415 protein-coding genes, 7 tRNA genes, 7 pseudogenes and 1 riboswitch (2 of these 430 running past the window's edge) are annotated in these 450,386 nt (G+C 67.5%); of the genes and pseudogenes, 202 read left to right on the forward strand and 227 right to left on the reverse strand.

Annotated features, from left to right (window positions below; genetic code table 11):
* From GXK59_RS15520 to GXK59_RS15535, 4 genes are all read right to left on the reverse strand, one after another.
* A protein-coding gene (locus GXK59_RS15520; RefSeq protein ID WP_160668121.1) for a hypothetical protein crosses the window boundary here: on the reverse strand, positions 1-40 show its 5' portion. 731 nt of this gene lie to the left of the window's left edge; 40 of the gene's 771 nt are visible here — the first part of the coding sequence; it begins with the start codon at positions 38-40; its stop codon lies off the left edge, out of view.
* Positions 37-585 carry an RNA polymerase sigma factor gene (locus tag GXK59_RS15525; RefSeq protein ID WP_160668123.1) on the reverse strand — a complete coding sequence of 183 codons (549 nt, stop codon included), beginning with the start codon at positions 583-585 and terminating at the stop codon, positions 37-39. Before GXK59_RS15525 ends, GXK59_RS15520 begins: the two co-directional genes overlap by 4 nt.
* Before the next feature lie 87 nt (positions 586-672).
* Positions 673-1,143: a hypothetical protein gene (locus GXK59_RS15530; protein ID WP_160668125.1), complete on the reverse strand. Its 471-nt coding sequence runs from the start codon at positions 1,141-1,143 to the stop codon at positions 673-675.
* A gap of 347 nt (positions 1,144-1,490) precedes the next feature.
* Positions 1,491-2,780, reverse strand: coding sequence for an adenylosuccinate synthase (locus GXK59_RS15535; protein WP_160668127.1), 1,290 nt, complete (start codon positions 2,778-2,780; stop codon positions 1,491-1,493).
* A gap of 284 nt (positions 2,781-3,064) precedes the next feature.
* A riboswitch (SAM riboswitch) is annotated at positions 3,065-3,185 on the forward strand.
* 12 nt (positions 3,186-3,197) lie between these two features.
* On the opposite strand from GXK59_RS15535, the gene GXK59_RS15540 reads away from it, so the two are divergent.
* Both GXK59_RS15540 and GXK59_RS15545 read left to right on the forward strand, forming a co-directional pair.
* Positions 3,198-4,418, forward strand: a complete 1,221-nt coding sequence (locus GXK59_RS15540; protein ID WP_160668129.1) for a cobalamin-independent methionine synthase II family protein — start codon at positions 3,198-3,200, stop codon at positions 4,416-4,418.
* A gap of 155 nt (positions 4,419-4,573) precedes the next feature.
* Entirely contained in the window at positions 4,574-5,206 is a 633-nt protein-coding gene (locus tag GXK59_RS15545) for a uracil-DNA glycosylase (protein WP_160668131.1), read from the forward strand.
* 94 nt (positions 5,207-5,300) lie between these two features.
* Here GXK59_RS15545 and GXK59_RS15550 read toward each other — a convergent pair whose 3' ends face one another.
* The 3 genes from GXK59_RS15550 to GXK59_RS15560 form a co-directional block, all read right to left on the reverse strand.
* Complete coding sequence (locus GXK59_RS15550) at positions 5,301-5,729, reverse strand: DUF3151 domain-containing protein (protein ID WP_160668133.1); 429 nt, start codon at positions 5,727-5,729, stop codon at positions 5,301-5,303.
* A 2-nt stretch (positions 5,730-5,731) separates the two neighbouring features.
* Positions 5,732-6,751: a class II fructose-bisphosphate aldolase gene (gene fbaA, locus GXK59_RS15555; protein WP_160668135.1), complete on the reverse strand. Its 1,020-nt coding sequence runs from the start codon at positions 6,749-6,751 to the stop codon at positions 5,732-5,734.
* Between the two features lie 126 nt (positions 6,752-6,877).
* The gene (locus GXK59_RS15560; protein ID WP_160669213.1) at positions 6,878-7,549 is read right to left on the reverse strand and encodes a TrmH family RNA methyltransferase; all 672 of its coding nucleotides are present in this window, start codon (positions 7,547-7,549) and stop codon (positions 6,878-6,880) included.
* Positions 7,550-7,628: 79 nt separating this feature from the next.
* Between GXK59_RS15560 and GXK59_RS15565 the strand changes: the two genes are divergently transcribed.
* Entirely contained in the window at positions 7,629-8,483 is an 855-nt protein-coding gene (locus tag GXK59_RS15565) for an HAD-IIA family hydrolase (protein ID WP_024367380.1), read from the forward strand.
* Between the two features lie 8 nt (positions 8,484-8,491).
* Here GXK59_RS15565 and GXK59_RS15570 read toward each other — a convergent pair whose 3' ends face one another.
* From GXK59_RS15570 to pyrE, 4 genes are all read right to left on the reverse strand, one after another.
* Positions 8,492-9,529 (reverse strand): thioesterase domain-containing protein, encoded by a 1,038-nt coding sequence (locus GXK59_RS15570; protein ID WP_160668137.1) that lies wholly within the window; start codon positions 9,527-9,529, stop codon positions 8,492-8,494.
* A gap of 82 nt (positions 9,530-9,611) precedes the next feature.
* A complete protein-coding gene (locus tag GXK59_RS15575; protein WP_160668139.1) occupies positions 9,612-10,190 on the reverse strand; it encodes a hypothetical protein in 579 nt (192 codons plus the stop codon).
* Between the two features lie 95 nt (positions 10,191-10,285).
* Positions 10,286-11,059 carry a GAF and ANTAR domain-containing protein gene (locus GXK59_RS15580; RefSeq protein ID WP_160668141.1) on the reverse strand — a complete coding sequence of 258 codons (774 nt, stop codon included), beginning with the start codon at positions 11,057-11,059 and terminating at the stop codon, positions 10,286-10,288.
* A gap of 95 nt (positions 11,060-11,154) precedes the next feature.
* Positions 11,155-11,739: an orotate phosphoribosyltransferase gene (gene pyrE, locus GXK59_RS15585; RefSeq protein ID WP_160668143.1), complete on the reverse strand. Its 585-nt coding sequence runs from the start codon at positions 11,737-11,739 to the stop codon at positions 11,155-11,157.
* Between the two features lie 138 nt (positions 11,740-11,877).
* Between pyrE and acsA the strand changes: the two genes are divergently transcribed.
* The 5 genes from acsA to GXK59_RS15610 are packed head-to-tail and all read left to right on the forward strand — an operon-like array spanning position 11,878 to position 17,424.
* Positions 11,878-13,740: an acetate--CoA ligase gene (acsA, locus tag GXK59_RS15590; protein ID WP_160668145.1), complete on the forward strand. Its 1,863-nt coding sequence runs from the start codon at positions 11,878-11,880 to the stop codon at positions 13,738-13,740.
* Complete coding sequence (gene pdhA, locus GXK59_RS15595; RefSeq protein ID WP_160668147.1) at positions 13,737-14,771, forward strand: pyruvate dehydrogenase (acetyl-transferring) E1 component subunit alpha; 1,035 nt, start codon at positions 13,737-13,739, stop codon at positions 14,769-14,771. The genes acsA and pdhA overlap by 4 nt, the downstream gene beginning before the upstream one ends.
* A complete protein-coding gene (locus GXK59_RS15600; RefSeq protein WP_160668148.1) occupies positions 14,768-15,748 on the forward strand; it encodes an alpha-ketoacid dehydrogenase subunit beta in 981 nt (326 codons plus the stop codon). The genes pdhA and GXK59_RS15600 overlap by 4 nt, the downstream gene beginning before the upstream one ends.
* Positions 15,741-17,150, forward strand: a complete 1,410-nt coding sequence (locus GXK59_RS15605) for a dihydrolipoamide acetyltransferase family protein (protein ID WP_160668150.1) — start codon at positions 15,741-15,743, stop codon at positions 17,148-17,150. Before GXK59_RS15600 ends, GXK59_RS15605 begins: the two co-directional genes overlap by 8 nt.
* A gap of 31 nt (positions 17,151-17,181) precedes the next feature.
* Entirely contained in the window at positions 17,182-17,424 is a 243-nt protein-coding gene (locus GXK59_RS15610; RefSeq protein WP_160668152.1) for an acyl carrier protein, read from the forward strand.
* Between the two features lie 128 nt (positions 17,425-17,552).
* On the opposite strand, the gene GXK59_RS15615 is transcribed toward GXK59_RS15610, so the two are convergent.
* Positions 17,553-18,806, reverse strand: a complete 1,254-nt coding sequence (locus GXK59_RS15615; protein ID WP_160668154.1) for an FAD-dependent oxidoreductase — start codon at positions 18,804-18,806, stop codon at positions 17,553-17,555.
* Between the two features lie 196 nt (positions 18,807-19,002).
* Here GXK59_RS15615 and nadE point away from each other — a divergent pair, with 196 nt between their 5' ends.
* A complete protein-coding gene (gene nadE, locus GXK59_RS15620) occupies positions 19,003-19,824 on the forward strand; it encodes an ammonia-dependent NAD(+) synthetase (RefSeq protein WP_160668156.1) in 822 nt (273 codons plus the stop codon).
* A 15-nt stretch (positions 19,825-19,839) separates the two neighbouring features.
* On the opposite strand, the gene GXK59_RS15625 is transcribed toward nadE, so the two are convergent.
* The gene (locus GXK59_RS15625; RefSeq protein ID WP_160668158.1) at positions 19,840-20,616 is read right to left on the reverse strand and encodes an IclR family transcriptional regulator; all 777 of its coding nucleotides are present in this window, start codon (positions 20,614-20,616) and stop codon (positions 19,840-19,842) included.
* Between the two features lie 199 nt (positions 20,617-20,815).
* Here GXK59_RS15625 and GXK59_RS15630 point away from each other — a divergent pair, with 199 nt between their 5' ends.
* From GXK59_RS15630 to GXK59_RS15645, 4 genes are all read left to right on the forward strand, one after another.
* Entirely contained in the window at positions 20,816-21,568 is a 753-nt protein-coding gene (locus GXK59_RS15630) for a CoA transferase subunit A (protein ID WP_160668160.1), read from the forward strand.
* Between the two features lie 34 nt (positions 21,569-21,602).
* Positions 21,603-22,301: a CoA transferase subunit B gene (locus GXK59_RS15635; protein ID WP_160668161.1), complete on the forward strand. Its 699-nt coding sequence runs from the start codon at positions 21,603-21,605 to the stop codon at positions 22,299-22,301.
* Positions 22,298-23,494 carry an acetyl-CoA acetyltransferase gene (locus tag GXK59_RS15640; RefSeq protein ID WP_160668163.1) on the forward strand — a complete coding sequence of 399 codons (1,197 nt, stop codon included), beginning with the start codon at positions 22,298-22,300 and terminating at the stop codon, positions 23,492-23,494. The genes GXK59_RS15635 and GXK59_RS15640 overlap by 4 nt, the downstream gene beginning before the upstream one ends.
* Positions 23,495-23,704: 210 nt before the next feature.
* A complete protein-coding gene (locus tag GXK59_RS15645) occupies positions 23,705-26,515 on the forward strand; it encodes a LuxR C-terminal-related transcriptional regulator (RefSeq protein ID WP_160668165.1) in 2,811 nt (936 codons plus the stop codon).
* Positions 26,516-26,526: 11 nt separating this feature from the next.
* Here the strand turns inward: GXK59_RS15645 and GXK59_RS15650 are convergent, their stop codons facing one another.
* The 6 genes from GXK59_RS15650 to GXK59_RS15675 all read right to left on the reverse strand — a co-directional run bounded on the left by GXK59_RS15650 (position 26,527) and on the right by GXK59_RS15675 (position 35,569).
* The gene (locus GXK59_RS15650; protein WP_160668183.1) at positions 26,527-27,348 is read right to left on the reverse strand and encodes a hypothetical protein; all 822 of its coding nucleotides are present in this window, start codon (positions 27,346-27,348) and stop codon (positions 26,527-26,529) included.
* A gap of 123 nt (positions 27,349-27,471) precedes the next feature.
* A complete protein-coding gene (locus GXK59_RS15655; protein ID WP_160668185.1) occupies positions 27,472-29,805 on the reverse strand; it encodes a hydantoinase B/oxoprolinase family protein in 2,334 nt (777 codons plus the stop codon).
* A 64-nt stretch (positions 29,806-29,869) separates the two neighbouring features.
* Positions 29,870-31,996, reverse strand: coding sequence for a hydantoinase/oxoprolinase family protein (locus GXK59_RS15660; RefSeq protein WP_160668187.1), 2,127 nt, complete (start codon positions 31,994-31,996; stop codon positions 29,870-29,872).
* A gap of 27 nt (positions 31,997-32,023) precedes the next feature.
* Complete coding sequence (locus tag GXK59_RS15665) at positions 32,024-32,464, reverse strand: acetone carboxylase subunit gamma (protein WP_237393916.1); 441 nt, start codon at positions 32,462-32,464, stop codon at positions 32,024-32,026.
* A 49-nt stretch (positions 32,465-32,513) separates the two neighbouring features.
* Positions 32,514-34,442 (reverse strand): hydantoinase/oxoprolinase family protein, encoded by a 1,929-nt coding sequence (locus GXK59_RS15670; RefSeq protein ID WP_160668191.1) that lies wholly within the window; start codon positions 34,440-34,442, stop codon positions 32,514-32,516.
* A 269-nt stretch (positions 34,443-34,711) separates the two neighbouring features.
* Complete coding sequence (locus GXK59_RS15675) at positions 34,712-35,569, reverse strand: 3-hydroxyacyl-CoA dehydrogenase family protein (RefSeq protein WP_160668193.1); 858 nt, start codon at positions 35,567-35,569, stop codon at positions 34,712-34,714.
* Between the two features lie 183 nt (positions 35,570-35,752).
* Here GXK59_RS15675 and GXK59_RS15680 point away from each other — a divergent pair, with 183 nt between their 5' ends.
* The 5 genes from GXK59_RS15680 to GXK59_RS15700 all read left to right on the forward strand — a co-directional run bounded on the left by GXK59_RS15680 (position 35,753) and on the right by GXK59_RS15700 (position 42,179).
* Positions 35,753-36,808, forward strand: coding sequence for a zinc-dependent alcohol dehydrogenase family protein (locus GXK59_RS15680; RefSeq protein ID WP_160668194.1), 1,056 nt, complete (start codon positions 35,753-35,755; stop codon positions 36,806-36,808).
* Between the two features lie 93 nt (positions 36,809-36,901).
* On the forward strand, positions 36,902-37,258 hold the full coding sequence (locus tag GXK59_RS15685) for a hypothetical protein (RefSeq protein WP_237393917.1): 357 nt from the start codon (positions 36,902-36,904) through the stop codon (positions 37,256-37,258).
* A 9-nt stretch (positions 37,259-37,267) separates the two neighbouring features.
* Entirely contained in the window at positions 37,268-39,997 is a 2,730-nt protein-coding gene (locus tag GXK59_RS15690; protein ID WP_160668196.1) for a PEP/pyruvate-binding domain-containing protein, read from the forward strand.
* A 65-nt stretch (positions 39,998-40,062) separates the two neighbouring features.
* Entirely contained in the window at positions 40,063-41,181 is a 1,119-nt protein-coding gene (locus GXK59_RS15695) for an alpha/beta hydrolase (RefSeq protein WP_237393918.1), read from the forward strand.
* 59 nt (positions 41,182-41,240) lie between these two features.
* Positions 41,241-42,179: an alpha/beta fold hydrolase gene (locus GXK59_RS15700; protein WP_160668198.1), complete on the forward strand. Its 939-nt coding sequence runs from the start codon at positions 41,241-41,243 to the stop codon at positions 42,177-42,179.
* On the opposite strand, the gene GXK59_RS15705 is transcribed toward GXK59_RS15700, so the two are convergent.
* Positions 42,176-42,919: a glycosyltransferase family 2 protein gene (locus tag GXK59_RS15705; protein ID WP_237393919.1), complete on the reverse strand. Its 744-nt coding sequence runs from the start codon at positions 42,917-42,919 to the stop codon at positions 42,176-42,178. The two genes, GXK59_RS15700 and GXK59_RS15705, sit on opposite strands and share 4 nt — an antisense overlap.
* Positions 42,920-43,077: 158 nt before the next feature.
* Between GXK59_RS15705 and GXK59_RS15710 the strand changes: the two genes are divergently transcribed.
* The gene (locus tag GXK59_RS15710) at positions 43,078-43,281 is read left to right on the forward strand and encodes a cold-shock protein (protein ID WP_013599688.1); all 204 of its coding nucleotides are present in this window, start codon (positions 43,078-43,080) and stop codon (positions 43,279-43,281) included.
* Between the two features lie 111 nt (positions 43,282-43,392).
* On the opposite strand, the gene GXK59_RS15715 is transcribed toward GXK59_RS15710, so the two are convergent.
* Positions 43,393-45,369: an amino acid transporter gene (locus GXK59_RS15715; protein WP_160668200.1), complete on the reverse strand. Its 1,977-nt coding sequence runs from the start codon at positions 45,367-45,369 to the stop codon at positions 43,393-43,395.
* 166 nt (positions 45,370-45,535) lie between these two features.
* Between GXK59_RS15715 and GXK59_RS15720 the strand changes: the two genes are divergently transcribed.
* Together GXK59_RS15720 and GXK59_RS15725 are read left to right on the forward strand one after the other, a co-directional pair.
* Complete coding sequence (locus GXK59_RS15720; protein ID WP_160668202.1) at positions 45,536-48,247, forward strand: ATP-binding protein; 2,712 nt, start codon at positions 45,536-45,538, stop codon at positions 48,245-48,247.
* Positions 48,244-48,918, forward strand: a complete 675-nt coding sequence (locus tag GXK59_RS15725; protein WP_160668203.1) for a response regulator — start codon at positions 48,244-48,246, stop codon at positions 48,916-48,918. The genes GXK59_RS15720 and GXK59_RS15725 overlap by 4 nt, the downstream gene beginning before the upstream one ends.
* A 25-nt stretch (positions 48,919-48,943) precedes the next feature.
* Here the strand turns inward: GXK59_RS15725 and GXK59_RS15730 are convergent, their stop codons facing one another.
* A complete protein-coding gene (locus tag GXK59_RS15730; RefSeq protein ID WP_237394018.1) occupies positions 48,944-50,077 on the reverse strand; it encodes an acyl-CoA dehydrogenase family protein in 1,134 nt (377 codons plus the stop codon).
* A gap of 264 nt (positions 50,078-50,341) precedes the next feature.
* Between GXK59_RS15730 and GXK59_RS15735 the strand changes: the two genes are divergently transcribed.
* From GXK59_RS15735 to GXK59_RS15745, 3 genes are all read left to right on the forward strand, one after another.
* Positions 50,342-52,087: an AMP-binding protein gene (locus tag GXK59_RS15735; RefSeq protein ID WP_160668205.1), complete on the forward strand. Its 1,746-nt coding sequence runs from the start codon at positions 50,342-50,344 to the stop codon at positions 52,085-52,087.
* Between the two features lie 36 nt (positions 52,088-52,123).
* Positions 52,124-52,630: a MarR family winged helix-turn-helix transcriptional regulator gene (locus GXK59_RS15740; protein ID WP_160668207.1), complete on the forward strand. Its 507-nt coding sequence runs from the start codon at positions 52,124-52,126 to the stop codon at positions 52,628-52,630.
* Positions 52,631-52,709: 79 nt separating this feature from the next.
* Positions 52,710-53,333 carry a GAF domain-containing protein gene (locus GXK59_RS15745; RefSeq protein WP_160668209.1) on the forward strand — a complete coding sequence of 208 codons (624 nt, stop codon included), beginning with the start codon at positions 52,710-52,712 and terminating at the stop codon, positions 53,331-53,333.
* 14 nt (positions 53,334-53,347) lie between these two features.
* Here GXK59_RS15745 and GXK59_RS20515 read toward each other — a convergent pair whose 3' ends face one another.
* Both GXK59_RS20515 and GXK59_RS20520 read right to left on the reverse strand, forming a co-directional pair.
* On the reverse strand, positions 53,348-53,893 hold the full coding sequence (locus GXK59_RS20515) for an MFS transporter (protein ID WP_202129144.1): 546 nt from the start codon (positions 53,891-53,893) through the stop codon (positions 53,348-53,350).
* 18 nt (positions 53,894-53,911) lie between these two features.
* A complete protein-coding gene (locus GXK59_RS20520) occupies positions 53,912-54,745 on the reverse strand; it encodes an MFS transporter (protein WP_202129145.1) in 834 nt (277 codons plus the stop codon).
* Positions 54,746-54,918: 173 nt separating this feature from the next.
* Here GXK59_RS20520 and GXK59_RS15755 point away from each other — a divergent pair, with 173 nt between their 5' ends.
* Positions 54,919-55,347: a DUF1761 domain-containing protein gene (locus tag GXK59_RS15755; RefSeq protein ID WP_160668211.1), complete on the forward strand. Its 429-nt coding sequence runs from the start codon at positions 54,919-54,921 to the stop codon at positions 55,345-55,347.
* A 110-nt stretch (positions 55,348-55,457) separates the two neighbouring features.
* On the opposite strand, the gene GXK59_RS15760 is transcribed toward GXK59_RS15755, so the two are convergent.
* From GXK59_RS15760 to GXK59_RS15775, 4 genes are read right to left on the reverse strand one after another with little or no spacing between them, the layout of a single operon-like run.
* Complete coding sequence (locus GXK59_RS15760; protein ID WP_160668213.1) at positions 55,458-56,237, reverse strand: enoyl-CoA hydratase; 780 nt, start codon at positions 56,235-56,237, stop codon at positions 55,458-55,460.
* Positions 56,234-57,220, reverse strand: coding sequence for a 3-hydroxyisobutyrate dehydrogenase (gene mmsB, locus GXK59_RS15765; protein WP_160668215.1), 987 nt, complete (start codon positions 57,218-57,220; stop codon positions 56,234-56,236). Before mmsB ends, GXK59_RS15760 begins: the two co-directional genes overlap by 4 nt.
* Positions 57,213-58,286, reverse strand: a complete 1,074-nt coding sequence (locus tag GXK59_RS15770) for an enoyl-CoA hydratase/isomerase family protein (RefSeq protein WP_160668217.1) — start codon at positions 58,284-58,286, stop codon at positions 57,213-57,215. The genes mmsB and GXK59_RS15770 overlap by 8 nt, the downstream gene beginning before the upstream one ends.
* Entirely contained in the window at positions 58,286-59,785 is a 1,500-nt protein-coding gene (locus tag GXK59_RS15775; RefSeq protein WP_160668219.1) for a CoA-acylating methylmalonate-semialdehyde dehydrogenase, read from the reverse strand. The genes GXK59_RS15770 and GXK59_RS15775 overlap by 1 nt, the downstream gene beginning before the upstream one ends.
* Before the next feature lie 165 nt (positions 59,786-59,950).
* Between GXK59_RS15775 and GXK59_RS15780 the strand changes: the two genes are divergently transcribed.
* Together GXK59_RS15780 and GXK59_RS15785 are read left to right on the forward strand one after the other, a co-directional pair.
* A complete protein-coding gene (locus GXK59_RS15780) occupies positions 59,951-60,757 on the forward strand; it encodes an exodeoxyribonuclease III (protein WP_160668221.1) in 807 nt (268 codons plus the stop codon).
* Between the two features lie 31 nt (positions 60,758-60,788).
* Entirely contained in the window at positions 60,789-61,694 is a 906-nt protein-coding gene (locus GXK59_RS15785; protein ID WP_160668222.1) for a hypothetical protein, read from the forward strand.
* An 8-nt stretch (positions 61,695-61,702) separates the two neighbouring features.
* Here the strand turns inward: GXK59_RS15785 and GXK59_RS15790 are convergent, their stop codons facing one another.
* The 15 genes from GXK59_RS15790 to GXK59_RS15860 form a co-directional block, all read right to left on the reverse strand.
* Positions 61,703-62,788 (reverse strand): LacI family DNA-binding transcriptional regulator, encoded by a 1,086-nt coding sequence (locus GXK59_RS15790; protein WP_160668224.1) that lies wholly within the window; start codon positions 62,786-62,788, stop codon positions 61,703-61,705.
* A 26-nt stretch (positions 62,789-62,814) separates the two neighbouring features.
* The gene (locus GXK59_RS15795) at positions 62,815-63,795 is read right to left on the reverse strand and encodes a carbohydrate ABC transporter permease (protein WP_160668226.1); all 981 of its coding nucleotides are present in this window, start codon (positions 63,793-63,795) and stop codon (positions 62,815-62,817) included.
* Entirely contained in the window at positions 63,792-64,757 is a 966-nt protein-coding gene (locus GXK59_RS15800) for a carbohydrate ABC transporter permease (protein WP_160668228.1), read from the reverse strand. The genes GXK59_RS15795 and GXK59_RS15800 overlap by 4 nt, the downstream gene beginning before the upstream one ends.
* Positions 64,758-64,854: 97 nt before the next feature.
* Positions 64,855-66,204: an ABC transporter substrate-binding protein gene (locus GXK59_RS15805; RefSeq protein ID WP_160668229.1), complete on the reverse strand. Its 1,350-nt coding sequence runs from the start codon at positions 66,202-66,204 to the stop codon at positions 64,855-64,857.
* A gap of 239 nt (positions 66,205-66,443) precedes the next feature.
* Complete coding sequence (locus GXK59_RS15810) at positions 66,444-67,055, reverse strand: hypothetical protein (protein ID WP_160668232.1); 612 nt, start codon at positions 67,053-67,055, stop codon at positions 66,444-66,446.
* Complete coding sequence (locus tag GXK59_RS15815) at positions 67,052-67,615, reverse strand: DUF6286 domain-containing protein (RefSeq protein WP_160669218.1); 564 nt, start codon at positions 67,613-67,615, stop codon at positions 67,052-67,054. Before GXK59_RS15815 ends, GXK59_RS15810 begins: the two co-directional genes overlap by 4 nt.
* A 107-nt stretch (positions 67,616-67,722) precedes the next feature.
* Complete coding sequence (locus GXK59_RS15820; RefSeq protein WP_160668234.1) at positions 67,723-68,103, reverse strand: hypothetical protein; 381 nt, start codon at positions 68,101-68,103, stop codon at positions 67,723-67,725.
* Positions 68,100-68,291 carry a hypothetical protein gene (locus GXK59_RS15825; RefSeq protein WP_024367397.1) on the reverse strand — a complete coding sequence of 64 codons (192 nt, stop codon included), beginning with the start codon at positions 68,289-68,291 and terminating at the stop codon, positions 68,100-68,102. Before GXK59_RS15825 ends, GXK59_RS15820 begins: the two co-directional genes overlap by 4 nt.
* On the reverse strand, positions 68,288-68,752 hold the full coding sequence (locus tag GXK59_RS15830; protein WP_160668236.1) for an Asp23/Gls24 family envelope stress response protein: 465 nt from the start codon (positions 68,750-68,752) through the stop codon (positions 68,288-68,290). Before GXK59_RS15830 ends, GXK59_RS15825 begins: the two co-directional genes overlap by 4 nt.
* Before the next feature lie 127 nt (positions 68,753-68,879).
* Positions 68,880-69,335 carry a hypothetical protein gene (locus GXK59_RS15835; RefSeq protein WP_237393920.1) on the reverse strand — a complete coding sequence of 152 codons (456 nt, stop codon included), beginning with the start codon at positions 69,333-69,335 and terminating at the stop codon, positions 68,880-68,882.
* Between the two features lie 245 nt (positions 69,336-69,580).
* Positions 69,581-69,656: transfer RNA gene (locus GXK59_RS15840), tRNA-Phe, on the reverse strand.
* 48 nt (positions 69,657-69,704) lie between these two features.
* Positions 69,705-69,778, reverse strand: a tRNA-Asp gene (locus tag GXK59_RS15845).
* Between the two features lie 91 nt (positions 69,779-69,869).
* Positions 69,870-69,942 (reverse strand) — tRNA-Glu (locus GXK59_RS15850).
* Positions 69,943-70,100: 158 nt separating this feature from the next.
* Positions 70,101-70,739 carry an FMN-binding negative transcriptional regulator gene (locus GXK59_RS15855; RefSeq protein ID WP_160668237.1) on the reverse strand — a complete coding sequence of 213 codons (639 nt, stop codon included), beginning with the start codon at positions 70,737-70,739 and terminating at the stop codon, positions 70,101-70,103.
* A gap of 43 nt (positions 70,740-70,782) precedes the next feature.
* Complete coding sequence (locus GXK59_RS15860) at positions 70,783-71,385, reverse strand: LysE/ArgO family amino acid transporter (protein ID WP_160668239.1); 603 nt, start codon at positions 71,383-71,385, stop codon at positions 70,783-70,785.
* Positions 71,386-71,454: 69 nt separating this feature from the next.
* On the opposite strand from GXK59_RS15860, the gene GXK59_RS15865 reads away from it, so the two are divergent.
* From GXK59_RS15865 to GXK59_RS15885, 5 genes are all read left to right on the forward strand, one after another.
* Positions 71,455-72,336 (forward strand): ArgP/LysG family DNA-binding transcriptional regulator, encoded by an 882-nt coding sequence (locus GXK59_RS15865; protein WP_160668241.1) that lies wholly within the window; start codon positions 71,455-71,457, stop codon positions 72,334-72,336.
* 97 nt (positions 72,337-72,433) lie between these two features.
* Entirely contained in the window at positions 72,434-73,435 is a 1,002-nt protein-coding gene (locus tag GXK59_RS15870) for a DMT family transporter (protein WP_237393921.1), read from the forward strand.
* Between the two features lie 21 nt (positions 73,436-73,456).
* Positions 73,457-73,900, forward strand: a complete 444-nt coding sequence (locus GXK59_RS15875) for a metallopeptidase family protein (protein WP_160668243.1) — start codon at positions 73,457-73,459, stop codon at positions 73,898-73,900.
* Between the two features lie 10 nt (positions 73,901-73,910).
* Positions 73,911-74,837: a cation diffusion facilitator family transporter gene (locus tag GXK59_RS15880; protein WP_160668245.1), complete on the forward strand. Its 927-nt coding sequence runs from the start codon at positions 73,911-73,913 to the stop codon at positions 74,835-74,837.
* 226 nt (positions 74,838-75,063) lie between these two features.
* Positions 75,064-76,461 carry a C40 family peptidase gene (locus tag GXK59_RS15885; protein ID WP_160668246.1) on the forward strand — a complete coding sequence of 466 codons (1,398 nt, stop codon included), beginning with the start codon at positions 75,064-75,066 and terminating at the stop codon, positions 76,459-76,461.
* A gap of 51 nt (positions 76,462-76,512) precedes the next feature.
* Here the strand turns inward: GXK59_RS15885 and GXK59_RS15890 are convergent, their stop codons facing one another.
* The 6 genes from GXK59_RS15890 to GXK59_RS15915 form a co-directional block, all read right to left on the reverse strand.
* Positions 76,513-77,382, reverse strand: a complete 870-nt coding sequence (locus GXK59_RS15890; protein WP_443094292.1) for an ABC transporter permease — start codon at positions 77,380-77,382, stop codon at positions 76,513-76,515.
* A complete protein-coding gene (locus tag GXK59_RS15895; RefSeq protein WP_160668250.1) occupies positions 77,366-78,409 on the reverse strand; it encodes an ABC transporter ATP-binding protein in 1,044 nt (347 codons plus the stop codon). Before GXK59_RS15895 ends, GXK59_RS15890 begins: the two co-directional genes overlap by 17 nt.
* Positions 78,410-78,436: 27 nt before the next feature.
* Entirely contained in the window at positions 78,437-79,567 is a 1,131-nt protein-coding gene (locus GXK59_RS15900) for a LolA family protein (RefSeq protein ID WP_337248072.1), read from the reverse strand.
* Between the two features lie 147 nt (positions 79,568-79,714).
* Positions 79,715-80,452 (reverse strand): hypothetical protein, encoded by a 738-nt coding sequence (locus tag GXK59_RS15905; protein WP_237393922.1) that lies wholly within the window; start codon positions 80,450-80,452, stop codon positions 79,715-79,717.
* 13 nt (positions 80,453-80,465) lie between these two features.
* Positions 80,466-83,243 (reverse strand): PEP/pyruvate-binding domain-containing protein, encoded by a 2,778-nt coding sequence (locus GXK59_RS15910; RefSeq protein ID WP_160668254.1) that lies wholly within the window; start codon positions 83,241-83,243, stop codon positions 80,466-80,468.
* 61 nt (positions 83,244-83,304) lie between these two features.
* Positions 83,305-84,342 carry a universal stress protein gene (locus GXK59_RS15915; RefSeq protein ID WP_160668256.1) on the reverse strand — a complete coding sequence of 346 codons (1,038 nt, stop codon included), beginning with the start codon at positions 84,340-84,342 and terminating at the stop codon, positions 83,305-83,307.
* 467 nt (positions 84,343-84,809) lie between these two features.
* Between GXK59_RS15915 and GXK59_RS15920 the strand changes: the two genes are divergently transcribed.
* Complete coding sequence (locus GXK59_RS15920; protein WP_237394020.1) at positions 84,810-85,436, forward strand: FAD-binding protein; 627 nt, start codon at positions 84,810-84,812, stop codon at positions 85,434-85,436.
* A gap of 36 nt (positions 85,437-85,472) precedes the next feature.
* Here GXK59_RS15920 and GXK59_RS15925 read toward each other — a convergent pair whose 3' ends face one another.
* On the reverse strand, positions 85,473-86,063 hold the full coding sequence (locus GXK59_RS15925) for a copper resistance CopC family protein (RefSeq protein ID WP_160668258.1): 591 nt from the start codon (positions 86,061-86,063) through the stop codon (positions 85,473-85,475).
* A gap of 111 nt (positions 86,064-86,174) precedes the next feature.
* Here GXK59_RS15925 and GXK59_RS15930 point away from each other — a divergent pair, with 111 nt between their 5' ends.
* On the forward strand, positions 86,175-87,617 hold the full coding sequence (locus tag GXK59_RS15930) for an NCS2 family permease (RefSeq protein ID WP_160668259.1): 1,443 nt from the start codon (positions 86,175-86,177) through the stop codon (positions 87,615-87,617).
* A gap of 135 nt (positions 87,618-87,752) precedes the next feature.
* The gene (gene hutG / locus GXK59_RS15935) at positions 87,753-88,712 is read left to right on the forward strand and encodes a formimidoylglutamase (RefSeq protein ID WP_160668260.1); all 960 of its coding nucleotides are present in this window, start codon (positions 87,753-87,755) and stop codon (positions 88,710-88,712) included.
* A gap of 6 nt (positions 88,713-88,718) precedes the next feature.
* On the opposite strand, the gene GXK59_RS15940 is transcribed toward hutG, so the two are convergent.
* Complete coding sequence (locus GXK59_RS15940; protein WP_160668261.1) at positions 88,719-89,336, reverse strand: TetR/AcrR family transcriptional regulator; 618 nt, start codon at positions 89,334-89,336, stop codon at positions 88,719-88,721.
* 66 nt (positions 89,337-89,402) lie between these two features.
* On the opposite strand from GXK59_RS15940, the gene GXK59_RS15945 reads away from it, so the two are divergent.
* Positions 89,403-89,903 carry a cupin domain-containing protein gene (locus tag GXK59_RS15945; RefSeq protein WP_160668262.1) on the forward strand — a complete coding sequence of 167 codons (501 nt, stop codon included), beginning with the start codon at positions 89,403-89,405 and terminating at the stop codon, positions 89,901-89,903.
* Between the two features lie 120 nt (positions 89,904-90,023).
* Here the strand turns inward: GXK59_RS15945 and GXK59_RS15950 are convergent, their stop codons facing one another.
* The 4 genes from GXK59_RS15950 to GXK59_RS15965 all read right to left on the reverse strand — a co-directional run bounded on the left by GXK59_RS15950 (position 90,024) and on the right by GXK59_RS15965 (position 94,923).
* Entirely contained in the window at positions 90,024-90,269 is a 246-nt protein-coding gene (locus GXK59_RS15950; RefSeq protein ID WP_160668263.1) for a hypothetical protein, read from the reverse strand.
* A gap of 149 nt (positions 90,270-90,418) precedes the next feature.
* Positions 90,419-92,065 (reverse strand): histidine ammonia-lyase, encoded by a 1,647-nt coding sequence (hutH, locus tag GXK59_RS15955; RefSeq protein WP_443094293.1) that lies wholly within the window; start codon positions 92,063-92,065, stop codon positions 90,419-90,421.
* A gap of 94 nt (positions 92,066-92,159) precedes the next feature.
* Positions 92,160-93,857 carry a urocanate hydratase gene (locus GXK59_RS15960; RefSeq protein WP_160668265.1) on the reverse strand — a complete coding sequence of 566 codons (1,698 nt, stop codon included), beginning with the start codon at positions 93,855-93,857 and terminating at the stop codon, positions 92,160-92,162.
* Between the two features lie 226 nt (positions 93,858-94,083).
* Entirely contained in the window at positions 94,084-94,923 is an 840-nt protein-coding gene (locus tag GXK59_RS15965; protein WP_160668266.1) for an IclR family transcriptional regulator, read from the reverse strand.
* Positions 94,924-95,158: 235 nt separating this feature from the next.
* Between GXK59_RS15965 and GXK59_RS15970 the strand changes: the two genes are divergently transcribed.
* A complete protein-coding gene (locus GXK59_RS15970) occupies positions 95,159-95,497 on the forward strand; it encodes a hypothetical protein (protein ID WP_160668267.1) in 339 nt (112 codons plus the stop codon).
* A 43-nt stretch (positions 95,498-95,540) separates the two neighbouring features.
* Here the strand turns inward: GXK59_RS15970 and GXK59_RS15975 are convergent, their stop codons facing one another.
* A complete protein-coding gene (locus GXK59_RS15975; protein WP_160668268.1) occupies positions 95,541-96,509 on the reverse strand; it encodes an NAD(P)-dependent alcohol dehydrogenase in 969 nt (322 codons plus the stop codon).
* 208 nt (positions 96,510-96,717) lie between these two features.
* On the opposite strand from GXK59_RS15975, the gene GXK59_RS15980 reads away from it, so the two are divergent.
* From GXK59_RS15980 to GXK59_RS15995, 4 genes are all read left to right on the forward strand, one after another.
* On the forward strand, positions 96,718-98,235 hold the full coding sequence (locus GXK59_RS15980) for an amino acid permease (RefSeq protein ID WP_237393923.1): 1,518 nt from the start codon (positions 96,718-96,720) through the stop codon (positions 98,233-98,235).
* Between the two features lie 70 nt (positions 98,236-98,305).
* Positions 98,306-98,959, forward strand: a complete 654-nt coding sequence (locus tag GXK59_RS15985) for a LysE family translocator (protein ID WP_160668269.1) — start codon at positions 98,306-98,308, stop codon at positions 98,957-98,959.
* A 295-nt stretch (positions 98,960-99,254) separates the two neighbouring features.
* A complete protein-coding gene (locus GXK59_RS15990; protein ID WP_160668270.1) occupies positions 99,255-99,407 on the forward strand; it encodes a hypothetical protein in 153 nt (50 codons plus the stop codon).
* A 17-nt stretch (positions 99,408-99,424) separates the two neighbouring features.
* Positions 99,425-99,649 carry a helix-turn-helix domain-containing protein gene (locus tag GXK59_RS15995; protein WP_160668271.1) on the forward strand — a complete coding sequence of 75 codons (225 nt, stop codon included), beginning with the start codon at positions 99,425-99,427 and terminating at the stop codon, positions 99,647-99,649.
* Between the two features lie 24 nt (positions 99,650-99,673).
* Here the strand turns inward: GXK59_RS15995 and GXK59_RS16000 are convergent, their stop codons facing one another.
* Positions 99,674-100,426, reverse strand: a complete 753-nt coding sequence (locus GXK59_RS16000) for a 3-hydroxybutyrate dehydrogenase (protein WP_160668272.1) — start codon at positions 100,424-100,426, stop codon at positions 99,674-99,676.
* Between the two features lie 140 nt (positions 100,427-100,566).
* Between GXK59_RS16000 and GXK59_RS16005 the strand changes: the two genes are divergently transcribed.
* Positions 100,567-101,484: a LysR family transcriptional regulator gene (locus GXK59_RS16005; RefSeq protein ID WP_160668273.1), complete on the forward strand. Its 918-nt coding sequence runs from the start codon at positions 100,567-100,569 to the stop codon at positions 101,482-101,484.
* A gap of 28 nt (positions 101,485-101,512) precedes the next feature.
* On the opposite strand, the gene GXK59_RS16010 is transcribed toward GXK59_RS16005, so the two are convergent.
* Complete coding sequence (locus GXK59_RS16010; protein ID WP_160668274.1) at positions 101,513-102,430, reverse strand: spermidine synthase; 918 nt, start codon at positions 102,428-102,430, stop codon at positions 101,513-101,515.
* A gap of 210 nt (positions 102,431-102,640) precedes the next feature.
* On the opposite strand from GXK59_RS16010, the gene GXK59_RS16015 reads away from it, so the two are divergent.
* The 6 genes from GXK59_RS16015 to GXK59_RS16040 all read left to right on the forward strand — a co-directional run bounded on the left by GXK59_RS16015 (position 102,641) and on the right by GXK59_RS16040 (position 107,868).
* Complete coding sequence (locus tag GXK59_RS16015; protein ID WP_160668275.1) at positions 102,641-103,507, forward strand: hypothetical protein; 867 nt, start codon at positions 102,641-102,643, stop codon at positions 103,505-103,507.
* On the forward strand, positions 103,504-103,917 hold the full coding sequence (locus GXK59_RS16020; protein ID WP_202129146.1) for a phage holin family protein: 414 nt from the start codon (positions 103,504-103,506) through the stop codon (positions 103,915-103,917). The genes GXK59_RS16015 and GXK59_RS16020 overlap by 4 nt, the downstream gene beginning before the upstream one ends.
* Positions 103,918-103,935: 18 nt before the next feature.
* A complete protein-coding gene (locus GXK59_RS16025; protein ID WP_160668276.1) occupies positions 103,936-104,556 on the forward strand; it encodes a DUF3618 domain-containing protein in 621 nt (206 codons plus the stop codon).
* Between the two features lie 84 nt (positions 104,557-104,640).
* Positions 104,641-105,804 carry a YihY/virulence factor BrkB family protein gene (locus GXK59_RS16030; RefSeq protein ID WP_237393924.1) on the forward strand — a complete coding sequence of 388 codons (1,164 nt, stop codon included), beginning with the start codon at positions 104,641-104,643 and terminating at the stop codon, positions 105,802-105,804.
* 72 nt (positions 105,805-105,876) lie between these two features.
* Positions 105,877-106,797 carry a universal stress protein gene (locus GXK59_RS16035; protein ID WP_160668277.1) on the forward strand — a complete coding sequence of 307 codons (921 nt, stop codon included), beginning with the start codon at positions 105,877-105,879 and terminating at the stop codon, positions 106,795-106,797.
* Between the two features lie 63 nt (positions 106,798-106,860).
* Entirely contained in the window at positions 106,861-107,868 is a 1,008-nt protein-coding gene (locus GXK59_RS16040) for a zinc-dependent alcohol dehydrogenase family protein (RefSeq protein WP_160668278.1), read from the forward strand.
* A gap of 22 nt (positions 107,869-107,890) precedes the next feature.
* Here the strand turns inward: GXK59_RS16040 and GXK59_RS16045 are convergent, their stop codons facing one another.
* From GXK59_RS16045 to GXK59_RS16055, 3 genes are all read right to left on the reverse strand, one after another.
* The gene (locus GXK59_RS16045) at positions 107,891-111,064 is read right to left on the reverse strand and encodes an HAD-IA family hydrolase (RefSeq protein ID WP_160668279.1); all 3,174 of its coding nucleotides are present in this window, start codon (positions 111,062-111,064) and stop codon (positions 107,891-107,893) included.
* Between the two features lie 97 nt (positions 111,065-111,161).
* Positions 111,162-112,115: a polysaccharide deacetylase family protein gene (locus tag GXK59_RS16050; RefSeq protein WP_160668280.1), complete on the reverse strand. Its 954-nt coding sequence runs from the start codon at positions 112,113-112,115 to the stop codon at positions 111,162-111,164.
* Positions 112,116-112,147: 32 nt separating this feature from the next.
* Complete coding sequence (locus GXK59_RS16055; RefSeq protein WP_160668281.1) at positions 112,148-113,263, reverse strand: SDR family oxidoreductase; 1,116 nt, start codon at positions 113,261-113,263, stop codon at positions 112,148-112,150.
* Between the two features lie 168 nt (positions 113,264-113,431).
* Between GXK59_RS16055 and GXK59_RS16060 the strand changes: the two genes are divergently transcribed.
* Entirely contained in the window at positions 113,432-115,462 is a 2,031-nt protein-coding gene (locus GXK59_RS16060; protein WP_160668282.1) for a heavy metal translocating P-type ATPase, read from the forward strand.
* Here GXK59_RS16060 and ppsA read toward each other — a convergent pair.
* The 9 genes from ppsA to GXK59_RS16105 all read right to left on the reverse strand — a co-directional run bounded on the left by ppsA (position 115,410) and on the right by GXK59_RS16105 (position 126,249).
* Positions 115,410-117,812 carry a phosphoenolpyruvate synthase gene (gene ppsA, locus GXK59_RS16065; RefSeq protein WP_160668283.1) on the reverse strand — a complete coding sequence of 801 codons (2,403 nt, stop codon included), beginning with the start codon at positions 117,810-117,812 and terminating at the stop codon, positions 115,410-115,412. The two genes, GXK59_RS16060 and ppsA, sit on opposite strands and share 53 nt — an antisense overlap.
* A 32-nt stretch (positions 117,813-117,844) precedes the next feature.
* The gene (locus GXK59_RS16070) at positions 117,845-120,493 is read right to left on the reverse strand and encodes a cation-translocating P-type ATPase (protein ID WP_237393926.1); all 2,649 of its coding nucleotides are present in this window, start codon (positions 120,491-120,493) and stop codon (positions 117,845-117,847) included.
* A gap of 131 nt (positions 120,494-120,624) precedes the next feature.
* On the reverse strand, positions 120,625-120,921 hold the full coding sequence (locus GXK59_RS16075) for a hypothetical protein (protein ID WP_160668285.1): 297 nt from the start codon (positions 120,919-120,921) through the stop codon (positions 120,625-120,627).
* 43 nt (positions 120,922-120,964) lie between these two features.
* On the reverse strand, positions 120,965-121,612 hold the full coding sequence (locus GXK59_RS16080) for a hypothetical protein (RefSeq protein ID WP_202129147.1): 648 nt from the start codon (positions 121,610-121,612) through the stop codon (positions 120,965-120,967).
* A 35-nt stretch (positions 121,613-121,647) separates the two neighbouring features.
* Positions 121,648-122,454: a glycosyltransferase gene (locus tag GXK59_RS16085; protein ID WP_160668286.1), complete on the reverse strand. Its 807-nt coding sequence runs from the start codon at positions 122,452-122,454 to the stop codon at positions 121,648-121,650.
* Positions 122,455-122,459: 5 nt separating this feature from the next.
* On the reverse strand, positions 122,460-123,887 hold the full coding sequence (locus GXK59_RS16090) for a bifunctional PIG-L family deacetylase/class I SAM-dependent methyltransferase (RefSeq protein ID WP_160668287.1): 1,428 nt from the start codon (positions 123,885-123,887) through the stop codon (positions 122,460-122,462).
* Complete coding sequence (locus GXK59_RS16095) at positions 123,881-124,987, reverse strand: hypothetical protein (protein ID WP_160668288.1); 1,107 nt, start codon at positions 124,985-124,987, stop codon at positions 123,881-123,883. Before GXK59_RS16095 ends, GXK59_RS16090 begins: the two co-directional genes overlap by 7 nt.
* 159 nt (positions 124,988-125,146) lie before the next feature.
* Positions 125,147-125,824, reverse strand: a complete 678-nt coding sequence (locus GXK59_RS16100) for an O-methyltransferase (protein WP_160668289.1) — start codon at positions 125,822-125,824, stop codon at positions 125,147-125,149.
* Positions 125,825-125,880: 56 nt separating this feature from the next.
* Complete coding sequence (locus tag GXK59_RS16105) at positions 125,881-126,249, reverse strand: thiamine-binding protein (protein ID WP_160668290.1); 369 nt, start codon at positions 126,247-126,249, stop codon at positions 125,881-125,883.
* Positions 126,250-126,416: 167 nt separating this feature from the next.
* Here GXK59_RS16105 and GXK59_RS16110 point away from each other — a divergent pair, with 167 nt between their 5' ends.
* Positions 126,417-127,049, forward strand: coding sequence for a TetR/AcrR family transcriptional regulator (locus tag GXK59_RS16110; protein ID WP_160668291.1), 633 nt, complete (start codon positions 126,417-126,419; stop codon positions 127,047-127,049).
* A 5-nt stretch (positions 127,050-127,054) separates the two neighbouring features.
* Complete coding sequence (locus GXK59_RS16115; protein ID WP_160668292.1) at positions 127,055-127,471, forward strand: YkvA family protein; 417 nt, start codon at positions 127,055-127,057, stop codon at positions 127,469-127,471.
* A gap of 4 nt (positions 127,472-127,475) precedes the next feature.
* Here the strand turns inward: GXK59_RS16115 and GXK59_RS16120 are convergent, their stop codons facing one another.
* The 4 genes from GXK59_RS16120 to GXK59_RS16135 all read right to left on the reverse strand — a co-directional run bounded on the left by GXK59_RS16120 (position 127,476) and on the right by GXK59_RS16135 (position 129,512).
* Complete coding sequence (locus tag GXK59_RS16120; RefSeq protein WP_160668294.1) at positions 127,476-128,192, reverse strand: GAF and ANTAR domain-containing protein; 717 nt, start codon at positions 128,190-128,192, stop codon at positions 127,476-127,478.
* Positions 128,189-128,380 (reverse strand): hypothetical protein, encoded by a 192-nt coding sequence (locus tag GXK59_RS16125; RefSeq protein WP_024367309.1) that lies wholly within the window; start codon positions 128,378-128,380, stop codon positions 128,189-128,191. The genes GXK59_RS16120 and GXK59_RS16125 overlap by 4 nt, the downstream gene beginning before the upstream one ends.
* Before the next feature lie 83 nt (positions 128,381-128,463).
* Positions 128,464-128,775, reverse strand: coding sequence for an AzlD domain-containing protein (locus tag GXK59_RS16130; protein WP_160668295.1), 312 nt, complete (start codon positions 128,773-128,775; stop codon positions 128,464-128,466).
* Positions 128,772-129,512, reverse strand: a complete 741-nt coding sequence (locus GXK59_RS16135; protein WP_160668297.1) for an AzlC family ABC transporter permease — start codon at positions 129,510-129,512, stop codon at positions 128,772-128,774. The genes GXK59_RS16130 and GXK59_RS16135 overlap by 4 nt, the downstream gene beginning before the upstream one ends.
* Before the next feature lie 221 nt (positions 129,513-129,733).
* On the opposite strand from GXK59_RS16135, the gene GXK59_RS16140 reads away from it, so the two are divergent.
* The 3 genes from GXK59_RS16140 to GXK59_RS16150 all read left to right on the forward strand — a co-directional run bounded on the left by GXK59_RS16140 (position 129,734) and on the right by GXK59_RS16150 (position 133,999).
* The gene (locus tag GXK59_RS16140) at positions 129,734-130,705 is read left to right on the forward strand and encodes an ABC transporter ATP-binding protein (RefSeq protein ID WP_160668299.1); all 972 of its coding nucleotides are present in this window, start codon (positions 129,734-129,736) and stop codon (positions 130,703-130,705) included.
* Positions 130,698-132,290: an ABC transporter permease gene (locus GXK59_RS16145; protein WP_160668301.1), complete on the forward strand. Its 1,593-nt coding sequence runs from the start codon at positions 130,698-130,700 to the stop codon at positions 132,288-132,290. Before GXK59_RS16140 ends, GXK59_RS16145 begins: the two co-directional genes overlap by 8 nt.
* A 128-nt stretch (positions 132,291-132,418) precedes the next feature.
* On the forward strand, positions 132,419-133,999 hold the full coding sequence (locus GXK59_RS16150; RefSeq protein ID WP_237393927.1) for an HNH endonuclease signature motif containing protein: 1,581 nt from the start codon (positions 132,419-132,421) through the stop codon (positions 133,997-133,999).
* A 38-nt stretch (positions 134,000-134,037) separates the two neighbouring features.
* On the opposite strand, the gene GXK59_RS16155 is transcribed toward GXK59_RS16150, so the two are convergent.
* Complete coding sequence (locus GXK59_RS16155) at positions 134,038-134,937, reverse strand: glycerophosphodiester phosphodiesterase (protein WP_160668303.1); 900 nt, start codon at positions 134,935-134,937, stop codon at positions 134,038-134,040.
* Positions 134,938-134,987: 50 nt separating this feature from the next.
* On the opposite strand from GXK59_RS16155, the gene GXK59_RS16160 reads away from it, so the two are divergent.
* Positions 134,988-136,337 carry a DUF445 domain-containing protein gene (locus tag GXK59_RS16160; RefSeq protein WP_160668305.1) on the forward strand — a complete coding sequence of 450 codons (1,350 nt, stop codon included), beginning with the start codon at positions 134,988-134,990 and terminating at the stop codon, positions 136,335-136,337.
* A gap of 24 nt (positions 136,338-136,361) precedes the next feature.
* Here the strand turns inward: GXK59_RS16160 and GXK59_RS16165 are convergent, their stop codons facing one another.
* From GXK59_RS16165 to GXK59_RS16200, 8 genes and pseudogenes are all read right to left on the reverse strand, one after another.
* Entirely contained in the window at positions 136,362-137,585 is a 1,224-nt protein-coding gene (locus GXK59_RS16165; protein WP_160668306.1) for an MFS transporter, read from the reverse strand.
* Entirely contained in the window at positions 137,585-138,418 is an 834-nt protein-coding gene (gene narI, locus GXK59_RS16170) for a respiratory nitrate reductase subunit gamma (protein WP_160668308.1), read from the reverse strand. Before narI ends, GXK59_RS16165 begins: the two co-directional genes overlap by 1 nt.
* Before the next feature lie 2 nt (positions 138,419-138,420).
* Positions 138,421-139,041: a nitrate reductase molybdenum cofactor assembly chaperone gene (gene narJ, locus GXK59_RS16175; RefSeq protein ID WP_160668310.1), complete on the reverse strand. Its 621-nt coding sequence runs from the start codon at positions 139,039-139,041 to the stop codon at positions 138,421-138,423.
* Positions 139,038-140,717 carry a nitrate reductase subunit beta gene (gene narH / locus GXK59_RS16180; protein ID WP_160668312.1) on the reverse strand — a complete coding sequence of 560 codons (1,680 nt, stop codon included), beginning with the start codon at positions 140,715-140,717 and terminating at the stop codon, positions 139,038-139,040. Before narH ends, narJ begins: the two co-directional genes overlap by 4 nt.
* Positions 140,717-144,420: pseudogene (locus GXK59_RS16185) on the reverse strand (nitrate reductase subunit alpha). Before GXK59_RS16185 ends, narH begins: the two are co-directional and overlap by 1 nt.
* Positions 144,421-144,529: 109 nt before the next feature.
* Positions 144,530-145,279, reverse strand: a complete 750-nt coding sequence (locus GXK59_RS16190; RefSeq protein ID WP_160668314.1) for a LamB/YcsF family protein — start codon at positions 145,277-145,279, stop codon at positions 144,530-144,532.
* Positions 145,270-146,151 (reverse strand): hypothetical protein, encoded by an 882-nt coding sequence (locus GXK59_RS16195; protein ID WP_160669225.1) that lies wholly within the window; start codon positions 146,149-146,151, stop codon positions 145,270-145,272. The genes GXK59_RS16190 and GXK59_RS16195 overlap by 10 nt, the downstream gene beginning before the upstream one ends.
* 131 nt (positions 146,152-146,282) lie before the next feature.
* Positions 146,283-147,656: an NAD-dependent succinate-semialdehyde dehydrogenase gene (locus GXK59_RS16200; RefSeq protein ID WP_160668316.1), complete on the reverse strand. Its 1,374-nt coding sequence runs from the start codon at positions 147,654-147,656 to the stop codon at positions 146,283-146,285.
* A gap of 229 nt (positions 147,657-147,885) precedes the next feature.
* On the opposite strand from GXK59_RS16200, the gene GXK59_RS16205 reads away from it, so the two are divergent.
* Complete coding sequence (locus tag GXK59_RS16205) at positions 147,886-149,247, forward strand: MFS transporter (protein ID WP_160668318.1); 1,362 nt, start codon at positions 147,886-147,888, stop codon at positions 149,245-149,247.
* On the opposite strand, the gene GXK59_RS16210 is transcribed toward GXK59_RS16205, so the two are convergent.
* From GXK59_RS16210 to GXK59_RS16225, 4 genes are all read right to left on the reverse strand, one after another.
* Positions 149,244-151,574, reverse strand: coding sequence for a glycoside hydrolase family 65 protein (locus GXK59_RS16210; RefSeq protein ID WP_160668320.1), 2,331 nt, complete (start codon positions 151,572-151,574; stop codon positions 149,244-149,246). The two genes, GXK59_RS16205 and GXK59_RS16210, sit on opposite strands and share 4 nt — an antisense overlap.
* Positions 151,575-151,639: 65 nt before the next feature.
* The gene (locus GXK59_RS16215) at positions 151,640-152,377 is read right to left on the reverse strand and encodes an HAD family hydrolase (RefSeq protein ID WP_160668321.1); all 738 of its coding nucleotides are present in this window, start codon (positions 152,375-152,377) and stop codon (positions 151,640-151,642) included.
* Between the two features lie 414 nt (positions 152,378-152,791).
* Positions 152,792-153,418 carry an alpha/beta hydrolase gene (locus tag GXK59_RS16220; RefSeq protein WP_160668323.1) on the reverse strand — a complete coding sequence of 209 codons (627 nt, stop codon included), beginning with the start codon at positions 153,416-153,418 and terminating at the stop codon, positions 152,792-152,794.
* A gap of 9 nt (positions 153,419-153,427) precedes the next feature.
* Positions 153,428-154,648 carry a beta-ketoacyl-[acyl-carrier-protein] synthase family protein gene (locus GXK59_RS16225; RefSeq protein WP_160668325.1) on the reverse strand — a complete coding sequence of 407 codons (1,221 nt, stop codon included), beginning with the start codon at positions 154,646-154,648 and terminating at the stop codon, positions 153,428-153,430.
* A 352-nt stretch (positions 154,649-155,000) separates the two neighbouring features.
* Between GXK59_RS16225 and GXK59_RS16230 the strand changes: the two genes are divergently transcribed.
* The 5 genes from GXK59_RS16230 to GXK59_RS16250 all read left to right on the forward strand — a co-directional run bounded on the left by GXK59_RS16230 (position 155,001) and on the right by GXK59_RS16250 (position 159,993).
* Positions 155,001-155,264 carry a DUF6458 family protein gene (locus GXK59_RS16230; RefSeq protein WP_160668327.1) on the forward strand — a complete coding sequence of 88 codons (264 nt, stop codon included), beginning with the start codon at positions 155,001-155,003 and terminating at the stop codon, positions 155,262-155,264.
* A 535-nt stretch (positions 155,265-155,799) separates the two neighbouring features.
* Positions 155,800-156,603 (forward strand): DeoR/GlpR family DNA-binding transcription regulator, encoded by an 804-nt coding sequence (locus tag GXK59_RS16235; protein ID WP_160668328.1) that lies wholly within the window; start codon positions 155,800-155,802, stop codon positions 156,601-156,603.
* Positions 156,600-157,586, forward strand: coding sequence for a 1-phosphofructokinase family hexose kinase (locus GXK59_RS16240; protein WP_160668330.1), 987 nt, complete (start codon positions 156,600-156,602; stop codon positions 157,584-157,586). The genes GXK59_RS16235 and GXK59_RS16240 overlap by 4 nt, the downstream gene beginning before the upstream one ends.
* A 2-nt stretch (positions 157,587-157,588) precedes the next feature.
* Positions 157,589-159,658: a PTS fructose transporter subunit IIABC gene (locus GXK59_RS16245; protein ID WP_160668332.1), complete on the forward strand. Its 2,070-nt coding sequence runs from the start codon at positions 157,589-157,591 to the stop codon at positions 159,656-159,658.
* Between the two features lie 56 nt (positions 159,659-159,714).
* Entirely contained in the window at positions 159,715-159,993 is a 279-nt protein-coding gene (locus tag GXK59_RS16250; RefSeq protein WP_160668334.1) for an HPr family phosphocarrier protein, read from the forward strand.
* Positions 159,994-160,341: 348 nt separating this feature from the next.
* On the opposite strand, the gene ku is transcribed toward GXK59_RS16250, so the two are convergent.
* A complete protein-coding gene (ku, locus tag GXK59_RS16255) occupies positions 160,342-161,307 on the reverse strand; it encodes a non-homologous end joining protein Ku (RefSeq protein WP_160668335.1) in 966 nt (321 codons plus the stop codon).
* 40 nt (positions 161,308-161,347) lie between these two features.
* Here ku and GXK59_RS16260 point away from each other — a divergent pair, with 40 nt between their 5' ends.
* A complete protein-coding gene (locus GXK59_RS16260) occupies positions 161,348-163,834 on the forward strand; it encodes an ATP-dependent DNA ligase (protein WP_160668337.1) in 2,487 nt (828 codons plus the stop codon).
* A gap of 35 nt (positions 163,835-163,869) precedes the next feature.
* Here the strand turns inward: GXK59_RS16260 and GXK59_RS16265 are convergent, their stop codons facing one another.
* Together GXK59_RS16265 and GXK59_RS16270 are read right to left on the reverse strand one after the other, a co-directional pair.
* Positions 163,870-164,130, reverse strand: coding sequence for a hypothetical protein (locus tag GXK59_RS16265; protein ID WP_160668339.1), 261 nt, complete (start codon positions 164,128-164,130; stop codon positions 163,870-163,872).
* An 85-nt stretch (positions 164,131-164,215) separates the two neighbouring features.
* Entirely contained in the window at positions 164,216-164,449 is a 234-nt protein-coding gene (locus tag GXK59_RS16270; RefSeq protein WP_160668341.1) for a hypothetical protein, read from the reverse strand.
* A 410-nt stretch (positions 164,450-164,859) separates the two neighbouring features.
* On the opposite strand from GXK59_RS16270, the gene GXK59_RS16275 reads away from it, so the two are divergent.
* Positions 164,860-166,473, forward strand: a complete 1,614-nt coding sequence (locus GXK59_RS16275) for an MFS transporter (protein WP_237393928.1) — start codon at positions 164,860-164,862, stop codon at positions 166,471-166,473.
* Between the two features lie 181 nt (positions 166,474-166,654).
* Positions 166,655-167,716, forward strand: coding sequence for an FUSC family protein (locus tag GXK59_RS16280; RefSeq protein WP_160668343.1), 1,062 nt, complete (start codon positions 166,655-166,657; stop codon positions 167,714-167,716).
* Between the two features lie 4 nt (positions 167,717-167,720).
* On the opposite strand, the gene GXK59_RS16285 is transcribed toward GXK59_RS16280, so the two are convergent.
* The 9 genes from GXK59_RS16285 to GXK59_RS16325 form a co-directional block, all read right to left on the reverse strand.
* Complete coding sequence (locus GXK59_RS16285; protein WP_160668345.1) at positions 167,721-168,503, reverse strand: SDR family NAD(P)-dependent oxidoreductase; 783 nt, start codon at positions 168,501-168,503, stop codon at positions 167,721-167,723.
* 30 nt (positions 168,504-168,533) lie between these two features.
* The gene (locus GXK59_RS16290; RefSeq protein WP_160668347.1) at positions 168,534-169,199 is read right to left on the reverse strand and encodes a hypothetical protein; all 666 of its coding nucleotides are present in this window, start codon (positions 169,197-169,199) and stop codon (positions 168,534-168,536) included.
* Between the two features lie 116 nt (positions 169,200-169,315).
* Entirely contained in the window at positions 169,316-169,660 is a 345-nt protein-coding gene (locus tag GXK59_RS16295) for a GNAT family N-acetyltransferase (protein WP_160668350.1), read from the reverse strand.
* On the reverse strand, positions 169,657-170,958 hold the full coding sequence (locus GXK59_RS16300) for an acyltransferase family protein (RefSeq protein ID WP_160669226.1): 1,302 nt from the start codon (positions 170,956-170,958) through the stop codon (positions 169,657-169,659). The genes GXK59_RS16295 and GXK59_RS16300 overlap by 4 nt, the downstream gene beginning before the upstream one ends.
* Positions 170,959-171,115: 157 nt before the next feature.
* Complete coding sequence (locus GXK59_RS16305) at positions 171,116-171,508, reverse strand: DUF1304 domain-containing protein (RefSeq protein ID WP_160668352.1); 393 nt, start codon at positions 171,506-171,508, stop codon at positions 171,116-171,118.
* 43 nt (positions 171,509-171,551) lie between these two features.
* Positions 171,552-172,364 carry a class II fructose-bisphosphate aldolase gene (locus GXK59_RS16310; protein WP_160668353.1) on the reverse strand — a complete coding sequence of 271 codons (813 nt, stop codon included), beginning with the start codon at positions 172,362-172,364 and terminating at the stop codon, positions 171,552-171,554.
* Positions 172,364-173,779, reverse strand: coding sequence for a GntP family transporter (locus tag GXK59_RS16315; protein ID WP_160668355.1), 1,416 nt, complete (start codon positions 173,777-173,779; stop codon positions 172,364-172,366). Before GXK59_RS16315 ends, GXK59_RS16310 begins: the two co-directional genes overlap by 1 nt.
* A 113-nt stretch (positions 173,780-173,892) precedes the next feature.
* Positions 173,893-174,798 (reverse strand): NAD(P)-dependent oxidoreductase, encoded by a 906-nt coding sequence (locus tag GXK59_RS16320; RefSeq protein WP_202129148.1) that lies wholly within the window; start codon positions 174,796-174,798, stop codon positions 173,893-173,895.
* A 29-nt stretch (positions 174,799-174,827) separates the two neighbouring features.
* The gene (locus tag GXK59_RS16325; RefSeq protein WP_160668359.1) at positions 174,828-176,381 is read right to left on the reverse strand and encodes a four-carbon acid sugar kinase family protein; all 1,554 of its coding nucleotides are present in this window, start codon (positions 176,379-176,381) and stop codon (positions 174,828-174,830) included.
* Positions 176,382-176,526: 145 nt separating this feature from the next.
* On the opposite strand from GXK59_RS16325, the gene GXK59_RS16330 reads away from it, so the two are divergent.
* Entirely contained in the window at positions 176,527-177,237 is a 711-nt protein-coding gene (locus tag GXK59_RS16330; protein WP_160668361.1) for a FadR/GntR family transcriptional regulator, read from the forward strand.
* Between the two features lie 36 nt (positions 177,238-177,273).
* Here the strand turns inward: GXK59_RS16330 and GXK59_RS16335 are convergent, their stop codons facing one another.
* Complete coding sequence (locus GXK59_RS16335; RefSeq protein WP_018774886.1) at positions 177,274-177,531, reverse strand: metal-sensitive transcriptional regulator; 258 nt, start codon at positions 177,529-177,531, stop codon at positions 177,274-177,276.
* Positions 177,532-177,857: 326 nt separating this feature from the next.
* On the opposite strand from GXK59_RS16335, the gene GXK59_RS16340 reads away from it, so the two are divergent.
* From GXK59_RS16340 to GXK59_RS16360, 5 genes and pseudogenes are all read left to right on the forward strand, one after another.
* A complete protein-coding gene (locus tag GXK59_RS16340; protein ID WP_160668363.1) occupies positions 177,858-178,601 on the forward strand; it encodes a GDSL-type esterase/lipase family protein in 744 nt (247 codons plus the stop codon).
* A gap of 96 nt (positions 178,602-178,697) precedes the next feature.
* Positions 178,698-178,907, forward strand: a complete 210-nt coding sequence (locus GXK59_RS16345) for a dodecin (protein WP_024366047.1) — start codon at positions 178,698-178,700, stop codon at positions 178,905-178,907.
* A gap of 48 nt (positions 178,908-178,955) precedes the next feature.
* Positions 178,956-179,615, forward strand: a pseudogene (locus GXK59_RS16350) (aldo/keto reductase).
* Positions 179,616-179,792: 177 nt separating this feature from the next.
* On the forward strand, positions 179,793-180,056 hold the full coding sequence (locus tag GXK59_RS16355; protein WP_160668365.1) for a GlsB/YeaQ/YmgE family stress response membrane protein: 264 nt from the start codon (positions 179,793-179,795) through the stop codon (positions 180,054-180,056).
* 118 nt (positions 180,057-180,174) lie between these two features.
* Positions 180,175-180,648, forward strand: a complete 474-nt coding sequence (locus GXK59_RS16360; protein ID WP_160668367.1) for a hypothetical protein — start codon at positions 180,175-180,177, stop codon at positions 180,646-180,648.
* A gap of 18 nt (positions 180,649-180,666) precedes the next feature.
* On the opposite strand, the gene GXK59_RS16365 is transcribed toward GXK59_RS16360, so the two are convergent.
* Positions 180,667-181,482 carry a putative protein N(5)-glutamine methyltransferase gene (locus tag GXK59_RS16365; protein ID WP_160668369.1) on the reverse strand — a complete coding sequence of 272 codons (816 nt, stop codon included), beginning with the start codon at positions 181,480-181,482 and terminating at the stop codon, positions 180,667-180,669.
* A gap of 65 nt (positions 181,483-181,547) precedes the next feature.
* Here GXK59_RS16365 and GXK59_RS16370 point away from each other — a divergent pair, with 65 nt between their 5' ends.
* Entirely contained in the window at positions 181,548-182,621 is a 1,074-nt protein-coding gene (locus GXK59_RS16370) for a lactonase family protein (RefSeq protein WP_202129149.1), read from the forward strand.
* A gap of 251 nt (positions 182,622-182,872) precedes the next feature.
* Here GXK59_RS16370 and GXK59_RS16375 read toward each other — a convergent pair whose 3' ends face one another.
* Complete coding sequence (locus GXK59_RS16375) at positions 182,873-183,895, reverse strand: PHP domain-containing protein (protein WP_160668371.1); 1,023 nt, start codon at positions 183,893-183,895, stop codon at positions 182,873-182,875.
* 180 nt (positions 183,896-184,075) lie between these two features.
* Between GXK59_RS16375 and GXK59_RS16380 the strand changes: the two genes are divergently transcribed.
* Positions 184,076-185,248, forward strand: a complete 1,173-nt coding sequence (locus tag GXK59_RS16380) for a GGDEF domain-containing protein (RefSeq protein WP_160668373.1) — start codon at positions 184,076-184,078, stop codon at positions 185,246-185,248.
* Positions 185,249-185,268: 20 nt separating this feature from the next.
* Here the strand turns inward: GXK59_RS16380 and GXK59_RS16385 are convergent, their stop codons facing one another.
* From GXK59_RS16385 to GXK59_RS16395, 3 genes are read right to left on the reverse strand one after another with little or no spacing between them, the layout of a single operon-like run.
* Positions 185,269-186,168 carry a serine/threonine-protein kinase gene (locus GXK59_RS16385; protein WP_237393929.1) on the reverse strand — a complete coding sequence of 300 codons (900 nt, stop codon included), beginning with the start codon at positions 186,166-186,168 and terminating at the stop codon, positions 185,269-185,271.
* Positions 186,165-186,425: a hypothetical protein gene (locus GXK59_RS16390; protein ID WP_160668375.1), complete on the reverse strand. Its 261-nt coding sequence runs from the start codon at positions 186,423-186,425 to the stop codon at positions 186,165-186,167. The genes GXK59_RS16385 and GXK59_RS16390 overlap by 4 nt, the downstream gene beginning before the upstream one ends.
* A gap of 50 nt (positions 186,426-186,475) precedes the next feature.
* Positions 186,476-186,985: a MarR family winged helix-turn-helix transcriptional regulator gene (locus GXK59_RS16395; protein WP_160668377.1), complete on the reverse strand. Its 510-nt coding sequence runs from the start codon at positions 186,983-186,985 to the stop codon at positions 186,476-186,478.
* A gap of 184 nt (positions 186,986-187,169) precedes the next feature.
* On the opposite strand from GXK59_RS16395, the gene GXK59_RS16400 reads away from it, so the two are divergent.
* The gene (locus GXK59_RS16400) at positions 187,170-188,324 is read left to right on the forward strand and encodes an IS1249 family transposase (protein WP_160664191.1); all 1,155 of its coding nucleotides are present in this window, start codon (positions 187,170-187,172) and stop codon (positions 188,322-188,324) included.
* 132 nt (positions 188,325-188,456) lie between these two features.
* Here GXK59_RS16400 and GXK59_RS16405 read toward each other — a convergent pair.
* Positions 188,457-188,529: transfer RNA gene (locus tag GXK59_RS16405), tRNA-Lys, on the reverse strand.
* A 213-nt stretch (positions 188,530-188,742) separates the two neighbouring features.
* On the opposite strand from GXK59_RS16405, the gene GXK59_RS16410 reads away from it, so the two are divergent.
* The 3 genes from GXK59_RS16410 (at position 188,743) to GXK59_RS16420 (ending at position 191,418) form a co-directional block, all read left to right on the forward strand.
* Positions 188,743-189,399: a hypothetical protein gene (locus tag GXK59_RS16410; protein ID WP_024366056.1), complete on the forward strand. Its 657-nt coding sequence runs from the start codon at positions 188,743-188,745 to the stop codon at positions 189,397-189,399.
* 383 nt (positions 189,400-189,782) lie between these two features.
* Positions 189,783-190,400 carry a DUF47 domain-containing protein gene (locus GXK59_RS16415; protein ID WP_160668379.1) on the forward strand — a complete coding sequence of 206 codons (618 nt, stop codon included), beginning with the start codon at positions 189,783-189,785 and terminating at the stop codon, positions 190,398-190,400.
* Position 190,401: 1 nt separating this feature from the next.
* Entirely contained in the window at positions 190,402-191,418 is a 1,017-nt protein-coding gene (locus GXK59_RS16420; protein WP_160668381.1) for an inorganic phosphate transporter, read from the forward strand.
* A gap of 78 nt (positions 191,419-191,496) precedes the next feature.
* Here GXK59_RS16420 and pstB read toward each other — a convergent pair whose 3' ends face one another.
* The 4 genes from pstB to pstS all read right to left on the reverse strand — a co-directional run bounded on the left by pstB (position 191,497) and on the right by pstS (position 195,638).
* Positions 191,497-192,276 (reverse strand): phosphate ABC transporter ATP-binding protein PstB, encoded by a 780-nt coding sequence (pstB, locus tag GXK59_RS16425; RefSeq protein WP_024366059.1) that lies wholly within the window; start codon positions 192,274-192,276, stop codon positions 191,497-191,499.
* A gap of 55 nt (positions 192,277-192,331) precedes the next feature.
* A complete protein-coding gene (pstA, locus tag GXK59_RS16430; protein ID WP_160668383.1) occupies positions 192,332-193,441 on the reverse strand; it encodes a phosphate ABC transporter permease PstA in 1,110 nt (369 codons plus the stop codon).
* The gene (gene pstC, locus GXK59_RS16435; RefSeq protein ID WP_160668384.1) at positions 193,442-194,374 is read right to left on the reverse strand and encodes a phosphate ABC transporter permease subunit PstC; all 933 of its coding nucleotides are present in this window, start codon (positions 194,372-194,374) and stop codon (positions 193,442-193,444) included. It abuts the gene before it with no gap.
* 142 nt (positions 194,375-194,516) lie between these two features.
* A complete protein-coding gene (pstS, locus tag GXK59_RS16440; protein ID WP_160668386.1) occupies positions 194,517-195,638 on the reverse strand; it encodes a phosphate ABC transporter substrate-binding protein PstS in 1,122 nt (373 codons plus the stop codon).
* 253 nt (positions 195,639-195,891) lie between these two features.
* Between pstS and GXK59_RS16445 the strand changes: the two genes are divergently transcribed.
* The 6 genes from GXK59_RS16445 (at position 195,892) to GXK59_RS16470 (ending at position 203,243) form a co-directional block, all read left to right on the forward strand.
* Complete coding sequence (locus GXK59_RS16445) at positions 195,892-197,019, forward strand: FUSC family protein (protein ID WP_160668387.1); 1,128 nt, start codon at positions 195,892-195,894, stop codon at positions 197,017-197,019.
* Between the two features lie 76 nt (positions 197,020-197,095).
* Entirely contained in the window at positions 197,096-198,469 is a 1,374-nt protein-coding gene (gene radA, locus GXK59_RS16450; protein WP_160668389.1) for a DNA repair protein RadA, read from the forward strand.
* A gap of 111 nt (positions 198,470-198,580) precedes the next feature.
* A complete protein-coding gene (locus GXK59_RS16455; protein ID WP_160668391.1) occupies positions 198,581-198,889 on the forward strand; it encodes an SHOCT domain-containing protein in 309 nt (102 codons plus the stop codon).
* Positions 198,889-200,370, forward strand: a complete 1,482-nt coding sequence (locus GXK59_RS16460) for a multicopper oxidase family protein (protein ID WP_160668393.1) — start codon at positions 198,889-198,891, stop codon at positions 200,368-200,370. The genes GXK59_RS16455 and GXK59_RS16460 overlap by 1 nt, the downstream gene beginning before the upstream one ends.
* A gap of 85 nt (positions 200,371-200,455) precedes the next feature.
* Entirely contained in the window at positions 200,456-202,591 is a 2,136-nt protein-coding gene (locus tag GXK59_RS16465; protein WP_160668395.1) for a copper-translocating P-type ATPase, read from the forward strand.
* Between the two features lie 16 nt (positions 202,592-202,607).
* Positions 202,608-203,243, forward strand: coding sequence for a class I SAM-dependent methyltransferase (locus tag GXK59_RS16470; protein WP_160668396.1), 636 nt, complete (start codon positions 202,608-202,610; stop codon positions 203,241-203,243).
* 74 nt (positions 203,244-203,317) lie between these two features.
* Here the strand turns inward: GXK59_RS16470 and GXK59_RS16475 are convergent, their stop codons facing one another.
* Both GXK59_RS16475 and GXK59_RS16480 read right to left on the reverse strand, forming a co-directional pair.
* Entirely contained in the window at positions 203,318-204,520 is a 1,203-nt protein-coding gene (locus tag GXK59_RS16475; RefSeq protein ID WP_160668398.1) for a fatty acid desaturase family protein, read from the reverse strand.
* Positions 204,521-204,533: 13 nt separating this feature from the next.
* On the reverse strand, positions 204,534-205,607 hold the full coding sequence (locus GXK59_RS16480; protein WP_160668400.1) for a ferredoxin reductase: 1,074 nt from the start codon (positions 205,605-205,607) through the stop codon (positions 204,534-204,536).
* A gap of 100 nt (positions 205,608-205,707) precedes the next feature.
* On the opposite strand from GXK59_RS16480, the gene GXK59_RS16485 reads away from it, so the two are divergent.
* A complete protein-coding gene (locus GXK59_RS16485) occupies positions 205,708-206,910 on the forward strand; it encodes a PucR family transcriptional regulator (protein ID WP_160668402.1) in 1,203 nt (400 codons plus the stop codon).
* A gap of 151 nt (positions 206,911-207,061) precedes the next feature.
* On the opposite strand, the gene GXK59_RS16490 is transcribed toward GXK59_RS16485, so the two are convergent.
* Together GXK59_RS16490 and GXK59_RS16495 are read right to left on the reverse strand one after the other, a co-directional pair.
* Entirely contained in the window at positions 207,062-208,420 is a 1,359-nt protein-coding gene (locus tag GXK59_RS16490; protein ID WP_160668404.1) for a protein kinase domain-containing protein, read from the reverse strand.
* A gap of 206 nt (positions 208,421-208,626) precedes the next feature.
* Positions 208,627-210,240 (reverse strand): peptide chain release factor 3, encoded by a 1,614-nt coding sequence (locus GXK59_RS16495; protein WP_160668406.1) that lies wholly within the window; start codon positions 210,238-210,240, stop codon positions 208,627-208,629.
* A 463-nt stretch (positions 210,241-210,703) separates the two neighbouring features.
* Between GXK59_RS16495 and disA the strand changes: the two genes are divergently transcribed.
* Complete coding sequence (gene disA, locus GXK59_RS16500; RefSeq protein ID WP_160668408.1) at positions 210,704-211,780, forward strand: DNA integrity scanning diadenylate cyclase DisA; 1,077 nt, start codon at positions 210,704-210,706, stop codon at positions 211,778-211,780.
* A gap of 69 nt (positions 211,781-211,849) precedes the next feature.
* Here the strand turns inward: disA and GXK59_RS16505 are convergent, their stop codons facing one another.
* Positions 211,850-212,581 (reverse strand): DUF4175 domain-containing protein, encoded by a 732-nt coding sequence (locus GXK59_RS16505; RefSeq protein ID WP_160668409.1) that lies wholly within the window; start codon positions 212,579-212,581, stop codon positions 211,850-211,852.
* Positions 212,582-212,638: 57 nt separating this feature from the next.
* Here GXK59_RS16505 and GXK59_RS16510 point away from each other — a divergent pair, with 57 nt between their 5' ends.
* From GXK59_RS16510 to GXK59_RS16520, 3 genes are all read left to right on the forward strand, one after another.
* Complete coding sequence (locus tag GXK59_RS16510; RefSeq protein ID WP_443094295.1) at positions 212,639-213,664, forward strand: A/G-specific adenine glycosylase; 1,026 nt, start codon at positions 212,639-212,641, stop codon at positions 213,662-213,664.
* A 66-nt stretch (positions 213,665-213,730) separates the two neighbouring features.
* Positions 213,731-214,228, forward strand: coding sequence for a hypothetical protein (locus GXK59_RS16515; protein ID WP_160668411.1), 498 nt, complete (start codon positions 213,731-213,733; stop codon positions 214,226-214,228).
* Positions 214,229-214,252: 24 nt separating this feature from the next.
* Positions 214,253-214,945 (forward strand): hypothetical protein, encoded by a 693-nt coding sequence (locus tag GXK59_RS16520; protein ID WP_160668413.1) that lies wholly within the window; start codon positions 214,253-214,255, stop codon positions 214,943-214,945.
* 9 nt (positions 214,946-214,954) lie between these two features.
* Here GXK59_RS16520 and dhaM read toward each other — a convergent pair whose 3' ends face one another.
* The 9 genes from dhaM to lysS form a co-directional block, all read right to left on the reverse strand.
* Entirely contained in the window at positions 214,955-215,629 is a 675-nt protein-coding gene (gene dhaM, locus GXK59_RS16525) for a dihydroxyacetone kinase phosphoryl donor subunit DhaM (RefSeq protein WP_160668415.1), read from the reverse strand.
* The gene (gene dhaL / locus GXK59_RS16530) at positions 215,626-216,252 is read right to left on the reverse strand and encodes a dihydroxyacetone kinase subunit DhaL (RefSeq protein WP_160668417.1); all 627 of its coding nucleotides are present in this window, start codon (positions 216,250-216,252) and stop codon (positions 215,626-215,628) included. Before dhaL ends, dhaM begins: the two co-directional genes overlap by 4 nt.
* Before the next feature lies 1 nt (position 216,253).
* Complete coding sequence (dhaK, locus tag GXK59_RS16535; RefSeq protein WP_160668418.1) at positions 216,254-217,255, reverse strand: dihydroxyacetone kinase subunit DhaK; 1,002 nt, start codon at positions 217,253-217,255, stop codon at positions 216,254-216,256.
* A 516-nt stretch (positions 217,256-217,771) separates the two neighbouring features.
* Entirely contained in the window at positions 217,772-218,281 is a 510-nt protein-coding gene (locus tag GXK59_RS16540) for an amino-acid N-acetyltransferase (protein WP_160668420.1), read from the reverse strand.
* Positions 218,282-218,447: 166 nt separating this feature from the next.
* The gene (locus GXK59_RS16545; RefSeq protein WP_202129150.1) at positions 218,448-220,580 is read right to left on the reverse strand and encodes a prolyl oligopeptidase family serine peptidase; all 2,133 of its coding nucleotides are present in this window, start codon (positions 220,578-220,580) and stop codon (positions 218,448-218,450) included.
* A gap of 175 nt (positions 220,581-220,755) precedes the next feature.
* The gene (locus GXK59_RS16550) at positions 220,756-223,248 is read right to left on the reverse strand and encodes an ATP-dependent Clp protease ATP-binding subunit (protein WP_024365543.1); all 2,493 of its coding nucleotides are present in this window, start codon (positions 223,246-223,248) and stop codon (positions 220,756-220,758) included.
* Positions 223,249-223,660: 412 nt separating this feature from the next.
* Positions 223,661-223,987 carry a histone-like nucleoid-structuring protein Lsr2 gene (locus tag GXK59_RS16555; RefSeq protein ID WP_160668423.1) on the reverse strand — a complete coding sequence of 109 codons (327 nt, stop codon included), beginning with the start codon at positions 223,985-223,987 and terminating at the stop codon, positions 223,661-223,663.
* 137 nt (positions 223,988-224,124) lie between these two features.
* Positions 224,125-224,313, reverse strand: a complete 189-nt coding sequence (locus GXK59_RS16560; protein ID WP_160668425.1) for a hypothetical protein — start codon at positions 224,311-224,313, stop codon at positions 224,125-224,127.
* A gap of 2 nt (positions 224,314-224,315) precedes the next feature.
* Entirely contained in the window at positions 224,316-225,848 is a 1,533-nt protein-coding gene (lysS, locus tag GXK59_RS16565) for a lysine--tRNA ligase (RefSeq protein WP_160668427.1), read from the reverse strand.
* A 76-nt stretch (positions 225,849-225,924) separates the two neighbouring features.
* Here lysS and GXK59_RS16570 point away from each other — a divergent pair, with 76 nt between their 5' ends.
* From GXK59_RS16570 to GXK59_RS16580, 3 genes are all read left to right on the forward strand, one after another.
* On the forward strand, positions 225,925-226,878 hold the full coding sequence (locus GXK59_RS16570) for an alpha/beta fold hydrolase (RefSeq protein ID WP_160668428.1): 954 nt from the start codon (positions 225,925-225,927) through the stop codon (positions 226,876-226,878).
* Between the two features lie 47 nt (positions 226,879-226,925).
* Positions 226,926-227,552, forward strand: a complete 627-nt coding sequence (locus GXK59_RS16575; protein ID WP_160668430.1) for a thymidine kinase — start codon at positions 226,926-226,928, stop codon at positions 227,550-227,552.
* A 63-nt stretch (positions 227,553-227,615) separates the two neighbouring features.
* A complete protein-coding gene (locus GXK59_RS16580; protein ID WP_160668432.1) occupies positions 227,616-228,449 on the forward strand; it encodes an alpha/beta fold hydrolase in 834 nt (277 codons plus the stop codon).
* Here GXK59_RS16580 and GXK59_RS16585 read toward each other — a convergent pair.
* Entirely contained in the window at positions 228,446-229,912 is a 1,467-nt protein-coding gene (locus tag GXK59_RS16585; RefSeq protein ID WP_160668434.1) for a DHA2 family efflux MFS transporter permease subunit, read from the reverse strand. The genes GXK59_RS16580 and GXK59_RS16585 overlap by 4 nt on opposite strands.
* Before the next feature lie 360 nt (positions 229,913-230,272).
* Between GXK59_RS16585 and GXK59_RS16590 the strand changes: the two genes are divergently transcribed.
* Positions 230,273-230,635, forward strand: a complete 363-nt coding sequence (locus GXK59_RS16590; RefSeq protein WP_160668435.1) for an SRPBCC family protein — start codon at positions 230,273-230,275, stop codon at positions 230,633-230,635.
* A gap of 28 nt (positions 230,636-230,663) precedes the next feature.
* Here the strand turns inward: GXK59_RS16590 and panC are convergent, their stop codons facing one another.
* The 14 genes from panC to dacB all read right to left on the reverse strand — a co-directional run bounded on the left by panC (position 230,664) and on the right by dacB (position 244,430).
* On the reverse strand, positions 230,664-231,563 hold the full coding sequence (panC, locus tag GXK59_RS16595; RefSeq protein WP_160668437.1) for a pantoate--beta-alanine ligase: 900 nt from the start codon (positions 231,561-231,563) through the stop codon (positions 230,664-230,666).
* A gap of 1 nt (position 231,564) precedes the next feature.
* Positions 231,565-232,485 (reverse strand): Rossmann-like and DUF2520 domain-containing protein, encoded by a 921-nt coding sequence (locus GXK59_RS16600; protein WP_160668438.1) that lies wholly within the window; start codon positions 232,483-232,485, stop codon positions 231,565-231,567.
* The gene (locus GXK59_RS16605) at positions 232,478-234,064 is read right to left on the reverse strand and encodes a PH domain-containing protein (RefSeq protein ID WP_160669230.1); all 1,587 of its coding nucleotides are present in this window, start codon (positions 234,062-234,064) and stop codon (positions 232,478-232,480) included. The genes GXK59_RS16600 and GXK59_RS16605 overlap by 8 nt, the downstream gene beginning before the upstream one ends.
* Before the next feature lie 51 nt (positions 234,065-234,115).
* Positions 234,116-234,628: a PH domain-containing protein gene (locus GXK59_RS16610; protein ID WP_160668440.1), complete on the reverse strand. Its 513-nt coding sequence runs from the start codon at positions 234,626-234,628 to the stop codon at positions 234,116-234,118.
* Positions 234,609-235,130, reverse strand: coding sequence for a DUF3180 domain-containing protein (locus tag GXK59_RS16615; protein ID WP_160669231.1), 522 nt, complete (start codon positions 235,128-235,130; stop codon positions 234,609-234,611). Before GXK59_RS16615 ends, GXK59_RS16610 begins: the two co-directional genes overlap by 20 nt.
* Positions 235,130-235,657, reverse strand: a complete 528-nt coding sequence (gene folK, locus GXK59_RS16620; protein WP_160668442.1) for a 2-amino-4-hydroxy-6-hydroxymethyldihydropteridine diphosphokinase — start codon at positions 235,655-235,657, stop codon at positions 235,130-235,132. Before folK ends, GXK59_RS16615 begins: the two co-directional genes overlap by 1 nt.
* Positions 235,654-236,022 carry a dihydroneopterin aldolase gene (gene folB, locus GXK59_RS16625; protein ID WP_160668444.1) on the reverse strand — a complete coding sequence of 123 codons (369 nt, stop codon included), beginning with the start codon at positions 236,020-236,022 and terminating at the stop codon, positions 235,654-235,656. Before folB ends, folK begins: the two co-directional genes overlap by 4 nt.
* A 14-nt stretch (positions 236,023-236,036) precedes the next feature.
* Positions 236,037-236,978, reverse strand: coding sequence for a dihydropteroate synthase (gene folP, locus GXK59_RS16630; RefSeq protein ID WP_160668446.1), 942 nt, complete (start codon positions 236,976-236,978; stop codon positions 236,037-236,039).
* A gap of 11 nt (positions 236,979-236,989) precedes the next feature.
* Positions 236,990-237,634, reverse strand: a complete 645-nt coding sequence (folE, locus tag GXK59_RS16635; RefSeq protein WP_160668448.1) for a GTP cyclohydrolase I FolE — start codon at positions 237,632-237,634, stop codon at positions 236,990-236,992.
* 9 nt (positions 237,635-237,643) lie between these two features.
* Positions 237,644-239,710 carry an ATP-dependent zinc metalloprotease FtsH gene (gene ftsH / locus GXK59_RS16640; protein ID WP_160668450.1) on the reverse strand — a complete coding sequence of 689 codons (2,067 nt, stop codon included), beginning with the start codon at positions 239,708-239,710 and terminating at the stop codon, positions 237,644-237,646.
* Between the two features lie 226 nt (positions 239,711-239,936).
* Positions 239,937-240,488, reverse strand: coding sequence for a hypoxanthine phosphoribosyltransferase (gene hpt / locus GXK59_RS16645; protein WP_160668452.1), 552 nt, complete (start codon positions 240,486-240,488; stop codon positions 239,937-239,939).
* 29 nt (positions 240,489-240,517) lie between these two features.
* The gene (gene tilS, locus GXK59_RS16650) at positions 240,518-241,555 is read right to left on the reverse strand and encodes a tRNA lysidine(34) synthetase TilS (RefSeq protein WP_202129230.1); all 1,038 of its coding nucleotides are present in this window, start codon (positions 241,553-241,555) and stop codon (positions 240,518-240,520) included.
* Positions 241,556-241,665: 110 nt separating this feature from the next.
* Positions 241,666-242,784: a zinc-dependent metalloprotease gene (locus GXK59_RS16655; RefSeq protein WP_160668453.1), complete on the reverse strand. Its 1,119-nt coding sequence runs from the start codon at positions 242,782-242,784 to the stop codon at positions 241,666-241,668.
* Between the two features lie 143 nt (positions 242,785-242,927).
* Entirely contained in the window at positions 242,928-244,430 is a 1,503-nt protein-coding gene (dacB, locus tag GXK59_RS16660; RefSeq protein WP_160668455.1) for a D-alanyl-D-alanine carboxypeptidase/D-alanyl-D-alanine endopeptidase, read from the reverse strand.
* A 153-nt stretch (positions 244,431-244,583) separates the two neighbouring features.
* Here dacB and GXK59_RS16665 point away from each other — a divergent pair, with 153 nt between their 5' ends.
* The 4 genes from GXK59_RS16665 (at position 244,584) to GXK59_RS16680 (ending at position 248,111) form a co-directional block, all read left to right on the forward strand.
* Positions 244,584-245,072: an inorganic diphosphatase gene (locus GXK59_RS16665; RefSeq protein ID WP_024366620.1), complete on the forward strand. Its 489-nt coding sequence runs from the start codon at positions 244,584-244,586 to the stop codon at positions 245,070-245,072.
* Between the two features lie 135 nt (positions 245,073-245,207).
* Positions 245,208-246,533 carry a carboxylesterase family protein gene (locus GXK59_RS16670; protein ID WP_202129151.1) on the forward strand — a complete coding sequence of 442 codons (1,326 nt, stop codon included), beginning with the start codon at positions 245,208-245,210 and terminating at the stop codon, positions 246,531-246,533.
* A gap of 17 nt (positions 246,534-246,550) precedes the next feature.
* Complete coding sequence (locus GXK59_RS16675) at positions 246,551-247,354, forward strand: DUF429 domain-containing protein (protein WP_443094296.1); 804 nt, start codon at positions 246,551-246,553, stop codon at positions 247,352-247,354.
* Positions 247,355-247,511: 157 nt separating this feature from the next.
* Positions 247,512-248,111, forward strand: a complete 600-nt coding sequence (locus GXK59_RS16680; RefSeq protein WP_160668456.1) for a MarR family transcriptional regulator — start codon at positions 247,512-247,514, stop codon at positions 248,109-248,111.
* 18 nt (positions 248,112-248,129) lie between these two features.
* On the opposite strand, the gene GXK59_RS16685 is transcribed toward GXK59_RS16680, so the two are convergent.
* Together GXK59_RS16685 and serS are read right to left on the reverse strand one after the other, a co-directional pair.
* On the reverse strand, positions 248,130-249,011 hold the full coding sequence (locus GXK59_RS16685; RefSeq protein WP_160668458.1) for an HAD family hydrolase: 882 nt from the start codon (positions 249,009-249,011) through the stop codon (positions 248,130-248,132).
* A gap of 100 nt (positions 249,012-249,111) precedes the next feature.
* Positions 249,112-250,392 (reverse strand): serine--tRNA ligase, encoded by a 1,281-nt coding sequence (serS, locus tag GXK59_RS16690; RefSeq protein ID WP_160668460.1) that lies wholly within the window; start codon positions 250,390-250,392, stop codon positions 249,112-249,114.
* 89 nt (positions 250,393-250,481) lie between these two features.
* Between serS and GXK59_RS16695 the strand changes: the two genes are divergently transcribed.
* Positions 250,482-251,546 (forward strand): diacylglycerol/lipid kinase family protein, encoded by a 1,065-nt coding sequence (locus GXK59_RS16695; protein WP_160668462.1) that lies wholly within the window; start codon positions 250,482-250,484, stop codon positions 251,544-251,546.
* Here the strand turns inward: GXK59_RS16695 and GXK59_RS16700 are convergent.
* The 3 genes from GXK59_RS16700 to GXK59_RS16710 all read right to left on the reverse strand — a co-directional run bounded on the left by GXK59_RS16700 (position 251,543) and on the right by GXK59_RS16710 (position 253,183).
* Positions 251,543-251,764 carry a hypothetical protein gene (locus GXK59_RS16700; protein WP_160668464.1) on the reverse strand — a complete coding sequence of 74 codons (222 nt, stop codon included), beginning with the start codon at positions 251,762-251,764 and terminating at the stop codon, positions 251,543-251,545. The genes GXK59_RS16695 and GXK59_RS16700 overlap by 4 nt on opposite strands.
* A gap of 93 nt (positions 251,765-251,857) precedes the next feature.
* Positions 251,858-252,838 (reverse strand): prephenate dehydratase, encoded by a 981-nt coding sequence (pheA, locus tag GXK59_RS16705; protein WP_160668466.1) that lies wholly within the window; start codon positions 252,836-252,838, stop codon positions 251,858-251,860.
* Positions 252,839-252,856: 18 nt separating this feature from the next.
* On the reverse strand, positions 252,857-253,183 hold the full coding sequence (locus tag GXK59_RS16710; RefSeq protein WP_160668468.1) for a rhodanese-like domain-containing protein: 327 nt from the start codon (positions 253,181-253,183) through the stop codon (positions 252,857-252,859).
* Between the two features lie 303 nt (positions 253,184-253,486).
* Here GXK59_RS16710 and GXK59_RS16715 point away from each other — a divergent pair, with 303 nt between their 5' ends.
* From GXK59_RS16715 to GXK59_RS16730, 4 genes are all read left to right on the forward strand, one after another.
* Positions 253,487-254,932 carry an amidase gene (locus GXK59_RS16715; RefSeq protein WP_160668470.1) on the forward strand — a complete coding sequence of 482 codons (1,446 nt, stop codon included), beginning with the start codon at positions 253,487-253,489 and terminating at the stop codon, positions 254,930-254,932.
* Positions 254,933-255,037: 105 nt separating this feature from the next.
* Complete coding sequence (locus tag GXK59_RS16720) at positions 255,038-256,195, forward strand: alcohol dehydrogenase catalytic domain-containing protein (RefSeq protein ID WP_160669235.1); 1,158 nt, start codon at positions 255,038-255,040, stop codon at positions 256,193-256,195.
* Between the two features lie 58 nt (positions 256,196-256,253).
* Entirely contained in the window at positions 256,254-257,723 is a 1,470-nt protein-coding gene (locus GXK59_RS16725; protein WP_160668472.1) for a peptide MFS transporter, read from the forward strand.
* Between the two features lie 4 nt (positions 257,724-257,727).
* On the forward strand, positions 257,728-258,573 hold the full coding sequence (locus tag GXK59_RS16730; RefSeq protein ID WP_160668474.1) for a phosphotransferase: 846 nt from the start codon (positions 257,728-257,730) through the stop codon (positions 258,571-258,573).
* A 1-nt stretch (position 258,574) separates the two neighbouring features.
* On the opposite strand, the gene GXK59_RS16735 is transcribed toward GXK59_RS16730, so the two are convergent.
* A complete protein-coding gene (locus tag GXK59_RS16735; protein ID WP_160668476.1) occupies positions 258,575-259,120 on the reverse strand; it encodes a DUF4190 domain-containing protein in 546 nt (181 codons plus the stop codon).
* A gap of 126 nt (positions 259,121-259,246) precedes the next feature.
* Between GXK59_RS16735 and pgm the strand changes: the two genes are divergently transcribed.
* The gene (gene pgm, locus GXK59_RS16740; RefSeq protein WP_160668478.1) at positions 259,247-260,920 is read left to right on the forward strand and encodes a phosphoglucomutase (alpha-D-glucose-1,6-bisphosphate-dependent); all 1,674 of its coding nucleotides are present in this window, start codon (positions 259,247-259,249) and stop codon (positions 260,918-260,920) included.
* Between the two features lie 9 nt (positions 260,921-260,929).
* Here the strand turns inward: pgm and GXK59_RS16745 are convergent, their stop codons facing one another.
* Together GXK59_RS16745 and GXK59_RS16750 are read right to left on the reverse strand one after the other, a co-directional pair.
* Positions 260,930-262,090, reverse strand: a complete 1,161-nt coding sequence (locus GXK59_RS16745) for a GGDEF domain-containing protein (RefSeq protein ID WP_160668480.1) — start codon at positions 262,088-262,090, stop codon at positions 260,930-260,932.
* A 323-nt stretch (positions 262,091-262,413) separates the two neighbouring features.
* Positions 262,414-263,019 (reverse strand): malonic semialdehyde reductase, encoded by a 606-nt coding sequence (locus tag GXK59_RS16750; RefSeq protein ID WP_160668482.1) that lies wholly within the window; start codon positions 263,017-263,019, stop codon positions 262,414-262,416.
* 214 nt (positions 263,020-263,233) lie between these two features.
* Here GXK59_RS16750 and GXK59_RS16755 point away from each other — a divergent pair, with 214 nt between their 5' ends.
* Entirely contained in the window at positions 263,234-264,571 is a 1,338-nt protein-coding gene (locus GXK59_RS16755; protein WP_160668483.1) for a uracil-xanthine permease family protein, read from the forward strand.
* Positions 264,572-264,707: 136 nt separating this feature from the next.
* Positions 264,708-266,291: an HNH endonuclease signature motif containing protein gene (locus GXK59_RS16760; RefSeq protein ID WP_160668485.1), complete on the forward strand. Its 1,584-nt coding sequence runs from the start codon at positions 264,708-264,710 to the stop codon at positions 266,289-266,291.
* Between the two features lie 77 nt (positions 266,292-266,368).
* On the opposite strand, the gene GXK59_RS16765 is transcribed toward GXK59_RS16760, so the two are convergent.
* The gene (locus tag GXK59_RS16765) at positions 266,369-266,623 is read right to left on the reverse strand and encodes a hypothetical protein (protein ID WP_202129152.1); all 255 of its coding nucleotides are present in this window, start codon (positions 266,621-266,623) and stop codon (positions 266,369-266,371) included.
* Positions 266,624-266,940: 317 nt separating this feature from the next.
* Between GXK59_RS16765 and GXK59_RS16770 the strand changes: the two genes are divergently transcribed.
* Positions 266,941-267,393 carry a DUF6328 family protein gene (locus tag GXK59_RS16770; RefSeq protein WP_160669236.1) on the forward strand — a complete coding sequence of 151 codons (453 nt, stop codon included), beginning with the start codon at positions 266,941-266,943 and terminating at the stop codon, positions 267,391-267,393.
* 44 nt (positions 267,394-267,437) lie between these two features.
* Positions 267,438-268,100, forward strand: a complete 663-nt coding sequence (locus GXK59_RS16775) for a DUF6766 family protein (protein WP_160668487.1) — start codon at positions 267,438-267,440, stop codon at positions 268,098-268,100.
* A gap of 4 nt (positions 268,101-268,104) precedes the next feature.
* Here the strand turns inward: GXK59_RS16775 and GXK59_RS16780 are convergent, their stop codons facing one another.
* Entirely contained in the window at positions 268,105-269,229 is a 1,125-nt protein-coding gene (locus tag GXK59_RS16780) for a glycerate kinase (protein WP_160668489.1), read from the reverse strand.
* 117 nt (positions 269,230-269,346) lie between these two features.
* On the opposite strand from GXK59_RS16780, the gene GXK59_RS16785 reads away from it, so the two are divergent.
* A complete protein-coding gene (locus tag GXK59_RS16785; protein ID WP_160668490.1) occupies positions 269,347-270,126 on the forward strand; it encodes a histidine phosphatase family protein in 780 nt (259 codons plus the stop codon).
* Positions 270,110-271,081, forward strand: a complete 972-nt coding sequence (locus GXK59_RS16790; RefSeq protein WP_160668492.1) for an ADP-dependent NAD(P)H-hydrate dehydratase — start codon at positions 270,110-270,112, stop codon at positions 271,079-271,081. The genes GXK59_RS16785 and GXK59_RS16790 overlap by 17 nt, the downstream gene beginning before the upstream one ends.
* A gap of 15 nt (positions 271,082-271,096) precedes the next feature.
* On the opposite strand, the gene GXK59_RS16795 is transcribed toward GXK59_RS16790, so the two are convergent.
* From GXK59_RS16795 to GXK59_RS16835, 9 genes are all read right to left on the reverse strand, one after another.
* Entirely contained in the window at positions 271,097-271,840 is a 744-nt protein-coding gene (locus GXK59_RS16795; RefSeq protein ID WP_160669237.1) for a glycerophosphodiester phosphodiesterase, read from the reverse strand.
* A gap of 155 nt (positions 271,841-271,995) precedes the next feature.
* Complete coding sequence (locus GXK59_RS16800) at positions 271,996-272,244, reverse strand: hypothetical protein (protein ID WP_160668494.1); 249 nt, start codon at positions 272,242-272,244, stop codon at positions 271,996-271,998.
* Between the two features lie 118 nt (positions 272,245-272,362).
* Positions 272,363-273,181: an HAD family hydrolase gene (locus tag GXK59_RS16805; protein ID WP_160668496.1), complete on the reverse strand. Its 819-nt coding sequence runs from the start codon at positions 273,179-273,181 to the stop codon at positions 272,363-272,365.
* Between the two features lie 135 nt (positions 273,182-273,316).
* Positions 273,317-273,829: a YbhB/YbcL family Raf kinase inhibitor-like protein gene (locus GXK59_RS16810; RefSeq protein WP_160668497.1), complete on the reverse strand. Its 513-nt coding sequence runs from the start codon at positions 273,827-273,829 to the stop codon at positions 273,317-273,319.
* Between the two features lie 9 nt (positions 273,830-273,838).
* Complete coding sequence (locus GXK59_RS16815) at positions 273,839-274,843, reverse strand: carbohydrate kinase family protein (protein ID WP_160668499.1); 1,005 nt, start codon at positions 274,841-274,843, stop codon at positions 273,839-273,841.
* 82 nt (positions 274,844-274,925) lie between these two features.
* Entirely contained in the window at positions 274,926-276,275 is a 1,350-nt protein-coding gene (nhaA, locus tag GXK59_RS16820) for a Na+/H+ antiporter NhaA (RefSeq protein ID WP_160668501.1), read from the reverse strand.
* Between the two features lie 77 nt (positions 276,276-276,352).
* Positions 276,353-277,048, reverse strand: coding sequence for a potassium channel family protein (locus GXK59_RS16825; RefSeq protein ID WP_160668503.1), 696 nt, complete (start codon positions 277,046-277,048; stop codon positions 276,353-276,355).
* Positions 277,041-278,432: a TrkH family potassium uptake protein gene (locus GXK59_RS16830; RefSeq protein WP_160668505.1), complete on the reverse strand. Its 1,392-nt coding sequence runs from the start codon at positions 278,430-278,432 to the stop codon at positions 277,041-277,043. The genes GXK59_RS16825 and GXK59_RS16830 overlap by 8 nt, the downstream gene beginning before the upstream one ends.
* 43 nt (positions 278,433-278,475) lie before the next feature.
* Entirely contained in the window at positions 278,476-279,270 is a 795-nt protein-coding gene (locus tag GXK59_RS16835) for an alpha/beta hydrolase (protein ID WP_160668506.1), read from the reverse strand.
* Positions 279,271-279,507: 237 nt separating this feature from the next.
* Between GXK59_RS16835 and GXK59_RS16840 the strand changes: the two genes are divergently transcribed.
* A complete protein-coding gene (locus tag GXK59_RS16840; protein WP_160668508.1) occupies positions 279,508-280,614 on the forward strand; it encodes a GTP pyrophosphokinase in 1,107 nt (368 codons plus the stop codon).
* Between the two features lie 472 nt (positions 280,615-281,086).
* On the opposite strand, the gene GXK59_RS16845 is transcribed toward GXK59_RS16840, so the two are convergent.
* Both GXK59_RS16845 and GXK59_RS16850 read right to left on the reverse strand, forming a co-directional pair.
* A complete protein-coding gene (locus tag GXK59_RS16845; RefSeq protein WP_160668510.1) occupies positions 281,087-281,839 on the reverse strand; it encodes a peptidase E in 753 nt (250 codons plus the stop codon).
* Between the two features lie 212 nt (positions 281,840-282,051).
* On the reverse strand, positions 282,052-282,492 hold the full coding sequence (locus GXK59_RS16850) for a protein-tyrosine phosphatase family protein (protein WP_160668512.1): 441 nt from the start codon (positions 282,490-282,492) through the stop codon (positions 282,052-282,054).
* A 236-nt stretch (positions 282,493-282,728) separates the two neighbouring features.
* On the opposite strand from GXK59_RS16850, the gene GXK59_RS16855 reads away from it, so the two are divergent.
* Positions 282,729-283,022 carry a DUF4287 domain-containing protein gene (locus tag GXK59_RS16855; protein ID WP_160668514.1) on the forward strand — a complete coding sequence of 98 codons (294 nt, stop codon included), beginning with the start codon at positions 282,729-282,731 and terminating at the stop codon, positions 283,020-283,022.
* A gap of 26 nt (positions 283,023-283,048) precedes the next feature.
* Here the strand turns inward: GXK59_RS16855 and GXK59_RS16860 are convergent, their stop codons facing one another.
* Positions 283,049-284,563, reverse strand: coding sequence for a SulP family inorganic anion transporter (locus GXK59_RS16860; RefSeq protein ID WP_202129153.1), 1,515 nt, complete (start codon positions 284,561-284,563; stop codon positions 283,049-283,051).
* A 279-nt stretch (positions 284,564-284,842) separates the two neighbouring features.
* Here GXK59_RS16860 and GXK59_RS16865 point away from each other — a divergent pair, with 279 nt between their 5' ends.
* The gene (locus GXK59_RS16865) at positions 284,843-285,850 is read left to right on the forward strand and encodes a bile acid:sodium symporter family protein (RefSeq protein WP_160668516.1); all 1,008 of its coding nucleotides are present in this window, start codon (positions 284,843-284,845) and stop codon (positions 285,848-285,850) included.
* Between the two features lie 23 nt (positions 285,851-285,873).
* Here the strand turns inward: GXK59_RS16865 and GXK59_RS16870 are convergent, their stop codons facing one another.
* On the reverse strand, positions 285,874-286,440 hold the full coding sequence (locus GXK59_RS16870) for a LacI family DNA-binding transcriptional regulator (protein WP_160668518.1): 567 nt from the start codon (positions 286,438-286,440) through the stop codon (positions 285,874-285,876).
* A gap of 274 nt (positions 286,441-286,714) precedes the next feature.
* On the opposite strand from GXK59_RS16870, the gene GXK59_RS16875 reads away from it, so the two are divergent.
* From GXK59_RS16875 to GXK59_RS16885, 3 genes are all read left to right on the forward strand, one after another.
* A complete protein-coding gene (locus tag GXK59_RS16875; protein WP_160668520.1) occupies positions 286,715-287,320 on the forward strand; it encodes a DUF6919 domain-containing protein in 606 nt (201 codons plus the stop codon).
* Positions 287,321-287,611: 291 nt separating this feature from the next.
* Entirely contained in the window at positions 287,612-288,928 is a 1,317-nt protein-coding gene (locus GXK59_RS16880; protein WP_160668522.1) for an MFS transporter, read from the forward strand.
* A complete protein-coding gene (locus tag GXK59_RS16885; RefSeq protein ID WP_160668524.1) occupies positions 288,925-289,470 on the forward strand; it encodes a hypothetical protein in 546 nt (181 codons plus the stop codon). The genes GXK59_RS16880 and GXK59_RS16885 overlap by 4 nt, the downstream gene beginning before the upstream one ends.
* Positions 289,471-289,494: 24 nt before the next feature.
* On the opposite strand, the gene GXK59_RS16890 is transcribed toward GXK59_RS16885, so the two are convergent.
* A complete protein-coding gene (locus tag GXK59_RS16890) occupies positions 289,495-289,920 on the reverse strand; it encodes a DsrE family protein (RefSeq protein WP_160668526.1) in 426 nt (141 codons plus the stop codon).
* A gap of 251 nt (positions 289,921-290,171) precedes the next feature.
* Between GXK59_RS16890 and GXK59_RS16895 the strand changes: the two genes are divergently transcribed.
* From GXK59_RS16895 to GXK59_RS16905, 3 genes are all read left to right on the forward strand, one after another.
* A complete protein-coding gene (locus GXK59_RS16895; RefSeq protein WP_160668527.1) occupies positions 290,172-290,927 on the forward strand; it encodes a DsbA family protein in 756 nt (251 codons plus the stop codon).
* A gap of 328 nt (positions 290,928-291,255) precedes the next feature.
* Complete coding sequence (locus GXK59_RS20760) at positions 291,256-291,864, forward strand: cytochrome c biogenesis CcdA family protein (RefSeq protein WP_237393930.1); 609 nt, start codon at positions 291,256-291,258, stop codon at positions 291,862-291,864.
* Positions 291,851-292,360 carry a hypothetical protein gene (locus GXK59_RS16905; RefSeq protein WP_160668529.1) on the forward strand — a complete coding sequence of 170 codons (510 nt, stop codon included), beginning with the start codon at positions 291,851-291,853 and terminating at the stop codon, positions 292,358-292,360. Before GXK59_RS20760 ends, GXK59_RS16905 begins: the two co-directional genes overlap by 14 nt.
* On the opposite strand, the gene GXK59_RS20765 is transcribed toward GXK59_RS16905, so the two are convergent.
* Together GXK59_RS20765 and GXK59_RS20770 are read right to left on the reverse strand one after the other, a co-directional pair.
* Positions 292,357-292,812: a GntR family transcriptional regulator gene (locus tag GXK59_RS20765; RefSeq protein ID WP_237394021.1), complete on the reverse strand. Its 456-nt coding sequence runs from the start codon at positions 292,810-292,812 to the stop codon at positions 292,357-292,359. The genes GXK59_RS16905 and GXK59_RS20765 overlap by 4 nt on opposite strands.
* 90 nt (positions 292,813-292,902) lie before the next feature.
* Positions 292,903-293,175, reverse strand: a pseudogene (locus GXK59_RS20770) (GntR family transcriptional regulator); the annotation flags it as partial.
* A 106-nt stretch (positions 293,176-293,281) separates the two neighbouring features.
* Between GXK59_RS20770 and GXK59_RS16915 the strand changes: the two are divergent.
* From GXK59_RS16915 to GXK59_RS16930, 4 genes are all read left to right on the forward strand, one after another.
* The gene (locus GXK59_RS16915) at positions 293,282-293,893 is read left to right on the forward strand and encodes a hypothetical protein (protein WP_160668533.1); all 612 of its coding nucleotides are present in this window, start codon (positions 293,282-293,284) and stop codon (positions 293,891-293,893) included.
* A gap of 106 nt (positions 293,894-293,999) precedes the next feature.
* Positions 294,000-294,560, forward strand: coding sequence for a copper resistance CopC family protein (locus GXK59_RS16920; protein ID WP_160668535.1), 561 nt, complete (start codon positions 294,000-294,002; stop codon positions 294,558-294,560).
* Positions 294,561-294,613: 53 nt separating this feature from the next.
* Positions 294,614-295,219 (forward strand): copper chaperone PCu(A)C, encoded by a 606-nt coding sequence (locus GXK59_RS16925; protein ID WP_160668537.1) that lies wholly within the window; start codon positions 294,614-294,616, stop codon positions 295,217-295,219.
* Positions 295,216-296,496 carry a Dyp-type peroxidase gene (locus GXK59_RS16930; protein ID WP_160668539.1) on the forward strand — a complete coding sequence of 427 codons (1,281 nt, stop codon included), beginning with the start codon at positions 295,216-295,218 and terminating at the stop codon, positions 296,494-296,496. The genes GXK59_RS16925 and GXK59_RS16930 overlap by 4 nt, the downstream gene beginning before the upstream one ends.
* 97 nt (positions 296,497-296,593) lie before the next feature.
* Here the strand turns inward: GXK59_RS16930 and GXK59_RS16935 are convergent, their stop codons facing one another.
* Both GXK59_RS16935 and GXK59_RS16940 read right to left on the reverse strand, forming a co-directional pair.
* Positions 296,594-297,949, reverse strand: a complete 1,356-nt coding sequence (locus GXK59_RS16935) for a sensor histidine kinase (protein ID WP_160668541.1) — start codon at positions 297,947-297,949, stop codon at positions 296,594-296,596.
* On the reverse strand, positions 297,946-298,635 hold the full coding sequence (locus tag GXK59_RS16940; RefSeq protein ID WP_160668543.1) for a response regulator transcription factor: 690 nt from the start codon (positions 298,633-298,635) through the stop codon (positions 297,946-297,948). The genes GXK59_RS16935 and GXK59_RS16940 overlap by 4 nt, the downstream gene beginning before the upstream one ends.
* A gap of 149 nt (positions 298,636-298,784) precedes the next feature.
* Here GXK59_RS16940 and GXK59_RS16945 point away from each other — a divergent pair, with 149 nt between their 5' ends.
* Complete coding sequence (locus GXK59_RS16945) at positions 298,785-299,516, forward strand: ferritin-like domain-containing protein (protein ID WP_160668545.1); 732 nt, start codon at positions 298,785-298,787, stop codon at positions 299,514-299,516.
* A 41-nt stretch (positions 299,517-299,557) separates the two neighbouring features.
* Here the strand turns inward: GXK59_RS16945 and GXK59_RS16950 are convergent, their stop codons facing one another.
* Positions 299,558-299,866: an antibiotic biosynthesis monooxygenase family protein gene (locus tag GXK59_RS16950; protein ID WP_024367734.1), complete on the reverse strand. Its 309-nt coding sequence runs from the start codon at positions 299,864-299,866 to the stop codon at positions 299,558-299,560.
* Positions 299,867-299,944: 78 nt separating this feature from the next.
* Entirely contained in the window at positions 299,945-300,667 is a 723-nt protein-coding gene (locus GXK59_RS16955) for a TetR/AcrR family transcriptional regulator C-terminal domain-containing protein (protein WP_160668547.1), read from the reverse strand.
* Positions 300,668-300,894: 227 nt separating this feature from the next.
* On the opposite strand from GXK59_RS16955, the gene GXK59_RS16960 reads away from it, so the two are divergent.
* A complete protein-coding gene (locus GXK59_RS16960) occupies positions 300,895-301,149 on the forward strand; it encodes a hypothetical protein (protein WP_337248074.1) in 255 nt (84 codons plus the stop codon).
* Positions 301,150-301,158: 9 nt separating this feature from the next.
* Here the strand turns inward: GXK59_RS16960 and GXK59_RS16965 are convergent, their stop codons facing one another.
* The 11 genes from GXK59_RS16965 to GXK59_RS17015 form a co-directional block, all read right to left on the reverse strand.
* A complete protein-coding gene (locus GXK59_RS16965) occupies positions 301,159-302,679 on the reverse strand; it encodes an aldehyde dehydrogenase family protein (RefSeq protein ID WP_160668549.1) in 1,521 nt (506 codons plus the stop codon).
* Positions 302,676-303,464 (reverse strand): HD domain-containing protein, encoded by a 789-nt coding sequence (locus tag GXK59_RS16970; protein WP_160668551.1) that lies wholly within the window; start codon positions 303,462-303,464, stop codon positions 302,676-302,678. Before GXK59_RS16970 ends, GXK59_RS16965 begins: the two co-directional genes overlap by 4 nt.
* A gap of 41 nt (positions 303,465-303,505) precedes the next feature.
* Complete coding sequence (locus GXK59_RS16975; RefSeq protein ID WP_237393931.1) at positions 303,506-304,849, reverse strand: NAD(P)/FAD-dependent oxidoreductase; 1,344 nt, start codon at positions 304,847-304,849, stop codon at positions 303,506-303,508.
* A gap of 2 nt (positions 304,850-304,851) precedes the next feature.
* Positions 304,852-305,172, reverse strand: a complete 321-nt coding sequence (locus GXK59_RS16980) for a 2Fe-2S iron-sulfur cluster-binding protein (protein ID WP_160668552.1) — start codon at positions 305,170-305,172, stop codon at positions 304,852-304,854.
* A 47-nt stretch (positions 305,173-305,219) separates the two neighbouring features.
* Entirely contained in the window at positions 305,220-305,993 is a 774-nt protein-coding gene (locus GXK59_RS16985; protein WP_160668554.1) for an SDR family NAD(P)-dependent oxidoreductase, read from the reverse strand.
* The gene (locus GXK59_RS16990; protein WP_160668556.1) at positions 305,986-307,854 is read right to left on the reverse strand and encodes a PEP-utilizing enzyme; all 1,869 of its coding nucleotides are present in this window, start codon (positions 307,852-307,854) and stop codon (positions 305,986-305,988) included. Before GXK59_RS16990 ends, GXK59_RS16985 begins: the two co-directional genes overlap by 8 nt.
* A 68-nt stretch (positions 307,855-307,922) precedes the next feature.
* Positions 307,923-308,999, reverse strand: coding sequence for a PEP/pyruvate-binding domain-containing protein (locus GXK59_RS16995; protein WP_160668558.1), 1,077 nt, complete (start codon positions 308,997-308,999; stop codon positions 307,923-307,925).
* Between the two features lie 5 nt (positions 309,000-309,004).
* On the reverse strand, positions 309,005-310,282 hold the full coding sequence (locus GXK59_RS17000) for a cytochrome P450 (protein ID WP_160668560.1): 1,278 nt from the start codon (positions 310,280-310,282) through the stop codon (positions 309,005-309,007).
* 367 nt (positions 310,283-310,649) lie between these two features.
* Positions 310,650-311,444: an IclR family transcriptional regulator gene (locus GXK59_RS17005; RefSeq protein ID WP_160668561.1), complete on the reverse strand. Its 795-nt coding sequence runs from the start codon at positions 311,442-311,444 to the stop codon at positions 310,650-310,652.
* Between the two features lie 208 nt (positions 311,445-311,652).
* Complete coding sequence (locus tag GXK59_RS17010; RefSeq protein ID WP_160668563.1) at positions 311,653-312,909, reverse strand: FAD-dependent oxidoreductase; 1,257 nt, start codon at positions 312,907-312,909, stop codon at positions 311,653-311,655.
* Positions 312,902-314,257 carry an MFS transporter gene (locus GXK59_RS17015; RefSeq protein ID WP_160668565.1) on the reverse strand — a complete coding sequence of 452 codons (1,356 nt, stop codon included), beginning with the start codon at positions 314,255-314,257 and terminating at the stop codon, positions 312,902-312,904. The genes GXK59_RS17010 and GXK59_RS17015 overlap by 8 nt, the downstream gene beginning before the upstream one ends.
* A 48-nt stretch (positions 314,258-314,305) precedes the next feature.
* On the opposite strand from GXK59_RS17015, the gene GXK59_RS17020 reads away from it, so the two are divergent.
* From GXK59_RS17020 to GXK59_RS17035, 4 genes are all read left to right on the forward strand, one after another.
* Positions 314,306-315,127 carry an IclR family transcriptional regulator gene (locus GXK59_RS17020; protein WP_160668567.1) on the forward strand — a complete coding sequence of 274 codons (822 nt, stop codon included), beginning with the start codon at positions 314,306-314,308 and terminating at the stop codon, positions 315,125-315,127.
* Between the two features lie 129 nt (positions 315,128-315,256).
* The gene (locus GXK59_RS17025; protein ID WP_160668568.1) at positions 315,257-316,402 is read left to right on the forward strand and encodes a cupin domain-containing protein; all 1,146 of its coding nucleotides are present in this window, start codon (positions 315,257-315,259) and stop codon (positions 316,400-316,402) included.
* On the forward strand, positions 316,399-317,232 hold the full coding sequence (locus GXK59_RS17030) for a fumarylacetoacetate hydrolase family protein (protein WP_160668570.1): 834 nt from the start codon (positions 316,399-316,401) through the stop codon (positions 317,230-317,232). The genes GXK59_RS17025 and GXK59_RS17030 overlap by 4 nt, the downstream gene beginning before the upstream one ends.
* Complete coding sequence (locus GXK59_RS17035) at positions 317,232-317,990, forward strand: maleylpyruvate isomerase family mycothiol-dependent enzyme (protein ID WP_160668572.1); 759 nt, start codon at positions 317,232-317,234, stop codon at positions 317,988-317,990. Before GXK59_RS17030 ends, GXK59_RS17035 begins: the two co-directional genes overlap by 1 nt.
* Positions 317,991-318,039: 49 nt before the next feature.
* On the opposite strand, the gene GXK59_RS17040 is transcribed toward GXK59_RS17035, so the two are convergent.
* Complete coding sequence (locus GXK59_RS17040) at positions 318,040-318,465, reverse strand: hypothetical protein (RefSeq protein WP_237393932.1); 426 nt, start codon at positions 318,463-318,465, stop codon at positions 318,040-318,042.
* A 50-nt stretch (positions 318,466-318,515) separates the two neighbouring features.
* Between GXK59_RS17040 and GXK59_RS17045 the strand changes: the two are divergent.
* Both GXK59_RS17045 and purU read left to right on the forward strand, forming a co-directional pair.
* A pseudogene (locus GXK59_RS17045) lies at positions 318,516-319,421 on the forward strand (L-serine ammonia-lyase); the annotation flags it as partial.
* Positions 319,422-319,424: 3 nt separating this feature from the next.
* Complete coding sequence (purU, locus tag GXK59_RS17050) at positions 319,425-320,309, forward strand: formyltetrahydrofolate deformylase (RefSeq protein WP_160668574.1); 885 nt, start codon at positions 319,425-319,427, stop codon at positions 320,307-320,309.
* A 421-nt stretch (positions 320,310-320,730) separates the two neighbouring features.
* On the opposite strand, the gene GXK59_RS17055 is transcribed toward purU, so the two are convergent.
* The gene (locus tag GXK59_RS17055; RefSeq protein WP_160668576.1) at positions 320,731-321,765 is read right to left on the reverse strand and encodes an Lrp/AsnC family transcriptional regulator; all 1,035 of its coding nucleotides are present in this window, start codon (positions 321,763-321,765) and stop codon (positions 320,731-320,733) included.
* A gap of 135 nt (positions 321,766-321,900) precedes the next feature.
* Between GXK59_RS17055 and GXK59_RS17060 the strand changes: the two genes are divergently transcribed.
* The 10 genes from GXK59_RS17060 to GXK59_RS17100 all read left to right on the forward strand — a co-directional run bounded on the left by GXK59_RS17060 (position 321,901) and on the right by GXK59_RS17100 (position 329,375).
* Positions 321,901-323,139 carry a M20 metallopeptidase family protein gene (locus tag GXK59_RS17060; protein ID WP_160668577.1) on the forward strand — a complete coding sequence of 413 codons (1,239 nt, stop codon included), beginning with the start codon at positions 321,901-321,903 and terminating at the stop codon, positions 323,137-323,139.
* 21 nt (positions 323,140-323,160) lie between these two features.
* The gene (locus GXK59_RS17065; protein WP_160668579.1) at positions 323,161-324,447 is read left to right on the forward strand and encodes an MFS transporter; all 1,287 of its coding nucleotides are present in this window, start codon (positions 323,161-323,163) and stop codon (positions 324,445-324,447) included.
* 58 nt (positions 324,448-324,505) lie between these two features.
* Positions 324,506-324,787 (forward strand): hypothetical protein, encoded by a 282-nt coding sequence (locus GXK59_RS17070; RefSeq protein ID WP_160668580.1) that lies wholly within the window; start codon positions 324,506-324,508, stop codon positions 324,785-324,787.
* A 113-nt stretch (positions 324,788-324,900) separates the two neighbouring features.
* Complete coding sequence (arfB, locus tag GXK59_RS17075) at positions 324,901-325,323, forward strand: alternative ribosome rescue aminoacyl-tRNA hydrolase ArfB (RefSeq protein ID WP_160668582.1); 423 nt, start codon at positions 324,901-324,903, stop codon at positions 325,321-325,323.
* A gap of 129 nt (positions 325,324-325,452) precedes the next feature.
* Entirely contained in the window at positions 325,453-325,938 is a 486-nt protein-coding gene (locus GXK59_RS17080; protein ID WP_160668583.1) for a tetratricopeptide repeat protein, read from the forward strand.
* 357 nt (positions 325,939-326,295) lie between these two features.
* Complete coding sequence (locus tag GXK59_RS17085) at positions 326,296-327,213, forward strand: hypothetical protein (protein WP_202129154.1); 918 nt, start codon at positions 326,296-326,298, stop codon at positions 327,211-327,213.
* A gap of 18 nt (positions 327,214-327,231) precedes the next feature.
* On the forward strand, positions 327,232-327,363 hold the full coding sequence (locus tag GXK59_RS20915; protein ID WP_272927724.1) for a hypothetical protein: 132 nt from the start codon (positions 327,232-327,234) through the stop codon (positions 327,361-327,363).
* Positions 327,364-327,372: 9 nt separating this feature from the next.
* Entirely contained in the window at positions 327,373-327,858 is a 486-nt protein-coding gene (locus GXK59_RS17090) for a hypothetical protein (RefSeq protein WP_160668584.1), read from the forward strand.
* Between the two features lie 31 nt (positions 327,859-327,889).
* Positions 327,890-328,504: a hypothetical protein gene (locus tag GXK59_RS17095; RefSeq protein WP_160668585.1), complete on the forward strand. Its 615-nt coding sequence runs from the start codon at positions 327,890-327,892 to the stop codon at positions 328,502-328,504.
* Positions 328,505-328,544: 40 nt separating this feature from the next.
* Positions 328,545-329,375: an alpha/beta hydrolase gene (locus GXK59_RS17100; protein ID WP_160668586.1), complete on the forward strand. Its 831-nt coding sequence runs from the start codon at positions 328,545-328,547 to the stop codon at positions 329,373-329,375.
* A gap of 43 nt (positions 329,376-329,418) precedes the next feature.
* Here the strand turns inward: GXK59_RS17100 and GXK59_RS17105 are convergent, their stop codons facing one another.
* On the reverse strand, positions 329,419-330,246 hold the full coding sequence (locus GXK59_RS17105) for an SDR family oxidoreductase (RefSeq protein WP_160668587.1): 828 nt from the start codon (positions 330,244-330,246) through the stop codon (positions 329,419-329,421).
* 188 nt (positions 330,247-330,434) lie between these two features.
* Between GXK59_RS17105 and GXK59_RS17110 the strand changes: the two genes are divergently transcribed.
* The 6 genes and pseudogenes from GXK59_RS17110 (at position 330,435) to GXK59_RS20920 (ending at position 336,627) form a co-directional block, all read left to right on the forward strand.
* The gene (locus GXK59_RS17110; protein ID WP_160668588.1) at positions 330,435-331,271 is read left to right on the forward strand and encodes an oxidoreductase; all 837 of its coding nucleotides are present in this window, start codon (positions 330,435-330,437) and stop codon (positions 331,269-331,271) included.
* 102 nt (positions 331,272-331,373) lie between these two features.
* Positions 331,374-334,040, forward strand: coding sequence for a PEP/pyruvate-binding domain-containing protein (locus tag GXK59_RS17115; protein ID WP_160668589.1), 2,667 nt, complete (start codon positions 331,374-331,376; stop codon positions 334,038-334,040).
* 12 nt (positions 334,041-334,052) lie between these two features.
* Positions 334,053-334,880 (forward strand): annotated as a pseudogene (locus GXK59_RS21055) (alpha/beta fold hydrolase); the annotation flags it as partial.
* A 715-nt stretch (positions 334,881-335,595) separates the two neighbouring features.
* Positions 335,596-335,871, forward strand: a complete 276-nt coding sequence (locus GXK59_RS21060) for an alpha/beta fold hydrolase (RefSeq protein ID WP_443094320.1) — start codon at positions 335,596-335,598, stop codon at positions 335,869-335,871.
* Positions 335,872-335,913: 42 nt separating this feature from the next.
* A complete protein-coding gene (arr, locus tag GXK59_RS17125; RefSeq protein ID WP_160668591.1) occupies positions 335,914-336,339 on the forward strand; it encodes an NAD(+)--rifampin ADP-ribosyltransferase in 426 nt (141 codons plus the stop codon).
* 156 nt (positions 336,340-336,495) lie between these two features.
* Positions 336,496-336,627 carry a hypothetical protein gene (locus GXK59_RS20920; RefSeq protein WP_272927725.1) on the forward strand — a complete coding sequence of 44 codons (132 nt, stop codon included), beginning with the start codon at positions 336,496-336,498 and terminating at the stop codon, positions 336,625-336,627.
* 34 nt (positions 336,628-336,661) lie between these two features.
* On the opposite strand, the gene GXK59_RS17130 is transcribed toward GXK59_RS20920, so the two are convergent.
* Positions 336,662-337,348, reverse strand: coding sequence for an HD domain-containing protein (locus GXK59_RS17130; protein ID WP_160668592.1), 687 nt, complete (start codon positions 337,346-337,348; stop codon positions 336,662-336,664).
* 109 nt (positions 337,349-337,457) lie between these two features.
* The gene (locus GXK59_RS17135; RefSeq protein WP_160668593.1) at positions 337,458-338,501 is read right to left on the reverse strand and encodes an NAD(P)-dependent alcohol dehydrogenase; all 1,044 of its coding nucleotides are present in this window, start codon (positions 338,499-338,501) and stop codon (positions 337,458-337,460) included.
* Between the two features lie 189 nt (positions 338,502-338,690).
* Here GXK59_RS17135 and GXK59_RS17140 point away from each other — a divergent pair, with 189 nt between their 5' ends.
* Positions 338,691-339,569 (forward strand): helix-turn-helix transcriptional regulator, encoded by an 879-nt coding sequence (locus GXK59_RS17140; protein ID WP_160668594.1) that lies wholly within the window; start codon positions 338,691-338,693, stop codon positions 339,567-339,569.
* A gap of 10 nt (positions 339,570-339,579) precedes the next feature.
* Here the strand turns inward: GXK59_RS17140 and GXK59_RS17145 are convergent, their stop codons facing one another.
* Complete coding sequence (locus tag GXK59_RS17145; RefSeq protein ID WP_160668595.1) at positions 339,580-340,716, reverse strand: acyl-CoA dehydrogenase family protein; 1,137 nt, start codon at positions 340,714-340,716, stop codon at positions 339,580-339,582.
* Between the two features lie 255 nt (positions 340,717-340,971).
* On the opposite strand from GXK59_RS17145, the gene GXK59_RS17150 reads away from it, so the two are divergent.
* Positions 340,972-341,811 carry an SDR family NAD(P)-dependent oxidoreductase gene (locus GXK59_RS17150; protein ID WP_160668596.1) on the forward strand — a complete coding sequence of 280 codons (840 nt, stop codon included), beginning with the start codon at positions 340,972-340,974 and terminating at the stop codon, positions 341,809-341,811.
* On the opposite strand, the gene GXK59_RS17155 is transcribed toward GXK59_RS17150, so the two are convergent.
* The 3 genes from GXK59_RS17155 to GXK59_RS17165 all read right to left on the reverse strand — a co-directional run bounded on the left by GXK59_RS17155 (position 341,709) and on the right by GXK59_RS17165 (position 346,165).
* Positions 341,709-342,947, reverse strand: a complete 1,239-nt coding sequence (locus GXK59_RS17155) for an IS110 family transposase (protein WP_160668597.1) — start codon at positions 342,945-342,947, stop codon at positions 341,709-341,711. The genes GXK59_RS17150 and GXK59_RS17155 overlap by 103 nt on opposite strands.
* Before the next feature lie 1,189 nt (positions 342,948-344,136).
* A complete protein-coding gene (locus GXK59_RS17160; RefSeq protein WP_237393933.1) occupies positions 344,137-344,409 on the reverse strand; it encodes an IclR family transcriptional regulator domain-containing protein in 273 nt (90 codons plus the stop codon).
* Positions 344,410-344,881: 472 nt separating this feature from the next.
* On the reverse strand, positions 344,882-346,165 hold the full coding sequence (locus tag GXK59_RS17165; RefSeq protein ID WP_160668598.1) for a helix-turn-helix transcriptional regulator: 1,284 nt from the start codon (positions 346,163-346,165) through the stop codon (positions 344,882-344,884).
* A gap of 245 nt (positions 346,166-346,410) precedes the next feature.
* Between GXK59_RS17165 and hxlB the strand changes: the two genes are divergently transcribed.
* The 6 genes from hxlB (at position 346,411) to gndA (ending at position 353,657) form a co-directional block, all read left to right on the forward strand.
* Complete coding sequence (gene hxlB, locus GXK59_RS17170; protein WP_160669240.1) at positions 346,411-346,941, forward strand: 6-phospho-3-hexuloisomerase; 531 nt, start codon at positions 346,411-346,413, stop codon at positions 346,939-346,941.
* A gap of 52 nt (positions 346,942-346,993) precedes the next feature.
* The gene (hxlA, locus tag GXK59_RS17175; RefSeq protein WP_160668599.1) at positions 346,994-347,617 is read left to right on the forward strand and encodes a 3-hexulose-6-phosphate synthase; all 624 of its coding nucleotides are present in this window, start codon (positions 346,994-346,996) and stop codon (positions 347,615-347,617) included.
* Between the two features lie 430 nt (positions 347,618-348,047).
* Positions 348,048-349,682 (forward strand): glucose-6-phosphate isomerase, encoded by a 1,635-nt coding sequence (locus GXK59_RS17180; protein WP_160665977.1) that lies wholly within the window; start codon positions 348,048-348,050, stop codon positions 349,680-349,682.
* Positions 349,683-349,697: 15 nt separating this feature from the next.
* Positions 349,698-351,260: a glucose-6-phosphate dehydrogenase gene (gene zwf / locus GXK59_RS17185; RefSeq protein ID WP_160665979.1), complete on the forward strand. Its 1,563-nt coding sequence runs from the start codon at positions 349,698-349,700 to the stop codon at positions 351,258-351,260.
* Complete coding sequence (locus GXK59_RS17190; RefSeq protein ID WP_160668600.1) at positions 351,257-352,156, forward strand: glucose-6-phosphate dehydrogenase assembly protein OpcA; 900 nt, start codon at positions 351,257-351,259, stop codon at positions 352,154-352,156. The genes zwf and GXK59_RS17190 overlap by 4 nt, the downstream gene beginning before the upstream one ends.
* Positions 352,157-352,220: 64 nt before the next feature.
* The gene (gene gndA, locus GXK59_RS17195) at positions 352,221-353,657 is read left to right on the forward strand and encodes an NADP-dependent phosphogluconate dehydrogenase (RefSeq protein ID WP_160665237.1); all 1,437 of its coding nucleotides are present in this window, start codon (positions 352,221-352,223) and stop codon (positions 353,655-353,657) included.
* Between the two features lie 353 nt (positions 353,658-354,010).
* On the opposite strand, the gene GXK59_RS17200 is transcribed toward gndA, so the two are convergent.
* Positions 354,011-354,460 carry a GntR family transcriptional regulator gene (locus GXK59_RS17200; protein ID WP_237393934.1) on the reverse strand — a complete coding sequence of 150 codons (450 nt, stop codon included), beginning with the start codon at positions 354,458-354,460 and terminating at the stop codon, positions 354,011-354,013.
* On the opposite strand from GXK59_RS17200, the gene GXK59_RS17205 reads away from it, so the two are divergent.
* From GXK59_RS17205 to GXK59_RS17230, 7 genes and pseudogenes are all read left to right on the forward strand, one after another.
* Complete coding sequence (locus tag GXK59_RS17205; protein ID WP_237394022.1) at positions 354,445-354,756, forward strand: hypothetical protein; 312 nt, start codon at positions 354,445-354,447, stop codon at positions 354,754-354,756. The two genes, GXK59_RS17200 and GXK59_RS17205, sit on opposite strands and share 16 nt — an antisense overlap.
* Before the next feature lie 8 nt (positions 354,757-354,764).
* Positions 354,765-355,217 carry a hypothetical protein gene (locus GXK59_RS17210; RefSeq protein WP_160668601.1) on the forward strand — a complete coding sequence of 151 codons (453 nt, stop codon included), beginning with the start codon at positions 354,765-354,767 and terminating at the stop codon, positions 355,215-355,217.
* Positions 355,214-356,269, forward strand: coding sequence for a succinylglutamate desuccinylase/aspartoacylase family protein (locus tag GXK59_RS17215; protein WP_237393935.1), 1,056 nt, complete (start codon positions 355,214-355,216; stop codon positions 356,267-356,269). The genes GXK59_RS17210 and GXK59_RS17215 overlap by 4 nt, the downstream gene beginning before the upstream one ends.
* 46 nt (positions 356,270-356,315) lie before the next feature.
* Complete coding sequence (locus tag GXK59_RS17220) at positions 356,316-357,233, forward strand: ABC transporter substrate-binding protein (protein WP_237393936.1); 918 nt, start codon at positions 356,316-356,318, stop codon at positions 357,231-357,233.
* Positions 357,234-357,259: 26 nt separating this feature from the next.
* Positions 357,260-357,913, forward strand: a complete 654-nt coding sequence (locus tag GXK59_RS20775; protein WP_237393937.1) for an amino acid ABC transporter permease — start codon at positions 357,260-357,262, stop codon at positions 357,911-357,913.
* 10 nt (positions 357,914-357,923) lie between these two features.
* Entirely contained in the window at positions 357,924-358,235 is a 312-nt protein-coding gene (locus tag GXK59_RS20780) for a hypothetical protein (RefSeq protein ID WP_237393938.1), read from the forward strand.
* Between the two features lie 35 nt (positions 358,236-358,270).
* Positions 358,271-358,987 (forward strand): annotated as a pseudogene (locus tag GXK59_RS17230) (amino acid ABC transporter ATP-binding protein); the annotation flags it as partial.
* Positions 358,988-359,169: 182 nt separating this feature from the next.
* On the opposite strand, the gene GXK59_RS17235 reads toward GXK59_RS17230, so the two are convergent.
* The 6 genes and pseudogenes from GXK59_RS17235 to GXK59_RS17260 all read right to left on the reverse strand — a co-directional run bounded on the left by GXK59_RS17235 (position 359,170) and on the right by GXK59_RS17260 (position 366,987).
* Positions 359,170-360,633 (reverse strand): type IV secretory system conjugative DNA transfer family protein, encoded by a 1,464-nt coding sequence (locus GXK59_RS17235; RefSeq protein ID WP_237393939.1) that lies wholly within the window; start codon positions 360,631-360,633, stop codon positions 359,170-359,172.
* A 97-nt stretch (positions 360,634-360,730) separates the two neighbouring features.
* Positions 360,731-361,277: pseudogene (locus GXK59_RS17240) on the reverse strand (ATP/GTP-binding protein); the annotation flags it as partial.
* A gap of 51 nt (positions 361,278-361,328) precedes the next feature.
* The gene (locus GXK59_RS17245) at positions 361,329-363,089 is read right to left on the reverse strand and encodes an acetyl/propionyl/methylcrotonyl-CoA carboxylase subunit alpha (RefSeq protein ID WP_160668603.1); all 1,761 of its coding nucleotides are present in this window, start codon (positions 363,087-363,089) and stop codon (positions 361,329-361,331) included.
* A complete protein-coding gene (locus GXK59_RS17250; protein WP_160668604.1) occupies positions 363,089-364,744 on the reverse strand; it encodes a 5-oxoprolinase/urea amidolyase family protein in 1,656 nt (551 codons plus the stop codon). Before GXK59_RS17250 ends, GXK59_RS17245 begins: the two co-directional genes overlap by 1 nt.
* A 46-nt stretch (positions 364,745-364,790) precedes the next feature.
* Positions 364,791-366,128, reverse strand: a complete 1,338-nt coding sequence (locus GXK59_RS17255) for an MFS transporter (protein ID WP_160668605.1) — start codon at positions 366,126-366,128, stop codon at positions 364,791-364,793.
* Between the two features lie 100 nt (positions 366,129-366,228).
* Positions 366,229-366,987, reverse strand: a complete 759-nt coding sequence (locus GXK59_RS17260; protein ID WP_160668606.1) for a LamB/YcsF family protein — start codon at positions 366,985-366,987, stop codon at positions 366,229-366,231.
* A 108-nt stretch (positions 366,988-367,095) separates the two neighbouring features.
* On the opposite strand from GXK59_RS17260, the gene GXK59_RS17265 reads away from it, so the two are divergent.
* On the forward strand, positions 367,096-367,806 hold the full coding sequence (locus GXK59_RS17265) for a GntR family transcriptional regulator (protein WP_160668607.1): 711 nt from the start codon (positions 367,096-367,098) through the stop codon (positions 367,804-367,806).
* Between the two features lie 168 nt (positions 367,807-367,974).
* Here GXK59_RS17265 and GXK59_RS17270 read toward each other — a convergent pair whose 3' ends face one another.
* Positions 367,975-368,607 carry a flavin reductase family protein gene (locus tag GXK59_RS17270; protein WP_160668608.1) on the reverse strand — a complete coding sequence of 211 codons (633 nt, stop codon included), beginning with the start codon at positions 368,605-368,607 and terminating at the stop codon, positions 367,975-367,977.
* A 239-nt stretch (positions 368,608-368,846) separates the two neighbouring features.
* On the opposite strand from GXK59_RS17270, the gene GXK59_RS17275 reads away from it, so the two are divergent.
* Positions 368,847-369,182 (forward strand): hypothetical protein, encoded by a 336-nt coding sequence (locus GXK59_RS17275; RefSeq protein ID WP_160668609.1) that lies wholly within the window; start codon positions 368,847-368,849, stop codon positions 369,180-369,182.
* Between the two features lie 31 nt (positions 369,183-369,213).
* On the opposite strand, the gene GXK59_RS17280 is transcribed toward GXK59_RS17275, so the two are convergent.
* Positions 369,214-369,966: a LysR family transcriptional regulator substrate-binding protein gene (locus tag GXK59_RS17280; RefSeq protein WP_237393940.1), complete on the reverse strand. Its 753-nt coding sequence runs from the start codon at positions 369,964-369,966 to the stop codon at positions 369,214-369,216.
* A 90-nt stretch (positions 369,967-370,056) separates the two neighbouring features.
* On the opposite strand from GXK59_RS17280, the gene GXK59_RS17285 reads away from it, so the two are divergent.
* Positions 370,057-370,461, forward strand: coding sequence for a DUF5997 family protein (locus GXK59_RS17285; RefSeq protein WP_160668611.1), 405 nt, complete (start codon positions 370,057-370,059; stop codon positions 370,459-370,461).
* A 20-nt stretch (positions 370,462-370,481) separates the two neighbouring features.
* Here GXK59_RS17285 and GXK59_RS17290 read toward each other — a convergent pair whose 3' ends face one another.
* The gene (locus tag GXK59_RS17290) at positions 370,482-370,865 is read right to left on the reverse strand and encodes a VOC family protein (protein WP_160668612.1); all 384 of its coding nucleotides are present in this window, start codon (positions 370,863-370,865) and stop codon (positions 370,482-370,484) included.
* A gap of 158 nt (positions 370,866-371,023) precedes the next feature.
* Between GXK59_RS17290 and GXK59_RS17295 the strand changes: the two genes are divergently transcribed.
* Positions 371,024-371,656: a hypothetical protein gene (locus GXK59_RS17295; protein ID WP_160668613.1), complete on the forward strand. Its 633-nt coding sequence runs from the start codon at positions 371,024-371,026 to the stop codon at positions 371,654-371,656.
* Between the two features lie 70 nt (positions 371,657-371,726).
* On the forward strand, positions 371,727-372,365 hold the full coding sequence (locus tag GXK59_RS17300; protein ID WP_160668614.1) for an NADPH-dependent F420 reductase: 639 nt from the start codon (positions 371,727-371,729) through the stop codon (positions 372,363-372,365).
* A gap of 6 nt (positions 372,366-372,371) precedes the next feature.
* Here the strand turns inward: GXK59_RS17300 and GXK59_RS17305 are convergent, their stop codons facing one another.
* The 4 genes from GXK59_RS17305 to GXK59_RS17320 form a co-directional block, all read right to left on the reverse strand.
* Positions 372,372-372,854 carry a pyridoxamine 5'-phosphate oxidase family protein gene (locus GXK59_RS17305; RefSeq protein WP_160668615.1) on the reverse strand — a complete coding sequence of 161 codons (483 nt, stop codon included), beginning with the start codon at positions 372,852-372,854 and terminating at the stop codon, positions 372,372-372,374.
* Positions 372,855-372,976: 122 nt separating this feature from the next.
* Positions 372,977-374,500, reverse strand: coding sequence for an APC family permease (locus GXK59_RS17310; protein WP_160668616.1), 1,524 nt, complete (start codon positions 374,498-374,500; stop codon positions 372,977-372,979).
* Complete coding sequence (locus GXK59_RS17315) at positions 374,497-375,411, reverse strand: universal stress protein (protein WP_160668617.1); 915 nt, start codon at positions 375,409-375,411, stop codon at positions 374,497-374,499. The genes GXK59_RS17310 and GXK59_RS17315 overlap by 4 nt, the downstream gene beginning before the upstream one ends.
* A gap of 45 nt (positions 375,412-375,456) precedes the next feature.
* Complete coding sequence (locus GXK59_RS17320; RefSeq protein ID WP_160668618.1) at positions 375,457-376,875, reverse strand: flavin monoamine oxidase family protein; 1,419 nt, start codon at positions 376,873-376,875, stop codon at positions 375,457-375,459.
* A gap of 169 nt (positions 376,876-377,044) precedes the next feature.
* Between GXK59_RS17320 and GXK59_RS17325 the strand changes: the two genes are divergently transcribed.
* Positions 377,045-377,734, forward strand: a complete 690-nt coding sequence (locus GXK59_RS17325; protein WP_160668619.1) for a TetR/AcrR family transcriptional regulator — start codon at positions 377,045-377,047, stop codon at positions 377,732-377,734.
* 153 nt (positions 377,735-377,887) lie between these two features.
* Positions 377,888-379,018, forward strand: coding sequence for an IS1249 family transposase (locus GXK59_RS17330; RefSeq protein WP_160668620.1), 1,131 nt, complete (start codon positions 377,888-377,890; stop codon positions 379,016-379,018).
* A gap of 116 nt (positions 379,019-379,134) precedes the next feature.
* Here GXK59_RS17330 and GXK59_RS17335 read toward each other — a convergent pair.
* A tRNA-Leu gene (locus GXK59_RS17335) sits at positions 379,135-379,217 on the reverse strand.
* Positions 379,218-379,649: 432 nt separating this feature from the next.
* Between GXK59_RS17335 and GXK59_RS17340 the strand changes: the two genes are divergently transcribed.
* The 7 genes from GXK59_RS17340 to pknB are packed head-to-tail and all read left to right on the forward strand — an operon-like array spanning position 379,650 to position 389,289.
* Positions 379,650-380,390, forward strand: a complete 741-nt coding sequence (locus GXK59_RS17340) for an FhaA domain-containing protein (protein WP_160668621.1) — start codon at positions 379,650-379,652, stop codon at positions 380,388-380,390.
* Positions 380,387-380,866, forward strand: a complete 480-nt coding sequence (locus GXK59_RS17345) for an FHA domain-containing protein FhaB/FipA (protein ID WP_024368146.1) — start codon at positions 380,387-380,389, stop codon at positions 380,864-380,866. The genes GXK59_RS17340 and GXK59_RS17345 overlap by 4 nt, the downstream gene beginning before the upstream one ends.
* A gap of 2 nt (positions 380,867-380,868) precedes the next feature.
* Positions 380,869-382,635 carry a PP2C family protein-serine/threonine phosphatase gene (locus tag GXK59_RS17350; RefSeq protein WP_160668622.1) on the forward strand — a complete coding sequence of 589 codons (1,767 nt, stop codon included), beginning with the start codon at positions 380,869-380,871 and terminating at the stop codon, positions 382,633-382,635.
* Positions 382,632-384,083, forward strand: a complete 1,452-nt coding sequence (locus tag GXK59_RS17355; RefSeq protein ID WP_160668623.1) for an FtsW/RodA/SpoVE family cell cycle protein — start codon at positions 382,632-382,634, stop codon at positions 384,081-384,083. Before GXK59_RS17350 ends, GXK59_RS17355 begins: the two co-directional genes overlap by 4 nt.
* Positions 384,080-385,537 (forward strand): peptidoglycan D,D-transpeptidase FtsI family protein, encoded by a 1,458-nt coding sequence (locus GXK59_RS17360; RefSeq protein ID WP_160668624.1) that lies wholly within the window; start codon positions 384,080-384,082, stop codon positions 385,535-385,537. Before GXK59_RS17355 ends, GXK59_RS17360 begins: the two co-directional genes overlap by 4 nt.
* On the forward strand, positions 385,534-387,339 hold the full coding sequence (locus tag GXK59_RS17365) for a protein kinase domain-containing protein (protein WP_160668625.1): 1,806 nt from the start codon (positions 385,534-385,536) through the stop codon (positions 387,337-387,339). The genes GXK59_RS17360 and GXK59_RS17365 overlap by 4 nt, the downstream gene beginning before the upstream one ends.
* 6 nt (positions 387,340-387,345) lie before the next feature.
* The gene (gene pknB, locus GXK59_RS17370; RefSeq protein ID WP_160668626.1) at positions 387,346-389,289 is read left to right on the forward strand and encodes a Stk1 family PASTA domain-containing Ser/Thr kinase; all 1,944 of its coding nucleotides are present in this window, start codon (positions 387,346-387,348) and stop codon (positions 389,287-389,289) included.
* A gap of 29 nt (positions 389,290-389,318) precedes the next feature.
* On the opposite strand, the gene GXK59_RS17375 is transcribed toward pknB, so the two are convergent.
* Positions 389,319-389,960, reverse strand: a complete 642-nt coding sequence (locus GXK59_RS17375) for an aminodeoxychorismate/anthranilate synthase component II (protein WP_160668627.1) — start codon at positions 389,958-389,960, stop codon at positions 389,319-389,321.
* Positions 389,961-390,227: 267 nt separating this feature from the next.
* On the opposite strand from GXK59_RS17375, the gene GXK59_RS17380 reads away from it, so the two are divergent.
* Together GXK59_RS17380 and GXK59_RS17385 are read left to right on the forward strand one after the other, a co-directional pair.
* The gene (locus tag GXK59_RS17380; RefSeq protein WP_024366922.1) at positions 390,228-390,482 is read left to right on the forward strand and encodes a cell division protein CrgA; all 255 of its coding nucleotides are present in this window, start codon (positions 390,228-390,230) and stop codon (positions 390,480-390,482) included.
* 121 nt (positions 390,483-390,603) lie between these two features.
* Positions 390,604-391,209 carry a DNA-3-methyladenine glycosylase I gene (locus tag GXK59_RS17385; RefSeq protein WP_160668628.1) on the forward strand — a complete coding sequence of 202 codons (606 nt, stop codon included), beginning with the start codon at positions 390,604-390,606 and terminating at the stop codon, positions 391,207-391,209.
* Positions 391,210-392,205: 996 nt separating this feature from the next.
* Here GXK59_RS17385 and GXK59_RS17390 read toward each other — a convergent pair.
* Together GXK59_RS17390 and GXK59_RS17395 are read right to left on the reverse strand one after the other, a co-directional pair.
* On the reverse strand, positions 392,206-393,075 hold the full coding sequence (locus GXK59_RS17390; RefSeq protein ID WP_160668629.1) for a rhomboid family intramembrane serine protease: 870 nt from the start codon (positions 393,073-393,075) through the stop codon (positions 392,206-392,208).
* Positions 393,076-393,083: 8 nt separating this feature from the next.
* Positions 393,084-393,629, reverse strand: a complete 546-nt coding sequence (locus GXK59_RS17395) for a peptidylprolyl isomerase (protein WP_160668630.1) — start codon at positions 393,627-393,629, stop codon at positions 393,084-393,086.
* A gap of 155 nt (positions 393,630-393,784) precedes the next feature.
* Between GXK59_RS17395 and GXK59_RS17400 the strand changes: the two genes are divergently transcribed.
* Both GXK59_RS17400 and GXK59_RS17405 read left to right on the forward strand, forming a co-directional pair.
* Positions 393,785-394,765, forward strand: coding sequence for a hypothetical protein (locus GXK59_RS17400; protein WP_160668631.1), 981 nt, complete (start codon positions 393,785-393,787; stop codon positions 394,763-394,765).
* A 165-nt stretch (positions 394,766-394,930) separates the two neighbouring features.
* Positions 394,931-395,806, forward strand: a complete 876-nt coding sequence (locus GXK59_RS17405; RefSeq protein WP_160668632.1) for a glycosyltransferase — start codon at positions 394,931-394,933, stop codon at positions 395,804-395,806.
* Positions 395,807-395,838: 32 nt separating this feature from the next.
* On the opposite strand, the gene GXK59_RS17410 is transcribed toward GXK59_RS17405, so the two are convergent.
* The gene (locus GXK59_RS17410; RefSeq protein ID WP_160668633.1) at positions 395,839-396,753 is read right to left on the reverse strand and encodes a DMT family transporter; all 915 of its coding nucleotides are present in this window, start codon (positions 396,751-396,753) and stop codon (positions 395,839-395,841) included.
* Between the two features lie 117 nt (positions 396,754-396,870).
* On the opposite strand from GXK59_RS17410, the gene GXK59_RS17415 reads away from it, so the two are divergent.
* Entirely contained in the window at positions 396,871-397,239 is a 369-nt protein-coding gene (locus tag GXK59_RS17415; protein ID WP_160668634.1) for a cupin domain-containing protein, read from the forward strand.
* A 94-nt stretch (positions 397,240-397,333) separates the two neighbouring features.
* Here GXK59_RS17415 and GXK59_RS17420 read toward each other — a convergent pair.
* The 11 genes from GXK59_RS17420 to dnaA form a co-directional block, all read right to left on the reverse strand.
* Positions 397,334-397,409 (reverse strand) — tRNA-Ala (locus tag GXK59_RS17420).
* Between the two features lie 72 nt (positions 397,410-397,481).
* Positions 397,482-397,598, reverse strand: coding sequence for a DLW-39 family protein (locus tag GXK59_RS20785; RefSeq protein WP_224048067.1), 117 nt, complete (start codon positions 397,596-397,598; stop codon positions 397,482-397,484).
* A gap of 70 nt (positions 397,599-397,668) precedes the next feature.
* Positions 397,669-397,742: transfer RNA gene (locus tag GXK59_RS17425), tRNA-Ile, on the reverse strand.
* A 98-nt stretch (positions 397,743-397,840) separates the two neighbouring features.
* The gene (locus GXK59_RS17430) at positions 397,841-398,491 is read right to left on the reverse strand and encodes a DUF3566 domain-containing protein (RefSeq protein ID WP_160668635.1); all 651 of its coding nucleotides are present in this window, start codon (positions 398,489-398,491) and stop codon (positions 397,841-397,843) included.
* Entirely contained in the window at positions 398,488-401,202 is a 2,715-nt protein-coding gene (gyrA, locus tag GXK59_RS17435; protein WP_160668636.1) for a DNA gyrase subunit A, read from the reverse strand. Before gyrA ends, GXK59_RS17430 begins: the two co-directional genes overlap by 4 nt.
* A 59-nt stretch (positions 401,203-401,261) precedes the next feature.
* Entirely contained in the window at positions 401,262-403,346 is a 2,085-nt protein-coding gene (gene gyrB / locus GXK59_RS17440) for a DNA topoisomerase (ATP-hydrolyzing) subunit B (protein WP_160668637.1), read from the reverse strand.
* Positions 403,347-403,758: 412 nt separating this feature from the next.
* Positions 403,759-404,322, reverse strand: a complete 564-nt coding sequence (locus tag GXK59_RS17445; RefSeq protein ID WP_160668638.1) for a DUF721 domain-containing protein — start codon at positions 404,320-404,322, stop codon at positions 403,759-403,761.
* On the reverse strand, positions 404,319-405,542 hold the full coding sequence (gene recF / locus GXK59_RS17450; RefSeq protein ID WP_160668639.1) for a DNA replication/repair protein RecF: 1,224 nt from the start codon (positions 405,540-405,542) through the stop codon (positions 404,319-404,321). Before recF ends, GXK59_RS17445 begins: the two co-directional genes overlap by 4 nt.
* Positions 405,543-405,568: 26 nt before the next feature.
* On the reverse strand, positions 405,569-406,453 hold the full coding sequence (gene gnd / locus GXK59_RS17455) for a phosphogluconate dehydrogenase (NAD(+)-dependent, decarboxylating) (protein WP_160668640.1): 885 nt from the start codon (positions 406,451-406,453) through the stop codon (positions 405,569-405,571).
* Between the two features lie 104 nt (positions 406,454-406,557).
* Positions 406,558-407,682 (reverse strand): DNA polymerase III subunit beta, encoded by a 1,125-nt coding sequence (gene dnaN, locus GXK59_RS17460; protein WP_160668641.1) that lies wholly within the window; start codon positions 407,680-407,682, stop codon positions 406,558-406,560.
* A 522-nt stretch (positions 407,683-408,204) separates the two neighbouring features.
* Complete coding sequence (gene dnaA, locus GXK59_RS17465) at positions 408,205-409,626, reverse strand: chromosomal replication initiator protein DnaA (protein ID WP_160668642.1); 1,422 nt, start codon at positions 409,624-409,626, stop codon at positions 408,205-408,207.
* A 463-nt stretch (positions 409,627-410,089) separates the two neighbouring features.
* On the opposite strand from dnaA, the gene rpmH reads away from it, so the two are divergent.
* The 8 genes from rpmH to GXK59_RS17505 all read left to right on the forward strand — a co-directional run bounded on the left by rpmH (position 410,090) and on the right by GXK59_RS17505 (position 415,774).
* On the forward strand, positions 410,090-410,227 hold the full coding sequence (gene rpmH / locus GXK59_RS17470) for a 50S ribosomal protein L34 (protein ID WP_003800212.1): 138 nt from the start codon (positions 410,090-410,092) through the stop codon (positions 410,225-410,227).
* A gap of 41 nt (positions 410,228-410,268) precedes the next feature.
* The gene (rnpA, locus tag GXK59_RS17475; RefSeq protein WP_160668643.1) at positions 410,269-410,679 is read left to right on the forward strand and encodes a ribonuclease P protein component; all 411 of its coding nucleotides are present in this window, start codon (positions 410,269-410,271) and stop codon (positions 410,677-410,679) included.
* On the forward strand, positions 410,672-411,067 hold the full coding sequence (gene yidD / locus GXK59_RS17480; RefSeq protein WP_202129155.1) for a membrane protein insertion efficiency factor YidD: 396 nt from the start codon (positions 410,672-410,674) through the stop codon (positions 411,065-411,067). The genes rnpA and yidD overlap by 8 nt, the downstream gene beginning before the upstream one ends.
* A 16-nt stretch (positions 411,068-411,083) precedes the next feature.
* The gene (yidC, locus tag GXK59_RS17485; protein WP_160668644.1) at positions 411,084-412,064 is read left to right on the forward strand and encodes a membrane protein insertase YidC; all 981 of its coding nucleotides are present in this window, start codon (positions 411,084-411,086) and stop codon (positions 412,062-412,064) included.
* Positions 412,064-412,666 carry a Jag family protein gene (locus GXK59_RS17490; RefSeq protein ID WP_160668645.1) on the forward strand — a complete coding sequence of 201 codons (603 nt, stop codon included), beginning with the start codon at positions 412,064-412,066 and terminating at the stop codon, positions 412,664-412,666. Before yidC ends, GXK59_RS17490 begins: the two co-directional genes overlap by 1 nt.
* A gap of 17 nt (positions 412,667-412,683) precedes the next feature.
* Entirely contained in the window at positions 412,684-413,334 is a 651-nt protein-coding gene (rsmG, locus tag GXK59_RS17495; protein WP_024366980.1) for a 16S rRNA (guanine(527)-N(7))-methyltransferase RsmG, read from the forward strand.
* An 86-nt stretch (positions 413,335-413,420) separates the two neighbouring features.
* Positions 413,421-414,488, forward strand: a complete 1,068-nt coding sequence (locus GXK59_RS17500) for a ParA family protein (RefSeq protein WP_272927726.1) — start codon at positions 413,421-413,423, stop codon at positions 414,486-414,488.
* Positions 414,489-414,556: 68 nt separating this feature from the next.
* Positions 414,557-415,774, forward strand: a complete 1,218-nt coding sequence (locus tag GXK59_RS17505) for a ParB/RepB/Spo0J family partition protein (protein ID WP_160668646.1) — start codon at positions 414,557-414,559, stop codon at positions 415,772-415,774.
* A gap of 4,931 nt (positions 415,775-420,705) precedes the next feature.
* Here the strand turns inward: GXK59_RS17505 and trxA are convergent.
* The 5 genes from trxA to GXK59_RS17530 all read right to left on the reverse strand — a co-directional run bounded on the left by trxA (position 420,706) and on the right by GXK59_RS17530 (position 426,579).
* Complete coding sequence (gene trxA, locus GXK59_RS17510; RefSeq protein ID WP_024366983.1) at positions 420,706-421,032, reverse strand: thioredoxin; 327 nt, start codon at positions 421,030-421,032, stop codon at positions 420,706-420,708.
* Between the two features lie 40 nt (positions 421,033-421,072).
* Positions 421,073-422,029, reverse strand: coding sequence for a thioredoxin-disulfide reductase (gene trxB / locus GXK59_RS17515; protein WP_160668647.1), 957 nt, complete (start codon positions 422,027-422,029; stop codon positions 421,073-421,075).
* A 176-nt stretch (positions 422,030-422,205) separates the two neighbouring features.
* On the reverse strand, positions 422,206-423,792 hold the full coding sequence (locus GXK59_RS17520; protein ID WP_160668648.1) for an ABC transporter substrate-binding protein: 1,587 nt from the start codon (positions 423,790-423,792) through the stop codon (positions 422,206-422,208).
* Positions 423,793-423,963: 171 nt separating this feature from the next.
* Positions 423,964-426,009 (reverse strand): murein biosynthesis integral membrane protein MurJ, encoded by a 2,046-nt coding sequence (gene murJ, locus GXK59_RS17525; RefSeq protein WP_443094297.1) that lies wholly within the window; start codon positions 426,007-426,009, stop codon positions 423,964-423,966.
* 69 nt (positions 426,010-426,078) lie between these two features.
* Positions 426,079-426,579, reverse strand: a complete 501-nt coding sequence (locus tag GXK59_RS17530; RefSeq protein WP_024366405.1) for an NUDIX hydrolase — start codon at positions 426,577-426,579, stop codon at positions 426,079-426,081.
* 218 nt (positions 426,580-426,797) lie between these two features.
* Between GXK59_RS17530 and GXK59_RS17535 the strand changes: the two genes are divergently transcribed.
* The 9 genes from GXK59_RS17535 (at position 426,798) to GXK59_RS17570 (ending at position 438,654) form a co-directional block, all read left to right on the forward strand.
* Positions 426,798-428,264 (forward strand): CCA tRNA nucleotidyltransferase, encoded by a 1,467-nt coding sequence (locus GXK59_RS17535; protein ID WP_160668650.1) that lies wholly within the window; start codon positions 426,798-426,800, stop codon positions 428,262-428,264.
* On the forward strand, positions 428,265-428,849 hold the full coding sequence (locus GXK59_RS17540; RefSeq protein ID WP_202129156.1) for a histidine phosphatase family protein: 585 nt from the start codon (positions 428,265-428,267) through the stop codon (positions 428,847-428,849). It abuts the gene before it with no gap.
* A 654-nt stretch (positions 428,850-429,503) separates the two neighbouring features.
* Entirely contained in the window at positions 429,504-429,644 is a 141-nt protein-coding gene (locus GXK59_RS20525) for a hypothetical protein (RefSeq protein WP_192815752.1), read from the forward strand.
* Between the two features lie 195 nt (positions 429,645-429,839).
* Entirely contained in the window at positions 429,840-431,309 is a 1,470-nt protein-coding gene (locus tag GXK59_RS17545; RefSeq protein ID WP_160668651.1) for a glycosyltransferase family 87 protein, read from the forward strand.
* A complete protein-coding gene (locus GXK59_RS17550; RefSeq protein WP_160668652.1) occupies positions 431,302-432,741 on the forward strand; it encodes a phytoene desaturase family protein in 1,440 nt (479 codons plus the stop codon). Before GXK59_RS17545 ends, GXK59_RS17550 begins: the two co-directional genes overlap by 8 nt.
* 103 nt (positions 432,742-432,844) lie before the next feature.
* Positions 432,845-434,215: a sensor histidine kinase gene (locus tag GXK59_RS17555; RefSeq protein WP_160668653.1), complete on the forward strand. Its 1,371-nt coding sequence runs from the start codon at positions 432,845-432,847 to the stop codon at positions 434,213-434,215.
* Positions 434,212-434,868 carry a response regulator gene (locus GXK59_RS17560; protein WP_160668654.1) on the forward strand — a complete coding sequence of 219 codons (657 nt, stop codon included), beginning with the start codon at positions 434,212-434,214 and terminating at the stop codon, positions 434,866-434,868. Before GXK59_RS17555 ends, GXK59_RS17560 begins: the two co-directional genes overlap by 4 nt.
* Positions 434,869-434,932: 64 nt before the next feature.
* Complete coding sequence (locus GXK59_RS17565) at positions 434,933-436,924, forward strand: penicillin-binding transpeptidase domain-containing protein (RefSeq protein ID WP_160668655.1); 1,992 nt, start codon at positions 434,933-434,935, stop codon at positions 436,922-436,924.
* Positions 436,925-436,971: 47 nt separating this feature from the next.
* Positions 436,972-438,654: an ABC-F family ATP-binding cassette domain-containing protein gene (locus GXK59_RS17570; protein ID WP_160668656.1), complete on the forward strand. Its 1,683-nt coding sequence runs from the start codon at positions 436,972-436,974 to the stop codon at positions 438,652-438,654.
* A gap of 13 nt (positions 438,655-438,667) precedes the next feature.
* Here the strand turns inward: GXK59_RS17570 and GXK59_RS17575 are convergent, their stop codons facing one another.
* Positions 438,668-439,360, reverse strand: a complete 693-nt coding sequence (locus GXK59_RS17575; protein WP_160668657.1) for a GntR family transcriptional regulator — start codon at positions 439,358-439,360, stop codon at positions 438,668-438,670.
* 145 nt (positions 439,361-439,505) lie between these two features.
* Here GXK59_RS17575 and GXK59_RS17580 point away from each other — a divergent pair, with 145 nt between their 5' ends.
* A complete protein-coding gene (locus GXK59_RS17580) occupies positions 439,506-441,227 on the forward strand; it encodes an L-lactate permease (RefSeq protein ID WP_160668658.1) in 1,722 nt (573 codons plus the stop codon).
* Positions 441,227-444,052, forward strand: a complete 2,826-nt coding sequence (locus GXK59_RS17585) for an FAD-binding and (Fe-S)-binding domain-containing protein (RefSeq protein ID WP_160668659.1) — start codon at positions 441,227-441,229, stop codon at positions 444,050-444,052. Before GXK59_RS17580 ends, GXK59_RS17585 begins: the two co-directional genes overlap by 1 nt.
* Positions 444,053-444,152: 100 nt before the next feature.
* Here the strand turns inward: GXK59_RS17585 and GXK59_RS17590 are convergent, their stop codons facing one another.
* Positions 444,153-444,497 (reverse strand): toxin-antitoxin system YwqK family antitoxin, encoded by a 345-nt coding sequence (locus tag GXK59_RS17590; RefSeq protein WP_160668660.1) that lies wholly within the window; start codon positions 444,495-444,497, stop codon positions 444,153-444,155.
* 61 nt (positions 444,498-444,558) lie between these two features.
* On the opposite strand from GXK59_RS17590, the gene GXK59_RS17595 reads away from it, so the two are divergent.
* Together GXK59_RS17595 and GXK59_RS17600 are read left to right on the forward strand one after the other, a co-directional pair.
* Positions 444,559-445,332, forward strand: a complete 774-nt coding sequence (locus GXK59_RS17595; protein ID WP_160668661.1) for a DeoR/GlpR family DNA-binding transcription regulator — start codon at positions 444,559-444,561, stop codon at positions 445,330-445,332.
* Positions 445,329-446,516, forward strand: coding sequence for an MFS transporter (locus GXK59_RS17600; RefSeq protein ID WP_160668662.1), 1,188 nt, complete (start codon positions 445,329-445,331; stop codon positions 446,514-446,516). The genes GXK59_RS17595 and GXK59_RS17600 overlap by 4 nt, the downstream gene beginning before the upstream one ends.
* Here GXK59_RS17600 and GXK59_RS17605 read toward each other — a convergent pair.
* Positions 446,452-447,123, reverse strand: coding sequence for a phosphatase PAP2 family protein (locus GXK59_RS17605; RefSeq protein WP_237393942.1), 672 nt, complete (start codon positions 447,121-447,123; stop codon positions 446,452-446,454). The two genes, GXK59_RS17600 and GXK59_RS17605, sit on opposite strands and share 65 nt — an antisense overlap.
* Before the next feature lie 113 nt (positions 447,124-447,236).
* Here GXK59_RS17605 and GXK59_RS17610 point away from each other — a divergent pair, with 113 nt between their 5' ends.
* From GXK59_RS17610 to GXK59_RS17620, 3 genes are all read left to right on the forward strand, one after another.
* Positions 447,237-448,733 carry a bifunctional phosphatase PAP2/diacylglycerol kinase family protein gene (locus GXK59_RS17610; RefSeq protein ID WP_160668664.1) on the forward strand — a complete coding sequence of 499 codons (1,497 nt, stop codon included), beginning with the start codon at positions 447,237-447,239 and terminating at the stop codon, positions 448,731-448,733.
* A gap of 132 nt (positions 448,734-448,865) precedes the next feature.
* Positions 448,866-449,810: an ABC transporter ATP-binding protein gene (locus GXK59_RS17615; RefSeq protein ID WP_160668665.1), complete on the forward strand. Its 945-nt coding sequence runs from the start codon at positions 448,866-448,868 to the stop codon at positions 449,808-449,810.
* A 3-nt stretch (positions 449,811-449,813) separates the two neighbouring features.
* Positions 449,814-450,386, forward strand: the 5' portion of a protein-coding gene (locus GXK59_RS17620; protein WP_160668666.1) for an ABC transporter permease. 318 nt of this gene lie beyond the right edge of the window; 573 of the gene's 891 nt are visible here — the first part of the coding sequence; it begins with the start codon at positions 449,814-449,816; the stop codon falls past the right edge of the window.

Consider the following 450,386-nt stretch of genomic DNA (forward strand, 5'->3'; position numbering starts at 1 on the left):
GGATGCGGCCATCCTGCTGGGGTTCGCGTATGCCGGTCATGATGCTGCGTGGTCCTTTTCGGTGACGAGTTCGCGCAGGGCGCTGAGCCCGCGTCGTTGAAGCTGTTTAATGGCACCCGGCGTCTTGTCCATAATGCCGGCCACCTGTTCGATGGAGAGGTCCGCGACGATCCGCAGGACCAGGACTTCCCGTTGCTCTTCGTTGAGCCGGGAAAGGGAATCTGCAATGCCGCCCAGGGAGCCGAGGGCCTCGTCCTCGGCGGAAGGGGCGTACCGCGTGTCAGCCCGGGGATCGTATTCGGCCAGGTACGGCGTGCGGTCTGCCCGCCGGTGGTGGTCGACCAGCCGGGCGTGCGCGACGGAGAAAATGAAGGTCCGCAGGCCGGTGGGGCCGCCGGTGACCTTGGCGAGTTTCGGCAGGATGTCCACGAAGACGTCCTGGGTGAGCGCCTCGGCGTCTTCCACGCCGCGGGCCCGGAAGTAGCCGAGCACCGCGGGTGAAATGACCGTGTAGACAGCGCTAAACCCTGATGGCTCGCCAGCCAAGGCTGCTGACAATTCATCATCGCTTAGCTGTTCTGCCAAGAGGCTGTCCTTCCGGTTACTGCTGGGGTGCGGCCCCGGCAAGTCTAGCGGCCGCACCCCGGGTGCCTCCAAAGAGGCGTTCAATGCCTACTTGTCGAGCTCAGGCTGCACGTCCGACGGCAGGGTCGGAACGGCCGGAACGGCAGGAACCGCCGGAACACCCTTGGCGCCCGGGACAGCGACGGTCACGCCGGCGTGGGCCTTGGCCTCGGCAGCGCCCTTGGCGTTGGCGGCGCCGTCGACGGCAACGCCGTCGTTGTCGGCCTCGACGGAACCTTCAGCGGAGCCGTCGGTACCCTCGACGTCGCCTTCGGCGGAGCCGTCAACGGACGGGGAAGCCGGCACAGCCGGGACAGCCGGAACAGCCGGGGCGGCGGGAAGCTCAGGAGTCGCCGGAACCGCGGGGGTTGCCGGCACGGCGGGCGTAGCGGTGGTCACTTCAGCCTGCTGGGTGGTCGAAACCTGGGCCGCATTGGCCAGGCCGATGCCGGAGAATCCTCCAACAACGAGAATCGCGGCGCCGACAGCAATCTTGGTGGTCTTGCTAACACTCTTCATAAGAAACGTACATCCTTTGTTTTTTGTGTGAAGGCTGGCTGGAGCCTGATGGGGGCAGTCAACAGCCCGCTCGTTCAGTGGAAGGCTGGCCAGCGCCCGATGGGGGCGGGCGCCGGCCTGCACTTGCAGTGGAAGGCCGGCCGGATTTCCGGTGGGGGGTCCATGTTCCGGCGGCGCTTACAAAGGAGTAATCGCTGGAGGGCCCCGAAAGGTTACGCACTGATCGGAAGTTTCTTTTTTCTTTTTCGGACAGCCGCTGCGAGGGACCCGGACGGCGGCCTAACGACGGCGGCGGCGGGCCACCTTTCCAGGTGACCCGCCGCCGTCGGGCGTCAGCAGTTACTGCATTAGTCGTTGATCAGGTCGTTGATGACGATGGTCTGGTCGCGGTCCGGCCCGACGCCGATCGCCGAGAAGCGGGTGCCGGAAAGCTTCTCGAGGGCCAGCACATAGTTCTTGGCGTTCTCCGGGAGGTCGTCCAGGGTGCGGGCGCCGGTGATGTCCTCGGTCCAGCCCTCGAAGTACTCGAAGATCGGTTTGGCGTGGTGGAACTCGGTCTGCGTCATCGGCATTTCGTCGTGCCGGACGCCGTCGACGTCGTAGGCCACGCAGACCGGGATCTGCTCGATGCCGGTGAGCACGTCCAGCTTGGTGACGAAGTAGTCGGTGAAGCCGTTGACGCGGGAAGCGTGGCGCGCCAGCACGGCGTCGTACCAGCCACAACGGCGCGGGCGGCCGGTGTTGACGCCGAATTCGCCGCCGGTCTTCTGCAGGTACATGCCCATCTCATCGAACAGTTCCGTGGGGAACGGCCCGGCGCCCACACGGGTGGTGTAGGCCTTGATGATGCCGATGGAGCGCGAGATGCGGGTGGGGCCGATGCCCGAGCCCACGGAGGCGCCGCCGGCCGTCGGGTTCGAGGAGGTCACGAACGGGTAGGTGCCGTGGTCGACGTCCAGGAACGTGGCCTGGCCGCCCTCCATAAGGACCACCTTGCCCTCGTCCAGCGCCTTGTTCAGCACGAAGGTGCTGTCGATGACCAGCGGGCGCAGGCGTTCGGCGAAGGACAGGAAGTAGTCCACGATCTCGTCCACCTCGATGTCGCGGCGGTTGTAGACCTTGACCAGGAGTTCGTTCTTCTGCCGCAGCGAGCCTTCGACCTTCTGGCGCAGGATCGAGGCGTCAAAGACGTCCTGGACACGGATGCCCAGGCGGGCCACCTTGTCCATGTACGCCGGGCCGATGCCGCGGCCGGTGGTACCGATCGCGCGGCTGCCAAGGAAACGCTCGGTGACCTTGTCCAGGACCTGGTGGTAGGGCGCCACGAGGTGGGCGTTGGCGGAGATCCGCAGCTTGGAGGTGTCCGCGCCGCGGGCTTCCAGGCCGTCGATCTCCTGGAACAGGGCCTCCAGGTTCACCACGCAGCCGTTGCCGATGATCGGGACCGCGTTCGGGCTCAGGATGCCGGCCGGAAGGAGTTTGAGCTCATACTTCTCACCGCCCACGACGACGGTGTGGCCGGCGTTGTTGCCGCCGTTCGGCTTCACGACGTAGTCGACGCGGTGGCCGAGCAGGTCAGTGGCCTTACCTTTGCCTTCGTCGCCCCATTGGGCTCCGACGATCACGATTGCTGGCATGGGATCCTCCCCCATTCGTTCGGGCCGAAGTCCGTGTGATTCACCAGGGTGGTCACCGGAGCTCAGCGCCGTTCATGAGAATGCCCCGAATCTACCGCTGTGCTCTTACCATCAACGCCAGAGTCCGGGGCTCTTACCACCCAAGTTTAGCCGATCCCGGTGGCGGCAGTTCATTTGACCATCCAATGGACTTCCCGCCGGTTGCGCGCGTCACCCGGTGTCCAGCCAGCGGGAATGCGCCGGAAAGACTTGCGCAGGCCTGCCGGGTGGAATTAGGTAAGAGTTGACCATCCCGAGCGGCCGAGGGACCTGGACCGTTGACGCCGCAGCAACCCTGCCCGGACACAGCCCGCTGATCTGCGGCCGCCGTGACGGCAAGGGTGCTACCGCCAGGACCGATGGAAAGGAAGCACCCCCATGCAGCAGAACGCGCAGCAGAACACCGACCATATCCGCGCCACCCACGCCGGCTCGTTGCCCCGCACCCCGGAGCTCATCGCCGCGAACGAGGCCAAGGAGGCAGACGGCATCACCCCCGAGTTCCTGGACCTGCTGGAAACCTCCGTGGTGGACATCGTGCAGCGCCAGAAGGACCTCGGCATCGATATCCCCAACGACGGCGAATACGGGCACACCATGTCCAGCTCGGTGGACTACGGCGCGTGGTGGAACTATTCCTTCAGCCGGCTTGGCGGCCTTGAACCGACCGATGTGGACCGCTGGGCTGACGCCGCGGTGCACCGCTCCAGCCCGGGCCACATCGTGCTGACCTCCTTCCCGGACCGGCGCGACCGGCAGAAGTTCAACGACGCCTACAACGATCCGTCCTCCGGGATCCTGGCGCACCGCAAGAGCGTCACGCAGCCGAAGATCGCCGGCCCGCTGCGCTACACCGGGCAGGCCCTGGTGAACTCGGACATCGCCAACCTCAAGACCGGCATGGCCGCCGCCGGGCTGTCCGAGGGCTTCGTCGCTTCCCTGTCCCCGGGCTCCTGCGCCCGCGTCGCGAACGAGTACTACAAGACCGATGAGGAGCTCCTCTACGCCTGCGCCGACGCGATGCGGGAGGAGTACAAGGCCATCATCGACGCCGGCCTCACGGTCCAGCTCGATGACCCGTCGCTGGCCGAAAGCTGGGACCAGATCAATCCGGAACCGAGCCTGGCCGACTACCTCAAGTTCATCCAGCTCAGGGTAGAGGCCACCAACTGGGCCCTGCGCGATCTCCCCCAGGAACAGATCCGGTTGCACGTCTGCTGGGGTTCCTGGCACGGCCCGCACACCACGGACATCCCCTTCGCGGACATCATCGGCTCCGTCCTGCAGGTCAACGCCGGGGGCTACTCTTTCGAGGCCGCCAACGTCCGCCACGAGCATGAATGGCGTGTCTGGAAGGACACCAGGCTTCCCGACGGAAAAGTCATCATCCCCGGTGTTGTCTCCCACGCCACCAACGTCGTCGAGCACCCGGACCTGGTGGCTGACCGGATCGTGCGCTTCGCCCAATTGGTGGGCCGGGAAAATGTGATTGCCTCCACAGACTGCGGTCTCGGCGGCCGCGTGCACCCGCAAATCGCCTTTGCCAAGCTGGAATCCCTGGGCGAAGGCGCCCGCCGCGCCACTGCCCGGCTCTGGTAGAGGACCTTCGGCCGGCCCGTCATTTCGCAGGGCTTGATAGACTAATAAGGATCGACCAGGAATCGGTCCACACCACATTTTCAAACCGCACCGTATTCGGCGTGCCCCCGGACGGTCTGGCAGCTTCACCAATCCCGCAGGAGACTCAGCAACATATGACAGCCTTGGCCACTGAAAATTCCCGCGAACAGCTTTTGAGCCGCCGCTACGAACCTAGCGTCGCGGCTGTCAACGAACTGTGCGACACGCTGCAGGCAACCAAAGCTGGCACGAATGTTCCCTATGTGGACCCGATGCACGACATCGATGAGTGCCGCATCATCAGCCTCTTCTCCAACATCGGAACAGAGGATGAGTCGGGCTTCATCACCGCCGGCGACGAGGAAGCCGCCACCCGCCTGCTCGGCGTCCAGTGGAAGCTGGGCCTGCGCCCCGAGTACGTGATGCCGTGGAACGTCCACCCCTGGTACGTCCCGGACGAGCCCAACGGCAAGTTCACCCCGGACCAGATTTCCGCAGGCCTGAAGCCGCTGCTGAAGTTCCTCGCCGTCGTGCCCCGTGCCTCGGTGATCGTCGCGCACGGCACCGAAGCCAACCGCCTCGCGAACCTTCTCCTCAAGACCGAGGTGCCCATGATCTGGCGCCGCGGCCTCAAGACCTATAAGGTCCGCTCGCTCAGCGGCCGCGCCTTCGCCGGCACACCGGCCCGGCAGGAGCAGTACCTCGAGGAAATGGGCACCGTCTACGCCGACGCCATGGCCCGCACCGGCCTGGCAAAGACCAGCTGATCCCACTTCCGCCACGACGACGGCGGGCGCCCACCTTCTGGTGGACGCCCGCCGTCGTCGTTTAACCCCGCGTTGCTTGTTGGTGCCGGGGCGGTTAGCGCTTTTCGGCCTCGATGGCTGCCTTGGCAGTGGGGTCGGAGTCCTTGAGGAACTTCTCGATCCGCTCCGGCTCCTCGGCTTCGCCGATGGCCGCGGAGGCGCGGCCCAGCGAATACAGGGCGCGCAGGAAGCCACGGTTCGGTTCGTGTTCCCAGGGGATGGGCCCGACGCCGCGCCAGCCGTTGCGGCGCAGCGAATCCAGGCCGCGGTGGTAGCCGACACGGGAGTAGGCATACGAGTCGATGGTCCGGCCCTCGGTCCAGGCTTCCTCGGCCAGCACGGCCCAGAGCAGCGAGGACGTCGGGTGCTTTTCCACCAGGTCCAGGGCTTCATGGCCGGCATCCAGCGCCGCGTAGACCTCGGTCTCGGCGGGCAGGAGCGTCGGCTCAGGACCCATCAGGTTCTTGCGGAATTCGTCCGACATGCCTAGAACGTCTTGCCGGTGGAGCCGAGCTGCTGGGCAGCCTCGGCGACGCGGGCCGCAAGGCCGGCCTCGGCGGAGGCGCCCCAGACGCGGGGATCGTACAGCTTCTTGTTGCCGACCTCGCCGTCGACCTTCAGCACGCCGTCGTAGTTGCGGAACATGTGGTCCGCCACGGGCCGGGTGTAGGCGTACTGGGTGTCGGTGTCGATGTTCATCTTGATCACACCGTAGGAGACCGCGTCGGCGATTTCCTTCTCGGAGGAGCCGGACCCGCCGTGGAAGACGAGGTCGAACGGGTTGGCCTTGCCGATCTTGGCGCCGACCTGCTGCTGGATGTCCTTGAGGATTTCGGGGCGGAGCTTGACGCCACCGGGCTTGTAGACGCCGTGCACGTTGCCGAAGGTCAGCGCCGTGATGTAGCGGCCGTTCTCGCCGGAGCCGAGGGCGTCGATCGTGGCCAGGGCGTCCTCGACCGTGGTGTAGAGCTTGTCGTTGATGGCGTTCTCGACGCCGTCTTCCTCGCCGCCGACGGTGCCGATTTCGACCTCGAGGATCATCTTGGCGGCGGCGGTGCGCTCGAGCAGTTCGCGGGCGATCCGCAGGTTCTCCTGCAGGGTTTCGGCGGAGCCGTCCCACATGTGCGAGTTGAAGAGCGGGTTGCGGCCGGCCTTGACCTCGGCCTCGGAGGCTGCCAGCAGCGGCAGGACGAAGCCGTCCAGTTTGTCCTTCGGGCAGTGGTCCGTGTGCAGGGCGATGTTGACGCCGTAGTTCTTGGCCACCTCGCGGGCAAACGCGGCGAAGCCCAGGGAACCGGCCACCATGTCCTTGGTGGAGGCGCCGGACCAGTAGGCGGCACCGCCGGTGGAGACCTGGACGATGCCGTCGGACTCGGCCTCGGCGAAGCCGCGGAGGGCGGCGTTCAGGGTCTGGGAGGACGTGACGTTGACGGCCGGGAACGCGAAGCCGCCCGTCTTAGCGCGGTCGATCATCTCGGAGTAGATCTCTGGGGTTGCAATGGGCATGCTGACTCCTAAAGTGAATTTCGTCTGCGGGCTGGTTGACCCTGGAGTGAACCTCGTCGGCTAGGAACCATCCTAGCCATTCCTTCGCTGGGGGCAGTGGTTCCGGTCACTCGGGCCTGTAATAACTCACTGGACCCCCGGGAACTGGTTGAACACGTGCCGTCGGATCCAGGCGTGCATCGCGATGGCCGCGGCCGAGGCGGCGTTAATGGAGCGGGTGGAGCCGAACTGCTCGATCGACAAGGTGTCCACCGCCGCCTGGTGGACCTCGGGTGACAGCCCCGGACCCTCCTGCCCAAACACCAGCACGCAGTCTTTGGGCAGTTCGTAGGTTTCCAGCGGGACGGAGTCCGGGAAGATGTCGATGCCGATGATGGCCAGCCCCTCCCCCTGCGCCCACGCCACGAAGTCGTCCACGGTCGGGTGGTGGCGGATGTGCTGGTAGCGGTCGGTGACCATGGCCCCGCGGCGGTTCCACCGGCGTCGTCCGATGATGTGCACTTCCTTGGCCAGGAAGGCGTTGGCGCTGCGCACGACGGTGCCGATGTTCATGTCGTGTTGCCAGTTTTCGATCGCGATGTGGAAGTTATGCCGCTTGGAGTCCAGGTCCGCCACGATCGACTCGTGCTTCCAGTAGCGGTATTTGTCCACCACATTGCGCCGGTCGCCGTCCGCGAGGAGGTCCGGGTCCCAGTGGTCGCCCGCCGGCAGTTCGCCTTCCCAGGGGCCGACGCCGACCTCCGCCTTGGGCTCCGCCTCGGCTGCCGCCTCCCCCTCCTGCGCGGTCACGGGAGGGATTTCGCTGGGTATCTCGGGTTCAGTCACGACTCAACATTAGACTGGGACTGGCATCGGCACATTATCGGCGGAGGACAGCATGGCGGAGCAGCAGGCAGACCACAGGGAAGACTCGGACCACGTGCTTTCATCAAAATCCGTGTACCGCAGCGGCCAGGAGATCGAGTGTTGGCTGACCGACATGGACGGCGTCCTGGTCCACGAAAACCAGCCCATCCCGGGTGCCGCTGAACTCATCCAGCGCTGGGTGGACACGTCCAAGCGCTTCCTCGTCCTGACCAACAACTCCATCTTCACGCCCCGTGACCTCGCCGCCCGGCTGAAGAGCTCCGGTCTGGAGATCCCCGAGGAGAACATCTGGACCTCCGCCCTGGCGACGGCCCAGTTCCTTAAGGACCAGGTGCGGGGCTCGGATTCCGGCAACCGCGCCTACACGATCGGGGAAGCGGGCCTCACGACGGCGCTGCACGAGGCCGGCTTTATCCTCACCGACCAGGACCCGGACTTCGTGGTGCTCGGCGAAACCCGGACCTACTCCTTTGAAGCCATCACCATGGCCATCCGGCTGATCCTGGGCGGGGCGCGGTTCATCGCCACCAACCCGGACGCCACCGGGCCTTCGAAGGACGGCCCGATGCCTGCCACCGGCGCCATCGCGGCGCTCATCACCAAGGCGACCGGCCGGGAACCGTACATTGTAGGCAAGCCGAACCCGATGATGTTCCGTTCGGCGATGAACCAGATCGACGCGCATTCGGAAACCACCGCCATGATCGGTGACCGGATGGACACTGACATCATCGCGGGCATGGAAGCGGGGCTGCACACCGTGCTTGTGCTCAGCGGCATCACCCATAAGGACGACATCGCCGCGTACCCGTTCCGGCCCAACCAGATCCTGAACTCCGTGGCAGACCTGAAGAACCAGATCTAGGACCTGCGTTAGAAGGCGGTCTTCCTGCCGCCGCCGGACGGCAGCGGGAAGAGCTCGTCCTCCAGCTCCTCGATGATCGGCCGGTAGACGAACGGGTTCCAGCCCGGGCTGGCGTGCGCCGGCCGGGCGCCGTCGGTCCGCAAGGAATCAGAGGCCATGTTGTCCTTGAAGATCAGGGACCAGGAGTCCCTGGCTGCCGCGTAGTCCACGGTCCGGTCGCGGGGGTTGCCGATGAAGGCCATCCGCGTCCCTCCAAGCTTTCCCGCGAAGCGGGTTGCGTCGAAGTGGTAGATGTAAGCGGATTCGGACTGGATCAGTACGGTGGACGGCGCAATCGGCGAGAGCTGTTCCAGGGTCTGGTCCAGGACCTGTCCCCAGCTGCGCTCGTCCTTGTGCAGCACCCGCTCGCCGAGTTCGTAGCCGCCGCGCAGCACCGTGGGGAAGCGGAAGCCGCTCTCGTAGAGCAGCACCACACCCTCAAACCAGCTCTGGTCCAGCACGTCGTACTTGGTGCACGGACTGGAATCGAGCAGGATGAGCGCCACCTCAAGGCCGTGAAGCTCCCGAAGCCGGGCGGCGACCTGGGTTGCCACCATGCCGCCGAAGCTGTGGCCGTAGAAGTACAACGTTGTCAGCTGATGGGCCCGCGCGTGCTCGACCACGGCGATCACGATCTCGTCGATGTCGAGGCCCACATTGGAATAACCGACGGCGGCGAGCTGGCCGCGCTTGTTCAGCGCCCCGCGCAGCGCGTTCAGGATCCACAGGGCCTCCTCCCAGCTCGTTTTGTAGCCGGGAAAGAGGAACCAGCTGGCGTGGGGGAAGTACTTCCCGGCAGTCTCATCCGGCACCGTGAGGATCTTGTGGACGCGGCGCTCGGCCTGCACGCGCCGGGTGAAGATCATGTCGGCCGCCAGCACCGAGGCGGAGCCCGCGCCGGCCAGGAAACCACGCCGGGAGAACCGTTTCAGTTCGGCGGCGTGCCGAAGCACACGGGCGGCGTCGCCGTCCCCGCCTACATCCTGAACTTCCGGCTCACGCGGCACATCTCTACCGTAGTCACCGGCGAACGCGGATCAGAAACGGCGCCGGATAGCAGCTCAGCCACAGTCGGGCGGATGGCCCTGCCTAGGCCGGTTCGGGTTCGCGGTCGGAGCCGGGGCGGGCGGCGTCGAGGCCGACTTTGCGGCGGCTGATTTCGAGACCGATTTCGTCATAGGTCGCCAGGAGCTGCGAGCGGGCCATGTCCGCCGGGTCATCCAGCAGCCCGAACACGGAGTCGCTCGCGGCCAGCAATTCGTCATCGGAGAAGACGTTCAACGGCCGGGTCCCTGAGGAGTCAAGGGACGCGGTGAAGTCAGCCGAGAGATCCAGGGACGGCAGCGCGGTGACGGCATTTTCCAGAAACGGGTTCAGCTCGAGGGAAACCCCGGCCGAGCTGGGCAGGGCGCCGGCGGTGTCGACCAGCCCCGCGGCGCCGTCGATCGCATTGAGGTCGTGGCGGAGACCCGCAAGTGCCGCGGATTCCACGAAGGCGGCGCGGCCGAGGTTGACCCGGATGTGTGAGGTGATGCCCATGCGGCGGGCGCGCTGGATCAACTGCATCAGGGCGGGGCGGGAGTCCTGCGTCAGGCTCCCCCGGACATCGATCCGGAGGACATCTGAAGCGAGGTCCAGTTTGGCGTGGGCGTTCAACGAGGTGTCCATAGGTACTCCAAGAAAGGGTGTCTATGGCCGACGGCTCAACCGCATTCAGCGTATAGGCCCCCGGAGGTGCGCACAAGTCATATGGCGCTACCGGTTCAGCCGACCGCCCGCCGGCCCGGTTCCTCAAAGTGGGTACGGGATGCGGTGCCGCCCACGGACTGGACCAGCGAGGTGGCGATGTCCCGGAGCTTGACGTTGCCGTTGCTGGAGGCGTCGGTGAGGATCTTGACGGCCGCCTCCTGGTTGCAGCGGTTCTGTGCCATGACAATCCCGATGGCCATGTCGATCACGGTGCGGGATTCCAGCGTGGCCCGCAGATTGCTGGCACTGTCCGTATGCAGGGAGAAGCGGACGGCCAGCCGCAGCGCCTGGGAGATTTCACGGGTGTAGCCGCGCGCCCGGGCGGCAACGTCGCCGTCGAACTTGCGCGGCACATCCGAGTAGAGGTTCAGCGCCGCCTGGGCATCGCCCTGAAGATGGAAGGGCACAGAGAGCACCGAGCGCAGCCCGTGGGAAGCGACCGCACTGGCATAGTCCGGGCCCCAGCGGTCCTCATCGAACAGGTCCGGAACGTAGACCTCGCGTTCCTCCTGTGCCGCCGTCAGGCACGGGCCCTGCGAGAGCCGGTACTGGATTTCGTCGACTTCGCGGGCGGAGTCGCTGCTCCAGCCGATGGTCGCCGCCTTGCGGTCGCGCAGCAGCGTGATGCCGCACAGGGCGTCGTCGCCCGCACCGGCCACCTGGTGCGCGGAGAAACGCGCGAGCTCGTTGAGGAATTCCTCAAAATCGGCGCTGTCCAGGATGAGGTTCTGGATCTGGTCGACGGTGCTGAGGGGTTCTGTTCCGAGGATTTCTTCGGGAAGGAGCATGGCGCGTGGTCTCCGGAGGGGTGTGGTGGATATCTGAAGATGATAATTCACCGCCCAATCCACCGTCCACACGCGTCCGCTGCAGGAGGAACGTCCTAGCTGAGGCCGAGTTCGTCCTTGCCGAACGCGAAGAGGTAGGGAACACCGGCTTCTGCTTCGATCTTTTCCTTGGCGCCGGTGTCGCGGTCCACGATCACGGCGACGGCGACGACGTTGCCGCCGGCTTTGCGGACACCCTCGACGGCGGTCAGCGCGGAGCCACCGGTCGTGGAGGTGTCCTCCAGCACCAGCACCTTGCGGCCCTCGACGGAGGGGCCCTCCACCTGCCGGCCCATGCCGTAGGATTTCTGCGCCTTGCGGACCACGAAGGCGTCCACGGGCCGGCCGGCGTCGACGGCGGAATGCATCACGGCGGTGCCCACCGGGTCGGCACCCATGGTGAGCCCGCCCGCGCACTCAAAGTCGATGCCGGCGTCGTCCAGCAGCGAGAGCATGACTTGTCCCACCAGCTTGGATGCCTCATGGTGCAGCGTGATCCTGCGCAGGTCGATGTAGTAGTCGGCCTCGGCGCCGCTCGAGAGGATGACTTTGCCGCGGACGACGGCCAGCTCCTTGATCAGTTCAAGAAGGCGGGCACGGGCGGCAGCGGTGTCAGCTGCGGGGGCACTGTTGGCAGTCATGGGACCCAGTTTAGTGGCTGGCCGGCGCCGGATTCCCAGCCGCCCCGTTTGATGTCGGGCCGCCTCCCGGTTGCTCCGGCACGCGCGCCGGGTCTTTATCCTCTAGGAACCCTTGCCGGGCAGGAGTGCGATGGAACCATGACGGCAGGCACGGAACCCTCGACCCGCTGGCCCACCATTGCCAAAGATGTCGGCGGCCTCCGGGTCCGGCCGAACCTGGTGGACTATGAGGCGGCGTGTGCCGCGTTCTCCTGGGACGAAGCCCGCCATCAACTGTCCGGACTGCCCGGGGGCCGCGGCGTCAACATCGCCTATGAAGCAGTGGACCGGCACGCCGCCGGGGGGCTCGCCGGGCACGAGGCGCTGCGGTTCGTCCGGGCCGACGGCAGCAGCCACTCGCTCACGTTCGCCGAACTTGCAGAGCAGACCACCCGCTTTGCGGGGGTGCTGCGCGCCCTCGGCATCGGGCGCGGTGAGCGCGTCTTCTCGCTCACCGGCCGCGGCCCGGCGCTGTACATCGCGGTGCTGGGCACCCTGAAGAACGCCAGCGTCTTCTGCCCGCTGTTCTCCGCGTTCGGCCCGGAACCGGTCCGCCAGCGGCTGCAGCTGGGCTCCGGCCGGGCCCTGGTCACCACCCGGGCCCTCTACCGCAAGAAGATTGCCCAGCTCCGCGACTCGCTGCCGGAACTCCGGCACGTCCTGCTGACCGACGCCGACGGCAGCCCGGAGCCGGGAACGCTGGACCTCGCCGCGCTGATGCGCGCAGCGCCGGCCGACGGCGGGATCGCCGCGACGCAGGCCGAGGACATGGCCCTGCTGCACTTCACGTCCGGCACCACCGGAACCCCGAAGGGCGCCATCCACGTGCACGACGCCGTCACCGCCCACCATGCGACCGGCACCTCCGCGCTGGACCTGCACCCGGAGGATGTCTACTGGTGCACGGCCGACCCCGGCTGGGTCACCGGCACCTCATATGGGGTGATCGCGCCGTTGACCCACGGGGTGACAACGATCGTGGACGAAGAGGAAATGGACGCGGACCGCTGGTACCGGATCCTCGCCGAACAGCGCGTCTCCGTCTGGTACACCGCCCCCACGGCGCTGCGGATGCTGATGAAGGCCGGCGCGGACCGCGCCCAGGGCCATGACCTGTCCTCGCTGCGCTTCGTCGCCAGCGTCGGGGAACCGCTCAATCCGGAGGTCGTCGTCTGGGGCCAGGAGGCGTTCGGCCAGCCCGTTCATGACAACTGGTGGCAGACCGAAACGGGCGGCATCATGATCTCCAACTACGCGGCCACCGAGATCCGCCCCGGCTCGATGGGCCGGCCGCTGCCCGGCGTCGAGGCGGGCATCGTGGCCCGGGACGCCCAGGACAAGCCCATTGTCCGCGACGGCAAGGCGGTCCTCGTGACGGCGCCGGACGCCGTCGGCGAACTGGCCCTGAGACCGGGCTGGCCCTCGATGTTCCGCGGCTACCTGCATGAGGAGGAACGCTACCGCCGGTGCTTCGTGGGCGGCTGGTACCTCACCGGCGACCTCGCCCGGCGCGACGCCGACGGGTACTACTGGTTCGTCGGACGCGGCGACGACGTCATCAAGTCCTCGGGGCACCTGATCGGCCCGTTCGAAGTGGAGAGCCTGCTGATGGAACACGAGGCCGTGGCCGAGGCCGGGGTGATCGGGGTCCCCGATCCGGTGGCCGGCGAGGTGGTCAAGGCTTTTGTGGAACTGCGGCCCGGCTGGGAACCCTCCGAGGAACTGCAGCTGGAGATCATCGGCTTCGCCCGCAAGAGACTCGGCCCGGCGGTGGCGCCCCGGCTGCTGGACTTCACCACGGCCCTGCCGCGGACCCGCAGCGGCAAGATCCTCCGGCGGCTGCTCAAAGCCCGTGAACTCGGCCTGCCGGAGGGCGACACCTCCACCATCGAGACCCCGGCCGGGGCGCCGGAGCCGGACGCCGCCGCACCCGGGCCCCAAGCACCGGAGGCCCGGACATGACCGGGGCCGCGGACGTGCCCGGCAGCCGCCTGGATGCGGCCCACGGCCGGCACCTGCTGCTGCAGATGCTCCGGGTCCGCCGTCTTGAGGAGAAATGCGTCGAGCTGTACAGCGCCGCCAAGATCCGCGGCTTCCTGCACGTCTACATCGGCGAGGAAGCCGTCGCGGCCGGTGTGCTGGAAACCCTGGCCCCGGAGGACGCCGTCGTCGCCACCTACCGGGAGCATGGCCACGCCCTTCTGCGCGGTGTCCCCGCCGGTGCGATCCTGGCGGAGATGTACGGCTTCGTGGAGGGCTGCTGCCGCGGCCGGGGCGGGTCCATGCACTTGTTCGACGCCGCCACACGCTTCTTCGGCGGCAACGCGATCGTCGCCGGGGGCCTGCCGCTCGCCGTCGGACTGGCCCTCGCGGACAAGATGGCCGGGCGCTCCCGCGTGACCGTGTGCTTCTTCGGCGAGGGCGCCGTCGCGGAGGGCGAATTCCACGAAAGCCTCAATCTCGCCGCGCTGTGGCAACTGCCGGTGCTGTTCTGCTGCGAGAACAACCTCTATGCCATGGGGACGGCGCTGGGGCGTTCGGAATCGCAGACGGACATCGCCCTCAAGGCTGCCGCCTATGAGATCGCCGCGTGGGCCGTGGACGGCATGGACGTCCTGGCCGTCGAGGAAACGGCCCGGCGCGCCGTGGACGCCGTCCGCTCCGGCGGCGGACCGCACTTCCTGGAGCTGCGCACCTACCGGTTCCGGGCGCACTCGATGTTCGACCCGGAACGGTACCGCGACAAAGCCGAAGTCGCCCGCTGGCTCGAACGTGACCCCATCGTCCTGCTGCGCGCCGCGCTGGAGGCCGCGGGCCAGCTCTCCGCGCAGGACTGGGAGCAGCTGGAGGCGGACGCCGACGCGGAGGTGGCCGCCGCCGTCGAGTTCGCCGAAGCCGGAACCCCCGAACCGCTCGAGGACCTCACCCGGTTCGTGTACAGCGAGCGCGGCTCCGGCCCGGAATCCGGTGCCGGCGGGCGGAGCGGGCCATGAAATCAAGCTACCGCGAGGCGCTCCGGGCCGGTATCCGCGATGCGATGCTCCGGGACGAGCGGGTGTTTCTGATGGGCGAGGACGTGGGGGCCTACGGCGGCTCCTTCGCGGTCAGCCTGGGGCTGCTGGAGGAATTCGGGCCCGACCGGATCCGTGACACCCCGCTGTCGGAGTCCGGCTTTGTCGGGGCAGGGATCGGCGCGGCGCTCGGCGGGATGCGGCCGATCGTGGAGATCATGACCGTAAACTTCAGCCTCCTCGCCCTGGACCAGATCGTGAACAACGCCGCCTCCCTGCTGCACATGTCCGGCGGCCAGTTCAATGTCCCGGTCGTGATCCGGATGACCACCGGCGCCGGCCGCCAGCTCGGGGCGCAGCATTCGCACAGCCTCGAGGGCTGGTACGCGCACATCCCCGGGCTGCGCATCCTCGCCCCGGCCACGCTCGCCGACGCCCGCGGCATGCTGTGGACCGCGCTGGAGGATCCCGATCCGGTCCTGATCTTTGAGCATGGCTCGCTGTACAACGTCACCGGGGAGCTCGACGACGACGCCGGCCCGGTGGATATCGACACCGCCGCGGTCCGGCGCCCCGGGAACGATGTTTCCCTCATCACCTACGGCGGAACCCTCCCGGCGGTGCTGGACGCCGCCGGGCAGCTCGCCGATGAAGGCATCGACGCCGAAGTGCTGGACCTGCGCACCCTGCGGCCGCTCGACGACGCCGCCATCCTCACCTCGGTGCGGCGGACCCACCGGGCCGTGGTGGTGGATGAGGGCTGGCGCAGCGGAAGCATCTCCGCGGAGATCAGCGCCCGGATCACCGAGCAGGCGTTTTATGACCTGGATGCCCCGGTGGGCCGGGTTTGCAGTGCCGAAGTGCCGATTCCCTATTCCAAGCAGCTGGAACTGGCGGCCCTGCCGTCCGTCGGGCGGATTGTCGCCGCAGCCCGGGAGGCGGTCGGCGCGCGTGGCTGACTTCCTGATGCCCTCCCTCGGTGCTGACATGGAGCACGGCAAGATCGTCGAATGGCTGGTCAAACCCGGCGACTACGTGCGCCGCGGGGACCTCGTCGCGGTGGTGGATACCGACAAGACCGTCATGGATGTGGAGTCCTTCCAGGAGGGGGTGGTCGCCGAGCTGCTCGTGGACCTCGGCGAAACCGTGCCGGTGGGCACCCCGCTGGCCAGGATCACGCAGACCCCGGCCGAGGTCGGGGCCCCCCGCCAGGAGGCACCGCCGCCCCGGGCCGGGGCCGCCGCCGTTGCTGTCGCCGCCGTTGCTGTCACTGCCAAGGAAGCTCCCCCGGTCGCCCCTCCCGTGCGGCACCTGGCACACCGGCTGGGGGTCGACACGGCCAGGATCCACGGCACCGGCAAGGGCGGCGCCATCACGAGGGCGGATGTGGAGCACGCCGTGGCGGCAAGGCCGTCCGCCGCCGGACGCGTGCGCTCCTCGCCCCGGGCCCGGAGGCTGGCCGCCGAACTCGGCGTCGAGCTTTCCGCCGTGAGCGGCACCGGACCGGAGGGTACCGTGAGCGTGGCGGACGTGCAGCGCGCCGCGGCCCTCCGCCCGGCGTCAGGTCTCCCGGAGCCGGGCGCCCCGGAGGCGGGTCTCCCGGGGGCAGCGCCGGAAGCTCCGGCCGAAGGGCCGGCCACGGGGCCACCCGCCGGGCCAGCCGTTTCCCCTGAGAAACCCGCGGAAGCCCGCGAGCGCGTGGCCAGCCTGCGCCGCGCCATCGGGGCGCTGATGTCGCGCTCAAAGAAGACCATCCCGCACTACTACCTCAGCACCACCCTGGACCTGCGTGCCGCCGTCGGCTGGATGCAGTCCGTCAACGCACAGCGGCCGGTCGCGTCCCGGCTGGTCCCCTCCGCGCTGCTGCTCAAGGCAGCGGCGCTCGCGGCCAAGGAGGTCCCGGAGGTGAACGGCTTCTTCGACGACGGCGGGTTCCGGCCCAGCGCGTCGGTGCACCTGGGTGTCGCCGTGGCCCTGCGCCAGGGCGGCCTGGTGGCCCCCGCCATCCACGACGCGGACACCCTGCCGGTTGACGTGCTGATGGAACAGCTCCGGGACCTCGTCAGCCGCGCCCGCGCCGGGCGGCTGCAGCGCGCCGAAATGGCCGATCCCACGATCACCGTGACGAACCTAGGGGACCTCGGAGTGGAGAGCGTCTTCGGCGTCATCTATCCCCCGCAGGTTGCGATGGTCGGCTTCGGCCGGGTGCTGGAGCAGCCGTGGGCGCAGAACGGGCTGCTCGGTGTCCGGCCCGCCGTCGTCGCCACTCTCTCCGCTGACCACCGGGTCAGCGACGGGCTGCGCGGCGGCCGCTACCTGGCGCGGATCGACGAGCTGCTGCAGAAGCCGGAAGACCTGTGAACCAGATCGCTAATGTGAAACGGGAGGAACCATGAACGAACAGGACGCCCGGGCGGCGGTACAGTCGGCGATCGGCAAGGTGGCACCGGATGTGGACCTCTCCGAGATGGACGAGGGCGCCCGGCTGCGGCAGGACCTCGAACTCGATTCGCTGGACTTCCTCCGGCTGGTCGAAACGATCGACACGGCCACCGGCGTCGACATCCCGGAGCGGGACTACCCGGAGGTGGCCACGGTCAAGGGGCTGATCGGCTACCTCGCGGCCCACGGCTGATCCTGCATCGACTGCTCCGTAGCCGCCCTTTTGGAGGCGCAAAAGGGCGGCTACGGAGCAGTCGATGGGAAGAAACGCGGCGGAATGGTCCGGTCCGGCCGCCCGGCCCCGCCTAGGGGTGGGTGCGGCTAGGGGTGCGGCTGGGGCCGGGCTTCGGCGCGCCGGGCGAACGCCGGCGCGTGCTCCGGCCGCGGCCCGAAGGCGACGAACCGCGGGAGCACCCTGCCGGCGGCCGGGATGTGCCGGGCCAGGAACAGCAGCGCGGCAGGCGCCCCGGCCCGCGTTCCGGTCATGATCGGCCCGAAGACCACGCGGTGCATCACCCGCTGCACGGCCTGGACCACGACCGTGGGCAACTGCCGCCGTCGTTGAACCCGGGCCAGCTCGGCGCGTGGCACCCGTCCGCGGAGCAGCGCGGGAGCAAGGCAGTCCGCGGCGGCCACGGCGTCCTGGATGGCAAGGTTGATCCCGACCCCGCCGGCCGGGGACATCGCGTGCGCGGCGTCGCCGATGCAGAGCAGTCCGTTGATGTGCCATTGGCGGAGCCGGTCCAGTCGCACGTCCAGCCAGTGCAGATCCTCCAGCGACGCGATGGCGTCCACCCGGTCGGCGAGGTCGGGGCGGAGCGCCGCGATCCGGCGTCGGAAGCACTCAACGCCCTCGGCCCGGATCCGGGTGTCCGTGCCTTTCGGCGCGAGGTACCCCATCTGGTAATAGTCGGTGCGGTTGAGCGCCACCAGGGCCTGACCCCGCCCGAACGCGGGGACGATGCCCGCCACGGCGCCCTGCTCGGAGGCATGGCGCGGCAGGCGGAACCACCAGGCGTCAAACGGCACGGGATACTCCTTCGGAGGCAGCCCGGCCGCACGCCGCAGGGTCGAATGGCGCCCGTCCGTGGCAACCACCAGGTCCGCCAGGAGTTCGCCGCCGTTCCCGTCGGTGGTCCGGTAGCGGATCCCCGTGACCCGGCCCCCGTTGCGGACCAGGGCGGTGGCTGTGTGGCCCATTCGCAGGCTGAAGGACGGTTCCTGGGCTGCGGCGCCGGCCAGGAAGTTGAGGAAGTCCCATTGCGGCATCATGGCGATGTAGTTGTAGGGCGGGGGCAGCGAATCGAAGTTGCCGATCGTCACGGGAGGGCCGTCCGGCACCGGGAAAACGACGCTGCTCAGCCGGCTTTGCGGCAGCCGGCGGAACTCCTCGCCCAGGCCCAGTTCGTCGATCAGCCGGATGGTGGAGGCGTGGACGGTGTCACCGCGGAAGTCCCGGAAGAAATCGGCATGCTTCTCCAGAACCGTGACCTGCACGCCGGCCCGCGCCAGCAGCAGTCCCAGCATCATGCCCGCCGGCCCGCCGCCGACCACCACGCATCCCGTCGTCTCCATGGCCATACGCTACGCCTGCGCACGGTGCCGCGGGAGGGGCCTTCGCGGCGGCTTAGCTCCGGCGCGGCGCTTTCGGCCCGGCGCGGCGGGGATCCGGGTAGCGCCTGGCACTATGCGCCGCGGGGGCCGGTTTCCGCAGCGCCAGTCCGGCGGACACAGTTGAGCCCGGTTGACACTGCTGGCTAGGCTTTGAATCATGCGTGAACTCCAGGCGAAAATCATCGAAGAAATGGGCGTGCAGCCCCGGATCGACCCCGCCGGGGAGGTGCGCAAACGCGTCACATTCCTCAAGGAATACCTGACGGCGACCCACACCAAGGGGTTCGTCCTGGGCATCTCCGGCGGGCTGGATTCCTCGCTCGCGGGGCGGCTGGCGCAGTTGGCCGTCGAAGAACTGGCAGCCGAAGGGGTGGACGCAAACTTCGTCGCCGTCCGCCTGCCGTACGGCGTGCAGCACGACGAGGCAGACGCCCAGGCCGCCCTGGACTTCATCCAGGCCAAGACCGAGTGGACGTTCAACATCTCCGCGGCGGTCGACGGCTTCGAGGACGAATTCGAGAAGACCGTGGGCAACGGGATCTCCGACTTCCACAAGGGCAACACCAAAGCCCGCACGCGCATGATCGCGCAGTACGCCCTCGCCGGCGAGCACAACTACCTGGTGATAGGAACCGACCACGGTGCGGAATCAGTCACCGGCTTCTTCACGAAGTACGGCGACGGCGGCGCGGACATCCTGCCGCTGTTCGGGCTCAACAAGCGCCAGAACAGGGCGCTCCTCGCCGAACTCGGCGCCCCGGCCCGGATCTGGGAGAAGGTCCCCACCGCCGATCTCCTCGACGGCCAGCCCGGCCGCACCGACGAGGACGAACTGGGCCTCAGCTACGACACGATCGATGACTACCTTGAGGGCCGCGACATCCCCGTGGCCGCCGCCGAGCTGATCGAACAGAAATACCTCCGGACCCGGCACAAGCGCACGGTCCCGGTCACCATCTTCGACACCTGGTGGAAGTAGCCGGCGGGCGCTGACTTATTTAGCGCCCTGCAGCAGGGTGGAGATCCGGTGCGCCTCGTCCATGAGGAGGCGGCCCAGCATCTCCTGCCGCTCGGTGCGGAAGCGCGGCTCGATTCCGGTCAGCGACAGGGCCCAGGCGGGACGCCCCCGCTGGTCGAAGACTGCGGCCCCCATCCCCCAGCTGCCCTCCAGCACGAGCCCGGGATTGACCGAGTAGCCGGTCTGTCGCGTCTTCGCCAGGTTCTCCCGGACCAGCGCCTCGGTATGTGCGGCCGCAAAAGTGCCGGCGTGCGCTGTCCAGCCCGCCAGCAGCTCCTCCTGCTCCGCCTCCGGCAGGAATGCCATGATGGCGGTCCCGGCGGAGGCGACCCCGATCGGGAAGCGGACGCCCTCGTGCAGTACGAACGACCGCACCGGGAAACTCCCCTCCTCCCGGAGCAGGCAGACCGTCTCGGCGCCGCGCCGGATAGAGAAGAACGCGCTTTCGCCGGTCTCCTCGGCGAGCCGGCGGAGGCTGGGCCGGGCGATGTCCTCGAGCGGGAAGCGCGCCGAGGCCACAGAGCCCATCAGCAGGATCTCCGGACCCAGCACCCAGTTGCCGCTGACCGGGTCCTGGTCCAGCAGGCCCTCGGAGGCCAGCGAGGAAAGCAGCCGGTGCACGGTGGGGCGGGTGAGCCCGGATTCCCTGACGAGTTCAACGAGCGGGGAGCCTTCCGGTTTCCGCCCGACAATACGCAGCAGGGAGGCGACGCGGCTGACGACTTGTGCGCCCTGGACCGGTAATGAAGTCATTTCTTTCCTCGCAAATACGTAGGAACTGCCCAAACCATCCATATTGTGGACACTCCACAGCGTACCGTCCACACTGTAAAAATGGCACTATTCAGGGCGAAGTTGTCCATTGACAGCCCCCTTTTCGGCACCGTAGGCTCCAACAGCAGAGGAACAGTCCACAAAGTGGATTGCGTCAAGAGCTCAATGAGGAGATGCAATGTCAAAGCTGAAATCCGGAGCGGCCGCCGCGTTGCAGGACGTGCTGCGGGACGGCATGACGCTCGCCGTCGGAGGCTTTGGCCTCAGCGGCATCCCGGCCGACCTGATCGAGGCGGTGCGCGGTTCCGGCGTCAAGGACCTCACCGTGGTGTCCAACAACATGGGGGTGGACGGCAAAGGCCTCGGCGTGCTGATTGAAGCCGGCCAGGTCCGCAAGGTCATTGCCTCCTACGTGGGAGAGAACAAGCTCTTCGCCGAGCAGTACCTCGCCGGCAAGCTCGAGGTGGAGTTCACCCCGCAGGGCACCCTGGCCGAGCGCCTCCGCGCCGGCGGCGCCGGCATCCCGGCGTTCTACACGAAGACCGGCGTCGGCACCCTCGTCGCCGAAGGCAAGCCGCTCGCGGAGTTCGACGGCGAAACGTATGTCCAGGAGCGCGCCATCAAGGCCGACGTCGCACTGGTCCACGCGCACACCGCCGACACCGACGGCAACCTGATCTACCGCTACACCGCGCAGAACTTCAACCCGGTGGTCGCCACCGCCGGCATCGTGACCGTGGCGGAGGCCGAGGTCATCGTCGAGCCGGGCCAACTGGACCCCCACCGCATCATCACCCCCGGCGTTTTCGTCCAGCGCCTCGTCCAGGCCAGCGGCCGGGTCAAGGACATCGAACAGCGCACGGTCCGCCCCCGCCCCCGCGCCGAAGCAGTCGAAGCGGCCGCCGCCGCCGCCGCATCCATTCCGGCCTAAGCGCCGCCCCCCTACTTTCTTCAGGAGAACCACCATGGCTTGGACCCGGAATGAAATGGCTGCCATCGCGGCCGAAGAACTCAACGACGGCGATTACGTCAACCTTGGCATCGGCATCCCCACGCTGGTCGCCAACAACCTGCGCGACGGCGTCCGCGTCGTCCTCCAGAGCGAAAACGGCCTGCTCGGCATGGGCCCGTTCCCCTACGAGGGCGAGGAGGACGCCGACCTCATCAACGCCGGCAAGCAGACCGTCACGGTCCTGCCCGGCGGCAGCATCTTCGACTCCGCCGCTTCCTTCGGCATGATCCGCGGCGGGCACGTCAAGGTCGCCATCCTCGGCGCCATGCAGGTGTCCGGTGACGGCGACCTCGCCAACTGGACCATCCCCGGCAAGATGGTCAAGGGAATGGGCGGCGCCATGGACCTCGTCGCCGGCACGCCCCGCGTCGTGGTACTCACCGAACACAACGCCAAGGACGGCACCGCCAAGATCGTCAAAGAGTGCACGCTGCCCCTCACCGGCCTGAGCTGCGTTGACCGCATCATCAGCGACCTCGCGGTGTTTGACCTCGTGAAGAATGAACAAGGAACAGGCGGCGTCCGGCGGCTCACGCTGACCCGCCTCGCCCCCGGCGTCACTGTCGAGGACATCCGCGAAAAGACGGAAGCCGAGTTCGACATCGCGCCCTCCCTCGACACAACCCCCACCCTTGAAGGAGCCACAGCATGAGCCTGCGCGAACAGTTCGGCAAAGATGTCCTGCTCACCGGCTGGGGCCACAGCCGCTTCGGCAAGCTCACGGACGAGACCCTCGAATCCCTGATCGTCCAGGTCGCCACGGAGGCGATCGCCAACGCCGGGATCGAACCGGGCCAGATCGACGAGATCTACCTGGGCCAGTTCAACTCCGGCATGATGCCGCTGGCCTTCCCGTCCTCGCTCGCACTGCAGGTCTCGGAGCAGCTGGCCAACGTCCCGTCCACCCGGGTCGAGAACGCCTGCGCCTCCGGGTCGGCCGCATTCCAGCAGGGCACCAAATCGCTGCTGGCCGGCACCGCGAAAACCGTCCTGGTGGTCGGCGCCGAAAAGATGACCCAGGCCGGGGCCGACGTCGTCGGGGCCGCCCTGCTCGGAGCCGACTACGACATGGCCGGCAAGGCCTCCAGCACCGGCTTCACCGGGCTCTTCGCCGAGGTCGCAAAACACTACGAAAAGCGCTATGGCGCTGGCGCAGGGAATCTCTCGGATGTGCTGGGCACCATCGCCGCGAAGAACCACCGCAACGGCGTGGACAACCCCTACGCCCAGCTCCGCAAGGACCTCGGCGAGGAATTCTGCCGGACCGTTTCGGACAAGAACCCGATGGTCGCCGACCCGCTGCGCCGCACCGACTGCTCACCCGTGTCCGACGGCGCCGCCGCCGTCGTGATCAGTGTTGCCCCCACCGGCGGGGCCACCGCCCCGGTCCGGCTCGCCGGGTTCGGCCACGCGAACGACTTCTTCCCGGCCGACCGCCGCGACCCCACCGCCTTCGCCGCCACTCGGGTGTCCTGGCAGCGCGCCCTGGGCATGGCCGGCGTCGGGCTGGAGGATCTGGACTTCGCCGAGGTGCACGACTGCTTCACCATCGCCGAGTTGCTGATGTACGAGGCCATGGGCCTGACCGAACCGGGCCAGGGCGCCCGCGCCATCGAGGAAGGCTGGGTCTTCAAGGACGGCAAGCTGCCCGTCAACGTCTCCGGCGGGCTCAAGGCCAAGGGCCACCCGGTCGGTGCCACCGGCGTCTCCCAGCACGTCATTGCCGCCATGCAGCTCACCGGCACCGCCGGCGGCATGCAGCTGGCCAATCCGCGCCGGGCCGCGGTGCAGAACATGGGCGGCGTCGGCATCGCCAACTACGTCAGCGTCCTCGAAGCGGTCTAAAACCAACGCGGGGTCAGATACAGCCCGAAGCCGGGCGTCGGAATGGGCCGTATCCGACCCAGCGGTGGCAGAGCTGCCGGCCCTCGGGAGCCTGGAACCCGCACTCAGGAGCTGCCAAGGGTCACACCTGTCTTTGGCACCGCGGTTCCCATAGGATTTCAGAGGGCCAAATGCATTCCCGGCGACCGCCGGACCACAAGGAGGTGGCGGATGCCCACAGGACCACCCAGTGCATCAAGCAAGTTCCGGGCGCCCGAGCCGGTTGGCCAGTGGGTCCACCGGACGAGACTGACGGAGATGCTCCACTCGGACCGGAAACGGCGGCTCGCGTTGATCCACGCCCCGGCCGGATTTGGCAAGTCGACCCTTGCCGCCCAATGGATGGAAATCCTCGCGGCCCAGGGCCTCGTCACCGTCTGGCTGTCCCTGGACCGGGACGACAACAACACCATCTGGTTCCTGTCCCATCTGCTTCAGGCAATCCGCAAAGCCCGTCCCGGACTTGACGAGGAACTGCAGCAGTTGCTGGAGGAGCGGCCCGACGACGCTGAGCACTATGTGGTTCCCGCACTCATCAACGCCATCGATGAGGGCGGCCAGGACATCGTCATAACCCTGGATGACTGGCACCTGGTCACGGAGCCCAGGACCAGGGCGGTCGTGGAACGGCTGCTGGAAGCCGGCGGCTCACATCTGTCCTTCATCATCACCAGCCGCAACCGGTCGGGCCTGCCACTGGGCCGGCTGATGGTGCGGGACCAGCTGATCGAAGTGGACGCCGTCGCCCTGAGGTTTGATGAAAACGAGTCCCAGGACTTCCTGGTCGGCATCAACCGGCTCGATCTGGATGCGGGAGACGTGGCCAGCCTCCACAAGACGACTGAGGGCTGGATCGCAGCACTGCAACTGGTCTCCCTGTCCCTCAGGGACCACCGCGAGGCCTCAGACCTAATTGAAAGGCTCTCCGGCAGGCACGCGTCCATTGGTGAGTATCTCGCCGAAAACGTCCTCGACACCCTGGACCCCGAAACACTGGACTTCCTCCTGATGACCTCGGTTCCGGAACGCCTCTGCGCGGGGCTGGCGTCCGCGCTCTCAGGGGTGGAACTGGGCCAGGCCATGCTGGAGAAGATCCAGGCACAGGATCTTTTCCTGCAACCGCTTGACGAGGACGGGACGTGGTACCGCTATCACCACCTGTTTGAGGACTACCTGCGCCGCCGCCTGGAGCGCGACTACCCCGGGCGGACCAAGGAACTGAACCTGATCGCCGCCCGCTGGTATTCGGAAAACGGATTCCCCAGCGACGCGGTGGACCATGCCCTCGCCGCAGGGGACGTTGAACTCGCGGTGGAGATCGTCGAACTCCGCGCAATGTGGCTGGTGGAACACTCCAGCATGTCGACCCTGCTGGCACTCGTCGGCAAGATCCCGGCCGACCACGTGGCCGGGCAGGCCCGGCTCCAGACGGCAATAGCCTGGGCCCACACCCTGCTTCACCAATCCGGCGCGGCGCAGAGTGCCCTGGACCTCGCCGAAGCCGTGATGCCCACGGATGCGACACTGACCGAACACGACCGTTTTGAGCTGGGCGTCGAAGGGCTGGTGGTTCAAAACTGCATCGACATGTACGGCGACAGAGTAGATCATGTGGATGAACTGGACGGGAAGTGCTTCGCCCAGGCCGACCTTCTCCGGCCCTGGATCGTCTCGGTGGCAGCGAATGTGTCAACGTTCAAGAAGATCCACGACGGCGACTACAGCCTCGCCTTGGAACAACAGCGCTGGGCCGCAAGGTTCCACGGCCAGACCTCGGGCCCCTTCAGTGGCGTGTATGGACACTGTTTTGCCGGTCTTGCCGCCTACGCCTTGCTCGATCTGGACCGGGTGGACGAGCACTTCACTGCCGCTGTGGAACTCGGCCGGGGCAAGGCCGGGCGATACTCGCATGCGGCCCGGCTGGCGGGAGCGATGATGGGCCAGCTCCTCTATGAACGCGGCGAACTCGATAAGGCCGAGAAGCTGCTGGAGGAAACCCGCGAGCTGGGTTCCGAAGGCGGGGTGGTGGACTTCATGGTGTCCACGTTCGCCACGCTGGCAAGAATAAAGGCACTCCGGGGGGACACGCCACGGGCCCGGGAAATACTCGATGAAGGCGATCTGGTGGCCGACAGCCTCGGCCTGGACCGGCTCAAACTGGTCATGAACCTGGAACGCGTGCAGTTGGGAATCGGCCCCCGGACCACTAACGAAGAACCGAGCGGTGACTTCCTGGGCGCGGCAGCGGCCCAGGAAGCGGCGCCCACAACCGGACCGCGGCTGGAAGGGCTGGCCGAAGCCAAGCACCAGATCCAACTGACCATGCAGCTGCGGTCCGCCATGGCTGACGCCGGGCACGAGGGACCGGCATCTCCCCGGCAACTGGCCACCGTGGAAGGTGCCCGCCGCTTGCTGTCGCGGGCAGCGGCCTATTTGGGGCCGAGGGCAGAGCTGAATGCCCGGATCCTGCTGGCGGTCGCGCTTGAACGGGCGGGCAACCGCGAGGAAGCCGAAACGGCGCTCTGGCCGGCCCTGGACACGTGTTCCCGGCTGGGCCTGGTCCGACCCGTGCTCGATGGCGGCGCAGGCTGCCTGGATCTGGTGCGCGCCATCTCAGCCAGGCTGCGGCGGGAACCCGCCCCGGAGGTGGGGAGCCACGAGTTACCTCGATTCCTCAGTGTCCTCATCCGGCTGGATTCCCAGGCCAGGACGAACCGGGATGCCCGGTGGTCTGCAGACACGGTCTCCACCACGACGGGCGAGGGCAGCACCGTTCCGGAACCGGGCTTGTCGCAGCGCGAACAGATGATCCTGCGCCTTGTCGAGAAGGAACGGTCCAACCGCGAAATCGCCCAGGAGCTGCATCTGGGCATCGACACCGTCAAGTGGTATCTCAAGAGCCTGTTCAACACTCTGGGCGTCAGTGACCGAAGGGCCTGTGTCGTAGAGGCACGGCGCCGGCACCTGCTCCCGCCCAAGTAACCAGAGCTCAGTCACCCCAGGGTTTCCAGTCTGGCCAGCACGCCCTCGGGCGAAGCGGCGCTGGGGATGTCGGCCAGGTAGAAGTCCCCGGCCGGGAGTTCCACGTCCGACTCCAGCCAGAACCCTGCAGGAATATAGGCGCCAACCGCTGCGTGCCCGTGCAGACGCGCCTGATCGTCGTCGAGCTGCCCCAGCGTCCAACGGTAGTTGCCGGCCAGATTGGCAATCGGAGTGTAGGCCTCCAGCGGAACGTGCACGCCGCGGGGCGCGCCTGCAGGCGTTCGGTTGTCCAGCAGGAGTCCCGCGACGGGCAGCGCCGCGAACGCCCGGAGCCAGTCACTGACATACATGGAGGCATTCTCGGCGTTGTCGGCGTCGAGGCCGCTGGTGTCATCCGCGCCCGAGAAGTGGTGCGTTCCCGTGAGCCACATCATCGGCGACGGGATGCGCAGCACCACTGGCTGGCGGGCTGTCTTGGCGAACACGGTAACGAAGTCCAGCACCGCCCGGTTGAGGTCGTCGTCGCCCAGCAACGTCCTCAGCGCGAAACCTGTCCGGGATCTGGCCGTCATGCCGGTCTCAAGCCTGGTGTTGCCGGCGGTCAAGTGACCGTACAGCCGGCCCAGGTCCAGGAGCGCGACGTCCGGCCGGAGGAGCCCCTGTGCCTGGGCGAAGAATGCCGCGTAGGCGGTGGCGTTGCCCCAGGGGACGGGCCGGCCACGAAGAATCACGGAAGCTGCGTACTCGTGGTGGTCGAATACCACGGCTTTGGGCCGCCCCGACGGAGGGGAAGCAACAACGTTGGCGAGGGTGGTGGCAGTGGAAGTGGTCATGACGTCTTTCTCCATACTGTGGCTAATAAAAGCCTTCAGCGCCGCACCGTCCTGGCTGGGGAGGATGCGGCGCTGAAGGGTTCGTGAGTTGCTGCGTCCCGGGTCGGGACGTGCCGTTACGGGCTAGGACTTGCGGTGGACAACTTCCCCGTGCTTGAGTTCGAGCTCGCGGATTCGGTCCTCCAGTGCGCTGATCTTGACTTCCCGGCGGTCCGGAAGCATGATCAGCGGCAGCTTGTCGATGGTCGCCTTGACCCGTTCCGGTCCGTTGTTGGTGAAGTGGGTGGCGGTGAGCTCCTCCGTGTCGTCGCCCCAGGACCCGTAGTAGAGCAGGTCCTTCGGGGGCTCGGATTTCACGTAGCCTTCCAGGAATTCCTTGTACGGCTTGCCGCGGGCGATCCGGGCCTGCCGTGAGTCGTGGCGCAACTGGGTGGTGGCCTCCTGGTCCACCACGAAGGTTTCAGGATCCCAGACGACGCCGTAAATGCTGGTGGCGACCTTCGGTGAGATGCGGCCGAGTTCCAGATCCTTGGCCACCGCTTCCGGATCACGTTCCAGAACGTCGCCGTAGCCCCCGCCGGAGCCCTGGGCGATCATGTACATCTCGCCATCCTTGGCGACGTCGAACTGCAGGCCCATATGGGAAGTGGTGTACTTACCGCCTTCGTAGGGCTGTTCGTTCATGATCCGTTCCATGGACAGATCGAATTTGCTGGAGTCTTTGCGGATCACGTCGTAGATGTTGATGCCCTTGACCATGGCCAGCGGCGTCGTGCTGCAGCCGTAGCCGCCGAACATGCCCGTGACGGACGAGAACTTGGATCCCGAGGTAACAGTCATGAAGCCCCACATCGGGGTGCCCTCGGCGGCAACGATCATCTCGTAGCCCATGCCGCCGCTGTTCTTGCCGAAGCCCTGGTTGTCGCGGACGATCCGCTTGCTGACCAGCTGCATGAAAGGAACTTCCTCCTCCATGACTTCCTGTTCAGCGGTGTCAGCCATGGCACAGAACAACGGTGAGACGGCGTCTTCACCGTCACGGAATGCCTTAGCGCCGCCGCCCATGCCGTTGAGGTCGGCACACAGGTTTCCTACCTGGTCGCCGTGCTGGGTCAGGCCTCCCCACAGGAACGTGTTGATCTGGTTGAACCACGGAGCGAGGACGTTGGAGAACTTCTCCGGGTTGGAGAACTGCATCTTGGCGAAGGCTGTCTGCAGGGCAGAGAATCCCCGGAACGATGCCTGCAGCGACTGCCCCATCGGAGCGTCGTAACCAGCGTCGGCCCACGTGTGTTCATCGGAGATGATGTCGATGGGCGACATCGCCGAGGTACAGCGGGGCAGGTCGGGCCACCAGAACGCCAGGATCGCCTGCATCATCATCGACTTGACCGAGCACAGCGGGGAGTTAATGGCCCGGTTGAGGATTTCGGGACCCGTGCCCCTCAGGTCCACCGTCATTTTGTCACCCTTGACCGTCACCTTGCAGGCGAACTTGATCAGTATGTTCTCCTTGAGCGTGGAGTCCATGAACTGGTTGAAGGACACGGTGCCGTCCGGCAGTTCACTGATGCGGCGCTTGACTTCCTGCTCGACGTCTTCAACGGTGACGCGCAGGGCAGCGACGAAGGTCTCGACCCCCACTTCGTCGATGATGCTGTCGACGCGTTCCTGGATGCGCTGGACGGCACCGATCTTGACCTTGAGGTCAGCCAGCTGCAGCTTGGGGTCGCGAACTGAGTGCTGCAGGAACGTCAGCAGGTCCCGGCGCAGATCGCCCTTCTCAACGATCTTGAACGGGGACATCCGGAGTCCGTCGTCAAACGGAGTCTCGGAGCCCGAGGGCATTCCGCCGGGCTCGCAGGCCCCGTTTTCGCCTTCGTGAATGGTCGCGGCGACCCAGGCGATGATCTTTCCCTCGCGGAAAATCGGCATGATCATGGACTGGTCCGTGTTGTGGACGTTTCCGTACCGGGCATCATTGTGGATGAACCCATCGCCGGGGTTGATCCCTACCGTCGGCTCGTCCTTCCAGTACTTCATGATGTAGCGGATCGGGTGATGCAGGATCGCCGAGAACGCGATCACGCCGTGGCAGGACAGGTAAGTGACGTCCCCTTCGGCGGTGTAGATCGCCGTCGTCAGGTCCCCCCATTTAGCACCGGGAGCGGCACCCATGGCCTCGCACATTTCGTAGCCCTCATCCAGGGCGCCGGCGAGGCGCTTGCGGATGCGGTCCACCTTGATCGGGTCCACGCCCTTGGAGATGCACTCGTCCTCGTAGGCGGAGCGGGACGTGATCTGGTGGCTGCGCATGATGGCCGGGTCCGGGCCGAGGAACAGGGTTGTTTCGTCCATGAACTGGTCCACCCACTGCTGCTCCTGGGCAGTCAGCGGCTGGGACGCGTCGTCGGCGGTGTCGCCGGCGGTGCTGTTTTCATTTGCTGTAAGCGTCATTGCTGTCGAGCTCCTTCAATGGGATGAGCTGGAAGGTCTGGTTGTGGATCCGCGCGGCACGGGATCAGTCTTTGAGAAACCACACGGCTCCCTGGGAGGTCGGTTCCAGGCGCCATCCGGGTTCAACCAGATAGGTGGTGTTTTCCGTGGTGACGATGGCCGGGCCGTGGATGACGTGCTGGTGGTGGAGGGCCTCGGCGTCGTACACCGGGGTGTCGACGGCTCCGTCGATCTTCACGAAGTGGACCTGCCGGGTGCCGACCGGACTGGGCATGGTCCTGTCATGTCCGGTGTCGATCGAATCAAACTTGACCACGTCCCCGTCCACATAGGACGACACCCGCACGGTCTGGGCCCGGATGCCGGCCTCGGGGGCCTGGCTGCCGGCGCCGTAGCGCTTGCCATAGATGTCCGAGAACGTCCGGATCAGGTGCAGCACGTCGGCGACGCCGTTCACACGGTTGATGTCGAAAACGACGGCCGTAGTCACCAGCTGGTTGCCGTAGCGCATGTCCATTTCGAGGCTGTAGCGGATGTCGGCGGCGTCGTACCCCTGGCGGATCAGGTCTTCCTTGCCCTTGGCTTCCAGCTCCTGGATGACGTTGTTCAGCTCGTCGTAGCTTTGGTAAAGGCTGCGGTCTGTGGGGTTGTAAAGCACCACGTGGGAGCCACGCTCATGGATGTGGAGGGGTTTCATGTTGCCGGCGCCGCAGGCCGAGAAGACCGAGGAAAACGGCGGGGCGAGGATCCTGCGGATGCCGGCGTGATCGGCAATGCCGCAGGCGTGCAGGGGTCCGTTGCCGCCGTAGGCCAGCATGGTGAAGTCTTCCGGAAGGTATCCCCGGACCCGCAGCTCCTTTGCCATTCCGATCGCCATCTGCTCGTCGACCGCATTCTTGATGATCTTGGCGACCTGGATGGTGTCCATGTTCAAGTCGTCAGCGAGAACCTCGTCGATGGCGTAGGCGGAGCGCTTCTTGTTCAGCTTGATGTAGCCATTGGCGTAGTTGTCCGGATCCAGGTACCCCAGGACCAGGTCGGCGTCCGTGACCGTGGGGCGGAGGCCCCCGCGGTCGTAACAGGCGGGGCCCGGATCCGAGCCTGCTGATTCCGGCCCGATCTGAACGGCGTGGTGGATGCGGTCATAGCTGGCAATCGAACCGCCTCCCGCACCCAGCGTCAGCAGGTGGATCATGGGAACCGATACCAGCCAGCGGCCGATGGTTGGCTGGAAGTCGTAGTGCTTGACGCCGCCTTCCGGGACCAGGCCGATGTCGAAGGACGTACCGCCCATATCCGTCGAGATCACATTTCCCAAGCCGGTGCTGTCAGCCAGGTGCTGGGCAGCGCCGACGCCGGCGATGGGGCCGGAGTGGATGGTCTGCAGGGCATCCGTCGAGTTGGACTGCGCCATACCGCCCGAGTTGTGGATCACCAGCATGGGCTTGTCGTAACCGGACGTACGCAGGTTGTTGGACAGCTGCCCCAGCGCGTGGAACATGATCTCGTGCAGGAATGCGTCCACGATGGTCGACGTCGCACGGACGTACTCGCCTTTTCGGCCCGACACCTGGCTTCCCAGCAGGACGGGGATGGCACCGAGCTCGTGGGCCGGGTACTCGTCCAGGATGATCTCCAGGATCTGCTGCTCATGGACCGGGTTCTCGGTCGAGTTGACCAGGGAGACCACGATCGCTTCCGCTCCGGCGTCCACGAGTTCGCGCACCTGGGTGCGGACATCGTCTTCCATCAGCGAAACGACCACCTTGCCGGCCGAGTTGATCCGCTCCTTCACCGACCGGATCAGGGCGCGGGGCACAAGCGGGTCCGGGCGGGTGGCATCGGGCATGTTCTGCTGCTTGGAAGGGTCCAGTCCTTCGCCGTAGCCACGGCCGCGGGAGAGCGGGATGGTGTCCTCGAAGCCGTGGGTGACCAGCGCCCCCACACGAGGGCCTTTGCCTTCGATCAGGGCGTTGGTGCCAAGGGTGGTGGCATAGCGGACGGAGTCGACTTCCTTCAGGACGAGGTCCCGGTCCAGGCCGGCGCGTGAGCAGGCGAGGTCGAGTGCTTCATTGAAGCCCTGGGCCAGGTTGTGGTGCGTTGTGAGCGCCTTTGCTTCAACGTACTGGTCTTCCCAGGCAAAAAAACAGTCGGTAAATGTGCCGCCGATGTCGACGGAGATTCGTTTCATGACCAGTGGTCTCCTTTATTCCAAGTACTAGCTGAACGAATGGGGGGAATGGTTGTGGGTGTTGTATGAGCCGAGGGCCGGGGTGAAATCTGCGACCGCTTCTTCGCCGGGTCCGTAGTTGATGACGGCCTCAGGCTTGGTGCCCCGCTTGATCCATGTTTCGCGGAGCGAGTCGATGTCCCACAGCATGTCCACCGTGGGCGGGTGTCCCGGCGGAACATACTCTGTTTCCAGCTGCGTTCCGCAACCCGGGCAGTAGAACTCGAGAATCCTGCAGAATGTGGGGTCCGGAGCGAAGGTGAATTCGTACTTCTCCGGGTCCAGGATCGACTGGTGGATTTCAGTGGGGTCCCGGTCGTAGACCAGTGTCCCCTCCTTGTAGTTGCCTCTGGCCTCGCCGAGGTCCTGGTTACAGACCTTGCAGTTCCACCGCTCGGTGTCGAGATCGATGATCAGATATTCCGTCATTGGAATTCGCATAGCGTGTCTCACCTGTTTTCTTGCTGGTAGTTTGGGGTCACTTCTGGAGGGTGTCTGTGAGCATGAGGTCACCGGAGACCGTCACGTCGAAGACCCAGCCATGCGGCACACGGGCCGTGAAGTAGGGGCCTTCGACGATTGCGGGGCCCGGCGCCGAAGCCCCGGCCGTCTGGCCGTCCAGCTCGAAGACCTGAACTTCGTCCACCTTGTCCACGGCGGAGCGGACCTTTCGGGTGGAGGCGGCGACGGCGGGCGTCTTCGCCACTGCTTCGGCCCGCCTGATGGATGCGTGCGGCAGTTCGTACCGGGCGGTCAGGGTCAGCATGGTGTTGTGTCCGCTGGCGCCGGGCTGCGGATCGGAAGCCAAATACGGCACCTCGGACACCAGCTGGCCTTCGGCGTCTTCGAGCACCACGTTCCATTCGAGCCGGCATTCGTCAATTTCGTGGCCCTCCTGGAACATGTCCCGGGTCGCCCGGGCCAGCAGCATCGCCTGGGTTTCGCCGAAGTTTTCCGCGTCCATTCCCGCGACATTCGCCTCGTAGGTCTGCGCAATGTCGGAAAAGCCGATTCCGAAGGCGGAGAAGACCGCGGCCATCTTGGGCACCAGGACACGGCGGACGCCGGCGATCCGGGCGGCGCCACAGGCACTCATCGGTCCGGCGCCTCCGAACGCAGCAACTGTTGTGGCGTCCGCAGCCTCGACGTCGGGGGCAAAGGACTGCGACATACGTTCGAAGTAGGCGGCCTCCATCCGGATCAGGGCGTCATTCAGGGTGATCCCCAAAGGTTCTGCGATGACTTCGGTGATGACTGCGCGGGAGCGTTCCGCGTCAAGGCTGAAACCTCCATCGAGGTAGGTGTCCGGATCGAGGACGCCGAGCAGCAGATTTACGTCCGTGATTGTGGCCTGCTTGCCCCCAAAACCAAAACAAGCTGGACCCGGTGCAGCTCCGACGCTCTCGGGGCCGACGGTAATGACGCCGTGGCGAAGGGCAATGATGGAACTGCCCCCCACGCCGCTGGAATGGACGTTGCTCATCTCGAATGACACCGGGACTCCCTGGATGGCGCCCCTGCGGTCCGTCGAGATGGTCGAGTGCTTGACCGAGCCGACGTCGGTGGTGGTGCCGCCGACGTCGATCATCAGAACGTGCGCGAGGCCATACGCCTCCGAGAGGGCCTTGGTTCCTTCCAGCCCGCCGCGCGGACCGGAAGAGTAGGTCTTCAACGCGACGGACTTGGCCACCCGTGACGAGGCCCCGTCGTTGCGGTAGATGAGGAGCGGGTTCTTGACCTTATGGTCCCGCAGCCGGTGCTCGGTGCTGTAGAGGAACCGCTCCATGGTGGGATGCAGGAAGGAGTTGATGATTCCGGACCACACCCGGCGGGCCTGGACGGTGTCGGGCGTGAACTCCCAGGAGAACAACATGGGTACCGAGCCCAGCAGGTGCCGGGGGAACTTCCGGAGCAAAACGCCTTTGACGGCCTTCTCCTTGTTGCGGTCGGCCATGGCGATGACCAGCCGCGCGGCGCCGTCGGTGGTCAGCCGGTTGACGTGCTTCACAATTTCCTGGGCGAGCTCTTCCACGTCCTGTTCGGCGTGGATGACTGCCACCCGCGTCCCGACGAGGTCTTCAAACAGCTCAGCGGCCGCCCCGCCCTTGCGGAGCTCTCCGGCCAGCGTGGGGCTGTCAGTGAGGATGCCAATCCGGGGACCCTTGCGCTCCACGAGGGCATTCGTTCCCTGGGTGGTGGAGTACCGGATGTGACGGGTTGAGTGCAGAAGCCCGGGGAGATCCTCTTCGCCGAAGATTTCCTTGGAAGCTTTGGCCATGCCGTCGAAGAGACACTGGGAGAGGTCAAAGGGCGTCGTGAGAGTCTTCGTGAACGAAAAATTCTCACCGTCCCAGACGCAGATATCGGTCAGCGTCCCACCGTTGTCGATGTTAATGAGCCGTTCCATTGATACTCCTTTGTATGTTGAGGCGCGGTGACACCAGCGGCGAATTCCTCAACTTGCGACTGTGATCCAAGCCACATTGAGGACTGGTCTCAGTGTGGCTCAGCAGCCGGAGTGGCCCGCAACCACCTGACCGGGTGGACTATTCGGGGCCGGGGCGACTACCCGGGTGGGTGGCGGACCTGGGGCATAAAGCAACGCGGGGTCAGATACAGCCGGTGCCGGGCGTCGGAATGGGCCGTATCTGACCCCGCGTTGGGGTGGTGTTGGGGTCAGGCGTAGTTGTAGAAGCCGCGGCCGGTCTTGACTCCCAGCCAGCCCTTGGCGATGTATTCCTCCAGCATGGGGGCCGATCTGTTCTCAATCCCGGCCAGCTCGCAGTAGTGGTTCTCGATGTCCAGGACCACATCCAGGCCCACCTCGTCCATGAACCGGAATGGAGTGGTTTCGGATTTGAAGAGGTCGGCGAACAGGGCGTCCACGTCCTGCGGCTCCGCGACGCCCTCGGCCACGACCAGGAGCGATTCGCGCTTGATGGCTGCCCAGATCCTGTTGAGGATGAAGCCGGTACTCTGCTTGCGCACCCGGTGCGGGACCAGCGCGTACTTGGGCAGTTCGGCCATGAGCAGCTCGATGATCCGCGGATCGGTGTGGCCGCTGGACATCAGCTCGACCGATCGCACGTCCGGCGGCATGTAGAAGTGCATGTTCAGGACCCGCTCCGGGCTGCTGACTCCGCCGATGAACTCGGAGGAAGAAAATGACGAGGAATTGCTGGCGAGGACGGCGTCCGGGGCGGCCAACTGGTCAAGGTCCGCAAAGATCGCCTGCTTCAGGCCAAGCTTCTCAGGGACCGCCTCGACCACCAGCCACGAATCCCGGAGGGCCTCGGCGAGATTGTCCCTCGCCGCGAGCCGGACCGCCGGGCTGCCGCCAAGCTCCTCCACGGCGCGGTGGCGCTGCGTGGCGATGTATTCGATCGCGGCGGTGGCCACGGCAAGGTCTGTGTCGTAGACACGCACCTCGGCACCTTGGAGCGAAAGCATCAAGGCGATGCGCCGGCCCAGGGTTCCGCCGCCGATGACGGTCATGGGCCGGTCCGTGATGTTGGCGGGGAGCGTGTAGGCCATGTCAGTTCCTTTCGGGAGGCTGCCGACGATGCAGCGGCCAGGCTGATGCGTATGTGCTGGCGCCCTTTGCGATCAGTACTTTGCGATCTATCCAAGGGCAGGGACGGCGGCAAGCACAAGGGCCGGCCGGCCGGGAGGACTAAACTCGGTCCAAGCCTGCCCACCCCCATGCGAGGAGCCTTCATGCGCGCCACCATCATCCACGCCCCCGGTGACATCCGGGTCGAAGACCGTGCCTACCCCACCGTCCAGCTGCCCACCGACGCCGTCGTGAAAGTCACCGCGTCCTGTGTCTGCGGCTCCGACCTGTGGCCCTACCGGGGCGTGCGGCCAACCCGCCGGCCCACCGCGATCGGACACGAGTTCATCGGCACCGTGGAGAGCGTCGGCTCCGGGATTACCAGCCTCGCCGTCGGCGACCTCGTGATCGCACCGTTTGTGGTCAGCTGCGGGGCCTGCCCCCAGTGCCTCAACGGTGTCACCGGGGCCTGTGACCATCTCGCCGGCTGGGGCGGCAAGGACGACACCGGTCACGCGATCGACGGCGGCCAGGGCCAGGCGGTCCGCGTCCCGCTGGCCGACTCCACGCTGGTCAAGGTTCCCGGAATCACCGAGCCCGACGATGCCCTCCGGAAGAGCCTGCTCACACTGTCCGATGTGATGGCCACCGGCCACCACGCGGCCCTCGCCGCAAAGGCCGGCCCGGGCCGGACCGTCGTGGTGGTGGGCGACGGCGCCGTCGGACTCTGCGGGGTGCTGGCCGCCAAGCGGCTCGGGGCGGAACGGATCATCGCAATGTCCCGCCACGCCGACCGGCAGGCGATCGCCCGGGAGTTCGGCGCCACCGACATCGTGGAAGAGCGCGGGGACGACGGCGTCGCCAAAGTCCGCGAGCTCCTCGGCGGGGTACTGGCCGATTCCGTGCTGGAGTGCGTCGGGACCAAGGAATCCATGGACCAGGCGCTGCACAGCACACGCCCGGGCGGCGCGCTGGGCTTTGTCGGCGTCCCCACCGGCGGCAGCGAGGTCCCGCTGCGCTACCTCTTCGACACGAACATCTCCATCGGCGGCGGCATGGCCCCGGCCCGGACCTACATCCCGGAGCTGCTGGCGGACGTCCTCGACGGCACCATCAATCCGGGCCGGGTTTTCGACGTTGTGATGCCGCTGGAGGAAGCCGCGGAGGCCTACCGCGCCATGGACGAACGGCGTGCCATCAAGGTCCTGCTGACCCCCTGACGGCACGCCCGACGGCGGCGGGCACGGAAATTGCCGGGTCTCATGTACTGGCTCTTGTTCTGGCTCTTGTCCTGCTAAGGCGCTGGGTCTAGCGTGAAGCGCATCAGCATCCGCCGCCGTCGAGGAGCCGTCATGGCCAGGTTCGTGCAGATCATTGAATTCCAGACCTCCCGCATCGAGGAAATTGAGGCCCTGGGCCGGCCGTCCCGGACCGAGGGAAGCACAGCGCCCACCTTCCGCCGGATCCTGGCCACTGCGGACCGCGACCGCCCCGGTACCTATCTCACCATTGTCGAGTTCGAGTCCTACGACTCGGCGATGGAGAACTCCGCCCGGCCCGAGACCTCCGACTTCGCCGCACGGATGGCGGCCCTCTGCGACGGGCCGCCGGTGTTCCGCAACCTGGACGTGATGTGGGAGGACACCGGCGCTCCAGCGGACCTTCCGTAGGAGCCGGCCATGGACTCTGCACCTGATGAACCGTCCGCGCAGACCGTGGACCCGCTCGTGCTGGACCTCGGCGGGACAGGCACGGTTCCCCTGCGGCTCGTGGGGGGCAAGGCCCTCAATCTCGGCAAGCTCGTCGCGGCCGGGTTGCCGGTGCCGCGCGGGTTCTGCCTGACCACCGTCGCCTACGAACTGGCGGCTCCGCCCGGACTTGGCGCCCTCGCTGCCGAACTCGACGCGATCAGCTCCGCGACAGGGCTGCCAGCGGCCGGCGCGGACTCCGCAGAAGCCGGCGTGGACCCCGCGGCCCTGGGCACGGTTGCCGGGCGGACCAGGGCGTTGATCGGGGAGACACCGATCCCGCCCGCGGTCGACGCCGCCGTCCGCTCCGCCTACGCGGGAATGGGCGGAACCCTGCCGGTGGCGGTCAGGTCCTCGGCCACGGCCGAGGACCTGCCATTCGCCAGTTTCGCCGGCCAGCAGGACTCCTACCTCGACGTCGTCGGCGCCGACGCCGTGGTGGAGGCGGTCCGGCGCTGCTGGGCGTCCCTCTGGAGCGACCGGGCGGTGGCGTACCGGTCCGCCAACGGGATCAGCAACCGCGACGTCCGGCTCGCCGTCGTCATCCAGGCCATGGTCGACGCCGCCACGGCAGGGGTGCTGTTCACCGCAAACCCCGTCACCGGCACCCGGACGGAGACGGTCATCAACGCGAGCCCGGGCTCGGGGCAGGCCGTGGTCTCGGGAGCCGTCAACCCGGACCAGTTCGTGCTGGAGACAGCATCCGCCAAGGTGAGGGCGCGGACGCCGGGCGGGACGCACCCCGGACGGAGCGCGGGCCTGAGCAACCCCCAGCTGCAGGAGCTCACGGCGCTGGGCGACGGTGTCCAGCGTCTTTTCGGGGCGCCGCAAGACATCGAATGGGCGATCGACGCCGGCGGCAAGGTCTGGCTCACCCAGTCGCGCCCGATCACCACGCTGTATCCGTTGCCCGAACCCTCGCCCGAGGACGCCGCGGCCGGCGCCGCGGCCCCGACCCGGGTGTACCTCTGCGGCACCCTGTTCCAGGGGCTGACCCGGCCGATCACCCCGATGGGGCTGGCCGTCCTCGAGGTGATGCGGAACAGCAAGGGACCCTGGCGGTATGTCAACCCCGGGCTGCGGATGTTCGTGGACCTCACAGCAGTGGTCCGCAACAAGGCCGGCCGCGCCTACCTGCTGCGGGTGCTCCCCCTGGCGGACGGCAGATCCGGTGCCGTGATGCCGGCATTGCTCGAGGACCCCAGGTTCGCCCTCATCGAGCACTCATTCCGGGACTCCCTCCGCAAAGCCGCTGCCAGGCGCAGGCTCCCGCAACCGCCCCGGCGCACCGGCGACACGGAACAAGCGGACATCTTCGTCCTCCTGCTGCGGCTCATTCCCGCCATGCTCCGGCCCGCTTTCCGTCCCGCCGCTGAGCTGCGCCGGGCGAAGAAGTACGGGAAAGAGCTCGAATCCCAGCTCTCGCTCGCCGAACCCGCCAGCGCCGTCCAGCGGCTTGACTACACCCGGCAGATTCTCGACCGGACCATTAACGGGCTGATCCAGGCCACCCTGCCGGGGCCGTCCGCCGGCTACATCATGCTGGCCGTGGCCCGCCGGCTGCTGCGCGGCATCGCCCCGCCCCGCGAGCTGGAAGCTGTCCTGCGCGGGCTCCCGCACAACATCACAACCGAGATGGACCTGGAACTCTGGCAGCTCGCCGTTTCCATCGGAGACGACCCCGTCTCGCGCGGGGAGTTCCTGGCGAAACGTCCCGAGGAGTTGTCCGCCCAATACCTCGCCGGGAAGCTGCCGCCCCAAGCCCAGGCCGGGGTGCGCGGCTTCCTGGCCCGCTACGGACACCGCGCCGTGGCCGAGATTGACCTCGGCATGCCCCGCTGGGCCGAGAAGCCCGTCCACATCCTTGGCATGATCTCCAACTACCTCCACGTCGAGGACCCGGAACAGGCCCCCGACCGGCAGTTCGCCCGGGCTGCCGAACATGCGGAGGACCGGATCCGCAGCCTGGTGGACCGGACACGGGTCCGGAGCCCCTGGCGCGCCCGGGCGCTGGAGCTTAGTTTGCGCCGTGTGCGGCAACTGGCGGGACTGCGCGAACTGCCCAAGTTCTACATCGTGCTGATACTGGGCGAGATGCACCGGCAGCTTGCGCGGATCGGCGCGGACATGGTCTCGGCAGGCACCATCGCGGCCGCCGATGACGTGTTCTTCCTCGACTTCGACGAGATCCGGGTGGGCCTGCGCGGCGCCGACCTGCACGGTATCGTCGCGGACCGCCGCCGGCTGTACGACGTTGAACTGCGACGACGGCGTATCCCCCGGCTGCTGCTGTCCGACGGCACCGACGTCGAGGCCGCCATGATGGCGAAGTCGCCGGTGTCCGGTGCCGTGACCGGGACACCGGCGTCGGCGGGCACCGCCACCGGTCGGGTCAGGGTGATCCTGGACCCGGTCGGCGCCCACCTGGAACCCGGCGACATCCTCGTGGCCCCGTCGACGGACCCCGGCTGGACCCCGCTGTTCCTGACTGCCGGCGCACTCGTCATGGAAATGGGCGGGGTCATCTCCCACGGGGCCGTGGTGGCGCGTGAGTATGGCATCCCGGCCGTCGTGGGCGTTCCGGACGCCACCACGCGGCTGCGGACCGGCCAGACGGTGACCGTCGACGGCGCCGCCGGCACCATCAAGGTGGAGCCGTGAGAGCGGCGACGCAGGGCAGGCTGGCCTCACAGGTGTAGCACAGTTGTGCCAGATAGAATTGGACCATGACCACACCGGCCTACCAGCCAACGCACCATGAGTCGTCCGTGCAACGGCCGCAACAGTCCGGCGGCACCTTCGCCCTGGCCCGCAAGGCACGGAACGTCCTGCGGAGGGTTCCGGTGTGGACCTGGCGGGTGCTGATGCACTCGGTGAAGGCCAGCGAGAACTCCCGCTTCAACGTCGACCCGATTACCGGCGTCGAATATTTCCACGACATCGATTTCGTCGGCGACGGCATCCGGGCGCACCGCCTCGACGTCATCACCCCCCCTATGACCGCGGGCACCACAGCAGCGGACACAACTGCAGCAGGCACCGCTGCAGCGGGTTCCGCGGCAACCGGTTCCGGTCCGGGACCGCTGCCCGTCTACGTGTACTTCCACGGCGGCGGCTGGACGTCCGGGGACAAGGCCTCACTGACCAAGTACTGCGCGAGCCAGGCCCAGGGCGGCATGGTGGTGGTCAACGTGAACTACCGGAAGGCCCCGCGTTTCCATATGGCCCACGTCCTGGCGGATGCCAACGCCGCACTCACCTGGGTCCGGCCGAACATCGCCGGCTATGGCGGCGACGGATCGCGGATCGTACTCGGCGGCGACTCCGCCGGCGGCCAGATCGCAGCCCTCCTGACCGCAGCCAGCTTCCGGCCGGAACTGGCACGGCACCACGGCCTGACCCCGGCCGTGCCTGCGTCCGATTTCAAGGGCCTGGTCCAGCACTGCAGTGTGGTGGACTTCTCCGTCTTCTTCGACAAGGGCTTCGTGCTGAGCCTGAACTTCATCCGCATGCTGCTGCCCAGCTTCCGCTCCGGAGGAAGGCACGCCGGCTCCGGGCCCAGCCGGCTGGAGGCCCTCCGCAAGGGCGCAGGTTTCCTCTCCCCCATCGAATGGCTGGATTCCCGTTTCCCGCCGGTCTTTGTCACCACCTCGGAACGGGACTTCTTCTACGCCGCCAACATGAACTTCATTGCCCGGCTGCGCGAACATTCCGTCCCCGTGGACAGCCTCATCTACGGCTGGGACAGCGCCAATACCGAACACACCTGGCAGCAAAACTACCGCTACCCGGAATCCCAGGAAGTGTACCGCCGGCTCCATGCCTTCGTGCGCAAGGTAGCCTGAGCGCCGCAACTCCGGCCGGACCGGCCCCGGCCGCACGCGCGCGGGGCTATGTTTAGTCCATGGTGTCTGCCGACAGCAACGCACAGAACGATCCGGAACCCGAGGGGTTCGGGTCGGCGCTGATTGACGAAGCCGCCCGCCGGGATGCCGCCCTGGGCGACGTGGACTGGGTCGCTGTGCCCGACGGCGCTGTGCGGGGTACGTTCGACGGCCCCAGCGGCCCCCTCGCCACCCTCTCCATGGGCACACCCGGAAACCCGCGGGTGCTCCTGGTCCCCGGTGCCACGGGTTCCAAGGAAGACTTTGTCCTGATGCTGCCCGAACTGGCCTCGGCAGGGTTTTTTGTCCTGAGCTATGACATTGCCGGCCAATATGACTCCGCCGCGGCGGGTCCCGAAAACCTCTCGCCTCCCCGCACCCACTACGACTACGACCTCTTCACCAATGACCTGATCGCCATGCTCGACGCCGAAGAAGGTGCCGCGCACGTCGTCGGGTATTCCTTCGCCGCGATCGTCGCCCAGCTTGCCTTCACGCGGCGTCCGGACAAGTTCCGGAGCCTCACCCTGCTCAGCTGCCCGCCGGAGCCGGGGCAGTGCTTCCGCGGGGTCCAGCGCATCGGCCGCTTCAGCGGCCGGGCCAGTCCGCGGGTCGGCGCCGCGCTGATGATCTGGGGTATCCGCATCAACGTCGTGCACGTCCCGCCCAACCGGATACGGTTCGTGAAACACAGGTTCCGCTTCACCCGCCGGAGCTCCGTGCGAGACATCTTCGGGCTGATGCAGCACGCGCCCGATCTCAGGGCCGCACTGGCCGCGGCGTCCCTCCCGAAGTTTGTCGCCGTCGGCGAACATGACCTCTGGCCGCTGGCGCTGCACCACCGCTTCGCACAGTCGATCGGCGCGCGCATCGCGGTCTACCGCGGCGGGCACAGCCCGAGTGAGACCTCGCCGTACCAAATGAGCCGCGATCTGATCGCGCTCTACGGGTCCGCCTAACGCGGATGGTCCCGTTCCCATTGCCGCCGCCGCCGGCGCCGCTGGAACGGCGGCTCCTGCCGGAACTCGACACCAAAGGTGGTCCACGCCATCGACAGCCGGCGCCCGACGGCGTGCCAGCTTGCCAGCGGCCGTGCGGAGACCTGCACCTGCAGCGAGAGGTCGCCGATCACCGTGACTTCGGGCGGGATCTGGTAGGAAATGTCCAAATCATCGTGGACGAGCGGGAAGCCGCGGTGGACGGAGCCGCGGATGCGGTCCCAGACGTCCGACCACATGGCGAAGTTCGAGCCAAACAACGGCGGATGCCCCAGCAGCCAGCCGATGGCCCAGAAATATCCGGCGATGTAGACGCTCCGGCCCACCCAGCGGGCGAAGGGGCTCTCCCCATAGAAATCCCCCGGACCGGAAACGGCGGATAGCGGGCCGGCCTGCTGCAGGATCGCTTCAACCCGCTCGAGCCAGTCATCGGGCGGGATCGAGTCCGTGTCCAGCCGGGCAATCAGTTCGAAGCGGGCTTCGTCGAAGCCGTGCGCCGTGGAGGCGGCGATCCCCGGGAGTTCGACGGCGATCCGCCGGGCGCCCGCGGCGGCACAAATCTCTGCGGTGTTATCCGTGCTGGCGTTGTCCACGACGACGATTTCGTCGGCCGGACGGGTCTGCCGGGCGAGTGCGGCCAGGCACACGGCCAGCATCTCAGCGTCGTTACGGGTGGGGATCACCACCGAGATTGTTGTCATATTGCCCCGACTATAGTCCCGGCATGCGGGGAAATGCCCCCGTTGGCCTCTTGCACCATGGCCTCCGGACCCGTAGGTTGGGCAACAGCGGACGAATGTCTCCGCAGCCGTTGGCCTCCGGGCCGCCGGAGATCAGCAGCATTTCAGAAGGATATGGCATGGCTACAGGCACAGTTAAATGGTTCAACGCCGAAAAGGGTTTTGGCTTCATTGCCCCGGATGACGGGTCAGCCGACGTTTTCGCCCACTACTCGGCAATCGCCAGCAGCGGCTACCGCTCACTGGACGAGAACCAGAAGGTCGAGTTCGACGTCACCCAGGGCCCGAAGGGCCCGCAGGCTGAGAACATCCGCCCGCTCTAAATACTCCGGATAGCAGCACCGGCCAGCCGGCCGCCATGCTTTCCCCAAGACCACAAACGCCCCCCTCGAGGATTCCTCGGGAGGGGCGTTTGTCGTTGCGGCGTGGTGACGTCAGCCGACGTGGACCCAGGGCCGCCTGGTCACATCGGTTTCCGCTTCCCGCAGCACTTCGCGGGTCACGGGAGCGATCTCGCCCTCACCGAACGCGAGGAACCGCAGCAGATTGGTGACCGGGTTGCCTTCGGTCCAGCGGAAGTAAATGTGCGGCATCAGGCCGGTCACGTCGCGGATGTGGAGCAGGACCGAGGCGATCGTATTCGGAACCACGGGTCCGTGGACTTCCAGGATCCGGTAGCCGTGCCGGGTGATGCCGCGGACCGCCAGCTCCGTCTCGAAGTCGGAGGAATCGTCCACGACCACTTCGAGGAAGAGAGCGCGGTAGTCCAGCGGCAGGTGGCTGACCTCGATTGCGGAGTCGAGTTTCTGCCGGTAAGCCTCCGGGCTCAGCCGGAGCGGCTCATGGGCGATGATCCGGATGGGACCGTCCAGTTCGTCGGACATGAATTCCAGCGCCGCACGGTCCAGATGCACGCGCGTGGCGTGCAACTCAAAGGACCGCCCGACCCGCGACAACAGCGAGATCACAATGATCCCCAGGATGAAGACCGACGCGATCCGGATGCCTTCCGGCCGTTCAATGATGTTGGCAACGGTGGTGTAGATGAACAACACGGCAATAACGCCGAACCCGACTGTGCGTTTGCGTTGCCGCTTACGCCGGGCCGAGAGCGTCACGGCCACCGCGGCCGACGTCATCAGCACCAGCACGCCGGTGGCGTAGGCGCCGCCCTGGGCGTCGACGTCGGCGTCGAACAGCCAGGTGATCAGGAACCCAACCAGCATGAACACCAGCACCAGCGGCCGGACCGCCCGGGCCCAGCCGGGAGCCATGCCGTAACGGGGCAGGTAGCGGGGCACCAGGTTCAGCAGCCCCGCCATGGCGGAGGCTCCCGCGAACCAGAGGATCGCGATGGTGCTGATGTCATAGACGGTGCCGAAGCCCACGCCCAGGTACTCGTGGGCAAGGAACGCCAGGGCGCGTCCGTTGGCTTGGCCGCCGGGCTGGAATTCCTGCGCCGGGATGAGCACCACCGTGGTGAAGCTGCTGACGATCAGGAAGCTGCTCATGATGACAGCCGCCGTCGTCAGCAGCTTCCGGGCGCCATGGATGCGTCCGGCGGGGTTGTCCTCGGTGTCGCTCACGTCTCCCCGGATCTGCGGCATGACGGCCACTCCCGTCTCGAACCCGGACAGGCCGAGGGCGAGCTTGGGGAAAACGAGCAAGGCAAAGCCGACCGCCAGCAGCGGGTTCCCGTGCGATGTGGAGATCGCCTGCCACCAGTTGTCCACGGCAACAGGGTGGGTGAACACCTCAAAGACCGAAACGGCCAAAACCACCAGGTTCAGGCCCAGGTACACGGCGACCAGGACGACGGCGACGCCGATGGCCTCCTTGAAGCCGCGGAGGAAGACAGCACCCAGCATGGCCAGGAGGAAGAGGGTGACCGGCACGTTCTGGCCCTGCAGCCAACCGGGGGCCATCGGGTTCTGGATCAGGTGCGCCGTGGCGTCCGCCGCCGACAGTGTCATGGTGATCATGAAGTCCGTGGCGGCGAAACCCAGCAGGACCAGGACGAACAGTTTTCCGCCCCAGCGCGGCATCAGCCGCTCGAGCATCGCAATGGAGCCCTCGCCGCGGTGGCTTTCGCCCGCCACGCGCCGGTAGACGGGCAACGCGCCCAGCAAGGTGATGAGGACAAGCACCAGGGTCGCGAGCGGCGAGATCACGCCCGCGGCGAGCGCGGCGATCGCCGGCTGGTATCCCAGGGTGGAGAAGTAGTCGACGCCGGTCAAACACATGACCTGCCACCAGGAGTGTTTTTTCTCGTGGGCCGTGGGCACGCCGCCCGGGCCCTGGTGGCTTCCCTTGCTGTCCTGCAGTCCGAAAAGGAGCCAGTTCCGCACTGTCGTTTTGGGTCGTGGCCTCGGCGCCGACGGGTCTGCCGGCGGCCTGCTCAGCGTGGTCATGTCTTCCTTCCCTCACGGCGCGGTTTTATCATCCGGGGCACGCGCCGCCCCCAGTTGTGAAACTAGCAGTGGCCGGCGGCAGCACCCCAGCTGGGACAGGGATCTTGACGAATCCTTGACACAGCCCTGCCCTGCTGGATTGGACCTGAACTGCAAGAATGACTCCATGGCACGTGGAACGCTGCGCATTTTCCTGGGGTCAGCACCTGGTGTCGGTAAGACCTACGCGATGCTCCGCGAGGGGCACCGGCTGCGGGAGGCCGGCGAGGACGTCGTCGTCGGGTTTGCCCGTGAACGCGGCCGCCGCGATACGCGGGCCCTGTTGGCCGGGCTCGAGCTCATCCCGGCCAGGCGGGTCCCGTATCTGGGGCTTCAGCTCGAAGAGCTGGACATGGACGCGGTCATGCACCGCAGGCCGGCCACGGCCATCGTGGATGAGTTTGCCCACACCAATCCCCAGGACAGCCGGAACACCTGCCGGTGGCAGGACATCGACGAACTGCTGGACGCCGGCATCAACGTCCTGTCCACCCTGGATATCCAGAATCTCGCATCGCTCAGCGACGTCGTCAGCGCCATCACCGAGGACCGGCCGGGGGAGACGGTTCCTGATGAGATCGTCCGGCGGGCCGCTGAGATCCAGCTGGTGGATATCTCACCGGAACTCCTGCGCCAGCGCCTCGCGGATGGCAGAATCGTCGCTTCCGACAGGGTCGATGCGGCTCTGTCGAACTTCTACCGTCCGGGCAACCTGGCTGCGCTGCGTGAGCTGGCCCTGCTGTGGTTGGCCGACCGGGTGGACGAGGGCCTGGCACGGTATCGGACGGCGAAGGGAATCGACGCCAGCTGGCCGGCCCGCGAGAGGATCGTGGTCGGGCTGCCCGGCGGCCCCGAGGGTGGGATCCTGATCCGCCGGGGCGCCCGCATCCTCAACCGGGTCAGCGGCGGCGATCTGCTGGCGGTGCACGTCCGCGCAGCGGAAACTGTCGCCGCGGAATCGCCGCAGGAACTGGAGGCGCAGCGCCGCCTGGTCCAGGACCTTGGCGGGAGTTACCACGTTGTCACCGGGGAGGATCCGGCCGCCGCCCTGCTGGACTTTGCCCGCAGCGTCAACGCCACCCAGATCGTCCTGGGTATCTCACGCCGCGGCAGCCTGGCCCGGCTGCTGGCTGGCCTCCGTGGCGGACGCACCGGCGCCAGGGTCATCCGGGACGCCGGAGCCATCGACGTCCACATCGTGTCCCGGCCGCCCGCGGGCGAAGCCACGGGAGTGCCCCGGCGCCGGAACCTGGGCCGCGCCCGCGTCACGACAGGATTCGTGATGGCAATCCTCCTTCCCGTCCTGCTTCAGATCCTGCTGGCGGTGAACCCGGACAAGAACCTGGCCGCAACCGTCCTGGTCCAGCTCACCGGCTCCGTCGCCGTGGCACTGGTCGGTGGCCTGTGGCCGGCAATCCTCGCTGCGCTTTGGAGCAGCCTGCTGGTCAACTACTTCTCCACCCCGCCGGTCGGCAACCTGACCATCAGCGATTCGCAAAACGTGCTCGCCCTGCTGGTGTTCGTCGGGGTGTCCGCCGCAGTGGCCACCGTTGTGGACGTGTCTGCGCGGCGTTCCAAGGAAGCGGCCCTCGCCAAGGCGGAAGCAGCCACTCTCGCGGACCTCACGCGCGGGGCTGCCGGTTCGCAGGACACGGTTGCGGGTTTGCTGGAGCAGGCCCTCGACGTGTTCCAGGTCCGGGGCGCCGCCCTCCTGAGCTGCGCTGAGGACGACGGACTGCGCGCCGGCAGCGGGGTGGCTGCCCGATCCGGCGAGGGCTCCCGCCCGAACTGGCGGCTGATCGCCAGCGCGGGCGACGTTCCGGCCTTCAGCTCCGCCGATGGTGACAGCCCCGGCACGGCAGGCACCGAGGGTGACAACGTGGAACGGATCGATGCCACCACCTGCCTGGTCCTGTCGGGCCGGGTAATGCCGGCCACCGACCGGCGGCTGCTCGGCGCCTTCGGCGTCCATGTGGTGGCGCAGCTGGAACGCCAGCAACTGCTGGCCAGCCGCTCGGAAGTCCTGAAACTCGCTGAAGGCAACACGATGCGGACCTCGATCCTCCGTGCCGTCTCACATGACCTCCGGACTCCGCTGGCCGGAATCAAGCTCGCGGTGGGGGGACTCCGGCAGGACGCCGTCCGGTACACCCTCGAGGAGGAGCAGGAATTGCTGGCGACCATCGAGGACTGTTCGGACCGGCTGGAGGTGCTGGTGGGGAACCTGCTGGACATGTCCCGGATCACGTCGGACTCGATCAGGCCGCTGTTGCGGCCCGTGCGCTGGTACGACGTCATTCCCGGCGGACTGCACGGGATCTCCCCGGACCGCGTGCGCGTCGAACTCCCCGCCAACATGCCCGAGGTCGAGGCGGACGAGGGCATGCTCGAGCGGGTCATTGCGAACATCGTGGAGAATGCCGTCAAGTACGCACCGGCATCCGATATTGTCCTGACCGGTTCCTCCGGCGGCTTGAGCCCGGCGGGTTTGGGCGGCCGCCCTGCCGGTGAACTGCGCATCATCGACCACGGAACGGGCATACCGGCGGAGCGGGTCGTGGACATGTTCCGTCCCTTCCAGCGCCTCGACGATGCGACGCAGGCAACCGGTGTGGGACTAGGCCTCGCCGTGGCCAAGGGCTTCACGGAGGCGATGGGCGGCAGGCTGACCGCCGAAACGACGCCCGGCGGCGGCCTGACCATGGTGATCAGCCTCCCGCTGTCCGCCGGCATCCCGTTCCAGGCAGAACCCGATCAGGCCCCACTGGAGCCGCAATCAGCAGTCATCGGCCGCCACCACGCACCGCCGATCCTCTCGTCGGGGACGGACCCGGTATGACCTCCGTACTGGTAGTCGATGACGACACCTACCTGCTCCGGGCCCTGCGGATCACGCTGCAGGCCCACGGCTACGACGTCGCCACCGCTGCGGACGGGCGCTCGGCGCTCCTGGCTGCCCAGCAGCACCCGCCGGCCCTGGTGATCCTGGACCTGGGGCTGCCTGACATGGACGGCTCGGCCGTGCTCCGGCAGCTCCGCGGCTGGAGCACGGTGCCGGTGCTGGTGCTGTCCGCCCGCCATGGTTCCGAGGACAAGGTGGAGTCGCTCGACGCCGGTGCCGACGACTACATCACCAAGCCGTTCGGGCTCGAGGAGCTCCTGGCCCGCCTGCGTGCCCTGCTGCGCCGCAGCGCGGACACGGAGCAGCCGGTGGTCGTCACTACTGAGGCGTTCACCGTGGATCTGGGCAAACGCCGTGTTCTCCGCGAGGGCCAGGATGTCCGGCTCACCCCGACCGAATGGAAAATGCTGGAGGTGCTGGTCCGCAGTCCGGAAAGACTCGTCACCCAGCAGCAGCTCCTGTCCGAGGTGTGGGGGCCGGCCTATGCCAAGGAAACCAACTACCTCCGCGTGTATATGGCCCAGCTCCGGCGCAAGCTGGAACCGGACGCAGCCAGCCCGCGGCACCTGATCACCGAGGCGGGCATCGGCTACCGGTTCGTGCCCTGACCGGTCCCCACCCGGCCCGGCCCGCCTAGACGAACGCGGACTTCCCGGTCACAGCCCTGGCCACAATCAGCGAGTTGATTTCGTAGCTGCCCTCGTACGTGTACAGGATTTCGGCGTCGCCAAAGAGCTTGCCCATCTCGTAATCGCTGCTGATCCCGTTGCCGCCCAGCAGCGAGCGGCCCATCGCCACCGACGCACGTGCCAGCCGGGTGGTGGTGGACTTGGCCATCGCGGCCTGGACCATCTCAAGCTTGCCGTCTTCCTGGATCCTGGCCAGCTGCGCCATCAGTGACAGCGACGCCGAAGCGTTTCCCAGGATCTCGGCCAGCTGCTGCTGGACCAGCTGGAAGCGTGCCAACTCCTTGCCGAACTGCCTGCGCTCCAGCGAGTAGGAACGCGCGACGTCGAACGCCGCCAGCTGGATGCCGGCGGCCTGCCAGCCCACCCAGGCGCGTGAATCGCGCAGCAGTTCGTTGGCTTTGGAAAAGTCCGTGGCCCCGGGGAGCAGGTTGGACTCCGGAATGCGGACCTCGTCGAGCACGATGTCCGCGTTCTGCATGATCCGCAGCCCGATCTTGTTCGCGATCTTCGTGGCCTTATAGCCGGGGCGGTCCGTCTCCACGATGAAGCCCTTGATCTGCTGGTCCGCGACGTCCCGCGCCCAGACCACGGCAAAGTCGGCAATGGTGCCGGCGCCGATCCAGCGTTTGGCGCCGTTGATGACCCACTCGCCGCCCTCCAGCCGCGCGGTGGTGGCCAGCCCGCCGGCAATGTCCGAGCCGTGGTCCGGCTCGGTCAGGGCGAAGGCGCCGATCTGCGTGAAGGCGGTGAGCCCCGGCAGCCACCGTGCCTTCTGCGCCTCGGAACCGAGCTGGTCGATAATGCCGACGATCAGCTCGTTGTGGATCCCCACGAGGGCCGAGAGGGACACGTCGGCGCGGGCCACCTCGACATACATCAGGCCCTTGAAAAGCTTGGATGTCCCGTCCGTCTGCAGGCCGCCGAGGCCGTATTTTCCAAGCTCGGCGAGCAAGCCGAAGGGGAACTCCTCACGGTTCCAGTAGTCGATGGAGGCCGCACGGATCCGGGACTGGAGGAAGTCACGGATTTCCTGGTAGCGGGACTGTTCTTCCGGGGACAGCAGATCCACGATGTACATCAGATCGGCGTCCGGGAAGGGCGGCGCTGCCACGTCTTCCCGCACTGTTTCATCCTCAGTGGTCCGCTGTCCGCTGGCACGTCCTTGTGGCTGCACGGGCATGTTTCCCTTCGTACTGATCCGTTCATGAACCGAGCCGGTTCTTCCAAACCCTTGGATGTCCTAGTATATTGCCTAGTGATGGTGATCACTAGGGAACTGGTGGTCACCGGGCAACGGCGCCGGGCTTAAACGGCTGCGCCACCGGACTTCGAAAGGTGCACCATGACCGTCACAGAGGAATTCCGCGCAGCCCGCGACCGTATGCTCGATCTCCGCTTGGACTACGAGGCGGCGCGCAGCGAATTCCAGTGGCCGCGCTTTGAGCACTTCAACTTCGCCCTGGACTGGTTCGACCAGATTGCGGCGGATCCGGCTAAGGCCAACAACCCGGCGCTGGTGATTGTCGAGCAGGACGGCTCTGCTACGCGGCGCAGCTTCGCAGACCTGTCCCGGCGCTCGGCCCAGGTGGCCAACTGGCTGCGCAGCCAGGGTGTACGCCGCGGTGACCGCATGATCGTCATGCTCGGCAACCAGGTGGAACTCTGGGAACTGATGCTCGCCGGGATCAAACTGGGCATCGTCATGATCCCTACGACCACCCTGATGGGGCCGGCCGACCTCAAGGACCGTGTGGAGCGCGGCGGCGCGAACTGGGCCGCCGTCGGGAGTGCCAATATCCGGAAGTTTGACGAGGTTCCGGGCGACTACACGCTGATCGAAATCGGCGGCGACGCCGGCACCGCCGACCTGGACAAAGCCGCCCTGCAGTACAGCGGCTCGGCCGGGTCGGGGGAGGACTTCATCCCGGACGCGCCGACCCTGGCTGACGAGACGCTCTTGCTCTACTTCACCTCGGGCACCACCTCCAAGGCCAAGCTCGTGGAGCACACGCATACGTCCTACCCGGTGGGCCACCTGTCCACGATGTTCTGGATCGGGATGGAGCCCGGCGATGTGCACCTGAATGTGGCGTCGCCCGGCTGGGCCAAGCACGCCTGGTCCAACGTGTTCACCCCGTGGATCGCCGAGGCCTGCGTGTTCATCTACAACTACGAGCGCTTCGATGCCAAGGCGCTCATGGAGCAGATGGACCGCGAATCGGTGACGAGCTTCTGCGCCCCTCCGACGGTCTGGCGGATGCTCATCCAGGCCGACCTGACCCTGCTGAAGAACCCGCCCACCAAGGTGGTGTCCGCCGGCGAGCCGCTCAACGCCGAGGTGATCGACCAGGTCCAGCGCGCCTGGGGACAGACCATCCGCGACGGCTTCGGCCAGACCGAATCCACCGTGCAGATCGCCAACACGCCCGGCCAGCCGATCAAGATCGGCGCCATGGGCAAACCGCTGCCCGGTTACGACGTCGTCCTGGTGGACCCGGCAACAGGTGCGGAGGGCGACGACGGCGAGCTCTGCCTGCGCCTCGACCCCCGCCCCGTTGGACTGACGAAGGCCTACGGCGACCCCGAAAAGACCGCCGAGGCGTTCCGCGACGGTTACTACCACACCGGCGACATGGCCAGCCGGGACGAGCGGGGCATCATCACGTACGTGGGCCGCGGGGACGACGTCTTCAAGTCCTCGGATTACCGGCTGTCCCCCTTCGAGCTGGAAAGTGTCCTGATCGAGCACCCAGCGGTGGCGGAAGCCGCCGTCGTCCCCTCCCCCGACCCGCTCAAGCTCTCGGTGCCCAAGGCGTTTGTGGTCCTGGCCGCCGGCCACGAGCCCGGCCCGGAACTGGCTGAGGACATCCTGCGGTACTGCCGCGACCACCTGGCGCCGTTCAAGCGGATCCGCCGGCTGGAATTCGCCGAGCTGCCCAAAACCATCTCGGGCAAGATCCGGCGCGTGGAGCTGCGGCACAGCGAGGAACTGCGGCACGGCGGAGGGACGGTCCCGGCCGGCCTCGGCACGGAGTACTCCGAAGCCGACTTCCCCGGGCTGAAGAGCCCGGCCGAAAAGCTAGGCTGAACCCTATGAGATTCAGGTCAAGTTGCTGGGAGTGCCGTGGCCACGCCGCTGCCGCGTGATCCGATTGCCGACGCCCGGCTGAACTGGGAGCGGCACGGCTGGTCCGACGTCGCCGCGCCGATGGCTGCCATCACGGCCATCATGCGGACCCAGCAGATCCTGCTGGCCCGGATCGAAGGGGTCCTCAAGCCCTTCGGACTGACGTTTGCCCGGTACGAGCTGCTCGCCCTGCTGAGCTTCGCCCGCAGCGGCGCGCTGCCCATGAACAAAGCGAGCGCGCTGCTGCAGGTCCATCCCACCTCGGTGACGAACGCCGTCGACCGGCTGCAGGGCGCGGGGCTGGTTTTCCGTTCGCCGCATCCCACGGACGGGCGCACCACCCTGATTGAACTCACCCCGGAGGGGCGTACGCTGGCAAAGCGGGCGACGGCGGCACTGAACTCTGACGTGTTCGCCCAGTCCGGCTTCGAGGAGCAGGATGTCGACGAACTGATCCGGATCCTGGGTGCCTTCCGCCGCAACGCCGGCGACTTCAGCGAGTAACCCCGGCCGAAGGGCCCTAACGTAACTGACTTCCCGTCACAACGCGGTGACGGGCTTCCGCGGTACCAGGAGACGACTCATGCAGCCGAACGCCTATTCCCGCCCCGACGACCGGGAGCTGCTCCGCGCGTCCCTGCGGCAGCTCTCCGGCCGGTTCCGGCCGGCCGTGCTCTTCGCCGGGCTGGCCAGCGGCGAACTGCTCCAGCTGACGGACTTCCTCGGCACCGCGACCTCCAGCCTGCACCAGGTGGTCGTGGTTCCGGGCGCGGGCCTCGGCGGCCGCGTCTTCACGCAGCGGCGGCCATTCCTGGTGGAGGACTACATCGCTTCCGAGGGAATCACGCATGAATACGACCTCGCCGTCAGGCGCGAGCGGCTGACCTCCATGGCGGCCGTCCCCGTGGTGGTCCAGGGTGTGTCGCGGGCGGTCCTGTACATCGCCAGCAGGGACAGCGCGCCGCTCGGGGAAAGCGCCGTGTGCGAGGCCATGGAGGCGGCTCTCGAGATTGCGGCGGAGCTCCGGGTCCGGGACGAGATGGACCGCCGGGTCTCGATTATCGACATTGCCCGGGCCGAGCCTGCCCTGGCCCTGGACCGGAGCTGGCTGGAACACGTCCGGGAAGCCCACGCCGGGTTTCGCCGGCAGCCCCGCTCCCCCCAACCAGGGGATCCCCCAAAGCCCGGAACCCGCAGTCTCGATTGACTCGACTCAGATCCCTAGGGACCGGCGACGGGCTCGATAAATGCTGCCTCGTCCACATGCTTCGACGAGGTGTGTGGACCGCCGTCTTCCAGCCCCTGCTTTTCGCGGTTGGGCAGAGCCAGGGTGCAGAGCACACTGAACACGCCGATCCCGGCGAGCAGGTACCCGACGGACCACGCCCCGGACGTGCCGGCCAGCTGGGCCGCCACGAGCGGGACAATGCCTCCACCCACGACGCCGGCGAGGTTGTAGCCCATGCCGGCACCGGTGTAGCGGCACCGGGTCTCGAACAGTTCCGGAAGCAGGGCACCGGCGGGTCCGTAGGCGATGGCGAAGATCACCAGGGTGACGGTCAGGCCGATTCCGAAGGCGAACACGGTGTTCGCACTAAGGATCGGGAAGAGCGCCAGGGACCACGTCACGGCGAGGATGCACGAGGTGGCGATGACCTTCGTCCGGCCGAAGCGATCCGAGAGGATGCCTGAGGCCAGGGTGGCTGCGGCGACGAACAGTGAGGCGACCATGCCCGTGCCCAGCACCTCCACCCGGCTCAGCTGCATGCCGGTGGGGCTCGTGGCTTAGCTGGTGAGGTAGGCGGTGCCGACGTAGAAGAAGGCGAAAAGGAGCGTCAGGGAGCCGCCGGCGAGCAGGATTTCGCGCGGCTGGCGCCTGATCGATTCGAGGATGGGCAGCTTGGTGCTGGTATTGGTGACCTTGGCGGCGTTCTTGAACACCGGGGTTTCCTCGATGCTCAGCCGGACCCACAGGCCCACGAGCACCAGCACGGCGCTGAGAATGAACGGCACCCGCCAGCCAATGGTGATGAAGGCCTCGGACTTGTCTCCCAGCGTGAGGTTGGTGATGAGGAACGTGCCGCTGGCCAGGGCGAAGGCAACTGACGGGCCCAGCTGCGGGAAGGATCCGAAAAGCCCGCGTTTTCCCTTGGGGGCGTATTCGGCCACGAGGAGGGTGGCGCCGGCCCATTCGCCGCCGACGGCGAGGCCCTGCACGAAGCGGAGCACCACCAGCAGGATGGGGGCGGCCACGCCGATGGTGCTGGCGTCGGGGATCAGGCCGATCATCACGGTGGCGATGCCCATCATGAGCAGCGTGGTGATCAGGGTTTTCTTCCGGCCGATCCGGTCGCCGAAGTGGCCGAAGATGATCGCGCCGACAGGACGGGCGAAGAAGGCCACAGCGAACGTGCCGAAGGAAGCGATGGTGCCGGCCGCGGCGCCGAGGGCCGGGAAGAAGACGACCGGAAAGACCAGGGCGGCCGCGGTGCCATAGATGAAGAAGTCGTAGAACTCGATGGTGGTTCCGGCGGCGCTGGCGAAGGCAACCTTACGCAGTGTCTTTCGGCTGGGCGGCGCTTGCAGCCCGGCCGGCGAAGTCGGTGAAACTGAGGTCATGGCAATCTCCTTTGATGACAGCCCCAATGCCAGGCTGCGTGACTCAGATCACCGTAACGAAAAGCGTGGACATCCAACTACCTCCCAAAAGAGGTAGTCACCAAAAGCGCGGGACCGCCCGGGCGGTCCCCTAGACTTCGTGAAGAAACAACACAGGACTTGAGGAGAGCGCGATGATTCCGGAGATCAACATCTGGGCGGTACTGCTGGCCACGCTGTCCAGCATGATGGTCGGGTCCGTCTGGTACACGCCGAAGGTGTTCGGCAACTACTGGATGCGCGTCGCCAAGGTCACGCCGAGCGGGGATGCCAAGGACGCCGTCAAGCCGATCCTGATCACCCTGGTGGTCAGCTTCATCAGCGCCTGGGTGCTGGCCGGGTCCGCTGCCATCTCACAGCACTTCTATGGCGGGAATTTCCTGGCCAACACCCTGGTCACCGCCCTGATCCTCTGGGCCGGGTTCACAGCCGCACGGTTCATCACCCACGATGCCTTCGAGGGCCGCCCGGCCGGGCTCACGGTACTGAACTGCGCCCACGAACTCCTCACCCTCATGGTCATGGCCCTGATCATTGGCCTGTTCGGCATCAGCGCCGCCTGAGCCTTCCGCGGCGGATCCTGCCTGGCGACGCGCAAAAGCCCTGACGCTACCGGAATTGCGGTAGCGACAGGGCTTTTGCGCGTCGCAGGAACGTTGGCGCGTCGTGCGGCCTAGCGGTGCGTGAAGTCCGGCTGGCGCTTCTCGGTGAAGGCCGCCATGCCTTCCTTCTGGTCCTCGGTGGCGAACAGCGAGTGGAACACTCGGCGTTCAAAGAGCACACCCTGGGCCAGCCCGGTTTCGAACGCGGCGTTGACTGCTTCCTTGGCGACCATCGCCACCGGCTTGGACTTGGAGGCAATCACATCGGCGGCCTTGAGGGCCTCCTCCACCACGTCCGAGGCCGGCACCACGCGTGACACCAGCCCGGCGCGTTCGGCTTCCTCGGCGTCCATGAAGCGCCCGGTCAGGATCATGTCCATGGCCTTGGACTTGCCCACGGCGCGGGTGAGGCGCTGTGAGCCGCCCATGCCGGGGAGCACGCCCAGGTTGATTTCCGGCTGGCCGAACTTGGCGTTGTCCCCCGCGATGATGAAATCGCACATCATGGCCAGCTCGCAGCCGCCGCCCAGGGCGAATCCGGACACGGCCGCCACCACGGGGATGCGCAGCCGGGTGAAGTCTTCCCAGCCCCGGAACCAGTCGGCCGCGTACATGTCCATGTACCCCTTGGACTGCATTTCTTTGATGTCCGCACCGGCCGCAAAAGCCTTGGCGGACCCGGTCAGCACAACCGCGCCCACGTCCGGATCGGCATCCATCGCGGACACGGCGGCCACGAGTTCGTCCATGGTGGCTTTGTTCAGGGCGTTCAGCGCCTGGGGCCGGTTGAGCGTCACGAGCCCCACCCGGCCGCGCCGCTCCACGAGAATGTTTGAGTACTGCTCCGTCATGCCTGTCCCCTCAGCTGCTGTGCGGATTTGTCCCGGATGTCGGTGATGATGCCGGAGAAGTCCCGGCCCGCCCCGCCCTCCGCGGCAAAGGTATCGTAAATTTCGGACGCGAGCGGCCCCAGCCTGGCGGCGACACCGGTACTTTCCAGCGCGTTGAGCGCCAGCTTGAGGTCCTTCGCCATGAGGGCTCCGGCGAAACCGGGCTGGTAGTCCCGGTTGGCCGGGCTCGTCGGCACCGGTCCCGGCACGGGGCAGTTGGTGGTCAGCGCCCAGCACTGGCCCGAGGCCGCGGAGGCGACGTCGAACAGCGCCTGATGGGTCAGGCCCAGCTTCTCGCCCAGCACGAAGGCCTCGCTGACCGCGATCATCGAGACGCCGAGGATCATGTTGTTGCAGATCTTCGCCGCCTGCCCGGCGCCGTGCTCCCCGCAGTGGACCACACGCTTTCCCATGACCTCGAGCATCGGCTTGGCCGCCTCGAAATCCTCCGGAAGAGCACCCACCATGAAGGTCAGGGTGCCCGCCTCGGCCCCGACGACGCCGCCGGACACCGGAGCATCAACGGCCCGGTGGCCGGCCGCGACGGCCAGTTCCGCGGCCTCGCGCGCCTCGTCCACGTTGATCGTGGAGCAGTCCAGGAAGAGCGTGCCGGGCGACGCCACGTCCAGCAGGCCCGGCTGGCCGGGCTGTCCCGGCTGGGCGGGGATGCCGCGGTACGCGTCCAGCAGATGCTTGCCGCTGGGGAGCATGGTCAGCACGACGGCGGCGCCCGCCGCGGCCTCAGCGGCGGTCTCCGCGGTGGCAATGCCGTGCGCCCGGGCCGTTTCCAGTGCGGCCGGGACCACGTCGAATCCGGTCACGGTATAGCCGGCTTTGACCAGGTTGATGGCCATCGGCCCGCCCATGTGGCCAAGGCCCAGGAAAGCGATGGTGCCGGCCTGTACCCCGGGCTGTGCCGGTTCAGACGGGGATGCTTCAGACATTGTCGCGCTCCTTCGAAAGCTTCAGTTCACGGTCGCCGAGCGGCGCAAAATAGGATTCGACGTCCTCGCGGCTGACCTCCGCCAGGCTGGCCGGCTGCCAGTGCGGAGTGCGGTCCTTGTCCATCACCTGGGCGCGGATGCCTTCCCGGAAATCGGGCCCGGCCAGGAACCGCAGCCCCACCCGGTATTCCTGCTCCAGGGCTTCCTCGAGGGTCAGTCCCCCGACGCGGCGCAGGGACGCCAAAGCCACTTTCACGGCGGTCGGTGACTTGGCCGCGATGGTGTCGGCGGCGTCGGAGGCTTCCCCGCCCACTGCCCGGAGCCGGCGCAGGATCTCCTCGGCGTCGTCGCTCGAATAGCATGCGTCAATCCATTCCTGCTGCGCCGCGAGGACGGAGGCCGGCGCCTCCTCGGCGAAGCGGGCGACGGCGGTGTCCGCCGCCTCGCGTTCCAGGGCCTCGGCCAGGTCCCCGAGCTTCGCGGAGGGGACATAGTGGTCCGCGAGCCCCAGGAACAGGGCGTCGGCGCCGCTCAGGTGCGCGCCGGTGAGGGCGGCATGGGTGCCGGTCTCCCCGGGCGAGCGGGAGAGCAGCAGGGTTCCGCCGACGTCGGGCACAAAGCCGATCGTGGTCTCCGGCATGCCCATCCGGGTGCGTTCGGTGACGATCCTGACCGAGCCGTGCGCGGAGATCCCCACCCCTCCGCCCAGGACCAGGCCGTCCATAAACGCCACATACGGCTTGGGGTAGCCCGCAATGAGGGAGTTCAGCTGGTATTCCTCGGCCCAGAAGCCGGCCGTCGCGTCGCCGCCGTCGAGCATGTCGCGGTAGATGGCCACGATGTCGCCCCCGGCGCACAGCCCCCGGTCACCGGCACCGTGGACCAGCACCGAAGCCACGGCGTCGTCGTCGGCCCAGAGCATGAGCTGCTCCAGCATGGCCGAGGCCATGCCCGCGGTGAGCGCGTTGACGGCCTGGGGCCGGTTCAGGGTGACAACGCCCAGCCGGCCGCGCCGTTCGAACAGCACCTCCGCTGACGGGCTGTCCCCGGAGTGTTTCCCCGCCATCAGCTGCCTTCCGGCATCACGAAGCTGGCGCCGGTGCGGATGCCGGAGGGCCAGCGTGTGGTGACCGTCTTGGTCTTGGTGTAGAAACGGAAGGCGTCGGCGCCGTGCTGGTTGAGGTCGCCGAAGCCGGAGGCCTTCCAGCCGCCGAAGGTGTAGTAGGCGATCGGCACCGGGATGGGGACGTTGATGCCGACCATGCCCACCTGGACCCGGCTGGCGAAGTCGCGGGCGGAGTCGCCGTCGCGGGTGAAGATGGCCACGCCGTTGCCGAACTCGTGCTCGCTGCACAGGCGCAGGGCCTCGTCGTAGTCCTCCGCGCGGAGGACACTGAGCACCGGGCCGAAGATCTCCTCCTTGTAGATCGTCATGTCCTTTGTCACGTTGTCGAAGAGCGTGGGGCCGACCCAGAAGCCGCCCTCGTAGCCCTCGACCTTGAGGCCGCGGCCGTCGGCCAGCAGGGTGGCACCTTCGTCGACGCCGGCCTGGATGTAACCCTCGATCCGCTCCTTGGCGGAGGCGGCCACGACGGGGCCGAAGTCCGAGTCCTTGGCGAGGCTATGGCCGACCTTGAGGTCCGCGATCCGCTCCTCCAGCTTCGCGACGAGCGCGTCGCCGGTGGCCTTGCCGACCGGCACGGCCACGGAGATCGCCATGCAGCGTTCGCCGGCGGAGCCAAAACCCGCGCCCATCAGCGCATCGGCCGCCATGTCGAGGTCGGCGTCCGGCATGATCACCATGTGGTTCTTGGCGCCGCCGAAGCACTGGGCGCGCTTGCCGTTCGCGGCGGCGGTGGCGTAGATGTACTGCGCAATCGGGGTGGACCCGACGAAGCCGATGGCCTGGACCCGGGGGTCCTCCAGCAGCGCATCCACCGCCTCCTTGTCGCCGTTGACAACGTTGAAGACGCCCGCCGGCAGGCCGGCCTCGGTGAAGAGCTCGGCGAGCCGCAGCGGCACGGAGGGGTCCCGTTCGGAGGGTTTGAGGATGAAGGAGTTGCCCGCGGCGAGGGCCGGTCCGGACTTCCAGAGCGGGATCATGGCCGGGAAGTTGAACGGGGTGATGCCGGCGACGACGCCGAGCGGCTGGCGCAGCGAGTGGACGTCGATCCCGGTTCCGGCGTTGTCCGAGAATTCGCCCTTGAGCAGGTGCGGGGCACCTGCGGCGAACTCCATGACCTCAATGCCGCGCTGGATGTCGCCCTTGGCGTCGAGGAAGGTCTTGCCGTGTTCGGAGGACAGCAGCGTGGCGAGTTCGTCCAGGTTCTGGTTGACCAGGTCAACGAACTTGAGCAGGATCCGGCCGCGGCGCTGCGGGTTCATGGCCGCCCATTCGAGCTGGCCCTTTTCCGCGTTGGAGACAACGTTGCGGACTTCCTCGGTACTGGCCAGGGGCACCCTGGCCTGGACCTCGCCGGTGCAGGGATCGTAGACATCGCTGAAGCGCCCCGAGGTGCCTTCAACATGCTGTCCGTCAATGTAATGGGATAGTTCGCGAACCATGATGGAATGCTCCTTTGCACCGTGTGATTGCGTGGTGACGGCCGGGCCACGTGTGACCCACGCCATCTTCTGCCTCCGAATATACTCGGACTTCCTACTAAATTCCAGAGGGGCGCCGCTTGGGGGCAGCTTCGTCCGGCAGCCAAGTTCGGTAAGTTAGGGATTGTGAAGATTGCTACCTGGAATGTGAATTCGCTCCGTGCCCGTGCCGACCGTGTTGAAGCCTGGCTTCAGCGCACCGACTGTGATGTCCTGGCTATCCAGGAAACCAAGTGCAAGGACGACAACTTCCCCTGGGAGCTGTTCGAAAACATGGGCTACGAGGTTGCGCATTTTGGCCTGAGCCAGTGGAACGGTGTGGCGATCGCCTCCCGGGTGGGGCTCGACGACGTCGAACGCACCTTCCTGGACCAGCCCGTCTTCGGCAAGAACGGCAAGGACGCCGTGCAGGAAGCACGCGCCATCGGCGCCACCTGCGGCGGCATCAGGGTCTGGAGCCTCTACGTCCCCAACGGCCGGGCCCTCGACGATGAACACATGCCGTACAAGCTCAGCTGGCTGGATGCCCTGAAGACCCACGCCGAGGGCATGCTCCAGAAGGATCCGGACGCCCAGATCGCCCTGATGGGCGACTGGAACATCGCCCCGCAGGACGACGACGTCTGGGACATCGACTTCTTCCGCGCCGAGCGCCTCACCCACGTCAGCGAACCGGAACGGGCAGCCTTCCACGCCTTTGAGAACGCCGGCTTCCAGGACGTTGTCCGCCCGCACACCCCCGGCCCCGGCGTCTACACCTACTGGGACTACACGCAGCTGCGCTTCCCCAAGAAGGAGGGCATGCGGATCGACTTCGTGCTGGCCTCCCCCGCACTGGCCGCCCGGGTCACCGGCGCGGCGATCGACCGCGAGGAACGCAAGGGCAAGGGCGCGTCGGACCACGCCCCCGTGATCGTGGAGCTGAGCGACTGATGGGCGCAGCCCCGGGAAGCGATGTGATCCAGTGACGGGAAACCTCTACCGCGGGCAGGCCGGGCTGCCGTTCTCCTCCGCGCTGCGGATCTACGAACCCCTGGAGGCGTTCCCGGAAGACCAGCAGGGGGCCCTGCGCGCGGCGGGTGCCCGGAGCGTTTCCCGGGCGGCCGTCGAAAACGCCGAACTGCTCGCCTCCCTGGGCCGCATCACCCGCCCGGGCGGGGACCCGTTCCCCACCGGGGCGACGGACCTGGTCCGTGTCCTGGCCGTGCCTCTGGCAGGCGGCACCCCGGCAGCACCTCCGGCCGGCGCCCCGGCACCGGAGACCGCCCGGCCCGAGCGGCTGCTGTACTGCCCCAGCCAGCTGGTGCTGCGGGCCGGGCTGGCTGCCAACGCCCTGATGGAGGGCATCCACGGGCCGCTGGCCCAGCTGCTGATCCCGGAGGAGCAGCGCGACAGGCACCAGGAACGTATTGATGAGGTGCGGGCGCATTCCGGGCTGGGCCGCGTGCACACCCGGGCGTCCACCTGGGGTATCCCGTTCAGTTGGTTCTGCCTGTTCACGGAATCGGACCCCACCGACGTGGTGGAATCCGAGGGGCGGATTGTCACCGTGCGCATCCGCGCGAGCATCGCCGAGGCCCTGGAACGGGTCCGCTATGCGGTGGCCCATCTGGCCCTGGCCGCACCGGACCTGGACATGCTGGAGGACCTCACGCAGCTCACCGAATGGCTGGAGTTCTTCCACCCGGGGTCGGTGGTGGAACTGGATTACGGGGCCGTGGCGGACAAGGTCTACCCGGATGACTCGCCCATGGACGTACGGCTTGGGATTGAGTGCCTGGCCGAAGGGGACATGACCGGAGCGGCCGCCGCCTACCGCCGGCTGGCATCCCGCTGGATCCCGATCCGTCAGCTGGCCCGCGCTTCCTGACGGGGCCCTCAGGCACCCGCCGCGGCCGCTGCTGACGCGTCAGCGCCGCGGGGCGGCGCCGTCGTGCCGCGGACAATCAGCTGATGCGGGGCCACCGTGGAGCGCACTGATCCGGTGATCCCGTCGAGCTCGTCCAGCAGCATTTTGGTGCCCAGTTCGGCCTGCTCGTCCGGGCGCTGCCTGACAGTAGTGAGACCCATGGCCTCGGAAAAGTCGTGGTCGTCGATCCCGATCACGGAGAGGTCCTCCGGGATCCGCACTCCGGCCCGGGTGGCCTCGAAAATGATTCCCATGGCCATCTCATCCGAGGCGCAAAAGATTGCCGTGGGCTTCGGCCCGGGCCTGTCCCAGAGCCGGCGGAAGGCGTCCTGGCCGCTGCGGACCGTAAAGTCCCCCCATTCGTCCCATTCGTCCCGGACGTTCAGGCCGGCTTGGGCCATAACATCCTGGAAGGCCTTGATCCGGACCCGGGGAACGTCGAAGTTGAGGTCGGTTTCGTCATCCCCGTGCAACAGGGCGATCTCCGTGTGTCCAAGGCCAATCAGGTGCCGGACTGCCGTTGCGGCAGCGGCGTAGTCGTCGATCCCGATGTAGGGGCATTCCTCGACGTGGCCGCCGACGACGACCAACGGGATGTCGATTTTCTGGAGGTGTGCAATTTCCTCGTGGGTCAGTGCCATGCACAGGACCAGCAGCGCGTCGATCTGTTTGTAGACCATAGTCTTGCTGAAGAGCCGCTCACGGTTGCTGCCGTGGCCGCCCAGGTTAAAGAGCGAGAGGTTGTACTGGCGGGCGTGCAGTTCACGGTCGGCGCCCTCGATGGCTTTGGAGAAGAACCAGCGGCTCACGAAAGGCGCCAGGACGCCGATGGTCCTGGTGCGCCCGGTGGCCAGCCCGGACGCTGACGAGGAAGCCACGTAGCCCAGTTCTTCGGCGATGCCCAGGATCTTCTCCCGGGTTGCCGGCGAAACCCTGGGCAGTCCTCGGACGGCGCGGGACACGGTGGCGGTGGACACCCCGGCGGCCGTGGCAACATCTTCGATGCTGACGCCGGAGTGGCCTCCGCGCTGTGCCCTGTCTGTTGTCTTTGCCACCGTGTCCCCTTATCGGCTCGCCGCGGCTATCCCTTTAGCCCACCCGCAAGCAGGCCCCGGACAAAGTAGCGCTGCAGCCCGAAGAAGACTGCCAGCGGGACAATGATCGACACGAATGCCGCAGCGGGGTTGAGGTAATCCCTGCTTCCGCGGGTGCCAGAGATCTCCGCCAGCCGCTGGGTAATGGGAGCCACATCCGCGGTGCCGCCGGAGAATACGAGGGCCACCAGCAGGTCGTTCCAAACCCAGAGGAACTGGAAGATGGCCAACGACGCCAGCGCCGGCACCGACAGCGGCAGGATGATCCGCCAGAAAATGGTGGTGTGCCCGGCGCCGTCGACCCTGGCCGCCTCGATCATTTCGCCCGGGATCTCCGAGATGAAGTTGTGCAGCAGGAAGATCCCCAACGGCAGCCCGAACATCGTGTGGGCAATCCACAGCTGTGCGTAGGAGCCGGAGGGCATCTGGAGGACTTGGGTGAAGAGCTGGAGCAGCGGTATCAGGGACATCTGCAGCGGGATGATCTGCAGGGCGAAGACGAAAATGAACAGTCCGTCCCGGCCCCTGAACTTGCCCCAGGCGAAGATGTAGGCCGCCATGGACGCCAGGACCAGAATGAACAGGGTGACGGGTATGACAATGGCAAGGGAGTTCACGAAGTACTGGGACAAATTCGGCGACTGGGAACCGGCCGAGGCGGTCACGTCTATATAGTGCTGGAATGTGAATTGCCAGTCCTCAAAGAAGTTCCACCACCCGTCCGAGCGCGGTCCGACCTGTTTCGCAGCCGGGCGGAACGAGGAAACAAACAACCCGAAGGTCGGCACCGTCCAGACGACGGCGATCAGCAAAGCCGCCGCCGTGGCCCAGCGCGACGTCAGTTTCTGCTTGACCCTGCGCATGATCGGAGCGGCATCCTCCGGTGATCCGGTGACGCTGGGCTGCTCGGCGCGGGGGCCGATCCGGGTCTCCTGCGAGGCCTCGTCCGGAACTGGGGTGGCGGTCATCGGATCTCCCTTTGCTGACGAAGTACGCGGGCGTTGTACACCACGATGGGCAGGACCAGCAGGAACAGCACCAGGGCGAGGGCCGCACCGCGGCCTGGTTCACCGGCCCGGAAGGCCTGGGTGTACATCTCATTGGCGACGACGGAGGTATCGTAATTGCCGGCTGTCATGGTCCGGACAATGTCAAAGACCTTCAGCGTCGCGATCGTAATGGTGGTCAGCACTACGACCAGCGCCCCGCGGATCCCGGGAATGGTGACATTGCGGAATTGCTGCCACGGATTCGCACCGTCCAAACGGGCGGCCTCAACCAGCTCCGTGGGCACTCCCTTGATCGCGGCCGACAAAACAACCATGGCGAACCCGGTCTGAATCCAAACCATCACGATAATCAGGAAGATGGTGTTTTCCGGCGCATCCAGCAGGAATTGCTTCGGCTGCATCCCCATGGCAACACGGAGGAAATTCAGGACGCCGGTCTGCTCAATACCCGGACCCCGATAATCGTAGACAAGTTTCCAGATGATGCCCGCTCCTACGAAGGAGATGGCCATCGGCATGAACACCAGGGCCTTCAATACCTTTTCGCCCCGGGCCTTGTCGATGAACACGGCGTAAGCGAGGCCGAATCCCGTTGACAACAGGGGCACCAGGACCGTCCAGACGATCGTGTTCCTGAGCGTCACCAAGGCTTCCGGCTGGGTGAACATCCAGACGAAGTTGTCGACGCCGTTCGGCTGGCCCTTGGCATCAGTAAAAGCGAAGAACGAGGTCTGAATAGCCGGATACACGAGACCCACCAGCATAAGGATTGCTGCCGGCGCCAGAAAACCGATGACCGTCAGTTTGTCTCTCGACGATTTTGGCGCCTTGTCCACCACCAGCATGATGAGGCCAATGATGGCGGCAAAGACCGCCAGTGCAATCACTACTTGAAGAAGTTTCCCTCCGATAAATTCCATAGCCCATCCTTCGAGGTGTCCGTGGATCAGTGAGTTCGAGAGAAAACGCTGCCTTCCTGCCCAAGACATACTGTGCAGGAAGGCAGCGCACCAGGTATCAGCTCTTCGGCCAGCTGGCTTCGATGGTGTCAGCGACCTGCTGGGAGGGGGTGCCGTTGATCCAGGTGACAATTCCCTTCCAGAAGGAGTTCGAGCCGACGGCTCCGGGCATCAGGTCAGAGCCGTCAAAGCGGAATACCGTCTTCGGGTCCTGGAGGAGCTTGACGGACTGCTTGTCCAGTTCGGACTGCGCGTTGTTCGGGTCAAGTCCCTTGTTGGCACTGATGACGCCGCCCAGCTTCACGCGGTTGTTGGCGAAGTCAGCACTGGCCATGTAGGCCAAGTACGCCTGGACCTCGGGGGTGTCCTTGTATGCGCCCACCATTTCGCCGCCACCCGTGATGGACTCGCCCCGGCTGGCGTCGATCGGCGGGGTCATGAACGCCCAGACGTCACCCTCCGGCGCGACAACGGTCCCCTGCGGCCAGTTGGCGGCCTGGAAGTTGGCCTGGTGGTGCATGGCGCACTGCCCATCAAGCACCGGCTGACCGGCCTGCGCAAAACCGGTTGTCAGGATGGACCGTACGTCGCCGAAGCCGCCGTTGACGAAGCCCTGGTTGAGCAGGATCTCACCGGTCTTGTCAAAGGCTTTGACGATCTTGGCATCGTTGAAGGGAATCTGATGGCTGACCCACTGATCGTAGACTTCAGGGCCCTCTGCCCGGAGGACAACATCCTCAATCCAGTCCGTGCCGGGCCAGCCGGTGGCTTCGCCGGATTCGAATCCCGCACACCAGGGCTTCATCGCCTTGTCGTCCGCGATCTTCTTGCTGAGAGTCAGCATCTCGTCCCAGGTCTTGGGGACTTCCCAGCCCTTGGCCTTGAATGTCTTGGGTGCGTACCAGACATATCCCTTGACGTTGGCCAGCATCGGTGCCGTGTAGAACTTGCCGTCGACGGTTCCGTATTTCTTCCAGTCGGCCGACCAGTTCTTGTCGACAAGGTCCGAAACGGCTTTAGGGGCTTCCTTCAGGTTGCCCGCCCTTGCCTGGTCAGCCATGAGTCCGGGCTGCGGGAAAATGGCGACGTCCGGCGCGTTTCCGGCCTTGGCCCGCACACCAATCTGGGTCTCGAATTCCTTGCTGCCCTCATATTTCACAGTGATGCCGGTGCACTTCTCAAAGGGCGCCCAGGCCGCTTCAAGATTGGTCGCTTCAATATCGACAATGGTCGAGTACACAGAAACAGTCTTGCCGTCGTGCTTGCCGTAGCTGGAATACGCGGCGCAGTCCGTGTTGGCTGCTGACCCGGAGCTGGCGGTGCCGCCGGTGGATCCACTGCAGGCCGTCAGGGATAGGGCCAAAACCCCGATCGAGGCGACGGGCAGCAAATAGTTGCGGTTCTTCATGCGGAAAACTCCTCATTGACTAGGTAGCGATCGGCGTTGGAGCGGCGGTGCGTGCGTGTGGTGCCCATCACAATAATCACCATCCGGTGAGGAATGCAAGCGTTTACACACAACCTTTGCGGAAAGGAGACCCTCGCCGGGCACACAGCTATGCACGCCAATGCGCGCCGCTGCTGGGAAGTCGGCCCGCCGGCCCTGCGCGGGACCCGCGAACATGTTGCGGCAACCTCACCGCCGGGTCAGCGGACCCGCTCAGCCCGCCCGAACCTTGACCGGGCACCCGAGACGATATGGATGAGCACCAGGGTACGTTTGCCGATCGCGAGGTCAAGCGCCTCCACGAGGGCGGACACCTCGGCTGCAAGCCGGTGGGGGGCCACGCCCTGGCGGGGCTGGATCCTGATTCTCAGGGCCGGTTCGCCGCGGAATTCGTAGGTTGCAACGGTGGCGCCAGCCAGGTCCGGACGGTCCGCCAACGCAGCCCGGAGCGCCTGCTCGGCAACGCCGCTGCCGATTCTGACGCTTCCGGGCACCTCGCCCGGATCCTCTTCGGACACGAGCAGGTTTGCCCTGCCCTTGCCCTGCTGGGCGACCCAGGCAACCATGGCACCAATCACCAGGAGCAGTGCCAGGACCACCGCAATCCACAGCCAGCTCTCGGCACGCCCCGGGAAGCGCGTGCGTTCGAAGAGGTCCCGCCAGATGCTCCAGACACCGGCGGCCCATCCCTGCCACCACACAGCCACCGCCGGCACGCTCGCCAGCAGGATGAGCAGCACCCCGAGGCCGGACAGGGCCATTCCCAGGATGCCGATGAGGACCCGGTTGAGGATTCTGGGGGTGCCGTTCATGCGCCGATCACCCCGGCCGGGGCCACATTGATCCGGACTTCAGGCGTGGGGGCCAGCCTCATGTCCCGGAGCTCATCCCGGACGGCCGTGAGCACGGCATCCGGGCTCAGCGGGACGCCGGAGGTCGGGCGGACGTTGACCTGGACCTGCTTCCGGGACACGGTCACCATCACCTGCTCCTGGCTCACATTGGCGGCCACCCGTGCCCGGCGTGCCAGTGCGGAGGCAATCACTTCGTCGTCCACGACGACGGCGGTCCGGCGGTCCTGCAGAAGGTGGCGGGCACGCCGGCCAGGCAGGACTGCGTTCAGGAAGAAGAACAGGCCCGCCATCAGCAGTACCGCACCGACCACCCCAAGCAGGAGAGGCGGAACCCCGTTCGGGAGCGCCACCACCTGCTCCGCCGCGGTCTCGGGATCCACGAGCCACGGCAGCTGCCCGACGGCCCGGACCGCTGTTTCCAGGAGGGCGTAGACGCACAGCGCAATGACCAGGACAGCGGCGAGGATTGAGGCCACGGCCCGCGAGGAGTGGGTTTCGCGTTTGAGGATCCGCTCCATGCCCTCGACGGCTGCCCCGGCAGGTCCGGTGCTGCCGGCTGTGGGTGCGTCGGGCGGAGCAGGCGGGACGTAGCGCCCGCCGCCCGGCTCGTGCTCGGTGTCGCGGCTCAATGGACGCGCCCTCCTTCCCTCACGCTGGCGCCGCTGATCCGGATGTCCACCCGGCTCAGCCGGGCACCGCTAAGCTCGGTCACCCGGCGCAGGATGTCGGCCTTGGCGGCAACGGCCCGCTCCCAGATGGAGCCGCCGAAGACCGCGATCCGGCCGGGATCCCGGAGGAGGGCAGTCAGCGGCGGGACGGTGATGGGGGCGACAAGGGACAGGGCCAACAGCCCGTCGTCGTCGGTCCACTCAGCGCGGACCTCCTGCGGCGTAACACCAAGGGCTTCGGCGGCGGCGGCCTGCGCCACGCTGGTAAGCGCCTGGGTGCTGATCCTGGTGTGCCCAGCCCGCGCGGCGGTGTGGACAGCACCAGCTGCTCCGCTCATGAGGAGGAACGCCGGCCCGTGAGGGCGTCAAGCACGCTGCGCAGGTCCAGTTTCCCTTCCGCGGCGCGGCCCAGCAGGGCTCCGATTCCCATGAACAGCAGGGCGCCGAGGAAACCCCATACGCCGAACTGGAAGGACATGAACGCGACGAAGGCGCCCATCGCGATCCCCACAACGGTCAGATTCACTGGACTGCCTCCCTTGAGGGTCGGGTCTCGGCCGGGGTACCGGGCTTGGCCGGGGCGGGCACGTAGACATCGTTGATCTCGATGTTGACTTCTATGACCTGGAGCCCGACGAGCTCCTGCACTGCCGCGTACACCGCGGCGCGGATCTGGTCCGCCAGGGCGTGAAGGGGTGTGCCGTAGAGCGCCACCAGGTCAATGTCGACGGCCACCTGGGTTTCGCCGACCTCGGCACGGACACCGGCGGCGTGGTCCGCGCTGCCGACGGCGTCGCGGAAAGCGCCCAGCGCACGGGACGGCCCCGATCCGAGGGAGTAGACACCGGGGACGGCACGGGCGGCGATGCCCGCGACCTTCGCTACGGCGGTCTCGGAAATGACGGTACGGCCGCCGCCCAGAATGGGCACGTTGGCCGCCGGTCCTGGCACCGGGGCCGCTGCGGACTGGGAATTCTGGTATTCCATGAGGCACTCCCCCTTCTCTTTGTGACCACCCTAGTACCTGCCCCCGACATGGTGGCCGCTTGGCGCAAGGAAGGCCAAAGAGTCAGGGGCAGCCCGGGCCGCTCACGGTCAGGTTCGGGAGGCCTGGCTACTTGCAGTTGGCGGCGAGCCAGCCCTGCACCGGAGCCATGGCGTTCTGGAGTTTGCCGCTGGAGAACACCGTCTGGTCCTTGATGCCGGCGATGGCCACCTGGCTGAGGGTGGTGAAGTCTGCCTTGATGCTGTCGGGGACTCGTTCCGCGGTGCGGCTCAGTTCGGCTTTGGTCTTCTCCAGTTCGGCAGCCGTGCCCTGTGAAGCCGCCAGGGGCAGCAGGGTGGAGCCGGTGGCCTGCTCCGAAATCTTGGTGCAGGCCTCCGCCGCCGTGGCAAAGTCCCCCCAGGGGCCGGAGGACTTGCTGGGGCTCGCCGTCGCGGTCGACGGTGCGGGGCTGGCGGCCGCGGACGACGGCGCACTGCCGGCTTCCGGCGCCGAGCAGGCGGTGAGTGCAAGGGCCGCGAGGAGGGTGAAACCGGTCAGAGGGCGTGCAGCATTCTTCAAAATCACGTGTAGGAATCACTTTTCGGTTGAGATTGCACCGCCGGCCCTATCAGGCTGCCGGCGGTCGTGGCGTTCTTTCCCCAGCGTGCGAGTCTAGCCCGGTCGGTGGGCCGGCCCGCAAACGGGCCGCCGCCGTCGACCCCCATCGATTGCTCCGTAACGGCCCTTTTGGGCTACATAGCGGCACTACCGGAGCAACCGATGGGGTTAAAGAAGAAAAGCACCAGTTCCGAAGAACTGATGCTTCCCAGTGGTGGCTCCGACCGGCGTCGATCCGGTGACCTTTCGATTTTCAGTCGAACGCTCTACCAACTGAGCTACAGAGCCTAGGTGACATGTCACCATGACAGCAGGAATTTCTTCCTGCAATCAGAGCGACCCTGACGGGACTTGAACCCGCGACCTCCGCCGTGACAGGGCGGCGCGCTAACCAACTGCGCTACAGGGCCTTGCTATTTTCTTGCTGCAGTATCGCTACCGCAATTTTTCAAGGCCTTTAGCCTACCAGACTTTCACATCCGGTTTGACCAGTTCCTTGCGTACCCCCAACGGGATTCGAACCCGTGCCGCCGCCGTGAAAGGGCGGTGTCCTAGGCCGCTAGACGATGGGGGCCAGAACGCCATCCGGTTGAAACCACTGAAACAAGGGCAAAAATTAAGGGCCGAAGCCGTTCATTTTTGTCCTTTCGGGTTCCTCCGAACTGGACTATAAAACTATAAGGGCACACCCCCGGATTATCCAAAATCGGCGACCGCCGGGCTTTGGGGCGGTCAGGTGCGCCGGATCTGGTCCTGTTGCGCCCGCTCGACCTCGCCGGCCGATTCCAGGTCGCCCCGCGTCCGCAACCCGGTGATGACGCCGTCAATGTCGGCAACCGGCCGGTTTTGGCTGAGCTTCCGTTTCGCTTCAACCCTCGTGATGAGAAGTTCGACGCCGACAATCGCCCGGAGCTGGCCGGCGATGAAGCGGGCGGGGGCGTCGTCCACCGTCCAGGGGTCCGCCGAAGATGCCTCGTGCAGCGTGGTCAGCCGCCGGACCAGGTTTTCCACCCATGCGGGGTCGTCATGGATGACAAGCCGGCCGTAGACGTGCGCGGTGGTGTAGTTCCAGGTTGGCACCACTCGGCCGTGTTCGGCCTTGGACGGGTACCAGGACGGGGAGATGTAGGCGTCGGACCGCTGGATGATGACGGGGGATTCGCCTGCTGCCGGCAGCAGCCACTGGTCGTTGTTGCGGGCAACATGGCCCAGCAGGGCCCCGTGGTCGCCGGCGTCCGGGTCATAGACGAACGGCAGCAGCGTCGCGAGCAGGCCGTGCTCCGTCGATGTCACCAGGTTGGCTGCCCCGGGGTTTGAGAGCAGTTCCGTGATGGCGCCCTGGTCGGCGGCGAAATGCGCGGGGACGTACATGGGAGCTTCCTTTGTGGGGTGTTGTGCAGGACGGCTGACAAGCTCAGGTTACGAGCATGACAGCCAGGGTGACCATGACCAAGGCGATGCCGCCGTCGAGCGCGCGCCAGCTGCCCGGCCGGGCGAACACCGGCGCGAGGAACCGGGCACCGGCGCCGAGGGCGGCGAACCACACGATGCTGCCCAGCCCGGCGCCGGCAGCAAACCACCACCGCCCGTCCGGGCCGTGGGTGCCGGCCAGGGATCCCAGCAGCAGGACGGTGTCCAGGTAGACGTGGGGGTTGAGCCAGGTCAGCGCGAGGCAGGTCCCCAGCGCGGCCGCCCAGGTACCCTTCTGCCCGGCACCAGGCAGGGAGGCCTGGGTTCCGCGGACGGCCCGCAGTGCTGCCATCGCCCCGTATGCCAGGAGGAAGGCGGCACCCGCCCAGCGCACGACCTCGAGAACTGCGGGCGCCCGCTCGATGAGGACGCCCACCCCGGCCACACCCAGGACGATCAGCACGAGGTCGGACAAGGCGCAGACGGCAACAACCAGCACGACGTGCGAGCGCTGGACGCCCTGGCGGAGCACAAAGGCGTTCTGGGCACCGATGGCGACGATCAGGGACAGCCCGCTTGCCAGGCCCGACACGAGAGAGAGGATCACCCGTCCCACGCTAGGGGGCGCAGGGACATGAAACCAGTTAATAATTCTTGGCCAACATAAGATGATCTAATGATCGACATCCATCCGGACCAGGCCCGGACCCTGGCTGCGATCGTGGCGCACGGAAGCTTCGAGGCCGCCGCCAGCCACCTCTCGGTCACGGCGTCGGCAGTGAGCCAGCGCGTCCGCGCCCTCGAGGTAGCCGTCGGCCGCCCGGTGCTGAAACGGACGCGCCCCATCGAACTCACCCCGCACGGCCACGCGGTGGTGCGCTTCGCCCGGCAACTGGAGATGCTCTCCGCCGACCTGGCCGAAGAGCTGCAGCCCGGCGCCCAGCCCTCCCTCGCCCGGCTGACCCTGGTCATCAACAGCGATTCACTGCATACCTGGGCCCTGCCGGGCCTGGCCGCCGTGGCGGACAAGGTCCAACTGGAGATTCTGCGCGAGGACCAGGACTACTCGCTGGAGCTTCTCCGCAGCGGCGCCGCGGCCGCCGCCATCACCACCACGGCCAAGGCGGCGCCGGGCTGTTCCTCACGGCGCCTGGGTGTTATGCGCTACCTGCCGGTCTGCACCCCGGACTTCGCCGCCCGATGGTTCCCCGGCGGGGCCTTGGCGGCTACGCTCGCCGACGCCCCGGTCATCATCTTCGACCGCAAGGACGACCTGCAGGACCGGTACCTGCAGGGCGTGAGCCGCAAGACACTCCAGCCGCCACGGCACTACGTCCCGGCCGCCCACGAGTTCGGCGAAGCCATCCGTTGGGGCATGGGATGGGGGTTGCTCCCCGAAATAGAGGTCTCGGAGGAACTGAAGCGCCGCACACTGGTCGCCCTGGACCCCGCAGCGCACGTCGACGTGCCGCTCCACTGGCAGCAGTGGCGGCACGGATCGGCCTCCCTCGACGAGGTCGCCGCGGCCATCCAGGCCGCCGCCCGGCCCCTCCGGTAAGCCGACGGGGACGGAGCGGCCGCGGATGGCAGGAACTCGACTAGACGTGGCCGATTTCCGCCAGTCCCCGAGGCCCGGCACGGACTAGATTGGCAGCATGGCAACAACCGCCCGCACGGGCTCACCCCAACCGGACAGCACGCATCCGGACGGCACCCACGAAGTGCCGCCGGACGGTCCCGCCGCCCAGCCCGCCCACCCCGCAAAGCAAACCCTCCAGCCGGGACAGATCAGCAGGCTCGGCATCGCCGCCGTGATCGTCACCGTGGTCCTGTGGGCCTCAGCCTTCGTAGGCATCCGCGCCGTCGGGCCCAGCTTCTCCCCCGGCCCCCTGACCCTCGGCCGGTTGGCGGTTGCCGCCGTCGTTCTGGGAGCTGTGGTGCTGCCCCAGCTCCTGAAGAACAAGAACCTCCCCCGGGGCCGCGAATGGTGGCCCATCCTGGCCTACGGCGTGATGTGGTTCGGGGGCTACAACGTCGCGCTGAACGCCGCCGAGCACCTCCTTGACGCCGGCACGGCCGCCCTGCTGATCAATGTCAACCCCATCCTGGTCGCCATCATGGCCGGCCTGATCCTCAAAGAGGGCTTCCCGCGCTGGCTGATCATCGGCAGCCTCGTCGCGTTCTGCGGGGTCGCCGTGATCGCGCTCGGCTCCGGCCAGCGGTCGACGGCGGACGTCGCCGGGGTGCTGCTCTCCCTGCTGGCGGCGGCCCTCGCCGCGGTCAGCGTCATCGTGCAGAAGCCAGTGTTGCGGAAGTTCCCCGCGGCCCAGGCCACCTGGTTCGGGATCATGGTCGGCGCAATCTGCTGCCTCCCCTTCAGCGGCCAGCTGATCGCCGAACTGCAGGTCGCCCCGCTGCCGGCCACGCTGGGACTCGTCTACCTTGGCGTCTTCCCCACCGCGATTGCCTTCACCACCTGGGCCTACGCACTGTCCCTCATCGACGCCGGCCGGCTCGCCGCCACCACCTACCTGGTGCCCGGGACCACGATCCTCATCTCCTGGCTGGTACTCGGCGAAATCCCCACCATCTGGGGCCTGGTGGGCGGCGCCATCTGCCTCGTGGGGGTGGGGCTGACCCGGCGCAGGTCCCGCTGATTCGGCGCTAGAGTTTCAGCTATGCCCGCTACCCTGCCGCCCGGCCTGCCCATCATTCCGGACAGCCCGGACGACGGCGGACACCACCCGCACGCGCCGTTCCCGATGTCCGAGACAGAGTTCGAGGCCGCGGTGAACGACGCCCTGGACCGGATCCCGCCGGAACTCGCCAAGACCATGAACAATGTGGCCATCTTCATCGAGGACGACTACACGCCCCAGCCCGGCGAGGACCCGGACACCGTGCTGCTGGGCCTCTACGAGGGCGTGCCGCTGACCGAACGGGACTCGTGGTGGGACGCCGGCTCGCTGCCGGACCGCATCACCATCTACCGCGAACCGATCCTGGACATCTGCGAATCCCGCGAGGACGTGATCGAGGAAGTGACGGTCACCGTGGTCCACGAGATCGCGCACCACTTCGGCATCAGTGACGAGCGCCTGCACGAGCTCGGCTGGGGCTAGCCTTGTAGGCATGGGACACGACCACAGCCACTCACACGGCATTTCTGCCACCGGCACTGCCAAGCACCGCAAGCGCCTGGTCGCGGTCCTTACCATCACCCTCGCGGTCGTCCTGATCCAAATCGCCGGGGCGCTCGTTTCCGGGTCCCTCGCCCTGCTGGCGGACGCCGGCCACATGCTTTCCGACGCCGCCGGAGTCTTCATCGCCCTGCTGGCCGCATGGATCGCAGCCCGGCCGGCCAGCGACCAGCGGACCTACGGCTACCAGCGCGCCGAGGTGCTGGCCGCCCTGGCCAACGCCCTGGTGCTGATTGTCATCTCGGTGGTCATTTTCACGGAGGCCATCCGCCGGATTGGCTCCGCCCCCGAGGTCCAGACCGACGTCATGCTGTACGCCGCCGTCCTGGGCGCCGTCGCCAACTTTGTGTCCCTGCTGATCCTGCGCGGCGCCCAGAAGGAAAGCCTCAACGTCCGCGGCGCCTACCTCGAGGTCCTGGGCGACCTGCTGGGTTCCTTCGCCGTGATCGCCGCCGCAGTGGTCATCATGGCCACCGGCTACCAGGCGGCGGACACTATCGCCTCGATCGTCATTGCGCTGATGATCCTGCCGCGGGCCTGGCACCTGCTCCGCGATGTGGTGGACGTGCTGCTCGAGGCGACCCCCAAGGGTGTGGAGGTACAGCTGATCCGCGAGCACATCCTGGCCGTGGAGGGTGTGGTGTCGGTGCACGACATCCACATCTGGACCATCACCTCCGGCGTGCCCGTATTTTCAGCCCACGTGGTGGTGGAGGACGCGGCTCTGGGTGCCCGCGGCGCCGACCAGGTCCTGGACAAACTCGTCAGCTGCCTCGGCTCGCACTTCGACACGGAGCACTGCACCTTCCAGCTGGAACCGGCCTCCCACGCGGAGCACGAATCACACCAGCACGCCTAACCCCGGCATCTCCGGCGGGGTGTCCGCCGCGGACTCTGCTGCCGACACGCCCCGCCGCAATGTGACCAAATGACATAGTTGTTGTTTATGTTAGTGATGTGACCAGTGTTGCCAAAGTGGCGATTGGCACGTAGCGTCGACCGTGCTGGGGGTTCAGCCGCGGGTTTTCCACGCGCCGGAAGCCACGCCCACCCGCTCCAGCCCGACACTGCAGCGAGGTTTGCCTATGACTTGGACCGGTTCCGGCCGAAAGACGACCGCGCTGTGCGCCGCCGTCGTGCTCCTGGGAACTCTGGCCCTTCCCGCGAACGCGGCCCCGCTCCCGCCGGCGTTCCAGGTCCCGACAGAACGAGTCCCGGCTGCGCCGGACGTTCCTTCTCCGGACGAGATCGCCGCCGCAAAATCCAGTGAAAGCGCGACGGCGGCACAGGTCGCCACGATCGACAGGCTCCTGGCGGACGCCTCCGCGGCCCAGGACGCCAGCCTCGCCGCGTCGATGCAGGCCAACAACGCCTACGGCGAAGCGCTCGTGGAGCTCCAACTCCGGCGCGACGCCGCCGCAGTGGCCGCCGCCAGGGCCGCGGCAGCCGGGGCGGAGCAGCAGAAAACGCGCAAGCAGATCGGCCAGCTTGCCGGCGATCTTTACCGCAACGGCGGGCTGAATCCCGCCCTGAGCAGCTTTGTCAGCGGCAGCAGCAACGCCCTGCAACAGGCCGCCACCCTGGAGGCCGTCACAGCCGGCCGCACCCGGGCCTTCCAGTCGGCGGAAACCGCCGCAGTGGCCGCCGAGTCGCTGACGGCTGCCGCAGCCGACGCCAACCGGGCCGCCGACGAGGCCGCGCGGACGGCGGAGACGCGCAAGCTCGATGCCGAGCGTGCCAGCGATGCCCAGCGGACGGCTGTGTCCGAGGCCAGGGCGCAGCGGACCGTGCTGGTGGACCAGCTCGCGAACCTCAAGAACTCGACCGTCGCTCTGGAATCGGCCCGGGTGGACGCCCTGGACCGGCAGCGCCAGCAGGACCGGCTGGCCGCAGTGACGGCGGCGCCCGCCCAGGGCTCCGGTCAGGGTCCTGCCCCGGAGCCCACCGCCGGCAGCCCCGCTTCGGTAAACCAGAGCCCGCAGGCACCGGCCGCACCGGCTCCTGTGCCGCCAGCGGTACCCGCTGCCCCCGCCCCCAGCCCTCCCGCCCCTGCTCCGGCCCTGCCGGAGCCCGTTCCCGCGCCTGTTCTGCCGCCCGCGCCCTCCCCGGGCGGCTCCAACCAGACGGCAATCTCCGTGGCTCTCGGCAAGGTCGGCTCGCCCTACTTCTACCAGTACGGCGGTACGGGGGCCTATGGCTTCGACTGCTCCGGCCTGGTGCAAAACGCCTTCGCCGCGGCCGGAAAATTCCTGCCCCGCACCGCATCCCAACAGTTCGCCCAGGCCCCCGTGCATGTTCCGCTCGCCCAGGCCCAGCCCGGGGACCTGCTGGTCTGGGGCTCGGCACCGGGTTTCTACCACGTGGCGATCTACCTCGGCGGCAGCCGCGTGGTCCAGGCGCTGAACGAGGACGCCGGGGTCACCGTGACGGACCTTGCCTCCATGTCCGGCATGCAGCTTCACCCCGTCGCCGCGCGGTACTGAGCCTGGGCAGCCCCCACCGTCGCCGGATGTCGGGATGGCCGCATACCGTGACTAGGAAAGCACGTCTTTGGTGATGAACCTGCCGTAGGCGAGCGCGCCGAAAACGGCGACGTAGCCGCCCTGCAACAGCAAGTTTGTGAGGAAGGAATCCCAGGCGACAGGCTGGCGCAGCAGGTCCGCGAAGTCGAGCCAGTAGTGGCTGAACAGCCACGGGTGCAGCCATTCCAGCTGCGGCAGCGCGTCCAGGACCTGCGAGACCACTGAGAGCACCACCGTGGACGCCATTGCACCCACGGGCACGTCCGTGAGCGTTGACATAAAGAGTCCGATCGCCGACAGGCCCATCAGCGAGACGGCAAGATAGGCGGCAATCAGCAGCAGCCGCAGCAGTGCCTCGGCCGGTTCGATCGAGTCCCCGGAAAGCAGCGAAACAGGCCCCACCGGGAAGAGCGACGCACCGATCGCGGCGCCGACCAGTGCCACCACCAGCGGCGCCGCGACGGCGAAGGCCACCGCCCCGGCGTACTTCACGAGCAGCAGCCGGACCCGGCCTGCGGGCGCTACCAGCAGGTACCGCAGGGTTCCGAGCCCGGCCTCACCCGCCACGGTATCCCCCGCCACCACCCCGACGGTCAGCGGCAGGAACAGCGGCACCGATACGAGCATGGCGGTCACCCCGACGAACAGGCCGTTTTGGGAAATCCGGTCCAGGAACGCCGGCCCCCGGCCCGCCGGCACCGCGGCGGACACCCGGACCGCCACGGCAATCAGGATGGGAATGGCCGCCAGCGCACACAGCATGGCCCAGGTACGGCGGCGGCGGAAGAGCACCCCGAGTTCGGACGCGAGCAGGCCGCGGCCCCATGTGCCTCGCCGGGTCGTCGTCGCGGCGGCGCCGGATTCCTTACTGGACAACGTCAAAACCCTCCCCCGTCAGCGCCACGAAGCGTTCCTCCAGGCTGACCTGTTCGGTGGCGAAGCCCCGGACCCGGACCCCGGCCGCCACCAGGGCGGCCACCACCGCCTCCGGCGCCACAGCCCCGTTGCCCGCCCCGGCGGGAAGCGGCGCGTAGAGCACGTCGCCTGCTCCGCCGAAGGGTGCGCCGCTGGAACCTGTGCTGCCGGAGCCGGCACGGGCGGGCGCCCCGGCGTCGGTCGGGACGTCCACGGCCGGGCTCAGGCCCAGCCGGGCGAGCACCTCGGCCGCGGCCCCGGCGTCGGGCGTCAGGACCCGGATTCTCGTCTGCCCGTCCTGGCGCAGTTCCGCGAGGGTCCCCTGCGCCACCAGCCGGCCCGCACTCATGATGGCCGCGTGGGTGCAGATCTGTTCCACTTCGGCTAGCAGGTGGCTGGAGACAAACACGGTGGCGCCGTCGGCAGCGAGCGAGCGCACCAGGCTGCGGACCTCACGGGTGCCCTGTGGATCCAGCCCGTTGGTGGGTTCGTCCAGGATCAGGAGTTCGCGGGGTGCCAGCAGGGCATTGGCGATGCCGAGCCGCTGCTTCATGCCCAAGGAATATGCCCGGACCTTTTTGTCCGCGGCGTGCGTCAGCCCCACCCGCTCGAGCGCCAGCTGGACGCGGGCTTTCCTGGTGGCGGCGGGGACATGCGGATCGGCGGCGTCGAAGCGGTGCAGGTTGGCCGCGCCGGAGAGGAACGGGTAGAACGCGGGCCCTTCCACCAGGGCGCCCACGCGGGGCAGCACGCCGTGCAGCTGCGCCGGCATCTCCTGGCCGAGCAGCCGGACGGAGCCGGACGTGGCCGCGGCGAGCCCAAGCATCAGCCGGATCGTGGTGGTCTTGCCCGAGCCATTGGGACCCAGGAAGCCGAAGACCGAGCCCCTGGGCACGGCAAGGTCGACGCCGTCGACGGCCAGTTGGTGGCCGAAGCGCTTGCTGAGGCCGGTGGTCTCGATGCTCAGTTCTGTCGCCGGCGCGGCGGCGGTCACGCGTTGGTCACCGGGGGGTTCACCGGACTATTTACCGAGCGCGGCGGCGGCCTGCAGCCGCTCCAGCGGGACGGAACCGGCAAAGATCCGTCCGTCGTCGAGGATCAGCACATTCACGAGCGACGTCGACACGAGGCGTCCGCCCGGGACGGCGACGGCAGCCTGCTCCAGCAGCGCGCCGGCGCCGGACCGGGATCCGTCGGGGAGCGGGGCCCCTGGCTGCAGCGGGTTGGCCGTCGCGGGGTCAGGTGTTCCGGTCCGGGCCGGCATTGCCAGTGCTCCCGCCGGGAATTCAAGCACCGATTCCCAGCCTGTACCCGTGACGGTGGGCTTCTTTTCAGCCTTCGCCTTGGCGGTATCCGACGGCGGCTTGGCGGCGTCGGCCTTGTGGTCCGGCGGCGGAATTTCCTTGACGGTGGCCCCGGCCGGCGGGGTGAAGTTGAAGATGGCGGAATCCGGGGCCTCAAGCGTGAGGTTCGTGAACGCGACGCTGAAGGCCGGCTCGGACTGTCCCCGCGCTTTCAGGTCGACGCCGAGCGGGAGTCCGGTTTCGCCGTCGACCGCGATGGCGATGGAGTTCACCAGGGTGACGTCGGATTTGGGGGTCAGGATGAGGTTGTAGGCTGCCCGTCCGGCGACCTGGACATCAGGGCCGACGGTCACGTCCGTGCCCGCATCGACTTTGGCGAGCAGCTTGCCGGCCAGGTCCTCGGGGGTCGCCACGCCTCCGGGGCGCGCCGCGTGGCGGCTGGCGGCATCGGCGGGAAGCTGGGCATGGGCGGCCGTGTTGTCCTTGGAGTTGTAGAACCACAGCTCGTTGCCGTGCCGGACCGCGTCCCGCTCCGCCATCCGGTCCATGACCTGGACCCGGGCATTTGCGGGCCCGTCAAGGTAGACGCGGGCGGTGTGGGGTCCTGTCAGCAGTTCCAGCCAGGCCGTTTCCGGTGATCCCGCGCCGGGCCCAGACGTCGGAAGTTCCGGCAGGCCGATCGCGGAGCTCTGTTCCAGGGTCCCGGACAGGGATTTTTCGCCGTGCTGGGCGATGAGGAGCAGCACCTCCTGCGGGGTCTTCTCCGGCAGCGGGTCTCCGGCATTTGCGGGCAGGGATCCGGACAGGACGCCGGCCGCGATCACGGCAGGCACAGCAACAGCGGGCATCCAACGCAGCCATTTGCGCGTCATTGCGACCGCGCTCCAACCTTGCAGCTCATGATTTAACAGTACGCCCGGGAATGGCCCGTTTCACCCTTTCCCCGGCAGATTGATCCCGGGGCCGACGCCGTTGGTCCAGGCCCGGCGCCGCGGTCAGGTGAGCACATTCAGCGTCAGCTCGACCGCCCCGAGGAGGAGTGCCAGGACCGAGGTCCCGAGCCCGGCGACGAGCAACAGCCCCGGGTGCGCCAGGCCGACGACGACCCGCCTGAGCCGCGGCCGCCCCCGCAGGAATTTCTTGGGCAGCAGGGGCGACGCGGGGTCCTGTCTCCAGCCGCGGAGGCGCCGCAGGAACCACGCGCAGCGGATGATGAAAGCCAGCCAGAGCACGGACACCACAAGGGGCACCGCGGCCAGCAGGAGGTGGAACCCCATGGCTGTGACCTCCCGCTCGGAAGCGCCGACGAGGGACTGGATGGTGGTGGAAATCGACGCGCTCATGACCACGGAGACACCCCACACGAGGAACGCCGCCGTGAGGGCGAGGAAGCGGACGAAGAAGTGCCCCAGCACGGAGTCCTTCCGCCGCTTCAGATGCCGTCTGGGAGTGGCCTGCAGCAATGCCACGGTGGCCAGGAGGGTCGGCAGTGCGGCCATCCCGACCATCACGTACCAGGCCCAGCCCGCGAAGTCGAAGGCGTCGTCCGCGACGATCAGGGCCGCCCAGAATCCGGTCCAGGCCCAGCCGGCGGTGAGCGGGCGGCGGACCAGCCAGCCGGGAAGCCAGGGATCGTCGACGCCGGGCTTCGGCACCTGTTGCCCTGCCGGCTGGTCGGGCCCGGTCCCGGCGTCGTCCGCCACCGGCCGCGGGGCACCCTGCACGTCGCTCATGATGCCACTTTAGCTAGGCGTCCTCGGGGGCGGCGCCCGGCGCGACGGTGCCTGCGGCGCCGTCGACCGTGATGCGGTCCCCGGTGACGATCAGCGAGGTGGCGTCCGGGACCCCGACCACTGCGGGAATCCCGTACTCCCGTGCGACCACCGCGCCGTGCGAGTTGGGGCCGCCCATTTCCATCACCAGTCCGCCGGCGGTCAGGAACAGCGGCGTCCAGCCCGGGTCCGTGGAGGGAGCCACGAGGATCTCTCCGGGCTCCAGGTGCGCCCCCTGTGGCTCCAGGATGACGCGGGCGGCGGCGGTGACGGTGCCGGCCGATGCCGGGGTTCCCGTCAGGACTCCCGGGGTTCCGGCATCCGTCCCGGCAGCACCGGCCTGCACCGCTTCCGGTTCCGTCCCGTCCGAGAGTAGCACCCGCGGGATGTGCCGGCGGCCCAGTTCCTGGGCGTAGGCTTCGCGGCGCTGCGCCACGACGGTGTGCAGCGCTGTCCCCGAGAGGCCGTCGCGGACCTCGACCAGGTCCAGGAAGAAGACGTCGTCCGCTTCCGTGATGCGGCCGGCCGCGGCCAGGTCCGTCCCGATGGCCTGGAGTTGCCCGCGCACCGCGGCGAGGGCCTCGACGATGTGGTATTTCGGCAGTTCCCGCAGCCCGGCGAACATCCTGGTGCGTTTCAGTGCCGCCCGCACCAGCGCACCACGCAGCCTGCTCCGCTCCGCCGCGGCGGCGGACAGCCGCTCCACCTGTGACTCGGCGTCCCGCGCCGCCTTGCTGAACTGCCGGTCCGGAGCCTGGCCGGGATCGTCCAGGCGCAGGTAGTTGGCCAGGACCCCGAAGATATGGGCCGGGTCGTCGGACCAGCGGGGCATTCCCACGTCTATTTCAGCCACTGCCCGGTGCCCGTAATGGCCCAGGAAACCGGCGAGGCCGGACTGCACGACGGCGGGCAGCCCGCGGGCCCGGTAGCGGCGGACGAGTTCGGGCACCCCTGCGTCATCGAACACAGCGCTGTCGAACGCCGCGCCGTCGAATACAGCGCCATCGAATACCGCTGCGGACTCGGCGTCGGCCCGGATGGCTGCAGCGAGCTGCCAGAGTGCCAGGTCCATTTCGGTGGTGACGTTGTTGGGAAGTCCCCGCAGGACCGGCTGCAGCGAACCCGGGCCGGCAACGGGTCCCAGCAGCCTGCCGGCGGCTGCCAGCAGGGCAAAGCCCAGGGCCGGCAGCGGCAGGATGTTGGGCACCACCGGGAAGAGCTCCTGGCCCAGGATGCGCTCCACGTGGTCCAGACGCTGCACCGCGGTGGACCCAGCCGGGAGCACCAGGGCGGCCCGGAAGCGTTCGCCGAAGCGGTCCGCCCGGCGCAGCGCGGCCTCCGGCCGGAGCAGGGCGCGGAGCAGCGACTCCGGGACCCTGGCCCGGGCCGCCACAGGGCCAACGTGCCGCAGCACCCGCCACGGGGACCGGCTGGTGACGGAAAACCGGGGGTCATCGAACAGGCCGCGCAGCACGGCCGCGGAGCGGGCTTCCATCACGTCGAACACGCGCGGCACGATGGCCAGTCCAATGGCGCTGCGCAGCACCGGGGTCAGGTCGAAGAAGAGGCGCTGGCCGGCCTGGACATACGGCGGCGGCCCGTCGTGGGGTGCCGGGACCTCGAAATGCGCCGCGCGGGCCACGGACGAGGCAATCAGCCGGAAGGCCGCCAGCCCCATCGGCGTCAGCGGGCGCGTCAGGCCCTGGGCCAGGCTGAAACACAGGTAGACGCGGGTCCCGGCCAGGACCCGCTGCCGCTCCGGCAACGGGTAGAGGGTGCTGATGGGCCGCGACTGCGTCAGCCAGGCGGCTCCGCCGCCGTCGATGGCCCATTCGAGGTCCTGCGGCGCGCCGAAGTGCACTGCGGCGCGGCGGCCAAGGAGTTCCAGCGCCAGGAGCTGGGCATCGTCCAGACAGGGCTGCGACCCGGCGCCGGGCTGGTCGATCCGTTCGGTTCCCCCGCCCGGCAGCGGCCTGATCGCCAGCCTTTTGCTCCCGATCCGGCGCTCGAGGATTCTTCGGGTGGCGCTGTCGACGACGAAGTGGTCCGGGTTGACGGCCCCGGAGACCACGGCTTCGCCGAGCCCGGGGCTGGCATCGATGACCGCCTCCCGCCGTCGTCCGGTGACCGGATTGGCGGTGAACAGGACTCCGGCCACGGCTGCGTCGACCATTCGCTGGACCACCACGGCGAGCGACACCGTTGAGGGGCCGATCCCGTGGGTGGCGCGGTAGCTCACGGCACGGTCCGTCCAGAGCGAGGCCCAGCACTGCCGGACCGCCGCCAGGACTGACTCCACGCCCACGACGTTCAGGAAGGTATCCTGCTGGCCGGCGAAACTGGCGAACGGCAAATCCTCGGCAGTCGCGGATGAGCGGACCGCCACTGGGACGTCAGTTCCCAGCGCCGTATAGGAGTCACGGACAGCCGTGGCGATGTCAGCGGGCACGTCCGCGGCCAGGACCGCGCGGCGGGCGGCGGCGGCCAGCCCGGCCAGCCGCGGCAGGTCATCCGGGGCGGTCGCGGCCAAGTCAGCGTGGACAAGGTCGAGGCCGACACCCGACGTGGCGCGCCGGTAGGCACGGGTGGTCAGGCAGAAACCGGCCGGAACCGGCAGCCCTGCGCGGATCAGTTCACCGAGGTTGGCCGCTTTGCCGCCGACGTCGGGAAGCAGTTCTGTGCCGGCCAGCTCCAGTGCGAGCACCAGCCCCGGTTCCCTCCGCGGCCTGCCTGTGCCTGGTCGGCGCCCCATCTGTCGACCCTCCCCTCAGGTTTGCAGTCCCGGGACCGGCCCCGGGCCCGCCCGGGACCCGCTACGAGTCCCCGAGAATGGGTCCGAAGTTCACCCGGTCAGCCAGCCGGGGATCATCCCGGTCCGGGACCACCATGACGGGGCCCTTGGCGTGATGCAGGATCCCGTCGGAGGTGGACCCGAGCAGCATCCCGGCGAAGCCGCCGCGGCCACGGGTGCCAACGACCACCAGTTCCACATGCCGACTGGCCTCGACGAGGATGTCCACAGGCGAGCCATCCACGAGCTGGGTCTCCACGGTGAGGTGCGGAAAGTGGCTCCTGATCCAGGCGGTGCCGGCGTCGAGCTGGGTCCTGATGTCGGCGAAGAGCGCTTCGCGGTCCATCGGCGCGGGCACCCAGGCCAGTGAGCCGTTGTACTGCGGGACGGCGCAAACCACACGCAGCGGCGCGGAGAGCCTTTCGGCCTGCGCCGCCGCTTCCAGTACCGCCACGCGGGCCTGTTCGGAGCCGTCGACGCCCACCACCACTACGTTTTCGACCGGGACGCGGCCGGACTTCGCCCGCTCCGCGAGGACATGCTTGTCGTCGGTGGTTTCGCCCAGGCGGTCGGCGCAGATCAGGGGCACGGTGACGGTGGGGCACTTGGCGTGCGCGGGGAGGGCGCTGCTGACGGAGCCGAGCAGCCGGCCGACGAAGCCGCCCCGGCCCCGGGTGCCGAAGACGAGCAGCTCGGCGGTTTCGGACATTTCCAGCAGGACGCCGGAGGCATCGCCGTTTTCGACGGAGGCGTCGACGTCGATCACGTACCCGGCGACCTTGTTCACGGCCTGCTTCAGGATGGCCTCCGCGCCCTCGCGGATCACCGAATCGTCGACAGTGGCGTAACCGCCGTCGAGTCCTGACGCGGCGAAGATCGGAACGGAGTAGGCGGTGACTATGTGCAAGGGTCGGTTGCGGCGCTCGGCTTCGCGGGCGGCCCACACCAGGGCGCACTTGCTGTGGTCGGAGCCGTCGACGCCGACCACGATGCCTCGGGGAGCCGCGGACCCGCCGGCGGATTCCCCTGCCGGATCCGGATGCACCTGTTCTCGGCCCATGGGGTCCGCCTCCTCGCGATTCTTGCCTGATGTTGCTGCTATTCTGCCAGACGTGTCCGAGTGCAGCGTCCAACGGCGACGCGCCCGAAGAATCTGCGGCCAGAACCCTTGGTTTTCCCAACTATTCTCGGTTTGCCGGGAACAAGCAAGCGGGCGGAGGAACGGCCGGACCTGTGATCGTCACGCAGGTTTTACCCAGTGTTAACGCGGCGTCCGATGACCCCGAATGACGGCAGATGAACCCCCGTTGCCGCCCGAAAAGTCCGGGAATCCCGGGATCCGCCATTGTTTCGGCTGCTCTATCCAAGGCGGCAAATGTTAGGTAGTCTTCGAGGCGTTGCTGAACCGAGACTCGTGTTTCAGAACGTGGCGCCAGCGGCACTGCGTTCGGAGCGGGCTACGGAACGCGTCCGGGGCACCAACCCCGCAACAGGCATCAATCGAGGAAGGACCCTGCAGTGTCGAGCATGCCAATGTCCGTGGAGATCGAACGGACCGCAGCCATTGTGATCGGCACCGGCCTGTCCGGGCTGGCGGTGGCCAGCGAGCTGCAGCGGCGCGGGGTTGACTCCATCATTGTGGACGGGCTCGATCTGTTGGGTGCCGGGCATCCGGCCAATACGTCCTCCCTGCAGCGCTGCGACGCGGCCGACGCCGCCAGCCTGCGGGAACGCAACGAAATCCTCCGGCATCTGCGGAACTACGCCGCCAGCCACAAGTTGGACGTCCGGAACAATATCCGGGCCCTGCAGCTGGACCATGTTGATGCCGGCATCACCCGGCCCGGCCAGCAGTGGGCCGTCCGCACGCCCGGCGGCATCCTGCTGGCCGATCACCTCGTCCTGACGCGCTGTGCCCACAGCCAGCTGCGCCGGATGCTCTCCGAGCTTGGTGTGGCCGCGGGGCAGAACCTTATGGCGGCGATGCACGCCCTCGGGATGTACCTCGTGGGTGTGGGCGAACTCATTACGCCGACGCCGAAGGAAGTGCTGCGCCAGGCGAAGGTTGTGGGCCAGGCGATCTCCGCCAAGGTCTACCCCGACGGGTTTCCGGCCGTTCTGCCCGGGGGCTACGCCCTCGCCGCGCCGGCCTGACCGGAACACTCTGCCCCTACCCAAGGCAACGCGGGTTCAGCTTCCGGTGTCGTTGCCGGCGCCCGGCTTGAGCCGGCTCTTGGCCATCAGGCCCAGGACGACCAGGATGCCGATGGCCGTTCCAACGAAGATCACAATGCTCCAGGGGAACGGCTCCGAGGAGCTGGTCCGCGGCTCCGGCGCCGGCGTTATACCCGGCTGGGCGGTTCCCATCGTGGGAACCGCGGCAACCGCCGTCGAGCCTGTCGCTCCGGCTGTTGCGGTAAACGTGAAGGTGCCCTCGATGGGGTGGCCGTCCGAGCTGGCCACACGCCAGGCGACCGCGTACAGCCCTGCGGGGGCGCCGGGCTTGAGCTTCTGCGAGGCGACGTTGTCCACGATCTCGACGGCGCCGTCGGCCCAATTGGCGCCGTCGTGGTTCACCGCGACCTGCGAACCCAGCGCCAGGGGGTTCTTATTGAACGTGATCGACACCTTCTCCGGCGGCGTCGCTACCGTGGCGCCGGCGGCCGGGCTGGTGGACTCGGCGACGTCGTGGGCCGAGGCCGGAGAAACCGCGCCCAGCAGGGCGGCGGCGAAGATCGCGGCGCCCAGCAGGGCACTCAAGAGCTGTCGGATGGGGCGCATGGGAAAAGCTGCTCCTAGTGTTGGCTTCCTTACAGACTAGGCGAAATCGGCCGGTCGCCGCGTGTGCGCCTAATAGGATTCAAGTAACCATCCACATCCCCCGGAGGACTAATGCTCAAGCAGGGCTCTGCACTCGACCGGTACTTCAAGATATCCGAGCGGGGGTCGAACTTCTCGCGCGAGATCCGTGGCGGCTTTGCCACGTTCTTCGCGATGAGCTACATCGTGGTGCTGAACCCGCTGATCCTCTCGGGCCCCGATTCCTCCGGCGCCACACTGGGTTTCCCGGCCGTCGCCGCCGTCACCGCCTTGGTCGCAGGCATCCTGACCATCCTGATGGGGGCGTGGGCCAAGCACCCCTTCGCGCTGGCGACGGGCCTCGGCGTCAATGCCTTCGTCGCCGTCACGGTGGCCACCAACCCCGGACTGACCTGGCCGGACATGATGGGCCTGGTGGTGCTCTCGGGTGTCACCATGCTGATCCTGGTCCTCACCGGTTTCCGGACCGCCGTCTTCAAGGCGGTCCCGGAAGGGCTGAAGACCGCGATCGTGGTGGGCATCGGCCTGTTCATCGCCCTGATCGGCCTGGTCAACGCGGGCTTTGTGCGCCGCATCCCGGATGTTGCCGGAACCACCGTGCCGGTGGGCCTGGGCTTCGACGGCAAGCTTGTGGGCTGGCCTACCCTGGTCTTTGTCTTCGGCCTGATCCTGACCATCGCCCTCGTGGTCCGCAAGGTCAAGGGCGCGATCCTGATCGGCATCGTCGCCTCGACGATCCTGTCCGTGATCCTGGAATTCACCCTGCACATCGGCCCCAGCTTCGACGGCAAGACCTACAACCCGGCAGGCTGGTCCCTCGTGGCCCCGGCATTCTCCGAATGGGCCGCCCCGGACCTGTCCCTGATCGGCAAGGCCAACCCCTTCGGCGCCTTTGAGCACCTCGGTTTCGTCGCCGCGACCCTGCTGGCGTTCGTGATCCTGCTGAGCATCTTCTTCGATGCCATGGGAACCATGGTGGGCCTGGCCACCGAGGCCGGCACCATCGACAAGGACGGCAACATCCCCAACGTCGACCGGGTCCTGCAGGTGGACGCGCTCGGCGCGATCATCGGCGGCGGAGCCTCCGTCTCCTCGAACCAGATCTACGTCGAGTCCGGTGCCGGCATCGGCGAAGGCGCCCGGACCGGCCTCGCCTCGATTGTCACCGGCCTGCTGTTCATCGTGGCCATGTTCTTCACCCCGCTGATCAACCTCGTTCCGTTCGAGGCGGTGGCGCCGGCGCTCGTCGTCGTCGGTTTTATGATGGTCTCCCAGGTCGGCAAGATCGACTGGCAGGACCTGGGCATCGCCATCCCGGCCTTCCTGACGTTCACCCTGATGCCGTTCACCTACTCGATCGCCAACGGCCTCGGCGCCGGCTTCATCATGTTCGTCCTGATCCGCACTTTCCAGGGCCGCGCCCGCGAGGTGCACCCGCTGATGTGGGCTGTGGCCGCGGCCTTCCTGCTGTTCTTCGCGATCGGCCCGATTGAGGCGGCGCTGGGACTGCACTAAGGATCCCCGCATTCCCCTCCCCTCCGCCTCCGCCGAGGTGAGACTTCGGCCTTGAAAGGGGCAGGTTCCGGGATTTCGGACAGCACGACGGCGGCTCGGCTGGTTTTCCGGCCCGGGCTGCGGTGAGCTAGGGGCATGGTTTCTCCCTCGCCCGCCGTTGATGTCCCGCCGCAGCCCTGGACCGGACGGTTCGACGGCGACGGCGCCGAGCACCGGCGCTGGTGGCAGGCCGTCACGCCCTTCGCCCCGCGCCGAGCCAAGCCCGCGCGCCCCCTCGTGCGCCCCGCGGTGATTCTCGGTTTCCGCAGCGACGCCGGGGTGCGCCGCAACAAGGGCCGAACGGGTGCCGCCGCGGCCCCCGCCGCGATCCGCGCCGCCCTCGCCCCGCTCGCCTTCCACCTGGGCCGGGACGTGCACGACGCCGGCGACGTCACCGTGGCCGGGGATGCCCTGGAGGCAGGGCAGGCACGTGCCGGGCTCGCCATCACCAGCCTGCTCGACGCCGGGCAGCTTCCCGTGGTGCTGGGCGGCGGGCACGAAACCGCGTTCGCGAGCTACCTGGGCGTGGCCGGCTCGGCGGCGGTCCGCGAGGGCCTGCGCGTGGGCGTGCTGAACCTGGATGCCCACTTCGACCTCCGCGACGAGGCCGTGCCCAGTTCCGGCACCCCGTTCCTGCAGATGGCCCGGGCTGAAGCCGCCGCGGGACGCGAACTGAGGTACGCCGTCGTCGGGATCTCCGAACCCAACAACACCCGCGCCCTCTTCCGGACGGCGGAGGAGCTTGGCGTCGACTACCTGCTGGACGAGGACTGTTCGGCCGGGGCCGCGCACGCCTTTGTGGCAGCGTTCCTGGCGCAGGTGGACGCCCTGTACCTGACGATCGACCTGGACGTGTTGCCGGCGTCGGTGGCCCCCGGAGTGAGCGCGCCGGCCGCGTACGGGGTGCCGCTGCCGGTGATCAGCGCCGTGTGCCGCCAGGTGGCCGCGAGCGGAAAGCTGCTGCACCTGGATGTCGCGGAGCTGAACCCCGAGTTCGACCTGGACCACCGGACGGCCAAGGTGGCCGCGAGACTGATCAACACGCTGCTGGGGTAGCCGGCATCAGTGCTGGGCTGCCGGCGGGGGTCCGGAGACGAGGGCCTGGTGGAGCAGCGCCCGCGCGGACCAGCGCATCGACGCCCTGGCCTGGTCCCGCGAGAGGCCGCCGATATCAGTGAGCCAGACGAGCGCCTCGATCCCGATCGCGCTGCGCACAGCCAGCGCAAGGGCGCGGATCTCCGGTGCGGAAAACGTGCCCTGGAGAGGTTTGAGGGCTTCCTCGATCCAGGCGATCGCCCTGCCCTGGCGCAGCGGTAGTGCCGATTCCGCAGGGTCCCGCTCCAAGGAGAGCCGGAGCATCGTGCGCTGCTGGGCTTCCGTGTCGGCGATCAGCCGGGTGAACTCCGCCACGACGACGTCCAGCCGCGCCCCCGGGTCCTCCGGCGCGTCCGCCGGCAGCAACGACTTCCGGGCGGTTTCCGGGTGGGCTGCGGCGAGGAGCTCACGCTGGCTCGGGAAGTAGCGGTAGGCAGTACTCCGGGCGACGCCGGCTGCTGACGCCGTGCTGTCGACGGTCGGGGACTCCCCCGCCGCCACCGCTTCCCGGGCGACAGCAACGAGCGCCTCGAACGTCCGGCGCTTCTGGCCTGTGCGGCCGGCATCCTGATAGGGGGTTGACATGGACTTTATGGTACCCCAGTCTTGTTATGGGACATAAGTCCCATAAGCACGTGAAGAGGCGATCCCATGGAAACGGTCAGCAGCCCGGCAGCCATCATCCGCGCAGAAGGCCAGGGCGAGCGCCGCTGGTTCTTCGGCGGCGGAGTCCACATCTGGAAAGCCAGGGCGGCGGAGACTGCCGGCGCCTTCCTGCTGTTTGAAGACCAGATGGCCGGCGGCAAGATGACACCGCTGCACACTCATCCCGATTCGGACGAGACCATGTACATCCTGGAAGGCGAGATCCTCATGCACATGGACGGTGCCGAACACCGGATCGGCGCCGGTGGCCTGGCCGTGGCGCCACGGGGCGTTCCGCACGCGTTTATGGTGGTTTCCGGGCCTGCGCGGATGCTCTGCCTGCACACGCCCGGCTGCTGCGAGTCCTTCTACTGGGACGCGAGCACACCGCTCGCCGACGGGGACACCGACGGGACCGGCCCGGTGGATTTCGGCAGGGTCCAGGAGTCCGCACGCAAAAACGGCGGCATCGTACTGCTGGGGCCGCCGCCGTTTGGGCCGCGGTAGCCGCGCCCGGGGCCGGGGCCGGCGAACCGTCCACGCGGGGCCGGCAACCTTCCGTCAAAACGGGCCCGGAACACAGAAAGTCCCCGCCGGAGCAGGGACTTTCTGTCGGACCGGTTGCGGCTAGCTGCGCCGCACTTCCACGCCGTCGGATTTCAGGAACAGCCCGGCCTCGGACGGAAGTGACGGGTCCGCCGGGACCAGCCAGAGGACATTGCCGCTCAGTGAAACCTCTTCGACCTCACCGGCAGCCAAGACCTGTGCGTGCTTGAGGATTTCGACCCGGTCGCCGGCCTTGAGGCCCCGCCAGTCGGAAACCGCCGTGGCCGATGCCAGGCGCCTGGACATAACCGTCCCGCGTGCTTTCATGAACTTCTACCCCTTTGTATATGTTCTTTGTCACAACTTCATTGGTGTGACTTTCCCTTTGTACTACAGTTTCCGGCCCCCCGCGGCCGTAATGCCGACTATTTCGGGGGGACCGGAAATTGTTCACCCAAACTGCATTTTGTTTTCCTTTAGGCAAGATTTCCGACGGCCGATTCGGCAGCCGCCCGCACCTTGCCCGAGGCAACCAGAAGGTCCGCCGCCTCCAGTTCCGGCGAAAGGAACCTGTCCGTGCCCGGACCGTCGACGACGTCCCGCAGGGCGGCGATCACGGCGGCCCCTGCCGGGCCCGGGGTCAGTTCGCCGCCGGAGAGCTGGGTACGGATGTCCAGGGCCCGCGCCGACGTCACCAGCTCGATCGCCAGGACACGGCGCAGGTTCTCCACCGAGCGGCGCAGCTTGCGGGCTGCATGCCAGCCCATCGAGACATGGTCCTCCTGCATCGCGGAGCTCGGGATCGAGTCCACCGACGCCGGGACGGCCAGCCGCTTGTTGTCCGAGACGAGCCCGGCCTGGGTGTACTGGGCGATCATGAGCCCGGAGTCGACGCCCGGGTCGGCGGCCAGGAACGCCGGCAGCCCGTGCGAGCGGGCCGGATCCAGCATCCGGTCGGTCCGGCGCTCGGCGATGGAGCTCAGGTCCGCGACGGCGATGGCCAGGAAGTCCAGCACGTAGGCCACCGGGGCGCCGTGGAAGTTGCCGTTGGAGCTGACGCGGCCGTCGGGCAGGACCACCGGGTTGTCGATCGCGGCGGCGAGTTCGCGGGAGGCGACCATGGCGGCGTGGTCCACGGTGTCGCGGACGGCGCCGGCCACCTGGGGTGCGCAGCGCAGCGAGTAGGCGTCCTGGACTTTGGTGTCGTTGATCCGGTGCGAGGCCACAATCGGCGAGTCCGACAGGACCCGCAGCATGTTGTCCGCGGAGGCGGCCTGGCCCGGGTGCGGCCGGAGCGCAGCGTGCAGCTCCGGCAGGAACACCTGGTCCGTGCCAAGCAACGCCTCGACGCTGAGCGCGGCGGTGATGTCCGCCGTCGTGAGCAGCTGGCGGATATCCGCGATGGCCATCAGCAGCATGCCCAGCATGCCTTCGGTGCCGTTGACGAGCGCCAGGCCTTCCTTCTCGGCCAGCGTGACCGGTTCGATGCCGTGCGCGGCGAGGAGCTCCGCGACCGGGCGGGCGCCCTTGGTGCCGTACAGCGTGCCGTCCGGGCCGGCAGCTTCGCCCTCGCCCATCAGGACCAGGGCGCAGTGGGACAGCGGCGCGAGGTCGCCCGAGCAGCCGAGCGAGCCGAATTCACGGACCACCGGGGTGATACCGGCGTTCAGGACGTCCACCATGGTCTGCAGCACCACGGGGCGGACACCGGTCCGGCCGGAGGCGAGGGTCTTGGCGCGAAGGAACATGATGCCGCGGACCACCTCGCGTTCCACGGCCGGGCCCATGCCGGCGGCGTGGCTGCGGATCAGCGACTTCTGCAACTGGGTGCGCAGTTCGTTGGGGATGTGCCGGTTGGCCAGGGCCCCGAACCCGGTGGAGATGCCGTACGCCGGGGTTTCGCTGTGCGCGAGGTTGTCGATGTGGGCGCGGACTTGGGCGACGGCGTCGAGGGCGTCCTGGGAGATGGTCACCCGGGCATCGTGCCGGGCGACGGCGACGACGTCCTCGGGGGTGACCCCGCTGGAGCCGAGGATGACGGTGAGCGGTGAGTGGGTTGGGGCCACGCGGACAGGGTTCCCTGGCCGAGCTTGCGAGGTTGGGGAGTTCGTGGGGAGAGTCATGATTCCTACTTTGTGGGGATCGATTGCTCCGCAGGTGCCCTTTTGGGGGCTCAAAACGGCAGTTACGGAGCAGTCGATGTGGGGTCGGGAGCGGTTAGCGGGTTTCTGACATCGGGATGCGGACGCCGCGTTCCTTGGCGACCTCGACGGCGCGGTCGTAGCCGGCGTCGGCGTGGCGGATGACGCCCATGCCGGGGTCGTTGGTGAGCAGGCGTTCGAGCTTCTGCGCGGCGAGGTCGGTGCCGTCGGCGACCGAAACCTGGCCGGCGTGGATGGAGCGGCCGATGCCGACGCCGCCCCCGTGGTGGATGGAGACCCAGGTGGCGCCGGAGGCGGTGTTGAGCAGGGCGTTGAGCAGCGGCCAGTCGGCAATGGCGTCGGAGCCGTCGGCCATAGCCTCGGTCTCGCGGTACGGGGAGGCGACGGAGCCGGAATCGAGGTGGTCGCGGCCGATCACGATGGGGGCCTTGACCTTGCCCTCCTTGACGAGCTGGTTGAACAGCAGCCCGGCCTTGGCCCGCTCGCCGTAGCCGAGCCAGCAGATCCGGGCCGGGAGGCCTTCGAACTCCACGCGTTCCTGTGCTGCGTCGATCCAGCGGTGCAGGTGCTTGTTCTCCGGGAAGAGCTCCTTGATTGCCGCATCCGTGACCGCGATGTCCTCCGGGTCGCCGGAGAGCGCCACCCAGCGGAACGGGCCGAGGCCCTCGCAGAACAGCGGCCGGATGTAAGCCGGGACGAAGCCGGGGAACTCGAAAGCCCGGTTGTAGCCGCCCTTGCGGGCCTCGTCGCGGATGGAGTTGCCGTAGTCGAACACCTCGGCGCCGGCGTCCTGGAACTCGACCATGGCCTGGACGTGCTTGGCCATGGAGGCCTGGGCCTTTTTGGTGAAGCCTTCGGGATCGGCGACGGCCTCGCGGTGCCATTCCCCGACCGTGATGCCCTCGGGGAGGTAGCTCAGCGGATCATGGGCGGAGGTCTGGTCCGTGACGATGTCCACGGTGAGCTCGCCGGCGTTGTGGCGGCGCAGGATCTCCGGGAAGACAGTGGCGGCGTTGCCGACGTAGCCGACGGACCAGCCGCGGCGCTCTTCCTTGGCCTTGAGCACCTTGGCGATGGCGGCGTCGAGGTCGGTTTCCACCTCGTCGAGGTAGCGCTTTCCGGCCCGGCGGCGCAGGTGGCTTTCGTCGACGTCGACAATCAGGCAGGCGCCGTCGTTCAGGGTGACGGCGAGCGGCTGGGCGCCGCCCATGCCGCCGCAGCCGCCTGTGAGGGTCAGGGTGCCGGCGAGCGTGCCGTTCTCGTCCCCGGTGAGCTTGCGGGCGATTGCCGCGAAGGTTTCGAAGGTGCCCTGCAGGATGCCCTGGGTGCCGATGTAGATCCAGGACCCGGCGGTCATCTGGCCGTACATCATCAGGCCCTCGGCCTCGAGCCGGCGGAATTCGGGCCAGTTGGCCCAGTCGCCGACGAGGTTGGAGTTGGCCAGGAGCACGCGCGGTGCCCATTCGTTGGTGCGGAAGACGCCGACCGGCTTGCCGGACTGGACCAGCAGGGTCTCGTCCTTTTCCATGGTTTCCAGGGTGCGGGTGATCGCGTCGAACGCGGCCCAGGACCGGACGGCGCGGCCGGTGCCGCCGTAGACCACGAGGTCGTCCGGGCGTTCGGCGACCTCGGGGTCGAGGTTGTTCATGAGCATGCGCAGCGGGGCTTCCGTCTGCCAGCTCTTGGCGGTGAGCTCGGTGCCGCGGGCTGCTTTGACCGGGCGGGCACCGGTGGTGAAATCGGCGGGTGCCATGGGGGCTCCTTCGTTTCTTGGTGGTTCGTGGAATGAGGTCCTGTATCAACTAAAGCCTGTCCCCCGCCGCGGAAACAGAGGGTTCGCAGGGGTGCTGTCCGGTATTCCAGACGATCCATCCCTCCCAACTGACTCGCAGCAGGGGCCGTTTTGGGCGCTCAAAACGGCCCCTGCTGCTAGTCAGTTGGGAACGGTTACTCAGGCCGGGAGGGGGTCTCCGTCGGGGTCAGGCGGAGGGGCGGCCGTGGATCCGGATGGAGAGATCGTCGGCGACCTTCTGCACGCGTGCGGCCAGGGCGGGCCATTGATCGGGCGGCAGTTTGTCCTCGAGGAACGTCACGGCGACGGCGGCGGTCGGCCAGCCCACGTGGTCCGTGACGGCGGCGGCGATCGACCCGAAGCCTGGTGTGACCTCCCCGTGTTCGGTGGCGTAGCCGCGCTGACGGACCTGGTCCAGATGCGAGGACAGCGCCGAGTACTTCATGATGGGCGATTCAGTCTCGTGCCGGGCGCTGAAGGCAGCCGCGTTGGGGTACAGCGCACGGACCTGCGACTTGGGCAGCGCCGCGAGGATCGCGCGCCCGCTCGCGGTGAGGTGGCTCGGCAGCCGCACCCCGACGTCGGTCACCAGCGACGGACGGTTCTTCGCCCGCTCCTCGACAATGTAGAGCACGTCGCGGCCGTGCAGCACGGCGAGGTGGGCGCTTTCGCCGATAACGTCCACCAGCGAGGCAAGCAGCGGCCGGCCCAGGCGCGAGAGCGGCTCCTGGCGGGAATACGCCGAACTGAGTTCGAAGGCGCTGATCCCCAGACCGTAGCGCTGCTCCTCATGCAGATGCAGGACAAAGCCGTTGGCCTCCATCACGCCAAGCAGGTGGTAGACGCTGGAGCGCGGCAGCCCCAGCGCCGTGGCAATGTTCGACGCCGCCACCGGCCCCCGCTTGGAGGCGAGCAGTTTGAGGATGCGCAGGGTGTTTTCCGCGGCCGGAACCTTGGAGGCGGCCTTCGCCGGGGTTGCTTTGGGCGCCCCCTCGGCGGCACTCGGGGTGATGGTGGTGGCTGGCATGGATCCTCTTCAAATAGCACGGTGTCCGGTATCCCGTACTTAAGCATGCGCCCCGACCGGGGTCCGGGACAGTCCGGCCCCGTTCGTCGTGTCTGGAATACCGGACACTTGCGCCGTCGCCCCGACGCCCCGGACAAACCGGAAGGTGCCGGGCGGCCGGGACTTCCGCCCCTTGCCGCCCCGCGGCCGCGGTGCTTCGATGGACGCGTCGGCTGGGATGCAAGGAAGGGCCGCCATGCGCTGGATTGCGGGGTTGTTCGTGATTGCGCACGGCCTGGTTCACTTGGCCATCTGGCTGCCAAAGCCGGACGAGAAGGCACCGTTCGACGTCGGACACTCGCCGTTTGCGGGCAACGTCCGCCGGCTGGCTTCGGGACTGGCCATTGCGGCCGCGGTGATCCTGGCGCTCGGCGGGCTTGGCCTGATCGGGGACGCGTCCTGGTGGATTCCGGTCACGGTCACGGGCGCCGCGGTTTCTGCCGCGCTGCTGATTCTGACCTTCAACCGCTGGTGGCTGATTGGCCTCGGGATCAACGCCGCGATCATTGTGCTCGCGCTGCAGCAGGCCGGCTGAGCGCTGGGCTTCCGGCCGGGCCTTCCGTGCCCACGGCCACAGCTCAGACGGTGACAACCACCTTGCCGCGGGCGTGGCCGTCGTGCATGTAGCGGATGGCCGCCGGGGTGTCAGCCAGCGGATAGCTTTTGTCGATGACGGGCGTGACGGAGCCGGCGTCGATGAGCTGGGCGAGGAAGCGAAGGTCCTCCTGGCGCTCCGTTGCCATCAGGCCCTTGAGCGCCTGGCCGACAAAGGGGGAAAGCATCGAAGCCCGGAGGGAGCGTTCAAATCCGCCGGTCCACCGCCCGCCGCCTTCGCCTCCGACAATCACGAGGGTTCCCTTGGGTTTAAGTGCCCGGCGCAGGACTGACAGCGGACGGTTGCCGGCAGTGTCGAGAATGACGTCGAACTGCCGCGCGCCGTCCGCGAAGTCGTCGTGCTTGTAGTCAATGACATGATCGGCGCCGATCGACCGGACCAGGTCCAGCTTTTCGGTGCTGCAGACACCAGTGACCTGTGCTCCGAGCACCTTGGCGAGCTGAACGGCAAAGGAACCCACACCGCCGCCGGCGCCGATGATCAGGACATCCTGCCCGGGCTGGAGCCGGCCGCTGTCGCGGAGGCCCTGCAGCGCCGTGGTGCCGGAGATGGGCACGACTGCTGCCTGCTCGAAACTGGCGTTGACCGGTTTCAGGGCGATCCGGCCCTCCTTGGCACAGACGAATTCGGCGAAGGTACCCTCTGCGGTCCCGAATACCTCATCCCCCGGACGGAACCCGACGACATTCTTCCCCACCGCCTCCACCCGGCCGGCGAGTTCCCTCCCGCGGATCGGGTTTTTGGGGGCCCTGAACCCAAAGAAGGCCCGGGTCAGAAACGGCAGTCCGGTCATGAGGTGCCAGACCCCCTGCTCGACGCCGGCGGCGCGGACCCGGATCAGCACGTCTCCGTCGCCCGCTACCGGCGGGTCGACGTCGCGCAGTTCCAATACATCTGCCGGGCCGTACACGTCCTGGATGATGGCTTTCATGGTGCATCTCCTTCACTGTCCGATGGAGCTCCTGGCCTGGGTCGGTTCTACCACGGCCGGACCCCCATCCGTTAGGACATGACCGCCCTCCCGCCCTGCGCCGTTGTCTGAAATCGAAGACACCAGCTGCCCGTGAGGCTCATCACAGCTCCGCGCAACATGGTCTGCTGGATAGCGATCCCCCTCCCAATGACGAGAAGGTATTCGCATGCAACAAGCCACCACCGACACCAAGCCAACGCCCGCCGCAGGACCCGGCGGTACCTCCGGCAGCCGCGGCAGCTCCGCCAGCGCCGCCGTCGGAACCGTCCTGAACCGCGGGCTCAACATCCGCCATATCCGCTTCATGGCGCTCGGCTCGGCGATCGGGACCGGGCTGTTCTACGGTTCCGCCTCGGCCATCCAGAAGGCCGGTCCCGCCGTGCTGTTGGCCTACATGATCGGAGGCGCCGCAGTATTCATGGTGATGCGCGCGCTGGGTGAGATGGCCGTGCGGCACCCGGTATCGGGTTCCTTCGGCCAGTACGCCAGCCGCTACCTCGGCCCGCTGGCTGGCTTCGTGACCGGCTGGACCTACGTGTTTGAGATGGCGATCGTGGCCATCGCGGACGTCACCGCTTTCAGCATCTATATGGGCTTCTGGTTCCCCGAGGTCGAACGCTGGATCTGGGTCCTGGCGATCATCTTCTTCCTGGCGGCGCTGAACCTGCTCAGCGTCAAGGTCTTCGGCGAGCTCGAGTTCTGGTTCTCGCTCATCAAGGTGGTGGCGATCATCGCCATGATCGTGGGCGGCGCCGCCATCATCGCTTTCGGATTCCAGGCCGGGGGTGCCACCGTGGCGCCTGGCCTCGGCAACCTCGTCGAACACGGCGGCCTGTTCCCCAACGGTTTCGAAGGGCTCCTGGCCTCGTTCGCCGTCGTAATGTTCGCCTTTGGCGGCATTGAAACCCTGGGCATCACCGCCGGCGAGGCCGCGGACCCGAAGACGGTGATTCCGAAAGCCGTCAACACGGTCCCGGTGCGCGTGCTGCTGTTCTACGTGCTGACCCTGGGTGTCCTGATGAGCCTGTTCCCGTGGAACGAGATCGGCACCAACGGCAGCCCGTTCGTGCAGATCTTCAGCGGACTGGGCATACCGGCAGCACCCCACATCCTCAACGCCGTGGTCATCACCGCCGCGCTGTCCGCGATCAACAGCGACATCTTCGGCGCCGGCCGGATCCTCTTCGGCCTGTCCCGGCAGGGGCATGCCCCCGCGAGCTTCGGCAAAGTATCACGCCATGGCGTGCCGTGGATGACCGTGGTGATGATGACGGGCATCCTGCTGGTGGGCGTGGTCCTGAACGCCGTCATCCCGGAGGACGTCTTCCTCCTGATCGCCTCAATCGCGACCTTCGCCACCGTCTGGGTCTGGGTGATGATCCTGGCCTCCCATGTGGCGATGAAGCGCGAGATCGCGCGCAAGCCACTGCCGGCGTCGGAATTCCCGTCACCGTGGTGGCCGGCGGCATCGGTGGCGACGATCGTGTTCATGGCACTCGTCATCGTGATCCTGGGGGCGTTCGAGGACACGCGCGTGGCACTCTATGTGGGCGCCGTGTGGCTCGGGCTGCTGGTGGTCGGGTACCGGCTGTGGGTCCGCGGCCACGGCCTGGTCCGGGCCGAGCTCGCCGACGAAACCGCGTCGCTCCCCCGGATTCCGGCGGGGACGCCGGCGGCACGGTAGGGACGCCGGCGGCACGGTAGGGACGCCGGCGGCACCTGCGCCCGGCTCCATGGCGGGGCTAAAATCAGTTATGGTCCCTGCCCCGAACCTGCTGGCGTTTGCCCTCGCGGCCCTCCTCCTGATTGCCGTGCCGGGTCCCAGCGTGCTGTTCGTCATCGGTCGGACGCTGGCGCTGGGCCGCAGGGGCGGGCTCCTGAGCGTGCTGGGCAACGCCGCCGGGGAACTGCTGCAGATCGCCGCGGTCGCCCTGGGGGTGGGCGTGGTGCTGGCCCAGTCCGTGCTGCTCTTCAGCGTGGTCAAGTTCGCGGGCGCGGCCTATTTGGTTTACCTGGGGGTCCAGGCCATCCGGCACCGCGGTGGCGGCACGACGGCGGCCGGTCCCTCGGTTCCGACGTCGACGTTCCGGATCCTCCGGGAGGGATTCATCGTGGGCGCCACCAACCCCAAGTCGATTGTCTTCTTCGTCGCCGTGCTCCCGCAGTTTGTGGACTACCCGGCCGGGGCCATCCCGTGGCAGCTGGCAACGCTGGGGGCTCTTTTCCTCGCGATCGCACTGGTCTCGGACAGCGGTTGGGCGCTCATCGCGGGCAAGGCCCGCCGCTGGTTTGCCAGCTCGCCCCGGCGGATCGCCGCCCTGGGCAGCACCGGCGGGGTGATGATGATCGGCCTGGGCGGAACCCTTGCCCTGGCCGGAAACGCGATGGAGTTCCAGGCCGGCAAGTAGTCGGCGCTGCGGCCCAAGTGGTGCCCGGTCCGGCAGGGGTAGAAGTTACTCGTGTGACGAAAGGGGCTGACGGATACAGTTGCTTCACGGCGGTACCGGACCGGCCGGAACGCTGGCTGGGGAGCCCTCCCGTAACTGGCCCGGACTTGCCGAAAATCCGAGTGGCACGCCTTATGAAGGAGTGGTTCCGATGGAGTTCCCAGCATCTCCACAGGCACAACGCGAACGAAGCCGCGTGGCCAGTTTCCTGTCGGGAACGGTTGGCCGCGCAAGAACACCGCGGATTCCGTTCCGGGTGGGACAGGTACTGATTGGCGATGATCCGTTCAACGGCCGGCACCTGGGCACGGCCGTGATCGAGGCCCCCTATGTAGGGCTCCGGATGGCCGGCAGCCCGGCGGGCGACGTCATCTTCTACGACTACCGGCAACTCCGGTACCCCGACTAGTGGACGGGCCAGAAGAAATGAGCTCAGCGAATGTCTCCTCGCACTTCCTGACCATCGCGGAAGTCGCTGCGGCCATGCGGGTATCCAAGATGACCGTCTACCGGCTGGTGAAGTCGCATGCCATCGCGGCCGTGCGGGTGGGCCGATCGTTCCGTGTTCCCGAGGATGCCGTCAACGATTACATCCGCCGATCCACCGAACCGGCCACCCCGGATCAGGGAAACGACAAGACAGCCGACTGAGCGGGCTCACTGGCGGCCGGCTGGCTACCTGGCGGACCAGCCGCCGTCCATTGTGTAGCTTGCGCCGGTGACCATGCCGGCGTCGTCGGAGGCCAGCCAGGCCACGAGCGAGGCCACCTCGTCCGGCTCGACAAGGCGCTTGACCGCGGCCTCGGTCAGCATGATCTTGGCGAGGACCTCGGACTCCGGAATCCCGTGCACCTTGGCCTGGTCCGCGATCTGGGACTCGACGAGCGGCGTCCGGACGTAGCCCGGGTTGATGCAGTTTGACGTGACACCGTGCGCGCCGCCTTCCAGCGCCGTGACCTTGCTCAGGCCCTCAAGGCCGTGCTTGGCCGACACGTAGGCGCTTTTGAACGGCGAGGCGCGGAGCCCGTGCACTGAGGACAGGTTGATGATCCGGCCGAAGTTGTTGGCGTACATGTGCGGCAGCGCGGCGCGGATGAGCAGGAACGGCGCTTCCAGCATCAGGGTGATGATGCGGCGGAAATCCGCGGGGTCGAAGTCCTCGATCGGGCTGATCCGCTGGATGCCGGCGTTGTTGACGAGGATGTCGCAGTCCAGGCTCACGGTCTCGAGAGCCTCGACGTCGAGCAGGTTCACCGCCCAGGAGGTGCCGCCGACCTCGTCCGCGAGGGCTGCGGCCGCGGCCTCGTCCACATCCGCGATCACCACCTTGGCACCCCGTGCCGCGAGGGCGCGGACACTGGCAGCGCCGATTCCGCCGGCACCGCCGGTCACCAGGGCCTTGCGCCCGTTCAAGCTGCTGCTCTCCATGTCTGCACTCCTCAGTTCGCGGTCTTCCACAGCCCAGAGGAGGTGCGATGCACGGCACTGAGCAGCTTTACTGAGTATTGCCGCACAAAGTGTGCGATTCAATGGTCAAACAAGCACGCCTTATGTGCAGAATTGCAGATATGAACGCGAACCCTGATGACCTGCTCGTGCTCCTGGCAGTTTCCCGCTCCGCGAAGTTCACGACGGCGGCGCAGGCCCTGGGGCTGAACCACACCACGGTGTCGCGCCGGATTGCGGCGCTGGAGAAGGCGCTGGGCGGCCGGGTGCTCTCGCGCGCCTCGGGCGGCTGGGAGCTGACGGAACTGGGCGCGGAAGCTGTGCAGGTGGCTGAGCGGGTGGAGGCTGCGATCCGGACCCTCGAACAGCCCGGCCGTGTACCGGACCCGATCACCGGCGTCGTCCGGATGACCGCGACGGACGGCTTCAGCGCCTACATCGCGGCCCCCGCCGTGGCGAGGCTCCGCCGGGACCATCCGGGCCTCAGCGTGGAGATCATCACCGTGACCCGGCGGGCGCTCCAGCAGCGGTCCGGGCTGGACATCGAAGTGGTGGTGGGCGAACCGCAGGTGCATCGGGCCGCGGCGGCCCGGCTCGGCGAGTACATGCTCGGTATGTACGCCTCCCGCGGCTACCTCGCCGAGTACGGCACCCCGACGACGATCGAGGAGCTGACGACGCATTCGCTCGTGTACTTCGTGGATTCCATGCTTCAGGTGGACGATCTGGATGCCCCGCGCCGCTTTGTGCCGACCATGCGCGACGGCCTGAGCTCCACCAACGTCTTCGTCCATGTGGAGGCGACCCGCGCCGGTGCCGGGATCGGGTTCCTGCCGTGTTTCGCGGCGGACCTGCATCCGGACCTCGTCCGGCTGCTGCCGGAGGATTTCGCCGAACTCCTGCCGTACTGGATGGTGCTGCGGCCGGACTCCATGCGCCGGCCCGCCGTCGCTGCGGTGGTGCAGGCGCTGCGCGAACAGACGAAGGCGCACCGCGAGGCGCTCATGGGGCGGGGCGGACCTGCATCGACTGCTCCGTAAGTGCCGTTTTGGGGCCGCTAAAGGGCCGTTACGGAGCAGTCGACGGCGGATCGACGGCTTCCGGGTCGTGGCGGACCGGCGCGCCGGCGGCAAAGGCCCGGACCTTGGCGTCGTTCCAGATGTGTGCCGGCACCGCGCCGCCCAGCAGCCGCCGTGCCAGTCCGGGGTCGTTGTCGAACGGGACGTCGCTGCCGGCCATGATCATGTTCCCGTAGCGCCTGCCCTTGAGCATGGCAGGGTCGGCGATGATCACGGTGTGCTTGAAGGTGTCCGCAATGGTCGCGGCGTCCTCGCGGGCATTCCTGAGGTCCGGGGCGTCGCCGGAGTTCACCACGTAAATCCCGCCGGGGGCCAGGACGCGCTGGGCGTGCTCGTTGAACTCGCGTGTGGTGAGCGGACGCGGCGTCAGCGAGCCGGCAAAAACATCGCGGATGACCAGGTCCCGGGTCTGCGGCGTCAGGCTTTCGGTGACTTCGCGGGCCTCCCCGACGCGCAGGCGCATCAGTGGCGCCTTGGGCAGGTCGAACCAGCCACGGACGTATTCGGCCAGCTTGCCGTCGAGTTCCACCACCACCTGGCGGGCGTCCGGGTAGGCGGCGTGGAAGTAGCGCGCCAGTGAGCATGCCCCGCCGCCCAGGTGCAGGGCGCGCAGCTTCGGCCGGGACTCCCGCGGCCAGCGCGATTCCACCAGGGCCGCGATCCACCGCATGTACTCGAAATCGAGGAACAACGGATCCGCCAGGTCGATGTGCGAACTCATCACGCCATTGATCCGCAGCAGCCAGCCATTGGAGTTGTCCTGGTCGGCGATCAGCTCGCAGTCACCGGTGTCGATGTAATAGACACCCTCCAGCGGCCCCTCGGGGCGGCTGCCCTTCGGCAGCTCCACGACTCCCGCCGTCTTTTCGGTGTTGCTCCGGCCGGCAGCCCTGCCCCGCTTCGCCATCAGCCACCCACCGTTTTGCTCATGTTTCAAGCCTAGTTCACCGGCCGGCACGGGCTTCACCGCGGATGGGCCGGGGATGGGTGGGCCGGCGCGCTGCCCGCCGAAAAATAAAACAAAGGGTACTTACTATATTTAGTAATCTTGCTTACTATTAAGCCTCCAGTTATTGCTGGTTCGTGATCAGCAGCCGATCTTGAAAAGAGAGCGAAGATGACAGAGAACCAATGGCCCCAGGACGGTAGCTACCGCACCCCTACCGCCACCCAGCAGCCTCCCCTCCGGCCGGAAACCACTTTCCCGCCGGCGGCAAGCGGCACGACGTCGTCGACCGTCACCCCCGGCGACGGCGGAGCGTCAAAGACCGATGCTGCCAAGGGCGAGGCAGCCGATGTGAAGCGCCAGGCCGCGGATTCAGCCCAGACCGTGGCTGAGACGGCTAAGACAGAAGCCGCCAACGTCGCGGCCGAAGTGAAGACGAACGCCCGGGACCTCGTGAACCAGGCTAAGTCGGACCTGACGGACCAGGCCGGCACGCAGCAGCAGAAGGTCGCCGAAGGCCTGCGCTCCATCTCCACCGAGTTGCACACCATGGCCGCCGCCTCCGATCAGCCCGGGGTCGCCACCGACCTCGTGCGCCAGGCTGCCGAGCGGTCGTCCGCCGTCGCCGGATGGCTCGATGGCCGCGATCCGGGTTCCCTGCTGACCGAGGTGAAGACCTTTGCCCGCCAGCGTCCGGGCACCTTCCTTCTCCTCGCAGCCGGAGCCGGCGTGCTGGCAGGCCGGCTGAGCCGCAGCCTCAGCGCCGGGGCACCGGAGCCGGCTGCCACCGCCGCTGCCTCAACGCCGGGCACGAGGGTCGCTGACACCGGCATGGCCGTTCCGCCGCCGCCCGTGCAGATGCCGGCGCCGGAAACCACGACGGCGGGCTTCGCGGACACCTACCCGCCCAATCCCCTCGGGACTGATCCGCTGGGTGACGGCAACCGCCAGGACCCCTGGGCCTCCGAGCCGGTCATGACTGACCCGCTCCGGCAGGATCCGCTCCGCGATGATCCCTTTGACGGTGGCCGTCGATGACCAGCGAAATGCCCCAGACCGCCGCGCACGCCAAGGCTGAAACGTCGTCCCTGGGCGAGCTCCTGGGCGAGGTAACGCGGGACATGTCCACCCTGATGCGGCAGGAAGTCGAGCTGGCCAAGGTCGAACTGAAGCAGTCCGCGACCCGCGCAGGCAAGGGCAGCGGAATGCTGGCCGGGGCCGGCGTCGCCGGCCACTTCGTCCTGCTGTTCCTGTCCCTGGCGCTCTGGTGGGCGCTCGGAAACGTCATGGGCCTGGGCTGGTCCGGCATCGTCGTCGCCATCATCTGGGGAATCGTCGCCGCCATCCTGGCAGCCAAGGGCCGCAAGGAACTGAACGCGATCAGGGGCCTGCCCCAGACCGCCGCGACGCTGCAGGAAATCCCGCCCACGCTCAAACCCACCACCTAGATCCAGCGAGGAAACACGATGAGCGAAAACCCGGATGTCATCCGAGCAGATATTGAAGCAACCCGCGCGCGGCTGGGCACCAACGTCGACGCCGTAGCGGACAAGGTCACCCCGTCGCACGTCGTCCAGCGGCAGGCTGACAAAGTCAAAGAAACAGTCAAAGAAAACGTCAAAGACGCCGTTTTTGGAGTGAAGGAGAAAGTCATGGGAACTGCCGACCACGCCGCCGGCAATGTTCACTCCGCCGCCGGCACGGCTGGGGCGCACTTCAGCGACGCCGGGGCAGCCATCGGCGACGCCCCCACGCAGGTCAAGACGAAGACCCGGGGCAACCCCCTGGCGGCCGGTCTGATTGCCTTCGGGGCTGGCCTGTTGGTTTCCTCCCTGATCCCGGCGAGCCAGAAGGAACGCGAAACCGCGGATGCGCTGAAGACCGCGGCCGAACCGCTCACCTCGGAGCTCACCGAGGCCGCCAAGCACGTGGCCGAGGGTCTCAAGGAGCCCGCCCAGGCCGCGATGGAAAACGTCAAGGCCACTGCCACGGACGCCACCGAGCACATCAAGGCCGAGGGCCAGGGCGCAGTGTCGGATGTCAAGGACCGGACCGTCGAGGCCAGGGACAACGTCCAGCAGGCCTGACCCCGTTCGAAACCGGCCGGCCGTCCGGCGCCCACGCGCCGGACGGCCGGCTGACGCACTTAGAACCCCCAAAGGAAGATTCCCATGGCCAAGACCCCCGCCACGGCAGATACCGCGGCCGACGCCGAAACCCGGGAGAGCAGCACCGCCAAGGCCCGCACGGCGCCCGCTCCGGACGACTCGCGCAAACCGGACAGCCCCACCGATGTCACCAGGCCTTCGTGGAAGTACATAGCGAAGAAGACGCTGCGGGAATTCACCAAGGACCAGTGCCCCGACCTCGCCGCGGCCCTGACCTACTACTCGGTTCTCTCCATCTTCCCGGCGCTGCTGGCCCTCGTGTCCCTTCTGGGGATCTTCGGGCAGCCCGGCAAGACCACGTCGGCGCTCCTGGACATCGTCCAGGGTTTCGCACCCGCCGAAACCGTGGAAGCCATCCGCCAGCCGGTCGAGCAGCTCAGCAACTCCAGCACTGCCGGATTTACCCTGGTGCTGGGCATCCTCACCGCGCTCTGGTCCGCCTCCGGCTATGTGGGGGCGTTCGGTCGGGCCATGAACCGGATTTACGAAATCGACGAAGGCCGTCCGTTCATCAAGCTTCGGGGCACCATGCTCGGCGTCACCATCGCCACCGTGCTGATCGTGGTGCTGCTGGCTGCCATGCTGGTCCTGAGCGGCCCGGTGGCGGAGTCCGTCGGGAACGCGATTGGCTTGGGCGGGGCCTTCCTCGCCGTCTGGAACATTGCCAAGTGGCCCGTCATCCTGCTGCTCGTGGTTCTTGCGATCGCCATCCTTTACTACGCCACTCCCAATGTGAAACAGCCCAAGTTCCGCTGGATGAGCCTGGGGTCGCTCATTGCCCTGGTGGTCTTCCTGCTGGCCTCCCTTGCCTTTGGGTTCTACGTCGCCAACTTCAGCAGTTACAACGAGACTTATGGCGCGATCGGAGGCGTCATCATTTCGCTGCTCTGGCTCTGGATCCTCAACATGTCGCTGCTGTTCGGGGCCGAATTCGACGCCGAGACCGAACGCGGCCGCCAGCTCCAGGCCGGCATCGAAGCCGAGGAAACCATCCAGCTGCCGCCCAGGGATACCAAGCAGAGCGACAAGCTGCAGGCACGGGAAGAGGAAGACATCAAGCGCGGCCGCGAGCTGCGGGAACAGCACAGCGTGCCGGACGCAGAGGCCGCCCCGGAGTACAGGGCGGGCGCAGCGGATCAGCAGAACCCGCGGGACCAAAGCCCCTAGCCCTTCTCCGCCCGTTGAGTTCTACTGGGCAAAGTACCGCCCGGAGGCGGACTCGGCTGACCGGGAGGACGCATGACAGCACCCGCCGCAGGACACGTACGCACCACCGTGGCGGTGGGCTACGACGGGTCCGAGGCAGCGCAGGAGGCCGTCCGGTGGGCCGCGGAGTACGCGGCCGCCGGACACTACCGGCTCCGCGTGGTCCACGCGTGGGTGTGGCCCATGTTCACCAAGAAGCTCGGGCCGGTCAAGGGCGTTGAGGGCAGCGGCCTGCGGCACTCCGCCGAGGCCATCCTTGCGGAGGGCGTCGACCTCGCCCGTACTGCCCTCGCCGCCGCCGGAACCCCCGCCGCCGAACTTGCCGAACCCGCGCCGGCACCCGGTCCCGGTCCCGGTCCCGCCGTCGAGGGTGTTATGGAAACAGGGCTCCCGGCCGCGGTGCTGCGCGATGCGGCCCGTGATGCGCGCCTCCTCGTGGTCAGCAGCCGGGGAATCGGCGGCGTGCTGGGGCAGCTTGCCGGATCGGTCTGCCTCGACCTGGCCGGCTCCTCCCCCTGCCCCTTGATGGTGGTCCGCCAGCTGCGCAGCCCGGGCCAGGCCGCGGCGCCAGTGGTGGTCGGCGTCGACGGGACGTCCCGGAGCTCCGCGGCGCTGGCCGGCGCCGCACGGCTGGCGGCCGTGCTTGGCACAAACCTGCAGATTGTCCACATCGACCAGACCCGCGGCGGGACCCGGGAAGGGCACGGCCGGCACGGCCCGCTGCACGGCCAGGAACTGCTGGACCATGCCCTGGCGGAGGCCCGGACCCTTGCCCCGGATCTGTCAGTCTCCGGCGTCCTGCGGGAAGGCCACTCGGCGTCCAAGGAACTGCTGGCGGCCGCCGCCGATGCCGAGGTACTGGTGATTGGAACCCACAACCGCGAGGGCGGCCCAGGCAACACCGTCACGGCCGTCCTGAACAAAGCGCGCTGCAATGTCCTGATTACGCGCTGACCCCGCTCCACCGGACCACCGCCTTCAGAGGGGAGCTGGAGGTTCTAGCAGAGGAGGACGCCCGTGCGAGCCTGGCGGGTAGGACAGCCCGGGCCGATGAGAAGCGGCCCCCTGGTGGCGGACGAGTGCCCCGATCCCCGGCCGGGCCCGGGGGAGGTGCTGTTGCGGGTCCGCGTGTGCGGAGTCTGCCGCACGGACCTGCATCTGGCCGAGGGTGACCTTGCCCCGCGGCGCCCCGGTGTAATCCCGGGCCACGAGGTCGTCGGCGAAGTCATCACGTGCGGGGACCGCGCCACGCGGTTCTCCCCGGGCGACCGGGTCGGCGTCGCCTGGCTCGGGCGGACCTGCGGCTCCTGCCGCTTCTGCCTGCGTGGCGACGAGAACCTCTGTCTCTCCCCCGTATTCACCGGCTGGGACCGCGACGGCGGCTACGCCGAACTCATCACGGTGGCCGAAAACTTCGCCTACCGGCTCCCGTCGGGCTTCTCGGACGAGGAGGCGGCACCCCTGCTGTGCGCGGGGATCATCGGTTACCGGGCGCTCTGCCGTGCCGACCTGCCCATCGGCGGGCGGCTGGGAATCTACGGCTTCGGCGGCTCCGCGCATCTGGCGGCGCAGATTGCCCTCTTCCAGGGTGCACGCGTGTATGTGATGACACGGTCCGAGGAAGCCCGCGCCCTCGCCCTTGAGCTGGGGGCGACCTTTGCCGGCGGCGCCGAAGATCAGCCGCCGGATCCGCTGGATTCGGCCATCCTCTTCGCTCCGGCCGGCAGCCTGGTCCCAGTGGCCCTGCGTGCCCTGGACCGCGGCGGCACCCTTGCCGTCGCGGGCATCCATCTGAGTGACATTCCGCCGCTGCACTACGCGACGGAGCTGTTCCAGGAACGCCAGCTGCGCAGTGTCACCGCCAATACCCGGGCCGACGGCGAGGAGTTCTTCCGCATCGCCGCGGAAATCCCGCTGCGCCCCACCACGGTGTCCTATCCCTTCTCGGCCGCGGACCAGGCTTTGCTGGACCTGTCGGAGGACCGGGTTACGGGCGCGGCCGTGCTGCGGTTGGACTCCCCGTAGCGGGCAGTGACGGGCAGCCGGGTCAGTCGTCTTTCCGCAGGAATTCGTGTTCCTGACCGGCCTGGAGCAGGACCCGCTGCGTACCCACCCGCACCAGCACCGGGGCGGCATCGCCCGGCGCCGCCGATACCCGGAGCCGGTCGCGTTCCAGGTGCACGGCGAGCATCTGATCCCGGTAGCGGACCCGGAAGTCCACGCGGCTGAGCTCGGCCGGCAGCCGGGGCGCGAAGTCCAGGGCATCGCGCGTAATCCGCAGCCCGGCGAAGCTGCGCTGGACCACGTCGATCGTCCCGGCCATGGCGCCCAGATGGATGCCGGAGCGGGTGGTTCCGCCCTGGGTGTCGTCCAGGTCCGCGTCCAGTGCCTCCCGGAAAGTCGCCCACGCCCGCTCGGGGTCGCGCTGGGCCAGCACCGAGGCGTGGGCCACGCGGCTAAGCGTTGATCCGTGCGCAGTCCTGGCCAGGTAGAAGTCCACTGTGGCGGCCATCTGGGCAGAGGTGACGGCGTAGCCCATCCGGGCCAGGAACTGGATCAGCTGGTCCTCGCCCAGTACGTACAGCAGCATCAGGACGTCGGCCTGTTTGGCCAGCCGGTAGTGGTTGGTACTGTCACCTTCCGCCTCCAGGATCAGGTCCAGCCGCTCGATGAGCCCGTAGGTCCGGCGGTAGTGCTTCCAGTCGAGTTCCCGGAGCGCGCTGTAGCCATCAAACTGGCTGATGACTCCGTCGTCGTGGAACGGCACGAACATGCGGCGGCTGAGGTGTTCCCAGGCCTCGATCTCGGCAGCGCTGATCAGCAGCCGGGCCCGCAGTTCCTCCATGTCGAACCCCTGCACGGAATGCATGATCCAGACCGCCTGGTCGAACGCCCACGCCGCCATGATGTTGGTGTAGGCGTTGTCGTTCAGTCCGCCGCCCGGGTCGCCCGGATTTCCGGTGTGGTATTCGTCCGGGCCCATAACGCCCCGGAGGTGGAAGCGGTCTTCGGCCGGGTCGAACTCCGCCATGGACGCGAACAGCCGGGCGACGTCGACGATGATTTCCGCACCGTGCTCGGTCAGCCACCCGCGGTCCTGGGTCGCCTCGAAGTACTGCCAGGCGTTGTAGGCGACGGCGAGGCCAACGTGCCGCTGGAGCCGGGAGTAGTCCTTCATCCAGTGCCCGGAGCGCCGGTTGAACAGCAGCTTGGGCGTCTGTTCCGTACCATCGCTGCCGCTTTGCCACGGAAACAGGGCCCCCTCCAGCCCGACATCCCGCGCCGCGTCCCGGGCCGCGCCGAGCCGCCGCCAGCGGTAATCGAGCAACTCCCGGGCGAGGGACGGCAGCCGGGAGTTCAGCAGCGGCAGGACGAAGAGTTCATCCCAGAAGACGTGTCCCCGGTAGCCCTCGCCATGCAGCCCGCGGGCCGGCACGCCCGCGTCGAGTTCGGCGGTGTGGGTGGTGAGCGTCTGCAGCAAGTGGAAGACGTGCAGGTTGAGGATGAGCTGCGCCTGCGAGCTGGCGTCAAACTCGATAACGAAGGGTTCGAGCAGGACCGCCCACGCGGCCTCGTGCTCGGCCTGCAGCGCCGCGAAACCGCCCGGGGCGCGGGCCAGGGCAGCCCGGGCTGCCGTCAGCGGTGAGGCGATGGCGTGGTCGCGGGAGGACGACACGGCGACGGTCTTGAGGATGGTCAGCGGCTCCCCCGCGGCTACGGAAAACTCGAAGCGGTGGGCGTGCACCCCGCCGAGTTGCTCGGCGATTCCGGCCACGGGCGGCCCGTCGGCCCCGGAGACTTCCGTCCGGAGTGCGAGGGCGATCCCGATCCCGCTGGTGACGGTCCGGACCTCCACCGTGAGGCCTGCGACGCCCGGGCCGGCCCCGGCGGCGGCAACCCGGACGGATCCCAGGTGCCGGTTGGAGAGCGCAGCGTCCTCGGGGACGTTGGAGTTCGTGACGCCCGTGTCGCAGCCGCTGCGGATGCTGAGGCCGCCGTCCCAGCCGACGGCCGTGAGGACGGTTTCCAGCGCGGCGAGGTGCGGTGTCGCCATGGACACGAGGCGGCGCTGCACCAGCCGGAGCTGCCGGCCGGCGTCGTCCTCCAGCAGCGCCTCCCGCGTCAGCACTGCCCGCTTCAGGTCCAGGGTGCGGCGCTCGCTGCGGAGCGAAAGTCCGCCCTCGGACCACCACGCCCCGTCGCCGATCCGGAGGTCCAGCGGCAGCCAGTCGGGGATGTTGACCATGTGCTCGTCGACCGTTTCCTGGTCCATAACAACACTGCGCAGGCTGTTGTAGACGCCGGCGAGATAGCTGCCGGGATAGTGCACGGCCCCGGCGCGGTGCTCGGGGGCGGCGCCCCGCGTGGCCAGGTAACCGTTGCCCAGGGTGGTGAGGGCTTCGCGGTGCCCCTCGTGCGCCGGGTCAAAGCCCTCATAGACCAGCAGCCACGGATGGGTGATGACCAGCCCGATGTCCAGTTGGCTGACATCCTCGACGACGACGTCGGCGCCCGCCGCTTCCAGCGGGTCCCGGCGCCCGGACCGGTCGATGCCGACTACCAGCCCGAAACCGCCGCGCCGCCCGGCCTCCACTCCGGTGATTGAATCCTCGATGACCATCGCCCGGGCGGGCGGGATTTCGAGCCGGCGCACCGCTTCCAGCGGCAACGCGGGGGCCGGCTTGCCCGCAACGTCGCGGTCCAGGGCCGTCTGCCCGTCGACGATGTGGTCGAAGACGTCCCCGAGCCCCGCGGCGGCCAGCAGCGCGCCCGCGTTCCGGGCCGAGGTGGCAAGCACCACCGGGATCCTGCCGGCCTTCAGCCGGCCGAGGAGGTCCGCGGTGCCGGGAAAGGCACGGACCGGGTTGTTGCTGAGCAGCTTTTCGAACAATTCGTTCTGGCGTGCCGCGAGTCCGAAGGCGGTCCACTCCCCGGACCCGTCCGACGGCGAACCCCCCGGGACGCTCCCGCCGCGGGAGGCCAGGAAGGTGGTTACCGCGTCCTCCCAGGTCCGGCCCGCCACCAGGTCCAGGTACTCGTCGGTACTGAACGGGTCGCGGCGGGTCCCGGCGGGAAGCCTCGGGTCCTGGAGGACGGCGTCGAAGAGTTGCTTCCAGGCGGCCGCACGAAGCTCGGCCGTGTCGGTGACCACCCCGTCGAGGTCAAAGATCACGGCGTCGACGGGCGCCAGCGCGGCGGCAAGAGTGGGCGACTCCGTCATGCCTCAGTCGTATCAGGCCCGCGCCCGCCGCGACAGTGGCGTTCTACCGCAATGTAATGTGCGGCCGGTCCGGGGCTTCCCTGACGGCTGACAGCCGTCAGCCCAGCAGCGCGCCGAGGGTGGTGAAGCCGTAGCCGGCCTGGCGCATCCGCTCGATCATCCCGGGCAGGGCGTCGGCGTCGAGGGTGGTCCCGTCGTCGGGGTTGGAGCCGATGTGCATCAGCACGATCTCCCCGGGCTGAAGCCGGGCGAGCGCACGGTCCGCCACGATCTGCGCCGTGATCCCGCCGCTGCTGCCCTTCCAGCCCAGGGTGTCCACGGCCCAGCGGACGGGCAGGTAGCCGTAGGCGTTGACCGTGGCGATGGTCCGGGCGTCGCGATCGCCGAAGGGGAAGCGGAACAAGGGCCGCGGATCCCCGCCACCGGCCTGGATGGCCTGCTGCGCCCGGACCAGCTGGTCACCGATCGCGGCGTCCGCGAGCCCGGTGAAGCCGGGGTGGGTCATCGAATGGTTGCCCACCCGGTGGCCGCCCGCCACGATCGCCGCGACCCCCTGCGGGTTGGCGCCGGCCCAGTTGCCGGTGAGGAAAAACGTGCCGCGCACGCCGGTGGCGGCCAGGGTCTGCAGGATGCTGGGCAACCCTGCCGAGTTGGCTCCGGCGTCGAACGTCAGCGCCACCACAGGGCCGGCGCCCGGGATCACCTCGAGGTCGCGGCCGGCGAGCGCGGCGGGGAACGGGGCCGGAGGTTCAGGAAGTGGCGGTTCCGGCGCCGGTTCGGTCGCCGGGATCGTGGGCAGCGGCGCGGGCCCGGCCGGAACTGTTCCGCTGGGAGTGGGGGCCGGAGCGCCCGACGGCAACGGACCCGCCGTCGGGCTCTCCGTCGGGCCGGCCGTGGTGGGGAGTGAAGATGACGGCGGTGGCGGCGGTGTCGGAACAGCCGACGGCGGGACCGCCGTCAGGACCACAGCCAGCACCACCGCGGCGGCCAGCAAAAGCACCGCAGCCGCAGCCGCCAGCAATCGGCTCCGGCCGGAAAGGATCGACCACATGCTTCACTGTGGCACCACCGGCCACAGCCGGGCTAGGGCTGAAAGGCCCGCGCCGCCTGGGGCGCTGCCGGAATCAGGCGGTCGGCGCGGTACCGGTCGAACAAGCGGAGGAAGGAGTCTTCCGTCCGGCGGTACCCGGTGAAGCCGGCAAGGCGGCTCTTGCTCATATCGGTGACCACTTCGAGGTTCCGGCCCAGGTCACCGTCGGTGTGCCACCAGGACGCGACCCGTGCGAGATCGGGTTCGGCCAGCCCATGGCGTGCGGCGATGCCTGCCCAGACGCCCTCCTTGCCGAGCATTTGCTGTTCCAGCGGGCGGGGCTGGCCGGCGTACCCCACCGGCTCGACCCCAAAGTAGGCGGCCAGCGCCGGCCACATCCGCCGCCAGCGGAAAATGTCGCCGTTCACAATGTTGTAGGCCTCTTCGCGCACGCCGTCGGCAGTGGCGGCCCAGATCATATGTTCCGCCAGCAGCCCGCTGTCCGTCATGTCCGTGAGGCTGTTCCACTGCGTCTCGGAGCCGGGGAAGATGAACGGTTGCCCCAGTTCCCGGCAGATGGACGCCTGGACGGCGAGGGTGAGGCCCATGTTCATGGCATTGCCGACTGCATGCCCGATCACCGTGTGCGCCCGGTGCACCGACCAGCCAAAGCCCTGCTTCCCGGCGGCAGCCCACAACTCGTCTTCCTGGGCGTAGTAGAAGTTGGGCGTCGGCAGCCTCGGCTCGCTTTCGCGGAAGGGAGTGTCCGGCATCTCCCCCGCCGCATACGCTTCAAACGGACCCAGATAGTGCTTCAGCCCAGTCATCAGGGCCACATGCTGCACCGGATGGCCGCTGAGGCTGGCCAGCAGGTTCCGCAGCATGGCCGCGTTGGTCTCGATGTTTTCCTGTTCCGTGCTCATCCGTGACCATGCGGTGTAGAACACGTGGCTAAGCTGTTCAACGGCCAGGGCCTCACGCAGGCTCTCCACCGAAGTCAGGTCCGCACTCAAATGCCGGACATCGCCGCGCCGGATCGGACCACGGGACAGTGCCACAACGTCCCAGCTCGCATCCGCGAGCCGGTCCACCAGGGCTGATCCGGCTATTCCGCTGGCCCCAACCACCAGGGCAGTCCTGGTCTCAACGGTCTCTGAACTGCTTCGCACGCGATTCCTCCTGCTGCTGTCCCGCTCCAGCGTCTCATGCCTGTGCGGTGGCGCCCCGCCGGCGGTCTGTAACCTGGGCCCGTACGGGCCTGCCAGGGAGGGGTCCGCAGTAGGATGCAAATAGTGGAAGACGCGTGTAGATGACGCGAAAACTAAGGCAGGATATCCGTGAAACTTTTGCTCCGGTATCCGCTTGTTGCGGGCACGATCGCTGCCCTGCTCGCGGTGCTCATACTGCTCCTGTCCGGGCAGCCGCTGATTGCGCAGGTCTCAGCCAGCATCTATGCCCTGGCGGTGGCGGCCTATCTTGCCGTCGGCATGGCCCGCCGGCTGATGGGCGGCCAATGGGGCATCGACATCCTGGCGGTCACGGCAATCGTCAGCACTGTCCTGGTGGGCGAGTTCATCGCCTCCATGATCATTGTCCTCATGATGGCCGGCGGCACGGCCCTCGAGGACTACGCCGCCGGCCGGGCCAAGAAGGAACTGACCTCCCTGCTCGAGCGCGTCCCGCAGACCGCCCACCGGGAACGCAACGCCGGCTCCGCCGCCGGAACCAATGCGGGCGGAAACAATGCCGCCGCAAACAATGCGGGCGGCCAGCACGAGGATGTTGCGGCCACTGACGTCCAGATCGGCGACATCCTCCTGGTCAGACCGGGTGAGGTGGTCCCGCTGGACGGCATCCTGCTCTCTGAATCCGGCAGCTTCGACGAGTCCTCGCTCACCGGGGAGAGCCTTCCGGTGGAGCGGGCGGCCGGCGACGGCCTGATGAGCGGCTCCCTCAACGGCGAAGCCGCGGTCCGGATGCAGGTCACCGCCCTGATGGAGGACTCGCAGTACAGCCGCATCGTGGCCCTCGTCAAGGAAGCCGCGGACAGCAAGGCGCCCATGGTGCGGCTCGCGGACCGGTATGCCGTGCCGTTCACGGCCCTTGCCTACGTCCTTGGCGCGATCGGCTGGATCGTCAGCGGCAGCCCGGCCCGTTTCGCGGAAGTGCTGGTGGTGGCCACGCCGTGTCCGCTGCTGATCGCCGCACCCGTGGCTTTCCTGGGCGGCATGAGCCGCGCCGCGCGCGGCGGCATCATCGTCAAATACGCCGGCGTCCTGGAGCAACTGAGCCGGATCAAAACCGTCGCCTTCGACAAGACCGGCACCCTGACCTACGGCCGCCCGTCCCTGGTCGGGGTCCGGACGTCGGGGTCCTTCACAGAGGACGGGGTCCTCGGGCTGGCGGCCTCCGCCGAACAATATTCCTCGCATGTACTCGCCGCCTCGGTGATGGACGCTGCGCGGACCCGCGGGCTGGTCTTCGAAACCGCAACGGAGGCCAACGAATTCGCCACGCACGGCGTGCGGGCACGCTTCGATGGCCGCGACGTCGTGGTCGGCAAGCCGAATTTCGTGGCGGAATCGGTCGGCGGCGTCGAGGAAACGGCGCTGGCCAGCGGCGAACTCGCCATCTACGTGGGCGTGGCCGGGGAGTACGCCGGGGCCCTCGTGATGAGCGACCCCATCCGCAGGGAAACCCGCCGCACGCTGGCCGAACTCCAGGAACTCGGCGTCAGCCGGACTGTCATGCTCACCGGCGACGCCCTCGCCACGGCCGAGCACATCGCGGCCGAGGCCGGGCTCACCGATGTCCGCGCCGAGTGCCTGCCGACGGATAAGGTCGAAGCCGTCCGGTCCCTGCCGCTGCGCCCGGTCATGATGGTGGGCGACGGCGTCAACGACGCCCCCGTCCTGGCCGTCGCCGACGTCGGCATCGCCATGGGGGCGCGCGGCTCGACGGCGGCCGGCGAGTCTGCCGACGTCGTGATCATCCTCGATGACCTGTCCAAGGTGGCCTCGGCCGTGCGGATTGGCCAGCGGACCGTCAAGGTGGCCCTGCAGAGCATCTGGATCGGCATCGCGCTGAGCGTGGCGCTGATGCTGGCCGCGGCGGCCGGGTTCGTCCCGGCAATCGCCGGCGCCCTGTCCCAGGAACTCGTGGACCTGGCGACGATCCTCAACGCGCTGCGCGCGCTCAGTGCCGGCAAGACAGCGGCCGGTAAGACAGGGGCCGGCAAGACAGCGGCCGGCACCAAGGGGACCGGCCCCAAGGGTGCGGGTACAAGGAGAAAGGGGCAGAAGGACGCCGGCGGCGCTACTGGGAAGCCGCCAGTTTCTCGGCTTCCGCGATCCGCGGAACGGTCCTGAGATAGCTGTCCGGGTTCAGCGAGATCGAATCGATGCCCTCGCCGACCAGGAACGCCGCAAACTCCGGGTGGTTGCTGGGGCCCTGGCCGCAGATGCCGATCTTGATCCCGGCGGCGTGGGCCTTGCGGATGGCCTCGCTGATCATCGCCATCACGGCCTCGTCCCGCTCGTCGAAAAGTGAGGCCAGCTGCGCCGAATCCCGGTCCACGCCCAGGACCAGCTGGGTGAGATCGTTGGAGCCGATGGAGAAGCCGTCGAAGCGGGTGGCGAACTTTTCGGCGAGGACGACGTTGGACGGGATCTCGCACATCATGTAGACCTGCAGGCCGTTCCGGCCCCGGACCAGGCCGTTTTCCGCCATCACGGCCAGTACCTTGTCCGCTTCCTGGGGGGTCCGGCAGAAGGGGATCATCACGATGATGTTGCCGAAGCCGAGCTTCTCCCGGACCCGTTTGAGGGCCGCGCATTCGAGGGCGAATCCCTCGCGGTAGCGTTCGTCGTAGTAGCGGGACGCGCCGCGGAAACCGAGCATGGGGTTTTCCTCCGGCTCCTCGAAGGCGGACCCGCCGATCAGGTGCGCGTACTCGTTCGTCTTGAAGTCGCTGAGCCGGACGATCACCGGCCGGGGATGGTAGGGGGCGGCGATCTTGGCGATGCCGAGGGCCAGGGCGTCCACGAAGTAGTCCTTCGGGTCCCCGTAGCCGCTGGTCAGGGCGCGGATCTGCGCCGCCTCCTGGGGGTCGGTGACCCGCTCGGGATGGACCAGCGCCATCGGGTGGACCCGGATCAGGGCGCTGATGATGAACTCCATCCGGGCCAGCCCGACGCCGTCGGCCGGCAGCCGCCACCACTGGAACGCGGCCGCGGGGCTGGCGATGTTGACCATGACTTTGGTGTGCGTCTCCGGCAGCTCCCCGAGGTCCACGTCCTCGGTCTCAAACGCGAGGCTGCCCTGGTACACCCGGCCTTCGTCCCCCTCGGCGCAGGAAATGGTCACGGCCCGGTCTTCGGCCAGGACGGTGGTCGCGTTGCCGGTGCCGACGACGGCGGGGACGCCGAGTTCGCGGCTCACGATCGCCGCGTGGCTCGTGGGGCCGCCGCGGTCGGTCACGATGCCGGCCGCCCGTTTCATGATCGGGACCCAGTCCGGGTCGGTCATCTCGGTGACCAGGATGGCGCCGTCGCGGAAGTTTTCGATGTCCGCGGCGCTCCGGATCACGCAAGCCGTGCCCTGCGCGATGGAGTCGCCGATCGCGGCGCCGCGCGCCAGCACGGTGCCGGTCTCCAGCAGGTGGTGGAGGGTGAACCGGGAGCCGGTCTTTTGCGACTGGACGGTCTCCGGCCGGGCCTGGACCATAAACAGTTCGCCCGTCACGCCGTCCCGGGCCCACTCCATGTCCATCGGCCGGGCGTAATGCTCCTCCACGCTCACGGCCCAGCGCGCCAGCGCGAGGATCTCGGCGTCGGCCAGGACAAACGCTCGGCGTTCCGCGTCCGAGGTGTCCACCATTTTGGTGCGTGCGTGGCCGCCCAGGCTGTAGACCATTTTCCGGTCCTTGGAACCGAGCGTCTTTTCGATGATGGGACTGATTTCGTCCGCGGCCGCGGCGTCCGCCAGGAGCGGCTTGAACACGACGTATTTGTCCGGGTTGATGGTGCCCTGGACCACGGTTTCGCCCAGCCCCCAGGCGGCGCTGATGACGGCCACCCGCGGGAAGCCGGAATCAGTGTCGATGGAGAACATCACCCCGGAGGCGCCGACGTCGGAGCGCACCATGCGCTGCACCCCGATCGAGAGCGCGACGTCGAGGTGGTCAAAGCCCTTGACCTCGCGGTAGCTGATGGCCCGGTCGGTGAACAGCGAGGCATAGCAGCGGCGGCAGGCGTCCAGGAGTTCCCGTTCCCCGGCGATGTTCAGGAACGTCTCCTGCTGCCCGGCGAAGCTTGCGTCGGGCAGGTCCTCGGCGGTGGCGCTGCTGCGGACCGCGACGGAGAGCCGGTCCAGTCCGGCACGCTCCCCCAGTTCCCGGTAGTGCGCGCGGATGGACCCGGCGATGTCCGCGGGGAACTCACTGTCCAGGAACAGCTCCCGGATGGCTTCCCCGGTGGCGCGCAGGGACGTATCGCCGGCACGGTAGGACTGGATCCGGGAGCGCATCGCGGGCTCGATCCCGTTGGCGTCGATGAAGCGGCGGTAGGCGTCCGCGGTGGTGGCGAAGCCGTCCGGCACCCGCACGCCCTTGGCTTTGAGGGACTGGATGAGTTCGCCGAGGGAGGCGTTCTTGCCGCCCACCTGCGGGACATCGCCCATGCCGATCTCGTCAAACCACAGCACCGGGGAGTCAGTCATGGACCCATCCTGTGGCGGCGGACCGTCCGATGTCAGAGGCTTTGGACCTTGGTGGCCGGTGTGGTCTTCCCTACCCGGCGGTGGCGGACGATCTTGTAGAGCCAGTCCGCGAGCAGCACGCCCGGGATGGCGGCGAGCGCCACGGCCAGGCCGCCGGGCGACGGCGGGGCGTGGCCCAGCAGGGCTGCCAGGGGCCCGAGGAACAGGAACACCGCCAGCAGCCCGAGTTCGGCCAGCACGGCCCAGACCAGCAGCCGGTTGCTGAACCAGCCAAGCCGCCACGGCGGCACGGTGGCACTGCGGCAGGCGAAGGCGTTGGCGAGCTGCGCCAGGACCACGGTGGTGAACGCGGCGCCGGAAGCGGCCATCAGCACGTCCGCCGCCGGCAGCTCCGCTCCGGGGGTCCAGCCGGCACCGAGCAGCACAGCCGTGTACGCCGTCATTTCGAACAGTGCTTCGACCGGGCCGAGCAGCCCGAATACGCGGAAGATCAGCGCCCGGTCCATCAGGTGCCTCCGCTCCGGCGGCCGCTTCAACGTCCCCTTGCTCGGGGCCTCGCTGCCCAGCGCCAGCGCGGGCAGCAGGTCGGTGCCGATGTCGAGGGCCAGGATCTGAAGCACGCTCAGCGCCAGCGGGAAGCGCCCGCCGGAGAGGGCCCAGATCACGAACGGGGTGAGCTCGGCGACGTTGTCCGTCAGGTGGTAGGTCAGGAAGCGCCTGATGTTCGCGTACGTGGCGCGGCCCTGCTCCACCGCCGCGATGATGGTGGCGAAGTCGTCATCGAGCAGCACAAGGTCCGCGGCCTCGCGGGCCACGTCCGTGCCGCTCAGGCCCATCGCCACCCCGATGTCCGCCTGCTGGAGGGAGGGGCCGTCATTGACGCCGTCGCCCGTCATTGCCACGACGTGGCCGCGGCGCTGCAGCAGCCGGGCCACCCGGAGTTTCTGTTCCGGGGTGACCCTGCTGACCACCACCCCGTCGCGGTCCAGCAGCGCCGTCAGGACGGCGTCGTCCTCGGGCAGGTTGTGTCCCTCCAGTACGAGCTCCGGCGTTCCGATCAGCCCGGTTTCCCGTGCGATGGCGGCCGCCGTGAAGGCATGGTCTCCGGTGACCATGGCCACCTTGATGCCGGCCTCGCGGGCCGCCTCGAGCGCCACGCGGACCTCGGCGCGGGGTGGGTCGTGGAGGCCGATCAGCCCCAGCAGCGTCAGTCCGCGCTCCACCTCCTCAAGCTTGAAGTCGGCGCCGGGCAGGCCAGGCAGGCCCCGCTGGGCGACGGCCAGCACGCGGAGCCCGTGCGAGGCCATCTGGTCGACCATCTTTAGGGCCTTCTGGGCGGCGACACTGTCGCCGTCCCCGCCACACAGCGGAATCACGGACTCTGGCGCACCCTTGACGTACAGGGTGGTCCCGACGATCGCGGACTCCCGCAGCCGGCGGGGATCGAAGGCGAAGCGGTGCGACACGTCGGGATCATCGTGTGGTTGTCCCGGATCTGCCAGCCGGGCGGCCAGCGCATCGATGGCGGCCTCCATCGGGTCACCCTCGGCGATCCACTTGCCCTCGTGGAGCACCGCGCGGCCCACGGAGGCGGCCAGTGCGGCGGTGCTGAGGTGCCGAGCCTCCCCGGCTCCCATCCCGGTGACCTCGGCCTCCGGCCCGTACCCCGCCCCGATAATGCTGACCAGCCCTGCGGGGGTCCAGACCTCGACGGCGTTCATCCTGTTCTGGGTGAGGGTGCCGGTCTTGTCCGTGCAGATGAAGGTGGTGGACCCGAGGGTTTCCACGGCTTCCAGGTTGCGGACGAGGGCGTTGCGCTGCGCCATCCGTTGCGCCCCGACGGCCAGGGACAGTGTGACCGTGGGCAGCAGGCCCTCGGGCACCAGCGCCACCATTACGCCGATGGCAAAAAGAAAGGCGTCCCGCCAGGAGATTCCGACCAGCAGGGACAGTACGAAGAACAGCGTGCCGATGCCGAGGGCCATCGCCGCCGTAATGCGGACGATCCGCTGCAGTTCCCGCGCCAGCGGGCTGGGCGGCGCCTCGACCTTTCCCGTCAGGGCCGCGATTTCGGCGAGCCGGGTCTTACCGCCGGTGCTCGCGACGACCCCTTCGGCCTGGCCGTTGACCAGGAAGGTCCCGCCAAAAACGGTGTCGCCGGGGACCTTGGCGAGCGCCTCGCTTTCACCGGTGAGCATCGATTCGTCCACGGAACAGCCTGCCGCCACCGCCAGGCGGAGATCCGCCGGGACCCGGTCGCCGGCAACCAGCACGACGGCGTCGTCCGGGACGAGCTCGGTGGTGTGGACCTTGACGATGCGGTTGTCCCGGCGGACCGAGACCATCGCCGGGAGCAGCTCGCGGAGCTTCGCGGCGGCATGCTGGGCGCGCTCCTGCTGGATATACGCGAACACTCCGTTCACCAGGATCACGACGACGATCGCGATGGCCAGCTGCGGCATGCCGGCCAGGTAGGCCAGCACGGCGGCACACCAGAGCAGGATGGCGAAGAAGTGGGTCAGTTCGGCAAGCAGCCTCCGCCAGCCGGGGACCGTGCCGGCCTCCGGCAGCTTGTTCGCCCCGAATTCAGCGAGTCGGCGGGCCGCCTCGGCGGAACTCAGGCCGGCAACGCCAGGCAACGCCCCGGTGTCCCGCCCCCCGGCCGGAGCCTGCGGTGTCACGGCCAGCCGGGGCGGCTTAGGCGCAACACCGTAGACCGGCCCGGGTCAGGTAGCTCATGGATTGAGGGTGCGCCCGGGGCGTGCCGGCCGTTAGGGCCAAAGGTCACGGCGGCGCGTCGGCGCCCGCATGGCTAGGGCATGATCTTGTACAGATCGATGACGGTCTCCTCGGGCGGCGATGCGAATCCGCCCTCGATGCCCTGTTGCATCCGGGGAAGGAGGATGCCATCGCGGAATTTCTCCCAGCTCTCCTTCGACTCATGGACAGCCATGATCGTCCAGCCGCCGGCAGAAGAGCCGCCTGCATGGAAGATCTGTCCGTCGGGCAGGCGCCCCTCACCAGGGTGAACAGCGGCAATTGAGGCTTCGTACTGGTCCTTCGTGCCTCCCGCAAAGAAGTGCACGATTCCATAGGGCGCTGCTTCCATGTCTACTCCTAGGCCGGTCTGGATGTGTTCGACATGCCAACCACTAGACCTCGTAACGCCGGATGTCAACCAGTTGGCGAAGGCCATCGTGAAGCTTCGACCTCGTGCCCCAACGGGCTGGCAAGGTTGGCGGCGCCGCGTTCTCTCCGACCGTGATCCTGATCCCGGCGACCGCCCCGGTCCAGGCACCCGCAGGGTCGCGGCGCCCTACCAGCTGGGCACCGATGTACCCCTTCTGGAGCTGGAACACCTGTGTCTGGGTTCCCGAGCAATCGACTTCGAAGACCTTATCTTCGCCGCCGCCTACCGTGTACTGGGAGAGGCTAATCTGGGCTTGGGGGATGCCTACACACGCTGCGGTGACAGTGTGCGGGCCAGCGGTTGTCACTGTCGCGCCTTTGCTGAAGCCGACGCCTGGTCCGTCGGCCGGGCCGGTGTCGGCCAGGAGAACCGACCCGGGTACCCTGGCCAGGCGCTGATCCAGTTCAGCGTAGTTGCGCGCTTCCACAGCCAGGATGTCCGGGTCCTTCGCGGGGAGGGTGGGCCCGGGCCGGAGGCTTGCGCCTGCCGCCGTTGGCTGGGGATCGTCCCCGTCCTCGTAAGCGCAGGCGGCCAGGCCCCCGGCCAGGGGCATAGCGATAATGAGCGCCAGAAGGCAGCGGACTGTTTTCGTTCCCCCAGGACCAGACATGGGCCGAGTCTGCGGCCGGTCCACCGGATGGCAAGTCACCTGCCCGGAACTTGGCTCTCGGGTGGCCGGTTCCGTCCCAGCGTCCGGAGGTAGGCGCCGAAGCCATGCGGCGCCCTGGCCTGGATCCGGCCCGAGGTCAGCACGCGCATGCTGTCCGTTGCCGTCACGGTGAAGGCGCGGTTGCGGAGGCTTTGCACCAGGGTCCGGTCCTCGTGCGAGGCGAGCTTCGGGAAACCCCCGGCGGCCAGGTAGGCGGAGGCCCTGACCCCGAAGTTGGCGCCGTAAATGTGTGGGTGGTCTTCCTCGAAGGGGTGGCGTTGCAGCCAGCGCCGGAGCAGCTCCGGGTCCATCCCGGCGGGGTCCGGTTCCACCGAGCCCAGGACTGCGTCGGCTCCGGCCTCGGCGAATTCCAGTTGGCGGACGAGCCAGTTTTCCGGAACCTGTGAGTCAGCGTCCGTGTTGGCGAGCCACGTCCGTCCGGCCCACGGCGGCGGAGTCCAGCGTTTGCCGGGCGGCCGCCGCCGGGCTGTGCCGACGCCGGCCGCCCGGATGCCGGCTGCCCGGCTGGCACCGGCGTTGCGGAAGTCCACTTCGAGGGCTCTGAAGCGCGGGTCGGCCGCTGTGTAGCCGGCCGTGATGCCGGCGGAGCCGTCGGTGCAGCTGTCCAGGACCACTGTCACCTGGACCTCCACGTCGGGACGCAGCCGCCCCAGGGCGTCGGCGGCGCGCTGCACGGCCAGCAGCGCGCGGCTGAGGTGCTCGTCCTCATTGTGGGCCGGCATCACGACGGCGATCCGGTCGATGCTGTGTCCGCGCGGGAGCGGCAGGGCAAGGGCGGCCATTTCTCCTACCCTTCCGGGCCCGGCACGACGGTGGTTGCCGGCTGGGGGTCCCCGGCGGACCCGGGCGCGACCAGGACCTCCAGGATGAAGTCGCGTTCCCGGTACAGTCCGGCGTCGGCCCAGCCCAGTTGGCGTCGTGCGGCGGCGTGCACGGCGTCGCCGTCGAGCTCCCAGCCGGAGATCGGATGGCGCCAGTGGCACAGGGCCAGGGTGCCGCCGGGCAGGAGCGCGGCTTCGACCCGCTCGAACAGCCCGGCCAGCTCGCCGGGCGAAAGGTAGTAGCCCACCTCGGAGACCACGATCAGGTCGAACCGGCCGTCCGGCCAGTCCGTCGGGACGGTGAGGTGGCTGGTCCGGGCGGCGGGGAGGTGTTCGAGGCGCCGGGCGGCGTGCGCCAGCGCGGCGCTGCTCGCGTCCACGGCCAGGAAGCTGGCGCAGCGTTGCGCGAGTTCGACGCTGAGGGTCCCGATCGAGCAGCCGATCTCCAGTCCTGCCGTGTAGTTCAGGCCGGGCAGGGCCGCGAGGGTGAGGGTGCGTTTGCGGTGTTCGTACCAGCTGGTCGTGTACTGCCAGGGGTCGTCCGTTCCGGTGTGGACGGCGTCGAAAACCCCTTCCGCATCGGCGGCGGCGTAGGAACCGGCACCGGCGGCGGCCGGGCCCTGCCACGCAAACGTCTCGAAGGGCCGGTCGAAGTGTGCCAGGAACGCCGGCGGGAGCAGCACCTCATCCCCGGGCTGGCCGGACAGCGGCCGGACTTGAGAGGTGTGGGAGGACATCGCTGCCGCCTTGGCCCGCCGTTCGGCGGGGTTCAGCGGCAGGCGCAGCCAGGACTGCCAGGCCGGGTCCGCGGTGTCCGCCCAGAGCCAGTACCAGATGGGGTACTCGAGCAGTCCGTGGCCGCCAGCGCCTGCGGCCTCGGCGGCGGCGGCGCCCAGTGCCTCGTGGTCGGTGTGGCCGTCGTGCCGGTAGGGGGCCACAATCGTGATGTGCCCCGCCGGCAGTCCCGTTGCGGCTGTTGTGTCGGTAATGGCGCGCTGCAGCGCGGCGTGCACCTCCGGCCGGTGCCCGGCGAGCTTGCCATCGGGCAAGGCGAGGTACCGCCAGTCCGGATCCGGCAGCAGATGCGTCAGCGCGCCGCCGAATTCCTTGAGCCGCACGGCGGCGAGCTGTTCCGGCGTCGTCGTGGGAGAGTCCGGGTGGGAGGCCTCCCCCGCCGTGCACAACAGCACCGTGACCCGGGCGCCCAGCCCCCGCAGCCGGGCCATCAGGCCGCCGGCGCCGAGGGATTCGTCGTCGGGGTGCGCGGCCAGGACGATGAAAGCCTGGCCGGCGAGCTCGCCGGCGTCGAGCGGCAACTTCGGGAGCGCAGCCAGCCCGCTGGCTGCCCACGCGTCCTCGCTGGTGCCGGTGTCCTGGTGGGTGAAGCTCACCACGGGTGATCCCCCTTGAGCGTGAGGGCTCCGAGCTGTGCGTCGTCGCGCATGGCGTGGTGCTGCCGGATGTACAGAGACAGGTCAGCCATCCGCTTGCCGTAGACCGGGTCGAAGGCGAGCGGGGCGGGTCCAAGGTTCTGGCTGGCCAGGGTCTGGATGCGTTCGACGGCGGTGGCCACGTTGCCGCGGACGCGGAGGGCCTCGCTCCAGGCGCCGCGGTCCGAGAGTTCCCCGGCATCGACCCGCGCGGCGGTCCGGGCCAGGTATCCGGTCAGGGCGGTGAGGGTGCGGTCGATCTCGCCGAGGTGGGCGAGGGCGAGCTGGTCCGGTTCGCGGCCGCCGTCGGCAGCTGCGAGCAGGGATACCTTGAACCCGCGGGCCACCGCGACGGCGCCGCCCAGCCAGCACGCCGCCACGCCCATGCCGCCCCAGGCGAAGCCGGGCCGGCGGTAATACCAGCCGGCGTCGCCCAGCGGCACGGCCGGAACGGCACCGAAGTGCACGGTGCCGCTGGGGATTTCCGTGAGTCCCCGGCTGGTCCACTGCGGGTCCTCGAAGCTGACGCCGTGGGCGTGGAGGTCGACGGCGAAGGCCGCCCGGCCGCCGTCGTCCAGGTGGGCGGTCACGACAGCGTGGTCCAGCTGGGCGGCCAGGGAGCACCACGGTTTGGCGCCGTGCAGCAGGAAACAGCCGTCCGCCGGTTTGGCCTGGAGCCGCAGGCCGGCGGCTTCGGCGGCAAACACGCCCCAGGCGCCGTCGAAGTGGACGCCGTCGAAGTCCGGGCAGTCCCAGCCGTTCAGGGCCGCCTGGCCGGTGGCCTGGGCGAGGATCGCCGCCGCGTCCAGATGGGGTTCAATGGCCCGGCCGGCGGCGACGTCGACGGCCGTGACCGACGCCAGGATTTCCCACAGGAAGGCCGTCCGGCCCTCGCCGGGGTTCGGGGCGGTCGCCGCCGCGGCCTTGGCCAGCTCCAGCAACGCCGGGACGTCGCCGACGGCGGACCGGGCCGCCGCCAGCAGGGGGCCGAGGCCGGCCAGGTCCTCCGGCGCAGAACTGATCCTGACGGCGACGGGCCGCTGGGAATCGGGAGTCCGGTTCATTCGGGCCTGTTCTCCTTCGAAGGGTCTCTGGTGCTGTTGGCGTCCATGCCTGCCGGTCGGGCTACTGCCCGGTAATTTCGGCCGTCAGTAAATCTAAGCACACTTAGCACTTTGGGAATTCCGGTGTCAGGTCCGGTGCCGGCGCGGCGCCCGCCGCTGCTACACCACCCGCGCCAGGGCGAAGCCGTCCCAGCCTTTGGAACCCACGGTCTGGATCACGGTGCCGTCCAGCCTCGGGTCCTCGCCCAGCATGTGCAGGGCGCTGATGATGCCCGGGGCGTTGACGGCATCCATGGCGGGATCCAGCACGGCGCCTTCCCAGACCACGTTGTCCATCACGACGGCGGTGCCCGGCCGGCCGAGGCGGATGGCCCAGTCGAGGTAGTGCGGATTGTTTTCCTTGTCGGCGTCGATGAAGACGAAATCGAAGGGCTCGACGCCTTCGTCGGCGAGCGCGTGCAGCGTCTCCAGTGCCGCCCCGACCCGGATCTCGACAAGATGGCCCAGCCCGGCGGCGTCGACGTTGGCGCGGGCCACGGCGGCGTGTTTGGGCAGGTACTCGCAGGTGAGGAGCTGGCCGCCGTCGGGCAGCCCCTGGGCCATCCAGATGGTGCTGAAGCCGGCCAGGGTCCCGATCTCCAGCACCCGCCGGGCACCGGAGAGCTGCACGAGCAGCTTGAGCAGCTTCCCGGCGTTAGGGGCGACCTCGATGGGAGGCATGCCCGCCTCGAGGGCGCTGGTTACGGCGCGTCTAAGGGAGTTGTCCGGGCGGACCACAACCTCGGACAGGAAGCCCTCGACGGCGGTCCAGCGGGCGGTGGGCTGATGCTCGAACATGCCCCCAGTCTTCCAGCCGGCCTGTCCCGGCGGTAGGGCCCGTTCGGCCCTGGGTCCTAGCCTGCGGCCGGACCCGGAGCGTCCCCGAGGGCCTGTTCCAGCCGGTCCAGTTTTCCGGTGAGTTCGCCCGTGTAGCCCGGGCGGATGTCTGCCTTGATGACGAGGGAGACCCTGCTGCCGTAGCGGCCCACGGCCTCGGTGGCGCGCTTCACGACGTCGAAGACTTCGTCCCACTCGCCCTCGATCGTGGTGAACATCGAGTCGGTATGGTTCGGCAGGCCGGACTCCCGGACGATCCGCACCGCTTCGGCAACGGCGTCGTGGACCGAAGCCTCGTCCGCCGGGACCGCCGCGGAACCGGCGGGTGAGTCGCCGGCCGTTTGAGCGGGACGGCCTGAGGGTGCGACAGAAAATGCAAGCAACATGGCACCAGTCTTTCACGTGCTCCAGCGCCCTGCCGGTGGGGATGGCGCCCGGTGATCAACCGGTCCGCGGCCCGAACGGGGACAGGGGCCGGTCGACGAACCCGTCACATTAGTCACTACTCGGGAGTAATCTCCCCGGCCCGGCCTTGCGTTGCTAACCTAGGCAAATGAACCGGGTAGCAGACCGCAGGCCGCTCCGCGCCGATGCCGCGCGGAACGTTGACAAGATCATCACCGCCGCCCGGCAGTGCTTCCGCGAGCACGGCCCCGAGGTCCCGCTGCAGACCATCGCCGTGACCGCCGGAGTTGGTCCTGCCACCCTTTTCAGGAACTTCGCCGACAAGGAGGAACTCGTCCTCGCGGCGCTGCACCGCCAACTCGGACTGCTGGTCGATCCCGTCATCGAGGAGGCCCTCGCCGGGCCCGACGCCGCCGACGGCCTCTTCCGCGTCATTGACGCGCTGATGGGCGTGGCCAGCGAAGAAGCCAACCTCCTGGGAGCCGTGGCCGGCCGCCGCGGACTGCTCACGGGGATCACGGGCGATCTGATCGAGTCCGTGGCCATCCTCTTGGGCCGCGGGCAGGGCCAGGGCACGCTGCGCAGCGATATTTCGATGACGGACCTGATCCGGCTGCTGGCCATGCTGATTGGCGTGGTGGACACCATGGAGGCAGGTTCGGATGCGTGGCGCCGTCCGGTCGCCCTCGTCGAGGACGCCATCCGCACGGAGCGCCCCCACCGGCCGCTGCCGCCGCAGGCACCGCTGCCGGGCACCGCCTTCGATTCTGTCCTCGGCTAGGACCGGTGTCATGGGAAACCGTGCTCGGCGCTGCCGGCGGTCTGCTGCTGGTCTACGCCGTCCTGTTGCTCCTCCTGTGGGGTTATGCCCGCAGGCACCCGGAAACGGTCACCATGAAGGACGCCCTGCGGTTGCTGCCAGACCTGTTGAGACTCCTGCGGCGGCTGGTCGCTGACAACACCCTGGGCGCAGGCGTGCGGATTAGGCTCGCCCTGCTGCTGGCTTATCTGCTCTCGCCGCTCGACCTTGTGCCGGATTTCGTGCCGGTGATTGGCTACGCGGACGACGTGATCATCGTGGCCCTCGTGTTGCGTTCCGTGATCGCGCGGGCGGGTGAGGACGCGCTGCGCCGGCACTGGCCGGGAACGCCCGACGGGCTGCAGCTCATCCTCAAGCTCGCCGGCCTCGGAGCGCCGCGGTAGGACCTCAGGTGCTGAAGGCCGTCCCGGCCGGCACGCCGTCGAACCTCCGGAGGATCTCCTCGGCGACGATCCGGAGCTTGACGTTCCTGGTGTTGGAGACCTTGGACAGCAGGTCGACCGCTTCGGACTGCGAGCACCGGCTCTGGGCCATGAGGATGCCGGTGGCCAGGTTGATCACGGTCCGCGACCGCATTGCCTGCATCAGGTCCCGGTTCAGGCCCTTGGCAGAATCGAGCCGGACAGCCATCCGCAGCACTTTGGCGGCGCGGAAGGCGAGAGCCGCGCAGGCCACCGCGTCGTCGTCGAAAGCCTCGGGAGACGTCGACGAGAAGGTCAGGACCGCGGACCGGTCCTCCAGCATGGCTACGGCGAGGATACTGCGGCTCCCGCGCTGGGCAGCTGCCCGCTGGTAGCGCCGCCACCTGGGATCCATCGTCGTGTCAGGCACCAGCACGGCCAGCCCGGTCTGCCGGGCCTCCAGCCCCGGACCCTCCGCAACGTCGTCCTGCATCCGTTCCAGTATCAGGGCCTCGCGGCTGCCCGGCAGGGCTGCCGGTTGACGGTGCCGGGCCACCAGCACCGAACACCGCACCGGGCGGCCGGTTTCGGCTGCGGCGGACTCGGCGGCCAGGCCGGCCAACTGCCGGAGGAAATCCTCCAGCACGTCGTTGTCGAGCAGTAAATCCTGCAGGCGCTCCGAAAGCCGGGTTTTCAGAATCAATCCTCCGCCGGCTTCTCTTTGGCTTCCTGCAGGTGGTGCTGCAGCTTCTCCTCGGCCTCCCGCCGGCGTCGTGCCATCTCGCGCAGCTCCCGGGTGGACTCGGCCCCTGGCGGAACGAACGGCTCATGCGGCTTGTGGTGCGGGCCTTTGCCGGGCGCAGGGGCATCCGGCTGGTCGTTGTCGCTCATAACCGAATGCTCCCATGGGGCGCGGGAGGCAAGTAGGGACTAAAGACCGTTACGGAGCAGTACGGCGGCAGTCGGTGCGGCTGCTAGTTCCAGCCCAGCAGCCTGAGTCCGGCTGCCGCCCCGGCTCCGGCGAGGACGACCACGAGGAAGGGGGCCCGGAACACGAGGGCGATGCCGGCCGCGGCCAGTGCCCCCAGGCGCGCGTCCAGCGCCAGCGTCTGGCCCGAGGCCACGGTGTTCACAATTGTCAGGGACGCCAGCAGGCCAATGGTCATGGTGCCGGCGATCCGGGACATCCGGGGATCACGGAGCACGCTGGCCGGGACCAGATAGCCCAGCAGTTTCCAGGCGTACGCCAACAGGCACGAGAGCAGCAGCCACATCCACAGGGTCATTTGGCGTCCCCGGAGGGATGCGGATGCGGGTGTTCGGCGTAGGGGTCCACGTCCGGTTCCAGTCCTTCGTCGCTGCGGCCATGGCTGAACCAGCCGATTGCCGCAGCCACCACCGCGGCCACCAGGATCGGCACCCCGGCGGGCACAAAGGGTACGGCCAGCACGGTGGCCAGGGCGCAGACGACGGCGATCGCGACAGGTTCGCGGCCTTTGAGCCGCGGCCACAGCAGGCCCAGGAACGCCGCCACGGCGGCACCGTCCAGGCCCCACTGCTTGGGATCCCCCAGCGCACCTCCTGCCAGCGCGCCCACGGCGGTGAACAGGTTCCAGAGGACGAAGATGCCCAGGCCGGCGGTCCAGAAGCCGCGCTTCTGCTCGAGCGGGTCCGTCTGGCCGGTGCTTGTGGCGGTGGACTCGTCGATCGTGACGTGGGCGGCGGCGAACCGCAGCCAGCCCCGCGGCTGCAGCAGGGCGTTGACCTGCATGCCGTAAATCCCGTTGCGCATGCCCAGCAGGGTGGCCGCTCCCATCGCGGCGACGCCGGAGCCACCCCCGGCCACCACCCCGATGAAGGCGAACTGCGAGCCGCCGCTGAACAGCAGCAGGCTCAGGGCCATGGTCTGCCAGAAGTCGAGTCCGGAGGTGACGGACAGCGCGCCGAAGGACACGCCGTAAAGTCCGGTGGCGATGCTGATGGAGAGCCCGACCCGCACTGCCGGGGACTGCAGAAGCCTCACCGACGGGCCGGTTTCCGCAGGACCGGCTTAGTGGCGCTGGCCAGCAGCAGGGCGCTCATCGCCACGGCGGAAAGCGTCTGGGTGTCCCGGCCGGACCAGCGAGATGGCATGGAGCAACTCAATCACACCCGCGGGAGCGCCCGCCAACCGTGGCGGCCTGCGGCAAAAACAGGTCTTTCCGCCCGGGTCCGCGCCCGCCAATCCGGCGTACCTTGTTGCCTATGAGCAGTGTGGTGGAAATGACCGGCGTCGTGAAGCGGTTCGGGGCCGTAACGGCCCTGGACGGACTGGATTTCGACGTGGCCTCCGGCGAGGTGCACGGTTTCCTCGGCCCCAACGGATCGGGCAAGTCCACCACCTTGCGGATCCTGCTAGGCCTCCTGCGCTCCGATGCGGGTTCCATCCGGGTGCTCGGGCTGGACCCCTGGCGCGACGTTGCGACGTTGCACCGCCGGCTGGCCTACGTCCCGGGGGACGTGGCCCTGTGGCCGAACCTGACGGGCGGCGAGGTGATTGACCTGCTGGGCCGGCTGCAGGGCGGCCAGGACCGCGACCGCCGGGAGCGGCTCCTGGACCTGTTCGAGCTGGACCCCAGTAAAAAGGCGCGCACCTACTCCAAGGGAAACCGTCAGAAAGTGGCCCTCGTTGCTGCCCTGGCCACCGACGCCGAGCTGTTCCTGCTGGACGAGCCGACAAGCGGGCTGGACCCGCTGATGGAGGACGCCTTCCGCGGCTGCGTCCGCGAACTGCGTGAGCAGGGGCGCACCGTGGTGCTGAGCAGCCACATCCTCAGCGAGGCCGAGGCCCTCTCGGACCGGGTGAGCATCATCCGCGCCGGGAAGGTGGTGGAGACCGGCCCGCTGGAGCAACTGCGGCACCTGACCCGCACCTCCGTGACCGCCGACGTCGCAACAGTGCCGCCGGGACTGGATCTGCTGCCCGGCGTCCACGACGTCGTCGTGACGAATCACCGGGTCAACGCCCAGGTCGAACCCATCGGACTGAACCACCTGATGCGGGCGCTGACGACGGCGGGACTGAAGTCACTCACGAGCCAGCCGCCGACGCTCGAGGACGTGTTCCTGCGCCACTACGGTGACATCACCGCCGGGGTTCCGGCGGCGGCTGTTGGCGCTTCGCCCGGCCGGCCCGCCTCGCGGGAGCCCGGCCGACGGCGGGCCGGCGATGCCTGAAACCCTCGCGGGAACTGGCGTCCTGATCCGCCTCGGGCTGCGGCGGGACCGCTGGATGCTGCCGGTCTGGATCGTCGGCTTTGCCCTGATCGCCTACTCGACCGCGCTGGCCGGGGCCGAGCTCTATCCGGATGTGGCAAGCCGTGTCGAGGCCGCCACCGCCCTGAACGCGACCGCGTCCATGGTGGCGATGTTCGGACGGATCTACGATCCCACCTCGATCGGTGCGCTCTCGTTGATCAAATACACCGCCTTCATGACCGCCATCCTGGCTGTCCTCATGGTCATCCTCGCCATCCGGCACACCCGCAGCGACGAGGAGAGCGGACGCCTCGAGCTTCTCGGCGGAGGACGGCTGGGCCGCGACGCGCCGCTGGCAGCCGCCCTCACGATCAGCCTCGGCGCCAGCGTGCTGCTCGGGTTGCTCTCGGCAGCCGCGCTGGCCGCCGGCGGGCTGCCGGCCGCCGGCTCCCTCGCTTTCGGCCTGGGCTGGGCTTCCACGGGGATGGCCTTCAGTGCCATGGCCGGGCTGGCAGCCCAACTCACTGTCAGCGCCCGGGCCGCGACCGGGATCAGCATCGGCGTCGTGGCCGTCACCTATGCGCTCCGCGCCGTCGGCGACCTCGCCGAACCGGGGCCGTCTGTGCTCTCCTGGCTCTCGCCCATCGGGTGGAACCAGCAGATCCGGGCTTTCGCGGGCGACCGCTGGTGGGTGCTGGCGCTGCCGGTCTGCCTGTGCATCGTGCTTGTCCCGGCAGCGTTCGCACTCCGTGCCCGGCGCGATCTTGGTTCCGGTCTCCGCGCCGAACGCCCGGGGCCGGCTGTCGGCTCGCTCTCCGGCGTGTGGGACCTGGCGGTGCGGCTGCAGTACCGCGTGCTGGTGGCCTGGGCCGTGGCGTTCCTGGTTTTCGGCGTCGTGATCGGTTCCCTGGTCAGCAACGTGGCAGAGCTGCTGAGTTCACCGAACGCCCAGGACCTGATCAAGATGCTGGGCGGCAGGCAGGCCCTGACGGACGCTTTCCTGGCCGCGGAAATCAGCATCATGGGGTTGCTGGCCGCAGCCTACGGAGTGTCCTCGGCTAACCATCTGCGCAGCGAGGAGGCCGCGGGCCACACCGAGGCCCTGCTGGGCACGGCCACTACCCGGATCCGCTGGGCGAGCAGCCACTTCACGTTTGCCTTGGCCAGCGTGGCTTTGCTGCTCCTGCTGGCGGGGGTATCGATCGGCGTCGGCGCCGCCTTTGCCGTCAATGACTTCGCTCTGGTGGGCCGGAGCACGGTGGCCGCGTTGGCCCAGGTGCCCGCCGCATGGGTGGTAACCAGTGCGGGCCTGGCGGTGTTTGGCTGGGCACCCCGGCTGGCCGGGGCGGTCTGGGGCCTCCTGCTGGCCTTCGTCGCCCTGGGAGAATTCGGGGTGCTGTGGAATGCCCCGGAATGGCTGATGGACCTCTCCCCGTTCAGGCATTCTCCGCTGCTCCCCGTGGTCGCCGGGGACGGGGCGGCGCTGACGGCGCTCACCGCGGCCGCCGCTGCACTGGCCGCGCTCGGCTATGCCGGCTGGCGGCGCCGCGACCTCGCAGCGTAGGCCTCGAGTCACCATTCGTTGAGGCGATGGCCTGAGGGTAAATCTTCGCCGGACTTCAATTTCTGCCGCCGTACTGCTGCGCCCACCGGTCGATCAAAATTGTCGTTGCCTCGTGATCTGATGTGAGTGTGGACAACACGGCAGCATGGAGCGCGGATGGCAGGGAGGCCCTGGCGGGCGTCGGGGTGTTGACTGCGGTGCTGGATTCCGTCACTGGGGCCGGCGCTGACGGCGGTGGTCCGTCCGGTGCCAGCGACGGCCGGGATGCTGGTCCGTTGGGGGATGATCCGTTGCGGGATCTGGCGGATGATTGCCTGGACGGGCTGGCCGAGGTCGCCCGGTGGGAGGCGCGGGCCGCGGCGTTGAAGGTGCGGCTGGGCGCGACCTATCTGCGGGCCACCGATGCCATGGCGGCACCGGCGGTGGCACCGCACGACGCCAAGTGCCAGGAGATGGCCAAGGTCGCGGAGGTCGCGTGTGTCCTGACGATGAGCGAGCGGACCGCAGGTGCCTTCCTGTCCGACTGCCAGGCTCTGACGGCGGCGCTGCCGCTGACCCTGGCCGCCCTGCAGGACGGGACGATCTCCTGGCAGCACGCCCGGATCATCGTCGACGAAACCTCCGGCCTGGACCCGGCCGGCGCGGCCGGGCTGGAAGCGCACTTCCTGGACCCGGCCGCACCGGACCCGGCCCGGGGCTGCCCGGCCGGGGAACTTGTCCCGTCCCGGTTCCGGGCCAAGGCCCGTACCTGGCGGGAACGCCATCACCGGGAGAGCATCGAGTCACGCCACACCAAGAGCGTTGCGGACCGGCGGGTCGAGTTCCGCCCGGACTCCGACGGGATGGCCTGGTTCTCCGCGTACCTGCCGGCCGATACCGCGGCGGGGATCTGGGACCGGACCACTTCCGCCGCCCGCGCCCTCCAGGGCCCGGACGAGGTGCGGACCCTCACCCAGCTCCGCGCCGACATCGCCGCGACCTGGCTGCTGAGCAGTGGACTCGCCGACGGCGAAGTGGCAGGCGGGGGTGTGCCGTCGCCGCGGGCGCAGGTCCTGGTCACCGTTCCGGTCCTGTCGCTGCTCGGCGCGGGTGAGGAACCGGCGGTCCTGGACGGGTACGGGCCGATCCCGCCCTCGATGGCCCGCCGCCTCGTCGCCGAAGGCGCCGGCTCCTTCTACCGGGTCCTGGTGGACCCGCGGGACGGGGCGCCGCTGGAAATCGGCCGGTCCAGCTACCGGGTGCCGAAGGCAGTGCGGCAGTGGCTGCGGCTCCGCGACGGGAAGTGCCCCTTCCCGGGCTGCAACAACCAGTCCCTGGACAACGACGCCGACCACCTCCTGGCCTGGGCCGACGGAGGCACCACCGGGATCTCCAACCTCGGCCAGCCGTGCCGCAAACACCACGGCCTGAAACACAACTCAGCCTGGACACCGGCCGGAGCCAGCAAAGACGCACCGCCCGGCTGGACCTCACCATCCGGAAGGCACTACCCCAGCGAGCAACAGGACTGGGAACCACCCCACTGGCCACCCGGCATCCTGGAAACGAACGGGCTCCTGGGCTGGGAACAGCCCTCGGATGAAGACATGAAACCAGGCGTGGACCCGCCACCGGACAATGATCTGGGCCTGCCGCCGGATCCCGGCCCGGATCCCAACCAGGAACTGCCCGTGGACCCGCTGCCGGCGTGGTACCAGTTCGCGGCCTGAAACGGCGTCTCCGCAGGCCGTGGGTGCCGAGGCCCGCTCTAGCCGAGGCTCCGCGACCCGGCCCACAGCTGGGCGAGGACCTGCGCCGGCCAGTTCGTGGTGATCTCGTGGATCCCGAGCTCCTGGCACAGCGCAACGTCGTTTTCCGAGTCCACGGTCCACACCCGGAAACGGCGGCCGGAAGTGAGCCAGCGCCTGATGGTCCGGGAATGCCCGCGGACATAGTTGATGCCCGGGCCGGCCAGCCCGGCCTCGCAGTCGTCCAGGATCCGCACAGCTTCGGTCTGCGCGGCCTTCATCACGTTGGCCAGCGCCCCGCCGGTGAGCGCCCCGAGGCCGAGTTCCTCGCGGATCTCCTCAACGTCGACGTCGTCCACGAGCTGGCACACGGCCGAGGACGGGACTGCTTTCAGCAGGTGCTTCACCGAGTCCGGGCTGAAGCTCATGAAGGACACCGCGATGTTGCCGAGCCGGGACGTCGCCGGATCCCAGCCTTCGGCTGTGAGGACTTCCAGGACCCTGTCCTCCAGCTTGAGCTGGAAAGGGCTGGGGTGTTTGAGCTCAATTGCCAGCCCGATCTCCCGGCCCGCTGCCTGCAGCAGGTCCAGCAGCTCCGGGAGGGTCAGCAGCTGGGTGGACCTGCCGCCGTATTCGTCCGGGATCCTGGCACCCTTCCAGGAGGAGAAGTCCAGCTGCCGGAGGTCCTCGAGGGTCCGGTCCGCCACCGGGCCGGTGCCGTCCGACGTGCGGTCCAGGGTGGCGTCGTGCAGTAGCACCGCCTGCTGGTCCCGGGTGAGGTGGATATCGCACTCCACGCCGTCTGCACCGTCGGCGATTGCCTGCAGGTAGGCCGCCCGGGTGTGCTCGGCGAACGCTGCGCTGGAACCGCGGTGCGCGTAGACCATCGGACGGGCTGCAACGGACTCGTCAGTCGTCATGCTGACACGTTAGCCGATGGCCGCTGCCAAAGCGGGGCTAGGCTGGGCACATGCAGGTGAACACTGAGCCAAGTACCCGTTCGGAGGGCCCCGACGGCGCCGGAACTCCCGCCGGAGCCTCCGCCAAAGGCGGTCCCACCCGCCGCCAGACCGTGGCCGCGAGCGACGCCGAAAAAGCCTCCGCGCTGCGGCGGATGAAGCTGCTGGCACTCTCGCTGCTGATCCTGATGGCCATCATTTTTGTGGTCGCCTTCGCCTTGCAGAAGCAGTACCCCTGGCTCGAATACGTCCGGGCTGCGGCCGAGGGCGGCATGGTCGGCGCCCTCGCCGACTGGTTCGCGGTAACGGCCCTGTTTAAGTACCCGATGGGACTCAAGATCCCGCACACCGCCATCATTCCGCAGCGCAAGGACCAGATCGGCGCCTCGCTGGGCGAATTCGTGGAAACCAACTTCCTTTCCGAAAAGGTGGTCCAGGACAAACTGGCCTCTGTTGACATTGCCCGCAAGGCCGGCGCGTGGCTCTCCGGACCCGGCGGCGCGGAGCGGGTCGCCAAGGAGGGTGCCGCCGTCATCCGCGGCGCCTTCACGGTGCTCAACGATGACGACGTCCAGGCCGTGATCGAGGGCATGGTCCGCCGGCATCTGCTCGCCCCGCCGTGGGGTCCCCCGGTGGGCCGGGTCGCCCAGCGGATCTTCGACGACGGCCACCACCACGCCCTGGTGGACGTGCTCGTGGACCGGACTGTTGACTGGGTGCGGGACAACCAGGAGACGGTCAACAGGTTGGTCACGGACCGCTCCCCCACCTGGGTGCCGTCGTTCGTGGACGGTCTCGTCGGCGACAAGGTCTACGTGGAGATCCTGAAGTTCACCCGCGCCGTGCAGTCCGACCCGCAGCACCAGGTCCGGCTGTCGATCGACAAGTACCTCAAAGACCTCGCGCAGGACCTGCAGCATGATCCGGTGATGATCGCCCGGGCCGAGGGCATCAAGGCCCAGGTCCTCGGCGATCCCGAGGTCCGGGAGCTCGCGTCCCGCACCTGGGGGACAATCAAGGCCGCGCTGCTGTCCGCCGTCGACGATCCGCACAGCGAGTTGACCGTCAGGTTCAAAGCCGCCGTCCATGACTTCGGCACCCGGCTGGTGGTTGACCCCGAACTGGCCGGCAAGGTCAACACGTGGATCGGGGACGCCGCCGGGTACCTCGTGAAGACGTACCGCTCGGACATCGCGGGCGTGATCACCGATACTGTGGCCCGCTGGGATGCCGAGGAAACCTCGGAGAAGATCGAACTCCAGATCGGCAAGGACCTGCAGTTCATCCGGATCAACGGCACCGTGGTGGGCGCCCTCGCCGGGCTTGCGATCTTTACGGTGGCGCATCTGGCCTTCGGGTAGCCGTCCGACGGTCCGCAGCTCAGGCTAGGCGGCCGCGACCTTGGCCTTCGTCCTGCCCGGCATGGCAAAGATGGTAAAAGCCAGCGCTGCGAGCGTCGTGACCACCAGCAGCGTCAGCCCGATCGAGTAGCTGTGGGTGGCGGCGTCGTACGTCGCTCCCATGACCAGCGGCGGGAAGTAGCCGCCCAGTCCCCCGGCCGCGCTGACAACTCCGCTGATGCTGCCCACTTTCCCGGCAGGGGCGAGCACCCCCACCCATGCGAACACTCCGCCCGTCCCGAGTCCCAGCGCCGCCGCCATGGCGACGAACGTCAGGCCGGCGGGGACTTCGCCGTCGGGTTGCAGGTTGACCGCCCAGGCGAGGACCGCGACGCCCGTCAGTGAGGTGATCACCACGGGTTTGGGTCCGAACCTGTCCGCGAGCACGCCGCCCACCGGCCGCGCCAGCACGGCAGCCAGCGCAAAACCGGCGGTGCGCGCCCCGGCGCCGCTCGGATCGAAGCTGTAGACGTCGCGGAGGTAGGTGGGCAGGTAGGTGGCAAAGGAGACGAAGCCACCGAAGACCACGGCGTAGAGGAAGCACATCTTCCAGGTCACCGGGGTCTTCGCGGCGTCGAGCAGCTTGGGCAGGACGGGGAGGTTGTTGCGCGTCCAGCCGGGGGCTTCCTTCATCAGGAACCAGACCAGGGCCGCCATGCCCGCGAGGATCGCGGCGATCAGCAAATGAGTGGGGAAGTAGCCGATCGCCGCGACCAGCCTCGGGTTCAGGAAGGCGGCCAGCGCCGTGCCGCCCATTCCGGCGCCGAAGACGCCGGTGGCGAAGCCGCGCCGGGACGGCTCATACCAGGCGCTGACAAAGGGGATCCCGACGGCGAAGACGGTTCCGGCGACGCCCAGCAGCAGGCCGGCCGACAGCACCAGGGCGAAGGAGCGCAAGGTGCCGCCGACAGCCACGAGCAGGATCGGCAGGATGGAGGCCAGCAGCACAAAGGTGAACATCGCCCGGCCGCCGCACTTGTCCGTCAGGGTGCCGACAACGATCCTGCCCAGCGAGCCGACGAACACCGGCATGGCCACGAGCACCCCGGTGGTGGCCGGATTCAGCTGAAGGTTCACCGTGTAGAAGGCGCCAAGGGTGGCCACGGAGTTCCAGGCCCAGAACCCGACCACCGACGCCGAGGTGGCGAGCACGAGGTTGAGTGTCCGCCCGGCGGGGGCGGCCGAAGGAAGGGGCGCGGATCCGGCCATCAACGGTTCCTCGTGTCCCGGTCGCGGGTGCCGACGGCGGACCAGCCCCGGCGGGCGGCGGTGCCGGAGGACCGCGCAGCCGCTGCACCTGCCCTGCTGCCGTCCCTGTCCTTGTCACGCGAGCGGTAAACGATGTAGGGGCGGAAGAGGTAGTGGAACGGCGCGGTGAAAGCGTGGACCAGCCGGGTGAAGGGCCAGATCACGAAAAGCGCCATGCCCACCAGGGTGTGCAGGTGGAAGGAAAAAGGCGCAGCCGCCATGGCCGCCAGATCCGGCTGGAAGATGAACAGGGACCGGAACCACGGTGCGACGGTCTCGCGGTAGTTGTGCCCGTGCCCGCCCTCGAAAACGCTGGCCAGGGTGGTCCACAGGCCAAACACAATGGCTGCGGTGAGCACCACGTACATGGTCTTGTCGTTCTTGGTGGTGGCCATAAAGACCGGCCCGGTGGTGCGGCGGCGGTAGATCAGCAGGAGGATCCCGCCCAGGGTCCCCACCCCCGCGATCCCGCCCACAAACAGGGCGTTGAAGTGGTAGAACTCCTGGCTCATCCCCACCGCCTGGGTCCACGCCATCGGGATGACCAGGCCGAAAAAGTGGCCGGCGATCACGGCAAGCAGGCCGAAGTGGAACAGCGGCGAGGCGATCCGCAGCAGCCGGGATTCGTAGAGCTGGGAGGACCGTGTGGTCCAGCCGAACTGGTCGTACTTGTAGCGCCAGACCAGCCCGCCCACCAGCACAACGACCATGACGTAGGGCAGGACGCCCCAGAGCACGATGTCCAGGGCGGAAAGTTCGACGGCGGCGCCGGGCACTGCTTCGGTTGCCAGCATGGTCAGGCCCCCTTCACGGGCAGGAGTCGCGGATCATACGGGTCCAGACCCACCGCTTCGGTGGGCGGGCCGTAGCCCGCCATCCGCATCACGGCCTGCTCGTCCGCCGGCGATTTCCCGGGCAGCGTGGCGCAGACGGCCTGCAGGATCAGGGCATGTGGAAGCTCGTCCCGGAGCAGCCCGAAACGCAGCATCTCGAGGCTGGCGCGGAAACGGGTCAGCAGGTCACGGCCCGCCCCGAGGTCCACCCGGGCGGCGTATTCCAGCACCATCGGCAGGTAGTCGGGCAGTTCCCCGTGGGTGTCGACCAGGATGTCGCTCTGCCGGTAGGCCTTCTTGAAGTTGCCCAGCACTTCGCCGCGGCGCCGGGTGTCCCCGTCCGTCCAATAGGACAGGTGCAGGGCATGGCGCTTGCCGAGGTCGAACTCGCGCACGTAATGGGCCTGGCTGTCCATCTGCGGCGTGGATTCAAGCGAATCCAGCACCTCCTGGAAGTCCGCGACGGCGCCGGGGAACTCGCCCAGCGCGGCGCGCATCAGCGGCACCCTGCTGATCAGTTCCTCGTCCGGGTAGGACAGGCACCAGGCCGCCGCGAGGTAGACAACCTGCTCGCGCCGGCTCACGGTTGCTCCTCCTGCGGCGGGTTGGGTTTATCCGGAAAGAGCCCGGAAGGCGCCCCCGTGCCGTCCCAGTTCAGGAGGTTCACCCGGCCCCGGAGGGTGGTTTCGCCGGGCGCGGAGCCGGAGGTCTGCCGGTCCCGCAGGGCGTTGAAGGTCTCCACCGCCACGGGAACGGGCCTGCCGCTGGCCTCGCCGAACGGGGAGGAATCCTGCATGCCGGGCCCGCCCTCGAAGTCCAGCGAGCATCCCATCTCCTCGAGGTCGTGGGCCTGTTCCACATGGGCCTTGGGGATCACGTAGCGCTCCTCGTACTTCGCGATCGCCATCAGCCGGTACATCCCGTACATGGTCTGTCCGTCCATGCCCACGGCCTCGGGGATGGAGTCGTCCGGGTCGTTGCCCATGCTGATGCCGCGCATGTAGGAGCGCATGGCGGCGAGTTTCTTCAGCACGGCCGTGACCCGGTCCGCGTCGCCGGCTGTGAAGAGTTCCGCGAGGTATTCCACCGGGATGCGGAGCGCGTCGATGGCGCCGAAGAGGTTGCCGGCGTCCTCGCCGTCGTGCCCCTGGTCCCGCAGCAGGTCCACCACGGGTGAGAGTGGCGGAACGTACCAGACCATCGGCATGGTCCGGTATTCGGGGTGCAGCGGCAGTGCCACCTTGTAGACCTTGGCGAGGGCGTAGACGGGCGAGCGCCGGGCGGCGTCGATCCAGTCCTCCGGGATGCCCTGGGCCCGGGCGTCGGCCTGGACGGCGGGGTCGTTCGGGTCCAGCAGGACCTCCATCTGGGCGTCGTAGAGTTCCTGCGGGTCGGTGACGGCGGCAGCCGCGGTGACGGCGTCGGCGTCGTACAGGAACAGCCCCAGGTACCGCAGCCGGCCCACGCAGGTCTCCGAGCAGACCGTCGGCAGTCCCACCTCCACCCGCGGGTAGCAGAAGGTGCACTTCTCGGCCTTGCCGGTCTTGTGGTTGAAGTAGATTTTTTTGTACGGGCAGCCGGTGACGCACTGCCGCCAGCCGCGGCATTTGTCCTGGTCCACCAGGACGATCCCGTCCTCCACCCGCTTGTAGATCGCGCCGGAGGGGCAGGAGGCCATGCAGGAGGGGTTGAGGCAGTGCTCGCAGATCCGCGGCAGGTAGAACATAAACGTCTGCTCGTAGGCGAACTTGATCTTGTCCTCTGATTCGCGCCGGACCTTCTCCACGATCGGGTCCAGATGGCCGTACTCGGTGGAGCCGCCCAGGTCATCGTCCCAGTTCGCGGACCAGGTGATCTTGGTGTCCTCGCCGGTGATGAGGGACTTGGGCCGGGCCACCGGGAAATCGTCGCCCAGCGGTGCGTCCACGAGCGTCTTGTAGTCGTAGGTCCACGGCTCGTAGTAGTCCTTGAGCTTGGGCTGGACCGGGCTGGCGAAGATCCCGAAGAGCTTCTTGACCCGGCCTCCGGCCTTGAGGACCAGTTTGCCGCGCTTGTTCAGCACCCAGCCGCCCTGCCACTTGTCCTGGTCCTCGTAGCGGCGCGGATACCCCTGCCCGGGGCGGGTTTCGACGTTGTTGAACCAGACGTATTCGGTGCCCGCACGGTTGGTCCAGGCCTGCTTGCAGGTCACGGAACAGGTGTGGCAGCCGATGCATTTGTCCAGGTTCATGACCATGCCCATTTGAGCCATTACACGCATCAGTACTGCACCTCCTGGGAACGACGGCGGACGGTGGCCACCATGTCGCGCTGGTTTCCGGTGGGGCCAAGGTAGTTGAACGCGTAGGCCAGCTGGGCGTAGGCGCCGATCAGGTGCGACGGTTTGACCAGCAGCCGGGTCACGGAGTTATGGATCCCGCCCCGCCGCCCGGTGGCCTCGGACTTCGGCACGTCGATGGTGCGCTCCTGCGCGTGGTGGACGTAGACCACGCCGGCCGGCATCCGGTGGCTGACGATGGCCCGGGCCACCAGCACGCCGTTGATGTTCAGGCATTCCACCCAGTCGTTGTCCTTGACCTGGATGGACTCCGCGTCGGCGGGGCTCATCCAGACCGTCGGCCCGCCGCGGGACAGCGAGAGCATCAGCAGGTTGTCCTGGTATTCGGAGTGGATGGACCATTTGGAGTGCGGCGTCAGGTACCGGACCACCACCTCCAGCTGGCCGTCCTGGCCGAGTTTGGGTTCGCCGAACAGGCGGTGCATGTCCAGCGGCGGCCGGTAGATCGGCAGCGCCTCGCCGATGTCGATCATCCAGTCGTGGTCGAGGAAGAAGTGCATCCGCCCGGTCAGGGTGTGCCACGGTTTGAGCCGCTCCACGTTAATGGTGAAGGGGGCGTAGCGCCGGCCGCCCGTCTCGGAGCCGGACCATTCCGGCGAGGTGATCACCGGGACCGGGCCGGCCTGGGTCTGGGCGAAGGTGATGAACTTCTCCTCGGAACCCTCGGAGAGGTCCGCCAGTTTCCGTCCCGTGCGGACTTCCAGGTCCTTGAACCCCTGCACGGACAGCGCACCGTTGGTGGTGCCGGAGAACGCCAGGATGGCCTCCGCCATCTTCGCGTCGGTGTCGATCGCCGGGCGGCCGTCCGCGGCGCCGCCGAGCATCACGCCGTTGGAGCGGCTGAGCCGGTCCAGCGGGCCGGCGAGTTTGTAGGTGACGTTCTTGACCGTGAAGCCCAGCTTGTCGGCCAGCGGCCCGACGGCGGCCAGCTTGTCCGCGATGGCCGTGTAGTCCCGCTCCACCACCGAAAAAATGGGCATGTTCTGCCCGGGCACCGCGGGGATGGCCGTGTCCCGCCAGTCCCGCACGATCCCGCCGGGCTGGGCGAGCTGGCCGGGGGTGTCGTGCTGCAGCGGCACGCTGACGAGGTCCCGGCGGACGCCCAGGTGGGTCCTGGCCTGCCGGGAGAACTCCTGGGCCAGCAGGTGGAACATGTCGAAGTCGGTTTTGGTCTCCCACGGCGGGTCGATCGCCGGGGTGAAAGCGTGCACAAAGGGGTGCATGTCAGTGGAGGACAGGTCGTGCTTCTCGTACCAGGTGGCGGCCGGGAACACGACGTCGGACAGCAGAGTGGTGGAGGTCATCCGGAAGTCGGCGGAGACCAGCAGGTCCAGTTTTCCTTCCGGCGCCTGCTCGTGCCATTTCACGTCCCGGGGTTTGAGCCCTTCGGCGTGGTCCTTGCCCAGGACATTGTTGTGGGTGCCCAGCAGGTTCCTCAGGAAGTACTCGTTGCCCTTGGCGGAGGAGCCGAACAGGTTGGAGCGCCACAGCACGAGGGTCCGCGGCCAGTTTTCCGGGGCGTCCACGTCCTCGATCGCCGGGTTCAGGGTGCGGTTCTTGAGCGCGTCCGCGATGTAGCTGGGGGTGTCCGTGGCGGTTCCGGCGGCGACGGCGGCTTCGGCCTCGTCCGCGAGGTCCAGCGGGTTGCGGTCGAACTGCGGGTAGAACGGCATCCAGCCGAGCCGGGCGGACTGGGCCAGCGCGTCCGCGGTGTGCATGCCGTCCAGGGCCCCGGTGGACAGCGGGGATTTCAGCGCATCCGCGGAGTAGCCGTCCTGCCGCCACTGGTCCGTGTGCATGTACCAGTAGCCGGTGCCGATCATGGTCCGCGGCGGCCGTGCCCAGTCCAGCGCGTTCGCCAGCGACACCCAGCCGGTGGCGGGGCGGGTCTTTTCCTGGCCGACATAGTGCGCCCAGCCGCCGCCGTTGCGGCCCATGCAGCCGGTCAGCATCACGAGGGCCAGGACCGCCCGGTAGGTGGTGTCGCCGTGGAACCACTGGCAGATCCCGGCGCCCATGATGATCATGGAGCGTCCCTTGGACTCCTCGGCGTTCCGGGCGAATTCCCGCGCCACCCGGATGCAGGCCTGCGCGGGAACGGACGTAATCTCCTCCTGCCAGGCCGGGGTGTACGGCGTCGTGGCGTCGTCATATCCGGCGGCCCACCCCCCGGAAGCCCTTCGCGGCCTACGCCGTACTGGGCCAGCATGAGGTCGAAGACGGTGGTGACCAACTGGCCCTCCACCTCGATGACCGGCACCCCGCGCCGGAGCACGCTGCCGGTGCCGTCCGCCTCCTCGAAGCAGGGCAGCTGGATCTCGGCGCTCGCCCCGGAGACTTCCATGAGGGACAGCGCCGGTTCGATCCCCTCGAGGTCCAGGTTCCATTTGCCCTCGCCGCTGCCGGAGTAGCGGAATCCCATGGAGCCGTTGGGGACGGCCGGGCGTCTGGTCTTCTTGTCGAACAGGACGGTGCGGAAGGCCGCGTCCTCGGCCAGGGACTCGGCCGGGAGGTCCTTGGCGGTGAGGAACTTCGACGGGGTGAGCGAGCCGTCGTCGCGCCGTTCGAGCCGGACCAGGAACGGCAGGTCGGTGTACTGGCGGACGTAATCGGAGAAAAACGGGACCTCGCGCTCGACGAAGAACTCCTTCAGCATGACGTGGCCCATGGCCAGTGCGGCGTCGGTTCCGGCCTGCGCTGGCAGCCATTCGTCGGCGAACTTCGTGTTGTCCGCGTAGTCCGGGCTGACCGTGACCACCTTGGTGCCGCGGTACCGCACCTCGGCCATCCAGTGCGCATCCGGGGTCCGGGTGACGGGAACGTTGGAGCCCCACATCATGAGGTAGCCGGCGTCCCACCAGTCGCCGGATTCCGGGACGTCGGTCTGGTCCCCGAACACCTGCGGGCTGGCCACGGGCAGGTCCGCGTACCAGTCGTAGAAGGACGTCATCACCCCGCCGATCAGCTGGATGAACCGGGTCCCGACCGCGTGCGAGACCATGGACATCGCCGGGATCGGCGAGAAACCGGCGCAGCGGTCCGGGCCGTAGGTCTTGATCGTGTTGACGTGCGCGGCGGCCGCGATCTCGATCGCTTCCTGCCAGGACACCCGCACCAGGCCGCCTTTGCCGCGTGCCTGCTGGTAGCGGCGGCGCCGTTCCGGGTCCCCGACGACGTCGGCAAAGGCCAGCGCCGGGTCGCCCAGCCGGGCTTTGGCCTCGCGGTACATCTCGACGAGGACGCCCCGTGCGTAGGGGAAGCGGACACGGGTGGGCGAGTAGGTGTACCAGGAAAAGGCCGCCCCGCGGGGGCAGCCTCTCGGTTCGTATTCCGGGCTGTCCGGGCCCACCGAGGGGTAGTCCGTCTGCTGGGATTCCCACGTGATGATGCCGTCTTTGACGTACACCTTCCAGGAGCAGGAACCGGTGCAGTTCACCCCGTGGGTGGAGCGGACCACCTTGTCGTGGCTCCACCGGTCCCGGTAGAAGATGTCACCCTTGCGGCCCCCCTCCCGGAACACCGCCCTGCCGTCGTCGGTCTGGTCCCATTTCGTGAAAAATCGGCCCAGCTTCAACATTGCGTCCGAGGCGGGTCCATCTAACCCCGCAGGGTCTCCGGCAGTCATGCCCCCAAGCTAGGGGCCGCACCCGGGCCCCGATAGGGCCATGCGGCACTGGGCAGTTCCCTTCAGGAAGAACCAGCGGGAGCCGGCCGCGGGGCAGGCTCGACCGGGCTCAGGCGAAGCTCTCCAGTTCCACGCCCGCGCTTTCGAGGGCCGCCCGGACCGCGGCCGCCGTGGCGACGGACCCTGGGGTGTCGCCGTGGATGCACAGGGAGTGCGGTTCGAGCCGGAGCACGGTGCCGTCCACGGCCTCGACTTCGCCCTTCGTGGCCAGGCGCACGGCCCGTTCGGCGATCCGGCCGACGTCGTCCAGCATTGCACCGTCCTGCGAGCGCGGCATGAGGGTCCCGTCCGGCAGGTAGGCGCGGTCGGCGAAGGCCTCGGCGAAGACCGGGTGGCCGGCCTCCTGGGCGATGCCGAGGAGGGCGGAGCCCGGGAAACCCAGGACGGGAAGTCCCGGATCGTAGGCCTGGATGGCGGCGACCACCGCGGAGGCCTGCTCGGCGTCGCGCACTGTCCGGTCGTAGAGCGCCCCGTGCAGCTTGACGTAGTCCACCGAGGCGCCGACGGCGTGTGCCACCCCGTCCAGGGCGCCGAGCTGGTACAGCACGGCGCCGAAGAGGTCATCGAACGTGATGTCCATGGCCCGGAGACCGAAGCCGGCGAGGTCCGGGTAGCCCAGGTGCGCGCCCACCCGGACGTCGAGCTCGTAGGCGGCCCGGCAGGTGTCCAGCATGGTCACGGGGTCCCCTGCGTGCAGCCCGCAGGCCACGCTGGCGCTTGTGACCAGCGGAAACATCGCCGCGTCGTCGCCCATGGTCCAGGTCCCGAAGGACTCGCCCAAGTCAGCGTTCAGATCCAAAACGTGCCGCCATTCTTCGCTGATTCGTCCTTGCCGGCCGTGTTGGCCGTATCGGCCGTGCTGGCCGGGTGCCGCACCGCTGCGCTCTGCACGGCTACCGGGGCGTCGGGTTCCGCGGTGCCCCCGAGTTCGCCGGGAATGACGAGCGGCATCGGGCCGAACGCTTCTTTGGCGTTCGCGACGACGGCGCGGCCCATCATCCGGTTGCCCACGCCGCCCACGACGGCGCCGATGCCGAACGGCAGCGCCCGGCCCAGCAGGGCCGTCCCCTGCTGTTTCAGCAGGGTCCGCAGGAACATCGTCTGGATCCGTTCCCGCACCGAGCCGAAGCCGGCCAGCGGAACCCGGCGGGCGAAGAGGGAGCCCCAGGCCTGGGTGGGGCCCCTGCCCTGCCCGGCCGTCTGCCCGCTCAGCGAGCTCAACAGGGCGGTGCCTTCCTCGCCCAGCATGATCGCCATGACCAGGGTGCTGGCCTTCTCCGGGTCCACCAGCCGCACACCGTGGAGTTCGGCGAGGGAGGTGGAGAAGAGTGCGGTGGCCTCGAGGAAACCAACGGTCGCGGCGGCCGAGAGGCCCAGGGCGGCGGCGGTCCCGACGCCGGGAATCACGGCGGCACCACCGACGAGCGCGCCGCCGCCGGTGACAGCCATGAGGTAGTCCCGTTCCAGCCTGGCGGCGAGCTGCTCCGCGGTGGCGTGCGGATGCTTTCGCTGGAGCCGGCGGAGGTTCGCCAGGACCAGCGGGCGCTGGACTTCAACGGCCCGCAGGAGCACGTTGTGGACGCCCGGCTTGGGCTTGCCCTGGGCGTCGAACATCGCATTGTGAGCTGACTGCTGGGCAATCTTGATTGCCGGGTTGCTTCGCTTGGCCATCATCGCCTCTCCCTGAACCATAAGTGTGCTGAGCTTCGTCTTGTGTTAACACTAGGCTACGGGGAGCGGGCAGTTCGAGGCGGACCGGCGGCACCCATCCGCCTCGAACTGCCCGCAGGCTGCTGCCGGGTTTAGCGCGGGGTCCGGATGAGCTTCTTGTTGACGAACTCATTCATGCCGAACCGTGCCAGTTCGCGCCCGACGCCGGAGCGCTTCACCCCGCCGAACGGCAGGTCCGCCTGGGTTTCGGCCACGGAATTGATGAAGACCATGCCGGTGTCCAGCCGGTCCGCGACCTCCTTGGCTTTCCCGGTATCGGCGCTGAAGACCGCACCGCCCAGCCCGTAGGGGGAACCGTTGGCCAGTTCGATGGCCTCTTCCACGGTGGCGACCTTGTAGATGACCGCTGCCGGGCCGAAGAGCTCTTCGGAGAATGCGCGCATCCCGGGGGTGACATCGGTCAGCACGGTGGGCTCCACGTAGGCGCCGGGGCCGTCGACGTGGTGTCCGCCGGTCCGCAGGGTGGCGCCCTTGTCCACGGCGTCCTGGATCTGTTCGATGAGGCCGTCCGCGGCGCTCTGCGAGGAGAGCGGCCCGAAGCGGGTGTCGGCGAGCAGGGGGTCGCCCGGCTTGATCGCGGACATCCGGGCAGTGAATTTCTCCACAAATGCCTCGTAGAGGTCCTCGAGGATGATGAAACGCTTCGAGGCCGTGCACGCCTGGCCGGCGTTCCCCATCCGGCCGCTGACCGCTGCCTTGACGGTGGCGTCGAGGTCATCGGAGTCGAGGACGATGAAGGGATCACTCCCGCCCAGTTCCAGCACGTACTTCTTCAGGTTCCTTCCGGCCACCTCGGCAACCGCCGAGCCTGCCCGCTCGCTGCCGGTCAGCGAGACACCCTGGACGCGGCCGTCCGCGATGACCTCGGCAACCTGTTCGTTACTCAGGAACAGGTTGATGTAGGCGCCTTCGGGGAGTCCGGCGTCCTGGAAGATCTGCTCGATGGCGAGGGCAGACTGCGGGCAGCTGCCGGCGTGCTTGAGCAGGATGGTGTTGCCGAGGATCAGGTTGGGGGCGGCGAACCGGGCCACCTGATAGTAGGGGTAGTTCCACGGCATGATGCCCAGGAGCGGTCCGACCGGCGCGGAGCGGACAATGGCCTCCCCGCCGCCCTTGACGTCCAGCAGCTCGTCCTTGAGGAAGGAGGGCCCCTCTTCGGCGTAGTACGCGTAGATGTCGGCCACGAGGCCCACCTCGCCCCGGGACTGGGCCAGGGGCTTGCCCATTTCCGTGGCAATCAGCCGGGCCAGTTCGTCCTGGCGTTCCCGGTACAGTTCGGCCACGCGGGCAATCACCTTGGCGCGGGCCTCCACGGGCGCCGCTTGCCAGTCCCCGAAGGCAGCCTTCGACGCAGCGAGCGCGCCCTCCACCTCGCCCGCGGTGGCGAGCGGGAATTCCTTCAACGTTTCTCCGGTCGCGGGGTTCACTGTCTTGTAGGCCGTCATAAATCCACCATCTCCGATTCTGAGTAATCCAGCTCCATCGGGCCCACGGCCGCCGCCGCGTTGAAGCAGCATTGCGGCCATAAGGGCCCAGTACGTCGGAACGGGCTGTCCTGGTGAGGTCGCCCGTCCCATTAGGCGGCAACCCGGACGCCCCGCCGCCTATTCCATCGGATCGTTCGCGGCCCGGATCCGCCGCCCCCTTGCAGTGCCGGGCACCTAGACTGGAGCCATGCGCTCACTGCGGGCCCTCCGACCATTCGCGCACCGGGAATACCGGGTGCTGATTGCGGCCCTGGCCATCTCCATTTTCGGCTCCGGGATGTGGGCCGTGGCGATGGTCTATGAGGTGATCCATCTGGGCGGGGGCCCGCTGGAGCTCTCCCTCGTGGCGGCGGCGGGCAGCGTGGGCCTCGTCGCGTTTGTGCTTGCGGGCGGCATCGCGGCGGACCGGTTCCCGCAGCGGCTCCTCATCATCGCGGTGGAGGGGGCCAACCTGGGTGTCATCGCCGGCATCAGCGGGCTGGCCATGCTGGGCTGGCTGCAGCTCTGGCATCTCGCGCTCGGTGCGTTTGTGCTGGGCGTCGGGGCGGCGTTCTTCTTCCCCGCGTACTCCGCCATCCTCCCGAGGATCCTGCCGCCGGAGGACCTGCTCGCGGCCAATGGCATGGAGGGGACCATGCGGCCCATCCTGCAGCAGGCCACCGGTCCCGCCGTCGCCGGCATCCTGGTCGCCGCGCTGTCCCCCGCGCACGCTGTGACCGGTGTGGCGGTGTGCCACCTGCTGGCTTTTTCCATCCTCAACCTGCTCCATCGCCAGCCCCGCCCAGGGTCGGAGGTCAGTGACGGGAGCGCTGGTTCCGGAACCGGCGAGCGCGCCAGGACGTCCCTTTTGCACGACCTCCGCGAGGGTGTCAGCTACACGGTCCGCACGCCCTGGCTGCTGTGGACCTTGCTGTGGGCCTGCATCTCCGTGCTGTTCCTGATCGGCCCCATTGAGGTGCTCCTGCCGTTCGTGGTCCGCGACCAGCTCGGCGGCGACTCGCGCATGTTCGGCTTCCTGCTCGCGATCATGGGCGTCGGCGGCGCCGCAGCCTCGCTGGCCACGGCCTCATTCCCGCTTCCGCGCCGCTACCTCAGCGTCATGATGGTGAGCTGGGGTGCCGGCAGCCTGCCGCTCGCCGCCGTCGGCGTCATCGACAGTTTCTGGGCGCTGGCGGCCGCGCTCTTCATCTTCGGCGCGACCGGCGGCATGGGCATGGTCATCTGGGGAACCCTGCTGCAGCGCCGGGTGCCGCCGCACCTGCTGGGCCGCGTCTCAAGCTTGGATTTCTTCGTTTCACTCGCCCTGATGCCGGTCTCCATGGCCCTGGCCGGACCCGCCGCCGAGGTGCTTCCGGTCGGCCTGATCTTCCTGGTCGCCGGGACGGTGTGCCCGGTCATGGCCGTGATTGCCATGGCTATCGCGCGGATGCCGGTCGACGAACTCGCCCATCCGCTGGACGACGGCCGGGAGGCCTTCGGCGCGGATGGCACAGCCCCGGCCGAAGCCCCCGGAGCAGGGCAACCCGGTCCGACGCAACGCCGGTCCTAGACCGCCGCGCGCACGATCGGGATGGACGCCGTCGGGAGTCCGCTCGGGAAGATCGTGGGCGCCGGTGCCGCGACCGGGGCCAGCGGAACCCGCACCGTATCGCCGTCGACCGTGAGCAGCTCGCCGCGCACGTCGACCTCCAGCGGTGCGCCCTCGCGCACGGTCAGGCTGATGGCACCCTGTTCCAGTTCGAGCTGCAGCAGCCGGCCCTGGATCTTCAGGTGGAAGGACAGCCCGTCCCATCCGGCGGGCAGCCGCGGGTCGAAGTACGGCACCGCGCCCTGGTCGCGCAGGCCCGCGAAGCCGCTGACCAGCGAACTCCAGACCCCGCCGGTGGAGGCGATGTGGACGCCGTCGATCGTGTTGCCGTGGGTGTCGTCCAGGTCGATGAACAGCGCGTGGGTGAAGTGGTCCAGCGCGGCTTCGCCGTAGCCGACCTCGGCCGCCATGATGCCCTGCACGCAGGCGGACAGGGTGGAGTCGCCGGTGGTGATTGGATCGTAGAAGTCGAAGGCGCGGCGCTTTTCCTCGGCGGTGAAGTCCTGCCACTGCAGGAACATGGCCAGCACGCTGTCCGCCTGCTTGAGGACCTGGTGGCGGTAGATCACCAGCGGGTGGAAGTGCAGCAGCAGCGGGTACTTGGACCGGGGCGTGCTCCAGTCCCACGGCTCCAGGGTCATGAAGTCGTTGTCCTGCGAGTGGACCTGGAGGTCCTCGTCGTAGGGCAGCTGCATGCGGTTGGCGGCCTGCTCCCAGAGCTGGCGTTCGGCGTCGTCGATCTCCGGGTGGTCCAGTGCCGCCGCGGCGCGCAGGTTAAACCGGGCCATGACGTTGGTGTACAGGTTGTCATTGACGACGGCGGTGTACTCGTCCGGGCCGGTGACGCCGTGGATGTGGAAGAGCCCGTCCTTGCCGAAGAAGCCCAGTGAGACCCACATCCGGGCGGTCTCGATCAGCAGCTCGGAGCCGAGGGATTCCTCGAATGCCTGGTCGCCGCTGGCCCAGATGTAGCGGTTGGTCGCGAAGGCGATCGCCGCGGCGATGTGGAACTGGGCGGTGCCGGCGGCGTAGTAGGCGCTGGCCTCGAGACCGTTGATGGTGCGCCACGGGAACAGTGCGCCGTCCACGCTGAGCTCCTTGGCGCGGATCTTGGCCTCGGGCAGCATCGCATGGCGGAACTCGAGGACCTGGCGGGCGTTGCCGGGGCTGGTGTACGTCAGGTAGGGCATCAGGTACACCTCCTGGTCCCAGAAGTAGTGCCCGTCGTAGCCCGAGCCGCTGACGCCCTTGGCCGGGATGCCGGCGACGTCGGCGCAGGCAGTCGCCTGCGCCAGCTGGAAGAGGTTCCAGCGGACGGCCTGCTGGAGTTCCGTTTGGCCGGCGAGGACGATGTCCCCCGTGGTCCAGTAGTTTCGGTAGTGCGCCGCACTTTCGGCGAAGATCTCCGCGAGCGGCCGGAGGCCCGCCTCCGCGTCATCGGCCAGGTCTTCGGAGGCCTGCCCGACGGCGTAGCTGACGCTCTTCTCCAGCACGAACGGCTCGTCGGCGCCAACGGCCAGGACGTAGCGGACACTGCTGTCGTCCTCGTGCACCAGGGTGTCGAAGGGCTGCACCCCGGCGTTCGTCCAGTGATCGACGGCCAGGCCGATGCGCTGCTTGGATTCGGCGGTTTCCCAGGACAGGCGCAGGGAGCCGTCGCCGCCGTCGAGCCGCATCGGCAGCAGGACACGGCCGGCGTGCCGGCCGGCACGGCGCGGGTCATGGGCCGAGTGGTCGTCGACGGGCTGGTCCTGGCGGTTGATGACCGAGGAGGTCACGTCGGCGGAGATGTCCCGGTCCGCGGCGAGTTCCAGCGAGATGCCAAGCGCACCGCGGGACTGGTAGCCGACGGCCCGGCGTTCGGTGGTGGTCACGGTGGCGCCCGAGCGGCACTGCCAGGTGATCCGGCATTCGTAGACGCCGGTGGCGAAGTCGACGCTGCGCCGGTAGTCGAGCACGGTGGATTCGTCCAGGCTCAACGTTTCCCCGTCGATGACCACGGCGAAGTTGTTGGCGTCCGGGATGTAGAGGATCCGCTGGCCGGTGCGGGCGAAGCCGTAGGCGTTTTCCGCGTGCTTGATGTCCCAGGTCTCGTGGAAGCCGTTGATGAAGCTGCCCGGCAGTTCGGCGTCGGCGGTGGCCCAGTGGGCGCCCCGGATGCCGAGGTGGCCGTTGCCCAGGCTGAAGAGGGTTTCCAGGGTGCCGGCGTTGCCCGGCAGGTGGACGGTCTCGACCAGCTGCCAGGGGTCGTTGGGGAACCGTGCGCGGTCCGAGGTGATGAGAGCCATGGTTTTCCTTCAGGCGGGTACAGAGTCAGGTGGGTCGTTCGGGGCCTTGCGGCGGGGATGCGGGGCTAGAGGAGTTCTTCGAGGTCGTTGACCACAAGCGTGGCTCCGGCGGCGAGAAGCACCTGCCGGCCGGCGCCGCGGTCCACACCGATCACCGAGTGGAAGTTCCCCGCGCTGCCGGCCTGGACGCCGGACACGGCATCCTCGACGACGACGCACTCCTCGCTGGGCAGTCCCAGCAGCCGTGCGGCGTACTCATAGGTCGCAGGGCTGGGCTTGCCGGGCAGGCCCTCGGCCACGGCGACAACCCCGTCGACCACCACCGGGAAGTAGTCGGACAGACCGGCGGCCTTGAGCACCGCCGGGGCGTTCCGGGACGAGGAGACGACGGCGACCTTGAGCCCGCGGGCCAGCGCGGCGTCGATGAACCGCACGGAGCCCTCGTAGGGCTTGACGCCGCCGGCCTCGACGATGTCGTTGAAGACCTTGTTCTTGCGGTTGCCCAGGCCGTGGACGGTGTTGTGCGCCGGGTCGTCATCCAGCGGGCCCTCGGGCAGGACGATGCCGCGGGAGGCCAGGAAGTCCCGGACGCCGTCGAAGCGCGGCTTGCCGTCGATGTGGTCGAAGTAGTCGCTTTCGCGGTAGCCGGGAGCCTCGGGCACGGTCTTGAGGAACCCGTCGAAGAGTTCCTGCCAGGCGCGCTCGTGCACGATCGCGGTGGGGGTCAGGACGCCGTCGAGGTCAAAGAGGATGGCGGAAGCCCCGGTCCAGCTCGAAGGGGTGCTGGTGGCAAGATCAGTCATGAATCGGTTGTCCTTTCAGACGGCGATAGCTGGGCGCGGGCGGCACGACGGCGGGCCATGAGTTGTGCGCATGCGGGCCGGGACGCTCCGGAGCCTCCCGCAGGCGGACCGCGGGCGTTGGCACCGGGCGGGCGCGCCTGTCCAGCGCGCCCGTTCAGCGCGGCGGAAGGCCGGCGGTCACCGGTCTGCTGTGGAGATGGTGCGGATGGAGGGTGCGGCGGCGTCCTGGATGGCGACGGGTGGCCTCTTGGCCTGCGGCACGGGGCTCAGCCTTTCTTCCCCCTGAAGTAGCGGCCGTGAAGATGGCCAACGTTAAGTATAAAGGCTTGCAAAATTAGCGCGCAAGTGGATAGACAGGGTAGGGAGCTTGGACCCTGTCGCGCCGGCGCGTCCTGGTCTCGCCCGGGAGCCGGGTCAGCTGTCCGGGGGCAAGACGTAGTGCCGGAGGAACGCGCCGACGTCCGCCAGTTCCGCCGCCGCGATGGAGTGGCCCATTCCGGGGTAGGTCCGCGCTGTGAGCTGGGTGTGCTCGTGGAGCCATTCCTCGGTGTGCTCCGTGGCGGCGTCGTTGATCACCATGTCGTCCCGGTCCCGGCCCCAGAAAAAGGGCGGCCGCGACTGAAACGATTCGCTCATCGCCAGGAGTTCGTTTTCCAGGACAAACCCGGACAGTCCGACGACGGCCCGGAACTGTGCCGGCCGCAGCCGCAGCAGGGTGGTGGCCATGGCCATGCCCTGCGAATAGCCGAGCAGGCTCACGCTGCTGTGCTTGGCCTTGACGGATTCGATCCAGCTGAAGACGGCATTGGTCGAGGCGATGACGTCGGCGAAGTCATGGGTCAGGAAGTAGTCCAGCAGGAACCAGCCGTGCCCGTCCCCGATTTCCTTGGGGCCGCGCAGTGCGGCGCAGCTGAAGCCGGACGGCATGCTGTCAAAGTGCTTCGCCATCTGCGATTCGTCCCGGCCATAGCCATGCAACATGACCAGCAGCGGCGTTCCGGCGCGTTCGTGTTCCGGCTTGGACCAGACGACTGTCTCCATCGGAACAGCCTAGCTTTCAGTGATCACCAGCGCCGTGCTGTGCCCGCCGAATCCGAACGCGTTGGCGATGCCCGCCCTGGCCGCCTGGCCCGCCACGGATGTCCGGAGGAGGTTGAGGTCGATCCCGGCATCCGGCTCGTCGAGGTTGCCGGAGCCCGGGAAGGATCCGGTTTTCAGTGCCTGGATCATCACGATGGCTCCGAGCGCGCCGGCACCGCCCAGGAGGTGCCCGGTGAGTGATTTGGTGGAAGTGACGGGAACCTGGTTTCCGAGCACAGCTTTGATCGCTTCGGCTTCCAGGCGGTCGCCGACCGGCGTGGAGGTCGCGTGGGCGTGGACCAGGCCGATGTCGGCGGCTCCAAGGCCGGCGGCTGCGATTGCCTTTTCCATGACGCGTCGCTGCATGGCCGGGTCAGCGGCGACGATGTCGACGGCGTCGGACGTCACCGCGGTTCCGGCCACGACGCCCAGGATTTCCGCTCCGCGGGCGCGGGCGTGGTCTTCGCGCTCCAGGACCAGGATCGCGGCGCCCTCGGCCAGCACGAACCCGTCCCGGTCCCGGTCGAAGGGCCGCGAGGCGGACTGCGGGTCCTCATTGCGGGTGGACAGGGCGCGGATTTGCGCAAAGCCGCTGATGATGAGGCCGTTGATGCAGGAATCCACACCGCCGGCGATCACCACGTCCGCCGCCCCCGCCCGGATCATGTCGGCTGCCTGGGCGATGGCTTCGGCCCCGGAGGCGCAGGCGCTCACCGGAGTGCGGGCGCCGCCCTTGGCGCCGACGTCGATGGACACCCAGGCCGCGGGGGCGTTGGTCATGATCCGGGTGAGGGTGTGCGGGGACACCCTGCGCGGGCCGCTGGCATCCAGCGTCCGGGTCTGCTCCAAGGTGGTGTCCAGGCCGCCGTAGCCGGAGCCGATCACCACCGCCAGGCGTTCCGGGTCGGCGTCGGGCCGGCCGGCCTGGGCCCACGCTTCCCGGGCGGCAACCAGTGCCAGGTGCCCGCACCGGTCCATCCTCTTGTATTCGGGGGTGGTAAGCAGCGAGGCGACGTCAACGTCCACCCGGCCGGCCATCCGGACAGGCAGCCCCTGTGCCCAGTCCTCGTCGAGAGCCGCGATTCCGGAGCGTCCGGCCAGCAGCGCGGCCCGGGTATCGGCCGCGGTCCCGCCGACAGGGGTCACGGCGCCCAGTCCGGTGACGACGACTCTGGGGGAATTTTCAGGCATGGGTACCGGATTTCTGTGAGGCGCGTTGGGGGACCCGCGGGGAGTGCGGTGCGGGGGCGGGTGCGGCGGGACGGGAGTGGCGGCCGCTGTGCACCCTTAAAGAGTACGTGCGATCCCCGCGCGGGGCGGCCCCGCAATTTCCCCTGCGGAGATCCGCGGCGGAAAATGACAGCCGCACGCCGGATCCGCGCGGCGGCCGTCCGAAGCCGCCGCGGAAAACACTTTGACGTGCGAAAACTGACCGGAGTGGCGCCGCTCAGATCGTTGAAACTACCCGCATCGGGCTGTAGCGTGACGCTGGACAGCATGCTTAGCAATACCTATCCGTCCCACCGGACACAAGGAGCAAGTCATGAGAATCGGTTCCTCCATCTTCCTCATCGCTCTCGGCGCCATCTTGGCCTGGGCCATCACCCCCGGACTGATCCCCAACGTGGACCAGACCATGATCGGCTACATCCTGATGGTGGTAGGCGTCATCGGACTGGTCGCCTCCCTGATCCTGGCATCCCCCGGCCGCAGCCGTACCCGCCGGGTCAGCGAAACCCGCTCCGTCGTGGACCCCAACACCGGCGAGACCATCACCCGGAACGAAAGCCGCGACGCCGGCATCTAGTCCCAGTGCGCCGCAGTGCACCGAACGAACCACCCGGGCGCCGGGCCGGACCTTCACGAGGTCTGGCCCGGCGTGTGCCTTTTAACGTCCCCGCCCGTCCGGACATGCCCCACCCCCGAGGCCACGGATGGACATAGTGCCTATATGCCCACTCCCGGGCGCGAAGACTGGGCATGTCCCGCGGGGAGTCCGCGAATCCTCCAGTACCCCATGCCAAGCACCGGGATCCGGGGATGGACCTGGGGCAAACATGCCCACTCCGTGCCGCAAAGACTGGACATGTCCCCCGGCTCACCAACCCTCAGCCCGGGCATGCCCCACGGCCAAGACCGCGGATGCACATAGTGCCCATATGCCCACTCCTGAGCGCGAAAACTGGGCATGTCCCCCGGGACCCCCGTGAGCTTTCTGCGTTCTTGTTGTTTTTCATTGACAAAGCCACAGATTCAAAGATAAAGTCAATCAACTCCACTCCCTGTGTTGGCTATCACTGAAGTGGCAGGAAGGCCCGCAGTACTGACGCAAGGGAGAGCCAGTGTTCGCCGAGGAACGCCAACAGCTGATCGTGGGGCTCATTACCGTCAGCGGCCGCGCCAGCGTCACGGACCTTGCCGAGCGTTTCAGCATCACCACCGAGACCGTCCGCCGCGACCTTGCCGCCCTCGAAGCCGCCGGCAGTGTGCGCCGGGTCCACGGCGGCGCGGTGTCCCCGGACCGTTTCAGCACCAACGAGGAAAGCATCCTGGTCCGGACCGACCAGCGGCAGCCGGAAAAGACGCGGATCGCCGAGGCCGCCCTGGCGCTCATCCCGCAGGACCGCACCGGCAGCATCCTGATCGACGCCGGCTCCACCACCGAGGCCCTCGCGGATCTCCTGGCCGCCCGGACGGCAGCAACCGCCGCCCTTTCCGGGCCCGGCGCGGAACTCGTGGTCATCACCCACTCGCTGCCCATCGCGGCAAAGCTGTCCGGTGAACCCGGCATCGCCCTGCACTTGCTGGGCGGAAAGGTCCGCGGAATCACGCAGGCCGCCGTCGGCCAGTCCACCGTGGAAGCTGCCCGCAGGATCCGCCCGGACATCGCCTTCATCGGCACCAACGGCATCCACGCAGCCTTCGGGCTGAGCACTCCCGATCCTGAAGAAGCCGCTGTCAAGGCTGCCTTCGTCCAATCAGCACGCCGCATAGTGGTGCTGGCTGATGCCTCCAAGCTGGACGCCGAGACCCTGGTCCAGTTCGCCTCGTTGAAAGATCTGGACACCTTGATCACTGACACGAAACCCAGCCAGGACCTGGCCGACGCGCTCGCGGACGCCGGCGTGGAGGTGGTGGTCGCATGATTGTCACCCTGACCGCCAACCCGAGCCTGGACCGCACCGTGGCGCTGCCGGGGCCCCTGCTCCGCGGCGAAGTCCAGCGGGCCGTCTCCGTCCGGCAGGAATCCGGCGGCAAGGGAGTCAACGTCTCCCGCGCCCTCGTCGCTTCCGGCCTGAAGACGGTCGCAGTGCTCCCCGGAGCCGAGGCGGACCCCGTGCTCGCCGGCCTCCGGGAGGTCGACGTCCCGTTCGCCGCCCTCCCGATCGGCGAGCCGCTGCGCAGCAACGTGGCGCTCACCGAACCCGGCGGCGTCACCACCAAAATCAACGAGCCCGGCCCGGTGCTGAGCGCGGACCAGCAGGAAGCCCTGATCGGGCTCCTCCTGGACCGCGCCCGCGGAGCCAGCTGGGTGGTCCTGGCCGGATCGCTCCCACCCGGGGTCCCGGCCGACTTCTACGCCACCGTCACCCGGCGGCTGCGCTCCATGGATCACGGCAACGAGGCCCCCCTCATCGCCGTCGATTCCTCCGGCGAACCGCTCGCCGCCGCCATCTCCGGCGACGCGCTGGGGAAACCGGACCTCATTAAACCCAACGCCGAGGAACTGGTGGAACTGGCTGCCGCAGCCGGGTTCGCCACGCACAAGTCCGCCGAGGAACTCGAAGCGGATCCGGAGGCTGCCGCGGTGGCAGCATCCGCCGTCGTGCGATCCGGGGTGGGTGCCGTGCTGGCAACGCTCGGTTCCAAGGGTGCGGTGCTTGTGACGGCCGACGGCGCGTGGCTGGCCACGCATCCGCCGGTCACTGCGGTGAGCACGGTAGGGGCCGGCGATTCCTCGCTGGCCGGCTACCTGCTCGCTTCCAGCCAGGGCGCCGCCCCGGCCGATTGCCTCCGTCAGGCTGTGGCCCATGGTGCCGCCGCCGCTTCGCTGCCGGGCTCCACAGTCCCGGCAGTCCACCAAACCACCCCCGATGCCGTAACCATCACGGCCCTCCGGAAGGATTGACAGTGACTCAGCTCATTACCACCGATCTGGTCGAACTCGACCAGAACCTGGGCAGCTCGCCCGAGGACGTGATCCGGCACCTGGCAGGCAAAGTTGCCGCCAACGGACGCGCCACCGAGGTTGAAGGCCTCTTCGCCGACGCCTTCGCCCGGGAACAGAAGACCGCGACCGGCGTCCCCGGCGGCATCGCCATCCCGCACTGCCGCTCGACGGCGGTCACCGAACCGACGCTCGTGATGGCACGGCTTTCCCAGCCGGTCGATTTTGGCGCCAAGGACGGCCCCGCGGACCTGATCTTCTTCATCGCGGCCCCCGAGGGCGCGGACCAGGAGCATCTCAAGCTGCTCTCCAGGCTGGCCCGCTCCCTGATCAAAAAGGACTTCACCGCGGCACTGCGCGCGGCCGGTTCAGCGGCTGAGGTCGTCGAGCTCGTCGAAGGCGCACTCGCGGACAAGCCCGCAGCCCACTCAGCCGCGGCCGAAGCCCCGGCAGCAGCGGCAGCAGCTTCAACCGACGCCGGCGCAACCACGGAGCCTGCATCCGCCGAGCCGCGCCAACGTCGCCTCGTCGCTGTGACTGCCTGCCCCACTGGCATTGCCCACACCTACATGGCCGCCGATTCGCTCGTGGCCGCGGCCAAGGAAGTCGGCGTCGACCTGCAGGTGGAGACGCAGGGGTCCTCCGGCGCCAAGGCGCTGGACCCCGCCGTGATCGCGGCCGCCGATGCCGTGATCTTTGCCGTGGACGTTGACGTGCGCGGCAAAGAGCGCTTCGCCGGTATGCCCGTCATCAACGCCCCGGTCAAACGCGGCATCGACGAGCCGGACAAGATGGTCCAGGAAGCCCTCGCCGCGGCGGACAACCCGAACGCCCGCCGCGTTCCGCACTTCGGAGCCGAGGAACAGGCCCAGCACGAGGCCGAAGAAAAGGGCGAGCACATCGGCCAGAAGCTGAAGAAGGCACTGCTCACGGGCGTCAGCTACATGATCCCCTTCGTGGCGGGCGGCGGTTTGCTGATCGCCCTCGGCTTCCTGCTGGGCGGCTACGACATCACCGGCTTCGCGGACAAGATCCTCGCGAACAACACCATCGGCAACCTGCCCACCGAGTACCCGGAACTGGCATGGGGCCCGCTGGGCGCCTACCTCGGCGCCGTGCTCTTCAAGATCGGCGCCCTCTCTCTCGGCTTCCTGGTCCCTGCACTGGCCGGTTACATCGCCTTCGCCCTTGCTGACCGGCCGGGCATCGCCCCGGGCTTCGTCGCCGGCGCCGTTGCCGGGTTCATGGGCGCAGGCTTCCTCGGCGGCATCGTGGGCGGCCTGCTGGCAGGATATGTGGCCCATTCGATCGGCAAGATCAGCGTCCCCCGCTGGCTGCGCGGCCTGATGCCGGTAGTGATTATCCCCCTCGTGGCCTCCCTCGTTGCTTCGGGCCTGATGTTCGTCGTCCTGGGCGGACCGATCGCCGCCATCACCGTTGGCCTCAACAACTGGCTGTCCGGCCTCACCGGAGCCAGCGCGATCGCCCTCGGCGTCATCCTGGGCCTGATGATGTGCTTCGACCTCGGCGGACCGGTCAACAAGGTCGCCTACGCCTTCGCCGTCGCCGGCCTCGGGGCAGCCTCCATCAGCAACCAGGCGCCGTGGCAGATCATGGCCGCTGTGATGGCCGCCGGGATGGTCCCGCCGCTGGCAATGGCGCTCGCCTCGACGGTGCTGAACAAGAAGCTCTTCAGCCTGGCAGAACAGGAGAATGGCAAGGCTGCCTGGCTGCTGGGAGCCTCGTTCATCTCCGAAGGCGCCATCCCGTTCGCGGCTGCCGACCCGCTGCGCGTGATCCCCGCCAGCATGCTCGGCGGCGCCGTGACCGGAGCCATCTCGATGGCAGCTGGAGTCGGCTCGAAGGCCCCGCACGGCGGCATCTTTGTCTTCTTCGCCATCGACAACTTCCTGATGTTCGTTGTCGCCATCGCGGCCGGAACTGTCGTCAGCGCCTTCGCCGTGATCGGGCTCAAGCGCTGGGCAGTCAAGAAGCAGGTTGATACGGTGGAAGCGGTTCCCGTAGCCGCCTAAGCCGTCCAGAAGACCTTCCCTAGCTGATTTCCCCAAGCTAAACCCAAGGAGCAGAAATGACCGAACGTAACGCCACCATTGCCAGCCGCGTAGGGCTGCATGCCCGCCCGGCCGCGATCTTTGCCGAGGCTGCAGGCGAGTTCGATCTCGAAATCACCATCGCCCGACTGGGCGAACCCGTTGACGAGGCCATGGATGCCGCCAGCATCCTGTCCCTCATGAGCCTGGGCGCCTCCCACGGTGAGGTTGTGGTCCTGCGCGCCGAGGGCGAGGGCGCCGACGCAGCTTTGGAGCGCCTGGTCCAGATCCTCGAAACCGACCACGACGCCGCATAGCGTCACCACCCGCCGGCCGTAACGCGAGAGCCCGGCCGCGCCCGCTGAGGGTGCGGCCGGGCTCTCGCGTTAACTGCCGGCGGGCGCGGATAGAGGTACGGACAGGGCCTCCCGCCCGGCGCCTCGGGGCCATTGCGTCCGGGCCGATCATCGGCTTCGCGGCCGTGACTGCCGCGGCGGGTGATCCGGCCGGAAACGAAGCGTCCGAACCGCCGCTAAGCACCCTTAGTAAGTGCTTGTCAGGACCCTGCCACCCCGCTAGTTTGGAATCCGCGGCACCACCACGTGTGGACAACCGCAGAATGGGTTCCCGGCCAGAGGAGACAAGACGTGGCAAGCGCAGAGCGCTCAGGCCTCCTTGCGCGCGGTCTGCGCAGCGGCCTTCGTGCCGGCGGCTTTCGCTGCGGTTTTAGCCGCGGCCTTGGGCGCGGTCCGGGATGCCGTCTTGGTCGCGGGCCTGGCGGCCGTCGGCTTCGAAGCGGGCTTCGCGGCAGGCTTGGCGGATTCGTCCGCGGACGCTGCCCCTCCCCCGCGCTTCTTCTCCAGGCTCCGTTTGAGGGCCTCCATCAGGTCGATCACCTCGCCAGTGCCGGACTCCGCCGCCGGGACGCCAAAAGTCTCCTCGGTGTCCAGCGACTCCCCCTTCTCCAGCTTCGCCTCGATGAGCTGGCGCAGCTGCAGCTGGTAGTCGTCGGTGAACTGGTCCGGTTCGAAGTCCGCTGCCATCGAATCGACCAGCGCGGCGGACATTTCACGTTCCTGGGCGGAGATGCGGATGGTGGTTTCGAGCGAAGGGAAGCTCGCTTCACGCACCTCGTCGGCCCAGAGCAAGGCCTGCAGAACCAGGACGTCACCCCGGATCCGCAAGGCCCCCAGACGGGTTTTGTCCCGCAGGGCGAACTGGACGATGGCCACCCGGTCGGTGTCCTCGAGCGCCCGGCGCAACAGGACATAGGCCTTGGGCGACTTGGAGTCCGGCTCAAGGTAGTAGCTCTTTTCGAACATCATCGGGTCGAGCTGCTCAGCCGGCACGAACTGCACGACGTCGATCTCGTGGCTGTTTTCTGCCGGGATGGACTTGAGCTCCTCGCGGCTGAGGACCACGGTGCGGCCGTCGTCCTCATAGGCCTTGTCGATGTCCTCGTAGTCCACGATTTTGCTGCAGACCTCGCAGCGGCGCTGGTAGCGGATCCGGCCGCCGTCGGCATTGTGGACCTGGTGCAGGCTGATGTCGTGGTCTTCGGTTGCGCTGTAGACCTTGACGGGCACGTTGACCAGCCCGAACGCTATCGCGCCTTTCCAGATGGCTCTCATGGATCAAGTGAACCGCACACTTGCGTGGAGGTGAAGCCCCTTGGGTGAAAGGGCACCGGCCAACAGCAACGAGCGGGTCCGGGTTGGCGGCCGCGAACTGGTGGTCACCAACCTGGACAAGGTCATGTATCCGGAGACCGGCACCACCAAGGCCGATGTCCTGGCCTACTACGCCGCCGTGGCGCCCGTGCTGATCCCCGCGGCCGCAAACCGCCCGGCCACCCGGAAGCGCTGGGTGCACGGCGTCGGGACGGCCGATGCCCCGGGCGAGATGTTCTTCCAGAAGAACCTCGACCATTCGACGCCGGGGTGGGTGCCGCGGGCCTCCATCACCCACAAGGAACGGACCATCCAGTACCCGCTGGTCAACGACCCGGCCACGCTGGCCTGGCTCGCGCAGATCGCGGCCCTGGAGATCCATGTGCCGCAGTGGCGCGTCGACTCGCACGGCAACGCCCTGCCGCCGGACCGGCTGGTGCTGGACCTGGATCCCGGGGAGGGGGCCGGGCTGGCCGAGTGCGTTGAGGTCGCGAAGCTCGCCCGGACCATCCTGCAGGACGTCGGACTGGACCCCGTACCGGTAACCAGCGGCAGCAAAGGCATCCACCTCTACGCGGCCCTCGAAGGCACGCTGAGCTCCGAGCAGATTTCCGAGTTCGCCCATGAACTGGCCCGCTCCCTGGAAGCCGACCACCCGGAGCTGGCCGTCAGTGACATGAAGAAGACGCTGCGCACCGGCAAGGTCCTGGTGGACTGGAGCCAGAACAGCGCCGCCAAGACCACCATCGTGCCCTACTCACTGCGCGGGCGGCTCCGGCCCACGGTGGCGGCGCCCCGGACCTGGCGCGAACTCAGCTCGCCTTCCCTGCACCAGCTGGACTACCAGGAGGTCATGAAGCGGGTGAAGTCCGGCAAGGACCCCTTCGCGGCCATCTCCGGCAAGAGGCGCCCCGGGGGCCAGCCTGACGGCCGCCCGGACGGCGACAGCGAAACAACAGGCGACGGCGGCGCCACCGACCCGCGGCTGGACAAGTACCGTGCCAAACGGGACGCGGCCTCCACCCCGGAGCCCTTCACGGCGGAGCAGCACCGCGCCGGGACAGGCCGGACTGATACCGAAGACGGCACCCTCCGCGAGAAGTTCGTCATCCAGGAACACCACGCCAGCCGGCTGCACTATGACTTCCGGCTGGAGCGCGACGGCGTACTGGTGTCCTGGGCGCTGCCCAAGGGGGTGCCCACCAACAAGACGACGAACCACCTGGCGGTCCAGACCGAGGACCACCCGATGGACTACGCGGACTTCGAAGGCACCATTCCCAAGGGCCAGTACGGTGCCGGAACCATCAGCATCTGGGACCACGGCTACTACGAATGCGAGAAGTGGATCGCGGGCAAGGAAGTCATTGCCACCCTCACCGGTCAGGACGACGGCGGACTGGGCGGCACCCGCAGGTTCGCGCTGATCCACACCGGCAGGGGCGGCGACCAGTGGCTCATCCACCTGATGGACCCGCCGGGCGCGAAGAAAGAGCATGTGCCCCCGGCGGCGGAGGCCGCGCAACCCGCCCCGGACACGGCCGACTTTGCGCCGATGCTGGCCAGCTCCGGCACCGCAGCCGACTTGCCGGGCAAAGAGTGGCAGTTTGAACTCAAGTGGGACGGGGTGCGGGCCCTGGTTGTCGGGGACGCGAAGAAGATCCGCCTGATCAGCCGCAACGGGATGGACATGTCCGCGGCGTACCCGGAACTGACGGACCGCTCCAGCTGGCCGGGGCAGGATTTCATCGCCGACGGCGAGATCATCGCCGTCGGCCCCTCGGGGCGGCCCGACTTCGGGCTGCTGCAGGGGCGGATGAAGCTCACCAGAGCCTCCGACGTCGCGAAGGCGCAGGCGTCGACGCCGGTGCGGCTGATGCTCTTCGACCTCCTATCCGAGGACGGCACGGACCTGCGCCGTCTTCCGCTCCGCCAGCGGCGGGCCCGGCTGGAGGCGTTCTTCACATCTGCCGATGGCCCCGTGGACCTCTCCCGGCTGATCGACGGCGATGTCCGGCACATCCTGGAAAGCGCCGAGGAGCTGGGGCTGGAGGGCGTGATGGCCAAGCGCACGGACGGCCGCTACGTCGGGCAGCGCAGCAGGTCCTGGCTCAAGCTCAAGTTCGAACGCACCCAGGAGGTGGTGGTCGGCGGCTGGCGGCCGGGCAAGGGCGAGCGCGGGCAGTCCGTCGGCTCACTGTTGCTGGGGATCCCCGACGGTTCCAAGCTGCGCTACGTCGGCCGCGTCGGCAGCGGATTCAGCTCCCGGGAACTCAAGGAACTGCGCCAGAGGCTCGATGCCCTCCCCCGTAAGACCTCGCCGTTCGAGGACGTCCCGGCCGCCGACGCCTCGGACGCACACTGGGTGAGCGCCAAGCTCGTCGGGGAGGTCACCTATGGGGAATGGACCGGCGGCGGCAAGCTCCGGCACCCGGTCTGGCGCGGCTGGCGGCCGGATAAGCGCCCGGAGGACGTGGTGATTGAATAAAGCGGCCCCGGCCTCAACGCTCAGCCGGGCCGCCGTCACTTGTCGCGGTGCGGGATGTCCGGGCGGCTGGTCCGGTGCTCAGCGGCTTCTACAACCTGCTGGTTCTGCAGGCCGCGAACTTCATCGCGGTCCTTCGGGTGGCGGTGCTTGCCGCTCCCATCCGGCCACGAATGCCCCTCGGAGGCGGGTTGCGGAAGGTGGTGCACCGGCTCGGGACCAGGGGCCTCGTCCATGGACTCAGCCAAGTGGCTGGCCACCTCAGGCTCGATCTCGTCTCCGGAGTGATGATCTGCCATTGCTCTTCCTTTCCGCTGTGCACTTAGTGCCGTGAATTGAAGTGTCCCCCCATCGTAGGTCGGCCGGCTTGCGATGTCTGTAGCGCTACCAGCGGACTTTCTTCTCCGCGGGGCCCTGCTTGCCACTGACGTGAGTGGGTTTGTGGCTGTGGCCGACACTCTGTGAGGCCGCGCCACCGCGCGACTTGCTCGCGAGCATCTCCTTTTGGGCGTCGGTCAGGCGGGACTTGATGCCTGTCCCCTGCTCCGGCTTGGCCTGGGACTTGTCGTCCGCCTCGGCCCCGCTGTTGCTGCTCTTTTTGGTCTCTTTGCCAGTCATGGACTGTTCTCCTTGTGTGGCTCGTGGTCAGCACTGCGCTGAGGTCAACCCTAGGCGCTTTCCGGATCCCTTGGGTACCCCCTCTGCCCGGCTTTTGCGCGGCGCAACCGGGGCCCGGGGAGGGTGGGCCGGTCCCCGCCCAAAGGCATGATTCAGGCCGGAAAACCGGCTCCCGGCCGCCCTTCGGGGAAAAAGTTTACGCAGTCGGAGGTGAGGACCGGCGATTCCCAGCAATGGCGCGGCGAAACAGCGGAAAAGAAAACTGCCAGCCGGCCCCCGATCAGGGGTGAAACACCGGATGATACGGCACCAAACTCGGAAACACCATAGAAATCGCGTAAAATTGAAAGCCTGCCCAGAGCGGGGCAGCTACAAGTCGCAAGCAAATGACCTCCATAGGAGCGGCCCAAATGCCCACAGACCGAAGCACGACCGACTCTTCAGCAGGCGTCATGAACGCCAGCGGAACCAACCAAGTTGCACCCAAGGGTGCGAAGAAACCAAAGCTGCGGACGCGGCGTCGACTCAGGGAGTCCGACGTCAACGTCGTCAATAAGCCGATGCTCAAAAAAGCACTCGGCGGCACCATCGTGGGTAACACCATGGAGTGGTACGACGTCGGCGTGTTCGGCTACCTGATCACCACCATGGGGCCGGTATTCCTGCCCGAGGCGGACAAGTCCGTTCAGACCCTGTTCCTGCTGGGAACATTCGCCGCCACCTTCATTGCCCGCCCCCTCGGCGGGGTCATCTTCGGCTGGCTCGGCGACAAGATCGGCCGCCAGAAGGTCCTTGCCACCACCCTGATGCTGATGGCCGCGAGCACCTTCGCCATCGGGCTCCTGCCCGGCTATGCGCAGATCGGAATGTGGGCTGCTGCCCTGCTGGTGCTGCTCAAGGTGGTCCAGGGCTTCTCCACCGGCGGCGAATACGCCGGTGCCACCACCTTCGTGAGCGAATACTCCCCGGACAAGCGCCGCGGCTTCTTCGCCAGCTTCCTGGACATGGGCAGCTACCTCGGCTTCGCCCTCGGTGCCGCCCTCGTCTCCGTGCTGCAGCTGACCCTTGGTCAGGCCGCCATGGAGGAGTGGGGCTGGCGGATCCCGTTCCTGCTTGCCGGTCCGCTGGGTCTGATCGCGGTCTACTTCCGGAGCAAGATCGAGGAATCCCCGCAGTTCCAGGCCACCCTGGACGCCCAGGAGAACTTCTCCAAGGACGCCACGTCCTCGAATCCCGCAGCCTCGAAGAGCCCGGTGGGCATCGTGAAGGCATACTGGCGTTCACTCATCGTTGCCATGATCCTGGTGGCAGCCGCGAATACCGCCGGTTACGCCCTGACGTCCTACATGCCGACGTACCTCACGGAGTCCAAGGGCTACGACCCGGTCCACGGCACCCTGCTGACCATCCCCGTGCTGGTCATCATGAGCCTCTGCATTCCGCTGACCGGCAAGCTGTCTGACCGGATCGGGCGCCGCCCCGTGCTGTGGATCGGCGCGCTCAGCACCGTGGTCCTGGCTGCCCCGGCGTTTATGCTGATCGGTGTCGGAGAAATCTGGTCCACCCTTCTGGGCCTCGGCATGATCGCCTTCCCGGTCACCTTCTACGTGGCGAACCTGGCTTCGGCCCTGCCGGCGCAGTTCCCGACGGCGAGCCGTTACGGCGCCATGGGCATCGCGTACAACTTCTCCGTCGCCATCTTTGGCGGCACCACGCCGTTCATCGTCGCCGCCCTGATCGGCGCCACCGGCGATGACATGATGCCGGCCTACTACCTGATGGCCACCTCGGCGATCGGTGCGGTTGCGATCTACTTCCTCAAGGAATCGGCCCAGCGCCCCCTGCCGGGTTCCATGCCCAGCGTGGACACCCAGGCCGAGGCCAAGGAGCTCGTTGCGAACCAGGACGAGAACCCGCTGATCGACCTGGTGGAAATGGACATGCCGTTTGCCGCAGCCCCGGCGGATCCGGTTGCTGATCCGACGGCACCCCGGAACACCGAAAAGGTTCCGGCCGGCGCCTAAGTTTGCCCTCTGGCAGCCCGGTCGGGTTCATCCTGAGCGCGGCCGGCTAACCCGGATTCTGTAGCAAAGTCCCGCCCAGTGAGGCCTGCTTTGTGTGTTTGCCCCTTGGGGCGGACGCGCAAGGAAGGCCTTAGGCGCGTCCGGCCGCAGGCCCGTCCCCACCCTGGAATTGGAGGCATCCGTGCAGCCCCTCAACGCGCATCTGCGCACCCTCCACAGCCTGGCGCCGGCCAACAAGGACCACGTCTCGGCCGTTCGCGTGGCCGTCAGCGTGGCCGCGCCATCCCTCCTGCTCCTGGCTGCGGGCCGCCCGGACCTGATGATCTACGCCGTGTTCGGCGCCCTGACCGGCATGTACGGCCGGAACGAGCCGCACCAGCTGCGCCTTAAGCACCAGGGCCAGGCCGCCGTCCTCCTGGTGGGCGGGCTGGCTGTCGGCGTCTTCCTGTCGGCGAACCAGCTCCATTCCTGGGTGCTCGTCGTCACCGAAACGCTACTGGCGGCAGCGGGCTCCCTCTTCGCGGACAAGGTCGCCCTGAAGCCCAACGGCCCGTTCTTCGGAATCCTGGCCCTGGGCGCCTGCGCCTCCGTCCCCACAACGGTGCACTGGCACACGGCGGTCCTGATCGGCGCCCTGTCCGCCGTCTTTTCCATGGCGGTGGGGTTCGGCGGCTGGGTCCGGGGCCGGGCCTGGCAACGCGGAGCAGAGCGCGCTGTCCCGGCGATGCTCGGGGCGAGGCGCCGGGCAGCCTGGATCCACGCCGCCCGTTACCTTGCCGCGGTCGGGGCGGCCGGCTCCGTCGGGGTGCTCAGCGGAAGCGGGCACCCGCACTGGGCCATGGCCGCGGCCGCGGTCCCGCTGGCGGGAGCGGACATGCCAAGCAGCGTGCACCGCGGCCTGCACCGGATTGTTGGCACCCTGCTGGGCCTCGTGGTGGTCGCCGCGGTGCTGTTCCCCTGGGTCTTCTCACCCCTCCGGGCGTTCCCGGGCCACGAGGCAGCCGTCCTGGCATTGCTGGTGATTGTCCTGCAGTTCACCACCGAGCTGTTCATGACCAGGCACTACGGCCTGGCCATGGTGTCCTTTACTCCCGTGATCCTGCTGATGACACAGCTCGCCGCCCCTGCCGACCCCCTGGTGCTGGTGACCGAGCGCGCCGTCGAGACCCTGGTGGGAGCCGTGCTGGGCATCCTTGTTGTGGTCCTGATCCGCCGGCGCCGGCCTCCGGCCGGCGGGCGCTGAGCGGCTATTTGGCGCGGCGCGGGGGCCCGGATACGAGCCTGTCCGGGAGCACGCGGGCGGCTGCGGTCAGCACCTTGTAGCGCTTGGTCGGGATGGACACGGCTTTGCCCCGTGCGTTGTCGGCGAGGCCTTCGCGCACCACCCGCTCGGCCTGCAGCCACATCCAGCGCGGGGTTACCGTCTTGTCCATGCCCATCCGGTCGTGGAACTCCGTGTGGGTAAACCCGGGGCAGACCGCCGTCACGTTCACACCCTCCTTGGAGTAGGCGAGGTTTGCCCAGCGGCAGAAGCTGACCAGCCAGGCTTTGGCCGCCGAGTAGCTTCCGCGGGGCAGGAACGCCGCCACGCTGGCAACGTTGATGATCCTGCCCGAGTGCCGGCCGAGCATGCCCTGCAGCGCGGCGTGGGTCAGCTGCATGGCGGTCTCCACATGCAGCTTCAGATGCCTGGTCTCCTCCGCGATGTCGTTCTCCGCGAAGGAACGCAGCAGGCCGATCCCGGCGTTGTTGACGAGGATTTCCACCGGCCGCGCCGGATCGGTGAGACGCGCGACGACGGCTGCCACCCCGGCGTCGTCCGCGAGGTCGGCGGAGAGAACCTCCGCGCGGACGCCGTACCGGTTCTCCAGCTCCGCCGCCCCGGCCTGGAGCCGGGCGGCATCGCGGGCCACGAGGACCACGTTGTGGCCCTGTTCTGCGAGCTGGCGGGCGAATTCGGCCCCGATCCCGGCGGTGGCTCCGGTGATCAGGGCGGTGGTGTCAGCCGGGGTCGCGGCATGTGGAGTCATGGCGACAGCCTAACCGGTGTGGGCCCGGCCTCAGGCGAGGGCCTGCCCCGCGGCCAGTTCGCCTTCCGCGGGACCGCCCGCAGCGCCCCTGTGGCGGTTCTGCAGCTCTTCGGTGGCCAGCTCGTACCAGGTGTGGGCGCCGAAGGACGGGCTGGCCGTGTCGAGGTGCCGGTACAGGGCGTCGGCCAGCTGGCCCAGGGCCACCTCGGACAGCGCCCGGACGGTCGCGGCGGGGTCGAGGGTTCCCTCGAAGTACTCGGAGAGCTCCAGGCCGTTGATGGTGTTGAGCTCGGCCGGGACCGGGCTGCAGGCATCAAGCGCCGGGACTGCCGCGAGTTCGCCCTCGAGGCCGGCGAGCACTTCGCCGTCGGAGCCCACGTGCAGCAGGCAGATCGGCAGGTCCGCGGGCTCCGCCAGGGTGACGCGGAACGGCTCGGCGCCGGCCCCGGGGCCCGGCGCGCCGGCAGCCACACTGGCATCGGCGGTGGACCTGAGCTGCAGGAGGATCTCCGGGTCCAGATGGGAGGCGCCGTGCAGGTCGATGATCACATCCGTGCCTGCGCCGAGGCGGCCTGCCCGCCGCATGATGTGCAGGAGGGAGGGAAAGTCCGGTTGGGTAAGGCAGCCGGTGACTTCGAGGGTCACGTGTCCGGGATCGACATCCACACGGACAAGCACACGCAGTTTATGGTTCACGGGGTTCTCCAAAGGGACACGTCCAAGAGCCAACTGCATAACTCTGCTAAAACCTTACGAGGTTGTTGCCCCTGTCACAAGCCTGCGCGGCCGCCCCGCCCGCAGCCGGCCGGGTTTCAGGCTCCGGCCGGTGGCTGCTCCGGCCAGTCGATGTACTGGGTGTAGGAGTCGTGCTTGCGCAGGTACCGGTACATAAAGGGGCAGTTTGGGATGATCCGTTTGCCGGAGGCCACGACGTCGTCCAGGGCGAAGTGGGCCAGCACCTTGCCGAGCCCCTGGCCCTGGAATTGCTCCGCCGTATCAGTGTGGATGAAGTCCACATGGCCGGGCTCATCAATGAAGCGGATCTGGACTGCCAGCTTTCCGCCAACGTGGAGCTCGTAGCGGTGCAGCTCATCATTCCGGGTGGTGGATACGTCCGGGCTGAACGTGTCTTCAGTGGCTGCCGAGTTCTCCGTCATGGTTCGACATTGGCACGTATAGGCGGGCGTGGCAATGGCGGTCCCGATCCGCCGGGGGCCGAATCGGTCACGAACCGGACCGGGATCCGTCCCAGCAGCAGGACGGCGAGCGCGAAACACGCTGCTCCCCCGCCAAGCAGTCCGAGGGTGAGCCCGTTAAGCGCTGCGTCGACCACCGGAACATAGACGACGACGGCGGCCGTCACCACGGCGGCCGCCGGACGGGACAGGGCAGTCGCGGGCGCCGTCGGGCGTTCTTCGAGCCGGCCGAAAAGCATGAGTACGGGCAGCAGCAGCCCGATCAAAGCCAGCAGCACGAGCGGCCGCCCCCACCACCAGGCGGCCGTTCCCCCCGCCGGCTGCGGAAAGGCGGTCAGCAGCAAAAGTCCGGACATGGCTGCGAGCAGGGGCAAATGCCAGAGATAGACAGTCATGGCCCACCGCCCGCCCACTCCGATGACCCGCCGCGCCCACGCCAGGGACGCCAGCCAGGCCAGCACGGGACGGAAAAGCTGCAGGGCCGCGGCCTGCGAGAACCCGAGGAGCAGCAGGGTCAGGTTGGGCGGGTTGAGGTTCACCAGCATGTTCCCGGAGTACAGCCCCAGCCACACCAGCAGCCCCAGGACCAGGTTGCTGCCCAGGATGATGCCCGCCAGCGCGGGGCGCCCGGGGGCCACTGGCCCGCCGTCGGCGAGGAAGAAGCCAAGTTGCTGCACCGCGCACCACAGGAAGACCATGTTCAGGTACGCCAGGGCCGGCATCATCCCCCGCAGGCAGTCCACCGCCACCACCAGCGATGTGAGGCCTGCCAGGGTCAGCCAGGGGGCCCGGGCATGCAGCCTTGCCAGGAGTGGAAGATTCAGCTGCGCTGCCAGGTAGGCGGCCAGGAACCACAGCGGCATACCGGCGCCGGAGGCCAGCAGCTGGATGACCTGCGGGTCAACCCCGGCCAGCCGTGCGGCCCAGAGCCCGGTGAACATGACCGCGAGGAGGACGGCGGCGGGGCGGATGAGCCGCAGCATGCGGGCCTGCATGAAGTCGAAGGCGCTGCCGCCCCGGGCCCGCAGGCGCCGCCAGGACTGCACGCCGGTGATGCCCCCGGCGACGAAGAAGAGCGGCATGACCTGCAGGACCCAGACCACCGGTTCGAACCAGTGCTGGTTGCCGAGGGTGTTCTCTGAGGTCACGGTGCCGTCCGGGTGCAGCACCGGGCTGACCATCATGGTGTGCCCCACCACGACGAGCACAAGGCAGAAGAACCTGGCGAGATCGATCACCAGGTCGCGGTCCGGCCGCAGGGCATACCGGTACCCTGGCTGCTGCCGTGAAGCCCTGGAGCCCCCTACGGACCCTTCCAACGCGCCCCCTTGAGCTTGTTGAGTGCTGGTGAGCGGCAACGCTACTGTGTTGCCTCCATTGTCGGCCTTGTCCCGGCCGGCGGCCAGTGCCGTCGGTTCAGGCGCTCAGTAGCCCCAGCGCTGCGAGCACGACGGCGAGAAGGGGCGTCGCGCCCTGGGTGGCGGCCGCGCGGAGGTATTTGCGGCCGCCGAGGGCGAGCACGATCGAGGCCAGGAGCATCGAGCCGCAGCTGCTGAAGACCAGGGTCCAGCCGACCGCAGGGTGGCCCAGGGCGATGGCACCGGTGCCGGCGAGGGCCCCGGCGGCCAGGAAAAGGTTGTAGAAGCCCTGGTTATAGGCCAGCGGCCGGGTGGTGTCGGCGTCGGCCTGCGAGGTGATGCTGAACCGCTTCCACGTGGCCGGCCGAGTCCAGGTGATGGACTCCATGGTGAAGATGTAGACGTGCAGCAGGGCCGCAAGCAGCGCGAAAACGAGGGAGGCCAGGATCATGGTCTGATCCTAGCCTCCCCCTGTTTTCTGATCCGTCCGTTGATCAGCGTGAGAGTGTGGACAGCGCCGTGGCCGCGAACGTCCCGGCCGTGGCGTGCCATTCGGCCAGCAGTCCCTGAAGGTTCTCGCCGTCCCTGCGGTGCGCGGCCGTGCGCGCCTCGAGGGTCCCCAGAACGCCGGTCCGCAGCTCCGTGTTGAAGTTGACCTTGCCGACGTTCATGGCGGCGGCCTTGACGAGTTCCGCGGCGGGGATTCCCGAGGCGCCGTGCAGCACCAGCGGAATGCGGGTCCGCACGGCAATGTCCTGCAGCACGTCCCACCGCAGCTCCGGCTCGCCCTGGTATTTGCCGTGGACGTTGCCTACGGCCACGGCCAGCAGCTGGGCGTCGGGCCCAAAGGCCCTGTCCTCGTCGCCGGCGAGGTCGCCGAGTTCGGCCTCGATCACAACCTCGCCGGCAAAGCCGGTGCCGTCCAGCGCCAGCGCGTCCAAGGCGGCGCGCGCCGCCCGGACCAGGGCGATGTTGTCCTCGTATTCCAGCGACGATCCGTCCACCAGCACGGAGTCGGCCCCGGCGGCAACGGCGTCGGTAATCACGCGGAGATCGGAGGCGTGGTCCAGCTGCACGGCTACCGGGACGCTGGCGGCGTCGGCGAGGCCGCGCAGCGCCGCGATCAGCCGGCGGCCGTTCGGCGTGGCCGCAGTGCTGGGTGAGACCAGCAGGATGGCGCCGCGGCCGGCGTCCTCCGCCGCCGCCACCACGGCGAGGGCCGTGGTGAAGTCGTAGCAGGTGAAGGCCGGAACGGCCGAGCCCTGCTGGAGGGCGGAAGCCACCAGCTGGTCGAGACGGGCACGCATCAGGCGCTCAGGCCCCCCACCAGGGTCCAGACGAGGAACGTCAGCGCGAAGCCTGCCACGCCGAGGATGGTCGTGAGGACCGTCCACGTACGCAGCCCGTCCGCCACCGACAGTCCCAGGTACCGGGTGACGATCCAGAATCCGGAGTCATTGATATGGCTGAGGCCGAAAGCGCCGAAGCCGATTGCCACCAGAATCAGCGCCGTCTGTACAGGCGAGTACCCGCCGTCGGCAACCGAGGTCGCCAGAAGTCCCGCAGTGGTGATGATGGCCACGGTGGCCGACCCCTGGGAGGCGCGGAGAACCGCGGCCAGGATGAACGCCATCAGGATCAACGGCAGTCCTACGCTCTGCAGGCCCTCGGCGAGTGCCTTGCCGATGCCCGAGACGGTGAGGACTTTTCCGAAGACGCCGCCGGCGCCGGTCACCAGGATGACAATGGCGGTCGGGGCGAGGGCGGAGTCCATGACCTCGCCGGTGTGCTGGGAGGACCATCCGCGGCGGATGCCGAGGAAGTAGTAGGCCATTCCCAGGGCTGTCAGCAGTGCGATCAGGGGTGCGCCGACGAAGGCTGCGATGTCGGCAGCAGGGCTGCCCTTGGGCAACATCACCGCGCCGACGGTTCCCACCATGATCATCAGGATGGGCAACACAATCAAGGTGATGATCATGGCCGGGCTGGGAGCGGTTTTGGCAACGGTCTTGACCGCGACGCCGCCGCTTGGGGCGGTGTCCTGCTCGACCTCGGATTTGCCGGAGCCGAAGAGGCGGAACTGCTCGGCAGTCCCGGGGAGCATCACGTAGTCGCGACGGTTGAGCCGTTTGGCAACGAAGTAGCCGAGCACCCCGACGGGGATGCAGATCAGGAGCCCGATGATGGTCGTCCAGCCGATATCGGCCTTGAGGATACCGGCGCCGCCAACAACGCCCGGGTGCGGCGGAACAACCACGTGGATGGCGAGCATGATCGCGCCGACGGGCAGCCCGATCTTGACCGGGTTGACCCCGGCCGCTTTGGAGAAGCCGTAGATGATCGGGATCAGGATGATGAATCCGACGTCGAAGAAGACGGGGATGGCCAGCAGGAAGGCCGCGGAGGTCAGGGCCGCGATGACCCGGCGGGGTCCGAGGAGTTGGGTGAACTTTCCGGCCAGCGCCTGGGCACCGCCGGAAACCTCAATCATCTTGCCGAGCATGGCGCCGAGGCCGACGAGGATGGCGACCGACCCCAGGGTGCCGCCCATGCCTTCAGTGACGGTCTTGACGATGTCCGGCAGCGGGATTCCCGCAACCAGGGCGACAATGACGCTGACAACCAGCAGCGCCAGGAAGGCCGGGATCTTGCACTTGATGACGGCCACCAGCAGCAGGGCTACGCCTGCTGCGGCTATGGCCAGGAGAGCGAGAGCGCTCATCGGGTGTCTCCTTTGACGGACCGGTCCGGGGAAGGACCGGAGGGTTGGTTCGACGACGGCGGAGGTGGGCCCGCCGTCGTCGGGGTTGGGGAAATCCGGGTGGCCGGGAGGGCCTAGGCGGTGCGCCTGGTGGGCGCGACGACCTTGATCACCGCGGAGTCGTCGGCGGCGGCGAGCCCCTGGGCCTGGCCGAGGAGGTAGAGCTGCTCGGCGGCGGCGGCCACCGGGGCGGCAAGGCCGGCGGCGCGGGTGGCCTTGCCGACGATGCCCATGTCCTTGACGAAGATGTCCAGGCGGCTGAGGACCTCCGCGCCGTTTTCCGTGTAGGCCTCGAGGATGCGGGGCCCGCGGTTGGACAGCATAAAGGACCCGGCGGCGCCGGCTTCCAGGGCTGCGAGGGTCTTGGCCTGGTCCAGGCCGAGGGCGTCTGCGAGGGCCATTGCCTCGGCTGCCGCGGCGATGTGGATCCCGCAGAGCAGCTGGTTGACGGTCTTGAGGGCCTGCCCGTCGCCGGGTTTGTCCCCCACGACGGTCAGGGTGGAGGCGAGCAGTTCCAGGACCGGCCGGGCCGCGTCCAGCGCCTGCGGTTCGGCGCCGACGACGATCAGGAGGTCGCCTTCGCCGGCGCGCTTCGGTCCGCCGGAAAGGGGCGCGTCAACGAGGGAAACGCCGAATTCCGCCAGCCGCGCGACGGTGGCGGGGATGGCCTCGGTGCCGACGGTGCTGCCCAGGATCACGACGGCGCCCGGCTTCAGCACGGAGGCGACCCCGTTCTCGCCGAAGAGGACGTCGTCGAGCTGCTCGCCGTTGCGCACGGCCAGCAGCAGCGCGTCGGCGCCCTCGGCCGCTTCACGGGCGGAGGCGAAGGTGCGGACCCCGGCGTCTTCGGCGAGCTGCAGGCGGGGCTCGGCGATGTCGAAGCCGTGGACGGTCAGCCGGGTTGCCAGCCGGGTGGCCATGGGCAGTCCCATGGCGCCCAGGCCGAGGACGGTCACTTGGTAGTTCATGGTTTTCTCCATTGAAATGAGTGGGTTGGGGCAGGTGGGGATCAGAAAGTGTTGCTGAGCTTGCGGGTGACCTGGGCCAGGGACTCGTCGTCACCCACGTTGCCGGCGAAGACAACGTAGGGAATACCCTTCGCGGGCCCGTCCACCGGCTCCCAGAGGCTGACAATGCCAGGCAGCATAGGGCCGCGGACGATCGCGTGCCGGATTTCCAGGCCGTGGGCGGCCACATCCGAGGACGTGATGCCGCCCTTGGCGATGACAAAGCGCGGCGGGAACGTCTTCAGGGCCCGGTTCACCACAGCGACGACGGCGGCGGACACGGTGCGGGCGATCCGGAGGCTCTCGGCGGCGTCGTCAGTCTTGATGAGCAGCCTGCTGGTGTGGAGGATGACGTCGGCGCTGTGCAGGGACTCCACGACGTCCTGGACGATGTCGTCCAGGTAGACCTCGGAATCGCCGCCCAGCAGCTTTTCGACGTCGATTTCCACGATGCGCGCGGCGCCGTGCTGTTCGACGAGGGCCTTAAGCTGGCGGGTGGTGACGCCCACGTGGGAGCCGACCACGATCAGGCCGCCGGCGTCGGAGGGCGTGTGGCCCGCATAGGCCTCCTCGCCGCTGAGCTCGGTGCGGATTTCCTGGCCGATGCGGCCCCGCACGAACGGCGGACCCACCCGGTAAAGCAGCTTCTTGCCGCGGCGTTCCGCTTCCTCCAGGCCCAGTGCGAGGGCGCGGAAATCGTTTTCGGTCACGATGTCGGCCACGATCGGGGTGGAGTCGGTGGCCGCGTCGATAGCGTCCGCGATGGCCTTCGCCGAAATCCGGGGGTCGCCGTCCGGGCCCGCGGCGCGGATGACGTCCAGGGTCAGCACGATCACCGAATCCGCCGGGAAGCGGCCCTGGGACTTCTCTTCGACGTACTTGGCCAGTTCGGAGTTCGCGAAGCCGAAGCTCGCATCCCTGGCGAATTCGGTGTCCGCCACCGGGGTGAGCTTGCCGGCATCCTCACCGGTGCCGCGCATGAAGTGCACCCCGCCGATCGTCACGCGTCCGGCGTCGGGGAATGCCGGGACGATCACGACGCCGTCGGTCACCTCGCCGCTGACAGCGGCGATGGTTGCCGCGATCGTGTCCGGTTCCAGCGGGTAGTGGCCGCGGAGGGTGGAGTCACTGCGGCTGACGAACGCGAGGCGGAGCCTGGAACTGACACCGCTGGAACCGGCACTGCTGGAGCCGGCACCGTCGGTTTCGAGGGCGGCTGCCGCGAGGGCATTCCGGACCACCTCTTCGTTGCGGGCGGCGGCCTCGGCGGGGTCCAGGCTCCGCGTGTTGGTCAGGACGTAGACCGCGTCCTGGCGGCGGCCGTTGATGCGGTGGGTGAAGGCCCAGGTGAAGTCCTCGACATCCCAGCGGGTGAGGACCGGCAGGTCCGCGACGGACTGCGTGCCCGTCGGGTCGTCGTCGAGCACCACCAGGATCCGCGGGAACGGCTGGGACGATGCCGCAAGGGCGTCGGCGACGGTCCGGGCGGGAATCGGGACCTCTGCGGGGAAGGCGGCCAGCACGTCTGCTTCAAGAAGCTCTGGTTCAAAGGGCACTTGCACTCCATTGTGGGAACTCTGCTGCGATGGGGATTTGTAAGATGTCTGACATCTAACATTTGAATGCTAGTGTGGCATACGGCATAGAGACGCGCAAGTAGACTTGTCCATCAGGCAACTCGATGACGGCGAATGGGGAAAATTGGCTAGGAAATCGCTGGTCGGCGTCGTGGCAGATGAGCTGCTGGACCGCATCATTGCCGGCGAATTTCCGCCCGGTTCATCCGTACCCGGCGAGCTGGAGCTGAGCGCCCGCCATGAGGTGAGCCGCATGACGGTCCGCGAGGCCATGAAGACCCTCGAAGCCCAGCAGATCCTCAGTGTGGAGCGCGGCCGGGGAACCTTTGTCAACCCGCTGAACCGCTGGGCCTCCCTCGAGGCCGTCCTCCGGGCAGCGTCAGAGGGGAAGAACGACGCCGCGGCAGCCGTCCAGCTGATCGAGCTGCGCCGGATGCTGGAGACGGGTGCCTGCGAGCTGGCAGCCGGCCGGATCGGCGACGCCGACCTCAAGACCCTCGGCGGGGAGCTGGAATCGATGCGCGAGGCGCACGAAAAGCACGACGTCGCCGCGTTCGTGGCGGCGGACCTCGCCTTCCACGACCTCATCCTGCGCGCGTCGGAGAATGTCTTTGTGGCCGTGCTGTTCGCGCCGCTGCACCGGGTGCTGGAAAAGCGGCGGACCCAGACGTCCGAGGTGCGCGACATCCAGGCGCACGCAATCGGCCATCACCAGAAAATTGTGGAGGCACTGTCGACCCGGGATCCGCACCGGGCCCGGGATGCCATGGACGCGCACATGCAGCAGACCCTGGATGACCTCAAGACCTACGTCCTGGCGGACCGCCAGGCCTAAGCGGCGGGCGGAACGCCCGGCGGCCCGGGGCGGCGCTCAGGCGAGCGAGAGGAAAAGCTTCTCGAGTTCGGCGCGGTCCAGGCTGGGGTCCTCCTGCTGCATGCACTGCTGCAGGCCGGTGGCGATGATCGAGAATCCGGCCTTGTCCAGCGCACTGGAAACGGCTGCCAGTTGGGTGACGACGCTCTTGCAGTCGCGGCCCTCTTCGATCATCCGCGTGACGGCGGCAAGCTGCCCCTGGGCTCGGCGAAGTCGATTGATGACGGGCTTCATGTCGGTGGGATCGAGTTCCATTTTGTTCCTCCGGGATCAACAGGGTTACTTTCCATGATATACCCCCCTATGTATCACCGATACCCCGCAGGGTATGATCTGCCCCCTCCGCTGCGCCGCTTCGGGCCGCGGGGGACTCCCCCGGGTCCGCCGCGGCTAGGGACCTAAGTACCTAGTGAACCCTGAATATTCGGCGTATTGCTGGGTGTGTGAACGCCGCCGGATTCTTGGATTCTGGCGCCGGCGGGGCCGGCGCAGGGGGCGCCGCGCCGGGACGGAGCCCGGGACGGGACCGGGGACCGCATGCGGGACAGTGGAATTCGGGGCCGTGGAGCCGTTATGTCGCGATGGGCGATTCGTTTACCTCGGGCCTCGGGGACCCGGAACCGCTGAGTCCCGGCGGCATGAGGGGCTGGGCGGACCGCATCGCCGAGGAACTCAGCGGGGGGAAGCCGGATTTCCGTTACGCCAACCTTGCCGTCAGCGGGCTCCTCCTGCGCGAGATCCTGGACCGGCAGCTCGGGCCTGCGATCGCACTGAAGCCGGACCTGGTCACGCTTTCGGCCGGCGGAAACGATATTGTCTTCCACCGGAGCGATCCTGACAGGATGGCCGCCGCTCTCGACGCAGCAGTGGGCATGCTCAGCACCACGGGCGCCACTATCGTGCTCTTCACGGGTCCGGACTGGCGCGACACACCGCTGCTGGGCCACAACCGGGGCCGGGTGGCCGTCTTCAACGAGAACATCCGGACCATCGCCGCGCGCCATCACGGCGTGATCGCCGATCTGTGGTCCCTGCGGCAGCTCTCCGACCCGCGAATGTGGGACCCGGACCGCCTGCACTTCTCCCCGATGGGGCACCACACCATCGCGGCCATGGTGCTGGAATCCCTGAGCGTCCCCCACACCCTGAGCCCGCTGGAGCCCAAACCCATGCCGGCCGGAACCTGGCGGGAAAGCAAAGCCGGAGACCTCGCCTGGTTCACCAACTACCTGCTCCCCTGGATGGTCAGCCGGGTCCGGAAACGGCCCGACGTCCCGCCGCTGATGCCCAAGCGTCCCGAACCGGGGCCCGTCACCGGATCCTGAGGCACGGCCGGCCGGCCCTAGTCCCGCCGCAATCTGTCGGCTAATCTGCAGGAACGGCCCACCGCCGGGTATCGATGGCGATCACGAGGAGCGAAGTTGTCTAATCACACTTACAGCATTTCTGAAATTGTCGGAACGTCGAACGAAGGCATTGACGCCGCCGTCCGCAACGGCATCGCCGAGGCGGCCAAGACCCTGCGGAACCTCGACTGGTTCGAGGTCAAGGAAGTCCGCGGACACCTCGAAAACGGAGAGGTCGCCGACTGGCAGGTCACCATCAAGCTCGGGTTCCGCCTGGAGCGTTAGCCTCCGACGCCGGCCCGCACGTTCCGCCATCCTCCTAAGGAGCGCCGCGTGCAGTACACCCAGCTGCGCCGCTCCGGCCTGAAGGTCTCCCGGCTCTGCCTGGGACCCATGAACTTCGGACCGCACACCGGGGAAGCCGATGCCCGCTCCATCATGGACCTGGCGCTGGAGCCGGGCATCAATTTCTTTGACACCGCGAACGTCTACGGCGGCGCCGGCCACCGGGGACGCGCCGAGGAAATCCTGGGCCGCTGGTTCGCCACCGGCGGCGAACGGCGGGAACGGACCGTGCTGGCGACGAAGCTCTACGGGACCATGGCGGACCGGCCCAAAGAGTCGAGGCTCTCCGCACTGAACATCCGGCGCGCCCTGGACGCGAGGCTGAAGCGGCTGCAAACGGACTACATCGACCTTTACCAGCAACTTTGCCGGCTGGCACATCGTCCAGGCGCAGGAAGCTGCCGCACGGCGCCACAGCAACGGCCTCGTCAGCGAACAATCCATCTACAACCTGCTGACCGCAACGTGGAACTGGAGGTCATCCCGGCCGCCCAGCAGTACGGACTGGGCCTGATCCCCTGGTCTCCCCGGGAGCAACTCGATGCCGCCCTCCGCGCCGTGGACCCGGAGCTTGACGCCGGGGTCCTCCAGCGGCTCGACGAGATTTTCCCGGCGTACCGGACAGCGCCGGAGGATTATGCGTGGTGACCGGCGGCCGGGAGAAGTCCGGCAAACCTGGCCAAAAGACCCAAATACTGCCCCTGCGGAAGTTTCACGGCCCTCAAGTGGCCCTTTTATACTAAGCATGATTAGTATTGAGGAAGAAGGATGTAGCGCACCCGGCAATCCGGGTGCCTCCTCTATGAAGAAGAAGGAACGATAAAAATGGGCTTTTTCGCATTTCTGATTCTGGGCCTTATCGCCGGTGCAATCGCTAAGGCAATCCTCCCGGGCCGTCAGGGCGGTGGCATCATCATCACGCTGATCCTGGGCGTCGTTGGCGCCCTCCTGGGTGGCTTCATTGGTGGCGCGCTGTTCGGCGTGGGCATCAACGAGTTCTTCTCGCTGTCGACCTGGCTCCTGGCCATCGGCGGTGCGATCATCGTCCTGCTCGTTTACGGCATGATCTCCAAGCGTTCAGCCCGCTAAAGCTGACGCGACCGAAAACCGGTCCCGGGATTCTTCCCGGGGCCGGTTTTTTGGCACACGGCCTCACCAGGATTTACCAACACCAATTTTGAGCACCACCGATCAGCAGGAGGACCGCATGAAAGGCAAACTTCTTTTCGGAGCCGGAATCGCCGCAGGCTACGTTCTCGGGTCACGGTCCGGACGGGCAGCGTACGAGAAGCTCAAGGCACGCGCGGCAGCCCTGTGGGAAAGCAAGCCGGTCCAGGACAAGGTGACCGCGGCGGCCGATGCAGCAAAGGAAAAGGCACCCGAGGTGACTGAGCAGCTGGGCGAGGCGGCCCGCCGCGCGGGTACGGTGATCGGTGCCGTCCGCCGCGACAGCTCCCCCAGCGTGACGGCAGGCGAAGGCGCGTCGAACGACGCCGCCGGCATCCCCGCGCACAGCGCCCACCCGGAGACCCTCAACCTCGGGACCTCCACGGCGCCGGCCGCGGCCGACGTCGGGTCCGACCCGGCCCTCAACGACCAGCAGGGCCAGGATTGGTCCGACGAAGGCGGTGCCACCCCGGCCGGTGCAGCGACGAACGTCGATCCTGACAAGGTTTCCTAGCCGCGCCGGGTTTCCTGGTTAGAGGGGCGGACGACTCACCGCTGTTCCGATCACAACCGTGGCGTCCAGCTCCGCGGAGCTGGCAACCCGGGCCGTGAGTCCATTGCGGAGGAACAGCTCGACGGTCCGCGGCGCCTGCCGCCGGCTCGTCTCGATCAGCAGGGAGCCGCCCGGCGCCAGCCATTGCGGCGCCGCGGCGGCCACCCGCCGTTGCACCTGAAGCCCGTCTTTGCCGCCGTCGAGGGAAACCCGCGGTTCGTGGAGGCGGGCTTCCTGCGGCATCGTGCCGATTTCTGCCGAGGGAACATACGGGCCGTTGACGGCAAGGACGTCGACTCGACCGCGCAGCCTCGCCGGGAGTGGTTCGTACAGGTCCCCTTCGTGGACCGCACCGCCGAGCGGCACGATGTTCCGGGCCGCGCACCGCACCGCGGCGGGGTCGATGTCGGCAGCATGCAGCTCCAGGGGGCCGGCCAGCGCCGCGAGCGCCGTGCCGACCGCCCCTGATCCGCAGCACAGGTCCACGACGACGGGCGCGTGCCCCAAGCCGCCTTTTTGTGGGAGAAGCCGGACGGCCTGCCGGACGAGGAACTCGGTGCGGCGGCGGGGCACGAATACGCCCGTGTCCACGGCGACCCGCAGTCCGCAAAACTCCGCCCAGCCCAGGATGTGCTCAAGCGGCAGACCGGCTACCCGCCGCTCCACGAGGGCATCAAGGTGGTCGGGCGTGGCAGCGGCTGCCGTCAGCAGCCGGGCTTCTTCCTCGGCGAAGACGCAGCCGGCCGCCCGGAGCCGTGTGATGACCGAGGTCCGGAGCGCAGGTGGGTCCGTCATGCCAGGGCCCCCTTTCCGCTGCTGGTGCCGGAACTCCCATGCTAGCGAAGTGGCAGGATGGCACCATGCCTACCCAACAACCGGCTTCCGAATCTTCGCTGCCGGTGCCGGCGGGCGCCGTTCCGTCAAACGAGCTGATCTGGACCGGGTGCTACACCGCGGACGGCGGCGGCCGCGGTGCCGGAATCGGGGCGCTGCGTGCCGGCGCCAACGGGACGCTGCGCTGGCTGGGGGTCGCCGCCGCGGCAGACTCGCCGTCGTTCCTCGCCGTGCATCCCTCCCTTGATGTGGTCTACGCCGTGGGCGAGGCGGCGCGGACCGTCCGGGCGTACCGCCGGTCCGGCGACTTCGGCCTGGAACCCGCCGGCCCGGGCTGGCCGGCCGGCGACGCCGCCTGCCACGTCGCCGTCGACCCGCAGGGCCGTTTCCTCGTGGTGGCCTGTTGGGGCGACGGCCAGGTCGCGCTCTATGAACTGGATGACGGCGGCGGCATCTCGGCACGGTTCCCGGCCGCCGCATCGATAGTCCCCGGGCGTCCCAGCCGCGCCCACGCCAGCCTGATGCTCGATGATGGCAGGGTGATGACCACCGACCTCGGGCACGACCTCCTGCGGGTTTGGGACTACGTGCCCTCGCAGGGCCTTCGGCTGGACCACGAAGTGGCCCTCCCGCGGGACTGCGGCCCCCGGCATCTCGTCCAGCATCCGGGCGGCAGTGTGTTGGTGGTGACCGAATACTCGATAGATGTTGCCGTCGTGCAGCGGTCCCGGGAGCCGGGGACGTTCACCCTGACCGGAATTTTCCCGGCCACCAGCGGCGGCGCACGACCCGGCGACTCCGCGGCAGAGATTGCCCTCGCCGCGGACGGGAGGCACGCCTACATCGGCGTGCGCGGCTCCAACCGGATCGGCGTGCTGGGGGTGGACCCGGGCGGCGCCCTCCAGCCCCTGGCCGACGTCCCCAGCGGGGGCAACTGGCCCCGGCATCACCTGGTCAGGCACGGCTGGCTGCATGTGGCGCACGAACGCTCCGGCGATGTCGTCACATACGCGCTGGATCCGGCGAGCGGACTCCCCGGCGCAGCCGCGGGCAGGGTGGAACTGGCCTCCCCCACTGCGCTGATCCCGGCGCGTCCCTGACCGCGGGACATGCCCAGTCCCTGCGCCCAGGACTGGGCATAACAGCACTATGTCCACCCCACAAAGAGGCAGGAGGGCATGTCCCGCGCAAGCTCCGGCAAACGGACGTGCGCAGCCACCCCTGACCGCGGGACATGCCCAGTCCCTGCGCCCAGGACTGGGCATAACAGCACTATGTCCACGCCACGAAGCCGCAGGAGGGCATGTCCCGCGCGACAAGCCCGTCCGCGGCACCGACTGGCCGCCGTCCGTCAGCTTCCCGCGCCCGCCCACTCCAGAAGGCGGGCCAGGGGCCAGCTGGTGATGATCCGTTCCGCCGGCACGCCGTTGCGTTCGGCCCGCTCGGCGCCGTACTGCAGGAAATCGAGCTGGCCCGGGGCGTGGGCGTCGCTGTCGATGCTGAACACGCAGCCTGCGTCGAGGGCCAGTTCGATGAGGGCGCCGGGCGGGTCCTGGCGTTCGGGCCGGGCATTGATTTCGACGGCGACGTTGTGCTCCGCGCAGGCGGCGAAGACCTCTTTGGCGTTGAACTCCGACGCCGGCCGTATGCCCCGGTCCCCTTGAATGAGACGGCCCGTGCAATGGCCGAGCACGTTCGTGTGCGGGTCCGTGATCGCGCCAAGCATCCGCCGGGTCATGGTGCGCCTGTCCGCACGCAGCTTTGAGTGCACGCTGGCGACCACGATATCCAGCCGGTCCAACAACTCGGGGGTCTGGTCCAGGCTGCCGTCCTCGAGGATGTCGGCCTCGATGCCCCGCAGAAGGCGGAAGCCGCCGTCGCCGTCGCCGTTGATCCCCGCGACGATGTCGAGTTGCTCGGCCAGCCGCTCGGCACGGAGCCCGTTGGCGATCCTGAGGCTGGGCGAATGATCGGTCAGCGCGAGGTACTCGCGGCCCAGCAGTTTCGCGGCGCCCACCATGGCCTCGATCGGGGATCCGCCGTCGGACCAGTCGCTGTGGCTGTGCAGGTCGCCGCGGAGGGCGGCCAGCAGCGTATGCCCTCCCGGCACCAGGGGCTGGGCGCCCCGGCTTCGCAGTCCGTCGAGGTACTCCGGCACGCCGCCGTCGAGCGCTTCGCTGATGACCTGGAACGTCCGGTCGCCGATCCCTTTGGTCCTCCGGAGCCGGCCGTCCCCGGCCCGGGCTGCCAGTTCCTCCGCGCCGAGACCGGCGATGATTCCTGCGGCTTTCCGGAACGCCTGGATCTTGAAGGTCGGGGCAAGCTCGCGTTCGAGCCAGAAAGCGATCTCGTTCAGGGCATCGGCGGCATCCATGGCACCATCTTGCACCCCGGACCATCGCACGGGGACCCCCGGCGTCGCCCGGATGTCTCACCGCTTTGGGCAGCGGGCCAACGTTCTGAGAGACTTGTCCCGGCCGGGGCCTGATCCGGCGGGGAACTATGCTGGCGGTCCTTGGGGAGGGCCTCTCCGGCAGCTGGGAAACTTCACGTTATGGTGCTGCTCGACAGGTCAACGCTCATGGTGGTCTTCGCCCTGATGACGCTCACGATGCTGGTCCTGTTCTACTTCGACACCTACCGCAAGAACCGGGCCCCCTTTGCCGGCTGGTGGTGCTGGGCTGTCGCCTCGTTCTTCCTGGCGGCCGTCTTCTACTTCATGGGCGAGGCCGAGGCGGTGGCCTGGGCCCCCAGCGTGGGAAATGGCGTGATGGTGCTTGGCTCCGGCTGCGTCTGGGCGGGAACCCGCTCGCTGGCCGGCCGGCGGATCCTGCCCTGGCTGTTGGGGATCCCTGCGATGGCGGCCTTCGCCGTCGACGCCTCCGTCCACTACTCCGATAACGCCCGGATCGGCAGCATTGTGCTGTTGGCGCTGATGGGGACGGCGACCGGTCTCGCCTCCATGGAGCTGTGGCGCGAACGCGAAGACTCCTGGCATCGTGTCCGGTCCCTCGCCGTCGCTACTGCCGTCTGTGCCGTCTATTACCTAAGCCGGACGGTGGGGCTGGCTGTCCTGGGCCCGGCGGATCCGCTGTTCCAGGTGCTTTTCGGCACCGGCGTGTCCATGCTGATGGCCATGGTCCTGCTGGTGGTCGTTTCGTCCAGCATCACCTCGCTGAATTACGCCCGCCGGACCGAGAACCTGCAGGAGCTGGCCTACCATGATGGGCTGACCGGACTGCTGAACCGCGAGGAGTTCATGCGCCAGGCCCAGCGCAGGCTCCGGGCCAACCTCGCCGCCGGCGTCGACACCGTGATTGTTATGGCGGACCTGGACCGCTTCAAAGCCATCAACGACCGCTTCGGCCATGACGCGGGCGACGGCGTCATCCGCGCTTTCGCCCAGGCCTGCCGCCTGGCCGTGCGGGACGCTGATCTGGTGGGCCGCTACGGCGGTGAGGAATTTGCACTGCTGCTCGACGGCGTCGACGCCGCCGGGGGCGTCCGCATCGCCGACCGGATCAATGCCGCCCTGGCCGAGCACAGTTCCCTGCCCGCTGGCGCAGACTCGCCGACGGCGAGTTTCGGCGTCGTCGACGCCCACGACGGGAACGCGGGGCTCCAGCGGCTTCTCCGGGAAGCCGACCGGGCCCTGTATGACGCGAAAGCGGCCGGGCGCAACCAAGCGGTGATCGGGTTGACTGCCGCGGGCACCCAGCCAGGCTGAGCTGCCCGCGGCAGCACCGCTCAGGACGCGCGGGGAAGCTTCGCCGCGAGGTTCCCGGCAGCGGCGGCCGAGGGCCGCGCCGCGGGATCCATGGCGGTCAGGGCCGTCAGCAGCGACACCCACGCAGTGCCGAGCCCGGCGGGAATCAGGGGCTTGCGGAGGGTCCGCGCCACCAGGGACTCCACCGGGGTGCCCGGAAACGCCTTGGCCCCCGTGAGGCACTCAAGCAGCACCAGCCCCAGGGAATAGATGTCGCCGGGAGCGCCGGGATGCCGGCCAGCGGCCTGTTCCGGGCTCATGTAGTGCACGGTGCCGGAGGAGTCGCCCGGCTCCAGTGTGGTTCCAGCCGGGGTGGCGATGCCGAAATCGGCGATCCGGACCGCGGACCGCCGCAGTGCGCTGAGCAGAATATTGGCGGGTTTGATGTCCCGGTGGACCAGTCCGCGGGCATGGACGTGGGCAAGACCGGACAGCGCCGCGACCGCCCAGCGGGCAACTTCGCCGGCGTCGGCTGGGCCGCTGCGGATCCGCTCGGCGAGGCTGCCCCCATAAGCAAACTCCTCAACGAGGAAAGGGCGCCCGGCCCACGGGTCACCGGCCGGAACGACGCCTTCGGCAATGAAGGTGACGATCGCGGGATGGTCCAGCGAGGCCAGAACCCGCGCCTCGGCGTGGATCCGCTCCGCCTGCTGCGGCTCGGGGCCCTCGGCGACCTTAATGGCCACGGGCCGGCCGTCTGCCACATCCGTTCCGCGGAACACGGTGGCCGTGGCGCCACGGCCCAGCAGCTCGTGGACGAGGAAGCGGCCCCCGGGAGCGTCCGGGAGCGCCAACACTCTGGCATCGAGCCCGACGGCGGCAGGGACCGGCAGGGCGGCGGGCCGCTCCGCCAGGGCCACCGCGGAGTGCGGGGCGCTCAACGGCTGAGCTCGGACACGATGCTGGACGTGTGCACGATTCCGTCCAGCTGGAAGCCGCACCCGCAGCGCCAGAGCGGCGGCAATTCCGCGGAGGCATCGGCCGGTGCAAAGGAGTAAACGGACCTGAGGGCGGGGGCCGGCGCCTTCCACTCCATCGGCATCCCGCAGTGGACCGGGGCGGCAAGGGCCTGCACGGGCGGAACGGCGGCCGGAGCCACGTCAGCCACGGCGCCGCCGGAGAAACGAATATCAGACATGGTTAGTAAGCATACATATAACTAGTCAGCCTAGCTAGTTGCTTCGGCGGCTATTCCACCGCGTGGTTGCGCGACTCCGCGATGGCCTCACTCATCCGGCGGAGGAAGCTCACAACGATCCTCGCCTCGTCGGCACTGAGGCCTTCCGCGACGGCCATCATCCTGCGGTGCATGTCACCGAGAGTGGCCCGGACCTCCGCATCCGTCGCCACGGTGGGAACAATCACTAGCGACCGCCGGTCCGTGGGGTGGGGCTCGCGGCGGACATGGCCGCTGCCCACGAGCCGGTCGATCAGCGACGTGGTGGAGGCCGTGGTGATCCCCAAGACGCGGCTCAGGTCCTTGGGCCCCACCTGCTCGCCGTCGGCCTGGGTGCGCAGGAGGTACCGCAGGGCCAGCAGGTCCGTCTCGCCCATCCCCATCGAATCCCTCGTGGCCCGCCGCCGGGCGACTTCCACGTTGCGGTACTCGCGCAGCGCCTGCAGGACGGCGCCGGGCGGGTCGAGCCTGTCGTCGGGTCCGTACCAATACCCGGATCCGGTGGGGCTGTGCGCATTCATCCGGCAATCCTAGCCGACCTGATTACTAGGCCATCGTAGGTTTTTTGGCCGCGGCGGGCGGGCCGGACAACGCTGGGCCGCCATCCTGGACGGGTTAGCGGCCAAAATGTGTGTATGAGATTGGCTTGGTTGCCAGTGTTCGCGCGGGTTGTAGGGGTGTCCACATGCTTTGAAAGCATGTGGAGTGACGGTTCGATCAAATCAGCCCCGGTGTGGTGTATGTGCTCAGAAGCTTGTGAAGAACGGTTCGACCAGTGCCGGGCGGACGAGATGGCGGTGTAGGTCGTGTGGTGCTTCGAGTACTCAATCCCGGGTTGATGTCACGAAGAGGGCAGAGTTCACGGCCTTCATTTCCTGGATCACGGGGAAGCAGCGGCAAGGCGCCCACGCCGGCTCGGAGAGGACCTTCAGGCGCCGGAGTGCCTGGTGCTGGAATGTCGCCCCGGCGGCCGCGCGGACCGGGGAAATACACCCGGTGATCATGCTCGATGGCACCTACTTCAACGGCTGGTGCGTCCTGGTCGCTTACACCGGCGAGCACGTCATCGCGTGGCAGTGGTGTGACCGGGAAAAGCACGCCTCGTGGGCTGCGCTTCTGCGGCAGATCCCGGCCCCGGCGGTGGCCGTCGTGGACGGCCACAAGGGCCTGGAGAGCGCCTTGAGGGAACACTGGCCGGAAACGAACGTTCAACGGTGCCTGTTCCATATCCGGCAGAACATCCGCACGCATCTGACGATGCGTCCGAAGCTCGATGCCGGTAAGGAACTACTAGCCCTGGCCAAGGCACTCACCCACGTCACGGACCTTGACCAGGCCGCCGCCTGGTCCGGTGCGTTCGCTTCCTGGGAGGCCCGCTGGGAGAGCTTCCTCAAGCACCGGACCTACGCGAAGAAAACCGGCGCCAGGCCCTCACACATCGGACCGGCACAGACCTGGTGGTACACACATCTGGGCCTGCGCCGGGCACGGGGAAGCCTGGCCGCTGCCATCAAGGCAGGGCACCTCTTCACCTGGCTTACCAGCGCTACCGAAGGCCAGCAGATCGCCCGGACGACCAGCCCGCTGGAGGGAGGAATCAACGCAGGCCTCAAAGACCTTCTGCGGAACCACCGCGGCCTCAGCGAAGACCACGCCACACGCGCCGTCGACTGGTACCTCTACCAGCACACTGAATCACCCCAGGACCCTTGGGACCTCGTGAAACCACACCACTGGCAACCCCAAAAGAAGGAGTCAAAGGAGGTGGAGGAGCCCATCCAACCGGCCCTCTACGACACAGCCTTCAGCTTCGAAGACGGCAACGGAATCCAGCAAGGATGGGGCGGAAGAAACCGGTGACACGCCCAAGCCATACACACATTTTGGCCGCTAACCCTCCTGGACCGGTGAACGGGGTGGAAGCTGCCGGCATGGGAGGCGGTTAAAACAGAAGCAGGCCAGAGGCTTCATGCCTCCGGCCTGCTCCCCGGGTGGGCCCTGTGGGGATCGAACCCACGACCCACGGATTAAAAGTCCGATGCTCTACCAACTGAGCTAAAGGCCCCAGCTGAAGACCTCAAACGGCGGATAAATCCGCAGTTCAAGGGCTGATCAGCCCAGTCCATTTCTGAACGTTAATACTGTACCCCAGACCCGGGCGCATTTTGCGCACGGGGCAGGGACGCCGCCGTCGTGCGCCCTGGACGGCTGCGGTGCGGACCGGGGGCCAACGGTCCCCACGCTCGATTCCCCGACAGCACTGGAGTAGCGTGGTGGCATGAGCGAGCAAGCAGGATCCAGCGCCCCCGGACCGCACCGGCACCACAAGCCGAAGCCCTTCGCCCCCATTGACTTTGAGCCCTTCGCGGGCGGGGCCGATCCTGCCCGCGTCTCCGAGGCCGCCCACCTCGCCGCCCAGGCTCTCGTGCGCCGCGGACGCGACAGCGACGACCCCGTCGTGACCAAGCGGCTCGTGAAGCTCGCCGATGAACAGGGCCTGGAAGCCATCGCCGAAATGTGGGCCGAAAGCCCGGCACGGTCGCTTCCGGGGGCCCTCTGGCGCCTGTACGCACTCCGCGCCGCCACGATCCAGGACCCCGAGCGGATCTCTGTCTACTTCAGGGCCGGCAAGGACACCGCCCAGGTCTCGCACGTCGTGGCCGGCGCCGCCGAGCCGCCCGGAGCGGAGGAGATGAAATCGATGGCGGACGCCATCCTGTCCGGCGCGTTCGACGGCGAGTTCGACGTCGCGCTGGAACGTTCTGCCGCGTTCTGCCGCGTGGTTGCACTGGGCCAAGCCACCCTCGCCGACGGCGCCGAGCACAGCAACGAGAACCACGCGAGCAAGCTCACGCGCAATTCGCACCTCCTGGTCAAGACCGCGGAGGACCTCGAACATGCTGCCAACGCCTGGCGCCTGGGCGAACTGGACTGAGAAGGCGTGATGCCGCCGGACACGGTAGGCACGCCGCACACGGTAGGCACGCCGCACACGGACTGTCAATGTTGACTTGTCCCCGACCTCGTAGAAAACTAAAAGCGGTGCCGAACCGCGAAACCCCCGGGCTTCAACATCTAGCCGCCTAGAGCGGCCTACCGCCGAGAGGCGTATCCGGTTCGGCACCATTTTCATGCCCCGTGAGTGGCCCGCTGCCGGTTCTGCCCGGCGGGCGCCGTCATATTCCCGGGCCGCCCGGGCGCCCTTTCCGGCCCTTTCAGGCCGGACGGTAAAGTAATCCTCATGCGCGGGTCATCATCACTTCACACACCCGGCAGACAACAGCCGTGCACCTCCCTCCCGAAGACCGGTAATCACACGTGAAGCTGCGCCTTTTCCCCCAGGAGCCCGCCGGGCTGAACCTCCTCGCCCAGCTTGCAGGCCAGATTGCGCTCGCCACGGGCACCCTGTCGGAAATCCTGGGCGCACCGGCCAGTGAAAACGACCGGCTGGTCGAGGACATGCACAACCATGAGGCCAAGTCCGCGGAGCTGCACTTCGCGTTGCTGACGCACATGCGGACCTCGTTCGTGAACCCGCTCCCCCGCGAGGACATGTATGCCCTCTCCCGGTTCCTCAATGAGGCGATGGAAAAGCTCGATGCCGCCGCCGACCTGGTGTCCCTCTACAAGCTGGACCGCCTGCCCAAACGCGCCGCAGACCAGCTGGAAATCATCAGCAGGCAGGCCGAGCTCACCGTGGACGCCATGCGGAGGCTGGACAACCTGGACGACCTCGAGGACTACTGGATCGAGGTCCTCCGCCTGTCCAAGCGCGCCGAACGGTCCCACCGGGTCTGGGTAGCGGACATGCTCAACGAAATGAAGCCGGCCCGGTACGCGCGGAACCGGGACATCGCCGACCAGCTCGTGGGAGTCACCCGGGACATGCGCCGGGTCGCGGTCCAGGTGGGCAGCATCATCGTCAAGGAATCCTGACGTGACCATCCTCCTGTTTGCCCTGGTGGTGGTCTTCGCCGGGGCATTCGCCTTCCTGAACGGTTTCCGGGATGCCTCGGCTGCGGTGGCGCTGGCCGTCCGGACCCGCGCCCTCACCCCGACCATCGCCGTGCTGCTGGCCGCGTTGTTCAACTTCGTCGGTGCCGGGCTGAGCGCCGCACTGGCCCTGGCCGTCAGCCAGACCTGGGTGCAGCTGCCCAAGGGGGAAAACGGGCTGACCATCCTGATGGCGGGCCTGCTCAGTGCCGTGCTGTGGGGCATCTACACCTGGTGGCAGGGCATTCCGTCGTCCTCGACGCATGCCCTCGTAGGCGGGCTGGCCGGCGCCGGGATTGCGAGCGTGGCCGTCGGCGGGCACGCCGTCGGGGGCGTTGACACGTCCCTGCTTTCCCAGGTGGTGCTTCCGCTGCTGCTCTCACCGCTGATTGCCTTCGTGGGCGCCTACCTGCTGGTCTGGCCCGCGACGTGGGCCGCTCGGTATACGCCCCCGAACGTCGTGAATGGCCGCGCGCGGCGCGCGGAGAGCATTGCGGTGGGCGCCGTGGCGTTCGCCCACGGACTGCAGGACGGACAGCGCACCAGCGCCGTCCTGGTCCTTGCCCTGCTGGCGTCAGGGCTGTCGGATGGCCGGGAGATGCCGGTCTGGGTGGCACTGTTCACCGCGGCCCTGCTGACCGCGGGAACCCTGGCCGGCGGGTGGCGCATTTCCTACACCATTGGCTACCGGCTGATCCGGATGGATCCCCTGCGCGGCTCCGTCGCGCAACTGTTCAGCTCGGCCATCCTGCTGATTGGCGCGATCGGGCTGCACTGGCCCATCTCCACTACGCACACTGTCACGTCGGCCGTCCTGGGTTCCGGCAGCAATCAGGGGTTCCCGGCCACCAACCGGAAAATGGTGATCCGGATCCTGATGTTCTGGGTGCTCACCCCGGTGGCCACCGCGGCGGCGGCCTTCGTGCTGGCCCTGTCCCTGTCACCGCTCGCGGGGCTGTAGGGACCCATCGATTGCTCCGCAGGTGCCCTTTTGAGCGCTCAAAACGGCACCTGCGGAGCAGTCGATGAACCGGGCGGGCTATCCGAAGCGGCCGGAAACGTAGTCCTCGGTGGCCTTCTCGGTCGGGTTGCTGAACATGGTGTGGGTGTCGCCGTATTCGATCAGCCGGCCCGGCTTGCCGGTGCCCGCGATGTTGAAGAACGCGGTCTTGTCCGAGACGCGGGCGGCCTGCTGCATGTTGTGGGTCACGATCACCACGGTGTACTGGTCCTTGAGCTCGTTGATGAGGTCCTCAATGGCCAGTGTGGAGATCGGGTCCAGCGCGGAGCAGGGCTCGTCCATCAGGATGACCTGCGGCTCCACGGCGATTGCGCGGGCGATGCAGAGCCGCTGCTGCTGGCCGCCGGAGAGACCCGAGCCGGGCTTGCCCAGCCGGTCCTTGACCTCGTTCCAGAGGTTGGCGCCCTGCAGGGAGCGTTCCACCAGGGCGTCGGCCTCGCCCTTGGAGATCCTCTGGTTGTTCAGCTTCACGCCGGCCAGCACGTTATCGCGGATGGACATCGTGGGGAACGGGTTGGGACGCTGGAAGACCATCCCGATCTGCGAGCGGACGGTGACCGGGTCCACGCCGGGGCCGTACAGGTTGTCGCCGTCGAGCAGTACCTCACCTTCGACGCGGGCGCCGGGGATCACCTCATGCATCCGGTTCAGGGTGCGCAGGAAGGTGGATTTGCCGCAGCCGGAGGGCCCGATGAACGCCGTGACGGACTTGGCTTCGATGTTGATGTTGACGTCTGCGACGGCCAGGAATTTGCTGTAGTAGACGTTCAGGTCTTTGACGTCGATGCGCTTAGACATGATTTTCCTTCACTTGCTGGAGGTACGGGCTGAAGAATGGTGTCGCCATGCCGGGCTAGCGGCCGGTCTTGGGGGCGAACATGCGGGCGACCAGGCGGGCGCCGAGGTTGAGCAGCATCACCAGGATGATGAGGACCAGGGCGGCGCCCCAGGCGCGCTGAGAGGAGGGATCCGGGTTGGACGGCGAGGTCGGGTTAAGGATCTGCGTGTAGATGAAGGTTGGCAGCGAGGCCATCCAGCCGCCGAACACGTTGTAATTGATCGAGGTGGCGAAGCCCGCGGTGACCAGGATGGGGGCGGTTTCGCCGATCACCCGGGCGATCGCGAGGGTGACGCCCGAGGCGATGCCGGAGATCGCCGTCGGGATGACCACTTTGAGGATGGTTCGCCACTTGCGCACGCCCAGGGCGTAGGCGGCCTCGCGGAGTTCGTTGGGGACGATCTTGAGCATCTCCTCGCTGGAGCGGACCACCACGGGGATCATCAGCACGGAGAGGGCGACGGCGGCGACGGCACCGGTTTTGGTGCCCGGTCCGACGATTGCGAAGAAGAAGGCGGCCGCGAACAGGCCGGCCACGATCGAGGGAATGCCGGTCATGACGTCCACGAAGAAAGTGATGGCGCGGGCAAGCGGGCGGTCATTGCCGTACTCCACCAGGTAGACGGAGGTCAGCAGGCCCACTGGTACCGAGATGACGGTCGCCATCACCGTGATCAGCAGTGTGCCGATCAGGGCGTGGAAGATGCCGCCGACCACGGGGGCGCCTTCCTCGACACTCTTGTTGTCGTAGGCCCCAGTGACGCCGTTCATCGAGGTGGAAAGGAAGCCGGGGTCCGTGAGGCCGGGCAGGCCGTTGACCAGGACCGTCCAGATCACCGAGAACAGGGGCAGCAGCGCGATCAGGAACGCGCCCACCACGAGGCAGCTGGCCAGTTTGTCCTTCGCGCGGCGCGAGCCTTCGACGGCGGCGCTCCAGCCGACGAGGCCGATGGCGAAGAAGACTGCGGAGACAATGCCCCAGCCGAGGGCGTTGAAGCCGATCAGGGCCAGGACGGCCGCGCCGAGAACCACGGCGATGCCGAGAACCAGGTAGGGGGCCCACTTCGGCAGCTGGCCCTTCGTGAGGGCCGAGCGCTTCTTGACGGGGGTCAGGGTGGAGGTCATTTAGTTGGCTCCCGAGAATTCTTTGTGCCGGCTGATGATCCAGCGCGCGATCATGTTCACGCCGAGGGTGATGACGAACAGGACCAGGCCGGCGGCAATGAGCGTGTTGACCTTCAGGCCGCTGGCCTCGGGGAAGTTCAGGGCGATTTCGGCGGCGATGGTCTGGTTGCCGGACTGGATAAGGCTCGCGGTCAGCACGCCGGAGGACAGCACCAGCGCGACAGCCATGGTTTCGCCGAGGGCGCGGCCCAGGCCCAGCATGACGGCGCTGATGATGCCCGGGCGGCCGAACGGCAACACAGCCATCCGGATCATTTCCCAGCGGGTGGCACCAAGCGCGAGCGCGGCCTCTTCGTGCAGCTTGGGGGTCTGCAGGAAGATTTCGCGGCTCAGCGACGTGATGATGGGCAGGACCATGACGGACAGCACGATTCCCGCGGTGAGGATGGTCTTGCCTGTGGCCGAGGCCGGTCCCTGGAAGATCGGCAGCCAGCCCAGGTTGTTGGCCAGCCAGTTGTAGGCCGGCGAGATTTCCTTGGCGAGGAACGCGGCACCCCAGGCGCCGTAGACCACGGAGGGGATGGCGGCCAGCAGGTCGATCACGTAGCCCAGGCCGGAGGCGAGCTTGCGCGGGGCGAAATGGGAGATGAACAGCGCCACGCCGATCGCGACCGGCGTTGCGATCACGAGGGCGATCACGGCTGCGATCAGGGTGCCGATGACGATCGGCCAGATGTAGGCGAAAAAGCCCTCGCCGCCCTGGATCTTGTCCGGGGAGGCCACAAGGGCAGGGAATGCCTGGATGACGAGGAAGATCGCCACTCCGAAGAGCACGGCCAGGATCAGGCACCCAGCGGCCAATGTGGCTGCGGAAAAGACCTTATCGCCGGCGCGGCCTGTGCCCCGGGACGTGGTCAGGGAGGTGGTGGTCACTTCACGATCCTTCAGATCTTTGTGTACTTCGGACAAACGCATTGGTTCCCTGTCCCGTTACGGCCGTCGGTGACAGCCGTAACGGGACAGGGAACCAGGATCAGGCTGGTGTTTCCACTATGCCTGTCAGCGCTAGGGAACCCTAGGACTTTACCTTGATGCTCTGAATGGACTTGAGGGCCTTGTCCTGCAGGGTCTTGGACAGCGGGGCGGACTTGGCGGCCTCAGCGGCTGCCTTCTGCCCGGCGTCGGAGACGACGTAGCTCTCGAATGCCTTCACCAGGTCCGCGGTCTTCTGGTCAGCGTAGGTGCTGCAGACGACGTGGAAGGAAACCAGGACCACCGGGTAAGCGCCCTCGATCGTGGTGGTGCGGTCCAGCTTGATCGACAGGTCGTTGGCGTTGCGGCCCTCAACCGGCTTGCCGGCGTCGACTGCCTTCGCAGCGGCGTCGGCGGAGATCTTCGTGAAGGACCCGCCCACCTTGATCTGCGCGACGCCCAGCTTGCCGCTCACGGCGGAGTCATCGGCGTACGTTACGGCGCCCGGGGTGTCGGTCACGGTCTTGACGACGCCGGAGGTGCCCTTGGCGTTCTCGCCCTTCAGTGCTGCGGGCCAGATGCCTGCAGCCTTGTCGGTCCAGACCTCGGGAGCGGCGGCGGCCAGGTAATCGGTGAAGTTCTGGGTGGTGCCGGAGTCGTCGGAGCGGTTCACCGGGGTGACCTTGAGGTCCGGAAGCTTCGCATCCGGGTTCATGGCGGCGATGGCCGGGTCGTTCCAGTTGGTGATCCCGCCGCGGAAGATCTTGGCGACGGTGGCGGCATCGAGCTTCAGTTCCTTGATGTCGGGCAAGTTGAAGGCCACGGCGATCGGGGAAATGTAGACCGGGATGTTGAGGGCGCTCTCGGGGCCGCAGGTGGTCTTGGAGCTCGCGTACTCGTCATCCTTGAGGTAGGCATCGGAGCCGGCGAACTGGGCGGAGCCGTCCAGGATGGCCTTGCGGCCTGCGCCGGAGCCGTCCGGGGAGTACTGGACATTGGCGCCCTGGTTTGCCGAGGCGAAATTGGTCTTCCACACGTCCATGGCAGCGCCCTGCGCGGAGGAACCGATGCCGGTCAGGGTGCCCGTAACTGCGGGGCCCGAGGCGGACGGCGCGGCGGACTGGGCCGTGTTGGTTGCGTTGTCCGAACCGCAGGCGGTCAGCGCGAGAGCGCCAGCTGCGATGACAGCGATAGCCGAGGTGCGGCCGAAGCGGAGTGCCTTCACTGAGATGTGCCCCTTCCAGGGATTTTCTGTGCGTGCCGGGCCGGAGAAGGCCGGGCAAAGATGCGTACGGTTTGTACCTCTATTGAAACTAGGTGCCCCAGATGAAGAGAATTGCCGTCCGAGATGAACGGATGGTTAACGACGCCGGGACATTGGCTTACATCCGCCGGGCCCCCATTGCGTCAGCCGCGTCACAGCCGTAGGGATCCGCGTCGACGAACTGCAGGATCCACGGCCCAATAGACTGGAGCGCATGGCCTCCGCTATTGGACTTTCCGCAAGCGCCCGATTCCTGCGCGGCCGGGTCCGCACCGGCCTGGTCCGGAGCCGGAACTCCCTCATGCCGGCCATCCAGATGACCGCCTGCGCAGTTGGCGCGTACGCGTTCGCCGAGTACGTGCTGGGCCACAGCGGCCCGCTCTTCGCCGCCACGTCCTCGCTCATCTCGCTGGGCTTTTCCCGCGACCCCCGGCTGCGCCGCGTGATCGAGGTCGGCCTGGGCTGCACCATCGGCATCGTGGTCGGGGACCTGCTGCTGCACTGGCTGGGCGCCGGGATGTGGCAGGCCGCCGTCGTGCTGCTGTTCTCGATCCTGCTCGCGAGGTTCCTGGACAGCGGGACGATCTTCACCACCCAGCTGGGCCTGCAGTCCCTGCTGGTGGTGCTTCTGCCGGCGCCGGCGGGAGGTCCTTTCACCCGCAGCATCGACGCCGTCGTGGGCGGGGTGTTCGCCCTGCTGGTGACGATCCTGATCCCGAAGGACCCGCGCCGGGAACCCCGCACCGACGTCAAGAAGCTCCTGCACGAACTCGCCGAGGTGCTGCGCGAATGTGCCTCCGCCCTGAGCTACAGCGACTCCACCCAGGCCTGGCATGCGCTGATCCGGGGGCGGAACTGCCAGCCGCTCGTCGACGCCATGCGGCAGTCGCTGCGGTCCTCCGGCGAGGTGGCGACCCTGGCGCCGGCCTACCGCAGGCACCGGGACGAGCTGGACCAGATGGAACAGTCGCTCGACTACATCGACCTTGCGCTGCGCAACAGCCGGGTCTTTGCCCGCCGCCTGACCAGCGCCATCAATCATGCGGCCTTGTCCGACGAGGCCACGCAGAACATCGCCGAGGTCCTGCGGGACACCGCCGACGCCGTCGACGAACTCTCCCTGGGCCTGGCGGAAGTGCACGACGGCGTCCGCCGCGCCCACCTGCGGACGGCCCGGACGGAGCTTCGGGAAATCGCCGGCCGCCTGCACCCGAGGCTGCTTGACGTGCAGCGGCTGGAGGGCGAAACGGTGGTCATGCTGTTCCGTCCGCTGATGGTGGACCTGCTCGAGGCGGCCGGGGTCGACTCCCGGGAAGCCCGGGATATCCTTCCCCCGCTGTAGTTGCCACTGCAGTTGCCGGGGCGCGTGCCGGGGGTGCGGGAGCGTGCATGTCGCAGGGCGCCGATAGGGTGGAGCAATGGCTACCAAGACTTCCCGGGCCACCAAGGCGCCGGGCTACAAATGCGCTGAATGCGGCTGGACCACGGCCAAGTGGGTGGGCCGCTGCGGCGAGTGCCAGGCCTGGGGCAGCGTGGAGGAAACCGGCGGCGCCGTAGCGCGGACGACGGCGGCCACCACCGTGCTGGAGCCGGCCCGGCGGATCTCCGAGGTGGACGCCACCACCGCAGCCTTCCTGCCCACCGGTGTGGACGAACTGGACCGCGTGCTCGGCGGCGGGCTGGTCCCGGGCGCCGTGATCCTGCTGGCGGGCGAACCGGGCGTCGGCAAGTCAACCCTGCTGCTGGACGTCGCGGCCAAGTTTGCCCGCACCGCGCAGGACGTCCTTTACATCACGGGCGAGGAATCGGCCGCACAGGTCAAGCTCCGCGCGGACCGGATCGACGCCGTCGCCGAATCCCTGTACCTCTCCGCCGAAACGGACCTCGGCCAGGCCCTGGGGCAGGTGGAGAAGCTGGAGCCGCGCCTGCTGATCGTGGACTCCGTCCAGACGATGAGCAGCGCCGACGTCGAAGGCAGCGCCGGCGGCGTCTCGCAGGTCCGGGAGGTTGCCGCCTCCCTGATCGCCGCCGCCAAGCGCCGCAACATGACCACCCTGCTGGTCGGCCATGTGACCAAAGACGGCTCCATCGCCGGGCCCCGGCTGCTCGAGCACCTCGTGGATGTCGTGTGCCAGTTCGAAGGCGAGCGCCACTCCCGGCTGCGGCTGCTCCGGGCGGTCAAGAACCGGTACGGCCCCACCGACGACGTCGGCTGCTTCGACCTGAACGAGGACGGGATTGTGGGCCTGGCCGATCCGAGCGGGCTGTTCGTTTCGCGGACTAAGGAGCCGGTCTCCGGCACCTGCATCACGGTGACCCTGGAAGGGCGGCGCCCGCTTCTGGCCGAGGTGCAGTCCCTGCTGGCCGAAAGCTCCAGCGCCCAGCCGCGCCGGGCCACGAGCGGGCTGGACAGTTCCCGGGTGGCCATGCTGCTGGCGGTGCTCCAGCAGCGCGCCGGCTGCCTGCTCAGCAAAGACGATTCCTACGTGGCAACCGTGGGCGGCGTAAAGCTCAGCGAGCCCGCCACGGACCTCGCCGTCGCGCTGGCCGTGGCCTCCGCGAAGGCCAGGAAACCCCTGCCGGAGCGGCTCATCGCCTTCGGCGAAGTGGGTCTGGCCGGCGAGGTGCGCCCCGTGCCCGGCATCAACCAGCGGATCCAGGAAGCCCACCGGCTGGGCTTCACCCACGCCGTGGTCCCGGCAAGCCCAAACGGCGCGGGACCGATTCCTGCGGGTTTCTCGGTGCGCGAAGTGGGACACCTGACCGAAGCCCTGAGCCTGCTGATCAGCTGAGGCTTTCCTGCAGCCGGATCCCGGACGCGACTAAGGACCCTATACTCCGCCCGGTATCGGGCGGAGTATAGGTACAGGGACAGGCACGGCTGCGGGCGAAGGGAACTGGCCATGATGGGGTACTACGGCAACGGTATCGGCTGGATGTGGCTCTGGGGTGTGCTCTTGCTGGTCGGGATCGCCGCCCTGGTGCTGCTCGCCGTCCGGCTCTTCACCGGCGGACCCGGCCACGGCGGTGCCAACCAGCCCGGCCGCTACGGCACCCCGCCCTATGGCCCGCCGGGGACTCCCCCGGGCGGCCCTGGCTTCCCCGCCGGGAAGAGCCAGGCCCGGCTGATCCTGGACGAACGCTTCGCGAGGGGCGAGCTCACCGCGGAACAGTACCGCGAGAACTTGAAAGTGCTCGGCGAGGAACGCTAGTGCGGCCCGTCAGCCGCCGCGACGCCCTGCTCCTGGGCGGCCTGGGCACCGCGGCCACCGTGGCAGGCGGAGCCGGACTGTGGTGGTCCCTGGTTTCCACCCAGCAGCCGGGCAGCGGGGCCGGGGGCGCGCAAGGGACCGGGCTGCGCAGTCCCCCCGAGCTTCGCAGCGCCGGCGGCAGGCTGCAGCTCACCCTGGAGGCCGCCCGCGGACAGGTGGAGCTCGGCGGCCGGCCGGCCCGGCCCCTTTGCTACAACGGCGCTGTCCCGGGTCCCACCCTCCGCCTGCGCCCCGGCGACGAGCTCAGCATCAGGCTTGTGAACAGCATCGACCAACCAACGAACCTGCACGTCCATGGCCTGCACGTGTCCCCGCAGGCCAACGGTGACAATGTGTTTGTCACGGTCCAGCCCGGAGCGGGTTTCGACTACAGCTACCGGCTGCCGCCGGATCACCCGCCGGGCGTCTACTGGTACCACCCCCATCACCACGGCATGGTTGCGGGGCAGATTTTTGCAGGGCTTTTCGGGGCGATCATCGTCGAGGATCCCGAACCCATCCCGGTGAGCGCGGACCGTGTGCTGCTTGTCTCGGACACCACCCTGGACAGTGCCGGCAACATAGCCGCGGTGTCGCAGATGGAGCGCATGGCGGGCCGGGAAGGTGAACTGCTCCTGCTCAACGGGCAGAGCAGGCCACTGCTCACGGCCCGCCCGGGCGAACGGGAGCGGTGGCGGATCATCAACGCCTGCGCCGCCCGCTTCCTTCGACTCCGGCTGGACGGCCAGCGGCTGGAGCTGATCGGCATGGATTCGGGCCGGTCCCCCGCTCCCGAAGCCGTGGACGAACTCCTGCTGGCGCCGGGCAACCGGGCGGACCTGCTGGTGACGGCAGTCGACGGCGAATCCACTTTGCAGGCCCTCCCCTATGACCGCGGCGGCATGCCGGGAATGATGGGGCAGGCGCCGTCCCCCGTCCGCGGGGCAGCCGCACTGGCGACCTTTCGGGTCGGCGGCGAATCCGCGGCCGTGCCCGGTGCCGTCGCGGTGCGGCCGGCCCCGGCGGACCTCCGGACCGCCGCCGTGGCGGCACGCCGGCAACTGGTTCTGGCGATGGGGGCGGGATCGGGAGGCATGGGCGGAGGTATGGGCGGCATGATGCAGTTCAGCATCAATGGCCGTGAATTCAGCGGGTCCCGCACGGACACGGTCGTGGCAGCCGGAACCGTGGAGGAATGGACGCTGGTCAACACGAGCCCGATGGACCACCCCTTCCACCTGCATGTGTGGCCGATGCAGCTCATCGAGGACAACGGCCTGGCGGTCGATTCCGTCATCATGCGGGACGTGGTGAACGTGCGGGCGAATGGACAGGCCACAGTCAGGGTCGCGTTCCGCGACTTCGGCGGCCGCGCGGTCTACCACTGCCACATCCTGGACCACGAGGACCTGGGAATGATGGGCGTGATCGAGGTCCGCTGACCGGGGAAACTCTTGTGGATTATACCCCCTAGGGGTATGGTGAAGCTCAACCCGCACATCGATGGATCTCCCAGGAGCGCACATCATGGAACACCGGCACGGCAACCACGCAGTCGGCGGCCAGCAGCTGAACCACCAGCACGGCGACCCGGCCGGCCAGCAACCCGGCACGATCGGGATGCATGGCACCGGCCCTGCGCCGCAGCAGGACGACGAGCACCTGGTGCACAGCCACGGCCAGCACGCCGGTCACAGCGTGGCGATGTTCAAGAACAGGTTCTGGCTGACTCTTGTCCTGGCGGTCCCGGTGGTCTTCTTCAGCCCCATGTTCGGGCAACTCCTCGGCTACGAACCTCCTGCGTTCCCCGGCTCCGGCTGGATTCCTCCCGTCCTGGGAACCGTCATTTTCTTCTATGGCGGCCAGCCGTTCCTCAAAGGCGGCCTGAACGAGCTGAAAACCGGCAAGCCGGGGATGATGCTGCTGATCGCCATGGCCATCACCGTCGCGTTCATCGCCTCATGGGTGACCACTCTGGGGATCGGCGGGTTCGACCTCGACTTCTGGTGGGAACTGGCCCTCCTGGTTGACATCATGCTGCTGGGGCACTGGATTGAAATGCGCGCCCTCGGCTCCGCCCGGGGCGCGCTGGATGCCCTCGCGGCGCTGCTCCCGGACGAGGCCGAACGCATTACCGGGTCCGGAACCGAGATTGTCGGTGTCTCCGAGCTCAGGAGCGGCGACACCATTCTGGTCCGTTCCGGCGCGCGGATGCCGGCGGACGGAACTGTGACCGAGGGGCAGGCAGAATTCGACGAATCCATGATCACGGGTGAGTCCAAGACGGTCCTCCGCTCCCCGGGCGACCCGGTGGTCGCCGGCACGATCGCCACGGACAACAGCCTCCGCGTTCAGGTCACTGCCATCGGCGAGGACACCGCCCTCGCCGGGATCCAGCGGCTCGTGGCCGAGGCGCAGGCATCCTCCTCACGGGCCCAGGCACTCGCGGACCGTGCCGCCGCGTTCCTGTTCTATTTCGCGGCCGGGGCCGGCGTCGTCACCTTCATCGCCTGGACACTGCTGGGCAGCGTGCCCGACGCCGTGGAACGCACCGTGACGGTGCTGGTCATCGCCTGCCCGCATGCGCTGGGCCTTGCCATCCCGCTGGTCATCGCGATCTCCACGGAGCGGGCCGCCCGGGCCGGCGTGCTGATCAAGAACCGGATGGCGCTCGAACGGATGAGGACGGTCGACGTCGTGCTGTTCGACAAGACAGGGACCCTGACCAAGGGCGAGCCGGAACTGAAGGACGTGGCCGCCGTCGAAGGGACGGACCCTGATGGGCTGCTCGCCCTGGCCGCCGCAGCGGAATCGGACAGCGAGCACCCCCTGGCCCGCGCGATCGTCGCCGCGGCCCGCGGGCGCGGACTAGCTGTCCCGCTGGCGGGCGGTTTCACTTCACTGACCGGCCGGGGCGTCCGCGCCACGATCGGCGGCAGGACGGTCCGGGTGGGCGGCCCCGCGATGCTCAGGGAACTGCAGGCAGAGGAACCCCCGGAACTGGCGGCCGCGACAGCTGCCTGGCGGGACCGGGGTGCGGCAGTGCTTCATGTGGTGGACGGCGACGCCGTGCTGGGCGCCGTGAGCCTTGAGGACGCCGTGCGGCCGGAATCCCGCCAGGCCGTCGCGGCGCTGCAGCACCGCGGGATCAAGGTTGCCATGATCACCGGCGACGCCCGGCAGGTGGCCCGGGCCGTGGCCACCGAGCTGAACATTGACGAGGTCTTCGCCGAGGTTCTGCCGGCGGACAAGGACAAGAAGGTGGCCGAGCTCCAGTCCCGCGGCCTCAAGGTGGCCATGGTGGGGGACGGCGTCAACGACTCCCCCGCCCTGGCCCGGGCCGAGGTGGGCATCGCGATCGGCGGGGGCACCGACGTCGCGGTGGAGTCCGCTGGCGTGGTCCTGGCCGGGAACGACCCCCGGGCGGTGCTGTCCATGGTGGACCTGTCCCGTGCGAGCTACCGGAAGATGTGGCAGAACCTCGTGTGGGCCACGGGTTACAACATCATTGCGGTGCCACTGGCCGCCGGCGTCCTGGCGTTCGCAGGGATCGTCCTTTCCCCCGCCGCCGGGGCCGTGCTGATGTCCGCCTCCACGATCGTGGTGGCCCTCAACGCGCAGCTGCTGCGGGGCCTGAAGCTCAACCCCGCGGACGTCGGCTGACCTGAAAGTGACCCCCATGCCGGAGACCCCACCACGCAACCCCTCATTCGGGAGATCCTTCGCCCGGGTCGGTCCGCGGATGGACGCCCGCGGGGCCGCGGACCACCGCCGGCGCCTCCTGGCAGCGGCGCACGGCGCCGTCGTCGAAATCGGGGCAGGCTACGGGGCCACTTTCCCGTTCTACCCTTCCGCGGTGACCGGGGTACTGGCCCTCGAACCGGACGCCACGCTCCGGGAGCTGGCGCTGGCCGCTGCCAGGACTGCACCGGTGCCGGTCACCGTACAGGACGGCGTGGCGGAATCGCTGCCGGCGGCGGACGCGTCGATCGACGTCGTCGTCTCCAGCCTGGTGCTGTGCAGCGTGTCGGACCAGTCCGCTGCCGTCGCGGAGACGGTGAGGGTACTGCGGCCGGGCGGCCTGCTGCTGTTCTATGAACACGTCCGCTCGGCGCACCGCATGCTTGCGGCCGCCGAAGACCTGGTCACACCGCTGTGGAGCCGGATGGCAGGCGGATGCCACCCCAACCGGGACACCGTCGGCGTGATCGCCGGGGCGGGCCTCACGGTGCAGGGCCTCGAGCGCTTCGGCTTTTCGGTCCTCCCCGGCAACCCGCGGCTGGCCCACGTCCTGGGGGTGGCCAGCAAACCCTGACGGCCGCCCGGCGCGCAGAAGGGCGCCTGCCGCACTGGCAGGCGCCCCTTCGTTGCTCGCGGAAGCGGGTGGTTCTAGGCCTTTTTGGGCGGCAGTGCCAGCTTGAAGACCTTGGCCCAGGTGGAGCCGACCTGCTTCCAGATCGGGCCGGTGGTGTACGGCAGGCCGTAACGCTGGCAGATTTCCTGCACCTTCGGGGCCACCTCGGCGTAGCGGTTGGACGGAATGTCCGGGAAGAGGTGGTGCTCGATCTGGTGGGAGAGGTTGCCGGTCATCAGGTGCATGAACTTGGACCCGGAGATGTTGGCGGAGCCAATCATCTGCCGGACGTACCAGTCACCGCGGGTCTCGCCTTCCACCATTTCCTCGGTGAAGGTGTCCGCACCCTCGGGGAAGTGGCCGCAGAAGATCACCGCGTGCGCCCAGACATTGCGGACCGCGTTGGCGGTCAGGGTGCCGTACAGCGCCTGCTTGCCGGATCCGGTCAGCATGGCAACGGCCGGCGTGGCGGCGTAGTCCTTGGTGAACTGCGTGAGGGCCTTGCGGCCGAGGGCCTTGAGGTCCTTGGTGAGGGCCTCCTTGGACTTCTTGCCCTGCTTGTAGTCCTCCAGCTCGAGGTCGTAGATCGCGATGCCCCATTCGAAGACCGGGGCCAGCAGCGCGTTGTAGAGCGGGTTGCCCAGGTTGAAAGGCTTCCATTCCTGGTCCGCGTCCATCCGCAGCAGGTTGTACCCGACGTCGTTGTCCTTGCCGATAACGTTGGTCCAGCGGTGGTGCAGGTCATTGTGGGTGTGCTGCCAGGCGCGCGCCGGGGTCACGAAGTCCCACTCCCAGGTGGTGGAGTGGATGTCGGGGTCGCGCATCCAGTCCCACTGGCCGTGCAGGATGTTGTGCCCGAGCTCCATGTTTTCCAGGATCTTGGCGAAGCTGAGCATGGTGGTCCCGGCAACCCAGGCCGCCTTGTGCTTGCTGACCAGCAGCGTTGCACGGCCGGAAATCTCCAGTCCGCGCTGGATCTTGATCATCCGGCGGATGTAGGCGGCGTCGGACGCGCCGCGCTTGGCGAGGATGTCGTCCTTGATGGCGTCGAGTTCACGTCCCAGCTCGGCGACCTGCTCGTCGGAGAGGTGCGCGGCAGCCGGCGGCCGAACGGTCGGGCTGCCGGACTCGGCGAGGGCGCCGGGCCGCGTCTTCACGGCGCGGGGCGCTTTGGCAGAGTCGTCAGCGCCCTGGGGGGCTTCCTCGGAAAGGCTTTGCTTGTCGGAAACAATCGTCATGCGGTGGTACTCCTCAGATCTCGAGGTTAACGGGTCCGGCGGCTGCCGAGACACACGTCTGGATTAGTTGGCCGGGCTCGCCATGGACTTCGTCCGTGCGCAGGTCACGGACCTGTCCGGCCCGGAGCGGGATGAGGCAGCTGTGGCAGATGCCCATCCGGCAACCGCTCGGCATCAGGACGCCGGCGTCCTCGCCGACGTCGAGCAGCGGGGTGTCGCCGTCGGCGTCGACTTCACGGTCCGAGGCCTCGAAGGTGACCAGGCCGCCGTCGTGCCCTTCCCCGCCGGCGAGCTTGGTGCTGAAGCGTTCGATGGTCAGGGTGGCTTCCGGAGGGGCTTCCGCGATTGCGGCCTCGGCTGCCCAGAGCGCCTCGGCGTCGTCCAGGAAGCTTTCGGGGCCGCAGGCGTAAGCGGCGCGCTCGCGCCAGTCCGGGCAAAGCTGTTCCAGACCGGCGGCGGAGCTGAAGTCCAGCCGTCCGCGTTCGCCCGTGAACCAGTGGACGACGCGCAGGTTGGGGAACTGGTCCGCGAGTTCGGCCAGTTCCTCGCGGAAGATGGCGTCACCCGGGGTCCGGGCGGTGTGGATGAGGACGACGTCGGAGTCCGGACGGTGCGGGACGAGCGTGCGGATCATCGACATGACCGGGGTGATGCCGCTGCCGGCGGTGAGCATCAGCAGGGGGCGCGGGTGCTCCGGAAGGACGAAATCGCCCTGCGGGGGCGCCAGGAAGAGCACGTCGCCGGGTTTGGTGTTGCGCACGAGGGTCCCGGAGACGGCACCCATGTCACTGACGGTGATAGCCGGGTCCTTGCCGGCGGGGGCGCTGAGCGAGTATGACCGCCAGTGACGGACACCGTCAAGCTCGACGCCAATACGGGCCCACTGGCCGGCAAGGTGCGCTTGCCAGCCGCGGCCGGGACGGAAGAAAATGGTGGCGGAATCGGCCGTTTCTGGAACCACCCGAGTGACAACGCCGCGCAATTGGCGGGCGGAAAACACGGGATTGAACAGCGACAGAATGTCTTCTGGAGCTAGGGGGGTGGTCAGTAGAGATGCGGCGCGCGCCAGCTTACGGAGCCGGATCATCTTCCAATCTTATGTCAGACCGGGTCATACTTCTTCACCCAAGGCATACGATCGACGTGGATAAACTATCTCCCCGCAACAACTAATTGGAACCAGCCTCATGAACGCATCCCCGACGGGCACGCCCGCCCCCGCCTCCTACGACCCGCCGTGGCTTGCCCTGCCGCGCGAGGTCAGCGACGTCCTCCGGCCGATGATGCCGGGCATTGTCGAGGCCATCATCGACGCCGTGCCGCAACTCGTGCCGGCCTATGCCAGGCCGATCGAGGGACGCTTCGGGCGGGGGCTGCGGCGGGGCGTGGCTGCCGCACTGGACCGCTTCCTGCAGCTGCCTGGAACCCGGCTGCCCGCGCTTTCAGAGGAGAGCAGGCAACTCGTGGCAGGGCTGGGGAGGGGTGAATTCCGCCAGGGCCGGAGCATGGATGCGCTGCTGAGCGCCTACCGGATGGGTGCCCGCGTAACCTTCCGCGAGATGTCCAGGGTGTCGGTGGAGCACCACCTTGGCCAGAGTGTGGTGGTGGACCTGGGTGAATCGATCCTGGCCTACATCGACGAGCTGTCCGCGGTCAGCGCCGAGGCGTATGCCTTTGAACAGTCGGAACGGGCCGGCGCGGTGGACCGCCGTCGCACCGAACTGCTCGACCTGCTCCTGCTGGGGCAGGCGGATGAGGCGGCCCTGCGCCAGACGGCCGCGATGGCGGACTGGTCCCTGCCGCAGCGGATGGTGGTGGTGACCCTGCCGGTGGACCGGTCCGCGGGGCTGCGTCTCCGGCTGGGGGCGGGAACGCTGGTCATTGAACGCGAGACCGACGCCGTCGCCCTGGTTCCGGCGCGGCAGTCGAAGTCCGCACGGGCGGACCTGGACAAGGTACTGCGTGGCCGCGGGGCTGCCGTGGGGCCGGCCGGCGGCTGGGAGAAAGTCCCCGATTCGCTGCGCCTGGCAGTGCTCGCAGCCTCCGTGCTGCCGCCCCGGGACGGCCCGGAGGATCCGCCGATCTGGGCAGATGAGCATTTGGCCGAGGTGATTCTCGGCGCGGAGCCCTCCGCCATCGCGGAACTGGCGAACCGCCGGCTGGCGCCGCTGGAAGGGCTGCGCCCGGCGCAGCGCGAGCGGCTCGCGGAGACGCTGCTGTCCTGGCTGCGGCACTGGGGCCAGCGCGCCCCCGTCGCGGCAGAGCTCGGCATCCACCCGCAGACAGTGGGTTACCGGGCTGCACAGCTGCGCGAGCTGTTCGGCGACACGCTCGAGGACCCCAAGGCACGGTTCGAACTGGAACTGGCGCTCCACGCCGGCCGGCGTTAAGCAGCGCCGGCGTTGAACAGAGCCGGCGTTAAGCAGCGCCGGCGTTGAACAGAGCCGGCGTTAAGCAGCGCCGGCGTTGAACAGAGCCGGCGTTAAGCAGCGCCGGCGTTGAACAGAGCAGGCGTTAAGCAGCGCCGGCGTTCAGCGGAACCTAGCTGGCGATCGCTTCCCTGCTCTGCAGCCGCATCTCCAGGTCGTTCATCACGATCGCGGCGAGGTCTTCCAGCGTCGTGGTGTCGGCGGCGCTGAACTCCCGGGGTTCCCGGTCCAGGATGCAGAAGGTGCCCAGGTTGTAGCCGTCCGGAGTCCGCAGCGGGACGCCGGCGTAGAACTGCAGTCCGAACTCGCCAGCCACCAGCGGGTTGGCGAGGGTGCGGGGATCCCTGGTGGCGTCCTCCACGATCCAGGCGCCGTCCTGCAGGATCGCGGAGGCGCACAGCCCCGGGTCGCGGCCGATCTGTGTGACGTCGGTGCCGTGGTGGGCCTTGAACCAGATGCGGTCGTGGTCCACCACGCTGACGATTGCCACGGGCACCGAGAACACCCGGGCCGCAAGCGCCGCGATCCGGTCGAAGGCGCCGTCTGCCGGGGTGTCGAGGATCCGGTAGCGTTCCACCGCGCGCATCCTGGCTTCCTCATCGGTCCCGCCCGGGTCTTTCTCCAGGCGGTGGCGTCCTGCGCCTTTAATGACTTCCTGGCGCAGGGCGAGGGAGACTTCCCGGGCCGGAGGCCGCTCCGCCGGGTCGCGGGCAAGCATGGAGGACAGCAGCGACGTCCAGATGGGGGCAAGCTCTTCGGGGATGTCGGGATCGTGGAGCAGGCGCGCGACGGCGGACTGGATCGGTGCGCCCGGGTAGGCCATCTTTCCGGTCAGCCCTTCGAGCAGCACCAGGCCGAGGGAATAGACGTCGCTGAGCGGCCCGGCGGGTTCACCGGCGGCCTGCTCCGGGCTCAGGTAGGCGGGGGTGCCGGAGGTTCCGCCGTCGTCCGCCACCGGGCCGTTGCCCGCCATGATGGCAACGCCGAAGTCGCTGAGCTTGGCCCGGGGGCGCCGGTCATCGTTGCTGTAGTCCACCAGCAGGATATTGGCCGGCTTCACGTCGCGGTGCACGATGCCGTGATGGTGGATGTAGGAGAGTCCGTCCGCCAGGTCGTGGCCGATCAGGGCCATGTGCGCTGCCGACAGCGGCCCCTGGGCGGCGCGGTGGCGCAGGTCCGGACCGCGGACCAGTTCCATCACGAGGTAGGTGAGGCGGGCCTCCGGGTCGCTCAGGTCCGCGCCGGCATCGAACAGCGTCACGAGGGCGTGGTGGCTCAGCCCGGCGAGGATACGGATCTCCTGCCCCTGCCGGCGGGTGTGTTCGAGATCATCCGCGTTGTCCCGGAAGAGTTTGACGGCCACCTCGCGCTGCAGGAGTTCGTCATAGGCGCGGTACACGGTGGACTGGCTCCCCCTGCCGATGAGGGAGTGGATCCGGTAGCGGCCGCTCAGCAGGAATCCTGGTTCCATGCCGAGTTTTCTGTTGTAGTCAGTCAAAGAGTGTTCGTTGTCCCTTAGGTGCGGGGCCCGCCGACGGAATCGCGCGGATCAGTCCAAAAAGCCGAAAATGTGGGGCGCCCGCGAAGTAGCAAGGTTACTTATGATACCGCGGAAATGGGATTCAGGAAGACCTGCGACGGACCAATATCCCCGCTCCGCAGACGGGGCATCGGCCGCTACTTGGCGGGGTTGTGGGTGCCGATCGGCAGCAGGGTCAGGTCCGGGTGGTTCTTTTCGATCCGGCGCAGGGCCCAGACGTCGTTGAACAGGGCCAGGTATTCGCCGTCGGAGCGCAGCAGCACCTCGGCGCCGGGCACGTTGGCCAGCGCCGGCATGGCCTCCGCCGTCGAGATCCTGGCGATGGAATACGGCAGGCGCTCCAGCCGCATCGGGGCGCTGAAATCGTGCGCCATCCGGTCCTCCACGACTTCGAACTGCATGGGGCCGACGGCGGCCAGCACCGGGGCCTGGTCGCCGCGGACGTCCGAGCGGAGCACCTGGATGACGCCCTCGTGCTCGAGCTGCTCGATGCCGCGTCGGAACTGCTTGAAACGGCTGGGGTCCTTGGAGCGCGCCACCTGGAAGTGCTCCGGGGCGAACAGCGGGATGGCCGGGAACTCCACTGGCTGCTCGAGGAAGAGGCTGTCGCCCACCCGCAGCGAGGAGGCGTTGACGAGGCCGACGACGTCGCCGGGGAAGGCCTCGTCAATGACCTCGCGTTCCCGGCCGAAAACCTGCTGGGCGTACTTGGTGGCGAAGGACTTGCCGGTCCGGCCCTGCGTCACCACCATGCCGCGCTCGAAGATGCCGGAACAGACCCGGATGAAGGCGACGTGGTCCCGGTGCGCCTTGTTCATGCCGGCCTGGACCTTGAAGACGAACCCGGCGAAGGGTGCGTCGACGGGCCGTGCGGCGCCGTCGACGTCGGGCCGCGGGGCAGCGGGCGGGGCGAAGTCCACGAGGGCGTCGAGGATCTCCTTGACGCCGAAGTTCAGCGCGGCGGAGCTGAACAGGATCGGCGTCGCCTTTCCCGAATGGAAGGCATCCATGTCGAACTCAAGGTTGGATTCGATGACCAGCCCGGCCTCGTCGACGGCGTTGGACCAGTCGTCGCCCTGGCTGGCCGCGGCCTGCTCCGGCGTGAAGTACTCGGTGAGGGCGATGTTGGCGCCGGCGTTGTTGCGCTTGAACTGGGCGAAACGGTCGTTGCGCAGGTCCCAGACGCCGCGGAAGTCACCGGAGATGCCCACGGCCCAGGTCAGCGGCATCGGCTGGAGGCCGGTGCGCTCGGTGATCTCGTCCATGAGGGCCAGCGCGTCCAGGCCCGGCCGGTCCCACTTGTTGATCACGGTGATGATGGGCAGGTTCCGCTGCTTGCAGACCTCGAACAGCTTCATGGTCTGGGTTTCCAGGCCCTTGGCGGCGTCCACCAGCATCACGGCGCAGTCAACGGCGGCCAGCACACGGTAGGTGTCCTCGGAGAAGTCAGCGTGGCCGGGGGTGTCCAGCAGGTTGATGACGGTGTCACGGTAGGCGAACTGCAGCGCCGCGGAGCTGATCGAGATGCCGCGGTCCTTTTCCATCTGCATCCAGTCCGAGACGGTCTCCTTGCGGTTGGCCTTGCCGCTGGAGGCACCGGCGGTGCCGATAACCTTCGCATGCAGCGCCAGCGCCTCGGTCAGGGTGGACTTGCCGGCGTCGGGGTGTGAAATGACCGCGAAAGTCCGACGCCGGGCCGCCTGCTTGTGAATCTCCTGGACTCGGGCGGGGCTAAGGACTTCTTGGGACACGGTGCTACTTTCGCTGCGGCGTTGAATGGTTGCGCTCCCGGGTTTGCGGGGGGATCCGGCTGGCCCGGTGGGAACGCGGGTTGTTCTGCCGGGGGTTCTGCGTGAGGCCTCTGTGGGATTGGCGGGGGGATTGGGCGGGCGCGGCGGCGGTCAGCCGACGGAACACCCAAGGGTCCAAGTTTATCGCAGCCTGGGCTGCCGCCGCGAAGTGGGCGGAACGCCGCATGAATGCAGGACAACTGCGGATCAGAAGTGCGTGGCTGGAACAGGGGCCCGGGAGGCGTTTCGGGGACGTTCCCGCGGGCGTCTCAATGGACCACTTTGGGGCTTGTCCGTGCGGAAGTTGGCCCGCTTTACCTCTACTATGGTGAGAACGGGGAACCGAGTACTTTTGATCCTGCCGGCAAACACTGGATACCGGCGCACTTGCGGGCTGAGGCCTGCACCTTTGAAGGGAAGATCTATGGCTCGGAGCCCTGAAGATTCACTCAAGGCGACGCTGGGCCGAGTGGCACCGGGCACCGCCCTCCGCGACGGCCTGGAACGCATCCTCCGCGGCAGGACCGGCGCCCTGATCGTGCTGGGCATCGACCGGACCATCGAATCCATCTGCTCCGGCGGCTTCGACATCGGAATCGATTTCTCCCCCACCCGCTTGCGGGAACTGGCCAAAATGGACGGCGCCATCATCTGCGACAAGGACGCCAGCAACATCCTGCGCGCGGCCGTCCAGCTGGTCCCGGATTCCAGCATCGAGACCCAGGAGTCCGGCACCCGGCACCGGACCGCTGAGCGTGTCGCCATCCAGACCGGCGTTCCGGTGATCTCGGTCAGCCAGTCCATGCAGATCATCGCGCTCTACGTGAACGGGCTGCGGCACGTCCTGGAGGGATCGGAGAAGGTCCTGGCCCGCGCCAACCAGGCCCTGGCAACCCTGGAACGCTACCGCTCGCGCCTGGACCAGGTCACCAGCTCACTGTCCGCCCTGGAAATCGAGGCCATGGTGACGGTCCGCGACGTTGCCGTGACCCTGCAGCGCCAGGAGATGGTCCGCCGGATTTCCGAGGAGATTTCGCAGTACGTCCTGGAGCTCGGCGAGGACGGGCGGCTCCTCTCGCTCCAGCTGGACGAACTGACCGTGGGCCGCGGCCCCGGCAGCGACGTGATCATCCGTGACTACTCGGGCCCGGACACCTCGGCCGAGGACATCGACCAGGCCGTGAAGTCGCTCGTGAACCTGGGCCCCACCGAGCTGATCGACCTGGGCAAGATCGCCGGGCTTGTGGGCTTCGCCGGCGGCGAGGCCAACCTCGACGCCGTCGTCCAGCCGCGCGGGTACCGGCTGCTTTCCGGGCTCAAGGCCGTGCCGAAGGCCGTCGCCGACCGTCTGGTGGACCACTTCGGCGGCCTGCAGTTCCTGATGGCCGCCACAATCGATGACCTGATGACGGTGGACGGCATCGGCGACCAGCGCGCCCGGACGGTCCGTGAGGGCCTGAGCCGGATGGCCGAGGCAAGCCTGCTGGACCGCTTCCTCTAATCCCCATCGGTTGCTCCACAGGTGCCCTTCTGAGCCCTCAAAACGGCACCTGTGGAGCAATCGATGGGACTAGTTGAGCTGGAACACGGCTTTGGGGCTGGTCTTGGTCGCCAGCCGTGCGGTGAAGACGTAATACGCGCCGCCGGCTCCCGGTTTGGCCTCGATGAGCTTGCAGCCTTCGACCGAGCGGTTGCGCTCCCACAGGAAGTTGGCCGTCTCACTTTGCCCCGGTGCGATGGTCTTCACGAGCTCGGTGGCGTCCTTCTGGCAGTCAGTGGACGAGAAGATCCGGTCCGAGCCGCTGGTGACCAGGAATTCCATTTGTGAGGTGCCGATATTGACCTCGCACGGCACCTTGTTGCCGTTCGTCACTTTGAGCGAGAGCAGCGGGTTCTCCCCGGCCGCGTAGGCAGGTTTGTCCGTGGAGGCCGTGACCGTTACCAGGTTCTGCTCGCAGCCGTTGCCCGTCGGAGATGCTGACGGGGAAGCCGTGGTTTCCGGGGCGCCCGCCGGGCCCGTTTCCTGGCCGGACGGAGCCGATCCCCCGCCGGACGGGGACTGCCCGGCGTTGAGGACACTTGCGACGGCGGCGAACCCCCCAAGGGCGATCGCGATCACGAGCAGGAGGGCGGCGCCCACGAACAGCCGGCGGCGGCGGTAGACGGGGCTGACCGGTTTCCGGGCAGGCTTGCCTACGGGTTTGCGCGCGGGTTTACGTACGGCGGGCCGGCCCGGGCGTGCTCCGTTGCCGGATGCGCCCGGGCGGGAACCGTGAGTTCCTGGATTGTCTTGCCTGCCCATCCTTCTAGGCTAGAGAACCGCACCGGGTATCGGGCCCTCCCACGCCGCGGGCGGAGTGTGGCCCTCATCTATTACGCTGAATCCATCAAAGCTCTAGCCGATTCCCCCGCCGTCCCCGTCTCAGCGCGCCCGCAGGACATCCCCGCCGACGTTCCGCTGTCCGTCCTGCACAAGGCCCTGGACACCTGGTTCGGGGCGAACGCCCGGGACCTGCCATGGCGGGCGGCTGAATGCACGCCATGGGGTGTCCTGGTCAGCGAGATCATGCTGCAGCAGACGCCGGTGGTGCGCGTGCTGCCCGTCTGGGAGGAATGGCTGCGGCGCTGGCCGGAGCCCGCCGATCTGGCCAGGGAGCCTGCCGGCGAAGCGGTCCGGGCCTGGGGGCGGCTGGGCTATCCGCGGCGGGCCCTGCGGCTGCACGCGGCCGCCGGCGCCATCGGCGCCAACCACGGCGGAAAGGTGCCCGGAACGTACCCGGACCTGCTGGAGCTGCCCGGGGTGGGCAGCTACACGGCGGCGGCCGTCGCCGCGTTCGCCTTCGGCCGCCGCGAAACCGTGGTGGACACCAACATCCGCCGCGTGCACGCCCGCCTGTTTTCCGGCGCGGCCCTGCCATCGCAGTCGCTGAACGCCGCGGAGATGCGGCTTGCCGCGCAGGCGCTTCCGGACGACGCCGTCTCTTCCGTGCGATGGAATGCCTCCGTCATGGAGCTGGGCGCATTGGTATGCACTGCCCGGTCGCCGAAATGCGGGGATTGTCCGGTCAGTAGCTCCTGCGCCTGGCTTGCAGCCGGTGAGCCGCCGCCGACGTACACCCCGAAAGGGCCGTCGTGGCACGGAACGGACCGCCAGGTTCGCGGAGCCGTGATGGCGGTGCTCCGCATGGCCGAGTCCCCGGTCGCCCCCGCGCTGTTCCAGCAGGCCGCCGCGGACCTTGGCTTCGAACCGGCGGGGATCGGCATCCCGCTGGCCGCCCTGCACCGGCTCAACTCCGCTCCGGAGCAGCTGGAGCGCGCGCTGTCCGGGCTGCTGAGCGATGGACTCGCCGAGCTGCATCCGGCGGGTTTCCGGCTGCCCGCCTGACCCCCCTCCCGCCCCGCCGATGGCCGGCCCCCTAGCTGGACTGCGCTCCGGGAACTACGCTGAAGGATGCGCACAGTCGCGGCCGTCCTGGGCCTGGGTTTCATCGCGCTGCCGGCCGCCGGGTGCCAGCCCCAGACCGCGTGCCCGGCGATCGCGCAGGCACCGGTGGTGGCGCTGACCGTGGCCCGAGAGTACGCCGGTGCGGTGAAAACGCTCCGGCTCAAGGCATGCCAGGACGGGAACTGCGCCGAGGCTGATCTTGTGCTGTTCCCAGGGAGCACCACGGTGGATCAGGGCTGTGAACCAGGGACATACGGCAGGGACCGTCCCTGCTCGGCGACCGTCTCGCCCGACGGCACCCTGACGGGGACGCTTATGCTGGATCACCTCTCGGACTCCCCCATCGACGCCAGCTTGAACGGCACCGATGCCGGCGGCCTCGCCCTGCCGGTCCGCACCCTGACCTTCACGCCGCGGATTGCCTACCCGTTCGGCGAGCAGTGCGGCAGGTTCATCTCAGCCGGAGTCCTCCTGGATGCGGACGGCCTCCGGCAGGCCGGCTGATCCTCGTGGAGAAAGGGAAATGCCGTGAACTCGCAGAACATCAGCCACTGGATCCGTGCAGGGTTGTGGGCCCTGGCCGCCTCGTGGCTCGTCACCGCCTGGGCCACGCTGGAGCCGCAGCCGGACCAGGAGAAGGACCCGGAGGCCTGGGCCCGGTTCGTCAGCTCCGACTCTTATCAGTTGAGCCACCTGCTTGGCAGCACCGGAGGCACCATCCTTGCCATCTTCGGCGCCTTCGCCCTGGGCTGTTGCCTTGCCAACAGCCGGGTGGGACGCCTGGCGCTGGCTGCGATGGTGACCGCCGTCGCCGGTACTGCCTGGTTGCTGGTGCCGGCTGTGATTTCGACGTTTGCGACTCCCGCGATAGGAAAGGCCTATCTCGGTGGAAACCAGGACGTGATGCACCTGGAGTTTCCGGGGTCATTGACGGGGGCGTTCCTGGCTGGCCTGCTGCTCGCGTTCCTCGGCAATGTATTGCTGGGGGTTGCGGTGTGGCATTCCCACGTGCTGCCGCGCTGGGCCGGGGCAGTCTGGGTGACCGGCGCCGTCGTGTTCTATGTCCTGGGCGTCGTTCTGGGGCAGGCGACGACGGGAAGCAGCCTGCCGACCCAGCCCGCCGGGGCCGTGCTCATGGCAGTTGCCGCCGGGTGGATCGCGTGGACGGGCCCCCTGCAGAGCACAGCGGCGCCCGACCTCACCGCCGCCGGCACAGCCTGAGACCGGGCCCTAAGGTTCGCCGAAGCCTGCCGTGATAAGCCCGCGCAGGTAGTCCACGGCCTTGGTGGCATCCGGGCCGCTGGCTTCGACGTGCAGGACCGCGCCCTTTGCCGCCCCGAGCATCATAAGCTCAGTCATCGACGCACCGTCGGCGCCATTGACCGTCACCTCGGCGTCCATGCCGGACAGTCCGCCGGCGATCTTCGCCGCCGGACGTGCGTGCATTCCGGCCAGGTTGATGAGTTCAAAATCCCCTGTTGCCTCCGGCGGCCGGTGCACGTGGGCGTGCCGAACAGCGGCCGGCGGCCGGTAGACGGCTTCCGCGGCTTGCTTCACGCCCTGGGGATCAGCTCCGGCCTGGGCTGCCACAGCGGCCGCGACGAGGCCCTCGATGAGCGGCGCATCGGCCAGCAGCACTGAGGAGGGATCCGCCAGGAACTCCACCGCTGACTCGGCTGTCATCACGGCCGAGCCGAGATCCGTCAGGACGACTATGCCGTCGCTGTTGGCGTCCCCGGCCTGTTCCAGCGCGGCCGTGACCCGCTCGAGGCTCGTGCCGATCCGGCCGTCGTCGGTGCCGCCGGCGGGGATGATCAGGACGTCTGGTGCCATCTGGGCGGCGAGCTCGACGGCGCCGTCGGCAATCTTTTCGCTGTGGGAGACGACGACGAGATTGACCGTCATTCGGCAGCCCCGACGGCGGCGCGCAGGATCAGGGCGGTCGAGACGGCGCCCGGATCCCGGTGGCCGATGCTGCGCTCCCCCAGATAGCTGGCACGCCCCTTGCGCGCGAGCATCGGATCCGTGGAGACGGCGCCGGCTTCGGCTGCCTCCGCGGCCGCCACCAGGACCTTGTGCACGTCGCTGTCCCCGGCGGCGGAAGCAGCCGCGTCAACCGCCGGGGTCCAGGCGTCGACCATCGTCTTGTCGCCCGATTCCGCCTTGCCGCGGGCCACGATCCCGTCCCGTGCGGCCTGGATCGCCGAGGCGAGAGTGGCTGCGTCGATGTCGGCCGCCTCGCCCATCGCCGTCGCCGCCCGGAGGAAGGCTGTGCCGTAAAGCGGGCCGGCAGCTCCGCCGACCTTGGACATCAGGGTCATGGCGGTCAGCTTCAGTGCCGCTCCAGCCGTTTCCGGCGGAGCCTCGGCGATTTTGACCATCACCGCCTTGAAGCCGCGGTCCATGTTCTCGCCATGGTCCGAATCGCCGATCGGCCGGTCCAGCTCGATGAGCTCTTCCCGGTGCTCCGCCATGGCCTCGGCTGAGAGGGTCAGCCACCGCAACGCCCAGTTGACGTCCAGCCCCACGTCAGACGCCCCAGCGGAGCGCGGGGGTGTGGACGGGAGCATCCCAAAGCGAGGTCATCTCGTCGTCGAGGCGCAGGACGGTAATGGAGCACCCCTGCATTTCGAGGGACGTGATGTAGTTGCCGACCAGTGAGCGCGCCACGGTGATGCCCTGCGCGGCCAGCTGCTGCACGGCCCGGCGGTACACAATGTAGAGCTCGCTCTGCGGGGTGCCGCCCATGCCATTGACGAACAGGAGCACCTTGTCCCCGGAGGCCAGCCCGAGGTCGCTGACCACCGGTTCCAGCAGGCGGTCCGTGATGCCGTCGGCGTTCTCCATCGGAATCCGGTGCCGGCCGGGCTCACCGTGGATGCCGATGCCGATCTCGATTTCGTTTTCCTCCAGGACGAAGCTTGGCGACCCTGCGTGCGGGACGGTGCAGGCGGTCAACGCGACACCCATGCTGCGTACGTTCTGGTTGACCCGGTCGCCGATGGCCGCGACGGCGTCGAGGCTGTCGCCGCGTTCCGCAGCGGCACCGGCGATCTTTTCCACCAGCACGGTTCCGCCCACGCCGCGCCGTCCGGCGGTGTACAGCGAGTCCTGCACCGCGACGTCGTCGTTCACCAGCACGGTCCGGATCTCAACTCCTTCCGCCTGGGCCAGCTCCGCGGCGGTCTCGAAGTTGAGGACGTCGCCGGTGTAGTTCTTCACGATGTGCACGACGCCGGCGCCTGAGTTGACGGCAAGGGTGGCCGGCAGGATCTGGTCCGGTGTGGGCGAGGTGAACACGGCGCCCGGCACCGCGGCGTCGAGCATTCCGAGGCCGACGTAGCCGCCGTGCAGGGGCTCGTGCCCGCTGCCGCCGCCGGAGACCAGCCCGACTTTTCCTGCCACCGGCGCGTCCTTGCGCACGATGTACTTGGGGTCCGCAAAGACGGTCACGAGGTCGGCATGGGCAAGCCCGAAGCCCTCCACTGACTCGTCAACCACGGCGCGGGGATCATTGATGAGCTTCTTCATGGCTGTGCTCCCTGGATGGTGTCCTGGCTGCTTGCTTAGACCCTACTACCGGGGCCCCTACCAGCGGTAGGCTCCGGATTCACAACCTGGGACGCGGAATCGGGTGGCTGTCGGGCGGCAGCCCGCCGCGCGTTCCGCAGGCGGATCAGCTTGGTTTATCGGCCCGCAACGGGAAGTTCGGCCAGGCGTCGCTGCCAAGCCAGGAGAACGGCGGCGCATTGAGACGCCCCCTGTTGGGCCCGGACGCTGAGCCGGGGCCGGCTCCGGAGACAGGACCCGGACGGCGACCCGGTGCCGGGTCCGTGGCTTGGCGTGCTGGGACCCCGCTGGTAATGGTCATTTGGAATGCTGAGAAATCCGGAAAAACCACGCGTTCGTGCAATTCCTTGGCTCCGAAATTAAAGTGGTCCACCCCCTGGACCGGGATCAGTTTATCCATCAAATTTATGGATGGGAAGACCCGGTCCCGCCCCCAGGTCCGGCGGCGTCTTCCGGACCGTTTTTCGGGGCTCGCCCCTACAGGGTTTTGATCATCCGGGTGTTGCCGAGCGTATTGGGCTTCACCCGGGCGAGGTCCAGGAACTCGGCAACGCCCTCATCATGCGAGCGCAGCAGCTCGGAATACACCACGGGGTCGACGGCGGTCTGGTCGGCCATGACTTCGAAGCCGTGCTTTTTGAAGAAGTCCACCTCGAAAGTCAGGCAGAAGACCCGGGAAACGCCCAGCGCCCGGGCGTCCGCCAGCAGCCGCTCAACCAGCAGGTGGCCCACACCCTTCCCACGCCAGGCGTCCGAGGCCGCGAGCGTGCGCACTTCGGCGAGGTCCTCCCACATCACGTGCAGGGCCCCACATCCGATTACTTCACCGTCCGGCGACTCGGCGATCCGGAACTCCTGCAGGCTCTCGTAGTAGGCCACGGTTTCCTTGGCCATGAGGATCCGCTGATCGGCCAGCGGAGCCACGAGCGTCTTGATCGCCCCGACATCGCTGGTGCGGGCAAGGCGGATGCGGATTTGTTCAGTCACAGCCCAATCTTACGGGGGCTGGTTGTTGTGGCTTCATAAGGTAACCGATGCACGAGCCGGAGGAGGCTGGGACATTTACGTAGCGTGCGTCTAAGCGAGGAACGAGCGAGCACGCGGTAAATGTCCCAGCCTCCGAGCCGGAGGTGAGCCCGAGGTGAGCCGGAGCCTAGAGACCCAGCTCCTCAGGCACCGGCAGATCCTTGTCCAGCAGGTTCTTGGCGAGGAAGTGCTCAACTACGCCATACCAGACCTTGGCGTGCCTCGGCTGCAGGATCCAGTGGTTCTCATCCGGGAAGTAGAGGAACCGGTGGTCGGTCTCGCCGTTTTCGTCGGCCGCGAGCCGGGACTTGGAGAGGAGCTCGTACCAGAGCCGCAGGCCCTCGCCGATCGGGACGCGGTAGTCCTTGTCCCCATGGATGACGAGCATCGGGGTGCTGATGTTCTCCACGTGCAGGTGCGGGGAGTTCTCCAACGCCATCTCGGCCGTCATTTCCTTGAGCCAGTACTGCGCGGCGTCCGTGGTGGGGCCGAACTGGTCCAGCGCCCAGAGACTGGCGTGGGTGACGATCGCCTTGAACCGGTCCGTGTGGCCGGCCACCCAGTTCGCCATGTAGCCGCCGAAGGAACCGCCCATGGCCGCAGTGCGGGTCTCATCAATGTCCGGCCGCTGCACAACGGCGTCGGTGATGGCCATCAGGTCGGTGAACGGGGCTTTGCCCCATTCACCCCAGCCGCGCTGGATGTGGTGCTGGCCGTAACCGGTGGAGAGCGCCGGGTCCGGCAGCAACACGGCATAGCCCCGCGCCACGAGCAGCCAGGGGTTCCAGCGCCACGTCCAGGCATTCCACGACCCGAGCGGCCCGCCGTGGATCCAGAGCAGCAGGGGTGCCGGGTTTCCGGCCGTGGCCCCTTCCGGGAGTGCCAGGTACGCCGGCACACGGGTGCCATCCGCCGCCGTCGTCGCCACGCGTTCCAGCGAACCCTTGTAATGCGGGCGTTCCGCGGGGGCAGGGAGCCGGACGACGTCGCCGCCGCCGGCGAGATCGATCCGCACCGCTTCCGCGGGGAATTCGTAGGAGCTGCGCAGCGCATAGGCGGTGCGGCCGTCCGGGGCAACGACGACGTCGGTGTACGCGGCCGTATCGGCAGTCAGGCGTGTGACCTGCCCGGCTCCCCCGTCTCCGGTCACGCTGATCCGGAAGACCGGCGAGGCGCCGTCCTCATCGGCTGTGACCAGAAGGGCTGATCCGTCCGGCAGCCAGGCGGCGGGGTGCGGCCAGCGGTCCCAGCCGTGGGCGAGCGGCGTCAGGGCGGCGCCGCCTGCCGCCCGGGTCGCAGCTCCGGACACGTCGAATAGGTGCAGCTTGACCTGCGGGGCCGCCGCCGGTGTGGTGTCGCTCTCGCTGAGCACCACGAGCGTCCGGTTGTCGGGACTCACCGGCCCCGGGAAGTAGCTCATTCCCTCGGTATCGAGCAGGACCTGGCGGGTGCCGGTGGCGACGTCGATCGCGACGAGGATTGACCGTGAATTTGCGCGGGCCAGCGGCTTGTTGAAGCTGCTGTAGATGGTCTTGCCGTCCGGGCTGACCACTGGCTCTGCGTCGCGGAGGCCGGCGCCGGCGTCGGGCGTGAGGTTGCGGAGTTTGAGCGGCGACGCAGCGTCAACGGTTGCGGGTTTGCCCGGTTCCTGCTCCTCACCCGGTTCGACGGCGAAGAGCCTCGGCTGGGCAGGCCCGAGGTCGGCGTCCCAATAGCGGACGGGGTAGCCGCTGTGCAGGATGGCCGCGACCTTGTTGTCCTTGCGCACCTTGCGGCGCTCCTCATCACTGTCCTCATCCGTGGCCCCGGCCAGGACGGAAGCGTTAACGAAGAGCGCGCCGCTCTCCTTGGCCGCCAGCAGTGCACTGACTCCGCCGGCCCGGGAAAGCACGACGCGGGCCTCGCCGCCGTCCGAGGGCAGCATCCACAGGGCGTTCACGGGATCCGCCTCCGGGGTCTCCGGGTCGGGCCGTGCGGAGCTGAAGTACAGATCACCGCTGGCGGCGAACACGGCCCCGGCCTCACCCTTGGCGCTGCGCGTGATCCGGCGGGCCTGCTTCTGGCCCTCGGGATCCAGTTCCCACAGGGCGGTGCCGTATTCGGTGCCCTTTGGATTAAGAGTGGCCACGGTGGTGACCAGCCGCCTGCCGTCGGGGCTCAAGGCCAGGCCGCTCACCTTCGGGATGGCGAGGTAATGGTCCAGGTCATGGAAGGGTGTTTCGGGTTTTTCGCTCAGGGTCTCTGAATCGTTGGAAGCCATGCACCGATTCAACACCCCCTGTGCAGTGGATCACACCAATTTCACCCAGAGTGAAACACTGCTTTCACAATCTTCAGGGGCATGGCACCGACCGCGCCCAAGGAATGACCCCCGGCAGCGCAGACGCAAAGGCCCCGCCTCCCTTTTCAGGAAGACGGGGTCTTTGAGCCGATGCCTAGACGCTCGGAGCGATCTCCGGGATGCGCGGCTTGGTGTTTCCCGCGAAGGTGAACTTGGCGTCGTCGCCTTCGCCGTCCACATCCACGACGACGATGTCGCCGGCGTGGATTTCGCCGAAGAGGATCTTCTCGGAGAGCTGGTCCTCGATCTCGCGCTGGATGGTCCGGCGCAGCGGCCGGGCACCCATGGCGGGGTCGTAGCCGCGGGTTGCCAGCAGGATCTTGGCCGCGGGCGTGAGCTCGATGCCCATGTCCTTGTCCTTGAGGCGCTTCTCCAGCCGGCCAACGAACATGTCCACGATCTCGATGATCTCGTCCTGGGTCAGCTGCGGGAAGACCACAACGTCGTCAACACGGTTCAGGAACTCGGGGCGGAAATGCTGCTTGAGCTCCTCCGTCACGCGGGCCCGCATCCGGTTGTAGCCGGTCTGCGTGTCCGTGCCCGACTGGAAGCCGGTGGCAACGCTCTTGGAGATGTCCCGGGTGCCGAGGTTGGTGGTCATGATGATCACGGTGTTCTTGAAGTCCACCACGCGGCCCTGGGAGTCGGTCAGGCGGCCGTCTTCCAGGATCTGCAGCAGCGAGTTGAAGAGGTCCGCGTGCGCCTTCTCCACTTCGTCGAACAGCACCACGGAGAACGGACGACGCCGGACCTTCTCGGTCAGCTGTCCGCCTTCCTCGTAGCCCACGTAGCCCGGAGGGGCACCGAAGAGGCGCGACACGGTGTGCTTCTCCGAGTACTCGGACATGTCCAGCGTAATCAGGGCGTCTTCCTCACCGAAGAGGAATTCGGCCAGGGCCTTGGCGAGCTCGGTCTTGCCGACGCCGGTGGGGCCGGCGAAGATGAACGAACCGCCCGGACGCTTCGGGTCCTTCAGGCCTGCACGGGTGCGGCGGATCGCCTGGGACAGGGACTTGATGGCCTCGTCCTGGCCGACAACGCGCTTGTGCAGTTCGTCTTCCATCTTCAGCAGTCGCGAGGACTCTTCCTCGGTCAGCTTGAAGACCGGGATGCCGGTGGAGTTCGCCAGCACTTCGGCGATGAGATCCTCATCCACCTCGGAGATGTCGTCCATGCCGCCGGTCTTCCACTGGCGTTCCTTCTCGGCACGCTCGGCAATGAGCTTCTGCTCCTTGTCGCGCAGCGAGGCGGCGCCCTCGAAGTCCTGCGCGTCAATCGCGGATTCCTTCTCCAGCTTCATGGCCGCGATTTTCTCGTCCATCACCTTGAGCTCGGGCGGGGCGGTCATCCGCCGGATGCGCAGCCGGGCGCCGGCCTCGTCGATCAGGTCGATCGCCTTGTCCGGCAGGAAGCGGTCCGAGATGTAACGCTCGGAGAGGCTGGCCGCCGAGGCGAGGGCGCCGTCGGTGATGGTGACGCGGTGGTGCGCCTCGTACCGGTCGCGGAGGCCCTTGAGGATCTCGATCGCGTGAGCGACGGAGGGTTCCTTGACCTGGATCGGCTGGAAACGGCGCTCCAGCGCGGCATCCTTTTCGATGTGCTTGCGGTACTCGTCCAGCGTGGTGGCACCGATGGTCTGGAGCTCGCCGCGGGCCAGCATGGGCTTCAGGATCGAGGCCGCGTCGATGGCGCCTTCGGCTGCACCGGCACCCACGAGGGTGTGGATCTCATCGATGAACAGGATGATGTCGCCGCGGGTGCGGATTTCCTTGAGGACCTTCTTGAGGCGCTCTTCGAAGTCACCGCGGTAGCGGGATCCTGCCACGAGGGACCCGAGGTCCAGCGTGTACAGCTGCTTGTCCTTGATGGTCTCCGGGACGTCGCCGCGAACAATCGCCTGGGCAAGGCCTTCGACGACGGCGGTCTTGCCGACACCGGGCTCACCGATCAGCACGGGGTTGTTCTTGGTGCGGCGGGAAAGGACCTGCATGACGCGTTCCATTTCGGATTCGCGCCCGATGACGGGGTCCAGCTTGTTCTCGCGGGCAGCCTGGGTCAGGTTGCGGCCGAACTGGTCCAGGACGACGGAACCGGCAGGAGTGCCTTCGGCCTGGCCTGGGCCAACACCGGCGCCGGTGGTTTCCTTGCCCTGGTAACCCGAGAGCAGCTGGATGACCTGCTGGCGGACGCGGTTGAGGTCAGCACCGAGCTTGACCAGCACTTGGGCGGCTACACCTTCACCCTCGCGGATGAGGCCGAGCAGGATGTGCTCCGTGCCGATGTAGTTGTGTCCCAGCTGCAGCGCCTCGCGGAGCGAGAGCTCCAGGACCTTCTTGGCGCGGGGGGTGAAGGGGATGTGTCCGGACGGGGCCTGCTGGCCCTGGCCGATGATCTCCTGTACCTGCTCGCGGACGCCGTCGAGCGAAATGCTCAAGGACTCAAGGGCCTTGGCCGCAACACCTTCACCTTCATGGATCAGACCCAAGAGGATGTGTTCTGTACCGATGTAATTGTGGTTCAGCATGCGTGCCTCTTCTTGGGCAAGCACAACGACGCGACGGGCACGGTCCGTAAATCGCTCAAACATTTCGCCACACTCCTAGCTACGAATACTTCGATGCTACGTGTCCGGGTTCAAGATTTGGGGCTTGTTCGCCACAGGGGAAACCGGGACGCCGCAGCCGCGTCACATGCGGGAGCAAACTCGGGCCGGCCGGCCCTTGCGCCGGAGGCCAGCCGGGCGGGTTCGGGCCGGGGGCGCGCTTGATCCGTGCCGGGCGCGGTGGCGCTCCTGCCCAGTTGTTGCCCCCGGAACGGACCATCAGCGGCGCGTCCCGGGCCCCGGGCCGCTTCTTCGGCCGACAACTGGGCTGGAACGCGCCGGCACCGGCAGCGCCCGACGGCAGACATGACAAAGCCCCCGTCAAAAAGCGGGGGCTAAGTCATTGGCATTGCACCGTGGAACTGCCCCCGGCGACTCAGGGCTGGCGGCCTCGCGGCTAGGAATTTGCCTTTTGGTAGGCTTCCTGAATTTCAGCCTGGATGCGGCCGCGGCTGTTTACCGCATAGCCGTTATCGCGGGCCCACTGCCGGATCTGGGCGGAGTCCTGGTTCCGTCCCGATGAAATCTTGGTGCGCGTTGCGCGGCCACTCGAAGTCTTGCGTGCGTGGCTTACAAACCGCTCAACCGCGGAGCGCAGTCCGGCAGCATTTTCCGATGACAGGTCGATTTCGTAGCTGACGCCGTCAAGGCCAAACCGGACGGTTTCGTCCGCGGATCCCCCATCCAGATCATCGACAAGGATGATTTTTACTTTCTGTGCCATTAAAGACTCGCTTTCAAAAAGGATGAGCATTAAGGAAAAGCAGGATGTAACTCCTTAAAAGTATCCTCTGCTTTATGGCAACGAGTCAAAGCGAAAAAGAGTTTCCAAAGGAAAACCCAAGGCGGAATAGCCCGCTATTAGTTCGGGCCGTTGGAATGGCCGTCGCGGCGCAGCGTATCGGTTCCCCCGGCATTTTCTTCGGCTTCCGCGTGGGCACGCGCCTCGGCCTGGCGCTCGGATTTATCGGCATTGAAAATCGATTTCATGGCGAACCAGAAAATCAGGCCGACCACCACGGAGGGAAGCAATACGGCGATGTACTCCATGGTCAGTGTCCTTCGGGCTTCAGCAACGGGAACAGAATGGTCTCGCGGATGCCGGCACCGGTGAAGAGCATGACCAGCCGGTCGATGCCCAGGCCGATGCCGCCCATCGGCGGGGCGCCGTACTCCAGCGCGCGGAGGAAGTCCTCGTCCAGCTGCATGGCCTCGACGTCGCCGGCGGCGGAGCGGCGGGACTGCTCGGTGAGCCGTTCGCGCTGGATCACCGGGTCAATGAGCTCGGAAAACGCCGTGCCGCGCTCCATACCGCCGATAATGAGGTCCCACGCTTCAATCAGCCGGTCGTCCTCGCGGTGCTGGCGTGCCAGCGGCTGGGCGGAGGGCGGGTAGTCGTAGACAAAGGTGGGGTTCAGCAGGGTCGGCTCGACGAGTTCACCGAAGAGCTCCACCACGAGCTTCTCGGCATCCCAGTTGGCGTCGACCTTGACCTCGTGCTTCGCGGCGAGCGCCAGCAGTTCCGACGCCGGGGTCTCCGGGGTGATTTCCTGGCCCACGGTTTCGGAGAGTCCCGGGTAGACAGCCATCCAGGCCCAGTCGCCGTCGAGGTTGATCTCGCCGGCCTCGGTCTGCAGGACGCGGCCCACACCGGCGGCGTCGGCGGCGTCGAGGATGATTTCCTTGATCCGGTCCGCCATGACGAACTGGTCGGCCCAGGCCTCGTAGGACTCCAACGTGGTGAATTCCGGGCTGTGGGTGGAGTCCACACCTTCATTGCGGAAGACGCGGCCCATGTCGTAGACACGGTCGATCCCGCCGACGACGGTGCGCTTGAGGTAGAGCTCAGTGGCGATCCGCAGGGTCATCTTCTGGTCGAAGGCGTTCATGTGGGTCTCGAACGGGCGCGCGGTGGCGCCGCCGTGGACGAGTTGGAGCATCGGGGTTTCCACCTCGACATAGCCCTGGCGGTGCAGGGTCTCGCGGATGGAACGGGTGATGGCGGCCCGGGTGTAGACCATTTCACGGGCTTCGTCGCGGACAATGAGGTCCACGTAGCGCTGCCGGACGCGGGTCTCCTCGTTCAGCTCCGCATGCAGCACGGGCAGCGGACGCAGCGCCTTGGACGCCATGGACCAGGACTCGGCCATGACGGAGAGTTCGCCGCGCCGCGAGGAGATGACCTCGCCCCTGATAAAGACGTGGTCGCCAAGGTCCACGAGGGCTTTCCAGTCGGCGAGCGCGTCCTCGCCGATGTTGGCCAGGCTCAGCATGACCTGCAGCCGGACGGCCTTGCCATCGCCGCCGCCCTCCTGGAGCGTGGCGAAGCAGAGCTTGCCGGTGTTGCGGATGAAGACGATGCGGCCGGTCACGCCGACGGCGTCGCCAGTGGTTTCGTCGGCCTGCAGGTGGGCGTACTTTTCGCGGATTGCGGCCAGCGAGTGCGTGCGCTCAACACCCACCGGATACGCCTCGATGCCCCGCTCAATCAGCCTGGCGCGCTTCTCCATGCGGATGCGCGTCTGTTCGCTGGCGTCGTGGTGCTCGGCGGCGGTAATCGGGGCGGGGGGGTTTTGGGAAGTCACAATCCCCAAGTTTACCGGGGATTCGACGGGGGCGGGTCCCGCCCGGCGAAGGCCACCGAGGAATAGACTCAGGGCTGTGGAGACGCGGACCATCAGCACCGACGACGGCGAGGGGCACCTCGAGCTGCACTCCTTCCGCCCGGCTACAGGCCCGGCCCCGGGTTCGGCGGCAGCACCCGCCGCCACGTCGCCCGGAACCGAGCCGGGTTCGCCGTCCGGCACGGGTATCGTCGTCGTCCACGGCACCATGCTGACCGACGCACTGTACCGCCCGTTCGCGCGGAAGATCAGCCGCCTGTTGGGTCGCCCGGTGCATTGCTACAACCGGCGCGGGCGCGCCGGGTCCTCCCCGCAACCGGCCGGTTACTCGGTGGCCACGGAGGTCGATGATCTGGCTGCGGTGATGCGGGAAACGGGATCGAGCGACGTGGTGGCGCACAGCTACGGCGGCTTCGTGGCCCTGCAGGCGGCACGGACGATGCCGATCCGCAGGATGGTGACCTATGACGCGGCCGTGTCCCTCTCCGGGAACCTCACCCACCGCTGGCGGCCCGAGCTGGAGCGTTCGGTGGCCGCCGGGGAACTCGACGATGCCTGGGCGCACCTGGTCCAGGGGATTGAGGTGGGCGGGCCCGTATCCAAGCTCCCGCTGGGCGCGCTGCGGATGCTCAGCATCATCTCCGCACGGACCACCATGGGCGCCGAGATGCGCAAACTCCTGCCCACCGCCGCCGCGGAGATGCGGGCGGTGCTGGACGCGGACCTCGAGCTGGCTGACTTCGCGGCCGTGACCACCCCGGCGCTGATGCTCGCCGGCAGCTGGAGCCCGGCGTACTTCGCCGAAACGGGACGGCAACTCGCTGCCGCCGTCCCTTCCATCGAATTTGCTGTCTTGCCAGGTCAACTCCACGAAAGCCCGCTCCGTCCCGGAATCCGGCTGCCCCTGACGGTTGCGCGGTTCCTCCTTGCCGGCGAAGGGAGCCTGCGGCCTCTCCCGGCGCGCAGGCGCCGGCTCAAGCTGGGCCACTAGGGGCCGCACCCTTACAATCGGTGGGCGACCCTTTCGAAAGGACCCCCTTGGCCAAGCTCTACTTCCGCTACGGCGCCATGAACTCCGGCAAGTCGACGGGTCTGCTGCAGGCGGCGTTCAACTACGAGGAGCGCGGCCAGCGGGTCCTGCTGGCGAAGCCGGATGTGGACACCAAGGGCGACTCCGACGTCGTTTCCCGCCTGGGCATGACCCGCTCGGTGGACTTCCTGATCCCTGCCGGGGCTTCCGCCCGCACCTTGTTCACCGCCCAGGCCCACGGGGACGACCCCGATGCCCTGCTGAAGCATGTGGACACCCAGCCGGTGGCCTGCCTGCTGGTGGACGAGGCCCAGTTCCTCGAACCGGCCCAGGTGGACGACCTCTTCCGCGTCGCCGTCCTGGACGACGTCCCTGTGCTGGCCTACGGCATCCGCACGGACTTCCGCACGCGGGCGTTTCCCGGTTCGCTCCGGCTGCTGGAGATCGCGCACACCCTTGAGGAACTCAAGACGATCTGCCGCTGCGGCCGCAAGGCTGTCTTCAACACCCGCCGGGTCGGCAACCAGGTGGTGTTCGACGGCGACCAGGTTGCCATCGACGGCCAGGACGTCTGGTACGAATCGCTCTGCGGTTCCTGCTACCTCGAGGTCTCCGGCGGCCGGCTGGGAAACTAGCCCTCACTGGCTGCCGGGGAACCCCTACTACGCCGTAGCTGCAGCCTCGGCTAGGCTCGGAACATGACCCGCGAGAACATCAGGACCCCCGACGGTGGAACGATCGAGCTTTTCAGCACGGGTGCCGAGCTTGCCTCGGCGGGCTCCGGCGTCGTCGTCGTTCCGGCCTCAATGGTGACCGCCGCCGACTACACCCGTTTCGCCCAGAAGCTCAGCGCGTCCCTGGGCCGCCCGGTGCACACGTTCAACCGGCGCGGACGCGGTTCCTCCTCGCCGCAGCCGGAGGACTACACCCTCGACGTCGACATCCACGACCTCGATGCGGTGATGAAGCACACGTCCAGCACGGACGTTTTTGGGCACAGCTTCGGCGGGGCGGTGGCACTGCACGCGGCGCGCACCCTGCCGGTGGAACGGCTCGCCGTGTACGACCCGGCCGTCTCCGTGAACCACAGCGTCACCGCGGACTGGACCACCGAATACGAGAAGGCGACGGCGGCAGGCGACGACGACCGCGCCCTCGCCGTCCTGCTCAAAGGCCTCGAGACCGGCAGCGCCTTGTCGAGGATGCCGCTGTCCATGCTGACCCTGGCGAATAAGCTGGCCGCCGGCACCCCGATCGGCAAACAGATGCGCGAACTGATGAAGACCGGCGTCCGGGAAATCAAGGCCATCATAGCCGCCGACATGCCGGCCGAGCCGTTCCTGGAACTGCCGCTGGAAACGCTGATCGTTGTTGGCGAGAAGAGCCCGGCGTACTTCGGTGTGGCCTGCGCCCAGATCCACGAGGTGCTCTCCGGGTCCAGCTACACGATCCTGCCCGGCATGGGGCACGACGGCGTCAACAAGGCGCCTGACAAGCTCATCTCCGAACTCAGTGAGTTCTTCGCCAGCTAACCGGCGGGGTGTTCGGCCGCGGCGGTCTTGCGCATCATGGCGGCCAGCACGACGGCGGCGACGGCGATGACCGACGCCGTCAGGAACGCCGCATGCATTCCCGCGACGATTCCCGCGCCGGCGGACACAACAGCGTAGATCGAGACGAGCAACGCCGTTCCGGCGGCCCCCGCCACTTGCTGCAGGGTGCTCATGATGGCCGACCCGTGCGAATACAGGTGCGGCGGCAGCGGGTTCAGCCCGGTGGTGAACGCGGGCGTGAAGATCAGGGCGAGCCCCAGGCTGAGGCCCACGTGCAGCGCGATGATCCAGCCGACCGGAGTGCCCTCGTCCAGCAGGGAGAACTGGAACAGGGCCACCACCAGCAGGGTTGAGCCGGTGACAGTCAACGGCAGCGGCCCAACCTTGTCGAAGAGCCGCCCAATGAACGGGCCCAGCAGGCCCATTGCGAGGCCCCCGGGCAGCAGGGACAGCCCCGTTTCCAGCGACGTCAGCCCGCGGATTTCCTGCAGGTACAACGGCAGCAGAATCACGGCACCGAACAGCGCGATCATGGCAACCACCAGCAGCAGCACTGACACCGTGAACATCCGGAAGCTAAATGCCCGCAGGTCCAGCAGGGGCGCCTCGGACTTCTGCAGCCGCACCTGCCGGAGAACAAACGCCGCCATGGCAATGATGCCCACGACCAGCGCATTGACGGCGGGCGAGCCCGGGCCGCCCTGGCCGCCGCCAACCTGGCTCAGGCCGTAAACCAGGCCGCCGAAGGCGGGAACGGTCAGCAGCACGGACGGGACGTCAAGCCTGGTCTTCTCTTGCTCGCCAATGTTGGTCAGGAACCTGGCGCCGATGGCGAAAGCGGCCAGCGCGATCGGCAGGACGAAGACGAACATAAAGCGCCAGGAGAAGTGCTCGAGGATCAGTCCGGACACCGTGGGGCCCATGGCCGGCGCCACCGAGATGGCGATGCTCACGTTGCCCATCACGAAACCGCGGCGCGACACGGGAACCAGGGTGAGGATGGTGGTCATCAGCAGCGGAAGCATGATGGCCGTACCGCCGGCCTGGACGATCCGGGCGAGCAGGAGGACTCCGAATCCCGGTGCCAGCGCCGCGAGCAGCGTGCCCCCGGAGAACAGTCCCATGGCCAGCATAAAGACGGCGCGTGTGGACAGGCGCTGCAGAATGAAGCCTGTTGTGGGGATCACCACAGCCATGGTGAGCATAAAGCCGGTGGACAGCCACTGCACGGTGGGGGCGGTGACCCCGAGGTCCACCATCAGCCGCTGCAGCGCGACGTTCATGATGGTCTCGTTCAGGATCACCACAAAGGTGGCCACCAGCAGGGTCGCGATGATGGTGACCGATTCCCGGGACATCTTCGCCGGCGGGGCAGCGGCCCCGCCGGCAACCTGGGTCTGCGCGGGATCGCCGGGGGGCTTTGAAGAGACGTCTGTACGCATAGGGGTTCCCTCGGGGAGTTTTGAAGTGGGGTCTTGCGGCCTCGGCCGCTACTGAAGGTGCCAACCGGGAATGCGCCACGGTAATTCCCGGCTCTGGAGAAGCATTCCTGCGGCGTCCGCCAGCGTCCCCACGTGCCAAGACCGCCAGATGACATGCGGGCCCTTTTGCCCTACTCCCGGACCCCGCAACGGGGTTGCCTTAGAGGGCAGGGAGCACCGCCGTCGCAGGCTGAATGCTGCCTCCCACCCAGGATCAGAGGAGTTTTCGATGGGCCACATCAAACAAAGCATCCAGATCGACGCGCCCGTGGACCGCGTCACGGAGATCGCCACGGACCCCAACCATTGGCCTCCTGGTGGGTGAACCTCAGTGAGGCAAAGAACGTGGACGGCGACGGCAGTGCCGGGACCGTCGTCAAGCACAGCTACCTGATGGCCGGCGTGCCGTTCCCGGTCACCACGCGGGTGGTCGAGAACACTCCGACCGGCTCAGGGGGCAAGCACGTGCGCATCGAATTTGAAGGCCCGCTGAAGGGCTGGCAGACCTGGGACTATGAACCCGAAAGCCACGGCACCAAGGTATCCGTGGAGATCGAATACAACGTTCCCGGGGCCGCGATCGGGAAATTCGCCGACCGCGTGCTCGTGGAGCGGCTCCAGGAGAGGGCCCGGGAGCACACCCTTGAGAATCTGAAGCTCATGGCCGAGAGCGGAGCCGACTAGGATCCCAGGGGTTCAGGGCGCCAGCGGGTCAGGAGTCCAGCGGGGCGTTGTCGATCAGCCGGACCGGGCCGACTTTGGCCGCGATGATTGCCAGGCCCTCGCCGCGGAACGGGATGTCCCGGCAGTTTTCAGCCAGCGGTTCGAGGGTGCGGGCATCCACCACGTCGAAATAGTCCAGTTCCACGAGCGGCTGGGACTCCACGAGCGCCTGCGCGGACTCCAGGTCCAGCGGCTGGTGGGCGTTGGCCCGTTCCTCGATCAGGCGCAGCGCCCGCGAGAGCACCAGGGCCGCCTCGCGTTCCTCGGCGGAGAGGAAGCGGTTGCGGCTGGACAGCGCCAGCCCGTCCGCGGAGCGCACGATCGGCACCGGGACGATCTCCACCGGGAAGTTCAGATCCGCCACCATGCGCTGGACCAGGGTCAGCTGCTGGGCATCCTTCTGGCCGAAATACGCCCGGTACATCGGTAGCTCCGCGCCACCGGCTGCCCCGGGCATTCCGTAGTGCAGCAGCTTGGCCACCACGGTCAGCGCACCGTCGAAGTGCCCGGGGCGGGAGGCGCCCTCCCACTTCCCGGCCATCGGTCCCGCGCTGATCCGCACCGTCGGTTCCCCGCCGGGATACACCTCCTCGACCTCCGGAGCGAAGACCAGGTCCACCCCCACGGCGTCGAGGAGCGCGAGATCCGCGTCCAGGGTCCGGGGGTACCGTTCCAGGTCCACGGCCTCGCCGAATTGGAGCGGGTTGACGAAGATACTCACCACCACCACGTCGTTTTGTGCGACGGCGGTGCGCGCCAGCTCGGCGTGGCCCTCGTGCAGGGCGCCCATGGTGGGCACCAGGCCCTGCGAGGACCCGCCCTTTTCCTTGAGCAGGCGGGCGCTTTCTGCCCGGAGCCGGGCAGCCGTGGTCACGAGTTGGATCGCCAAGTTATGGGCCTTCCGTAGGGTTCGGGCCGTCGCCGTCCGGGCCCTCGAGCGCCTGGGTGACACCGTCGAGTTGCTCCGGCTTCAGCAGTCCCCGGCGTCCTGCCCGGCGGGCGGTCGCCCGGGCCATGGCCAGGTACGCCTCCAGAATATCGCCGCCAGAGCCGCCGTCGTGCTCCCGCAGCGACTCGGCGTGCGCTGCCACGGTGCCCACATCGCCGCGGGCCACCGGCCCGGTCAGGGCAGATTCGCCCGAGGCGAGCGCGTTCTCCAGGGTGGCGCGCAGCAGCGGTCCCAGCATACGTTCGGGGGCCTCGACGCCGATCTCCCGGAGCAGCTGCGAGGCCTGCGCCACGAGGGTGACGAGGTGGTTTGAGCCGTGGGCGAGGGCCGCGTGGTAGAGCGTGCGGTCGGCCTCGGCGATGGCAACGGGCTCCGCCCCCATCTCCACCACCAGGGCCTGCGCAATGGGCAGCATGGCGGCGTCGGCCGTGACCCCGAAAGTGCAGTCCAGCAGCCGGGTCAGGTCCAGGCTCATCCCGGTGAAGGTCATGGCCGGGTGCAGTGCCAGCGGAATGGCGCCAACGGCGCGGACAGGATGCAGGATCCCGACGCCGAAACGGCCGGAGGTGTGTGCCACGAGCTGGCCGGGCTGCCAGGCGCCGAGCCTCGCCAGGCCTTCCACGAGCGGGCCGAGCGCGTCATCCGGGACGGCCAGGAGCACCAGTTCGGCGCGCTCGACGATGTCCTGCACGTCCAGCACCGGGACACCGGGAAGCAGGGCTTCCGCACGTTCGCGGCTGGCGTCCGAGACCGCGGAGACCCCGATGATCGCATGCTCCGCGCCGCGCAGTGCCGCCCCCAGGACGGCGCCGACCTTGCCGGCGCCGATGATTCCGATGCCGAGTCGTCCTGGTTTAGCCATGCTGCCGGTCTTCCTGCCTGTTGGGATCTTCGGTGTGGGACGGTTCTTCGGTGTGGGCGGGCCCAACCACGAGCGGCCGGACCTGGTCCAGCCAGTGCTCGCTGGTCTGGCGTTTGCGCGCGGCCCGGGCGCGGGCCGCCTGGGCGTCCAGGAGTCCACGCCCCTCGTCCAGGCCGGCCTGGGTCAGCCGGGGTGACACCGGTCCGGCCGTGGTGTGCAGCACCAGGTCAACTACCCGGAAGCGACGGGCCAGGGGGCCCTGCTCCAGCGCCATCGACTGGGTGCGCTGATGCGGGACCACCACGAGGTGCCGCCACCAGCGGCCCGAGCGGACCAGCAGGGCCGTGTCAGTTGCGGTGAACCCGTTCCGCCGCCAGCCCAGGGGTGCCAGCAGCCGGGCCCGCCGCGGGGTGGTGACGAAGCCGCCGTCGTCCCGCACAGGAACCGCCGGACCTGCCGGGCCCACAGCCGGACCCCCGGGGCCGGCCAGGCCGTTGACGCCGGCGGTGAAGACCCGCACGGGGTCCGGGGTCCCCGGGTCAGGCAGGACCAGGGAGAGCATGGTCAACACCTCGGCGAAGGTCCCTACCGGCAGCAGCGTCGTCCGGGCTGAGCCCTCGCCGTTGTTTCCCGCGGCGCCGTAGCCTGCCACGTTGACCTGGATCCGGTACCAGCCAAAGAGCCGCCAGAGCGGCGGCTGGCTGACCCGCAGCGCCTGGATCCGGCCGGGCGGCAGGGTCTGCGCCTGGGTGTCCAGCAGTCCGTAGCGCAGCCGGATGCCGTCCGGGGAAATGGCGGCGGTGAAGTTGTAGCCCCTGTTGATGGAGTTCCAGTACGCGGCCACCATGCCCAGCGCGGCCGGGATCAGGAAGAGGTAGAAGCTGCGGTTCTCGGTGATGGCGGACAGTACGACAGACGCCACACCGCCGGCGACGACAACCACGCTTTGTTCGCTCAGGATCAGGGATCCGATCAGGCGCCCCGACGGGACGGTGAGCACGGCGTGTTCGGGCGCCTCCTCGGCAGCGGCCCCGGGGTCCGCGGGGTCCGGGACAGCGCCGGAGGCCCGGGCCAGGATGGTGGCCCGCAGCTGCCGCGCTTCGTCCATGCGGAGATAGGAGAGCCGCACCGCGGACTCGCCGGCGTCGGCCACCTCGAACTTGAGCTCGGCCAGCCCGAAGATCCGGGCGAGCAGCGGCTGCACGATGTCGATCGCCTGGACCCTGTCCAGCCGGGCCTGGCGCTGCTGCTTGAAGAGGAATCCGGTGTTGAGCCGGACATAGCCTTCCGCCACCTGGTACCGCGTGAAGTACCAGCTGAGGATGTAGCCGAGCACGGTGAGCAGCAGCACCACGCCGCCGCCCAGCAACAGCCACGGGGCCCGGCCGGCGAGCTGCTCGTCGACGAGGGGACCGCCGCGGAGCATCCGTTCGAAGGTGTCCCGGAAGAAGAAGAATCCGATGGCGGCCAGCGCCACCCAGCCCCGCACGAACGGCGAGGCAGGGTGCACGCGCAGCCACGCGCCGTCGGACATTCCCGGATCGGCGCCGGCGGACGCCTCCGGGGCGAGGCCGGGCATCACGGCCCGGCCCACGGCACGGCCCGCACACCGGCCCTCACAGCGGCCCCCTCACAGTCCGGCCAGCCGGGCTTCACCGCGCGCGGAGAGCTGCTCGCGGAGCCGGGCGCCCTCCCCGGCGGGCAGGCCCGGGATCTCCGCGTTGGTGCCGGCGGAGGCGGTGTGCAGTTTCAGCGTGCAGAGCCCCAGGGTGCGTTCCACCGGCCCGGCGCCGATGTCCACGTATTGCATGCGGCCGTAGGGGACAACGAGGGTGCGCTGGAAGAAGATGCCGCGGCGGATGAGCAGGTCATCTTCACGCTCGGCGTAACCGATGGCCCGCACCTGGCGGGGAATGAGCAGGAGCCGCCACAGGGCCAGGACCAGCATCACGGCGGGGAGGGCGACGGCCAGCCAGAGCGGGAAGGACTGCCACCAGCCGGTGACGACGAGGAGCAGGGGAAGGCACAGGAGCGCGACGACGAGGAGGTTTGCCAGCGCCCAGCTGGCGAGCCGCACCGTGACGTATTTCGGTGAGACGCGCAGCCAGGTGATGCCCGGGGGGTCAATCGCCTCGGTATGCATATTCGCCTTCCGATTTCGGCTTGCGCTTCTCCTGGCGGCCGGGGGCCGATTCGCCCTCTGAATCATCGGGGGGTATCCGGCAAAAGCGTTCCACGACCAGGCCAACCACGATCATGACCAGGCCGCCGCCGGCCATGGCCACGGCCTGCCAGGCGAGGGTCTGGTCGCTGCGCAGGTTCCAGAGCCGCAGCTGGTCGATGAAGATCCCGGCGTGCCAGCCGAGCAGGACGCTGCCGGTGTAGGCGCAGGCCTGGGCGAGGACGAGGGTCCAGGCGGCCAGGATGGGGTTGAGCATCTTCTTTTTGTTGCCATTCCGCCAGCGCAGCACCCGCACGCCCAGCACGAGGGTGAGCACAACGATCACGCCCATCGTGATGAGCCCGTTGAGCGGCAGGACGGGGGTGTTCAGGCTGTAGCGGGTGGTCAGCAGGGCGGCGAGCCAGCCAAGGACCCCTACGGCCAGGCCGATGATAAAGAGCACCAGGGGGCTGGTCAGCTTCATCATTCCACTGCTCCGGCCACGCCATGGAGGTTCTCGAAGCCGTCGAACGGCACGAGGTCGGCAAAGTCGGCGGCTTTCGCGGCCAGCTCGCCGACGCGTTCGCCGTCCAGCTCCGCCGCGGGGTCAATCAGCGACCACGGGTAGAGGACAAATGCCCGCTGGGCGGCGCGCGGGTGGGGAAGGGTGAGTTCCGGATCGGAACTGACCAGGTCCCCGTAGGTGATGATGTCGACGTCGAGGGTGCGCGGGCCCCAGTGGACGTCGCGGACCCGGAGGTGCTTTTGTTCCACAGCGTGGCAGTGCTGCAACAGTTCATGGGGTGTCAGTGTCGTGTCCACTGCGATCACCATGTTGAGGAAGTCCGGCTGGCCGGCCGGTCCGCCGACCGCCTTGGTCTGGACGATCGGGGAGATGGCCAGGAGACGGACGTCGGGCGGGTCGACGATGTCCGCGACGGCCGACGAGAGGGTGTCGCTGCGCGCCCCCAGGTTGCTGCCGAGCGCAAGCACGGCGCGGGTGTAGTTCATGGCTGTTCCTGCCGGGTCCGCCGGACGCTCACGGAGACGTCGCCGAACTCGACTTCGATCGGGGCCTTGGGTTTGTGCACGGTGATGTCCACCGCGGAGACGGGGAACTTCCGGAGCACGTCGTCGGCGATCCGCACGGCCAGTGCCTCGATCAGGTTCAGCGGCTCCCCCGTGATCCAGCTCCGGATGCATTCGGCCACTTCACCGTAATGCGCGGTGTCCAGCACGTCGTCGGCGGCGGCGGCGCGGCTGAAGTCCAGGTGCAGTACGGCGTCAACCACGAACGGCTGGCCGTTGCGCCGCTCGAAATCAAACACTCCGTGATGGCCGACGGCGGTGACGCCGCTCAGCGTGATCTGGTCCATGGTGCCCCGCCGGTTCAGTTGTCGCCGGCGGCGGGTACAGCTGGTGCCTGGGCCGCAGTCATGCGGGCGGCGACCTTGACGGCGTCGAGGCTGGGCCCGACGTCGTGCACCCGGACGGCCCAGGCGCCACGGTGGGCACTGATGGCGGTCACAGCGGCGGTGGCGGCGTCGCGCTCGGCCGGCGGGGCGGCCTTGCCGGCGACCGTCAGGAGGCTGCCGAGGAAACGTTTGCGGGACGCGGCGACGAGGACCTTGTGCCCCATTGCCTGCAGCACGTCCAGGTGCTTCAGCAGCTCCCAGTTCTGCACGTCGGTCTTGGAAAAGCCCAGGCCCGGGTCCACGATGATCTGCTCCGGGGTGACACCGGCGGCGTAGAGCTTGTCGCGGACGCCTGCGAGTTCAGCGGCGACGTCCGCGGCCACGTTCCCGTAGTCGGTCAGCGTGTCCATGGTGCTGGCGTTGCCGCGGCGGTGGGTGAGGACGTAGGGGGCCTTGCTGCGGGCCACGAGCTCGGCCATCTCCGGCTCCATGCTGAGGCCGGAGACGTCGTTGATGATCACGGCACCGGCGTCCAGCGCTGCCGCTGCGGTGGCGGCGTGGGTGGTGTCGATGCTGACCAGGGCGCCGGCCTTGACCAGGGCAGCGATCACGGGCAGCACCCGCCGCTGTTCCTCGTCAGGCTCCACTTCGGTCGCTCCCGGGCGGGTGGATTCGCCGCCGACGTCGATGATGTCGGCGCCGCCGTAGAACATCCGCAGGCCGGCGGCGATGGCGGTGTCCGCGGTGGCGTGCTGGCCGCCGTCGCTGAAGGAGTCCGGGGTGACGTTCAGGATCCCCATCACAAGCGTCCGGTCCGTGGGGAGATCCTCGAATTTCGCTGCCGGGCGGGCCTTGCGGAGCACGGGCAGGGGCGAAGTCGCGGGTCCGGTTCCGGGGGCTGCGGCTAGGGAGTCCATAGTCTGTGTTCTTACCTTCCGATGATGAGGCTCATGGCTTCGGCGCGGGTGGCCGGGTCATGGAGTTGCCCGCGTACCGCGCTGGTGACGGTCCTGGCGCCGGGCTTGCGGATGCCGCGCATGGACATGCAGAGGTGTTCGCATTCGACGACGACGATTGCGCCGCGCGGCTTGAGGTGGGTGACGAGGGCTTCGACGATCTGGGTGGTCAGGCGTTCCTGGACCTGGGGGCGGCGGGCAAACATGTCCACCAGCCGGGCCAGTTTGCTCAGCCCTGTGACTTTTCCGTCGTGGGAGGGAATGTAGCCCACGTGGGCGACGCCGTGGAACGGAACGAGGTGGTGCTCGCAGGTGGAGTAGAACGGGATGTCCTTGACCAGGACGAGTTCCTCGTGGTCCAGGTCGAAGGTGGTGGCCAGGATTTCCGCCGGGTCGTGGTGGAGTCCGGCGAACATCTCGGTGTAGGCCCTGGCGACCCGTTTCGGGGTGTCCAGGAGGCCGCTGCGGTCCGGGTCCTCGCCGATGGCGATCAGGATCTCCCGGACCGCCGCCCGGATCCGGGCCTGGTCCACGGGAGCGGGGCCGGGGACGGGCCCTCCCGCCGCCGAAGCATCGGTGGCGGGAGCGTCGTCGTCGTCGTTGAAGAAAGAAGTCACGGAAGAAGCCTAGCCGGGATGGCCGTCAGGCCCGAGATCCGTTACACCGCCTTGGAACGGCTCCTGTCCGGAGACACCCTGGGCGTGCGGCGGGAAGGTGTCCAGCGGTTCCTCGAGGCGGGCTTCCTTGGCCTCTTCCTGCGCTTCGCGTTCGGCCTTTTCGCGGCGGGACTCGACGGGGCCGACGTCCTGGATCGGGCGGGTCTCCTTGGACAGCCAGATCTCGCGGAAATCGCGTTTCCGGATGTTGGTGAAGACCTGGGCGATTTCGGCCTGGTTCAACGTTTCGCGTTCCAGCAGTTCGAGGGCAAGCTCATCCAGGACGTCGCGGTTCTCGGTCAGGATGGCGTAAGCCTCGTCGTGGGCGCCCTCGATGAGGCGGCGTACTTCCTCGTCGACGATGTAGGCGATCTGGTCGGAGTAGTTGCGTTCGTGGCCGGCGTCGCGGCCCAGGAAGGGCTCGCCGCCGCCCTGGCCGAGCCGCACGGCGCCAACCCGTTCGCTCATGCCGAACTCGGTGACCATCTTGCGGGCGATCCCGGTGGCTTTTTCAATGTCGTTGGACGCGCCGGTGGACGGGTCGTGGAACACGAGTTCTTCCGCGACGCGGCCGCCCATGGCGTAGGCCATCTGGTCGAGCAGTTCGTTGCGGGTGACGGAGTACTTGTCGTTCTCCGGAACCACCATGGTGTAGCCCAGGGCGCGGCCGCGGGGCAGGATGGTGATCTTGGTGACCGGAGCCGAATTCCGCAGCGCCGCCGCAACCAAGGCGTGTCCGCCTTCGTGGTAGGCGGTGACTTTGCGCTCGTGCTCCTTCATGACGCGGCTGCGCTTCTGCGGGCCGGCCATCACCCGGTCAATGGCCTCGTCGAGGGCGCGGTCATCGATCAGGTTGGCGTTCGACCGGGCTGTCAGCAGGGCGGCCTCGTTGAGGACGTTGGCCAGGTCCGCACCGGTGTAGCCGGGGGTCTTCTTGGCCACGGCCCGCAGGTCGACGCCGGGAGCCATCGGCTTGCCCTTGGCATGGACCTTCAGGATCTGGTCCCGGCCGATCAAGTCGGGCGCCTCGACGGAGATCTGGCGGTCGAAGCGGCCCGGCCGCAACAGGGCGGGGTCGAGGACGTCGGGCCGGTTCGTGGCGGCGATCAGGATGACGTTGGTCTTGACGTCGAAGCCGTCCATTTCGACCAGCAGCTGGTTGAGGGTCTGCTCGCGTTCGTCATTGCCGCCGCCGATGCCGGCACCGCGGTGTCGTCCGACGGCGTCGATCTCGTCCACGAAGATGATGGCCGGCGCGTTGGCCTTGGCCTGCTCGAACAGGTCGCGGACGCGGGATGCGCCGACGCCGACGAACATTTCAACGAAGTCGGAACCGGAGATCGAGAAGAACGGAACACCTGCCTCGCCGGCGACGGCGCGGGCCAGCAGGGTCTTACCGGTACCGGGAGGGCCGTAGAGCAGCACACCTTTGGGGATTTTGGCGCCCACGGCCTGGAACTTCGCCGGTTCCTGGAGGAATTCCTTGATTTCTTCGAGTTCCTCGACGGCCTCGTCGGCGCCGGCGACGTCGCCGAAGGTGACCTGGGGCATGTCCTTATTGACCAGTTTGGCCTTGGACTTGCCGAACTGCATGACCTTGGAGCCGCCGCCCTGCATGCGGGAGAGCAGGAACCAGAAGAGGACCCCGAGAAGGATGACCGGGATCAGGAGGGAGAACAGGCCGGCGAACCAGTTGTTCTCGACCGGCTGGTCGGTGTAGCCGCTCGGCGGGCGGGAGTCCGTGACGGCTTTGACCACGTCAGCGGCGCGGGCATTGACGTAGTAGAACTGGATGTTCTTGCCCTTGTCCTGGCCGTCCACCTGCAGGTTATCCTTAAGGACCAGGTCCACGCGGTTTTCCGCGTCGAAGATCTTGGCCTGTTCAACTTTGCCGCCGTCGGTCAGCAGCGCGAGACCCTTGTCAGTGTCGATCCGGGACGAACCGCCCGGAGACAGGGTCGCAAAGGCCAGCAGGAGCATGCCAATAACAACGACAATCCAGATGCCCGGGCCCTTGAAGAAACTCTTAGCTTTCATCTGTTCGGGGCAGGCCCCGTCCCTCCTGGTAGTGCTGCACGGCGACCGATCTGCGCGCGTGTTGTGCTGCTCAGTGTCTAGCTATACACCGTCGCAGTAGCTCACGCACGGTGAAGTCCAAAAGTTCCCTGAGGGCGTAGCGGGGCCGGGAAGGACCGGCCCCGTGCATGCCTGTGCCGTGCCGTGCCTGTGCCGGGTTTGTCCTGCCGGACGCGGCGGCCGTCTGCTACTCGTAGACGTGCGGTGCCAGGGTGCCGACGAAGTCCAGGTTGCGGTACTTCTCTGCGTAGTCCAGGCCATAGCCCACGACAAACTCGTTGGGGATGTCATAGCCGACGTACTTGACGTCGATCTGGACCTTCGCGGCGGTGGGCTTGCGGAATGCGGTGCAGATTTCCACCGAAGCCGTGCCGCGGGATTCCAGGTTGGTCTTGAGCCAGGACAGGGTCAGGCCGGAATCAATGATGTCCTCGACGATCAGGACGTCCCTGCCCATGAGGTCCGTGTCCAGGTCCTTGAGGATACGGACCACGCCGGAGGACTGCGTGCCGGAACCGTAGGACGAGACAGCCATCCAGTCCATTGAAACGTGGCTGTGAAGGGCGCGGGCGAGGTCGGCCATGACCATCACAGCGCCCTTGAGCACGCCGACGATCAGCAGATCGCGGCCTTCGTAGTCCTTGTCGATCTGGGCAGCGAGTTCGGTGATCCGTGACTGGATCTGCTCCTTGGAGTACAGAACGTGCTTGAGATCTGACTGGACGTCGTTTGAATCCACCAATAACTCCTGTGTAGATGCGGGGTCGACTATATCTTGGGCGGTTTTTGAGGCCGGAATACAAGCTTCCCACAGCGGGCCGCCTCGCGGGGAACACCGCCGGGGCCGGACTGCCCCTCGGCGAGGAGCTGCGCGAGTGAGAGCCGGTAGACACTGACCCCGCCGGGAAGCTCCACGGGACCCGCTGATCCCTGCCGGCGGAGCAGTGCCTCCGCGGCGAGCAGTCGCTGGTAACTGGGCTGCTGGCCTCCGACGGCGGCCGCGGCCTTTGCGATGACCCGGAACCTGACAGCCGGCGCGAGCCCGCGCAGGGCCGCCTCCGGGAGGCTGATCGTGGCACCGGATTGTTCCCGCAGTTCAAGGAAGGTGTCATTCGCCACGTCCTCGAGGTAGTCGGCGTCCAGCTGCAGGATCGCGGCAGTCCGGGCGAGCGATTCCGCCACCCCCGGACCAAGCTTCTCCTCAAGCAGCGGCAGCACCTCGACGCGGGTCCGGGACCTTGCAAACGCCGGATCCGCGTTGCTCGGATCGTGCCACGGGTCCAGGCCCTCGGCCTCGCAGATCGCGAGGGTGTCGGCGCGGCGCAGCCCCAGGAACGGCCGCAGCAGGCGGCCGCGGGCGGGCCGCATCCCCGCCAGGGACCGCGTTCCCGAGCCGCGGGCAAGCCCCAGCAGCACCTGTTCGGCCTGGTCATCAAGGGTGTGGCCCAGCAGGATGGCCGTGGCACCGGCGTCGTCGGCGGCGGCTTCCAGGGCGGTATGCCGGGCGTCCCGGGCAGCCGCCTCCGGACCCATCCCGGTGGAGGCGACCTCGACAGTCCTGACCTGCACGGGCGACAGGCCCAGTTCCCGCAAGGTCACCGCAGCAGCGCCGGCGACGTCGGCGGAACCCGGCTGCAACTGGTGGTCGACCACAACGGCGCCCACGGAGACGGAGTGGCCGTCCACGTGCCCGCGGCGGGCGAAGTAGGCGGCGACGGCGGCGAGGGCCAGCGAGTCGGGGCCGCCGCTGCAGGCGACCAGGATACGTTCCGGGTAGCCCGCTGCGGCGAGCGCGTCCTGCAGCATTTTCCGTGCCGTGCCGACGACGGGCGCCAGCCGGCCGGGCTGGCGCCGGCCACTGGAAACCCGGCCACTGGAAACCTGGCCGCTGGAAGCGGGACTGGATGTCACGGGAACTAGTGCCCCATCCGTTCGAGCCAGAGCCTGGAGTTGTGGATTTCCGTCTCGCTGGGCAGGTGGTCGGCGGACTCCCAGACCTTGTTGAAACCCTCCATGCCGGCCACGTCCACCACTTCGCGGACGAACTTTGAGCCGTCGCTGTACTGGCGCATCTTGGCGTCCAGCCCGAGCAGGTTCCGGATGAATTTTTCAATCACGCCGCGGTCCGTGGCCCGGGTGTTGAAGCGCTGCCGGATGGTCTTCACGGACGGCACGATGCTCGCGTCCACCGCGTCCATCACCACGTTGGCGTGCCCTTCAAGCAGGCTCATCAGGGCGGTCAGGCGTGAGATCGCGGCTTTTTCCTCGGGGTTCTGCAGCAGGTCGAGGATGGCGCCCCGGCTGGGGGCGGCGCCGGCCGCGGTGCGGTCCTTGAGCGATTTCGCTGCGGCGGAGGCCCGTTCCATCAGGGAGTCGACGTTGCCGAGCAGCTGGCCGCTGAGGCTTTCGATCTCGTCCAGCATGTGGTGCCGGAGCCAGGGCGCGGCAGCGAACTGCACCCGGTGGGTCTGTTCGTGCAGGCAGACCCAGAGCCGGAAATCCTCGGGCTCGACGTTGATTTCGCGCTCGACGGAGATGATGTTCGGAGCCACGAGGAGCAGGCGCCCGGCTGCGGGGGCGGTGGAGTTCTCGGCAAGGGCGGAGAAGGGGTCGTACTGGCCCAGGACCTTGCTGGAGAGGAACGCGAGAATGGCGCCGAGCTGGCTGCCCGTGATGGCGCCGCTGACGCTGGCCGCGCCGGGGTTCAGGGTGCCGCGGCGGCCCTCGAGCATCTTCTCCATCGCCGGTTTGAGCATCACGGCGAAGCTCTGGGTGTTGGCCTTGGACCAGGAAGCCCGGTCCACCACCAGGACCGAGGAGTCGCGGAGGTCGCGGGCGGCTTCCAGGCCGGTGATGTCATGGACGTGGGGCACGGAAATGTCGGCCATCAGCCGCAGGTTGTCCACGGCGGCGCCGATTTCCGCCGATCCCAGGGTGGGCCCGGCCGGTGTCAGCCGGGCGGCGGTGGACGCGGCAAGCTCCCAGTTGATCAGGGCTTGGGCTTGGGCTGATGTCTCGCTGGCAGAGGACTCCATAGGCTCCATCAGATCACAGGGGACTGACAATCCGCCTTAAATCATCGCCGTCGTCCGGGCCATCCGTTGCTCCGTAACTGCCGTTTTGGGGGTCCAAAAGGGCGTTTACGGAGCAGTCGACGGTTCGACGGCGGCCGCAGGCGTCAGCGGCAGCCGCACCCGGCAAGGGCGGAGGCGGTGCGGTCCAGCGCGGCCTTGTTCGCCGCCCCCGGGGTCAGGCCGTTGCCGATGAAGGAAAACACCAGGAGCCGGCCGTCCGCGTCGACGACGTACCCGCTCAGGGCGATCACAGTGTTCAGTGTGCCGGTCTTGGCCCGGACCAGCCCTGCACCGCGCGCCGTCGCCGCGTCCACGTACCGGTCCCCCAGGGTTCCGGTGAGACCGGCGACGGGGAACCCGGCCAGGGCGGCGCGCAGCCGGGTGTCCGTGCCGGAGGTGATGGCCCGGACCACTCCGGCAAGCTGGCGGGCGGAAACCTGGTTGGCCAGCGCCAGTCCCGAGACGTCCGCGGCGCGCAGGTTGGCGGCGGTGATGTCCAGGCCTTCCAGCTGCTGCAGCACTGCTGCCACGGCGCCCTCATTGCTGCCGGGCTTTCCGGCCGCGAGCGCCGTCATGCGGCCGATCGTCTCGGCCAGGTAGTTGTCCGAGGTGCGCAGCAGCAGGTCCACCTGCTGGCCTACCGTGGCGGACTGGACCTCGGCCAGGACCCTGGTTCCGGCGCCGCCGCCGTCCGCCCCGGCCGGGACCCGGACAACGCCGGGTGCCACCGTCATTCCGGCGGCGGCGGCCGCGGTCGAGAGCTGGGCGGAAAACGCCTCGGCGGCGCTCATCGCGGCGTCCTGGGGGCGGGGGCCCGTGGTCTTGGCGGGGTCGAAACGGGCCGAGTTCAGTGCCAGCGGGAACAGCGGCGCAACCTCGCCGGCAGCAACATCCTCCGGGCTCCAGGCCGGGTTCAGCGCGGGCCCGGTGAACAGTGAGTCGTCGAGGAGCACCGTCAAGGGGGCGGAGACGCCGTCGTCCTGCAAGGCCCGGACCGTTGACTGGGCCAGGGTGGCGAGCCCGGCGTGGCCCAGCACGGCACCGGGGACCGATTCGCCGGACCCCAGGAGCACGTCCCCGCCGCCGGTGAGCACGACGGAGCCGGGGGCGGCGCCCGCCACGGCCTTGGTGCTGAAGCGGCGCTCCGGGCCGAGGGTGCGCAGGGCCGCGGCGGCCGTGAACAGCTTCATGTTGGAGGCAGGCACACGGGCCGTGTCGCCGGACCGGTCGAAGAGCACCGCCCCGGTGAGGGCGTCCTGCACCACCCCGGTGAAGCTCCCGGCGCCGTCGGTCTTCAGGGTTTCGTTGAGTTGGGCCGAGAGGGTATCCGCCGCCGGGACGGGAGCTGCGTCCGTGAGCGGTTCGATGCCGTCCGGGGTGCCGCCGGCGCCGACGCGGGGGGCCAGTGCGCCCGGGACCTGGTGCCAGGGCGGGGCGGTCTGGGCGGCCGTTCCGCACGGGGCCGGGCCGAGGAAAGCCGGGGCGATGGCGATGCCGGCGGGGAGGGCGAGCGCCACGACCAGCAGGGTCTGCAGCAGCAGCGGGAGGCTCCGCCGCAGCGGGCCGGGAGCCGGGTCCGCGCCCGGGCGGCTCGTTCTGCGTTTCATGCTGCTACTGGTCCTTTAGTCCTGAAATGTCCCCACTAGTTCCTGAAACCTGGGCCTCTCGCTATATCCTCAATAGTAGTCGGCGGCACCGGCACTGTTTTTTGTGGTTGTCACGGGTGCCGCGAACCCCCTGAATTCGTCGAGGAGCATTCCATGAAGCATGACGTGACCATCGAGATCCCCAAGGGATCACGCGTCAAGTACGAAGTCGACCACGAAACGGGCCGCGTCCGCCTGGACCGCGTCCTGTTCACCTCGATGCAGTACCCCACGCACTACGGCTTCTTCGAGAACACCCTGGGTGAAGACGGCGATCCGCTGGACGCCCTCGTGCTGCTGCAGGATTTCGACCTGCACCCCGGCGTCATCGTCGAGTCCCGCCCCATCGGCGTGTTCAACATGACCGACGACGGCGGCGGAGACGCCAAGGTGCTCTGCGTGCCGGCCGACGCCCGCTTCGATCACATCAACGAGATCAGCGACGTCAGCGAATACCTGATCAAGGAAATCGAGCACTTCTTCACCCGTTACAAGGACCTGGAGCCGGGCAAGTGGGTCAAGGCCGAGGGCTGGGGCGACCGTGCCGCCGCCGAGGCCGAGCTTGAAGCATCCATCAAGCGTTTCGTCCCGCACACGCACTAACCTCCCAGTTCCAACGCGGGGTCTCTTACCGCCCATCCGGCCTCCGGACAGGGGCCGGAAGTGACCCCGCGTTGCTGTTTAAAGCGCGACGGCGGTTGTCAGTGCCGGGTCAGGAATGTGTGAAATCGTTGTCTCATGAATGACGTGCCTGCTTTTAGTCCTCCCTGCGGTCCGGTCACCGGATGGCATGACGGTGAAGTGGTGCGCGCCACCGGAATCCCCTATGCCACGGCGGCACGTTTCCAGCCCCCGGCCAGTCCGCCCGACTGGACCGAAGTCCTCGCCGCCACGTCCCTTTCGCCGGCGTGCCCGCAGGCCCCGGTGCCGTTCCTGGACGACATCCTCGGCACCCGCTATGGGGAGCTCCCCGGCAGTGAGGACTGCCAGCGGCTCTCCATCACCATTCCGGCCGGCCTCGCAGGCAACGAACGCCTCCCCGTGATGGTCTGGCTCCATGGCGGGTCCTACACCTCCGGCTCCGGGGACCTGGCGATCTTCGACCCCAAGGCCCTGGTGGCCGAAAACCGGGTCATCGTGGTGTCGGTGACCTACCGTCTGGGCCTGTTCGGCTACCTCGCAACCGGCACGGGCAGGCCCGCGAACCTCGGCCTCCTGGACCAGCTGGAGGCCTTCCGCTGGGTGCAGCGCAACATCAGCGCCTTCGGCGGCGACCCGGGAAACGTCACGGCCTTCGGGCAGTCCGCCGGAGGCGACGCCGTCGCCCACCTCATGGCGACGCCGGAAGCCCCAGCCCTCTTCCAGCGCGCCATCATTCAAAGCGCACCCCTGGGCATCACCCGGGGAAGGGAGAAGATGAGCATCGCCATGGGCATCGCCGCGGAAACCGTCACCGAAGACACCCCGGCGATGGACGTTGTGGAAATCGAAGGGCACGTATCGCAGGTGGCCCGGAAGTTCGGGCTGATAGCGGCCATGCCGTTCGGCACCCAGTACGGGCACGCCCCCCTGCCGCCGGAATCCGGCATTGAGGACGCCTGGAACGCCACGGCCCCCGGGATCGACGTCCTGATCGGACACACGTCCGAGGAAGCCCGGATGTTCCTGCCGCGCAACCGCGCCGTCAGCCGGCTGGCCACGGTCCCGGTAATCGGCACCGCCGTCGTCCGCGCCATCAACTGGGGCGTGACCGAGGCGGTGTACGGCAGGGCCGCCAGGAAATTCGCCCGGCGGCACGCCCGGGCCGGTGGCACGGCGTACAGCTACGTGCTGTCCTGGGCCGCGCCGGGAAACTTCTACGGCGCCGCGCACACCGTGGACCTGCCGCTGCTGTTCGGCAACGAAAGCACGTGGGCAGGAGCCGGGCTGCTCGCGGGCGCCAGCTGGGAGGAAATCAACGCCCCGGGCCGTGAACTCCGCGCCATTTGGGCCCGCTTTGCCTCCGGGAAGGGTCTGGACAGCCGCGGCGGGATTCCCGGCGCCCTCCGGTACCGCTCGGTCTGAGTCGAAGGAACGCTCACATGAACACGTCCCCGGCCAGGCCCGGCAGGCCGCGGGTGTTGACCCTCGGCGTCGACCTCGCCGCGGGCACCAGGAAAACTGCGGCCGCCGTCCTCGAATGGAGCGGCGGCACCGCCCGTCTGGTGCACCTGGCCCTCGATGTCGGCGACGAGGAGATTGTGCGGCTCTTCGGCGCGAGCGACATGACCGGGATCGACTGCCCCGTGGGCTGGCCCGACGCCTTCCTGCCCTTCATTGCAGGGCACCTGGCCTTCGACGCGCACCCGGTCCTGGACCATGACGGGATCGAAGGCCGCCGGTTGCTGGCCTACCGGGACACCGACCGCTTCGTCACCGCCCGGACCGGGCTGATCCCGCTCAGTGTGTCCGCCGACCGGCTGGCACACCCGGCGATGCGCTGCGCGGTCATCCAGGCCAAAATTGCCCGGGACCACGGGCCGCAGCCCCGGGACGGCAGCGGCCGGCTCGCGGAGGTCTATCCGGCGGCGTCCCTGAAGTCCTGGGGGCTGCTGGCCCGCGGCTACAAGGGCCGCGGCGGCGCGGAGACGCAGCGGCTGGCCGGGATCCTTGGAGCTCTCAAACGGGCAGCACCCTGGCTGGACCTGGCCGGATACGATGGCCAGCTGGCCGCCTCCGATGACATGCTCGACGCTCTCATCGCCTCCCTGACCGCGCGTGCCGTGGCCCTCGGCGCGACCATCCACCCCGACGCCGGCCATGCCAGGGCTGCCCGGAGCGAGGGCTGGATCCATCTGCCCGCCGGCGGGCTGGACGGGCTCCGGGGGACGAGCCAGTCCGGCTGAGGCCAGCCGGCATGGCGCCCGAATTCCGGCCTTCCGCGGGTCGCTCCGGCACCAGATTCAGCACCCCTGACCGCCGGTCAGCTGCGGCTGGGACTGTGCCGGGGCCCTGCGCCGGGGCGCTTGCCTGGCTGCCTCCACCGGGTAGTGTGGATTCAGAATGTTCACGCTGACCATCAACCAAACCGACAGCCGGCGCGACGGCGACTGCGTGCCGCAGCTCCTCAAGGACCTGCGGCACATCCCGGCGCGCCTCGATTTCGACCGTTCCGTAGAGGACGAGGTCCAGGGCATTGTGGACAGCCCCCGGCAGGCCGTGGACGCGGCGATGATCGCCCTGCGGACCGGCAGTTGGTACGTCGGCATCGGCGTCGGGCCGGTCAATGAGCCCCTGCCGAACCAGATCAAGGACGCCTCCGGCCACGGGCTGATCTATGCCCGCCGGGCCGTCGACCGGCTGCGCAACGGCAAGGACCGGATTCCGGTGGCCGTAGAGGGCCCGCTGGCTGACCTCGCCACGGAAGCCGAGGCCGTGCTGCGGCTCCTGGGGCACATCGTGCACGACCGCAGCCCTGCCGAATGGCGCGTGCTGGACCTGCTGACCCCCGGGGTGCGCGGACAGCAGAAGGCGGTGGCCGAGGAACTCGGCATCACCACCCAGGCTGTCAGCAAGGCTGTGGCGCGGGCCCAGTGGAATGAGGAGCACGCGGCGAGGCCCGCCGCGGCGCGGCTTCTGGGCCTCATTCTCGAGGTCCGCTGAGACCACGCCCGGCGTTGGCTAGAGCAGCAGGCTGCGCAGGACGTGGGCGGCGCCGTCGTCGTAAACGGAGTGGGTGACCTCGTTCGCTGCGGCGATGACCTCCTCGGGCGCCTGGCCCATGGCGACGCCGCGGGCGGCCCAGGTGAGCATCTCGATGTCATTGCGGCCGTCGCCGACGGCGACGGTGTGGTGCGCCTCGACGCTTAGCCGGCCGCGCAGGTGCTCGAGCGCACTCGCCTTGGTCACGCCGGCGGCGGCGATGTCCAGCCACGCCGTCCAGCCCACCGAGTAGGTCACGCCGGCCAGGCCGATGTGGCGGATGGCCGTGTTGAACTCCTCTGGGGTGTTCTCGGAACTGAAGACCACGACGCGCACTGCGGTGGCTTCCAGCATGGTCTGGAAGTCGACGCCGATGGCCTCCACGCCGAAGCTGGCGTCCTGGAAGCGCTCGGTGGAGAGGAAGTTGCCGTCCTCGTCCTCCAACGCGTACTTGGCCGACGGCAGCCGCTTCCGCAGGGCGCGGAGCGCGGGGCCGGGGTCGAACGTTGCCTTGTGCACGATCTCGTAGCCATCGGACAGGCTGGAATCCAGCCGCAGGGTGACGCCGCCGTTGGAGCACACGGCATAGCCGTTTTCGATGCCGATGTGCTCAATGATGGGCAGCGTCGCGTTAAGCGAGCGGCCGGTCGCGATAGTGACGTGGTGGCCCGCAGCCACAACGTCCTGGGCGGCTTCGCGGACGGGGACGGACATGTGGCCGTCATGGTCCACGAGGGTGCCGTCGACGTCGAGCGCGACCATCAGCTTGCGGGCTGTGGCGTTCCGGTTGTTGTGGTTGTTCGGATTGTTCTCTCGCCGGTCATCGTTGCCGGCGACTGAGGTTTCAGTCAATGTTGTCATCCAATAAGTAGAGCAGACACCCCCGACAGCCGCTAGGACGCAGGGCACAGCGCGCGGTGAATCCGGGGTGAACAGCTGTTGACGCCCTTGCGGCTGCGGCTCAGATGACCGGGAAGACCGTCATGCCGCCGAGGTACTTCTGCAGTGCCTGCGGGACGTTGACGGAGCCGTCCGGGTTCTGGTGGTGCTCCAGGATGGCCACGATCCAGCGGGTAGTGGCCAAGGTGCCGTTGAGCGTGGCGACCGCACGGGTGCCCTTGGGTGCACCGTCCTCGTTCAGTACACGTTCGCGGATGTTGAGCCGGCGCGCCTGGAACGTGGTGCAGTTGGACGTCGAGGTCAGCTCGCGGTAGGCGCCCTGCGTCGGAACCCAGGCCTCGCAGTCGAACTTGCGGGCTGCGGAGTTGCCGAGGTCTCCGGCAGCGGTGTCAATCACCCGGTACGGCAGTTCGCACTTGGCCAGCATCTCTTCTTCCCATGCCAGCAGCCGGGCGTGCTCAGCCGCGGCCTCCTCAACCGTGGTGTAGATGAACATCTCCACTTTGTTGAACTGGTGGACCCGGATGATGCCGCGTGTGTCCTTGCCGTGCGAGCCGGCCTCGCGGCGGTAGCAGGAGCTCTGCCCGGCGTAGCGGATCGGGCCGGCGGAGAGGTCCAGGATCTCATCCGCGTGGTAGCCGGCCAAGGCCACCTCCGAGGTGCCCACGAGGTACAGGTCGTCCTCGGCAAGCCGGTAGATCTCGGCGTCGTGCTTGACGTCGAAACCGGTGCCCTGCATGGTTTCCGGGCGCACCAGGGTCGGGGTGATCATCGGCACGAAGCCGGCGTCGATCGCCTGCTCCATGGCCATCTGCAGGAGCGCCATTTCCAGCCGGGCTCCGGCGCCGCGCAGGAAGTAGAAGCGTGAACCGGACACCTTGGCGCCGCGCTCCATGTCGATGGCGCCGATCAGTTCACCGATTTCCAGGTGGTCCTTGGGCTCGAAATCGGGGAATTCGCGGGGCGTGCCGACGGTCTTGACCACGATGTAGTCATCTTCGCCGCCCTCGGGGACACCGTCCTCGATGAGATTGGGAATGCCGCGCAGCAGTTCCTCGTGTGCGGCCTGCGCGACGTCGGCTTCGGCGGAGGCGGCCTTGACCTCTCCGGCGAGGACCTTGACCTCTGCCAGCAGCGCCTGCTTCTCCTCGCCCTTGGCCTGCGCCACCTTCTTGCCGAACGCATTCTGCTCGGCCCTCAGGTTTTCAAAGCGGATCAGGGCGGCACGCCGGGCCGAGTCCGCGGAGATGATCGCGTCCACCACGGATTCATCGGCGCCGCGGGCGCGCTGGCTGGCCCGGAACTTGTCCGGATTTTCGCTGAGGTCTTTTACGTCGATCACCTGACAAGAGTATCCAATCCGGCCAGCATTACCGGGCACTCGTCGGGCAATCCGGTCTCCGGCCAGCGGCGGGATAGTGTTGGAGCACAATGCGCGACTGGCTGCTGTACCTCGTCATCGCTGGAGTCCTGGCGTTTGCCGTCTCCAGCTGGTGGGGAGTGCGCAAGCTCAAGGCCAGGCACACCCGCAGCGCCGTGTGGGAGGAAACGCACAGCCCGGGCCTTGGCCAGCAGAAAGTGGCCGTGGTGATGAACCCGATCAAGTCCCGGTCGGACGAGGCCCGCACCCTGATCGAGAAGGCGTGCGCCGCGGCCGGTTGGGTACCGCCGCGGTTTTTCGACACCACCGCCGAGGACCCCGGGTTCTCGCAGGCGCGTGCCGCCGTCGAGTACGGGGCCGACGTCGTACTCGTGGGCGGCGGTGACGGCACCGTACGGGTGGTGGCGGACATCCTCGCCGGCACCGACACCGCCATGGGCCTGATCCCGCTGGGCACCGGCAACCTGCTGGCCCGCAACATCCACCTTGACGTGGGCGACCTGCACGGAAGCATCGAAACCGCACTGTTCGGGCACCAGCGCTTCATCGATACGGCGCGGATGAGGGTGGAGAACTCCCGCACCAACGCGTCAGCGGAGCACACATTCCTGGTCATTGCCGGTATTGGCATGGACGCCGAGGTGGTGGGCGACACCAACGACGGGCTCAAGAAGGCAGTGGGCTGGCTCGCCTACACCGAAGCGGGGGTGCGGCACCTCCCCGGCCGCCGGAAAAAGGTCTCCATCTCGCTGGACGACCAGCCGGAGCAAAGCCGGAAAATCCGCAGCGTCCTGTTCGCGAACTGCGGCCTGATCCCCGGCGGGATCGACTTCATCCCGCAGGCCATGATTGATGACGGAATGCTCGACGTTGTGGTCATGAGCCCGCGCAGCGCGATCGGCTGGCTGGCGATGTACTGGAAGATCGTGCTGAAGCACAAGAGAAACCTGCCGGTGATGACGTATTACCGCTCCGGAAAAATCACCATCCGCTGTGCGGAGCCGATGCCCACACAGGTCGACGGCGATCCGACCGGCCCGGCCACAAAGGTCACCGTCCAGGTTGCCCCCGGCTCGCTGCTCGTCCGGGTCAAGGACGGCACCGAGGGAGACTAGGCGCTGGCTTCCTTGTCCGCGGCGGCGGTTTTCTTCGCTTCCGCGGCCGCCTTGGCGGCGCGCGCTTCAGACTGCTCGCGGATCATTGCCTGCTCCTCTTCGAAGCGCAACCGGTCTGCACGGTCGGCGTCGTCACCGTCCCAGTCCTGGTTGTCAGCGGTCGGCTTGGGATTCACGATCATTCCCTGGCCGTCATTTTCAAGGCTGGTACCTGCCATGACCTGCTCCCTCGGTAGAGGACTTCCCCAATATGGATCAGGCAAGCATACGCACAGTTTCAGAGGGGCGGAAGTGCCTCATGTGGCATTTGTCTACGCTGTGGGCGAAGCCTTGGTCGTATATTCCGGCACCACAGATGCTCCGGACAGTATGTCTTTGACCCAGGCGTGCGCCGCGCGGAACGCCTGGTCCGAGGTGTGCGGCTCCACGCTGGTCCGGTGTCCGTCGGCGCGTCCGTAAGAACCCAGGAAGCGGGTGGCCGGGCTGATCCGATGCAGGCCGGCCAGCGCGTCCGCCACCCGCGCGTCCGCCACATGGCCGTCGGCGTCGATGCTGAAGAAGTAGTGGCCCAGGTACTGGCCCGTGGGCCGTGACTCGATCCGGCTGAGGTTCACGCCGCGGGTGGCGAACTGGTCGAGGATCTCCATGAGGGCGCCGGGGCGGTCTTCCGGCAGCGGAACCACCACGGTGGTCTTGTCCGCGCCGGTGGGCTCCGGCAGTTGGCCGGGCCGGCCGACCAGCACAAAGCGCGTGACCGCCCCCGGGTTGTCGCCGATGTTCTCCGCCAGCACGCTGAGCCCGGGCTGCTCGGCGGCCACGATCGGGGCGCAGATTGCCGCGTCGTAGTGGATGTCGCCCTCCAGCAGCCCCATGGCGGCCGCGGCTGTGGAGGACCCCGGGATATATTCCGCGCTCGGAATGTTTTTCTCGGCCCAGAGACGGCACTGTGCCCAGGCGTGGCCGTGGGTGGAGATCCGGCGGATGTCTTCGATCCGGGTCCCGGGCCGGGCCACCAGCACGAAGCTGATCGGCACGAGGGCTTCGCGCAGGATGCGCAGTTCCTGTCCGGTGGCGATCGCATCCAGGGTTGCGGTGACGCCGCCCTCCACGGAGTTCTCGATCGGCACCATGGCCGCGTCGGCCGAGCCGTCGCGGACCTTGTCCAGCGCCGTGTTGACGTTCGACGACGGAACGCGGATGGCCTCCGCCGCATCGGGAACCTGCATCAGGGCTGCCTCGGTGAAGGTGCCCGCGGGTCCGAGGAAGGTATACGTGACAGGTGCTGCGGGCATGGGCGTTTCTCTCTTCAACTACAGGATGACGGGCTTGAGTCCGTTGTCGGACACCAGCGGCATGCCGGTTTCCAGCCACTGGTCCATGCCGCCGGCCACGTTCAGGGCGGAATACCCCTGTCCGGAAAGCCACTGGGCGGCGCGGAAGGAGCGGCCGCCGGTACGGCAGATGACATAGAGGTCCTCGTCGGGATCGAGGTCATCGAGCCGGGCCGGGAGGTGGTCCAACGGGATGTGGAGCGCACCGGCGGCGTGGCCTGCGACCCACTCGTAGTCTTCGCGGACGTCGAGGATCCTGGCCCCTTCGGGGATGTCGGACACGGTCACGGTGTCAAAGTCGCTCATGGTCGTCCTTCCGCAAAATGCTTGGTCTGCCTCCAGCGTATCGCCAGCCGCCGGTGCCGCACCCTTACCCGGCAGCAGGTTACGCTTCTGGGATGGCGCACAGGAGACCCCCGGCAGCTGACCGTCGCGCGATTCCGGCGGCCCGCGCCCTCCCCGCCCACCGGACATGCCCTCCCCCGGCCGCCACCACTGGGCACAATCCCACCATGTCCACCCGCCCGCACCAGCACTGGACATGTCCCCCGGAGGGCACGCGCCACCACTGGACATGTCCCACAGGGGAACCGCGGGGGCGGCGCCGGCGTGGCTGAAATCCATGAGCTCTCCGCAGTGGAGCTCCGCGACGCCCTGCGCTCCGGCGAGCTGTCGTCGCGGCAGGCCACAGGGCATTTCCTGGACCGCATTGCCGCTGAGAACCGGCACCTTGGCGCCTTCATCACCATCACCGCGGAGCAGGCCCTGCTGGACGCGGCCGGAGCGGACGAGGCCCACGCCCGGGCCGCCCGGGACAAAACCGAAACGGCGCTGCTGCACGGCATGCCGGTGGCCTTCAAGGACCTGACGGACGTCGCCGGAGTCGTGACCACCCACGGCAGCGCCGCCCTGGACCACAAACCCGCACTGGTCGACGGAGCCCTCGTCGCCACGCTTAAACGGGCCGGCGTGGTCTCTCTGGGCAAGACCCAGGTTCCGGAGTTCGGACTGACGGCGTACAGCGAGAACCGGATCGCGCCGCCCTCCCGGAACCCGTATGCCCTCAGCCGCAGCTCGGGAGGATCCTCCGGCGGCAGCGCCGCGGCGGTGGCCGCCGGCTTGATTCCCTTCGCGCCCGGGTCCGACGGCGGCGGTTCGGTCCGCATCCCGGCCGCGGCCTGCGGGCTCGTGGGCCTGAAGCCGGGCCGCGGCCTGGTCCCCGCAGGCGAAAGCACCGGCGATCCCGCGGGCCTGGTCGTGTCCGGGCCGCTCGCCAGGTCCGCGGCGGACGCTGCCTTGCTGCTCGATGCGCTGGTGCCGGGCCCACCCGGCACCGGTGGGCCCGCAGCCCCCTCCCCCAGCTACCTTGAACTGGCCGCCAAGGATCCGCCCAAGCTGCGGATTGGGGTGAGCCTGGAGAGCCCGTGGCAGACGATCTTCCCCTTCACCCCGGCCCCCGAAGCCCTCGACGCCCTCGCCGAAGGCATCCGGCTGCTGGAGGCGGCCGGCCACGAAACCGCGGATGCCTCCATCCGCTACGACAACCGCTACCCGGACGCCTTCACGACGGCCTGGACCGCCGCCGTCGGGGACGCCCGGGTCGCTCCCCAGCGCGAGGCGCTCCTGACGCCGCTGACCCGCACGTTCAGGCGCCGCGCGCAGCAGCGCGGGCCCGCGAAACGTGCCGAATCCCTCAGCTTCCTGCGCCAGTTCCAGCGTGACACCATCGCCCAGTACGCCGCCTGGGACGTGATGCTCATGCCCGCACTGGCCCAGACGCCCCGTCCGGTGGGCTGGTTCACCGGGGCGGCCCATGGCGACGGCTACTGGCCGGCGGCGGAATGGACCGGGGATGCCGACGGCGACTACCGCAAGCAGTGCGAGTACGCGCCCTGGTCGTCCATGGTGAACGTGTGCGGGCTGCCCGCGATCAGCGTTCCGGTGTTCTGGACCGGCGGGGCGAAGGGTGCGGGGCTGCCGATGGGCATCCAGCTGGTCGGGCCGATGAGTTCCGAGGCGCTGCTGCTGCAACTGGCCGCGCAGTTGGGGTTCTAACCCGACGGCCCGCGGGCCGTCGGTGAATTCGCGGGACGGTGCCGATACGGTTTAGCTGAGCAAGGTCGGGACATGACCCGTCTGGAAACCACACGAGAGGGATCGATGAAGATCACCGGTGCAGTACTTGAGGAAATCGGCCGCCCCCGTCCGTTCGCGGACTCCAGGCCCATCACCATCTCCGAGCTGGAACTGGAGGGACCCGGCCCCACCGAGATTCTGGTGAAGATCGAGGCCGCCGGCATCTGCCACTCGGACCTGAGCGTGGTGGACGGCAATCGGGTCCGCCCAGTGCCGATGCTGCTGGGGCATGAGGCTGCGGGCCGCGTCGTCGAGGTCGGCTCGGACGTCTTGGACCTGGCGTCGGGCCAGCGCGTGGTGATGTCTTTCCTGCCGCGCTGCGAACGGTGCGCGAACTGCGCCGAAGACGGCCGGCTACCCTGCACCGCGGGTTCCAAGAGCAACGGCGAAGGAACCCTCCTGCACGGATCGATGCGCCTGGGCCGCGGCGGCGAAAAGATCTACCACCACCTGGGCGTCTCCGGCTTCGCCACCCATGCTGTGGTGGACCGTGCCTCGGCCGTACCGGTGGGCGATGACATCCCGGCGGACGTCGCCGCCGTCCTCGGCTGCGCCGTGCTGACCGGAGGCGGTGCCGTGCTGAACGCGGCCCGGCCCAGGCCGCAGGACAGCGTCATGGTCGTGGGACTCGGCGGCGTCGGCATGGCCGCGCTGATCACGGCGGTCTCCCAGGGGGTCTCGCGGATCGTTGCCGTGGACACGCTCGACGAAAAACTCGCCCATGCCCGCCGCCTGGGCGCCCACGAAACCTACACCCCGCAGCAGGTCCTGGCGGAGGGCGTCAAGGCCAGGTACGTGATCGAATGCGCCGGGAACCCGCGCGCCTTCGAAACCGCCTTCGCCGCCACGGCGGTGGGCGGCACCACGATCACCGCGGGCCTGCCGCACCCGGACGCGCGGGCCCAGATCTCGCCGCTGACCATCACGGCCGAGGCCCGCACGATCGTCGGCAGCTATCTCGGCTCCGCAGTGCCGGCCCGGGACATCCCGAAGTACGCGCAGCTGTGGCGGGAGGGGAAACTGCCGGTCGAGGAGCTGATCTCGTCCCGCATCGCCCTGGCGGACATCAACCAGGCCATGGACCAGCTCGCCGACGGGAAAGCGGTCCGCCAGGTCATTATGTTCGACGCCGGCTGGGCCGGCGCGGGGGCGGAAACCGAGGGCAAAACACCCGCCGAATGACTTGCCCCGCGGCGCCGCGAATGTGACAATCGCGCGTCACACTGTCAGCATTAAGTAAATGAGCACTACTCATTTATCCGATCCCCCCGTTACAACGCCGGGCGATACGTCCTTTTTTGGCCACCCAAAGATGCTGGCCAGCCTCTTCTCCGTAGAGATGTGGGAGCGCTTCTCCTTCTACGGCATGCAGGGCATCCTGCTCTACTACATGTACTTCACGGCCGCCGAGGGCGGCCTGGGGATTGAGCAGGGCCTGGCCGCCGGCCTCGTCGGCGCCTACGGCGGCGGCGTCTACCTCTCCACCATCCTGGGCGCCTGGCTCGCGGACCGGCTCTTCGGCTCCGAAAAGGTGCTGTTTGGCTCCGCCGTCCTGATCATGGCCGGCCACATCGCCCTCGCCCTGATGCCGGGCATTCCCGGGCTGATCGCCGGCCTGGTGCTGGTCGGCGTCGGCTCCGGCGGGCTGAAGGCCAACGCCACCGCCCTCGTGGGAAGCCTCTACCGGGAGAAGGACGAACGCCGCGATGCCGGATTCTCCATCTTCTACATGGGCATCAACGCGGGCGCACTGATCGGCCCGCTGGTCACCGGCTGGCTGCAGGAAAGCCAGGGGTTCCACTGGGGCTTCGGCGCGGCCGCCGTCGGCATGGCCGTGGGCCTGGTCATCTACGCGCTGGGCCGCAAGAACCTGCCGGAGGAGACGCACCGGGTGCATAACCCGCTGCCCGCCGCCGAGCGCACCAAGTACGGCCTGCGCTTCGCCGGCATCGCCGCCGTGATCGCCGTGCTGCTGGCCACCGGCATCGTGAATGCCGAAAACCTGGCCCTGTCCATGGCCTATGCGGCAATCGGCGCCTCCGTGCTCTACTTCGCCCTGATCTTCAGCAGCAAGAAGGTCAACGGCACTGAACGCCGCCGGGTGGCAGCATTCATCCCGCTGTACATCGCCTCGGCCGCCTTCTGGGCGCTCTTCCAGCAGCAGTTCACCTTCATCGCCGTGTACTCGGAGGAGAAGCTGGACCGGAACCTGTTCGGCTGGGAAATGCCGGCCGCCTGGGTCCAGTCCATCAACCCGGTGTTCATCATCATCTTCGCCGGCGTCCTGGCTGCGCTCTGGACCCGCCTGGGCCGCAAGCAGCCCGGTTCGGCGCTGAAGTTCTCGATCGGCCTCTTTGTGATGGGCCTGGCGTTCCTGGCCTTCATCCCGCTGGCCGGGGACGGCAAGACCCCGCTGCTGGCACTGGTCGGGATCCTGTTCCTGTTCACCCTCGCGGAACTGTTCCTGTCCCCCATCGGCCTGTCCGTGACCACCAAGCTGGCTCCGGAGGCCTTCCGCACCCAGATGGTGGCGCTGTTCTTCCTGTCCGTCTCGCTGGGCACCACTCTGGCCGGCATCCTGTCCGGCCTGTACAACCCGGAGGACGAGCTGCCGTACTTCATCGGCATCGGCGGCACCGCGATGCTCCTGGCCGTTGGCCTGGCCGCGGCCTCCCCGGCGATCAAGAAGCTCATGGGCGGCGTACGCTGACCCGATGAGCTCCAGGCACCGCGCGCCGCTTGAGTCCCGCGTCTACGTCCCCGCCGCCGGCGAGGCGTCCGACGTCGGACTCATGCCGGCGGGCGATGTCACCGACGGTGTGGTGCGGGTCGGCGGGACCATCCGCCGCCCGCACCAGCCGCAGTCACTGGCCGTCGCCGCGTATCTCGACTGGCTGGAAGACGCCGGTTTCGACGGATCCCCTCTGTTCCTGGGCCGGGACGCTGAAGGCCGGGACGTGCTCACTTTCCTGCCCGGGCAGTGCGCCGGTCCGGTCCCGGAGGCGTGGGTCGAGTCCGAGGAGCTCCTGGCCTCCGTGGCGCAGCTGCTGCGCCGGCTGCACGGGGCCTCAGCCGGGTTCGTGCCGGACGGGCACCCCTTCCCGCCGCGCCCGGTCCGCCAGGATCCGGCGGAGCTCGTCTGCCACCTGGACGTCACCCCGCAGAACGTCGTGGTCCGGGACGGCCTCGCCGCCGGTCTGGTGGACTTCGACCTCGCCGGCCCGACGACGGCCTTCAAGGATTCCTTCAACACCGCCATGCACTGGGTTCCGCTCCGGGACCCGGCCGATGGGTGGCCGGGATGGGAGGCGACGGACCCGTTCCGGCGGCTCCGGATCTTCGCCGACGCCTACGGCTGGAATGACGAGGAACGACGCCGGCTGCCGGCTTTCGGGATCGAGGCCACGGCGCTGAGCTACGAGCGGATGGAACACAACGCGCGCGCACTCGGCGGCGGCTGGGCCCGGATGTGGGAGGACGGCGTCGGCGGCCAGATCCGGCGCCGCGGCGACTGGCTCCAGGCCAACGCCGGACGGCTGGTCGCGGCTCTTACGGGATAATTTAGGCCCCGTAGCGCATGCGGGTGGAGGTGCCGATGGCCAGACCCAGCGCGATGATCACGATAACCAGGATGGTCAGCGCAATCCCCACATAACCCAATACCAGGCCGGCTATGGCCATGCCTCTGCCCGACGGCTCGCGCCTGAGGGCAAGGTGGCCGAGGATGACCGCCGCGAGCTGCGGCAAGAGGAAGATACCCAGCCCCACGAAGGCGGCGATGCCGCAGCACATGCTGGCGATGCTCAGGCCCTTAGGTTCCGGCGGCACACCATAGTAGGCCGGCTGGCCATAGGCATTGAACGGGCCGCCCGGCTGGCCATATTGTGGCGTCGCACCATACGGCTGCTGCCCGTACTGCTGCTGGCCTCCGGCGCCGGGGGCCAGCTGCGGTGCTGTGCCATATGGCGTGGCGTACGGCTCCGTGGGCGGGCTGTAATCGGGGGCCGGCGGGCGGTACTGCTCGCCGGACTCCTGCCCAGGAATGAACGACGGCGGCTGGTAGCCCTCCGGCGTCTCGCCTTTCTCCGGTTTCGGCTGGTCAGTCATGGTTTTCCCCCTCTGGAAGTCTCTCGGTTCAGCCTACCGCCGTCCCGTTGCGATGAGCAGGATATTTCTTCCGTCACAGGGGCCGTAATCATGTTGCCTTCCCCGCCGGTCTGGCATGCTGGTGCCATGGCTAGCCGCGCGGGCACAGTTGCCCAACCCCAAGACCTTGTTGATCTCACTGCGCTCCTGGATGCGTACTACGACGTTTCCCCGGATCTTGGCGACCCCGGCCAGCGGGTGGCCTTCGGCACTTCCGGGCACCGGGGCTCGAGCCTGAAAGCCTCCTTCAACGAACCCCACATCCTGGCCATCACCCAGGCGATCGTGGAGTACCGGGCGGGCCAGGGCATCACCGGGCCGCTGTACCTCGCCAAAGACACCCACGCCCTGAGCGAGCCGGCCCAGAATTCCGCCCTGGAGGTCCTCGCGGCCAACGGCGTCAATGTCCTGATCGACGCCCGCCACGGTTACACCCCCACTCCCTCGCTGAGCCACGCCATCCTGACGCACAACAACAACTCCCCCGCCGGAGCGCCGCAGGCAGACGGCATTGTGGTGACCCCCAGCCACAACCCGCCCGGCGACGGCGGCTTCAAGTACAACCCCCCGCACGGCGGCCCCGCTGACACGGACGCCACCGGCTGGATCGCCAACCGCGCCAACGAACTGCTGGAAAACGGCCTGCGCGGTGTCAAGCGGATTCCCATCGCCGAGGCGCTCAGCGCCGGCACCACGGGCAAGTTCGACTTCCTCAGCAGCTACGTGGACGACCTCCCCTCCGTCCTGGACCTCAACGCCATCCGCGAGGCAGGCGTCCGGATCGGCGCCGACCCGATGGGCGGCGCTTCGGTGGACTACTGGGGCGAGATCAGTGAACGCCACCACCTGAACCTCACGGTGGTCAACCCCACCGTCGATCCGCAGTGGGCCTTCATGACGCTCGACTGGGACGAGAAAATCCGGATGGACTGCTCCTCGCCGTCGGCGATGGCCTCGCTGATCAACCGGATGGCTGCTGGTGCGGACGGGTCCGCACCCTTCGACATTGCCACCGGCAACGACGCCGACGCCGACCGGCACGGCATCGTCACACCTTTTGTTGACGGACAAGGTGGGCTGATGAACCCGAACCACTACCTCGCCGTCGCCATTGACTACCTGTACCGGCACCGGACGGGCTGGAACCCGAAGTCGGTGATCGGCAAGACCCTGGTTTCCTCGTCCATCATCGACCGCGTGGCCGAAAGCCTGGGCCGCAAGCTGGTTGAGGTGCCGGTCGGATTCAAATGGTTCGTTCCGGGGCTGCTGTCCGGTGAAGGGGCTTTCGGCGGCGAGGAATCTGCCGGCGCTTCGTTCAACAAGATGGACGGCAGCGTATGGACCACCGACAAGGACGGCATCCTGCTGGCGCTGCTGGCGTCTGAGATCACGGCGGTCACGGGCAAGTCGCCGTCGCAGCTGTACAAGGGCCTCACCGACCAGTTCGGCGACCCGGTTTACGCGCGGATCGACGCAGCGGCGACCCGGGAGCAGAAGGCCGCCCTGGGCAAGTTGTCGCCGTCGGACGTCACTGCCACGGAACTGGCCGGGGAAACCATCACCGCCAAACTGACCGAAGCGCCGGGCAACGGTGCCGCGATCGGCGGGCTCAAGGTCGTCACCGAGAACGCCTGGTTCGCGGCCCGCCCCTCAGGCACCGAGGACGTCTACAAAATTTACGCCGAGTCCTTCAAAGGGGCCGAACACCTCAAGCAGGTCCAGGCCGAGGCCAAGGCGCTGGTGGACGGCGTCATTTCCTAGCGGCCACGCTCAGGCCGGGTCTTCCTCGACCCCTGCGAGCACGGAACGGTCCCGGCCCTGGGTCTTGGCGCGGTAGAGGGCAGCGTCCGCGGAGGCGATCATGGCGTCAAGGTCCACGCGGCCGGGCGCCGTCGAGGCGATGCCATAGCTGGAGGTAGGCAGGCGCGGGATCACCGACGACGCCGAGGCCTGCAGCTTCGCGCTGATGTCGGCGGCGATTTCCCCGGCCCGTTCGGGTGTCACGCCCGGCAGGAGGATGATGAATTCCTCGCCGCCGTAGCGGCCGACGAGGTCACTGGAGCGGACCGTGGACGTGCAGGCGTCCGCGAACGCCTGTAACGCGGCGTCGCCGGCCGAGTGGCCGTACTCGTCGTTGATGGCCTTAAAGTGGTCCAGATCCGCCAGGATCAGCGACGCCGCGGTCCTGGCCCGGCTGAGGCGGCGCAGTTCGTCCTCGGCGAGGTCCAGGAAGGCCGTACGGTTCAGCAGCCCCGTCAGCCCGTCCACCGTGGCCCGGGCGCGGAGGTCCTGGGTCTGTTGCTCGTAGCTCAGCTCCGCCATCGTGAAGGACGCCACCACCATGATCACGGCGGAGAAGACCGTCATCGTGACGGATCCAAAGACGGTCAGGAACACGGGCCCGTCGCGCCCTTCGAGAACAAAGGCGGCAAATCGGCCCAGATAGAAGGCGGCCAGGATGCCGGAGCCAACAGCCAACGTCAGGTGCACGCGCGAGAAGTGCCGGTCCAGCAGGAACAGTTCCCGGCAGCCGAGCCCGATCAGGAGGCCCATGAACCCAAGATAGGCCGGGCCGCCGGACCACACATTGGTGGCCGGCTGGTCCAGCACCGATGCCACGGCGGTGATGCCGGGCCCGGCGGCGAGGTACCAGATCTTGGGAACCGTGGTCCGCAGCGAACGGGCTCCCGCCCAGATGCTCGCCGCGCCCGCCACGAGAAACACGTTTCCGAGCGGGTTGGACCAGATCTGGTGTGGCGTGCCGTCCAGCAGGTAGGCCGCATTGCCGGACAGGAACAGCAGCAGTGCCAGGCACCACCAGCCGCTGTAGGCCGACCGCGTCCGGCGGAAAGTGATGAAATAGAAAAGCAGCAGCAGGGTCAGGTCGACCACCGCCAAAGCGACCCGCAGGGTTGCGGTGTCAAGCATCATGTAGTGGCCCCCCGGTCCGCTCGCAATAGCCCGAATTGCGTCGACTACGCGCCGCAAGTGACCTTAGTATCGCACCCCGGGGCAGAAAGTGTGACCACGGTCTCGAATACGTCGGTGCCGGGCCGGGACAGGCCCGGTCGAAGCCCGCGGGCCCCTGTGTTTACGGCCTCAAAGCGGACTAAACTGGGAAGCGGTCCCGGATGCGGCCGTGCGCTCAACCGCAGAATTGCGTCCCGAGTGCCTCCGGCCTGTCCCCCATGGTGCCGGAGGCACCGCCGCGTGAAAATGGTGCCGGAGGCACCTCCGCGTCAGAAACAGTGCCGTTAGACCGTGCGGACGACGTCCTCGTAGGCGAACTTCGGCTTCGCCGCACCCCAGGCGTCGGCAGCGGGCCGGCCGATGTTGACCACGAGGAAGCTCTTCTGGCTGCCGTCGGGGAAGAATGCCTGATCAATCGCGGTGAAGTCCGCACCCGTCATGGGTCCGGCGGAAAAGCCGAGGGAGCGGACGGCGAGGATGAAGTAGCCGGCCTGCAGGTGGGCGTTGTTGTTGCCGGTGGCCGCGGCGAGGTCCGGGGCGGCGTCGTACATGGCTTTGGGCGCGTTGTAGCCGGGCAGGAAGTTATCCCACTGTTCCTGCCAGGATGTGTCGTAGCTGAGGACGGCGACGAGCGGTGCGGAGGCGGTTTTTGCGCGGTTGCCGTTGGCGAGGGTCTCGACCAGGGTGGCGCGGGCTTCCGCGGACCGGACGTAGGTCACGCGCAGCGGCTGCGAGTTGAACGCGGTGGGGCCGAACTTGGTGAGTTCGTAGATGGCCCGGGCCTGCTCGTCGGTGACCTCGCCCGTGAAGGTGTTGGCGGTGCGGGCCTCGGCAAAGATGGCGTCCACTGCGGCGGCATCGATTACTGCTTCGTCATGGGCGATGGTCATGAGCATCCCTTTCGCTGGGCGTACCCGCCGGGGCGGCGGCCACTCGTTACTGTCTATGGTTGCAACTTCAACTTGTGTCCTCTGCTTCCCGAAACGCCCCGTGACGTCCGGCACAGGGGCGCCGCCCGCGAAGCATGCCGGAAACACCGGCGCGGTAAAGTTGCTCCGGAAGATTCCTTCCCGCCCGCCACACATTCTCTGAAAGGCCCCGGCAATGAGCATGCTCGGAACCAAATGGAAGCTCCACGGCAACGGCAAATCGATCCGCCCGGGCGAGGTCGTGAAGCCGGATGAGCGTCTTGCGTGGCCGCTGACCATTGGTATCGGAATGCAGCACGTTGTCGCCATGTTCGGCGCGACCTTCCTGGTCCCCATCATCACGGGCATGCCGCCGGCCACCACCCTCTTCTTCTCCGGCATCGGAACCCTCCTGTTCCTGGTCATCACCAAGGGCCAGGTGCCGAGCTACCTCGGATCCAGCTTCGCGTTCATCGCGCCGATCATGGCCTCGCAGCAGCAGTACGGCGTCGCCGGCGCGCTCGGCGGAGTGGTGCTGGCCGGCGTCGGGCTGGCGATCATCGGTGCGGTGGTGCAGAAGTTCGGTGCCGGCTGGATCAACCGTCTGATGCCGCCCATCGTCACGGGCGCCATCGTGGGGCTGATCGGCCTCAACCTCGCCCCCGCAGCGAAGAACAACTTCGACGCGGCCCCGATCACCGCCCTCATCACTCTGGCCACGATCATCGTGGTCAGCGTCTTCTTCCGCGGCATCCTGGGCCGGCTGAGCATCCTGGTCGGCGTCGTGCTTGGCTACTTCGTGGCGATGATCCGCGGCGAGGTGGACTTCTCCAAGATGGACTCCGCCGCCTGGGTGGGGCTGCCGTTCTTCCAGACCCCCGAATTCCACCTCGGCGTCGTTGGTCTCTTCGTGCCGGTGGTTCTGGTGCTCGTGGCGGAGAATATCGGCCACGTGAAGTCCGTGTCAGCCATGACCGGCCAGAACCTCGACGGCGTCTCCGGGCGCGCGCTGATGGCCGACGGTGCGGCCACGGTGCTTGCCGGCCTGGGCGGCGGCTCCGGCACCACCACCTACGCGGAAAACATCGGCGTCATGGCTGCCACCAAGGTCTATTCGACGGCGGCCTACTGGGTGGCCGGTGTCTTCGCCGTGGTGCTGAGCTTCTCGCCGAAGTTCGGCGAACTCATCGCCACCGTCCCGGCCGGCGTGCTGGGCGGCGCGGCGACGATGCTCTACGGCATGATCGGCGTCCTGGGCGTCAAGATCTGGGTGCAGAACAAGGTGAACTTCTCCAACCCGATCAACCTGACAACGGCCGCCGTCGCGCTTATTGTCGGCATCGCCGACTACACCTGGACCATCGGCGACCTGAAGTTCACCGGCATCGCCCTCGGCTCCGCCGCGGCCCTGGTGATCTACCACGGCATGAAGGCGATCGCGAAGGTTAGGGGCACCGTTGCCGAGCCGGAAACGGAAGGCGTCGCAGCCGCGGCCACGTCCGCCGTGAAGCGCGCCACGAAAAAACGCCGCTAAGGCTAAATCCGTCCGCTGGACCTACTGGGGATGCTTTTGCCGGCGCTGAGACAGGCCTCCGCAAACTGCGGTCGAGTTATCCACATAGCCTGTTTCCGGTCGATTAGTTGTCGCGGACCCTCGATATTCTGGGTTCATGGAAGGTTCGGACTGGATTGCGGAGGGCTGGGAGGCTCTGGCGGCTGTCACGGCGCTTGCCGCAGCGATGGACTCCGTTACCGCTGTCGGCGCTGATCACGAGGATCCCTCGGGCGCTGACGGCGGTGGTCCGTCCGGGGCCAGTGTCCGCCGGGATGCTGGTCCGTTGGCGGACGATCCGTTGCGGGATCTTGCCGATGATTGCCTGGACGGCCTTGCCGAGGTCGCCCGGTGGGAGGCGCGGGCCGCGGCGTTGAAGGTGCGGCTGGGCGCGGCCTATTTGCGGGCCACCGATGCCATGGCGGCACCGGCGATGGCACCGCACGACGCCAAGTGCCAGGAGATGGCGGTGACGGCTGAGGTCGCGTGTGTCCTGACCGTGGGCGAACGGGCCGCAGGGGCCTTCCTGTCCGACTGCCAGGCCCTCACGACGGCGTTGCCGCTGACCCTGGCCGCGCTGGCGGCCGGGAGGATTTCCTGGGCGCACGCCCGGATCATCGTCGACGAAACCAGCAGCCTGGACCCGGCCGGGGCGGCCGGGCTGGAAGCGCACTTCCTGGACCCGGCCGCACCGGACCCGGCCCGTGGCTGCCCGGCCGGGGAGCTCGTGGCGTCCCGGTTCCGGGCCAAGGCCCGCACCTGGCGCGAACGCCACCACCGGGACAGCATCGAGACACGCCACACCAAGAGCGCTGCGGACCGGCGGGTCGAGTACCGCCCGGACCGGGACGGGATGGCCTGGTTCTCCGCGTACCTGCCGGCCGATACCGCGGCGGGGATCTGGGACCGGACCACCGCCGCCGCCCGCGCCCTCCAAGGCCCGGACGAGGCCAGGACCCTCACCCAGCTCCGCGCCGACATCGCCGCGACCTGGCTGCTCACCAACGGACTCGCCGACGGCGAAGTGGCAGGCGGGGGTGTGCCGTCGCCGCGGGCGCAGGTCCTCGTCACCGTCCCCGTCCTGTCCCTGCTCGGCGCGGGTGAGGAACCGGCGGTCCTGGACGGGTACGGGCCGATCCCGCCCTCGATGGCCCGCCGCCTCATCGCCGAGGGCGCCGGCTCCTTCTACCGGGTCCTGGTGGATCCGCGGGACGGGGCGCCGCTGGAAATCGGCCGGTCCAGCTACCGGGTGCCGACGGCAGTGCGGCAGTGGCTGCGGCTCCGCGACGGGAAGTGCCCCTTCCCGGGCTGCAACAACCAGTCCCTGGACAACGACGCCGACCATCTCCTGGCCTGGGCCGACGGAGGCACTACCGGGATCAGCAACCTCGGCCAGCCCTGCCGCAAACACCACGGCCTGAAACACAGCTCAGCCTGGACACCGGCCGGAGCCAGCAAAGACGCACCGCCCGGCTGGACGTCACCTTCCGGAAGGCACTACCCCAGCGAGCAACAGGACTGGGAACCACCCCACTGGCCACCGGGAGTCCTGGCCACTGAATTGGTCCCGGATACGCAAGCAGACCTGAATGACGACATGGATGCCGCGTTGGGCAAGGGCCCCGATTCGAAAGTTGCAGGCACAAAGCTTGGGCTCAGCCGCCCGGTCTTAGCCGGACGCTGCTTAGCCGGACGCTCGTAGCAGCAGGAAGGCCAGGACCGGCACCAGACGGTGCGCGCATCCTGGGCTTCCGCTACGGGGCCTTGCTCAGGCCCAGCCTAGCCAGCGTCGAAGGCTTCCTCATCGTCGTCGTCGCGGTCCTTGGGGGTCTTGTTCTCGGGCAAGTCCGTTCCCGATCCGTCGGGCAGGCCGGCCGCGTCCTGGCCGGGCTCCGAGGAGAACGGCCGACCGGCGTCGGGCTTGTCGGTGTTGGTCTCGTCCATTTCCGCTTCCGCGGACGGCAGGGCGGCCCCGGAATTCCCGGCGGTGTCGGCGTCGTAGCCGGGGGTTGTGCTGGCGTTTTCTGAACTCATTTGTTCCTCCGTTCCTCCGAAGCGTCCTGCTCCGGGCTCTCCTGCACTGTCCTTGTCTTCGGCCCCGGGCGCTAACCCGGGCCTGCGAAGCGGTCCCCGCGAAGTAGACAATTCCACCCTACCCGCAAATTCATCAGCACCCTTAGTGCCGGCTTGAATTTCGCATGGTTCAAGCCTAGGTTGAGTGTTAGCTGCCACCGCAGCCTGTTCCGCATTCACCCGGAGGCGCGCCCGTGTCCGACCCAGAGCCAGTATCCGATCCTCATGCAGCGTCCGCATCTAGGAAGCACGCGACGGACCTCCGGAACGAGTCCGGCATCGAAAAACTGGACCGCAACTGGATGGAACTGCTGCAGGAACTGCGGGTGCTGCAGACCGGGGTGCAGATCCTCGCGGGGTTCCTGCTAACCCTGCCGTTCCAGTCGAGGTTCGCGACACTGGACGACTTCCAGACCACCCTCTACCTCGCCAACGTTGCGCTGGCCGCCCTCACGACGTCCCTGATCCTGCTGCCCGTAAGCGTGCACCGCCGCCTGTTCCGGCTGCACCTCAGGGCCGCCCTGGTGTCCAGCGCGGACAGGATCGCGAAGGTTGCCCTGGCCGGCATCGGGCTCCTCAGCGTCGGCACCTCCGCACTGGTCTTCGACGTCACGGCGGGCCGGACGGCGGGGCTGACAGCCGGGGCGATGCTGTTGGCGGTGCTGCTGCTCCTGCTGGTCTACGTGCCGAGCAGGCTCCGCCGCCAGGCAGGGGAAGGACAAATGACATGACGGACACCGCGAGTCAGGAACGCAGCAGACTACCAGGAGGAACTGTGAGCAAGTGGGTCAAGGAACATGGGCTGCTGCTGGCCAATATCGGCCTTTTCCTGGTGTTCTTCGGCGGCATGGTCTTCAGCGGGGCCGCCGACTATAGCGAGGACCAACTGGCCCACGGCGAGCCGGCCGTGACGGTGCTGGGGTACCTCGGCACCGGGGCGTTCCTCGAGGCGACCTTTGAAAACTGGGAGTCCGAGTTCCTGCAGATGGGCATGTACGTCATCCTGACAGTGTTCCTCTTCCAGAAAGGATCCTCGGAGTCGAAACCGATGGGCAAGGTGGCCCCGCAGGATGAGGACCCCCGCGACGCCACCCTGAAGCAAGCCACACCGTGGCCGGTGCGGCGGGGCGGCTGGGTCCTCAAACTCTACGAACACTCCCTGTCGATCATGTTCCTGCTGCTGTTCGCGGCCTCCTTTGCGCTTCACGCGGTCGGCGGCAGCGAGGAATACAGCTCTGAGCAGCAGAGCCACGGACAGCCGCCCGTGACCGTCCTCGGCTACCTCGCGACGAGCCGCTTCTGGTTTGAGTCCTTCCAGAACTGGCAAAGCGAATTCCTCGCCGTCGGCGTCCTCGTCGGCGCTTCTGTCTACCTCCGCGAAAGAGGCTCGCCGGAATCCAAGCCGGTCGCGGAGCCGCACTACGAGACCGGCGCCTGAGCGCCTACGCCCCCTCAAGCACCTGGCTGGTGGCCCAGGTGAGGTATTTTGCAGCGTTCGCGACGGCGTCGTCCGGACTGCCGGCCACGTCCAGCAGTTGAGCCGCGGCGACCACACCATGGTTGGCGAGGTCCTCCGGGGTGACCAGGATCCGTCCCGCGACCACAATCACCGGGATCCCGAGGCGGTGTGCGGCGTCGGCGAGAGCAATCGGAGCCTTGCCCGTCAGCGACTGAGAATCCAGCGACCCCTCACCGGTGATCACGAGGTCCGCCTCAGCGAGCTTGCCGGCCAGTCCAGTGAGACCGGCCACCAGCTCGAAACCGCCTTCCAGGGCGGCGTTGCTGAAGGCCAGGAACGACGCCGGGAAGCCACCGGCCGCGCCGGCCCCGGGAACGTTGACGTCCCGGCCGGTGGATTGGCGCAGCACCGAGGCCCAGTTGCGCAGTCCGGCGTCGAGCAGTTCTACGGCGTCCCCGTCGGCGCCCTTTTGCGGCCCGAACACGTGGGCGGCGCCGTCGCTGCCGAAGAGCGGATTCTGCACGTCGACGGCGATCCGGAAGGTCACCGCGCCCAGCCGCGGATCGAGGCCGCTGACATCAAGCTGTGCCACGTCGGCCAGTGAGCCGCCGCCGAGCGGCACCACATTGCCCGCGGCATCGAGCGGCTTGAGGCCCAGTGCGCGCAGGGCGCCGCTGCCGCCGTCGCTCATCGCCGAGCCACCCAGGCCCAGCACGATCTCCGTCGCGCCGGCGTCGAGGGCGGCGGCGATCAGCTGGCCGCAGCCGTAGCTGTGCGCCCGCAGGGCGTTGGCCGGGGTGGGGTCCATGTGCGCAAGGCCGGAGGCCTGCGCGGTCTCGATTACTGCGGTGGCCCCGCCGAAAGCGTCCTTCCGGATCGCCCAGGCCGCGCCGACGGGTGCCAGGATCGGGCCGACGACGGCGTTCAGCCGCTCCTCGTACCCGGCGGTGACGGCCGCCTCAAGGGTTCCCTCGCCGCCGTCGGCCACCGGAAACTGGATGGTCTCGGCGTCGGGATAGACGCGCAAGGCACCCTCGGCGATGGCGGCAGCGGCTTCGGCGGCGGTCAGGGAGCCTTTGAACTTGTCGGGGGCGATCAGGATACGCATGGTCCTATCCTGCCAGCAGCCCCGGACAACCGCCGTCACCCCCGGCAGCGGCGACAGGCCACCGCGCCGGGAGTAACGTGGCAGCCACACAGAACCGGCCTGGACCAGGGGGTAGCAGTGAACGACATCGGACAGACCCGCCAGCGCATCACCGGCCCTCCCGGTATAAGCGAACTGCTGCTCGTCCGGCACGGCGAGAGCCAGGGGAACGTCGCCGCCACTCTGGCACACCAGTCCGGGGCGCACGTCATCAATGTTCCGGCGCGTGATGCCGACGTTGAGCTGTCCGGAACCGGTCGTGAGCAGGCGCTGGCGCTGGGTGGCCTGCTTGCCGGGTTTCCGGAGGACGGGCGTGCCGCCGTCTGGTCCTCCCCGTATCTCCGGGCGCGGCAGACGGCGGAACAGGCCGTGCGCACCGGGGGCTGGACGACGCAGGTCCTGCTGGATGAACGGTTGCGAGACCGTGAGCTCGGCATCCTGGACATGCTCACCTCGGCCGGAGTGGAGGCCAGGCTCCCCCGGGAGGCCGAACGGCGGCGCTGGCTGGGCAAGTTCTACTACCGCCCGCCCGGCGGTGAATCGTGGGCCGACGTCGTCCTCCGCTTGCGCTCCCTGCTGGCTGACCTGGACCGCCTGTACCCCGGCCAGCGGGTGCTGCTGGTCTGCCACGACGCCGTCATACTGCTGATCCGCTACATCGTGGAAGGGCAGACGGAGGGCGAACTGCTGGACATCGCCGGCACAACGGCCATCCTCAACGCCTCCGTGAGCCGTTTTGTCCGTCCGGGCGGCACCGGCCGCTGGCAGCTGGAGAGCTTCAACGTGACAGACCACCTGATGAGCGAAGGAATCCCCGTGACCGAACATGCCGGTGATGCCAATGTCCACCCACGGTAAGCCTCACCCCGGGGCCGGCCGGGAGCCGGTCCGCCCTGAGCCCGTCACGCCGACCCTGTTGCGGGACTGGCCGCTGCCCGGCGGGGGCTCCGGCAAGGACGACCGCGGATCGGTGCTGGTGATCGGCGGGGCCCGGATGACGCCGGGGGCCGCGCTGCTCGCCGGGGTGGCCGCGCTGCGCTCCGGCGCGGGACGGCTCACCCTGGCCGTGGCAGAATCAGTGGCCGTGCAGCTCGCGGTCGCGCTGCCCGAGGCGGGCGTGCTCAGGCTGCCGGAGACCGCCTCGGGCACGGTCAAGGGCTCTTCGGCAGCCGCCGTCCTCGCAGCGCCGGTCGAAGCCGCAGACGCGGTCCTGATCGGCCCGGGCCTCGACGACAAGGACGAGGCCACCGCGTTGCTCCGCGGGCTCCTCAAGGTGCCTGCGGGGAAGCATCCGCCGGCCATCATCCTCGATGCCTTCGCCCTCGGCAGCCTGCCCGAGCTGGCCGGGGAGCTGGGCCCCTGGGAGGGCCGGCTGATCCTGACCCCGAATGTCGCCGAGGCGGGCATCCTGCTGGGGCACGACGCCGCGGAGCTGGTCCGGGACGTACCGGAGCTCGCGGAGAAGTACGGCGCGGTGGTGAGCTGCCAGGGTGTAATCGCCCGGCCCGGCGGGGCTGGCGGGCGCGCGGTCTCCGAAACTGGAGGCGGTGGGGCCGGCGGTGCCCGGGCCTCGCTGTGGGAAATCACTACCGGACACAGCGGTCTGGGCACCTCCGGCTCCGGCGACGTGCTGTCCGGGACGATCGCCGGGCTGCGGGCGCGGGGAACGACGGACGCGCAGGCCGCCTGCTGGGGCACCCATCTGCATGCGGCGGCCGGCGACAGGCTCGCGAGCCGGCTGGGCGGTCTCGGCTACCTCGCCCGTGAACTCACGGAGGAACTGCCGCCGCTGATGATGGAGCTCGGTTCCTGACGCCCTGACCGGGGCTCAGCCGCTCCAGCCGCCACGTTCCTGCAGGACTTCCTTGAGCAGGTCCGCGCGGTCGGTGACGATCCCGTCGACCCCAAGGTCCAGCAGCCGGTGCATTTCCGCGGGATCGTTGACGGTCCACACGTGCACCTGCAGCCCGTCCCGGTGGGCGCGCCGGACGAAGCCGGGGGTCACGACGGTCACGGCACCGTAGCTGACCGGAACCTGCAGGGCGTGCACGCCGCGGAGCGCGCGCCCTGCAGTGAGGCGCAGCAGGGGCACCGGGAGGACCGGGCCCAGCAGGATATAGAGGGCGTTGGACACCATTCCGGCGGAGCTCGCGGCGGGGCGGCTCAGCTGTTTGAGCACGGCCCGGCGGCGGCGGTCCGAGAAGCTGGCAATCAGGACGCGGTCGTGCAGCCCGAACCGTTCGATCGCCGCCGCCAGGGCGTCCACCGAGTTCCAGTCCTTGACGTCCAGGTTAAGCCGGACATCCGGGAAGGCGGTGGCAAGTTCCTCAAACAGCGGGATGGGCTCCGCGCCGCCGATTCGCGCCTGCGCGACGGTCTCCGCCGGGAGTTCCGAGATCCGGCCGCGCCCGTCCGTGACCCGGTCCAGGGTTTCGTCGTGGAACAGCAGCAGGACGCCGTCGGCAGTGGTGTGCACGTCCGTCTCCAGGTGTTGGAACCCCAGTTCGACGGCGGCGCGGAACGCCGCCATGGAGTTCTCCAGCCCGTCCCGGGAGAAGCCGCGGTGGGCCATGGCCACGGGAGGCCGCGGACCGTCTCCGACGGCAGGGCCGGTAGCAAAAAACGGGTGCGGGGTGCTCACACCTGAAGCCTATCGGAGCCCTCGGCTGCACCGCTCGGCGGCCCAGGCGAAGTCCAGCAGGGAGGGTCTGGATCCGGAGGCCGGGATCAGTTGGTGTGCGGGAGAATCTCCACGCCGTCACTGCAGTGCAGGAGCGTGCGGCCGCGGCCGCCGTCGAGGTGCACCCACACGGCGGTGTGGTCCGCCGTAACGGCGTCCACCCGGCCGCCGGTTTCGTACCCGTGCGCCAGCCTGACGCTGACGCGGTCGCCCTGCTGCAGGCTCTTCCAGTGCGCGTCCGGCACCACCGGGCGCAGGGGCGTGTCGTCAAAATTCTCCGTGCGGTACCTGGCCATGACTTCCCACCATCAGTCAAAAATCCGTCGTGAAATTCCAGCGTAGGACGCGAAGATGAACGCGAGTTGTCCGGGAACTGGGAGTCCGGCGTCCGCCCGGGCGGCCTGGTCAGCCTGGTCAGGGAAGCGGGATGCCCAGGGCTCCGAGCTTGGCCTCGAGGATCTGGGCGACGCCGTCGTCGTCGAAGTGCGGCGCCTGCTGCCCGGCCGCGAGGATGGCTTCGGGGTGGCCGCTGGCCATCGCGTAGCCGTCGCCGGCCCAGCGGAGCATCTCGATGTCGTTGGGCATGTCTCCGAACGCCACGACATCGGCGGACTGGACGCCCAAGGCGGCCGCGTACTCGGCAAGCGTGACGGCCTTGTTGACACCGGGCAGGGAGAGTTCCAGAAGCGCAACGTTCGGCGCCGAGTGCGTTGCCGCAGCAAGGTGGGCGACGGCGGGCGTGACCTCGGCCAGGAATTCGTCGGCAGTGCCCTCCCGGACAATGGCAAGGAACTTGACCACGGAGTCCGCCGCCGTGAGCGTGGTGTGCAGCGGAGCCGGTGTGAATTCAGCGAGCAGCCCGCTGGAGCCGGTCCCAATAAACCCAGGTTCCAAATGGAATCCGGTCAGGGTTTCCGCAGCGAACAGCGCGGAGGGGCGCAGCCGCTGGATGATGCGGCGGGCCTCGAAGACGGCGTCGAGCTGCAGGGCCCGGGGTGAGACCATGCGGTCGGCTTCGAGGTCCCAGACGACGGCGCCGTTGGAGCAGATGACGGTGCCGGTGTGGCCCAGCTGCTCCTGCAGGGGGTGCAGCCAGCGCGGCGGGCGGCCCGTCACGAAGACCAGTTCGATGCCCGCTTCCCGGCAGGCGTGGAACGCACGGACGGTCCGGTCACTGATTTTGCCGTCGTGGCCGAGGATCGTTCCGTCAATGTCACTTGCTACCAGCCGCATACTGCCAGTCTACGCGGGCGCCCTGACGTCGAATTCGCGGGAAACCGTCCCGGTCGCCGGAACGTTAGGGCGACCCGGGCAGGCTACCGGCGAATTCGGCGGCGGCTCGCGGCTGGGCCGACGGCGGCGGGCCCGCTAGTGCCGTTCGTAGATGCCGGTCAGGCTCGCCCGGGCCAGGGTGTGCGGGGCGAGCTTCGACTCCAGCTTCGCCGGGTGGGCTGCGGGGTCGAGCCCGGAGTGCGCGACGCCGAGGGCGTGGACCGTGACGACGTACCGGTGCGGGCCGTGGCCCCGCGGAGGGGCTGCCCCCAGATAGCCGGTGGCGCCGCCGTCGTTCTTCAGCTGGAACGCGCCAGGCGGCAGGTGCCGGCCCTGGCGCGACCCGGCCCCGGCCGGGAGGTTGTTGACGCCGGCCGGGACGTCGAGCACGGCCCAGTGCCAGAAACCGCCGCGGCCCGGGGCGTCGGGATCGAACACGGTGACGGCGTAGCTCTGGGTTCCGGCCGGGGCACCGCTCCAGCTCAGCTGGGGCGATTCGTCCTTGGCACCGGCGCCGGTCGAGGCACCGCGCTGGGCGGTCGGCAGGATCTGGCCGTCGAGGAATGACTCACTGCTGACGCGGAAAGACGGGGCATCGTGGTGTGTCATGGCTGCCTTTCAGTTGCTGGGGAGATCTGCACTTTCGGGGCCGCTGCCCGCGGTTTCCGTCGGATGCGGGGCCTGGGCGCCGAGCTCCATCCGGTTCAGTTCGGCACGGGTGGGCGGGTTGGCGCCGGCCCGGGATACGGTGACCGCGGCGGCCCAGGCGGCGCGGGCCAGGAGGTCGCGGAGGCTTTCGGCGGAGAGCTCACGCAGGTCCTTGCGGTTCTGCGCCCCGGCCAGGCCCAGGTCCACCACGCCGGAGAGCAGCGCCGCCATAAAGGAGTCGCCGGCGCCAACGGTGTCCGCCACTTTCACGGACGGCGCCGGGAAGTGCGCTTCGCCGGCGGCATTCACCCCCCAGGGCCCCTGCGAGCCGCGGGTCACCACCACCATGGCAGGGCCTTCCGAGCCGCCCAGCGCAAGCCAGCGGCGGGCCGAATCCAGCGGATCCTCGCCGGGATACAGCCAGGCGAGATCCTCATCCGAGGCCTTCACCACGTCCGCCAGGGTGACGAACTTCTCCGCCTGCCGGCGCGCATAGTCGACGTCGGTGATGATGCTGGGCCGGCAGTTGGGGTCGAAACTGATCGTGGCCAGGGGATGGGCATGTTCGACGGCGGCGAGCACCTCGGCGGCCCCGGGAGCCAGCATGGTGGCAATCGAGCCGGTGTGCAGCAGCGTCGTTGCCTGCAGCATAAACGGCAGCCGGCCCGCGAGCCCGGGCAGCTCCCAGGCGAGCTCGAAGGTGTAGCTGGCGCCGCCGTCGTCGTCGATCAGGGCGACGGCCACGGACGTGGGGAGCTCATCGGGGCCCAGCGGCAGCAGCACCGAGCTGGACTTCAGGTGGGCCGCCACCGCTTCGCCGTAGGCGTCGCGCCCGTAGCGGCCGATGAACTGCACCGGATGATCCAGCCGGGCCAGCCCCACGGCGACGTTGAGCGGGCTTCCGCCGACATGGGCCTGGATACCGGAGGAACGCTGGACCACATCAACCAGGCCCTCGCCAATAACTGTGAGCATGCTCATACTCTGCCAGAGAACGCGGGCCGGCGCCCGGGTGTTCCGCAATGCGGGTGGCTGGTTCAGGCCCTCGCCGAGCGGGCTACCGGGCGCTGTCGTCCTGCTGGTAGACGTCCGGGATCCCGTCCTGGTCCGAGTCGACCTTTTCCGCTTCTTCTGCCTGCCGGTACTGCCTGTTACGGGCCCTCAGCACCACCGTGGCGAGCAGGGCCGCCAGGACGGAAGCGGCGAGGATGCCCACCTTGGCGTGGTCGTCGTGGAGGCTGCCATGGCCGAAGCTCAGCTCGGCCACCAGGAGTGAGACGGTGAAGCCGATGCCGGCCAGCAGGGACACCCCGAAGACGTCGATCCACTTGAAGCTGTTGTCCAGCCGCGCCTTCGTGACCTTGGTGAGGAGCCAGGTGGTGCCCATGATGCCGATCGGCTTGCCGAGGACCAGCGCCATGATGATGCCGATAGCCACCGGGTCGGTCAGCGCCGAGACCAGCCCGTCCCAGCCGCCCACGGCGACGCCCGCGGAAAAGAAAGCGAAGATCGGGACGGCGACGCCGGCCGAGATCGGGCGGAACCGGTGCTCAAAGACCTCCGCAAGGCCCGGACCGGCCTCCGGTCCCCCGCTGGCCTGCGAGCGCAGGACCGGGATGGCGATGCCGAGCAGCACGCCTGCCACGGTCGCGTGGATGCCCGAGGCGTGGACGAGGGCCCACGTCGCCGCGCCCAGCGGCAGGAGGATGACCCAGGCCGCGGCCGCCCTGGTCCCGAAGAAGCGCCGGTATTTATGCGCGAGGTAGGTGTAAAGGGCCAGGGGTAGCAGCGCCAGCAGCAGCGGCAGCGGCTGGAGGTCGCTGGTGTAGAAGACGGCGATGATGGTGATGGCGATCAGGTCGTCCACCACGGCGAGTGTCAGCAGGAAGATCCGCAGGGCGCTGGGCAGGTGGGATCCGATGATGGCCAGCACGGCGACGGCGAAGGCAATGTCGGTGGCGGTGGGGATCGCCCACCCGCGCAGGGTTTCCGGGCTCACGAGGTTCACGACGGCGTAGATTACGGCCGGGATGGCCACGCCGCCCACGGCCGCAGCGACCGGAACGATCGATTTGTCCAGCTGCCGCAGGTCCCCGGCGATGAACTCACGCTTGAGTTCGAGTCCGACCAGGAAGAAGAAGATCGCCAGCAGCCCATCGGCCGCCCAGGCCCCCAGGCTTAGTTCCAGGTGCCACGGTTCATAGCCGAACTTGAAGTCGCGCAGCGCGAAATAGCTCGCGGAAACCGGCGAGTTGGCCCAGATCAGGGCGATCACGGCGGCGGCAACCAGGAGGGCGCCGCCGACTGTCTCCTTGCGAAGGATTTCGCCGATCCGGAGGGATTCGGCGTAGCTGCCGCGCCCAAAGATGGTCAAACGGGGCCGGGAGGGAGGAGGTGTGGGGCTCATGCGGGAGTCCTAAAATTTGGGTCGACTGAACTATGCCGACCAGACTTCCCGGCGCACCTGCCCCCCAGTCTAGTGGGTCAGGACATGGTGGCGAACCGTTCGGCTTTGGCTTTGCTGCCCTGGACGATGATCTGGTCGTCGTCGTAGAGCACCGTTTGCGCCGTCGTGTGGCCCCATTTGCCGCCGGGCCGCTTGACCGCCACGATGGTGACACCGTACTTGTCCCGGAGGCCGAGCACGCCGAGGGGACGGTCGCGGATGCCGGACGGCGGGCTGGTCCGGATCATTACGAAGTCGTCCTCGAATTCCACATAGTCAAGAATCGAACCGAGGACCAGGTGCGCGACGCGTTTGCCCATGTCGTGTTCCGGCCGGATGACGTGCTCGACGCCGAGCTGGCCAAGGATCTCTGCGTGCGGTTCGCTGATGGCCTTCGCCCAGATCTGGGGGCGCCGGAATTTGAGGATCCGGGAGGTCGTCAGGATGCTGGCTTCGATGTCCGAGCCGATCCCGACCACCGCCCGGTCGAACTCATGGACCGAGAGCTGGCGAAGCACTTCTTCCTTCGTGGAGTCGGCCCGGACCACATGGGTGAGGCGTCCGTTGAAGGACTGGACGATTTCCTCGCTGGCGTCGATGCCGAGCACCTCGGTGCCCTGCGCCTCCAGCTCCAGGGCAAGCGAGCCGCCAAAGCGGCCCAGCCCGATGACCACCACCGAGGACGCCTTGTCACCGGCTGCAGAGGAGTGGGACGAAAAAATGTTCCTAGCCAATGAGGGGCCTTTCCTTGGGATATTCGTAGAGCATGGGTCGTTCGCGCAGGGCCAGGGCCGCGCCAAGCGTCACCGGGCCCAGCCTCCCGACGAACATCAGCAGGATCAGCACCAGTTGGCCCGCAGGAGGGATGGCGGCAGTGATGCCGGTGGACAGCCCGACCGTGGCGAAGGCCGAAATTACCTCGAACAGGATCCGCTCCTGCCCGAAATCGGTGATCAGCATCAGGAACATCGTCGCGCCGGTGACCAGGGCGATCGCCAGCAGCACCACCGTAATGGCCTGGCGGTGCACCGCGCGGGACAGTCGCTTGCCGAAGATGTTCACAGCCGTTCCACCCTGCAGTTCGGTGCTGAGGATGAAGAACAGGACGGCGAAAGTGGTAATTTTCAGGCCGCCTGCAGTTCCGGCCGGGCCTCCGCCGATGAACATGAGGATGTCCATGCCCAGCCAGGACACCGGATTCATCTGGGCGATGTCGATGCTGTTGAAGCCGGCCGTACGGGTGATGGCGGACTGGAAGAAGCCGGCCAGCACACGTTCGGCAGGAGGGAGGCTGCCCAGGGTTGTCGGGTTGGCCCATTCGACGGCGGTAAGGAACACTGCGCCGCCCGCCAGGAGGATGGCCGAGCCGACGAGGACGAGTTTCGTGTTCATGCTCCAGTGGATCGGACGCCGGTACTGCCGGCCCAGTTCGAAGAGTACCGGGAATCCGAGGCCGCCGATGATCACAGCGGCAGCTATCGGAAGGCAGATCCAGGGGTCGCCGACGAATCCCATCAGGTTGTCTGAATACAGGGCAAAGCCGGCGTTGTTAAAGGACGAGATGGAGTGGAACACCCCGTGCCAGACGGCGTCGCCGAGTGGATAGCCGTACCCGGCCATGAAGCGGATCGTAAGGACCAGCGCAAGGGCCGCTTCCACGATGAGGCTGATGAGCAGAACTCCGATCAGCACCTGGCGGACGTCGCCGAAGCCGCTGCTCTTGGTCTCGGCGGCGGCGGAAATTCGGGACCTCAGGCCCAGCCGTCGGGCGGTCAGGACCCCGAGCAGCGTGCCGAATGACATGACGCCGAACCCGCCGACCTGGATCAGGACCAGGATGACCCCCTGGCCGAATCCGCTCCAGAAAACCGGTGTGTCCACGGTGATCAGGCCCGTTACGCAGACGGCTGAGGTGGCGGTGAACAGGGCCTCCAGCAGGCCCGCACCACCCCCACCTGCCTTGGCCACCGGGAGCAACAGCAGCCCGGTGCCGGCGGCGACGGCACCGGCGAAGCCAACGACGATCACCTGGGCCGGGTGGCGCGGCGCGAACGCCCGGATGAACTTGGTGAAGCCCGCTGCCAGGGCGCGCAGGACCGCGGGAACTTCAACTTGCATAGGGGTCACGCTATCACCGGGCGCCGCGCGCCTCTGATGCGGTTCAGCCCAGCAGGAGCTGCACCAGTTCCCGGCACTTCCGGTAGGCGGCGGCCTTCGGGTCGATCAGGGCGAAATGATCCCCCGGGACCTTCAGGAGCTGGACGGGCGCGCCGGCAGACTTGGCCGCCGCAGCGTAGGAGTCGGACTGGCTCACGGGAACAGTGTCATCGTCCGTGCCGTGGACGGCATAGACGGGGACCGCCAGCGGGACGGCGCTCATCGGGTCCGCATATTTATGCCGTTTCGGGTATTTCTCGGAGGAACCGCCCAGCAGGTTGCTGACTGCGCCGTTGCTGAGGTTCAGCCGTTCGGCTTCAGCGAGGTTCAGCACCCCGGACTGGCTGACGACGCCGGTCAGGTGCACCGCGCCGTCGTCGTCCTTGCGCAACAGCTGGCGGTCCGCGTCCGGGGCGCCGAGCTGGGCCAGGCGGGTCCGTCCCGCCGCCCACACGGCAAGGTGGCCGCCAGCCGAGTGCCCCAGCGCCACGACCCTGTCCAGGCCGAGGCCATGGTCTCCGGCGATGTCGCCGAGCTTGTCGATTCCGGCGAGCACGTCGGCGAAGGTATGGGGCCAGCCGCCGCCATTGCCGGCGCGGCGGTACTCGAGGTTCCAGGCGGCCATGCCGTGCGCCGCCAGGTCCTTGGCCAGGGGTTCGCCGAGTTCCGCACCGTACTGCGAGCGCCAGTAGCCGCCATGGATGACCACCACCACACCCTTGGTAACCGCAGCATCCGGCAGGAAGAGCTCACCCCACTGGCTGGGGTCATCGCCGTAGCTGTACCTATGCCGTTTCACAGTGTCCTCCTTGGGGCCCGGTGAACAGGCGGCGGAGACTGCCCCCAGAGTCACCGTCGCTGCGGCCGCGATCACAGCCCGACGCCGCACATCAGCCATGTGCCGAGCCTACCTTGAGCGCCGCGCGGCACGGCGTAAGGCAGCTGCGGCCGCAGCTTTCCGGCGGTTCCGGCTCACGTCAGGACCGCGCGGGGGTGTCAGCCCTCCGCCGTCGTACCCCGGCCGTAAGCTGGAGGCATGGCGAGCAACTGGGATCGACTGGACGTGAACCTGCGCGACTCCGTGCAGGTAAACGTGGAACTCTACGAGCGGGTGCGCCCTGCCCTGAAGCTGGTCACCCGCGAGGTCCTGCTGACGCTGCGGGCCATGCTCAAGGGCACCGAGGTGACGCCGCTGTTCGTTACCGGCCGGACCAAAACGGTCGAATCATTCCGCGAGAAGATCTCCCGGACGGAGGAGCCGCTGGAGCCGGGCGGTCCGCCCGTGCTGAAGTTCCCGGACCCGTTCCGGACCCTCAATGACATGGTGGGCATCCGGGTGATCACCAAGCTGCCGGCGGAGAACGCGGTGGTGGCCAACCTGATCAAACGCCAGCGCCAGCTCTTTGACTGCCGCGGGGACCGCGAGAAGGACATCGGCTCGATCGAGTCGGGGACCTACGGCTATTCCAGCCGGCACCTGATCCTGCGGACCATCCAGAACGAGGCCGTCAAGGAGTACCAGCAGGCCTTCAACCCGGAGGTCCAGCCGAACGGCAGCTACTTCTTCGAATGCCAGATCCGCACCGTGTTCGCGCACGCCTGGAGCGAGATCGAGCACGACATCCGCTTCAAGGCCGAGGATCCGCGCGCCTGGACGCCGCACTTCGACCGCCAGTTCACCGCCACGGCCGCCATGCTGGAAACCGTGGAGGGGGCGTTCGCTGACCTGCACGAACGCTATGAGGAGGTCCGCAGCTACTGGGACATGGACGGCGAAGGCGCCGCGCAGCTCACCCCGAACCGGATCCGCGACGTCTGGCGCACGCTCCTGCCCCACGTGGACCGGAAGGTCGACGACGACTGGGGCTGGGCCGCCGAGCTGATGGCAGCCCACGGCCTTAACCAGACCATGCAGCTGGCCGGGCTGCTCAGCGCCAACCGCATCACCGAGGTCCGCAAGGCCCTGGACCACCGCTACTCCCCCGGCCCGGACCGGCTCCTCGATGACCTGCTGCTCTGGCAGTACGGCACCACACACATCGATCTCACCGCGGAACCGGCCGACGCCGTCCCGCACCCGCGGCGCGACAGCCTCCAGCGGCGGCTCAAACAGATCGAGCGGTACCGGCTGACGCAGGGGTAGGGCTCACGGCGCGTGTGCCCACGCCGGGTCCGCTGGTGCTAGGTTCTGGGACTATGACCCCGAGTACCAGGATGACGATCATGGCCACGCTCGTGACGGCGGCAGGGCTGTTCTCGTTGCTGACCGGCGTTCTGGAGGCCGCCGCGGGTCTATGCCATTGACTCCGTCGATCCCGGACTGGCACGGCTGGGTCTTGCAGCCATGATCATCGGTGGCCTGACAACTGCGGCCATGGCTCTTGGCGTTTTGTCTGGACGCGGGGGGCTATCCCTGCCCGGAACCGTTGTTGTCGTTGCCGGATGGCTGATCATCTGGTTCCCCTTGACCATTTCCTTGGGAATTGTTACGGACAGGCATTTGGGGTCCCAGCTTGCGGCGACTGCCCTCTGTGCCCTCGGCATTTTCCTCGCTGTTGCGGCCTTCGCCCGGTCGAAGCGCGGAGTCATCGGAGCAACGAAGGCCACGGAGTGAGTCATTGGTGCTCCCAAAGCCCGGTCGGCTCGAGCCGTTCCTCGACTAATTCGGCGGCTGAGCCGCCGGATGCGATCAGCCGAACGCGGTAGGCGGCCTTGCCCGGCGTTTCCGTGACGGCCCCGACCAGTTCGGTCCCGCGGTACAGCAGGCCCACGCCGTCGTCGGTGCAGTGGGTCTCGCCCAACGTTCCGTCCGCCACCAGGCGGTGCACGAGGGGGCGGCGTGCGGCTTCGGAGTCGTAGTGGACCCCGTTGTCGTAAGGGAGCAGCCCCAGCCCGTTGCTCACGGCGCGGAGCTCAGGACCGAAAGAATCGGTCGTTCCGCCGTTGAACCAGCAGATCGAACCGGCCGAAACGCCGGCCAGCACCACTCCGGCTTCCCAGACGCGCCGGAAGATCGCGTCCAGTTCATGGGCGCGCCAGACGGCGAGGAGGTTGACCACGGAACCGCCATTGACCCACACGACGTCCTGGCCGAGCAGGTACTCCTCGATGTTGCCGACGTTGGGCATGGTGAACAGGTTCAGGTGGCTGAGCTGGAAGCCGGCGACGTTTCCCGCTTCGCTGATCTCATTGTTGAACCACCGCTGGTCCCCGCTGGCGGTGCCGACGTGCGCGACCTTGGGCGCCCGTCCGGCGACACCGGACAAGTCCACCGCGTAATGGACCAGTTTGTTGAATTCCAGGCGGGTGCGTGTCCCCGGCTTGTAGCCGCCGGAGGTCGCAAGAATTGTCGGACTTTCGGCAGGCATAAAGAGTGTCTCCTGGGTCGGGGCAAATATTGCACTTGAGCCTACCGAGGTCGGCCGGAACTGCTAAAAAACACGCCGCGGGCGAGCCGGCGCGGCTGCTTCGCGCCTGCGACGCGCGGAATTCCGGGCGCTACCCGGATACGGGCGCGCCAGGAATTTGGCGCGTCGAAATGGGGTTGGCGCGTCGAGAAAGGCGGGGTGCAGTGGGCGGCCTATCCCCAGGGGCCCCGGAACCGGGCGACGTACTTCCGCTGCCACGGAGTCTCAACGGCTCCCCGCCGGTAGTTCGCGCGGACGAAGGCGACGGCCTCCGCGGCGGGGACACCGTCCAGGACGGCGATGCAGGCCAGTGCGGTGCCGGTCCGGCCCCGGCCGCCCCAGCAGGCGACTTCCACCCGCTCGCTCTCGGCGCGGCGCCAGGCCTCGATAAGCGCGTCCAGGGTGTCGGCGTCGTCGGCCGGAACGTGTAAGTCCCGCCAGCGGACCCAGCGGGAATCCCACGGCACCGGACCCGGGCGCTTCCCCAGCAGGTACAGGCCAAAGTCGGGATGCTGCCCGGCGGGAAACGGCCTGAGCAGGCCACGACCGCGGATGAGCCGGCCGGACGGAAATTCAAGGACTCCGTTCTGGCCCGGATCCCAGGTCTGCGTCATATTCCCGAGCGTAGCCCTCCCGCCGGCATCACGCACCGGCTGCGTTCCCGCCCAGTTCCTTCCCGGCCGCACCCCGGTAGCGCTGTCGATCCGCCCGACACGCCGGGCTTTTCCGTGTCCGCGCAGAAGCAACTGGGCAGGAGCGCGCAGGTCCGGATTGAAGAAGCGCTGGCGGGACGTGCCGGCTGTCCCTAGAGTGACGGAGGAACCCGCCGTCCGCTGAAAGGAAGCCCGCCATGTCTTTCCAGGCCTATCTCGACACCATCGAAGACAAGACCGGCCTCACCCCGCGCCAACTCGTGGAGCTGGCCGGGCAGAAGGGGTTCGCCGCTCCCTCCGTGAAGGCCGGTACCATCCTCGACTGGCTGAAGGAGGACTACGGGCTTGGACGCGGCCACGGTATGGCGCTGGTCCACGTCATCAAGAACGGGCCGCAGATCGATTCCAAGCACGTCGGGTCCTCCGGCGTGCACCGCGACGACTCCGACACGCTCTGGCTGGACGGTAAAGCGACCAAGCCAGCGCCCTGACAGCGGAGGGGACGCGCGCTCCCGCCCTAGTGGTCCGCGCCGAGCCTGCCGCCAAGGCGTTCGCGCATCAGGATGCTGGCATCGTTGAGGCCGACGATCTTCACGTCCTTGCCGTGGTGCCGGTACTTCTCGGTGACGGCATCCAGTGCGGCGATCGTCGAGGCGTCCCAGAGGTGGCTGGCATGCATGTCGATGACCACACGATCGGGGTCCAGTGCGTATTCGAACTGGGTGTAGAGGTCGTTGGAGGAGGCGAAGAAGAGTTCGCCGTCCACGACGTACGTGGCCACCGGGACGCCGTCGGCCTCTGCCACGGTCCGTTCCACCGTCACGAAGTGCGCCACACGCCGGGCGAACATCACCATCGCCACCAGCACGCCGACGCCGACGCCGATCGCCAGGTTGTGGGTGGCCACGGTGACGATGACGGTGGCGACCATGACCAGCGTTTCGCTCTTGGGCAGCGCCTTCAGCGTGGACGGCCGGATGCTGTGCCAGTCGAAGGTCGCCACTGAAACGAAGATCATCACGGCCACGAGGGCGCCCATCGGGATCAGCGAGACGATGTCGCCGAGGACCACCACGAGGATCAGCAGGAATACACCGGCCAGGAAGGTGGAGATCCGGGTCCTGGCGCCGGAGGCCTTCACGTTGATCATGGTCTGGCCGATCATCGCGCAGCCGCCCATGCCGCCGAAGACGCCGGTGACGATGTTCGCCACGCCCTGACCCCAGGCCTCTCGGGTTTTGTGGGACCGGGTATCGGTGATGTCGTCGACGAGCTTCGCGGTCATGAGGGATTCGAGCAGCCCCACGAAGGCCATGGCCAGGGCGTACGGGAAGATAACCTGCAGGGTTTCGAGGCTGAACGGCACGTTCGGGATGAACAGGGCCGGCAGGGAATCGGGCAGCGCACCCTTGTCCCCCACCGTGGGAACGGCAACGACGGCCAGCACCGTGATGAGCGTCAGGACCACGATCGCCACAAGCGGCGCGGGGATGGCCCGGGTCAGCCGGGGCAGTCCGAAGACAATCAGCAGGCCCAGTGCAGTGAGCGGGTAGACCAGCCAGGGGACGCCGATCAGCTCGGGGACCTGGGACATGAAGATCAGGATGGCCAGCGCGTTGACGAAGCCGACCATGACCGACCGGGGAATGAACCGCATGAGCTTCGCCACCCCGGACAGTCCCAGGATGATCTGGAAGACGCCAGCCAGGATCACTGCTGCGACAAGGTAGTCCAGGCCGTGGGACTTCACCAGCGGGGCGATCACGAGAGCGACGGCGCCGGTAGCCGCCGAGATCATTGCCGGGCGGCCGCCGACGAAAGCGATGGTGACTGCCATCGTGAAGGAGGCGAAGAGACCGACCCGCGGATCGACGCCGGCGATGATCGAGAAGGCGATAGCCTCCGGGATGAGGGCCAGTGCGACGACCAGCCCGCCGAGGACCTCGGTCTTCAGCCGGCGCGGGGAGCGCAGGGTGCCACGGACGGACTGGAGCTGCTCCGGGGTCAGGGCCGGGGCGGATTTGGTGGCCATTGCTGGCTCCGTTCAGTCTCGGGAAGGCGCGACGCGGCGGCTTCGGTATTCAGCAACGGCTGGGCGACGTCGGCAAAGTGGGCGCCGCAACGCGCCGGAAGGGAAGTCAGGAGGCGAGGGCGTCGGCCTGAGGCGGCCGGCTCGTCCTGCAAGGGCAACTTTACCGTGGGCGCCGGGAGCCGCCTCCCGCGGGCCGGCCGCCCCAAAGAAATCTGACATATTCGCCTGCGGAACGGTCACGAACTGGTTCCGGGGCGCCGGCAGTGGCACCATGCTTGGATGCTTGAGGCAACCAAAACCCCGCAGTCCGCCCCCGAGACCAGCGCTGGCGCGGTCCCGGTCAATCCCGCCCTCGCAGCCGAGGCCAAGATCGCCCGCATCGCGGTGACCGTTTTCCCGCTGCTGGTCGTCATCGCCGGTGTCGCCGGGTACCTGCTGCCGGGCGCCTTCAAGCCCCTCGGCCCCAGCGTGCCGTATCTCCTGGGCATCATCATGTTCTGCATGGGCCTCACCCTGACCCCTCCCGACTTCGCCTCCGTGGCCAAGCGTCCCTGGGCCGTGGTCCTGGGCATTGTGGCGCACTACGTCATCATGCCCGGCGCCGGCTGGCTGATCGCCGTCGCCCTGAACCTGTCGCCGGAACTGGCCGTGGGCCTGATCCTCGTGGGCTGCGCGCCCTCGGGCACCGCGTCCAACGTGATGGCGTTCCTGGCCAAGGGCGACGTTGCCCTCTCGGTCGCCGTCGCCTCCGTGTCCACCCTGATCGCCCCGATCGTGACGCCGCTGCTGGTGCTGTTCCTGGCCGGCTCCTACCTGCAGATCGACGCCGGCGGCATGGTGCTGGACATCGTCAAGACCGTCCTGCTGCCGGTGATCGCCGGCCTGCTGGCCCGCCTCTTCCTCAAGAAGCTCGTGGCCCGGCTGCTGCCGGTCCTGCCCTGGGCCTCCGCCGTCGTGATTTCCCTGATTGTGGCGATTGTGGTGGCCGGCAGCGCCAGCAAGATCGTCGCCGCCGGCGGGATCGTGTTCCTGGCCGTGGTGCTGCACAACGGCTTCGGCCTGGGCCTGGGGTACCTGGCCGGCAAACTGGGGCGCCTGGATGACAAGGCCCGCCGTGCGCTGGCCTTCGAGGTCGGCATGCAGAATTCGGGCCTGGCCGCGACCCTGGCCACGGCGCACTTCAGCCCGCTGACAGCGCTGCCGTCGGCCGTGTTCTCGCTGTGGCACAACATCTCCGGCGCCATCGTCGCGGCCTGGCTGGCGCGGCGCCCGCTGCTGGACTCGTAAAGGCCGACGCCCGGCCAGGGCGTTTAGCCGCGCAGCCGTTCGAGCATCATCGCGACGGCGCGCTCGGCGAGCGCATCCGCCGTGCCCGCGGCCCCCGGCGCCAGGACGTCGACACCGTCCGGCTGCAGAGTGTCCGAGAATGCCAGCTGGGCGACTCCGCGGGCAGCGAGTTCCGTCATCGTCTCGAGGTCGGCGGCGGTGCGCTCCGCCGGCTTCGAGCCGAGGATGACGGCGTCGGCGCCTCCGGAGAGCATGAACTGCCGCCAGCTCTCGCCCACAAGGATGACCGGCTGGTAGCCGTGCCGGGGCAGGGTCCCGGCGGCTGCCACGGCGAGCGCGCGGTCCCAGGAATTCTCAAGGTCGGTGATGGCGACGGCCACGACGTCGGTGCGTCCGCGCCGCATCCCGCGGGCGGCCCGGTTCGGCACATAGCCCAGTTCGCGGGCCGCGGCATGAACGCGGTCCTGGGTGGGCTGGCTGATCCGGGTGTTGCCGCCGGGACGGCCCGAAAGCACGTAGGAGACGGTGGTCAGGGACACCCCTGCGGCCTCCGCGACGTCGCGGATGGTGGGCTTGGATCCGTGCCGCACTGATAACTCCCGGGTACTTCTCCGCCGTTGAGTCGCGGCGTTGCTTAGAACTTCGTCCGGGGGTGGACCCCCACTGTGAACCTTAGCCCGAAGCACGGATCCCTCGCCTCGAGCCGGGGGAGCCCCGGAGATCCATGGAGGCCGTTTCACCGGGTGTGGACGGACCCTATCGGCCACCGGGAATGCGGCCCGCCCTGATCTTTGGGGGATGCTGCCTGGCGTGTGGTCAGCGGGCCCCAGTGCTACCACCGCCGGAGAGGCGTAGCGTTCAAATATGGCAGACGACAGATACACCACCGAGCGGGACTCCTTCGGGCGGCTCCTGGCAGACCGCGAAGTCTGGCGGCAGGCGGGCACCATCCTCGCAGCCGGCGAGCTCACCGCGCGCTGGCTGGAAGGCCGGAGCGAGTACCAGCCCGGAACCTTCACCCCCAGCATCGACGACGAAACCAAATCCATCGCCGGCGTGCTCGCGGAGCTGAACCGCAACGGGCTCTTCACCAAGGAGTCCCAACCCGGCGTGCTCGCCGAAGGCCACGCGCAGCGCAGCTACGTGACGGGGTTCTGCAGTGCGGAGTCTGCGTCGGCGCTCTTGGACCTGTCCACCCGGACCGGCCTGGTTACCGTGGCACATGCTCCCGGCGAAGCAAGTCAGGCCTCCATCCCCGTGACCCTGCGGGATGGCGAAGTGGTGACGGTCCTCGGCAGCAGCGAAGGGCCGGTCGGCGGGGATCAGCTCCGCGACTGGTCCGAGGAGGCCAATGAAACCCTTGCCCTCCTGCTGGCCGAGTCCTGGTACGTGGAGGTCTTCGACCCGGCCTGGGGCAGAAACGGACGCCTCCTGACCGCAGTCCTTGAGGCGCTGGAAACCGGCGGCTAGGCATACTCTAGGCCGAGCCCCGCTCATGAAACCCGGGGGCTGACCGTTCCCCTAGTCACCGCAGGTGCAGCGCTGGTCCTGGGGCACATCGGCCATGACCGAGTCGACATGCTCGCCGCAGCCGGCCCAGGTGATTTTTCCGCAACGATTACAACGAACTGCAGCGCACATAGGATCTCCAAAATCGGGGTGCCGCGGATGCAGCACCTAATACCAACAATAATACCCCATAGGGTATATTGAAGGTGTCCCGGCCGCAGGGGCCATGCCCGGGAGCGCAAAAGGATCACCATGAGCACACATGAACGGCCGGAAGCCTTGAAGCCAGGCCGGTCCACCAGCACGGAAACAGTCACACCCCCGGCCCAGCCCGGACCGGAAAGTCCCCGCCTGCAACGCCGCGTTGTCTCCGTGCTCGTCGGCGGCCAGATTCTCGGCGGCATCGGCATGGGAGCGACGCTTTCCCTGGGCTCCCTGCTTGCAGCGCAGCTCTCCGGGTCCAACGCGTGGTCCGGCATGGCCGCCACGATGAGCACCCTCGGCGCCGCCTTCGCGGCCGTCCCCCTGGCCCGACTGGCCCAGGCCCGCGGCCGGCGGGTCTCGCTGTCCACCGGCGCCTTGATTGCCGGGGCGGGTGCCGTCACGGCAATCACCGCCGCCTCGCTGGGCGTCTTCCCGTTGCTGCTGTTGGGCCTGATGCTCCTCGGCGCGGGCTCCGCCGTGAATCTGCAGGCCCGTTTTGCCGCAACCGACCTGTCCCGCCCCGGGTCCCGGGGCCGGGACCTCTCGATCGTGGTGTGGTCCACAACGATCGGCGCCGTCCTGGGTCCCAACCTGTTCGGGCCCGGCGAGATCGTCGGGGCCGCCCTTGGCCTGCCCCCGCTGACGGGCGCTTTCGCCTTTTCCGTGGCCGCCCAACTGGCGGCCGCCGTCGTCTATGCAACGGGCCTGCGGCCCGACCCCCTCCTTACCGTGATGGCCTCCCGGGTTACCGATCTCGAAGCACCCAAGCCCAAGAGCGGCCTGAGGATTCTGCGAAGCAACCCCCGGGCAAGGTATGCGGTGGCCGCCGTCGCCCTCAGCCACGCCACGATGGTGGCGCTCATGTCCATGACGCCTGTGCACCTGCGCGACCATGGGGCCAGCCTCACGGTGGTGGGCCTGACGATCAGCCTGCACATCGCCGGCATGTACGCACTGTCTCCCGTTTTCGGCTGGATGGCGGACAAGGTCGGGCGGCTGCCCACCATCCTGCTGGGCCAGGCAATGCTGCTGGTGTCACTCGTCCTGGCCGGACTCGCGCCGGACTCCGGCACCGCCGTCACCACGAGCCTGATCCTGCTGGGGCTGGGCTGGTCCGCCTCCGTGGTTGCCGGGTCCGCCCTCGTGGCCGAGTCGGCGCATGTGCAGGACCGGCCGGCGATCCAGGGCGTGTCGGACCTGAGCATGAACGCGGCCGGGGCGACCGGAGGCGCGCTGGCCGGACCGGTGCTGGCCGCCGTCGGGTATTCCGGGCTCGGTTTCCTCTCCATCGCCCTGGTGGCAACTGTCATCATCTGGACAGCCCTGCAGCCACGGCGCCCCGCCCAAGACCAGGAGCAGCCATGACAGTCAACAGCACGCCCGAAGAGAACACCCGCCCGGTCACGGCCGGGGCGCCCGCAAGCCGCAGCAGGCTGCGGCAGCTCCCGCAGGTGCTCCGCAACTGGTCCAGGGCACGGGTGGCCACGTCCTTCGCTGCGACCGTCCTTGCCGCCGTCTTCCTGGTGGCTGCCAACGGCATGATTGCCGGCGCCGGCACCGGCTGGACGGGCTACGCCCTGGTGGGTGCGGGCTCGATCCTGGCCGGCCTCCTGGCTGGGAGCTACGTGAACGCACCGGTCGGCGCGGCGGCCACGCTGTGCGATCTGCGCTGGCCCGTCCTGGGCCTCTTCGGCACGGTGTGGGCGAGTTCGGCGAGGGAAGCGCTTCCGTCAGTCCAGATCGCCGTCGGACTGCTGTCCCTGGCCGTGATGGCATGGGCCTTGCACGGTCGACTGGAGCTGGAGCGCAAGGTCACGCTGGGCCGCAGCGGATCAGGAGATTCGGACGTCGACGTCTGCACCGACTGCCGCCCGCTGTTCCCCACCAAGCCGCGGCCGCAGGGCTGAGCCGACAGGGAGAGCGGGTACTGGCTACAGGCGGATGTAGGCCCAGCCGTCCCATTGACGTTCGGCAAGGTGGGCGATGGCCGCCGGAACTATCCCGACGCCGGGCAGCAGGTGCTCCGCAGCCACCCCCGCCGACCGCAGGCTGTTCCCGCACGCCAGCACCCGGACGCCGCTGGCGACGGCGGCGGAGATGGCTTCACCGAGAACCGAACCCTCCGCCAAGTGCGCCACCCCGGGCCCCTGGATGACAGCCTCGATGGGAACCCCTGGTCCGAGCGCCGCAACAGCGTTCTGGCTGCTGCGTAGCACCCCGGCAAGTGCGTCATCCGGCAAAGGACCGGCCGAATGGGCCACGAGTCCGCGCCGGCCCCGCCCTGCGCGCTCCCCCGGATGGGTCCCGCCGTTTTCGGCGGTGTCCTCGGCATGGCAGTCGGACGCAAATTCAGACATGCGATCTCCTTCGGCGCGGATGGGCCGCCCGCATCGGAGCCGGGCCGGCCGTTTCCTGCATGCTAGCGCCTGCTCCCTGGAAATGTACAAACATTCCCTCGAAGACGGGCCGGCGCATAGCGGCCCAGCCTCCCGCCCGGGTCCCGAAGTGGGATTTTGGGTGTTTTACAACGGCACTTATGTCACGTAGCCTCGCAGACTGTCAAATGTCTAAACATTTCGTTCCTCGACGGAACGCTTGAGGAGTCCGGATGCCCACTTTGACCAAGCCCGGGCCTGCAGCCGCCAAGCCACGCCCCCGCACTGCATCGATTGTCTTGCCTGCACTGGGCATCGCCGTGCTGCTGCTGTTCGTGGGACTACTCTCCTACCAAGGTGCAGCGGCCCAAAAAGACGCCACCGAACAACAGCAGCAGTCCCAGGACCCCAAGAGCCCTGCCGGCGAAAAACTGGACATGTCCCGCCGGAAAGCAGGCGATCCGACCGCGATCGGAAGCCAGGATGCTCCGGTCATCCTGGTGGAGTATGCCGACTACCGCTGCCCTTTCTGCGGGCTGTTTTCCCGAGACACCCTTCCCCCGCTGGTGGCGAAATACGTCGACCGCGGCGACCTGAGAGTGGAGTGGCGCGACCTGCCGGTCTTCGGGGCGGAGTCGTCCGCCGCTGCCGTCGCCGGACGTGCGGCCGGCGAGCAGGGCCGGTTCTGGGAATTCAACAAGGCGGTCTACACCATCGCGCCGGAACGCGGCCACGCAGAGTTGCCCCGGGAGCGGCTCGTCCAGCTTGCCGGCGACGCGGGAGTCCCTGATTTGAAAAAGTTCGAAGCGGATCTGGACTCCGCCGACCTCAAGGCGGCGGTGTCGAAGGATGCCCAGGAGGCCGCGTCCCTGGGCGCCACCGGCACCCCCACCTTCCTGGTGAACGACACCCCGCTCGTTGGGGCACAGCCGATGGCCAGCTTTGAGAAAGCCATCGACGCCGCACTGAAGTCGGCCAGGGTCAACTGATGGACATCGGCTACGCTGGCGCATTCCTGGGCGGGGTCCTGACCCTGTTGAGCCCTTGCTCCGCCCTCTTGTTGCCGGCCTTCTTTGCGTACGCCTTCTCCACCACGACCCGGCTGGTGGCACGGACGGGGCTGTTCTATCTGGGCTTGCTGAGCACCCTGGTGCCGCTGGGCATATTTGCCGGGGTTCTCGGCTCCCTTGTCACGCTGCACCGGCCAGTCCTGGTCGGCGTTTCGGCGGCCCTGGTGATGGTCCTGGGGCCGCCCAGATCGCCGCCATCCGGCTCCCCTCCGGGCTCACGCCAACGGCGGGCACCGGGTCATCCCGGTTGTCCGTCTTCGCCCTGGGAACCGTCTACGGCGTCGCCGGGGTCTGCACCGGACCCATTCTGGGCTCCATCCTGACCGTCGCGGCAGTCGGCGGCAACGCCGCCTACGGTGGCGCGCTGCTGGCAGTCTTCGCGCTCGGAATGGCGTTGCCGCTCTTTGTCCTGGCCCTCTTGTGGGACCGGCTGGGCATCTCCGGCCGCCGCTGGTTGCGTCCGCGGCCGCTCACCATCGGGGCGTGGTCGAACTCCTGGCTGATGATCATTTCCGGCCTCATTTCAGTCGGCATCGGCGTGCTCCTGCTGATCAGCGACGGGACGGCGGGGCTGGGCGGCGTGCTGACCGTCCAGGATCAGTTCCGGGCAGAATCGGTTGCCACCGAGGCGGCCGCCGGCATCCCCGATGCCGCTGTCGCCGGGGTCGCCGCCCTCGTTCTCGCGATCGGCATGGCACTGTATTTCAAGAGCCGGCGAAACGAGCCACCCATGACCCACCGAAACGCCCCCGAAGCTTCCGGCCAACACAATGCGCCGGAGACCACGGCCAACCGGACCGCCAGTGCCGCAGGCCCGGGCCAGCCAAAGACAGGGATGACCGATGATCCGCAGTAAATTTGAAACCTTGCTTGCTGCCCTGGCGCAGTGGCCGGCGCGGCGCTGGCTTGCCGCGGCCGGCGTCGCCGCCCTCACGTACATCGTGGTTGCGGTGCCCACGGACCTGATCGATACGCCGCTTTTCAGCCGCGAGGTCCCGCCGACCTGGTGGTCCTTCCCGGTTCTCGGCGTCACAGCCGTCCTCACCGGGTTGCTGCTGGCCACCTATGTTTCCCGTGAACCCGCGGCCGACGACGAGGACGGCACGGAAGAGTCCGACAGCAAAGGCCGCTTCGGGGCTGCCGGCACCATCGTCTCCTTCTTTGCCGTGGGCTGCCCGGTCTGCAACAAGCTCGTTCTACTGGCCCTCGGCACGTCCGGCGCCATGCAGTACTTCGAACCGATCCAGCCCCTGCTGGCGGCCCTCTCCATCGCCCTGCTGCTGTGGGCATTCGCAAGGAGGGCCACCTCTGAGGACCGCTGCCCGGTGCCTCGCGTGCCGGCGGCCCCTTAGTCTCGGCGGGGCGGAATGGCCTTGCAGCCAAAGGCGGTCGAGATTGCCACCCGGTCGCCCAGGACATAGCTGCGCCGGAATTCGAGGTTGCGCGCCCGGTGGCAGCCGGTCCGTTCGATCAGCAACAGCGCGGAGCCCTCCGGGCACCCGAGCAGGGCCGCATGTGCGGGGGTGGCGAGCACCGCCGCGAGCTGCTCCGTGCCGCCGTCAAGCACGACGCCGCAGCGCCGGTCGAGCTCCCCGTACAGGGACGCGTCGCGGAAGTCCGCCCCAAGCAGCTTCCCGGCGGTCGCTGCGGGGAGCCAGACCTGGTCGAGGCCGATCGGCTCGCCGTCGGCGAGGCGGACCCTCGAGAGGTGGAAGAGCTCGGCATCCGGATCCAGGGAAAGCTTTGCCGCCACCTCCGGGTTGACCACCAGGTGCTGTTCCAGGACCACACTCGCGTGTCTCATCCCCGACTCCCGGATGGACGCCAGGACGCTATGGATCGGTCCGTACGCCGTGCTTCTTCCGGCGACCACCGTAGGCTTCTTCCCGGGGTGCGCGGTGATGTGCCCGGCATCGCGCAAGGGTGCCAGGGCGGCCCGGATCGTGCCCCGGCTTACTCCAAAGCGTTGGGCCAGTTCCAGTTCACCGGGGAAACCTGACGCATACGCCCCGGCGAGGACTTCTTGCAGAAGCTCGGCGCTGACGGTTTTCCAGAGGGGGCTTCCCTTGGTCCGTTCTACAGCCCGCCCCGCGCGGGAAGCGGACGCTGGCCCCTGGTGATCCTTCACGTCTCTCCCGACCGATTTACTCCACAAAACTGCTGGCATTATGACGTTACTGCATCACGCACGCCTGGGATCCGAGTCGGAGCCCCAAGAGGCACCAACGACGTCTTCGACAGCCGGTAGAATTACTCGTGAGCAAGGAGGAAAAATGACGGCACATGGTCTGCGCCTTGTCCGCGGCTGGATTGGCGCCGTCGTTGCGACCTCCATCGCCTCCGGTTCGCATTTCCTGGCCGGCGGGAACGCTCCCGAACTTCCGCTGCTCCTCCTGACGCTGGCCCTGTCCGGGCTGGCCTGCACCGCACTCACGGGCCGCGGGCTGTCCCTGTGGCGGCTCTCCGCCGGCGTGGCTTTGAGCCAGGGACTCTTCCACTGGGTCTTCAGCTGGGCAGCGGCTCCGCATGTTTCCGGCGCTCCGGCCGGCGGCCACCTGACCCACTCGTCCCTGCTGGAACCTGCCGCCGGAACGGTCTTTTCCCCCACGGCGGACCACGCCTCGCCGCTGATGTGGCTGGGACACGCCGTTGCCGCCGTCCTGACCGTGGCCATCCTGCGCCACGGCGAGGTCGCCGCCGTCCGGCTGGTGCAGGCGATGCGGCTGCACGTGACGGCTTTCCTCCCGCTTTTCCAGCCCCTGCCGGTGTGTCCGCCCGCAGCCGCCCTGCCCGCCAACCGGCCCGTCAGGCCGCTGCGGAACCTCGGCGCGCCCCTGCTGGTGATGCGCCACCGCGGACCGCCCGTGCTTCCGCTCGTGTCCTAGGCGCCCTGCGCCTTCACCCGATACGCCCCGCAACGCTGCCAAGACAGCGCCGGGGCGGGAAGCAGCCATGACAAGAAATAGCTTAAAAACATGGCGGAATCCTGGCTTGGGAGCAACACTGCTCGCCGCCCTCCTGCTCTGCGTAGGCGCCAGCCTCCCAGCAGCACCGGCGGCCTTCGCCCACGACCAGCTGATTTCGTCCAGTCCAGCGCCCGATGAGCGCCTGAACAAGAGTCCAGCCAGCATCATCCTGTCCTTCAGTTCGCCCCTGCTGGCGCTCGGCCATGAGGTCCGGGTCGTCGATGACAACGACAAGAACTGGGTAGCCGGCGCACCGGTCCTCACCCGGGAAACGCTGACCCAGGCGCTCCCGGAACTCCCCGACGGCGGCTATCAGGTCAGCTGGCGGGTGGTCTCTGCAGACGGTCACCCGATCAGTGGCGGCTACCGGATTCATGTCGGCAATCCTGCCGCCGCGCCGCCGGCGGCCTCCGCCAGCGCTGGTGCCAGCAGTGAACCCAGCGGGGCCGCCGCAAACGGCACCGGTGACGGCGTACCGGGTTGGATGCCTGCCGCCGGAACCGCTGCGGCCGCCGGTCTCGGCATCTATCTGGCATTTATCGGCCTTCGGCGCATCAAGCGCAACGCGCAATCCCCCAGCGAATAACACTTACCGGGCCGGCCCGCTGCGGCCGGCTGCGACGATTCAGGAGTATCACCATGTCCAAGAAGCTCGCTTACCCTACCCTTTCCCTTCTCGCGGCGGCGGCCCTGGCACTCGCCGGTTGCGCCCCCTCAGCCTCGACGCCGGCACCATCCCCGTCTGCCACCGCCACCACCCCGGCCAATGCGGCCGCCGCGCTGGCGGTCAGCCAGCCGTGGGTCAAGGCCGCCGTTTCCGGTATGACCGGCGGTTTCGGCGTCCTCAAGAACACCTCCGACGCCGACATCACCGTCACCGGCGCCTCGACCCCGTCGGCCCGGATGGTCGAGCTGCACGAAACAGCCATGGGACCCAACGGCGCCATGCAGATGCAGGCCAAGCAGGGCGGCTTTGTGATCCCTGCCGGCGGCGAACTGAAACTTGAGCCAGGCGCCAACCACATCATGCTGATGGGGCTTACCGCGCCGATCAACCCCGGTGCTGACGTCACGTTCACGCTTGAGCTGGCCGGCGGCGGCAGCTTCGAATTCACCGCCGTGGCGAAGGACTTCAGCGGCGCCAACGAGAACTATGTCGAAGAAGAAGGCACCGGCATGTCCCACGGCCAGCCCTCCAGCACCGGCAGCGCACCCGGTTCGGCGCCGTCGTCGACCTCAAAATGAGCACCGGGGACCAGCGGCCCGCAGGCGCAACCGCGGGCAGTGAGGAGCCCGATGCCCCACGGAAACTGCCGCGGCGCGGACTGCTCTTCGGCGGTGCCGCCGCCGGGCTGGGGGCGCTGGCCGCGGCCGGCGCCCACCTCGCCGGGGCAGGCGTCCAGCAGGCGGGGAACCCCGCCCCGGATGATCCCGCGGAGAGCGTCCACGGCAGCGGCATTGTTCCGTTTCACGGCGACCGCCAGGCGGGCATTACGACGGCGGCGCAGGCCCACGGCGTTTTTGTCGCCCTGGATTTGCGGCCCGGAACGACGCGCGCCGCGGTCAAAGCGCTCTTGCGGCTGCTCAGCGACGACGCCGCGAACCTCTGCGCGGGAAAGCCGGCCCTGGCCGACACCGAGGGCGAACTGGCCCAGGTGCCGGCCCGGCTGACGGTCACGTTCGGTTTCGGACCCGGCCTGGTTGCCGCGGTGGACCCCACCCGGGCGCCGGGCTGGCTGAAGCCGCTGCCGGCCTTCAGCATCGACCGGCTGCAGCCCGGATTCTCCGACGGTGATCTGTTGCTGCAGATCTGCGCGGATGATCCGTTGACCGTGGCGCATGCCCAACGGATGCTCCTGAAAGACAGCCGGAGCTTCGCGACCGTCCGCTGGGTGCAGACCGGGTTCCGGCGTTCCTACGGCAGTGAAAAGTCCGGGACCACCATGCGGAACCTCTTCGGCCAGGTGGACGGGACGTCGAACCCGGCGCCCGGCAGCCCGGACAACGAGCGCGTAGTCTGGGGCGGCGGAGAAATACCCGCATGGACGGCCAACGGCACGTCCGTGGTTGTCCGCCGGATCGCGATGAACCTGGACAAGTGGGACGAGGCGGACCGCGTGGGCCGGGAGGAATCCGTGGGCCGCCGGCTGTCCAACGGCGCACCCCTGACCGGGACGCAGGAACACGACGAGCCGGACCTGACCGCAGTGTCCAAGCTCGGGTTCCCGGTCATCTCGGACGTCTCACACCTGCGCCGGGCCCGGCCGGAGGACAGTTCCCAGCGGATCTTTCGCCGGGCCTACAACTACGACGCCGCTCCCGGCGCCGGAGGGGTCTCGGACTCGGGGCTGATCTTCGTGTCCTACCAGGCCGACGTCGACAGGCAGTTCACGCCCATCCAGCGCCGGCTCGATCAAATGGACATGCTCAATCAGTGGACGACGCCGGTCGGCTCCGCTGTGTTCGCCATCCCGCCGGGGTGCCGTGAGGACGGATTCGTCGGCGACGGCCTGTTCGCCTGATCCAAAGCAACGCGGGGTCACTACGCGCCCATCCCACCGGCTGGGACGGGCGCTATGTGACCCCGCATCAGGGCGCCGGAAGGTGCGGCCGTTCGGCTCAGCGGAGGCGGGGCAGATGCAGGGCGATCGTGGTCCCTTCCCCCGGGGTGGACGCCGCCTGGACGGTTCCGCCGTGGCTGGTCACGATTTCGCGGACCAGGGCGAGCCCGATGCCGGAGCCGGCGATCTGTTCTGCGGCCCTCCCCCGCCAGAGCCGGTCAAAGATGTGAGGCAGTTCCTCGGCGGGGATACCCGGGCCGGTGTCGGCGACGGTGAGCACGGCCTCGCCGCCGTCGGCCAACGCCTTGAGGGTTACCCTGTCGCCCTTTCGACAGTAGCGCGCGGTGTTGGCCAGCAGGTTGCCGACTGCCTGGTGCAGGCGATCGCCGTCGGCCCTGACCCACACGGGACCTGCGCTTTCCAGTTCCGTCGCCAGGCCGGCCGCCCGCAACTGCGGCTCTGAGCGGGAGAGGGCATCGGCAGCGAGCGCGGCAAGGTCCACGGGTGCCAGGTCCAGGGACAGCGCCGCCGTTTCGACGTCGGAGAGCTCGGCGAGGTCGGCCACAACCCGGCCGAGCCTGAGCGACTGGTCATGCAATCCGGCCAGACCGGCTGGCGTCGGTTCAATGAGTCCGTCGCGCAGTTCCTCGAGCCCTGCCTGCAGGGCCGCGAGCGGCGTGCGCAGCTCGTGGGCCACATCTGCGGTGAGGTTGCGCCGTTCCGTATCGGACCGGACAACCGCGTCCGCCATGTCATTGAAGGCGTGGGCGAGGTCGCCGAGTTCGCCGGGCGCAGCCCCGGCCGTGCGGACGTTCCGGTTTCCCGCGCCAAAGGAACGCGCCGCCTCCGTCATGCTGCGGATTGGCCGGACAAGCCTCCGTGTGACGAACCAGCTGGCGGCGACAGCCATTGTCAGTGCCACCACCGCAGCGACGGCGATCCACGTCCAGGCAACGTCGAGGATCCTCGTTCCACCGTTCCCTCCGATCCCTCCGAGACTGACCCGCACTGCACCGACTCGGGTGCCATCGACGACGACATCAGCGGTCACCGCTCCTTGACCGCTGGAATCTGCCTGGCCGGCGTTTCCCCGGGCCGGGTTGCCGGAGCCGGCCAGCACGTTACCGTCGGCGTCGACGATATTCAGGCGGGCCGATGCGGCGTCACCGATGGCCAGGGAACGACTCAGATCGGCGCCGTCCCACCCGCCAGCCTGTTGATAGGCGCCCGCGGCGGCAGCGGCTGCAGCCGCGGCCAGCTGTTCGCGGTCCGCCTGCTGTGCTGCATGAACACCACGGTCCACCCCGATCAGTGCAGCTGCGACCAGCACAAGAACCGACGAAACAGCCACCAGCACAAACGCCAGCAACAGACGCTTCCCGAGTTGTCCGAGGCCCTTCCCTGCGTGCCTCATTTCCGCTCGTCGCGGTGCAGGCCCAGCCGGTAACCCACGCCGGTCACCGTTTCCACGACGTCTGCGGCTCGGGGTCCGAGCTTCCGCCGGAGGTTCTTGACGTGGGAGTCGATGGTGCGCTCGTAACCGGCATATTCGTAACCCCGGACACGGTTCACCAGCTCGTACCGCGAGTAAACCCGTCCCGGCGATGCCGCCATAGCGTCCAGCAGGTCCCATTCTGTTGGGGTCAGGTCCAGCAGGTTCCCATCCAGCCACGCCTTGTGCAGGCCGGGGTCGATTCGCAGCCTGCCGTCACCATAGCTCGCCGCGGCGTCCGCAGCAGGGACGCCTCCGAAGCGATGCAGCACGGCCTGCACCCGCAGGACAAGTTCATGCGGGCTGAAGGGCTTGGTCACATAGTCGTCGGCTCCCAGTTCGAGACCACGGATCCGGTCCTCAGTGCTGCTGCGCGCCGTCAGCACTATCACCGGAAGGCTTCCGAGCCTGTGGATCTCGCGGAGGACGTCGGTGCCGTCGACGTCGGGCAGCCCGAGATCCAGCACCACCAGGTCAGCGGACGGCAGAAGCCGCAGTGCTTCGGCGCCCGAGGGAGTGGTCAGGACGGAAAAGCCCGCCCGTTCCAGGTAACGGCGCAGCACTTCACGGATGTCTTTTTCGTCCTCGACGACCAGCACGGTGGGCATAGGGCTAACACTAATGCCAGCTTTTGCGCCGGAAGGCAGGAGGAACGAATCTCCACACAATCTGCACACGGTCGCCGGCAGCACTGCACACGCGGGCGGCATTCTGTGTCTACAAGCTGGTTTTCCGGCAATCGAACAAGGAGCACACCATGCGAAAGAAGACCATGATTGCAGCAGCAATCGCCGGCGGCGCCGTCATTACCACTCTCGTGGCAGGGCCCGGCGTGGCCGCCGTCGTACAGGGCGGCCAGAACGGCCAGCACCAGCAAAGCGGGCAGGCGCAGTCCCCGAACGGCCACAGCGGCGGCGCCGGCGATCAGGCCGGCAGCCACACCGGCGGCAAGTTGATGGGCCACGGCAAGGCCGGCGGCAAGTTGATGGGCCACGGCAAGGCCGGCGGCCAGGGCGCGGGACAGGGCTCGGGTCTGGACTCAGGGAGCAGCACCACCGGCACCATGACGGATGCGCAGAGGGCAGAACTTGCGTACATGGCCGAAGAGGAACTGGTGGCCCATGACCTGTACACGGCTTTTGCCGGCCTCTACGACGCCCCGGTGTTCAACCGGGTCGCCAACTCAGAGTCCAAGCATCTCGAGGCCGTCCGGAACCTGATGGCAGGTTACGGCGTCACCGATCCGACCGTTGACCACGTCGCGGGCGTGTTCTCGGACGACAGCCTGCAGAAGCTCTACGATGAGCTGCTCGCGCAGGGCCAGGCCAGCCAGGAGGGCGCCCTTGCGGCCGGGCGAACCGTCGAGAAGACCGACATCGAGGGCCTGACCGCCGCAGCCGAGGGCGCCACCACGGCACCGGACGCCAAGGCCGTCTTCACCCGCCTCCTGGAGGCGTCACAGCACCACCTCACCGCGTTCGGCGGCTAGGAAGACCCGTCAGAGGGGATGCCCGCCACCGCGGGTGTCCCCTACGGCGTATCCCCGCCAATACCGGCGGCCTCGTCCAGGGTGCGCGATTCGAAATGCTCCAGCATCTCGCGCATGCCCTCCATGGTCTGCTTGAACATCTCCGACGCCCGCCACTGCTCGGCCTGCTCCAGCGACTCCCACGGGCCGGTGCTGATAAACCGGTTCCGGACGTCGCGGTCATGCATCAGCACGGCCTTCGCGTGGGGAAAGTCCTCCTGGGTCTTCCGGGCCAGATCCCGCCAGGCCTGCACAAAATCATTCTCCCGGCCCGGGTGCACCAGCCAGATTCCCAGCGTATAAACCGACACGTCGATCGCCTCCAAATTTCTGCACGGGGTTGATAGCCCCGATTATGTTCCCGTGCCACGGGAGGCGGTAGGGCCGATTTACCCGAGGGCCTCCCCCGCGGGCTTCCCCGGGCCGGAGAGGCGGGCCGCCAGGCCGGAGAGGAGGATGTCGATCCCCTGGTCCAGCTCGGCGGCGCCGTCGTAGTCCGCGAGCACGGGGGCCAGGGCACGGAGGCGGGGGAAATCCTTCACGGGGAGCCGGTGCAGGCCCAGCCGGAGAAGGGCCTCGTTCTCGTCCGGGTCCACGACGAATTCCTGAAGTTCGTTGAGAATATGGCCGTACAGAAACCCGTAGTAGGCCCGGTAGACGTGCAGCGCGTCCTCGGCGGCGAACCCGGCGTCGATCAGCAGGGCGAGGATCTGCTCGAGCGGGCGGAGCGTGCCCAGCGGGCGAAGGCCCAGCGGCGTAGACAGCGGCCTTGTGACCAGAAGAGGGACAACATTCGGGTGCCGGAGGGCCAGCAGGCGCAGGTCGTGCGCGATCCGGCGGAGCTGGGCCTGCCAGTCAGGATCCTCCGGGAAAATCGCGAGTTCATTGAGGACAAGCTCGGACACGCCATCCAGCAGTGCGGCGCGGTTGGCCGCGTAGCGGTACAGGCTCATCGGGTCCCGCCCCAGCTGCTGCCCCAGCCGGCGCATGGTCAGGGCGTCGAGTCCCTCGCGGTCCACGAGCTCCAGCGCGGTCGACAACACCAGTTCCCGGCTCAGCCTTGCTTTCTCGCCGCGGGCCGGGCTGTTGAGCGGTTCTTTCGGGGCGGTCATGGGCCTCCATCGTGGTCGGGGCGGACAGTCCCACCCCTTCTGTGGAAGACAGGCAAGCTTGCTTATTAGGTAGTCTACGCCTAACGTCTACAGTGTAGACAACCCCGGACCGGCCGATATTCGACGCCGGTCCAACCGCTTCGGCGTCCCGTGCGAGACGTTGAAGTTCCAGCTGCTGTAGCCACACGGCGGCACCCATCGCACCTGGCGGAAAAGAACCAAACCTGGTGACTTCGCAATTTGATCAATTCCTTCAAGAAGCAACCACCCGCGGGGCCGGTCCCGACGACACCCTCGACGGCGACCCTCTTTACGGCCTCTACATGAGCTGGTGCCACGTCACACAGGCAGCGCCGCGGACCGAAAGGTCCTTCTGGCAGGCCATGAAGAAAAAACAGATCGTCCCGGGCCGCAACGGTCTCCGGATGCAGGGCCACGCGGCGGCCGACTACATCCTGACCAGCCACCTGGGCCTGGTCTGACGGCGGCGCCTACACCTTCCGGTGGATCGACTTGTAGCTCAGGTAGGCGTTGAGGCCCTCGACGCCGTATTCGGTGCCCAGCCCGGAATCGTGCCGGCCGCCAAAGGGTGCCGCGTGGTTGGAGGCGAAGAAGTTGATGCCCACCGACCCCGTATCCATCCGGTCGGCCACGGCCAGCGCGGCCTCCGGGTCCCGCCCGAACACCAGCCCGCCCAGGCCGAACTCGGTGTTGTTGGCCAGGGCAACGGCCTCCTCGGCACTGCCGTCGGCGTCGTTGTACTTCAGGATGCAGATGACCGGGCCGAAAATCTCCTCACGGGAAATCCGCATGTCCGCAGTGACATCCGCGAACACGGTGGGCTCAACGAAGTACCCGCTTTCCAGCCCGCCGCCCAGTGACGCTGCCCGTCCGCCGGTGGTGGCGCGGGCGCCTTCGGCCAGCCCCGACTCCACGTATTCCAGCACTGTCCGGTACTGGGATTCCGTGGCGCAGGGCCCGAAGACCGTGTCGGGGTCCAGCGGGTCGCCCTGCTTGCCGCCCGCGATGGTGGTGGTGACCATATCCACCACTTCCTCGTACCGGCTGGCGGGGGCCAGGATCCGGGTCGAGATGTAGCAGGTCTGGCCGGTGTTGCGCATGGAGGAGCGGATCAGCACCTTGGACATCGCGTCCAGGTCCGCGTCAGGCAACACGATTGCGCTGGATTTTCCGCCAAGCTCCAGGGTGACGGGGCGCAGCAGCTCGCCGCAGGCCGCGGCAATTTTCCGGCCCACGGGCGTCGAGCCCGTGAAGGCCACCTTGTCCACGCCCGGGTGCTTCACCAGCGCATCTCCCAGCCGGCCGGACCCGGTGACCAGGTTGACGACGCCGGCCGGGACCCCGGCCGCGGCCACCGCGTCGATGATCACCCGGAGCGACAGCGGGGTGGGCGACGCCGGCTTGATCACCACTGTGCAGCCGGCCAGGAGCGCCGGGGCGAGCTTGATGACCACGAGGTTGATCGGGAAGTTCCAGGGCGCGATCAGGGCACACACGCCGATCGGTTCGCGCCGGACCACGGATTCCCCGCCACCGTTGGGGAAGGCCCGCACGTCCTCACGCTCAAGGTAGTCGGCCAAGGTGGCGAAGTAGCGGAAGATGCCCGCGGCATTGGCGGCGGCCCCGGCGGATTCGGACACCGGAGAGCCGTTCTCGCGGGTGTTCGTCAGCGACAGCTCCCCGGCACGCTTCTCCACTTCGTCAGCGATGCGCAGCAGGTACGCCGCGCGGACCGACGGTGCGAGGCGCGGCCACTCGCCGGCGTCGAACGCCCGGCGGGCGGAGCAGACGGCGGCGTCGACGTCTTCGGGGGTTCCGTCCGGCACGGAGCCCCAGACTTCGCCGGTGGCGGGGTCTGTGACCGGGTTGCGGCCGGTGCCGCGCGCCGGCGTCCAGGCGGCGTCGATGAAGATGTCGTCGACGTGCGTGTACGGCAGCTTGAGCGCGGCGCGGGCGGCCACGGCGGGGGCGTCGTGCGTGGCCGCCGTCATCGGATGACCGCCGTCTTGAGCAGGGCGGTGGAGCGGTTCAGGTCGGCCGTGGCCATGTCGTGGGCGGCCTGCGTGATGAGCTCGGGCACGATTTCCGAGGCCAGCCGGTCCGTGTAGGTGGCCGGGTCCATCTTGAACCAGGTGGAGGCCAGGGCAATCCCGGCCTGGTCGAAGCGCCACAGCCGGTCGGCGTCGCGCATCAACGCGTCCTCCAGCGACTGGGCCACCGGGCGGGTGTCGTGGCCGTCGATGATGTCGCAGACGCGTTCGATGAACTCCGGTGAGTAGCCCAGCGGCGGCAGCACCCGGCGGGCGACGTCGCAGCCCTGCTTCTCGTGTTCGTAGCGGATGGCGGCCTTGCGCCAGTCCCCCGCGAAGCCCTCGGAGATGATGCGGGTTTCGTCCACATGGGCCCAGCCGGTGTCGTGCAGCAGGGTGGCCACCCGGACCAGTTCGGCGTCGGCGTCGGGGTAGGCCCGGCACAGCCGCTCGGCGAAGGCGAGCGAGATCGGCAGGTGGATGTCGTTGCCGCGGGTGCGGGTCTCGTGCACCACGGCCCGCCAAAGCCCGTCGAGGTCCTCGAGCGCAGCCGGGGTGGTGGCGATCGGGGCTGTGTCCACCGGTCCCGCCGCCGGGACCGGGCGGGCCGGGTACGCAGCGGCGAACTCCGCAACCGCGGAATCAACAACCGCGGAATCAACAGCCGCGGGATTGGCGGCCGCCGGGTTGTCGCCAGCGGGGTTCGCGGTGCCGGCGTCGGCGACCGGGGTCTTGGGTGTGGTCATGGTGCTCCTTCGGGTGGGACCGACTTACTGTCTGAGTGCAGTTAGCTGTCCGTGGTAATCGTCTTGAGGGGTGTGGCCGGGTCCGCGGCGGCGCCGGCGGGGATGTTCTGGCCTTTGGCAAGCGCGTTCTTGACCGCCATGAAGTCCAGCGGGGCGTTGACGCAGTCCGCGGCGATGACCTGGCCCTTGCGGTAGTAGATGACGCTGAATTTTCCGCGGTCCTCGTCCCGCCGCAGCACGGTCTGGTCGTAGCCGTTGCAGAGTCCGGCGATCTGGAGTTTGAGGTCGGCCTGGTTGGACCAGAACCACGGGATGCCGGCGTATTCCTCGCGCCGGCCGGTGAGCGAGTAGGCGGCCACCTTGGCGTGTTCGATCGCGTTGTTGACGCTCTCCAGCCGGATCCGCTCGCCCGGTTCGGAGCCGGGCACGGGATTGGGCATGTTGGCGCAGTCGCCGATCGCCACCGTGGTGCCGTCCGAGGCCAGCGCGAAGCGGTCCACGACGATCCCGTTGTCCACCGTGAGGCCAAGTTGTTCGGCCAATTGGGTGTTCGGGATGACCCCGATGCCGACCAGCACGATCTGCGCGGGCAGCACCGTGCCGTCCTGGAGCTCGACGCCGGCGACCGCCGTCTGTTTTTCACCTGCAGCGGTCTTCGCGGTGAAGCGTTTGGCGCTCGTGTTGAGCCGGATGTCCAGGCCGCGGGCGCGGTGGGCCTGCAGGAAGTACTCGGCTGTCTCCTCGCCGACGGCGCGGCCCACCAGCCGCGGACCGAATTCCAGCACGGTGACGTTTTTGCCCATTTTTTGCAGGCTGGACGCGGCTTCAAGGCCGATGAATCCGCCGCCGATCACCACAACGTCCTGCGCGTCCCCCACCCGGGCCTTGAGGGCCAGGGCGTCGTCAGCGTTACGCAGGTAGAGCACGCCGTCGAGGTCCCCGCCGTCGACCTCCAGTTTCCGGGCGCGGGCGCCCACGGTGAGGGCTAGCCGCTTGAAGGGAAACTGCCTGCCCGAAGACGAATGCGCGACGCCGGAGCCGTCCGGGTCCTTGTCGATCCTGACGATATATTCGCCCTTGACCAGCCCCACGTTGTGGTCGGCCCAGTACTCGTTGGAACGGAAAATCAAGGATTCACTCTCCACCGTGCCCTGCAGGAACTCCTTGGACAGGGCCGGGCGCTGGTAGGGCCGGTGGTCCTCGTCGCCGAGCAGGGTGATGTGCTCATCGAAGCCGAGCGCCCGGAGGGACACCGCGAGCTGGACGCCTGACTGGCTGGCGCCGATGATCAGCAGGCCGGTGCGGGTAGGGCTGTCAGTTTCGGTACCGGCTGCGCCGGCCGTTCCGGCGGACGTCTGCTCCGCCGCGGCAACGTGGGTGCCCATCACTACACCTGGGTTTCCGGGGTGGTGACGAACAGTTCGATCTCGTCGATGAGGCGGAGCTGGCAGGACAGGCGCGAGTTGTCCTCGCGGTCCACGGCGGTGCCGTAGAGCATCTCGTCCTCCATGTCCTCCATGGGCGGGAGCTTCGAAAGGCAGTCCTCGCGGACAAAGACGTGGCAGGTGGCGCAGGAGAGCGACCCGCCGCATTCGGCGACGATGCCGGGGACGCCGTTGCGCACCGCGGTTTCCATGACGGAGTCGCCGGGATTGCCCTGCACGTCGCGGACGGCGCCTTCGGCGTCGGTGAAATGAACCGTTGGCATTGGTCCTCCTTGGGGTTGAAAACGGAAAGTTGGCAGATCGGGCAGAGTCAGATGAACTGGCGGCCGCCGTCGACCACCATGGTCTGCCCCGTGTAATAGGAACTGTCCGGCCCGGCCAGGAAGAGCGCCGCACCCACAATGTCCTCCGGCTGGCTGGCCCGCTTGATGGCGCCGCGGTCCACGCCATAGTTCTCGGCGTTTTCCATCAGCCCGTAGCTGGCCTCGGTGAGGGTGAACCCGGGGGCGATCGCGTTGACCGTGATCCCCCGCCGGCCCAGTTCCTTGGCCATCACCCGGGTCAGGGCCACCACCCCGCCCTTGGAGGCGACGTAGTGCAGCCACTGCTCCGAGCCGCTGAAGATCGTGGCGCTGGAGAGGTTGATGACGCGGCCGCCCTCGGGCAGGAACGGGCTCGCCGCCCGGGTGACGAGCCACGGGCCTTTGAGGTTTACGTTCATCACCAGGTCCCATTCGGCCGGGTCGATGTCCTCGAACGGGCTGCGGGTCACCCCCGCGTACACCGCCGCGTTGTTAAGCACGACGTCGATGCTTCCGCCGCCGAAATCCGCGCAGCTTTTTGCGAGGGCCTCGGTGGAGTCGACACTCGTGACGTCGGCATGGAAGGCCGCCGCGTCGGCCCCGGTATCCAGGACCAGCTTGGCCGTTTCCTCCGCACCCGCGAGGTTCACGTCCGCCACCGCCACGCGGTAGCCGCGGCGGGCAAAGCCGAGCGCGAACGCCCGGCCCAGCCCGCCGGCGGCACCGGTGATCAGGACGGTGCGGGCAGGCTGGCCCGCACCGTCCAACTGCGGATCAGACATGGCTGTGGCTGTGCGCGCCCGGTCCGGCGACGGCCAGTTCGTCTTCTGCGTCGAGGATCTGGACCGTGCCCTTGGTGCCGTCCACGCGCAGCCGCTGCCCGGTCTTGATCGTGGTGGACGCCGAGCCGGTGCCCGTCACAGCCGGGAGGCCGTATTCGCGGCAGACGATCGCCGCGTGGCTCATCATGCCGCCGATGTCCGTGACCGTGGCCTTGATCTTGCCGAAGATCGGGCCCCAGGACGGTGCTGTGACGGTGGCGACCAGGATCTCGCCCTGCTGCACTTCGGAAAGCTGGTCCGCGTCGGTGATGACGCGTGCCACGCCCTCGACGACGCCGGGTGAGGCTGCCATGCCGCGCAGGCCGCCGCCTTCCACCGCTTCGCCGGCGCCGAGCCACTGCTGGACCTGCTCGGTGGTGATGCCCCAGAGCATCCGGGTGAAGGGTTCGGTGATGATTTCCGGCGGCGTGTTCAGCGCCGGGGCCGGCCGGGCGGTCTTGAGCGCATCCACGATCCCGCGGCGGCGCTCGATCTCCTCCGGCCAGTAGTCCGGGCCGATCGGCTTGGCGCCGACGCCCCAGCCGGTGACGAGGTCGAAGAGCGCGTCGCGGACCTCGTTGCGGCCCAGGTACAGCAGGTCGTCCGGTTCGGTCCAGAAGCCCTCCGCCTGCATCATGCGGCTGAGCTCGCGGATCTTGCGCCAGAAGACGCCCATGGTCCAGTGCTCGATGTAGAAGTTGTGGTTCTCCACATACGGGTAGGCGGTGGCGGCGAGCCCTCGCTTGGCGTCGAAGAGCGCCTGGTTTTCGCCTTCCAGCAGGTCCCGGTATTCCTCGATGATGCGGTCGCGTTCGATGATCAGGGCCTCGACCGGCCGCATGATTTCCTGTCCCTCGTCCACGCGGCGGATGTAGTCAGCGATGTAGCCGAGCGGGATTTCCTGGTGTTCGTTCCAGTACTTGTCGTGGCCGTAGAAGCCGTTGCCCACGGTGAAGTTGAACCACGGGTCCTTGGCGGCCTCGTACTGGGCCGTCCAGCGGTCCCCGCCGGGCGCCGCGGCGATGGCCGCCAGGGTGGACTCGACGTCGTCGGTGTTGCCGAAGAGCGACTGCAGCCCGAGTTCGACGGCCAGTTTGGCCAGCCCCTTCAACTCGTCATCCGGGCGGAAGAGTTCCATGTCCACGCCCTGCACCATTGTGGCGATGGACTGGTCGGGGATGTTGGGGAAGACCTGCTTGCAGAAGTTGAAGAAGTCCAGGTAGGCGATGTAGCCGAGGTTGAGGAACTCGAAGTGGTACTGCCAGTTCTGGTAGGCCAGCTGGATGAGCCGGTCGTAGCTCTCGAGCAGCTTCTCGGAGCCGTCCTTGCCCTTGCCGGAGAGGATGTCCTCCATCGGGACCACGTCCGGGAGCTTGGGGAAGGAGATGGTTTCCATCTCCTCGATGGTGCCCTTGACCTTGACGTGCCACTGCTTGAGGAGCTGGTCCCAGTTCTGGAAGTAGTGGCCCACGCGCTGTTCGAACAGGGGCACCCGCGCGGCGATCTGGTCCTCGGGCACCGGGATGGGCGACATGTAGAGGTAGCCCAGGTGGACGCGGAATTCGATGCCGTTGGCGTTGGGGATCATCAGGTGCCGGGCGTTGTACTGGCCCAGGCACTTGACCGCGAATTCTCCGCCGATGGTCTCGAAGGGCTTGAACACGGTGGGCCAGTGCTGGCTGTCGCAGAACCAGAACTTGGCGTCCTCCTGCTCCTTGAGCTTGTCCTGGAACACCAGGTAGTACGGGTAGATCTTTTCCCAGCCCTCGGCGCCTGCGGGGACCGCAAGCTCGGAGGGTTTGGGGAAGGACTTCAGGGACATGGCGGTCCTTTCAATTCGGGCTCGGCGTTGAGCCTGGGTGACGGAGCGGACTAGCGGGTCAAAACTTGTTAGATGAGCTGGCGGGGGCTGAGTCCGCTGAAGTAGCCGCCGGCGGTTGCCGAGGACGGGACTGTTTGCGTGACCACCGTCGGCTTGGAGGAGTGCACGGTTTCCGGCCGGGACTGCAGCAGGAGCAGGTTTTCGCCGTCGGGCAGGTCGGTGTCGAGGGCCCACTCGATGTCCTGCGGGCACTTGTAGTGTTTCTCCGCACGCTTGGCCATCTGCGCGACGGCGGTGAGTTCCGCATCGCTGAGGCTGCGGCGGCCGCGGCGTTCGGCGTCGACCTCCCGCTCCACCAGGCGGCCGGCCCCGGCGTCGGGGACGAGTTCGGCGTGCTTGTCGCCGAGGTGTTCGGAGATGACGGCCAGGGTGACCTTGTCCAGCATGATGTTGTCCGGGGTGACCTGGCCGGAGACCACCATCTCGCCGACCCCATAGGAGGAGTCGATGGTGATCTTGGAGCGGTCGCCGTTGGTGGGGTCCATGGTGATCGCGACGCCGGAGACGCGTGCGTTGACCATTTTCTGCACCACAACCGCCATCGAGAGACCTTCGTTGGGGATGTTGTTCTTGAGCCGGTAAATGATGGCGCGGGAGGTGAACAGCGAGGCCCAGCACTGGCGGATGTGCTCGGTGACGGCCTTGACGCCGTCGAGCCAGAGGTAGGTGTCCTGCTGGCCGGCGAAGGAGGCGTCCGGGAGGTCCTCGGCGGTGGCGCTGGAGCGCACGGCCACCGGGACGGGTGCCTCGAAGCGGGACATCAGGGCCTCGTAGGCGCCGACGGTGAGCTCGCGCATCGCTTGCGGCACCGGGCGGGAGCAGATGTCCTCGCGGATGGCGGCGGAGACCTTGTCCACCTGGCCCATGTCCTCGGGGTCAAGATCGGCCAGGAGTTGGTGAATATGCCGGGTGATGCCTGCTTCCTCCATAAAGGCGTCGAACTGGGCCGTGGTGACCACGAAGCCGGGCGGAACGGGCATGCCGGCGGAGGTCATGGTGACGAGGGAGGCGCCCTTGCCGCCGAGGTTTTCGAGCTTCGGTTCGATGCCGCCGTCGAAGAACTGGATGTATTCGTTGCTTTGCATATTTCTCAGGCCTTCCAGCTGACGGGGACGGTCTCGGGGACGCGGAAGGACAGGTTTTCGCGGAAGCCGATGGCTTCCGGGTTCTCCAGCTGCAGTTCCGGGGCGAGCCGGGCCACTTCCTCGAGGGCGATTTTGGCCTGGAGCTTGGCGAGCATGTTGCCCAGGCAGTAGTGGATGCCGAACCCGAAGGAAAGGTGCTCGCGGGCGTTGGGGCGGGTGATGTTGAAGTCCTCGCCGGCGTTGAACTTGTTCTCGTCACGGTTGGCAGAGCCCATCAGGAGCAGCAGCTGCGAGCCTTCCTCGATCGCGACGCCGCCGACTTCTGTGTCCTTGAGGGCCTTGCGCCGCCAGCCGACGATCGAGCCGGCGTAGCGGAGGACCTCGTCGATGGCTGCCGGGATCTTCTTGGGGTCCTCGACGAGCTGCTTCCACTGCTCGGGGCGGGCCAGGAGTTCGCGGAGGGCGTTGGAGATCAGCGTGGTGGTGGTCTCGTGGCCGGCGAAGAGCAGGCTGTAGAGGACGGAGGCGATCTCGTGGTCGGAGATCTCGGCACCTTCCTGCTGCGACTTCACGAGGTCCGCAGTGAGGTTGTCGCCGCCTTCCTCATGGGCCACCTTGACCAGGCGGAGGCATTCCTGCCAGTACTCCACGAGGTTGTGGGCGTGCGGGATCTGCTCCTCGTCGCTGAGGTCGCCCCAAGTCATCGCCGCGCGGGAATCGCTCCAGCGCTTGAACGTGTCCACCTGGGAGACGTCCGCGCCGATCAGGGTGAGGATGGTGATGGTGGGGACGTCGTAGGCGAGGTCCTTGACCATGTCGCCGCGGTGTTCCGGACGGGCCAGCATCTTTTCGAGCAGCTCGACGACGTTCTGCCGGATGAAGGGCTCCAGCGCCTTGTAGCGGCGGGGCGTGAAAGCCTTCTGGACCACGGCGCGGATGCGGGTGTGCTCCGGCGGGCGGCGGGCGGACAGGCCTGAGTAGGCGGTGAAGCCGCCGTCCTCCATGATCTTTTTCGCGGCGGCGCCGCGTTCGCGGACGGGGGCCTGGGCATTTTCGCTGGAGAAGGTCTCCCAGTCCTCGAAGACAGCCTTGATGTCGTCGTAGCGGGAGACGACGTAGAGGCCGACCCGCTCGTCGAACATCACCGGCTGCTCGGCCCGGAGTTCGGCGTAGGCCGGGAAGGGGTCCTTCATCTGGAACGGCTCGTAGCCGTGGTGCCCTTCGGGTGCTTCGGCGCCGTGTCCAAAGGGACAGCGGCCGGCCGTTTCCGTCGAGGGTGACATCTAAGCTCCTTGGTTTTCGGTCCCGCCGGCAGCGCCAGTGCATGCCGGGGTTCTTATTCACCAGTGTGGCCCCCATCACTACCGGTCGACAGGGTTGGCTTCCACTCAGTGGAAACCAGTTGTTTCCGCGCCCGGCCAACCCGCTCCCCCTGGACAGCGTCCGGCCCGGCCCCGGGGTGGTGCCTGCGGTCCGGGGGCACTTCGACACGGACACGCCGCCAACACAGTCGCCGACGCCGAAAATCGCCGCCAAAGTGCCCCCGGACGGACACTCCCGCTCAAGATGCTGCCGGGCCACGGGGCGGCCGGACGACGTGCGGCTAGGTGCTGGGCTAGACCGCGGACCGCGCCTGGCCAGGTGCTGGGCTCAGTCCGTACCGGCGACGTGGCTGCCCAGCAGCGTCTCCAGCGGGATCCTCGCCGTGGCGCGCTCAATCTGCGCGGCGATGCCCCGCAGGACCGGCAGGTGCCGGGTCATCGTGGCGGCCTGGCTGGTGGGCAGCACCAGCCCGATCGAGGCACCGATCCTGCCGGTATGGAAGACGGGGACAGCAATCGAGCAGGAGCCCAGCCGGATCTCCTCCAGCGTGGTGGCGTAGCCCTGCTCGCGGATTCGCGCGAGTTCCGCGGCCAGCTTCTTCGGGTCCACGTGGGTGTGCGCAGTGTGCCGCTCCAGCTGCCGGTTCAGGTAGGCGTCCCGCACCCAGTCCTCCTCGAAGGCCAGGATGACCTTGCCGACGGCGGTCGCGTGCATGGGAAGCCGGCCGCCGACCCGGCTGGCGCGGGGTACCCGCTTGGAACCGTAGACGCGGTCGATGTACAGCACCTCGTGGCCGGCCCGGACCGCCAGGTGCGCGGTCTCGCCGGTGAGCGAGAAGAGGTCCTGGACGTAGGGCCTGGCCGCGTCGCGGAGCTGCCTCCCGGTGTTCTGGGCGAGCTCCCAGAGCCGGATGCCGAGCTGGTAGCGGCCGTTCGGCTCGCGGGAGAGCAGTCCCCAGTCGGTGAGTTCGTTGACCAGCCGATGGGCGGTGCTCAGCGGCAATCCGGATTTTTCGGCGATGTCGGTCAGGCTGAGGGCGCCCCGGGACTTTTCGAAGGCTTCCAGGATGGCGAGGACCTTCGAGGTCACGGTCCTGCCGGGTTCGCTGCTGCCGCCGGCCATCGTGACCTCCTTGTCGCGGGCATATCTGACCTGGCGTCCGCCGCCAGGCGTCCGCGCGCTGCCCGGAATCGAGTCTAGTCCGGAGTGGCCGGAACGGTCCCGAGCCCCTGCGAACAGGCAACGCGGGGTCACTTCACGCCCATCCGAGACAGACGGCCTCGGAAAGGCGATCAGTGACCCCGCGTTGGAGGGTGGGCGACAGGTCAGGTCAGGCGGAGACCCGCTCCGCCAGGCCGGACTGGGCCGCGCGGACGGCCGGCACGCCGTCGCCGTCCCGGCCGTACAGCCAGTCGTTGTACTGGAAATCGTTGTCCTTCCGGCTCTTGAAGAGCAGGTTGCGCAGCGTCCGGGCCAGCCCCGAGACGTGCCAGGACTCGCCCCAGACGCGCGCGGTGCGCTGGACCCGGGCGGTGCGGCCGGCGCGGGTCGTGTTGAACTCCTTGATCGCACCGTCCCAGGCGTCCGGGTTGACGCCGTCGGCGGTGAAGACGGTGGCGACGGTGGCGTCCTGCAGCGCAGCGGCGTCCTCAAGGGCCTGGCAGGCGCCCTGGGCCAGGTACTGCAGCATGGGGTGCGCGGCGTCGCCCATCAGGACCATCCGGCCGGCGACCCAGTTTTCGATCGGGTCGCGGTCATACATGGGCCAGCGGATCCCGGTGGCCAGGTTCTTCAGCGCTTCCTGAACGGCAGGGACGCAATCCTTGTAGGCGGCCTCAAGCTCGTCCACGCCGCCGTACTGCTCTTCGCCGCGCTCGAAGGAGGCGGACTTGAAGACGGCCACGGTGTTCAGCAGCTCGCCCTTGCGCAGCGGGTACTGCACGAGGTGGCAGTCCGGGCCGAGGTAGACGATGACGTCCTCGAGGTCGGCCTTGGGGGTGTCTTCGGTGATCGGAACGGTACCGCGGTAGGCGACGTAGGCCGAGGGGACGGGCTCGTCGTTGGTCACCAGCGGGCGCAGGGTGGACCTGAGTCCGTCGGCGCCGATGACGACGTCGGCCTCGTAGTCCACCCCGGCGGCGGTGTGGGCCACGCCGCGGCCGTTGACGGTTTCAACGCTTTCGACCATAACGTCATTGACGAGCTTGACGCCGGCCGCCTCGCAGCCTTCGAGCAGGACCCGGTGCAGGTCGCTGCGGTGGATCACGACGTACGGGGCACCGTAGCGTTCCGCGAATTCCCCGCCGAGCGTCTGGCGGGTGAGCTCCTCGCCGGTGACGGCGTCGCGGAAGACCAGGTGCTTGGGCTGGACGCCGATCTCGAGCGCCTTGTCCAGCAGGCCCCAGCGCTGCAGGACGCGGGAGGCGTTGGGGGCCATCTGCAGCCCTGCGCCGACCTCGCCGAATTCGGGGGCCCGCTCCACGAGGGTGACGTTGGCACCGTTTTCACGCAGCGCGAGGGCTCCGGCCAGCCCGGCCATTCCCCCTCCGATGACGAGGACATCGGTGGACGTGGCGTGCTCAGACATTGCTTGCTCCTGTAGGTGAGGTGGGGATTGAGAGTTTGGATTTGAGTTTGAGGCCGACGGCGGCCAGCAGGACCGCGGCGATGGCGGCTGCACCGGCGAAGGCGAGGAAATTGGAATTGACGCCCAGTCCGGCGGCCAGCAGGAGGCCGCCGACCTGGGGTGCGGCGACGGCGCCGATGCGGCCCGTCCCCAGCGCCCAGCCCAGCGCGGTTCCCCGCAGGTGTCCGGGATAGTGGCTCGCGACGGCGGCAATGATGAGGCACTGCGTGCCGTGGGTGCCGACGCCGGCGAGGACCAGCATGAGGTAGACGACGCTGACTGGCGGTCCCGTGACCAGGACCACGAGCGCACCGGCGGCGACGGCGGCCGCGGCGATCGCCGTCGGAATCGGCCCGAAGCGGGTCCCGGCCCAGGCCGTGATGACCGAGCCGGCCACCGCCCCCAGGTTGAGGGCCAGGGCGAAGGTCAGGGCGGACCCCAGGTTGTAGCCGGCGAGCTGCATGAGGTTGGGCAGCCAGGTTCCCAGCCCGTACCAGGCGAACAGGGTGGCGATCGTCGCCAGGGCGAACAGCAGGCTGACCCCCAGGTACGGGGCGCGGAGCAGGGTGGAGAAGCCGGCCGGTTCCTTGATCGTGCGGCCTGAGCCGGCCTTGCGGGCCGCCTCTCCTGTTTCCCTGCCTAAGGCACCGATTGGTGCCAGCGTCTCCGGAAGGTACTTCAGTCCCAGCGGCACCACGACCAGCAGGGCCAGCACGGCCACGAGGAACATGGACTGCCAGCCGAAGGCGGGGATCAGCTGGATGCCGACCAGGGCGGCGATGGATCCGCCGATCGGGACACCGGACATCATCAGGGTGGCGATGGTGGACCGCCATTTGGTGGGGACCAGCTCGGCAACGAGGGCGTTGGCCGAGGGCACCAGGCCGCCGAGCCCGGTGCCGGCGAGGAGCCGCAGGCCGCCGAAGACGGCGGCGTTGGGCGCGAAGGCGCAGAGGATGGTGAAGATCGAGAAGACAATGGCGCAGCCGAGAATGGTGCGGCGGCGGCCCCACGAGTCGGCCATCCGGCCGGCGAAGATCGCCCCGATCATCATGCCGACGAAGGCCATGGATCCGATGGTTCCGGCGGTGGCCTTGGTCAGCCCCCAGCCGGTCTCGGAAATCAGGGAGGACTGGACGGTGCCGTAGACGATGAGGTCGTAGCCATCGAAGACCACCAGGAGCCAGCAGACGAGGACGGCCGCGGCCGACGCTTTGGAAAACCGCGCCGTCGGCCCGTCAGCGGGGGCGGGGGCGGACTCGCCGGGCGTGGACCGTTGCGACATTGCAGCGGGAGGTGTGTGATTCATGCCACTACTGTCCTAGCCGCCGCAGGTGAACCACAATACAATTCTGATGTGCAGAACAAGCCAACGGCCACATCCGCCCGGAAACCCGTGCAGAAGCGGCCCACGTATTCCATCGAGGCGGTCGACAACGCCCTGCAGCTCCTGCAGCTGCTCCGGGACGGCGGCGCGCTGCGGCTCAAGGACGCCGCCGAGGAACTCGGGGTGGCCCCGTCCACTGCCCACCGCCTCCTGGCGATGCTGGTCTACCGGGGTTTCGCCGTGCAGGATGAAACCCGCCGCTATGTGCCCGGTCCGGCAATGGGCGTCGGGCCGGCCGGGCTGGGCTGGACCAGGCTGCTGCGCTCACTCGCCCAGCCGCATATGGAATTGCTCTCCGCGCATCTCAACGAGACGGTGAACCTCATGGTGCGGGTGGGCACTAAAGTGCGTTTCCTGGCCACGGTGGAGGGGAACAATGTATTGCGGGTTGGCGACCGGCAGGGGACGGTGATGCCGGCCAACAAGACCTCGGGCGGCAAGGCCATGCTCGCCGAACTCGAACCCCATATGATCGAGCAGCTCTTCCGGAGCAACAATGCCGAGATTGGCGGGGACACCATTGCGACTGCGGACTACCCGGCATTCCTGCGCGAGCTGGAGTCGATCCGCAGCAACGGCTTCGCGGCCAATTTCGAAGGGACGGAGGATGGTGTGAGCGCCCTCGGGATGGCCCTGCACAACCGGCGCGGGCAGGTGGTCGGCGCGCTCAGCGTCGCCACGCCCGCCACCCGCTTCCGGAAGGTGTTCGACGCCGGGCTCGTCCCCGCCCTGCGCGAAACCTGCCGGCAGCTGGAGATCGATATCGCGGCAAATCCTGCCGAGCCGGACTGACCCCCGGGCCGAGTCCCCGGCCGGCCCGGCCGGCCAATTCTGACCAGCAGAATATGTTGGGGGTCACACTGCTGCATCCGTACAGTCGAACTACGCCAAGAACTGTTCTGACCTACCGAGGAGGCCCACGTGTCCATCAGCGCCGAGAACACGACTCATGAATCAGTGGCCGCGGGGCACACTGCTCCGGAGCCGACGCCCGAAGAAGCCGCCCAGCTCAAAGAGCTGTACCGGGATTTTGACCGCGAGAACCTGATCCCGCTCTGGACCGAGATCGCGGACCTCATGCCGATGGTCCCGACCCCGAAGGCGGTGCCCCACGTGTGGCGGTGGAGCGATCTGTACCCGCTGGCCGCGCGCGCCGGCGATCTGGTCCCGGTGGGCCGGGGCGGGGAACGCCGCGCCATTGCCCTGGCCAACCCGGGGCTGGCCGGGACGCCGTATGCCACGCCCACGCTGTGGGCGGCGATCCAGTACCTTGGTGCCCGGGAGACCGCCCCGGAGCACCGCCACTCCCAGAACGCGTTCCGGTTCGTCGTCGAGGGCGAAGGCGTCTGGACGGTGGTGAACGGGGACCCGGTCCGGATGTCGCGCGGGGATTTCCTGCTGACACCGGGCTGGAACTTCCACGGCCACCACAACGACACCGATGAGCCGATGGCCTGGATCGATGGCCTGGACATCCCGTTCGTGCACTACGCCGACGCCGGCTTCTTCGAGTTCGGCACCGAGCGCGTCACCGACGAGGCCACCCCGGACATCTCCCGCTCCGAGCGGCTCTGGGCACACCCGGGCCTTCGTCCGCTCTCGGGCCTCGATGACACCACAAGCTCCCCCATCGCCGCCTACCGCTGGGAATACACCGACCGCGCCCTGCGCGAACAGCTGCTGCTCGAGGACGAGGGCCACCCGGCCACTGTGTCCCAGGGCCACGCCGCCGTCCGCTACACCAACCCCACCACCGGCGGCGATGTGATGCCGACCATCCGGGCCGAATTCCACCGGCTCCGCGCCGGCGCCTCCACCGAGACCGTCCGCGAGGTCGGCTCCAGCGTGTGGCAGGTCTTCGAGGGCCGCGGTTCCGTGGTCCTGGGCGGCGAAACCAGGACCCTGGCGAAGGGTGACCTGTTCGTCGTCCCGTCCTGGGCAGCCTGGTCGCTGCAGGCGGAGGCTGGCTCTCAAACGGAGTTTGACCTGTTCCGCTTCAGCGACGCCCCCATTTTCGAACGGCTGAACTTCAACCGCACCTACATCGAAGGACGCAACAACAAATGAGACTCCTCACCCTCCGCCTCCCCGTTGAGGGAAAAACAGTCACCAAGGCTGTCCGCCAGGACGGGACCACCCTGACCGAGATCGACGGCTTCGCCGACGTCGGAGAGCTGCTGCGCTCCGCGGACTGGGAAGCCTCCGCGAAGGCCGCCAGCGGCGCCAAGCACCCGCTTGAGGGCGCGGACCTCGACGCCGTCGTCCCCTCCCCGGGCAAGATCATCTGCGTGGGCCACAACTACCGCAACCACATCAAGGAAATGGGCCGGGAAGTCCCCGAGTTCCCGACCCTGTTCGCCAAGTACCAGGAATCCCTGATCGGCCCGAACGATGACCTGGCCCTGCCGCAGGAATCGTCCACTGTCGACTGGGAATCCGAACTCGCCGTCGTGATCGGCAAGAAGGGCCGCCGGATTTCCGAAGCCGACGCCGCGGACCACATCGCCGGCTACGCCGTCCTGAACGACGTGTCCATGCGCGACTACCAGTTCCGCACCATCCAGTGGCTGCAGGGCAAGACCTGGGAGAAATCCACCCCGTTCGGCCCCGCCCTGGTCACCAAGGACGAGTTCAGCGGCGGCCTCATGACCACCGCGGTCGACGGCGAGATCCAGCAGCAGACCCCCACCAACGACGTCGTGTTCACCCCGGAGTTCCTCGTCTCCTACATCTCCACCATCATCACGCTGAACCCCGGCGACGTCATCGCCACCGGCACCCCCGGCGGCGTCGGACACGCGCAGGACCCGAAGCGCTACCTGCAGGAGGGCCAGCTCCTGGTCACCACCATCGAGGGCCTCGGAGAACTGAAGAACCGCGTGGTCAAGGAAGCCTGATGGTTGCCCGCCACGACCAGACGACGGACCCGGAGCTGCTCGCGGCGCTGCTGCAGGCGCGCCGGGGCACGGCATTCTTCGCGCGCAAGCTCAACGAGCTCTCCGACGCGGAGCTCGACGGGCCCTCGCTGCTTCCCGGCTGGACCCGCCGCCACATCACGGCGCACATCGGCTACAACGCCCGGGCCATCGCCCGGCTCATCGAGTGGGCGGCCACCGGCGTAGAAACCCCCATGTACGCCTCCACCGACGTCCGGGACCACGAGATCCACTTCGGCGCCACCCTGAGCCCGATCGCGCTGCGGCACCTGTTCGACCACTCCGCCGTACACCTGAACGCCGAATGGCGGGACCTGCCCGAGGACGCCTGGCACCACAAAGTCCGGACCATCCAGGGCCGCGAAGTACCCGCCAGCGAAACCGTCTGGATGCGCACCCGTGAAGTCTGGATGCACGCCGTCGACCTCGACAACGGCGCCGCCTTCCGGGACATCCCGGTCCCCGTCCTGGAGCGGCTCCTGAAGGACATCACCGGAGCCTGGAAGACCCGCGGCACCGACACCGGCCTCGTGGTCAAGGTGACGGACCGGAATCTCACGTTCGGGGACACGACGTCGGCGTCCCCCACGGTGGTCTCCGGACCGCTGGCGGCCGTCGTCGAATGGGCCGCAGGACGCGGCCACGGCGGCGTCACCGCCACCGGGCCAGGCACTGAAGCCAGTAACGGTCCGGTGCCGGCCGCACCGAAGTGGATCTGAGCTTCTCACCGGCTTAGTCCAACAGCAGACCGGCGGTTTCCAGGGGTCTTCAGCCCAGATGGACCACGGGGGCGTCGCCGCCGGTTCCGGTGAACGTCTTGCGGTCGATGTTGATGAGCAGCAGGGCGATCGGGGCGATCAGGATCGCAACGCCCGCGGCCCAGAGGAAGACCATGGAGTAGCCGGCGGAGAGCGCGGCCAGCGAGGTACCGCCTGCTGTGGCGGCGGCGATGGTGCTGAAGAGCGCGATGCCCAGGGAGCCGCCGATCTGCTGGGAGGCGTTGACCAAAGCGCTGGCGACACCGGAATCATCCCTGTCCACGCCGAACAGGGCGAGGTTCTGCATGGGAACGAAGACCGTGCCCAGCCCGACGCCCATCAGAAGCAGCGCAGGCAGCATGTTGACGAGGTAGCTTCCCTCGGCACTGACCTGGGTGAGCCAGAGCATGGCAGCCGCCATAAAGACCGGGCCCACGGCTGTCGGAATCTTGGCGCCCAGTTTGCGCAGGTTCTTCGCGACGACGGCTGCCCTACCCCTTCACCACCGCCGACGAGCTGCTGGAAATCTGCGACCGCGAGAGCATGTCCATCTCCGACGTGATGCTCGCCAACGAACTCGTCTGGCGCACCGAGGCTGAACTCCGGGACAAGCTCCTGGCGCTTTGGGCGGTCATGCGCCAGTGCGTGGACAACGGCTGCGCCGCGGAGGGCATCCTGCCCGGCGGACTGAACGTCAAACGGCGCGCCCCGTCGCTCTTCCGGACGCTGGCGGCATCAGCGGCCAGCGCCGAGACCGAAGCCCGGAACCCTTCTCCGGTCCAGGTGCCCGCCGACCCGCTGCTCGCCATGGAGTGGGTGAACCTGTTCGCCCTGGCCGTCAATGAGGAAAACGCGGCAGGGGGCCGGATCGTCACCGCCCCCACCAACGGCGCGGCAGGCATTGTGCCGGCCGTCCTGCACTACTACGTTAAGTTCGTGCCCGGAGCCAACGAGGACGGCGTCATCCGCTTCCTGCTGACGGCGGCCGCCGTCGGAATCCTGTTTAAGATCAACGCCTCCATCTCCGGGGCCGAGGTCGGGTGCCAGGGTGAGGTCGGATCGGCCTGCTCCATGGCGGCGGCCGGGCTGTGCGAAGTCCTGGGCGGCACCCCTGCCCAGGTGGAAAACGCGGCCGAAGTCGGAATCGAACACAACCTCGGCTTGACCTGTGATCCCGTCGGTGGACTGGTGCAGATCCCCTGCATCGAACGCAACCCCATCGCCAGCGTCAAAGCCATCAACGCCGCCCGCCTGTGCCTGCACGGCGACGGCAGCCACAAAGTGTCGCTGGATAAAGCCATCAAGACCATGCGTGAAACAGGAGCGGACATGAAAACCAAGTACAAGGAAACCTCCCGCGGTGGCCTCGCCGTGAACGTCATCGAGTGCTGACCCGTGGATACCTTGGAGAGCAGCGCCACTGAATACGTTCTGACCCTCGATTGCCCGGAAACACGGGGACTCGTCCACGCCGTCTCCGGATTCCTGCTGGAGCAGGGCTGCGACATCCTGGAGAGCAAGCAATTCGACTCACAGGACGACGGCCATTTCTTCATGCGGCTCCACTTTGCGTCGTCCGGGGACTCCTCCGGTGGACCGGCCACTCTCGATTCGCTCCGGGAGGCGTTCGTGCCCGTCGCCGAAAAATTTGGCATGCAATGGCAACTGCGTGAACACGGGGCGAAACGCCGGGTCCTGATCATGGTCTCCAAATTCGAGCACTGCCTCAACGACCTGCTGTTCCGCGCCCGCGTCGGCGAGCTGCCCATCGATATTGTCGGCGTCGTCTCGAACCACCCGGATCACCGGGGGATCGTGGAGTGGCACGGCATCCCCTTCTTCCATGTGCCGGTTACGGCAGACACCAAGCCGGCGGCCGAGGAGCGCCTGATGGAGCTCGTCGACCGGCTGGATGTCGAACTGGTGGTGCTGGCCCGTTACATGCAGGTCCTCAGCGATGACCTCACCCGCCGCCTGGACGGCCGGGCGATCAATATCCACCACTCCTTCCTGCCCAGCTTCAAGGGCGCCAAGCCCTACCACCAGGCGCACGCCCGTGGGGTGAAGACCGTCGGCGCCACCGCGCACTACGTCAATGCTGAGCTCGATGAGGGGCCCATCATCTCCCAGCAGGTCGTGGAAGTGGACCACACCTTCGGTCCGGAGGACCTCGTGGCAGCCGGACGGGACACGGAACGCAAGGCACTCTCCAACGCCGTCCGCTGGCACTGCGAGGGACGCGTCTTCCTGCAAGGCAACCGGACCGTCGTGCTGCGCTAGCCACGGTTTGCAGCCAGTGGCGGGGGTCCTCACGCGCTCCAGCCCAGTTGCCGGCCGCCGCAACGCCGAAACCGGGCGTTTTCCGCAGGACCCGCCGGTGTCGGGGGGTATCCCGCGGAACCAACTGGGCAGGAAGGCGGAGCAGCGGAACCTGTTCGACGCATTCCCTTCCGGCGACGGGCACCGCCGTGGCACACTGGGACCACTATCGAGTGACTGGGGGGATTCCAGGTCAGGAGATTGTGATGGGCATTCTGATGCACCCCCTCGATTCGCGCTGCCGGCTGGCGGTGAGCACCTCGTGATGATCGGCTGGGCCTACTTCATGGCCGCCGTCATGACCGTCGACTCGCTCCTGCTGGGACTGTTGCTGTTGAACGTGAAGTGGCCGAAGCGCTGGAAGAAGAACAGCTAGTAGCCCTTAGGCCGTCGGCGCCAGCTCGGCAGCCGGCACGACGACGACGCCAGTCGCCGTCGAGTCCGGGTTCAGCATCCAGCCGACCCGTTTGGCGGTATTGAGCACCACAACACTTTCGACGAGCTCGATTCCGGGAATCCGCAGCTGGAGCGCCTGTTCTGCATTCATGACGTCCGCCAGGGAATGCAGCCACATCAGGATCACGAAGTTGGTGCGGCCCGTGGTGGACGCGCTGAGCCGGATGTTCCGGAAGCTGCGCAGCTCGGCAGCGGCGGTCTCATGCTGGCCGGGAGGCACGTTGGCGAACCACTGGCAGGTCACCGGATATCCCGAGTATTTTTGCGCAATTTCGCACCGGAAAGAGAGCACCTGGCTCGCCAGCACACGGTTCAGCTGCCGTTGGACCGTGGCCGGGCTGCGTCCCAGGGCGCGGGCAATGTCCGCGGCTGCCGCCCGCCCATCCCTTGCCAGGAACGGGATCAGGTCCAGGTGGCTCCGGGGCAGCGGCGCACCCTGGTTTCCGGCGGGCGCCGGACCAGCGGCCTCGGGACCCGCCAGCGCCTGAAGCGCGGTCTTCTGCGACTTGTCCAGGACGTTCAGCCGCCACGCGTAGCCGCCGGCGTGCAGTCGGGTGCACAGCGACGTTTGGTATTTAGTGAGGCCAGGGATCTCCCGGAACTGTGGCATCACCTTGTCGCTGAAGTGGGACAGGGTGGGCGTGATGACCGTCAGCATGAGGTCACGGTTGCTGGCAGCCTCCTCCACCGTGACCACTTCAGGGATGGCCGCAAGCGCGGCCGTGACGTCGCCGCGCAGCTTCATCTCGCAGTCCACCTCCACGAGCGCCAGGCACATCTGCTTCGGATCTCCCATCAGATGAGCCGTACTCCAGGCGGCTCCGGAGGCCTTGAGCCGGTCCCAGCGGGCAGCCAGGGTGGTGGCGTGGGCACCCAGGATACGGGCGGCATCCGACCAGCTGATCCGCGGCGCGATCTGCAACGCGTTGATGAGCTGGAGGTCTTCCTCACTGAGTTCCACTGGACCTGCCCCCTGGATGCATCATTTCTGTTCCACCGATCATACTTCTGCATTTTTCCAGCCATTTCCCGATGTGTGACTCCAGTCACTCCACAATGGGTGGGTACTTACCAATCGTTCGGGAAGAGGGAACATATGACGGTCACCGCCGATGCCAGGGAACTGCACAGCCACATCACCCGGCTGCGCCACGAGCTGCACCAGGAACCGGAGATCGGCCTTCACCTCCCCCGCACCCAGGAGAAAGTCCTCAAAGCCCTCGACGGACTGCCGTACGAAATCACCCTCGGCGAGAGCACGACGTCGGTCACCGCGGTGCTGCGGGGCGGTGCGCCGCACACTTCGGCCGACAAGCCCGTTGTCCTGCTGCGCGCGGACATGGACGGCCTCCCGGTCCAGGAGCGCACCGGCGTCGACTACTCCTCCAGGGTCGACGGCGCCATGCACGCCTGCGGCCACGATCTCCACACCTCGATGCTGGCCGGGGCCGCCACCCTGCTGGCCGAACGCCGTGAGCACCTGGCCGGCGACGTCGTCCTGATGTTCCAGCCTGGCGAGGAGGGTTACGACGGCGCCGGGCACATGATCCGCGAGGGGGTTCTGGATGCCGCGGGCCGGCGTGCGGACGCCGCCTACGGCATGCACGTCTTCTCCTCCCTGGAACCGCACGGCCAGTTCGCGACCAAGGCGGGCGTGATGCTGAGCGCCTCGGACGGGCTGTTCGTCACGATCCTCGGCGCGGGCGGCCACGGCTCAGCCCCGCACGCGGCCAAGGACCCCGTCACCGCCGCCGCCGAGATGGTGACCGCGCTGCAGGTCATGATCACGCGGCAGTTCAACATGTTCGATCCCGTAGTCCTGACCGTCGGCGTCCTGCACGCCGGAACCACACGCAGCGTCATCCCCGAATCAGCGCGCATCGAAGCGACCGTCCGCACGTTCTCCCACGCCTCCCGCGAACGGATGATGTCCGCCGTCCCCACCCTCCTGAAGGGCATCGCCCACGCCCACGGCCTGGAGGTCGACGTCGAATACCGCGGGGAATATCCGCTGAGCATCACGGACGAAAACGAAACCCTCACCGCGGAGAAAACCATCCAGGACCTGTTCGGAGATTCCAGGCTGACCCGTTGGGCCACCCCCCTGAGCGGATCCGAGGACTTCTCCAGGGTGATGGAAGAAGTGCCCGGGACATTCATCGGGCTCAGCGCCGTCGCCCCGGAGGCGGACCACACCGCCACCGCGTTCAACCACTCCCCCTACGCCGCGTTCGACGACGGCGTCCTCGCCGACGGTGCCGCGCTCTACGCGGAGCTCGCCATTGCCCGCATCGCAGCGCTGGCCGCCGGCAACCCCATTTCGCTCGCTTCCTAGCCCTACTACTCCGGAGACATCATGACCACCATCGCTAACCCGCAGCCCGCCACCCGGGCGGCCACGCGGAAGACCCTCCTCGGTACGGGCATCGGGAACGCCGTCGAATGGTACGACTGGGCCATTTACGCCACGTTCACGCCCTTCATCGCCAGCCAGCTGTTCAGCAAAGCGGATCCCGCCTCGGCGGTGCTGGCAACGCTGGCGATCTTCGCCGTAGGTTTCGTGGCCCGGCCGGTAGGTGGATTCCTGTTCGGCTGGATCGGCGACCGCATGGGCCGCAAGACCTCCATGACGCTCGCCGTCGGCCTCGCCTCGCTGGGCAGCCTCATGATCGGCGTCGCGCCGTCCTTCGCCAGCGTCGGAGTCTGGGCGTCCCTGACGCTCCTGGTGGCCCGTCTCATCCAGGGCCTGGCCCACGGCGGCGAGCTGCCGTCGTCGCAGACGTATCTCTCCGAAGTGGCCCCGAAAGAGAAGCGCGGCCTGTGGGCCACCTTGATCTACACCTCGGGCACGGTGGGAATCCTGGCCGGTACGCTGCTGGGCGCCATCCTCAACATGACCCTGAGCGCCGGCGCCATGAACACCTGGGGCTGGCGCGTTCCCTTCCTGGTCGGCGCCGTCCTGGGCCTGTACGCCTTGATCATGCGCTCCAAGCTGCACGAGACCGCAGCCTTCGAGGGCGAGACGGCCTCCGAGAAGCGCGCCCCGATCTGGCCGCAGATCCTGAAGCACCGCAAGCAGGCCCTCCAGGTCATCGGGCTGACGGTTGGCCTCACGGTGATCTACTACATCTGGGGCGTCGTGGCACCGAGCTACGCTGCCACCGTTCTGAAGATCGACCGCGGTGAAACCCTCTGGGCCAGCGTGGTCGCTAACATCGTGTTCATTGTTGCCCTGCCCTTTTGGGGCAAACTCTCCGACCGGATCGGTCGCAAGAAGGTGCTCTGGGCCGGAGCCACCGGGAGCGCCGTCATGCACTTCCCGATGACGTGGCTGCTGAAGGATTCGGCCTGGCAGCTCGCCGTGGGCATGTCCGTCATGCTGATCTTCATCGCCGCCAGCGCCGCGATCGTTCCGGCCGTCTACGCGGAGCTGTTTCCCACCAGCATCCGGACAATCGGCGTCGGTGTCCCGTATTCCATCTGCGTGGCAGTGTTCGGCGGGACCGCCCCGTACCTGCAGACCTGGCTCGGCACCATCGGACTAGCCAACGTGTTCAACGTGTATGCCGTCACGCTCCTGCTCGTCAGCGCGCTGTTCGTCTTCACCATTCCGGAGACCAAGGGCAAGGACCTGACGCACTAGAAGAATCCGGCGCATAATGAAGCCCCCGGCACCGCCAACCCAGGGAAGGATCCCCCAAATGTCAGATTCTGAACTCTCAGCCTTGCGGGAACAAGCCGCCCGCGGTGACCTCGATGCCGTCGCGGAACTGATTGAACGTGCCGGGGAGCGGGGAGATTTTGAAGAACTGCGTCGTCTCGCCGACGCCGGCAGCCGCGACGCAGCGGACCAGCTCGTGGAGCTCGCCTCAGAGAAGGGCGACCTGGACGAGCTCCGTCGTCTCGCCGACGCCGGCAGCCGGGACGCAGCTGAGGTTCTGGACGAACTCAGCGAGGAAAGCCCGCCGGGAGAGGACAACTAGCAGGCCCGGATAGCGCGGCCGCTTCAGGCCCGGGGGGACCAAATGCCGGGTCCCTGCGCCGGTGCGCGGATTGGGGGTTCTTGATCGCGTCCATATCGTGCAACGCTGGTTGCATGGATCTGGAGGTGTCGCCCGCGCTCACGATTCCCGCGTCGGAACTCCGCTGGCGGTTCTCGCGTTCCTCCGGGCCAGGCGGTCAGCACGTCAACACCTCGGACAGCCGCGCCGAACTCTCGTGGAACGTCGCCGACTCCGCGGCGCTTTCGGATGACCAGCGGCTGATGCTGCTCACGCGTCTCGGACGGCGCCTGGTCGCCGGGGTGATCACCGTGACCGCCTCGGAGCGGCGCTCCCAGCTGCGCAACCGCGAGACCGCCCTGGCCAAGCTCGCCGACCTCGTGGCGGAAGGTCTTGCCCCCGAGGCTGCTCCCCGCCGGGCGACCAAACCCACCCGGGGCTCGAACCGCCGGCGCCTCGCCGCAAAGGAACAGCGTTCGGCGACGAAACGGCAACGACAGCGGCCGTCCGCCGAGTAGTACCATCCAGCCGGCCCGCAGGACCGCTCGGGTGGCGTTCACTTCCGCCGCGGCTGAGGATCGACCGCAGGCACTCAGGCACTCAGGCACTCAGGCACTTAGGCGCTTAGGCGCACGTAGGATCGGCAAATGACAACTGACGAGTGGGAACGCCGAATCGCCGCTTTCTGGACGGCGTTCGAGGCATCACCGAGCGATAACGACGGGATCGTCGACGAACTGGACGAACTCGCAGCCGTCTCGCCGGCAGGCGACGGCCGGGGAGATTTCGAACGCGCTTGTATCCGCGACTCAACCGGGCGGACTGCTGACGCCGTTCCCTTCTACAAGGCGGGGCTCGCTGCCGGGCTCGACCCCGTCAGGCAGACACGCACCTGCGTGCAGATGGCCAGCTCGCAGCGGGCGCTCGGACACGCTGACGAGGCCTTGGCGATTCTCGCGCACGCCGATCCGCATGCCTTGGGCGGGGCACCCAGCGCCGTGCGGGCCCTGGCACTCCGGGACGCCGGCCGGCACGACGAGGCGCTCCGCGTCGCGCTAGAAGCTCTCATTCCGCATCTGCCCCGGTACCAGCGCTCCATGGCGAACTACGCGAGACTTTTGACGGACAGCTAGTCCCCCGTCGACGGCGGTAGTCCCGGATGCCCGCCGGCAACCTTAGTTAATCCACTCGGTGTAGCATCGGATCTTCAGTCTGTTCCACTGGCACGGCGCTTTGCCGCGCAGGTCCTTGCCGTGCGCCGAACCCGGGTACCGGGCAGCGCCGTTGCCCCACGCGCCCGCCACACCCGGCAACCGCGTTAGTTCGTTGCTTCTGAAGGAGTTCCCGTGAGTCACCCCAACGGCCAGGCGGGTCCCCAAACCGCCGGGGACGCAAATCCCATGGCCCGCAACAGCGAAAGTCGACCCATCCCGGCAGTGGAAACTGCGTCGCGGCGGTCGGACGCGCCCAGGCCCGGGGTCGGAAAAGTCGTGGCTGTTTCGCTTCTGATCGGGCTGTTGGCCGGAACCCTGGGCCTGGCCCCATGGCTGCTCACCGGGGCACGACTGCCACTCCAGAACTTGTGGGGCACACAGGTTCTGCCCGCACAGATGCCGCTGGCACTCCTGCCGCTGAGCCAGTACGAAGCCACCACACTGGTGGCCCTCATGACCACGGGTGGAGCGGCTGCCGGTCTGGCGGTGCGGCTCTGGTCCCCCGCACGGCGGCGCCTGGCGATGTCGTGCGCAGCCGTCGGTGTGATCCTGGTGCAGGTCACGGCCGCGATTCAGGCGTTCACCGTGGTCGGCGAGGGCCTGGCGCCCGGACCGATGTCGAGTCTCTACCAGGCCGGTCTGCAGGGCGGGGTGGTTGCCGCCGTCGTCGCCGGGCTGGTGGCGCTGTTGCTCCTCGCGGCAAAATCCCGGGCACTGGCCGCCCTGGGTGTGGGTCTGGTGGCGGTGCCGTTTGTCTCTTGGGTGGCGGCCGGAGTGGCTTACGCGGCCGGCGTCGGCAACGTCCCCGTGCTGCTGACGATGCTGTGGCCCTGGTTACCGGCCGTGCTTGTGGGCGGGGCGCTGGCGTGGTGCGGGCTGCGCCCCACGGTCCGGGCACTGGTGTGGGTCGTGGACCTGGGACTGCTCTGGGTGGTCCCCGCGATGTTCACGGCCGTGCAGAGTGTCCTGGGCACGCGGGTGCTGGGAGGAGACCTGCAGGAGATGGCTGCGATGGGCAAACGGGTCTTCGCGGCTGCCCTTGGTTCCGCCGGAGGGGCCGGGCCGAAAATACTGCTGGCGCTGGCCATCGCGCTTGTCGGGGCATTCGTCCGGTTCCCGCCCCGGAAGCCAAGCGAGGCAGGGCAGAGCCGATCACGTGGCCTGAGGCAACAATTGCGACCCCAGAGCACCTGACCGACCTCAGATCCGCCTATGACCCTCGCCGAGACCTATTCGACGATGCTCCCCGATACTGGCTTTGAGGCACCTCTGGACATGGCGATGATCGACGAGTTCGCCCGCCCACCCATAGAAGTCCGCGCGGCCAGCCGGGAACGTGTCTAGACTGGCGCCATGAGGTCGAAGTGGGGGATCTTCCGCTCTGCGGTCGTGCTGATGGTTGCCGGCCTGCAGTTGGCCGCTTGCGCCAGGGCCGACGTCGTTTGCCCTGCGGTCGGGTGGGTCAGCACCGTCACCGTGCGGCTCGAAGGCGACATCACCGCCGTCGACCACGTTGAACTGTGCACCACGACCGGCTGCTCCGTCCCTGAGATGGCCTCGCCCCAGCCCGCGTCCCCGAAATCAGCGGTTCCCAGCTCACCGGACGGCCCTGCACCGTCGGTGGCGCCTTTCGTCGCCGCCCAGACGGCAGCCAATTCCTGGGTTTTCACCGTCCAGGGCCAACTGCCCGGCGAAGTGACAACCCGCGTGCTCGCCCAAGACGGCACCCTGCTCGCCCGGCAGCAATCCCGGCTGGAGTGGACCAGGGTGGGCGGCTCGGAACAATGCGGCGGTCCCATGACAGCACCGCCCATCACCCTCCAGCTCCCGGGCCAGTAACCGCGGGAACCCACCGATGAAAGGACCAGCCATGACCTTCTTCCAGGACTTCCCGGTGCCGCCCCCTCCCCCGCGCGGGCGGGCAGTGAGGTACGTCCCGCCAGTCTGGGCCGGCGCCCCGCCGTACGAGCTTCCGGCCGTCGTCCATATCGGTCAGTTCCTGCACCGGAGCCCGACAATGGTGATGGCCGTCAAGAGCGCCGATGTCTTTTCAACGGGTTGTTCGTTCGATGTGTCCTGGACCATCCGCCGGGGCGACCAGACCGATGAGGAGTGGGCGGATCTCAACGACGTGTTTTTCCGGCCCGGACCCGGCCCCCGCAGGGGCTCCGGCGCAGCGTCGATGCTCCTGTTCGGCGTGGCTTTCCCGGACGGTTCAAAGTCCAGCACCGGCGCGCACCCGCACGGACACTTCGAGGGCACCGACGAGCCTGCCCCGCCGGTCCTCCTGATGAGAAACGGAGGCGGGAGCGGAGGCGACGACGAGCTCTCCGGCTCCGGCGCACTCTGGCTCTGGCCGCTGCCACCGGCGGGCAAACTCCAGCTCGTCGCAGGGTGGAAAGACTTCGGCCTGGAAGAGTGCTCCATTTTCCTGGATGGTTCCCTGCTACGCGACGCCGCCTCCGGAGTGCAGAAATTCTGGTGACCTGCAGATTGCCCGCGGCCCCGGGCCTATGATCGGGGCTATGGGATCGCCCGGAATTTCCCGACGAAGCCTGCTGGGGCTCGGCGCCGTGGCAGCGGCGTCGATCGCGGGATGCGCCGGCGGGACCACATCCAGCCCCACCCCACCCGTAGCCATGCGCACCGGCAGCTTCACGTCACGGTTCCGCCCGCAGGAACCCACCGGCTGGTCCCTCGCCGTACCGGGCACGCCCGACGGCAGCACTTCCGGCTCCCTGCCCGTGGCCCTCTTCCTGCACGGAACAAACTCGGACCACCGCATGGTGTTCGACGACCTCGGCGGTGACCGGCTCCTGGCACGGCACGTGGCCGGCGGCGGAACGCCCTTCGCGATCGCGGCTGTGGACGGAGGCGAAACCTGGTGGCACCGCCGCGCGTCAGGCACAGACACGCAGTCCATGGTGGTGGAGGAATTCCTCCCCTTGCTGGCCGGCCAGGGGCTCGACGCCGGCAGGGTGGCAGTCTTCGGCCTGTCGATGGGCGGTTTCGGCGCCCTGCTCCTCGCCGCCCAGCACCGCCTGCCCGGTCTCCGCGCCGTGGCCGCCATGAGCCCCGCCGTCTGGAGCCTGTACGACGCCGGCCGGTCCGACAACTTTGACAGCGCCGCGGACTTTGCCGCCAACGACATCTTTGCCCTGCGGGCGGAGCTGGAGACACTGCCGAAGAGAATTGACTGTGGAACCTCCGACAACCTGCTCTTCAGCGTGCAGGACTACGTGAAGGACCTGCCTGGGGAACATTCGGGAGGATTCCAGGACGGCGGCCACGACAGCAATTACTGGCGCTCCATCCTCCCGGATGTCCTCTCGTTCCTGGGCCGGAACCTGGCCTAGACCTGGACGGCCGGGTCTAAACCTGACGCCGACCCTGGCATGTTCACTGCGGGGCGAGTGCGCCGTAGAAGTAGGACGCCGTGACGCCTCCGTCCATAAGAAAATCGCTGCCGGTGATGAACCCGCCGTCCGGGCCCATAAGGAGCGCGCCCACGGTGCCGACCTCGTCGGGAGTGCCACCCCGACCCGCCGGGGACAACTCGATCATGCGGCGGTACCCTTCCCCGCGGGGGCCGGAGAGCTCATCTCTGGCGAGCGGGGTGAAGATGATGCCGGGGCTGATTGTGTTGATCCGCGCGCCCCGCTTTCCCCAGCGAACGGCCTCGGCCATCACGCGGAGCGAATTGCCGCGCTTGGCCAGCTGGTAGGCGTGGAGGGAGTCCGTGACCTGGTCGGGCTGCAGCATCGGAAGCGCAAGGAGCTCGTCGGCCGACGTCGTTGCAAGGGCCTTATTTTCCTCGGGGCTCAGGGCAGCCAGGCGGTGCCCTGACTGCGACGCGATGACGACGCCGGCACCGCCAGGGGCGATGACGTCACCAAATTCCTCCAGCAGCACGGCGGTCCCGTATAGGTCCACGGCCAGGATGGTCGCCGGCGAGGCTTGGCTGGGCGAGACACCCGCGGCGTGGATGACACCCGTGACGTCGCCGAATGCCGCGGCTGCGTCGACCAGTGCGTGGATGGACTGCCGCGAAGACACGTCAACGGTCATCGTGCTGACCTCAAAACCGGCGTTGCTCAGCACCTCCGCCGCAGCGTCGGCGTTGCCCTGGTTCAGATCCGCCAACACCACCTGCTTGCCCGCGCTGACGCGCCGGGCGATGGCCTGGCCGATCGACCCGGCTCCCACGAGAACAATGACGTCGCTCATGATGATCTCCTGTCCTGGGGCGGCTGTGCCATACGTCACACCCTAGAAGCCTTCAACGGTGGGCGGGAGGCACTGGGAGTACCTGTATCAACAGGCCCTCCCGCGCGGGGTTCGTCTGCTGTTGTATGGATACTGACCCTGACCAGGATCAGCGGTACAGGGACCAGCCGCCCACGAAAGGAACCCCCATGGCTACATGGCTCATCACCGGATGCTCGACCGGACTCGGCCGGGCCCTCGCCCAGGCGGTGCTCGCCCACGGCCACAACGCCGTCGTCACGGCCCGGAACGTCACCACGCTGCAGGACATCGCGGCCGCTTTCCCGGACACTGCACTCGCCCTTCCCCTGGACGTTACCGACCGGGCACAGATTACCGGGGCGGTGGAGCAGGCCCGGGCGCGCTTCGGCGGCATCGACGTGCTGGTCAACAATGCCGGCTACGGCTACCGCGCCGCGGTGGAGGAAGCGGACGACGCCGACATCCGGCAGTTGTTCGACACCAACGTGTTTGGCGCCGTCGACATGATCAAAGCAGTCCTCCCGGGCATGCGCGCGAACAGGGCAGGTTCCATCCTGAATATCTCTTCCATCGGGGCACGCATCACCCCGGCCGGATCCGGATACTACTCGGCCCCCAAGGCGGCCTTGGAGGGCCTGTCCGGGTCCCTACGCAAGGAGCTGCAGCCGCTCGGCATCAACGTCACCGTCATCGAGCCCGGCGCGTTCCGGACCGACTTCGCCGGCCGCTCCCTCACCCAGTCCGCGACCGCGACCGCGATCGAGGACTACGCGGAGACGGCCGGGAAACGGCGTAAGGAGCACGACACCGTCCACGGCACCCAGCCGGGCGACCCGGCAAAGGCCGCGGAAGCGATCCTGAAAATCGTCGACGGCCCGAACCCGCCGTCGCTGCTGGTGCTGGGCCAGGACGCTTTTGACGCCTTTGCCGCTGTCGCCCAGGCGGAGCGCGCGGAACTGGACCAGTGGCGGGACCTCAGCGTCAGCACGGGCATCGAGGGCTGAGGGCCGGGCGCAGCTATGGCCTCATGCCGGCGCCAGTGCCACTATGTTGGGCATCAGACTCAATGAAATCGCTGGAGTTCCGGGCAGGAAGGTCGCACGGTCATGACCTACATCAACAACTTCGACGATGTGGGACCAGGCGACGCCGCCATGGCCGGGGGCAAGGGCGTCGGGCTGGGCGGCCTCGTCCAGGCCGGGCTCCCGGTCCCGCCGGGGTTTGTGCTGAACACCGCCGCCTATGCGGATTTTGTGGACGGCAACCACCTTCAGGCCGGCATTAATGAGCTGGCCGCGCTGCCGCCGCAGGCGGCGCCCCGGGACTACGAGGATGCCTCCCGGAGGATCCGTGCCCTGTTCACCGCCGGCACCATGCCGGGCGGGATCAGAGCAGAACTCGGCGCTGCCTACGGGCTTCTCGGCACCGGCGACACGGCCGTGGCGGTGCGCTCCTCCGCCACGGCCGAGGACCTTCCATCGGCCAGTTTCGCCGGGCAGCAGGAAACCTACCTGAACGTCGTCGGGGTGGAAGCCCTCGGCGGGGCCGTCAGGGATTGCTGGGCGTCCCTCTGGACGGCGCGGGCCATGGCCTACCGGGCCCGTGAAGGCATCGGACCGGACACGGTGCGCCTCGCGGTGGTGGTCCAGCGGATGATCGAGGCCGAGTCGGCCGGGGTGATGTTCACCGCCAATCCGGCCAACGGGCGCCGCGACCAGCTCGTGATCAGTGCCGCGTGGGGCCTGGGCGAGTCGGTGGTTAGCGGAACTGTCACCACCGATGACGTCGTCGTCGAAGCGGGGACGGGCCGTGTGCTCTCGCGCCGGACCGCGGACAAGGACATCATGACCGTCTATGCGGACCACGGCACGCGGGAGCAGCCGGTGCCCAAGGACCGCCGTCGTCAGCCCGTCCTGGATGACCAGGCGGTGGCCAGGCTGGCCCGCTATGGAACACGGATCGCGGCTCACTTCGGGGTGCCGCAGGACATCGAGTGGGCCCGGGCCGGTGGGGAGTTCTTCATCCTGCAATCACGGCCCGTCACTGCCCTGCCTGCACCGGCGGCTGACACCCCGGATACCTGGCCGGTGCCCTACCCGAAGGGACTCTACTTCCGGGCGAGCATCGTGGAACAGATGCCTGACCCGCTCTCGCCCTTGTTCGCCGACCTCATTGACGGCTCGGTGTCCCGGTCGCTGCGGGCGTTGCTGTCCGAGGCCGTCGGCAAAAATGTCATCCACGAGGACGACGTCGGGCTGCCCACCATCAACGGCTACGCCTATTACTACTACCGCAACGCGGCAATGTGGCGGGTGATGGGCAAGTCCCTGGCCGCGGTGCGCGCCCTGGTCCGCGGCCAGGCGCACATGGGCGTGGGCGGCTGGCGGGAATTTTCGCACCCCCGCTACGAAAAGGTGATCAAGGAATGGTCGGCGAAGCCCATCGGGGAGCTCTCCGGAGCGGAACTGCTGGAAGGCGTGCAGGCGCTGCTGGACGCCGGCACCGTGTACTACACGGCCGTCCAGTCAGTCATTCCGATCGCCGCGACCAGCGAAATCTCCTTCCGGACGTATTACGAGAAGTTCGTGCGGCGCGACGGAGATCCCCCCGCCCAGACATTCCTCCTGGGCTACGACAGTGAACCCATCAGGGCCGAGAAATCGCTGTACGACCTCGCCCTCTGGGCCCGGGGAGTTCCGGGGCTGGCCGCGGCGATTCTCAAGGACCCCACAGCTGTGCTTGTCCAGTCGCAGCGCACCGGGCTCGCCGCTGCCGGGATGGACCCGGCCCCCTGGAAGGAGTGGCATCCCCGATTCCAGGACCACCTCAACCGGTTCGGCCATGCGGTCTACAACCTGGACTTCGCCAGCCCGGTGCCGGCAGACGACCCCTCGCAGCTGCTGGAGACTGTGAAGTTCTACCTCCGGGGGCAGGGCAACGACCCGCACGAGCGGCAACGGCTGTCGGCCGCCCGCCGGGAGGATCAAACCAGCCAAATCATCGCCCGGCTCGGGCCGCGACGCCGGGCCGCATTCCTCCGGCTGCTCCGGTGGGCACAGCACGCCGCCCCGATCCGCGAGGATGCCCTCGCCGACGTCGGCCTCGCCTGGCCGATGCTCCGGCGGATGCTGCTCGAACTCGGACAACGTCTGGTTGACTCCGCCGTCATTTCCGGGCCCGCCGACGTGTTCTGGCTGCGCCACCTGGAGCTGCGCAGCGCCGTCGAGTTTGGCCTCGCCGGGCCGGGCGCGCCGGCGGCCGTGGCGATCACCGGAGCAGACCGCCCCGTCCGCGCCGACGCCGTCGAGAAACGGAGGATGCTGTGGCGGGGACAGGCCAAGGCCGCCACCCCGCAACTGCTCCCGGAGAGCCGGTGGATGGAACGGGCCTTCGGGTCAATGATGCCGGGGCGACCCCAGGACCAGACCGGCGACGTCATCAAAGGTGCCGGGGCCAGCTCGGGCCAGGTCAGTGCCCCGGCCCGCGTCCTGAGGGGACCCGAGGATTTCGCCCGGATGGTGCCCGGAGACGTGCTGGTGGCCCGCATCACCACTCCGGCGTGGACCTCGCTGTTCGCGATGGCCTCCGCCGTTGTTACCGACGTCGGCGGGCCCTTGAGCCACAGTTCTATCGTGGCCCGGGAGTACGGCATCCCGGCCGTGCTCGGTACCGGCGTTGCCACCCAGCGGATTGCGAGCGGCCAGCAGATCCGCGTCGACGGCGACGCCGGCACCGTCACGATCGGGCATCCGGCCGCTACGCAGGGTCAGTGAGTTGGAGGATCCATGGACGGCTATGCCGAACTACGGGCGTTCCGCGCCACACACCCGTACCAGTCACTGACGGTCGACGGCGTCGAATGGAAGTACGTTTCGGGACCCGCCGCGACAGAGGCGGCAGCCGCCGGGGTGCCTGAGGAAGCCGGACCGGCACTTCTCGTCCTGGGCGGCGGCTTCTCGTTCGGCGATTCCGCGTTCCGCACAATCACCGCTTTCGAACGGCGCTTCCGCGTCATCTCCCCTTCTTATCCCTCGGTGCGGACAATGGCCGAACTTCTGGCCGGGGTCGCGGCCATACTCGACGCCGAGGGAATCCGGTCCGCGAGTGTGTTCGGACATTCCCTTGGCGCCGGCGTCGCGCACGCCTTTTCCCGCCAGTATCCGCAGCGGGTGGACAAGCTCGTCTTGTCCGGGTTCGGTCTCTATACCCGGGGGCACACGCGCCTGGTGGGCGCCTTTGTGCGTCTCTTCTCGGTGCTGCCCAAGGCCGCCCTCGCCCGTTTCTACCGGCCGAGGATCGCGCGCCTTCTCGCGGGGGCGGAAGACGACGAGCGTGCGTTTCTCAGCGCCTACACGGAGGACCTCTTCGCCGCACACACGAGGGAATCGGCCCTGGCGCGCCTGGCCGTGCTCCTGGACCTGGCGGCACATCCGGACCGGTACGCCACCACGTCCCCCTTCGAGCGTCCGGAGGACGTGCTGTTGATCGCCGCCTCCGACGACCGCGGCTTCACGCCGCGCGAACGCGAGGCCCTGCTGGCCGCCTATCCCGGCGCCCGGACCTACGTGTTCGGCAAGGGCGGGCACTGGGCGGCGGCCACCCACCCGGCCGAATACGCCGACGTCGTCGGACGCTTCCTCGACGGCCGGCCTTTATCCGCGGGGCGGGGCGAAAACCCTGCCGTCCCGCCGGAGCATCCGTTCCCCGAACGCGGCCGGGACGACCGGGAGCCAGGGCCGTCCGTGACGCTGGACGCCAGGCTCGGGGCTTTCCGTGCCAGCCACCGGTACCGGACGCTCGACGTCGACGGCGCGCGCTGGCGCTACCTTGCCGGCGGCACGGGTGAGCAGACGGTGCTTCTGCCCTCCGGTGGGACCAGGATGCCGGACATGTACCTGCTGCTGATCGAAGCGCTGGAGCGGGACTTCCGCGTCCTGGCACCGGCCTATCCTGCTGGCGCCGGCATCGCCGGGCTCGCGGACGGGATGGCGGCGATCCTCGACGCCGAGGGCGTCGCGCAGGCGGATGTGCTGGGCTCCTCCTTCGGCGGTTTTGTGGCCCAGACCTTCGCCCGCAGGCATCCCCAACATGTGCGGCGCCTCGCTCGCGAATACCGGGAGTCCCGCCGCGGCCCCGCTCCCTTTGCTCCCGTTCCTGATCCGCTTCCTTGCCGTCCTTCCACAAAACGTTGTGCGTTCGCTGACCGGCTGGAACCTGCGCCGCTGGTTTGTCCCGGGCTCTCAGGACGACGCGGTGTTCTGGGACAGGCTGCTTTCGGACATCCTCAGCCGGCTGGGCAAGGAGGATCTGCTGTCCGCCCTGCGGGAGATGCACGAGTTCGCGCATCTCCCGGCCTTAGCGGGAGCGGGGGCGCCCACGTCCACGACCCCGCCGACGCCGGTGCTGCTGATCGAATCGGAGCGGGACGAAGTGTTCCCACCCCAGGCACGTGCGGCTCTCCGCGCCCTCTATCCCGCGGCGGAGGTCCGACTCTTCGCCGGCGCGGGCCACGGAGTGATGGCAACGCGGTCCGCGGAGTACATCGATGCCGTGCGGGAATTCCTGCGCAGACCGTGGCCCGGACCGCATCTTGAACCAAAATGAGGTCGGCGCCAAAGTCAGAGCCCAACGTCGAGGAGGGTGTGCATGGAGAAACCAACGCTGTCGTCCGAGGCCATTGATCCCGGGCCTTTCTTCCACGGCACGAAGGCTGACCTGAAGCCGGGGGACCTGCTGGAACCCGGCCATAGCTCGAATTTCGGGCAGCGCAAGAGGGCGAACTACATCTACCTGACCGCAACCCTGGATGCGGCTACGTGGGGAGCGGAACTCGGGGACGGACAGGGACCAGGCAGAATCTACCGGGTGGAGCCCACCGGCCCCTTTGAGGATGACCCCAATCTGACGGACAAGAAGTTCCCGGGCAACCCAACGAGGTCCTACCGCACCGAAGCGCCGCTGCGAGTAGTTGACGAGGTCTTTGGTTGGCAGCCGCACTCCCCCGAGGTGCTCCAGAACATGCGGAACCACCTTGAAGAACTTAAGCGGCTTGGCATCGAGGCCATCAACTGAACTCCGGCGCTGCGTCAGTCAAAGATCTTGCTGGAGCCCAACGACGACGTCGCAGTCGACGGCCAAGGGTGCCTGTCATCCTGATGGGACCTTGGCCTCTGGGAGCGCGGTACGGGAATTGACGCGTTTGTCATCGAGCCCGGGCACACGCCGATCGTGTTCGCCGGATGCGAGTTTGTGGCCTTCACCCCAACCGAGGAGGCGAAGCAGCAAAGCGCGGTGATGATGCCCAACATCATGAAGTTCGCCGAAGAGCAAGGAATCGAACTGCCAGGGCAGCAGACATAGGTCCTAGGCGGAAGTAAACGTAGTCCCGCCCGTCCTATTCCGCGCCCGGCAGCGCCCGCCGCTGCGGCCACAGGGTCACCGACTCCAATGCGGAGAGCGCCCGCGCCATGGCCTGGGCCTCCGCCGTGAACAGGTGCCCGTGGACCCTCTGGCTGCACAGCCGCAGCGCCTGGCCGCGGTCCAGGCCGAACCAGTCCATCACGGTGTCGATGCCGTGCGGGCTGAGCCGCCAGGTTTTGTCCGCGTCCTTGACGATCGCGTCCTCGACCGAGATGGCTTCCCGGCGGGAATCGTGGCCGTCGATGATGTCCAGGATGGCCGGGACTTTCCCGGCGTCGTACGCTGCATCGGCGAGGATCCCGGCGGCGAGCCGGGCGCCTTCCTTCTCGTGCAGCAGCACCAGATCCGGCCGGCCGCCGCCGGGCGCGATCGCCTGCAGGACCTCCGCGGGCGGCACCTGCGACCAGCCGATGTCGTGCAGCATGATCGCAGGGAGGACGACGGCGGCATCCGCCTCGGGGTGCGCCTCGAGCAGGGCCACGGCCAGCCCGAAGGCGTAGAGCGTGTGGGCGTCGTTGTCGCGGACTTTCAGGTACGGCGCCGCCCGGTCCCAGATGGCGGCGAGGTCCGGGTCCAGGGTGATGACGCCGTCGGGCTCCGCCTCGATCCCTCCGGCGATGTCCAGGCTGGAAAGGTTGGCTTCGGGCTGCAGTTTGGTCATCCCGCCAGCGTGCCCGCCCACCGGGCCCGCGGGCAAGGACCACCTTCCGCCCAGCGGAACAAGAAGGGCCCGGCCGGTTCGATCCGGCCGGGCCCATTCCTGTGTGGAGCTACACCAGGGTGGAGGTGTCGATCACGAAGCGGTACCGCACGTCGGAGGCGAGCACGCGCTCGTAGGCCTCGTTGATCTTGTCGGCCGGGATGACCTCGATCTCGGCGCCGAGGTGGTGCTCGGCGCAGAAGTCGAGCATTTCCTGCGTCTGGCGGATGCCGCCGATCATGGAACCGGCGAAGGAGCGGCGTCCGGCGATCAGGGCGAACGCGTTCACGGGCAGCGGTTCGGCCGGGGCGCCGACGTTCACGAGGGCGCCGTCGAGGGTCAGCAGCTGCAGGTAGGAGCTGATGTCGATCGAGGCGCTGACCGTGTTGATGATCAGGTCGAAGCTGCCGGTGAGGTCGGCGAAGGTGTTCTCGTCGCTCGTGGCGAAGTAGTGGTCCGCGCCGAGGCGCAGGCCGTCTTCCTGCTTCTTGAGCGACTGCGAGAGGACGGTGACCTCGGCGCCCATGGCGTGGGCGATCTTGACGGCCATGTGGCCCAGGCCGCCGAGTCCGACGACGGCGACCTTCTTGCCGGGGCCGGCGTTCCAGTGGCGCAGCGGCGAATAGGTGGTGATGCCGGCGCACAGCAGGGGTGCGGCGACGTCGAGCTCGATGCCCTCGGGGATGGTGACGACGAAGTCCTCGGTCACAACGACGTGGGTGGAGTAGCCGCCCTGGGTGACGGTGCCGTCGCGGTCCACGGCGCCGTAGGTGCCGGTGTTGCCCTTGAGGCAGTACTGCTCCTCTCCGGCCTGGCAGTTGACGCATTCGCGGCACGAGTTGACCATGCAGCCGACGCCGACGCGGTCGCCCACCTTGTGTTTGGTGACGGCAGAGCCGACTTCGGTGACGATGCCGGCGATTTCGTGGCCCGGTGCCAGCAGGTAGGACTGCGGTCCCCAGTCGCCGCGGACGGTGTGGATGTCCGAGTGGCAGATGCCGGCGAACTTGATGTCAATCAGGACGTCGTGCGCGCCGACGTCGCGGCGTTCGATGGTGGTGGGGACGAGGGGTTCCGTCGCAGAGGTGGCGGCGTAAGCATTAACGGTAAGCATGGATCTCCTGCTTGTGGGGTTCTGGGGGGTGCCCCGGCGTTCGGCACCGGTCAGGTGCGGCCTTTCGGCCCGGACGTCATCGGGGGCACTCTCCATCAAACACCATTCGGCTTCCGGTGAGGGAGGCACTGCTGGTAGGGGTACTGGCAGGGCCTCCCTTGCGGCGCCGCACCCTCTAACGTTGAAGGCATGGACAATCAGAGCGAGACCCGGGACTTCCTTTCCACCCGGCGGGCGAAAATCACGCCCGAACAGGCGGGACTGCCGGTCTACGGCGGCAACCGCCGCGTCCCCGGACTGCGGCGCGGCGAGGTTGCCATGCTGGCCGGTGTCAGTGTCGAGTATTACACCCGACTGGAACGCGGCAACCTCTCCGGAGTCTCCGAGGGCGTGCTGGAATCGCTGGCAAGGGCGCTGCAGTTGGACGAGGCGGAGCAAGCGCACCTGTTCGACCTGGCCCGAGCCGCGAGCAGCAGCCGAAAGCCCCAGCGCCGCCGCGCCACTTCCCAGCCGGTCCGTGCTGGCGTGCAACTGATGCTTGACGCGATCACCAACGCCCCGGCGTTCGTGCGCAACGGGCGCCTGGACATCCACGCCGCCAACCAGCTCGGCTACGCACTGTATTCCGAGATGTACGCCAGCCCCGTCCGGCCGGCCAACCACGCCCGGTTCATCTTCCTGGACAACCGTTCCTACGGGTTTTACCCGGACTGGGACCGCGCCGCGAATGACACGGTCGCCATCCTGCGCACCGAGGCCGGCCGCGACCCGTATGACCGCGGCCTGACCGACCTCGTCGGGGAACTCTCCACCCGCAGCGAGGAATTCCGCACCCGGTGGGCCGCCCACAACGTCCGCCAGCACTACACCGGGATCAAGCACCTCCGGCACCCTGTGGTCGGCGACCTGCACCCGATGTATGAGTCCCTGGAGCTCTCCGCCGATGCCGGGCTGTCGCTACTTGTTTATACCGCCGAGCCCGGCTCGACCACCGAGGACGCCCTGCGGCTGCTGGCCAGCTGGGCCGCGACGCAGGGGGCCGCTCAGGAACCGCTGACGCAAGGCTAACGGGGCCCGGCTAGGTGCCGGCCACGATGCGGCCAATGATCAGGCGCATGATCTCGTTGCTGCCTTCGAGGATCTGGTGGACCCGCAGGTCCCGGGCGATCTTCTCCAGTCCGTACTCGGAAAGGTAGCCGTAGCCCCCGTGGAGCTGGATGGCGCTGTTGGCGACGTTGAAGCCGGCATCCGTGGCGACCCTCTTAGCCATGGCGCAGAGCTTGACGGCGTCGGGCGCGCCGCGGTCCAGCGCGTCCGCTGCCCGCCAGAGCAACGTCCGGGCGGTCACTAGCTCGGTTTCCATGTCGGCCAACTGGAACAGCAGGGATTGCTGGTTGATCAGCGGACCGCCGAACGCCTCGCGTTCCTTGAGGTAGGCCACCGACTTGTCCAGAGCAGTCTGGCCGCCGCCCAGGGAGCAGGCGCCCATGTTGATGCGGCCTCCGTTGAGCCCCTTCATCGCGATCCCAAAACCGCTGCCTTCCTCGCCGAGGCGGTTGGCAGTCGGAACCCGGACATTGTCGAAAATAACCTGGCGGGTCGGCTGGGCGTTCCACCCCATCTTTTTCTCGTTCGGACCGAACGACAGGCCCGGGGTGTCCGCCGGGACAACGATGGCGGTGATGCCGCGGTTTCCGGTGTCGGCGGTGCGGGCCATCACGATGTAGTAGCTCGATGACCCGGCCCCGGAGATAAACTGCTTGACGCCGTTCAGCACGTACTCTTCGCCGTCGCGCGCTGCCCTGGTGCTCAGCGCGGCAGCGTCGGAGCCGGCGCCGGGCTCGGTAAGGCAGTAGCTGCCCAGCGCTTCCATGGAGGCAAGTTGCGGCACCCACTGGGCGCGCTGCTCATCGTTGCCGAACGAGTCGATCATCCAGACCACCATGTTGTGGATGGAGATGTAGGCGGCAATGGTCGGATCGGCCTTGGCCAGTTCCTCGAAGATCAGCACCGCATCGCTGCGTGTGAGCCCGGACCCGCCGAACTGCTCCTGCACATAGATGCCGCCCATACCCAGGGCGCCGGCTTCTCGCAGCACGTCCACTGGAAAGTGTTTGGTCTCGTCCCATTTCGCGGCGTTGGGGGCCAGGGCCTCGTTGGCGAAGTCCCGCACCATCGCAACCAGCGACTGCTGGTCCTCGTTGAGTTCAAACATACCCAGTCCTCCGAAGCATAGATTTTGACTCAATGTAGTACGACGGGCCAATAATTACTAGGACTTCCTACTATGTAATCTCCACGACAAGAGCGCCCGGGCCAACTACCCGCGATAGCCGGCGGGCCGTGAGACTGCACATATTGGTTGACTTTCAAGTATTAGTGCCAAGCTATATGCATACGCATATACATGCGCAGCGCGGAACACCGACACAACGGTGACCGCAAAATCGCACACAGATTGGACTGACCCATGCAGCTCGCGAACAAGGTCGCATTCATCACCGGCGGCGGATCGGGGCTCGGCCTCGCCACCGCAAAGACCTTCATCGCAGAAGGTGCGAAGGTCATGATCTTCGACTTCAACCCCAAGTCGCAGGAGGTCGCCGACGAGATCGGCGGGAAGTTTTTCCAGGGCGACGTCTCGAAGGCCGAGAGCGCGGAAGCCGCCGTCGCAAAAACGGTCGAGGAATTCGGCAGCCTTGACATCGCCGTCGCCTCGGCGGGCGTCGGCGGCGAGGGCGACGTCGTCACCTCGACCGTCGAAAACTGGGAGCGCACCAACGGCATCGACTACTCGAGAGTGTTCTACACCAACAAGTACGCCATCGAGCAGCTCCTCAAACAGGGCAACGGCGGCGTCGTCGTCAACCTCGCTTCGATGTTCGGCCTCGTGGCCATCTCAAACAACATCGCATACTCGGCCTCGAAGGGCGGCGTCGTGAACATGACCCGCGCCGCCGGGACGATGTACGCGAAGGAGGGCATCCGCGTAAACGCGGTGGCCCCGGGCGTCATCCGTACCCCGCTCATCGACGAGCCGACCCTCGAACAGTATGCAAAGCTGCACCCGGCCGGCCGCGTGGGCGAGGCACAGGAAGTCGCCGACCTCATCACCTTTCTCGCGAGCGACAAGGCGAAGTTCATCACCGGCGCGACCATTCCGATCGACGGCGGCTATACCGCCGTCTCATACGAAAGTAAGGATGGTCAGGCTGCGTTGGCGGCGGTGATGGTGACGTTGAATCCGAGGCTCTTGAGTTTCTTGATGGCGTTGTTCTTGGCTTTGATCGGGTCCAGGCGGGTGAAGTGATCGGCGCCGGGGTCGGCGTAGCATTCGCCGTCGGCGAGCATGTGCCAGACGGCGGTGAGGATGGAGTGTTCGACGGCCACGGTGGCTTTCATGGGTCCGCGGCGGGTAGCGACGCGCCAGTATTTTGCGGCCAGGTAGGTGTCCTTGCTCCGGGAAGCGGACAGGGCCGCGATGCCCAGGGCGCCTTTGAGGTATTTGTTGCCGGGCAGGATGTGGGCTGACTTGATCCGTCCGGCGGATTCGTTGGCGCCGGGACAGACGCCGGTCCAGGAAGCGAGCCGGCCGGGTGTTTCGAAGCGGGACATGTCCGCGCCGGTTTCGGCGATGATCACGTCGGCGACTTTGAGTGAGACTCCGGGGATGGTGGCCAGGAATTCCCTGGCGGCACGAAAGGGCTCCATCGCTTCCTCGATCCGTCCGGTGAGCGCGTCGATGATGCGGGACTGGGTATCGATCTGGTCCAGATGCAACCGGGCCATGAACGCGTGATGGCTTCTGAAGCGGCCGGTGAGGGCCTCCACGAGCTCGGGGATTCTTGAGCGGAGGGTGCCTTTGGCGAGGCCTGCGAGGACCTCCGGGTCGCGTTCACCGCTGACGAGGGCTTCGAGCATCGCCCGGGACGAAACACCGGTGAGGTCCGAGACCACGGAGGAGAGCTTGATCCCGGAGCCTTCCAGGAACTTCTCCAGGCGCTGGATCTCGCGGGTCCGGTCACGGGTGGCAATGGCCCGGGCCCTGGTCAGGTCCCGCAGTTCACGGATCGGTTCGGGCGGGACGAACGAGGCCCGAAGCAGCCCGTGCGCGCCCAGCTGAGCGAGCCAGGCCGCGTCAGAGACATCGGTTTTGCGGCCCGGGATGTTCCTTGCGGCCTTGGCGTTGACCAGCATCACCGGCAGCGTTTCTTCGAGGAGATAGAAGAAGGGTTTCCAGTAATCGCTCGTGGCTTCCATGACGACCGTGGTGACGTGCTCGCGTTCCAGGAAGTCCCGCAGGGCAAGGATCTGGCCTGTGGTTGCGCCCCACGTTGTGACCGTGGAGGTGTAGGTTCCGGTCCGCTGCCCGGGCAGCCGGAGACAGACCTTCGCGTCGCGTTTGGAAACATCCAAACCGGCAGCCCGCTCGTGCACGATATCCATGACTGTTCCTCCTGACACCTTGACCTCGTTATGTCGGCGTCTGCCGAGGGGAGGACAGGGAAAACAGAGGAATCTAACACTCGTGCTCCAAAGGCAACAATCCACGGTTCCCGTGGAAGCCCTCCGCGCCACGCTAGCCCACAGGCTCAACCACAGCACCACAGACGGACCGGCGTCCACCGCGGCAGACACCTCCATGATCCGCCCGAAACCTCATCCGCGGCCAGAGCCCGGGGCGAGGCAACCGCATACTTTCTCCCACCACGGCGCGACAGCGACGCTGGACCGCTAATACGAAACCGACAGCATCCGAGCGCGCCCCCTCCATCCGAGGGGGCGCACCTCGTTCCCGGGCCCGCGGGCTCCCGGGTTGTCTCCTGATCATTGCCGGAACAGCCCGATAACGCTGCCGTAATGCGAATCCCAGTCAAGGAAACCCCGAACACCTGCGGAATTATCCGCCTACTCGACCTCTAACCCTTCGACCATTGCCGGGGCGATACCCAGCTACCCGTCGAATAGACAGATCCGAAGTCGTCTCTGTGTCCGCTTGGGGTACCAAAGAGGCGTCGCCAGTTAGGAGTCGCAACCACTATCCCGCGCCCGCAAACCTGAGGTCGCGGCTCGCCCGGATGTGAGGATTGGGGTCATCGGGCTGGGGAGTTTGTCATTACCGCAGCCTGTGAGTCTGCTCCTAAAGCCGATATTGGACCTTACGGAAACCTGGATCGAAGTAGTCACCGCTATGGGCATCGCTCCGACAGAGTTACAGAGTCTGGAAGCAACAGAGTCAATTATCGAACGAAAAACACCGGGATCCCGAACACCTGGAACCGAAGAAGGCACCGGAACGCTGGTTCCCTGATGTACGACTGCAGGGCTAACTGTTGAGATGCGAGTAGGGGCGGCCCCATTGGACCGCCCCTACTGCGTTGTCTCGAAATTAAGCTTCCGCTAGCGTCTGCGATCGCTCTTCTTTGCCGCCCCGCCGGGGTCTAGGGAGCCCTTGGGGAAGCTATTGGGAAGCGCGGGGCGGTTGGTCTCTACAGGGTTCGCGGCCTTGGACGATGCGGGAATCTATTCGCCAGATATCGATTCCGTCTGCCTGGTGAACCAGCACTCTGCCCGGCCCCGTTGGTCAGGTAAATCCACATTGTGAGCTGAACAAAGCTTCGGTTCCCCTGGGACTTCACCCCTCTCCGGGAAACCGTCCGCCGATCAGTCGTGTCATGTTCTCCGCTGCTGCCAGAAGCGGTTCCACCCATGCCTCGCAGGTCTCACGGGGCATCCGAAGCGTCGGGCCGCTAATTGTCACCGCACCGAGCAGGGCGGCGGCAGCATCGAAAACCGGGGCCGAAAGACCGGAAGCACCGTCTTCACGCTCACCCACCGTGATGGCGAATCCGACCACTTGGGTCTCCTTCACCGCAACTTCCAAGGGATCGCACATGATGGCGTCCATTAGTTCCGTGTCCCAGGCCAGCAGGACACGTCCCGCAGAACCGGCGCGAAGGGGGGCGCCTGACCGCCTCCTGACCCCGAGGAGGCGGCGCGACATCCACCGTGGCGCCGCTTCCGGCCTTAATCCGGAATCTACGACCACCGCGGCGACATCGTCGCTGCCGTCCTGCACTTGTCCAACAGGCTGTTGGACGTTTCGAACGGGCGGCTAGCACTGGATCCGCGGCAGCCACCATAACGCCGCCACCCGGAACATTGCTTTACAAAAATATCCGTTATCGGCATTAGAAAATGGCCTAGGGGACCGCTTCGCCGAACGGATTTCTCCGTGTCGGTCGGACGCTGATACCCCTAGCCGGCTGGCAATGGTTGCGGCGGGACGGCATCGAAGACTGTCGGGGCTTAACCTTTCTGGTCTGATTAGTGACGTCGATCTCCACGATGGTGTGGAATCCGGCTATGGACGGGAGGGGTTATCGAAGTCCTTTGTTGCTGTGAGCCAAGGCGATGGCCTCTGTCCGTGAGCTGACGCCAAGTTTTCTGAACAGATTTCGGACGTGAAACTTGACCGTGTTTTCGCTGATATCCAGGGCTGAGGCGATCGCCCGGTTGCGTTGGCCGGCCGCTAGATGCTGGAGGACTTCCAGTTCCCGGGGGGCAAGATTCCATTCCTCGGCCTCCCCTGCCGGGGCGACCGGCGGGTCGAGGGGAAGAGTTACCGAGACGTCTGCCCCCCAGCCGGGCATCACGTCGATCTGCATCCGTCCGGCAAGGGCTTGCACTCTGCGGTTCAGGCGACCGACGGTGTGAGATTCGGCGGCGAGGGCTCCTGCGCCGTCGTCGCGTACGTTGATCAGCAAGTTTTCCCCGTCGCAGTCCCACTGCACCCGGACCCTGCGGACCTCCGGCTGTTCCATCATGGCCAACGCGAGTCCGCGGACGATGGCCCGAGCTGCATGGGCGACTTCGCCGGGAAGGGCCCTTCCATTGATTGGCGGTTCAATGAACTGGACGTCTATCCCGCTGTAGTTCGTGAGCGGACGCAAGTCCTCCCGCAAGCGCCTGAAGGCGGTGGCGACCGGTTCTTCGACGAACTCAGCAGTGCGATCACTGAGGGTGCGAAGACCTACGAGGGCTTTAGCCGTCAGGTCGGTGACCGTCTTACGGGCCGATGCGTCGTCCAAGGCGGATGATCGAAGCGCGGCCATGAGAGTTTCCAGCGTCGTGGAGTGTTGATCGACGAGATCAGCCGTTACGCGGACTCGTTCGGCTGAGGCGGCTCGTGATTCAAGGAGGTATGACGGCGGCGCGTCAGCCACCTTTTCCTGGATCCGCTTGGCGCAAACTCGCCACAGAAACGTAACAAGGTCTACTGCTGCGCGGTATCCAGGGTCTCCCTCGAGCGGGTGGGGATCTGTCAATACCAGAAGGGCGTGACTGGGGGCGTACTTCATAGCGAGAATGGGCCGTGATCGGCCGGCGATTTCGGCGTGGCCGAGCCAAGGGGAATCATCCATAAGGGTGGCACGGAGCCTGTCGAGCTCCGCAATCGAGACACTAGAGATGATTTCTTCATCACCGGTCTTCTTCTGAGGGCGTCCAGTGCAGTCCTCAGTGAATATGACCAGGGCGCTGCAGCCAAAGTACGGAAGTAAGGCCGCGCGAAGCTGCTGGGCAATTTGACTCAGGGGTGCGTCTGCCAACGAAGCGACGGCTTGCAGCAACTGCCAGTGAGTGGTCATAGGTAATGCAGGCATAGCACCGATCCTATTCTGAGTGCACAACCGGGCGGGCCCGAAGGGGAGAACTACCCGAAAGTGTAGGGAAAACCATCCCATGAGGGCGTTACGCCTACCCTAACTTCTCGGGATGATGGATTGACAACGTAACCAGCGTTGAGGCCGTTGGCCGCCATCCACCCGAGTCGAAGGATACTAACGTGAGTCCGACTGCAACTGCCCACGCCGACGACACCGAACGTGCGCTTACCCTGAACCTCGCGATGATACAGAACGAGATCGCGGCCACAGCAGCTGAAATCGACGAGACCCAGCTGTCCACTTTGGCCGCCCACCTCCGCTTGGCAGAGCGGGTGTTCGTTTCCGGTGCCGGCCGGAGCGGGCTGGTGCTGCGGATGGCGGCCATGAGGCTGATGCACTTGGGCCTCATCGTCCATGTCGCAGGCGACACCACCACCCCGGCAATAGGTCCCAACGACGTGCTGCTCGTTGCCTCCGGGTCGGGAACGACGGCTGGTGTAGTTAAGGCCGCGGAAACAGCAACCAACGTGGGTGCGGCTGTCTGTGCCATGACGACCAACGACGCGTCGCCGCTGGCGGCCCTTGCCGATGCCCTGGTCCTTATCCCTGCGGCGCAAAAGACCGACCACGGATCAAGCGTCTCAAGGCAGTACTCCGGGTCCCTGTTCGAACAGGTTGTTCTCCTGGCAACGGAGTCCGTCTTCCAGACTTTGTGGGACAGGACGGCCGAACCGGCTGAGAATCTCTGGCCCCGGCACGCAAATCTTGAATGACCTATTCGCGTTTCCCTACTCCTCCAAGTTCCCTACAGAAAGAGACAACATCATGAAACTTCAGGTTGCAATGGACCTCCTCACCATCGATGACGCCCTCGAGTTGGCCGGCAAAGTCGCCGAGCACGTGGACATCATCGAACTTGGCACGCCGCTCATCAAGGCCGCCGGTCTCGCGGCCGTCACCGCCATCAAAGAAGCCCACCCGAATAAGATCGTCTTCGCCGACATGAAGACGATGGACGCCGGAGAACTCGAAGCCGATATTGCCTTCACGGCAGGCGCCGACCTCGTGTCTGTCCTTGGGAGCGCCGACGACTCGACCATCGCAGGCGCCGTCAAGGCGGCCTTGGTCCACAACAAGGGCATCGTTGTGGACCTTATCGGTGTGGCAGACAAGGTCTCCCGTGCGAAGGAAGCACGTGCCTTGGGCGCCAAATTCGTGGAGTTCCACGCGGGCCTGGATGAGCAGGCCCAGCCCGGATATGACCTCAACGGACTGCTCAGCGCAGGCGAAGAAGCCCGGGTGCCCTTCTCCGTAGCCGGAGGCGTAAACCTCAGCACCATTGAAGCCGTACAGCGTGCCGGTGCTGACGTTGCTGTGGCCGGCGGTTCGATCTACGGTGCTGCCGACCCCGCGCTTGCCGCCAAAGAGCTGCGGGCCGCCATCCTCTAACTCCCCTCGCGTCGCGGCTGTCCGTGAGAGAAATCCACGGGCAGCCGCACCGGTCGCACTCAAACGCCCTGCCTCGGATCCCCTCAGGGGGGCCGGAAACCCTCTCTCGTCCAACAAGCCGTGGTCCGGGCGAGGCCAGCCCAGGGCGGCGGGAGTGGTGCCAGCAAGGCTTGAAAGTTACCGCTGTCGGCATGTGGTCCGGCTGGAAGGCGTGTTGACGTGCTCGCAACACACGGCAACACGCTTTCCAGCCGGACTGGATGAGACCCCGAATTAGCCTGAACGATCAATGATCGCGGAGTGACCCCAACCGTGAATCCGAATGGCCCCAAGGGCATGACGCGCCTGCCCCGGCAGACTGACGAATTTTGGCTTCCCAGCGCGCCGATACCGTTCCCCCACACTCAGCACTCGAGGTTTTTGTTTTCCCATGACGACTCTCAGCTACGACGCCACGGGCGCCGCCCGCCTGGCCCACGATCAGCACCTGCCCGCCCTGCTCGCAGACAAGGTGGCCACCCGGATCTTCGCCAAGGACGCCACTCTGTGGGGCCCCGACGCCGAGGCCGAGGCGTCCGTCCGGCTCGGCTGGGTGGAGGCGGCCACCGTCTCCCAGCAGCTCGTCGCGGACATCCTGGCCCTCCGGGACGCCCTGCGCGCCGAGGGCGTCAGCCGGATTGTGCTGTGCGGCATGGGCGGTTCCTCGTTGGCCCCCGAGGTCATTGCCGGAACCGCCGGCGTCGAGCTGACCGTGCTCGACAGCACCGATCCGGAGCAGGTCGCCGCCGCACTCGCGGACCGGCTGAACGAAACTGCGATCGTGGTGTCTTCCAAGTCCGGCTCCACCCTGGAAACCGATTCCCAGCGCCGGATCTTCGAGCACGCGTTCACCGAGGCCGGACTCGACGCGAAGAGCCGGATCATCATCGTCACCGATCCCGGCTCGCCCCTGGACAAGGCCTCCCGCGAGGCCGGCTACCGCGCCGTTTTCAATGCGGACCCCACCGTCGGCGGACGCTACTCGGCGCTCACCGCGTTCGGGATGGTGCCGTGCGGCCTGGCCGGCGTAGACATCCAGGCCTTCCTGGACGAAGCTGAAGAGGCCGCCGAGGTCCTCAATGAGGACGGCGAAGAAAACATCGGCCTCGCCCTCGGCGCCGCGCTGGGCGGCACCAACCCGCTGCGCAACAAGATCGTCATCGCCGAGGACGGCTCGGGTATCAAGGGCTTCCCGGACTGGGCCGAACAGCTCATCGCCGAATCCACCGGCAAGCTCGGCACCGGCGTGCTGCCCGTCGTCGCCGGGCCCTCCTCACCGGAGGCCACCCTCGGCGCCCCCGACGTCCTGGTGGTCCGCCTCGTTGCGGCGGACGCCGACGTCGAACTCGGCGAAAACGAGGTCGCGATCGCCGGCGGCCTGCCCACCCAGATGATGACCTGGGAATTCGCCACTGCGGTGGCCGGCCGCCTCCTCGGGATCAACCCCTATGACCAGCCCGACGTCGAAGCCGCCAAGGTGGCTGCCCGCGGACTGCTGGACGCCCAGCCGGAACCGACGCCGGCAGCCTTCACCGACGGCGCCATCGAGGTCCGCGGCGGGGAGTGGCTGGGCGGCGCCAGCACGGCCGCCGGTGCCGTCAGCGCGCTCCTCGGCGAACTGGGCCCGGACAGCTACCTGAGTGTCCAGGCCTACTTCGACCGGCTCGCCTACGCGCCCCTCGAGGGTGTCCGGGACCAGTTGGCAGCCGTCAGCGGCCGTCCCGTGACGTTCGGCTGGGGCCCGCGTTTCCTGCATTCCACCGGGCAGTTCCACAAGGGCGGGCCTTCGATCGGCGTCTTCCTGCAGGTGACGGCCGCGGCCGGCACTGACCTGGCCATTCCGGACCGGCCCTTCACCTTCGGCGAGCTGATCTCGGCCCAGGCCGCCGGCGATGCGCAGGTGCTCTCCGAACATGGCCGCCCGGTCCTCCGGCTCCACTTGACGGACCGTGCGGCCGGCGTCCGCCAGTTGCAGGACCTTGTGTCCACGCTGGCCGGCCAGGCAGTCCCCTCCACCGAAAGCTAAGGCACCCACGCAACCATGCCAGACAAATACAACAGCGGCCGGACGTCCGCGGGCCGGGGGCGCAACCCGCTCCGGGATCCGCGGGACCGCCGCCTGAACCGTATTGCGGGGCCGTCATCGCTGGTCCTTTTCGGGGTCACGGGGGACCTCGCCCGCAAGAAACTCATGCCGGCCGTGTACGACCTGGCCAACCGCGGGCTGCTGCCGCCGAGCTTCGCCCTGGTGGGCTTCGCCCGGCGGGAGTGGGATAACGAGGACTTCGCGGCCGAGGTCAAGGACGCTGTCAAGGCCTACGCCCGCACCCCGTTCGACGAAACGGTGTGGACGCAACTGTCCGAGGGCATCCGCTTCGTGCAGGGCGAGTTCGACGACGACGACGCCTTCAAACGGCTCAGCGAAACCGTTGACGAACTCGACGAGCAGCGCGGGACGCGCGGCAACCACGCGTTCTACCTCTCCATCCCGCCGAACGCCTTCGAACTGGTCTGCCGGCAGCTGTCCAAGCACGGCCTGGCCCAGGCCGAGGGTGACAAGTGGCGCCGCGTCGTCATCGAGAAGCCCTTCGGCCACAACCTGGAGTCTGCACGGCAGCTCAACGACATCGTTGAGTCGGTCTTCCCGCCGGACGCGGTCTTCCGGATCGACCACTACCTGGGCAAGGAGACGGTGCAGAACATCCTGGCGCTGCGCTTCGCCAACCAGCTCTTCGAGCCGCTGTGGAACGCGAACTACGTTGACCACGTCCAGATCACCATGGCCGAGGACATCGGCACCGGCGGCCGGGCCGGCTACTATGACGGCGTGGGCGCCGCCCGCGACGTCATCCAGAACCACCTGCTGCAGCTCCTGGCGCTGACCGCGATGGAAGAGCCGATCTCCTTCAACGCCGATGACCTCCGCGCGGAGAAGGAAAAGGTCCTCGCCGCCGTCCGGCTCCCCGAGGACCTCTCCACCCACTCGGCGCGCGGGCAGTTCACCGGCGGCTGGCAGGGCGGCGAAAAGGTCGTCGGCTACCTCGAGGAGGACGGCATCCCCGCCGACTCCACAACGGAGACGTTCGCCGCGATCCGGGTCGACATCAACACCCGCCGCTGGTCCGGGGTACCGTTCTACCTGCGCGCCGGCAAGCGGCTGGGCCGCCGGGTGACCGAGATCGCCGTCGTGCTCAAACGCGCACCGAACCTGCTCTTCACGGACCACGGCGAGGACGACTTCGGCCAGAACGCCGTCGTGATCCGGGTCCAGCCCGACGAGGGTGCCACCATCCGCTTCGGGTCCAAGGTCCCGGGCACGCAGATGGAAGTCCGCGACGTCACGATGGACTTCGGCTACGGACACTCCTTCACCGAGTCCAGCCCGGAGGCGTACGAACGGCTCATCCTCGACGTGCTCCTCGGCGAGCCGCCGCTCTTCCCCCGCCATGCGGAAGTCGAGCTGTCCTGGAAAATCCTCGATCCCTTCGAGGACTACTGGGCGAGCCTGGACGAACAACCCGAACCCTACGCCCCCGGAAGCTGGGGACCTGCCTCCGCCGACGAGCTCCTGGCCCGTGACGGACGAACCTGGAGAAGGCCATGATCGTAGATCTTCCCAACACCACCACTTCCAAGATCTCCAAGAAGATCATGGCCCTGCGCGAGCAGGGCGGTGTGATTGCCCTCGGCCGGGTGCTGACCCTCGTGGTCGTCACCAAGTCCGGGCTGGAGGAGGAGGCCATCGAGGCCGCCAACGAGGCCAGCCGGGAACATCCCTGCCGGATCATCGTCCTCGCCGACGCCGGAGCCGAGGCACCCACCCGCCTTGACGCGCAGATCCGGGTGGGCGGCGACGCCGGTGCGTCCGAGGTCATCCTGCTCCGCGGCTACGGCGAACTCGCGGAGGAAAGCGAATCGCTCGTCGCGGCCCTGCTGCTGCCGGATGCGCCGATCGTGGCGTGGTGGCCGCACGGCGCCCCGAAGAACGCCTGCGAGACGTCCATTGGCCGGATCGCGCACCGCAGGATCACGGACTCGGCCAACGAGCCCGACCCGCAGCGCGCGCTGGAGAACATCCGCCGCACCTACAAGGCCGGCGATACGGACCTGGCCTGGACCCGCCTGACCAACTGGCGGATCCAGCTGGCCGCAGTCCTGGACCAACTCGACAGCTCCCCCATTACGGCCGTCGCCGTCGAAGGAGCCTCGGACTCCCCCAGCACGATCCTGCTCGCCGCGTGGCTGACGCTCGCACTGGATGCCCCGGTGACGATCGTCGAGGACCCCGCCGGTACCGGGATCCGGCGCGTGCGGCTCACCCGCACCGGCGGCGACGTGCAGCTGTTCCGGCCTGGCCTCACCGTGGCGGAACTGAGCCAGCCGGGCCAGCCGGTGCAGCGCATCTCCCTGCCGCGCCGGAGCCTGAAGGACTGCCTCGCCGAAGAACTCCGCCGTCTCGACCCCGACGAAGTGTTCGGTGAAGCACTTCTGCTCAAGTAAGGCGACAGGTGCTAAAACGCGACCGTGAAAGCTGTTGTTCTACCTACAATCCATTGGAGTTTTGATGTCAGCACACATCGGTGTCACCGGCCTTGCGGTGATGGGGGCCAACCTCGCCCGCAACCTGGCCCGGAACGGCTTCACCGTTGCCCTGCACAACCGGTCCGTTGAGAAGACCGACGCCCTGCTGGAGAAGCACGGCCAGGACGGCGACTTCGTCCGCACGGAGACCCTGCAGGAGCTCGTCGACTCGCTGGAGAAGCCCCGCCGCGTGCTGATCATGGTCAAGGCCGGCAAGCCGGTCGACTCCGTGATCGAGCAGCTTGAGCCGCTCCTGGAAGCCGGCGACATCATCATCGACGCCGGCAACTCACACTATGAGGACACCCGCCGCCGCGAGGCAGCCCTCGCCAAGAAGGACCTGCACTTCGTCGGCATCGGCGTCTCCGGCGGCGAGGAAGGTGCCCTCAACGGCCCCTCGATCATGCCTGGCGGCTCGAAGGAGTCCTACGACGCCCTGGGCCCGCTCCTGGAAAAGATCGCCGCGCACGTCGACGGCAAGCCCTGCTGCGCCTGGATCGGCACCGACGGCGCCGGCCACTTCGTCAAGATGGTCCACAACGGCATCGAATACGCCGACATGCAGGTCATCGGCGAAGCGTTCGACCTGCTGCGCTCCGGTGCCGGCATCGAACCGGCCGAGCAATCCAAAATCTTCGCAGAGTGGAACAAGGGCGACCTCGCCTCCTTCCTGATCGAGATCTCCGCCGAGGTCCTTGGCCACGTGGACGCGAAGACCGGCAAGCCGTTCGTCGACGTCGTCGTGGACGCCGCCGGGCAGAAGGGCACCGGCCGCTGGACCGTCATCTCCGCGCTCGAACTGGGATCCCCGACGTCGGGCATCGCCGAATCGGTCTTCGCCCGGGCACTGTCCTCCCAGACGGAGCAGCGCAAGCTGGCCCAGGGACTGCTCGCCGGCGGCGAGGCCGACGTCGAGGTCCCCGAGAGCTTCGTCGAGGATGTCCGCCAGGCGCTGTACGCGTCCAAACTGGTCTCGTACGCCCAGGGGCTGGACATGCTCACCTCTGCGGCCAAGGAATACGGCTGGGACCTGAAGCTGGATGAGATCGCCTCCCTGTGGCGCGGCGGTTGCATCATCCGCGCCGAACTGCTCAAGGAGATCACCAAGGCCTACGCCGCGGAAGAGAAGCCGGCCAACCTGCTGTTCGCCCCGGCCTTCACCCAGGCGATCGCTGAGGTCCTTCCGGCCTGGCGCCGCGTGGTCTCCACCGCAGTCCAGCTCGGCATCCCCGTGCCGGTGTTCTCCTCCTCGCTGGCCTACTACGACGGCCTGCGCCGCAAGCGCCTCCCGGCCGCCGTGATCCAGGGCCAGCGCGACCTCTTCGGCGCGCACACCTACGGCCGCGTCGACGCCGAGGGAACCTTCCACACCCTCTGGGGCGAGGACAAGTCCGAAATCGAGGCAGTGGACACCCACTAGTTTCGCAACTGACGCCTGCGGCCGGTGCTCCCCCGGCCGTCTGGCCTCCAACTTCCCGGCTCCAGCCGTTTTCGCCCTAAACCGGAGCAGACGAAGAAGCGGGCAATACGGGCCACCGAGCGCGCGGTCAGCATTGCTCTCCGAGGCCTTCGACGACGCGTGCCGGCCCCTGGTAACGGGCGCACTGTGCCCGGAAACCGAAGTATCCTCCGGGCTATCGCCACGGCCGGGAGCGTGGGGCGCCGGGGTGGCTCGCACCGTTAATCGGGCCCATCCGACAAAAGGACGTCAGTGGTACCGGCTCAGCAGCATGTCGACGCCTCAGGATCAGGCACCAGGTTCGGCACGGGTAGTCAGACCGTCCGGGCGTCGTTGGGGTCGTGGCAGAAACGAAGCACCTCTACCACCGTGTCCGCATCGCCGATCTTCAGCGCCTCGAGGATGCGCCGGTGGTCCCGGGCCATGTTCTGCTGGTGCTGCGGGCCCTGGCGGTAGGTCATGGTGATCCGCCGCTGGATGGGATGCTCCCACATCGACGCCAGCGTCGTCCGCAGGTACTGGTTGGGGCACGGCTCGATGAGGGCAGCATGGAACAGGCGTGCCGTTTCAAACAGCCCGTCGGCGTCATGAGGATCAAGTGTCTCAAATTCATCGATCATGGACCGGAGCCGAACCATCTGCGTCGCGGTATGTCTGCCGCAGGCCTGTCGCGCTGCCAGCGCTTCCAGCGCATACCGGACCTCGTAGACATCCTCCACATCACGGGCGGTGAGGTCAATGACAATGTATCCCTGCCCGGGCACCAGGGTGGCCAGACTCCTGGTACTACTACGCGTTCAGCCGCAATTTTGCGGTCGAAGACGCGGGCGCCACCGAGGATCTCCGCGTCGGCCTGGCCACCGTCCTGGAAGAGGACGCCGCGGCGCTTGCGGCGCAGGAAATCGGTATGCAGACCCGCCCCCGGGGAGAGTTCGACGTCCTGATCGCCCAGGACGGCGGCGTGGCGAAAGCCCGGCGCATCATGGCTGCACTGCTGAAATCCGAGGAGAGCACCGCGGCTCAGGCCACCCACAAACTCGCTGCTCCCGCGACGGCTTAGGCGGCGGTATGTGGATGCTTGTTAGGGCCAATGCCCTCGGCGCGGAATACCCGGCCGGCACCGGCTCACGGACCTTGGCTGCCTGTCCCGACTCCCCGGACCGCGGGGACCCGTGGCGATGGACGATCTCCGAGAATGACTCCGCCGGCCGGTCCGGCCTGGACATCAGCACCGAGCCGGACCATATCCGGGTTCAGACCAGCCAGTACACCGACGGGTACACCGGCGCCCTGCATCGGGTAGCCGGGACGCAACTGGTGATCGTCGCCCTCCGTGGCGAAGCGCTGGTGGCCGCTGCCAGCGGACCCTGGGAACGCTGGCTGCGTCCGGGCGATGTCTTCGTTGTCGAGGGGGAAGAAGATGAAGACCTCCGGCTTTCGCTTCCAGAGGGCGACGACGCCTGCGTCGAAGTCGTAGCCCTTGCCCCCCGCCTTGCGCATGCCTTGCGCTGGGTGCCGTGACGGCCGCAACCGCACCGGTAGCCACGGATCTGCAACTGGCTGGAATCGACTGGTCCCGCAGCGGCCTCCAGCTCGGTTACGGCCGGGTGCGACACTCCGACAACGTCTACGATGGCTCCGTCATTCCGATCCCGATCGCGGTAATCAGCTCCGGCGACGGGCCCACGGTGTTGCTGGTGGCGGGAACCCACGGAGACGAATATGAAGGCCAGATCCTCCTCCACGAACTGGCACGGACCCTCACCCCGGACCATGTCCGGGGCACGCTAATTCTCGTCCCGTCAGCAAACCATGCCGCCGTGTCGGCAGGAACCCGCGTCTCACCCATCGACAACGGCAACCTGAACCGCAGTTACCCCGGCGAACCCGACGGCTCCCCCACCGGTCAGGTGGCTCACTTGATCGGACGGGGCCTGCTCCCCCGGGTCGACGTCGTCATCGACCTTCACTCTGGGGGCAGCAACTCCACATACGTCTCGTGCATGTTCCTCTACCGCGGACCGACGCCGGCACTCTGGACCCGCAAGGTGGCCGCGGCACGGGCCATGGCACTGCCCTACACCTTGGTGGTTCCGCCACGGCTCGAGCCCGGTTCCTTGAGCACCGCGGGAGACGACGCCGGGATCCTGACGCTGTCCACGGAGCTGGGCGGCGGCGGGACCGTGGACCGGTCCGTGCTGGGACGGGCACGCACGGGGCTGGCAGCACTGCTTGCCGGCACCGGCGTACTGTATTCCGACCCTGCAAAGGTCCTTGCGCACCAAGAGCCAGAAAGGGTTCGATCGCAAACCGTCTGGATCGAACTAGTGGACGACTCCGCAGTCACCACCAATGTCGGCGGCCTGTTTGAACCACTCGTCGACCTGGGCCAGTTCGTACGGGCCGGGGAACCGGTCGGCAAGGTGCACTTCCTGGACGAACTCGACCGGCCACCACGGGAATTCGCGGCCGCCGTCGACGGCGTTGCCGCGATCATCCGCCGTCCCACCCTGGTGCGCCCGGGCTGCCATCTGGTGCATGTAGCACCCCTGCTCGCGGATATTCAGGACTGAAGTCCATATCAACCCATGTTCAACGATGATCATGAAAGGCAACACAATGCGTAATGCCCAAAAAGCGATGCTCCTTCTGACTGCGGGAGCGACAGTACTGGCAGCCGCCGGCTGCACCACAGCGTCAATGGACGCCACGGGAAAGGAACAGCCCGCTGCGGCAACAACTTCCCTCGGCGTCAATGACCAGGCCCGCGCCCTTTTGCCCGACGCAGTGAAGGAAAAGGGCAACCTGCTGATCGGGTCCGACCCCACATATGCACCGTTCGAGTACTTCGATGTGGACAACAAGACCATGATCGGCTGGGACGTCGACATGGGAGATGCACTGGCACAGGCTCTGGGTCTGAAGGCCCAGCACGTGGCGGCGACCTTTGACACTATCCTGCCGGGTCTGGCCTCCGGCAAGTACGACCTGGGGATGTCCTCGTTCTCCATCACCGAAGAGCGGCAGAAGGCAGTGGACTTTGTTGCCTATCTCAACGCCGGTTCCGGTATTGCCGTGCTCCCCGGAAACCCAGCCAAGCTGTCGATGAAAGCGGAGACACTGTGCGGTAAAAGGGTTGCGGCGCAAAAGGGTTCGAGCCAGTCCCTGGACGTGCTGCCGGCGCTGTCCAAGGAATGCACTGATGCCGGGAGCCCTGCCATCGACGCCCAGATCTTCCCGGCCCAGACCGACGCGAACCTTACCCTGACCGCAGGGAGGGTGGACGGTGTCCTCGCAGACAGCATCTCCCTCTCTTATCAGGGCAAGCTGGCGGGCGACAAATTCGAGCTGGCCGAGGGCCAGGACTATCACCCGGAACGGACCGGAATCGCCCTGCCGAAGGATTCGGAACTGAGGCCGGCCATCGAGGCCGCGATGAAGGCAATTGTTGGCAGCCCGACTTACACGGAAATCAACAAAAAATGGTCCATTCCATCCAGCGCCGCCCTCAGCGTTGACGACGTCGTCGCCAAGTAGCGCTCGACAGCCGCAGGAGGTTTTGCATGAAAACTGAGATGCCAACGGCACTTGCAACGCCGGAGAAGGTCCGGGACCACTACACGATCATGAAGGCCAGACATCCAGGGCGCTGGGTGTCCGCTGCCGTGATCACAGCCCTGTTTGCCCTGATGCTTCAGTCAGTGATTACGAATCCACGGTTCGGCTGGTCCACCGTCGGGATGTACCTGCGAGACGTGTCCATCGTCAACGGGATCGGCCTGACCCTGATGCTGACGGTGATCTGCATGGCCATAGGCATTGCCCTAGGCGTTGTCCTGGCGGTCATGAGGCTTTCGCTTAATCCGGTCATCAGAACGGCCGCGTTCGGCTACGTCAACTTTTTCCGTGGAACTCCGGTGCTGGTGCAGCTGCTTTTCTGGTACAATCTTGCCGCCCTCTACCCGTCCATTAGCTTTGGAATCCCTGGGGTGAACCTGGACGCGAACCAGGTCATCACCCCGCTCCTGGCAGCTGTACTCGGACTCGGTTTGAATCAGGGAGCGTACATGTCCGAAATCGTGCGCGCCGGGATTCTCTCCGTGGACCACGGCCAGGTGGAGGCCGCCGGGGCGCTGGGCATCAACCGGCTGCACACAATGCGCCGCATCGTCCTCCCGCAGGCCATGCGAGTGATCATTCCCCCCCACAGGGAATGAAACGTTCGGAATGCTCAAAACCACGGCGCTCGTCAGCGTCATCTCCGTGCCCGAACTGCTCTACTCCTCGCAGATCATCTACGCCCGCACGTTTCAGACCATACCGCTGCTCATCGTGGCGAGCCTGTGGTACATCGTGGTGACGTCCGTGCTGAGCGTCGGCCAGTACTACCTCGAACGCAGGTTTGCTAAGGGCGGGCAGCGGAATCTTCCTCTGACCCCATGGCAGAAATTGCGCTTCTTCCTCAACACCCATGACCGGCTGGGCCGGAAAGGCTTCAACGGCAATGACCGGCCGAGCCGGAAAGGCGGAAAACTGTGACTGCTCTGGCATCCCCAACGCTGCAGGACCGGCCCATGGTGCGGGCCGACGGAATCGAGAAAAACTACGGCAAATTTCAGGTCCTTAAAGGTCTGGACCTTGAGGTTCAAACCGGTGAAGTGGTCTGCCTCATCGGCCCGTCGGGATCGGGCAAGAGCACTCTCCTGCGCTGTATCAACCATCTCGAGGGTATTGACGGTGGGCGGATGTGGGTCGACGGAAAAGTCATCGGCTATGACATCAAGGGCACCCGGCTGCACGAACAGAAGGACAAGCAAATCTGTCAGAACCGGACCGACATTGGCGTGGTCTTCCAGCACTTCAACCTGTTCCCGCATATGACCGTCCTTGAGAACCTGGTGGAGGCGCCGCGGCTGGTTCTCAAGGAGAACCGGAAGATCGTCACCGAGCGGGCCCTGGAACTTCTGACCATGGTGGGATTGGCGGAAAAGGCGCAGGCCTATCCCCGCCATCTTTCCGGTGGCCAGCAACAGAGAGTCGCCATCGCGCGCGCCCTGTGTATGCGGCCAAAGCTCATGCTTTTCGACGAGCCAACCTCGGCCCTCGACCCCGAGTTGGTGGGGGAAGTCCTAAAAGTGATGAAGGACCTCGCCCAGTCGGAGATGACCATGGTCGTCGTCACTCACGAAATGAACTTCGCCCGCGACGTCGCAGACAGGGTCGTATTCATGGCGGACGGTCAAATCGTTGAACAAGGGCCCGCACGGGATCTCATCACCAATCCCCAGCAACCACTCCGGGCACCACGCGAAGGCCGCGCCCTCGTTGACTTCCCGCACGTAGGACCGGGCCAGGAGTTCAGCGAAAAACTCCACCGCGCTGGAGTACACGAGCTCCGGTTCGGGCTTGTCATGGCTGGGACCACTTGTGGACTGAACCTCGTCATCGTCGAAGGCGTCGCCGAACTCCTCACTCACCACGCCTTGTCCCCGTCCGTCCAGGGGTTGTGCGCCGCAACAGCAACAGCCACAGGGTCAACTTCGACTGTCTCCTTGGTGGCAAGGGAGTCCTTAACCTTCTGCGCATGTGGCCCGTTCATCCAGGGAATCGTTTCGATCATGGTGGCCGGGGCTCCGGAGGCGAGCAGGATGGCCCGGAACCTGGGCAGTGCTGTCAGGTCGGCGACGAAAAGGATCTCGTCTTTGTTCTCCTGCCGGGAGGAGGAGGATCCGGATTTGCTGTGGCTGCGGGAGACGTTGATGTAGCTGTATTGGCCGATGAGGCGGGAGAGCTCGTCGAGGTAGCCGACTTCGGAGACTCCGCCGCCGTAGATTTTCACGTTTGACGCGGACCAGAGTTTCCGCATTCCTTCCAGGGACCAGACCTCTACGCCCTGGGACCAGGACTGCAGGATGGTCATGAGGATGATCCCGCGGGAGCCGTAGTGGCTGTACTGGTCGGGCAGGGCCATCCACCGGCAGACGTTCGCAGCCTCGTCCAGGATCCCGAGCAGCGGTGTCGCGAGTCGTCCGCCGGGCTGGGAGGTGGCGTACTTTTCGGCCGCTTCCACGACGGCGACGGTGAGGGCGGTGACGAGGGGGCCGGCGGTGCCGACGCCTTCGCGGGAGAGGCTGTAGAGCGTGCCTTTGCCGCGCACGAAGCCCTCGGGGACGAACTGCGGCCGCGGGTCGGTGTCCACCGTCGTGTTCCGGGCCGGGGTGACCCATTGGCTGACCTCGCGGTCGGTCAGGCAGGAAACCATTTGCCGGGCGGTACCGTAGACGCCGGCCCGCTGCTTTTCCGGTTCGCGGATGTGGCCCATCACCATGTCCGAGAGCAGGTCATACCCGGCGGTCTTCAGCAGTTCTGCGGGGGCCTCGTCGTGTGGGCGGGTCAGCCAGGTGTAGACCTGTGTGACGGGGGCGGAGTCGAGTGAGGCGGCGAGCAGGTTCTGCCCTGCCGGGTCGAAGTAGGCATCGGGTTTGGTCCCGGGTTCCCGGGAGCCGTTGGCGAAGTGCTGGGCCAGGTTCCCGGCCGTCGCTTCGTTCTTCACGTAGGAGAGCGGGTTCCACCACCAGGTGGGATCTTCTTCCGCGACGGCCTGCGGGTCAAAGACCCATACGGCGCCGGCCTCTGCCCGGACCGGACGTGTCACGTCGACGATGTCGCGCTTGTTCGAGGTGGCGATCACCGCGCCGGGTGCGTCCAGTATTGCCGGGACGGCGTAGGAGGTGGTCTTCATCGTGCGGGGACAGGCGATGAGGATCAGCATGTCCTCCCAGGCGGCCCACAGCGGGCGCTTCCCGGCCACGCTGCGGCCAAGCCGCACCCCCGTGGAGTTCTCCACGCCGAGACGCACGGCCGTGGCCGTGGCCCCTTTGCTGCCCGGGTGATCGAGGTCTTTGCCGCGGCCCATGTAGACGGCGACCTTATCCACCCGGGTGCGTTTGTGCGCGCTGCGGGAGCGGCTGCGCCGATGGCCAGCCAGATCCCCAGCCCGTCAGCCATCCCGGTGCCTTTGCGGTTCGGAGCACTCATGCCGCACCCCCTTCGTGGAGTCCGACAGATGAACCCGCTTCCGACGGGGATTTTTTCCAGCGCTTGTTGGTGTCGTTCAGGGACGCCTCGATGGAAGTGAGGCCGATCTGGACGGGATGCCCGGGCGGCCGCCGACCTTGATCAGGAATTTCCCGCGTCCGGGGGGTTGGACGTCGCCGCCGCGGTAGTCCCAGGCGGGCGGGTCCTGCCAGAAGATGAGCTTCTGCTGTTCCTGACGCGAGAGAGCGGGATTGCGGCGGTCAGCAGCGGCATTTCGGAGGCGGGAAGCCCGCCGCAGATGACCATGCCGGAGCGTTCAAAAAAGCCACGGCCCTTCATCCGGTCCTCTTCTGCCGGGAGCGCGAGCAGGTCGGACATGGTGTGGGAAATCATGACCTGCCCGACGCCGACTGCGCGGTTGAGCCGGGTCAGGGCGTCCACCCGGTCCACCATGCCCTTCCCCGCGCGCAGTGCCCGCCAGAGCTCATCAAGGACGACAAAGCAGTTTCGGCACGGTTCCAGACCGGCGTCCGCGAGGGCGCTGCGACCCATCGGCGGCGCCCCGCAGCACACCGGCGGCCCCTGAATCAGCGCCTACCCGATCAGGGCGAGCACCGCTCCAGCAGTAACAACGCCGCCGGCTGCCGCGCGGACGCCGGTCACGGTGCCGTCGCGGTGGGCCGAGACCTGGGTTTCCATCTTCATCGCCTCCAGCACGACGACGGGGTCCCCCGCCGAGACTGCGGCGCCCGGTTCGACGAGCCACTTCACCACGGTCCCGGCCATGTCGGCGCGCAGCTCCCCGGGGTCGGCGGCGGCAGCCCCGCCGTCGGACGCCCCGTCCACTGACACTCCGGCGGGCAGCGGTCCGCCCGAGCGGGCCCAGCCGTCCAGCAGGTCAGCCGGCAGGCCAACAGCCATCCGGCGGCCGTCCACCTCAACGGTGATGGTGCGGCGTTCGCCGTCAGGCGCGATGGTGCTGTAGTCCGGGTCGGCGGAGATGGAGACGGTGTCCGCGAAGTCGGTTTCGATCCAGCGGGTGTGGATGCCCAGGCCGCCCTCGGAGGTGAAGTCCGGAGATTCGAGCACGGCGCGGTGGAACGGCAGCACGGTGGCGACGCCGGTGATGCTGATTTCGGCGAGGGCGCGGCGGGCGCGGCGCAGGGCCTGCTGGCGGTCCGCGCCGGTGACGATGAGTTTCGCCAGGAGCGAGTCGAACTGCGGCGGGACGAAGGAGCCGGGGCGGACGCCCGTGTCGAGCCGGATGCCCGGGCCGGTGGGGCCGTGGAACTCGTCGACGGTGCCGGGCGAGGGCAGGAAGCCGCGCCCCACGTCCTCGGCGTTGAGCCGGAATTCGAACGAGTGCCCGCGCGGTGCCGGGTCCTCGGTGATGCGCAGCGGCTCCCCGGCGGCGATGCGGAACTGCTCCTGCACGAGGTCGATCCCGGTGGTTTCCTCGGTGATGGGGTGCTCCACCTGCAGCCGGGTGTTCACCTCGAGGAACGCCACGGTGCCGTCCGCGGCAACCAGGAATTCCACCGTGCCGGCGCCGGAGTAGCCGGCTTCGCGGCAGACGGCCTTGGCGGCGTCGTAGATCTGGCGGGTCTGCTCGTCGCTGAGGAACGGCGCGGGGGCCTCCTCCACGAGCTTCTGGTGCCGGCGCTGGAGCGAGCAGTCGCGGGTTCCGACGACGACGACGTTGCCGTGGACGTCCGCGAGGACCTGTGCCTCGACGTGGCGGGGCCGGTCGAGGTAGCGCTCCACGAAGCATTCGCCGCGGCCGAAGGCGGCGACAGCCTCGCGGACAGCGGAGTCGAAGGCTTCCTCGACCTCGTCGAGGGCGCGGACCACCTTCATGCCGCGGCCGCCGCCGCCGAAGGCCGCCTTGATGGCCATCGGCAGACCGTGCAGTTCGGCGAAGGCGCGGGCCTCTGCGGCGGATTCCACCGGGCCGTCGCTGCCGGCGACCAGCGGTGCCCCGGCGCGGACGGCGGTCTCGCGGGCGGTGATCTTGTTGCCGAGCAGGCGGATGGCGTCCGGCGTCGGCCCGATCCAGATGAGGCCGGCGTCGAGGACAGCCTGCGCGAACTCCGCATTCTCGGACAGGAAGCCGTAGCCGGGGTGGAGGGCGTCGGCGCCGGATTCGGCCGCGGCGGCGAGGAGCTTGGGGATGTTCAGGTAGGTGTCCGCGGGCGAGTTGCCGCCCAGGGCGTAGGCCTCGTCCGCAGCGGAGACGTGCAGGGCGTCGGCGTCGATGTCCGCGTAGACGGCGACGGAGGCCAGCTGCGCGTCGTCGCAGGCCCGGGCGATCCGGACGGCGATTTCACCGCGGTTGGCGATCAGGACCTTGCGCATCAGTTACTCACTTCTTCTTCGGGGGTGGTGTGTTCGGTGGTGCTGGCGTCCGCCCAGCGGAAGCGGATCCTGCCGCCGATCGGGATCTGGGCTGCGAGGTCCAGCTGGGAGTCGACCACCACGGCGATCACCGGGTAGCCGCCGGTGATCGGGTGGTCGGCCAGGAAGAGCACGGGGAGCCCTTCCGGCGGGACCTGCAGGGCGCCGGCGACGGTGCCTTCGCTGGCGAGTTCGCCCTGGCGGGTGCGCTGCAGCGGGGTTCCCTGCAGGCGCATGCCGACGCGGTTGGACTGCGGTTTCACTTCCCAGTCCTGGCCGCAGAAGGACGACAGCGCTGCGGCGTCGAACCAGTCGGCGCGCGGGCCGGGAACGACGTCGAGCACGGTGACGCCGGTGCCCGGGAAGTCCGGCTGCAGTTCGGGGTGCCCGACGACGCCGGATTCGGCCTCCCCGCCGGCGGCGAACAGTTGGCCGGCGGCCAGCGGAGCGGGGCCGATCCCGGACATGGTGTCGGTGGAGCGGCTGCCGAGCACCGGGGCGGTGTCCACGCCGCCGCGGACGGCGAGGTAGCTGCGGAAACCGCTCTGCGGCGGGCCGATGGTCAGGGTTTCGCCGTCGAGCAGGGCGAAGGGGGTGGCGATCGGGACGGTGCGCCAGGCTGGCTCACGGTCATCCCCCGACGCCGACGCGATGGTCAGTTCCGAGGGGGCACCGGCGACGGCGAGGACCTGGTCCCCGACCGCCTGCACCGCGAGGCCTCCAGCGACCGTTTCGATGGCGGCGGCCGACGGCGCGTTCCCGACGAGGCGGTTGGCCCGGCGCAGCGACGCCCGGTCCAGCGCGCCGGCGGCGGAGACACCCAGGCCGGAGTGGCCGTAGCGGCCGAGGTCCTGGATCAGGCTTTGCAGGCCCGGTGTGACGACCCGCAGGCCGGACGTCACGTCGGGAGCCGCAACCCCGGCGGGGCGTTCCGGGGCCAGCGACACGGCGTCCCGGACCGCGCGGAACTGCACCCGGTGGCCGGGGGCGGCCAGGGCAGGCTGCTCCCGGTCCAGGTCCCACATCTTCGCGCCGGTGCGGCCGATCAGCTGCCAGCCGCCGGGCGAGCGGCGCGGGTACACGGCGGAGTAGTTGCCCGCCAGCGCCACCGATCCCGCGGGGACGGCCGTGCGCGGCGAGCTGCGCCGCGGCACCTCGAGGGCCTGGTTCTCCCCAACCATGTAGCCGAAGCCGGGGGCAAAGCCGGCGAAGGCAACGGTCCAGATCTGCCCGGTGTGGGCTGCGATGACGCCCGCGGTTCCGAGGCCGGTCAGCTCCCCCACTTCGGCGAGGTCCTCGCCGTCGTACACGGTGTCGATGACCACCAGCCCGCCGTCCCGCTGAACGGGCGCGGTGAGGTCGAGCCGGAGCAGCCGCGCGGCGATCCGCTTGGCCGAGACCGGGGAGTCCGCCGTGACCAGCACCGTCTCGGCCGCGGCGAGGACGTCCAGCTGGCCCGGCAGCGGGTTCTCCAGGAGCAGCGCCTGCAGTGCCAGCACGTCCTGGGTTCCGGTGAGTTCGGCGAGTACCGCGCGGGTTCCCACCGCCCGCACGGAACTCACTTTGTGAACTGCCGCTTTTTGTACTGCCAGGGTTTCCCCCGCTGTCTCAATCATTAGGTGCCTTCATCGTTGCCGGTGCCTTGAACTGGATCCGCGCCGCTTAGGCGTGGGCTTCCTGCAGGAGGCGCTCTTCTTCCGCGGTCTGCGGGTTCCGGCCCAGGGCCAGCCCGACGACGGTGACGATCGAGGCGATCGCGAGGTAGCCGGCAATCAGGTACCAGTTCCCGGTCGCGGCGTAGAGCGCGGTGAAGATCAGCGGTGCGACGGCGCCGCCCACGACGCCGGCCAGGGTGTACGCCAGCGAGCTGCCGGCGTAGCGCAGCCGGGCCGGGAACTGCTCGGTGATGTAGGCGGCCTGCGGGCCGTACATGAAGGCGTGGAACGCCAGGCCGATCACGACGCCGACGGTGAGCATCACAACGGACTTGCCCTGGATCATCCAGAAGAACACCGGGATGTAGAGTGCGGTGCCGACGGCGGCGATGCCGTAGACCAGGCGGCGGTTGAAACGGTCCGTAAGGGCGCCGGCCGCGGGGATCAGAAACAGCTGGAAGGCGGAGCCGATCAGGATGGCAGCGAGCACGTTTCCGGTGGTCATGCCCAGCTGCTTGGTGGCGTAGACGGCCACGAAGACGGTGAAGAGGGCGTAGAGCACGTCGGGGCAGACCCGGGACAGGGCGGCGGCCACGAGGGCGCGTGGTTCCTTGGTGAAGACCTCCTTGATGGGGGCCTTGGGCTGCTCGCCGTGGGCCTGGATGGCCTTGAAGACGGGGGTTTCCTCGAGCTTGAGCCGGATCAGGAGGCCGAAGACCACCAGGAGGGCGGAGGCGAGGAAGGCGACGCGCCAGCCCCAGGAGAGGAAGGCTTCATTGCTGAGCGTGGCGGCCAGGAAGGCCAGGACACCGTTGGCCATCAGGTTGCCGGCCGGCGGGCCGATCTGCGCGGCCGAGGACCAGAAACCGCGCTTGTTGGCATCGCCGAATTCGCTGGAGAGCAGGACGGCACCGCCCCATTCGCCGCCGACGCCGATGCCCTGGGCCAGGCGCAGCAGCACCAGGATGATGGGGGCCGCGACGCCGATGACCGAGTAGTCAGGCAGCGCACCGATCAGCACGGTGGCGGCGCCGATCAGCATCAGGGTGACCACTAGGACGTGTTTGCGCCCGATCTTGTCACCGAGACGGCCAAAGATCACACCGCCGATAGGGCGGGCCAGGTAGCCCACCGCGAAGGCGGAGAAGGAGAGCAGGAGGCCAACGAACTCGTCGTTGCCCGGGAAGAAGATCTTCGGGAACACCAGGGCCGAGGCCACGGAGTAGATCGCGAAGTCGTAGTACTCCAGCGAGGTGCCGGTGAGGCTCGCGACATAGGCCTTGAGGGCGCCGGGCGGCAGCTTCCTCTTGCTGGCGGCCGGGGTGGCCTGGTGCGGTGCGGTCATGATTTCCTCCAGGGTGCGGGGTGCTGCCTGTGCTGGGCGGGTGTGGTGAAGCGTCGCCGGCGGGATGGCGCAATGCCGGTGTCGCTGTGGTTTAGGCGGGTCAGACGAACGCGGCCGTGCTGATGCCGGCGGCGGTGAGGGCCTCGCGTACTGCGGCGGCCATGGTGACGGCTCCCGGGGAGTCGCCGTGCACGCAGATGCTTTCCGCGCGGATCTTCAGGATGGAGCCGTCAATCGTGCGGACGGCGGAATCGGAGGCCATCCGGAGGACATGCTCCGTGACCTCGGCGTGGTCGTGCAGGACGGCTCCGGGCAGCGTGCGGGACACGAGGGTCCCGTCCGGGTTGTAGGCCCGGTCCGCGAAGGCTTCCGTCACGGCGCGGAGCCCGGCGGCCTCGGCCAGGCGGAGCACTTCCGAGCCCGGCAGGCCCAGGATGGGCAGGTTCGGGTCGACGGACTTTACGGCGTCGACGACGGCTTTCGCCTGCGCGGTGTGCGCGACGATCGCGTTGTAGAGGCCGCCGTGCGGCTTGACGTAAGTGACCTTGCCGCCCTCTGCGGCAGCCAGGGCCTGCAGCGCACCGATCTGGTAGACGACGTCGTCCGCCAGTTCGATCGGGTCGATGTCCAGGAAGCGGCGGCCGAATCCGGCGAGGTCGCGGTAGCCGACATGGGCGCCGATCACGACGCCGGCTGCAACCGCCTCGCGGCAGGTCTTCCGGATCACGCTGGGGTCGCCGGCGTGGAATCCGCAGGCCACGTTCGCACTGGAAACCGAGCGGAACATCGCCGTATCGTCTCCCAGGTTCCAGCGTCCGTAGGACTCGCCGACGTCGCTGTTCAGGTCGATGGTTGCCATTTGTGATTCTCGTCTCATTGATAGCCCCCTCACTAGGATGCACTAAATCTACGGATTGTTCAACAATTCTTCGATTCCACGATGTGACGATCGTGTAAATTCTGACGTATGACGAGCTCCGAAGCAGGATTCCGTGGCATTTCCGACTCAACCGGTGCGACGCTGGCCGCGGCGGCGCGGCTGCGGGTAGCCATCCCGTCGGTCGCGGACCGGGTCGCCGCCGAACTGCGGCTGCAGCTGGCGGAGGGGCTCTTGCTGCCGGGCGCGCGGCTGACCGAATCGACCATTTCCGAGGAGCTGGGCGTCTCGCGCAACACTGTCCGTGAAGCCTTTGCCGAACTCGCAGCCGAGCGGCTGGTGGTACGGCAGCCTAACCGGGGAGTGTTCGTCGCGAGCCTGGGGCCGGGCGACATCCACGACGTCTACACCGTGCGCCGCTTCCTCGAAGTGAGCGCCATCCGGGGCGGCGGAAGCCCCGAGCGGGTGGCGGCGGTCCGCGCCGCCATCGAGGAAGGCCGGGCCGCGGCGGCAGCGGATGACGAGGAAGCCCTGGGCAATGCCAACCAGCATTTCCACGGGGCCATCGCGGCGCTGGCCGAAAGCCCGCGCCTCAACACGATCATGGCCCAGGTCCTGGCCGAGATGCGGCTCTTTTTCCACAAGGCCACCCTGGACGCGCACTTCTACCGCAGCTACCTCGACGACAACGAGGAAATCTGCAAGGCCCTGGAAGCCGGCGAACTGGACCGTGCCGGCGACCTGCTGCTGGCCTATCTGGACCGTTCGGAAGAGAAGCAGAGCGCCGTCCACGGGGACTGAGCGACGCTGCCGCACCGCGGGCAGGCACACCCGCGACGCGCCTTCTGGCCTGCGCGGCGGCAAATTCCCGACGCTACCCGAATTCCGGCGTCGACAGCGTTTCCGCGCGTCGGGGAGAACTCCCCGCGTCGTGGTGCCGCGCCGGGCAGCAGGCCAGCCCGGCGCGGGTCAGTCGAGGGACCCGTGCGTTGGCCGGAACTCCCCCGGCCAGTCGGCCGCCCGGATCCGTTTGAGCTCGCTGACCGGACCCATGGCACCCCATTCATCAAGGCCCAGCCGCGAGAGCGGGTCCAGTTTGCTGATCCTGGGATGCGATCCCTGAAGAACTTCTGAGGCGACCACGGCATGCGTGACTTCGCCGAAGACCAGGAAACAGTCGCCGATCTCCAGCGTGCTGTGGAGCTTGCACTCCAGCGCCACGGGCGATTCCGCAACCCGGGGAACCTGCACCGTGCGTCCGGCTTCACGCGTCAGGCCAGCGGCGTCGAACTCGCTCACCTCCGGCGGGAAATTCGTGCCGGTGGCGTTGACCTCGGCCATGAGGTCAGCCGGAGCCAAATTCACAATGAACTCGCCCGTTGCGACGATGTTGCGCAGCGAATCCTTCTCACCCACCGACGTGAACTGAATGATCGGCGGATTCACCGAGGCGACCGTGAAGAAGGAATGCGGGGCGAGGTTGTCCATGCCGTCGGCGGACGTACTCGAAACCCACGCGATGGGCCGGGGAACGATGACCGCCGTCAGCAGCCGATAGAAGTCCCCGGATGGCAGTTCGTCAGGGCTGAAGTCCGTTCGCATGGCTCCACCTTACGACCGGGCCGCCGAACCTGGTGCCGGCGGGTCCGCAACGGGAGCTGCTCGAGTTCACGGTACAGGGCGGCGAATTCCGTCAGCGTGGTCATCAGTATTTCCTGAGGTCCGGGGCCAGCTCCAGCTGCGACTCCTCCCCCAGCCGGGGCCCGGGCTTCAGCCGGTCAAACAGCCGGCAGAACTGCCGCAGCCAGCTTCCGCTCAGGGGACCTTGTTAGGGTGAACGAATGAAACTTCGCCTCGCCGCCCTGTCCGCTGCCACCCTGATGATCGCGCTGACGGGCTGCGGGCAGGTGCAGGACGCCGCGAACAAGGCCGTCAGCGACGGCGCCTCCCAGGTGGCCACGGCCGCCGGCAGTGAAGTGAAGAAGCAGGCCTGCAGCCTCGTGGAGGACGGCCTGGTCAGCGTCAAGGACAAGGAAGTGCTCGGCGGCCTTGTCGCCGGCGCAGAGACCGCGGGGGTTCCCGCCGAGATCACCACCCCGCTGCGCCAGATCGCCGACTCCGGCGACCAGGCTCCGGCCGAATCGGTCAAGGCCCTCCAGGACGCCTGCGCCAAGTAAACCCGGCGCACAACCAGCGGCGGGGCCGCTCCTAGCGCTTGCCCTTTTTCCGGGATCCCTTGCCGCGGCCCTTGTCCGGGTTCGGGGCGTAGCGCTGCGCCACCTTGGGCTTCTTGACGGCCGGACCGCGCCGGTCAGGCTTCGGTTCCTTCTTGGGCTTGTCCTGCTGGGCGGACGGCTGGCGGGAGCTCGCGGCGGTGCGGCCGCGGACAATGCCGATGAACTCCTCGATTACCTCATCCGTGGTGTCGCTGGGCCAGGCCACGGCGATCTCCGTCGTGGGTGCCCCGGTGAGTTTGCGCGCCACAGTGTCTTTGACGTTGAAATGGCGGGCCACGGACATCGGCAGGATTACCAGGCCGGCCCCGGCGGCCACCACCTGCAGCGCCATTTCCGGGCCGCCGAGTTCGGCGACGTCCAGGAACGACTCCTTGGACAGATCGGCCAGGTCCACCTCCTCGAACACCGAGATCTCGTGTCCCTTGGGCGCCACCACCACGGGCTGTTCCTCATACAGGGGAATGACGCTCAGGCCCTCGCGCTCCACCGGCAGCCGGACGAAGCTCAGGTCCGCGGAACCGTCGCGCAGCACGGTGAGCTGGGCGCCGTCGTCGGACATAAAGGAGCGCAGCGGAACGTCGGGCATCCGCTCCTCCCAGCGCCGGGTCCACTTGCCCGGGGTCACGCCGGGGACGTAGGCGAAACGCAACTCCCGCACGGCTGCTTCGGCTGGGGCGTCGGTGGTTTCGTCGGGGGTCTGGGGTGTTTCTTCTGCTGCGGACACATGTTCACAGTACCGCCCGGCCCGGCGCATGGCGGGTGTCAGAGTTCAGTGCCGGTGCCCAGTCAGCCGCTGGCCGGATACCCTTGAAGCATGACCTCTGCAAACTCCCAGTCCATGAAGCCGGCCACCGTTGCCAAGAAGCTTGGCATCTACCTGCCCGCAACACCCCAGGAGTTCCAGGATTCGGTCATCACCCGCGCCGATTTCGCCGAGCTCCAGGCCAACCCGCCGGAGTGGCTCGCTGAACTGCGCCGCAACGGCCCGCACCCCCGCCCGGTGGTCGCGCAGAAGCTCAACGTCTCCATCAGCGGCCTGGCCCGCGGCGGCGTCGAGGAAGCGCTGACGACGGCGGCAATCACCGCGCTGCTGCAGGCTCCCCCGGCATGGCTGGTCGCCGAACGCTCCACCCACGCTGCCGTCCGCGCCGAGGCCCAGCGGGTCAAGGACGAGGCTGCGCAGAAGGACGCCAAGAAGGCGCGCGCGGCCGCCGAGTAGCCGCGGCTGACGGCACCGGCTCAGTCCTGGTGGAGCTGGACGAAGTTCCCGCACCCGTCGTCGAACACTGCCGTCGTCCCCCCGGGTCCGACGGAGGGCTCGCCCTGGAACATGACGCCCTTGGCCGTGAGCCGCTTGAACTCGGCCCGGACATCGGTCACCCCGAAGACGATCGCGGGCAGCCCGGCGTCGTGGCATCCGTTCATGTAGGCGGCCCCGATCGGGTTGTCGCTGGGCTCCAGCAGGAGCCCGACCGTTCCGCCTCCGGAGCCGGCCGGGTCCTTTACGATGTAGAGGTTGTGCTCCGGCATGGCCATGAGGCTCTCGAAGCCCAGGATTCCGGTGTAGAACTCGAAAGCAGCGGCGGGGTCCTTGACGTGGATGCTGCACATTTTCAGTCGCATGAGGCCTAGGCTACGCCGGGACCGCCCCGGGTGGGAACCGGACGCTCCGCTCCGGGCTCCCGCGCAGTTCCGGGACCATTGACGGCCCGCCTGCGATGGATTCCAATGGAATCAGCGGAACCGCGCCCGCACCGGGCCGGATCCCTGGAGGTGTTGGAATGCCGTCTCTGTTCGCGCCCGCCCCATTCGCGCTGTGGCAACTGCTTGCCCTGGCCGTCGTCGTCGTGTGCGCGGCGGGAGCCTCGGTCTATTGGGTCCGGAAGCATCTGGCGGCCGACGACGATGGCCTGCCGGATGCCGTGTTCTGGGACGGTTTCGCCGGGCTCGCCATCGTTGCGCCGGCCGTGATCCTTCCGGCCCTGGCAGCACCGTGGGCCGGCCTGCTGCTCGGGGTCCTCGCCGCTGCGGCGGCTGCGGCCTCCTATCTCTGGACGCCCACGGTCTTCAGCAAGCAGGAGGCCCGGCGTTTCTCCCGGGAAACTGCAGCCAGCAACGAGGCCGCCGAGGCACGGCACCGCAGCGCCCTGGCCAGGTGGCAGCGCTACGAACTCGACCCCGGACACTGCATCGACTACCCCGCCATGAGTGACCCGCGGCAGCCGGAGACGGCAGCCCTGATCCGGGCGATGAAGGCCGCGGAGCGGCTCCGCGGCGGGGCCGACGCCAGCTATGCCCCGGCCGTGGCACGGCTGGAACAAGCCCTCGCCGACGCCGAACGGGCTGCCGGCGTCCGGCACGACGCCCCGGCCCGCGCTGCCGGATCCCCGACGGCGGATCCCGCGCTCGGCTGATACCCCGGGCATCTCGCGCCCTGCGCCCCCACGCCCCTGTATTCCCCGGTTACCCCCAAAAGGAAGCACCATGACAGACATCACCATCATCGGCAGCGGCAACATGGCACGGGCGATCGGAACCCGCGCCGTGGCCGCCGGACGCCCGCTCCAGATCCTGGACCGGACCCCGGAGAATGCGGCCAAACTCGCCGCCGAACTGGGCGCTGACACCACCTCCGGAGGGCTGGGTGATATCCCGGAAGGGGACATCGTGGTGCTGGCCCTCTACTTCGGGCCGGCCAAGGAAGTGGCGACGCACTACGGCGACACCCTCAGCGGCAAGACCGTGGTGGAGATCAGCAACCCGATCAACCCGGACACCTTCGATTCCCTCACCGTCGAGCCGGGGACCTCGGCCGCCGAGGAGATCGCCGCCCTGCTGCCGGGGGCGGCGGTGGTCAAGGCCTTCAACACCACGTTCGCCGGACCGCTGACGGCCGGAGCCGCCGGCGGGATGCCACTGGATGTGTTCATCGCCTCGGACTCCGAGGAGGCCAGCAACCAGGTTGCCTCGTTCGCTGCAGCCGCGGGGCTGCGGCCCTTGCGGGTTGGCGGCCTGCGGCATGCGCGGGAGCTGGAGGGATTCCAGCTCTTGGTGGAAGCACTGCAGGCCAACCCCGCCTACGAGTCCTTCAACCGGGGGACCGGGCTCAAGATCGTCGACTGAGGGCGGCTACAGTTCCACGGTGCCGCTTTCGCCCACGCTCATGCGGCTGTGCATGACCTTGGACTTGACCCACTGCAGCACGGTCGCGGCGGTCCCACCCGGGCTGGTCCAGTACTCGGCTGAATCAGATTCGACGTGCAGCAGCACCACTTCCGGAGTATCCGGACCGTCCGGGAACCAGGCCTCGACCATCTGGTTCCAGAGCTCGTGGATCTTCGCGCGCTCCGTGACAACTTCTGCCGTTCCGGCCACCGACACCCATTCCGTCCCCTTGCCAAACGAGACATTGACGGCCGGGTGCGCCCGGACGTGGGCCACCTGGGAGGTGGTGGCGGACGTGAAGAACCACATGTCGCCGTCGTCTAACACGTCCTGGACTGCCAGCGGCCGGCTGACCAGTGCGCCCGCTTCATTGACGGTGGTGAACATTCCGATCCGCGAATCGTTGATGATGTCCGTAACTTTGCTGATGTTTCCTGCATCCGACATGCTGTCACCTCGTTCTGGTTCCGAACGGGGGAAGGTCCCCCTCCCGCCAGCCTATTGGTAAGTGTGCTTACTTTCCAATGGCTGCCGGAAGGAGGACCTTCCCAGTTCGTTGCTGCCGGGGCTCAGTAGCCCTGGGCCAGGACCTTGCCCTTGAAGAACTCCGGGCGGATCTTGTACATGACCAGCATGAGCACCACGCCCAGCAGGATGACGCCCATGCCGAGGATGAACACGAGGCCGATGCCGCCGACGGACGAGCCGGAACCGTACGCCGGGTCCATGGAGTCATAGGCGGTCTTGAAGAACATCACCAGCAGGATGACGCCACCCAGGAGCGGGGACAGGAACTTGAAGAAGAACGCGTGTGCCCCGCTGAACGCCTCGCTCCGGAAGAACCAGACACACGCCAGGGCGGTGATGCCGTAGTAGAAGCAAATCATCATGCCGAGGGCGGTAATGGTGTCCCACAACGCGTTCTCGGAGGTGGTCCGGGTGATCACGTAGAACGCCGCGGCGGCGACGGCCGCCGCAATGGTGGCGTAGCTCGGGGACTTGAACGTGGGGCTGATCTTGCCGAACTTCGCCGGCAGCGCCTTGTAGTGGCCCATCGCCAGCAGGGTCCGGGCCGGTGACACGAACGTCGACTGCAGGGACGCGGCCGAGCTGCTGAGGATGGACAGGGACATCAGGATGGCGAACGGACCCATGACCGGTCCGGCGAGGACGGCGAAGATGCTGCCCTGGTTCTCCGGGTTTCCGGCTCCCAGGCCTTCGTTTCCGATGCCCGCGAAGGACAGCGTCGCAAGTGCGACGGTCATGTAGATGATCACGATGACCAGCACGGTGATGGTGGCCGCACGGCCCGGGGTCTTCTCCGGGTTGCGGGTTTCCTCGTTCATGGTCAGGGTGACGTCCCAGCCCCAGTAGATGAAGATCGAGAGGGAGACGCCGGCCGCGAAGGCCGAGAACGAACCGACGGCGAACGGGTTGAACCAGTCGGGGGTGATCGCGGTGGCGTCGAAGGCTGTGCCGTTGGCGACGTGGCTGAAGGCGGCGACGGCGAACCAGCCGAGCACGATGAGCTGGAACGCAACCAGCACGTACTGGACACCCTTGGTGGTTTCCATGCCGCGGTAGGAGATCCAGCACGCCAGCGCGATGAAAACCAGCGTGGTGGCGATGTTCAGGGGCAGGTTCAGGGTCAGGTCAGCGAGTTCGGGATTGCCGAACAGCTGGGCCAGCATGAGGTAGAAGAAGTCCACCGCCACGGCTGCCAGGTTGGACAACACAATGATGGTCGCGGCGATCAGTCCCCAGCCGCCCATCCAGCCGATCCACGGCCCAAAGGCGCGCGAGGCCCAGGTGAAGGAGGTTCCGGCGTCGGGCATGGCGTTGTTCAGTTCCCGGTAGCCAAACGCGACGAGCAGCATCGGAATGAAGCCCACCAGGAAGATGGCCGGCAGCTGGACCCCGACCTCGGCGACGGTGGGGCCGAGGGCCGCAGTCAGGGTGTAGGCCGGGGCAATACAGGACACACCGATGACGACGGCGCCGATCAGGCCCACCGATCCGGCTTTGAGGCCCTTGGCGCTAAGTCCTGCTTGCGTGTCGTGCGAGGTCTTGGCCGTCGCGTGTTCGGTGCTCATTGGTGTGCCTCTCGGGAGGTGTCATTCGACGTTGAATGGTTCTGGTGCTTGAGTTCGTAGCCGCCGGGCACCACGAGCATCGGCACCGGGAGGGCGCGCAGGATCCGGTTGGCGGTACTGCCCAGGAAGATGGAGCGGGCCTGGGCCAGCCGGCTCGACCCGATTATCAGGACCTCGCCGTCTTCCCAGTCGAGGCCGTCCACGGCCTCTTCGATACTCCGGCCCTGCGCCACGACAACATCCGTCCTGGCGGCCAGCTGGACGCCCGACGGGCTGACCGGCGCGGCTGACGCGACGGTCTTTTCCGCGTACTCGCGGGCGGCTTCCGCTGCACCGGTCGGGTCGCCGCCGTCGAGCGCGAGCAGTGACACCACCCGCAAGGGGACCCCCCGGTTCGCCGCCATGCCGATGGCGAAGTCGAGCAGCTTTCCGGCTCCCGTCCGGGTTCCGAGTCCGCAACTGATCCGGGTCAGGGCCTCCGTGCGGTGGTAGCCGTGGGGTGCCAGCGCCACCGGAACCGTTGAGGCGTGGAGCAGTGCGCTGGCCACCGAACCGATGGTGAAACGCTTGAACAGCCCTGCACTGGTTGCCCCGATGACGAGGATGTCCGCCCCGAGCTCCTCCGCCGCCTCGATCAGCGCCTGGGCATCGGAGTCCCCGGTGCGGACGTGCGCCTGCGCCGGGACGTCGGCCGGAACGAGGGCGAGGGCCTCGTCGAGCCACTGGCGCGCCTGTTCGTTCAGGAGGTTCTCGAAACCGGCCTTGGGTGCATGGGCGGCGCCGAACTGCTGGACTTCCGGCACCACCAGCACCAAGTCCAGGCTGGCACCGCGGCCCCGTGCCAGCGACACGGCCAGGTTCACGGCATCGTGGCCTCTGGCATTGGCTGAATACCCCACTACGTAACGCATCTGGCCGATCCTCTCTGAGCTGTTGCGCGGGTTGGGTGGAAGGGACTAATTGGAGGCCACGGAGGCACGGTCTGCCGCTGCGACGATCCGGGCTGCCGTGTGGCGGCCCATCCGGACGGCGCCGTCGACGTGCTGGTACCCCTCGGCGGCGAGGTCGGAGGAGGACCAGTAGATCGGCCCGACCGGCGCGTGCTGGTCCTTGCCGTACCGGTGCAGTCCACCAAGGTCGTAGCTGGAGGCATAGGCGCCCCGGGTCCACTCCTCGGAGCCCCAGTCCGACTCGTAGTACACCTCCGGTTCGAGGGCCTTGTCCCCCAGGAAGCGGGCCATCGATTCGAGGATGGCGCGGCGGCGGTCCTCGGCGCTGAGCTCGAACATGGCATCGGCTTTTTCATCCGAGACGAAGCCCACCAGTGTCCCGCGGGGGTCTTCGTGGTTGGTGTTGTCGTAGACCTCCTGGACCAGGGCACCGGCTCCGAAGCAGGTTCCGGAGAGGCCGTCCTCGCGCCAGAACGGGGTGCTGTAGACGGCATGGACCTTAATGACCAGGCCCAGCGACTGGTGCTGGTGCATCTGGTGCTGGCGGCGCGGCAGCGGCGGGTCGAAGGAAACCCGGGTGTAGAGGTTCGGGGGCACGGCCATGATGACGAACCGCGCATTCACGGTGGCGCGTTCGGAGATGGCGGTCACCCGCTGGGCTCCGTCTTCGCCGGTTCCTTCAGTTCCTGCGGCCGGGGACGGCACCCAGTTGATGGTGCGCACCGGGCTGTCGAGGACGACGTCGTCGCCCAGTTCGGCGGCGATCAGGAGCGAGACCTGCTGCATTCCGCCGACCACCCGCTTGTCGAGGATGAAGTCCTCGTCGGTGAGGTGGGTGAAGGATCCGGCGGAGGCAGCCATCAGCACTGCCTGCAGGGCGGAGAAGGCGTGGGCCGGTTTGGTCAGCATGCCGCCGGCAATGAAGAGGCCGATGTTGTTGCAGGCTTCCTCGTCCGAGGAGTTCTCCCGCAGCCAGTGGTGGAAGGAGATGGTATCCAGCTCGCGGGCCTTGGGATGCGCCCACGGCTCGGTGGGGCCGATCTCGGCGGCGAGGGAATCCAGCAGCGCGGTGAGTTTGTCCATCTCGGCGGCGGTGGTTTCGCTGACCGGGAAAGTGTCGCCCGTATATAGGGTGCGCTTGCCGTCGGAGCCGATGTAGACGGATTCGCCGTCGCGGTAACGGGAATAGGTCTTCAGGCCAAGCTCGTCCAGGAGCGCCAGGAGTTCGGTCTGGTCCGGGGAAACCCACTGGCCGCCGATTTCCAGCATGGCGCCGTCGATCGTGTCGGTCCAGGTGCGGCCGCCGACACGGTCGCGCGCCTCCAGGACGGCCACGCTCAGGCCGGCCTTCTTCAGTTCCCGGGCTGCGGTCAGCCCGGCGGGGCCTGCTCCGACGATGACGACGTCGCGGTCAAGTTCCAGCATGATGTCCTCTCTGTGGCCGCAAAGTGATGCGGACCACTAAATGAATGCCATTCATTTAGACTCGACTATAGACCCTTCGGGTGCGCCAGGGAAGACCCTTTGCCGAAGAAATTCGCCCGTAAAGTAGGGGCAGAATGGGAGGGCCCCTTCAACGGCAGAAAGGCCAGCAATGCCGGCATCAACCAGTGCCCCTGCGGATCCGCACCGCCAGGATGCGAAACCGCGCCGCCGGGCGGGCAGGCCTGCTGCCGCCGTCCTCGACCAGGACGGCATTACCGCGGCAGCGCTGCAGCTCATCGGGAAGAGCGGCTATGACGGGTTCACCATGGCGGCATTGGCGCGGACGCTCAACGTGGCGCCGTCGGCCTTGTACAACCACGTCTCGTCCAAACGGGACGTGCTGGTCCTGGTCCAGGACCACCTGACCTCGTTTGTGGATGTATCGGCCTTCGACGCCGAACCGTGGGACCGTGCGGTGCGCAGTTGGGCCTGGAGCTACCGCGACGTGTTCTCCAAGCACACGCCGCTGATCCCGGTGATCGCCGTGCTCCCGGTTACGGACGCGCCCAAGACCCTGGCCATGTACGAGGCCGTCAGTGCAGGATTCAGCCGGGCAGGTTTCCCGCAGGAGCGGATTGTTTCAGCGATCGTGGCACTGGAGTCCTTCATCTTCGGCTCGGCGTATGACGTCACTGCCCCGGCGGACATCTTCGACTCCGGAAGCATGGCGGCCTCGACGCCGAATTTCACCGCGGCCGTCGCCCGGCTGGCCGACCAGGGCTACGAGAACCAGGCCGATGTCGCCTTTGAGCTGGGACTCGACGCGCTTGTCAGCGGCCTTGGCGCGCTGCGGGCGTAGGCGGCGCAAGGCCCCCGGGCGGTCAGAAGCGGGGTTATAGGACAAAACGTGTGTATGGATTGTGCCTGTTTCCCAGTGACGGCGGGGGAAATCCGGGGTAGCTAAGCTTTGAAAGCTTAGGGTGGCTGGGGTGCTTGTATATCTCTGGAATGTTTGATTTGTGGTCGTGCGCTGGTTCGGAACGGAAAAACGGCGGCTGGCAAGCAGCGGTACCGGTGTCTGGAATGCGGGGCGAGCCGCTCGGGTGAACGCCCGGATGTGAGCCGGCGCGCGGAGCTGGACGCCTTTCTGGGCTGGTTGTTGGGCGCCGGCAGCCAGGCAGGGGCTGTCTCGTTCGGCACGGCCCGGTCGTTCCGGCGCCGCACGGCATGGTGCTGGAATATTTCCCCGGCGATACCGGCCACTGGCGAGGTCCATGATCAGGTCCAGATCGACGGGATCTACGTCGGGTCGTGGTGCTGTCTGATCGCGATCGCCGGAGAGCACGTGATCGGCTGGCAGTGGTGCGACACCGAGAAAAAGGCTGCCTGGGCTGCCCTGCTTCAACGGTTCCCCGCGCCGCGCGTGGTGATCACCGACGGTGGTTCCGGGATCGCGGCCGCATTGTCTGACTGCTGGTCCGATAGCGCCGTGCAGCGCTGCCTCGTCCACGTCCAACGCAACGTGCGCACCCACTTGACCAGCCGGCCCAGGACCGAGGCAGGAAAAGCCCTCCTGCGCCTTGGCCGGGCACTGACACGGATCCGCACCTCGGCGCAGGCCGCGGCGTGGCTGGGCCACCTCAACGACTGGTACCAGGACTACGGGGACCTGGTCCGGGCCCGGACCTACCGCGGCACCACCACCCCGGCGCCGGCCTGGGTGCGGGCGAATCAGACCTGGTGGTTCACCCACGACAGGCTCCGCAAGGCCTACCGCCTCCTGGAACGAATCAGCCAGGCAGGGACGCTGTTCACCTACCTCCGCCACGAGTTCATCGGACTCGACATCGCCGCCACGACCAACCGGATCGAAGGCGGCACGAACGCCCAGCTTCGCCTGATCCTGCGGGCCCACCGCGGGATGAGCGAGGAGCACCAGAAACCGGCCATCGAGTGGTATCTGTACCTGCATAGCGAAACCCCGGTCCCGCCCGCCCGGCTCATCCGCCCGGAGCACCAAACGCCCATACGCCTACCGGCTCAGACCGCCCCCGACCAACCCCACGGACCCGAGGAATACGGCAAAGCAGCCACCGCAGAAGAAGGCCTCTGGGCCCGCAAAGGATGGGCAGGACGACCCTGACACGCCCAAGCCATACACACATTTTGGCCGCTAACCCCCGTTTTCTCCTATAACCCCAGAAGCGGCGCCAGACAAAAAAGAACCCCGGTCCGAAGACCGGGGTTCTTTTGTTTGCGTGCGCGAGGGGGGATTTGAACCCCCACGCCCTTTCGGACACTGGCACCTGAAGCCAGCGCGTCTGCCGTTCCGCCACTCGCGCGCAACTTCTTTCACTCAATCCTGGCCCGGAATCCGGACCACCAACCTCGTGAAAGCAGCGAGATCAAGCATAACGGACAACAGCGGGAAAACACCAATCGGCCCCCGGAGGGACAGCAGTGGGGACAGCAAGGTGACACCAATGGGGACAACCACGGGCCAGGAGCGGGGCAGTAACAAGGGGCCGCAAGGAGGCGCCGCAGGGTGCCCGGGGGTCCTCCCCGCCGGCCGGACAGGGTCGACGTCAGCGCATGTCAGAGCCGGGCCGCCGCAATTTTCCAGCGCGGAGTGGCGACGCGCATTAAGGCCATTCCCAGACTCGCCCAGTAGTATCTGATGTAGGAGTGCCCGTTACCAGCGGGCTCCCGCAGATGTGGGAATCCGAGTTCCGGAACGAATGCTGCCCTGCAGCCGTCACGAAAGGAGAAGGACCATGGGATTGCTGGACAAAGTCGAGCGCGGCATCGAAAAGGCCGTCCGCGGAGTCTTCTCCACCGGTTCTCGTGCCCAGGTTGAGCCGGTCGAGATCGCCAGCCACCTCCGCCGCGAGGTGGACAACAAGGCCCTCACCATCGCCGCGGGACGGACCCTCGCCCCCAACGTCTTTGATGTCCTCCTCAGTGACGCCGACTTCCAGCGGGCCCAGGAATGGGGCACACCGCTCGCCGAAGAACTGTGCGACGTCGTCATCAACCACGTGCGCAGCCAGGGATACACCCTCCAGGGTCCCGTCCGGATCAGCTTCCGCCGTGACGAGGAACGCCGCGCCGGAGACTTCGAGATCAAGTCGCGGACCGAAAAGTCCCCGTCCCCCGCGCAGCCGGCGGCGCACGGCGGCATGCCTGCCGCGCCGACGCGCCAGCCCTCCCGGATGCAGCCTGTCCTGGACATCGACGGGCAGCGGTACTCCCTCAACGCGCCCTCGATCGTGCTGGGACGCTCCTCAGAAGCAGACATCCTTATTGATGACACCGGCGTTTCCCGTCGCCACCTGGAAATCCGGACGGGGACTGGCACTGCCCAGGCCGTCGATCTGGGCTCCACGAACGGCAGCTACGTCAACGGCCACAAGATCGTGGGGTCATCGGAACTCACCGACGGCACCACGATCACTATGGGACGGACCAAAATCATCTTCCGCCTTTTGCCCGCCAACCCAGGCGGCCGCCGGTGAGCGAACTGACCATCACGGCCCTGCGCTTCGGTTTCCTCCTTCTCCTGTGGGTGCTGATCTTCAGCATCGTTGCCGCCATGCGCCGCGACCTCATGATCGGCCGCAAGGCCGCGGCGGGCGCCCCGACGGCGCGGCAGGTGCGCAAGAACCCGGCCCTGGCCGAACCGGCCGCCCCCGTCAAACAGCAGCCCCGCCAGCTGGTCGTCACGGAAGGTCCGCTCAAGGGCACAACGATTCCGCTGGCGGCGAGCCCCATCCTGCTCGGCCGTGCCCAGGAGGCCACCCTCGTGCTGGAGGATGACTACGCCTCGGGCCGCCATGCCCGCCTGTTCCCGCAGGGCAGCCGCTGGTTCATTGAGGATCTTGGTTCGACCAACGGCACCTATCTGGCCGATCAGCAGCTCACCAGGGCGCTGCCGGTTGAGTTGGGTGTCCCCGTGAGAATCGGCAAGACGGTCATCGAATTGAGGCCGTAGCCATGGCTGCCCCGGATGTTCCCGCAGACCAGGCAAAAGGCAAAACAACTGCCTCCAAGCGGCCGCTCATCATGCGTTACGCCGCGCGTTCCGACGTGGGCCGGGTGCGCGCGAAAAACGACGACTCCGCCTACGTCGGCCGCCACCTCGCCGTCGTCGCCGACGGTATGGGCGGACACGCCGGAGGCGATGTCGCCTCTGCCGCCACTGTGCTGGACATGATCCATCTCGACAGCGAGGACTACGACGGCGACGCCGGCACCATCCTGGCCGACGAGATCCAGACCGCCAACTCGCTGCTCTCCGAACTCGTCCACATCAATCCCAAGCTGGCCGGGATGGGCACCACCGTTACAGCGCTCCTGCTGGCCGAAGGCAAGCTGCATTTCGCCCACATCGGCGACTCCCGCGCGTACCGTCTGCGGAACGGCGAATTCGAGCAGGTCAGCGTGGACCACACGTTCGTGCAGCGCCTCATCGACGAAGGCCGCCTCCGGCCCGAAGAAGCCGAAACCCATCCGCACAAGAACGTCCTGATGCGCGTCCTCGGCGACGTCGACGCCAGCCCTGAACTGGACCTGGCAACCCTCGACGTCGAACCGGGTGAGCGCTGGCTGCTCTGTTCCGACGGCCTGAATTACGTGGCGGGCCACGTTGTGGAGCGGACCGTCCGGGAGACCAAGGACCTGCGTGAATGCGCCGAACTCCTGGTCGATCTCACCCTTGAAGCCGGCGCTCCGGACAACGTCACCGTCGTGATGCTGGAAATCGCCGAACAGACCACGGACGACGTCCGGACGGCCGCCGTCGAAGTTGTCCCGGCCCCGTCACCGTCCACCGTGACCGCGACCGTGTCCGAAAGCGATGCCCGGCGGCCCGGAAGCACCTTCGGCGCGGCGAAAACGGCCGGAGAGCCGCAGAAGACACCCGACGCCGGCAAGACCGGCGGATCCCCGGCGGCTCCCGTGGCCGCCGGCGCTGCAGCGGCGTCCTCTGCCCCGGCCAAGGCCCCCGAATCCCCCAAGGATGCCGGTGCGGCCGCCGACAAAGCAGCCGACAGCGCTGGCGGAAAAGGTGAACCCGAGGCCTCCACGGATCCGCACCTGGGTGAGCATCTTACGGCCGAGGTGCTCCGCGAGGAGCTTGCCAGCCGCCCCCACGAACTCGTGGGTGCCGCCGCCGCGGCCGCGGAATCCGGATCAATCCCCACCATCGCCGGGCGCACCATGGCCCGCCGGGCAGCGACCGTCCTGACCCATAAGTCAGAGCAGGCGAAGGAAGAAGCCGAGGAGTTCAGGCCAGCCGGCCGGCCGCGCCGCTGGGTGACTGTCTCCATCGCCGTCGCCATTGTGGCACTCCTCGCCCTGGGCCTGTGGCTGGGCTACGCCTGGACCCAGACGCGGTACTACATCGGCGAGCAGGACCAGCATGTGGCCATCTTCAACGGGGTCTCCCAGCGCCTTGGACCCATCCAGCTCTCCACCCTCGAAACGGTGACCGAAATCCGGATGTCAGATCTGCCCGAATTCTCCCAGCAGCGGGTGCGCCAGACCGTGCCTGCCCGGGACCTCTACGATGCCCAGCGGATCGTCAAGAACCTTGAGCGCACCGGCACCACCGCCCCCGCGGACGAGTGCATCACCCCGTCCCCGACGCCCGCTACCCCCGGTGCGACAGCGACTCCGGGTGACACGGCGAGCCCTGGCGTGGCCGGGACTGCCACACCATCGCCGTCGGCGACGGCGCCGATCTGCGAGGTGGCCAAATGACACCCATCGATCCGACCCCCAAGCCGCGGCGGAATATCGAACTTGTCCTGCTGGTCCTGGCCCTCGCCGTCGGCATTGGCGCCAACGCCCTGGTCGGCGTGGACCGGCAGAAGGCCTTCGACACCGACTTCTGGTTCCAGTCGAGCCTGCTCGCCGCCGCCGCCCTGGCATTTCACATCGTGCTGCGCATCCGGGCGAAATATGCCGATCCAGTAATTCTTCCGCTGGTGGTGGCTCTCAATGGTCTGGGCCTCGCCATGATTCACCGGTTGGACCGGGTCGGGGAGGACACGGGCAACAACCAGTTGCGGTGGACCCTCGTGGCCATGGCTGTTTCCATCGCCGTCATCTGGTTTCTCAAGGACCACCGGGTCCTTCGGCGTTTCACGTACATCTCGCTGGCCGTCAGTGCGGTCCTGCTGATCCTGCCGCTGGTTCCCGGCATTTCCGCCGGTGAAATCCTCGGCGCGCGGGTGTGGATCAAGTTCGGGTCGATGACCTTCCAGCCGGGTGAAATTGCCAAGATCACGCTCGCTATATTCTTTGCCGGGTATCTTTCCTCCAACCGGGATCTTATTCTGCTCGCCGGCCGGAAGGTCGGGCCCATCCAGTTCCCGCGGTTCAAGGACATGGGCCCCATGCTCGCCGCCTGGCTCGTGAGCATCGGGGTGCTGATCTTCCAGCGGGACCTGGGCTCCTCGATCCTGTTCTTCGGCCTCTTCCTCGTGATGATTTATGTCGCCACGAGCCGCATCAGCTGGGTGATCATCGGCGTCGGGCTCATGGCTGCCGGCGGCTTCGTTGCCTCCAAGGCCTTCTCCCACGTCGCCCTGCGGATTGACGGCTGGATTAACGCCTTCACCGACGAGGTCTACGGACGGGAATTCGGCGGCAGTCTGCAAATCGTGGAAGGACTGTTCGGCATGGCCAACGGCGGACTTGTGGGAACCGGCCTCGGCCAGGGTCGCCCCAATCTGGTGCCGTTCGCCAACAGCGACATGATCATTGCCTCCTTCGGCGAGGAACTGGGGCTCATTGGCCTCTTCGCGATCGTCCTGATGTACCTGCTGCTCTTCACCCGCGGCTTCCGTGCCGCGCTCGGCACCCGCGACGCGTTCGGAAAGCTGCTGGCCACCGGGCTCTCCTTCGCCATCGCGCTGCAGTGCTTCGTGGTGATCGGCGGTGTCACCCGGCTCATTCCCCTCACCGGTCTCACTACGCCGTTCCTGGCCGCAGGCGGCTCGTCCCTGCTGGCCAACTGGATCATTGTCGGGCTGTTGCTGATGATCTCTCACACCGCGCGCGGCCCGGTGGACACAACACCGCTGGCCCCCGGCGAACAACCCGATCCACAGAAAGTCATTCCTGCCATGCCTTCCAAGCCGGCCGCCGTCTCCGGCACCGGACGAAACAGTCCGGATGCCCCCACCGAGACGGTGAAGCTGTGAACCAGGCCATTCGCAATTCCTGGATCGCCGCGATCGCGATGTTCGTGCTGATTTTTGGTGCCCTTAGCTACGTCCAGGTGGTCGGCGCGGACGAACTCGAGGCCAACGCCTGGAACAAGCGCACGCTCCTGCAGAACTACTGCAACGACCGCGGCGCGATCATCGTTGGTGGCACCCCGGTGGCGGAGTCCGTCGCTGCCGACGAGAGCTGCAAGTTCCAGCGCACGTACACGCAGCCGGAGCCTTACGCCGGGATCACCGGCTATTTCTCCAGGAGCTTCGGCGTGACCGGGCTGGAGAAGACGATGAACAAGGAGCTCGCGGGCAGCTCGGACCAGCAGTTCCTGGACCGTGTCGGCCAGCTCTTCCTGGGCAACCAGCCCAAGGGCGCCTCCGTGGAGCTCACGCTGGATCCCAAGATCCAGAAGCTCGCCTTCGACCTCATCCCGGATGGCCAGCGCGGATCGATCGTGGTGACAAATCCTAAAACCGGCGCGATTATTGCCATGGTTTCCAAGCCCTCCTACGACCCCAACCTGATCGCCACGCAGGATCCGGCGGCCGAGGCCGCCAACTTCGCCGAGCTGAACAAGGTCCCCGGAATCAACCTGAACCAGAATGTCAGCGGACCCACCGGGGCACTGCTGGCACCGGGCTCAGTCTTCAAACTCATTGACACGGCCGCTGCCCTTAACTCGGGAAAGTACAACAAGGACAGCGTCCTGCCCAACCCGGCGGAGATGTCCTTCCCCGGCATCCAGTACAAGCTGCCCAACTACGCCGGCGGCAACTGCTACACCCGCGATACGGCGACTTTTGCCTTCGCGCTGCAGCAGTCCTGCAACACTCCGTTCGCCAGCATCGCGCTGGATCTGGGGCAGAAGGCCATTGCCGACCAAGCGGAGAAATTCGGCTTCGGGCAGGACTTTGGCGACCAGCTGAAGCTGGACTCCGCCCCGAGTTTCTTCCCGACCGAAAAGCTCGATGATGCCAGCCTGGCGCAGTCGTCGATCGGCCAGCGCGACGTCCGGGCCACCCCGCTGCAGATCAACCAGATGACGGCCGCCATCGCCAACGGCGGAGTGCAGATGCAGCCGAACCTGATCAAAGCCGTGCGCTCCCCGGACCTGCGGCCGATCAGCGAGCCGAAGCCCCAGGTGCTGCGGACCTCCACCACGGCGGACATCGCCCGGCAGATCAACGAGTGGATGGTCAGTGTCGTCAGCGACGGCATCGCCCGGGGTGCGGCCGTGCCCGGCGTCAAGGTCGCCGGGAAGACCGGCACCGCGGAACTCGGCAACGGCCTGAACAACTCATGGTTTACCGGGTTTGCCCCGGCGAATGACCCGCAGGTGGCTGTCACTATCGTCGTGGAAGGCGTAGACATCACCACCGGCGCAAAGCTAACCAGTCCGAACGCGAAGAAGATCTTTGAGGCGGTGTTGAATAAGTGAGGCCTTCATCAGGAATCACCCTCGGCGGCAGATTCCAGCTGACGACGCGTATTGCGATCGGCGGCATGGGAGAAGTCTGGAAAGCCAAAGACCTGATCCTTGGCCGCATCGTCGCCATCAAGGTGCTCAAGGAGGAGTACACGGGCGATCCGGGCTTCCTCCAGCGGTTCCGGGCCGAGGCCCGCCACACTGCGCTCCTGAACCATGTGGGCATCGCCAATGTCTTTGACTATGGCGAGGAAGAAGGCTCCGCCTACCTCGTGATGGAGTTGGTCCCGGGCCAGCCGCTGAGCAGCATCATCGAGCATGAACAGGTGCTGTCCCCGGACCGCACCCTGTCCATGATCGCCCAGACGGCGCGCGCCCTCTCGGTGGCCCATGCCCAGGGCCTGGTCCACCGCGACATCAAGCCGGGCAACCTGCTGATCACCCCGGACGGCCGCGTCAAGGTCACGGACTTCGGCATCGCCCGCCTCGCGGACCAGGTCCCGCTCACCCAGACCGGGCAGGTGATGGGAACCGCCCAGTACCTGGCACCTGAGCAGGCTACCGGGCAGCTGGCCACCGGTGCCTCGGACATCTACGCCCTCGGCGTGATCGGCTACGAGTGCCTCACTGGACGCCGCCCCTTCTCCGGCGAATCGCAGATCGCCATCGCGCTGGCCCAGGTCAATGACGCGCCGCCGCCGCTGCCGGAGACCCTGCCGAAGCCGGTCCGCGCCCTGCTGATGTCCATGCTCGCCAAGGACCCCAAGAACCGCCCGGCCGATGCCCTCAAACTGTCCGAGGCCGCCGAAGCCATCCGTAACGGCGACATCGCCGCTGCACACGCCGCGGTTCCGGGCATGCTCCTGTTCGAGGCAGCAACCGGACCGATCACGGCCCCGGTGGACATTCCCACCGCGGCAACCGGTGTCATCGGCGAGGCGGACCGCACGACGTCGGCCACCTCCGCTTTGCCGGTGGTCGGCGCGGCGGGAGCCGGCGCCGCTGCGGGAGTGGCTGCGGGAGCCGCCGCCACCAGCGCCTACGGTGCCCGAAACACCCTGTCCCGCGCAGATGCCCTCGCCGCGGAACGCAATTGGGTCCAAGAGGACGACGACTACGACGAGCCGGTCGATGAGCCGGAACGCCGCGGCCGGAGCCCCTGGACCTGGCCGCTGATCGCCCTGATCCTGCTGGTGCTCTTCGCGCTCGTGGGCGTGGTGCTGACCCAGGCCGGGATCCTGTTCCCGCAGACGCCGGCGAGCAGCATCGCCACCACCAGCGCGAAGCCGAGCAGCACCAGCGCTTCGCCTACGTCCTCGAGTCCCAGCCCCACCAGCAGTTCCGCGACGCCCACGCAGTCCACCCCGGCCGCGATCAACCTGATTCCGGAAAGCTACCTCGGCCGCCCCTTCAACCAGGTCCGCAGCGAACTGATCGGCCTGGGGCTTGTTGTGACCGGAGCCGAGGTCTTCGACGATGCCACTCCCGGAACGGTGGTTCAAATTGACCCTGCCGGGCGAGTCCAGCCCGGTTCGACCATCACAGTGAACTACTCCAAGGGCCCGGAATCCGTCACGGTCCCGATGCTCCAGTCCGGTGCCAGCGAAGCCGCCGTCCAGCAGGCCATCGAAAGCGCAGGCCTCCGCTGGGCCAAGGGTGCCGACGTCGCTCCGACGAATAAGAAAGAAGCTGCCGGCACCTTCGTCAGTTCAGAACCCGCCTCCGGCAGCAAGGTTCCCGCCGGTTCCCTGGTGACCTACCACCTCGCCAAAGCCGCGTCCGCGGCAGCCACCCCAAGTCCGACCGGAACGTAGGCCAATATGTCTACTTCACCCCGCACCCCATCGCACCGGGAGGACCGCGGCCCCGTGAACACACAGCGCGTCCTCAGCGGGCGCTATGAGCTGGGTGAACTGATCGGCCGCGGCGGCATGGCCGACGTCTTCCGCGGTGTCGACACCCGGCTGGGACGCACCGTGGCTGTTAAGCTGCTCCGCCCGGACCTGGCCCGGGACCCCCAGTTCCAGGCCAGGTTCAAACGCGAGGCGCAGGCGGTGGCCGCCCTGAACCATCCCTCAATCGTGGCCATCTATGACACCGGGGACCACGCCGTCCCCGGGGACCACGAAGACACCGTACGGGTCCCGTACATCGTGATGGAGTTCGTCTCCGGAAAGACGATCCGGGACCTGATCAGGGCCAAGGAAGTCAGCATCGACCAGGCGATCGACTTCACGCTGGGGGTGCTCGCCGCCCTGGACTACAGCCACAAGGCCGGGATCGTGCACCGCGACATCAAACCGGCCAACGTGATGTTCTGCCCGGATTCCAACAGCGTCAAGGTAATGGACTTCGGAATTGCCCGCGCCATGGCGGACTCGGCAGCCACCATGACCCAAACCCAGGCCGTGGTGGGGACGGCACAGTACCTTTCACCGGAACAGGCCCGCGGCGAGACCGTGGATGCCCGCAGCGACCTCTACTCGGCCGGGTGCCTGCTGTATGAGATGCTGGCCGGCCGGCCGCCCTTCATCGGCGACAGCCCCGTGTCCGTTGCCTACCAGCATGTGCGCGAGATCCCCGAACTGGCCAGCAGCCTGAACCCTGACGTCTCCGAGGCGCTGGACAGCGTGCTGATGAAGGCGCTGCAGAAGAACCGCGCGGACCGGTTCCAGGACGCCGCGGCCTTCCGGCGCGCCCTCCGGGCCGCGCGGAGCGGAGTCGGCGTCGCCCCGGCGGCGGCCAGCGAAGCACCCACCAACCCCAATGACACGGTTCCGACGCCGGACAGCACACCGACGGCCGCTTTCTCGGTAACGGGCGCGAAGTTCCTTGACGAGACCCCCACTGGCAGACTCCGTCCCGCCCTGGAGACGCCGGGCGATGATGAGAGTGCTCCGATGGAACAGGGTGTCGTCTATGGCGCCGCGGACACAGGCAGCCTGCCGCTGGTCCTTCCGCCCGAGCGGGAGCACACCCAGCGCCAGAAGTCCCGCCGCCGGACGTGGATCACCACACTCGTGATCGTCACCGTCCTCGTATTGGCGGGCGGCGGCCTGTGGCTCTACAACATGATGAACCAGGCTCCGCCCCCGGTCGCCAAAGTCCTGGTGCCGTCGGTGACCTCGCTGACCGAGACCGAGGCGCTCCAGAAGCTCTACAACGCCGGGCTCAAACCCCAGCTCAGCCGGATGCAGCACGAGACCATTGGCAAGGGCATCGCCATCGGCACTGTCCCGGCAACGGGGAGCTCCCTGGACCCCAATTCGGATATCACGCTGAACATCTCGGAGGGCCCCAGCGTCATCACCATCCCCGCCGACCTGCCGGGACGCACGGAGGCGGCAGCCCGCGATGTGCTCCGCCAGAAGGGACTGGCAGGAGCACCTGGCACCACCATGGCCAACAGTCCCACAGTCCCGGCGGGCATTGTGATCACCACCAACCCTGCGCCGGGCCAGAATGTGGCCGCGGGCAGCACGGTGGAAATCATCGTCTCCACCGGAAAAGTGGTGGTTCCCCAGCTCGTGGGCCTTCCCCGGGCCGAGGCTGAAGCGGCCCTGAAGGCACTTGGCCTGGGCATGAACGCCACGGAAGTCGAAAACTCAGAAGTGGAACCGGGAAAAGTCACCGGACAGGCTGACCCGGCGGATGCCCTCGTGGAACAGCGCAAGACGATCACCGTCACCGTGGCCAAGGCGCCTCCGCCCCCGCCGAGCCCGACACCCACGCCCACCCCGACGCCCACCAAGAGCACCAAATAGGACCGGGCTAACCCGGCCGGCCTCGCCCGCTAGTGCTTGATGAGCGGGCTGAGCGTCGAGGCCCGCTGGGCAGCACCTGACATGCCGAGGGATTCGAGCCAGTTCCCGAGCATCTGGTAACCGCCTTCGGTCAAGACGGACTCCGGGTGGAACTGCACCCCGCAGAGAGGCGCGGTGCGGTGCTGCAACCCCATAACAACCCCGGTCCCCGTCTCCGCCGTGATCTCCAGGACCTCCGGGATGCTCTCACGGACGGCGGCGAGGGAGTGGTAGCGGGTCGCGGTGAAGGGCGACGGCAACCCGGTGAACACACTGCTCCCGTGGTGCTCCACGAGGGACGTCTTGCCGTGCATCAGTTCCGGAGCGTGGGTGACTGTCCCCCCGTACGCCTCCGCCAGAGCCTGATGGCCCAGGCAGACCCCCAGCATTGGTTTGTTGTGGCTTCCGCACCACTTGATCAGCTCGATGCAGACCCCCGCGCCGGCGGGGTTCCCGGGACCCGGCGAGATGAGGACGCCGTCGCGCGCTTCGGCGAGGTCGATCGCCTCGGCCAGGGTGACGTCGTCGTTGCGGACCACAGTGGTCTCGGCACCGAGTTCCTGGAGGTATCCCACCAGGGTGTACACAAAGCTGTCATAGTTGTCGACGACGAGAATCTTGGTTGTGCTCATGGGTGCCTTGCTGAACCAATCGTTGAATCAGTGAACCGGTGAATTGTGCCATCCAGGGAAAAAGGAACTGAACCATCCTGCAGCTGCAGCACGTGCGTTCTCCTCCCGGACGTTCGCGGCGGACACCGCTGTGGCGCCAACTACAGCTAGAATTGGCTCCGAACAAGAACTTCGACATGACCAAGAGCGCGCTGACCGCCGGTGTATTCCTCCTTGCAGGATATCAAGCCAGGGTCCCGCTCCTGTTCCAGCAGCCCAGGAGGATCCGTGCCCGAGTCAAAGCGCCGCAAACGCACCACCCCCGCAACGCCGCAGACTGCCGCGGCGCAGGCCAACAAGCCCAACCCGGTCTGGTTCAAGCCCGTGATGTTCGGCCTGATGATCCTCGGCCTCCTGTGGATCATCACCTTCTATATCAGCGAAGGCACCCTTCCTGTCGCCGCCTGGGGATCCGGGAACATCATCGCCGGCTTCGGCATCGCCATCGTCGGTTTCCTCATGACCACCCGCTGGCGCTCCTGACTCGCGCCGAACCTGAGGAAAGACCGGTACACCCCGTGTACCGGTCTTTTGCGTTAACCTCGAGGCCTACCAAAGGCCGATAATGCTGGAGCGGAGAAACACTGCGAGCGAAGGAGCCCGGATGACCCCGACAGTAACAGGCCCGGTGATCGGCGACGACGGCCTGGCCCGGCCCCAGTGGGCGGCCGTGGATCCGTTGCTGCGCGAGTACTACGACACCGAATGGGGATTTCCGGTACGCGACGAACAGGGCCTCTACGAGCGCATCAGCCTTGAGGGTTTCCAGGCCGGGCTGTCCTGGGCCACGATTCTCCGGAAACGGCCGGCGTTCCGGACCGCCTTCCACAATTTCCATCCCGAGACGGTGGCAGCATTCACCGAAGCCGACGTTGAGCGGCTCCTCCTCGACGCCGGGATTGTCCGTAACCGACTGAAGATCCGTGCCGCCATCACCAACGCCCAGGCCACCATTGCGCTACGGGCCGACGGCGGACTGGTTGACTTCGTCTGGGCGTTCCAGCCGGATTCCACACCCGAGCCGGCGTCCCACGAGGACATCCCTACCACCTCGGCAGAGTCCATCGCCCTGTCCAAGGCACTGCGGAAGCGGGGGTTCGCTTTCGTCGGGCCCACCACCATGTACGCCCTGATGGAAGCAATCGGCATGATCGACACCCACCTGCTGGACAGCCACCGCAGGGGAACCTCCGGCATCTGGCCGCGCTGAGCCCGAGGCGCTGTGCACAACTCTGCTTGAGTTATCCACAGTGTGGATAACTGTGTTCGAGATTCCCTCTGATCCTCCAATTCCCGCGCGCTGTGGCCCTCAGGAACTCCTGCCGGAAGGAATTCCGCGGGGAGTCACAGGCATGTGAGTTATTAACAGTGTGGATTGCCTGTGGATAACTCCAAAGCTGCAGCAACCGCTTTTGGGAACCGGGACCGCGGGGCCTTCTTACCCTCACCTTTCCAGGTTCAGCACGCCGCGACAGGGTTATCCACTTAACAACAGGCCAGTACCCACAACTTATCCACAGCTGGGGATAACGTGCTCATCAGAACGGTCTTCGGGGGTCCCTGGCGCCACGTGGCGCCAATTCCGGCCTCGTCACTTCGAGGGACAAGTTATTAACACTGTGAATAACCCTGTTGAAAGCAGATCTAAGCCCGGAGCTTCGTCTTCTGAGGGAGGCTCCCAGCCGCACCGCCGTGACGGCCTCCAGTGCCACGCCACCTTACTCCGGGCGTTCCAGGCCGGAGTTGTCCACTTAACCACAGGGCAGCCCACAGGAGTTATCCACAAATGTGGAGATCTCGAAGTGCAAATCGGCAGAATTGCCCACTGTGGCCCTCAGATCCCGGACCGCGTGTTGAACTACAGGCGTGTAAGTTACCAACAGTGTGGATAACCCCTGTGGACAACTTGCCGACTGTGCGTTTCGGCCGTCCCGCTGCGGACGATCCCGGTCGCAACGGCGGCGGCGCAAAAGTGCGCGCAGGGCAGGACGCGCTGTGGAGAACAGGGAAATGCTGTGGGAAACGCCCTTCGGCACGACGCTCCCGCCCGGTTGCTGCCACCTTCACCCCGCCGCTCCCGCGGAAATCCGGGGCTTCATGCGGACCAGACGTGCTCACGCACCGAACAACTGGGCGGGAACGTCCGGGGACGAGGGAAGGAGGAGGGGGAGGGGGAGGGCGCCGGGGTGACGGCAGGGAAGCGCCGTTAGGCGCTGGCAACCCGGAGGGCCGAGACGGCGATGAGGAGCGCCAGCACCAAGACCAGGCCGCCCGCTTGCAGCAGGCCCTGCCGCTGGCCGCGGGGCGTGTACGCAACGACGGCGGCACACAGGGCACCAGTGACGGCACCACCCAGGTGGGCCTGCCAGGCAATTCCGGGGACCACGAAGCCGATGACGCCGTTAATAAGGATGAGCACCCAGAGTTGCCTCGTGTCACCACCGCGGCGGCGCTGGACCACCAGCATGGCTCCAAAGAGGCCGAAGATGGCGCCAGAAGCGCCCACAACGCCACTGGGCGGCAGGACAGGTGTCAACAGGAGGTAGCCGACGGATCCGCCGACGGCGGAGAGCAGGAAGATCGCCAGGAAGCGGATTCTTCCGAGGAGGGGCTCCAGTGCCTGTCCAAACACCCACAGCATGTACATGTTGAGCACGATATGGAGGATGAAGCCTTGTGAGTGGACAAACGCTGAGGTCAGCATGCGCCAAGGTTCGAAATAGCCGTACTGGGGAGCGGCGTACACAGATGCAAAGGCCAGGTTATCCTCGACAACCTGCCCGGGGACCAGCCACTGGAGAACAAAGACCAGGACGCAGAGCCCGATGAGGGACAGGGTGACCACGGGCTTACCGGCGGTCACGGCGCCGCCGTAGACGGTCCTGACGTCCGGCGTCGTACGTTTTGTTTCGTTAACACAGTCAACGCATTGGAATCCGACGGCGGCCGCCCGCTGGCAGTCGGGGCACGCAGGGCGCCCGCACCGCTGGCAGCGCACATAGGCGGGCCGGTCCGGGTGCCGGGGGCACACCGGGATCTGCGCGGACGGCTCTGCCGCCGGAATTCCGTAGCTCATGCGGTGGGCTAGAGCTTCACTACATCAATGCTCTTGATGACGACGTCCTCGACCGGACGGTCGCCCATTCCGGTGCGGACACCCTCGATGGAGTCGACAACCTTCCTGGACTCGTCGTCGGCTACCTCACCGAAGATGCTGTGCTTGCCCTGCAGCCAGCCGGTGGGGATGGTGGTGATGAAGAACTGTGAGCCGTTGGTGCCGCGGCCCATCTGGATGCCGGCGTTTGCCATGGCCAGCTTGTAGGGCTCGTTGAAGGTCAGCTCCGGGTGGATCTCGTCGTCGAATTTGTAACCCGGTCCGCCAACGCCACGGCCCAGGGGGTCGCCCGCCTGGATCATGAAGTCCTTGATGATGCGGTGGAAGATGGTGCCGTCATACAGCGGCGTCCCCGTCTTGTCCTCGCCCGATTCCGGGTGGGTCCAGGCCTTCTCGCCCGTCGCCAGTCCGACGAAATTCTCGACGGTCTTGGGAGCGTGGTTACCGAAGAGGTTGACGACAATGTCGCCCATGCTCGTGTGGATGGTTGCTTTTGCAGTTGCGATGGCAGTCATAGGCCCTATTCTTCCATGACAGGCCATTACACATAGGGCCGCTCCGCTAGTTCCGCGCTGGGTGAAATCGGCCCGGAATCGGCCTGAAGAATAGCCCGTGAGGTCTGGGACACGTAGGCTAACTGCAGAACCGTCACATTAATCGGGAGGTAGTTGTGAAAAAAACGGATCGAATTGCCCGTGAGCTGGAGCATTCAGTCAGCACCGGAGTTGAGAACGCCAAGGAATGGGCAACCCCGCGGGTTGAGGCAGCCGTCAACTGGGCCGTTCCGCGTCTGCAGCAGGGCCTGGATACAGCTTCTCCCAAGATCCAGGAGGGGCTCAAGTCGGCGGCCTACAATCTCGCCGACGGCGTGGCGACGGTAACCCCGCGCCTCCAGGACGGATTGGCCCACCTCGCACCGAGAATCAACGATGCCGTTGAGGGAGCCACCCCGCGTCTGCATGAGGCGCTGGACAAGGCAACGCCGGTCATCGCAAACGCCCGCGACCGGGTTGTCGTCGAATATCTGCCGAAGCTTTCGGACCAGATCGGCCACGCCTCCGACGCCGTGCACCGTACACTCCAGAGCGCACCGGCCCATGTGGACGCCGTTGCCCAGAGGCTCGGAGACGCGGGGATCATCCACTCCGTCCAGGAGCAGGCCAAGTCCGCCGGCACCCACGTCAAGGTTGCTGCGAAGAAGGCTGGCAAGGCCGTCGGCGTCGAGGTTGCCAAGCCGCAGAAGCCCAAGCACCGCGGGCTGCTGATCTTCGGCATCATCGCCGCAGCTGCCGCTGCCGGGGTTGCCGCGTGGAAGGCTTCCAAGCCGGTCGAGGATCCCTGGAAAACGCCTGCACCGGTCACCCCCGCGCCCGTGTCGGCCACAACTGTCAACGATGTCAAGGAAGCCGTCAAGGAAGCAGCCGGCCAGGCCGGCGCAGCGACAGTTGCCGCAGCGGACGCCGTCGCGGACGCTTCGGCTGAAGCGGCCAAGACCACCGACGACGCCGCAGCCACCGCCAAGCATGCGGCCGGGGACGCTGTCGAGGACATCAAGGACGCTTCCGCCAAGATTGCCACCGATGCCAAGACCGCAGTTCGGAACATCGCCGCAAGCCGTAACAACGGCACGGACAAGAGCACCGGCAGCTAGACAAGCCAGTGGGCCGCCTTCGGGCAGCCGTTGAGGGAGGGATTCCGCCAGTGGCGGGATCCCTCCCTTTTTTGGGCGTGTTTGAGCACGATGTTTACCAGTTCGTAGCCGGGGGATTGCCCGGCGCCGGGCTGGAAAAACCGCGGTAGTGCTAAATTTGGGGGAATGTCACCCGAAAAATCCTCTGAGGATGCCTTACACGACGCTGCGCCGACGCCGGCTGTGTCTATCGTCATCCCGGCGTACAACGAGGAAAGCGTCATCCGGCAGTGTCTGATTGCTGCCGTCTACCAGTCTGTCCCGGCGCACGAGATCATCGTCGTCGACAACATGTCCACGGACCGCACAGCCGATATCGTCCGGCAGATGCAACTGGAGTACCCCGAGAGCCCCATCATCCTGCTCAGCCAGGACCGGGACCAGGGTCTGATCCCCACCCGTAACTTCGGCCTCAACCATGCCACGGGAGACATCCTCGGCCGGATCGACGCCGACTCCGTGCTCGAACCCGACTGGGTCGAACAGGTGCAGAAGGCTTTCCGGGACAAATCGGTCCACGCCGCGACCGGCCCGGTGGTCTACTACGACATGCCGATGCGGCGATTTGGCCTGAAGGCCGACGACAAGATGCGCCAGCTGATGCTCAAGCTGGCCAAACACCAGTACCACTTTCTCTTTGGGTCCAACATGGCGCTCCGCCGCTCGGCGTGGGAGATCATCCGCGGCGAGACATGCCGGGATGAGAAGGACGAGATGCACGAGGACATCGATTTGTCCCTGCACCTGGCCGACCACGAGCTCAGGATCCAGTACTGGCCGCAGATGGTCTCCGGCATGTCCGCGCGCCGGCTGGAAGACTCTCCCCGCGACTACCGCTACTACGTGACGCGCTTCGACCGCACGTACAAGGCCCACAACGTTAAGAAGATGGCGCTCAAGGCGCCCATGGTTGTCTTCTTCTCGGTGTACTTCCCGGCCAAGCTCCTGCGCGCAATCCACACGGTCAACACCACACAGCCTGCCCGCCGCGGCGGCCAGTAACCCCCGGGGTGGCCGGCGCCGGCCTTCGAAAGTCAGTCCGTCCCCAGCTCCGCCAGTCCGGCCGCAGTGCGCCGCACTGAACGTGAACTGCGCTGTCCCAGGACGACGACGGCGAGCCCCACCAGGATCATCGCCAGACCGGCATAGGTGCCGGCTGGCAAGGTCTCAGCCAGGAACGCGGCGGCCAGCAGCGCAGCGCCCGGAATCTCCAGCAGGATGATCATGGAGACCAGCAGCGGGCTCATGGTCGCCAGCAGGTGGTTGAAGGCTGTGTGGCCGATCAGCTGGGCGCATACCGTGATCGCCAGGATGCCCAGCCAGCCGGAGGCTTCGAAGCCTGCCAGCGGCTGCTGCGAGAACAGCGCCAGCACCGCAACGACGGCCGCGCACATCCCGTAGCACAGGGTCGTGTAGATGCCCGTCCCCATGGTCTGGCGGGCTTTGCCGCCGGCCAGCGTGTAGATCCCCGCCAAGGCGCCGCCCGCCACGGCCAGGAGGTCGCCCAGCAGCGCGTCCGGGGAGCTGCCCATGTCGAATCCGGTAATCGCGACGACACCGCCGAACGCGATCCCAAGGCCGGCCAGGACGGGCCAGCGGTGCCTGACGCCCCGGAAGAGCTGGAAAACGGCGATCCAGCCCGACTGCAGGCAAACAAGGGCCGTCGCTGCCGCGACCGAGGTCAACTGCAGCGAGGTGATGAAGCAGGCGAAGTGCAGCGCCAAGGCGACGGCGGCCGCCAGGGACCAGCGAAACTCCCGGCCGGTGACCCGGCCGAACTGGCGTGGGTTCCGGACCAGCACGGGGCCGGCCATAACGACCGAACCGATCGCGTTGCGCCAGAAAGCGATGGCCAGGGCACTGACGGAGGTGGCCCCCAGGGTGGCAGCGATGAGCGGCCCGGAGGAGGCCACCCCAAGGACGCCCAGGGCAGCAAGGAAGAAGTTCACGGTCCAACAGTAGTGGGGACGGAGAGCACGCAGCTGAACCAGCTGCATCCTTGACCGCGGCAGGCGGCGGTGCCAGTCTTAAATCCGGTCTCACCATCATCCACAAAGGAGACCATCATGGCTGCAACCATCCGCAAGAGCCTGGACAATCCGGAGGAAACCCGCCCCGTCAAAGACGGGATGGGCCAGGTTGAGCTCGTCAATCTCGACGCCGGCGCCGTGGCACGTGCGACGTTCCTGCCGGGCTGGAAGTGGTCCCAGCACGTCAAGCCGATCGCCCAGACGGACAGCTGCATGATTGCCCACAAGGGCTACACAATCTCGGGCCGCCTCAAGGTCGTCATGGACAACGGCGAGGAGAACGAGTTCGGCCCGGGTGACTTCGGCGTCATCCCGCCGGGACATGATGCGTGGGTCGTCGGCGACGAGCCCTACGTCTTTATCGACTGGCAGGGCATGGACGACTACGCCAAACCCAAGGAATGAGGGGGCACTGCCGGGCCATCCGCGCAGTGGACAGGCAAGCAGTGGACAGGCAAAAGGCCCCGGTCCGCGTTTCCGCGGGCCGGGGCCTTTCCTATGGTGGAGGCACGGGGACTCGAACCCCGAACCCCCTGCTTGCAAAGCAGGTGCGCTACCAATTGCGCCATGCCCCCATAAGAAGCAACCCGACAATCATACCCTAGTTCGAGAAGCTGTTTCCCAGCTCCCGATCCGGGGAATCCGGGCTAGTCAACCGTGTCGGTTGATTCGCTCCAGACCGTTTTCCGGGCCTCGGATTCCTGCACTTTCTTGTAGAGCAGGACGCCTGCGATCGTGGCTGCAACAACCAGCAACTTCTTCACATGCACCCCGTTCCGGCTCGGCGATAAACAAATACCAACCGAACCTCCACTTGAATCTGTACAGATTCCGTGGGCGTACCAGGACTTGAACCTGGGACCTCTTCGTTATCAGCGAAGCGCTCTAACCGCCTGAGCTATACGCCCCGATGCCTCATCGGGCCGAGATACGACTTTACAGCACATCCCGGCCCGATCTCAAATCGAGGCATTTCCCCGGGAAAAATCCGGGAAAACTATGGGATTTAGTCGTCCGTGAGGGTGACTCCAATGCCGCCCACGAGGGTGGCGGAGATGTTGTACAACACTGCCGAGAGCATGGACAGTGCCGTCAGCAGCACAACGTTGATGACGGCAATGATCGTGGCGAAGGACGCAACCTGTCCCAGCGAGGCGACCTTCTTCAATTCGAAGCCGCCGCCTTCGGACCCAGCCAGGGTGCCGAGGAGGCCGTCAACCTGGTCGAAGATCCCGGTCAGGTCCAGGACCGTCCAGAGCACAATCGCGGCCACAACGGTCACGATGCCCAGTGCCACGGAGAGCAGGAAGGCCATCTTCAGCACGGACCAGGGATCAACCTTGCTGACCAGCAGGCGGGCCCGGCGGACCTTGGCCTTGGGTGCCGGCTTGATCAGCCCGGCAGTGTTCTGTCCCGGACGGATCTGGTCCGGACGTTGTCCGGGGGTGACCGGGCGCTGGCCGGGGGCCGCGGGGCGTCCCTGCGCAGGACGCTGGCCGGGCACTGCCGGCCGCTGGGCCGAGCCACTGGCTCCGCCGGCTGCTCCGGGGCGCTGTTCGGGGCGGGACGGCGCACTTACCCGCGGCGCGGAGGCAGGCTGCCGCACTCCGCCGGGAACGCCGCTGTTCGGCTTGGGATATGAGTCCGAATTACTCATGCGTTACCTCCGGTGTTGTCTTCGTCCAGCTCGGCATCGCCTGATGACTCATCTGACTCCGGGGCCGGTGCTGATTCTTCCGCTGCGGACCCCTCGAGGGATCCGGTATCTTCAGCCAACGTTACGTCATCCGTCGCCGATGCCTGACTTTCAGCGGCCTCGACTGCATCATCGCCTTCTTCCACCTCGTCGGCTTCGAGGCCCCGTTCGCTGTTGCGGGCCACCTCAATGATGCGGTCGTTCTTGTCCGGTTTGGCGAAGATGACGCCCATGGTGTCGCGTCCCTTGGCCGGGACTCCTGCCACGGAGGAACGGACCACCTTGCCGCCTTCCATGACCACCAGGACCTCGTCTTCCTCCTGGACGATCAGGGCGCCCACGAGGTGGCCGCGCTCCTCCTGGTACTTGCCCACCTTGATGCCGAGGCCGCCACGGCCCTGGAGGCGGTATTCCTCCACGGCAGTGCGCTTGGCGTAGCCGCCCTCGGTGACGATGAAGACAAAGGACCCGTCCGTGACGACGTCGGCCGCCAGCAGTTCGTCGTCCTCGCGGAACTTCATGCCCGTGACGCCGGAGGTGGCCCGTCCCATCGGGCGCAGGGCCTCATCGGTGGCGGTGAAGCGGATCGACTGGCCCATGCGGGAGACCAGCATCAGGTCATCGGTCTCGGAGACCAGCTGGGCGGAAACCAGCTCGTCGCCGTCGCGAAGGTTGATCGCGATGACGCCTGCGGAGCGGTTGGTGTCGTAGTCCTCGAGGCGGGTCTTCTTCACGAGCCCGCGCTTGGTCGCCAGGACCAGGTACGGCGACTGCTGGTAGTCCCGCAGGTCCAGCACCTGGGCGATGTGCTCGTCAGACTGGAACGCGAGCAGGTTGGCCACGTGCTGCCCCTTGGCGTCGCGCCCGGCTTCGACGAGCTCGTACGCCTTGGCCCGGTACACCCGGCCAAGGTTCGTGAAGAACAGCAGCCAGTGGTGGGTGGTGGTCACGAAGAAGTGCTCGACGACGTCGTCACCGCGCAGCTGCGCGCCCTTGATGCCCTTGCCGCCACGCTGCTGCGAACGGTAGTTGTCGCTGCGGGTGCGCTTGACGTAGCCGCCGCGGGTGATCGTGACGACCATTTCCTCTTCGGGGATCAGGTCCTCCATCGACATGTCGCCGTCAAAGCCCAACAGGACCTTGGTGCGGCGGTCATCGCCGTGTTTGGCCACGATTTCGGCCAGTTCGGTGCTGATGATCCCGCGCTGGCGTTCCTCAGAGGCCAGGATCGAGTTGTACTCGGTGATCATGGCTTCGAGTTCCGAGTGGCGGTCCTGGATCTTCTGGCGTTCCAGTGCCGCGAGCCGGCGCAGCTGCATGTCCAGGATGGCGCGGGCCTGGAGCTCATCGATGTCGAGGAGCTGCATGAGGCCGTCTCGGGCCGCCTCGGTGGTGTTCGATGCCCGGATCAGTGCGATGACTTCGTCGAGAGCGTCGAGCGCCTTGAGGAGGGCACGCAGGATGTGCGCTTCCTCCTCGGCCTTGCGGAGCCGGTAGCGTGTCCGGCGGGCGATGACATCCATCTGGTGTGTCACCCAGTGCCGGATGAACGCATCCAGGCTCAGCGTGCGGGGCACGCCGTCGACGATCGCCAGCATGTTGGCCGCAAAGTTGTCCTGCAGCTGGGTGTGCTTGTAGAGGTTGTTCAGCACCACCTTGGCGACGGCGTCGCGCTTGAGCACGATCACGAGGCGCTGGCCGGTGCGTCCGGAGGTTTCATCGCGCAGGTCGGCGATGCCGGAGATCTTGCCGTCCTTGACGAGCTCGGCAATTTTGATCGCGAGGTTGTCCGGGTTGGCCTGGTAGGGCAGTTCGGTCACCACAAGGCACGTGCGGCCCTGGAGCTCCTCCACGTTGACCACGGCGCGCATGGTGATCGAGCCGCGGCCCGTGCGGTAGGCGTCCTCGATCCCCTTGTGGCCCAGGATGGTGGCCCCGGTCGGGAAGTCGGGTCCCTTGATGCGGACGATCAGCTCTTCGAGGAGTTCCTCGCGGCTCACGGTCGGGTTGGCCAGGTACCACTGGACGCCGTCGGCGACCTCGCGGAGGTTGTGCGGCGGGATGTTGGTGGCCATGCCGACGGCGATGCCCGAGGAGCCGTTGACGAGGAGGTTCGGGAAACGCGCCGGCAGGATGGTGGGTTCCTGGTTCTTGCCGTCGTAGTTGTCCTGGAAGTCGACAGTTTCCTCGTCGATGTCGCGGACCATTTCCATGGCCAGCGGGGCCATTTTCGTTTCGGTGTACCGCGGTGCTGCTGCGCCGTCGTTGCCGGGCGAGCCGAAGTTGCCCTGTCCCAGCGCCAGCGGGTAGCGCATGGTCCAGTCCTGGATCAGCCGGACCAGCGCATCGTAGATGGCGGTGTCACCGTGCGGGTGGTATTGACCCATGACTTCGCCGACCACGCGGGCGCACTTGTTGAACGAGCGCTCCGGGCGGTAGCCGCCGTCGAACATGGCGTACAGCACGCGGCGGTGGACGGGCTTGAGGCCGTCGCGGACGTCAGGGAGGGCGCGGCCCACGATCACGGCCATTGCGTAGTCGAGGTAGGACCGCTGCATTTCCGTCTGCAGGTCAACCTGCTCGACACGGTCCGTCAGCACATCGGTGTCAAGGACGGTGCCTTCAATGACGGGTTCGGCGTCGGCCGGGACTTCTGGTGTTTCGTCACTCATAGTCTATATTTTCCGTTTCAGGTATATATCGTTCCGGGAATATTCAGGGCTTCGAGCCGCTAGATATCCAGGAACCGAACGTCCTTGGCGTTCTGCTGAATGAAGTTGCGGCGGGATTCAACGTCTTCGCCCATCAGGGTGGAGAAGGTCTGGTCCGCGGCCAGGGCATCGTCCATGGTGACTTGAAGCAGCGTCCGGTGGTCGGGATCCATGGTGGTGTCCCACAACTCGGTGTAGTCCATTTCACCCAGGCCCTTGTAACGCTGGATGCCGTTGTCCTTGGGGATACGGCGGCCGGCGGCCTGGCCGGACAGCAGCCGCGCATCGCGTTCCCGGTCGCTGTACACGTAGTCGTGCGGTGCATTGGACCATTTGATCCGGTACAGCGGGGGCTGCGCGAGGTAGACGTAGCCGTTTTCGATCAACGGGCGCATGTAGCGGAACAGCAGGGTCATCAGCAGGGTGGTGATGTGCTGGCCGTCAACGTCGGCATCGGCCATGAGGACGATCTTGTGGTAACGCAGTTTGCTCAGGTCGAAGTCCTCGCCGATACCCGTGCCGAACGCGGTGATCATGGACTGGACCTCGGCGTTGCCCAGCGCCTTGTCCAGCCGGGCCCGCTCCACGTTCAGGATCTTGCCGCGCAGCGGCAGGATGGCCTGGGTTTCCGGGTTGCGACCGCGCTTGGCGGAACCGCCGGCAGAGTCGCCCTCCACGATGTAGACCTCGCACTTTTCCGGGTTCTTCGACGAGCAATCCGAGAGTTTTCCAGGCATGCCGAAGGATTCCAGCGGGCTCTTCCGGCGGGCGTTGTCGCGGGCCTTCCGGGCAGCCATCCGTGCCTGGGCGGCAGAGATGGCCTTGCGGATGACGTCGCGGGCGGGGCCGGGGTTACGTTCGAGCCAGTCGCCGAGCCCGTCCGTGACGACGCGCTGGACAAAGCCCTTGACCTCGGAGTTGCCGAGCTTGGTCTTGGTCTGGCCCTCGAACTGCGGTTCGGCCAGTTTGACCGAAATAACGGCGGTCAGGCCTTCGCGGATGTCGTCGCCGGTGAGGTTGTCGTCCTTTTCCTTGATGATGCTCTTCTCCCGCGCATAGCGGTTGATCAGCGAGGTCATTGCGGCGCGGAAGCCCTCTTCGTGGGTGCCGCCCTCATGGGTGTTGATGGTGTTGGCGTAGGTGTGGACGCTCTCGGAGTACGCGTTGGTCCACTGCATCGCCATTTCCAGGGCGATGTGGCGTTCCTTGTCCTCGGTTTCGAAGGCGATGACGTCCTCGTGGACCACATCGACCTTTTTGCCGGAGTTCAGGTGTTTGACGTAGTCCAGCAGCCCGTCGTCGTACTGGTAGACCACGGTGTGGAATTCAGCCGGGACTTCACCCTCGGTCGGAACGACGTCGAGGTCCAGATCCCCGTCCTCGGACGGTTCCGCTGCGGCACGCCGCTCATCGGTCAGCGTGATCCGCAGCCCCTTGTTCAGGAACGCCATTTGCTGGAAGCGGGCGCGGAGCGTTTCGAAATCAAAATCTGTGGATTCGAAGATGCTGGCATCCGGGTAGAACGTCTGGGTGGTGCCGGTCTCGGTTGTCTCTTCGCCCTGGACCAGGCCGCCCTGCGGCTTGCCGCCGTCGGCAAAGGACATCCGCCAGACATTGCCCTGCCGGCGGACCTCGGTATTGACGCGGCTCGAGAGCGCGTTGACGACAGAGATGCCGACGCCGTGCAGGCCGCCGGACACGGCGTAGCCGCCGCCGCCGAATTTGCCGCCCGCGTGCAGGATGGTCATAACGACCTCCACGGTGGGCTTGTGCTCCGTCGGGTGCATGTCGACCGGGATGCCGCGACCGTTGTCGACCACCTTGACCCCGCCGTCGGCCTGCAGCACGATTTCGATGTGGGTGCAGTACCCGGCCAGGGCCTCATCAACCGAGTTGTCCACGACTTCATAGACCAGGTGGTGCAAACCGCGCGGTCCGGTGGAGCCGATGTACATGCCGGGACGTTTCCGGACAGCCTCCAGGCCTTCGAGCACCGTGATGTCGCTGGCGCCGTAGCTGTGGGGAGTCGCGGTTTCGGGCGGGGTGTCCGCCGTATCAGCCACTACTGGTTCCACTGCCGGGATCTCTGCATTGTCGTTAGCCACAGGCGCTTTCGACTCCTCTTTTTCGTTAAAGGCCGGCCGTTGCCCCTTCCCGGAGGAAACAGCTACTGCCAACGGGCACGTCACTGATGACACCGGTTGTTCTGCTGGCTCGAGGATCCGTCTACCGCACGCGGATATTGCGTCGGAAACGGACTCAGTCAACGTTTCACCGGCGCCCAGTTATCTATCACGATTCTACCGTGTTATAGGGGCGAAACCCGCATTCCAGGGGGCCAAACGGGAAGGAAAGTGCCGCTGGGAGGCCGCAGACTCCACCTGCAAGGCTCCAGGGGTACCGGATGCGGGTTCCTATACGGCTCCGGTGCCTCTGAGCGCCCTACACGCCGTTTGCGGAATTTTCAAGAGTTTTGCAAGGAGTGCTTCAGACCGCGTGCGGTGGAAGTCCCGGACGTTATCCGTAGGTGTCCCGCGGCCCGCGCCCGTTGACGGTCCGGCCGCCCTTGCGCCAGCTGGGCGCCGCAGGTCCAAGGACCTGGATCTTGGTGACAACCCCTTCGCCGAGTTCGGTGCGGAATTTCTCCAGCAGGCTGAGGCTCAGCAGGCGCAGTTGCGTAGCCCAGGCGGTCGAATCACAGCGGACGTGGAGGGTGGTATCGGTGAAGCTCTCCGGGGTGCAGTGGGCGGAAATCTCCGGTCCGACGAGTGTGGCCCACTCGGCCATCACCGAGCCGACGGCCACAGGAGAGCTCCAGCCGCGCTCCGCGACAAGGCGCCCCACCACCTTGCCGAGCCCCATCGGGTCCCGGCCGGTGCCATGGAATTGTCCGAAACCGCGGGTGCTGCCGGTACTGCGGCCGGACTTCGGCGGGGTGGTTCCGGGCCGCGGCGGCGCCTTGCGCCGGATTTCGCCGCGTGACGCGGCCGCGTCGCGCATCCTGTTCAGCGCCGACTGGGCGGCGTCGATGTCATCCGGGTCGCGACCCGGCTGCAGGCCGCCGTCGGTATCCTTATTCATCGATCTTCCCGCTCATCGATTCCTCCCGGGATTACCTTCACCCGCCGCCCGGCCAGTTCCGTCGGGATATCGTCCTCGACGGCGGCGGTCACGAGCACCTGCTCGGCGCCGGATACTATTGCGGCCAGTTTACGCCGCCGCTGGACGTCAAGCTCGGCAAAGACATCGTCCAGGATCAGGATCGGGGCGGATCCCCCGGTACGGGCGTCATCGAGCATGACGTAGTACGAGGCCAGACGCAGGGACAGGCACATGGACCAGGTCTCGCCATGCGAGGCATACCCTTTGGCAGGGGCTGATCCCAGGACCAATTCGAGTTCGTCTCGGTGCGGGCCAACGAGGGAGATCCCGCGCTCCAGTTCCTTGCGCCGTGACGAAGCGAACGCCTGGACGTACCGTTCGGTGAGTTGGTCAACGGAGAGCAGGCGCAGGTCCTCGGCGGACCCGGTGGCTTCCCCGCCGCGGGCAGCCGCGGGACCGGAAGCGGCGGCCGGCGCAGCGCCGTCGTCCTCCACCGCACCCTGCAGTGTGGAGCGGTAGATGGCGCCGGCTTCCTTGGAACCGTCCGTGAGCTGCGCGTAGGCGCTTCTGAGGTGGGGCCGGAGCCGTTCCACTAGTTCCAGCCGCGCGTGCAGCAGCTCGGCTCCCGCCCGGGCCATGTGCTGGTCCCAGACATCCAGCGTGGCCTCGTGTCCCGTGCTGAATTTGCCGGCGCGGGCGGACTTCAGGAGCGCGTTGCGCTGCTTCAACACCCGGTCGTAGTCGCTGCGGGTGGCTGCATGCCGCGGGATGAGGCTGACGAGGAGTTCATCGAGGAAGCGGCGCCGGCTGGACGGATCACCCTTGACCAGGGCCAGGTCCTCGGGGGCAAACAGTACGGTTTGGCAGATGCCCAGGATGTCCCTGGCCCGGACCGGGTTGCTGCGGTTGATCCGGGCGCGGTTGGCGCGGGAGCTGTTGATTTCGAGTTCGAGCACGGTGGACTGCTCTCCGCGGACCAGCCTGGCACGGATCATGGCCCGGTCCGTGCCGAAACGCAGCAGCGGGGCATCGGAACTGACGCGGTGCGAACTGAGCGTGGCCAGGTAGCCGATCGCTTCCATAAGATTGGTCTTGCCGATGCCGTTCGAGCCGACCAGCACCGTGACGCCGGGCTCCAGGCTCAGCTCCACCTGGGAATAACTGCGGAAATCTGTGAGCGAAAGTTGTTCTAGGTACACGCCGGGTTCAGGATTTCAGGGCGGGACTACTTGGCCGGACGGGTAGCGTGCCCGCCGAACTGGTGGCGCAGCGCGGAAACCATCTTCATCGCGGGCGAGTTGTCCTCCCGGGAGGAGAAGCGGGCGAAAAGCGCTGCCGTGATGGCCGGGGCCGGCACGGCGTTGGCGATTGCTTCCTCCACGGTCCAGCGTCCTTCGCCCGAATCCTCGACGTAGTCGTCGATCGACTCCAGGCCGGGATCCTCGTCAAGGGCTTTGACCATGAGGTCCAGCAGCCAGGACCGGACGACGGTTCCCTTCTGCCAGGCCCGAAACGTGCCGGGGAGATCGGTGACGATGTCCTTGGCGGCCAGGAGTTCGTAGCCTTCCGCGTAGGCCTGCATCAGCCCGTATTCGATGCCGTTGTGGACCATCTTGGCGTAGTGGCCGGCGCCGATCCCGCCGACGTGGACGAAGCTGTCGGCGCGGTCGCCGTCGGGACGGAGTGCGTCGAAGACGGGCATCGCCCGTTCGATGTCCGCGGCGTCACCGCCGGCCATGAGGCCGTAGCCGTTCTGCAGGCCCCAGACCCCGCCGGAGACACCGCAGTCGGCGAAACGGATGCCCTTTTCCGCCAGGGCTGCCCCGTGTTTCTGGTCCTCGGTGAAGCGGGAGTTGCCACCATCCACCACGAGGTCGCCGGTGTCGAGCTTGTTGCCGAGTTCGGTGATGACCGCGTCGGTGATCTCGCCGGAGGGGACCATCACCCAGATCAGGCGCGGCGCCGGGACGGCGGAGATTAGTTCGTCGACGCTCGCGACGTCGGTGAGGTCCGGGTTGCGGTCAAAACCGGTGACGTCGACTCCAGCCTTGCGCAGCCGTTCGCGCATGTTGAAACCCATTTTTCCAAGGCCGATCAGTCCGATGTGCACGGGATAAGCTCTTTTCTGCGCTGGGGTGTTTCGGGTGGTGGCGTCCACCCAACTGGCTGGCAGCTGAGGCCGTTTTGATCCCTCAAACCGGCCGTAACTGTGAGTTAGTTGGGCAGCCGGACCGGCATGACCAGGTAGCGGTAGTCGCCCTGGTCCTCGCCGTCGGCGTCGTGCTGAGCCGTGATCATGGCCGGCTTGGGCGCGCTCGTGAAGGAGAACCGGACAAACTTGGTTTCGATGACGCTCAGGCCTTCGATCAGGTAGTGAGGGTTGAACGCGACGGTGATGTCTTCGCCGGTGAGCTGGGCTTCGAGCTCTTCGGAGGCCTGCGCATCTTCGCCGGTGCCGGCGTCGAGGTGCAGCTGGCCCTGGGTGAAAGCGAGCCGGACCGGGGTGTTGCGTTCTGCCACGAGCGAGACGCGGCGCACGGCCTCGACAAGTTCCGATGTCTGCACAGTCGCGTGGATGGGCGTGGACTCGGGGAACAGTGAGCGGATCTTGGGGTAGTCGCCATCAACCAGGAGTGACGTCGTCGTGCGTCCGCCGCTCTCAAATCCGATGAGCCGGCTGTCGTCATCGGCAAGGGCGAGGTTGATGTCGCCGCTGCCGCCAAGGGTCTTGGCTACTTCGTTGAGGGTCTTGGCCTTGACCAGGGCGCTGGTTGAGATGCCCGGGGTGACGGGCTTCCACGGGAGTTCGCGCATCGCCAGGCGGTAGCGGTCGGTGGCCAGCAGCGTGATGAGGTCGTCCTCGATCTCCATTCGGACGCCGGTGAGGATCGGCAGGGTGTCGTCCTTGCTTGCCGCGATGATCACCTGGGAGACAGCCTGGGCAAAGGAGTCGCCCGGGACCGTGCCGCTGATCGGGGGCAGTGCTGGCAGGGGCGGGTATTCGGCTTCCGGCATGGTGGCCAGGTGGAAGCTGCTTCGGCGGCAGGTGAGGGTGACTTTGTTGCCGTCGGTTTCGATGTCGACCGGTGCGGACGGAAGGCTGCGGCAGATGTCGGCAAGCAGGCGTCCTGAGACCAGGATGGTGCCTTCGGTCGTGATGTCAGCTGCGATTTCAAGCCTCGCTGACGTTTCGTAATCGAAGCTCGACAGGCTGACCGTACCGGCTTCAGCCTTGAGAAGCAGGCCTGAAAGTACGGGTACCGGCGGCCGCGGAGACAACGACCGGGCGGTCCAGGTCACGGCTTCTGCCAGGACGTCCCGTTCGACTCTGAACTTCACGGAAGGGTGCCGCCTTTCATTGCTGCTGTCATCGCTGGTGGCCGGGCCACCGGCCCGGCTGGGAATCACAAAAGATGTCCAGGACGGACACACTGCAGACAGCTTAGCCGCAAGAAGTGTGATTCTCCCATCCCCGGGTTACATCCGTGTGGTTCGCTCCGCCCGGTCCCGGTGCCGGTTTCCGGCCAGGGCCGGGAGGGTCCTTGGCGGTGTGCGGCGTCCGGAGCGAAGTTGTTATTTGAGGGAATTTCATTTTCTAGGGATTAGTAGTGTTAATAACTGCTGTGGATACTGTGGATAACCCTGTTTGGCGGTGCGATTCCGGGGTTAAGCCCTGTTCATGGACTGTGGGTGGAGCAGGTTTTAAACAGGGTGTGGATGGGGATAACATTTTTTTCCGATCCGCTGATCCACAGACGCCTTAAGGGTTTTAAGCCCATTAACCGCGGTTGTCCCCTTAACTATCCACAGGCTTGTCCACAGGAGCCTGTTAATAAGGTAAGAGTGCGCGGTGCGGACTGCCTAGGAATTGCGCTGCTGCTGCTTGATCCGGTTGGTCAGCTCGGTCACCTGGTTGTAGATCACCCGGCGCTCGGCCATCAGTTCGCGGATCTTGCGGTCCGCGTGGATGACCGTGGTGTGGTCGCGGCCGCCGAGCTCCTGGCCGATCTTGGGAAGGGACATGTCCGTGAGCTCACGGCACAGGTACATGGCGATCTGCCGGGCTGTCACCAATGTCCTGGTCCGCGACTTGCTGCAAAGCTCCTCCATGCTGAGCTTGAAGTAGTCGGCAGTCTGGGTCAGGATCTGCGCGGAGGTGATCTCCTGGGCCCCGTCATCGGTGATGAGGTCCTTGAGCACCATCTCGGCCAGGGCAACGTCGACCGGCTGGCGGTTCAGGCTGGCGAAGGCCGTGACGCGGATCAGTGCCCCCTCGAGTTCGCGGATGTTGCTCGAGATCTTCGAAGCGATGTACTCCAGGGCATCGTCCGGGGCGGAGAGGCCCTCGCTGAGGGCCTTCTTCCGGAGGATCGCGATCCGGGTTTCGAGTTCCGGCGGCTGGATGTCGGTCAGCAGGCCCCATTCGAACCGCGACTTCATCCGGTCCTCGAAACCAGCGAGCAGCTTGGGCGGCTGGTCGGAGGTGATGACCACCTGCTTGTTGTTGTTGTGCAGGGCGTTGAACGTGTGGAAGAACTCCTCCAGCGTCCGGTCCTTGCCGGCCAGGAACTGGATGTCATCGATCAGCAGGACGTCCACGTTGCGGTAGGTCGTCTTGAAGCTGGTGCCTTCATCGTCGCGGATGGAGTTGATGAAGTCGTTGGTGAATTCCTCGGAGTTGACGTAGCGGACCCGGATCCCGCTGTAGAGCCGGCGGGCGTAGTGGCCGATCGCGTGGAGCAGGTGGGTTTTGCCCAGTCCGGAATCACCGTAGATGAAGAGGGGGTTGTAGGCCTTGGCCGGGGCTTCGGCGACGGCGACGGCCGCGGCGTGGGCGAAGCGGTTGGAAGAACCGATCACAAAGGTGTCGAACACATACTTTGGATTGAGCCGGCCGAATTCGTGGGAGGTGCTTGGCAGCATCGGCTGCGGCTTCAGTTCCACCGAGGGGTCGGCCACCAGGGACAGCTCGACGGCGGGTTCCGGCTCCGGGTGGAGCGGTACCAGATCGGTGTCGACGTCGATCGCGCAACGGATTTCGTCGGAGAAAACGTTCCGGAGGGCGTCGTCGAGGGCTTCCTTCACCTGCGTCTGGAGCACCTCGCGGGTGAGCTCGTTGGGCACGGCGACCAGAAGGGTGGAACCGATGAGGCCCTGGGCCTGGGCGAGGATGACGAAGCCACGCTGCCGGGGTGTCACACGGTGGTCATTCTCCAGCAGGCTCACTACCCGCCGCCAGGAACTTCCGACAGTGTTGGCTTGGTTGGCTTCGTCTACTGTCATCAATCAGTTCCTCAAACTTGCTTGCCTGCATTACCTGCAGCCACAAGTCCCGAACCAGTGCGCTGGCCCCGGCTTAATCCACAGGGTTATGCACAGTCCGTGGATAATCGGCTACTGGGACACTCTAGGCGATGAAAAGTCCAGAAGATAGCTGGGTTCTGTCCTGTGGATAATCACACTGGTGTAGTTCGAAAACGGGGTGCGTGACACACTTCATCCACAGGCTGGGGCGGCGGTTAGCCACAGCTGGGGAAAGTCTGCGGCGCGACCCCCGGTTTGACTCCGGAGGGCAGCAAGCCCTAACGTTGTGAAGTCCCATGTGTACGCTTTTCGCCTCTTTTGTTTCTCTCCCGACGCCCTGCGTCTTGCGAGTCGAGGGAAGCGGCACATACAAAACTTAGCGTCGACCAGTTCTTCCCCTTGATCGGGTGGGCGCACCTTTGATCCCACTGGAGTAACTAACGTGAGCAAGCGGACTTTTCAGCCGAATAACCGCCGTCGAGCCAAGAAGCACGGCTTCCGCCTTCGTATGCGTACCCGTGCCGGCCGTGCCATCCTGGCAGCCCGTCGTGGCAAGGGTCGCACCGAGCTGTCGGCCTAAATAACTGACTCGTCGGTCTACATCCCTGTGCGAGTTTAAAGGTGCTGGCCACCCGCAACCGTCTGAGGACATCAACCGATTTTTCAACAACTGTACGTTCCGGTGTCCGCAATGGACGCCGGAACGTAGTGTTATATACGGTAGCCCTGGCTGCCAATGAACCAAGCCGGATCGGATTCATCGTTTCCAAGAGTGTCGGGAACGCTGTTGTCAGGAACCTCGTTAAGAGGAGACTGAGAGAAGTCGGTGCCTTGTCGTTGCAGAAATACGGCAGCGGGTTCGCGATCGTGGTCCGGGCCCTGCCCGCTGCGTCGGGGGCCAGCTGGGACCAGCTGCGATCGGACTATGACGCCGCCCTTGAAAGCAACATGAAACGGCTGGGCAGCCGCCTTCCTAAGGCTGCTTCTTCAGTTTCTTACGAGACAACACAGGAAGGGACCCCGCGTGCGTAACTTAACTGCCGCCGTCGTCCCTCCTGCAAAATCCGCAGCCGTATGGCTGGGCCGGGCAGTCTGGAATTTGCCCCGCAATATCCTTATCCTGCTGCTTCTGGCGTACCGCAAGGCGATCTCACCGCTGTACGGCCAGGTTTGCCGCTTCTTTCCCAGCTGCTCGGCCTACGCCCTTGAGGCGGTTACGGTCCACGGCGCGGTGAAGGGAAGCTGGCTGGCGGCCAAGCGTCTGTTGCGCTGCCATCCCTGGAATGCCGGTGGTGTGGACCATGTCCCCGCCGGTAAAAACGAGTGGCCCGCAGACCGCACCCCCACAATTGTTGTGCTGAACAATCCGGACAAGTACCTGGCTGCTCAGACTGATGGAGAAGGCCGCTCTGCGGCCTGACGAATAGGGATATCGTATGGATTTCTTTGAAACAATCATGTTTCCGTTCAAGTGGCTTGTGTCCGCCATTATGGTGGTCTTCCACGATGGCCTGAGCGCCATCGGCATGCCCGCCGCCAATGGCTGGACGTGGACCCTGTCCATCATCGGCCTGGTGCTGGTGATCCGTGCGGCTCTGATTCCCGTGTTCGTCAAGCAGATCAAGGCCCAGCGCGGCATGCAGCTGCTGCAGCCGGATCTGAAGAAGCTGCAGGACAAGTACAAGGGCAAGACCGACCAGCTGTCCCGCCAGGCCATGGCCCAGGAACAGATGGCCATGTACAAGAAGCATGGCACCAACCCCTTCTCCGCGTGCCTGCCCATGCTGATCCAGATGCCCTTCTTCTTCGCTCTGTTCCAGGTCCTCTCCGGGATTACGACGGCGGCGACCAGCGGGAAGAGCATCGGCGCGATGAGCCACGAGCAAGTGGTCCAGTTCGATGAGTCCAGCATCTTCGGGGCCCCGCTCTCCGCCACCCTGCTGCACGGCACGCCCGAGGGCGGCAACGTCGTGGCCGTGTGGATCCTGTCGATTGTGATGATCCTGGCCATGACGGCCTCGCAGTTCATCACGCAGAAGCAGATCATGGCCAAGAACATGTCCGAAGAGGCCATGGCCAGCCCGTTCATGAAGCAGCAGAAGATGATGCTCTATGTCCTGCCGATCGTCTTCGGTGTGGGTGGCATCAACTTCCCCATCGGCGTGCTGATCTACTGGACCACCACCAACCTCTGGACCATGGCGCAGCAGTTCTTCGTGATCCGCCGCATGCCGACGCCGGGATCCCCCGCCGCCAAGGCCCTGGCGGAGCGCCGTGCCGCCAAGGGGCTGCCGGCCCTGCCCCTGACGGGCGCCAAGAAGGCCGAAGCAGCGGCCGCTGAAGCCGCGGCCGCGGAGGCCCTGGTGGCCAAGAGCCAGCGCGTCCAGCCACAACGTAAGAACAGGAAGAGGAAGTAATGTCCGCCGAGAGCACCGAACACGCTATTTCCGCTGAAGCCATCGACGAGCAGGACGACGCCTTGAACGCGGTCCAGGACACCGATCAGACCACCGATGAAGGTGCCGAAGATTCCGAGGGCAAGGGAATCTCCGCGAGCCGTCTGGAAGAAGAAGGCGACGTCGCGGCGGACTACCTTGAGGAATTGCTGGACATCGCCGACATTGACGGCGACATCGACATTGAAGTCCGCAACGGACGTACCTACATCTCGATCGTCGCTGAGGAAGAATCGGCCGGCCTGGAGAACCTGGTTGGCAGGGACGGCGAAGTCCTCGAAGCCCTTCAGGAACTGACCCGGCTCGCCGTGCTGTCGGCGACCGAAAACCGGTCCCGGCTGGTGCTGGACATCAACGGCTACCGTTCGGAGCGCGCCGGCGAGCTGCAGAAGATTGCAGAAGACGCTGTCGCTTCCGTGAAGAAGTCCGGTGAAACCGTGGCATTGGCCCCGATGAGCGCCTATGAGCGCAAGATTGTGCACGACGCCGTCGCTGACCTGGGCCTCATCAGCGAGTCCGAGGGCGAAGGCGCCGACCGCCATATCGTCGTCTCCGCCGACTGAACGTGCCGGATAGCTTGATGGTTGACATTACCGAGGCTGAACTGCGGGCAGCACAGGCGATCTTTGGTGACCGCCTGGACCTCGCAAAGCGCTACGTGGAGCACCTCGCCACGTCCGGGACGGAGCGGGGCCTCATCGGCCCCCGTGAGGTACCCCGGCTGTGGAGCCGGCACGTGCTTAACTGCGCCGTGATTGAGAGCCAGATTGCCGAGGGAAGCCATGTGGCCGACGTCGGCAGCGGCGCCGGACTGCCGGGCCTGTGCCTGGCCATAGCCCGACCGGATCTGGAACTGACCCTGATCGAACCCCTTGAGCGCCGGGTCATCTGGCTCCAGGAAGTCGTGGACGACCTCGGCCTGGACAACGTGACGATTATGCGCACCCGCGCGGAACTCGCGGTGGGGATGGTGAACGCCGATGTCGTCACCGCCCGCGCCGTGTCAGCACTGTCCAACCTGGCCGGACTCACCATTCCGCTGCTGGCTGGCAAGGGCGAAGTGGTCGCCATTAAGGGACGCAGCGCCGGCGAGGAAATTGAAAAAGCCGCCAAGGTGATCCGGAAGCTCGGCGGCACCCAGACCTCCGTTGTACTGGTGGGTGAGGACCTCCTCGAAGAACCTACAACCGTTGTCCGAATCGTTGTGAATAAGCCTCAAAAGATCGCCTAGCATCAGCCCGGTGCCCTCGGTCTCCTTGGGTAAGAGGTTAGGCTAGTAACCGGCAGCAAGAGCCGAACGAGAGTGAGTGTGTCACAGTGACCAGTAGCGAAGCCTCCACACAACGGATTCCCCCGTTCGTGTCCCTGGGGTCCGCACGGGCCTTTGCTGCGCCCGCAGTCGCACACGATTACTCCGGAAATCGCACGGCTTCAGTTGCAAAGACCACCGGAATGGCGAGTGTTTCACGTGAAACATCCGTGGTCTCCAGTGGAAATGTCCTCGACTCCATCGATGATTCCAGCCCGATTGCCCGTGAGCTCGCCCATGAGAACAAGCGGCGCGAGCGTCTCCTGGGGCGCGAACTTCCGAAGCCGGAGAAGACCCGGATCTTCACCGTCTCGAACCAGAAGGGCGGGGTCGGCAAGACCACCACAACCGTCAACATCGCTGCCGCCCTGGCTGCTGCGGGGCTGAACGTGCTGGTCATCGACATCGATCCCCAGGGGAACGCCTCGACAGCGCTCGGAATTGAACACCACGCCGACGTTGACAGCATCTACGACGTGCTCATCAACGACATCCCGTTGCAGGACGTTGTGGCACCTTGCCCGGACATCGACAAGCTGATCTGTGCACCCGCCACCATCCACCTTGCGGGCGCGGAGATTGAGCTGGTCAGCCTTGTTGCCCGCGAGCAGCGCCTCCGCCGTGCGATTGACGTGTACTCCAAGGAACGGGCGAAGAACGGTGAGGAGCGGCTGGACTACATCTTCATCGACTGCCCGCCGAGCCTGGGCCTGCTGACCGTCAACGCGTTCTGCGCAGCCAACGAGGTGCTCATTCCGATTCAGTGCGAGTACTATGCGCTGGAGGGACTGAGCCAGCTGCTGAAGAACATCGAAATGATCCAGAAGCACTTGAATGCGGATCTGGTCGTTTCCACCATCCTGCTGACCATGTACGACGGCCGCACCAATCTCGCTGCCCAGGTGGCAGCTGAGGTGCGCGAACACTTCCCGGAGCAGGTGCTCGGCGCTGTGGTCCCACGATCGGTCCGTATTTCAGAAGCTCCCAGCTACCAGCAAACCGTGATGACCTACGATCCCTCATCCAGCGGGGCCCTGTCCTACCTGGAAGCCGCAGCCGAAATCGCGGAACGTTAGAATCTTTTCAAGAATTGCACTAGCTAGAGTCCGGTGATGCCTGGCTCTTCCAATGGAGGGATTTATCCATGAGCGATAAGCGACGCGGCCTTGGCCGTGGACTTGGGGCACTCATTCCAAGTTCCGCCGCGGCTTCCGGCAACGGTTCAGCGCCGTCCCGTCCCGTGGATCTTTTCTTTCCTGAAGCCCGCAAGCGGACACCGGCCCCCGAGGTAGCCGAAGACACCACAGTTGTGCCGGACGAGGAAGCAGCTGCAGCGTCGCAAACACTCTCCCCAACAGCGGCTGGGACTAATTCCAGCGCGCCGGATAAGAAAACCGTTCCCGCGGCCAAGAAGGCGACGGCACGGAAGGCCCCAGCCACGAAGGGCGAGGCCCCCGCTGCGGCGTCCAAGCCGGCAGTGAAGAAGGCGCCCGGGACAGCATCGGTTTCGGACGTTGAAGATCAGGGTGTGGAACTCGTCGAAGTGCCTGGAGTCCGCTTTGCGGAAATCCCGGTCACTGACATCCACCCTAACCGCAAGCAGCCACGTTCCGTCTTCGATGAGGACGACATGGCGGAACTGGTGCACTCCGTCCGGGAAATTGGCGTCCTCCAGCCAATTGTTGTCCGTACTTCAACCGAAGAGGGTGGAGAACCCTACGAGCTGGTCATGGGCGAGCGTCGGTGGCGGGCAGTGCAGGCCGCGGGCCTCGAAACTATTCCCGCCATTGTCCGGGACACCACCGATGATGATCTCCTCCGCGACGCGCTGTTGGAAAACCTGCACCGGAGCCAGCTGAACCCGCTCGAAGAGGCGGCCGCCTACCAGCAGCTGCTGGAGGACTTCGGCACCACCCATGAACAACTGGCCGACCGCATCGGACGTTCACGCCCGCAGGTGTCCAATACCCTCCGGTTGCTCAAGCTTCCGCCGCTGGTTCAGCGCCGAGTTGCTGCGAGCGTCATCTCTGCCGGCCACGCGCGTGCGCTGCTCGCGCTTCCGGATGCCGCCGCGATGGAACGCCTCGCCCAGAAGATTGTTGCCGAAGGCATGTCGGTCCGTGCGACGGAAGAGGCCGTGACCCTCTACCAGAATCCGGCTTCGACACCGAAGAACAACATTCCGCGTCCTGGCGCACGGCACGAGCGCCTGGACTATTTGGCGTCATCGCTCTCGGACCGGCTCGACACCAATGTCAAGATCTCCCTCGGTGCGCGCAAGGGCCGTGTGAGTATCGAGTTCGCAAGCGTGGAGGACCTCAACCGCATTATGGATGTCCTCACGCCCGGTGCCCCGAGGTAGATTAGAACCGCACTTCGAAGGGATCCGTTTCACGTGAAACGGGTCCCTTTGTTGTTGGCCGCGACACCAATTGCCCGTTGTGGTAGTCTCCGCAGCGGTGGTTCTGGATTCTGTTTCTGACTTTCTACCGTCCTCGGGAGGTATCTGATTGCGGCTTCCGGACTACATTTCCCGCCCAAACACGGCTCGGTCTTCGGACAGAACCGGCGCCTTCGTATATTTTGATCGGTACAGCGCTTCGGATTGCGGCCTTCCTGGGCTGCTTGCGGCCGTTGGGATACTGCGGACAACTGCAATGTCATGGGAATCGTGTTCGGCAATCGTGCTCGGCAGGGACGGGCCGGTTGTTGCAGGCCCCGCGCCTGGGCTCATTGTCCTCGGACAGGGAGGATTACTGCAGCGCCAGAGCCCGAAAACTTGGGCGCGGGTTTCACGTGAAACATGAAGTCGTGCCTGATCGGCCCTAGGAAACCGTTGTATCGTGCGGAAGACCGCTGAATTGCCGGCCAGGCCGAAAGACAACCCCCTCTGCTCTGCGCGAGGATGTTGGCACCGACCCACCCACCTGTCACGGATCCGGAAGTGTGCGGATCCGGTCTGGCCCGAGTACGGGCTGCTGACCCCTGGTGGGTGCGAACTCAGCGGCTGTTCTCCAGTTGACGGTGGTGCGCTGGACTTCAGAAGGGTACGGACAGTGGAATCAACTTCGGCCCTGAAGCGGAGTGATCCGTCGACGTCTTCGATGGAGTGATCCACTCACAATGATTACCTGAAACTGCTTCCTCAGACTCTGTGTTGACGCAGTCTCGTGTTTCACGTGAAACATGGAGGGGTAGTTGCGATACAGATGGCGCACTGGCAGGACAGGCGGAGAAACAGTAGGCGGGCCATCGGCTTCGTCGCGCCGTCAGCCCGGAAATGGGCCACAGGGCCCCTACGCGGGCTATAAGCAGGCAAGGCCAGCCCCGGCTTCATCAGGGACGTTGCAGGGGACGCCTAACGGCTTCCCCGGTGCCCTACACGGGGCACAGGACCGTGCTGGTGTCCCCGCGGCATAGCGCGTTGGTGTCGCCACGGCGAGGTCTCCCCCGGTAGCCGGACGCGCTCCGTCTGCCGACCAGATCGCAGTAGCACCCGGACAACATCCTCCAATGCTGATGCCGTCGGCTCTTGAGAATTCCGACAGCCCGTTGGACACCCCAGACATGCGCTCCGCGGGCCCGCCATCGGTGTGAGCGACCTTCAACGGGGCGACGGGTCAGTCATGTGGAGGGCAATTCACCAGGGCACCAGCCGAAGGTGGGTGTGGGGACCGCCGGCGACTGGAGTACCGGCGGGCATCCGACTGGTGATCGTTATTGTGCGGTGCAGGAACCAGCTGTGCCGTCGCAGCGGTAGCGCCAGGGCGACTCCACGGTACCGGTCTCGAAAAGGAGGGTACGGGACGCCCGAGCTGCAGCCCTTCCCTCGTGCGGGGGAATGGCCACATGGTGAACCTGCTGGAGAGGGAAGACTCCCGCCGGGTGATTGCTGCCGCTCCTTCAAGACGATTCCACTTGATCGGAAGGTTTTGCGCGCGGCCGGCACTGCTCCGGCTCGGGGGCCTACGGATTCCGGCACTGATGGCTGCACGCGTCCACACCGTCCCTGGCCGGACGAGGTCAAGAGGAGTGACAAAGTACCATCTGGCTGGCTGGCTGGCAGGTTTGGCGGGCTGGCAGGTTTGGCGGGCTGGCTGGCTGGCTGGCTGGCTGGCTGGCAGGTTTGGCGGGCTTGACGGGATCGCCTGTTCTGGCGGGACCGGAAGATGGCGAGTGCCATTGGCTACTCCCCTGCAAGTCCCCTGACGGAACGTGATCCCGGGCAGGCCTTCCACTCCCGCCTGAGTGAGAATGTTGCTGACCTCGCAGCGCGGGGTGCTGGGTTGCTCGCGCCACTTGCGATCGATGACACATGAACAGGACCGGAGGATCGGTGTCCAGGAAGTGGTGCTCCCTTGCGATGAGCCAGCCTGGTTGGGAAATAGCGGGTGTGGCGCTCCGGCGCGGCGGGTGCAGGCCTGCGACGGAGGACACGGTCCCCCTTCACTGGCCTGAAGGCTGCGGCGATAGTCGCCTGGGCCCGGACCAGTATGTCCAACGGTGGCGAGAGTGGCAGTAGATTGTGGCGTTTGACAACGGTGGATATCCCGGTGGAAAAGCCTGTGGATAACTTTGTGGATTACTCGGAGGTTGGGTGTGGGCATCGCACGTGGCGACGCTACTCCACGGGCGCCGAAGGAGAGCCCGCAATAGGGGTGCCTTCGGCTAGTTGGACGTGTTTCACGTGAAACATTCACAGGCCCCGAACCGTGACCTCATTCACGTCCTGCTGTGCTTCAAAAATCCCCCACTGAAGGTTAATTTTCTGCGGTATTCCGCACTTTGCCGTGTGCAGTTTCGCTGTGACTTTGCCCGGTCGTGAACGCGCATCGATGGGATCGGATGTGTCACGGCCGCTCGTTCGTCGACGAGATGGAAGCGACGGTTCGGCCCACTGGTAAGGGACGGATGGTGAGATTGTGATCAAGGCCTCGCTGCCTGTGGATAACTGTGTGAATAAGTTCTGTGGAGAACTCTGTGGGCATCCGCCCGGTTTCACTTTTGGATGGCATCAAAAGGCGATTCGGGATCTCGTCGGCCTACCCAGAACAGTCCTTCGGATCTCCAAATTCACGACTGCCCTCCGGCCAATCCGTTCACAGTTGTCGTTCCCCCGGGCAGGGCAGGCACCACATGATTGGAACTTTGAGGGGCCGTAGGACTTGGATCTCGGGCCGTGAGGTGCCGCCACAGCAGTCCTCAGCGCCTGTCGGGCGCCGCGCCTGAAGATTCATGCCGGCGGTGAAAGTCGCCCGGGTCTCTCCACCTCAGGGATGGAGGAAGCCACGGCGGGCCAGGTAGCGGCCGTCCCACCACGTCGTCTGGATACGTAACGTGGCTTCTGCCTGGCACGATCTTGCCTGCTCCCCCATCTGGCTGACCAAGGCTGACGAGCGCATTCGTCTGCCGCTCCCCTCTGGCCGGAGGCGAGCGGAGGATTCCAGTGAGGTGGCCACCGTCGCGTGCAAGGCAGCTAGGTTGCCCCTTCCTCCGTGCCCAGCCAAGCGAACACCTCTGGACTTCAGGTTCCGCTGCGTCCTTGTGGAGAATTGGGTGTCGGGTGCTGGTGTGCCAAGCCCGGCTCCTAGGACCAGTGCCAGGAAAACGTAAGCATAGGTTGGTGGTGAGGCGGCAGGCGCTCTGTGGCACCGGGAGTGCAGACGTGGCCAATATCTGACCAATCATTTCGACGCAATCATTTCGACCCAACCATTACAGTCCGAGCTCCGCGGTCCTTCCTAGCCTTCCTATTGCTTCCACCCGGGGCAGGTAGCCGCTGCTCACGGGACGGACGGCGTCCGCGGTTGTCCCCGGTCGCAAGCATGGGCAGCGGCTAGCGGCGGCCGAGCCAGCACAGTGGAGAATTCTCACTATTGGTGATGCCCGAGATAGTAGGATTTGTTGTGTTTCACGTGAAACAGCGAAGTCTTGTGAGTAATCTCGTGGCTGCCGCTGCCGCGGAAACCCGGCCTTGCGGGGTAATCGTCCTTGCTCAACGGGCGCGTAGGGCTTCCCTCGATTGGGGACGGCAGTATGAATCAAGCTGAGGCGCCTCCCATGAGGCCTATGGGGGGTGTGGTTCAGATGATCGGAAGTTCCGGTGTTTCCAGGCGCCAGGCACCAGGCAACAGGTTTGATGCTTCAGGCACGTTGATCCGCCCTGGACGTTTGCCAGTATCCGCACGGAGTTGGTAAACGAGAGCGGAATATCAGTTGGAGCTCATCTTCTCCGCGAGTAGCCCAGCCGGTACACCTAAGGACACCCCGCCGCACAGTGTTTCACGTGAAACATTCCCCAGGGCGGAATCGCCAGTACGTCAGACCCGAGGCGTCACCACGCTAGCCGCCGTGCCTGAAGAGGCGCGACCGCGGCGGTTTGCAGCCTCCGCACGGATGTTTCACGTGAAACCCACCCGAACGCCGCAGGTTTGCTCGGGCCACTCCCCGGCCGGTTTGGCGTTGCAGCCGTTCGGGCATAGGCAATCTGACTGTGGAAGGTGGGTCTTCCATGCCGTGCGGCCGCAGTTCCACATCCCGCGACTGTCGGGGGGGCATCCGATTGACGATTCTGTGAATGCGGAGGTACAAATCGGCGGTCAGGGCGAAGTCCCCAATTTCAGTAGTGCACAGGATCGCGGCGCGTGGCGCCTGCGTGGGGGTCGCTGGTGCGAGGGCGGCAGCCTGCCGCTAGGGCGCAGACGTCGGATCCGTGCGGGACGGCGCGAAATGAGCCGGGACCGGGTTCGTTCGGTGCCCAAATACGCCGGGTGTGGCAAAGGAACGTACCCACCAGACCATCCGGGAAGAGAGCCGGTGGCGGTGCCGGGTTTGGCGAGACTCTACGGTCAGCGTTGGAAGGAGGCGTGCGCAACTCTCGCAGCCACAATGTTCCACGTGAAACATCGGGCCCAGGGTTCCACGTTCTGCGAACAGCGACTATGGCGCGGTGGGCTATTCCGCCTACCGCAGGCCTACGTGATGTTTCACGTGAAACAAGGCCGAGACGCTCGACACTTCATGCTGCTACTCAGCCCATAGAGAGCGGGCCCCTTCCCGCTGAGGGGTAGTTCCATCGATTCCGCAGCGCGATGTCCGGGCAACCCAAGCAAAATTAACAATACGCAAAGGTTGTATGAGCGCGTAGACATCGTGTCACTGGATCACTGTCCTCCTCCCGTCCAAGCCAAAGGCAGCGAAAGTCACCACGAATAAAAAGATGGCCCCTCTTCCTGGAACGGAAGTGGGGCCATCTTGGGGTTTGGTCTGCGCTAAGCCCTGACCAAACAGAGACTAGGACAGAACGTCCGCGAATTCCTTTTCGAAGAACTGCTTGGGACGTGCCCCGATGACAGTGCCCTTTACTTCTCCACCCTGGAACAGGTAGACGGCGGGGATGGACGTAATGCCGTACTGGGCCGCGATCGCGGGGTTGTCATCAACGTTGACCTTGACGACGTCCACCTTCTCGCTGTATTCAACGGAGATCTCGTCGAGAATCGGTCCAAGCTTGCGGCACGGTCCGCACCATTCTGCCCAGAAGTCCACGATGACCGGCTTGTCAGAAGCCAGTACATCGGTGCTGAAACTAGCGTCTGTTACGTCTTTTGCGTTGCTCATAGCCCTGTCTTTCTCTTAGGTTGGGTGCTGCGCGCGCCGTTTAGGCGTGGAAGTCTGCGAGGTAGTGCTCGACGTCAAGGGCGGCTACACAGCCGGACCCTGAGGCCGTGATCGCCTGGCGGTACGTCGGGTCGATGACGTCGCCGGCCGCGAAGACACCCTTGAGGCTGGTCTTCGAAGTGCGGCCCTCGACGGCGATGGTTCCCTCGGGGGTCAGGTCCAGCTTGCCCTTGACGAGGTCGGTGCGGGGATCGTTGCCGATCGCCACAAAGACGCCTGTGACGGCGAGTTCTGTCTCGGTGCCGTCCACGAGATTCTTCAACCGAAGACCGGTGACCTTGTCTTCGCCCAGGACATCCTCGACGCCGCTGTTCCAGATGAAGCTGATCTTCTCGTGTGAGAGGGCGCGGTCGGCCATGATCTTGGAGGCGCGCAGGGTGTCGCGGCGGTGGACGACGGTGACGGACTTCGCGAACTTGGTCAGGAACAGTGCCTCTTCCATCGCGGAGTCGCCGCCGCCGATCACGGCGATGTCCTGGTCTTTGAAGAAGAAACCGTCGCAGGTTGCACACCAGCTGACACCATGGCCGGAGAGGCGCTTCTCGTTGGGCAGGCCGAGCTCACGGTAGGCCGAACCCGTCGACAGAATGATGGAGCGCGCCTGGAAGGTCTCCCCCGAGCCGATGGTGACCGTCTTGATCTCGCCGTCGAGATCCAGTTCGGTGACGTCCTCAAACTGGATTTCGGTGCCGAACCGGGCGGCCTGCTTCTCGAAGTTTTCCATCAGGTCCGGGCCCATGATGCCATCCGGGAACCCCGGGTAGTTCTCGACGTCCGTGGTGTTCATCAGCTCGCCGCCGGCGGTAACGGACCCTGCCAGGAGCAGCGGCTTCAGGTTGGCGCGCGCCGTGTACACCGCGGCGGTGTAGCCCGCGGGGCCGGAGCCGACGATGATGACATCACGTACTTCGGACGCGGTGTTTTCTGCGTTGCTCACTGAACGGTGAACCTCTTCCTTTGTCGATGCGCCCGCCTGGGTGGCCGGCCACATGGCACAACTACTACTTGGTGCTGAATATTCCGGTCGGACGGGGCGTCGCGGGAGGACGCCATCACTCAGGGTACCGTCTGGGCACCGGGGACCGCGGGGTCATTGCCTGGGTTACGGACGAGCTACTGGACCTTGATTTCGGCCAGGCGAAGGCCAAATCCGTAGCGGGTCTTCGGGGCCGCGAGCTTGGGCAGCGTCTTGATCGATACGATGACATACTGCGCGGTGGTGGGCTCAGGCAGGGGCATCGTCAGGTCCGGTGAGGTAAAGCTGTTGCTGCCTACCAGCTTGGCGCCCTCGAGGGACGCACGGTCATTGGTAAAGACGCTGATGCTGCCGCCCGAGGCGCCCAACTGGCTGAGGGTTACCGAGGAGACCTTGGCGGGGCCCTTGAGCTTGACGACGAGGGGGACTTCACTGGCCAGGCCGCCCCAGTTGTCAGTGGCGAATTCCATGTCCGACCAGTAGCTGGCGGCGTTGCCGTCGACGGTCTTGACGAGGTCGCCGTCGTAGGTTCCGGCGAAGTCGAAGTTGCCCAGCCGTGTAACGCCTTCGACGGCGGGCGGACCGGCGGCCGGAGCAGGACTGCCGCTACCCGAGGGCCCTGCCGTGGTCGAACCGGGGGCGCTGGTGGACCCATTGCCGCTCGCTACGGGCTGCGGAGTGCTCTTGAAAAGGCTGCCGAGATTGGTCACGGCAAGAACCAGTCCGACCACGAGGACCGCGGCAAGGAGTCCGCCGACCAGCCAGCGGATGGAACGAGGCCCGCGCTGGGGTTCCTCATCCTTGCCGTAGTACTCGTCATCCGCGGCCGAGCCGTTGCCCCGGGCCGAGCCCGGGAAGAACCCGGGGTCCCGGTCCATAGACGCGCTTCCGGCCGCGGCGGCAGACGCCGGTACGCGATCCTGGTGGGAAGCCTGCCGGTCGTCGGGAGCGGGGTGATCGTAGTCGTCGTCGGACCACAGCGAAACCTTGGGTGTTTCGGCGGGTGCAGGCGGCGTCGAATTGCGTGCAGCTGAGGCGGGGGCACCTCCCTGCACCGGCTGGGGAGCCGTTACCTGCGGGGTGGCCTCCTGGGGCGCAGTGTCGGGGGACTTCGCCTGGGCGGACGCCGCTGCGGCGGCAGCACCGCCGGCCGCGGCACCAGCGAGTCCCGCGGCGCCGGCAGTGGGCGACGACGCCGGATGCGACGGCGCGCGGGCAACGGAGGCAGGGGGCACAACCGGCTTGACGTTCGATGCCGGTGCGGCCTGCTGCTGGTTCTGCCCGTAGTTGATATACCCGGCGTCTACTTCTTCTTCGTCGTAGAGGCCGTCGTAGGTTTCGGGTTCGTTGGACCGCGGCTGGCCGAAGATTTCGCTGCCCAGCGTGTCGGTAAAGAACGGTTCGACGTACGGCGGGTTGGAAGAGACCACGAGGTCCAGCAGGTCAGCAGCCGAGGTGTGATTCGTGATGAGGTATGTCGTGTCGTCGCTGACCCCGAGGTCGAGGATCTGCACACTGCCGGGACGCTCGCCGGTGGCCACTTCCCGGGCACTTTGTGCCACTTGATCCGCGTTGCCGGGCCCGGCCACAAGGATGCTCACGGAACGGTTGAGCACCTGGTCCACACCGTCCAGCACCAGATCCTGGTCATGTGAGGTCAGTACAGTGGCAGTGACCTTGTAACGGCCACCTAGTACTGATCCGACATCGATCGGGTGGGACACGGGTTCCTCCTAGACTGTCCGGGAACTGCTGGACTGATCACTTCATCAGTGACTGCAGGTCGCCCGGTAAGCCGGTGGACCCGTGGTCTGCAACTCCCCTTGTTAGTCTTCGATCCTAGCCGATGCAGTGTCCCGGCCTCGGAAGCACGGCGCTGCGAAGCCTACTGGTTACTATTTTTTCTTCTTTCCACCGAACGGAAAATGCGGGTTGTGACCGGCCGGGCCCTGATAGGTCCTGCGTCCGGGCAGGGGGACATCGCCGCCCAGGCCGCCCTCCGCGCTGCTGGGCAGATCCTCGGCGGGCAGGTAGCCGCCTTCCGGTCCGGCGCGCCCGCCCCGTTCGTCCTGTTCGCCCAGGTCGGGTCCGGCACGGAAGGATGTGGCGTCGAATTCCCCGGAAATCCTCGGAATGAGTCCGGTGTCCACCGAGACAGTGGCGCGTTCCGGCCGGGTACGCGCCGCAGCGGCATGGTCAGGAACATTCCCGGCAGCGGCCTCCTGCCCCGGGCGGCGGCGCAGGCGGCCCAGCAGCGGCTGCAGGAGGTCGCTCAGCTCGGTCACCCGGAAGAGTTTCAGCAGGAGCAGGTAGGCCGCCAGCATGACGGGACCGACGACGACGATCGTTACGAGCGCGGCCATGGGGGTGCTCCAGGCGAAGCCGTCCCGGCTGTAGCTGCCCAGCAGCCACAAAGCCACGGCACCGGCCACTGCGGAACCCAGCGCGGCATAGCCCATCCGGATGTAGGAGTTCGCGATCCGCGGGCCGTCCAGGTGCCCGAGAAGCCGCCTCAGGAAGACCGCGCTGACGATCACGGACAGGATATTGCCGCCTGTATAAAGGATGGCGATGGCGAAGATGATCTGGTCGAACGGCAGGAACTGGATGCTGAAGGCGGCAACCACGTTCACGAGGGCCAGCACCAGCTGGATGAAGAAGGGTGTCCGGGCGTCCTCGTTGGCGTAGAACACGCGGGACATCATGAAGTTGGCACTCATGAACGGCGTGCTGAGGGCAAGGATGGTCAGCGTCTGGGCCAGCATGACGCCGTCCTGGGGCACCCCGCCGGAGAAGAACATGCCCAGCGGTCCGGCCAGGGCGAACAGGGCCAGGGCCCCGAATACGGTCGCCACGGCCATGGTCCGCAGCCCGTGCGAGAGCGCGTTCCGCAGCGCAGCCCGGTCCCCGTCCTGCGAGGCCCGCGTCATCCGGTTGAACAGCACCGTAGCCAGGGACAGGGCAATGATGGAGTGCGGGAGCAGGTAGAGCTGGCTCGCCACCTCCAGCACGGCGTTGCCCGGCAAGGAGTGGGCGGCCGGGTCCCCTGCCTGTTCCAGCCGCAACCGTTCCGCGCCGGGGATCGTGGCGATGCGCATGACATAGAGGAACGCCAACTGCCCGACAGCCGCCGTCGCAAGGGTCCAGACGCTCAGCCTGGCGGCCTGGCCCAGCCCCACCCCGCGCCAGCCGAAGCGCGGCCGCAGCCCGAGCCGGAGCCTGAACACCGGGACCAGCAGGATGGCGGTCTGGGCAATCACACCGATGGTGGAGAATCCGGCCACCAGCAAGGTCTGGGTGGAGCTCCACGTGTCCAGCGTGTGGGGGTTGGCTGCGTTGGTGCCCATAATGCCGATGAACATACCCAGCCCGGTGATCGCGACAATATTGTTCAGGATCGGCGCCCACATCGCGGGCCCGAACGCGCCGTGGGCATTGAGCACCTGGGTCAGCAGGGCATACAGGCCGTAGAAGAAGATTTGCGGGAGGCACCAGAATGCGAAGGACACCGCGAGGGCCTTTTGCTGCGGCGAATAACCCTGTGTGGTCAGTTGGATGACCCACGGTGCCAGCAGCGTGACCAGCAGCGTGAGGGCCAGCAGCACGAGGACGGCCAGTGTCAGCAGCCGGCTGATGTAGTCCGCCCCCCTGTCCGGGGCCTTGCTCGCCTTGATGATCTGGGGCACCAGGACGGCGTTGAACACGCCGCCGGCCACCAACAGGAAGATCAGGTTCGGCAGGTTGTTCGCGTTGATGAAGGTGTCGTTGACGGTGGACCCCAGGCCGAGGGCCGCCGCCAGCATCCAGGTCTTGGCGAAGCCCAGGAAGCGCGAAACCAGCGTTCCCGCGGCCATGATGGCGCTGGAACGGACTTCTCCGGATTGGACAGCTTTGGAATCGGCGGGGCCGGAGGGCACGGGGGTGGGTTTGGCAGATGACATTGTCTTCATCGTCTCACCCGGGCACAGCTTAAGGCGCTATCCGCGTCCCCTGGAGGGGATTGTGTGGCCCTAGCGGTGCTCCGGCAGTACTTCCTTGGCGAGGTCGGCGATGCGGCGCTCGTTCGGGAAGGAGAGCTTCCGTGCAAGTTCATGGATGGGAACCCAGGCGACGTCTACGGCTTCCTTGTCCGGATCATTCTCGATCGTCAGTTCCCCGCCCGTGGCCTGCAGCAGGTAGTGGTGGACGGTCTTGTGGACGCGGTGTCCGCTGACCGTGAACCAGTAATCGATGCTGCCCAGCGGCGCGAGGATCTTGCCCTCGATGCCGGTCTCCTCCGCGATCTCACGCACGGCGGCTTCCTCGTTGCTTTCCTTGCCCTCCGGGTGGCCCTTCGGCAGGCACCATTCCAGCCGTCCGCCGCGATTAAGGCGGGCAATGATCGCCACGCGGAGTTCGCCGTCGGAGGTGTCCACCACAACGCCGCCCGCGGAGATTTCCTCCACCGTGGGAAGGGAGGCCTGTCCGGAGTGCTGCACCGGCGCGACATTAGCACCAATTGCCGATGGCAACGGTGCGTTTGTCCTCCTGCCGGGAGCGCTCGGTACGGGATGGGCCATGAAGTCCACTCTAACGACTCTTGTACGCACTTGATGACCTAAACATGGCAGGAAAGTGGACGGCCAGGAAAGTGGATCGCCCCTTCCGTCCCCGCGCTCAGCGCCAACAGCCGGACTCAGGGACGATTCGGTGTGGTGCTGGCCGGGATTTCTGACAAGCTTAAGAAACTATGGCGCACCCACATCACGAGACTGACTCGCACACCGTTGATTTCCAGGTGGACCCTGTGGTCCTGGAGCTTGGGCGACGGTTTGTTGATGCCGGCCACGAGCTCTCCCTGGTGGGCGGCCCCGTTCGCGATCTTTTCCTGGGCCGGGTGTCACCCGACCTGGACTTCACCACCGACGCCACGCCGGACCAGACGGTTGCCCTGATCAAGAGGTGGGCTGACAACTACTGGGAGATCGGGCGCGCCTTTGGCACCATCGGGATGCGTAAGGCCGGTTTCCAGATCGAAATCACCACCTACCGCGCGGAAGCGTACGATCCCGACTCCCGCAAACCCGTCGTGGCGTTTGGGAAGTCGCTGACGGATGACCTGCTGCGCCGCGACTTCACGATCAACGCCATGGCCCTCCGTCTCCCTGCCCTGGAACTCGTGGATCCTTTCGGCGGGGTCCGCGACCTCCACTCTTCGATCCTCGCCACCCCGGGCGCCCCCGAATCCTCCTTTTCCGATGATCCGCTGCGCATGATGCGCGCCGCCCGCTTCGCCGCCCAGCTGGGCGTGACGGTCCACGAGGACGTCCGTGCCGCGATGTCCCGGATGGCGGAACGGATCACCATGATCTCCGCCGAACGCGTCCGCGAGGAACTGGTCAAACTCATCTGCGCGGCCCATCCCCGGGCCGGGGTGGACCTGCTCGTCGACACGGGGCTGGCCGACTTTGTGCTGCCGGAGGTCTCCGCCCTGCGCCTCGAGTCCGATGAACACCACCGGCACAAGGACGTCTACCAGCACTCGCTCCAGGTCCTGGAGCAGGCCGCCGCCCTCGAAACGGCTGCCGACGGCGCCGTGCCGGGTCCGGACTTCGTGCTGCGGTTCGCGGCTCTGATGCACGACGTCGGGAAGCCGGCCACACGCCGGTTCGAACCGGGCGGCGCAGTGAGCTTCCGGCACCACGACATGGTCGGGTCCAAGCTGACATCCAAAAGGATGAAGGCGCTGCGCTTCGACAACGACACCATCAAGGCGGTGGCCAAACTGGTGGAGCTGCACATGCGGTTCTACGGCTACGGCGATGCCGGCTGGAGCGATTCCGCCGTCCGCCGCTATGTCACCGACGCCGGTCCGCTCCTGGAACGGCTGCACCGGCTGACCCGCTCGGATGTAACCACCCGCAACCAGCGCAAGGCCGAGCGGCTCGCCTTCGCCTACGACGATCTCGAGGCCCGGATCGCCGCACTGCGTGAGCAGGAATCCCTTGAGGCCGTCCGCCCGGACCTTGACGGCGGCCGCATCATGGAACTCCTGGGACTCAAACCTGGCCCCGTTGTCGGTCGCGCCTACAAGTTCCTGCTGGAGGAACGGATGGAGCACGGCCCGCTGGATGCCGACGTGGCCGAGGCCAAACTGCACGAATGGTGGGCAGCACAACCCGAGTCCGCCGTCGCACTGTCAACTGAGGAGTCCTAAGTGATTGCACCTTCCAACGGCCCCCGCCCGCAGCTGTGGATCCTCCGGCACGGCGAAACCGAGTGGTCCAAGAGCGGACAGTACACAGGCCTCACCGACCTCCCGCTTACCGTCGAGGGCGAGCAACAGTCCGTGGAGGCACGCAAGGTGCTCGACCCCGTCGATTTTGACCTGGTGCTGACGTCCCCGCTGCGCCGGGCGCGGCGGACGGCGGAACTGGCCGGCTTCCCGGACGCGCAGCTGGAGCCGCTCGCGGTCGAGTGGGACTACGGCGACTACGAGGGCACCAGCTCGGACCTCATCCGCAAGGACAACCCGGAGTACCTGATCTGGACCCATGGTGTGCCGAACGGCGAGGCCCTTGATGACGTCGCCGCGCGCGCGGACAAGATCGTGGCCAGGGTACTCGAATCGGGCCTGGACAACGTGCTGATCGTGGCCCATGGACATTTCTCCCGAATCCTCACCGCACGGTGGCTGGGGCTTGATCCCCACGAGGGGCGGCATTTCATCCTGGGGACCGCAAAAGTCTGCACCCTCGGCTGGGATAAGAAGACGCCGGCAGTGGTCCGCTGGGGCCTGTAAATGCGTTGAGAAAGTAACTTCAAGAAAGTTTATGAATGCGGTAGTCACGGACCGCATTTATGGTGTATTTTTATTTCTGACCCCAGAGCGTCCTGCCGGGGTCGGGGCGTACGTCGCCCGGCCAGTCAGCCGGAGCCACGGCATAACAGAAAAGGAGGTTGGGAGAAATGATTACTTTGACTAGCGGACGGATGTACCTCGTCACCGCCACCCCGGCCTCTGACGCTGACAGGCGCCCAAATTTCGGCCCGACTGCCTCCTGACCCCTCCGCTCGCGGGCTATTCCCTTAGCCTTAGCACCCCGAGCCAGGGCGAAACTGTCACCTTCCTTCCCGGAAGAGACGTAGCAGCGGACTGACCAAGGCGGACCCACGCGGTTGCGCAGCATCCCCAAAGTTCGGAACCCAGCTTCCTGTTGGGGGTGCGGCTTCGCGCGGCCAGGTGCCATTCTTTCGCTCCTGCGAAATCCTTGAATTATTGCCGGGTATTTACGTGCCCAATTGCGGCCTTTTCTTCCTTAATTCACAGAGGCCTTAATTGTCATGCCCAATTACTCCCCCAATTTCCGGCACCACCAAAGAAAGGTCCATCGTGACTATTGCCAGCACCACAGCCCGACCACGCAGCGCGAGCCACCGGAGGGAGGTGACCACCATGAAGCAGAAACTCCAAAGAATCCTGCGCCTGAGCCTCAAGCCGGCCCCAAGGCACACGACGCTGTTCAACGGACAACTCCTCGACCAGAAGCGCGAAGACGTCTATGTCGTGATGCACCAGATGGGCCTCATCCGCTGAGTCCGGTCCAGGCCATCGAAGGAGGAACTGATGACTGACATCGGAATTGATCCGCAAGGAGCCCACGCGGCGACGCGTGGGCTCCCCCTTTTAAGCACCCGTTTTAAGCACCCGCCTGGCCGCCTGTTGGGCCACTCCTTCTGCCACCGCCCGGCGCAGCACGGGCATCCGCAGCTGCCCCGGTAAGCTCGGGACATGCAGGAGACAAAGCCGCCGGAGCACCGCAGACGTGTCCGACTGGTCATCCCGAGCCGCAGCGACCCCCTGCTGAGGAACTTCACGGAGCTGGTCGGCGGACCCATGGGCCGCCGCTCGGCCCCCGGCATCGTCTCCCCCGGATTCTTCACCGTGGAACGCGTCCTCATCCTGCTCACCGTCCTGGCAGCCGTGGCCGGCATCCTCGTCAAGTCCTACTGCCGCACCAGCGGCTGGGAAACCCCGGGCCAGTTCTATGCAACCTGCTATTCGGATTTCCCGGAGCTGTTCAAGAACCGCGGCCTCGGCGACGGAGCCTTTCCCTTCATCACCCAGGGGACGTTCTTCGAATACCCCGTCCTGATGGGATTCATCGCCGGCGCCACGGCCCTGCTGGTGCCCGGCGAGGGCGTCTCTGCGGGCCGGATTCTTGCCTACTTCGACATCAACGCCGCCCTGATCGCCGCCGTCTGGATCGTCACGGTACTCGCCACCGCACGCATGGCCCGCCGCCGGGCATGGGACGCAGCCATGGTCGCGGTGGCCCCCGGCATTATCCTGGCCGGCACCATCAACTGGGACATGTGGGCCGTCGGCCTCCTCGCCCTCGGCATGTTTTGCTTCTCCCGGAACAAGCTCGTGCTGGCCGGGATTTTCATCGGACTGGGCACTGCCACCAAGCTTTACCCGGTGCTGATCCTCGGCGCGGTCCTGCTCCTTGCCCTGCGGACCGGCAGGGTCCGTGCCATCCTCATCACCGCCGGCGCCGCCGCCGCCGCGTGGCTGGCCGTCAATGTCCCCGTCGCCGCCGTCAACCCGGAGGGCTGGCGATACTTCTACCAGTTCACCGAGGACCGGCAGGCCGGCTACAGCTCGCCCTGGTTTGCCTACAACCTTGTCGCCGGCCGCCTGGGCTGGCTCCCCCTGCAGGCGGAAGCGATCAACACCCTGGCCCTGAACCTGTTCGTGCTGGCCTGTGTGCTGGTCGGCGTCCTGGCTCTCGCCGCTCCGCGGCGGCCCCGACTGGCGCAGCTCGCCTTCCTGATCGTTGCCGCGTTTATCCTGACCAACAAGGTCTACTCGCCCCAGTTCGTGATTTGGCTCATCCCGCTGCTTGCCCTGGCCCGGCCGCGCTGGCGGGACTTCCTGATCTGGCAGACCTTCGAAGGGCTGCACTGGGCGGCAGTCTGGCTGTATCTCGGACAGGTGACCAGCGGCGGCGTCTCCCAGCACAATATTGATATGCCCTACTACGTCCTCGCCGTGGTCTTCCATATGATCGCCACCGGCTACTTGATGGTGCGGGTGGTCTGGGACATCTGGGACCCCCGCTATGACGTGGTCCGCCGGCACGGGATGGACGATCCGCAGGGCGGGCCGTTCGAAGGCGTTCCGGACCGCTTGCGGGTGGATCTGCTGCACCCCACTGCGTCCGTGCTGCCCTGGCGCAAGGCGTCCGCGGATGCCTGATGTCGCCGTCGTCGGATCAGGACCGAACGGACTCGCCGCGGCGGTGACGCTGGCACGCGCCGGACTGAAGGTGCACGTCTACGAGGCGGCGCCAACACCCGGCGGCGGGCTGCGCACAGCGGAACTCATGGAGCCCGGCCACTTTCATGATGTCTGCTCGGCGGTCCACCCGATGGCCCTGGCCTCGCCGTTCTTCCGGCAGTTCGAGCTGTCCCGGCGGATCCGGCTCGAGGTTCCCGAGGTCTCGTACGGCACACCGCTCGACGGCGGCCGGGCGGCGCTTGCCTACCGCTCCCTTGAGCGAACGGCAGCCGGTCTGGGGCGCGACGGCGCCGCGTTCACACGGCTCATGGGCCCGCTTGTACACCGCGCGGACGGCATCACGGACCTGACGTTGAACCAGCTCCTGCGCCTGCCGAGGGACCCTGCGGCGGCCGCCCTGTTCGGCGCCCGGGTCCTGGAGCAGGGCTCACCGCTCTGGGGGCTGAGGTTCCGGGAGGATCTCGCGCCCGCGCTGCTGACCGGCGTCGCGGCGCACGCGGTCTCGCAGCTGCCGGCCCCCGCCGCGGCCGGAGCGGGCCTCATGCTGGGCACACTGGCCCACACCGTGGGCTGGCCCGTGCCCCTCGGCGGTTCCGCGGCGATCGCGCGGGCCATGGTCGCGGACCTTGAAGCGCACGGCGGTGCGGTGGAAACAGGCGCCCGGATCGGGTCCCTGACGGAGCTGCCTCCGGTCCGGGCCACCCTCCTGGACGTGGCACCGACGGGGCTGCTGAGACTGGCGGAGGGCAGGCTCCCGGAGCGGTACCGCCGCGCCCTTGAGTCGTTCCGGTTCGGAAACGCGGCCTGTAAGGTCGACTTCATCCTTTCCGGACCGGTCCCCTGGACGGCGCCCGGATTGGCCGACGCCGGCACGGTCCACGTGGGTGGCACCCGCGCGGAGATGGCCGAGGCGGAAAACCTCGTCGCCGCGGGCCGGCATCCGGAACGGCCCTATGTCCTGGTCTCCCAACCCTCGCGCTTCGACGCCGGACGGGCGCCCGCGGGGCGGCATATCCTGTGGAGCTATTGCCATGTGCCGGCCGGTTCCACCGTGGACATGGCTGAGGCCGTGATCACCCAGCTGGAGCGTTTCGCCCCCGGGTTCCGCGACCTCGTCCTCAGCCACCACGTCACGACCGCGGCCGGGCTGGGTGTGTACAACGAGAACTACGTCGGCGGCGACTTCAGCGCCGGACTGATGGACCTCCGCGGGATCATCCGGCGGCCCGTCTTGGGCCCCGTTCCCTGGCGGACGCCGCTTCCCGGCGTGTACCTGTGTTCCTCCTCCACTCCTCCGGGACCCGGTGTGACCGGAATGCCGGGATACCACGCCGCCAAATATGCCCTGAAAGACATATTTGGCCTGGCGGTCCCGCCCCTCGGGTTCTAGGGCCCCAACGACTACCGGACCCCGGGTCAACCAAAAGGTTGATAACGCCCGGACGGCAGGGTTTTGGGCCGGAACCGTGCCGGCCCAGCATTACGCTGGAGGCATGGATGGCAACGATCGCCGGGCGCCGGCAGGCACCGCCACGGCAGGAACGACCGATGCCGCCGTGATTCTGCGCGTCCTGCGGGTGTGCCTGCACTGCGGCTTCGCCGTCCTGCTGCTCGTCGCCCTGGCGCGGCTGCTGGGCTCGGGCCTCCAGGGCACGAACTGGCTCGCCCTGTCCCTCGCACTGGTTCTTGCCGCGGTCTACCTCCTGGGAACCGTCCTGGAGAAGCGGCATTCCGTTGATACGTCCCGGTTCGATCCCCGCCCGTACTCGGCCTGGTGGCTGGGCGCCGTCTGCCTGTTCTGGCTGCTGCTGATCTGGGCCAGCTCCGACTTTGCGTGGCTGGCCTTCCCGCTGTTCTTCCTGCAGCTGCACGTGCTGCCGCTGCGGCTGGCTCTGCCGGCGATCGCCCTGAGTACCGTGCTGGTGATTGTGGCGCTGTGGTTCCACAACGCAGGAGCCGACGGCGGTGCCCTGCAGCTGCCGATGGTGCTGGGTCCGGCGTTCGGGGCAGCCTTTGCCATCGTCACGGGGCTGGCGTACCGGGCGCTCTACCTGGAAGCCGAAAACCAGCGGCTCGCCGCCGAGGAGCTGCGCCGTACCCGGGCCGAACTTGCCCGCAGCCAGCACGACGCCGGCACGCTTGCCGAGCGGGCCAGGCTGGCCCGCGAAATCCACGACACGCTGGCCCAGGGCTTCTCCAGCATCGTGCTGATGGGCCGCTCGGCCGAAAAGTCACTGGACGACGGGGACACCGCCACGGCCCGGGACCGGCTCCGGACGGTCCAGGAGACCGCCTCGGCCAACCTCGCCGAGGCCCGTAACTTCGTCCGCGCCCTGCAGCCCCCTGCCTTGGCAGAAAACACGGCGGATGAAACAGCAGAGGGCCCAGCAGAAAACACAGCGGAGGGCTCGCCGGAGGATCCCCTGGTGAACAGCCTGCGCCGGCTCTGCGAAAAGACCGAAACCGAGGCAGCCGCCCGGGGCACCCGGCTGCGCTGCCGCTTCGACCTTGAAGGAACCCCGGTGGAACTGCCCAACCCGTACCGCACCACCCTGCTTCGGGCTGCGCAGGCGAGCCTCGCGAACGTGTGGGTGCACGCCAAGGCGGACACGGCCGTCGTGACCCTGTCGTTCCTGGGCAGCGAAGTGGCGATGGACATTTTCGACGACGGCACCGGCTTCGATGCCTCGGCAGCCGCGGACCCCGCCGGTCGTCCCGACGGCTCGGGCTACGGACTCAGGTCGCTGCAGGAGCGGGTCTCGGCGCTGGCCGGCAGCCTGGACATCGAGTCCGCGGCCGGTGAAGGAACGGTGGTGGCCATCCGGCTGCCCCTCGGGGATGCTGCGGCAAGGAACGAACCGTGAACGATATCCGTGTGCTGCTGGTCGATGACCACCCGGTGGTCCGGGCCGGTCTGCGGGCCATGCTGGGCGATTTCGAGGGCATCGCCGTCGCGGCCGAGGCGGCCGATGGCGGCGCTGCCCTGGCCGAGCTCTCCCGGCTCCATGCCCTCGGCGAGCCGGTCGACGTCGTACTCATGGACCTGCAGATGGGTACCGGCATGGACGGCGTTACCGCGACCGGAAGGATCAAGGCGGGCGAGGCCGGCCAGCCCGCCCCACCCGTGCTCGTCCTCACCACGTACGACACCGACGCTGACATCCTCGCCGCGGTGGAAGCCGGAGCCAGCGGCTACATGCTCAAAGACGCGCCGCCGGAGCAGATCCGCCAGGCGGTGCTCTCCGCCGCGGCGGGCCAGACTGCGCTGGCCCCCGAAGTGGCCGCCCGGCTGATGGGCCGGATCCGCAACCCCGAACCCGTCCTGTCCGCCCGCGAGGTCCAGCTGCTGGAGCTGCTCGCCACGGGACTGGGCAACCGGGCCATCGCCAAAAAGCTGTTCATCTCCGAGGCAACGGTCAAGACCCACCTCGTGCACATCTACGGCAAGCTCGGGGTGGACAACCGCACGGCGGCGATTGCCGTGGCCACGCAGCGCAGGATCATCCGGCGCTTCTGAGTCGGCCCGCCGGCGGGGACTATGTGACAAGGGAATTGTCCGGCGTCCGGTGCATAATGGCGCGATGGGGAACTCATCAAAACTTTCACTTGCCCTGGTTGGGCTCATTCTTGGCTGCTCGTTGGTGGGCTGCTCCGACGGCCGCGCAGGCGCGCAGGATGCGGCGAAGCAGCTTGCTTCCGCTGTCGCGGCGCTCGACGTCGGCGCGGTGCCGTTTGACGGCAAGGACTCCGGGGCCGCCAATGACCAGCTCCACGAGGTGTTCAAGGCACTGGACCCGGTCAAGCCCGCGGTCGTGACCGGAGAGCTGACGCTCGACAAGGACACCGCCACGGTCCCGTTGGACTACAGCTGGAAGATCGGCTCCGGCAACTGGAAATACACGGTATCCGCCCAGCTGAAGAAGTCAGGCGACAAGTGGCTCACCGTCTGGAGCCCGGAACTCCTGGTGCCGTCTCTGGCAGAAGGGGAAGTCCTTGGCACCTTGTCCCAGTCCCCGCAGCGGGCCGAGATCCTGGGCGCGGGGGACGCCAAGCTGGTGACCTACCGGCCGGTCGTCAACGTCGGCATCGACAAGCCCCTCCTGGCTTCCGCCGATCCGGCGGCGTCCGCCACCCGGCTCGCCCAGCTGGTGGGAGTGGATCCCGCGGCTTACGCCCAGCAGGTCCAGGCGGCGGGCCCGGAGGCCTTCGTCACGGCCATCACCCTGCGCGAGGACGGCAGGACGATTACGGACGATCAGATCGCCGAGATTCCCGGCGCCCGTGCGATCCGCGACTTCCTCCCCCTGGCACCGACCCGCACCTTCGCCCGCGCCCTGCTGGGCACCGCAGCCGAGGCGAATGCCGAACAAATCGAGAAATCCGGCGGGGCGCTCAAAGCCGGGGACACCACGGGAACCGGCGGCCTGCAGCAGCAGTACGACGCGCAGCTTCGCGGCAGCGACGGCACGCAGGTCTTCGCCGAAAAGGCGGGCCTCACAGCCGAGGAACGCCAGACCTTGCTCAACGGCGGCCGCCGGGCCCTGTTCCAGGTTGATATGAAGGTCGGAACCCCGCTGAAAACCACTCTCGATCCGGCCCTCCAGCAGGTGGCCGAGGACATCCTGGGGAAGGTGGGCCCGGCGTCGGCCATCGTGGCGCTCCGGCCCTCCAGCGGCGCTGTCCTTGCCGCGGCCTCGGGACCGGGCAGCAAGGGTTACGACACCGCGCTGCTGGGCCAGTACGCCCCGGGTTCGATCTTCAAGATCGTGGATTCCCTGGCCATGATCCGCAACGGCATGACCCCGGATGCCATGGTGGAGTGCCCCGCGACGCTCTCCGTCGACGGCCGGACCTTCAAAAACGCCGAAGGCTACCCCGCCTCCTCGCTGGGCTCGGTGACCTTGCGTGATGCTTTCGCGCACTCCTGCAACACGGCGTTCATCAACGCCCGCGACGAGGTCAGCCAGGCCCAGCTCGAGGCCGCCGCCACGTCCCTCGGCGTCGCAGTGGAAGCCCCGGCACTGGGTGCAGCAGCGTTCCTGGGCTCGGTTCCGGGTGAGGCTTCGGAGACGGAGCACGCCGCGTCGATGATCGGCCAGGGGAAGGTGCTGATGTCCCCGCTGGCCGCCGCCATCATGGCGGGCTCGGTCGCCAAGGGCGCGCCTGTCGCGCCGCAGCTGGTGCTCAATCCCGGAGCTGACGAGGCAGGCACCGGCGCCGTTGCGGCCCCGGCATCCGGAGCGACGGCGTCACCTTCCGCCACGCCGTCCGGGGCGGCCCCGGCGAAGGCCTCCGGCACCCCGGTCACTGCAGCGGAGGCCGCCGCCCTGGCGGACATGATGCGTGCCGTGGTCACGTCCGGCCACACCGGGTTCCTGGCCGCCGTCCCGGGTGCCCCCGTGGGGGCGAAGACCGGAACCGCCGAGTTCGGTTCAGACAACCCGCCCAAGACCCATGCATGGATCGTGGCCGTGCACGGGGATCTCGCCGTCGCCGTGTTCGTCGAGGAGGGCGGGCTCGGCGCCACCGTCTCCGGTCCGCTGCTGAAGGACTTCCTCACCGCCGCGGGCTGAACCCGGCGGCGACGGGGCCGCGAGGACGGCCGTGGGAGGATGGAAGTGTGGCTCATATTGACGTTTCCAACATCGATTACTTCCTCTCCGACGGCACCCAGCTGCTCAACGGCGTGACCTTCAAGGTCCCGGACGGGACCAAAACGGCGCTGATCGGACCCAACGGAACCGGCAAGACAACGCTGTTCCGGATCATCTCCGGTGACCTCGTCGCGGACGAAGGCGTCATCGGGCGATCCGGGAACATGGGCATCATGCGCCAGTTCGTCGGCCAGGTCCGGGACGAATCCACCGTCCGCGACCTCCTGGTGTCCGCTGCTCCCCCCGCGCTGGCGGCCGCCGCCCGCACGGTGGACGAAGCCGAGCTGGCGATGATGGAACACGACGACGAGCCCACCCAGATGAAGTACGCGCAGGCGATCGTGGACTGGGGAGACGCCGGGGGCTACGACGTCGAAACGGTCTGGGATGAGGTCTGTATGGCTGCGCTTGGACTTCCCTTCGACCGCGCGCAGCACCGCCCGGCGTCGAGCCTCTCCGGCGGCGAGCAGAAGCGGCTGGTGCTCGAGGCGCTGTTCGCCGGCCCCGACGAGCTGCTGCTCCTCGACGAGCCGGACAACTACCTCGACGTCCCGGGCAAGCGCTGGCTCGAGGCCAAGCTGAACGAGTCGAAGAAGACCGTGTTCTTCATCAGCCACGACCGCGAGCTGTTGAACAATGCCGCGGGCCGCATCGTGACTCTCGAACCGGGCATCAACGGCGCCGGGGCCTGGATCCACGGCGGCGGCTTCGGCTCCTACGTGGAGGCCCGAGCGGACCGGAATGCGCGTTTCGAGGAACTCCGGAAGCGCTGGGACGAGGAGCACGTGAAGCTCAAGGAACTCGTCAACATGTACAAGAACAAGGCCGCGTTCCGCTCCGACATGGCGAACCGCTATCACGCTGCCCAGACGCGGCTGGCGAAGTTCCTGGAGGCCGGGCCGCCCGAGGCACTGCCGATCGAGCAGAACGTGCAGATGCGGCTCAAGGGCGGGCGCACGGCCAAGCGCGCCGTCGTCGCCGAGAAGCTGGAGCTCACCGGGCTGATGAAGCCCTTCTCCACGGAGGTCTGGTTCGGCGACCGCGTCGGCGTGTTGGGTTCCAACGGCTCCGGCAAGAGCCACTTCCTGCGCCTTCTCGCCACCGGGGGCACCGACCCGGAACGGGAGCACCTGCCGGTGTCCGACGTCGACATCGCCGAAGTCCCGCACGAGGGCACTGTGAAACTCGGCGCCCGGATCCGGCCCGGCTTCTTTGCCCAGACCCACGTCCGGCCCGACCTCCTGGGCAAGACCCTGCTCGAAATCCTGCACCGCGGCGATGAACACCGCTCGGGACTGGGGCGCGAGGCAGCGGCCGGCGCGCTGGACGGGTACGGGCTGGCCTCACAGTCGGAGCAGAAGTACGAATCCCTTTCCGGCGGGCAGCAGGCCCGGTTCCAGATCCTGCTCCTGCAGCTCTCGGGTGCCACCCTGCTGCTGCTCGACGAGCCCACGGACAACCTGGACCTGCACTCGGCCGAGGCGCTGGAACGGGCCATCGACCACTTTGAGGGGACGGTCCTCGCCGTCACCCACGACCGCTGGTTCGCCCGGACCTTTGACCGCTTCCTGGTCTTTGGCTCCGACGGCAAGGTCTATGAGTCGGCCGAGCCCGTCTGGGACGAAAAACGCGTCGAGCGCGCCCGCTGACAAGCAACGCGGGCTACTCCGGCGGCAGTCCGGACGGCTGTTCGGCCTCCGGGCCGGCGGTTCCTCCCATAGCAGCGACCAGCCGTTCACGGGCGCGCCCCAGGTGTTCGTCGAGCAGCACGGCGGCAGCCTCGCCCTGGCCGGCCCCGATCAGTTCGAGGATCCTCTGGTGTTCGGCCTGGATCAGCGCGGTGTCCAGGAGGTGCAGGGACTGGATCCGGACCATGCACAGCCGCACCTCGCCCACGAGTGAGCGGTACATCCGGCTGATGCGTTCGTTGCCCACGGCGTCGATCAGGCTGGTGTGGAACCGCATGTCCGGTTCGACGACGTCGAGCGGGGCGCCGGTCTGAACCGCCGCGATGTCGCGGTTGGCCTGCACCGCCGCTTCCGGCACTTCCCGCGCGGTTGCGAGCCGGCGCAGCACTTCGCTTTCCAGATACGCGCGGGCGAGATAGATGTCCCGCACGGAGTCCGGGCCGAGTTCGACCACCCGGGCGGTTTTATGGGCTCCCCGGTCCAGCAGCCCTTCGCCGACCAGCTTCTCGATCGAGGCCTTCGCCGTCGGCCGCGCCACGTCGTAGGAGGAGGCGACCTCCGACTCCGTCAAGGCGTCGCCGGATCCAAGCTCGCCGGCGAAGATCCGGTTCCGCAGATCCGAGGCGACCGCGTCCACGATCGAGACTGCTGCAATTCGGCCGGCCACCGGAGCTCCCATTCCGCCAAGAGTTACTTGATTCAATCCCCATCTTGCCAGACAAGACAACTGGTCAGGCTTGACCAGCATGTGCACTTGTAAGACAATCGTAGGGCGCCACGGAGTTGTGACGCCTAACACAATCTGGAGACACATGTATCAGCAGATCCTCGACCCCATTGCCGGGTCCCTGGTGATTTCAGCCCTTTGCGCGGCACTTCCGCTCGTCCTGCTCTTCGTTCTACTGGGCGTCTTCAAGGTGAAAGCCCCCATGGCGGCCCTGGCCAGCCTGGCCCTGTCCCTCCTGCTGGCCATCGTCGGCTGGCAGATGCCGGTGAACCAGGCCCTGAGCGCCACCGCGGCTGGCATCTTCTACGGCCTGTTCCCGATTCTGTGGATCCTGGTCAACGCACTCTGGATTTACCGGCTCACCGTGGCCACCCCGTGGTTCGAAGTGCTGGGACGCGCCATCCGTTCCATCTCGAACGACCTGAGGATCCTGTCAATCCTCATCGCCTTCTGCTTCGGCGCCCTGCTGGAATCCCTGGCCGGATTCGGCGCGCCCGTGGCGATCTCCGCCGCCATGCTGATGGCAGCCGGCATGAAACCGCTGAAATCCGCAGTGGTCTCGCTGCTGGCCAACACCGCTCCCGTGGCCTTCGGCGCGATGGCCGCACCTATCATCGCCCTGAACGGTGTCACGGGCCTGCCGCTGCATGATCTGTCCTCCATGGCCGGCCGCCAGACGCCGTTCATCGCGCTGATCGTGCCGCTGCTGCTGGTGTTCATCGTCGACGGGCGCCGCGGCGTCAAGCAGACCTGGCCCGTGGCCCTCGTGGCAGGCGCCGTCTTCGGCGTGGCCCAGTTTGTCACGTCCAACTTCTTCGCCGTGGAACTGACTGACGTTGTCGCCGCCGTCCTGACCGTGGCCGCCGTGCTGCTGATGCTGAAGTTCTGGCAGCCGACGGAAACCGTCGGGATGGACGGGTCCTCCGCCAAGGCTGCCGCCCCGGAGGCTGTGCCTGCCGCCGTCGCCGCTGCGACCGGATGCACCTCCCGGGGAGGCGCTTCCGGGAACGGCAGGTCCGCGGCCAAGGCCGCCGCCCCCGTTCCGGCCGATAACTCCCGGCCCGAACCCCGGCAGATCTGGATGGCGATCGCTCCCTACCTGATCATCATCGCGGTGTTCTCCGTGGCCCAGCTTCCGTTCGTCAAGACCTGGCTGGGCCAGGTCGGCAGCGTGACCTTCGCCTGGCCCGGCCTGGACATCACCGATTCAGCCGGCAAACCGGTTGCGGCGACCAAGTTCAAGCTCGACCACCTCAAGGCGACCGGCACCCTGCTGCTGTTCTCCGGGCTGATCACCATGGTGCTGTACAAAATCACCGCCTCCCAGGGGCTGCGCATCTACCGGGACACTTTGGTCCAGTTGCGCTGGACGATCGTCACCGTCACCGCCGTCCTGGGCCTGTCTTTCGTGATGAACCTGTCCGGCCAGACCACCACCCTGGGCTTCGCGCTGGCCTCCGCGGGCGGCTTCTTCGCCATCCTCTCGCCGCTGATCGGATGGATCGGCGTCGCCCTGACCGGCTCCGACACGTCCTCCAACTCCCTGTTCGGCCAGATGCAGGCGGCCGCAGCGGTGCAGACCGGCCTGTCACCGGTGCTGATGGCCGCCGCCAACTCCTCCGCCGGCGTGATGGGCAAGATCCTGTCGCTGCAGAACCTGGCCGTTGCCGCCGCGGCTGTGGGCCTTGACGGCGCCGAGGGGACCCTCTTCCGCAAACTGATCGGCTGGAGCCTGGGCCTCCTGGCACTCATCACCGTGCTGATCTTCCTGCAGTCCACCCCCGTGCTCGGCTGGATGGTCCCCTGATGGCTCCCTTGGACCTGGCCGGCCTCCGCTCGGCAGTGCAGGACCCCGCCCAGGTGAAGACCCGGGCCATCGACCTGCACGCGAATGCCCACGACGCCTCGCACTTCCTGCTGATCCCGCAGGCCGTCGTCACGGCCGGGAGCGCCGCCGACGTCGGCGGGCTGCTGCGCGCCAGCGCGGCCCAAGGCGTGCCGCTGACCTTCCGCTCCGGCGGCACCAGCCTGAGCGGGCAGGCAGTCACCGACGGCGTGCTCGTGGACGTCCGACGCAACTTCAGGGACATCGAAGTGCTCGACGGCGGCGCCCGGGTCCGTGTCCAGCCCGGCGTCACCGTGCGTGCGCTCAATGCGAGACTGGCCCGCTACGGCCGGAAATTCGGGCCCGATCCGGCCAGCGAGGCGGCGTGCACCATCGGCGGGGTGGTCGCCAACAACTCCTCCGGCATGAACTGCGGCACCGTGGACAACACCTACCGCACCCTGGAGTCACTGACCGTGGTGCTGCCCTCCGGCACCGTGATCGACACCGGGGCGGCCGACGCCGACCAGAAACTCCGTGCCCTCGAGCCGGAACTCCATGACGGCCTCGCCCGGCTGGCCGCGCGGGTCAGGAACAATCCGGACTCCGTGCAGAGGATCCGGCAGCAGTTCGCCATGAAGAACACCATGGGCTACGGCCTGAACTCCCTGCTGGACTTCCAGACCCCGGTCGACATCATGGCCCACCTGATCGTCGGGAGCGAAGGCACCCTGGGGTTCGTGGCCGAGGCGGTTTTCCGCACCATCCCGCGTCTCCCGCATGCCGCCGCAGGCCTGCTGGTGTTCCCGGACCTCGAGGCGGCCAACTCTGCGCTGCCCGCCCTCGTCGGCACAGGGGCCGCCACCGTCGAGCTGATGGATGCGTTGTCACTCAAGGTGGGCCAGACGCTCAAGGGAACACCCGCCGTCGTGCAGGACCTGGCGGTCCGGGACCATGCCGCCCTGCTCGTGGAGTACTCCGCCGGCAGCGCCGGGCAGCTGGCCGAACTCCAGGGCCGGGGCGAGGGCATCCTCCACGGGCTCGGGCTCTCCGCCCCGGCCCGGTTCAGCGGCGATGCGCGGGAACGCGCCCAGCTCTGGCAGCTCCGCAAGGGCCTCTACGCCTCGGTCGCCGGAGCGCGGCCCCAGGGCACCACCGCGCTGCTGGAGGACATTGTGGTCCCGGTCCCCGTGCTGGGGCGCACCTGCCGGGAACTGATCCGGCTCTTCGATAAGTACAGCTACAGCAACAGCGTGATCTTCGGACATGCCAAGGACGGGAACGTCCACTTCATGCTCACAGACGGCTTCGCCACCGCGGCCGAACTGGACCGCTACAGCGCCTTTACCGAGGACATGGTGGAGCTGGTCCTGGCCGAGGGCGGATCGCTGAAGGCCGAGCACGGGACGGGGCGCGTCATGGCCCCGTTCGTCCGCCGGCAGTACGGCGATGAGCTCTACGACGTCATGCGCACCATCAAGCGGCTCTTCGACCCCGCCGCCATGCTCAACCCGGGTGTGCTGATGGATGAGGACCCGCGGGCGCACCTGCGGCACATCAAGACCACGCCGCCTGTGGCGGAGGAAGTGGACCGCTGCGTCTCCTGCGGCTACTGCGAGCCGGTGTGCCCCAGCAAGGACATCACCCTCACGCCGCGGCAGCGGATCGTCACGCTGCGCGCCATCGAATCCGCGCGGCTGGCCGGGGACACGGCGCTGGTCAAGGAGCTGGAAAAGGACTACGAATACGAGTCCGTGGACACCTGCGTCGTCGACGGGATGTGCCAGACCGCCTGCCCGGTGGACATCAACACCGGGTCGCTCGTGAAACGCCTCCGGACGGCGGACGCCGGACCGCTCGCCAATGGCGCCTGGAACGCTGCCGCCAAGCACTGGGAAGGCGTCACCCGCGGCGCCTCCCTGGCGCTGACGGTGGTCGACAAGCTCCCGGCCGCCGCCATCGCCCCGCCCAACAAGGCCGCGCGGGCACTGCTCGGGACAGACACCGTCCCGCTGTATTCCGCCGAACTGCCCGGCGGCGGTTCGGTGCGGAAGCGTCCGACGCCGTCGGGCCCGGTTGACGCTGTCTACTTCCCGGCCTGCGTGGGCACCATGTTCGGACCCGCAGGAGCGGGCCCGGACGCGGAAGGGCGCGGCGTCCAGCACAGCTTTGAGCAGCTCTGTGCCCGGGCCGGGCTCATGCTCCTCGTGCCCGTCGGCATCGATGGCCTGTGCTGCGGCACCCCCTGGTCCTCCAAGGGCATGGCCGCCGGCCAGGAAACGATGCGGGAGAAGACCCTGGCCGCTCTCCGGGAGGCAACCCGGGACGGCGAGCTTCCCATCGTCTGCGACGCCTCCTCCTGCACCGAGGGACTGCGCCAGGCGGTGGAATCGGACACACCCGCCGCCGGGCAGCGTCCCCTGCGCATGGTGGACGCCGTGGACTTCGCCGCGGACAACATCCTGCCCCGGCTGCCCGAACACGGGAAACTGGAGTCCCTCGCCCTCCACCCCACCTGCTCCTCCACCCGGATGGGCCTCAACGACGCCCTCGGGGCAGTCGCCGGCGCCGTGGCCGAGCGGGTCGAGATCCCCGAAAACTGGGGATGCTGCGCGTTCGCCGGCGACCGGGGCATGCTGCACCCCGAACTGACGGCCTCGGCAACCGCGAAACAGGCCGCCGAGGTGGCCGGCATGGGCGCCGCCGCCCACGCCTCGTGCAACCGGACCTGCGAACTGGGCATGACCCGGGCCACAGGCGCCCAGTACCGCCACGTGCTCGAGCTGCTGGAGGAAGTCACGCGGTAGACAGAACGCTCCCTCACGTCCGGCACGTTTTGCACCAACCCTCTCTCACTCGATGAGAGAGGGTTGGTGTTTTTCGAGCGAAACGTGGGGGAGCGTTGGGCTAGTTGAAGGTCTTGCGCCGCGTCTCGGTGCCGTCCGGGGCGTAGGTGATCCATTCGCCGGTCTTCCGTCCGACGTCGAACGCCCCCTCGTCCAGCAGCTCGCCGGTGCCGTGCCACCGCTGCCAGAAGCCGTCCTGCCGTCCGTCCCGGAAGGCGCCCTTCTGCAGCATCCCTCCGCCCTCGCGATACCAGACGCAGTCGCCGTCAAGCTGTCCGTGACGGTACCCGGCCTCGGCCTTCACCTGGCCACTCCGGAAGTAGAAGACCCAGCGGCCGTGGCGGTCGCCGTCCAGATACTCCCCCGCGCCGGAGACCTTGCCATCCTTGAAGAGTTCTTCAGTCATGTCGCCAGACGACATTTACGCAAAAAATGATTAAATGATCATGCTCAGTTAGCATTTGAACATGACAACTGAGGAGCGCCACCGCCGCATCGGTGAACTGCTGCGCCATCGGGAGCATGTGAGCGTCGATGAGCTTATGACCGCCTGCGGCGCCTCCGGCGCGACGATCCGCCGCGACCTGGACGTCCTGGCCCTCCACGGGGTTCTCCGCCGGGTCCATGGCGGTGCCCGGAGCCTCGTGCTGGGCGGCGAAAACCCCGAATACGGCCAACGCGAAATCGAGGACCACGCCGTCAAGGTGCGGATTGCGGCCGGCGTCGCCGCCCTGCTGCCCGACCGCGGGCACGTCTGGCTGGACAGCGGCACCACGGCCACCGAGGTGGCCCGGCAGTTGCGGCAGCGCCAAATGACCCTGATGCCGATGTCGTTGCGGGCCGTCAACGCGCTGACCCAGGGCGGCCCGGCCGCCGGCCGGCATCCCGAACTGCTGCTGCCCGGCGGGCGCCTGACAGCTGGTGAACAGTCCTTCCGCGGCCCCATGACGGAAGCCAACATCCGTTCCTTGCGCTTTGACTCGGCCGTGGTCACGCCCTGCGCGCTGAACCTCCGGGACGGACTGTTGGCCCACGACCTCGACGACGCGGCCGTGAAGCGCGCCGGACTGGAATCCGCCGGCCGGGTGATCGCCGCCTGCTCCGGAGCCAAGTGGAATGCCAGCGCCGTGGCGCTCGTCGCGTCCCTGGACGACGTGGATGTCCTCGTCACGGACCGCCAGTTCAGCCCCGAAGAACTTGACCAGCTCACCCAACACTCGGTGGAAGTAGTGATCGTATGACCGGAACGGCAACCCGCCCGCAGCTCAAGGCCGCCGCCGCGGCAACCTTCCTGATCTTCGGAATCAACGGGCTGGTGTTCGCCAGCTGGGCCGCCCGCATCCCCGCGGTGACGGACATCCTGAACATCTCCTCCGGACAGATGGGAACCCTGCTGCTCTGCGTGGCGGCGGGCTCCCTGATCGCCCTGCCCACCGCCGGCCACGTTGTGGGCCGGATCGGGACAGCCAATGCCGTGCGCGGCGCCGGCCTTGTCGCCGCCGTGGCGGGCGTCGGGGTAGCGCTGGCGCTGCTGGCCGGGTCCGTTCCCGGGACCGCCATCGCATTGTTCTTCTTCGGCATGGGCATCGGGCTTTGGGACGTGTCCCAGAACATTGAAGGCGCCGACGTCGAACACCAGCTCGGGCGCACCATCATGCCGCAGTTCCATGCCGCCTTCAGCGGCGGCGCCTTCCTGGGCGCACTGATCGGGGCAGGCCTGTCGGGTCTGGGCGTCGGGCTTCCCGCGCACCTGCTGGTCATCGCCGTCATCGTCGCCGCACTGACCATGCTCGCACCGCGCTACTTCCTGCCGCATACGCCGGCCCCCGCGCCGGCGGCCGGGGAAACCCGGGACGCCAAGGGGCGCTCGGCCTGGCGCGACGGACGGACGCTGCTGATCGGCGTCGTGGTGCTGGGCGCGACACTCACCGAGGGTGCCGGAAATGACTGGATCGCGAAAGCCGCCGTGGACGGCCTGGACGCCACGGAGTCCACCGGGGCGCTGCTGTTTGCTGCCTTCGTCCTGGCCATGACCGCGGTGCGCTTTTTCGGCGGCCGGGCGACTGATGCCTACGGCCGGGTGCCCGTGCTCCGTGCCAGTATGGCCGCCGCCGCCGCGGGGCTGGGGCTCTTCGTCCTGGCCGGCGACTTCTGGCTGGCCACTGCAGGTGCCGTGCTCTGGGGCGCGGGGGCCGCCCTCGCGTTCCCGATGGGAATGTCGGCAGCGGCCGACGATCCCAGGCACGCCGCCGCCCGTGTGTCGGTGGTTTCGACGATCGGGTACGTCGCGTTCCTGGCTGGCCCGCCGCTGCTGGGCTACCTTGGGGACCTGGTCGGCATCCGGCTGGCGTTGCTGGCCATCATGATTCCGATTCTGGGTGCGCTGTTGCTCGCCGGCGCCGCGAAGCCCTTGCGCGCCAGCTAAGCAGCCGGCGGGCGTCTCCATTCTCCTGGATGCATATGTTCTGGAACGACAGCCAGAGCAGGAGCACCGCCGGGACCGCCAGGCACACGCTGCCGACGGTGTCCGCGAGCCAATGGGCGGACAGGTAGGTGCGGCTGACCATCATGGCCAGTACCCCAACTCCCGCGAGCACCGCGCCCCAGGCGCGGCCGACAAGGAGGGCTGCCACCACCAGGAACGCCGCCGTACTCGCCACATGGCCCGAGGGGAACGAGCCCGTGTCAGTCAGGACGATTGTGTTGTCGGGCCGGTCCCGGAGGATGCCCGCCTTGAGGACCTGGGTAAGAACCAGGACGGCGGCGCCGGCAGCAGCAGCGAAGAGGGCCGCCTGCGGGCGCCTCCGCAGCAGCAGGGCCACGACGAGCAGCCCATGCAGCACCAGGACGCCCCGGTAGCCGGCCAGGTTGAGGAAGCCATTGATGCCGTCCCAGAACGGACTGCGCAGGGACGTGATCCAGCCGGCCCAACCTTCGTCCAGGCCCTGGAACGGGGGACTACCTACGTCCGTCACCAGCAGTCCCCCGAGCACCGCGCCCAGCGTGAGCAAGGCGGTACTTGCCGCTAGCACGCGGCCTGCTGACAATCGCTGAGGGTCCAGCACTCGGGTCATCGCCTCATCCTAGCCAACCCATCCGCCGGCGTGCTGGCACACTGCCGCCGGACCGGCAGTAAAGTGGTCGGATGCGAAGCATGCTGAGGAAGGCGCCACGACGGCTTAAGGCACTCGACCGGAAAATCGTCCGCGCCGTGTCCAATCTCCCCGGGGGCAACCACGACGAGTTCTTCCGGCGGCTTTCCGCGGCGGCGAACAAGGGCAAACTCTGGATCGGCATCGCCGCCGTCATGGCCCTGTTCCCCGGGCGCACGCGGCGTGCTGCCCTCCACGGGGTGCTGGCGCAGGCCGTGGCCTCCGCCGTCACGAATCTCGGATTCAAGACCGTGCTGCCGCGGGCCCGTCCGCTGCCGGAGCACCTTCCGGCCTTCAGGTTTGTCCACCCCCAACCCACCAGCTCCTCCATGCCCTCGGGCCACTCGGCCTCGGCCGTGGCGTTCGCCCTCGGTGTCGGACTGGTGCGGCCGACCCTCGGCGCGGCGCTGGGACCCCTTGCCGCCGGCGTCGCCTACTCGCGTGTCCACACCGGAGCCCACTGGCCCTCGGATGTGTTCTTCGGATCGGCGATCGGTGCAGGGGCTGCCGTGGTCACGCGGAAATGGTGGCCCGTCCGGCCGCCCTTCCCCGAGGTCCGGCGGACCCCCGTGAAAGCCGCCGAGCTCGCGGAGGGGGCAGGGCTGGGCATCGCGGTCAACACGCTGGGCGGCTCCTACGCGGAGGAGACCGCAGCGGCACTCCAGAAGGTATTCCCCAAGGCGCATATAAAGGAGATTACCCAGGACGAGGACCTCGCGGAGGAGCTCGCCCGGGTCGCCAGCCGGCCCGGGGTCGCCGCCTTGGGCGTCTGGGGCGGGGACGGCACCGTCGGGACGGCGGCTGCGGTCGCCGTCGAGCGTTCCCTCCCGCTCCTGGTCCTGCCGGGCGGAACCCTGAACCACTTCGCCCGGGATGCCGGAACGCCGACACTCACGGCCGCCGTCGAGGCCGCGACCAAGGGGGAGGCGGCGCGGGCGGACCTTGGCCTGGTGGCCGTCGAACGCGGACTCCCCGGCCGCCCCGAACTGGTGCACCTGACCATGCTCAACACCGCGAGCATCGGCCTCTACCCGAACCTGGTCCGCCGCAGGGAGCTGCTCCAGCCGGCGCTTGGCAAACCCTTGGCCGGTGTGGTCGCGATGTTCCGGACCTTCGCCGCCGGGACACCCACCACCCTGATCGTGGATGGGGTGCGGCACAAACTCTGGATCCTGTACATCGGCCGCGGACGGTATTACCCCCGCGACCATGCCCCGCTGGTCCGCCCGGTCCTGGACGATGGCGTCTTCGACCTCAGGATGATCACCGCAGACGAATCCTTTGCCCGGCTCCGGCTGCTGTGGTCCGTGCTGACCGGAACTGTCGCGACATCCCGGATCACCCACCTCAGCGAATCCAGCAGCATCCGGGTGGAACCCGGGGACACCACGATGGTCCTCGCGGTGGACGGGGAGGTCGTGCCGGGGGTGCGCGGCGTCGAATTTTCGGTGCTGCCCGGCGCCCTGACGTACTACTCGCCGGCCCCCTGAGGTCTTCCATGTCATCCTCCCGGACTACCCTGATTCGACCCTGAATCATCCCTGAGACCGGCGAATTCGGCTCTTCGCCTCGGTAGCGTGATGGGTACACCAACCCCCACTGCTACGCAAAGGAACGCTTCCATGATCGAAGCACGAGGCCTGACCAAGGTTTATGGCGATAAAACCGCTGTCGCCGGAGTCAACTTCACCGTCGAAGCCGGCCGGGTCACCGGCTTCCTGGGCCCGAACGGAGCCGGCAAGTCCACCACCATGCGCATGATCATGGGGCTGGACCGGCCGACGTCGGGCACCGTCACCGTCAACGGCACCCCGTTCGCCCGGCATGCCGCGCCGCTGCGCGACGTCGGCGCCCTGCTCGACGCCAAGGCCGTCCACACCAGCCGCTCCGCCTACAACCACCTGCTCGCGATGGCCGCCACGCACAGCATCCCGAAGAAGCGCGTGCACGACGTCATCGAGATGACAGGGCTCGCCGACGTGGCCAGGAAGAAGGTGGGCGGCTTCTCGCTCGGCATGGGGCAGCGGCTCGGGATCGCCGCTGCGCTGCTCGGCGACCCGCAGACCGTCATCCTGGACGAGCCCGTCAACGGCCTGGACCCGGAGGGCGTCGTCTGGGTCCGCAACCTGGTCAAGTATCTTGCCTCCGAGGGACGCACGGTGTTCCTCTCCAGCCACCTGATGAGCGAAATGGCCGTCACCGCGGACCACCTGATCGTGATCGGCCGCGGCCGGATCATTGCCGACGCGCCGATCCAGGACATCATCACCGGAAAGGGCCAGATCCGCACCCGCGTCCGCACAGACCAGCCGGACCAGCTGATGCGCCTGCTCGCCGGCACCGGCGTGTCCGTGGAGTTGCAGGACAACGAGCTGCTCGAGGTCACGGGCCTTGATCCGCGCGGGATCGCCCGCGCAGCCCTCGACAGCCACGTCATGATTTACGAACTCACCCCGCTTCAGGCCAGCCTCGAGGAGGCATACATGGAACTGACCAAGGATGAGGTCGAATACCACTCGCTGATCACCACGGGCGCAGCCGCCCCCGTCCAGTCCGGAGGCAACTAAGCCATGAGCTCCACCACCCTTGACCCCTCCCGCCGCGGCGCGCACGCCGGCGCAGCCCCTGCCGGCGGAATGTCCGGCACCAGCACCGGGCCTGGCCCCAGTTTCCTCCGGGTGCTGAACTCCGAATTCATCAAGTTCCGCACCCTCCTGTCCACCGTGATCCTGCTTGGCTGCACCGTCCTGGTGGTGGTCGGCTTCGGGGCCCTCTCCGCGTGGGGAACGGGACAGTTCTCTGAGGCCGCGGCCACGGACCCGCAAGCGGCAGCCGCCTTCGCCGCCCAGGGCGGGGACCTCGCCGTCGGCGTCCCGACGTCCGGCATCGCGTTCGCCCAGTTGATCCTCGGTTCGCTCGGCGTGCTGCTGATGAGTTCCGAGTTCACCACGGGCATGGCGCGTTCCACTTTCGCGGCCGTTCCCAAACGGATCCCGGCGTACGCCGCGAAGCTGCTTGTGGTGATGGTGACGGCATTCGTCCTCACCGCGGCCTCCGTGTACCTGGCCGGCCTCGTGTCGCTGCCGATCCTGGACAACTACAATCTCAAGCTGGACCTCGCCAGCTCGCAATCAGTGAAGATG

This window comes from Pseudarthrobacter sp. ATCC 49987 (genome assembly GCF_009928425.1).
GTDB lineage: Bacteria > Actinomycetota > Actinomycetes > Actinomycetales > Micrococcaceae > Arthrobacter.

Excerpts from the sequence above, each read along its gene's own strand:
- GXK59_RS15530 (WP_160668125.1), bottom strand. The coding sequence starts at position 1,143 with ATGAAGAGTGTTAGCAAGACCACCAAGATTGCTGTCGGCGCCGCGATT.
- GXK59_RS15535 (WP_160668127.1), bottom strand. The coding sequence starts at position 2,780 with ATGCCAGCAATCGTGATCGTCGGAGCCCAATGGGGCGACGAAGGCAAA.
- GXK59_RS15540 (WP_160668129.1), top strand. The coding sequence starts at position 3,198 with ATGCAGCAGAACGCGCAGCAGAACACCGACCATATCCGCGCCACCCAC.
- GXK59_RS15545 (WP_160668131.1), top strand. The coding sequence starts at position 4,574 with ATGACAGCCTTGGCCACTGAAAATTCCCGCGAACAGCTTTTGAGCCGC.
- GXK59_RS15550 (WP_160668133.1), bottom strand. The coding sequence starts at position 5,729 with ATGTCGGACGAATTCCGCAAGAACCTGATGGGTCCTGAGCCGACGCTC.
- fbaA (WP_160668135.1), bottom strand. The coding sequence starts at position 6,751 with ATGCCCATTGCAACCCCAGAGATCTACTCCGAGATGATCGACCGCGCT.
- GXK59_RS15565 (WP_024367380.1), top strand. The coding sequence starts at position 7,629 with ATGGCGGAGCAGCAGGCAGACCACAGGGAAGACTCGGACCACGTGCTT.
- GXK59_RS15575 (WP_160668139.1), bottom strand. The coding sequence starts at position 10,190 with ATGGACACCTCGTTGAACGCCCACGCCAAACTGGACCTCGCTTCAGAT.
- GXK59_RS15580 (WP_160668141.1), bottom strand. The coding sequence starts at position 11,059 with ATGCTCCTTCCCGAAGAAATCCTCGGAACAGAACCCCTCAGCACCGTC.
- pyrE (WP_160668143.1), bottom strand. The coding sequence starts at position 11,739 with ATGACTGCCAACAGTGCCCCCGCAGCTGACACCGCTGCCGCCCGTGCC.
- acsA (WP_160668145.1), top strand. The coding sequence starts at position 11,878 with ATGACGGCAGGCACGGAACCCTCGACCCGCTGGCCCACCATTGCCAAA.
- pdhA (WP_160668147.1), top strand. The coding sequence starts at position 13,737 with ATGACCGGGGCCGCGGACGTGCCCGGCAGCCGCCTGGATGCGGCCCAC.
- GXK59_RS15600 (WP_160668148.1), top strand. The coding sequence starts at position 14,768 with ATGAAATCAAGCTACCGCGAGGCGCTCCGGGCCGGTATCCGCGATGCG.
- GXK59_RS15610 (WP_160668152.1), top strand. The coding sequence starts at position 17,182 with ATGAACGAACAGGACGCCCGGGCGGCGGTACAGTCGGCGATCGGCAAG.
- GXK59_RS15615 (WP_160668154.1), bottom strand. The coding sequence starts at position 18,806 with ATGGAGACGACGGGATGCGTGGTGGTCGGCGGCGGGCCGGCGGGCATG.
- nadE (WP_160668156.1), top strand. The coding sequence starts at position 19,003 with ATGCGTGAACTCCAGGCGAAAATCATCGAAGAAATGGGCGTGCAGCCC.
- GXK59_RS15625 (WP_160668158.1), bottom strand. The coding sequence starts at position 20,616 with ATGACTTCATTACCGGTCCAGGGCGCACAAGTCGTCAGCCGCGTCGCC.
- GXK59_RS15630 (WP_160668160.1), top strand. The coding sequence starts at position 20,816 with ATGTCAAAGCTGAAATCCGGAGCGGCCGCCGCGTTGCAGGACGTGCTG.
- GXK59_RS15635 (WP_160668161.1), top strand. The coding sequence starts at position 21,603 with ATGGCTTGGACCCGGAATGAAATGGCTGCCATCGCGGCCGAAGAACTC.
- GXK59_RS15640 (WP_160668163.1), top strand. The coding sequence starts at position 22,298 with ATGAGCCTGCGCGAACAGTTCGGCAAAGATGTCCTGCTCACCGGCTGG.
- GXK59_RS15645 (WP_160668165.1), top strand. The coding sequence starts at position 23,705 with ATGCCCACAGGACCACCCAGTGCATCAAGCAAGTTCCGGGCGCCCGAG.
- GXK59_RS15650 (WP_160668183.1), bottom strand. The coding sequence starts at position 27,348 with ATGACCACTTCCACTGCCACCACCCTCGCCAACGTTGTTGCTTCCCCT.
- GXK59_RS15655 (WP_160668185.1), bottom strand. The coding sequence starts at position 29,805 with ATGACGCTTACAGCAAATGAAAACAGCACCGCCGGCGACACCGCCGAC.
- GXK59_RS15660 (WP_160668187.1), bottom strand. The coding sequence starts at position 31,996 with ATGAAACGAATCTCCGTCGACATCGGCGGCACATTTACCGACTGTTTT.
- GXK59_RS15665 (WP_237393916.1), bottom strand. The coding sequence starts at position 32,464 with ATGACGGAATATCTGATCATCGATCTCGACACCGAGCGGTGGAACTGC.
- GXK59_RS15670 (WP_160668191.1), bottom strand. The coding sequence starts at position 34,442 with ATGGAACGGCTCATTAACATCGACAACGGTGGGACGCTGACCGATATC.
- GXK59_RS15675 (WP_160668193.1), bottom strand. The coding sequence starts at position 35,569 with ATGGCCTACACGCTCCCCGCCAACATCACGGACCGGCCCATGACCGTC.
- GXK59_RS15680 (WP_160668194.1), top strand. The coding sequence starts at position 35,753 with ATGCGCGCCACCATCATCCACGCCCCCGGTGACATCCGGGTCGAAGAC.
- GXK59_RS15690 (WP_160668196.1), top strand. The coding sequence starts at position 37,268 with ATGGACTCTGCACCTGATGAACCGTCCGCGCAGACCGTGGACCCGCTC.
- GXK59_RS15695 (WP_237393918.1), top strand. The coding sequence starts at position 40,063 with ATGACCACACCGGCCTACCAGCCAACGCACCATGAGTCGTCCGTGCAA.
- GXK59_RS15700 (WP_160668198.1), top strand. The coding sequence starts at position 41,241 with ATGGTGTCTGCCGACAGCAACGCACAGAACGATCCGGAACCCGAGGGG.
- GXK59_RS15705 (WP_237393919.1), bottom strand. The coding sequence starts at position 42,919 with ATGACAACAATCTCGGTGGTGATCCCCACCCGTAACGACGCTGAGATG.
- GXK59_RS15710 (WP_013599688.1), top strand. The coding sequence starts at position 43,078 with ATGGCTACAGGCACAGTTAAATGGTTCAACGCCGAAAAGGGTTTTGGC.
- GXK59_RS15715 (WP_160668200.1), bottom strand. The coding sequence starts at position 45,369 with ATGACCACGCTGAGCAGGCCGCCGGCAGACCCGTCGGCGCCGAGGCCA.
- GXK59_RS15720 (WP_160668202.1), top strand. The coding sequence starts at position 45,536 with ATGGCACGTGGAACGCTGCGCATTTTCCTGGGGTCAGCACCTGGTGTC.
- GXK59_RS15725 (WP_160668203.1), top strand. The coding sequence starts at position 48,244 with ATGACCTCCGTACTGGTAGTCGATGACGACACCTACCTGCTCCGGGCC.
- GXK59_RS15730 (WP_237394018.1), bottom strand. The coding sequence starts at position 50,077 with ATGTACATCGTGGATCTGCTGTCCCCGGAAGAACAGTCCCGCTACCAG.
- GXK59_RS15735 (WP_160668205.1), top strand. The coding sequence starts at position 50,342 with ATGACCGTCACAGAGGAATTCCGCGCAGCCCGCGACCGTATGCTCGAT.
- GXK59_RS15745 (WP_160668209.1), top strand. The coding sequence starts at position 52,710 with ATGCAGCCGAACGCCTATTCCCGCCCCGACGACCGGGAGCTGCTCCGC.
- GXK59_RS20515 (WP_202129144.1), bottom strand. The coding sequence starts at position 53,893 with ATGCAGCTGAGCCGGGTGGAGGTGCTGGGCACGGGCATGGTCGCCTCA.
- GXK59_RS20520 (WP_202129145.1), bottom strand. The coding sequence starts at position 54,745 with ATGACCTCAGTTTCACCGACTTCGCCGGCCGGGCTGCAAGCGCCGCCC.
- GXK59_RS15755 (WP_160668211.1), top strand. The coding sequence starts at position 54,919 with ATGATTCCGGAGATCAACATCTGGGCGGTACTGCTGGCCACGCTGTCC.
- GXK59_RS15760 (WP_160668213.1), bottom strand. The coding sequence starts at position 56,237 with ATGACGGAGCAGTACTCAAACATTCTCGTGGAGCGGCGCGGCCGGGTG.
- mmsB (WP_160668215.1), bottom strand. The coding sequence starts at position 57,220 with ATGTCTGAAGCATCCCCGTCTGAACCGGCACAGCCCGGGGTACAGGCC.
- GXK59_RS15770 (WP_160668217.1), bottom strand. The coding sequence starts at position 58,286 with ATGGCGGGGAAACACTCCGGGGACAGCCCGTCAGCGGAGGTGCTGTTC.
- GXK59_RS15775 (WP_160668219.1), bottom strand. The coding sequence starts at position 59,785 with ATGGTTCGCGAACTATCCCATTACATTGACGGACAGCATGTTGAAGGC.
- GXK59_RS15795 (WP_160668226.1), bottom strand. The coding sequence starts at position 63,795 with ATGACCGCCACCCCAGTTCCGGACGAGGCCTCGCAGGAGACCCGGATC.
- GXK59_RS15800 (WP_160668228.1), bottom strand. The coding sequence starts at position 64,757 with ATGGAATTTATCGGAGGGAAACTTCTTCAAGTAGTGATTGCACTGGCG.
- GXK59_RS15805 (WP_160668229.1), bottom strand. The coding sequence starts at position 66,204 with ATGAAGAACCGCAACTATTTGCTGCCCGTCGCCTCGATCGGGGTTTTG.
- GXK59_RS15810 (WP_160668232.1), bottom strand. The coding sequence starts at position 67,055 with ATGAACGGCACCCCCAGAATCCTCAACCGGGTCCTCATCGGCATCCTG.
- GXK59_RS15815 (WP_160669218.1), bottom strand. The coding sequence starts at position 67,615 with ATGGAGCGGATCCTCAAACGCGAAACCCACTCCTCGCGGGCCGTGGCC.
- GXK59_RS15820 (WP_160668234.1), bottom strand. The coding sequence starts at position 68,103 with ATGAGCGGAGCAGCTGGTGCTGTCCACACCGCCGCGCGGGCTGGGCAC.
- GXK59_RS15830 (WP_160668236.1), bottom strand. The coding sequence starts at position 68,752 with ATGGAATACCAGAATTCCCAGTCCGCAGCGGCCCCGGTGCCAGGACCG.
- GXK59_RS15855 (WP_160668237.1), bottom strand. The coding sequence starts at position 70,739 with ATGTACGTCCCCGCGCATTTCGCCGCCGACCAGGGCGCCATCACGGAA.
- GXK59_RS15865 (WP_160668241.1), top strand. The coding sequence starts at position 71,455 with ATGATCGACATCCATCCGGACCAGGCCCGGACCCTGGCTGCGATCGTG.
- GXK59_RS15870 (WP_237393921.1), top strand. The coding sequence starts at position 72,434 with ATGGCAACAACCGCCCGCACGGGCTCACCCCAACCGGACAGCACGCAT.
- GXK59_RS15875 (WP_160668243.1), top strand. The coding sequence starts at position 73,457 with ATGCCCGCTACCCTGCCGCCCGGCCTGCCCATCATTCCGGACAGCCCG.
- GXK59_RS15880 (WP_160668245.1), top strand. The coding sequence starts at position 73,911 with ATGGGACACGACCACAGCCACTCACACGGCATTTCTGCCACCGGCACT.
- GXK59_RS15885 (WP_160668246.1), top strand. The coding sequence starts at position 75,064 with ATGACTTGGACCGGTTCCGGCCGAAAGACGACCGCGCTGTGCGCCGCC.
- GXK59_RS15900 (WP_337248072.1), bottom strand. The coding sequence starts at position 79,567 with ATGCCCGCTGTTGCTGTGCCTGCCGTGATCGCGGCCGGCGTCCTGTCC.
- GXK59_RS15905 (WP_237393922.1), bottom strand. The coding sequence starts at position 80,452 with ATGAGCGACGTGCAGGGTGCCCCGCGGCCGGTGGCGGACGACGCCGGG.
- GXK59_RS15910 (WP_160668254.1), bottom strand. The coding sequence starts at position 83,243 with ATGGGGCGCCGACCAGGCACAGGCAGGCCGCGGAGGGAACCGGGGCTG.
- GXK59_RS15915 (WP_160668256.1), bottom strand. The coding sequence starts at position 84,342 with ATGGGCCGAGAACAGGTGCATCCGGATCCGGCAGGGGAATCCGCCGGC.
- GXK59_RS15920 (WP_237394020.1), top strand. The coding sequence starts at position 84,810 with ATGCCAATGTCCGTGGAGATCGAACGGACCGCAGCCATTGTGATCGGC.
- GXK59_RS15925 (WP_160668258.1), bottom strand. The coding sequence starts at position 86,063 with ATGCGCCCCATCCGACAGCTCTTGAGTGCCCTGCTGGGCGCCGCGATC.
- GXK59_RS15930 (WP_160668259.1), top strand. The coding sequence starts at position 86,175 with ATGCTCAAGCAGGGCTCTGCACTCGACCGGTACTTCAAGATATCCGAG.
- hutG (WP_160668260.1), top strand. The coding sequence starts at position 87,753 with ATGGTTTCTCCCTCGCCCGCCGTTGATGTCCCGCCGCAGCCCTGGACC.
- GXK59_RS15940 (WP_160668261.1), bottom strand. The coding sequence starts at position 89,336 with ATGTCAACCCCCTATCAGGATGCCGGCCGCACAGGCCAGAAGCGCCGG.
- GXK59_RS15945 (WP_160668262.1), top strand. The coding sequence starts at position 89,403 with ATGGAAACGGTCAGCAGCCCGGCAGCCATCATCCGCGCAGAAGGCCAG.
- GXK59_RS15950 (WP_160668263.1), bottom strand. The coding sequence starts at position 90,269 with ATGAAAGCACGCGGGACGGTTATGTCCAGGCGCCTGGCATCGGCCACG.
- hutH (WP_443094293.1), bottom strand. The coding sequence starts at position 92,065 with ATGACTCTCCCCACGAACTCCCCAACCTCGCAAGCTCGGCCAGGGAAC.
- GXK59_RS15960 (WP_160668265.1), bottom strand. The coding sequence starts at position 93,857 with ATGGCACCCGCCGATTTCACCACCGGTGCCCGCCCGGTCAAAGCAGCC.
- GXK59_RS15965 (WP_160668266.1), bottom strand. The coding sequence starts at position 94,923 with ATGCCAGCCACCACCATCACCCCGAGTGCCGCCGAGGGGGCGCCCAAA.
- GXK59_RS15970 (WP_160668267.1), top strand. The coding sequence starts at position 95,159 with ATGCGCTGGATTGCGGGGTTGTTCGTGATTGCGCACGGCCTGGTTCAC.
- GXK59_RS15975 (WP_160668268.1), bottom strand. The coding sequence starts at position 96,509 with ATGAAAGCCATCATCCAGGACGTGTACGGCCCGGCAGATGTATTGGAA.
- GXK59_RS15980 (WP_237393923.1), top strand. The coding sequence starts at position 96,718 with ATGCAACAAGCCACCACCGACACCAAGCCAACGCCCGCCGCAGGACCC.
- GXK59_RS15985 (WP_160668269.1), top strand. The coding sequence starts at position 98,306 with ATGGTCCCTGCCCCGAACCTGCTGGCGTTTGCCCTCGCGGCCCTCCTC.
- GXK59_RS15995 (WP_160668271.1), top strand. The coding sequence starts at position 99,425 with ATGAGCTCAGCGAATGTCTCCTCGCACTTCCTGACCATCGCGGAAGTC.
- GXK59_RS16000 (WP_160668272.1), bottom strand. The coding sequence starts at position 100,426 with ATGGAGAGCAGCAGCTTGAACGGGCGCAAGGCCCTGGTGACCGGCGGT.
- GXK59_RS16005 (WP_160668273.1), top strand. The coding sequence starts at position 100,567 with ATGAACGCGAACCCTGATGACCTGCTCGTGCTCCTGGCAGTTTCCCGC.
- GXK59_RS16010 (WP_160668274.1), bottom strand. The coding sequence starts at position 102,430 with ATGGCGAAGCGGGGCAGGGCTGCCGGCCGGAGCAACACCGAAAAGACG.
- GXK59_RS16015 (WP_160668275.1), top strand. The coding sequence starts at position 102,641 with ATGACAGAGAACCAATGGCCCCAGGACGGTAGCTACCGCACCCCTACC.
- GXK59_RS16020 (WP_202129146.1), top strand. The coding sequence starts at position 103,504 with ATGACCAGCGAAATGCCCCAGACCGCCGCGCACGCCAAGGCTGAAACG.
- GXK59_RS16025 (WP_160668276.1), top strand. The coding sequence starts at position 103,936 with ATGAGCGAAAACCCGGATGTCATCCGAGCAGATATTGAAGCAACCCGC.
- GXK59_RS16030 (WP_237393924.1), top strand. The coding sequence starts at position 104,641 with ATGGCCAAGACCCCCGCCACGGCAGATACCGCGGCCGACGCCGAAACC.
- GXK59_RS16035 (WP_160668277.1), top strand. The coding sequence starts at position 105,877 with ATGACAGCACCCGCCGCAGGACACGTACGCACCACCGTGGCGGTGGGC.
- GXK59_RS16045 (WP_160668279.1), bottom strand. The coding sequence starts at position 111,064 with ATGACGGAGTCGCCCACTCTTGCCGCCGCGCTGGCGCCCGTCGACGCC.
- GXK59_RS16050 (WP_160668280.1), bottom strand. The coding sequence starts at position 112,115 with ATGTGGTCGATCCTTTCCGGCCGGAGCCGATTGCTGGCGGCTGCGGCT.
- ppsA (WP_160668283.1), bottom strand. The coding sequence starts at position 117,812 with ATGACTGACTCCCCGGTGCTGTGGTTTGACGAGATCGGCATGGGCGAT.
- GXK59_RS16075 (WP_160668285.1), bottom strand. The coding sequence starts at position 120,921 with ATGGAAGCAGCGCCCTATGGAATCGTGCACTTCTTTGCGGGAGGCACG.
- GXK59_RS16080 (WP_202129147.1), bottom strand. The coding sequence starts at position 121,612 with ATGTCTGGTCCTGGGGGAACGAAAACAGTCCGCTGCCTTCTGGCGCTC.
- GXK59_RS16085 (WP_160668286.1), bottom strand. The coding sequence starts at position 122,454 with ATGGCCGCCCTTGCCCTGCCGCTCCCGCGCGGACACAGCATCGACCGG.
- GXK59_RS16095 (WP_160668288.1), bottom strand. The coding sequence starts at position 124,987 with ATGAACCGGACTCCCGATTCCCAGCGGCCCGTCGCCGTCAGGATCAGT.
- GXK59_RS16100 (WP_160668289.1), bottom strand. The coding sequence starts at position 125,824 with ATGTTCGAGCATCAGCCCACCGCCCGCTGGACCGCCGTCGAGGGCTTC.
- GXK59_RS16105 (WP_160668290.1), bottom strand. The coding sequence starts at position 126,249 with ATGTTGCTTGCATTTTCTGTCGCACCCTCAGGCCGTCCCGCTCAAACG.
- GXK59_RS16110 (WP_160668291.1), top strand. The coding sequence starts at position 126,417 with ATGAACCGGGTAGCAGACCGCAGGCCGCTCCGCGCCGATGCCGCGCGG.
- GXK59_RS16125 (WP_024367309.1), bottom strand. The coding sequence starts at position 128,380 with ATGAGCGACAACGACCAGCCGGATGCCCCTGCGCCCGGCAAAGGCCCG.
- GXK59_RS16130 (WP_160668295.1), bottom strand. The coding sequence starts at position 128,775 with ATGACCCTGTGGATGTGGCTGCTGCTCTCGTGCCTGTTGGCGTACGCC.
- GXK59_RS16140 (WP_160668299.1), top strand. The coding sequence starts at position 129,734 with ATGAGCAGTGTGGTGGAAATGACCGGCGTCGTGAAGCGGTTCGGGGCC.
- GXK59_RS16145 (WP_160668301.1), top strand. The coding sequence starts at position 130,698 with ATGCCTGAAACCCTCGCGGGAACTGGCGTCCTGATCCGCCTCGGGCTG.
- GXK59_RS16155 (WP_160668303.1), bottom strand. The coding sequence starts at position 134,937 with ATGACGACTGACGAGTCCGTTGCAGCCCGTCCGATGGTCTACGCGCAC.
- GXK59_RS16160 (WP_160668305.1), top strand. The coding sequence starts at position 134,988 with ATGCAGGTGAACACTGAGCCAAGTACCCGTTCGGAGGGCCCCGACGGC.
- GXK59_RS16165 (WP_160668306.1), bottom strand. The coding sequence starts at position 137,585 with ATGGCCGGATCCGCGCCCCTTCCTTCGGCCGCCCCCGCCGGGCGGACA.
- narI (WP_160668308.1), bottom strand. The coding sequence starts at position 138,418 with ATGCTGGCAACCGAAGCAGTGCCCGGCGCCGCCGTCGAACTTTCCGCC.
- narH (WP_160668312.1), bottom strand. The coding sequence starts at position 140,717 with ATGCGTGTAATGGCTCAAATGGGCATGGTCATGAACCTGGACAAATGC.
- GXK59_RS16195 (WP_160669225.1), bottom strand. The coding sequence starts at position 146,151 with ATGGCCAAGCGAAGCAACCCGGCAATCAAGATTGCCCAGCAGTCAGCT.
- GXK59_RS16200 (WP_160668316.1), bottom strand. The coding sequence starts at position 147,656 with ATGACGGCCTACAAGACAGTGAACCCCGCGACCGGAGAAACGTTGAAG.
- GXK59_RS16205 (WP_160668318.1), top strand. The coding sequence starts at position 147,886 with ATGCGCTCACTGCGGGCCCTCCGACCATTCGCGCACCGGGAATACCGG.
- GXK59_RS16210 (WP_160668320.1), bottom strand. The coding sequence starts at position 151,574 with ATGGCTCTCATCACCTCGGACCGCGCACGGTTCCCCAACGACCCCTGG.
- GXK59_RS16215 (WP_160668321.1), bottom strand. The coding sequence starts at position 152,377 with ATGACTGATCTTGCCACCAGCACCCCTTCGAGCTGGACCGGGGCTTCC.
- GXK59_RS16220 (WP_160668323.1), bottom strand. The coding sequence starts at position 153,418 with ATGGAGACAGTCGTCTGGTCCAAGCCGGAACACGAACGCGCCGGAACG.
- GXK59_RS16225 (WP_160668325.1), bottom strand. The coding sequence starts at position 154,648 with ATGCCTGAAAATTCCCCCAGAGTCGTCGTCACCGGACTGGGCGCCGTG.
- GXK59_RS16230 (WP_160668327.1), top strand. The coding sequence starts at position 155,001 with ATGAGAATCGGTTCCTCCATCTTCCTCATCGCTCTCGGCGCCATCTTG.
- GXK59_RS16240 (WP_160668330.1), top strand. The coding sequence starts at position 156,600 with ATGATTGTCACCCTGACCGCCAACCCGAGCCTGGACCGCACCGTGGCG.
- GXK59_RS16250 (WP_160668334.1), top strand. The coding sequence starts at position 159,715 with ATGACCGAACGTAACGCCACCATTGCCAGCCGCGTAGGGCTGCATGCC.
- ku (WP_160668335.1), bottom strand. The coding sequence starts at position 161,307 with ATGAGAGCCATCTGGAAAGGCGCGATAGCGTTCGGGCTGGTCAACGTG.
- GXK59_RS16265 (WP_160668339.1), bottom strand. The coding sequence starts at position 164,130 with ATGGCAGATCATCACTCCGGAGACGAGATCGAGCCTGAGGTGGCCAGC.
- GXK59_RS16270 (WP_160668341.1), bottom strand. The coding sequence starts at position 164,449 with ATGACTGGCAAAGAGACCAAAAAGAGCAGCAACAGCGGGGCCGAGGCG.
- GXK59_RS16275 (WP_237393928.1), top strand. The coding sequence starts at position 164,860 with ATGCCCACAGACCGAAGCACGACCGACTCTTCAGCAGGCGTCATGAAC.
- GXK59_RS16285 (WP_160668345.1), bottom strand. The coding sequence starts at position 168,503 with ATGACTCCACATGCCGCGACCCCGGCTGACACCACCGCCCTGATCACC.
- GXK59_RS16295 (WP_160668350.1), bottom strand. The coding sequence starts at position 169,660 with ATGACGGAGAACTCGGCAGCCACTGAAGACACGTTCAGCCCGGACGTA.
- GXK59_RS16305 (WP_160668352.1), bottom strand. The coding sequence starts at position 171,508 with ATGATCCTGGCCTCCCTCGTTTTCGCGCTGCTTGCGGCCCTGCTGCAC.
- GXK59_RS16310 (WP_160668353.1), bottom strand. The coding sequence starts at position 172,364 with ATGCGTGCCCGTCTCGACCAGCTGGTGGCTTCCGCCCTCCAGCAGGGC.
- GXK59_RS16315 (WP_160668355.1), bottom strand. The coding sequence starts at position 173,779 with ATGAGCGCTCTCGCTCTCCTGGCCATAGCCGCAGCAGGCGTAGCCCTG.
- GXK59_RS16320 (WP_202129148.1), bottom strand. The coding sequence starts at position 174,798 with ATGGAGAAAACCATGAACTACCAAGTGACCGTCCTCGGCCTGGGCGCC.
- GXK59_RS16335 (WP_018774886.1), bottom strand. The coding sequence starts at position 177,531 with ATGGAACTCGATCCCACCGACATGAAGCCCGTCATCAATCGACTTCGC.
- GXK59_RS16340 (WP_160668363.1), top strand. The coding sequence starts at position 177,858 with ATGGGCGATTCGTTTACCTCGGGCCTCGGGGACCCGGAACCGCTGAGT.
- GXK59_RS16355 (WP_160668365.1), top strand. The coding sequence starts at position 179,793 with ATGGGCTTTTTCGCATTTCTGATTCTGGGCCTTATCGCCGGTGCAATC.
- GXK59_RS16360 (WP_160668367.1), top strand. The coding sequence starts at position 180,175 with ATGAAAGGCAAACTTCTTTTCGGAGCCGGAATCGCCGCAGGCTACGTT.
- GXK59_RS16365 (WP_160668369.1), bottom strand. The coding sequence starts at position 181,482 with ATGACGGACCCACCTGCGCTCCGGACCTCGGTCATCACACGGCTCCGG.
- GXK59_RS16370 (WP_202129149.1), top strand. The coding sequence starts at position 181,548 with ATGCCTACCCAACAACCGGCTTCCGAATCTTCGCTGCCGGTGCCGGCG.
- GXK59_RS16375 (WP_160668371.1), bottom strand. The coding sequence starts at position 183,895 with ATGGATGCCGCCGATGCCCTGAACGAGATCGCTTTCTGGCTCGAACGC.
- GXK59_RS16380 (WP_160668373.1), top strand. The coding sequence starts at position 184,076 with ATGGTGCTGCTCGACAGGTCAACGCTCATGGTGGTCTTCGCCCTGATG.
- GXK59_RS16390 (WP_160668375.1), bottom strand. The coding sequence starts at position 186,425 with ATGTCTGATATTCGTTTCTCCGGCGGCGCCGTGGCTGACGTGGCTCCG.
- GXK59_RS16395 (WP_160668377.1), bottom strand. The coding sequence starts at position 186,985 with ATGAATGCGCACAGCCCCACCGGATCCGGGTATTGGTACGGACCCGAC.
- GXK59_RS16410 (WP_024366056.1), top strand. The coding sequence starts at position 188,743 with ATGAGCGAGCAAGCAGGATCCAGCGCCCCCGGACCGCACCGGCACCAC.
- pstB (WP_024366059.1), bottom strand. The coding sequence starts at position 192,276 with ATGTCTAAGCGCATCGACGTCAAAGACCTGAACGTCTACTACAGCAAA.
- pstA (WP_160668383.1), bottom strand. The coding sequence starts at position 193,441 with ATGACCTCCACCCTGACCCCCGTCAAGAAGCGCTCGGCCCTCACGAAG.
- GXK59_RS16445 (WP_160668387.1), top strand. The coding sequence starts at position 195,892 with ATGGCCTCCGCTATTGGACTTTCCGCAAGCGCCCGATTCCTGCGCGGC.
- radA (WP_160668389.1), top strand. The coding sequence starts at position 197,096 with ATGGCTACCAAGACTTCCCGGGCCACCAAGGCGCCGGGCTACAAATGC.
- GXK59_RS16455 (WP_160668391.1), top strand. The coding sequence starts at position 198,581 with ATGATGGGGTACTACGGCAACGGTATCGGCTGGATGTGGCTCTGGGGT.
- GXK59_RS16465 (WP_160668395.1), top strand. The coding sequence starts at position 200,456 with ATGGAACACCGGCACGGCAACCACGCAGTCGGCGGCCAGCAGCTGAAC.
- GXK59_RS16470 (WP_160668396.1), top strand. The coding sequence starts at position 202,608 with ATGCCGGAGACCCCACCACGCAACCCCTCATTCGGGAGATCCTTCGCC.
- GXK59_RS16475 (WP_160668398.1), bottom strand. The coding sequence starts at position 204,520 with ATGACGATTGTTTCCGACAAGCAAAGCCTTTCCGAGGAAGCCCCCCAG.
- GXK59_RS16480 (WP_160668400.1), bottom strand. The coding sequence starts at position 205,607 with ATGATCCGGCTCCGTAAGCTGGCGCGCGCCGCATCTCTACTGACCACC.
- GXK59_RS16485 (WP_160668402.1), top strand. The coding sequence starts at position 205,708 with ATGAACGCATCCCCGACGGGCACGCCCGCCCCCGCCTCCTACGACCCG.
- GXK59_RS16490 (WP_160668404.1), bottom strand. The coding sequence starts at position 208,420 with ATGGAACCAGGATTCCTGCTGAGCGGCCGCTACCGGATCCACTCCCTC.
- disA (WP_160668408.1), top strand. The coding sequence starts at position 210,704 with ATGGCTCGGAGCCCTGAAGATTCACTCAAGGCGACGCTGGGCCGAGTG.
- GXK59_RS16505 (WP_160668409.1), bottom strand. The coding sequence starts at position 212,581 with ATGGGCAGGCAAGACAATCCAGGAACTCACGGTTCCCGCCCGGGCGCA.
- GXK59_RS16515 (WP_160668411.1), top strand. The coding sequence starts at position 213,731 with ATGCGCACAGTCGCGGCCGTCCTGGGCCTGGGTTTCATCGCGCTGCCG.
- dhaM (WP_160668415.1), bottom strand. The coding sequence starts at position 215,629 with ATGACGGTCAATCTCGTCGTCGTCTCCCACAGCGAAAAGATTGCCGAC.
- dhaK (WP_160668418.1), bottom strand. The coding sequence starts at position 217,255 with ATGAAGAAGCTCATCAATGATCCCCGCGCCGTGGTTGACGAGTCAGTG.
- GXK59_RS16545 (WP_202129150.1), bottom strand. The coding sequence starts at position 220,580 with ATGGCTTCCAACGATTCAGAGACCCTGAGCGAAAAACCCGAAACACCC.
- GXK59_RS16550 (WP_024365543.1), bottom strand. The coding sequence starts at position 223,248 with ATGTTTGAGCGATTTACGGACCGTGCCCGTCGCGTCGTTGTGCTTGCC.
- GXK59_RS16555 (WP_160668423.1), bottom strand. The coding sequence starts at position 223,987 with ATGGCACAGAAAGTAAAAATCATCCTTGTCGATGATCTGGATGGGGGA.
- GXK59_RS16560 (WP_160668425.1), bottom strand. The coding sequence starts at position 224,313 with ATGGAGTACATCGCCGTATTGCTTCCCTCCGTGGTGGTCGGCCTGATT.
- GXK59_RS16580 (WP_160668432.1), top strand. The coding sequence starts at position 227,616 with ATGACCCGCGAGAACATCAGGACCCCCGACGGTGGAACGATCGAGCTT.
- GXK59_RS16585 (WP_160668434.1), bottom strand. The coding sequence starts at position 229,912 with ATGCGTACAGACGTCTCTTCAAAGCCCCCCGGCGATCCCGCGCAGACC.
- GXK59_RS16600 (WP_160668438.1), bottom strand. The coding sequence starts at position 232,485 with ATGGCTAAACCAGGACGACTCGGCATCGGAATCATCGGCGCCGGCAAG.
- GXK59_RS16605 (WP_160669230.1), bottom strand. The coding sequence starts at position 234,064 with ATGCCCGGCCTCGCCCCGGAGGCGTCCGCCGGCGCCGATCCGGGAATG.
- GXK59_RS16610 (WP_160668440.1), bottom strand. The coding sequence starts at position 234,628 with ATGCATACCGAGGCGATTGACCCCCCGGGCATCACCTGGCTGCGCGTC.
- GXK59_RS16615 (WP_160669231.1), bottom strand. The coding sequence starts at position 235,130 with ATGAAGCTGACCAGCCCCCTGGTGCTCTTTATCATCGGCCTGGCCGTA.
- folK (WP_160668442.1), bottom strand. The coding sequence starts at position 235,657 with ATGAACTACACCCGCGCCGTGCTTGCGCTCGGCAGCAACCTGGGGGCG.
- folB (WP_160668444.1), bottom strand. The coding sequence starts at position 236,022 with ATGGACCAGATCACGCTGAGCGGCGTCACCGCCGTCGGCCATCACGGA.
- folP (WP_160668446.1), bottom strand. The coding sequence starts at position 236,978 with ATGGACTCCCTAGCCGCAGCCCCCGGAACCGGACCCGCGACTTCGCCC.
- ftsH (WP_160668450.1), bottom strand. The coding sequence starts at position 239,710 with ATGAAAGCTAAGAGTTTCTTCAAGGGCCCGGGCATCTGGATTGTCGTT.
- tilS (WP_202129230.1), bottom strand. The coding sequence starts at position 241,555 with ATGCTGCAGGACGCGCTCGCCGCAGCGGGCTACCCGGAACGTATCCTG.
- GXK59_RS16655 (WP_160668453.1), bottom strand. The coding sequence starts at position 242,784 with ATGGAGTCCTCTGCCAGCGAGACATCAGCCCAAGCCCAAGCCCTGATC.
- dacB (WP_160668455.1), bottom strand. The coding sequence starts at position 244,430 with ATGAAACGCAGAACGAGCCGCCCGGGCGCGGACCCGGCTCCCGGCCCG.
- GXK59_RS16665 (WP_024366620.1), top strand. The coding sequence starts at position 244,584 with ATGAAGCATGACGTGACCATCGAGATCCCCAAGGGATCACGCGTCAAG.
- GXK59_RS16670 (WP_202129151.1), top strand. The coding sequence starts at position 245,208 with ATGAATGACGTGCCTGCTTTTAGTCCTCCCTGCGGTCCGGTCACCGGA.
- GXK59_RS16675 (WP_443094296.1), top strand. The coding sequence starts at position 246,551 with ATGAACACGTCCCCGGCCAGGCCCGGCAGGCCGCGGGTGTTGACCCTC.
- GXK59_RS16680 (WP_160668456.1), top strand. The coding sequence starts at position 247,512 with ATGTTCACGCTGACCATCAACCAAACCGACAGCCGGCGCGACGGCGAC.
- GXK59_RS16685 (WP_160668458.1), bottom strand. The coding sequence starts at position 249,011 with ATGACAACATTGACTGAAACCTCAGTCGCCGGCAACGATGACCGGCGA.
- GXK59_RS16695 (WP_160668462.1), top strand. The coding sequence starts at position 250,482 with ATGCGCGACTGGCTGCTGTACCTCGTCATCGCTGGAGTCCTGGCGTTT.
- GXK59_RS16700 (WP_160668464.1), bottom strand. The coding sequence starts at position 251,764 with ATGGCAGGTACCAGCCTTGAAAATGACGGCCAGGGAATGATCGTGAAT.
- pheA (WP_160668466.1), bottom strand. The coding sequence starts at position 252,838 with ATGCCCGCAGCACCTGTCACGTATACCTTCCTCGGACCCGCGGGCACC.
- GXK59_RS16710 (WP_160668468.1), bottom strand. The coding sequence starts at position 253,183 with ATGAGCGACTTTGACACCGTGACCGTGTCCGACATCCCCGAAGGGGCC.
- GXK59_RS16720 (WP_160669235.1), top strand. The coding sequence starts at position 255,038 with ATGAAGATCACCGGTGCAGTACTTGAGGAAATCGGCCGCCCCCGTCCG.
- GXK59_RS16725 (WP_160668472.1), top strand. The coding sequence starts at position 256,254 with ATGAGCACTACTCATTTATCCGATCCCCCCGTTACAACGCCGGGCGAT.
- GXK59_RS16730 (WP_160668474.1), top strand. The coding sequence starts at position 257,728 with ATGAGCTCCAGGCACCGCGCGCCGCTTGAGTCCCGCGTCTACGTCCCC.
- GXK59_RS16735 (WP_160668476.1), bottom strand. The coding sequence starts at position 259,120 with ATGACTGACCAGCCGAAACCGGAGAAAGGCGAGACGCCGGAGGGCTAC.
- pgm (WP_160668478.1), top strand. The coding sequence starts at position 259,247 with ATGGCTAGCCGCGCGGGCACAGTTGCCCAACCCCAAGACCTTGTTGAT.
- GXK59_RS16745 (WP_160668480.1), bottom strand. The coding sequence starts at position 262,090 with ATGATGCTTGACACCGCAACCCTGCGGGTCGCTTTGGCGGTGGTCGAC.
- GXK59_RS16750 (WP_160668482.1), bottom strand. The coding sequence starts at position 263,019 with ATGACCATCGCCCATGACGAAGCAGTAATCGATGCCGCCGCAGTGGAC.
- GXK59_RS16755 (WP_160668483.1), top strand. The coding sequence starts at position 263,234 with ATGAGCATGCTCGGAACCAAATGGAAGCTCCACGGCAACGGCAAATCG.
- GXK59_RS16760 (WP_160668485.1), top strand. The coding sequence starts at position 264,708 with ATGGAAGGTTCGGACTGGATTGCGGAGGGCTGGGAGGCTCTGGCGGCT.
- GXK59_RS16765 (WP_202129152.1), bottom strand. The coding sequence starts at position 266,623 with ATGAGTTCAGAAAACGCCAGCACAACCCCCGGCTACGACGCCGACACC.
- GXK59_RS16780 (WP_160668489.1), bottom strand. The coding sequence starts at position 269,229 with ATGCGTATCCTGATCGCCCCCGACAAGTTCAAAGGCTCCCTGACCGCC.
- GXK59_RS16790 (WP_160668492.1), top strand. The coding sequence starts at position 270,110 with ATGTCCACCCACGGTAAGCCTCACCCCGGGGCCGGCCGGGAGCCGGTC.
- GXK59_RS16795 (WP_160669237.1), bottom strand. The coding sequence starts at position 271,840 with ATGGCCCACCGCGGCTTCTCCCGGGACGGGCTGGAGAACTCCATGGCG.
- GXK59_RS16800 (WP_160668494.1), bottom strand. The coding sequence starts at position 272,244 with ATGGCCAGGTACCGCACGGAGAATTTTGACGACACGCCCCTGCGCCCG.
- GXK59_RS16805 (WP_160668496.1), bottom strand. The coding sequence starts at position 273,181 with ATGCGGCTGGTAGCAAGTGACATTGACGGAACGATCCTCGGCCACGAC.
- GXK59_RS16810 (WP_160668497.1), bottom strand. The coding sequence starts at position 273,829 with ATGACACACCACGATGCCCCGTCTTTCCGCGTCAGCAGTGAGTCATTC.
- GXK59_RS16815 (WP_160668499.1), bottom strand. The coding sequence starts at position 274,843 with ATGCTCACAGTTATTGGCGAGGGCCTGGTTGATGTGGTCCAGCGTTCC.
- nhaA (WP_160668501.1), bottom strand. The coding sequence starts at position 276,275 with ATGAGCCCCACACCTCCTCCCTCCCGGCCCCGTTTGACCATCTTTGGG.
- GXK59_RS16830 (WP_160668505.1), bottom strand. The coding sequence starts at position 278,432 with ATGCAAGTTGAAGTTCCCGCGGTCCTGCGCGCCCTGGCAGCGGGCTTC.
- GXK59_RS16840 (WP_160668508.1), top strand. The coding sequence starts at position 279,508 with ATGGCGAGCAACTGGGATCGACTGGACGTGAACCTGCGCGACTCCGTG.
- GXK59_RS16845 (WP_160668510.1), bottom strand. The coding sequence starts at position 281,839 with ATGCCTGCCGAAAGTCCGACAATTCTTGCGACCTCCGGCGGCTACAAG.
- GXK59_RS16850 (WP_160668512.1), bottom strand. The coding sequence starts at position 282,492 with ATGACGCAGACCTGGGATCCGGGCCAGAACGGAGTCCTTGAATTTCCG.
- GXK59_RS16855 (WP_160668514.1), top strand. The coding sequence starts at position 282,729 with ATGTCTTTCCAGGCCTATCTCGACACCATCGAAGACAAGACCGGCCTC.
- GXK59_RS16860 (WP_202129153.1), bottom strand. The coding sequence starts at position 284,563 with ATGGCCACCAAATCCGCCCCGGCCCTGACCCCGGAGCAGCTCCAGTCC.
- GXK59_RS16865 (WP_160668516.1), top strand. The coding sequence starts at position 284,843 with ATGCTTGAGGCAACCAAAACCCCGCAGTCCGCCCCCGAGACCAGCGCT.
- GXK59_RS16875 (WP_160668520.1), top strand. The coding sequence starts at position 286,715 with ATGGCAGACGACAGATACACCACCGAGCGGGACTCCTTCGGGCGGCTC.
- GXK59_RS16880 (WP_160668522.1), top strand. The coding sequence starts at position 287,612 with ATGAGCACACATGAACGGCCGGAAGCCTTGAAGCCAGGCCGGTCCACC.
- GXK59_RS16885 (WP_160668524.1), top strand. The coding sequence starts at position 288,925 with ATGACAGTCAACAGCACGCCCGAAGAGAACACCCGCCCGGTCACGGCC.
- GXK59_RS16890 (WP_160668526.1), bottom strand. The coding sequence starts at position 289,920 with ATGTCTGAATTTGCGTCCGACTGCCATGCCGAGGACACCGCCGAAAAC.
- GXK59_RS16895 (WP_160668527.1), top strand. The coding sequence starts at position 290,172 with ATGCCCACTTTGACCAAGCCCGGGCCTGCAGCCGCCAAGCCACGCCCC.
- GXK59_RS16905 (WP_160668529.1), top strand. The coding sequence starts at position 291,851 with ATGATCCGCAGTAAATTTGAAACCTTGCTTGCTGCCCTGGCGCAGTGG.
- GXK59_RS20765 (WP_237394021.1), bottom strand. The coding sequence starts at position 292,812 with ATGAGACACGCGAGTGTGGTCCTGGAACAGCACCTGGTGGTCAACCCG.
- GXK59_RS16915 (WP_160668533.1), top strand. The coding sequence starts at position 293,282 with ATGACGGCACATGGTCTGCGCCTTGTCCGCGGCTGGATTGGCGCCGTC.
- GXK59_RS16925 (WP_160668537.1), top strand. The coding sequence starts at position 294,614 with ATGTCCAAGAAGCTCGCTTACCCTACCCTTTCCCTTCTCGCGGCGGCG.
- GXK59_RS16930 (WP_160668539.1), top strand. The coding sequence starts at position 295,216 with ATGAGCACCGGGGACCAGCGGCCCGCAGGCGCAACCGCGGGCAGTGAG.
- GXK59_RS16935 (WP_160668541.1), bottom strand. The coding sequence starts at position 297,949 with ATGAGGCACGCAGGGAAGGGCCTCGGACAACTCGGGAAGCGTCTGTTG.
- GXK59_RS16940 (WP_160668543.1), bottom strand. The coding sequence starts at position 298,635 with ATGCCCACCGTGCTGGTCGTCGAGGACGAAAAAGACATCCGTGAAGTG.
- GXK59_RS16945 (WP_160668545.1), top strand. The coding sequence starts at position 298,785 with ATGCGAAAGAAGACCATGATTGCAGCAGCAATCGCCGGCGGCGCCGTC.
- GXK59_RS16955 (WP_160668547.1), bottom strand. The coding sequence starts at position 300,667 with ATGACCGCCCCGAAAGAACCGCTCAACAGCCCGGCCCGCGGCGAGAAA.
- GXK59_RS16965 (WP_160668549.1), bottom strand. The coding sequence starts at position 302,679 with ATGACGGCGGCCACGCACGACGCCCCCGCCGTGGCCGCCCGCGCCGCG.
- GXK59_RS16970 (WP_160668551.1), bottom strand. The coding sequence starts at position 303,464 with ATGACCACACCCAAGACCCCGGTCGCCGACGCCGGCACCGCGAACCCC.
- GXK59_RS16975 (WP_237393931.1), bottom strand. The coding sequence starts at position 304,849 with ATGGGCACCCACGTTGCCGCGGCGGAGCAGACGTCCGCCGGAACGGCC.
- GXK59_RS16980 (WP_160668552.1), bottom strand. The coding sequence starts at position 305,172 with ATGCCAACGGTTCATTTCACCGACGCCGAAGGCGCCGTCCGCGACGTG.
- GXK59_RS16985 (WP_160668554.1), bottom strand. The coding sequence starts at position 305,993 with ATGTCTGATCCGCAGTTGGACGGTGCGGGCCAGCCTGCCCGCACCGTC.
- GXK59_RS16990 (WP_160668556.1), bottom strand. The coding sequence starts at position 307,854 with ATGTCCCTGAAGTCCTTCCCCAAACCCTCCGAGCTTGCGGTCCCCGCA.
- GXK59_RS16995 (WP_160668558.1), bottom strand. The coding sequence starts at position 308,999 with ATGCAAAGCAACGAATACATCCAGTTCTTCGACGGCGGCATCGAACCG.
- GXK59_RS17000 (WP_160668560.1), bottom strand. The coding sequence starts at position 310,282 with ATGTCACCCTCGACGGAAACGGCCGGCCGCTGTCCCTTTGGACACGGC.
- GXK59_RS17005 (WP_160668561.1), bottom strand. The coding sequence starts at position 311,444 with ATGGCCGGCGGCAGCAGCGAACCCGGCAGGACCGTGACCTCGAAGGTC.
- GXK59_RS17010 (WP_160668563.1), bottom strand. The coding sequence starts at position 312,909 with ATGTCTGAGCACGCCACGTCCACCGATGTCCTCGTCATCGGAGGGGGA.
- GXK59_RS17015 (WP_160668565.1), bottom strand. The coding sequence starts at position 314,257 with ATGAATCACACACCTCCCGCTGCAATGTCGCAACGGTCCACGCCCGGC.
- GXK59_RS17030 (WP_160668570.1), top strand. The coding sequence starts at position 316,399 with ATGAGACTCCTCACCCTCCGCCTCCCCGTTGAGGGAAAAACAGTCACC.
- GXK59_RS17035 (WP_160668572.1), top strand. The coding sequence starts at position 317,232 with ATGGTTGCCCGCCACGACCAGACGACGGACCCGGAGCTGCTCGCGGCG.
- GXK59_RS17060 (WP_160668577.1), top strand. The coding sequence starts at position 321,901 with ATGACGGTCACCGCCGATGCCAGGGAACTGCACAGCCACATCACCCGG.
- GXK59_RS17065 (WP_160668579.1), top strand. The coding sequence starts at position 323,161 with ATGACCACCATCGCTAACCCGCAGCCCGCCACCCGGGCGGCCACGCGG.
- GXK59_RS17070 (WP_160668580.1), top strand. The coding sequence starts at position 324,506 with ATGTCAGATTCTGAACTCTCAGCCTTGCGGGAACAAGCCGCCCGCGGT.
- arfB (WP_160668582.1), top strand. The coding sequence starts at position 324,901 with ATGGATCTGGAGGTGTCGCCCGCGCTCACGATTCCCGCGTCGGAACTC.
- GXK59_RS17080 (WP_160668583.1), top strand. The coding sequence starts at position 325,453 with ATGACAACTGACGAGTGGGAACGCCGAATCGCCGCTTTCTGGACGGCG.
- GXK59_RS20915 (WP_272927724.1), top strand. The coding sequence starts at position 327,232 with ATGACCCTCGCCGAGACCTATTCGACGATGCTCCCCGATACTGGCTTT.
- GXK59_RS17090 (WP_160668584.1), top strand. The coding sequence starts at position 327,373 with ATGAGGTCGAAGTGGGGGATCTTCCGCTCTGCGGTCGTGCTGATGGTT.
- GXK59_RS17095 (WP_160668585.1), top strand. The coding sequence starts at position 327,890 with ATGACCTTCTTCCAGGACTTCCCGGTGCCGCCCCCTCCCCCGCGCGGG.
- GXK59_RS17100 (WP_160668586.1), top strand. The coding sequence starts at position 328,545 with ATGGGATCGCCCGGAATTTCCCGACGAAGCCTGCTGGGGCTCGGCGCC.
- GXK59_RS17105 (WP_160668587.1), bottom strand. The coding sequence starts at position 330,246 with ATGAGCGACGTCATTGTTCTCGTGGGAGCCGGGTCGATCGGCCAGGCC.
- GXK59_RS17110 (WP_160668588.1), top strand. The coding sequence starts at position 330,435 with ATGGCTACATGGCTCATCACCGGATGCTCGACCGGACTCGGCCGGGCC.
- GXK59_RS17115 (WP_160668589.1), top strand. The coding sequence starts at position 331,374 with ATGACCTACATCAACAACTTCGACGATGTGGGACCAGGCGACGCCGCC.
- GXK59_RS21060 (WP_443094320.1), top strand. The coding sequence starts at position 335,596 with ATGCACGAGTTCGCGCATCTCCCGGCCTTAGCGGGAGCGGGGGCGCCC.
- arr (WP_160668591.1), top strand. The coding sequence starts at position 335,914 with ATGGAGAAACCAACGCTGTCGTCCGAGGCCATTGATCCCGGGCCTTTC.
- GXK59_RS17130 (WP_160668592.1), bottom strand. The coding sequence starts at position 337,348 with ATGACCAAACTGCAGCCCGAAGCCAACCTTTCCAGCCTGGACATCGCC.
- GXK59_RS17135 (WP_160668593.1), bottom strand. The coding sequence starts at position 338,501 with ATGCTTACCGTTAATGCTTACGCCGCCACCTCTGCGACGGAACCCCTC.
- GXK59_RS17140 (WP_160668594.1), top strand. The coding sequence starts at position 338,691 with ATGGACAATCAGAGCGAGACCCGGGACTTCCTTTCCACCCGGCGGGCG.
- GXK59_RS17145 (WP_160668595.1), bottom strand. The coding sequence starts at position 340,716 with ATGTTTGAACTCAACGAGGACCAGCAGTCGCTGGTTGCGATGGTGCGG.
- GXK59_RS17150 (WP_160668596.1), top strand. The coding sequence starts at position 340,972 with ATGCAGCTCGCGAACAAGGTCGCATTCATCACCGGCGGCGGATCGGGG.
- GXK59_RS17155 (WP_160668597.1), bottom strand. The coding sequence starts at position 342,947 with ATGGATATCGTGCACGAGCGGGCTGCCGGTTTGGATGTTTCCAAACGC.
- GXK59_RS17160 (WP_237393933.1), bottom strand. The coding sequence starts at position 344,409 with ATGGACGCCATCATGTGCGATCCCTTGGAAGTTGCGGTGAAGGAGACC.
- GXK59_RS17165 (WP_160668598.1), bottom strand. The coding sequence starts at position 346,165 with ATGCCTGCATTACCTATGACCACTCACTGGCAGTTGCTGCAAGCCGTC.
- hxlB (WP_160669240.1), top strand. The coding sequence starts at position 346,411 with ATGATACAGAACGAGATCGCGGCCACAGCAGCTGAAATCGACGAGACC.
- hxlA (WP_160668599.1), top strand. The coding sequence starts at position 346,994 with ATGAAACTTCAGGTTGCAATGGACCTCCTCACCATCGATGACGCCCTC.
- GXK59_RS17180 (WP_160665977.1), top strand. The coding sequence starts at position 348,048 with ATGACGACTCTCAGCTACGACGCCACGGGCGCCGCCCGCCTGGCCCAC.
- zwf (WP_160665979.1), top strand. The coding sequence starts at position 349,698 with ATGCCAGACAAATACAACAGCGGCCGGACGTCCGCGGGCCGGGGGCGC.
- GXK59_RS17190 (WP_160668600.1), top strand. The coding sequence starts at position 351,257 with ATGATCGTAGATCTTCCCAACACCACCACTTCCAAGATCTCCAAGAAG.
- gndA (WP_160665237.1), top strand. The coding sequence starts at position 352,221 with ATGTCAGCACACATCGGTGTCACCGGCCTTGCGGTGATGGGGGCCAAC.
- GXK59_RS17210 (WP_160668601.1), top strand. The coding sequence starts at position 354,765 with ATGTGGATGCTTGTTAGGGCCAATGCCCTCGGCGCGGAATACCCGGCC.
- GXK59_RS17220 (WP_237393936.1), top strand. The coding sequence starts at position 356,316 with ATGCGTAATGCCCAAAAAGCGATGCTCCTTCTGACTGCGGGAGCGACA.
- GXK59_RS20775 (WP_237393937.1), top strand. The coding sequence starts at position 357,260 with ATGAAAACTGAGATGCCAACGGCACTTGCAACGCCGGAGAAGGTCCGG.
- GXK59_RS20780 (WP_237393938.1), top strand. The coding sequence starts at position 357,924 with ATGCTCAAAACCACGGCGCTCGTCAGCGTCATCTCCGTGCCCGAACTG.
- GXK59_RS17245 (WP_160668603.1), bottom strand. The coding sequence starts at position 363,089 with ATGCGCAAGGTCCTGATCGCCAACCGCGGTGAAATCGCCGTCCGGATC.
- GXK59_RS17250 (WP_160668604.1), bottom strand. The coding sequence starts at position 364,744 with ATGATTGAGACAGCGGGGGAAACCCTGGCAGTACAAAAAGCGGCAGTT.
- GXK59_RS17255 (WP_160668605.1), bottom strand. The coding sequence starts at position 366,128 with ATGACCGCACCGCACCAGGCCACCCCGGCCGCCAGCAAGAGGAAGCTG.
- GXK59_RS17260 (WP_160668606.1), bottom strand. The coding sequence starts at position 366,987 with ATGGCAACCATCGACCTGAACAGCGACGTCGGCGAGTCCTACGGACGC.
- GXK59_RS17265 (WP_160668607.1), top strand. The coding sequence starts at position 367,096 with ATGACGAGCTCCGAAGCAGGATTCCGTGGCATTTCCGACTCAACCGGT.
- GXK59_RS17270 (WP_160668608.1), bottom strand. The coding sequence starts at position 368,607 with ATGCGAACGGACTTCAGCCCTGACGAACTGCCATCCGGGGACTTCTAT.
- GXK59_RS17275 (WP_160668609.1), top strand. The coding sequence starts at position 368,847 with ATGAAACTTCGCCTCGCCGCCCTGTCCGCTGCCACCCTGATGATCGCG.
- GXK59_RS17285 (WP_160668611.1), top strand. The coding sequence starts at position 370,057 with ATGACCTCTGCAAACTCCCAGTCCATGAAGCCGGCCACCGTTGCCAAG.
- GXK59_RS17290 (WP_160668612.1), bottom strand. The coding sequence starts at position 370,865 with ATGCGACTGAAAATGTGCAGCATCCACGTCAAGGACCCCGCCGCTGCT.
- GXK59_RS17295 (WP_160668613.1), top strand. The coding sequence starts at position 371,024 with ATGCCGTCTCTGTTCGCGCCCGCCCCATTCGCGCTGTGGCAACTGCTT.
- GXK59_RS17300 (WP_160668614.1), top strand. The coding sequence starts at position 371,727 with ATGACAGACATCACCATCATCGGCAGCGGCAACATGGCACGGGCGATC.
- GXK59_RS17305 (WP_160668615.1), bottom strand. The coding sequence starts at position 372,854 with ATGTCGGATGCAGGAAACATCAGCAAAGTTACGGACATCATCAACGAT.
- GXK59_RS17310 (WP_160668616.1), bottom strand. The coding sequence starts at position 374,500 with ATGAGCACCGAACACGCGACGGCCAAGACCTCGCACGACACGCAAGCA.
- GXK59_RS17315 (WP_160668617.1), bottom strand. The coding sequence starts at position 375,411 with ATGCGTTACGTAGTGGGGTATTCAGCCAATGCCAGAGGCCACGATGCC.
- GXK59_RS17320 (WP_160668618.1), bottom strand. The coding sequence starts at position 376,875 with ATGCTGGAACTTGACCGCGACGTCGTCATCGTCGGAGCAGGCCCCGCC.
- GXK59_RS17325 (WP_160668619.1), top strand. The coding sequence starts at position 377,045 with ATGCCGGCATCAACCAGTGCCCCTGCGGATCCGCACCGCCAGGATGCG.
- GXK59_RS17340 (WP_160668621.1), top strand. The coding sequence starts at position 379,650 with ATGGGATTGCTGGACAAAGTCGAGCGCGGCATCGAAAAGGCCGTCCGC.
- GXK59_RS17350 (WP_160668622.1), top strand. The coding sequence starts at position 380,869 with ATGGCTGCCCCGGATGTTCCCGCAGACCAGGCAAAAGGCAAAACAACT.
- GXK59_RS17355 (WP_160668623.1), top strand. The coding sequence starts at position 382,632 with ATGACACCCATCGATCCGACCCCCAAGCCGCGGCGGAATATCGAACTT.
- pknB (WP_160668626.1), top strand. The coding sequence starts at position 387,346 with ATGTCTACTTCACCCCGCACCCCATCGCACCGGGAGGACCGCGGCCCC.
- GXK59_RS17375 (WP_160668627.1), bottom strand. The coding sequence starts at position 389,960 with ATGAGCACAACCAAGATTCTCGTCGTCGACAACTATGACAGCTTTGTG.
- GXK59_RS17385 (WP_160668628.1), top strand. The coding sequence starts at position 390,604 with ATGACCCCGACAGTAACAGGCCCGGTGATCGGCGACGACGGCCTGGCC.
- GXK59_RS17390 (WP_160668629.1), bottom strand. The coding sequence starts at position 393,075 with ATGAGCTACGGAATTCCGGCGGCAGAGCCGTCCGCGCAGATCCCGGTG.
- GXK59_RS17395 (WP_160668630.1), bottom strand. The coding sequence starts at position 393,629 with ATGACTGCCATCGCAACTGCAAAAGCAACCATCCACACGAGCATGGGC.
- GXK59_RS17405 (WP_160668632.1), top strand. The coding sequence starts at position 394,931 with ATGTCACCCGAAAAATCCTCTGAGGATGCCTTACACGACGCTGCGCCG.
- GXK59_RS17415 (WP_160668634.1), top strand. The coding sequence starts at position 396,871 with ATGGCTGCAACCATCCGCAAGAGCCTGGACAATCCGGAGGAAACCCGC.
- GXK59_RS17430 (WP_160668635.1), bottom strand. The coding sequence starts at position 398,491 with ATGAGTAATTCGGACTCATATCCCAAGCCGAACAGCGGCGTTCCCGGC.
- gyrA (WP_160668636.1), bottom strand. The coding sequence starts at position 401,202 with ATGAGTGACGAAACACCAGAAGTCCCGGCCGACGCCGAACCCGTCATT.
- GXK59_RS17445 (WP_160668638.1), bottom strand. The coding sequence starts at position 404,322 with ATGAATAAGGATACCGACGGCGGCCTGCAGCCGGGTCGCGACCCGGAT.
- dnaA (WP_160668642.1), bottom strand. The coding sequence starts at position 409,626 with ATGACAGTAGACGAAGCCAACCAAGCCAACACTGTCGGAAGTTCCTGG.
- yidC (WP_160668644.1), top strand. The coding sequence starts at position 411,084 with ATGGATTTCTTTGAAACAATCATGTTTCCGTTCAAGTGGCTTGTGTCC.
- GXK59_RS17490 (WP_160668645.1), top strand. The coding sequence starts at position 412,064 with ATGTCCGCCGAGAGCACCGAACACGCTATTTCCGCTGAAGCCATCGAC.
- rsmG (WP_024366980.1), top strand. The coding sequence starts at position 412,684 with ATGGTTGACATTACCGAGGCTGAACTGCGGGCAGCACAGGCGATCTTT.
- GXK59_RS17505 (WP_160668646.1), top strand. The coding sequence starts at position 414,557 with ATGAGCGATAAGCGACGCGGCCTTGGCCGTGGACTTGGGGCACTCATT.
- trxA (WP_024366983.1), bottom strand. The coding sequence starts at position 421,032 with ATGAGCAACGCAAAAGACGTAACAGACGCTAGTTTCAGCACCGATGTA.
- murJ (WP_443094297.1), bottom strand. The coding sequence starts at position 426,009 with ATGTCATCTGCCAAACCCACCCCCGTGCCCTCCGGCCCCGCCGATTCC.
- GXK59_RS17535 (WP_160668650.1), top strand. The coding sequence starts at position 426,798 with ATGGCGCACCCACATCACGAGACTGACTCGCACACCGTTGATTTCCAG.
- GXK59_RS20525 (WP_192815752.1), top strand. The coding sequence starts at position 429,504 with ATGAAGCAGAAACTCCAAAGAATCCTGCGCCTGAGCCTCAAGCCGGCC.
- GXK59_RS17545 (WP_160668651.1), top strand. The coding sequence starts at position 429,840 with ATGCAGGAGACAAAGCCGCCGGAGCACCGCAGACGTGTCCGACTGGTC.
- GXK59_RS17550 (WP_160668652.1), top strand. The coding sequence starts at position 431,302 with ATGCCTGATGTCGCCGTCGTCGGATCAGGACCGAACGGACTCGCCGCG.
- GXK59_RS17555 (WP_160668653.1), top strand. The coding sequence starts at position 432,845 with ATGGATGGCAACGATCGCCGGGCGCCGGCAGGCACCGCCACGGCAGGA.
- GXK59_RS17565 (WP_160668655.1), top strand. The coding sequence starts at position 434,933 with ATGGGGAACTCATCAAAACTTTCACTTGCCCTGGTTGGGCTCATTCTT.
- GXK59_RS17580 (WP_160668658.1), top strand. The coding sequence starts at position 439,506 with ATGTATCAGCAGATCCTCGACCCCATTGCCGGGTCCCTGGTGATTTCA.
- GXK59_RS17585 (WP_160668659.1), top strand. The coding sequence starts at position 441,227 with ATGGCTCCCTTGGACCTGGCCGGCCTCCGCTCGGCAGTGCAGGACCCC.
- GXK59_RS17590 (WP_160668660.1), bottom strand. The coding sequence starts at position 444,497 with ATGACTGAAGAACTCTTCAAGGATGGCAAGGTCTCCGGCGCGGGGGAG.
- GXK59_RS17595 (WP_160668661.1), top strand. The coding sequence starts at position 444,559 with ATGACAACTGAGGAGCGCCACCGCCGCATCGGTGAACTGCTGCGCCAT.
- GXK59_RS17600 (WP_160668662.1), top strand. The coding sequence starts at position 445,329 with ATGACCGGAACGGCAACCCGCCCGCAGCTCAAGGCCGCCGCCGCGGCA.
- GXK59_RS17610 (WP_160668664.1), top strand. The coding sequence starts at position 447,237 with ATGCGAAGCATGCTGAGGAAGGCGCCACGACGGCTTAAGGCACTCGAC.
- GXK59_RS17615 (WP_160668665.1), top strand. The coding sequence starts at position 448,866 with ATGATCGAAGCACGAGGCCTGACCAAGGTTTATGGCGATAAAACCGCT.